403 protein-coding genes, 13 tRNA genes and 13 pseudogenes (2 of these 429 only partly in view) are annotated in these 461,373 nt (G+C 47.9%); 183 read left to right on the forward strand and 246 right to left on the reverse strand.

The features are described from left to right. From prsR to ACZ5EJ_RS06660, 8 genes are all read left to right on the forward strand, one after another. Nucleotides 1-1,230, forward strand: the 3' portion of a protein-coding gene (gene prsR, locus ACZ5EJ_RS06625; RefSeq protein WP_464556786.1) for a PEP-CTERM-box response regulator transcription factor. Its footprint begins 129 nt before the window's first position; 1,230 of the gene's 1,359 nt are visible here — the last part of the coding sequence; the start codon falls outside the window, past its left edge; it ends in the stop codon at nucleotides 1,228-1,230. A gap of 40 nt (nucleotides 1,231-1,270) precedes the next feature. Further along, nucleotides 1,271-2,860 carry an acyl-CoA ligase (AMP-forming), exosortase A system-associated gene (locus ACZ5EJ_RS06630; RefSeq protein WP_074455328.1) on the forward strand — a complete coding sequence of 530 codons (1,590 nt, stop codon included), beginning with the start codon at nucleotides 1,271-1,273 and terminating at the stop codon, nucleotides 2,858-2,860. Further along, nucleotides 2,857-4,092 carry a pyridoxal-dependent decarboxylase, exosortase A system-associated gene (locus ACZ5EJ_RS06635; RefSeq protein ID WP_074455327.1) on the forward strand — a complete coding sequence of 412 codons (1,236 nt, stop codon included), beginning with the start codon at nucleotides 2,857-2,859 and terminating at the stop codon, nucleotides 4,090-4,092. The genes ACZ5EJ_RS06630 and ACZ5EJ_RS06635 overlap by 4 nt, the downstream gene beginning before the upstream one ends. 160 nt (nucleotides 4,093-4,252) lie before the next feature. Continuing rightward, nucleotides 4,253-6,100, forward strand: a complete 1,848-nt coding sequence (locus ACZ5EJ_RS06640; RefSeq protein WP_464556787.1) for an asparagine synthetase B family protein — start codon at nucleotides 4,253-4,255, stop codon at nucleotides 6,098-6,100. Nucleotides 6,101-6,419: 319 nt separating this feature from the next. Further along, complete coding sequence (locus ACZ5EJ_RS06645) at nucleotides 6,420-7,232, forward strand: PEP-CTERM/exosortase system-associated acyltransferase (RefSeq protein ID WP_011634473.1); 813 nt, start codon at nucleotides 6,420-6,422, stop codon at nucleotides 7,230-7,232. A gap of 68 nt (nucleotides 7,233-7,300) precedes the next feature. Beyond that, complete coding sequence (locus tag ACZ5EJ_RS06650; RefSeq protein WP_464556789.1) at nucleotides 7,301-7,603, forward strand: hypothetical protein; 303 nt, start codon at nucleotides 7,301-7,303, stop codon at nucleotides 7,601-7,603. Continuing rightward, the gene (locus ACZ5EJ_RS06655; protein ID WP_074684803.1) at nucleotides 7,596-8,822 is read left to right on the forward strand and encodes a hypothetical protein; all 1,227 of its coding nucleotides are present in this window, start codon (nucleotides 7,596-7,598) and stop codon (nucleotides 8,820-8,822) included. The genes ACZ5EJ_RS06650 and ACZ5EJ_RS06655 overlap by 8 nt, the downstream gene beginning before the upstream one ends. Nucleotides 8,823-8,833: 11 nt before the next feature. Then, nucleotides 8,834-11,776, forward strand: coding sequence for a bifunctional diguanylate cyclase/phosphodiesterase (locus tag ACZ5EJ_RS06660; RefSeq protein ID WP_242500152.1), 2,943 nt, complete (start codon nucleotides 8,834-8,836; stop codon nucleotides 11,774-11,776). Nucleotides 11,777-11,846: 70 nt separating this feature from the next. Here ACZ5EJ_RS06660 and ACZ5EJ_RS06665 read toward each other — a convergent pair whose 3' ends face one another. From ACZ5EJ_RS06665 to leuS, 5 genes are all read right to left on the reverse strand, one after another. Continuing rightward, complete coding sequence (locus tag ACZ5EJ_RS06665) at nucleotides 11,847-12,017, reverse strand: hypothetical protein (RefSeq protein ID WP_160803492.1); 171 nt, start codon at nucleotides 12,015-12,017, stop codon at nucleotides 11,847-11,849. Between the two features lie 237 nt (nucleotides 12,018-12,254). Continuing rightward, complete coding sequence (locus tag ACZ5EJ_RS06670) at nucleotides 12,255-12,671, reverse strand: OsmC family protein (RefSeq protein ID WP_011634478.1); 417 nt, start codon at nucleotides 12,669-12,671, stop codon at nucleotides 12,255-12,257. After that, the gene (gene holA / locus ACZ5EJ_RS06675; RefSeq protein ID WP_011634479.1) at nucleotides 12,672-13,745 is read right to left on the reverse strand and encodes a DNA polymerase III subunit delta; all 1,074 of its coding nucleotides are present in this window, start codon (nucleotides 13,743-13,745) and stop codon (nucleotides 12,672-12,674) included. Nucleotides 13,746-13,759: 14 nt separating this feature from the next. After that, nucleotides 13,760-14,254: an LPS-assembly lipoprotein LptE gene (locus ACZ5EJ_RS06680; RefSeq protein WP_011634480.1), complete on the reverse strand. Its 495-nt coding sequence runs from the start codon at nucleotides 14,252-14,254 to the stop codon at nucleotides 13,760-13,762. Between the two features lie 19 nt (nucleotides 14,255-14,273). Next, on the reverse strand, nucleotides 14,274-16,880 hold the full coding sequence (gene leuS / locus ACZ5EJ_RS06685) for a leucine--tRNA ligase (RefSeq protein ID WP_011634481.1): 2,607 nt from the start codon (nucleotides 16,878-16,880) through the stop codon (nucleotides 14,274-14,276). A gap of 154 nt (nucleotides 16,881-17,034) precedes the next feature. Between leuS and queA the strand changes: the two genes are divergently transcribed. The 7 genes from queA (at nucleotide 17,035) to ubiE (ending at nucleotide 23,778) form a co-directional block, all read left to right on the forward strand. Next, on the forward strand, nucleotides 17,035-18,075 hold the full coding sequence (gene queA / locus ACZ5EJ_RS06690; protein ID WP_011634482.1) for a tRNA preQ1(34) S-adenosylmethionine ribosyltransferase-isomerase QueA: 1,041 nt from the start codon (nucleotides 17,035-17,037) through the stop codon (nucleotides 18,073-18,075). Continuing rightward, the gene (gene tgt, locus ACZ5EJ_RS06695; protein WP_011634483.1) at nucleotides 18,072-19,157 is read left to right on the forward strand and encodes a tRNA guanosine(34) transglycosylase Tgt; all 1,086 of its coding nucleotides are present in this window, start codon (nucleotides 18,072-18,074) and stop codon (nucleotides 19,155-19,157) included. Before queA ends, tgt begins: the two co-directional genes overlap by 4 nt. Nucleotides 19,158-19,221: 64 nt before the next feature. Then, the gene (yajC, locus tag ACZ5EJ_RS06700; protein WP_011634484.1) at nucleotides 19,222-19,686 is read left to right on the forward strand and encodes a preprotein translocase subunit YajC; all 465 of its coding nucleotides are present in this window, start codon (nucleotides 19,222-19,224) and stop codon (nucleotides 19,684-19,686) included. 86 nt (nucleotides 19,687-19,772) lie between these two features. Then, nucleotides 19,773-21,620, forward strand: coding sequence for a protein translocase subunit SecD (gene secD, locus ACZ5EJ_RS06705; RefSeq protein ID WP_011634485.1), 1,848 nt, complete (start codon nucleotides 19,773-19,775; stop codon nucleotides 21,618-21,620). A gap of 24 nt (nucleotides 21,621-21,644) precedes the next feature. Continuing rightward, on the forward strand, nucleotides 21,645-22,577 hold the full coding sequence (gene secF / locus ACZ5EJ_RS06710) for a protein translocase subunit SecF (RefSeq protein WP_074455326.1): 933 nt from the start codon (nucleotides 21,645-21,647) through the stop codon (nucleotides 22,575-22,577). Between the two features lie 39 nt (nucleotides 22,578-22,616). Further along, nucleotides 22,617-22,994, forward strand: coding sequence for a gamma-butyrobetaine hydroxylase family protein (locus ACZ5EJ_RS06715; RefSeq protein WP_074455325.1), 378 nt, complete (start codon nucleotides 22,617-22,619; stop codon nucleotides 22,992-22,994). A 49-nt stretch (nucleotides 22,995-23,043) separates the two neighbouring features. Then, nucleotides 23,044-23,778, forward strand: a complete 735-nt coding sequence (ubiE, locus tag ACZ5EJ_RS06720; protein ID WP_107818318.1) for a bifunctional demethylmenaquinone methyltransferase/2-methoxy-6-polyprenyl-1,4-benzoquinol methylase UbiE — start codon at nucleotides 23,044-23,046, stop codon at nucleotides 23,776-23,778. Nucleotides 23,779-23,830: 52 nt separating this feature from the next. Here the strand turns inward: ubiE and speB are convergent, their stop codons facing one another. The 5 genes from speB to ACZ5EJ_RS06745 form a co-directional block, all read right to left on the reverse strand. Next, nucleotides 23,831-24,640, reverse strand: a complete 810-nt coding sequence (gene speB, locus ACZ5EJ_RS06725) for an agmatinase (protein WP_218117858.1) — start codon at nucleotides 24,638-24,640, stop codon at nucleotides 23,831-23,833. A 324-nt stretch (nucleotides 24,641-24,964) separates the two neighbouring features. Continuing rightward, entirely contained in the window at nucleotides 24,965-25,447 is a 483-nt protein-coding gene (lspA, locus tag ACZ5EJ_RS06730) for a signal peptidase II (protein WP_074455323.1), read from the reverse strand. A gap of 41 nt (nucleotides 25,448-25,488) precedes the next feature. After that, the gene (gene ileS, locus ACZ5EJ_RS06735) at nucleotides 25,489-28,296 is read right to left on the reverse strand and encodes an isoleucine--tRNA ligase (RefSeq protein ID WP_074455351.1); all 2,808 of its coding nucleotides are present in this window, start codon (nucleotides 28,294-28,296) and stop codon (nucleotides 25,489-25,491) included. 1 nt (nucleotide 28,297) lies between these two features. After that, nucleotides 28,298-29,275, reverse strand: coding sequence for a bifunctional riboflavin kinase/FAD synthetase (locus ACZ5EJ_RS06740; protein ID WP_011634492.1), 978 nt, complete (start codon nucleotides 29,273-29,275; stop codon nucleotides 28,298-28,300). Nucleotides 29,276-29,386: 111 nt separating this feature from the next. Then, nucleotides 29,387-29,818 (reverse strand): group III truncated hemoglobin, encoded by a 432-nt coding sequence (locus ACZ5EJ_RS06745; RefSeq protein ID WP_011634493.1) that lies wholly within the window; start codon nucleotides 29,816-29,818, stop codon nucleotides 29,387-29,389. A 266-nt stretch (nucleotides 29,819-30,084) separates the two neighbouring features. Here ACZ5EJ_RS06745 and ACZ5EJ_RS06750 point away from each other — a divergent pair, with 266 nt between their 5' ends. The 8 genes from ACZ5EJ_RS06750 to ACZ5EJ_RS06785 all read left to right on the forward strand — a co-directional run bounded on the left by ACZ5EJ_RS06750 (nucleotide 30,085) and on the right by ACZ5EJ_RS06785 (nucleotide 37,964). Continuing rightward, nucleotides 30,085-32,229 (forward strand): ABC transporter substrate-binding protein, encoded by a 2,145-nt coding sequence (locus ACZ5EJ_RS06750; RefSeq protein WP_011634494.1) that lies wholly within the window; start codon nucleotides 30,085-30,087, stop codon nucleotides 32,227-32,229. 9 nt (nucleotides 32,230-32,238) lie between these two features. Further along, the gene (locus ACZ5EJ_RS06755; protein ID WP_011634495.1) at nucleotides 32,239-33,216 is read left to right on the forward strand and encodes an ABC transporter permease; all 978 of its coding nucleotides are present in this window, start codon (nucleotides 32,239-32,241) and stop codon (nucleotides 33,214-33,216) included. A 131-nt stretch (nucleotides 33,217-33,347) separates the two neighbouring features. Then, a complete protein-coding gene (locus ACZ5EJ_RS06760; RefSeq protein WP_011634496.1) occupies nucleotides 33,348-35,003 on the forward strand; it encodes a sensor domain-containing diguanylate cyclase in 1,656 nt (551 codons plus the stop codon). 48 nt (nucleotides 35,004-35,051) lie between these two features. Further along, a complete protein-coding gene (locus ACZ5EJ_RS06765) occupies nucleotides 35,052-35,996 on the forward strand; it encodes a DnaJ C-terminal domain-containing protein (protein WP_011634497.1) in 945 nt (314 codons plus the stop codon). Nucleotides 35,997-35,998: 2 nt separating this feature from the next. Beyond that, entirely contained in the window at nucleotides 35,999-36,304 is a 306-nt protein-coding gene (locus ACZ5EJ_RS06770; protein ID WP_011634498.1) for a MerR family transcriptional regulator, read from the forward strand. Nucleotides 36,305-36,391: 87 nt separating this feature from the next. Next, entirely contained in the window at nucleotides 36,392-37,255 is an 864-nt protein-coding gene (locus ACZ5EJ_RS06775) for a DUF2914 domain-containing protein (protein WP_011634499.1), read from the forward strand. Between the two features lie 16 nt (nucleotides 37,256-37,271). Then, a complete protein-coding gene (locus ACZ5EJ_RS06780) occupies nucleotides 37,272-37,811 on the forward strand; it encodes an NUDIX hydrolase (RefSeq protein ID WP_011634500.1) in 540 nt (179 codons plus the stop codon). Between the two features lie 76 nt (nucleotides 37,812-37,887). Then, nucleotides 37,888-37,964, forward strand: a tRNA-Met gene (locus ACZ5EJ_RS06785). A gap of 795 nt (nucleotides 37,965-38,759) precedes the next feature. On the opposite strand, the gene ACZ5EJ_RS06790 is transcribed toward ACZ5EJ_RS06785, so the two are convergent. Next, nucleotides 38,760-38,835 (reverse strand) — tRNA-Asn (locus ACZ5EJ_RS06790). Nucleotides 38,836-39,043: 208 nt separating this feature from the next. On the opposite strand from ACZ5EJ_RS06790, the gene ACZ5EJ_RS06795 reads away from it, so the two are divergent. From ACZ5EJ_RS06795 to ACZ5EJ_RS06815, 5 genes are all read left to right on the forward strand, one after another. Continuing rightward, the gene (locus ACZ5EJ_RS06795; protein WP_041353511.1) at nucleotides 39,044-39,310 is read left to right on the forward strand and encodes an exodeoxyribonuclease VII small subunit; all 267 of its coding nucleotides are present in this window, start codon (nucleotides 39,044-39,046) and stop codon (nucleotides 39,308-39,310) included. Then, nucleotides 39,300-40,193 carry a polyprenyl synthetase family protein gene (locus ACZ5EJ_RS06800; RefSeq protein WP_011634551.1) on the forward strand — a complete coding sequence of 298 codons (894 nt, stop codon included), beginning with the start codon at nucleotides 39,300-39,302 and terminating at the stop codon, nucleotides 40,191-40,193. Before ACZ5EJ_RS06795 ends, ACZ5EJ_RS06800 begins: the two co-directional genes overlap by 11 nt. A gap of 62 nt (nucleotides 40,194-40,255) precedes the next feature. Beyond that, entirely contained in the window at nucleotides 40,256-42,100 is a 1,845-nt protein-coding gene (dxs, locus tag ACZ5EJ_RS06805; RefSeq protein WP_011634552.1) for a 1-deoxy-D-xylulose-5-phosphate synthase, read from the forward strand. A 115-nt stretch (nucleotides 42,101-42,215) separates the two neighbouring features. Continuing rightward, a complete protein-coding gene (gene folE2, locus ACZ5EJ_RS06810; RefSeq protein ID WP_011634553.1) occupies nucleotides 42,216-43,019 on the forward strand; it encodes a GTP cyclohydrolase FolE2 in 804 nt (267 codons plus the stop codon). 166 nt (nucleotides 43,020-43,185) lie between these two features. After that, nucleotides 43,186-43,806, forward strand: coding sequence for a YqhA family protein (locus tag ACZ5EJ_RS06815; RefSeq protein ID WP_011634554.1), 621 nt, complete (start codon nucleotides 43,186-43,188; stop codon nucleotides 43,804-43,806). Nucleotides 43,807-43,833: 27 nt separating this feature from the next. Here the strand turns inward: ACZ5EJ_RS06815 and ACZ5EJ_RS06820 are convergent, their stop codons facing one another. Next, nucleotides 43,834-44,574: a pteridine reductase gene (locus ACZ5EJ_RS06820; RefSeq protein WP_074455322.1), complete on the reverse strand. Its 741-nt coding sequence runs from the start codon at nucleotides 44,572-44,574 to the stop codon at nucleotides 43,834-43,836. A 72-nt stretch (nucleotides 44,575-44,646) separates the two neighbouring features. On the opposite strand from ACZ5EJ_RS06820, the gene ACZ5EJ_RS06825 reads away from it, so the two are divergent. Further along, complete coding sequence (locus tag ACZ5EJ_RS06825) at nucleotides 44,647-45,822, forward strand: class I SAM-dependent methyltransferase (protein WP_011634556.1); 1,176 nt, start codon at nucleotides 44,647-44,649, stop codon at nucleotides 45,820-45,822. On the opposite strand, the gene ACZ5EJ_RS06830 is transcribed toward ACZ5EJ_RS06825, so the two are convergent. The 4 genes from ACZ5EJ_RS06830 to ACZ5EJ_RS06845 all read right to left on the reverse strand — a co-directional run bounded on the left by ACZ5EJ_RS06830 (nucleotide 45,819) and on the right by ACZ5EJ_RS06845 (nucleotide 50,317). Beyond that, nucleotides 45,819-46,562 carry a phosphorylase family protein gene (locus ACZ5EJ_RS06830; protein ID WP_074455321.1) on the reverse strand — a complete coding sequence of 248 codons (744 nt, stop codon included), beginning with the start codon at nucleotides 46,560-46,562 and terminating at the stop codon, nucleotides 45,819-45,821. The two genes, ACZ5EJ_RS06825 and ACZ5EJ_RS06830, sit on opposite strands and share 4 nt — an antisense overlap. Next, complete coding sequence (gene shc, locus ACZ5EJ_RS06835; RefSeq protein WP_074455350.1) at nucleotides 46,559-48,571, reverse strand: squalene--hopene cyclase; 2,013 nt, start codon at nucleotides 48,569-48,571, stop codon at nucleotides 46,559-46,561. The genes ACZ5EJ_RS06830 and shc overlap by 4 nt, the downstream gene beginning before the upstream one ends. Nucleotides 48,572-48,703: 132 nt before the next feature. Continuing rightward, on the reverse strand, nucleotides 48,704-49,423 hold the full coding sequence (locus ACZ5EJ_RS06840; protein WP_242500154.1) for an MlaA family lipoprotein: 720 nt from the start codon (nucleotides 49,421-49,423) through the stop codon (nucleotides 48,704-48,706). Between the two features lie 285 nt (nucleotides 49,424-49,708). Continuing rightward, nucleotides 49,709-50,317, reverse strand: coding sequence for a MotA/TolQ/ExbB proton channel family protein (locus ACZ5EJ_RS06845; protein ID WP_074455319.1), 609 nt, complete (start codon nucleotides 50,315-50,317; stop codon nucleotides 49,709-49,711). Nucleotides 50,318-50,616: 299 nt separating this feature from the next. On the opposite strand from ACZ5EJ_RS06845, the gene xseA reads away from it, so the two are divergent. From xseA to ACZ5EJ_RS06870, 5 genes are all read left to right on the forward strand, one after another. Then, the gene (gene xseA, locus ACZ5EJ_RS06850; RefSeq protein WP_074455318.1) at nucleotides 50,617-51,963 is read left to right on the forward strand and encodes an exodeoxyribonuclease VII large subunit; all 1,347 of its coding nucleotides are present in this window, start codon (nucleotides 50,617-50,619) and stop codon (nucleotides 51,961-51,963) included. A 64-nt stretch (nucleotides 51,964-52,027) separates the two neighbouring features. Further along, entirely contained in the window at nucleotides 52,028-52,408 is a 381-nt protein-coding gene (locus ACZ5EJ_RS06855; protein WP_074455317.1) for a DUF423 domain-containing protein, read from the forward strand. A 60-nt stretch (nucleotides 52,409-52,468) separates the two neighbouring features. Next, nucleotides 52,469-53,647 carry a THUMP domain-containing class I SAM-dependent RNA methyltransferase gene (locus ACZ5EJ_RS06860; protein WP_074455316.1) on the forward strand — a complete coding sequence of 393 codons (1,179 nt, stop codon included), beginning with the start codon at nucleotides 52,469-52,471 and terminating at the stop codon, nucleotides 53,645-53,647. 16 nt (nucleotides 53,648-53,663) lie between these two features. Beyond that, nucleotides 53,664-54,152 (forward strand): disulfide bond formation protein B, encoded by a 489-nt coding sequence (locus ACZ5EJ_RS06865; protein WP_074455315.1) that lies wholly within the window; start codon nucleotides 53,664-53,666, stop codon nucleotides 54,150-54,152. A 282-nt stretch (nucleotides 54,153-54,434) separates the two neighbouring features. Beyond that, entirely contained in the window at nucleotides 54,435-54,824 is a 390-nt protein-coding gene (locus ACZ5EJ_RS06870; RefSeq protein ID WP_074455349.1) for a RidA family protein, read from the forward strand. Nucleotides 54,825-54,974: 150 nt separating this feature from the next. Here ACZ5EJ_RS06870 and ACZ5EJ_RS06875 read toward each other — a convergent pair whose 3' ends face one another. Further along, entirely contained in the window at nucleotides 54,975-55,322 is a 348-nt protein-coding gene (locus tag ACZ5EJ_RS06875) for a DUF488 domain-containing protein (RefSeq protein ID WP_011634566.1), read from the reverse strand. A 54-nt stretch (nucleotides 55,323-55,376) separates the two neighbouring features. On the opposite strand from ACZ5EJ_RS06875, the gene ACZ5EJ_RS06880 reads away from it, so the two are divergent. The 5 genes from ACZ5EJ_RS06880 (at nucleotide 55,377) to ACZ5EJ_RS06900 (ending at nucleotide 61,310) form a co-directional block, all read left to right on the forward strand. Next, nucleotides 55,377-56,051 carry an ABC transporter ATP-binding protein gene (locus ACZ5EJ_RS06880; RefSeq protein ID WP_011634567.1) on the forward strand — a complete coding sequence of 225 codons (675 nt, stop codon included), beginning with the start codon at nucleotides 55,377-55,379 and terminating at the stop codon, nucleotides 56,049-56,051. Beyond that, nucleotides 56,048-58,597 (forward strand): FtsX-like permease family protein, encoded by a 2,550-nt coding sequence (locus tag ACZ5EJ_RS06885; RefSeq protein ID WP_074455314.1) that lies wholly within the window; start codon nucleotides 56,048-56,050, stop codon nucleotides 58,595-58,597. Before ACZ5EJ_RS06880 ends, ACZ5EJ_RS06885 begins: the two co-directional genes overlap by 4 nt. Then, on the forward strand, nucleotides 58,597-59,667 hold the full coding sequence (locus tag ACZ5EJ_RS06890) for a lipocalin-like domain-containing protein (RefSeq protein WP_011634569.1): 1,071 nt from the start codon (nucleotides 58,597-58,599) through the stop codon (nucleotides 59,665-59,667). Before ACZ5EJ_RS06885 ends, ACZ5EJ_RS06890 begins: the two co-directional genes overlap by 1 nt. 79 nt (nucleotides 59,668-59,746) lie before the next feature. Then, complete coding sequence (locus ACZ5EJ_RS06895; protein WP_011634570.1) at nucleotides 59,747-59,989, forward strand: sulfurtransferase TusA family protein; 243 nt, start codon at nucleotides 59,747-59,749, stop codon at nucleotides 59,987-59,989. Nucleotides 59,990-60,485: 496 nt separating this feature from the next. Continuing rightward, nucleotides 60,486-61,310, forward strand: coding sequence for a methane monooxygenase/ammonia monooxygenase subunit C (locus ACZ5EJ_RS06900; RefSeq protein WP_011634571.1), 825 nt, complete (start codon nucleotides 60,486-60,488; stop codon nucleotides 61,308-61,310). A 325-nt stretch (nucleotides 61,311-61,635) separates the two neighbouring features. On the opposite strand, the gene ACZ5EJ_RS06905 is transcribed toward ACZ5EJ_RS06900, so the two are convergent. Then, on the reverse strand, nucleotides 61,636-62,565 hold the full coding sequence (locus ACZ5EJ_RS06905) for a cytochrome-c peroxidase (protein WP_011634572.1): 930 nt from the start codon (nucleotides 62,563-62,565) through the stop codon (nucleotides 61,636-61,638). A gap of 175 nt (nucleotides 62,566-62,740) precedes the next feature. Here ACZ5EJ_RS06905 and ACZ5EJ_RS06910 point away from each other — a divergent pair. Beyond that, nucleotides 62,741-63,537 (forward strand): annotated as a pseudogene (locus ACZ5EJ_RS06910) (IS5 family transposase). A 79-nt stretch (nucleotides 63,538-63,616) separates the two neighbouring features. On the opposite strand, the gene ispD reads toward ACZ5EJ_RS06910, so the two are convergent. Further along, the gene (gene ispD / locus ACZ5EJ_RS06915) at nucleotides 63,617-64,318 is read right to left on the reverse strand and encodes a 2-C-methyl-D-erythritol 4-phosphate cytidylyltransferase (RefSeq protein ID WP_011634575.1); all 702 of its coding nucleotides are present in this window, start codon (nucleotides 64,316-64,318) and stop codon (nucleotides 63,617-63,619) included. 67 nt (nucleotides 64,319-64,385) lie between these two features. Between ispD and ACZ5EJ_RS06920 the strand changes: the two genes are divergently transcribed. Beyond that, nucleotides 64,386-64,826, forward strand: coding sequence for a CBS domain-containing protein (locus tag ACZ5EJ_RS06920; RefSeq protein ID WP_011634576.1), 441 nt, complete (start codon nucleotides 64,386-64,388; stop codon nucleotides 64,824-64,826). 54 nt (nucleotides 64,827-64,880) lie between these two features. Here the strand turns inward: ACZ5EJ_RS06920 and ftsX are convergent, their stop codons facing one another. The 3 genes from ftsX to ftsY are packed head-to-tail and all read right to left on the reverse strand — an operon-like array spanning nucleotide 64,881 to nucleotide 67,485. Further along, the gene (gene ftsX, locus ACZ5EJ_RS06925; protein WP_011634577.1) at nucleotides 64,881-65,801 is read right to left on the reverse strand and encodes a permease-like cell division protein FtsX; all 921 of its coding nucleotides are present in this window, start codon (nucleotides 65,799-65,801) and stop codon (nucleotides 64,881-64,883) included. Further along, nucleotides 65,798-66,451 carry a cell division ATP-binding protein FtsE gene (locus ACZ5EJ_RS06930; protein ID WP_041353514.1) on the reverse strand — a complete coding sequence of 218 codons (654 nt, stop codon included), beginning with the start codon at nucleotides 66,449-66,451 and terminating at the stop codon, nucleotides 65,798-65,800. Before ACZ5EJ_RS06930 ends, ftsX begins: the two co-directional genes overlap by 4 nt. 35 nt (nucleotides 66,452-66,486) lie before the next feature. Beyond that, nucleotides 66,487-67,485: a signal recognition particle-docking protein FtsY gene (gene ftsY, locus ACZ5EJ_RS06935; protein ID WP_041353784.1), complete on the reverse strand. Its 999-nt coding sequence runs from the start codon at nucleotides 67,483-67,485 to the stop codon at nucleotides 66,487-66,489. 105 nt (nucleotides 67,486-67,590) lie between these two features. On the opposite strand from ftsY, the gene ACZ5EJ_RS06940 reads away from it, so the two are divergent. Both ACZ5EJ_RS06940 and alr read left to right on the forward strand, forming a co-directional pair. After that, nucleotides 67,591-68,982 (forward strand): M16 family metallopeptidase, encoded by a 1,392-nt coding sequence (locus tag ACZ5EJ_RS06940; RefSeq protein WP_464556803.1) that lies wholly within the window; start codon nucleotides 67,591-67,593, stop codon nucleotides 68,980-68,982. 126 nt (nucleotides 68,983-69,108) lie between these two features. Continuing rightward, nucleotides 69,109-70,194, forward strand: a complete 1,086-nt coding sequence (gene alr / locus ACZ5EJ_RS06945; protein WP_074455312.1) for an alanine racemase — start codon at nucleotides 69,109-69,111, stop codon at nucleotides 70,192-70,194. A 33-nt stretch (nucleotides 70,195-70,227) separates the two neighbouring features. Here alr and ACZ5EJ_RS06950 read toward each other — a convergent pair whose 3' ends face one another. From ACZ5EJ_RS06950 to ACZ5EJ_RS06960, 3 genes are all read right to left on the reverse strand, one after another. Beyond that, nucleotides 70,228-71,022 (reverse strand): peptidyl-prolyl cis-trans isomerase, encoded by a 795-nt coding sequence (locus tag ACZ5EJ_RS06950; RefSeq protein WP_074455311.1) that lies wholly within the window; start codon nucleotides 71,020-71,022, stop codon nucleotides 70,228-70,230. A gap of 173 nt (nucleotides 71,023-71,195) precedes the next feature. Beyond that, nucleotides 71,196-71,498, reverse strand: a complete 303-nt coding sequence (locus ACZ5EJ_RS06955; protein WP_011634583.1) for a YciI family protein — start codon at nucleotides 71,496-71,498, stop codon at nucleotides 71,196-71,198. A gap of 112 nt (nucleotides 71,499-71,610) precedes the next feature. Next, nucleotides 71,611-72,765, reverse strand: a complete 1,155-nt coding sequence (locus tag ACZ5EJ_RS06960; RefSeq protein WP_074455310.1) for an NAD(P)/FAD-dependent oxidoreductase — start codon at nucleotides 72,763-72,765, stop codon at nucleotides 71,611-71,613. A gap of 316 nt (nucleotides 72,766-73,081) precedes the next feature. Here ACZ5EJ_RS06960 and htpX point away from each other — a divergent pair, with 316 nt between their 5' ends. After that, nucleotides 73,082-73,960, forward strand: a complete 879-nt coding sequence (gene htpX / locus ACZ5EJ_RS06965; RefSeq protein WP_011634585.1) for a protease HtpX — start codon at nucleotides 73,082-73,084, stop codon at nucleotides 73,958-73,960. Nucleotides 73,961-74,031: 71 nt separating this feature from the next. On the opposite strand, the gene ACZ5EJ_RS06970 is transcribed toward htpX, so the two are convergent. From ACZ5EJ_RS06970 to thiD, 4 genes are all read right to left on the reverse strand, one after another. Next, nucleotides 74,032-74,775 (reverse strand): MlaA family lipoprotein, encoded by a 744-nt coding sequence (locus tag ACZ5EJ_RS06970; RefSeq protein WP_041353785.1) that lies wholly within the window; start codon nucleotides 74,773-74,775, stop codon nucleotides 74,032-74,034. Nucleotides 74,776-74,959: 184 nt separating this feature from the next. Then, nucleotides 74,960-76,243 carry a glutamate-1-semialdehyde 2,1-aminomutase gene (gene hemL, locus ACZ5EJ_RS06975; protein ID WP_011634587.1) on the reverse strand — a complete coding sequence of 428 codons (1,284 nt, stop codon included), beginning with the start codon at nucleotides 76,241-76,243 and terminating at the stop codon, nucleotides 74,960-74,962. A gap of 36 nt (nucleotides 76,244-76,279) precedes the next feature. Next, complete coding sequence (gene thiE, locus ACZ5EJ_RS06980; RefSeq protein WP_074455309.1) at nucleotides 76,280-76,918, reverse strand: thiamine phosphate synthase; 639 nt, start codon at nucleotides 76,916-76,918, stop codon at nucleotides 76,280-76,282. Beyond that, the gene (gene thiD / locus ACZ5EJ_RS06985; protein WP_011634589.1) at nucleotides 76,911-77,753 is read right to left on the reverse strand and encodes a bifunctional hydroxymethylpyrimidine kinase/phosphomethylpyrimidine kinase; all 843 of its coding nucleotides are present in this window, start codon (nucleotides 77,751-77,753) and stop codon (nucleotides 76,911-76,913) included. The genes thiE and thiD overlap by 8 nt, the downstream gene beginning before the upstream one ends. 52 nt (nucleotides 77,754-77,805) lie before the next feature. On the opposite strand from thiD, the gene ACZ5EJ_RS06990 reads away from it, so the two are divergent. From ACZ5EJ_RS06990 to erpA, 3 genes are all read left to right on the forward strand, one after another. Further along, complete coding sequence (locus ACZ5EJ_RS06990) at nucleotides 77,806-77,994, forward strand: rubredoxin (RefSeq protein ID WP_074455308.1); 189 nt, start codon at nucleotides 77,806-77,808, stop codon at nucleotides 77,992-77,994. Next, nucleotides 77,994-78,383, forward strand: a complete 390-nt coding sequence (gene gloA / locus ACZ5EJ_RS06995) for a lactoylglutathione lyase (RefSeq protein ID WP_074455307.1) — start codon at nucleotides 77,994-77,996, stop codon at nucleotides 78,381-78,383. The genes ACZ5EJ_RS06990 and gloA overlap by 1 nt, the downstream gene beginning before the upstream one ends. 188 nt (nucleotides 78,384-78,571) lie before the next feature. Next, the gene (gene erpA, locus ACZ5EJ_RS07000; RefSeq protein WP_011634592.1) at nucleotides 78,572-78,937 is read left to right on the forward strand and encodes an iron-sulfur cluster insertion protein ErpA; all 366 of its coding nucleotides are present in this window, start codon (nucleotides 78,572-78,574) and stop codon (nucleotides 78,935-78,937) included. 8 nt (nucleotides 78,938-78,945) lie between these two features. Here the strand turns inward: erpA and ACZ5EJ_RS07005 are convergent, their stop codons facing one another. Both ACZ5EJ_RS07005 and ACZ5EJ_RS07010 read right to left on the reverse strand, forming a co-directional pair. Next, nucleotides 78,946-80,037 (reverse strand): anhydro-N-acetylmuramic acid kinase, encoded by a 1,092-nt coding sequence (locus ACZ5EJ_RS07005; RefSeq protein ID WP_074455306.1) that lies wholly within the window; start codon nucleotides 80,035-80,037, stop codon nucleotides 78,946-78,948. A 35-nt stretch (nucleotides 80,038-80,072) separates the two neighbouring features. Then, complete coding sequence (locus ACZ5EJ_RS07010; RefSeq protein ID WP_345889563.1) at nucleotides 80,073-81,311, reverse strand: M23 family metallopeptidase; 1,239 nt, start codon at nucleotides 81,309-81,311, stop codon at nucleotides 80,073-80,075. Between the two features lie 185 nt (nucleotides 81,312-81,496). Here ACZ5EJ_RS07010 and tyrS point away from each other — a divergent pair, with 185 nt between their 5' ends. After that, a complete protein-coding gene (gene tyrS, locus ACZ5EJ_RS07015) occupies nucleotides 81,497-82,717 on the forward strand; it encodes a tyrosine--tRNA ligase (protein WP_074455304.1) in 1,221 nt (406 codons plus the stop codon). A gap of 266 nt (nucleotides 82,718-82,983) precedes the next feature. Here the strand turns inward: tyrS and ACZ5EJ_RS07020 are convergent, their stop codons facing one another. From ACZ5EJ_RS07020 to ACZ5EJ_RS07030, 3 genes are read right to left on the reverse strand one after another with little or no spacing between them, the layout of a single operon-like run. Then, on the reverse strand, nucleotides 82,984-83,820 hold the full coding sequence (locus tag ACZ5EJ_RS07020; RefSeq protein WP_011634596.1) for an SDR family oxidoreductase: 837 nt from the start codon (nucleotides 83,818-83,820) through the stop codon (nucleotides 82,984-82,986). Continuing rightward, the gene (locus tag ACZ5EJ_RS07025; RefSeq protein ID WP_011634597.1) at nucleotides 83,817-84,803 is read right to left on the reverse strand and encodes a Gfo/Idh/MocA family protein; all 987 of its coding nucleotides are present in this window, start codon (nucleotides 84,801-84,803) and stop codon (nucleotides 83,817-83,819) included. Before ACZ5EJ_RS07025 ends, ACZ5EJ_RS07020 begins: the two co-directional genes overlap by 4 nt. After that, the gene (locus tag ACZ5EJ_RS07030) at nucleotides 84,800-85,516 is read right to left on the reverse strand and encodes an acylneuraminate cytidylyltransferase family protein (RefSeq protein WP_074455303.1); all 717 of its coding nucleotides are present in this window, start codon (nucleotides 85,514-85,516) and stop codon (nucleotides 84,800-84,802) included. Before ACZ5EJ_RS07030 ends, ACZ5EJ_RS07025 begins: the two co-directional genes overlap by 4 nt. Nucleotides 85,517-85,833: 317 nt before the next feature. Here ACZ5EJ_RS07030 and ACZ5EJ_RS07035 point away from each other — a divergent pair, with 317 nt between their 5' ends. Both ACZ5EJ_RS07035 and ACZ5EJ_RS07040 read left to right on the forward strand, forming a co-directional pair. Continuing rightward, the gene (locus ACZ5EJ_RS07035; RefSeq protein ID WP_464556811.1) at nucleotides 85,834-88,083 is read left to right on the forward strand and encodes an N-acetylneuraminate synthase family protein; all 2,250 of its coding nucleotides are present in this window, start codon (nucleotides 85,834-85,836) and stop codon (nucleotides 88,081-88,083) included. Between the two features lie 141 nt (nucleotides 88,084-88,224). Further along, nucleotides 88,225-89,628 (forward strand): surface carbohydrate biosynthesis protein, encoded by a 1,404-nt coding sequence (locus tag ACZ5EJ_RS07040; protein ID WP_011634600.1) that lies wholly within the window; start codon nucleotides 88,225-88,227, stop codon nucleotides 89,626-89,628. Between the two features lie 56 nt (nucleotides 89,629-89,684). On the opposite strand, the gene ACZ5EJ_RS07045 is transcribed toward ACZ5EJ_RS07040, so the two are convergent. The 3 genes from ACZ5EJ_RS07045 to glyA form a co-directional block, all read right to left on the reverse strand. Beyond that, nucleotides 89,685-89,834 (reverse strand): CstA-like transporter-associated (seleno)protein, encoded by a 150-nt coding sequence (locus ACZ5EJ_RS07045; protein ID WP_107818316.1) that lies wholly within the window; start codon nucleotides 89,832-89,834, stop codon nucleotides 89,685-89,687. A gap of 22 nt (nucleotides 89,835-89,856) precedes the next feature. After that, a complete protein-coding gene (gene nrdR / locus ACZ5EJ_RS07050) occupies nucleotides 89,857-90,339 on the reverse strand; it encodes a transcriptional regulator NrdR (RefSeq protein ID WP_011634601.1) in 483 nt (160 codons plus the stop codon). 76 nt (nucleotides 90,340-90,415) lie between these two features. After that, a complete protein-coding gene (gene glyA / locus ACZ5EJ_RS07055; protein ID WP_464556814.1) occupies nucleotides 90,416-91,666 on the reverse strand; it encodes a serine hydroxymethyltransferase in 1,251 nt (416 codons plus the stop codon). Nucleotides 91,667-91,859: 193 nt separating this feature from the next. On the opposite strand from glyA, the gene ACZ5EJ_RS07060 reads away from it, so the two are divergent. Further along, nucleotides 91,860-92,600 carry a 4-aminobenzoate synthase gene (locus tag ACZ5EJ_RS07060; protein WP_074684777.1) on the forward strand — a complete coding sequence of 247 codons (741 nt, stop codon included), beginning with the start codon at nucleotides 91,860-91,862 and terminating at the stop codon, nucleotides 92,598-92,600. A gap of 101 nt (nucleotides 92,601-92,701) precedes the next feature. Here ACZ5EJ_RS07060 and ACZ5EJ_RS07065 read toward each other — a convergent pair whose 3' ends face one another. Next, a complete protein-coding gene (locus ACZ5EJ_RS07065; protein WP_464556816.1) occupies nucleotides 92,702-93,637 on the reverse strand; it encodes a LysR family transcriptional regulator in 936 nt (311 codons plus the stop codon). Between the two features lie 99 nt (nucleotides 93,638-93,736). On the opposite strand from ACZ5EJ_RS07065, the gene metE reads away from it, so the two are divergent. Beyond that, the gene (gene metE, locus ACZ5EJ_RS07070) at nucleotides 93,737-96,013 is read left to right on the forward strand and encodes a 5-methyltetrahydropteroyltriglutamate--homocysteine S-methyltransferase (protein ID WP_464556818.1); all 2,277 of its coding nucleotides are present in this window, start codon (nucleotides 93,737-93,739) and stop codon (nucleotides 96,011-96,013) included. A gap of 173 nt (nucleotides 96,014-96,186) precedes the next feature. Here metE and murA read toward each other — a convergent pair whose 3' ends face one another. Next, entirely contained in the window at nucleotides 96,187-97,440 is a 1,254-nt protein-coding gene (gene murA / locus ACZ5EJ_RS07075; RefSeq protein WP_464556820.1) for a UDP-N-acetylglucosamine 1-carboxyvinyltransferase, read from the reverse strand. Between the two features lie 87 nt (nucleotides 97,441-97,527). Between murA and ACZ5EJ_RS07080 the strand changes: the two genes are divergently transcribed. Both ACZ5EJ_RS07080 and recG read left to right on the forward strand, forming a co-directional pair. Beyond that, on the forward strand, nucleotides 97,528-97,917 hold the full coding sequence (locus ACZ5EJ_RS07080; protein ID WP_011634607.1) for a RidA family protein: 390 nt from the start codon (nucleotides 97,528-97,530) through the stop codon (nucleotides 97,915-97,917). A gap of 30 nt (nucleotides 97,918-97,947) precedes the next feature. After that, nucleotides 97,948-100,005 carry an ATP-dependent DNA helicase RecG gene (gene recG, locus ACZ5EJ_RS07085; RefSeq protein WP_464556822.1) on the forward strand — a complete coding sequence of 686 codons (2,058 nt, stop codon included), beginning with the start codon at nucleotides 97,948-97,950 and terminating at the stop codon, nucleotides 100,003-100,005. On the opposite strand, the gene rapZ is transcribed toward recG, so the two are convergent. Next, the gene (gene rapZ / locus ACZ5EJ_RS07090; protein WP_011634609.1) at nucleotides 99,990-100,856 is read right to left on the reverse strand and encodes an RNase adapter RapZ; all 867 of its coding nucleotides are present in this window, start codon (nucleotides 100,854-100,856) and stop codon (nucleotides 99,990-99,992) included. The genes recG and rapZ overlap by 16 nt on opposite strands. A gap of 84 nt (nucleotides 100,857-100,940) precedes the next feature. Here rapZ and greB point away from each other — a divergent pair, with 84 nt between their 5' ends. The 8 genes from greB (at nucleotide 100,941) to xerC (ending at nucleotide 111,517) form a co-directional block, all read left to right on the forward strand. Then, nucleotides 100,941-101,489, forward strand: a complete 549-nt coding sequence (gene greB, locus ACZ5EJ_RS07095; RefSeq protein ID WP_464556824.1) for a transcription elongation factor GreB — start codon at nucleotides 100,941-100,943, stop codon at nucleotides 101,487-101,489. Nucleotides 101,490-101,677: 188 nt separating this feature from the next. Beyond that, nucleotides 101,678-102,982: a TolC family protein gene (locus ACZ5EJ_RS07100; protein WP_464556825.1), complete on the forward strand. Its 1,305-nt coding sequence runs from the start codon at nucleotides 101,678-101,680 to the stop codon at nucleotides 102,980-102,982. Further along, nucleotides 102,979-104,148, forward strand: coding sequence for an efflux RND transporter periplasmic adaptor subunit (locus ACZ5EJ_RS07105; protein WP_464556826.1), 1,170 nt, complete (start codon nucleotides 102,979-102,981; stop codon nucleotides 104,146-104,148). Before ACZ5EJ_RS07100 ends, ACZ5EJ_RS07105 begins: the two co-directional genes overlap by 4 nt. 1 nt (nucleotide 104,149) lies before the next feature. After that, nucleotides 104,150-107,275 carry an efflux RND transporter permease subunit gene (locus ACZ5EJ_RS07110; RefSeq protein WP_464556827.1) on the forward strand — a complete coding sequence of 1,042 codons (3,126 nt, stop codon included), beginning with the start codon at nucleotides 104,150-104,152 and terminating at the stop codon, nucleotides 107,273-107,275. Nucleotides 107,276-107,317: 42 nt separating this feature from the next. Then, a complete protein-coding gene (locus tag ACZ5EJ_RS07115; RefSeq protein ID WP_074684771.1) occupies nucleotides 107,318-107,989 on the forward strand; it encodes a response regulator in 672 nt (223 codons plus the stop codon). Next, nucleotides 107,986-109,371, forward strand: coding sequence for a sensor histidine kinase (locus tag ACZ5EJ_RS07120; RefSeq protein WP_011634615.1), 1,386 nt, complete (start codon nucleotides 107,986-107,988; stop codon nucleotides 109,369-109,371). The genes ACZ5EJ_RS07115 and ACZ5EJ_RS07120 overlap by 4 nt, the downstream gene beginning before the upstream one ends. Before the next feature lie 495 nt (nucleotides 109,372-109,866). Further along, nucleotides 109,867-110,568: a DUF484 family protein gene (locus ACZ5EJ_RS07125; protein ID WP_011634616.1), complete on the forward strand. Its 702-nt coding sequence runs from the start codon at nucleotides 109,867-109,869 to the stop codon at nucleotides 110,566-110,568. Further along, nucleotides 110,552-111,517 carry a tyrosine recombinase XerC gene (gene xerC, locus ACZ5EJ_RS07130; RefSeq protein ID WP_464556829.1) on the forward strand — a complete coding sequence of 322 codons (966 nt, stop codon included), beginning with the start codon at nucleotides 110,552-110,554 and terminating at the stop codon, nucleotides 111,515-111,517. Before ACZ5EJ_RS07125 ends, xerC begins: the two co-directional genes overlap by 17 nt. A 46-nt stretch (nucleotides 111,518-111,563) precedes the next feature. On the opposite strand, the gene ACZ5EJ_RS07135 is transcribed toward xerC, so the two are convergent. The 10 genes from ACZ5EJ_RS07135 to ACZ5EJ_RS07180 form a co-directional block, all read right to left on the reverse strand. Beyond that, nucleotides 111,564-112,466, reverse strand: coding sequence for a prephenate dehydrogenase (locus tag ACZ5EJ_RS07135; protein ID WP_464556830.1), 903 nt, complete (start codon nucleotides 112,464-112,466; stop codon nucleotides 111,564-111,566). A gap of 27 nt (nucleotides 112,467-112,493) precedes the next feature. Beyond that, entirely contained in the window at nucleotides 112,494-113,612 is a 1,119-nt protein-coding gene (gene hisC, locus ACZ5EJ_RS07140) for a histidinol-phosphate transaminase (protein ID WP_464556832.1), read from the reverse strand. A 21-nt stretch (nucleotides 113,613-113,633) separates the two neighbouring features. Beyond that, the gene (gene pheA, locus ACZ5EJ_RS07145) at nucleotides 113,634-114,692 is read right to left on the reverse strand and encodes a prephenate dehydratase (protein WP_464556833.1); all 1,059 of its coding nucleotides are present in this window, start codon (nucleotides 114,690-114,692) and stop codon (nucleotides 113,634-113,636) included. Between the two features lie 39 nt (nucleotides 114,693-114,731). Beyond that, nucleotides 114,732-115,949 (reverse strand): 3-phosphoglycerate dehydrogenase family protein, encoded by a 1,218-nt coding sequence (locus ACZ5EJ_RS07150; RefSeq protein WP_464556835.1) that lies wholly within the window; start codon nucleotides 115,947-115,949, stop codon nucleotides 114,732-114,734. Beyond that, nucleotides 115,942-117,048, reverse strand: a complete 1,107-nt coding sequence (gene serC, locus ACZ5EJ_RS07155; protein WP_464556836.1) for a 3-phosphoserine/phosphohydroxythreonine transaminase — start codon at nucleotides 117,046-117,048, stop codon at nucleotides 115,942-115,944. The genes ACZ5EJ_RS07150 and serC overlap by 8 nt, the downstream gene beginning before the upstream one ends. A 17-nt stretch (nucleotides 117,049-117,065) precedes the next feature. Next, nucleotides 117,066-119,612, reverse strand: a complete 2,547-nt coding sequence (gyrA, locus tag ACZ5EJ_RS07160) for a DNA gyrase subunit A (protein ID WP_464556837.1) — start codon at nucleotides 119,610-119,612, stop codon at nucleotides 117,066-117,068. Nucleotides 119,613-119,681: 69 nt separating this feature from the next. Then, on the reverse strand, nucleotides 119,682-120,314 hold the full coding sequence (locus ACZ5EJ_RS07165; RefSeq protein ID WP_256328201.1) for an ABC transporter substrate-binding protein: 633 nt from the start codon (nucleotides 120,312-120,314) through the stop codon (nucleotides 119,682-119,684). Then, nucleotides 120,292-121,407 carry a glycosyltransferase gene (locus ACZ5EJ_RS07170; RefSeq protein WP_464556839.1) on the reverse strand — a complete coding sequence of 372 codons (1,116 nt, stop codon included), beginning with the start codon at nucleotides 121,405-121,407 and terminating at the stop codon, nucleotides 120,292-120,294. The genes ACZ5EJ_RS07165 and ACZ5EJ_RS07170 overlap by 23 nt, the downstream gene beginning before the upstream one ends. Before the next feature lie 63 nt (nucleotides 121,408-121,470). After that, on the reverse strand, nucleotides 121,471-122,634 hold the full coding sequence (hpnH, locus tag ACZ5EJ_RS07175) for an adenosyl-hopene transferase HpnH (RefSeq protein ID WP_011634626.1): 1,164 nt from the start codon (nucleotides 122,632-122,634) through the stop codon (nucleotides 121,471-121,473). A gap of 215 nt (nucleotides 122,635-122,849) precedes the next feature. Continuing rightward, nucleotides 122,850-122,937 (reverse strand) — tRNA-Ser (locus tag ACZ5EJ_RS07180). A gap of 242 nt (nucleotides 122,938-123,179) precedes the next feature. Between ACZ5EJ_RS07180 and tkt the strand changes: the two genes are divergently transcribed. The 10 genes from tkt (at nucleotide 123,180) to ACZ5EJ_RS07230 (ending at nucleotide 135,332) form a co-directional block, all read left to right on the forward strand. Then, nucleotides 123,180-125,198 carry a transketolase gene (tkt, locus tag ACZ5EJ_RS07185; protein WP_011634627.1) on the forward strand — a complete coding sequence of 673 codons (2,019 nt, stop codon included), beginning with the start codon at nucleotides 123,180-123,182 and terminating at the stop codon, nucleotides 125,196-125,198. Between the two features lie 63 nt (nucleotides 125,199-125,261). Beyond that, nucleotides 125,262-126,269 (forward strand): type I glyceraldehyde-3-phosphate dehydrogenase, encoded by a 1,008-nt coding sequence (gene gap / locus ACZ5EJ_RS07190; protein ID WP_011634628.1) that lies wholly within the window; start codon nucleotides 125,262-125,264, stop codon nucleotides 126,267-126,269. Nucleotides 126,270-126,587: 318 nt separating this feature from the next. Beyond that, nucleotides 126,588-127,766 (forward strand): phosphoglycerate kinase, encoded by a 1,179-nt coding sequence (locus ACZ5EJ_RS07195; RefSeq protein WP_011634629.1) that lies wholly within the window; start codon nucleotides 126,588-126,590, stop codon nucleotides 127,764-127,766. 34 nt (nucleotides 127,767-127,800) lie between these two features. Then, entirely contained in the window at nucleotides 127,801-129,291 is a 1,491-nt protein-coding gene (pyk, locus tag ACZ5EJ_RS07200; RefSeq protein ID WP_074455298.1) for a pyruvate kinase, read from the forward strand. Nucleotides 129,292-129,399: 108 nt separating this feature from the next. Beyond that, nucleotides 129,400-130,464 carry a class II fructose-bisphosphate aldolase gene (gene fba / locus ACZ5EJ_RS07205; RefSeq protein ID WP_011634631.1) on the forward strand — a complete coding sequence of 355 codons (1,065 nt, stop codon included), beginning with the start codon at nucleotides 129,400-129,402 and terminating at the stop codon, nucleotides 130,462-130,464. A 657-nt stretch (nucleotides 130,465-131,121) separates the two neighbouring features. After that, entirely contained in the window at nucleotides 131,122-132,780 is a 1,659-nt protein-coding gene (locus ACZ5EJ_RS07210) for a cbb3-type cytochrome c oxidase subunit I (protein ID WP_011634632.1), read from the forward strand. Further along, on the forward strand, nucleotides 132,770-133,378 hold the full coding sequence (locus tag ACZ5EJ_RS07215) for a cbb3-type cytochrome c oxidase subunit II (RefSeq protein ID WP_011634633.1): 609 nt from the start codon (nucleotides 132,770-132,772) through the stop codon (nucleotides 133,376-133,378). The genes ACZ5EJ_RS07210 and ACZ5EJ_RS07215 overlap by 11 nt, the downstream gene beginning before the upstream one ends. Before the next feature lie 64 nt (nucleotides 133,379-133,442). Next, nucleotides 133,443-134,054 carry a c-type cytochrome gene (locus ACZ5EJ_RS07220; protein ID WP_011634634.1) on the forward strand — a complete coding sequence of 204 codons (612 nt, stop codon included), beginning with the start codon at nucleotides 133,443-133,445 and terminating at the stop codon, nucleotides 134,052-134,054. A 40-nt stretch (nucleotides 134,055-134,094) separates the two neighbouring features. Further along, entirely contained in the window at nucleotides 134,095-134,745 is a 651-nt protein-coding gene (locus tag ACZ5EJ_RS07225) for an SCO family protein (RefSeq protein ID WP_074455297.1), read from the forward strand. Continuing rightward, entirely contained in the window at nucleotides 134,742-135,332 is a 591-nt protein-coding gene (locus ACZ5EJ_RS07230; protein WP_041353517.1) for a hypothetical protein, read from the forward strand. The genes ACZ5EJ_RS07225 and ACZ5EJ_RS07230 overlap by 4 nt, the downstream gene beginning before the upstream one ends. Nucleotides 135,333-135,434: 102 nt before the next feature. Here ACZ5EJ_RS07230 and ACZ5EJ_RS07235 read toward each other — a convergent pair whose 3' ends face one another. From ACZ5EJ_RS07235 to ACZ5EJ_RS07260, 6 genes are all read right to left on the reverse strand, one after another. After that, on the reverse strand, nucleotides 135,435-136,388 hold the full coding sequence (locus tag ACZ5EJ_RS07235) for a septal ring lytic transglycosylase RlpA family protein (protein ID WP_464556841.1): 954 nt from the start codon (nucleotides 136,386-136,388) through the stop codon (nucleotides 135,435-135,437). A gap of 4 nt (nucleotides 136,389-136,392) precedes the next feature. Next, on the reverse strand, nucleotides 136,393-137,502 hold the full coding sequence (gene rodA / locus ACZ5EJ_RS07240; RefSeq protein WP_074455294.1) for a rod shape-determining protein RodA: 1,110 nt from the start codon (nucleotides 137,500-137,502) through the stop codon (nucleotides 136,393-136,395). 22 nt (nucleotides 137,503-137,524) lie between these two features. Next, nucleotides 137,525-139,402, reverse strand: a complete 1,878-nt coding sequence (gene mrdA, locus ACZ5EJ_RS07245) for a penicillin-binding protein 2 (protein ID WP_074455293.1) — start codon at nucleotides 139,400-139,402, stop codon at nucleotides 137,525-137,527. After that, nucleotides 139,399-139,950: a rod shape-determining protein MreD gene (mreD, locus tag ACZ5EJ_RS07250; RefSeq protein WP_083331285.1), complete on the reverse strand. Its 552-nt coding sequence runs from the start codon at nucleotides 139,948-139,950 to the stop codon at nucleotides 139,399-139,401. The genes mrdA and mreD overlap by 4 nt, the downstream gene beginning before the upstream one ends. Then, the gene (gene mreC / locus ACZ5EJ_RS07255; protein WP_074455292.1) at nucleotides 139,922-140,812 is read right to left on the reverse strand and encodes a rod shape-determining protein MreC; all 891 of its coding nucleotides are present in this window, start codon (nucleotides 140,810-140,812) and stop codon (nucleotides 139,922-139,924) included. Before mreC ends, mreD begins: the two co-directional genes overlap by 29 nt. Nucleotides 140,813-141,174: 362 nt before the next feature. After that, a complete protein-coding gene (locus ACZ5EJ_RS07260) occupies nucleotides 141,175-142,236 on the reverse strand; it encodes a rod shape-determining protein (RefSeq protein ID WP_074455291.1) in 1,062 nt (353 codons plus the stop codon). A 162-nt stretch (nucleotides 142,237-142,398) separates the two neighbouring features. On the opposite strand from ACZ5EJ_RS07260, the gene gatC reads away from it, so the two are divergent. From gatC to gatB, 3 genes are all read left to right on the forward strand, one after another. Next, entirely contained in the window at nucleotides 142,399-142,686 is a 288-nt protein-coding gene (gatC, locus tag ACZ5EJ_RS07265; RefSeq protein WP_074455345.1) for an Asp-tRNA(Asn)/Glu-tRNA(Gln) amidotransferase subunit GatC, read from the forward strand. Between the two features lie 64 nt (nucleotides 142,687-142,750). After that, nucleotides 142,751-144,211, forward strand: coding sequence for an Asp-tRNA(Asn)/Glu-tRNA(Gln) amidotransferase subunit GatA (gene gatA / locus ACZ5EJ_RS07270; RefSeq protein WP_074455290.1), 1,461 nt, complete (start codon nucleotides 142,751-142,753; stop codon nucleotides 144,209-144,211). A 64-nt stretch (nucleotides 144,212-144,275) separates the two neighbouring features. Further along, a complete protein-coding gene (gene gatB, locus ACZ5EJ_RS07275; RefSeq protein ID WP_074455289.1) occupies nucleotides 144,276-145,712 on the forward strand; it encodes an Asp-tRNA(Asn)/Glu-tRNA(Gln) amidotransferase subunit GatB in 1,437 nt (478 codons plus the stop codon). Nucleotides 145,713-145,816: 104 nt separating this feature from the next. Here the strand turns inward: gatB and trbK are convergent, their stop codons facing one another. Together trbK and ACZ5EJ_RS07285 are read right to left on the reverse strand one after the other, a co-directional pair. Then, on the reverse strand, nucleotides 145,817-146,008 hold the full coding sequence (gene trbK, locus ACZ5EJ_RS07280) for an entry exclusion lipoprotein TrbK (RefSeq protein WP_041353518.1): 192 nt from the start codon (nucleotides 146,006-146,008) through the stop codon (nucleotides 145,817-145,819). 382 nt (nucleotides 146,009-146,390) lie between these two features. Continuing rightward, nucleotides 146,391-146,828 (reverse strand): Hsp20/alpha crystallin family protein, encoded by a 438-nt coding sequence (locus tag ACZ5EJ_RS07285; protein ID WP_011634646.1) that lies wholly within the window; start codon nucleotides 146,826-146,828, stop codon nucleotides 146,391-146,393. Between the two features lie 535 nt (nucleotides 146,829-147,363). Here ACZ5EJ_RS07285 and ACZ5EJ_RS07290 point away from each other — a divergent pair. After that, nucleotides 147,364-147,752 (forward strand): annotated as a pseudogene (locus tag ACZ5EJ_RS07290) (transposase); the annotation flags it as partial. A 272-nt stretch (nucleotides 147,753-148,024) separates the two neighbouring features. Here ACZ5EJ_RS07290 and ACZ5EJ_RS07295 read toward each other — a convergent pair. Together ACZ5EJ_RS07295 and ACZ5EJ_RS07300 are read right to left on the reverse strand one after the other, a co-directional pair. Next, nucleotides 148,025-148,111, reverse strand: a tRNA-Leu gene (locus tag ACZ5EJ_RS07295). A 249-nt stretch (nucleotides 148,112-148,360) separates the two neighbouring features. Then, nucleotides 148,361-149,061, reverse strand: a pseudogene (locus ACZ5EJ_RS07300) (IS5 family transposase). Between the two features lie 355 nt (nucleotides 149,062-149,416). Between ACZ5EJ_RS07300 and ACZ5EJ_RS07305 the strand changes: the two are divergent. Further along, nucleotides 149,417-151,585 carry a RelA/SpoT family protein gene (locus ACZ5EJ_RS07305; RefSeq protein ID WP_011634650.1) on the forward strand — a complete coding sequence of 723 codons (2,169 nt, stop codon included), beginning with the start codon at nucleotides 149,417-149,419 and terminating at the stop codon, nucleotides 151,583-151,585. A gap of 120 nt (nucleotides 151,586-151,705) precedes the next feature. Continuing rightward, nucleotides 151,706-152,287, forward strand: a complete 582-nt coding sequence (locus tag ACZ5EJ_RS07310) for a hypothetical protein (RefSeq protein ID WP_242500158.1) — start codon at nucleotides 151,706-151,708, stop codon at nucleotides 152,285-152,287. Nucleotides 152,288-152,296: 9 nt separating this feature from the next. Here the strand turns inward: ACZ5EJ_RS07310 and ACZ5EJ_RS07315 are convergent, their stop codons facing one another. The 3 genes from ACZ5EJ_RS07315 to argS all read right to left on the reverse strand — a co-directional run bounded on the left by ACZ5EJ_RS07315 (nucleotide 152,297) and on the right by argS (nucleotide 155,515). Then, nucleotides 152,297-152,950: a thiol:disulfide interchange protein DsbA/DsbL gene (locus tag ACZ5EJ_RS07315; RefSeq protein WP_074455288.1), complete on the reverse strand. Its 654-nt coding sequence runs from the start codon at nucleotides 152,948-152,950 to the stop codon at nucleotides 152,297-152,299. A 115-nt stretch (nucleotides 152,951-153,065) separates the two neighbouring features. Then, nucleotides 153,066-153,731, reverse strand: a complete 666-nt coding sequence (locus ACZ5EJ_RS07320; protein WP_011634653.1) for an SPOR domain-containing protein — start codon at nucleotides 153,729-153,731, stop codon at nucleotides 153,066-153,068. Between the two features lie 23 nt (nucleotides 153,732-153,754). Further along, entirely contained in the window at nucleotides 153,755-155,515 is a 1,761-nt protein-coding gene (argS, locus tag ACZ5EJ_RS07325; protein ID WP_074455287.1) for an arginine--tRNA ligase, read from the reverse strand. A 248-nt stretch (nucleotides 155,516-155,763) separates the two neighbouring features. Between argS and ACZ5EJ_RS07330 the strand changes: the two genes are divergently transcribed. From ACZ5EJ_RS07330 to ACZ5EJ_RS07385, 12 genes are all read left to right on the forward strand, one after another. Next, entirely contained in the window at nucleotides 155,764-156,423 is a 660-nt protein-coding gene (locus ACZ5EJ_RS07330) for a hypothetical protein (protein WP_074455286.1), read from the forward strand. Nucleotides 156,424-156,562: 139 nt separating this feature from the next. Further along, entirely contained in the window at nucleotides 156,563-157,450 is an 888-nt protein-coding gene (folD, locus tag ACZ5EJ_RS07335) for a bifunctional methylenetetrahydrofolate dehydrogenase/methenyltetrahydrofolate cyclohydrolase FolD (RefSeq protein WP_464556844.1), read from the forward strand. Nucleotides 157,451-157,491: 41 nt separating this feature from the next. After that, nucleotides 157,492-160,152: a pyruvate dehydrogenase (acetyl-transferring), homodimeric type gene (aceE, locus tag ACZ5EJ_RS07340; RefSeq protein ID WP_074455284.1), complete on the forward strand. Its 2,661-nt coding sequence runs from the start codon at nucleotides 157,492-157,494 to the stop codon at nucleotides 160,150-160,152. A 42-nt stretch (nucleotides 160,153-160,194) separates the two neighbouring features. Next, nucleotides 160,195-161,571 (forward strand): dihydrolipoyllysine-residue acetyltransferase, encoded by a 1,377-nt coding sequence (gene aceF / locus ACZ5EJ_RS07345; protein WP_074684761.1) that lies wholly within the window; start codon nucleotides 160,195-160,197, stop codon nucleotides 161,569-161,571. 53 nt (nucleotides 161,572-161,624) lie between these two features. Continuing rightward, the gene (gene nadD / locus ACZ5EJ_RS07350) at nucleotides 161,625-162,320 is read left to right on the forward strand and encodes a nicotinate-nucleotide adenylyltransferase (RefSeq protein ID WP_011634659.1); all 696 of its coding nucleotides are present in this window, start codon (nucleotides 161,625-161,627) and stop codon (nucleotides 162,318-162,320) included. Further along, on the forward strand, nucleotides 162,317-162,682 hold the full coding sequence (gene rsfS / locus ACZ5EJ_RS07355; RefSeq protein WP_074455282.1) for a ribosome silencing factor: 366 nt from the start codon (nucleotides 162,317-162,319) through the stop codon (nucleotides 162,680-162,682). The genes nadD and rsfS overlap by 4 nt, the downstream gene beginning before the upstream one ends. Nucleotides 162,683-162,773: 91 nt before the next feature. Next, on the forward strand, nucleotides 162,774-163,241 hold the full coding sequence (rlmH, locus tag ACZ5EJ_RS07360; protein WP_074455281.1) for a 23S rRNA (pseudouridine(1915)-N(3))-methyltransferase RlmH: 468 nt from the start codon (nucleotides 162,774-162,776) through the stop codon (nucleotides 163,239-163,241). 81 nt (nucleotides 163,242-163,322) lie between these two features. Beyond that, nucleotides 163,323-163,946 carry a Maf family protein gene (locus tag ACZ5EJ_RS07365; RefSeq protein WP_074684760.1) on the forward strand — a complete coding sequence of 208 codons (624 nt, stop codon included), beginning with the start codon at nucleotides 163,323-163,325 and terminating at the stop codon, nucleotides 163,944-163,946. A 32-nt stretch (nucleotides 163,947-163,978) separates the two neighbouring features. Beyond that, entirely contained in the window at nucleotides 163,979-165,430 is a 1,452-nt protein-coding gene (gene rng, locus ACZ5EJ_RS07370) for a ribonuclease G (protein WP_074455279.1), read from the forward strand. Between the two features lie 223 nt (nucleotides 165,431-165,653). Continuing rightward, nucleotides 165,654-166,382 carry an energy transducer TonB gene (locus tag ACZ5EJ_RS07375; RefSeq protein WP_074455278.1) on the forward strand — a complete coding sequence of 243 codons (729 nt, stop codon included), beginning with the start codon at nucleotides 165,654-165,656 and terminating at the stop codon, nucleotides 166,380-166,382. A 3-nt stretch (nucleotides 166,383-166,385) separates the two neighbouring features. Then, nucleotides 166,386-167,183: a MotA/TolQ/ExbB proton channel family protein gene (locus ACZ5EJ_RS07380; RefSeq protein WP_074455277.1), complete on the forward strand. Its 798-nt coding sequence runs from the start codon at nucleotides 166,386-166,388 to the stop codon at nucleotides 167,181-167,183. Further along, nucleotides 167,183-167,608 (forward strand): ExbD/TolR family protein, encoded by a 426-nt coding sequence (locus ACZ5EJ_RS07385; protein WP_074455276.1) that lies wholly within the window; start codon nucleotides 167,183-167,185, stop codon nucleotides 167,606-167,608. Before ACZ5EJ_RS07380 ends, ACZ5EJ_RS07385 begins: the two co-directional genes overlap by 1 nt. A gap of 69 nt (nucleotides 167,609-167,677) precedes the next feature. Here the strand turns inward: ACZ5EJ_RS07385 and rlmB are convergent, their stop codons facing one another. After that, nucleotides 167,678-168,460 carry a 23S rRNA (guanosine(2251)-2'-O)-methyltransferase RlmB gene (gene rlmB / locus ACZ5EJ_RS07390; RefSeq protein WP_011634667.1) on the reverse strand — a complete coding sequence of 261 codons (783 nt, stop codon included), beginning with the start codon at nucleotides 168,458-168,460 and terminating at the stop codon, nucleotides 167,678-167,680. A 27-nt stretch (nucleotides 168,461-168,487) separates the two neighbouring features. Next, a complete protein-coding gene (rnr, locus tag ACZ5EJ_RS07395) occupies nucleotides 168,488-170,692 on the reverse strand; it encodes a ribonuclease R (RefSeq protein ID WP_074684759.1) in 2,205 nt (734 codons plus the stop codon). Between the two features lie 98 nt (nucleotides 170,693-170,790). Here rnr and ACZ5EJ_RS07400 point away from each other — a divergent pair. The 3 genes from ACZ5EJ_RS07400 (at nucleotide 170,791) to ACZ5EJ_RS07410 (ending at nucleotide 174,175) form a co-directional block, all read left to right on the forward strand. Then, nucleotides 170,791-170,875 (forward strand) — tRNA-Leu (locus tag ACZ5EJ_RS07400). Nucleotides 170,876-171,305: 430 nt separating this feature from the next. Continuing rightward, nucleotides 171,306-172,463 carry a DNA polymerase IV gene (gene dinB, locus ACZ5EJ_RS07405; protein ID WP_160803494.1) on the forward strand — a complete coding sequence of 386 codons (1,158 nt, stop codon included), beginning with the start codon at nucleotides 171,306-171,308 and terminating at the stop codon, nucleotides 172,461-172,463. A gap of 335 nt (nucleotides 172,464-172,798) precedes the next feature. Then, a complete protein-coding gene (locus tag ACZ5EJ_RS07410; protein WP_083341448.1) occupies nucleotides 172,799-174,175 on the forward strand; it encodes a sigma 54-interacting transcriptional regulator in 1,377 nt (458 codons plus the stop codon). 29 nt (nucleotides 174,176-174,204) lie between these two features. Here the strand turns inward: ACZ5EJ_RS07410 and ACZ5EJ_RS07415 are convergent, their stop codons facing one another. The 7 genes from ACZ5EJ_RS07415 to ACZ5EJ_RS07445 form a co-directional block, all read right to left on the reverse strand. Then, a complete protein-coding gene (locus tag ACZ5EJ_RS07415) occupies nucleotides 174,205-174,969 on the reverse strand; it encodes an amidohydrolase family protein (RefSeq protein WP_074685102.1) in 765 nt (254 codons plus the stop codon). Nucleotides 174,970-175,052: 83 nt separating this feature from the next. Next, nucleotides 175,053-177,224 (reverse strand): peptidoglycan recognition protein family protein, encoded by a 2,172-nt coding sequence (locus ACZ5EJ_RS07420; RefSeq protein WP_083341449.1) that lies wholly within the window; start codon nucleotides 177,222-177,224, stop codon nucleotides 175,053-175,055. Between the two features lie 23 nt (nucleotides 177,225-177,247). Then, entirely contained in the window at nucleotides 177,248-178,369 is a 1,122-nt protein-coding gene (locus ACZ5EJ_RS07425; RefSeq protein ID WP_074685104.1) for an aminotransferase class I/II-fold pyridoxal phosphate-dependent enzyme, read from the reverse strand. Nucleotides 178,370-178,374: 5 nt separating this feature from the next. Beyond that, on the reverse strand, nucleotides 178,375-180,519 hold the full coding sequence (locus tag ACZ5EJ_RS07430) for a hypothetical protein (protein ID WP_074455269.1): 2,145 nt from the start codon (nucleotides 180,517-180,519) through the stop codon (nucleotides 178,375-178,377). Next, nucleotides 180,516-181,877 (reverse strand): hypothetical protein, encoded by a 1,362-nt coding sequence (locus ACZ5EJ_RS07435; protein ID WP_074685106.1) that lies wholly within the window; start codon nucleotides 181,875-181,877, stop codon nucleotides 180,516-180,518. Before ACZ5EJ_RS07435 ends, ACZ5EJ_RS07430 begins: the two co-directional genes overlap by 4 nt. Before the next feature lie 6 nt (nucleotides 181,878-181,883). After that, nucleotides 181,884-182,579, reverse strand: a complete 696-nt coding sequence (locus ACZ5EJ_RS07440; protein ID WP_464556847.1) for a hypothetical protein — start codon at nucleotides 182,577-182,579, stop codon at nucleotides 181,884-181,886. A 34-nt stretch (nucleotides 182,580-182,613) separates the two neighbouring features. Beyond that, on the reverse strand, nucleotides 182,614-183,318 hold the full coding sequence (locus tag ACZ5EJ_RS07445) for a hypothetical protein (protein ID WP_204987571.1): 705 nt from the start codon (nucleotides 183,316-183,318) through the stop codon (nucleotides 182,614-182,616). A 411-nt stretch (nucleotides 183,319-183,729) separates the two neighbouring features. Here ACZ5EJ_RS07445 and ACZ5EJ_RS07450 point away from each other — a divergent pair. Together ACZ5EJ_RS07450 and ACZ5EJ_RS07455 are read left to right on the forward strand one after the other, a co-directional pair. Continuing rightward, nucleotides 183,730-183,835 (forward strand): annotated as a pseudogene (locus ACZ5EJ_RS07450) (IS5/IS1182 family transposase); the annotation flags it as partial. Between the two features lie 328 nt (nucleotides 183,836-184,163). After that, entirely contained in the window at nucleotides 184,164-184,787 is a 624-nt protein-coding gene (locus tag ACZ5EJ_RS07455; RefSeq protein ID WP_074685110.1) for an alpha/beta hydrolase, read from the forward strand. Nucleotides 184,788-185,000: 213 nt separating this feature from the next. Here ACZ5EJ_RS07455 and ACZ5EJ_RS07460 read toward each other — a convergent pair whose 3' ends face one another. Then, nucleotides 185,001-185,798 (reverse strand): carbonic anhydrase, encoded by a 798-nt coding sequence (locus ACZ5EJ_RS07460; RefSeq protein ID WP_074685112.1) that lies wholly within the window; start codon nucleotides 185,796-185,798, stop codon nucleotides 185,001-185,003. Nucleotides 185,799-185,827: 29 nt separating this feature from the next. Beyond that, a complete protein-coding gene (locus tag ACZ5EJ_RS07465) occupies nucleotides 185,828-186,070 on the reverse strand; it encodes a hypothetical protein (protein WP_074685114.1) in 243 nt (80 codons plus the stop codon). Nucleotides 186,071-186,689: 619 nt separating this feature from the next. Between ACZ5EJ_RS07465 and lplT the strand changes: the two genes are divergently transcribed. Next, on the forward strand, nucleotides 186,690-187,931 hold the full coding sequence (lplT, locus tag ACZ5EJ_RS07470; protein ID WP_439895592.1) for a lysophospholipid transporter LplT: 1,242 nt from the start codon (nucleotides 186,690-186,692) through the stop codon (nucleotides 187,929-187,931). A 90-nt stretch (nucleotides 187,932-188,021) separates the two neighbouring features. Here lplT and ACZ5EJ_RS07475 read toward each other — a convergent pair whose 3' ends face one another. After that, nucleotides 188,022-188,840 carry a TrmH family RNA methyltransferase gene (locus ACZ5EJ_RS07475; protein ID WP_074685150.1) on the reverse strand — a complete coding sequence of 273 codons (819 nt, stop codon included), beginning with the start codon at nucleotides 188,838-188,840 and terminating at the stop codon, nucleotides 188,022-188,024. Between the two features lie 340 nt (nucleotides 188,841-189,180). Between ACZ5EJ_RS07475 and ACZ5EJ_RS07480 the strand changes: the two genes are divergently transcribed. Further along, a tRNA-Met gene (locus tag ACZ5EJ_RS07480) sits at nucleotides 189,181-189,256 on the forward strand. Between the two features lie 99 nt (nucleotides 189,257-189,355). Here the strand turns inward: ACZ5EJ_RS07480 and ACZ5EJ_RS07485 are convergent. Further along, nucleotides 189,356-190,774 carry a dihydrolipoyl dehydrogenase gene (locus tag ACZ5EJ_RS07485; RefSeq protein WP_011634681.1) on the reverse strand — a complete coding sequence of 473 codons (1,419 nt, stop codon included), beginning with the start codon at nucleotides 190,772-190,774 and terminating at the stop codon, nucleotides 189,356-189,358. A 231-nt stretch (nucleotides 190,775-191,005) separates the two neighbouring features. On the opposite strand from ACZ5EJ_RS07485, the gene ACZ5EJ_RS07490 reads away from it, so the two are divergent. Continuing rightward, complete coding sequence (locus ACZ5EJ_RS07490; protein ID WP_074685152.1) at nucleotides 191,006-191,989, forward strand: malate dehydrogenase; 984 nt, start codon at nucleotides 191,006-191,008, stop codon at nucleotides 191,987-191,989. 51 nt (nucleotides 191,990-192,040) lie between these two features. Here the strand turns inward: ACZ5EJ_RS07490 and ACZ5EJ_RS07495 are convergent, their stop codons facing one another. The 15 genes from ACZ5EJ_RS07495 to rimP all read right to left on the reverse strand — a co-directional run bounded on the left by ACZ5EJ_RS07495 (nucleotide 192,041) and on the right by rimP (nucleotide 206,082). After that, a complete protein-coding gene (locus tag ACZ5EJ_RS07495) occupies nucleotides 192,041-192,496 on the reverse strand; it encodes a peroxiredoxin (RefSeq protein WP_074456090.1) in 456 nt (151 codons plus the stop codon). A gap of 32 nt (nucleotides 192,497-192,528) precedes the next feature. After that, complete coding sequence (gene ccmI, locus ACZ5EJ_RS07500; protein ID WP_011634684.1) at nucleotides 192,529-193,872, reverse strand: c-type cytochrome biogenesis protein CcmI; 1,344 nt, start codon at nucleotides 193,870-193,872, stop codon at nucleotides 192,529-192,531. Then, complete coding sequence (locus ACZ5EJ_RS07505; RefSeq protein WP_011634685.1) at nucleotides 193,869-194,384, reverse strand: cytochrome c-type biogenesis protein; 516 nt, start codon at nucleotides 194,382-194,384, stop codon at nucleotides 193,869-193,871. The genes ccmI and ACZ5EJ_RS07505 overlap by 4 nt, the downstream gene beginning before the upstream one ends. 7 nt (nucleotides 194,385-194,391) lie before the next feature. Then, complete coding sequence (locus tag ACZ5EJ_RS07510) at nucleotides 194,392-194,916, reverse strand: DsbE family thiol:disulfide interchange protein (RefSeq protein WP_011634686.1); 525 nt, start codon at nucleotides 194,914-194,916, stop codon at nucleotides 194,392-194,394. Then, the gene (locus ACZ5EJ_RS07515) at nucleotides 194,913-196,958 is read right to left on the reverse strand and encodes a heme lyase CcmF/NrfE family subunit (protein WP_011634687.1); all 2,046 of its coding nucleotides are present in this window, start codon (nucleotides 196,956-196,958) and stop codon (nucleotides 194,913-194,915) included. The genes ACZ5EJ_RS07510 and ACZ5EJ_RS07515 overlap by 4 nt, the downstream gene beginning before the upstream one ends. Before the next feature lie 40 nt (nucleotides 196,959-196,998). Then, nucleotides 196,999-197,448, reverse strand: a complete 450-nt coding sequence (gene ccmE, locus ACZ5EJ_RS07520) for a cytochrome c maturation protein CcmE (protein ID WP_011634688.1) — start codon at nucleotides 197,446-197,448, stop codon at nucleotides 196,999-197,001. 2 nt (nucleotides 197,449-197,450) lie between these two features. After that, a complete protein-coding gene (gene ccmD / locus ACZ5EJ_RS07525; RefSeq protein ID WP_340626515.1) occupies nucleotides 197,451-197,660 on the reverse strand; it encodes a heme exporter protein CcmD in 210 nt (69 codons plus the stop codon). Further along, nucleotides 197,624-198,367: a heme ABC transporter permease CcmC gene (ccmC, locus tag ACZ5EJ_RS07530; RefSeq protein ID WP_011634690.1), complete on the reverse strand. Its 744-nt coding sequence runs from the start codon at nucleotides 198,365-198,367 to the stop codon at nucleotides 197,624-197,626. Before ccmC ends, ccmD begins: the two co-directional genes overlap by 37 nt. Nucleotides 198,368-198,469: 102 nt before the next feature. Continuing rightward, the gene (ccmB, locus tag ACZ5EJ_RS07535) at nucleotides 198,470-199,129 is read right to left on the reverse strand and encodes a heme exporter protein CcmB (protein WP_011634691.1); all 660 of its coding nucleotides are present in this window, start codon (nucleotides 199,127-199,129) and stop codon (nucleotides 198,470-198,472) included. Between the two features lie 6 nt (nucleotides 199,130-199,135). After that, complete coding sequence (gene ccmA / locus ACZ5EJ_RS07540; protein ID WP_011634692.1) at nucleotides 199,136-199,750, reverse strand: cytochrome c biogenesis heme-transporting ATPase CcmA; 615 nt, start codon at nucleotides 199,748-199,750, stop codon at nucleotides 199,136-199,138. Nucleotides 199,751-199,860: 110 nt separating this feature from the next. Further along, complete coding sequence (truB, locus tag ACZ5EJ_RS07545; protein ID WP_011634693.1) at nucleotides 199,861-200,850, reverse strand: tRNA pseudouridine(55) synthase TruB; 990 nt, start codon at nucleotides 200,848-200,850, stop codon at nucleotides 199,861-199,863. 84 nt (nucleotides 200,851-200,934) lie between these two features. Next, nucleotides 200,935-201,288, reverse strand: coding sequence for a 30S ribosome-binding factor RbfA (gene rbfA / locus ACZ5EJ_RS07550; RefSeq protein ID WP_011634694.1), 354 nt, complete (start codon nucleotides 201,286-201,288; stop codon nucleotides 200,935-200,937). Between the two features lie 52 nt (nucleotides 201,289-201,340). Beyond that, nucleotides 201,341-204,007: a translation initiation factor IF-2 gene (gene infB, locus ACZ5EJ_RS07555; protein WP_011634695.1), complete on the reverse strand. Its 2,667-nt coding sequence runs from the start codon at nucleotides 204,005-204,007 to the stop codon at nucleotides 201,341-201,343. Nucleotides 204,008-204,125: 118 nt separating this feature from the next. Beyond that, on the reverse strand, nucleotides 204,126-205,598 hold the full coding sequence (nusA, locus tag ACZ5EJ_RS07560; protein ID WP_011634696.1) for a transcription termination factor NusA: 1,473 nt from the start codon (nucleotides 205,596-205,598) through the stop codon (nucleotides 204,126-204,128). 52 nt (nucleotides 205,599-205,650) lie between these two features. After that, nucleotides 205,651-206,082: a ribosome maturation factor RimP gene (gene rimP / locus ACZ5EJ_RS07565; protein WP_041353794.1), complete on the reverse strand. Its 432-nt coding sequence runs from the start codon at nucleotides 206,080-206,082 to the stop codon at nucleotides 205,651-205,653. A gap of 417 nt (nucleotides 206,083-206,499) precedes the next feature. On the opposite strand from rimP, the gene ACZ5EJ_RS07570 reads away from it, so the two are divergent. Then, nucleotides 206,500-206,784, forward strand: a complete 285-nt coding sequence (locus tag ACZ5EJ_RS07570; protein WP_074456092.1) for a transposase — start codon at nucleotides 206,500-206,502, stop codon at nucleotides 206,782-206,784. Nucleotides 206,785-207,065: 281 nt separating this feature from the next. Beyond that, nucleotides 207,066-207,503, forward strand: a complete 438-nt coding sequence (locus tag ACZ5EJ_RS07575; RefSeq protein WP_011634698.1) for a DUF1841 family protein — start codon at nucleotides 207,066-207,068, stop codon at nucleotides 207,501-207,503. 73 nt (nucleotides 207,504-207,576) lie between these two features. Here ACZ5EJ_RS07575 and ACZ5EJ_RS07580 read toward each other — a convergent pair whose 3' ends face one another. The 3 genes from ACZ5EJ_RS07580 to ACZ5EJ_RS07590 all read right to left on the reverse strand — a co-directional run bounded on the left by ACZ5EJ_RS07580 (nucleotide 207,577) and on the right by ACZ5EJ_RS07590 (nucleotide 210,321). Continuing rightward, nucleotides 207,577-207,903 (reverse strand): c-type cytochrome, encoded by a 327-nt coding sequence (locus ACZ5EJ_RS07580; RefSeq protein ID WP_011634699.1) that lies wholly within the window; start codon nucleotides 207,901-207,903, stop codon nucleotides 207,577-207,579. 32 nt (nucleotides 207,904-207,935) lie between these two features. After that, on the reverse strand, nucleotides 207,936-208,262 hold the full coding sequence (locus ACZ5EJ_RS07585) for a c-type cytochrome (protein ID WP_011634700.1): 327 nt from the start codon (nucleotides 208,260-208,262) through the stop codon (nucleotides 207,936-207,938). Between the two features lie 112 nt (nucleotides 208,263-208,374). Next, nucleotides 208,375-210,321, reverse strand: coding sequence for an ATP-binding cassette domain-containing protein (locus ACZ5EJ_RS07590; protein ID WP_011634701.1), 1,947 nt, complete (start codon nucleotides 210,319-210,321; stop codon nucleotides 208,375-208,377). Nucleotides 210,322-210,551: 230 nt separating this feature from the next. Between ACZ5EJ_RS07590 and selD the strand changes: the two genes are divergently transcribed. Together selD and mnmH are read left to right on the forward strand one after the other, a co-directional pair. Beyond that, a complete protein-coding gene (gene selD, locus ACZ5EJ_RS07595; protein WP_011634702.1) occupies nucleotides 210,552-211,601 on the forward strand; it encodes a selenide, water dikinase SelD in 1,050 nt (349 codons plus the stop codon). Further along, a complete protein-coding gene (mnmH, locus tag ACZ5EJ_RS07600; RefSeq protein ID WP_011634703.1) occupies nucleotides 211,594-212,760 on the forward strand; it encodes a tRNA 2-selenouridine(34) synthase MnmH in 1,167 nt (388 codons plus the stop codon). The genes selD and mnmH overlap by 8 nt, the downstream gene beginning before the upstream one ends. A gap of 348 nt (nucleotides 212,761-213,108) precedes the next feature. On the opposite strand, the gene ACZ5EJ_RS07605 is transcribed toward mnmH, so the two are convergent. From ACZ5EJ_RS07605 to rsmI, 5 genes are all read right to left on the reverse strand, one after another. Continuing rightward, nucleotides 213,109-214,677 carry an FAD-binding oxidoreductase gene (locus ACZ5EJ_RS07605; protein WP_011634704.1) on the reverse strand — a complete coding sequence of 523 codons (1,569 nt, stop codon included), beginning with the start codon at nucleotides 214,675-214,677 and terminating at the stop codon, nucleotides 213,109-213,111. Continuing rightward, a complete protein-coding gene (locus ACZ5EJ_RS07610) occupies nucleotides 214,674-215,399 on the reverse strand; it encodes a hypothetical protein (protein ID WP_011634705.1) in 726 nt (241 codons plus the stop codon). Before ACZ5EJ_RS07610 ends, ACZ5EJ_RS07605 begins: the two co-directional genes overlap by 4 nt. Nucleotides 215,400-215,409: 10 nt before the next feature. Continuing rightward, the gene (locus tag ACZ5EJ_RS07615; RefSeq protein ID WP_207204467.1) at nucleotides 215,410-215,862 is read right to left on the reverse strand and encodes a c-type cytochrome; all 453 of its coding nucleotides are present in this window, start codon (nucleotides 215,860-215,862) and stop codon (nucleotides 215,410-215,412) included. 167 nt (nucleotides 215,863-216,029) lie between these two features. Continuing rightward, the gene (gene pyrC / locus ACZ5EJ_RS07620) at nucleotides 216,030-217,067 is read right to left on the reverse strand and encodes a dihydroorotase (protein WP_011634707.1); all 1,038 of its coding nucleotides are present in this window, start codon (nucleotides 217,065-217,067) and stop codon (nucleotides 216,030-216,032) included. A gap of 97 nt (nucleotides 217,068-217,164) precedes the next feature. Further along, nucleotides 217,165-218,061, reverse strand: a complete 897-nt coding sequence (gene rsmI, locus ACZ5EJ_RS07625; RefSeq protein WP_011634708.1) for a 16S rRNA (cytidine(1402)-2'-O)-methyltransferase — start codon at nucleotides 218,059-218,061, stop codon at nucleotides 217,165-217,167. A gap of 141 nt (nucleotides 218,062-218,202) precedes the next feature. Between rsmI and ACZ5EJ_RS07630 the strand changes: the two genes are divergently transcribed. Next, nucleotides 218,203-219,993 carry an ABC transporter ATP-binding protein gene (locus ACZ5EJ_RS07630; protein ID WP_011634709.1) on the forward strand — a complete coding sequence of 597 codons (1,791 nt, stop codon included), beginning with the start codon at nucleotides 218,203-218,205 and terminating at the stop codon, nucleotides 219,991-219,993. Nucleotides 219,994-220,098: 105 nt separating this feature from the next. Beyond that, the gene (locus tag ACZ5EJ_RS07635) at nucleotides 220,099-220,449 is read left to right on the forward strand and encodes a YraN family protein (protein ID WP_011634710.1); all 351 of its coding nucleotides are present in this window, start codon (nucleotides 220,099-220,101) and stop codon (nucleotides 220,447-220,449) included. 37 nt (nucleotides 220,450-220,486) lie between these two features. Here ACZ5EJ_RS07635 and ACZ5EJ_RS07640 read toward each other — a convergent pair. Both ACZ5EJ_RS07640 and ACZ5EJ_RS07645 read right to left on the reverse strand, forming a co-directional pair. Continuing rightward, nucleotides 220,487-220,617: pseudogene (locus ACZ5EJ_RS07640) on the reverse strand (IS481 family transposase); the annotation flags it as partial. 211 nt (nucleotides 220,618-220,828) lie between these two features. Beyond that, a complete protein-coding gene (locus ACZ5EJ_RS07645) occupies nucleotides 220,829-222,043 on the reverse strand; it encodes a DUF1207 domain-containing protein (protein ID WP_011634711.1) in 1,215 nt (404 codons plus the stop codon). Between the two features lie 765 nt (nucleotides 222,044-222,808). Here ACZ5EJ_RS07645 and ACZ5EJ_RS07650 point away from each other — a divergent pair. Then, nucleotides 222,809-223,123, forward strand: a complete 315-nt coding sequence (locus tag ACZ5EJ_RS07650; RefSeq protein ID WP_041353796.1) for a BON domain-containing protein — start codon at nucleotides 222,809-222,811, stop codon at nucleotides 223,121-223,123. A 516-nt stretch (nucleotides 223,124-223,639) separates the two neighbouring features. Then, on the forward strand, nucleotides 223,640-232,597 hold the full coding sequence (locus ACZ5EJ_RS07655; RefSeq protein WP_464556858.1) for a glycoside hydrolase family 94 protein: 8,958 nt from the start codon (nucleotides 223,640-223,642) through the stop codon (nucleotides 232,595-232,597). A gap of 145 nt (nucleotides 232,598-232,742) precedes the next feature. Here the strand turns inward: ACZ5EJ_RS07655 and ACZ5EJ_RS07660 are convergent. Together ACZ5EJ_RS07660 and ACZ5EJ_RS07665 are read right to left on the reverse strand one after the other, a co-directional pair. Beyond that, a pseudogene (locus tag ACZ5EJ_RS07660) lies at nucleotides 232,743-233,050 on the reverse strand (IS5/IS1182 family transposase); the annotation flags it as partial. 998 nt (nucleotides 233,051-234,048) lie between these two features. Then, nucleotides 234,049-234,177, reverse strand: a complete 129-nt coding sequence (locus ACZ5EJ_RS07665; protein ID WP_256201571.1) for a hypothetical protein — start codon at nucleotides 234,175-234,177, stop codon at nucleotides 234,049-234,051. Between the two features lie 302 nt (nucleotides 234,178-234,479). Here ACZ5EJ_RS07665 and ACZ5EJ_RS07670 point away from each other — a divergent pair. Next, nucleotides 234,480-235,360, forward strand: a pseudogene (locus ACZ5EJ_RS07670) (IS630 family transposase). Nucleotides 235,361-235,372: 12 nt separating this feature from the next. On the opposite strand, the gene ACZ5EJ_RS07675 reads toward ACZ5EJ_RS07670, so the two are convergent. The 14 genes and pseudogenes from ACZ5EJ_RS07675 to ACZ5EJ_RS07740 all read right to left on the reverse strand — a co-directional run bounded on the left by ACZ5EJ_RS07675 (nucleotide 235,373) and on the right by ACZ5EJ_RS07740 (nucleotide 246,640). After that, nucleotides 235,373-236,839 carry a DEAD/DEAH box helicase gene (locus tag ACZ5EJ_RS07675; RefSeq protein ID WP_011634715.1) on the reverse strand — a complete coding sequence of 489 codons (1,467 nt, stop codon included), beginning with the start codon at nucleotides 236,837-236,839 and terminating at the stop codon, nucleotides 235,373-235,375. Nucleotides 236,840-236,997: 158 nt separating this feature from the next. Beyond that, on the reverse strand, nucleotides 236,998-237,795 hold the full coding sequence (locus ACZ5EJ_RS07680) for a hypothetical protein (protein WP_011634716.1): 798 nt from the start codon (nucleotides 237,793-237,795) through the stop codon (nucleotides 236,998-237,000). A gap of 238 nt (nucleotides 237,796-238,033) precedes the next feature. Further along, the gene (gene cycA, locus ACZ5EJ_RS07685; RefSeq protein ID WP_011634717.1) at nucleotides 238,034-238,741 is read right to left on the reverse strand and encodes a cytochrome c-550 CycA; all 708 of its coding nucleotides are present in this window, start codon (nucleotides 238,739-238,741) and stop codon (nucleotides 238,034-238,036) included. 61 nt (nucleotides 238,742-238,802) lie between these two features. Continuing rightward, nucleotides 238,803-239,924 (reverse strand): hydroxylamine oxidation protein HaoB, encoded by a 1,122-nt coding sequence (haoB, locus tag ACZ5EJ_RS07690; RefSeq protein WP_464556860.1) that lies wholly within the window; start codon nucleotides 239,922-239,924, stop codon nucleotides 238,803-238,805. After that, a complete protein-coding gene (locus ACZ5EJ_RS07695) occupies nucleotides 239,921-241,633 on the reverse strand; it encodes a multiheme c-type cytochrome (RefSeq protein ID WP_074456509.1) in 1,713 nt (570 codons plus the stop codon). The genes haoB (ACZ5EJ_RS07690) and ACZ5EJ_RS07695 overlap by 4 nt, the downstream gene beginning before the upstream one ends. An 87-nt stretch (nucleotides 241,634-241,720) precedes the next feature. Then, nucleotides 241,721-241,984, reverse strand: a complete 264-nt coding sequence (gene rpsT, locus ACZ5EJ_RS07700; protein ID WP_011634720.1) for a 30S ribosomal protein S20 — start codon at nucleotides 241,982-241,984, stop codon at nucleotides 241,721-241,723. A gap of 304 nt (nucleotides 241,985-242,288) precedes the next feature. Next, nucleotides 242,289-242,570 (reverse strand): annotated as a pseudogene (locus ACZ5EJ_RS07705) (transposase); the annotation flags it as partial. A 20-nt stretch (nucleotides 242,571-242,590) separates the two neighbouring features. Then, nucleotides 242,591-242,983: a helix-turn-helix domain-containing protein gene (locus tag ACZ5EJ_RS07710; protein WP_166485030.1), complete on the reverse strand. Its 393-nt coding sequence runs from the start codon at nucleotides 242,981-242,983 to the stop codon at nucleotides 242,591-242,593. A gap of 137 nt (nucleotides 242,984-243,120) precedes the next feature. Next, nucleotides 243,121-243,196: transfer RNA gene (locus tag ACZ5EJ_RS07715), tRNA-Arg, on the reverse strand. Between the two features lie 159 nt (nucleotides 243,197-243,355). Further along, entirely contained in the window at nucleotides 243,356-243,583 is a 228-nt protein-coding gene (locus tag ACZ5EJ_RS07720) for a DUF3460 family protein (RefSeq protein ID WP_011634723.1), read from the reverse strand. Between the two features lie 176 nt (nucleotides 243,584-243,759). Next, on the reverse strand, nucleotides 243,760-244,146 hold the full coding sequence (locus ACZ5EJ_RS07725; protein WP_011634724.1) for a SirB2 family protein: 387 nt from the start codon (nucleotides 244,144-244,146) through the stop codon (nucleotides 243,760-243,762). A gap of 61 nt (nucleotides 244,147-244,207) precedes the next feature. Next, nucleotides 244,208-244,552 (reverse strand): SpoIIAA family protein, encoded by a 345-nt coding sequence (locus ACZ5EJ_RS07730; RefSeq protein ID WP_011634725.1) that lies wholly within the window; start codon nucleotides 244,550-244,552, stop codon nucleotides 244,208-244,210. 94 nt (nucleotides 244,553-244,646) lie between these two features. Beyond that, the gene (locus ACZ5EJ_RS07735) at nucleotides 244,647-245,513 is read right to left on the reverse strand and encodes a DMT family transporter (protein ID WP_011634726.1); all 867 of its coding nucleotides are present in this window, start codon (nucleotides 245,511-245,513) and stop codon (nucleotides 244,647-244,649) included. 20 nt (nucleotides 245,514-245,533) lie between these two features. After that, a complete protein-coding gene (locus ACZ5EJ_RS07740) occupies nucleotides 245,534-246,640 on the reverse strand; it encodes an aromatic ring-hydroxylating oxygenase subunit alpha (RefSeq protein ID WP_074456148.1) in 1,107 nt (368 codons plus the stop codon). A gap of 369 nt (nucleotides 246,641-247,009) precedes the next feature. On the opposite strand from ACZ5EJ_RS07740, the gene ACZ5EJ_RS07745 reads away from it, so the two are divergent. Together ACZ5EJ_RS07745 and ACZ5EJ_RS07750 are read left to right on the forward strand one after the other, a co-directional pair. Continuing rightward, entirely contained in the window at nucleotides 247,010-248,395 is a 1,386-nt protein-coding gene (locus ACZ5EJ_RS07745) for an adhesin (RefSeq protein ID WP_464556862.1), read from the forward strand. A gap of 76 nt (nucleotides 248,396-248,471) precedes the next feature. Then, complete coding sequence (locus tag ACZ5EJ_RS07750; protein ID WP_464556864.1) at nucleotides 248,472-250,673, forward strand: primosomal protein N'; 2,202 nt, start codon at nucleotides 248,472-248,474, stop codon at nucleotides 250,671-250,673. A 68-nt stretch (nucleotides 250,674-250,741) separates the two neighbouring features. Here the strand turns inward: ACZ5EJ_RS07750 and ACZ5EJ_RS07755 are convergent, their stop codons facing one another. The 3 genes from ACZ5EJ_RS07755 to ACZ5EJ_RS07765 form a co-directional block, all read right to left on the reverse strand. Further along, complete coding sequence (locus tag ACZ5EJ_RS07755; protein WP_464556865.1) at nucleotides 250,742-251,188, reverse strand: universal stress protein; 447 nt, start codon at nucleotides 251,186-251,188, stop codon at nucleotides 250,742-250,744. A gap of 118 nt (nucleotides 251,189-251,306) precedes the next feature. Beyond that, entirely contained in the window at nucleotides 251,307-252,956 is a 1,650-nt protein-coding gene (locus tag ACZ5EJ_RS07760; protein WP_011634731.1) for an MFS transporter, read from the reverse strand. 11 nt (nucleotides 252,957-252,967) lie between these two features. Next, nucleotides 252,968-254,107 carry a Do family serine endopeptidase gene (locus ACZ5EJ_RS07765; RefSeq protein WP_011634732.1) on the reverse strand — a complete coding sequence of 380 codons (1,140 nt, stop codon included), beginning with the start codon at nucleotides 254,105-254,107 and terminating at the stop codon, nucleotides 252,968-252,970. Nucleotides 254,108-254,144: 37 nt separating this feature from the next. Here ACZ5EJ_RS07765 and ACZ5EJ_RS07770 point away from each other — a divergent pair, with 37 nt between their 5' ends. Next, nucleotides 254,145-254,891, forward strand: a complete 747-nt coding sequence (locus ACZ5EJ_RS07770) for a Nif3-like dinuclear metal center hexameric protein (protein WP_011634733.1) — start codon at nucleotides 254,145-254,147, stop codon at nucleotides 254,889-254,891. A 67-nt stretch (nucleotides 254,892-254,958) separates the two neighbouring features. Here the strand turns inward: ACZ5EJ_RS07770 and ACZ5EJ_RS07775 are convergent, their stop codons facing one another. Beyond that, on the reverse strand, nucleotides 254,959-255,255 hold the full coding sequence (locus tag ACZ5EJ_RS07775; RefSeq protein WP_242500161.1) for a hypothetical protein: 297 nt from the start codon (nucleotides 255,253-255,255) through the stop codon (nucleotides 254,959-254,961). On the opposite strand from ACZ5EJ_RS07775, the gene mltA reads away from it, so the two are divergent. After that, entirely contained in the window at nucleotides 255,245-256,354 is a 1,110-nt protein-coding gene (gene mltA / locus ACZ5EJ_RS07780; protein ID WP_242500162.1) for a murein transglycosylase A, read from the forward strand. The two genes, ACZ5EJ_RS07775 and mltA, sit on opposite strands and share 11 nt — an antisense overlap. A 39-nt stretch (nucleotides 256,355-256,393) precedes the next feature. Here the strand turns inward: mltA and ACZ5EJ_RS07785 are convergent, their stop codons facing one another. Beyond that, nucleotides 256,394-257,107 (reverse strand): DsbC family protein, encoded by a 714-nt coding sequence (locus ACZ5EJ_RS07785; protein WP_011634735.1) that lies wholly within the window; start codon nucleotides 257,105-257,107, stop codon nucleotides 256,394-256,396. Nucleotides 257,108-257,152: 45 nt separating this feature from the next. Continuing rightward, nucleotides 257,153-258,319 (reverse strand): UbiH/UbiF family hydroxylase, encoded by a 1,167-nt coding sequence (locus ACZ5EJ_RS07790; RefSeq protein ID WP_011634736.1) that lies wholly within the window; start codon nucleotides 258,317-258,319, stop codon nucleotides 257,153-257,155. A 230-nt stretch (nucleotides 258,320-258,549) separates the two neighbouring features. Between ACZ5EJ_RS07790 and acs the strand changes: the two genes are divergently transcribed. Both acs and ACZ5EJ_RS07800 read left to right on the forward strand, forming a co-directional pair. Continuing rightward, complete coding sequence (acs, locus tag ACZ5EJ_RS07795) at nucleotides 258,550-260,517, forward strand: acetate--CoA ligase (protein ID WP_011634737.1); 1,968 nt, start codon at nucleotides 258,550-258,552, stop codon at nucleotides 260,515-260,517. A 17-nt stretch (nucleotides 260,518-260,534) separates the two neighbouring features. Next, complete coding sequence (locus ACZ5EJ_RS07800) at nucleotides 260,535-261,509, forward strand: MBL fold metallo-hydrolase (protein WP_011634738.1); 975 nt, start codon at nucleotides 260,535-260,537, stop codon at nucleotides 261,507-261,509. Nucleotides 261,510-261,612: 103 nt separating this feature from the next. On the opposite strand, the gene ACZ5EJ_RS07805 is transcribed toward ACZ5EJ_RS07800, so the two are convergent. Further along, nucleotides 261,613-262,893 (reverse strand): amidohydrolase family protein, encoded by a 1,281-nt coding sequence (locus tag ACZ5EJ_RS07805; RefSeq protein ID WP_464556868.1) that lies wholly within the window; start codon nucleotides 262,891-262,893, stop codon nucleotides 261,613-261,615. 329 nt (nucleotides 262,894-263,222) lie between these two features. On the opposite strand from ACZ5EJ_RS07805, the gene ACZ5EJ_RS07810 reads away from it, so the two are divergent. The 3 genes and pseudogenes from ACZ5EJ_RS07810 to ACZ5EJ_RS07820 all read left to right on the forward strand — a co-directional run. Beyond that, the gene (locus tag ACZ5EJ_RS07810; protein ID WP_369596170.1) at nucleotides 263,223-263,342 is read left to right on the forward strand and encodes a hypothetical protein; all 120 of its coding nucleotides are present in this window, start codon (nucleotides 263,223-263,225) and stop codon (nucleotides 263,340-263,342) included. A gap of 390 nt (nucleotides 263,343-263,732) precedes the next feature. After that, nucleotides 263,733-264,743 (forward strand): fatty acid desaturase family protein, encoded by a 1,011-nt coding sequence (locus ACZ5EJ_RS07815; protein WP_011634741.1) that lies wholly within the window; start codon nucleotides 263,733-263,735, stop codon nucleotides 264,741-264,743. Nucleotides 264,744-264,934: 191 nt separating this feature from the next. Continuing rightward, a pseudogene (locus ACZ5EJ_RS07820) lies at nucleotides 264,935-265,036 on the forward strand (IS982 family transposase); the annotation flags it as partial. Between the two features lie 302 nt (nucleotides 265,037-265,338). Here the strand turns inward: ACZ5EJ_RS07820 and ACZ5EJ_RS07825 are convergent. The 3 genes from ACZ5EJ_RS07825 to ACZ5EJ_RS07835 all read right to left on the reverse strand — a co-directional run bounded on the left by ACZ5EJ_RS07825 (nucleotide 265,339) and on the right by ACZ5EJ_RS07835 (nucleotide 266,307). Beyond that, a complete protein-coding gene (locus ACZ5EJ_RS07825; protein ID WP_242500163.1) occupies nucleotides 265,339-265,512 on the reverse strand; it encodes a hypothetical protein in 174 nt (57 codons plus the stop codon). A 157-nt stretch (nucleotides 265,513-265,669) separates the two neighbouring features. Further along, nucleotides 265,670-266,008, reverse strand: a complete 339-nt coding sequence (locus ACZ5EJ_RS07830; protein ID WP_011634742.1) for a hypothetical protein — start codon at nucleotides 266,006-266,008, stop codon at nucleotides 265,670-265,672. Then, entirely contained in the window at nucleotides 266,008-266,307 is a 300-nt protein-coding gene (locus ACZ5EJ_RS07835) for a transposase (protein ID WP_464557727.1), read from the reverse strand. The genes ACZ5EJ_RS07830 and ACZ5EJ_RS07835 overlap by 1 nt, the downstream gene beginning before the upstream one ends. Before the next feature lie 454 nt (nucleotides 266,308-266,761). Here ACZ5EJ_RS07835 and ACZ5EJ_RS07840 point away from each other — a divergent pair, with 454 nt between their 5' ends. Genes ACZ5EJ_RS07840 through mnhG form a run of 6 tightly spaced genes read left to right on the forward strand, consistent with a single transcriptional unit; the run spans nucleotide 266,762 to nucleotide 272,849 of the window. Continuing rightward, nucleotides 266,762-269,680 (forward strand): monovalent cation/H+ antiporter subunit A, encoded by a 2,919-nt coding sequence (locus tag ACZ5EJ_RS07840; protein WP_011634744.1) that lies wholly within the window; start codon nucleotides 266,762-266,764, stop codon nucleotides 269,678-269,680. Further along, a complete protein-coding gene (locus ACZ5EJ_RS07845) occupies nucleotides 269,680-270,024 on the forward strand; it encodes a Na+/H+ antiporter subunit C (RefSeq protein ID WP_074456157.1) in 345 nt (114 codons plus the stop codon). The genes ACZ5EJ_RS07840 and ACZ5EJ_RS07845 overlap by 1 nt, the downstream gene beginning before the upstream one ends. Further along, on the forward strand, nucleotides 270,021-271,667 hold the full coding sequence (locus ACZ5EJ_RS07850; RefSeq protein WP_464556872.1) for a monovalent cation/H+ antiporter subunit D: 1,647 nt from the start codon (nucleotides 270,021-270,023) through the stop codon (nucleotides 271,665-271,667). The genes ACZ5EJ_RS07845 and ACZ5EJ_RS07850 overlap by 4 nt, the downstream gene beginning before the upstream one ends. Beyond that, complete coding sequence (locus ACZ5EJ_RS07855) at nucleotides 271,664-272,149, forward strand: Na+/H+ antiporter subunit E (RefSeq protein WP_160803397.1); 486 nt, start codon at nucleotides 271,664-271,666, stop codon at nucleotides 272,147-272,149. The genes ACZ5EJ_RS07850 and ACZ5EJ_RS07855 overlap by 4 nt, the downstream gene beginning before the upstream one ends. Further along, a complete protein-coding gene (locus ACZ5EJ_RS07860; protein WP_011634748.1) occupies nucleotides 272,146-272,427 on the forward strand; it encodes a K+/H+ antiporter subunit F in 282 nt (93 codons plus the stop codon). Before ACZ5EJ_RS07855 ends, ACZ5EJ_RS07860 begins: the two co-directional genes overlap by 4 nt. After that, complete coding sequence (mnhG, locus tag ACZ5EJ_RS07865) at nucleotides 272,424-272,849, forward strand: monovalent cation/H(+) antiporter subunit G (protein ID WP_074456159.1); 426 nt, start codon at nucleotides 272,424-272,426, stop codon at nucleotides 272,847-272,849. The genes ACZ5EJ_RS07860 and mnhG overlap by 4 nt, the downstream gene beginning before the upstream one ends. A 156-nt stretch (nucleotides 272,850-273,005) precedes the next feature. Here the strand turns inward: mnhG and ACZ5EJ_RS07870 are convergent, their stop codons facing one another. Together ACZ5EJ_RS07870 and ACZ5EJ_RS07875 are read right to left on the reverse strand one after the other, a co-directional pair. Further along, nucleotides 273,006-275,504 carry an ABC transporter permease gene (locus ACZ5EJ_RS07870; RefSeq protein ID WP_464556873.1) on the reverse strand — a complete coding sequence of 833 codons (2,499 nt, stop codon included), beginning with the start codon at nucleotides 275,502-275,504 and terminating at the stop codon, nucleotides 273,006-273,008. 129 nt (nucleotides 275,505-275,633) lie between these two features. Then, nucleotides 275,634-276,350, reverse strand: coding sequence for an ABC transporter ATP-binding protein (locus ACZ5EJ_RS07875; protein WP_074685411.1), 717 nt, complete (start codon nucleotides 276,348-276,350; stop codon nucleotides 275,634-275,636). Between ACZ5EJ_RS07875 and ACZ5EJ_RS07880 the strand changes: the two genes are divergently transcribed. Then, nucleotides 276,349-277,044, forward strand: coding sequence for an arylesterase (locus ACZ5EJ_RS07880; protein WP_143032859.1), 696 nt, complete (start codon nucleotides 276,349-276,351; stop codon nucleotides 277,042-277,044). The two genes, ACZ5EJ_RS07875 and ACZ5EJ_RS07880, sit on opposite strands and share 2 nt — an antisense overlap. 39 nt (nucleotides 277,045-277,083) lie before the next feature. Here ACZ5EJ_RS07880 and ACZ5EJ_RS07885 read toward each other — a convergent pair whose 3' ends face one another. Continuing rightward, nucleotides 277,084-278,070 (reverse strand): RluA family pseudouridine synthase, encoded by a 987-nt coding sequence (locus tag ACZ5EJ_RS07885; protein WP_074685413.1) that lies wholly within the window; start codon nucleotides 278,068-278,070, stop codon nucleotides 277,084-277,086. A 486-nt stretch (nucleotides 278,071-278,556) separates the two neighbouring features. Here ACZ5EJ_RS07885 and ACZ5EJ_RS07890 point away from each other — a divergent pair, with 486 nt between their 5' ends. Beyond that, nucleotides 278,557-281,106, forward strand: coding sequence for an Rne/Rng family ribonuclease (locus tag ACZ5EJ_RS07890; RefSeq protein ID WP_160803398.1), 2,550 nt, complete (start codon nucleotides 278,557-278,559; stop codon nucleotides 281,104-281,106). Nucleotides 281,107-281,237: 131 nt separating this feature from the next. On the opposite strand, the gene xerD is transcribed toward ACZ5EJ_RS07890, so the two are convergent. Together xerD and ACZ5EJ_RS07900 are read right to left on the reverse strand one after the other, a co-directional pair. Next, the gene (xerD, locus tag ACZ5EJ_RS07895; RefSeq protein ID WP_160803399.1) at nucleotides 281,238-282,155 is read right to left on the reverse strand and encodes a site-specific tyrosine recombinase XerD; all 918 of its coding nucleotides are present in this window, start codon (nucleotides 282,153-282,155) and stop codon (nucleotides 281,238-281,240) included. Between the two features lie 121 nt (nucleotides 282,156-282,276). Further along, nucleotides 282,277-283,122: a cytochrome C assembly family protein gene (locus ACZ5EJ_RS07900; protein ID WP_160803400.1), complete on the reverse strand. Its 846-nt coding sequence runs from the start codon at nucleotides 283,120-283,122 to the stop codon at nucleotides 282,277-282,279. Nucleotides 283,123-283,264: 142 nt separating this feature from the next. On the opposite strand from ACZ5EJ_RS07900, the gene ffh reads away from it, so the two are divergent. Further along, nucleotides 283,265-284,614, forward strand: a complete 1,350-nt coding sequence (ffh, locus tag ACZ5EJ_RS07905) for a signal recognition particle protein (protein WP_160803401.1) — start codon at nucleotides 283,265-283,267, stop codon at nucleotides 284,612-284,614. Nucleotides 284,615-285,585: 971 nt separating this feature from the next. Next, nucleotides 285,586-286,083, forward strand: a complete 498-nt coding sequence (locus ACZ5EJ_RS07910; RefSeq protein WP_160803402.1) for a nucleoside deaminase — start codon at nucleotides 285,586-285,588, stop codon at nucleotides 286,081-286,083. Nucleotides 286,084-286,102: 19 nt separating this feature from the next. Here ACZ5EJ_RS07910 and ACZ5EJ_RS07915 read toward each other — a convergent pair whose 3' ends face one another. The 4 genes and pseudogenes from ACZ5EJ_RS07915 to ACZ5EJ_RS07930 form a co-directional block, all read right to left on the reverse strand. Beyond that, entirely contained in the window at nucleotides 286,103-287,113 is a 1,011-nt protein-coding gene (locus ACZ5EJ_RS07915) for a YncE family protein (RefSeq protein ID WP_160803403.1), read from the reverse strand. Between the two features lie 63 nt (nucleotides 287,114-287,176). Beyond that, nucleotides 287,177-287,934: pseudogene (locus ACZ5EJ_RS07920) on the reverse strand (IS5 family transposase). A 79-nt stretch (nucleotides 287,935-288,013) separates the two neighbouring features. Further along, a complete protein-coding gene (locus tag ACZ5EJ_RS07925) occupies nucleotides 288,014-288,193 on the reverse strand; it encodes a hypothetical protein (RefSeq protein WP_041353530.1) in 180 nt (59 codons plus the stop codon). Between the two features lie 88 nt (nucleotides 288,194-288,281). Then, on the reverse strand, nucleotides 288,282-288,953 hold the full coding sequence (locus tag ACZ5EJ_RS07930; protein ID WP_011634760.1) for a Bax inhibitor-1/YccA family protein: 672 nt from the start codon (nucleotides 288,951-288,953) through the stop codon (nucleotides 288,282-288,284). Between the two features lie 400 nt (nucleotides 288,954-289,353). Here ACZ5EJ_RS07930 and ACZ5EJ_RS07935 point away from each other — a divergent pair. The 4 genes from ACZ5EJ_RS07935 (at nucleotide 289,354) to ACZ5EJ_RS07950 (ending at nucleotide 294,219) form a co-directional block, all read left to right on the forward strand. Further along, nucleotides 289,354-290,525, forward strand: a protein-coding gene (locus tag ACZ5EJ_RS07935; protein WP_464556878.1) for an IS3-like element ISNieu3 family transposase whose coding sequence is annotated in 2 segments (ribosomal slippage) — nucleotides 289,354-289,633 and nucleotides 289,633-290,525 — 1,173 coding nt in all. Because the reading frame shifts where the segments join, the coding sequence is not laid out codon by codon here. Next, the gene (locus ACZ5EJ_RS07940; RefSeq protein ID WP_074456286.1) at nucleotides 290,526-292,847 is read left to right on the forward strand and encodes a heavy metal translocating P-type ATPase; all 2,322 of its coding nucleotides are present in this window, start codon (nucleotides 290,526-290,528) and stop codon (nucleotides 292,845-292,847) included. A gap of 442 nt (nucleotides 292,848-293,289) precedes the next feature. After that, nucleotides 293,290-293,562, forward strand: a complete 273-nt coding sequence (locus ACZ5EJ_RS07945) for a hypothetical protein (RefSeq protein ID WP_074456287.1) — start codon at nucleotides 293,290-293,292, stop codon at nucleotides 293,560-293,562. Between the two features lie 453 nt (nucleotides 293,563-294,015). Beyond that, the gene (locus ACZ5EJ_RS07950; protein WP_074456288.1) at nucleotides 294,016-294,219 is read left to right on the forward strand and encodes a GFA family protein; all 204 of its coding nucleotides are present in this window, start codon (nucleotides 294,016-294,018) and stop codon (nucleotides 294,217-294,219) included. Between the two features lie 198 nt (nucleotides 294,220-294,417). Here the strand turns inward: ACZ5EJ_RS07950 and ACZ5EJ_RS07955 are convergent, their stop codons facing one another. After that, nucleotides 294,418-294,570, reverse strand: a complete 153-nt coding sequence (locus ACZ5EJ_RS07955) for a hypothetical protein (RefSeq protein ID WP_204987603.1) — start codon at nucleotides 294,568-294,570, stop codon at nucleotides 294,418-294,420. A 234-nt stretch (nucleotides 294,571-294,804) separates the two neighbouring features. Between ACZ5EJ_RS07955 and ACZ5EJ_RS07960 the strand changes: the two genes are divergently transcribed. The 3 genes from ACZ5EJ_RS07960 to ACZ5EJ_RS07970 all read left to right on the forward strand — a co-directional run bounded on the left by ACZ5EJ_RS07960 (nucleotide 294,805) and on the right by ACZ5EJ_RS07970 (nucleotide 297,047). Continuing rightward, nucleotides 294,805-296,046: a PepSY-associated TM helix domain-containing protein gene (locus ACZ5EJ_RS07960; RefSeq protein ID WP_107818434.1), complete on the forward strand. Its 1,242-nt coding sequence runs from the start codon at nucleotides 294,805-294,807 to the stop codon at nucleotides 296,044-296,046. 58 nt (nucleotides 296,047-296,104) lie between these two features. Further along, a complete protein-coding gene (locus ACZ5EJ_RS07965) occupies nucleotides 296,105-296,467 on the forward strand; it encodes a hypothetical protein (RefSeq protein WP_143000386.1) in 363 nt (120 codons plus the stop codon). Between the two features lie 157 nt (nucleotides 296,468-296,624). Continuing rightward, a complete protein-coding gene (locus ACZ5EJ_RS07970; protein ID WP_011634773.1) occupies nucleotides 296,625-297,047 on the forward strand; it encodes a TolC family protein in 423 nt (140 codons plus the stop codon). 7 nt (nucleotides 297,048-297,054) lie between these two features. Here the strand turns inward: ACZ5EJ_RS07970 and ACZ5EJ_RS07975 are convergent, their stop codons facing one another. Beyond that, nucleotides 297,055-297,246, reverse strand: a complete 192-nt coding sequence (locus ACZ5EJ_RS07975) for a hypothetical protein (protein WP_143000387.1) — start codon at nucleotides 297,244-297,246, stop codon at nucleotides 297,055-297,057. Nucleotides 297,247-297,622: 376 nt separating this feature from the next. Here ACZ5EJ_RS07975 and ACZ5EJ_RS07980 point away from each other — a divergent pair, with 376 nt between their 5' ends. The 5 genes from ACZ5EJ_RS07980 to ACZ5EJ_RS08000 all read left to right on the forward strand — a co-directional run bounded on the left by ACZ5EJ_RS07980 (nucleotide 297,623) and on the right by ACZ5EJ_RS08000 (nucleotide 306,289). Next, complete coding sequence (locus tag ACZ5EJ_RS07980) at nucleotides 297,623-299,923, forward strand: TonB-dependent siderophore receptor (RefSeq protein WP_074456289.1); 2,301 nt, start codon at nucleotides 297,623-297,625, stop codon at nucleotides 299,921-299,923. 171 nt (nucleotides 299,924-300,094) lie between these two features. Continuing rightward, on the forward strand, nucleotides 300,095-300,772 hold the full coding sequence (locus ACZ5EJ_RS07985) for a class I SAM-dependent methyltransferase (protein WP_074456290.1): 678 nt from the start codon (nucleotides 300,095-300,097) through the stop codon (nucleotides 300,770-300,772). Between the two features lie 85 nt (nucleotides 300,773-300,857). Continuing rightward, nucleotides 300,858-302,801, forward strand: a complete 1,944-nt coding sequence (locus ACZ5EJ_RS07990; RefSeq protein ID WP_074456291.1) for a pyridoxal-phosphate dependent enzyme — start codon at nucleotides 300,858-300,860, stop codon at nucleotides 302,799-302,801. A gap of 1 nt (nucleotide 302,802) precedes the next feature. Beyond that, the gene (asnB, locus tag ACZ5EJ_RS07995) at nucleotides 302,803-304,623 is read left to right on the forward strand and encodes an asparagine synthase (glutamine-hydrolyzing) (protein ID WP_011634778.1); all 1,821 of its coding nucleotides are present in this window, start codon (nucleotides 302,803-302,805) and stop codon (nucleotides 304,621-304,623) included. Between the two features lie 169 nt (nucleotides 304,624-304,792). Continuing rightward, the gene (locus tag ACZ5EJ_RS08000; RefSeq protein WP_011634779.1) at nucleotides 304,793-306,289 is read left to right on the forward strand and encodes an MFS transporter; all 1,497 of its coding nucleotides are present in this window, start codon (nucleotides 304,793-304,795) and stop codon (nucleotides 306,287-306,289) included. A gap of 109 nt (nucleotides 306,290-306,398) precedes the next feature. Here the strand turns inward: ACZ5EJ_RS08000 and ACZ5EJ_RS08005 are convergent, their stop codons facing one another. Together ACZ5EJ_RS08005 and ACZ5EJ_RS08010 are read right to left on the reverse strand one after the other, a co-directional pair. Then, nucleotides 306,399-306,602 carry a tyrosine-type recombinase/integrase gene (locus ACZ5EJ_RS08005; RefSeq protein ID WP_204987602.1) on the reverse strand — a complete coding sequence of 68 codons (204 nt, stop codon included), beginning with the start codon at nucleotides 306,600-306,602 and terminating at the stop codon, nucleotides 306,399-306,401. Nucleotides 306,603-306,756: 154 nt separating this feature from the next. After that, nucleotides 306,757-307,377 (reverse strand): hypothetical protein, encoded by a 621-nt coding sequence (locus tag ACZ5EJ_RS08010; RefSeq protein WP_204987601.1) that lies wholly within the window; start codon nucleotides 307,375-307,377, stop codon nucleotides 306,757-306,759. Nucleotides 307,378-307,762: 385 nt separating this feature from the next. On the opposite strand from ACZ5EJ_RS08010, the gene ACZ5EJ_RS08015 reads away from it, so the two are divergent. Further along, on the forward strand, nucleotides 307,763-307,957 hold the full coding sequence (locus ACZ5EJ_RS08015) for a Y-family DNA polymerase (RefSeq protein ID WP_464556883.1): 195 nt from the start codon (nucleotides 307,763-307,765) through the stop codon (nucleotides 307,955-307,957). 3 nt (nucleotides 307,958-307,960) lie between these two features. On the opposite strand, the gene ACZ5EJ_RS08020 is transcribed toward ACZ5EJ_RS08015, so the two are convergent. From ACZ5EJ_RS08020 to ACZ5EJ_RS08045, 6 genes are read right to left on the reverse strand one after another with little or no spacing between them, the layout of a single operon-like run. Further along, nucleotides 307,961-309,169 (reverse strand): PepSY-associated TM helix domain-containing protein, encoded by a 1,209-nt coding sequence (locus ACZ5EJ_RS08020; RefSeq protein ID WP_464556884.1) that lies wholly within the window; start codon nucleotides 309,167-309,169, stop codon nucleotides 307,961-307,963. Nucleotides 309,170-309,174: 5 nt separating this feature from the next. After that, nucleotides 309,175-311,337 carry a TonB-dependent receptor gene (locus tag ACZ5EJ_RS08025; RefSeq protein ID WP_160803616.1) on the reverse strand — a complete coding sequence of 721 codons (2,163 nt, stop codon included), beginning with the start codon at nucleotides 311,335-311,337 and terminating at the stop codon, nucleotides 309,175-309,177. A gap of 55 nt (nucleotides 311,338-311,392) precedes the next feature. Continuing rightward, nucleotides 311,393-312,592 carry a type III PLP-dependent enzyme gene (locus tag ACZ5EJ_RS08030; RefSeq protein WP_464556886.1) on the reverse strand — a complete coding sequence of 400 codons (1,200 nt, stop codon included), beginning with the start codon at nucleotides 312,590-312,592 and terminating at the stop codon, nucleotides 311,393-311,395. Continuing rightward, entirely contained in the window at nucleotides 312,592-314,406 is a 1,815-nt protein-coding gene (locus ACZ5EJ_RS08035; protein ID WP_464556887.1) for an IucA/IucC family protein, read from the reverse strand. The genes ACZ5EJ_RS08030 and ACZ5EJ_RS08035 overlap by 1 nt, the downstream gene beginning before the upstream one ends. 9 nt (nucleotides 314,407-314,415) lie before the next feature. Then, complete coding sequence (locus tag ACZ5EJ_RS08040; RefSeq protein ID WP_464556889.1) at nucleotides 314,416-315,588, reverse strand: MFS transporter; 1,173 nt, start codon at nucleotides 315,586-315,588, stop codon at nucleotides 314,416-314,418. 43 nt (nucleotides 315,589-315,631) lie between these two features. Further along, nucleotides 315,632-317,443 carry an IucA/IucC family protein gene (locus tag ACZ5EJ_RS08045; protein ID WP_464556890.1) on the reverse strand — a complete coding sequence of 604 codons (1,812 nt, stop codon included), beginning with the start codon at nucleotides 317,441-317,443 and terminating at the stop codon, nucleotides 315,632-315,634. Between the two features lie 203 nt (nucleotides 317,444-317,646). Between ACZ5EJ_RS08045 and ACZ5EJ_RS08050 the strand changes: the two genes are divergently transcribed. After that, nucleotides 317,647-318,609, forward strand: coding sequence for an IS481 family transposase (locus tag ACZ5EJ_RS08050; protein WP_049753080.1), 963 nt, complete (start codon nucleotides 317,647-317,649; stop codon nucleotides 318,607-318,609). Between the two features lie 14 nt (nucleotides 318,610-318,623). Here the strand turns inward: ACZ5EJ_RS08050 and ACZ5EJ_RS08055 are convergent. Then, nucleotides 318,624-319,208, reverse strand: a pseudogene (locus ACZ5EJ_RS08055) (transposase). Nucleotides 319,209-319,633: 425 nt separating this feature from the next. On the opposite strand from ACZ5EJ_RS08055, the gene ACZ5EJ_RS08060 reads away from it, so the two are divergent. The 3 genes from ACZ5EJ_RS08060 (at nucleotide 319,634) to ACZ5EJ_RS08070 (ending at nucleotide 321,727) form a co-directional block, all read left to right on the forward strand. Continuing rightward, nucleotides 319,634-320,866: a hypothetical protein gene (locus ACZ5EJ_RS08060; RefSeq protein ID WP_011634790.1), complete on the forward strand. Its 1,233-nt coding sequence runs from the start codon at nucleotides 319,634-319,636 to the stop codon at nucleotides 320,864-320,866. A 255-nt stretch (nucleotides 320,867-321,121) separates the two neighbouring features. Continuing rightward, entirely contained in the window at nucleotides 321,122-321,328 is a 207-nt protein-coding gene (locus tag ACZ5EJ_RS08065) for a mechanosensitive ion channel domain-containing protein (RefSeq protein WP_049753117.1), read from the forward strand. Between the two features lie 105 nt (nucleotides 321,329-321,433). After that, nucleotides 321,434-321,727 (forward strand): hypothetical protein, encoded by a 294-nt coding sequence (locus tag ACZ5EJ_RS08070; protein WP_049753118.1) that lies wholly within the window; start codon nucleotides 321,434-321,436, stop codon nucleotides 321,725-321,727. A gap of 206 nt (nucleotides 321,728-321,933) precedes the next feature. On the opposite strand, the gene ACZ5EJ_RS08075 is transcribed toward ACZ5EJ_RS08070, so the two are convergent. Continuing rightward, on the reverse strand, nucleotides 321,934-322,320 hold the full coding sequence (locus tag ACZ5EJ_RS08075; protein WP_146208372.1) for a hypothetical protein: 387 nt from the start codon (nucleotides 322,318-322,320) through the stop codon (nucleotides 321,934-321,936). A gap of 100 nt (nucleotides 322,321-322,420) precedes the next feature. On the opposite strand from ACZ5EJ_RS08075, the gene murI reads away from it, so the two are divergent. Further along, the gene (gene murI, locus ACZ5EJ_RS08080) at nucleotides 322,421-323,227 is read left to right on the forward strand and encodes a glutamate racemase (protein WP_011634792.1); all 807 of its coding nucleotides are present in this window, start codon (nucleotides 322,421-322,423) and stop codon (nucleotides 323,225-323,227) included. A 103-nt stretch (nucleotides 323,228-323,330) separates the two neighbouring features. Next, nucleotides 323,331-324,287: a universal stress protein gene (locus ACZ5EJ_RS08085; protein ID WP_011634793.1), complete on the forward strand. Its 957-nt coding sequence runs from the start codon at nucleotides 323,331-323,333 to the stop codon at nucleotides 324,285-324,287. A 35-nt stretch (nucleotides 324,288-324,322) separates the two neighbouring features. Here the strand turns inward: ACZ5EJ_RS08085 and radA are convergent, their stop codons facing one another. After that, nucleotides 324,323-325,672, reverse strand: a complete 1,350-nt coding sequence (gene radA / locus ACZ5EJ_RS08090) for a DNA repair protein RadA (RefSeq protein ID WP_074456493.1) — start codon at nucleotides 325,670-325,672, stop codon at nucleotides 324,323-324,325. Nucleotides 325,673-325,846: 174 nt separating this feature from the next. Between radA and ACZ5EJ_RS08095 the strand changes: the two genes are divergently transcribed. Continuing rightward, nucleotides 325,847-325,939 (forward strand) — tRNA-Ser (locus ACZ5EJ_RS08095). A gap of 135 nt (nucleotides 325,940-326,074) precedes the next feature. Beyond that, nucleotides 326,075-327,292: a tyrosine-type recombinase/integrase gene (locus ACZ5EJ_RS08100; RefSeq protein ID WP_464557730.1), complete on the forward strand. Its 1,218-nt coding sequence runs from the start codon at nucleotides 326,075-326,077 to the stop codon at nucleotides 327,290-327,292. Between the two features lie 280 nt (nucleotides 327,293-327,572). On the opposite strand, the pseudogene ACZ5EJ_RS08105 reads toward ACZ5EJ_RS08100, so the two are convergent. After that, nucleotides 327,573-328,511: pseudogene (locus tag ACZ5EJ_RS08105) on the reverse strand (IS630 family transposase). Between the two features lie 68 nt (nucleotides 328,512-328,579). On the opposite strand from ACZ5EJ_RS08105, the gene ACZ5EJ_RS08110 reads away from it, so the two are divergent. From ACZ5EJ_RS08110 to ACZ5EJ_RS08125, 4 genes are all read left to right on the forward strand, one after another. Further along, the gene (locus tag ACZ5EJ_RS08110; protein WP_464557731.1) at nucleotides 328,580-329,587 is read left to right on the forward strand and encodes a DUF3987 domain-containing protein; all 1,008 of its coding nucleotides are present in this window, start codon (nucleotides 328,580-328,582) and stop codon (nucleotides 329,585-329,587) included. Between the two features lie 208 nt (nucleotides 329,588-329,795). Next, a complete protein-coding gene (locus ACZ5EJ_RS08115; RefSeq protein ID WP_464556892.1) occupies nucleotides 329,796-329,945 on the forward strand; it encodes a hypothetical protein in 150 nt (49 codons plus the stop codon). A 33-nt stretch (nucleotides 329,946-329,978) separates the two neighbouring features. After that, nucleotides 329,979-330,194, forward strand: a complete 216-nt coding sequence (locus ACZ5EJ_RS08120) for a hypothetical protein (protein ID WP_041353470.1) — start codon at nucleotides 329,979-329,981, stop codon at nucleotides 330,192-330,194. 58 nt (nucleotides 330,195-330,252) lie between these two features. Next, nucleotides 330,253-330,492: a hypothetical protein gene (locus ACZ5EJ_RS08125; protein WP_011634195.1), complete on the forward strand. Its 240-nt coding sequence runs from the start codon at nucleotides 330,253-330,255 to the stop codon at nucleotides 330,490-330,492. A gap of 209 nt (nucleotides 330,493-330,701) precedes the next feature. Here ACZ5EJ_RS08125 and ACZ5EJ_RS08130 read toward each other — a convergent pair whose 3' ends face one another. Continuing rightward, entirely contained in the window at nucleotides 330,702-332,087 is a 1,386-nt protein-coding gene (locus ACZ5EJ_RS08130) for an L-serine ammonia-lyase (RefSeq protein WP_074456506.1), read from the reverse strand. Between the two features lie 192 nt (nucleotides 332,088-332,279). Between ACZ5EJ_RS08130 and ACZ5EJ_RS08135 the strand changes: the two genes are divergently transcribed. The 5 genes from ACZ5EJ_RS08135 to ACZ5EJ_RS08155 all read left to right on the forward strand — a co-directional run bounded on the left by ACZ5EJ_RS08135 (nucleotide 332,280) and on the right by ACZ5EJ_RS08155 (nucleotide 338,894). After that, nucleotides 332,280-332,354, forward strand: a tRNA-Val gene (locus tag ACZ5EJ_RS08135). Between the two features lie 182 nt (nucleotides 332,355-332,536). Further along, on the forward strand, nucleotides 332,537-333,325 hold the full coding sequence (locus ACZ5EJ_RS08140; protein ID WP_011634801.1) for a S1 family peptidase: 789 nt from the start codon (nucleotides 332,537-332,539) through the stop codon (nucleotides 333,323-333,325). Between the two features lie 94 nt (nucleotides 333,326-333,419). Further along, a complete protein-coding gene (locus ACZ5EJ_RS08145; protein WP_074685469.1) occupies nucleotides 333,420-334,817 on the forward strand; it encodes a TIGR03013 family XrtA/PEP-CTERM system glycosyltransferase in 1,398 nt (465 codons plus the stop codon). A gap of 49 nt (nucleotides 334,818-334,866) precedes the next feature. Then, entirely contained in the window at nucleotides 334,867-336,948 is a 2,082-nt protein-coding gene (gene prsK / locus ACZ5EJ_RS08150) for an XrtA/PEP-CTERM system histidine kinase PrsK (protein ID WP_011634803.1), read from the forward strand. 83 nt (nucleotides 336,949-337,031) lie between these two features. Continuing rightward, complete coding sequence (locus ACZ5EJ_RS08155; protein ID WP_074456254.1) at nucleotides 337,032-338,894, forward strand: ABC transporter ATP-binding protein; 1,863 nt, start codon at nucleotides 337,032-337,034, stop codon at nucleotides 338,892-338,894. Between the two features lie 34 nt (nucleotides 338,895-338,928). Here the strand turns inward: ACZ5EJ_RS08155 and ACZ5EJ_RS08160 are convergent, their stop codons facing one another. The 4 genes from ACZ5EJ_RS08160 to ACZ5EJ_RS08175 form a co-directional block, all read right to left on the reverse strand. Continuing rightward, nucleotides 338,929-342,024 carry an efflux RND transporter permease subunit gene (locus ACZ5EJ_RS08160; protein WP_074456253.1) on the reverse strand — a complete coding sequence of 1,032 codons (3,096 nt, stop codon included), beginning with the start codon at nucleotides 342,022-342,024 and terminating at the stop codon, nucleotides 338,929-338,931. Nucleotides 342,025-342,026: 2 nt separating this feature from the next. Next, nucleotides 342,027-343,190: an efflux RND transporter periplasmic adaptor subunit gene (locus ACZ5EJ_RS08165; protein WP_011634806.1), complete on the reverse strand. Its 1,164-nt coding sequence runs from the start codon at nucleotides 343,188-343,190 to the stop codon at nucleotides 342,027-342,029. Between the two features lie 9 nt (nucleotides 343,191-343,199). Then, nucleotides 343,200-344,405: a TolC family protein gene (locus ACZ5EJ_RS08170; RefSeq protein ID WP_240142177.1), complete on the reverse strand. Its 1,206-nt coding sequence runs from the start codon at nucleotides 344,403-344,405 to the stop codon at nucleotides 343,200-343,202. Between the two features lie 321 nt (nucleotides 344,406-344,726). Then, nucleotides 344,727-345,389, reverse strand: a complete 663-nt coding sequence (locus ACZ5EJ_RS08175) for a hypothetical protein (RefSeq protein WP_256201587.1) — start codon at nucleotides 345,387-345,389, stop codon at nucleotides 344,727-344,729. An 83-nt stretch (nucleotides 345,390-345,472) separates the two neighbouring features. Here ACZ5EJ_RS08175 and ACZ5EJ_RS08180 point away from each other — a divergent pair, with 83 nt between their 5' ends. Together ACZ5EJ_RS08180 and ACZ5EJ_RS08185 are read left to right on the forward strand one after the other, a co-directional pair. After that, complete coding sequence (locus ACZ5EJ_RS08180) at nucleotides 345,473-346,219, forward strand: glycerophosphodiester phosphodiesterase family protein (RefSeq protein WP_256201586.1); 747 nt, start codon at nucleotides 345,473-345,475, stop codon at nucleotides 346,217-346,219. 9 nt (nucleotides 346,220-346,228) lie between these two features. Then, nucleotides 346,229-347,404, forward strand: a complete 1,176-nt coding sequence (locus ACZ5EJ_RS08185) for an FAD-dependent oxidoreductase (protein ID WP_011634810.1) — start codon at nucleotides 346,229-346,231, stop codon at nucleotides 347,402-347,404. A 48-nt stretch (nucleotides 347,405-347,452) separates the two neighbouring features. Here ACZ5EJ_RS08185 and ACZ5EJ_RS08190 read toward each other — a convergent pair whose 3' ends face one another. From ACZ5EJ_RS08190 to ACZ5EJ_RS08390, 41 genes are all read right to left on the reverse strand, one after another. Further along, the gene (locus tag ACZ5EJ_RS08190) at nucleotides 347,453-347,767 is read right to left on the reverse strand and encodes a hypothetical protein (RefSeq protein WP_464556896.1); all 315 of its coding nucleotides are present in this window, start codon (nucleotides 347,765-347,767) and stop codon (nucleotides 347,453-347,455) included. 91 nt (nucleotides 347,768-347,858) lie between these two features. Next, a complete protein-coding gene (locus ACZ5EJ_RS08195) occupies nucleotides 347,859-348,260 on the reverse strand; it encodes a hypothetical protein (RefSeq protein ID WP_074456249.1) in 402 nt (133 codons plus the stop codon). Between the two features lie 40 nt (nucleotides 348,261-348,300). Beyond that, on the reverse strand, nucleotides 348,301-349,761 hold the full coding sequence (lpdA, locus tag ACZ5EJ_RS08200; protein WP_074456248.1) for a dihydrolipoyl dehydrogenase: 1,461 nt from the start codon (nucleotides 349,759-349,761) through the stop codon (nucleotides 348,301-348,303). Between the two features lie 73 nt (nucleotides 349,762-349,834). Beyond that, nucleotides 349,835-350,881, reverse strand: a complete 1,047-nt coding sequence (nagZ, locus tag ACZ5EJ_RS08205; protein WP_074456247.1) for a beta-N-acetylhexosaminidase — start codon at nucleotides 350,879-350,881, stop codon at nucleotides 349,835-349,837. A gap of 2 nt (nucleotides 350,882-350,883) precedes the next feature. Further along, nucleotides 350,884-351,261 (reverse strand): holo-ACP synthase, encoded by a 378-nt coding sequence (gene acpS / locus ACZ5EJ_RS08210; protein WP_074456246.1) that lies wholly within the window; start codon nucleotides 351,259-351,261, stop codon nucleotides 350,884-350,886. Next, nucleotides 351,258-351,983: a pyridoxine 5'-phosphate synthase gene (pdxJ, locus tag ACZ5EJ_RS08215; protein WP_011634816.1), complete on the reverse strand. Its 726-nt coding sequence runs from the start codon at nucleotides 351,981-351,983 to the stop codon at nucleotides 351,258-351,260. The genes acpS and pdxJ overlap by 4 nt, the downstream gene beginning before the upstream one ends. A 116-nt stretch (nucleotides 351,984-352,099) precedes the next feature. Then, nucleotides 352,100-352,990 carry a GTPase Era gene (gene era, locus ACZ5EJ_RS08220; RefSeq protein WP_074456245.1) on the reverse strand — a complete coding sequence of 297 codons (891 nt, stop codon included), beginning with the start codon at nucleotides 352,988-352,990 and terminating at the stop codon, nucleotides 352,100-352,102. A gap of 77 nt (nucleotides 352,991-353,067) precedes the next feature. Beyond that, a complete protein-coding gene (gene rnc, locus ACZ5EJ_RS08225; RefSeq protein WP_074456244.1) occupies nucleotides 353,068-353,805 on the reverse strand; it encodes a ribonuclease III in 738 nt (245 codons plus the stop codon). Further along, on the reverse strand, nucleotides 353,802-354,185 hold the full coding sequence (locus ACZ5EJ_RS08230; RefSeq protein ID WP_011634819.1) for a DUF4845 domain-containing protein: 384 nt from the start codon (nucleotides 354,183-354,185) through the stop codon (nucleotides 353,802-353,804). Before ACZ5EJ_RS08230 ends, rnc begins: the two co-directional genes overlap by 4 nt. 35 nt (nucleotides 354,186-354,220) lie before the next feature. Then, entirely contained in the window at nucleotides 354,221-355,024 is an 804-nt protein-coding gene (lepB, locus tag ACZ5EJ_RS08235; protein ID WP_074456243.1) for a signal peptidase I, read from the reverse strand. Between the two features lie 71 nt (nucleotides 355,025-355,095). Further along, nucleotides 355,096-356,892 (reverse strand): translation elongation factor 4, encoded by a 1,797-nt coding sequence (lepA, locus tag ACZ5EJ_RS08240; RefSeq protein ID WP_176752605.1) that lies wholly within the window; start codon nucleotides 356,890-356,892, stop codon nucleotides 355,096-355,098. Between the two features lie 278 nt (nucleotides 356,893-357,170). Beyond that, the gene (locus ACZ5EJ_RS08245) at nucleotides 357,171-357,449 is read right to left on the reverse strand and encodes a glutaredoxin family protein (RefSeq protein ID WP_074456242.1); all 279 of its coding nucleotides are present in this window, start codon (nucleotides 357,447-357,449) and stop codon (nucleotides 357,171-357,173) included. Then, a complete protein-coding gene (locus ACZ5EJ_RS08250) occupies nucleotides 357,442-358,800 on the reverse strand; it encodes a DegQ family serine endoprotease (protein WP_074456256.1) in 1,359 nt (452 codons plus the stop codon). The genes ACZ5EJ_RS08245 and ACZ5EJ_RS08250 overlap by 8 nt, the downstream gene beginning before the upstream one ends. A 290-nt stretch (nucleotides 358,801-359,090) precedes the next feature. Further along, nucleotides 359,091-359,666 (reverse strand): sigma-E factor negative regulatory protein, encoded by a 576-nt coding sequence (locus ACZ5EJ_RS08255; protein WP_074456241.1) that lies wholly within the window; start codon nucleotides 359,664-359,666, stop codon nucleotides 359,091-359,093. A gap of 13 nt (nucleotides 359,667-359,679) precedes the next feature. Next, nucleotides 359,680-360,282, reverse strand: a complete 603-nt coding sequence (gene rpoE / locus ACZ5EJ_RS08260; protein WP_011634825.1) for an RNA polymerase sigma factor RpoE — start codon at nucleotides 360,280-360,282, stop codon at nucleotides 359,680-359,682. A gap of 197 nt (nucleotides 360,283-360,479) precedes the next feature. Beyond that, nucleotides 360,480-361,331, reverse strand: coding sequence for an HlyC/CorC family transporter (locus ACZ5EJ_RS08265; protein ID WP_011634826.1), 852 nt, complete (start codon nucleotides 361,329-361,331; stop codon nucleotides 360,480-360,482). Between the two features lie 53 nt (nucleotides 361,332-361,384). Then, a complete protein-coding gene (gene ybeY, locus ACZ5EJ_RS08270; RefSeq protein WP_240142178.1) occupies nucleotides 361,385-361,879 on the reverse strand; it encodes an rRNA maturation RNase YbeY in 495 nt (164 codons plus the stop codon). Beyond that, nucleotides 361,839-362,849 (reverse strand): PhoH family protein, encoded by a 1,011-nt coding sequence (locus ACZ5EJ_RS08275; RefSeq protein ID WP_074456255.1) that lies wholly within the window; start codon nucleotides 362,847-362,849, stop codon nucleotides 361,839-361,841. The genes ybeY and ACZ5EJ_RS08275 overlap by 41 nt, the downstream gene beginning before the upstream one ends. 61 nt (nucleotides 362,850-362,910) lie before the next feature. After that, on the reverse strand, nucleotides 362,911-364,242 hold the full coding sequence (gene miaB / locus ACZ5EJ_RS08280) for a tRNA (N6-isopentenyl adenosine(37)-C2)-methylthiotransferase MiaB (RefSeq protein ID WP_011634829.1): 1,332 nt from the start codon (nucleotides 364,240-364,242) through the stop codon (nucleotides 362,911-362,913). A gap of 292 nt (nucleotides 364,243-364,534) precedes the next feature. Beyond that, nucleotides 364,535-365,230: a NapC/NirT family cytochrome c gene (locus ACZ5EJ_RS08285; RefSeq protein ID WP_074456240.1), complete on the reverse strand. Its 696-nt coding sequence runs from the start codon at nucleotides 365,228-365,230 to the stop codon at nucleotides 364,535-364,537. A 2-nt stretch (nucleotides 365,231-365,232) separates the two neighbouring features. Next, entirely contained in the window at nucleotides 365,233-365,940 is a 708-nt protein-coding gene (gene cycA, locus ACZ5EJ_RS08290; protein ID WP_011634831.1) for a cytochrome c-550 CycA, read from the reverse strand. Between the two features lie 61 nt (nucleotides 365,941-366,001). Next, nucleotides 366,002-367,123, reverse strand: coding sequence for a hydroxylamine oxidation protein HaoB (gene haoB / locus ACZ5EJ_RS08295; RefSeq protein ID WP_464556860.1), 1,122 nt, complete (start codon nucleotides 367,121-367,123; stop codon nucleotides 366,002-366,004). Continuing rightward, nucleotides 367,120-368,832 carry a multiheme c-type cytochrome gene (locus tag ACZ5EJ_RS08300; RefSeq protein WP_011634719.1) on the reverse strand — a complete coding sequence of 571 codons (1,713 nt, stop codon included), beginning with the start codon at nucleotides 368,830-368,832 and terminating at the stop codon, nucleotides 367,120-367,122. Before ACZ5EJ_RS08300 ends, haoB (ACZ5EJ_RS08295) begins: the two co-directional genes overlap by 4 nt. Before the next feature lie 219 nt (nucleotides 368,833-369,051). Beyond that, nucleotides 369,052-373,266, reverse strand: coding sequence for a DNA-directed RNA polymerase subunit beta' (rpoC, locus tag ACZ5EJ_RS08305; protein WP_464556900.1), 4,215 nt, complete (start codon nucleotides 373,264-373,266; stop codon nucleotides 369,052-369,054). A gap of 156 nt (nucleotides 373,267-373,422) precedes the next feature. After that, nucleotides 373,423-377,502 carry a DNA-directed RNA polymerase subunit beta gene (rpoB, locus tag ACZ5EJ_RS08310; RefSeq protein ID WP_074456454.1) on the reverse strand — a complete coding sequence of 1,360 codons (4,080 nt, stop codon included), beginning with the start codon at nucleotides 377,500-377,502 and terminating at the stop codon, nucleotides 373,423-373,425. Between the two features lie 365 nt (nucleotides 377,503-377,867). Beyond that, nucleotides 377,868-378,239 carry a 50S ribosomal protein L7/L12 gene (gene rplL, locus ACZ5EJ_RS08315; RefSeq protein WP_074456453.1) on the reverse strand — a complete coding sequence of 124 codons (372 nt, stop codon included), beginning with the start codon at nucleotides 378,237-378,239 and terminating at the stop codon, nucleotides 377,868-377,870. A gap of 81 nt (nucleotides 378,240-378,320) precedes the next feature. Next, entirely contained in the window at nucleotides 378,321-378,836 is a 516-nt protein-coding gene (rplJ, locus tag ACZ5EJ_RS08320; RefSeq protein WP_074456452.1) for a 50S ribosomal protein L10, read from the reverse strand. A gap of 449 nt (nucleotides 378,837-379,285) precedes the next feature. Then, entirely contained in the window at nucleotides 379,286-379,981 is a 696-nt protein-coding gene (gene rplA, locus ACZ5EJ_RS08325; protein WP_074456451.1) for a 50S ribosomal protein L1, read from the reverse strand. A 1-nt stretch (nucleotide 379,982) separates the two neighbouring features. Continuing rightward, on the reverse strand, nucleotides 379,983-380,414 hold the full coding sequence (gene rplK / locus ACZ5EJ_RS08330; protein ID WP_011634839.1) for a 50S ribosomal protein L11: 432 nt from the start codon (nucleotides 380,412-380,414) through the stop codon (nucleotides 379,983-379,985). Nucleotides 380,415-380,531: 117 nt separating this feature from the next. Continuing rightward, nucleotides 380,532-381,065 carry a transcription termination/antitermination protein NusG gene (gene nusG, locus ACZ5EJ_RS08335; protein ID WP_074456450.1) on the reverse strand — a complete coding sequence of 178 codons (534 nt, stop codon included), beginning with the start codon at nucleotides 381,063-381,065 and terminating at the stop codon, nucleotides 380,532-380,534. Between the two features lie 18 nt (nucleotides 381,066-381,083). Then, nucleotides 381,084-381,428 (reverse strand): preprotein translocase subunit SecE, encoded by a 345-nt coding sequence (secE, locus tag ACZ5EJ_RS08340; RefSeq protein WP_011634841.1) that lies wholly within the window; start codon nucleotides 381,426-381,428, stop codon nucleotides 381,084-381,086. A gap of 122 nt (nucleotides 381,429-381,550) precedes the next feature. Continuing rightward, nucleotides 381,551-381,626, reverse strand: a tRNA-Trp gene (locus ACZ5EJ_RS08345). A gap of 44 nt (nucleotides 381,627-381,670) precedes the next feature. Next, complete coding sequence (tuf, locus tag ACZ5EJ_RS08350; protein WP_011633671.1) at nucleotides 381,671-382,861, reverse strand: elongation factor Tu; 1,191 nt, start codon at nucleotides 382,859-382,861, stop codon at nucleotides 381,671-381,673. 63 nt (nucleotides 382,862-382,924) lie between these two features. Continuing rightward, nucleotides 382,925-382,999: transfer RNA gene (locus ACZ5EJ_RS08355), tRNA-Thr, on the reverse strand. A 35-nt stretch (nucleotides 383,000-383,034) separates the two neighbouring features. Then, nucleotides 383,035-383,108: transfer RNA gene (locus ACZ5EJ_RS08360), tRNA-Gly, on the reverse strand. 110 nt (nucleotides 383,109-383,218) lie between these two features. Further along, nucleotides 383,219-383,303, reverse strand: a tRNA-Tyr gene (locus ACZ5EJ_RS08365). Nucleotides 383,304-383,406: 103 nt separating this feature from the next. Further along, nucleotides 383,407-385,569: a type IV pilus secretin PilQ family protein gene (pilQ, locus tag ACZ5EJ_RS08370; protein WP_083331384.1), complete on the reverse strand. Its 2,163-nt coding sequence runs from the start codon at nucleotides 385,567-385,569 to the stop codon at nucleotides 383,407-383,409. After that, the gene (locus ACZ5EJ_RS08375; protein WP_011634844.1) at nucleotides 385,566-386,093 is read right to left on the reverse strand and encodes a pilus assembly protein PilP; all 528 of its coding nucleotides are present in this window, start codon (nucleotides 386,091-386,093) and stop codon (nucleotides 385,566-385,568) included. Before ACZ5EJ_RS08375 ends, pilQ begins: the two co-directional genes overlap by 4 nt. Next, nucleotides 386,090-386,740 carry a type IV pilus inner membrane component PilO gene (locus ACZ5EJ_RS08380; RefSeq protein ID WP_074456447.1) on the reverse strand — a complete coding sequence of 217 codons (651 nt, stop codon included), beginning with the start codon at nucleotides 386,738-386,740 and terminating at the stop codon, nucleotides 386,090-386,092. Before ACZ5EJ_RS08380 ends, ACZ5EJ_RS08375 begins: the two co-directional genes overlap by 4 nt. Beyond that, nucleotides 386,737-387,348, reverse strand: coding sequence for a PilN domain-containing protein (locus ACZ5EJ_RS08385; protein ID WP_011634846.1), 612 nt, complete (start codon nucleotides 387,346-387,348; stop codon nucleotides 386,737-386,739). Before ACZ5EJ_RS08385 ends, ACZ5EJ_RS08380 begins: the two co-directional genes overlap by 4 nt. Continuing rightward, on the reverse strand, nucleotides 387,345-388,469 hold the full coding sequence (locus ACZ5EJ_RS08390; RefSeq protein ID WP_083331383.1) for a pilus assembly protein PilM: 1,125 nt from the start codon (nucleotides 388,467-388,469) through the stop codon (nucleotides 387,345-387,347). Before ACZ5EJ_RS08390 ends, ACZ5EJ_RS08385 begins: the two co-directional genes overlap by 4 nt. 158 nt (nucleotides 388,470-388,627) lie before the next feature. Here ACZ5EJ_RS08390 and ACZ5EJ_RS08395 point away from each other — a divergent pair, with 158 nt between their 5' ends. Then, a complete protein-coding gene (locus ACZ5EJ_RS08395; protein ID WP_074456446.1) occupies nucleotides 388,628-390,940 on the forward strand; it encodes a penicillin-binding protein 1A in 2,313 nt (770 codons plus the stop codon). A gap of 287 nt (nucleotides 390,941-391,227) precedes the next feature. Here the strand turns inward: ACZ5EJ_RS08395 and ACZ5EJ_RS08400 are convergent, their stop codons facing one another. From ACZ5EJ_RS08400 to ACZ5EJ_RS08410, 3 genes are all read right to left on the reverse strand, one after another. Next, nucleotides 391,228-392,148 (reverse strand): histone deacetylase family protein, encoded by a 921-nt coding sequence (locus ACZ5EJ_RS08400; protein WP_074456445.1) that lies wholly within the window; start codon nucleotides 392,146-392,148, stop codon nucleotides 391,228-391,230. A gap of 546 nt (nucleotides 392,149-392,694) precedes the next feature. Next, nucleotides 392,695-392,931, reverse strand: coding sequence for an addiction module antidote protein (locus tag ACZ5EJ_RS08405; protein WP_242500167.1), 237 nt, complete (start codon nucleotides 392,929-392,931; stop codon nucleotides 392,695-392,697). 10 nt (nucleotides 392,932-392,941) lie between these two features. Continuing rightward, on the reverse strand, nucleotides 392,942-393,388 hold the full coding sequence (locus ACZ5EJ_RS08410) for a hypothetical protein (protein ID WP_464556903.1): 447 nt from the start codon (nucleotides 393,386-393,388) through the stop codon (nucleotides 392,942-392,944). Nucleotides 393,389-393,897: 509 nt separating this feature from the next. Between ACZ5EJ_RS08410 and ACZ5EJ_RS08415 the strand changes: the two genes are divergently transcribed. Beyond that, entirely contained in the window at nucleotides 393,898-394,167 is a 270-nt protein-coding gene (locus ACZ5EJ_RS08415) for a type II toxin-antitoxin system Phd/YefM family antitoxin (RefSeq protein WP_074456444.1), read from the forward strand. Beyond that, on the forward strand, nucleotides 394,164-394,460 hold the full coding sequence (locus ACZ5EJ_RS08420; protein ID WP_074456443.1) for a type II toxin-antitoxin system RelE/ParE family toxin: 297 nt from the start codon (nucleotides 394,164-394,166) through the stop codon (nucleotides 394,458-394,460). The genes ACZ5EJ_RS08415 and ACZ5EJ_RS08420 overlap by 4 nt, the downstream gene beginning before the upstream one ends. Nucleotides 394,461-394,604: 144 nt before the next feature. On the opposite strand, the gene ACZ5EJ_RS08425 is transcribed toward ACZ5EJ_RS08420, so the two are convergent. The 13 genes from ACZ5EJ_RS08425 to ACZ5EJ_RS08485 form a co-directional block, all read right to left on the reverse strand. Beyond that, the gene (locus ACZ5EJ_RS08425; protein ID WP_011634854.1) at nucleotides 394,605-394,886 is read right to left on the reverse strand and encodes a type II toxin-antitoxin system RelE/ParE family toxin; all 282 of its coding nucleotides are present in this window, start codon (nucleotides 394,884-394,886) and stop codon (nucleotides 394,605-394,607) included. Then, the gene (locus ACZ5EJ_RS08430) at nucleotides 394,870-395,115 is read right to left on the reverse strand and encodes a ParD-like family protein (protein WP_011634855.1); all 246 of its coding nucleotides are present in this window, start codon (nucleotides 395,113-395,115) and stop codon (nucleotides 394,870-394,872) included. The genes ACZ5EJ_RS08425 and ACZ5EJ_RS08430 overlap by 17 nt, the downstream gene beginning before the upstream one ends. Before the next feature lie 270 nt (nucleotides 395,116-395,385). Then, the gene (locus ACZ5EJ_RS08435) at nucleotides 395,386-395,700 is read right to left on the reverse strand and encodes a HigA family addiction module antitoxin (protein ID WP_074456442.1); all 315 of its coding nucleotides are present in this window, start codon (nucleotides 395,698-395,700) and stop codon (nucleotides 395,386-395,388) included. A gap of 12 nt (nucleotides 395,701-395,712) precedes the next feature. Beyond that, complete coding sequence (locus ACZ5EJ_RS08440; protein ID WP_464556905.1) at nucleotides 395,713-395,916, reverse strand: type II toxin-antitoxin system RelE/ParE family toxin; 204 nt, start codon at nucleotides 395,914-395,916, stop codon at nucleotides 395,713-395,715. 56 nt (nucleotides 395,917-395,972) lie between these two features. Beyond that, nucleotides 395,973-397,144 (reverse strand): IS3-like element ISNieu3 family transposase gene (locus ACZ5EJ_RS08445; protein WP_464556878.1). Its coding sequence is split into 2 segments (ribosomal slippage): nucleotides 395,973-396,865 and nucleotides 396,865-397,144, totalling 1,173 coding nucleotides; the frame shifts between segments, so codons are not numbered across the junction. A gap of 501 nt (nucleotides 397,145-397,645) precedes the next feature. Next, nucleotides 397,646-397,780: an addiction module antidote protein gene (locus ACZ5EJ_RS08450; protein ID WP_464556906.1), complete on the reverse strand. Its 135-nt coding sequence runs from the start codon at nucleotides 397,778-397,780 to the stop codon at nucleotides 397,646-397,648. Between the two features lie 23 nt (nucleotides 397,781-397,803). Next, on the reverse strand, nucleotides 397,804-397,929 hold the full coding sequence (locus tag ACZ5EJ_RS08455; protein WP_275689313.1) for a helix-turn-helix domain-containing protein: 126 nt from the start codon (nucleotides 397,927-397,929) through the stop codon (nucleotides 397,804-397,806). Between the two features lie 3 nt (nucleotides 397,930-397,932). After that, nucleotides 397,933-398,040, reverse strand: a complete 108-nt coding sequence (locus ACZ5EJ_RS08460) for a type II toxin-antitoxin system RelE/ParE family toxin (protein WP_160803640.1) — start codon at nucleotides 398,038-398,040, stop codon at nucleotides 397,933-397,935. Between the two features lie 154 nt (nucleotides 398,041-398,194). Next, nucleotides 398,195-398,485: a DUF2442 domain-containing protein gene (locus ACZ5EJ_RS08465; protein WP_464556907.1), complete on the reverse strand. Its 291-nt coding sequence runs from the start codon at nucleotides 398,483-398,485 to the stop codon at nucleotides 398,195-398,197. Next, the gene (locus tag ACZ5EJ_RS08470) at nucleotides 398,445-398,684 is read right to left on the reverse strand and encodes a DUF4160 domain-containing protein (protein ID WP_464556908.1); all 240 of its coding nucleotides are present in this window, start codon (nucleotides 398,682-398,684) and stop codon (nucleotides 398,445-398,447) included. Before ACZ5EJ_RS08470 ends, ACZ5EJ_RS08465 begins: the two co-directional genes overlap by 41 nt. A 317-nt stretch (nucleotides 398,685-399,001) precedes the next feature. Then, nucleotides 399,002-400,089, reverse strand: a protein-coding gene (locus ACZ5EJ_RS08475; RefSeq protein WP_464556910.1) for an IS3 family transposase whose coding sequence is annotated in 2 segments (ribosomal slippage) — nucleotides 399,002-399,837 and nucleotides 399,837-400,089 — 1,089 coding nt in all. Because the reading frame shifts where the segments join, the coding sequence is not laid out codon by codon here. A gap of 281 nt (nucleotides 400,090-400,370) precedes the next feature. Then, the gene (locus tag ACZ5EJ_RS08480; protein WP_464556911.1) at nucleotides 400,371-401,378 is read right to left on the reverse strand and encodes a TIR domain-containing protein; all 1,008 of its coding nucleotides are present in this window, start codon (nucleotides 401,376-401,378) and stop codon (nucleotides 400,371-400,373) included. 364 nt (nucleotides 401,379-401,742) lie between these two features. Beyond that, on the reverse strand, nucleotides 401,743-402,747 hold the full coding sequence (locus ACZ5EJ_RS08485; RefSeq protein ID WP_464556912.1) for a DUF4917 family protein: 1,005 nt from the start codon (nucleotides 402,745-402,747) through the stop codon (nucleotides 401,743-401,745). A 780-nt stretch (nucleotides 402,748-403,527) separates the two neighbouring features. On the opposite strand from ACZ5EJ_RS08485, the gene ACZ5EJ_RS08490 reads away from it, so the two are divergent. The 5 genes from ACZ5EJ_RS08490 to ACZ5EJ_RS08510 all read left to right on the forward strand — a co-directional run bounded on the left by ACZ5EJ_RS08490 (nucleotide 403,528) and on the right by ACZ5EJ_RS08510 (nucleotide 406,714). Next, complete coding sequence (locus ACZ5EJ_RS08490) at nucleotides 403,528-404,691, forward strand: flagellin (RefSeq protein WP_464556914.1); 1,164 nt, start codon at nucleotides 403,528-403,530, stop codon at nucleotides 404,689-404,691. A 183-nt stretch (nucleotides 404,692-404,874) separates the two neighbouring features. Next, the gene (locus tag ACZ5EJ_RS08495; protein ID WP_464556915.1) at nucleotides 404,875-405,162 is read left to right on the forward strand and encodes a GIY-YIG nuclease family protein; all 288 of its coding nucleotides are present in this window, start codon (nucleotides 404,875-404,877) and stop codon (nucleotides 405,160-405,162) included. A gap of 528 nt (nucleotides 405,163-405,690) precedes the next feature. Then, nucleotides 405,691-406,050: a flagellar protein FlaG gene (locus ACZ5EJ_RS08500; protein ID WP_464556916.1), complete on the forward strand. Its 360-nt coding sequence runs from the start codon at nucleotides 405,691-405,693 to the stop codon at nucleotides 406,048-406,050. Nucleotides 406,051-406,233: 183 nt separating this feature from the next. After that, entirely contained in the window at nucleotides 406,234-406,377 is a 144-nt protein-coding gene (locus tag ACZ5EJ_RS08505) for a hypothetical protein (RefSeq protein WP_176752607.1), read from the forward strand. Between the two features lie 58 nt (nucleotides 406,378-406,435). Next, on the forward strand, nucleotides 406,436-406,714 hold the full coding sequence (locus ACZ5EJ_RS08510) for a helix-turn-helix domain-containing protein (RefSeq protein ID WP_464556918.1): 279 nt from the start codon (nucleotides 406,436-406,438) through the stop codon (nucleotides 406,712-406,714). A 399-nt stretch (nucleotides 406,715-407,113) separates the two neighbouring features. Here the strand turns inward: ACZ5EJ_RS08510 and ACZ5EJ_RS08515 are convergent, their stop codons facing one another. Beyond that, a complete protein-coding gene (locus tag ACZ5EJ_RS08515; protein WP_464556919.1) occupies nucleotides 407,114-407,641 on the reverse strand; it encodes a DUF2726 domain-containing protein in 528 nt (175 codons plus the stop codon). Between the two features lie 476 nt (nucleotides 407,642-408,117). Between ACZ5EJ_RS08515 and ACZ5EJ_RS08520 the strand changes: the two genes are divergently transcribed. After that, nucleotides 408,118-408,363 (forward strand): type II toxin-antitoxin system RelE/ParE family toxin, encoded by a 246-nt coding sequence (locus tag ACZ5EJ_RS08520; protein ID WP_464557746.1) that lies wholly within the window; start codon nucleotides 408,118-408,120, stop codon nucleotides 408,361-408,363. Beyond that, a complete protein-coding gene (locus ACZ5EJ_RS08525; protein WP_464557732.1) occupies nucleotides 408,338-408,406 on the forward strand; it encodes a hypothetical protein in 69 nt (22 codons plus the stop codon). The genes ACZ5EJ_RS08520 and ACZ5EJ_RS08525 overlap by 26 nt, the downstream gene beginning before the upstream one ends. 59 nt (nucleotides 408,407-408,465) lie before the next feature. Here the strand turns inward: ACZ5EJ_RS08525 and mutL are convergent, their stop codons facing one another. Then, nucleotides 408,466-410,292 carry a DNA mismatch repair endonuclease MutL gene (mutL, locus tag ACZ5EJ_RS08530; protein WP_464556920.1) on the reverse strand — a complete coding sequence of 609 codons (1,827 nt, stop codon included), beginning with the start codon at nucleotides 410,290-410,292 and terminating at the stop codon, nucleotides 408,466-408,468. Between the two features lie 169 nt (nucleotides 410,293-410,461). Between mutL and rpiA the strand changes: the two genes are divergently transcribed. From rpiA to ppx, 3 genes are all read left to right on the forward strand, one after another. After that, nucleotides 410,462-411,121, forward strand: coding sequence for a ribose-5-phosphate isomerase RpiA (rpiA, locus tag ACZ5EJ_RS08535; protein WP_464556921.1), 660 nt, complete (start codon nucleotides 410,462-410,464; stop codon nucleotides 411,119-411,121). 193 nt (nucleotides 411,122-411,314) lie between these two features. Further along, a complete protein-coding gene (gene phoU / locus ACZ5EJ_RS08540) occupies nucleotides 411,315-412,034 on the forward strand; it encodes a phosphate signaling complex protein PhoU (protein WP_011634867.1) in 720 nt (239 codons plus the stop codon). 25 nt (nucleotides 412,035-412,059) lie between these two features. Further along, complete coding sequence (ppx, locus tag ACZ5EJ_RS08545) at nucleotides 412,060-413,595, forward strand: exopolyphosphatase (RefSeq protein WP_464556923.1); 1,536 nt, start codon at nucleotides 412,060-412,062, stop codon at nucleotides 413,593-413,595. A gap of 8 nt (nucleotides 413,596-413,603) precedes the next feature. On the opposite strand, the gene ACZ5EJ_RS08550 is transcribed toward ppx, so the two are convergent. From ACZ5EJ_RS08550 to ACZ5EJ_RS08575, 6 genes are read right to left on the reverse strand one after another with little or no spacing between them, the layout of a single operon-like run. Further along, complete coding sequence (locus ACZ5EJ_RS08550; protein ID WP_193565720.1) at nucleotides 413,604-414,038, reverse strand: type IV pilin protein; 435 nt, start codon at nucleotides 414,036-414,038, stop codon at nucleotides 413,604-413,606. 32 nt (nucleotides 414,039-414,070) lie between these two features. Continuing rightward, nucleotides 414,071-417,481 (reverse strand): pilus assembly protein, encoded by a 3,411-nt coding sequence (locus tag ACZ5EJ_RS08555; protein ID WP_464556924.1) that lies wholly within the window; start codon nucleotides 417,479-417,481, stop codon nucleotides 414,071-414,073. A 32-nt stretch (nucleotides 417,482-417,513) separates the two neighbouring features. Continuing rightward, a complete protein-coding gene (locus ACZ5EJ_RS08560; RefSeq protein ID WP_464556925.1) occupies nucleotides 417,514-418,365 on the reverse strand; it encodes a pilus assembly PilX family protein in 852 nt (283 codons plus the stop codon). A 25-nt stretch (nucleotides 418,366-418,390) separates the two neighbouring features. Then, nucleotides 418,391-419,464, reverse strand: coding sequence for a PilW family protein (locus ACZ5EJ_RS08565; RefSeq protein ID WP_464556927.1), 1,074 nt, complete (start codon nucleotides 419,462-419,464; stop codon nucleotides 418,391-418,393). 8 nt (nucleotides 419,465-419,472) lie between these two features. Further along, nucleotides 419,473-419,955, reverse strand: a complete 483-nt coding sequence (gene pilV, locus ACZ5EJ_RS08570) for a type IV pilus modification protein PilV (protein WP_464556928.1) — start codon at nucleotides 419,953-419,955, stop codon at nucleotides 419,473-419,475. Continuing rightward, on the reverse strand, nucleotides 419,933-420,490 hold the full coding sequence (locus tag ACZ5EJ_RS08575; RefSeq protein ID WP_464556929.1) for a GspH/FimT family pseudopilin: 558 nt from the start codon (nucleotides 420,488-420,490) through the stop codon (nucleotides 419,933-419,935). Before ACZ5EJ_RS08575 ends, pilV begins: the two co-directional genes overlap by 23 nt. Before the next feature lie 258 nt (nucleotides 420,491-420,748). On the opposite strand from ACZ5EJ_RS08575, the gene ACZ5EJ_RS08580 reads away from it, so the two are divergent. Together ACZ5EJ_RS08580 and ACZ5EJ_RS08585 are read left to right on the forward strand one after the other, a co-directional pair. Then, nucleotides 420,749-421,039: a nucleotidyltransferase family protein gene (locus ACZ5EJ_RS08580; protein ID WP_074685545.1), complete on the forward strand. Its 291-nt coding sequence runs from the start codon at nucleotides 420,749-420,751 to the stop codon at nucleotides 421,037-421,039. Beyond that, entirely contained in the window at nucleotides 421,036-421,422 is a 387-nt protein-coding gene (locus ACZ5EJ_RS08585; protein ID WP_074685547.1) for a HepT-like ribonuclease domain-containing protein, read from the forward strand. The genes ACZ5EJ_RS08580 and ACZ5EJ_RS08585 overlap by 4 nt, the downstream gene beginning before the upstream one ends. 227 nt (nucleotides 421,423-421,649) lie before the next feature. Here ACZ5EJ_RS08585 and ACZ5EJ_RS08590 read toward each other — a convergent pair whose 3' ends face one another. The 16 genes and pseudogenes from ACZ5EJ_RS08590 to ACZ5EJ_RS08665 form a co-directional block, all read right to left on the reverse strand. After that, a complete protein-coding gene (locus ACZ5EJ_RS08590; RefSeq protein WP_011634876.1) occupies nucleotides 421,650-422,282 on the reverse strand; it encodes a response regulator in 633 nt (210 codons plus the stop codon). A gap of 51 nt (nucleotides 422,283-422,333) precedes the next feature. After that, nucleotides 422,334-423,830, reverse strand: coding sequence for a histidine kinase (locus ACZ5EJ_RS08595; RefSeq protein ID WP_011634877.1), 1,497 nt, complete (start codon nucleotides 423,828-423,830; stop codon nucleotides 422,334-422,336). A 457-nt stretch (nucleotides 423,831-424,287) separates the two neighbouring features. Continuing rightward, nucleotides 424,288-425,136, reverse strand: a complete 849-nt coding sequence (locus ACZ5EJ_RS08600; protein ID WP_074685553.1) for a hypothetical protein — start codon at nucleotides 425,134-425,136, stop codon at nucleotides 424,288-424,290. A gap of 158 nt (nucleotides 425,137-425,294) precedes the next feature. After that, complete coding sequence (locus ACZ5EJ_RS08605; RefSeq protein ID WP_074685555.1) at nucleotides 425,295-425,705, reverse strand: pilin; 411 nt, start codon at nucleotides 425,703-425,705, stop codon at nucleotides 425,295-425,297. Between the two features lie 127 nt (nucleotides 425,706-425,832). Continuing rightward, on the reverse strand, nucleotides 425,833-427,605 hold the full coding sequence (gene ggt / locus ACZ5EJ_RS08610; protein ID WP_160803519.1) for a gamma-glutamyltransferase: 1,773 nt from the start codon (nucleotides 427,603-427,605) through the stop codon (nucleotides 425,833-425,835). A 314-nt stretch (nucleotides 427,606-427,919) separates the two neighbouring features. After that, nucleotides 427,920-428,429, reverse strand: a complete 510-nt coding sequence (locus tag ACZ5EJ_RS08615) for a DUF1269 domain-containing protein (protein ID WP_464556931.1) — start codon at nucleotides 428,427-428,429, stop codon at nucleotides 427,920-427,922. A 175-nt stretch (nucleotides 428,430-428,604) separates the two neighbouring features. Beyond that, nucleotides 428,605-429,174, reverse strand: coding sequence for a glycoside hydrolase family protein (locus ACZ5EJ_RS08620; RefSeq protein WP_160803566.1), 570 nt, complete (start codon nucleotides 429,172-429,174; stop codon nucleotides 428,605-428,607). Between the two features lie 245 nt (nucleotides 429,175-429,419). Continuing rightward, complete coding sequence (locus ACZ5EJ_RS08625; RefSeq protein WP_074685059.1) at nucleotides 429,420-429,821, reverse strand: VOC family protein; 402 nt, start codon at nucleotides 429,819-429,821, stop codon at nucleotides 429,420-429,422. A 203-nt stretch (nucleotides 429,822-430,024) separates the two neighbouring features. Next, nucleotides 430,025-430,594 carry a DUF4231 domain-containing protein gene (locus ACZ5EJ_RS08630; protein WP_074685058.1) on the reverse strand — a complete coding sequence of 190 codons (570 nt, stop codon included), beginning with the start codon at nucleotides 430,592-430,594 and terminating at the stop codon, nucleotides 430,025-430,027. A gap of 158 nt (nucleotides 430,595-430,752) precedes the next feature. Next, a complete protein-coding gene (locus ACZ5EJ_RS08635; protein ID WP_464556933.1) occupies nucleotides 430,753-432,642 on the reverse strand; it encodes a cytochrome P450 in 1,890 nt (629 codons plus the stop codon). A 32-nt stretch (nucleotides 432,643-432,674) separates the two neighbouring features. Continuing rightward, a complete protein-coding gene (locus ACZ5EJ_RS08640) occupies nucleotides 432,675-434,627 on the reverse strand; it encodes a c-type cytochrome (RefSeq protein WP_464556934.1) in 1,953 nt (650 codons plus the stop codon). 166 nt (nucleotides 434,628-434,793) lie between these two features. Continuing rightward, a complete protein-coding gene (locus ACZ5EJ_RS08645; protein WP_464556935.1) occupies nucleotides 434,794-435,615 on the reverse strand; it encodes a hypothetical protein in 822 nt (273 codons plus the stop codon). 101 nt (nucleotides 435,616-435,716) lie between these two features. Then, nucleotides 435,717-436,178: a ferritin-like domain-containing protein gene (locus tag ACZ5EJ_RS08650; RefSeq protein WP_074685054.1), complete on the reverse strand. Its 462-nt coding sequence runs from the start codon at nucleotides 436,176-436,178 to the stop codon at nucleotides 435,717-435,719. A gap of 200 nt (nucleotides 436,179-436,378) precedes the next feature. Then, the gene (gene putA, locus ACZ5EJ_RS08655) at nucleotides 436,379-439,489 is read right to left on the reverse strand and encodes a bifunctional proline dehydrogenase/L-glutamate gamma-semialdehyde dehydrogenase PutA (RefSeq protein ID WP_464556937.1); all 3,111 of its coding nucleotides are present in this window, start codon (nucleotides 439,487-439,489) and stop codon (nucleotides 436,379-436,381) included. A gap of 334 nt (nucleotides 439,490-439,823) precedes the next feature. Then, nucleotides 439,824-439,988 (reverse strand): annotated as a pseudogene (locus ACZ5EJ_RS08660) (integrase core domain-containing protein); the annotation flags it as partial. A 179-nt stretch (nucleotides 439,989-440,167) separates the two neighbouring features. Continuing rightward, entirely contained in the window at nucleotides 440,168-440,695 is a 528-nt protein-coding gene (locus ACZ5EJ_RS08665; RefSeq protein ID WP_240142291.1) for a hypothetical protein, read from the reverse strand. On the opposite strand from ACZ5EJ_RS08665, the gene ACZ5EJ_RS08670 reads away from it, so the two are divergent. Together ACZ5EJ_RS08670 and ACZ5EJ_RS08675 are read left to right on the forward strand one after the other, a co-directional pair. Next, on the forward strand, nucleotides 440,591-440,863 hold the full coding sequence (locus ACZ5EJ_RS08670; RefSeq protein ID WP_464557734.1) for a hypothetical protein: 273 nt from the start codon (nucleotides 440,591-440,593) through the stop codon (nucleotides 440,861-440,863). The two genes, ACZ5EJ_RS08665 and ACZ5EJ_RS08670, sit on opposite strands and share 105 nt — an antisense overlap. Before the next feature lie 391 nt (nucleotides 440,864-441,254). Continuing rightward, complete coding sequence (locus tag ACZ5EJ_RS08675) at nucleotides 441,255-442,034, forward strand: DUF5995 family protein (protein WP_074685052.1); 780 nt, start codon at nucleotides 441,255-441,257, stop codon at nucleotides 442,032-442,034. A gap of 121 nt (nucleotides 442,035-442,155) precedes the next feature. Here ACZ5EJ_RS08675 and ACZ5EJ_RS08680 read toward each other — a convergent pair whose 3' ends face one another. Then, nucleotides 442,156-444,555 carry a S8 family serine peptidase gene (locus ACZ5EJ_RS08680; protein WP_074710473.1) on the reverse strand — a complete coding sequence of 800 codons (2,400 nt, stop codon included), beginning with the start codon at nucleotides 444,553-444,555 and terminating at the stop codon, nucleotides 442,156-442,158. A 279-nt stretch (nucleotides 444,556-444,834) separates the two neighbouring features. Here ACZ5EJ_RS08680 and ACZ5EJ_RS08685 point away from each other — a divergent pair, with 279 nt between their 5' ends. Then, nucleotides 444,835-445,407, forward strand: coding sequence for a DUF6697 family protein (locus ACZ5EJ_RS08685; protein WP_074710475.1), 573 nt, complete (start codon nucleotides 444,835-444,837; stop codon nucleotides 445,405-445,407). Between the two features lie 19 nt (nucleotides 445,408-445,426). After that, nucleotides 445,427-445,663, forward strand: a complete 237-nt coding sequence (locus tag ACZ5EJ_RS08690; protein ID WP_041353546.1) for a hypothetical protein — start codon at nucleotides 445,427-445,429, stop codon at nucleotides 445,661-445,663. A 175-nt stretch (nucleotides 445,664-445,838) separates the two neighbouring features. Here ACZ5EJ_RS08690 and ACZ5EJ_RS08695 read toward each other — a convergent pair whose 3' ends face one another. The 7 genes from ACZ5EJ_RS08695 to ACZ5EJ_RS08725 form a co-directional block, all read right to left on the reverse strand. Next, nucleotides 445,839-445,979 carry a hypothetical protein gene (locus tag ACZ5EJ_RS08695; RefSeq protein ID WP_160803561.1) on the reverse strand — a complete coding sequence of 47 codons (141 nt, stop codon included), beginning with the start codon at nucleotides 445,977-445,979 and terminating at the stop codon, nucleotides 445,839-445,841. Between the two features lie 140 nt (nucleotides 445,980-446,119). Continuing rightward, entirely contained in the window at nucleotides 446,120-446,848 is a 729-nt protein-coding gene (locus ACZ5EJ_RS08700) for a lysophospholipid acyltransferase family protein (RefSeq protein ID WP_074710479.1), read from the reverse strand. Next, nucleotides 446,848-447,390 carry a D-glycero-beta-D-manno-heptose 1,7-bisphosphate 7-phosphatase gene (gene gmhB, locus ACZ5EJ_RS08705; protein ID WP_464556938.1) on the reverse strand — a complete coding sequence of 181 codons (543 nt, stop codon included), beginning with the start codon at nucleotides 447,388-447,390 and terminating at the stop codon, nucleotides 446,848-446,850. The genes ACZ5EJ_RS08700 and gmhB overlap by 1 nt, the downstream gene beginning before the upstream one ends. 26 nt (nucleotides 447,391-447,416) lie before the next feature. Further along, nucleotides 447,417-449,564: a glycine--tRNA ligase subunit beta gene (glyS, locus tag ACZ5EJ_RS08710; RefSeq protein WP_464556940.1), complete on the reverse strand. Its 2,148-nt coding sequence runs from the start codon at nucleotides 449,562-449,564 to the stop codon at nucleotides 447,417-447,419. Beyond that, a complete protein-coding gene (locus ACZ5EJ_RS08715) occupies nucleotides 449,561-450,484 on the reverse strand; it encodes a glycine--tRNA ligase subunit alpha (protein WP_074456474.1) in 924 nt (307 codons plus the stop codon). Before ACZ5EJ_RS08715 ends, glyS begins: the two co-directional genes overlap by 4 nt. Before the next feature lie 32 nt (nucleotides 450,485-450,516). Then, nucleotides 450,517-452,010: an apolipoprotein N-acyltransferase gene (lnt, locus tag ACZ5EJ_RS08720; RefSeq protein ID WP_464556941.1), complete on the reverse strand. Its 1,494-nt coding sequence runs from the start codon at nucleotides 452,008-452,010 to the stop codon at nucleotides 450,517-450,519. Between the two features lie 55 nt (nucleotides 452,011-452,065). Beyond that, the gene (locus ACZ5EJ_RS08725) at nucleotides 452,066-452,434 is read right to left on the reverse strand and encodes a DUF6164 family protein (protein ID WP_464556942.1); all 369 of its coding nucleotides are present in this window, start codon (nucleotides 452,432-452,434) and stop codon (nucleotides 452,066-452,068) included. A 457-nt stretch (nucleotides 452,435-452,891) separates the two neighbouring features. Here ACZ5EJ_RS08725 and ACZ5EJ_RS08730 point away from each other — a divergent pair, with 457 nt between their 5' ends. From ACZ5EJ_RS08730 to ACZ5EJ_RS08755, 6 genes are all read left to right on the forward strand, one after another. Beyond that, complete coding sequence (locus ACZ5EJ_RS08730) at nucleotides 452,892-454,604, forward strand: multicopper oxidase domain-containing protein (protein ID WP_464556944.1); 1,713 nt, start codon at nucleotides 452,892-452,894, stop codon at nucleotides 454,602-454,604. Further along, complete coding sequence (locus tag ACZ5EJ_RS08735; RefSeq protein ID WP_464556945.1) at nucleotides 454,604-455,698, forward strand: cupredoxin domain-containing protein; 1,095 nt, start codon at nucleotides 454,604-454,606, stop codon at nucleotides 455,696-455,698. Before ACZ5EJ_RS08730 ends, ACZ5EJ_RS08735 begins: the two co-directional genes overlap by 1 nt. A 1,023-nt stretch (nucleotides 455,699-456,721) precedes the next feature. Beyond that, nucleotides 456,722-457,246 (forward strand): cupredoxin domain-containing protein, encoded by a 525-nt coding sequence (locus tag ACZ5EJ_RS08740; protein WP_074456472.1) that lies wholly within the window; start codon nucleotides 456,722-456,724, stop codon nucleotides 457,244-457,246. A 37-nt stretch (nucleotides 457,247-457,283) separates the two neighbouring features. Continuing rightward, complete coding sequence (locus tag ACZ5EJ_RS08745; RefSeq protein ID WP_011634910.1) at nucleotides 457,284-458,762, forward strand: cbb3-type cytochrome c oxidase subunit I; 1,479 nt, start codon at nucleotides 457,284-457,286, stop codon at nucleotides 458,760-458,762. Between the two features lie 95 nt (nucleotides 458,763-458,857). Beyond that, complete coding sequence (locus tag ACZ5EJ_RS08750; protein WP_074456426.1) at nucleotides 458,858-459,487, forward strand: SCO family protein; 630 nt, start codon at nucleotides 458,858-458,860, stop codon at nucleotides 459,485-459,487. Further along, on the forward strand, nucleotides 459,471-460,040 hold the full coding sequence (locus tag ACZ5EJ_RS08755; protein ID WP_083331380.1) for a hypothetical protein: 570 nt from the start codon (nucleotides 459,471-459,473) through the stop codon (nucleotides 460,038-460,040). The genes ACZ5EJ_RS08750 and ACZ5EJ_RS08755 overlap by 17 nt, the downstream gene beginning before the upstream one ends. Nucleotides 460,041-460,086: 46 nt before the next feature. Here ACZ5EJ_RS08755 and ACZ5EJ_RS08760 read toward each other — a convergent pair whose 3' ends face one another. Together ACZ5EJ_RS08760 and galE are read right to left on the reverse strand one after the other, a co-directional pair. After that, entirely contained in the window at nucleotides 460,087-461,004 is a 918-nt protein-coding gene (locus ACZ5EJ_RS08760; RefSeq protein ID WP_011634913.1) for a formate/nitrite transporter family protein, read from the reverse strand. 350 nt (nucleotides 461,005-461,354) lie between these two features. Then, nucleotides 461,355-461,373, reverse strand: the final stretch of a protein-coding gene (galE, locus tag ACZ5EJ_RS08765) for a UDP-glucose 4-epimerase GalE (protein WP_074456428.1). It continues 989 nt past the right edge of the window; only the last 19 of its 1,008 coding nucleotides appear in the window; the start codon falls outside the window, past its right edge; it ends in the stop codon at nucleotides 461,355-461,357.

Genomic DNA, 461,373 nt, shown 5'->3' on the forward strand with positions numbered 1-461,373 from the left:
CAAATCCGCCGACATGAACCCGCAGTCGTAACCATGGATCTTGGTTTGCCTCCTGATCCGGATGGGGCAACGGAAGGCCTGGCAACCTTGCAGCAGATTCTTGCATTGGCTCCCGACACCAAGGTTATTGTGCTGACCGGCAATCAGAATCATGAGAATGCGCTGAAAGCAATTGACATGGGTGCTTATGATTTTCATCAAAAACCCCTTGATGCGGGTGTACTTAATCTGATCGTAAATCGGGCCTTTTATCTGCACCGGTTACAAAGGGAAAATTATAAGCTGCAGCAAGCTGGCCTGATTTCATCAGTTCCTGGATTTATTACCGGAGATCCGGAAATAGCCAGAATTTGTCAACAGATTGAACGTATTGCATCTTCCGATGTTGCCGTCGCATTACTGGGCGAGAGCGGTACTGGAAAGGAAGTACTGGCTAAAGCACTTCACCTGCTCAGTGGCAGAAACAGTAAACGCATGGTTGCAGTAAATTGCGCAGCGATCCCGGAATCATTATTGGAAGCTGAATTGTTTGGTTACGAAAAAGGGGCTTTTACCAATGCTGCAAAACAGACTCTCGGTAAAATAGAAACCGCGCAAGGGGGCACATTTTTTCTGGATGAAGTTGGTGATCTGCCTCTCTCACTGCAGGCCAAGCTGCTAAGGTTTTTACAAGAACGCGTCATTGAACGCATTGGTGGCAGAGAAGAGATTCCGGTGGATGTGCGTATTATCTGTGCAACCCATCAGGATCTGAAGAAAATGATCGATGCCGGTACTTTCCGCGAAGATTTATTCTATCGGCTGTGCGAGATCAGCATTCATATACCGCCAGTGCGTGAACGCATTGGCGACGCTGTATTGCTTGCGCATCACTTCAAGAATCAATACCGTATCAAGGAAAAGCGCCAGACACTCAACTTCAGCCAGGATGCACTGAATGCAATCAGCAACCACCGCTGGCCGGGTAATGTCCGCGAAATTGAAAACTGCATCAAGCGTGCTGTCATCATGGCGGAGGGCTCCCAAATTACGGCCCAGGATCTGGGACTACAATCAGCAGACAATCCTGAGCAACCCGCCACCCTGCGCGAAGTCCGGGAACAGGCAGAACGCGAAGTAGTCGCCAAGGCTTTAGCCCGGATGGATGGTAATATCGTTAAAGCTGCAGAACTGCTCGGCGTCACCCGGCCAACACTTTACGACCTGATGAATCGCCACGGACTTAAATAGCCTATAAAACCTACCAACCTCGTTATTACCCAACCCACTCATGACTTCTCTTTTTCACGAACTGGTTTATCAGTCTGCCGATCGGAATATAGATTCTGTAGCTCTGATCGATCGGAAACGTCATTTATCTTATCCGGCGCTGGCCGAAGCAGTGCAATCATTCGCTGGTACCTTGCATACATTAGGGCTAAGCCGGGGAGAGCGTGTCGCCGTTTACCTTGAAAAACGGCTTGAAACGGTTATTGCCCTGTTTGGCACATCTGCCGCGGGAGGGGCATTTGTACCGGTCAACCCGTTGCTCAAAGCTGAACAGGTTGCCTATATTCTTAACGATTGCAACGTTAGAGTACTGGTCACTTCCGTTGATCGATTCAGCCTGCTCAACACGGCATTATCACAATGCCATGATTTGCATACTGTAATCACAGTTGATGAAGCACAAGAATCATCGTCAATACCCGGACTCAATGTCACTTCATGGGGACAAGCACAAATATCCTCTTCTGAAGCTGTACACTTGCCACGTTGCATCGACAGCGATATGGCGGCAATTTTGTATACTTCCGGCAGCACCGGCAAACCCAAAGGAGTGGTACTCTCCCACCGTAACCTGGTAATCGGCGCAAAAAGTGTTTCACAATATCTGCATAATCAATCGAATGATCGAATCCTTGCGGTACTGCCACTTAGCTTTGATTATGGATTGAGCCAGCTGAACACTGCGTTTTATGTAGGCGCTACTGCTATTTTGATGAATTATCTACTACCACGCGACATTCTCTCCATCATCAAACGTGAGCAGATCACTGGGCTGGCGGCTGTTCCACCACTGTGGACACAACTGGCACAACTGGACTGGCAAGGTGTACAGACACTGCGTTACATCACCAATTCCGGGGGAGCCATGCCGCGAACCACCCTGGCACGTTTGCGCGAAGCACTGCCCAGTACAGAGATCTTTTTAATGTATGGTCTGACGGAGGCTTTTCGTTCAACCTATCTGCCGCCGGAAGAAGCGGATAAACGCCCGGATTCCATGGGCAAAGCAATTCCCAATGCTGAAGTTATGGTATTGCGGGAAGATGGCTCCCATTGCGCACCAGGTGAACCAGGCGAACTGGTGCACCGTGGGCCACTGGTCTCGCTGGGTTACTGGAACGATCCGGACAAAACGTCAGCTCGCTTTCGCCCCCTTGCTCCCCGTCAGTCCGGATTGACCATTCCCGAGCTGGCTGTCTGGTCAGGTGATACTGTGCGGATGGATGAAGAAGGCTATCTGTATTTTATTGGCCGGCGTGACGACATGATCAAAACCTCCGGTTACCGTGTCAGTCCGACAGAAATCGAGGAAGTTATCTATGCAACAGAAACAGTTGCAGAAACTGCTGCATTTGGAGCACCACACCCAACGCTTGGCCAGGCAATTGTTGTTATTGCCGTCCCCAAAACAGGAATCGAACTGAAACAGGATACCCTGATGGCTGCCTGCAAAAATCATTTACCTGCTTTTATGCAACCCGGTTTGATCGAGTTACGACAGACCAGTCTACCGCGTAATCCAAATGGAAAGATCGATCGAAAGAGTCTAGCCAGTGAATTTCAGCAAGTTTTCCAAACAGAAGAAATATGACGACGAATCAACCTAAACATGCGCCGATGATACAGTTTCCGGTACAGGATCATTGTCTTGTCATCGGCGGCATTCCACTCACACGATTGGCTCAACGGATTGGAAGCACCCCTTTCTATGCCTACGATCGCCAGTTGATTTCCACACGTGTACAGTCTCTGAGACAACATCTGCCACCAGACATACTTCTGCACTATGCGATGAAGGCCAATCCAATGCCGGCGGTGGTACAGCACCTGGCAGGCCTGGTAGATGGAATTGATGTTGCCTCAGTTGGTGAAATGAAAGTGGCACTGGATGCAGGCGTGACTCCAGAGAATATCAGTTTCGCGGGCCCCGGCAAAAACCGTCAGGAACTGGCCTGTGCCATTGCCGCCGGCATTATTATTAATATGGAATCCGAACAGGAGCTGGAAACAATTGCTCAACTGGCAGACGAAACCGGTTTCCATCCTAAAGTCGCAGTACGGGTCAACCCTGATTTTGAGCTGAAATCTTCCGGAATGAGGATGGGAGGAGGCTCCAAACAATTCGGTATCGATGCCGAGCGCATCCCGGCCGTGTTGCAACGTATTGCGCAATTAAAACTAGATTTTGAGGGATTGCATATCTTCAGCGGCTCACAAAATCTCAGAGTGGAAGCCATTCAGGAAGCACACGAAAAGACACTGCAGCTCGGTTTACAGCTTGCGTCAACCTCACCCGTTCCAATACGCACAATCAACATCGGCGGTGGATTTGGCGTTCCTTATTTCCCCGGTGAAAATCCGCTCGATTTGAGTGCCGTTGGCACTAATCTGAAACAATTGCTGGCAGAAATTCCTGCTTCTTCCCCGAATATCCGGTTCGTGGTTGAGCTGGGGCGTTATATTGTGGCAGAAGCAGGTGTTTATGTATGCCGTGTACTGGAAAAGAAACTATCAAGAGGGCAGATTTTTCTTATTACCAATGGTGGCTTGCATCATCATCTTGCCGCTTCAGGAAATTTTGGCCAGGTTATCCGCAAAAATTACCCTGTTGCGGTCGGAAATAAAATGTACATTAGTGAAACCGAAATTACCTCAGTGGTCGGACCACTTTGCACGCCACTAGACTTACTTGCCAACCAGATGGAACTATCTAAAGCTGAGCCTGAGGATCTGATCGTTATTTTCCAGTCTGGCGCCTATGGATTAACAGCCAGCCCCACCTCTTTTCTTAGTCACCCTGCTCCGCTGGAAATACTGGTCTGAGAATCTGCTGTCGAGCTGGTGCCTTTCTCTGTAATGATATGACATGCAAATCAAATAACCATTGGTAACCAGTACAAGGAAGTAAACAAATTAAAACCATGCCCGAATGCTATTATGACAATCGCATCCAAGGGGTAATCCGGAAAGATGAGGAGATGATATGAGTGGTATATGTGGCTGGCTGAGTGTTAATCATTCGGCAATAGAGAATCAACAGGTTATTGATCGTATGGCCCGTTTGCTGACTCGTTTTGACAGCAATCCTGTTCAAATAGCAACACAGGGCAACGCTGTCCTGTCCGTTGTTGCCAAAGTAAGCCATGCTCATCTCTATGAAAAAGATAGTTTATTGGTTGGTATCTGGGGGAGGATAAAATCCAGGAATGAACAGCTGCAGGCGGATATTAATGCCAAAGGAATGGCTGCAGCGCTTGCAGATCTATGGTTGCAGAAAGGTGAAAAACTATTCTCTGATCTTGGCGGTGAATTCGTGTGCTGCATCGTGGATAGCCATGCCCGCAAAGTCGCACTGGCCATTGATCCACTGGGGACACATACGCTCTACTACCAACAGCTGGATAATGGAATCCTGTTTGGCTCCTCGGCTGATGTCCTGCTCACACATCCGCAGGCTAGCCAGGAAATCAATCCACAAGGGCTGCTCAACTACCTTTATTTTCACATGATCCCGGGACCTGGCACCATTTACCAGGCTCAACAGCGCCTGCTTCCTGGTGAATACCTATATTTTCATGATGGCCGTGCAGAAATCAATCACTACACGCAGGCTCAGTTTAATGAGGATATAAAGCGTCCGTTTCCAGAGCTTCAACAGGAATTTCTCTCGCTGCTTAGAAAAAGTGTCAGTGAAGTAATACAAGATCAGAAAGCCGGAGCATTTCTAAGTGGAGGCACAGATAGCTCCACCCTGGCAGGGATACTGACGGAAGTTACCGGGGAACCAGCTAAAACCTATTCAATTGGTTTTGAGGCAACCGGTTATGACGAGATGTACTATGCACGAATTGCTGCCCGACATTTCTCGACAGATCATCACGAATACTATGTCACACCGGATGATGTAGTCGAAACCATCCCGTTGATTGCGTCGGTCTTTGATCAACCTTTTGGTAATGCATCGGCACTGCCAGCCTATTACTGTGCACGCATGGCCAGGAAAGATGGCCTGGATTTGTTACTTGGGGGCGACGGTGGTGATGAACTGTTCGGCGGCAATGTACGTTATGCAAAACAGTATATTTTTTCACTGTATAACAAAATTCCGGCGCCCTTGAGAAATCACCTGCTCTCACCGCTTATCCTCTCTATTCCGCCCGATACCGGTCCCAAATTACTCCGTAAAGCACGTAGCTATGTCGCACAGGCAACTGTCCCCATGCCTCATCGGATGGAAACTTATAATCTATTAACGCATTATGGCTTTGAGGCTGTATTTTCTCCAGAATTACTGGCACAGGTTAATACCGGGCAACCTGCGCAGTTGATCGAACAAACTTACCACGATGCTTCTCACGCGCGTAGCCTGATCAACCGTATGCTCGCCTTCGACTGGAAATTTACGCTAGCAGATAACGATTTTCCCAAAGTAGTTCAGGCTTGTCGTCTGGGGGGTATGGAAGTATCTTTTCCGTTTGCCAATGATGAAATGCTCGCTTTCTCTCTCGCTTTGGATCCGGATCTGAAGCTGAAGGGGACACAGCTGCGCTATTTCTTTAAACAGGCATTACGGGGATTTTTGCCGAATGAGATCATTGCCAAGCAAAAACAGGGGTTTGGCTTACCGTTTGGTGTCTGGCTGCAATCGCACAAACTGCTACGGGAAATTTCCGCAGATAGCCTGAGCGACCTCAAAGCTCGTAACATCATACGGAACGATTTCATCGATAAGCTACTTGATCAGCACCTTCACGAACACGCCAGCTACCATGGTACCATGGTGTGGCTGTTAATGATGTTGGAGTACTGGTTCAAACAGCATACCCAGTAAAAATTCAAGATTCATCCAATCATCACAAAAAACAACACAAAAAATATCATCAGCTTGTCATATTTTAGCGACGTAAGTATAGTTTAATGTGTCTTGTCCAGACGACACTATTATCCAGTTTATATTTTGTTGATTAACATTCTCGGAAATACGATTGATTGTCATGATGCAAGCAGCAAAATGCAAATAAAATATAAAGTCATATCGTTTATATATTCCCCGAATTGAAAATTGGCCTGAACAGTAAAATTCATCCTGATTAGCCAGCATTTTTGGCTCTGTTTTTTGTTTTAGACAAAACTTATAGTCAAGGGGAAATATGAATGATCTTGAAAAAGCTTTTCACCAATATTTTGAAATTGTGCATGCTAATACGCCGGAGCTGCTTAAAGAGGCTTTCGGCTTACGTTTTCGTATTTTGTGCGTATATAACGATATCTCTGGTTTCAATTCAGTAAATTATCCAGATAAACTGGAAAATGACGAATACGATAGTCGCTCTGCGCATCTCTTGCTGCGCCATCGGCCGACCGATACATTCATCGGAACCACTCGCCTGATTCTGCCTGATTTGCAACATCCAGAAAATAAACTGCCAACTGAACTGCATACCCAATTTTATCCTGAATTTCAGGTAGATCCATCATCTCGTAAACATACCGCTGAAATATCCCGCTTCGCCATACTGAGCGATTTTTTTAAACGTAAGAATGAACACTATACGCTGGCTGGACCTGTTGATATACCAACCCGACCTGCTGGCAAACCTCACGAACGACGTCGCTTTCCTCATCCGATGCTAGGGCTTGTCGTTGGAATTATACAAACATGTGCTCAGTATGAAATTTATTACTTACTTTCATCCATGGAACCAGCCTTGAACAAATTGTTGGGATTTTACGGCTTGCAATTGAATTCCATTGGCCCATCAACTGATTACCACGGACTTCGCAGCCCTTATCATGTCTGCCTGTTAGATGTTCTGGACAGAATTTACCGCGATCAGCGGACAATTTGGGAGCTTGTTACTGACCACGGAAATATCTGGCCGGCCGATCTGACTCTTCTGCGCCAACAAAACAGGCGACAACTCGCTGACTACGGTAGCGCTCGCATATCGGGAAACCAATAACATTCACCATTGTGACGGGAATTTTTACTTACTGCCTTCGGGGCACTCTTCTCCCCGCACTGCTAATTATGCTTTTTTTCACGGATAATGTTTTATCCTCTGATAACGCGGTTGAAGTAGTAGTCCATCCCGGCACCAATGTCAATTATCTTTCCAAGAATTTATTACGCTCTGTCTTTAGTATGGTCTTCCCCTATCAATTACGCCTCGCATGGGATCGCCTGGTCTATTCAGGAACCGGGCAAGCACCACTCGTCGTGTACTCCGAAGAAGAGATGCGTACAAAAATTGCGACGACACCGGGATCAATCGGTTATTTAAGTGAAATCAAGATTGATGGAAGTGTCCAGGTCGTTCATATCAATGAATAGCAAAAAATTTTTCACCAATCCCTTTTTGAGCATCGCAGGGTTACTTCTGACTCTTTTCGCACCATCCGGATTTGCTGATGGGCATCAGGGAGTACAAATTCTGAAGCAGCTGCAGGTACATGGTTTCCTTAGCCAGGGATATATCAAGACAACCGGAAACAATGTTTTCGGTCACAGCAACAACTCGGGCAGCTTTGATTTCAGGGAAATGGGCCTGACAGCCTCTCTGCGCCCGCTACCCAGATTGCAATTCTCCGGACAGTTACTTCACCGCAGGGCGGGAGAAGGCAGTGACGGTGGCATCCGTATTGATTTTGGCTTCCTTGATTACAATTTTATTAATACGCCCGGGGTAGAACTTGGCTTGCGCCTGGGCAGAATGAAGAATCCGTTTGGGTTCTATAACGATACCCGTGATGTGCCCTTTACCCGGCCAAGTATACTGTTACCTCAATCAATCTATTTTGATCGGACCCGCAACCTGGCACTGGCTTCGGATGGCGCTCAGCTGTACGGAGAATCACGCACAGATTGGGGAAATATTACCATTCAGCTTGGTGCTGCTTTTCCGCAGGTAGATGACAAAGATACCGAAACATCTATTTTTGGTCATACAACCCCGATCCGAGGATATCTGAAAAGCAGGCTTTCATATATCGGCCGTATCCTCTACGAACTGCCTGACGGGCGGCTACGCCTGGCTGTCAGCAGCGCTCAGCTCAATGTTGGCTATGATCCCAGCCAAAATGATATTTTTGAATCGGGTTCATTCAGATTCTCTCCCCTGATTCTGTCAGCGCAATACAATGCAGAACGCTGGAGCATAACTTCAGAATATGCGTTACGTTATTCTCGCCGTCATGGTTTTGGCAACCCCAGACTTGATCAGAGTTCTACCGGGGATAGCTTCTATCTGCAAGGTATCTACCGGTTCCTTCCAGGCTGGGAAGCTGTATTGCGCTACGATCTGCTTTTCGCCAACAGAAAAGATCGCAACGGCAAGAAATTTGCAGCCGTAAGCGGCCATCCGGCATACAGTCAGTACGCCAGAGATTTGACGGTAGGATTACGCTGGAATATTACTCCATCCATCATGCTGAGCACTGAATATCATCGGATCAATGGAACTGCCTGGCTTTCTCCACTGGATAATCCGGATATCACCAGTACTAAGAAAAACTGGAATCTGTTTGCCGCACAAATTTCCTATCGGTTCTGATGCAAGATCAAGTGAAACCTGCCATCTCCGAGAGGCCAGTTGATTTAAAAAATACTGGCCATAAATTTTTTCGGATATTTATCGGGCTAAGCTGGAAAATTTCCCTGCTGAGTAGCCTGATTTTACTGCTTGTGGTAACCACGTTCAGCATGATCAACTACAACAGCCTGATCGATAGCATTGATCAACAAAGAGAAACACAATACCAGCGTTACGCTAGAGAAATAGAAAGCCTAATCGGGCGCAATTCTGAAAGTTTACACGGACTCGTCAGAGTTATTCCCTACTTAAAAGGGATGAAGGCCAGCCTGCAAGCAGCTAACTCACAGAAAATACTCACAACCTTTGAACGGTACTGGACATTGTTCCAGATTCAGAGCGATATCGAAGATATTCGTTTCTACAGTTCTTCCGGATCATTGCTTGCACGGTGGGGCAACTTTGATGCCAATGCATACCGGGACAACCTTATTCTTGAGCATGTTCGTGAAGTCAATACGCGTGAACATCCTGCTACGTTGATGATCTGTGTTGAAAGCTGTACTCAATATATCATTGAGCCATTGCTGATTGATGGGGTACGAACGGGTGCCATTGTTATTGGCTCTTCTCTGGTTGATGTTTTTTTGAATTTCAAACGTGCTTCCGATTCTGATATTGGCCTGTTTGTCGGACGTACTGTGAATAACACACACAACAACATACTGTCAGATAACAATGCTTTCATGGGGATACCTGAATGGAATGTCTCCATTACGGCTCTGACAAACAGCGGTAAAAATCTCACCATCCTGAGCAAAGTAGCCAAAAGTCACCCAAATCTTGCAGAAATTGAACAAGGTATCCAACATGAATGGAATAACAGACATTATCAGATCAAGCTGCTCCCGCTGCATGGTATCCGTATACCTGACCAAGGGCAGCTGGTTATCATTACCGAAGTAACTGATACCGTCCAGGCAATCCAGAATTCCATTTGGCGTATTGTCGTCATCGGGCTGATCGGGATGATATTTTCAGAGATCATCTTGTTCAGCATGATTTCAAGACCGCTATCCCGCCTCAAATATATCGTATCGCTCCTGCCATTACTGGCCGGGAGAGGATTCGGCAGTTTCCGCAGCGCTCTTTCCTCGCACTGGCGAAGGCGTCGGTTGAATGATGAAATTGATCTTCTGCACGATGCATCACTCACGCTTTCACATAAGCTTGAAAAATTGGAGGAAAAAGTTGCCTACCGCACCCGCATGCTGGTTCAACAACGTGACGAACTCAGCAAGGAGAAAGATTTTATTGAGAATCTGCTGGATACGGCACAAGTCGTCGTCCTGACACAGGATGCCAGCGGAAAAATAATCATGACTAATACATACGGTGAAATACTGACCCGGTACAGCGAAGAGGAGCTGCAGGGCAAGCACTTTATGGAGCTGTTGGCGCCGGATGGTGAGCAATATAATCTGGATGTATATTTACTGGAAATCCGTAAGGGAAATCGTGATCAGTTACGGCATGAAGCAATCGTACTATGTAAAGATGATTCAAAACGGAATGTTGCCTGGCTCCATTCTCGCCTGACGTGGCAATCCAAGGATGATCCTTCCGTGATTCTTTCCGTTGGACTCGACATTACCGAGTACAAGCGGGTGGAGGGTCATCTGGCGTGGCTTGCTGATCATGATCCACTGACAAATCTGTACAACCGCCGCCGTTTCAGTGAAGAACTGGAACAGATTCTCAGTTGGGCGGAAAGATATCAGCATCCCGGGGCATTGCTGTTTTTCGACCTTGATCGATTCAAGTTTGTAAATGATACCAGTGGTCACCAAGCGGGTGACGCGATGTTGAAAATGGTCGCTGACATGTTATCCCGTACCGTTCGTACGGCTGATATTGCTGCCCGGTTGGGTGGGGATGAATTCGCTGTTATCCTGCCTGAAATCATGCCCGGAGCTGCCATTGAAGTTGCCAAAAAAATTCTGGCCCGGCTGGGTGAAACACAACTTTCACTTAATGGCAGAACACACAATATTTCAGCCAGTATCGGCATTGCGATCTTTCCCGAACATGGAAATAATGTTCACGACTTGCTGGCCGCTGCTGATCTTGCAATGTATCAGGCCAAGGAAACGGGGCGTGGAACCTGGCATCTGTTTTCCAGCGATGATCAATCACGTGAACGCGTGCGTACACTGGTTTACTGGAAAGAAAAAATTGAATACGCCAATGCGCATGATCGTTATCTGCTCTATCTGCAGCCCATTCAAACCTTGCGCGACGGAATGACCCATCATTACGAAGTCTTGCTGCGTATGCAGGATGAAGACGGAACCATTCATCCTCCTGGAGCATTCATCCGTGCAGCAGAACATACCGGCCTTATCCACAAAATCGATCATCTGGTGCTGCACAAGGCAATTGCATTGGCCGCAAGAATCAATCGAGCAGAAAATAGGCGCATTGGCTTCTCCATTAACCTGTCAGCACACGCCTTTAACGATCCGGAACTATTACCGACCATCAGCCAGGCGCTTTCAGTTAACCAGATTGATCCTGGCCTGTTAATGTTTGAAATAACAGAAACAGCTGCCTTGGATAATTTACCCGGGACACGTGGCCTTTTGTATGATCTCAAGCAACTCGGCTGTGGTTTTGTATTGGATGATTTTGGGGTGGGGTTCTCTTCTTTCTATTATCTTCGTGAATTGCCGGTTGATGCGGTCAAGATCGATGGCTCGTTTATCCGTAACCTGGCGAGCAATCCCGATGATCAGATACTTGTCAGTGCACTGTGCAGCGTAGCAAAGGGATTTGGTAAAAAAATCACTGCAGAATTTGTTGAAAACAAGGAAATACTGAGCATCCTTGACAAACTGGAGGTCGATTTTGCACAGGGCTATTACATCGGCATGCCAACCTTGGCAGAAAAACTCTTCCCTGATACTAACGGCTAATGATTAAAGAATTATGCGGATAAAAAAACCGCCCCGAGGGGCGGTTAGAAAATTTGAACCATATCTCTTCTCAATTTTTGTTTTGTTCTGTCTTAGGTTCAGACTTATCTACATTGTCAGGCATGGAATCACGTTCCATTGACATGCTGGGTGGATAGTTGGCGGGTTTATCCGTATCAAGACATCCAGTCAAAGTAACAGCTGTAATCATTGCGGCAATCAGTATATGTAAGAGTTTCATTTTCCCTATCTCCCTATAGCTATTTAAAAATAATATAGTGTCTTTCTCTACACTTTTTCTGCCTGGCCTTCGTTCCCGAAAAACCAGCGCTCGCTATTATTATCAGAATAAAAATTTATTGTCCAGAAATTTATAAGCGGCGTGTAGACTGACTTTGAGATCGTTTTGGAACTCATTGAAAGTTTGGAAAAATCAATATCCCCATCCTGTTTTAATCTGTATTTTTAAAGTGCCTATTTAACCAGCAATAACTTCATAATCGTGCGTGATGTTAACTGTCGCCTTCAGCATCATGGAAGCAGAGCAGTATTTTTCGGCAGATAAACTGATTGACCGTTCCACTTGCCGCAAATCCAGGTTCCTCCCGGCAATGATGAAATGCAAATGAATATGGGTGAACACTTTCGGATCTTCAGTTGCACGTTGCGCATCCACTTCAACCTGGCATCCGGTAATTTCCTGACGACCTTTACGCAAAATATGTACGACATCAAAGGAGGTACACCCTCCCAGGCCAAGCAATATCATTTCCATTGGACGTGGGCCTTGATTTTTCCCGCCTGCTTCCGGTGCGCCATCCATGAGTACAGAATGCCCGCTCCCAACCTGTCCGAGAAAACTGACTCCTTCCTGCCATGCAATTTTTACTTTCATTTATTTTAGAGATAAGTTGATCGTAAATAGAAAACTATTCCTTTCGATTGCCTTACAACGATTGTCATCAACAGCAAAATACATCCCGAGCTTTAAAAGCGCTTCCCAGATATCTCCTTTCGTGACTCCCTTGATCATTCGATCAATGGCAGCCGCCTGCAGCAAAGCCCGCACCAGCAATTGATAGTGAGTACGGTGAAAGATACCTGCAATCAGTTTTTGCCTTGAAGGCCACACGCGCAATGCTGCCATGGCTTGTTCCAGCGTCATACCCCGACTGGAGTTCTTGGTCAGGTGGATTTTTATCAGCAAACGAATCTGCTCTGACAAAATAGCCAGTATCAGTGGCGGAGCTACCCCCTCCCCCTGCAACCCCTCCAGAATACGGTTATAACGTACCATATCGGCTGTCAGCATAGCTTCCGGCAGCTGCAGCACATCAAAGCGTGTAACATCCAGAATGGCATTCCTGATCTGCTCAAAAGTTAATTTACCGACAGGATAGAGTAATCCCAGCTTTTTTATTTCCTGATGAGCTGCCAGCAGATTACCTTCAACCTTATCCGCAAAGAATTGCAATGTATCCCGATCCGTTGTTTGCTTCTGCTGCCCAAGACGCTGTTTGATCCAGTGGGGCAACTGATCACGCCTGACCGGTTTTATTTCGGTGATCCGGCCGGTACGTTCGAATGCCTTGAACCACTTGCTGGCACGTCCCTGTTTATCAATTTCCGGTAACGTCACAATGGTCACGGTATCGCGCGGCAGATGCTGACAAAATTTTTCGATAATCATACTGCCTTCCCTGCCCGGTTTACCGGATGGAATACGTAAATCAAGTATGCGACGTTCGCTGAACAGGGAGGATTGACGTCCCCAATGAAACAGGTTTATCCATTCAAATCGCTGATCAATCGTAAAGATTTCACGCGCAATGTAACCCTGATCTTTGGCATGGGCACGAATCCGGTCGGTTGCTTCCGTGACCAACAGTAACTCATCCCCCAGCACAACATACAGAGAGGCAACACCTTCACCAGGTTGACTGGTCACAGGCTTCGGATCTAGTCGCATGCGTTATACACATCTCACCCGAGGGTAACAGCCGTAATCTGGCGAAGAATCTGTTGTACGGCATCTTTCTGCATATCCTTGTACAGCATTTCTTCCTCTGCTGCCTTGGCCAGCTCCTGTGCATCCAGGTACGGAAGAATGCGTGTCAACCTGATTTCCTGCAAGGGTGCCAGCTCGGTATTATGTGAATCCAGCAGCCGAGCAGCTACCCGGTAAATTAGCTCAAACTCACGTACCCTTCCTCCCTCCGAGAGAGAAAGAATTCTTTTTTCCCGGATCGCATGCACAATCTGAACAACTGCGTCGGATTTTTCGATCTTCTTTACTACTCGTGCTTGCGTATGGGTAGTAATTACTCGCTCAAGATCAGAGCCAATAGTCATCCCTGCAGGCGCTCTAATATAGATCCGCTCAAAAGGAAGTTCGGAAACCTGCCCGCGCAACTTGAAGCCACAGGCAGCCAGATTCAATACCAGCAAGATGGACAGTAAAGCTCGCAACGTTATCATCCGCAAAATACCTGTTTTGTTAAACAACAATATTGACCAGTCTTCCCGGCACGATAACTACCTTCCTGATTGGCTGCCCGGCAATATTCCTCTGAACATGCTCATGCTCCAGAGCTATCCGCTCAATAGTGGCCTGATCTGCTTCCCTGGCAATACGTATTTGCCCGCGCAACTTGCCATTGATTTGAACCACGATTTCGATTTCATCCTGGATCAGCGCCTGCTCATCTGCCTGTGGCCAAGGCTGATCAAGCAGCTCAGTACCAGGCCTGAGTTCACGCCACAAGATATGACAGATATGCGGAACAATGGGTGAAAGCAGCAGTACGCTGTTTTCCAGCGCTTCCTGCATGAGCTGGCGTGCAGCTGGGCTGATATCTTGTACGCCGGCCAGCTTGTTCATCAGCTCCATCACCGCAGCAATTGCGGTATTAAACGTGTGGCGCCGTTCAAGATCATCAGTTACCTTGACTATCGTCTGATGCAATTGACAACGTAAATCCCGCAGATCGGCTGGATATTCCAAATGCGGTATTGCGTCAGTTGCAGACATGTCACTTCCCTGCTGCCTGTGCAGATAAACCTGTCGCCATAGCCGTTTGAGAAAACGGAAAGCACCTTCGACACCGGCATCTGACCATTCCAGTGTCTGCGTGGGCGGGCTGGCAAACATCATAAACAAACGGGCAGTATCGGCACCATATTGTTCGATAATTTCCTGCGGGTCGATGCCATTATTTTTTGATTTCGACATGGTGCCAATACCACCGGATTCAACCGGCTGACCATCTGCCTGCAGCACGGCACCGATTTTTTTCCCTTCTGCATCATACTGCACATCGACTTCTACCGGATTGAAGTACTGAATCCGGCCGTTGCCGGTTTTACGGAAAAATATTTCATTCAGCACCATACCTTGCGTCAGCAGATTGGCAAAAGGCTCATCGAATGACACCAGCCCGAGATCACGCATGACTTTACTCCAGAAACGTGAATACAGCAGATGCAGGATGGCGTGCTCAATGCCACCGATATATTGATCAACCGGCAACCAGTAATTGGCTCGCTGATCAGTCATAGCAGCCTGCTGATCCTGACAAGCGTAACGGATGAAATACCAGGAAGAATCAACAAATGTATCCATGGTGTCGGTTTCACGATGCGCCTGCTGCCCGCAGCGCGGGCAGGTACACTCATAGAACGACGGTGTTTTTGTCAGTGGATTACCGGAGCCATCCGGCACCAGGTCTTCCGGCAAAGTAACGGGTAGCTGATCATCCGGTACCGGTACCACACCACATTGATCACAATGAACCAGCGGAATCGGGCAACCCCAGTAACGCTGCCGTGAAATGCCCCAGTCACGCAGACGATACCGTACACGCTTCTCCCCCTGTTCCTCCAGTTTCAGCTTCGTAGCGATAGCATCAACCGCATCCATTGATTTCAGACTGGAAAATTCGCCGGAATCAAATGTCACACCATAACCAGTAAAAGCCTGCGCAAGTGGTGCAGGTAATTCACCATCTTCCGGCTTGATAACAGGTCTGATTGGCAAAGCATACTGGCGGGCAAAATCAAAATCGCGTTCATCATGCGCCGGCACTGCCATAACAGCCCCTTCGCCATAGCTCATCAGCACATAGTTGGCGACCCACACCGGCAAGCGTTCGCCCGTCAATGGATGCAGGACATACAGCCCGGTAGCCATGCCTTTTTTTTCCTGGAGCGCCAGCTCGGCTTCCATAGTTGCGCCTTGCCGGCAGGATTCAATAAAAGCGGCCAGCTTGGGCTGATTTTGTGCTGCGTATAAAGCAACCGGATGTTCTGCAGCCACTGCCACATAAGTCGCTCCCATCAGCGTATCCGCCCGGGTGGTAAAGACTTTCAGCGCTTGCGGCATTCCGGATGCAATATCTGGTGAAAAAATAATATCCACGCCGTAGCTTTTACCAATCCAGTTAGCCTGCATAGCTTTTACACGCTCCGGCCAACCAGGCAAATTCTCCAGACCAGCCAGTAGTTCATCCGCATAACGGGTAATAGCCAAGTAATAACCGGGGATTTCCCGTTTCTCGACCACCGCTCCGGTACGCCAACCACACCCATCAATGACCTGCTCATTGGCCAGTACGGTCTGGTCAACCGGATCCCAGTTGACTACCTGTGTTTTCTGATACGCAATACCCTTTTCCAGCATGCGCAAAAACAACCATTGATTCCAGCGATAATATTCTGGATCACACGTGGCCAGCTCCCGCTTCCAATCGATAGCCAACCCCAGACTCTGCAACTGGCTACGCATGTAGGCGATATTGTCATACGTCCATTTTGCAGGCGGCACACCCTTCTGGATGGCAGCATTTTCAGCCGGTAATCCAAATGCATCCCAGCCCATCGGCTGCATGACGTTATACCCCTGCATACGACGATAACGCGACAATACATCCCCGATCGTATAGTTGCGCACATGCCCCATATGCAACTTGCCAGAAGGATAAGGAAACATGGACAGGCAATAATATTTCGGCTTATCAGGTATTTCGGTTGTATTGAAAATGCCCGTTTCCTGCCAGCTTTGCCGGGCCTGTTGTTCTATTTCCTGTGGATGATATTTTTCTTGCATGGATAGATGGAGTTTTCTGACGGATGAAAATTAAAAAATTAATTATACAGTCAACCATTCTGACTGGCAGAAAGCTCCTTGCAAAAACCTCTCATTGCGACACTCTTTCCTAAAAAATACAGGCCCTTTACTGGTCACCGGTATAATCCGCAGCATGAAAACTGATGATTTTGATTTTTCCCTTCCTAATGAGCTAATTGCACAGCTTCCACTCGCAAACCGGGCAGATAGCCGAATGCTGTATATAAACAGCCGTCAATCTGATTTACGTGATGCGGCTTTCAAGGATCTGCCTGCTTACCTTAAACAAGGTGATGTGATCGTGTTCAACAATACTCGTGTTGTCAAAGCCCGGTTGGCAGGCTTCAAATCCACCGGCGGCAAGGTCGAAGTCATGATTGAGCGTATTCTGGGCACACATCAGGCACGAGCATTGATCCGCGCCAGTCATGCGCCGGCGATTGGTTCCACGTTATTGCTGGAAAATGCGATTACCGTGCAGGTAGAAGCACGTGAACAGGATATTTACACACTGCGCTTCATACACTCACAGCCACTCATCGAATTGCTTGATCAATATGGACACACTCCGCTACCTCCCTATATTGGACGCATAGCCACAGCTTCTGATGAAAGTCGTTATCAGACTGTTTTCGCCCAAGAAACTGGAGCGGTTGCAGCCCCCACTGCAGGCTTGCATTTTGATGAAACCATGCTGACAACATTACAGACTCTGGGGATAAAAATTGCTTGGGTCACCTTGCACGTCGGCGCTGGAACTTTCCAGCCAGTGCGCGTGGAAAATATCAATCAGCACATTATGCATACCGAGCAATACCATATCCCGACAGAAACGATAGAAATTATACGGAGATGCAAGGCCGGTGGTGGAAGTGTGCTCGCAGTTGGCACCACCAGCTTGCGTGCACTGGAAGCCAGCGCGTTGATTGGCGATGGCGAGCTGGTTGCTGGATCGAACGAAACCAATCTGTTTATTACTCCCGGATTTCAGTTCCGCGTTGTAGACCGACTGCTGACCAATTTTCATCTGCCTCGCTCCACCTTATTGATGCTGGTATCCGCTTTTGCTGGCATAGAGACTATTCGTCATGCCTATCAGCACGCCGTTAATAATCATTATCGTTTTTTCAGTTACGGGGATGCCATGCTGATTGAGGGCGATAGCCGATCATGAAATTTCAGCTGCATTGCCACGACCATCACGCCAGACGAGGAACGTTGACGCTTGCCCATGGCATGATAGAAACACCGGCCTTCATGCCGGTTGGCACTTATGGTGCAGTCAAAGGATTATCTCCAGACGAGCTACAAACCCTGGGGGCCGAAATCATTCTGGGCAATACTTTTCATTTATGGTTGCGCCCCGGGCTAGAAGTGATTGAAGCGCATGGCGGATTGCACCGGTTTATGCACTGGGACGGGCCTATCTTGACCGATTCAGGCGGATTCCAGGTATTCAGCCTGGGCGCGTTACGCAAAATCAGCGAAGAAGGGGTACGTTTCCGCTCGCCAGTCAATGGCGATACCTGCTTTCTGACACCGGAGGAGTCCATGCGCATCCAGCGTGTGCTGAATTCGGATATTGTCATGATTTTCGATGAATGCACCCCCTATCCGGTCGATATGCAAATTGCCGAAGATTCCATGCAATTGAGTCTGCGCTGGGCTGAGCGCTCGAAAGCAGCGCATGCCGGTAATCCAAACGCACTGTTCGGTATCGTGCAAGGTGGCATGTACGAATCGCTGCGCGATCGCTCAATAGCCGGTTTGTATAATATTGGTTTTGATGGATACGCTATTGGCGGATTATCCGTAGGCGAACCCAAGCTGGAAATGCAGCGGATCCTCAGCCATACCGCGCCACAGCTGCCGGTAGACAAGCCACGTTATCTGATGGGGGTAGGCACGCCTGAGGATATTGTTCGTGCTGTTGAACAGGGTATTGATATGTTCGATTGCGTGCTGCCTACCCGCAATGCACGCAATGGCTGGCTCTATACCAGCCAAGGTGTTCTCAAGCTGCGCAACAGCCGTTACCGGCTGGATACCTCCCCGCCGGATGAAAATTGCGATTGCTATACCTGTCGCCATTTTACCCGTGCCTATCTGCATCATCTGCAGCGCACCGGAGAAATGCTCGGCGCCCGGCTCAACTCGCTGCATAACTTACACTACTACCAACGGCTCATGTCTGATATCCGTAAGGCGATTGAAGCTGGTCAGTTTGAACAGTTTGCATGCAGATTTTCCGGCTAGAACTTCATGCTAAAATACATAACGATTCAGTTTCCATTCATACCCAATTGAAGGAGAAGACCTTATGCTCATAAAAGAAGCTTTCGCCCAGGCCGCCAATAGTACGGCTCAGACTTCCGACCCCACTCTGATGAGCTTTCTACCCATGATTGGTATCGTGGTCATTTTTTATTTTTTGCTGATCCGTCCGCAAACCAAGCGGGCCAAAGAGCAAAAACAAATGCAGAACGAATTACAGAAAGGTGACGAGATTATCATCAGTGGAGGAGAACTGGGCCGAGTTGTGAGCACCGGAGACAGCTACCTCACCATGGAAATTGCAGTAGGCGTTGAAATTACCGTACTCAAATCTTCCGTTCAAACATTATTGCCCAAGGGAACGCTCAGAAGCATAGAAACCGGCAAAAGCAGCCGGGCACTCAAAAGCGGCAAGCAGAAATCTAATGAACCCCGCCAGGCCGAACCGGAAAATAAAGAAACTGAAATCAGTGAAGCTGATTCAACAAAACAGGATAACGAAAAGAATTAATTTACCGGTATGCTCCGCTCTTTTTCGATTATCTGAAATTGTGGCGTAACTTCCGGCACCCCCTTTCTTCTGAAATACTGGCCATTATGAACCGCTACCCCCTCTGGAAATATATCGTCATCGCTGTTTCAATCCTGCTTGGACTGCTGTACACCCTGCCTAATTTTTTTGGTGAATCCCCCGCTGTTCAGATTTCACCACTACGAGCTGACGTACGGACCGATACAGCACTTTTGCAACGTTTGGAACAAGTCCTTAACCAGCAAAATCTTCCGTATAACGGAACAATACTGGAAGCAACCGGGATCAAAATCCGGTTTGCCGATACAGATACTCAGATCAAGGCGAAAGATATTCTAAGTTCCGAAGTTGGTAGCGATTATGTTGTTGCACTAAACCTGCTGCCCAACTCCCCGCAATGGATGCGTCACATTGGTGCTTTGCCCATGTATCTGGGTCTGGATCTACGCGGCGGAGTTCATTTTATGTTGCAGGTGGATATGGCAGGTGCGCTCACAAAATCCCTCGATCGTTTCAGCGCTGATCTGCGCAGTACATTGCGTGAGCAAAGGATCCCTTCTGCCGGTATTGAGCGGGATCGGTCAAAAATTATAATCAGATTCCGCGATGAGCAAGCACGGGAAAAAGCAATTACGGAACTTGGAAAAGCATTTGAAGATCTCGCTTTTCAATCAGAAGAAGTTGGCGGAGAAGCACGTCTGACAATCTCCATCAAGCCGGAAGCACTAGTGCGTATGCAAAATACTGCCGTCCAGCGCAATATCACCACGCTGCGCAACCGAGTCAACGAGCTGGGTGTGGCAGAACCGATTATTCAGCAGGCAGGGGCCGATCGGGTAATCGTGCAGTTACCGGGTGTACAGGATACTGCCAAGGCGAAGGATATTCTGGGCAGAACCGCCACGCTGGAAGTACGCATGGTCGATGAAGAGGGTGATATTGATGCCGCCTTGCGCGGATCAGTTCCTCCTGGCACCGAATTGTTCACCGAGCGCGGGGGTGGCCCACTCTTGGTCAAAAAACAGATCCTGCTTACCGGTGACCGTATCACGGACGCCCAACCCGGATTTGATCAGGATCACCAACCTGCTGTCCATTTGACACTAGACAACAATGGTTCACGAATTTTCAAGCAGCTAACACGTAATAACGTAGGTAAGCGCATGGCCATTCTGCTGGTGGAAAAAAATCTGACCGAGGTGGTTACTGCGCCGGTTATTCGCGAAGAAATCGGTGGCGGGCGCGTACAGATCAGCGGAAAAATGAGCAGTATTGAAGCACGTGATGTTGCTCTGCTGTTGCGTGCGGGTGCGCTGGCTGCCCCCATGGAAATCGTCGAGGAGCGTACGATAGGACCAAGCCTGGGAGCTGAAAATATCTCCAAAGGCTTCAATTCGACTCTGTTTGGTTTCCTGGCGGTAGCCACATTCATCATGGCTTATTACTCGGCCATTGGTGTCATCTCTGTTGTGGCACTCGCCATCAACCTGCTGTTTCTCATTGGATTGCTCTCAATCTTGCAAGCGACATTAACACTCCCCGGAATGGCCGGAATGGCGCTGACTGTCGGGATGGCAATTGACGCAAACGTACTGATCAATGAACGTATCCGCGATGAAATCCGCCATGGTGCTTCACCACAGGCAGCCATCCATGCCGGGTATGAGCGTGCATGGGATGCGATTATCGATACCAACCTAACCACGTTACTGGCCGGCCTTGGCTTGATGATATTCGGTAGCGGGCCGATAAAAGGTTTCGCTGTCGTACTATGTCTGGGAATTCTGACCACACTCTTCAGTGCAGTCACCGTTTCGCGCGCAATGGTTAATCTATTGTACGGAAACCGCAAACTTGCGCGTGTCCCGATCGGAACCATCAAAATATCGAAGAAAAGTAGCAACAAACATTAAAATACTCACTGAAACTGGATAACCATGGATTTTTTCAGATTCGAACGCGATATTCCTTTTACTCGCTGGGGAAAATTATCAATGACTTTTTCCCTGATCATCTCCATCCTGGCGATTTATTCTCTCGTCACAAAGGGATTGAATCTTGCAGTAGATTTTACTGGCGGCACCGTGATGGAAATCAGCTACCAACAGCCTGCTGATCTCGATAAAACCCGCAAAGTCCTTGCCAGCATCGGAATGCCTGATGCAATTGTGCAGAATTTCGGGACATCCCGGGATGTCATCATCAGACTTCCTGTCAAGGCAGAACACACCGGGGGCAATTTGTCCGAGACTGTTATGACAGCGCTCAAAAAGGATGATCCCGCAGTTGAAATGAGGCGAGTGGAATTCGTAGGTCCGCAGGTTGGAGATGAGTTATTGGAAAATGGCTTGCTGGCAATGCTGTTTGTTTCCATGGGCATAGTTGCCTATCTGGCTTTCCGATTTGAATGGAAATTTGGTGTTTCTTGTATTATTGCCAACCTGCATGACGTATTAATTATTCTGGGTTGTTTCTCCTTTTTTCAGTGGGAATTCGACCTGACTGTTCTGGCTGCTGTACTGGCTATCCTGGGCTATTCGGTAAATGAGTCTGTAGTCATCTCTGATCGGATTCGAGAAAATTTCCGCAAATTACGTAAAGCAGATGTAACGAGAGTAATTAATAACGCTATTACCGAAACTATGTCGCGTACCGTAATTACTCACGGAAGCACACAACTGGTTGTGATCTCTATGCTTTTATTTGGTGGAGAGGCATTACATAATTTTGCGTTAGCACTCACAATTGGCATTTTGTTCGGTATTTATTCCTCCATCATGATTGCCAGCCCGATACTTCTATTACTGGGAGCCAAGCGAGAAGATCTGGTCAAAATTGAACGTAAACCTCAGGAAGAAGCTGTGCCATGATGTTGTTTTTGGTATCTTGAATAAAAAATTTTTGATTTTATGGCTGGACTCAATCCACAAACACCCATTCCTACAGAGTTAAAGTTGTATCGTAAATCAGGAGTGTTAAGTGTAACCTTCAACGATGGGAAATCCTTCAGATTTCCCTGTGAATTCCTGCGAGTTTATTCACCTTCTGCTGAGGTACGTGGCCACGAGCCCGGCCAGGAAGTTTTACAAACCGGTAAAAAGGATGTAACTATCACGCATATTGAACCAGTTGGCCGGTATGCTGTGAGGCTGGATTTTTCTGATGGCCACAATACTGGATTGTATTCATGGGACTTACTTTATGATTATGGCTTGAACCAAGAAATCATGTGGCAAAATTACCTGCAACGACTGGGAGCTTCCGGCAGTAGCCGCGAAGTAAAATAGCAATACTTTCCGCTAAACATTAATTACTCATTCGGAATATATCCTCAGAATAATGAATGCCACACACTTTGGTTTTACAACTGTTTCAGAAACAGAAAAAGCTCGTAAGGTTGCAGAAGTCTTCCATTCGGTAGCAGCACGTTATAACCTGATGAATGACCTGATGTCCATGGGATTGCATCGTCTGTGGAAAAAATTTGCAATCGATGTCAGCGGTGCGAAAAGAGGCGACAAGGTATTGGATATTGCCGGTGGAACCGCTGATTTAACTGCTTTATTCCGGGAGAAAGTAGGTGACACAGGGGAAGTCTGGCTGACCGACATCAACAATTCCATGCTGTCAATTGGTCGTGATCGTATGCTGAATGATGGTAAAAGCGTACCGGTTGCTCAATGTGATGCTGAAAAACTACCCTTCCCGGATAATTATTTTGATCGGGTTTGTGTCGCTTTTGGTTTGAGGAACATGACACATAAAGATATTGCTCTCCGGGAAATGTGGCGTGTGTTATCCCCGGGTGGTTCGCTCATCGTGCTGGAATTTTCCAAGGTGTGGAAACCACTGCAGCCTTTGTATGACACTTACTCATTTAAGGCTCTCCCGTTTATGGGGAAAATTGTTACCCGTGACGATGCCAGTTACCGCTATCTCGCAGAATCTATTCGGATGCATCCCTCCCAGGAAGATCTGAAACAACTCATGCAGCAGGTTGGATTTGAACGGGTTGAATATTTCAATCTGACAGCGGGCGTTGTAGCACTGCATCGCGGATATAAATTCTGATCTTGCTGTTTGGTACGGAACACATGAATCTGTCCACATGTTCAAACAGGATTTACAACAGCCCGTCAGCTTTGCGTTTTGCCAGCAGACAAATCAGGTCGCAAGCAATATGTGCTGCAGCCAGTGCGGTTATCTGACTGTGATCATAGGGCGGAGATACTCCTACGATATCCATTCCAATCAGGTTGATTGCAGTAAGCCTGCGAATGATTGATAATGCCTGTGCAGTTGATAGCCCCACACAAACCGGCGTGCCTGTACCCGGTGCATAAGCTGGATCAAGGCAATCGATATCAAACGTAAAATAGGCTGGCTGATTACCGACGATACGTTCAATTTCTGCAACCACTGCATCTGTCCCCTCCCGATGTACTCGATCAGCATCCAGAATATTAATCCCCATGAAATCATCATCCCAGGTACGAATACCAATCTGTACCGAATGCTCGATATCAATCAAACCATCCTGCACTGCTTTGTAAAACATGGAACCATGATTCAGTGAAGCTGGAGAATTATCTGGCCAGGTATCACAATGCGCATCAAAATGGATTAAAGACAGTGTGGGGTGCCAGTTTTCTCTACATGTGCTTTCAACAACGGAAAGAAAAATAGAGTGATCACCACCGAACGTCAACATGCGCGCACCAGATGCCAGAATATGTCGGGCATGATCGATAATCGCCTCATGAATCGACATTGGATTATGTACATCAAAAAAGCAGTCTCCAAAATCGATCGCAGCAAGATTTTCGAATGGATCAAATCCCCATGGATAAGGTTTGAGCGAAGCCACTTCAGCGGAAGCCTGGCGAATTCCCGGTGGCCCGAACCGGGCGCCAGAACGGTAAGATACCGCCAAATACAGTGGATACCGCTGATCACCAGCTCGGCACCTGTCAAGTCTTTCCGGAAACTGCAACGCATAAAAGAAAGTATGCCCGAGAAGGTCGGTTCACGCAGCATGCCATAAGGTGTTTTGCGTACTATTGCTCCATCAATTTTGACAGAGTCGTTCGACATGATCCGGTTTTGTTTCCTTTATCGTTGAATATACTTGTATGACGTGGTTAGAATCTTGCTGCCATGATGGTATCCTGGTAGTAGGCAGGATAGACCATTGATCCTAATACGGTAAGGTAAATCAGTTCGCACTGATCACAGACAAATCCCCGAAGATTCTGTCTCACCCTTCCTGAATAGAATCGTTCTGTCTATTCAGAATCCCGTCCAGAATCAACAAGCACGCTCCGCAGACTATGGCTGAATCAGCAAGATTAAATGCTGGCCAATGATAACCACTCACGTGAAAATCCAGAAAATCGACAACATACCCCAGCATAATCCGATCCCAGAGATTGCCCAATGCCCCCCCTAGAATAAAGCTCAACGCAATACAAAACAGCCGGTTTGTTGTGTTCTTGTACAACAGATAAATAATCAGAGCTGATACAAGAAGAGCAATTGCGCTCAAAAACCAGCGCTGCCAGCCAGAAGCATTACTCAAAAAACTGAAGGCTGCTCCTGCATTGTAGGCAAGTACAAGATTGAAGAATTCAGTGATGACAATCTGCTGACCATACGATAAATTAAGCTCAACCCAGCGTTTGCTGAGTAAATCCAGCATCAGGATGATTGTGGCCAAACTCAGACTGAAATACAGTTTCATCACGCACCCCTATATATTTTCCCAGTGATTCTTCACAGGAATCAGGCATAGCGCCGGTGTTCACCAGGCCTCGAAAGATTGCTCACACAACGACTACACAGTGATGGATGTTCAGCAATCGACCCCACATCCTGCCGATAATGCCAGCAACGCTCACATTTCTGATGAGGGCTGGCAGTTACAATAATTGTTTCTTTAGTAGCCTTATCTACATGCTGCAAATGGACTTCAGACGTGATCAGTACGAATCTGAGATCGTCTTCCAGCGAATCGAGCAATATATAGTTTTCCCCGATTGTGCGAATTTCTACTGTAGCAGCAAGTGATGAACCAATTTTTCCCTGAATACGCGCATCTTCCAGTTGTTTCAACACCCGAGCGCGCAACTCACGCAACTGCTGCCAGCGCTGGATCAGAATTTGCGCATCTCCCGGCTGCTCCGGGAAGCGATGCCAGGTATGCAAAAAAATACTGTCATCCGTCGATCCACTCAGTTGCTGCCAGACTTCTTCTGCAGTAAAGCTCAGCGCTGGTGCAAGCAGACGTGCGAGACTGTGCACTATGTGATAGAGCGCACTCTGGGCAGAGCGTCGTGGAATCCCATCCATCATCGTGGTATAGAGACGATCTTTGAGGATATCCAGATAGAACCCTCCCAGATCTTCGGAGCAAAAATGATGTAACCGGGCAACCACCTGATGGAATTCATAACGTTCATAAAGCCGGATAAGCTCATTCTGCAATGCTTCAGTATAGACGAGCATGTAACGGTCAATTTCTATCCATTCCTGCGGTGGCAATGCATCTGTAACCGGGTCGAAATCAGCCAGATTGGCCAGTAGAAAACGCAGGGTATTGCGGATGCGTCGATAGGTTTCAACCGTGCGCTTAAGGATTTCATCGGAGATGGACAATTCTCCGGAGTAATCGGTAGAAGCTACCCACAGCCGCAAAATATCAGCACCGAGCGTATCAGCAATTTTTTGCGGGGCAATGACGTTACCTTTCGATTTACTCATTTTGTAACCTTGCCCATCCACTACAAAACCATGCGTAAGCAGGGCAGAGTAGGGCGCATAGCCGTCAATCGCACACCCTGTCAGCAGCGACGACTGAAACCAGCCACGATGCTGATCAGAGCCCTCCAGGTAAAGATCAGCCGGGTGCTTTAACTGTGGATTCGTTTTTAGTACAGTTTCATGCGTGGTGCCAGAATCAAACCAGACATCCAGTGTGTCTGTCAGCTTTTGGTAATGTTGTGCTTCTTCTCCCAGCAACTCAGCCGCATCAAGGCTAAACCATGCTTCAATCCCCTGTTGCTCAACCAGATCGGCCACTTTCTCCAGCAACTCCTGCGTCTGGGGATGCAATGCATGCGTTTCCTTGTGGATAAAAAAGGTCATCGGCACTCCCCAGTTGCGCTGGCGAGAAATACACCAGTCAGGGCGGTTCCCAATCATTGCTTCCAACCGCGCCCTGCCCCATGCTGGATAGAAACGGGTGAGTTCCACTGAATGAATAGCAAGGTCACGTAATAATTTTTCGGGAGAGTGCGAATCAGCGGATTGCTGCATACCAATAAACCACTGCGGTGTCGCACGGAAAATAATTGGTGTTTTATGGCGCCAGCAGTGTGGGTAACTGTGCTCAATTTCTTCCACATGCAACAGATGGTCATCCGCTTGCAGTGCATCAATTACAACAGCATTGGCTTTCCAGACAAACAACCCGCCAACCAGTGGAATTTCCTCCCGGAATTTACCGTCCCCCTTGACCGGGCTATCACTGGGCAACCCATACTGCTGGCCAACAAAATAGTCGTCCAGGCCGTGCGCAGGTGCGGTATGAACAAGACCTGTACCGGCTTCCAGCGTTACATGTTGTCCGCAGATTATTTTAACGGTGCGATCTGCAAAAGGATGGTGTAAGGGCAACCCCTCCAGTGCCTGCCCCTTGCAAGTTGCCATTACCTGCCCTTCAAGCTGGTAACGGGCAAGACAAGTATCTACCAACTCGGAAGCCAGCAACAGCCACCCCTGGGCGGTACTGATCAGACTGTACTCGAACTCGGGATGTATACATACCGCCTGATTAGCAGGAAGCGTCCACGGCGTCGTCGTCCAGATCACGGCAAGAATACGGGTACCATCTGGAATCTGTATATGCATTGCCGCGGCAAGCTGGTGATAAGCATCCTGCTCGTTTGCCACTTCAAAGCCAACATCAATCGCTGGCGAACGCTTGTTTTCATACTCCACCTCAGCTTCTGCCAAGGCTGAGCCACAGTCGATACACCAGTTGACCGGTTTTTGCCCCTGATAAAGATGACCATTGCGATAAATTTTCCCAAGCGCACGGATAATGCCAGCCTCAGTTGCATAATTCATCGTAAGGTAAGGATACTCCCAGTCACCCAGTACCCCTAGTCGCATGAAATCAGCTTTTTGTCGATCTACCTGTTGCTGCGCGAAAGCTCGGCACAGCTTGCGCACCTGATCCGCCGGCAAATGTTTGCCATGCTTCTTCTCAATCTGGTGTTCGATGGGCAGACCATGACAATCCCATCCTGGAATATAAGGTGCATCAAAGCCAGACAAGGTTTTACTCTTGACAACGATGTCCTTGAGGATTTTATTGACAGCGTGGCCGATATGAATATCACCATTTGCATAGGGTGGACCATCATGCAGAATAAATTTCGGCCGTCCCTGACTGGCAGCCCTGATTTTCTGGTAAAGATTTTTTTCCTGCCAGGCCTTGAGCATGACGGGTTCACGCCGAGCCAGATCTCCACGCATAGGAAAAGGCGTATCAGGCAGGTTTAGTGTTTTTTTATAATCGTTCGTCATATCAGCAATCCAGGCAAGCTGTTGCATGCATGGAAGAATCCATTTGGGAAAAATAGGCTTTGGCGTGGACAACGTCCTGTTCCATTTGTTTCACAAGCGTTTCCATATCAGGGAATTTTTCCTCATCTCTGAGTTTTTGCAAAAACTCGATTCGCAACCGTTGCCCATAAATATCTTCATCAAAATCAAACAGATGTACTTCAAGTACGGGCTGGGCATATTCGAGAACAGTTGGCCGAACTCCCAGACTGGCCACTCCCCTCACCCGTTGTGTAAAACCGGAGCCATTACGCCAACTTGCTTCCACCACAAAAATACCATTTAACAACGGATGATGATCTTTTAGTTGAATATTAGCGGTTGGAAATCCCAGTTTCTTCCCCAGCTTCAAACCATCCACAACTCGTCCGCCCATGGTGAAAGGACGCCCAAGGAGTTCTGCTGCCAAATCAAGATCATCAGACGCTAACGCATGACGAACTGCCGTACTTGAAACTCTCAATTCATCCAATACAACCGGGGACATTACCTCTAGCTCCCTCCCGCCTGATTCCGAAAATAATTTCTGCAACAAGGCAACATCTCCCGATCGCCGGGCACCAAAGCAAAAATCCTCTCCTACCAGCAACCAGCAAACGTTCATTTCCTGCAACAAAATGCGTGTAACAAACAATTCTGCGCTGATTTTCGCAAATGCATGATTGAAACGATAAATCTGAACTCGATCCACACCCAGACTCGCCAGCAGCTCGAGCTTTTCACGCAGATTTGTCAATCGAGCAGGGGCACGATCAGGCATAAGAAGCTCCCTAGGATGCGGCTCAAATGTCATAACGCAGGATGCAGCCCCCAAACGACGCGCTGCTCGCTTCAATCGCGCAATCATCGCCTGGTGGCCAAGATGAACACCATCGAAATTCCCTATAGTCAGCGCAACTGGCTCCTCCTTGCTGGCTGCAGCCCGCCTGGTTATACGCATGCCAATAATTCGATGACTGATCGACCGGAAATATACTCTGGTTGGATAGCTACCTCGTGACAGCCTGATGACTGTTCCATGACGATCTCAGTAGCGTAGATTTATTATTTTTCATACTTCTACAGCATCAAGACCAACCGGCTCACGATGCGGGAAATGACTCATCTGATAGCCCATCCAGAGGCGTCCGGCGATAAATTCAGCGACGGTATCTGCGTGCTGTTTCAGATCCGGATTCCCCAGTTCATGGGTCGTTTCCCGGAAAAGCTGCAGCCAGCGTCTAAATAATGCTGCGCTGAGCTCAGGTAAAGCAACATGCTTGGGCATGGGCGCACCACGAAAACGGCTGGTGCCACGTAACTGTGCTGACCAGAAATTGATCATCTGCACAAAATGTGCATCCCAATCAATCACATGCTCCTCAAAGATGGGGCCCAATGCAGCATCTTTTCTCGCCTTGGCATAAAATTCGTGCACCAGTTTTGAAACTTCTTCTTCGGTATACAGATCGGGACTAGGTTCCGGGATAGGACGAGGTATCATGACGTTGTGTTTAATATATTTGTTGGATTAAAGTTCGCGCATATCAGATAGTTTGAATAATGATCCGACAGCCTGAAACGACCATTTTCTCATATTTGCAATATAGCTTCGAGTCTTTGTATATAGCCCCGATGTTATTTAACCTCTCTCAATTGTTCATGAAAAGAAACTGGATACGGGTAATTGACGCGAATTACCTTTCTGTACTGGCCGGCTTCTACCTGAAAATGAAACTTAATAAAATAATATGCCAGATCAGCTTGTTAATGCCGTGCCTGATACTATCCGGTTGTTCAGATGTCTGGAACAATCCATACCCGGATTCGGACTCTGGTAAAAACATTCTTTACAATGCTTTTGCTGAGCGTCCCAAACACCTGGATCCCGTACAGTCGTACAGTTCGAATGAAATCCTGTTTACCGCCCAGATTTATCAACCCCCCTTGCAATACCATTTCTTGAAACGACCGCTGACTCTGATTCCTCAAACAGCCAGCAAAATGCCCGTTGTAAGCTATCAGGACGACAATGGCGTGCAACTGCCTCCCAATTCGGCTGGTGCTCATGTCGCCTACTCTGTTTATGAAATCACCATCAGATCCGGTATTTTTTATCAACCTCACCCGGCATTCGCGCAGGATAAGCATCAACACCTGCTTTATCATGCATTGACTCGGCAGGATATACAGACAGTCCAAAAAATCAGTGATTTTGAGCATACAGGAACACGAGAACTGATTGCCGATGACTTTATCTACCAGATCAAGCGACTGGCCCATCCTCGACTGCACTCCCCTATCTTTGGCTTGATGGCAGATTACATCATAGGGCTGCGCGAATATGCTGAAACTTTAAGAGATCAAGATAAAACCCAACCCCAAAACAGCTTCCTGGATTTACGCAAATTTCCTTTGGCCGGAGTCGAGCGGATAGATGATTACACTTACCGTATTCGTATCAAGGGTAAATATCCGCAATTTATCTACTGGCTAACCATGGCATTTTTTGCACCAGTTCCATGGGAAGCCGATCACTTCTTCTCACAACCGGGTATGGCCGAGAAGAATTTTACACTCGACTGGTACCCGGTTGGAACCGGTCCGTACATGCTAACTGAAAACAACCCGAACCAGATTATGGTGCTGGAGCGCAACCCGAACTTCAAGGGCGAGTACTATCCGGATGAGGGTATGCCGGAAGATATGGAAAATGGCTTGCTGCGTGATGCCGGCAAAGCATTGCCATTCATAGATAAAATCATATTCAGCCGTGAAAAGGAAAGTATTCCCTACTGGAATAAATTTTTACAGGGATATTACGATGCCTCCAGTATTGGCTCGGACAGCTTTGATCAAGCGGTACAGATAACCGGACAAGGTGAAGCGGCCATCACTGAAGAAATGGAGGCGCAAGGTATTCGTCTTGGAACAGAAGTAGCCCCATCCACCTATTACATGGGATTTAATATGCTTGATCCGGTGGTAGGTGGCCGTACTCCTGAGGAAAAAGCGGCAGCGCGCAAACTGCGTCAGGCCATTTCTATAGCCGTCAATTATGAAGAATTTTTGACCATCTTTGCCAATGGCCGTGGTATTGCTGCGCAAGGTCCCATTCCACCGGGCATTGAAGGCTATCATGAAGGTGAAGCAGGCATAAATCCGATTTCCTATGAATGGCATAACGGGGAAGTTCGGCGCAAATCAATCAAACAAGCACAAGCATTGCTTGCAGAAGCCGGTTATCCCGGGGGGATCAGTCGTAGAACCGGTAAACCGCTTGTACTGTATTATGACGTCACAGCACGTAGCGCAGATGACAGATCAATCATGGACTGGATGCGAATGCAGTTTCAGAAACTCAATATCCAGCTGGTAGTACGCAGCACCGATTACAATCGTTTCCAAGACAAGATTCGCAAGGGGAACGCACAGATTTTTGAATGGGGCTGGAATGCAGATTATCCGGATCCGGAAAACTTTCTGTTTTTATTGTACGGGCCGCAGCGCAAAGTGGATAACAGTGGTGAAAATGCGGCCAATTACGATAATGCTGAATACAATCGGCTGTTCGAGCAGATGAAAAATATGGAACATGGCCCAGAGCGTATACAGATTATTGATCGGATGGTTGCTATTTTACGAGAAGACGCTCCCTGGCTATGGGGTTATCATCCAAAAATCTTCGCTTTGTACCATGCCTGGTATCAGAATGTGAAACCTAACAGAATGGCGTACAACACAATCAAATATTACCGGATCAACCCTGAATTACGTGATCAGAAGCGCCATGAATGGAATACGCCGGTAGTATGGCCAATTGGCATAGGAATAGTATTATTGATAATTATTCTATTCCCGGCGCGAGCAGCTTATCGCCGTAAAGAACAGCACAGAATATTGAAAAACAGATAGCTTGATTCAATGCTAAATTACATTATTCGTCGGCTGTTTTATGCGATTCCGATACTTGTCGGCGTCAATCTCATCACATTTGCACTTTTCTTTGTAGTGAACACTCCTGACGATATGGCTCGCATGCATCTGGGGACGAAACACGTTACAGAAGAAGCTATCTGGAAGTGGAAACAAGAACATGGCTACAACAAACCCCTGCTCTACAACAACGTTGCTTACGGAATCGAGAAATTCACCGACACTATTTTTTTTGAAAAATCCGTTTCGATGTTTGCTTTCGATTTTGGCCGTGCCGATGACGGGCGTGATATCGCTCATGAGATTCAATCACGCATGTGGCCCAGCCTGGCTATTGCGTTGCCTGTATTTCTGCTCGGGTTACTGGCCTACATTACTTTCGCATTGATAATGGTTTTCTTTCGGGCCACCTACATTGATTTTTGGGGCATCGTCCTGTGTGTCATGCTCATGTCCATCTCTAGCCTGTTTTATATCATTGCCGGCCAATTTTTGATCGGCAAGCTATGGCACCTGGTGCCCATATCCGGATACGCCAGCGGGCTGGATGCCACCCGCTTCCTTTTGTTGCCCATTATTGTGGGTATCATCAGCAGTGCCGGCGCCAATACGCGCTGGTATCGCACCCTTTTCCTGGAAGAAATCAATAAGGAATATGTACGTACTGCCCGAGCCAAGGGATTATCGGAAAATATAGTATTGTTCAGGCATGTGCTCAAGAATGCAATGATCCCCATATTAACCGGGGCAGTTGTCGTCATTCCGCTGTTATTTCTTGGAGGACTGATTACTGAATCATTTTTTGGTATTCCTGGACTGGGCAGCTACACCATTGACGCTATTCAATCACAGGATTTTGCAGTAGTACGCGCAATGGTATTTCTGGGATCATTGTTGTATATCACAGGATTGGTACTGACAGATATTTCCTACACCTTTGCAGATCCAAGAGTACGATTAGAATAATTATTTTTTTCTGTTGCTTGACCTCCTTTTCTCCGAGTAAATGACGATACTGCTGTAATTGGCATGAAATGCTGGCTGTAATAAATATCAAGCAATACTATTTTTATCACTTTATGATGGTTTAACTCATTTTGAGACTGGTTCTGTACAGTATAAAAAGCAAGATTGTAATTTTTGCTGTGATTGCCACTTTGTTGCCTACAATCAGCCTCAGTCTATTGTCATTCAAGCAGAATGAAGCGCTGATTAGCGACAGCGTTACCCGTGAACTGCGCATACTTGCTGACAACACCAATCGCCAGCTGGATCAATGGGCAGAAGAAAATATGCTTGCCATCCGCGCATTATCAACATCTAGCCCCGTTATTGAGGGATTGACTACTTTAAAACAGTTTTCAGATAGCAAGAGTGCTAGTGCCGTAAAGCAGACGCAATCTGTCATGGCCAGTTATTTGCGCTCGGTACAGATAAAGCTAGATGAAGTACTTGAATTAACTGTTTTTGATGCCACCCGAAAAATTGTGGCAAGCAGTAGTACTAGTACGCCTGAGGTACGCGAACCCCCTGAACAATGGACGCATACCTCCCTTACTTCGGGAACCATTGCCATCCCTCCCGCCTGGAACGATCGTTTTGCTACAGCAACTATTAGTATTATTTATCCAGTGCTGTCGTATGACAGCCAGTTAATAGGCGCTATCGCTGCCACTCTGGATTTGGGAACCTTCGAAAGCAGATTGGCTGAAATCAAGAAATTTTCGTCAGGTGAAATTGTCCTACTGGATCAGCATGGCAAGGTATTGCTGGGTAGCGCCCCCGGCGTTGATCACCAGGCAGTATTAAGCCCGCATCAATGGGAATTAATTCAGATGTTCGATGAACCAATATCCTATGATGGATTATCTTATCCAAAAGCAATCGGCTTGGCCCATACATCAGAAAATATTCCCGTAACGATCCTGGTAGAGCAGGATCACAGTGCCATACAAGCTGCATGGATAAAGTTACGTAATCGTTTTCTTGAGTTTGTCAGCATACTTATCATTATTGTAACCGCCGTAGCCTTGTATATGGGACATTCTATTGTTACACCGCTGAAACAGCTGATCAACGCAGTAAAAGGGATCGTAGAAGGAAATTTGGATATTTATCTGCCAGCCAAGCGAAGAGATGAAGTTGGGCAGCTTACTGATATATTCAATCAAATGACGAGGGCATTACGCAACAAGCATATAGAAATCATGACTGCCAATCAGGCTATGCAGCAACAAAACCAACTACTGCAAAAACTCTCAATCACGGATGGTCTGACGGGCCTGTATAACCGCACAAAACTCGATACCATCCTGTCAGAACAGCTAGCCAGATTCAAACGCCACGACCGCCCCTTCTGCCTGCTGATGATAGACATTGATTATTTCAAAACCATAAATGATAAACTTGGCCATATTGTGGGCGACAGGATTTTGGTCACGGTAGCTTCCGTCCTGCTGAAATCGATCAGAACAATAGACTATGCCGCACGTTATGGGGGGGATGAATTCGTGGTTATTCTGACTGAAACTAACTCCAGTGCAGCAATCAAAACAGCAGAACGGATCCGGGCCGAAGTCAACTCTGCCTGCCTTGCATTCAAGGAGCATCCAGCCCACATTACTCTGAGTATCGGTATTACCCAAAGTTACTACGATGATATAACGCCGAATGATCTGATTGCTCGCGCAGATGCGGCGCTGTATGAAGCCAAAGAATCCGGGCGTGACCGGGTACACTGTGCTGATGCATAACACTCTAGCCGGCTTCAACATAACTTACTCCATCCGGACACAATAGAAATGGAATATAAGGATTATTATCAAATTATGGGCATTCCGCGCGATGCGACACAGGACGATATCAAGCGGACGTATCGTAAACTGGCGCGCAAATACCACCCTGATGTCAGCAAAGAATCGGAAGCTGAAACACGTTTCAAAGAGATTGGTGAGGCATACGAAGTACTTAAGGATCCTGAAAAACGGGCCGCCTACGATCGTCTGGGGACACGCTGGAAAAGCGGACAGGAATTTCAACCCCCACCTGAATGGGATCAGGGATTTGAATTTCATGGAGGTGAATTTACACAATCGGCAGCTTCACAATTCAGCAGTTTTTTCGAAGCGCTATTCGGGAGAAACCAGGGTGGTCAGCGGCATAGTAATCAGGGATTCAACCTGCAAGGAGAAGATTCCCATGCAAAAATTTCGATAGACCTGGAAGATTCCTTTAATGGGGGTGTTCGCAGCCTGACTCTGCAACACACGGAACCCGGCCTGGACGGAAGGCCACACATTCGGGAGCGCACATTAAATGTTCGTATACCCAAAGGAATACAGCAGGGGCAGCATATTCGGCTGGCCGGCCAAGGAAGCCCCGGGGCAGGCCGAGGCAAGGCGGGTGATCTATATCTCGAAATTGTATTTAAGTCTCATCCACACTTTAGCGTGGAAGGTAAAGATATTTTCATGGAGTTGCCTGTCGCGCCCTGGGAAGCTGCGCTGGGCACCACCATCCCGATTCCAACCCCTACCAGTAAGGTTGATCTAAAAATTCCAGCCAATTCCCGTTCAGGCCAAAAATTGCGCTTGAAAGGACGCGGAATCCCGAGCACATTACCGGGTGATCTATATGTAGTTTTGCAGATTGTTTTGCCTCCTGCTGATAGTGAACAAGCTCGAACACTTTATCGCGAGATGGAGCAGAAACTCGCATTCAACCCGCGAGCCAGATTCAATATTTGATTATGACATATATGGAACACGGCATATTAAATGGCATTATTATTGAAGAAAGTGAAGGGATTTCACTGCTTGAGCTCTGTCAGATTTGTAAAGTCGATACTGAATGGGTAACAGCACTGGTGCATGAAGGCATTCTCGAACCTGTTGGAGCTAAACCGGAACACTGGTTTTTCAGTGGAATTTGTTTGAGACGTGTGTTAATTATTAATCGCCTGCAGCATGATCTGGATATTAACCTAGCAGGTGCTGCGCTAGTGGTGGAGCTGTTAGAAGAAAGGGATGCTCTGCTTGCTAAAACTAATTTGTAATCGCTCGTAATTGTATTAAAAGCAGTCTCATAGAACTACCAAGTCCTTATTGAACAGCTGGTTAATTTCATACAATACCCGATCGTTATGTCCAATACCCAGTTAAAAATTCGTATCCGGCTAGATCAGCCAATTGATCACTCTGCAGCTGAGCAAGACTTGCTGAAACTGGCGAAAGAACCTGTATTACCAGCCCCTCCCCTTGTGTATGTATATAACTGGCCCAGAATTATTGGTGCATCGCTGGTACTGTTGCTTGTATTGGCAGTGCTTTTCTGGCTGGCTTCAGACTGGATATCTGGCGATAAAGAATCCGGGATAAATCCAGCCAAAATATCCTCATCAGCAGTACTTCCAGCCAATCCCGATATTCCCCCTGTTCCGGCAGCACAATCCGTTTCAGCCATAACCGAGCTTTCGTCCAGCCAGTCATCCGGGAGCAATCCAGGAGCCGATGAACTCGCTGGTATACATACCGAACCTGAGCATATCGAAGATATACCCAGTCCGATATTTGATTCAATTTCTGCAGCCACATCGGATCCACCAATCAAACCAGGAACCAAGCCTGGTGCCACTGCTTTTCAATCCTCAGAAAGTGGTGCACAAAAAATCAATTATCCTGTTGGTCTGGTTAAAGCACAACTGACTTCAAATATCCGACAAAGAGCTCCGGTTGATGACATCAACCGGATTTCACTCGCGGGAAAGTCAAGCCGACCAATCTTCCTCTTTTTACATTTTAATAAATTCAAAGGTGGAAAAATATTTATCAATTGGTACTATCGTGATAAACGTGTCGCCAAGGTTATGCTTCCGGTTAGCAATAATGACTGGCGCACTTATTCCAGCAAGGTACTTAATCAGAACAGATTGGGTTCGTGGCGTGTTACAGCCACGGATCAATCAGGCAAATGGCTTGCCGAATTTAAATTCAGAGTAACACGTTAATCACATCTTTCCAGACATGAAATTCTGTAGCGAGTGTGGCAGTAAAGTAGTTTTACGTATTCCGGAAGGTGACACATTGCCACGCTACATCTGTTCAAACTGTCACGCCATCCATTATCAGAACCCAAAAGTAATTGTTGGGTGTATTCCAGAATGGGAAAATAAGATTCTGTTATGTAAACGAGCAATTGCACCTCATCGAGGCAAGTGGACATTGCCCGCAGGATTCATGGAAAATAATGAAACTCTGGCTCAGGGTGCAACGCGGGAGACTTTCGAAGAAGCCAATGCCCGAGTAGAAATTCGCGAACTCTATGCAATTTACAGTCTGCCGCATATCAGTCAGGTTTATCTTTTATTCCAGGCAAAATTACTGGATCTTGATTTTTCCCCGGGAATTGAGAGTCTGGAAGTCAGGCTTTTTGGAGAACAGGAAATTCCTTGGGACGATATCGCTTTTCGTGTAATTCATGATCCACTAAAACGTTATCTGAAGGAACGACAGCACGGACAACCTGAGCCTCACATGGGAATAATCGACAAACGCCAAGATTAACATTGATTAATTGTTTAGTCTCAAGAAATTATTATTTGACTAAAATCAATTTATACTTTAAAGTTGTGGGCTCAGTCGCGGGGTGGAGCAGTCTGGCAGCTCGTCGGGCTCATAACCCGAAGGTCGTAGGTTCAAATCCTGCCCCCGCAACCACTTTATTCCTCTCAAAACCTCAAATACATCGATACGACTTATAGAGTCGATAACGTTTGTGTATCCTTACAGGACGACTCGCCGGTAGTTTACGATCAAGGAGCCTTGGCTCACCAAACATTTAATATCTTTTCTGCTGTTTTTTATCAAACTCAGATTTACATCAGACTTGTAATTTCTTCCGATCTAGCCACTTATTATTTATAAGTTATGCCTGTTTGATGATATTTGCAAGATTATTCTGCTTACTCCCAATAACTCTCATGCTGTTTCTCAAAAATTTCTTCGAGTACACACCCCGAATCTAAATGTTTGCCAATACGCCCGGAAGACGTGATCAACTAGAGACTGACAGATAGCCAGGAAAAATTCAGGCCACAAACAGATAAATACCTGTAATTTCACCACTTCTGATTATTAGTTGCTGTATTTAATACACCCTTGACTTGCCTGAAGAAAAGAAAATGACGAGGTATTTGTCGCAGGCTTGCTTGACTAACTTGCACTTACTGAAGCACACGCCTAGAAGCTCTGGGTAAATATAATGGCAATTAAAATAATCTGAACTAACACCCTAAATGAATGAAAAAATTTTGAATCAGCTAGCTAGCACTGGCACTACGAGGCAGAATCATCAGGTGATAAAGGCAGGACATAAAGCAGCTCGGCCATGCAAGCGTTATCATGACAAAGATATATGATTGGAGACAGGAAGGGTGATGAAACTGCCCCGACAAAATAGCAGTTTGTGAAAATACCACAAAAAGAAGAACACATACAACCATTTGATTAAAATGGCTCCCCGACCTGGGCTCGAACCAGGGACCTGCGGATTAACAGTCCGTCGCTCTACCGACTGAGCTATCGGGGAATATGAAGCAATCACTACAAGCGCGGTATGTTAGACTTTTATGTCGTTCTGGTCAACTTTTCTCGTAGTCAGTTATGGGATTAATAATACCATTTGCCGGATTAAAAAGATTTGTTAAAAAACGGTGCTAAATCCGGTTATTTCATTGAATTGACCTTTTTATATGTCGAGAGTCAATGTTTGTACCCCAGAAAAACCTTCTATCCGAATGAAAAAAAAATCACTAAGCAAAGAGGAATCAGCATTACTTTCCCCCCCGGAAAATTTCGAAACAGCTACTACTGAACTGGAACAGATTGTGGCAAATATGGAAGCCGGGCAAATGTCTTTGGAAGATGCGCTTTCTGCGTACAAACGCGGAGTGGAATTGTTACAATACTGCCAGAATATGCTGAAAGACTCGCAGCAACAGATAAAAATACTTGAAGCAGACATATTGAAAAATTTTTCTACTACCGAGCACGATGCACCCTGATTTCCAGCTGTGGACAACTGAGCGCCTTGCTTTAATTGAATCTTTCTTGGAGCAGAATCTTCCTGCCACGAATTGTGCCCCTGCACGCTTGCATGAAGCAATGCGTTACGCGGTACTAAATGGGGGTAAGCGAGTACGGCCACTACTATCCTTTGCCGCCGGGGAACTTAGTGGAGCTGATAAAACACAAGTCATTGCTGCCAGCGCGGCAGTGGAATTGATCCATGCCTACTCCCTGGTGCATGATGATCTTCCCTGTATGGATAATGACATACTCCGGCGCGGCAAACCAACCTGCCATATCAGATATGGCGAACCTACCGCCTTGCTGGTGGGAGATAGCCTGCAAAGTCTGGCTTTTCAGTTATTAGCTGAATCTGCTTTAACTGAAGATCCACGTACACAGCTGGAAATGATTCGGCATCTTGCATTCGCTGCCGGATCCCGAGGTATGGCTGGAGGACAGGCAATTGACTTGGATAGTGTTGGCAAAACACTCAGCCTTCCGGAACTCGAATTCATGCACATTCACAAAACTGGTGCACTGATCCGGGCTGCAGTAATACTTGGAGCCCGTTGCGGTAGCAGACTGAATGAAGACCAATTTAAACAGTTGGACCATTTTGCCAAGTGTATCGGTCTGGCATTTCAGGTAGTAGATGATATTCTCGATGCAGAAGCCTCCACTGCTGCGCTAGGCAAAACCGCAGGGAAGGATGCAGAAAACAACAAACCTACCTATGTTAGTATACTGGGTATCAAACAAGCCCGAGAACTGGCGCACGAGCTTCAGCGGGAAGCCAGCGGGGTGCTGGACAAATTTGGTCCTGAAGCCCTGCGTTTGCAGCAAATCACTGATTTCATTGTACAGCGTGAGTTTTAGTTTTACGCTACCAATCCAATCTTTACCAATCTTTACGTTACCCACTCTTAGCTACAATTCGCATGTATCCATTACTCGATCGCATTGAGATACCCGCACAATTACGTAACCTGAAACGCAGCCAATTGCCACAATTAGCAGATGAACTGCGAAGCTTTCTGATCGAATCGGTAGCGAAGACCGGTGGACATTTGTCTTCCAATCTCGGGACGATCGAACTGACCATTGCGCTGCACTATATATTTGATACACCCTTTGATCGACTGGTATGGGATGTCGGACATCAAACCTATGCACATAAAATACTTACAGGTCGACGAACGGGAATGGCTCATCTGCGCATGCAGGGAGGTATTGCAGGATTCCCCAGAAGAGATGAGAGTGAATATGACGCTTTCGGCACAGCACATTCCAGTACATCTATTAGTGCCGCACTAGGTATGGCTGTCGCAGCACGAATCAATAAAATAAAACAGCACGCAATTGCAATTATTGGTGATGGCGCAATGAGTGCGGGAATGGCTTTTGAGGCGCTGAACAATGCCGGTGTAATGGATGCGGACTTGCTGGTTATCCTGAATGACAATGACATGTCTATTTCCCCCCCTGTGGGAGCACTCAATCACTATCTGGCCAAACTGATGTCAGGCCGTTTTTATGCCACTGCAAGACGTGCAGGAGAAAGAATGCTGGGCGTAGTTCCTCCGGTATTGGAGCTGGCGAAACGTGCCGAGGAACATGTTAAAGGTATGGTAACTCCGGGCACGTTATTTGAGGAATTCGGTTTCAACTATATTGGCCCAATTGATGGCCACGATCTGGATATCCTGCTTACTACGCTAAATAACATCAAGCAGCTTGATGGGCCGCAATTCCTGCACATTGTGACGCGCAAGGGCAAAGGCTACAAACCGGCAGAAGAAGATCCTGTTTTGTATCACGGGGTTGGAAAATTCGAACCGGGGAAGGGAGTTATACCGAAACCATCTACCAGGCCAGCTTATACCCAAATATTTGGTGACTGGTTATGTGATATGGCGGCCAAAGATTCGCGGCTAATCGGCATAACGCCCGCTATGAGAGAAGGCTCTGGACTTATCCGTTTTTCAAAAGAATACCCGGATCGCTATTTTGATGTAGGAATTGCTGAACAACATGCCGTGACATTCGCTGCCGGTGCAGCCTGTGAAGGATTGAAACCAGTTGTGGCGATTTACTCAACTTTTCTGCAGCGTGCCTATGATCAGCTGATTCATGATGTGGCTATTCAGAATTTACCCGTTGTTTTCGCTATTGACCGAGCCGGGCTTGTCGGTGCAGACGGTCCGACACATGCCGGAAGTTTTGATTTGAGTTATCTGCGTTGTATTCCCAATATCACAGTGATGATGCCTGCTGATGAGAATGAGTGTCGTCAAATGCTCTATACTGCTTTCCAGCTCGATACCCCTACTGCCGTCCGGTATCCGCGTGGTACAGGACCCGGCGTGCAAATAAAGCAGGAAATGCAGATTGTTCCACTGGGTAAGGGTGAGATTCGCCGCCAGGGCACACGCATTGCATTACTTGCGTTTGGTAGTATGCTGTCCCCCTGTCTTGAAGCTGGAGATGAATTGGATGCCACGGTCGTCAATATGCGTTTTGTAAAGCCACTGGATCAGGAACTGGTTATGACACTTGCGGCCGAACACGAATTACTGGTGACTGTTGAAGAAAATACAATTATGGGAGGGGCAGGCAGTGCTGTACTGGAATGCCTAGCCAGTCAGGGCGTGAATATCAGATTACTGCAATTAGGTTTGTCAGACAACTTCCTTGATCAGGGTGATCCTGCTCAAATGTTATCTGACTGCGGATTGGATAAAACCGGGATTATTAAATCAGTAAAAGAAAGACTTTCTCTATAGCGTTCGCATATGTAACAAATCAGCAGCAAAGTTGGCGAGCTCTATTCCTTACCGGTTGCTCCAATATTTTTATACAGCTTCACAGCCAGATAATCTGGACAGGAAGGAATTTTTTATGAAAAAACATACTGATCAACCTATCGCTGATGTGCAGGGCTCACCGGATACCAGACATATCGCAATTGACAGAGTCGGAATCAAAGCGATTCGTCACCCGGTTCTGGTCGCCGATAAGGATGGTGGTTCCCAGCATACCGTGGCGCAATTTAATATGTACGTCAATCTGCCACATAATTTCAAAGGGACGCATATGTCCCGTTTTGTGGAGATACTAAATAGCCACGAACGTGAAATTTCGGTTGAATCATTTGAAGAAATTTTGCGCTCCATGGTCAGCAGGCTGGAATCAGATTCCGGCCATATTGAAATGACTTTTCCCTACTTCGTCAATAAATCAGCCCCTATCTCAGGTGTAAAAAGCTTGCTGGATTATGAGGTAACCTTTATCGGCGAAATTAAACATGGCGATCAATATGGGTTTACCATGAAGGTGATCGTTCCTGTTACCAGCCTGTGCCCCTGCTCCAAGAAAATATCCGATTACGGTGCGCATAACCAGCGTTCACACGTCACCATTTCTGTACACACTAACAGCTTCGTCTGGATTGAGGACGTTATCAGAATTGCGGAAGAACAGGCCTCATGCGAACTGTTCGGTCTGCTGAAACGGCCGGATGAAAAATATGTCACAGAAAAGGCCTATAACAATCCGAAATTTGTCGAAGATATCGTCCGTGATGTCGCCGAAATACTTAATCATGATGACCGGATAGATGCCTATGTTGTTGAATCAGAAAACTTTGAATCCATACATAATCACTCTGCATACGCACTGATAGAGCGCGACAAGCGAAAGTAATAAGCCCGAGCTACTGTGCCCTCTGGTAGGCAACAGCAATTCCAGAACTACGGTGATGAATATACTTAACGTCGCAGTTTTTTTACTTTGATAACTTTAAAATAACAATCTTCGCATTTTCCTGTTGTCATGGTAATCTTTTGCGCTTTTCAGGAAATAGATCACCATGCAACAGGATCATGATACCCCCCCTCCTTCAAAACGAATATCCTCTATCGCTTACTTCCTATTTCTGTCCCGCTGGTTACAGCTACCTTTATATTTGGGGCTGGTACTGGCACAGTGTGTCTATGTATATCACTTTTGGATTGAGCTATCAGATCTGATTGGCGCTGTATTTTCTAACCAGAATGCTTTACAGCATGTCCTTGATATGGTGGCAGTCAAAGGAGTAGAAAGAACCGAGAAGGATCTGACCGAAACAGCCATTATGCTGGTAGTACTCGGCTTGATTGATGTGGTAATGATTTCGAATTTACTCATCATGGTGATTATCGGCGGATATGAAACCTTTGTTTCACGCATGAATCTTGAAGGTCATCCGGATCAGCCGGAATGGTTGTCACACGTCAACGCTTCAGTATTAAAGGTCAAACTGGCAACTGCTATTATCGGCATTTCATCGATTCACCTGCTAAAGACATTTATCAACGCTACTGCTTATGATGAAAAAACATTGATTGCGCAGACTGCTATCCACCTTGCATTTCTGCTCTCCGCGCTCGCAATAGCATATTGCGACCGGATCATTTCACAAACTATCCAGCATCCCGGCGAGCACGAATGAGAGGCTAATATATAAATTAGCACGATATCAAAGGTTAATGCTGCGTCCGCCATCGACGGCAATAATTTGCCCGGTAATAAAAGGAGCATTTTCAATCAGAAAACTGACAGTTCGTGCGATATCATCCGGCTCCCCCATGCGTTTAAGTAGCGTTCTATTAATAATATGTGCGCGTGTTACCTCATCCTGCCATTCACCCGCTTCCGGCCATAGAATTGGCCCGGGTGAAATACCGTTGACACGGATTTGCGGTGCAAGCTCCATGGCCAGTGAACGAGTTAATGCTGCCAGCCCACCTTTGGCAGTATTGTAAATAACATAACGTTTGAGGGGTTGGTCAGCATGAATATCAACAATATTGACGATATTCCCCTGATTTTTTTTTAAATGGGGAGCCGCTGCCTGGGATAAAAAAAGTGGAGCTTTCAGATTACTGCCAATCAAATCATCCCAGTCCTGTTCAGTACATTCCCCAACAGGAGTTGGAAAGAAGCTGGAGGCATTGTTAACCAGAGTATCCAACCCGCCAAATTGTGAAACAGTCCGATCAATCAATGTTGGAATTCCGTCGATATCCAGTAAATCACCCTGCAGTAATGCAACCGAATCCGGGCGCTCCTGTTCAAGCTCCTGTTTCAACCGTTGTGCGTCAGCTGATGAATTGCGATAATGAACTACAAGCTTGGCACCCTCGCGATGTAATCGTCTACAGATAGCAGCCCCCACCCGCCGCGCCCCTCCCGTCACCAGAATTATTTTATCTTTCACGAACACTCCTTCTGTTTACGCTACACTTCAGCACTACAATCTACTATAAACTTTTTTACTGCTGAAAACACCGTGACTCTACCCCTGCCGAATTCTTCCGAACAAAAATACAGCGACATTCTGAAAACCATACTTCGTGATCGGATCTCCCTTTCCGGTGGCTGGATTTCATTTGCGGATTACATGGATATTGTTTTGTATACGCCTGAAGCGGGATATTACAGTGGCGGTGCAGCTAAATTTGGAGCAGCAGGTGATTTTGTCACATCGCCTGAAATTTCTCCGTTATTTGGACAAACACTAGCGCGACAAGTCGCACAAGTACTAAGATCAGTAAATCATGGTTCAATCCTGGAATTTGGTGCAGGCTCAGGGAAATTGGCTGTAGATCTTCTGCTTGCGCTTGAGGCACTGGAAAGTCTACCGGAATACTACAACATCCTTGATCTCAGTGCAGACTTGCAGCAACGACAGCAAGCAATCATCAAGCAGAGAATTCCACATCTGGCTGCGCGGGTACAGTGGCTTACCGCTCTGCCCGATCAGTTCAAGGGGTTGATATTCGCTAACGAAGTGCTTGATGCCATGCCTGTCCACCTAGTTGTCTGGAAAAATGGCAACATTGCAGAACGGGGCGTGATCTGGAAGGATTACGAGTTGGCATGGCAAGATCAACCTCTGACAGAAGGCGAACTACTCAATGTTGCCCGACAACTTCCTCCATCTGATCAGCCTTCCTTCCCCCATCCTTATATCAGTGAAATCAGCCTTGCCAACCGGCATTTTATCCACTCCCTTGCAAGCATATTGCAGCAAGGGGCTATTTTGTTGGTTGATTATGGATTTGGTCAAAGTGAGTACTACCACCCGCAACGTCATCAGGGCACGCTAATGTGCCATTATCGGCATCATGCTCATGATGACCCGCTTTTTCTGCCGGGGTTACAGGATATTACCAGCCATGTCGATTTCAGCGCCATTTCCCGGATCGCACTGGATTCCGGATTACAGTTAGCTGGCTATACCACGCAGGCACATTTCCTGATTAACTGTGGAATTACTGATTTACTGGCGCACACACCAGCAGACCAACCAGGGATTTACCTGCCGCTAGTCAGCCAGGCACAATGCCTGATCAGCCCGGCTGAAATGGGAGAATTGTTCAAAGTCATGATTCTAAATAAGGCTATCAACATTGATACGACCTCTTGCGGCTTCATGCGGGGAGATTTACGGCATCTGCTTTAGTTGAAGCGCTGCTTATTGCTGGTAGCTTGCCCTTGCCGACCCAGTTCATGCCGGGCAGACTGGGCAACCTGTTTCAAGGTCCTGCAGGCTGCCTGCATACCGGGTACAAGATGCAACAATTCATTCAGGTTGAGTGAGCGCTTTAGCAATAAGGTCAGCAAAGGAATTGGCTTGACGCTGCCGTCCGGCTGCAGCGCATCCATCAGTGCAGCAGGCGGAGAAAACTGTACCGGATCTGAAATAGCCCGTATCACCAAAAATGAAATCCCTTTTTCCGCTGCAACTGCAGCGATAGCACCACTTTCCATATCAACTGCACACCCGCCGCTTTGCAATGCAAACATACGTTTGGCAGCTTCCGTGGTCAGCACTTCATCGCTGGTTGCCAATGGATCACAGGTCACATTAATGTGATCCGGCAGGCAATGCTGGACGCTAGTACGCCACATGCCATCTGTTGGATAATTCTTGTCCGCCAGCACCGATTCCGGTAAAACCAGATGGCCAGGTTGCAGGCCATCATCCAGTGCACCTGCCACACCAAAACTGATCAGTCCGGCAACTCCCGCCTGATTACATAAATCGGCTGCTGCGCGGCGAGCAGCTGCGCCACCCATACCACATATTCTGATCGTCAGATTTTCATCCAGTGCTACTGCTCGATCAAAAGTCAAACGGCGCTGTGTGATACATCTGGCTTCTGCTCGCAAGGCAACAATGATGCCAACACGACTATTCATACGGCAGATTTGCTACTTAGTGTACGATATCGATTCAGTGCCCACAATGGAAAATATTTGGAGTAACCGTGATATTTCAGGTAGAAAACCCTTGGGAAACCGGGTGCGGTGAACCATGGTTCTTCCCATAACCCGGTAGCAATCTGGGTACGCAGCAAATAATCAATTCCTTTTCTCACTGCTGTATTTTCCACCTCTCCAGCAGCCATCAGTCCGAGCACAGCCCATGCGGTCTGGAAGGAAGTACTGGCTTCCAGTTGTCCAGCCAATTGTGGATCAAGATATGAATCATTGGTTTCTCCCCATCCGCCGTCGGCGCGCTGCACCGATTCCAGCCATTGAATAGCACGCTGCACTGCCTGATGGCCTTTATCCACACGCGCCAGCCTAAATGCTTCCAGTACGGACCAGGTGCCATAAATGTAGTTACTGCCCCAGCGTCCAAACCATGCCCCGAATGATTCCTGTTCATTGAACAAAAAATCCAGACCGCGCTTCACGGCTTCCTGATGTCTCGCCTCGCCATTCAAGGCAAGCAGGCCTACACAACGTGCTGATACATCGCTTGTGGGCGGGTCCAATAATGCGCCATGATCTGCGAATGGAATTTCATTCAGGTAGTAATACGCATTGTCTATATCAAATGCAGCAAAGCCCCCATTACTCGATTGCATACCCGCTAGCCAGTCTGCTGCCCGGTTAATACTGACACGGTAATCTTCCGCTCCAGTCTGAATTAATGCCCACGCTACAGCAGCTGTATCATCCAGATCCGGATAATGCGGATTAGCGTACTGGAACGCCCAGCCTCCTCCTAACAGATTAGGCCGGCTATCGCGCCAGTCACCGGGTTCATCGAGTATCTGTAGAGGCACAATCCAGTCAAGTGCACGACGAATCGGCTCGCTATCAGCCTGTTTATCCTCCTGCAGCGCCAAGGTGGCCAGCACAGTATCCCACACGGGAGATACACAAGGCTGACACCAGGTAATCTCTTCTCCCTCATCCACCAGCAGCTCACGTAAAGATTGGCGACATTGCTGAAGTAGCGGGTGATCACGGTCGTGACCCAGCAATGTTAATGCCTCATAGGCATTAACCATCGCCGGAAAAATTGCCCCCAGACCATCGTTACCATTAAGACGTTCGATTACCCATTGTTCAGCCTTTTTCACAGCCCGGCGACGGATGAATGAAGGAATAAATGGTTCCAGCTTTGAAGCCAACCGCTCCACATACAGCAACAGGCGATTAAGAGAAGTACGTACCGGGAAGTAGTTTTTTTCCTTCTCCGGATCAACAACAAACAGTTCTTGTACATGCACATTGCGAGGATTGATTGCCTTGGCTTTCAGCGTACATAGAATAGAAAGCGGCACCATCACCGTACGCGACCAGTACGCCACTTTGCTCAGGTGAAAAGGAAACCAGCGCGGCAACAGCATGATCTCAGCTGGAACAAATGGTACTCCACGCCATGGAATCTGCCGATACATAGCAAGCAACAAACGGGTAAATACATTCGAGCGCGCCGCCCCCCCCCGTTCCAGTATGGCGTTACGGGCATGAACCATATGCGCTGCTTCCAGCGAGTCTCCAGCCAGCTTCAAAGCGTAATAGGTCTTGACACTGCAACTCATATCAAAATCACCACCATAGTATAGTGGCCAGCCACCATGCCCATCGGTTACCTGCCGGGTACGCAAGAAATTTGCAATTTTGCGCTCCAGTACAGTGTCCACTTCATCCATGAAATGCATCATCAGGATATATTCAGCCGGAATTGTGCAATCTGCTTCCAGTGGAAAGCACCAGTGGCCATCTTCTCGCTGCTGTGCCAGTAAAGCTGTGTATGCGCGGGTGATAGCTTCATCCAGTGTAACCGCAGAAATCTCGTTTGCCTCATTCCCAGCCACATCATCCGCCGGAAAGTTTTCTGAAACCAGCGAGCTATCCGACAGAGAAGATTTTTGTATCAAGGTTCTGAAAAACGCCTGTGAAATAGACATAAAATGCAAAGCCCTCATTTGGTAAATCTGCATGAAATGATTGTACAGCGATCTTCCAGGAGATAGTCCAATCACTTATTATAGAATTGTATTTCTTGAGAAAATGATATGACAGAATTATGACACCCCTAATCAAGGCGGGGGATTTGTTTTTGTGGATTCAATCATCAGATCAGGGTCGTCAATTAACAGATCATCATAATGACTGGCGGGGGGATTCCCATCGTATATCTGATATTCACGTTGCTGCATATAACCTTCACGAACAAACAAATAAGGATCCAGAGCCGATTCGTCGCGTATTTTCATAGGTCCTGAGAGACTGGCTCTCTTGTCAACGATACGCAAAATGGCCAAAGGTATAGCCACCGGACCGCCCAGCGCATAAGCTAGATAAAACAGCCCGTCCGTAAACACACTAACCGGCAGATCGACCATATCCCGGGAATTACTTGGGCCATAAGCGGGAATGAAGAGATAGGGTCCACTACCCATTCCCCACACTGCCAATGTCTGCCCAAAATCTTCATTATGCTCCTCAAATCCCATGTGTCCGGCCATATCGGAAAGTCCTCCAACACCGATAGTGGAATTGATGACAAAACGCATCGTATCTGAAACCCCCTGACGTATTTTCCCTTGTAAAAAACTGTTCAAAACTACACTTGGGTAGGAAAGATTCCGGTAAAAATTACTGACAGGGTGCTGTATTGCTTCCGGTACATATTCGATATATACATTGGCAGCTGGCTCAATCAATCTGCGATCAAGCTCATCGGTAAAGCGGTAGGATTTACGGTTCAGTGACTCATACGGATCATACACACCCGCCTGATTTTCTTCTCTTGGCACCGAGCTGCAACTTACGCAGAAAAACACAACGTACAGAAAAATATATCGCAAGTAACTCGGCTTAATTTCAGCTATAAAGCTCTTTCTGTCCCTAATTATAGGGCTGTTATTTTTCTCGTAAGAATTCAAGATGCTTTCCTGAAAAGAGGATAACTGGTTTTATCTATATCATTATTCGGAATGAGACAGTAACCAGGAGCTCGTCAGATTTGAGTAACCGAGTGAACCAGGTGAAAAAACCAGGGACAGTTATTTATAATTCCGTGGCGCACAGCCTGCAGACTTCTAGACGCGTCTTTCGCCAAGCACTATTTCAACCAGTTTCAAGGCCTGCAATTCCATTTCCAGGACCAGCTCATCCACTTTGGCTCGAAAATGACGATAAAAAATAATGCTCGGAATCGCAACTAAAATGCCAAACGCGGAATTATACAGAGCGACTGAAATTCCATGGGCCAGTTGTACTGGATTACTACCAGATGGTGTGCCTGATCCAAAAATCTCGATCATACCGATCAATGTACCGAACAGCCCCATTAACGGACTTAGGGAAGCAATTGTTCCTAGTGTCGTAAGGTAGCGCTCCAGCTCATGGGCCGCTACTCGCCCGGCCTCTTCGATCGAATCCTTCATGATTTCTCGCGGACTATCGATGTTTTTCAATCCTGCTACCAGCACCTGTCCGAGTGGAGAATGTGACTGTAAACGAGTGAGCGTATCAGCATGCACACCAGAGTGACGATATTCCTGCAACACTCTCGGCAATAAATCTCTCGGGGAAACTTTTGACAGACGCAGACTCCACAAACGTTCACCGATAATACCCACCGCTATGACAGAAGCCAGTATTATCGGCCATATCGGCCATCCTGCTGCCTGAATAATTGAAAACACGAATTAATCCCCTTATTTATAGTGAAATCACCGCATTATATTTTGCAACACCAGTATGCTTTGCTCAACCAGCAATTTTTACTGAAAGGTTATACACAATTCCTGTGGATAACTGTGTGAATAAATCATGGACAAGTTGGATAAGTACCATTGCAGACATGGAATTTTTTGAACTGCCTAATTTTTAGGCCAAATAAAATTTTTAAAAACAAATGTTTATTTTAAACCATTGTTATCGTACAAACTTTTCTATTCATAATGTAATAACCAAATGTCATTGTGGATGATTATAAACCAGCATGATTGATAACAACCTTTTTCCTGAGCCAAAGAAAATAGTGTGGCGGGTCAGTGAATTAAACCGGCATGTGCGTGTAATACTCGAACAGACTTTTCCATTGTTATGGGTAAGTGGAGAAATTTCCAATCTGAAACGTTATCCGTCGGGACACTGGTACTTTTCGCTCAAGGATGACAATGCTCAGGTACGATGTGTCATGTTCCGCCATAAAAATATGTACCTGGATTGGATGCCGCAGGATGGTGCTCAAGTGGAAGCTCAGGCACTGATTACGCTCTATGAAGCACGTGGAGAGTTTCAACTGACAATTGAGCAGCTTCGCCGCGCTGGATTAGGTGTTTTGTTTGAAACGTTTGAGCGGCTCAAAACCAGACTTCAGCAAGAGGGGCTGTTCAATCCCGAATACAAGCAACTGATTCCTCCTTACCCTCAACAAATCGGAATCATCACTTCAACCAATACTGCTGCGCTGAGAGATGTACTCACGACACTGCAACGGCGTTTACCCTCGCTACCTGTCGTTATTTATCCCGCACCGGTACAAGGTAAAGAAGCTGCCTCAGCAATTGTGACTGCGCTACAAATCGCCACACAGCGAAGTGAATGCGATGTGCTGATCCTGTGTCGTGGAGGAGGTTCAATAGAAGATTTATGGGCGTTCAATGAAGAAATCGTTGCGCGAGCGATTGCTGCCTGCCCAATTCCAATTGTAACCGGTATCGGCCATGAAACCGATTTCACCATTGCTGATTTTGTAGCAGATATGCGCGCACCGACACCTACCGGTGCCGCTCAGTTAGCAGCCCCGGACAGACAAGATATTCTGCATCGCCTGCAGTACTGGCAGCATCGATTGCAGCAGGCAATAGAACGAAATATTGAACGTCGCATGCAAACGACCGATTTGCTTACTCACCGTCTGATTCACCCTGGAGAGAGAATCCGCTACCAGTTAATCCATTTGTCGCAATTACACAACCGTTTACTACATGCATGGAGCAGACAACTGGAAGTTTGCAAATGGCGAATCGAAGCATTCAGGCGACGTATACAATTCACCAAACCCGATATCAATACGGGGAAAAGATATCAGCAAGAACTGGCTGCGCGGCTGCAACGAGCGATGGTGTACCGACTGGAAAGCTTGCAGGTTCAACTTATCCGACAGCAACAGCATCTCGCTCATCTCGACCCGAAAGCAGTGCTGGAACGTGGTTACAGTATCACCTATACTGCCGGGGGGGAAATTCTGCAAGACAGTCAGCAGATTCACACTGGCGATAACGTACAGATAGTCTTTGCCAAGGGATCGGCCAAGGCAAATATCACTGAAACAAACAAATGACTCAGATCAACTTTCTTATCCTCATTCTTATCACGCTTCACTTTAACCAGGAGTTTAACCAATAATGTCCAGAATCTTTCTTGCGTTGGGGGCATTGAATGCATTTCTGTGTGTGGCACTGGGGGCCATGGGAGCACATGGCCTCAAATCTATACTGACACCCGACATGCTTACCAATTTTCAGATCGGCGTACAATATCACTTCTACCATGCAATCGGGCTGATACTGGTTGGACTGGCGCTAGATCGATTCCCGCAAGCGCGCGCATTAAAATTTTCCGGCATTTTAATGATGGTGGGGATTCTGTTGTTCTCCGGCACATTGTATGTTATCAGCCTCACCGGGTGGAAAGGATTGAGCATGGCCGCTCCACTGGGTGGAATGTCTTACATGAGTGCCTGGCTTCTGTTTGCCTATGCTGTCTGGAGAAACAAACGGGGGTGAAATCACATTCCGGATTTCTACTACCAACCACTACAAGATTGCAAAATAGCAGAAAATAAAATGACAGAACATTTCTTCGCGCCCTGTCCACGCGGGCTGGAAGCGGTTCTAGCGGCAGAACTTGAATGTCTTGAAGCGACCTCTATTGAGATTTCACCCGGAGGAGTAGCTTTTCGTGGAAGTTGGCTAACCTGTTACCGTGCCAATCTTGAAAGTCGCATCGCCAGCCGCATTTTGTGGCAAGTGGCCAGAAATCAGTACCGCAGTGAAGCCGACATTTACGACATCACACATCGCTTGTCCTGGCCCGACTGGTTTGAGCCGCGATTGACAATAAAGGTCAATCTGGCCGCAATTAAATGCCCGCTGCGCAGTCTTGATTTCCTTACACTCCGAATCAAGGATGCAATCTGCGACAAATTCCGCACTATCCGTGGCAAGCGTCCAGACATCGACACCACCACACCCGATATACGTATTCATGGATTCCTTGATGCACGGCAATTTACCCTTTACCTGGATACTTCAGGCGAAGCACTATTCAAACGCGGTCTGCGCCAAACCCAGGGGGATGCTCCTTTGCGTGAAAACCTGGCTGCCGGCATCCTGGCATTGGCTGGCTGGCATCCTGGCATTCCACTGCTTGACCCAATGTGCGGTAGCGGGACTCTGTTACTGGAAGCAGCACAAATTGCCTGCCAGATTGCACCCGGCGCCAGGCGACAATTTGCATTCGAGAATCTCAAACTGTTTGATGCCAACTCCTGGAAAAAACTTAAACAAACAGCTGCAAACCGCCAACGTGAACGTATATTCCAATCCATTTATGGCAGTGATCTGTATGGCAATGCACTGGTTAATGCACGTAACAATCTGGCAACAGCAGGATTAGCCGAGTGCGTCGCGCTGAAGCAGGCGAACGTTTTGGAAATTTCTCCTCCAGCTGAAACCGGCATGTTGATCAGTAATCCACCGTACGGCGTACGCGTTGGAGATCACCAGACATTGGCCGAATTTTATCCCCAATTGGGAAATGTACTGAAACAACGATTCAGCGGCTGGCAGGCTTTTCTGCTAACTGCTGATCCCCTGCTGGCAAAATCTATTCGACTTACACCTTCACGCCGAACTCCACTTTTTAATGGCGCACTGGAATGTCGTTTGCTCGAATACAGACTGGTTGCCGGCAGCATGCGCAGAGAGAAACCATCAAATGAATCAAGCAAAAAACAGTCATAAACTTTAAGATAAAGTTATGAGAATAATCTTTCTACTGATTTTCTTGGCCTGTGCCGGATTAATTGGTTATGCGCTTTATCTGCAACTGATGGATGGATTGCTACCCTGCCCGTTATGCATCTTCCAGCGCATTGCTTACTGGCTGATCGGGATCACTGCTTTATTTACATTCATACATAACCCACAATCACTGGGACGACATATCTACTGTGGATTAATCATTTCATTTTCACTGGCAGGTGCTATTGTTGCCGGCCGACAAGCCTGGTTAATACGTTTTCCTGAAGCATTCGAATGCGGTATCAGCCCAGAAGAAGCTTTTTTGAATGGATTGCCTCTCGCACAATGGTGGCCGAATATGTTTGAAGCCAATGGTGACTGCAATGATGGTGCCTGGCAGTTTCTATCATTGACGCTGCCGGATTGGTCATTACTCATATTTGCGGCATTCGGAATTATTGCAGGGTTACTCTGGCACAAGAAATATAATTCTATTAATCAATAATACAGTCACCTAATTCATATCAATCCGGAATCCAGAAGGCTAACAGCCTCAAGATTGACGGAAAAATACATGGAGCAAATTACGTACTGGAACCATCACTTACAAATAATTGGTGATGCGTTAAAAATCGGGTAATACATCCGGTTTATGCTGGCCGAGCAAACGCTAACTCTCTCCGTCAACTTTTTCCAACCAGGAATAACATCTGCTGCGATTAATAATCAGTAATAACAGTATAGTACTGTGTATAAGCTCTTCAACTAATAAAAGGATAGCATGGTCATGATACGTAAACTTATTAGCTCAGGTTCGACATTTGAAAAGGAAATTGGTTATTCGCGTGCGGTTGTCGTAGATAATTGGGTACTGGTATCCGGTACAACAGGTTTCGATTACAGCAAAATGATTATTTCCGATGATTTACTGGAACAGGCAGAGCAGTGTTTCAAAAATATTGAAAGCGCACTCAATCAAGCAGAATCGAGCATGAAAGACGTGGTACGGGTTACTTATGTATTTCCTAAAACAGAAGATTTTGAGAAATGCTGGCCAGTGATGCGTAAATATTTGGGAGATGTCAGGCCATCCGCCATGATGCTAACCGCAGCTTTATCAGATCCACGCATGAAAATAGAGATTCAGGTGACAGCTTATCGCAGTACTGAAACTTAATCTTTCCATTCAGGCATTCAGGATGAAGAGTGTTACTAAAAAGTGACTCAACATCCCGGCAAGTTGCTTATACAGCAAGCCAGCCATGAACAGTGGATAACGAGTTTTATCTATATAATTATCTGGGACTGAACACTAAATAAGCAATTGTCACTGTTGTGTCAGCAGATAATTCCTTAATACCACTGCCTGGTTACACTCTGTGTCGTGTGCCCCGTAAAGTAGTGTCAATTTTCCTTCAACAGCCTTATCCAGCAACGTTTTTACGCCGGGATTAACAGACAATTCGTCACGATAGCGCTGCTCAAATTCCGCCCATTTTGCGTGGTCATGATTGAACCACTTGCGTAAATTTGTGGTAGGTGCAATCTCTTTCAACCACAAGTCACACGCCACCTGCTCTTTGGTTAGTCCACGTGGCCAGAGTCGATCCACCAGAATACGGTAACCGTCCGCAGGGTCAGCCGATTCATAAGCTCTTTTAATTTGGATGTCCATCTCGGTAAAATCCTCGTATGCTTTAATCATGCTATTAACTATACAATATCCACTATGAGCCATACACCCGTTCTGGAATTAAGTGATATCAGCAAATCCTACTTGGATCGGCAGGTATTGTCCGGTTTATCCTACAGCCTTGCCGCTGGAGAATATGTCGCCATCATGGGTGACTCTGGGGTGGGAAAATCGACTTTATTGAACCTGATTGCCGGACTGGATAGCCCCGATGGCGGTGAAATCAAAATTGATGGCAAGAACTTGCCGGTGGATGATGAAGCGGCAACAATCCTGCGGCGTAAGTATCTGGGATTCATCTTCCAGGCATTTCATGTGTTGCCTCATCTGACACTGCAGCAAAATGTCTCGCTGCCGCTGCTACTCAATCATCTGCCGCTTGATCATGCACTGACTATGCTGGCAGCAGTAGGCTTGCAGGGAAGGGAGCAGGATTTTCCTCATCAGCTATCGGGAGGGGAACTGCAACGGGTAGCAATTGCCCGCGCACTGGTACACCGCCCGCGTCTGATTCTGGCGGATGAACCCACCGGTAATCTCGATCAGGATACTTCCCGGGAAATCCTGCAATTGATTCGTTCCGAGATCAAGGCGAACCAGGCTTCTGCCATTATTGTTACGCATTCGCGCCTGGCGGCTGAAACAGCAGACAGAATCCTGATACTGGACAGGCATGGTCTGGCTCCGATTTCTCTGGAAAACCGAGAATGAGCCAGCCACTACTCACTCGCTGGCTGTTACAGAGTGAATGGCGCTCACACCGTCTGCAATCCATCGTGGCTGTGCTGGCGATTATGTTCGGGGTGGCGCTGGGATTCACCATTCATCTGATCAATACAGCAGCTGTCAGTGAATTCTCCGCCGCCACCCGCAGTCTTTCCGGAACCTCCGATCTGACGGTGCGCACCCTCCGATCCACGTTCGATGAAACACTTTACCCCATGCTCAGTCAGCATGAGGGCGTAGCGCGGGCCAGCCCGGTGCTGGAGATCGCTGTCGGCATCCCTGCCAAGGCAAAAACTGTGCATAACCCGGCTCTCAAGATTCTGGGGCTGGATATGTTTCGTGCGATCGGTATCACACCTGATCTGCTGGGCGTACCAGCAGAGGATAAACCTATGGATATGTTGGCCGATGATGCTGTTTTTCTGTCCCCCGCAGCAATGGAATGGCTTGCAGTCACACAGGGAGATTCGATCACAGTAAGCATGGGAACAAGGCAGATTACGTTGCGCGTGGCCGGTGGACTGGCACGAGCACATGCTGGGCAGCGCATTGCCGTCATGGATATCGGTGCAGCACAGTGGCGCTTTGACCAAATCGGCCAGCTTTCACGTATTGAGCTGAAACTGCAGCAGGGTGTTAATCACACTGCATTTCGGGAAACGCTGGGTAAGGAGCTGGGAGCTTCCTATTTATTGACTGAAAGTCAGGACGACGATGCACGCGCGCACAATATGTCACGCGCTTACCGCGTCAACCTGGACATTCTGGCGCTGGTGGCCCTGTTTACTGGTGCGTTTCTAATTTTCTCCGGCCAGGCTCTCTCCACTATCCGGCGGCGATCACAGCTTGCTCTATTGCGTGTGCTGGGCATGACCCGTCGTCAACTTTTGCGCCAGCTTCTGCTGGAGAGCGGATTACTTGGTGTAATGGGATCGCTGCTGGGACTGGCACTGGGATATTTGCTGGCGGCGATGGCGCTCCATCATCTTGATGCAGATCTGGGTGCCGGTTTCTTTCCAGGACTGGAACCACAGTTGCATTCCGATCCCCTAGCGGCATTACTCTATTTTTTACTGGGAACCGGCGTTACTGTACTGGGCAGCCTGTTGCCTGCATGGGAAGCAGCTCACACACATCCGGCGCCCGCACTCAAGTCTGGCAGTGAATACACTGTACTGGCAGCACTACGTGCACCCCGGCTGGCTGCTGTCTGCCTGCTGACGGGTATTATTTTTGCCGGATTGCCACCAGTGTATGATCTGCCTGTATTTGGCTACCTGGCCATCGTCCTGTTGCTGATTGGCAGTATGGCTGCATTGCCATATTTATGCGGATTACTTTTCTCCACCCTGTTACGCGCACTCCATCCGAGTAAATCAAACATTTTGTATATGCTGGCAGTCACCCGGCTTTCAAATGCTTCCGGTCTAGCAGCCATTGCACTGGGTGGTGTACTGGTCAGCTTCAGTTTGATGGTGGCTATGGCAATTATGGTAACCAGTTTCCGCGTATCGGTAGATAACTGGCTTGCACAAGTATTGCCCGCTGATCTTTATCTGCACCCCATCATTCACCAGGATATGCGCGGCCTGACAACTGATGAACAGCAGACTATTACTTCTCTGCCAGATATTGCACGCATTGATTTTATCCGTTCGATACCGGTTACTCTGGATCCGACCAGGCCTAACATCACGCTGCTGGCACGCCCGATTGATCGCAACGACCCCGGATTGATAGTCCCATTGACAGAAAACGCGCTATCACCCGGGGAGATTCCCCCTGATACGGTACCGATCTGGGTATCGGAAGCAATGGTTGATCTGTATGGATTTAAAACCGGCAAGCAGGTCACACTGCCTTTTGCCGACCCTTCGCAATTATTCATCGTTGCCGGGGTGTGGCGGGATTACGGACGTATCTTCGGTGCGATCCAGATGGAATTATCCGATTACCGCAAGCTGACCGGAGATGATCATGTCAGCGATGCAGCGCTATGGATAAAACCTGGAGCAACTATTCACGCAGCGGTGTCAGCACTAAAGGCGCTGCCGTTTGGAGATACGCTGGAAATCATGGAAACCGGCCGGGTGCGTGCAGTTGCCTTGAAGCAGTTTGACCGCAGTTTTGCAGTAACCTACCTGCTGGAGCTGGTTGCAATTGGTGTAGGGTTAATGGGCGTAGCAGCCAGTTTCTCAGCACAAACACTGACCCGGATCAGAGAATTTGGCATGTTGCGCCATATCGGGCTCAGCAGACGACAGATTCAGCGCATGTTGACGCTGGAAGGCGGATTATTGGCTGGATTTGGTATTATCACCGGATTTTTGCTAGGCACAGGTATCAGCCTGATTCTTATCTTTATTGTCAACCCGCAATCTTTTCACTGGACCATGCAACTGTACGTGCCTTGGGCATGGCTGGTACTGATGGCATTGGCAGTACTGGTGGCCGCCACATTGACAGCGCTGGTGGCCAGCCGCCGTGCAGCGTCTGGCAATGTCATCCGGGCAGTTAGGGAGGATTGGTAATGCGTTACTTATGGATATTATTAGGCGGGCTGATTTTTCAGAGCTCTCTGCTTTCGGCTCCACCTGTATTGGCTCCCGTCGTGCCCGGTAAAATATTTAAGTTCCCGGATGATCATGGCGCTCACCCCAATTTTCGGATTGAATGGTGGTATGTGACCGGCTGGCTGGAAACATCGACAGGTGATCCATTAGGCTTCCAGATTACCTTCTTCCGTTTAACGACCCAAACTGACAAAGATAACCCCAGCCATTTTGCTCCCCACCAACTGATCATCGCGCATGCAGCGCTATCCGATCCTGCAATCGGCAAACTACAGCACGACCAAAAAATTGCCCGTTCAGGATTCGATCTGGCATACGCTCGAACCGGCAATACCGATGTAAAGCTAGATGACTGGACCTTTCTGCGCACAATGGATGGCCACTACCAAGCCGATATCAGGGCAGATGATTTCACCATGAAATTATCATTTACACCTTCACAACCCTTAATGTTGCAGGGTGAAAACGGTTTCTCGCGCAAAGGGCCGAAAGCAGCACAAGCCAGCTATTACTACAGCGAGCCGCATTTACAGGCAACCGGAACAATCAATCGCCAGGGAAAGGATATGTCTGTCACCGGAACAGCCTGGCTTGATCGCGAATGGTCGAGTGAGTATCTCGATCCGGATGCAGCAGGCTGGGATTGGGTCAGCACGAACCTCGATAATGGTTCTGCATTGATGGCTTTTCAGATACGCGGGAAAGATGGCAGTAAAATCTGGGCACATGCTGTATTGCGTGATGCCTCTGGTCGCGTGCAATCTTTCACGCCTGAGCAAGTCAGTTTTCACCCGGTTCGTACCTGGCGCTCTGCCCGTACGCAGGCTGTCTACCCGGTTGCTACCCGTATCAGAACAGGCAAGATCGAATGGCAGATTACCCCTTTAATGGATGATCAGGAATTGGATTCGCGCGATTCTACACGCGCTGTCTACTGGGAAGGTGCTATCACGCTTACACGTGATGGCAAACCGGCCGGGCGAGGTTACATGGAGCTGACTGGTTATGTACAGCCATTAACGATGTAACAACAACACATGATTGGGTATTCTCAAGCATTACAAACCGGTAAAATTGACTTATTTACCGATCAAGATAATTAACAATATGAATCTGGATAATGAATCCTTTGACAAGGAGTTGGATGTGCGTGGGCTCGTTTGTCCACTACCCATTCTCCGCACAAAAAAATTTCTGTCTGAAATGGCACATGGGCAAGTGCTCAAAATCATGGCCACCGACCCGGGCGCAATGATTGATTTTCAGGTGTTTGCCGATCAGACAGGAAACGAATTACTGTCTTCATCCGAAATTACTGGTGAATATCTGTTCTACCTGAAAAAAAGATAGCATTGAAAACCAGCATATATATTCGCTCAGAGTAACAACCTCTATCATGCCTGCCTGCTCCATCCGCCACAAAAAACTTTAGAGCCGCGATACTGCTACTGCGGCCAAGCAAAGCAAAGCAAGGCAAGGCTTCAATTTCTCCTCCCTTCCCTCTCATCCCGTAACCGGCTATACTTACAGTGACGTATGTAAACATATTGAAAATAAACAAAAAATTTATATGATCTATGTCATGCGTTTTGTTATTGAACTTTATCCTATAAATATGCTCTTATAAGTACCTGAAAACAGGTAGTTTTTATACTAAAACAGAGGAGGTGCTTGCCATGAAAGCTTTGAAATCCGGGTGTTGTATGAGGTTGATTAAATTGACCGAAGTTTTTTTGACAACCCGGAATTGTCCTAAATCAGATTTCATTCTGAAACCAGACTGGTAACTGACTTTTATCAGGAGCTTCCACGGAAACTCCAATTTTCGCGAAAAGGAGTAGTAATTATGGCTACAAATATATTAAAAGACAAAGCTGCACAGCAGGTTGCTGATAAACCAACTTATGATAAATCCGAGTGGTTTGATGCTAAATACTATAAATTCGGGCTGCTACCTATCTTAGCTGTAGCTGTGATGTGGGTTTATTTCCAGCGCACATACGCCTATTCTCACGGCATGGATTCAATGGAACCGGAATTTGACCGGATCTGGATGGGCTTGTGGCGTGTTCAAATGGCTGTTCTGCCTCTCATAGCACTTTTTACTTGGGGATGGTTATATAAAACCCGCAATACTGCGGAACAGCTCGCCAATCTGACTCCAAAGCAGGAAATAAAGCGGTATTTCTATTTCCTCATGTGGCTTGGGGTCTATATATTTGCAGTTTACTGGGGATCAAGCTTCTTTACCGAGCAGGACGCTTCATGGCACCAGGTGATTATCAGGGATACAAGTTTTACTCCTAGCCATATTCCTCTGTTTTATGGTTCATTCCCGGTATACATCATCATGGGAGTATCAATGATTATTTACGCCAACACCCGGTTGCCGCTGTACAACAAAGGGTGGTCATTCCCTCTGATCATGACCGTAGCAGGACCGTTGATGAGTCTGCCTAACGTTGGCCTGAACGAGTGGGGACACGCCTTCTGGTTCATGGAAGAACTTTTCAGCGCACCGCTGCACTGGGGCTTCGTGATTCTGGCTTGGGCTGCCCTGTTCCAGGGTGGGCTTGCAGTACAGATCATAGCTCGCTTTTCCAACTTGCTTGACGTGGAGTGGAATAAGCAAGACAGAGCCATATTGGACGATGTCATAACTGCTCCTTAATCAGGTAAACTCAAGCCCCCCTGGACTTATCGGGGGGTCAGGTTTGAATGTACTATCCTTCCCTGATTACTGAAAACATGATGCCGCCTTCAATTTCTTGATTCAGGTTGAAAGAAGGCTTTATCACACCAAAGTCGGAAAAATCTGGAAATAACAACTGGCATTAATCTCCGCACGGCACACGCCTGGTAATCAGAAATTTCTACAGAACTGGCGGCAGACAGCATTTAATAATCGTTGTCTGCCGCCGCTGTTACAAGACAGACAACTTTTTTCTGCAAAGTCTGACTCATTCACACCCAATATCCGTCAGGTACAGACCATATTATTGTTTGCTGGTAAGTGAACCCAGAAAAGCTTTTACATCTTTGATAAAACTTGGGTCAACATCACGACCCAGCTGATATCTGGCCATTTTTTTAATAGCTTCATCCAGTGTGGCAACAGAACCATCATGGAAATAAGGAGCGGTTTTAGCAACATTTCTCAGGCCAGGTACCTTGAATACTCCTTTGTCCGCTTCCAGACCAGTAACTTCGTACCTGCCAAGATCACTGGTTTCATATGGTTCAAACAAGCCAATCTTTTTATACGAGTTGCCACCTATGGCAATACCGTGATGACAATTGGAACACCTCATATAAACAAATTTTTTCAACCCTCGTTTCTCGGCAGCATTTAAAGCATTCTCGTCACCCCTGAGAAAATCGTCAAAACGCGAAGGCGTGATAAGCGTGCGTTCAAAAGCGCCAATTGCCTTGCCGATATTTTTATACTGAATCGGATCTTTTTCATCCTTGAAAGCCTCGGCAAACATGGTTTGATATTCATCGATTTTTTTTAGTTTGCTGATTACAGCTTCCTCATTAGCCATCCCCATTTCAATTGGATTCAAAATCTGGCTAAGAGCTTGCTCTTCAACATTCCTGGCACGTCCATCCCAGAACTGAGCAATTTGCAACGCAGCATTGAACGTGGTCGGAGCATTTCTACCACCACGTCTACCATCATGCCCCGGTGAGGTTGGCTGGTTATCAACACCAAAATTATCCAGTTGGTGGCAGGAGTTGCAGGAAATAGTGTCATCAATTGAAAGTCGCGGGTCAAGATACAGCTTCTTGCCCAACGCAATCAAAGCAACATTTTTTGTTTCATCAATAATCGAAACGGGTAACGGCTCAAAACTCTGTGTATAGTTTTGCGCGTAGCCATAAGAACTTGCCATTAATAACAGCAATAAAAATATTATTTGCATAAGACCCCCGGAAATTCACATAAACACCTTGACCAACTTCGCGCAATAACTTTTCTCATGAGACTGATCGCAAGAAATTCCAAGGGTTGTTTACAGAGTAGTTGACTAAAACAGGAAGTCAATATTTTATAAGAATCTGTTTATGATCTCGTAAAGCTGATGTTCATGTTGGGACATGAGGGCAAGTTATCTGAGCGCTCTATCGCAAAAACAACTTGCTGTTATTCAACTGATTCTGGAAAGAGTTCGCAAAGTCACCAAGCCACGCATTATTGACCTATTCGCCGTATTTTGCACAGTGGTGTACATACTTAAAACGGACTGTCAATGGCGGGCGCTTCCCGGTGACCACCCGAAATGGGAGACAATTTACACGTATTTCTCCAAATGAAAAAAACCTGCCGTCGATGGCATCGATGGGGTGTGCATTAAAAAATCAGATATCGGAGGCTCGTATTCAGGCTGGCTGCAAACGCATACCCAAGCGGGTGATTGTTGATGCCCAGAGTGTAAAAAATGTAAAAAATACGGATACCGCCGAGGAAAAGGGCTACGATGCAGACAAGAAAATGTCCGAAATCAAACGACATATCGTTGTTGACACCTTGGGATTGCCTCACGCCATTGCTGCGACAACCGCAGAGGTTACCGGCTGCAAGGGAACTATTGCTGCATTAACGCCAAGCATTCCGACTGTTCTACGTATTGAGCATGCTTACGGATTCTGGCTACACAGCTCAATCATTTACCGAAGCAGTCAGGTTATGTTTGGGTGAGGTGATCACGGTGCAGATCACCAGGAAAAGTGAAATGCACACTTTTGTGGTCATTTCCAGGCGCTGGATTGTGGAATAAACTTTTTCATGGCTGGAAAAATACCGGCGATTATGAAAGAACGGCGAGCGAAAACTCAATACCAGCCTGCAATTTGTCCACCTGGCACTTTTAATACTATTACCCAGAAGAGCATAAACAGGTTCTAAGAAGAGGGGTAATCAGACCCGTTGACACACCGTTTTACCAGTATGTCAAACGCAGATCAGAATCGGTTTTAGGTTATGGCACGTTCTCGCAGGATCAGCTCAGCCAGCTTCAAATCCTGCGGGTAAGTCACTTTGAAGTTATAGGCATTTCCTACTACTAGCTTAGGAGAGAGTCCCAATGCCTCTACTGCACTGGCATCATCCGTGATACCCGCTGGGGCCTTTTCCAGCGCTTCAAGCAGCAGCTTCATGCGAAACATTTGTGGAGTCTGCGCCTGCCACAGCCGCTCTCTCGGTTCCGTACAAATTACCCGACCAGCATCATCCGCACGTTTTAAAGTATCCGCCAGCGGCACCGCCAGCAAACCACCGACTTCGTCATCCGCAAGCTGGTCAAGCAACCGCTCAACCAGGGTTGTACTTAATCCCGGGCGCGCTGCATCGTGTACTAGTATCCAATCCTGATCCTGTACATGATTTGCAGCACGCAATGCCTTTAGTCCATTGGTAACGCTTTCCGCACGAGTTGCCCCACCGCAGTTAAATATCTGGATCTTGCCGGCAAATTCACGCCAGTTATGCCGAATCCATTCAGTATCTTCAGGTGCCAGCACAATGCAGACTGTGGAAATACGGGCAATGCCACACAAGGTACGCAGTGCGTGGTAAATCATAGGTTTACCTGCTAGTGGCCGGTACTGTTTGGGGATGTCTTCTCCCATACGCGAACCGGAACCGGCAGCTGTAATCAGCGCAATAAATTTAACCATGCAAGAATCCTGTAAAATGGGCCTGTTTATTATCAAATACGGTTATTTTATCAACGGGAGGGTTATTATGAAAACTGTCAGATCTTTGTTACAGGAAAAAGGACACGATGTTGTCGTTATTGGACCGAGTGATTCCGTATCCGACGCAATGCAAAAGATGACAACCAACAACATCGGTGCGCTGCTGGTTGTTAAAGACAAAAAACTAATCGGTATTCTAACTGAGCGGGATTTTTCCAGAAAATACTGCTTACTGAATAGATCGGTAAAAGATATGCGAGTAGAGGAAATTATGACCCGTCAGGTAGCTTATGTTGGACTGGATTACACGAATGAAGATTGTATGGCACTGATGACTGAAATATGCGTTCGCCATCTTCCCGTCTTGGATGATGGAAATATTGTCGGAATTCTTTCGATAGGTGACTTGGTAAAAGATATCATCTCACAACATGAATTTGTTATTCAACAGCTTATACAATACATTTATGACGCGCGGGAAATTTAACACTTTTAGGTTTAATCCTCATCTCAGAGAAATAAAAAATTGAATCCTGAGATATCAGGAGATGGAGTTTTCATGATCGATTTGTGACAGATGCCGGGCAACTGACCAGCGCGCCCCAATCCACCCTAGTGCACCGGAGAATAGCAGTAAAATCAGACTATCCCGCCAGGAAAGATAATTGAGCGTAAATGTGGTGGCATATAGCCGGGCCAGTTCGGACAGAGCTTCATTCAGTTTGAGGATTGCAAAATAAAGCAGCAACCAGGCCAGTACAGCGCCCGCCACCCCCTGTAGCGCACCAAAATAGAGAAATGGTCGACGGATATAGCTATCTGTGGCACCAATCAGTTTGGATAGCTCAATCTCGTCACGCCGCGTCAATATCTGCAGACGGATGGTATTGAATATAACGATCACAAGCGCCGCGCCGAACAGTGATGCCAGCATAATGACGACCAGTCTTCCTACATCAAGCATGGCATCCAGTTTTCTGGCCCAGTCAGTATCTACCAATACATGCGCTACCCTGGGCCAGGTCTGTACCATGGCTTGTATTTCTTCTATTTCATTGGCAGACATATGGCCAAGGTTGATTACAAACGCATCAGGCAATGGATTTTGTTCGAGATTATGCATCACCTCCACCATCCCACTTTCCTGTTTCAGTTCCTGTAACGCAATTTCCTTTGAAATAAACTGAAAACCTTCAATTGTGGGCATCTTTTCCAGCCGAGCATTGATCAGCTCAACGTCGGCCTGGCTAGCTGCCGTATCCAACATAATGGTCATTTGTTGCATGTCTGTTGCCTGCCCTGATACCTCGCGCAAGTTTTCCAGCAGTATAAAAATACCCGTGGGCAAGCTCAGAACAATACTGAAAACGATGATACTCAGCAGACTGGCAACGGGAGCAGCCGCAAGTTGTCTGAGTGCACGCAACAGCGCATACCCATGTTGAGACAGCCAGCTGCTCATGTGACCAGCTTTCCGTGGCGCAGCTCAAGTACACGATGTTGTGTCATATCAAGCAACATTCTGTCGTGTGTCGAGATAAGAACGGTAACGCCCACCTGATTGAATGATTCGAAAACAGCCATGATGTCTCGTGCGTAACCGCTATCAAGATTGGCAGTAGGTTCATCCGCGATCAGAATGGTCGGGCGATGAACAACAGCGCGCGCAATACACAGCCGTTGTTTTTCTCCTCCCGACAAAGTAACTGGATCTGCCTTCTCCTTATTCAGCAGACCAACTTTATCTAGCGCCGCACGCACACGCGAAGCACTAGCTCTCGTATCAAAGGCCGTCACCTGCAACGGCAACATGACGTTAGCAAAAACATTACGATCATACAGGATTTTTTGTTCCTGAAAGATCATTCCTATATTCCGGCGCAAGTAAGGAATGGCACTTCGTCTGAGTGAATCAATATTTTGCTGCCCTACCACAATACTCCCGGAAGTTGGACGTTCTATCGCGGCCATCAACTTCAGAAGTGTACTTTTACCAGCACCAGAGTGCCCGGAAAAGAAAATCAGCTCTCCCTGGCTAATCGACAGGGTAATACTTTTGAGTGCCTCATACCCTCCTGGATAAAACTTGCTGACATTGTTGAAGTTGATCATTGCAGCCATACCAGACACTCAAACAAAACAGAGGATTAATCGAACAGTGCTTCTGCAAATTCCCGGGCATTGAAAGGCCTTAAATCATCCAGCCCTTCCCCCATCCCTATAAAACGTAGGGCGAGCGGATTATCGACAAATTGTGCAGCAATGGCAGCAATTACTCCGCCCTTGGCAGTTCCATCCAGCTTAGTCATGACCAATCCAGTAACACCCAGAGCATCATTGAAGGCCTTTAACTGACTGACAGCGTTTTGACCAGTATTCGCATCCAGCACCAGCAGTACCTCGTGCGGTGCATCAGGTATGGCTTTGGCAACGACGCGCTTGATTTTCTTGATTTCTTCCATCAAATGGAGCTGGGTAGTTAGGCGCCCAGCGGTATCGGCCAGAACGATATCTATTTTTCTTGCAATAGCTGCATTGACTGCATCGAAAATCACAGCGGCCGGATCACCTTTTTTGCCCGGATCACTTTCCTGGGAAATAACTGTGATCTGGTTGCGCTCGCCCCATATTTTAAGTTGCTCCTGTGCTGCCGCGCGAAAAGTATCGCCAGCCGCCAGCAACACCGAATGTCCCTGTGACTGGAAATAATGAGCAAGCTTACCGATGGTGGTAGTTTTACCAACACCGTTTACGCCAGCAATCATGATCACGAAGGGTTTATGCCCAGTTGTAACCAGTGGTCGCTCCAACGGCTGCAGTAGTTCAGTCAGTGCATCCTGTAAGGCTGTTTTAAGTTGTTTTGAATCGTCCAGTGCATCACGCTTAACGCGGGTACGCAGTGATTCCAGCAACCGGTTTGTCGCCTGGATTCCAGTATCTGCTGTCAATAAAGCGGTCTCAAGTTCCTCATACAGATCTTCATCGATTTTCCTGCCCCCAAACAACCCGGACAACTGCTTGCCAAACTGCTGTCGTGTGCGTGTCAGGCCCTGCCTGATCTTATCGGCGAAACTGACTGACTCGACTTCAATCCGAGCAGGATTTTTTTCGTCAGAGTTCTTTTTGGATTTAAAAATGCTAAACATTCTGGTAGGCTGTTTCTGTTTCGGGGAAACAAACATCATACCATCAACCAATTGCCGAGGTAATGTCAGTCATCCGCCCCAGGCCAGTTCAACTTTCAGCACAATATGAAAATCAGTTTTTGCCCCAGTCGTCTCATTATTTTTCTTTGCGTTACATTATTGGTATCGCCACTACCAGCTTCAGCCAATCCACACGAATATCTGCTTGATAATGGCCTTAAACTGGTTATCAAGGAAGATCATCGTTCGCCAGTGGTCATTCAGCAGGTCTGGTACAAGGCCGGCAGTATGGATGAAGTCAACGGGACAACCGGCGTGGCACATGCACTGGAACACATGATGTTCAAGGGAACTGACAGTGTGCCTACCGGAGAATTTTCCAGAAGAATTGCAGCCGTTGGCGGTAAGGAAAATGCTTTTACCAGTAGTGACTACACTGCTTATTATCAGCAGCTGCACCAGCGCCACTTGCCAATGGCAATGGAACTTGAATCCGACCGCATGCACAATCTGCGGCTGACACAAGAAGAATTTGCCAAGGAAATACAGGTTGTAATGGAAGAAAGAAGGCTGCGCACGGATGATCAGGCACACGCGTTACTGTACGAAAAACTAATGGCGACAGCCTTTCAGGCACATCCCTATCGTCGCCCGATTATTGGCTGGATGAATGATCTGGAGCATATGCAGGTAAGTGATGCCCAGGATTGGTATAAGCGCTGGTATGCGCCCAATAATGCGGTACTGGTAGTGGTAGGTGACGTTGATCCGGAAAGCGTACTCGCACTGGCAAAAAAATATTACGGAAGATTCAGCGCCGGTAAAATTCCATCTCTGTCCGAACGCAAGCCACAAATTGAACCGCCTCAAATAGGAATCAAGCGACTGGTAGTAAAGGCACCTGCAAAACTCCCGCATCTGATCATGGGATACAAAGTTCCTGTACTCAAAGATCCCAAAAATGACTGGGAGCCCTACGCACTGACCATTCTGGCTGAAGTACTGGATGGCAACGCCGCAGCAAGACTTAACAAAGCCCTGGTACGTGAAACACGCGTTGCCATCTCGGCTGATGCCGGCTATAGCGCTATTGAGCGTGGCCCTGGTACTTTTTATATTGATGGGACTCCCAGTGAAGGCAGAACAGCAGATGAACTGGAACAGTCGATTCGTACTGAAATTGACAAAATTATACAGTCCGGAATCACCCAGGAAGAACTTGCTCGCGTCAAGGCACAAGTAGTGGCAAGTCGTATTTATCAACTTGACTCCACTTTTGCGCAGGCGATGCAGATTGGCAGACTGGAAAGCATCGGACTGTCCCACCGGGATGCAGATATTATTCTGGAACGACTACAGGCAGTTACGGCAGAGCAGGTCAGGAATGTCGCTGAGAAATATCTGATAGATGATTCGCTGACTGTGGCCGTACTGGATCCGCAACCTTTATCAGAAACCTCTTCCTCCCGGAACAACAACATTGAACTAAAACACTAACCTTGCCTATCTTCTCGAAAGACAAAGGAAAGGTAGCTGTGCTAGCAGTTGCTCATTACTATTTCCAGGGCGGCACCATCTGTAAACTGTTGATTCTTTTTTGATTCCCTAACCTCAATTGTACAAATGTATCGCCCGATTCGTGCTCTCATTGACTGTACTGCTTTACAACACAACCTTTCTGTTGTCCGCAGCCACGCTCGCCAGGCCCGCATCATGGCTGTTGTCAAAGCCGATGCCTACGGCCATGGCTTGCTCCGTACCACACAAGCATTAAATACAGCGGATGGATTTGCTGTACTTGAGCTGGAAGCAGCGATCCAGCTAAGAGAAGCCGGATTTAATCAACCTGTTTTACTTCTGGAAGGATTTTTCTCGGCAGAGGAGCTTGAGGCAATCGATCATTATCAGCTCAGTACGGTTATTCACAGCCATGAGCAGCTATCGCTACTGCTGGCGCACAGAAAGACAGGAAAACCGGATATCTACCTCAAGATCAATACTGGCATGAATCGCCTCGGTTTCAGGCCTGAAGAAGAAAGTTCCGTATTCAACAGAATCAGGCAATGGCGTTCAGATGCCAGCATTACACTGATGACACATTTTTCCTGTGCGGATGACGCTCTGGAAGCAGATCAAGTTAATCAGCAACTGGATCAGTTTGCAGCACTTCGCGATGTAAAAGAAAATAATCCACCCCAAACGCTAGCTAATTCTGCAGCAATTTTACGTTACCCCGGAACACACGCGGACTGGGTACGTCCTGGTATAGTCCTCTACGGAGCATCGCCCCTGCCAGACAAAACAGGTATTGAACTGGGGTTACGGCCTGTCATGACACTGACCAGCCAGATCATCGCCGTACAACAGCTTGATCCATCAGACAGAGTAGGCTACGGCGGGCAGTTTATCGCAAACCAGCCAATGCGTATCGGAGTTGTTGCAGCCGGTTACGCAGATGGGTATCCACGTCATGCCCCTACCGGAACCCCGGTACTGGTTAATGGCCAGCGCACGCGGCTAGTCGGACGTATTTCAATGGATATGCTAACTGTTGATCTGAACGGGATTAGCGAAGCCGGGGTGGGAAGCCCGGTAACCCTCTGGGGAGAAGGACTACCGGTAGAAGAAGTTGCAAAATCGGCACAAACTATCAGTTATGAGCTACTGACAGCACTCTCTCCCAGAGTACCGAGCATCAGTATAAGCTAATGATTAGATTACAGATTCTTTGTTAACACCTGATTATTCAACTTTGGCATTTTTACGCAACGACTCAACCACCGCTGCAAACTTGCGCTGTAATACCCGCTGCTGCATATTTTGCTTTACTTCGTCAAAAGAGGGTGGAACAGCAGTACGCACATCATCCAGACGAATTACATGCCAACCAAAGGGAGTTTGTACTGGCTGACTGGTTGTTTCGCCTTTTTTCAGTTTGGTCAATGCATCGGAAAAGGGCTTAACATAAACTGCCGCCGAGCTCCAACCCAGCTCCCCACCATTACTCTTGCTGCCGGTATCAATGGAGCGCTCACCAGCCAGTTTCTCAAACACGCCGCCTTTTTTCAGAGAGGCAACCAAATCCTTGGCTTCTTGTTCTGTTTCCACAAGAATATGGCGTGCTTTGTATTCCTTATCACCCATCTGTGATTTTACTGATTCATATTCCTTGCGTAGTTCATCATCGCTAACCGGGTTATTTCGCATAAAATCAGCCTGATACGCCCTGATCAATATTCCCTGGCGCGCAAGATCAATCTGTGTGACAACATCCGGATTACGGTCAAGCCCCTTTTTTATTGCTTCTTGTGTCAGTACTTCTTCCGTGATGAGATTTTCGCGCAAAGCATTTCTCATTTCAGCTGAATCGGGTTGACCTTGCGCTGTTGCTGCCTTGATCACCAGGTCAAGGCGTGATTGTGGTATCGCTATACCGTTAACTTTGGCGACTGTACCACCGCCCTGGGCACTTAAGGGCGCAGTACATACAAATCCCAGCACAGCAAGTGGCACACAGAGAAACTTGGTTAAGCGCATAAAATTTCCTTTAAATAGTAAAGTAGTTGACAAATTTTATCTGAATAATCTAAAAAGCATACATTTTAACAAAACACGGATAAGTTCTTTTTGAAAACAGAAAAGCTTTTACAGATTCCTTTTGAAAATATTCAGGCCTGAATAAACTGGAAAAATCTCTGGCCACCACCAATTTATTCAGGCAGAACCTTCCTGAACGGCTTTACGGCCACTTTTGCATAAATACCGGCTGCCAGGTATGGATCAGCATCTGCCCATTCCTGAGCCGCATTCAGTGACGCAAACTCTGCCACTATCAAGCTTCCGGTAAAACCCGCCGGCCCGGGGTCCACGCTATCAATCGCCGGACACGGGCCTGCCAATAACAGTCTCCCCTGCTCCTGTAATTCCTGGATTCGCGCCAAATGTGCAGGCCGGTTAACTACCCGTTGCGCCAGGCTATCCGGAACATCTTCACCGTATATTAAATAGAGCATGTTATTTTCTCTTAGTCAGTACAAATCTCATACAGTTCTGGTTCTTTGTGGCAGGCCTGAATATCATTTGGATACACAAGCTTTATTACCACAGATTAGTACCAATAATTTCCTAAGCCAATACGGGCGGCAGAAGGGCAACCAGAGCATTACGTTCATTTGTTGCTGTTCCCAGCAAGGCAAAACCATGTAAATTACCAGCTTCATCCTGATACAAAGCTTTCATGCCATTCTCAACAGTTTGAATTTTCCACTCACCTTCTGCCCCAGGATCGGGAGGCGAGATAACCGCCGGGCAGGCAGGTGTTTTGACCATTACCGGCATCGCCGGGTAGCGCAGTAATGTCTGGTTACCGGCAATTGTTGCAGCCAGAGCTCGACCAGCATGCGAAATTGGCAGAATAAAAGGTAATACTTTCCCGGCCACTTCTGCACAATCACCCAAGGCATAGATATTCTGAATACTGGACTGTAAATAACGATCAACCGTAATTCCACGATTGATCTGAATTCCTGCTGCCTCAGCTAAACCAGTACGTGGCTTCAAACCAATGGCAGACAGCACCATATCGGCCTGAACAACTCCACCTCCTTTGTAATATAAATGATAATATCCATTCTCCTTGCTTATCTTCTCAACAGTTGTACCGAGCAGAAATTTAACACCTGCCGTTGACAATTTCTCACGGAAAAAGTGTCCGGCTTCGGAAGGAAGCAACCGACCTAATGGTTGCGGACTCAAGTCAAAGACGCTTACCTGATAGCCTTTTACTACAAGATCGTTGGCAAACTCGCAACCAATCAAGCCGGCGCCCAGTATAGCGACATGACGCTTATTTTCCAGGTTCTCACGAAATCTCCGGTAATCATCCAGATCATTAATGGATAGCATATCATCCGCACCGCTTCCAGGTATCGGCAGGCGCATCGGATCAGCTCCCAGCGCCAATACGAGCCGACCATAAGTCAGCTGCGTACCATTTTCGAAATAAACATTATTCGCAGCCACATCAAGTGTATCGACGCGCGTATAAGGCTGCACTGTGATACCCAGTTGTCCGGACATCTGTTCTGAGCTCGCACTCAGAATGGAATCAGGTGTTTTACCTGTTGCCAAAGCATTGGATAACATAGGCTTTGAATAAAAACCGCCATGATCGGCAGATAAGAGAGTGATTGGCACGGCAGAATCCAGTCTCCGCAGCTCGCGTACAACCGTATAACCCGCCAACCCGCTTCCTATAACTACGACAGGCAATTGACTCATATTGATATACCCTGTTTGATCACAATCAATTTATCTCCTTTCTTTTCGCCCAAACCAGCGAACAACCGAATTCACACAAGCATTCCCACCCTTCAGGATTTCGCAACCACGCGACAACCCGCACGTACCTTGGCTTTTTATTGTACCTTAACCCCAAAAATTCCAGCGACATATAGGATTACATTACATAGAAATACCTTATCCCGACACTTGATGTTGTGAAATATGTCACCATATATCGGTTTGCTTTGAACGATTGTTTTTTATTACATTCAAAATCAGACACGTGTACTAATAAACCTGAAGGAAGAGGATAATGAAACGGATTTTTCTTTTTATTGTAACGAACTTGGCCATACTGGTAATGCTGAGTATAACCCTGCGTTTGCTCGGTGTTGACCGCATACTGGATGCTGAAGGCAGTGGATTAAATTTTAATGCTCTACTGGTTTTATCGGCTGTAATAGGATTTGGCGGTTCGCTCATTTCGCTTGCCATGTCCAAATGGAGTGCCAAGCACATGACTGGTGCCACGGTCATTGAAATTCCTTCAAATTCCACCGAAGGTTGGCTGGTAGAAACTGTCCGCCGGCAGGCCAAAGCAGCTGGCGTGGGTATGCCTGAAGTGGCCATTTACGATTCACCCGATATTAATGCATTCGCAACAGGAATGAATAGAAACAATGCGTTGGTAGCAGTCAGCTCAGGATTGCTGCAAAAAATGAGTCGTGATGAGGCTGAAGCGGTACTGGCTCATGAAGTCAGTCATATTGCCAATGGCGACATGGTAACGCTGGCATTGATTCAGGGCGTGGTGAATACATTTGTGATTTTCCTCTCCCGTATCATCGGCCATGTAATTGATCGCGCTGTCTTCAGAACGGAAGAAGGACATGGCCCCGCCTATTTCGTTACCAGCCTTGTCGCACAACTGGTACTGGGCATACTCGCCACGATAATTGTGATGTGGTTCAGTCGTCAGCGTGAATTCCGCGCAGATGCCGGGAGTGCACAGCTTTCCGGAAGAAATAAAATGGTTGCCGCACTGCGGCGATTGCAACAGGAATATGAGCCATCTCATTTGCCAGATAAGATCGCTGCTTTTGGAATCTCTGGACAAAAGAGCCAGATTGGGCGTCTGTTTATGTCACACCCCCCTCTGGAAGAGCGCATCCAGGCATTACAATCTGCCTGATGATAGAGCAGCCGGGGCTGGTGAATCCTTACACCAGCCCCGGCAAAAATGTAAATAACCATCTTATTGAATCAATCATCAATGATTATTTCCTCGTCATCAAAATCCACTGACTCTTCCGCAGATGAAGTACCGTTGTTTTGAATCAGGCTATCACGCCTCTGTAAATAAGCATCGCGTACAAACTCGTACTTATCCAGCGAAGCTTCCTCCAGCGTCTTATCCAGATCCAGCAACTGCTCACGCCTATCGATAAATTCCATAGTAGCAACAGGCATACGCACAGTCAGCAGATCAAAGCCGGTATAAATAGCTCGCGCAGGATGAATGAACGTGCTATCCACACCAAGCCCAACTGCATCCCTTACAGTACTGGGCCCTAGTATCGGCAATACAAGATAGGGTCCGCTACCAACACCATAAAAACCCAATGTTTGGCCAAAATCTTCATTGCGCTTATTGATGTCAATATCGCTCACCTGAGTGATATCACTGGCCAGATCAATAGCTCCCAACATCCCAAAGGTTGTGTTAATCACTACACGTGTTGTACTCGCCATTGCGTCCATAAATTTCAGCTGCAGCAGGGAGTTCGCAACAATGACAACATCATCAAGATTGGAAAAGAAGTTTCCAACAATCATTCTGAGTGGAGATGGTAGAAATCGCTGATACCCCCTGGCAACAGGCTCCACCACAATTTCATCAAGCTTTTCATTAAATGAAAATATTGCGCGGTTCATGGATTCCAAAGGATCGTGCCGGTTATCCGTGGTAGCACAACCTGACAGTGCGCTGCCTAATGACAGAATCACGAAAAATTTTCGGAAATAAAGAGAGCAAACAACCATAATTCGTTAATTATTCTTTATTATGAATTTGACATTTTGTCACGAATACAAGAATCGCAACAAGCCGATTGGAAAAATATAAACGGCACCCAACCTCACGAATTGAATCTTTTATTTATATGTCGTGAATTGCACTCTTTGGTATCTCTTACGCTTTTTGACTGAAAACCCGATCAGCTGCTTCCAGTGTTTTGTCAATTTCCACATCCCCGTGCGCAGCAGAAACGAAGCCTGCTTCGAAAGCTGAGGGTGCAAAATAAATACCCTCTTTCAGCATGGTATGAAAAAAACGGTTAAACGCATCACGGTCACTCTCCATTATTTCTGTAAAACTTACTGGCGGTGTTTTCCTGAAATAAATTCCAAACATTCCACCCACTGCCTGTGCACTAAACACCACGCCATTTTTTATGGCGACAGAAGTCAGGCCGTCTGTTAACTTACGTGTCATCATTGACAACTTGTCAAAAAAACCAGGCGTCTGTACTTGACGCAAAGTTTCCAACCCGGCAGCAACTGCAACTGGATTGCCGGAAAGTGTACCTGCTTGATACACGGGTCCCAATGGCGCAAGGCATTCCATCACATCACGTCGTCCACCAAACGCTGCCATGGGTAACCCCCCACCGATTACTTTCCCTAGAATGGTTAGATCTGGCCTGATGCCATATAGCCCTTGGGCACATTCCAGTCCAACGCGGAAACCTGTCATCACCTCATCCAGAATCAGCAAACTGCTATGCTTTGTACATAGTGTGCGTAATGTTTCCAGAAACTGGGGGGTTGCCTTAATCAAATTCATATTGCCCGCCACTGGTTCGACGATCACAGCGGCAATTTCAGAACCCAGTTTGCTGAAGGTTGCTTCCACTCCGGCAACATCGTTATAGTTCAATACCAGAGTATTTCCTGCTGTTTCAGCGGGAACCCCTGCTGAACTGGGATGGCCGAAAGTCAATGCGCCTGAACCTGCTTTAACCAGCAAGGCATCATCGTGCCCGTGATAGCAACCTTCAAACTTGATAATCCGGTTTCTGCCGGTATAACCACGCGCGAGCCGAATGGCACTCATTCCAGCCTCTGTGCCGGAACTTACCAACCGTACCAGTTCCAGGGAAGGCAACAACCGACATAACAATTCGGCTATTTCCAGCTCTGCTGCCGTTGGAGCACCAAAAGAGGTACCACGGCTTGCCGCATCCTGAACGGCCCTGACAACATCGGGGTGCGCATGCCCGAGAATAAGCGGCCCCCATGATCCAACGTAATCAATATAGGATTTTCCTTCCACATCCCAGAAACAAGCACCCTGCCCGCGCTGAAAAAAAATAGGCGTACCTCCTACGGATTTAAAAGCACGTACTGGTGAATTAACGCCTCCCGGAATGTATTGCCTGGAGCGCTCGAACAATTGTTGATTAGTGATCGTCATTGGAATATTTGCTTAAAAGTTATCGAAATTGATGGTTCAACAGAATAGCTTTGAAAAATGCCGGGCAGCAGATTGGATATCTTGTGCGCTGAACAGCGCCTGACTGACAGCAACGGCATCACATCCACGGGCAATCAGCGCCTCGGCATTGTCCAGATTGATGCCGCCGATTGCCACAATGGGAATATTCAACGTTTTTTTTGCAGCATCAAGCAGATGAATCGGCGCCTGATATGTATCAACTTTAGTCATTGACGGATAAAAAGCACCAAATGCAACATAATCTGCTCCCGCCTTTTCAGCTTCAATTGCATGACTGAGCTGATTGTAGCAGGAGACGCCAATGATTTTATTCCGACCGAGATAGTGTCTAGCTGCCGCCACAGAAGTATCTTCTCCACCCACGTGCAAACCTTCGGCATCGATCTCCATGACTAAATCCATATGATCATTAATAATCAGGGGAACTTGAAACTGCTTGCAGAGAAGATGAATTTCCAGGGCCTGCATCAATCGCAGCCGACTGTTGGCCTTTTTATTCCTGTACTGAAGCCAGCTTACGCCGCCAGCCAATACGTGATAAGCCATCTCACACAGCCGATCGATATTTTCAATATCAGGCGTGATTGCATAAAGGCCGCTCACCTTAATCCGATCCATAGGAGGATCAATCATCGGAGCCGCCGGCTTCCTCTTCCAAATTATCACTTTCCATCCAAAAAAATCTGTCTGGTATATATTGTCCCATTCCGGGGCGGAAGCCTGCCTTGAGCGTATGCCAAGTAAATTCCTGTGCCTCGTAGACGCTGTCCGTAATTGACATACCATGAGCAAGTGAAGCCGCTATTGCGGATGACAAGGTGCACCCTGAGCCATGAAACGATCCAGGCAAGCGCTGCCATGCATCGGACCGGACGATACCATTGACATCGTAAAGTACGTTAACCACTTGCGGTGTATTTTCATGAGCCCCCTTGATAAGCACGTAACTGCAACCCCATTGCAACAATTGATCTGCACTTTGCTTCAAACCCAGAATTTCCGGATCATCTTCGTGATCAAGCGCAATACGCCTGGCCTCAAAACTGTTAGGGGTAATAATTGTCGCCTGGGAAAATAACATCTCACGCATGGCAGAAATTACTTCTTCATTGGCAAACATGTCGCCACGACTGGAAGCCAGTACTGGATCAAGCACCAGTGGAATATCCGGATAATCCGATATAACTTCAGCAATAGCTGCGACAATTTCAACACTGCCCAGCATCCCAATCTTGAATGCTTGTACCGGCATATCTTGCAACACGGTTCTTGCCTGATCAATGACCCATTCAGCATCCATCACAAATATGTCCTCGACACCGGTTGTATCCTGGACAGTTACGGCTGTGAGTACAGTGAGTGGATGACAGCCCATTCCGGCAAGAGTCAGTATATCCGCCTGAATACCGGCGCCCCCGCTTGGGTCACTGGCAGCGAAGGATAGTACAATTGGAGGTGGTAGTGACATGCATTAATACCGTAAAATGTTATTTTAACTTAAGCAAATCTACTTATCTATTATGACTACAGAAAGTAACCAGGATTATCACCGTTATATGTGCATGATTTGTGGCTTTATATACGATGAAGCAGAAGGATGGCCACAAGATGGTATTCCTGCCGGAACCCGCTGGGAAGATATTCCCATGAACTGGACTTGTCCGGAATGTGGTGCACGAAAAGAAGATTTTGAAATGGTGAAAATATAATGCGCATTCTTCATACCATGTTGAGAGTAGGTAATCTGGAGCGTTCGATCCAGTTTTACACCGATGTCCTCGGAATGCAAATTCTGCGCCGTAAGGATTACCCAGAAGGACAATTCACATTGGCATTCGTCGGTTATCAAAGTGAAGCGGAAGGTACCGTTCTGGAGCTGACGCATAATTGGGAAATCGACCATTATGATCTCGGAACAGGTTTTGGACACATTGCAATCGAAGTAGACAATGCCTACGAAGCCTGTGAAAAGGTCAGAAACCTGGGAGGCCGCGTCACGCGGGAGGCTGGACCGATGAAACATGGAACTACCGTGATTGCTTTCATAGAAGATCCGGATGGTTACAAGATTGAATTCATTCAAAAGAAAACAGTGTAACTGATGTTGCCATGGGGAGCTTGGCTGTAGCATAGTGCTCAGCCATTCAAAACGATACTTACAGTCTATGCTGAACATAATCCTCAGTTTGCTGTCTGCCAAAGAGGGTACAGATAAATTTCAGAACCACCAAAGCAGCAGTAATCGCCTAATATCAGAATAATCAGTTACATAAATAAGTGAATAAAATGAACACGATAACCCATGAAGAAGCAAATACAGTTCAACCCCCGTTATTTTTTACCGATAGCGCTGCCAGCAAGGTAAAAGAACTGATTGAAGAAGAAGCAAACCAGGCACTCAAACTGAGAGTTTTCGTCAGCGGAGGGGGATGCTCCGGATTTCAATACGGTTTTACATTTGATGAAATTATCAATGAAGATGACTTTGTAATAGAAAAGCAAGGAGTTAGGCTCCTGGTGGATTCAATGAGCGTTCAATATCTGCTGGGAGCGGAAATCGATTATCAGGAAAATGCCCAGGGCGCACAATTTGTCATCAAGAATCCAGCTGCAGCCAGTACTTGTGGATGTGGCTCCTCATTCTCGGTCTGAAAGAATTTTCAGGCAGGATAAATCGCGCCCAGTACCCGCCTACCGGTTGCGCCGGTCACGGCGGGAAGATTTCCAGGAGTGCGTTCAATTGATTGTCGCGCTAGCCATGCAAATGCACACGCCTCCACCCAATCAGCATCGATACCTAACACATCGGTTTTCCTGATCTCGCGATCTGGTAATTCCTGCTGTAGCCGAGCAACAAGGGTCTCATTATGCGCCCCTCCCCCACACAAATAGAGTTCACGGGCTGTTGGATAGCAAGATCGTATCGAGTCGGCAATTGTCTGTACAGTCAGTTGCAGTAACGTGGATTGAACATCCTGTGCAGCTTCCTTGCCTGTCAAATAAGACAGCAACCAATTAAGATCGAATGTCTCCCTGCCTGTACTTTTAGGGGGCGGCATTGAGAAATACGGAAAACTCAACAGATCATTCAGCAGGTGGTCAATCACTTTGCCTGACTTTGCCCATAATCCGTTTTGATCATAGCGCTCGCCCGTATGCTGCAGGCACCAAGCATCCATTAACATATTTCCGGGGCCGCAGTCAAAACCACTTACACTATTTTCAACAGGCAGGCTGGTAATATTGGCAATTCCGCCAATATTAATGATTAGGCGATGAACATCCGAGTGAGAAAACATCTGCTGATGAAATGCAGGAACCAGTGGCGCCCCCTGCCCGTTGGCAGCAATATCACGATTCCTGAAATCCGTTACAACAGTAATATCTGTCAACTCCGCCAGCAGAGCGCCGTTCACCAGCTGGATACTATACATATACTCCAATTGTGGACAATGTCTGATGGTTTGTCCATGACACCCGATCGCCACAATCCCTCCGGAATCAACCTTGGCTTTTTCAAGCAAGCACACCACCGTTTCTGCATATAACCTTGATAATCGATTACCTGATAAAGCCGCACGATGTAATTCATTTTCGCCGCTCTGATTCAGGCCTAATAATTCCGCCTGAAGAAACGGATCGTAAGGAACATAACAGGTATCAATGAGTGAAAATGACGATCCGGAGAAATTTACCAGTACTGCATCGACACCATCCAGACTGGTACCTGACATAATGCCGATGTAATACATTTCACCTGACTTTATAGACGACTATCCAGGCTGAATCAGTTCAATGCAGCAAAGCTGGTATTGCGCAGCAAATCAAGCCGGGAAGCTAGTTCCCTGGTTTGTCTGTGAAAAGCCGAATAATATTTTTTACTGACGGGCTGTGCTGCTGGCATTACGATTTTAGAAGGGTCGCGCTGAACCCCGTTTACCCGCAACTCATAATGAAGGTGGGGGCCGGTCGCCATCCCGGTCGATCCAACAAAACCAATAATGTCGCCTTGTTTGACGCGCATTCCTTTCTGCAATTTTCTATTAAAACCCGATAAATGGCCATATGCAGAGCTGTATTGAGCATCATGCTTGAGTATAATCAGATTACCATAGCCACTCTGCTTGCCTTTAAACTCAACAGTACCATTTGCTGTCGCCATCACGGGTGTTCCGGTCGGAGCAGCATAGTCAATCCCTCTGTGGGCTCGCCAGCGTTTCAAGATGGGATGGTAGCGCGCATGAGTAAACCCGGAACTGATCCGGGAAAACTTTAAAGGTGCCATCAGAAATGGTTTGCTCAGACTTTCTCCCTCTGGCGTATAATAACCGCCCTCCTCACCCGGTGGCCGAAAATAGACAGCGCGCCTGGATTTCTCCTTGTTGAAAAACTCTACCGCAAGCACACGCCCGACTTGTGTTTTCCCGCTTTCATCCTGTGCGGATTCATAAACAACCGTAAAACGATCGCCCTTTCGGACATCACGGTGAAAATCAATACTACTGGAAAATATATCAATCATCTGGGAGGCGATTGTGCTCGGTAAGTCAGCCTTGTCAACGGCTGCAAACAATGATGAACTGATCACTCCCGAACCCACCAGGACACGCGTATCACCTTCAGCTGACTGCTCGTTCAGCTCAAATGTCCCATCGATTTTTTCGACCTGAAACTGCTCACCATTTCCGTAAAAGTAGCGCAGTGCTAACAATTCTCCGTTCGGCCGGGTTTCCGCATGAATGATTTCTCCCGGTTTAAGCTGGCTCATCGCCCGACTCCCCCGGACAGTATCTAGAAAGCGATTCTTGTCTTTTTGACTGATTTCAAGACGAGCAAGAATCGCCGAAATGGTATCTCCCCGACGTATACTTTCCTGATGCCAGAAAGTCATTTCAGGATCAGAAGATGCAAACTCTTCCGGCAATGGCAAGGCACGAACTATTTTTTTATTGGGTATTTCCTGAAAGGAGGAATCGGGGACAATTCCAAAAGCGGTAACCATCCCGAATAACGGAAAACTGGACAAGATGGTGATCCAACGTACCTTTTTTTGTGCGAAAACAGTGAGTTTTTGCGCTAGAATACTTTTTCTTTTACGAGGTGACTGGTAGTAAATCAAATGCCATCACTCCTATTCGTCTGTTGGAAATTTTTCAAGTCTAACACGGAAAAGCATAAATATAATGACGACTGATTTTTTACTGGCTGGCCGTGTCTAAGTCAATTATTCATCAACTTCAAGTAATCAAACGGGGCTGTCAGGAGCTGCTGATTGAGGAAGAACTCACACAAAAACTCATCAAAAATCAACCCCTAAGGATCAAAGCCGGCTTTGATCCTACCGCACCGGATCTACACTTGGGGCATACCGTTCTGCTGAACAAGCTGCGCCAGCTTCAGGAGCTTGGCCACCATATTCTGTTCCTGATTGGCGACTTTACTGGAATGATCGGCGACCCCAGCGGTAAAAACGCCACGCGCCCACCGCTGACATGTGAGCAGATTGCACAAAATGCAGAAACCTACACATCTCAGGTATTCAAGATACTTAAACCTGAGCAAACAGAGGTGGTTTTCAATTCAACCTGGATGGATAAATTCAGTGCAGCTGACCTGGTCAGACTGGCCTCCACTTATACCGTCGCACGCATGCTTGAACGGGATGATTTCAGCAAGCGCTATCACGAGAATCGGCCGATCGCCATCCATGAATTTCTTTATCCGCTTGTGCAGGGTTACGATTCAGTAGCGCTGAAAACCGATCTCGAACTAGGCGGCACTGATCAAAAATTCAATTTGCTGGTAGGGCGTGAATTACAGAAGCACTACGGCCAATCTCCGCAGTGCATACTGACCATGCCACTTTTGGAAGGGCTGGATGGTATCCAGAAAATGTCGAAATCGCTCAACAACTATGTCGGTATTAATGAATCGCCTACCGAAATGTTCGGCAAGCTGATGTCAATCAGCGACACCCTGATGTGGCGTTACATCGAATTACTGTCTTTTGAATCACTGGACACCATACACCAGTGGCAGCTTGAAGTGGAAGCAGGCCGAAATCCGCGTGACATCAAGGTGCAGTTTGCACAGGAAATTGTGGCGCGCTTTCATAGCCGAACAGCTGCCATTCAAGCTACAGAAGATTTTGATGCTCGTTTCAGAAAAGGTGCCATTCCTGATGATATTCCAGAAAAAAAACTGTATGTTCAAGGCACAGAACTGGCTGCACCTCAACTGCTCAAGCTGACTGGATTAACCGCCAGTACCAGTGAAGCTCTGCGTATGATTGAACAGGGTGGCGTAAAGTTCGATGGCAACAAGGTCAGTGACAAAACCCAAACTGTTCCCGTCAATACGACAGTTATTGCCCAGGTCGGGAAGAGGAAATTCGCAAAAATAATACTTTTGCCCGATCAAGATGGCATATAAAATCTGCTTCTCTGTAAAATCAATTCCAGCTATATAGCTTATATGACAACATTGTTTATCCACCCCAAAAAATATTAATATGTAGACTCGGTCGTAACGGTGCTACTAATTTCTCTACTGCCATCTCAAATAATTCATTAATAAGTACAAAATGCCAACTATCGCAGATTTAGCTGTGCATATATGTGGTTCGGATCAATAAAAGAAAACCGGGGTAGTGTGGAGGATAATCTAGAAATAACTGAAATGGATATACAGAGAAATACCTACAATGCTGTCCACCCTCCATCAATGACCAGATTTGCACCCGTCATATAACTGGATGCATCCGAAAGCAAAAAAATAATTGCTCCTCGATACTCATCTTTTTCTGACATACGTCCCAGAATGGTTCGCGACGAATAGCTACCGATAAACTCGGGGTCATGTTTGTTCCAAACACCACTGGGCGTAAGCAGATTGATACGAATCGACGTATACATGTAATAGGCGGCAAGAAATTTTGTGAGTCCCAGCAATCCTGCCTTACACACCGAATAGACTGCCGGTTTATACGTCTGTATCTCCTGCCCTGCCTTTTTGTAGATACGCTGATCCGGCCCAACGAGACCGTAATTGGATCCAAGAAAAACGATGGATCCCTTGCCGGATTTCTCCATGATGCGGCATGTAGCCTGAGCCAGCTGAAACGCACCGGTCAAATTAACATCCAGTGACGTCTGCCAAAGTGCCAAAGGAAATTCAGTAAACTTTGAAAAACGGGAAGTATCAGAATCTTTCTCAAATTTTGGGTCGATTGCAGCGCTGTGGATCACTGCATCGAGCCGGCCAAACCAGTTTTCACATGACTGCGCGATGGACTGGCATGAATCCGTACAAGTGACATCCAGAGTCCGCACCAGGATTCGTGTATCCGGGTATGAAGCAGTTATTTCATTTTCCAATGATTTCAGCTTGTCACCATCCAGATCACCCAGTACCAGGTCCGCACCAGCTGAAGCTGCTGCAAGCGCGAATTCCGTGCCAAGAAGCCCGGTTGCACCGCTGATAAGTACCGCGCGGCCGGTCAAATCGAAAGGGGTACCTTTGTAAGGTTGATTCATAATCTGACCTGCCGTCCGGTCTGAAGAGATTTTCTGGCTGCAAGCGCTATATTCAGCACATCCATACCCTCCTGTAAAGTGACTCGCGGAATCGATCCGCCGGGAATACCTTCGATAAATTTTTGCATCATTGACAGAAAAAGCTCATTCCGGTCCCAGGAAGGCACCAGAGCCACTGCTTCCACAACCTGCCCATTCTGCTTCAGCGTAGTGAGACGCGAAGGATAATCCCAGTCAACGATCCCTTTTTCAGCCACGATATTCATATGCCGGACCGGTGGTTTACGCCAGTAATCCATGCGAAGCTGAACACAGATCCCCTGTTCCGTTTCAAACGAGATGAGTGCGGTATCTTCTGCCGTCACTTCCAAAGAGGTTCGATGTCCGCCAATAGCAAAGACATGTTTTGGCTTACCGAAAAGCCAGTATAAATAATCCAGTTCATGGATCAGTGTAAGTATGACGCCTCCACCCTGATCAGCCCGTGCGGCATAACTCTGCCGATAATCCTCCCAAGGATGCCAGTCAGGCAGATATTCCCCTAGATCGACCTGTACGGAATAGATTTTTCCCAATCTGCCTTCCCGCATCCACGCCTCAATCTTCCGTAATCCGGGATGCATCCTGAGCTGGCAGCCGACCAGTACGCGAGATCCGCGTGGATCAACATAACGTGTCAATCCGGACAGATACCGTTTTTCGTGCGCGACAGGCTTTTCTACATAGACATGACACCCTGCCTTGAGCGCTTCGATAAGCGTTTTCAGGTGTAATGAAGTCGGATTGGCCACCACGACCAGATCAAAGTTTTGTTTGAGTGCCTGATCGAGGCTCTGAAACAATTGTACATCTTCCGGAATGATCTGTGCGGGAGGTGGCAGATTGCGAGTACGCACTGCGCCCAATTCCCGAACCCCGAGTGCATGCAGATTATTGAGATGCCTGACTCCGATGGAGCCCAGTCCGACTACCAGAGCCTTCAACGGATGATCCCCCGTTTTTCCATTAGAAATTCAGCGAGCTGGAACGAGAATTCATCATCGATATCGATCGAATCCCCGCTTTCGATCTTCAATGGCAGTATGTGGGCACCTGTGAGTGATTGCTTCTCCAGAATCGTCCGGGTACGTATCAGATCCAGATAACCGACCTGCCAGTAAACCTCGGGCAAGCGCTGCCTTGGTTCGTTAAAAGGCTCCGGGACACCAGGAATACTCAGCAGAGCCTGCATAAAACCATCATTACCGATGGTCCACATCTTGTAAGGATTCTGCGCCGATTCGGTCACTCCACGGACGGAATCAGCATCTGGATGTTTTTTCAGCAGTCCGACCGCTTCCTCTATTTTTTCAACCCTGCGCGCAGGAGAAGTGGGCCGAAACTGGAAAATGGCATCAGGAAGAGGCACATGGTGCTGCTCCAGCCAGCTCAAAAAATGCAGGAATACCGGCAGATCCCGCGTATCATCCTGTGCCAGATCAACCGGTCTCAAAAAAGGAACCTCCGCTCCGGCATTTCTTGCAATTTCTGCAATCTTCTCCGAATCGGTGCTGACAAAAGTTCTCTGAATAGAAGGTGATCTGAGCGAAACTTCAATTGAATGGGCAATCAGCGGCTTGCCACATAAAAACCGGATATTTTTATGCGGAACAGCTTTTGACCCGCCTCGCGCGGGGATGAGGGAATAAATTAACATTGGCTGAAATTTATCAAATCAGGTATCAAATAAACAAATAAATGGGTGAAGTCAAATTCTGATGATTCACAAGTTGGTATTTTACAAACCGGCTACCAGCCTTCCAACTGACAAATGTAAAAATGACTGGTAATTCTACTGTTGAAGTACGCCTGCTGCACATGAACCATAAAATGGTTACAATTCAAGATCTACATTCAAAAGAAAATCACCACATAAGCCTCAAGTAGTATTGACATACTCCATCGGTATAATTCTTTATATCCCCTGTCATACAGACCCGGCAATCATAATCTTCACCGAACAGGATTTGCAGCATGCGTATTGAAAAAAGGATCAAGGACTATCTGGTTTTTTCCGGGGATAGTATTCTCGATGCCCTGAAACACATCAATGATAACCAGTCCCGGATCGTTTTCGTTGTGCAGGATAACGGCGTATTAATCGGGGCAGTCAGCGACGGTGACGTGCGACGCTGGATGACCCAGGCGACCGAATTTGATCTGAATCTGCCGATCGATCATGTGATGAATCGTAATTTCATCGCCCGGCCCGTTGCCGAATCCCAGAATCAGATTGCAGACTATTTTGATCACAAACGCGACATCATCCCGCTGATCGACGAACAAGGGCGTTTTGTCGCCCTGGCACGAAAATCAGCTACAGGGCTCCAGATCGGGGATTTCCTGATTGCCGACCAAAACCCCACATTTATCATCGCCGAAGTCGGTAACAATCATAATGGGGATATCGGCCTTGCGAAAGAACTGGTAAACCTAGCGGTGGAAGCCGGGGCCGATTGTGTCAAATTCCAGATGCGTGATCTTTCCTCGTTGTATTCGAATCAGGGCAGGAATGCAGAGGTGGGTTATGACCTGGGATCACAATACACGCTGGATCTGCTCAATAAATTCCAGTTGAGCCATGATGCACTTTGTCAGATATTCGATTATTGCAGGCAGCAGGATATTCTGCCCTTGTGCACGCCTTGGGATATGGTGAGTGTCCGTGTATTGGAAGAATACGGACTGGAAGCCTTCAAAGTGGCTTCAGCCGATTTTACCAACTATGAAATGCTGGAAGCGCTGGCTAAAACAGGTAAACCGCTGATCTGCTCCACGGGCATGAGTTCAGAAGCAGAGATCAAGGGCTCGGTGAGTCTGCTGCGCCGGTTGGGTGCCCCCTTTGCCTTGCTGCACTGCAATTCGACCTATCCTGCCCCCTTCAAGGATGTAAACCTCAACTACCTGCCGCATTTAAAGCAGCTGGCAGGTACGGTGGTCGGCTATTCGGGCCATGAACGCGGGTTTGCGGTGCCTCTGGCTGCCGTTGCCCTTGGAGCGCGCATCGTGGAAAAACATTTTACTGTCAACCGTGGTATGGAAGGCAATGACCATAAAGTCAGTTTATTACCAGCAGAATTTACGGAAATGGTGCAACAGATTCGCAATATTGAAGAGGCCATGGGACAAGGTGGTGAACGGGCACTGACCCAGGGGGAAATGATCAATCGTGAAAATCTGGCTAAAAGCCTGGTAATCAATTGCGATCTTTCGCAAGGACAACTCATCAAACGCAGTATGATCGTGGTGAAAAGCCCCGGGCAGGGTCTGCAACCCAATCGCATTGATGAGCTGGCAGGCAAAGTGGCACAGCACGATTTTAAGGCCGGGGATTTCTTCTTTGAAACAGATATCACGCCACAATCAGCTAAAAAACAACACTATACCTTTTCACGTCCCTACGGAATCCCAGCACGTTATCACGATTACCAGGCACTGACCGAAGGAATGAAAATCGATTTCATCGAGTTTCATCTGAGTTACCACGATCTGGATGTGAAGCTCTCTGACTATTTCTCTGATCCATTGCCAATCGGTTATGCCGTGCACAGTCCGGAATTGTTCGCTGGTGATCATATTCTCGATCTGGCAAACGACGATGAAGATTACCGGGCACATTCCATTACCGAACTGAAACGTACAACAGCAGTAGCGAGCGAGTTGCGTCAGTATTTTCCGTCGACACCCAGACCGGTACTGGTACTCAATGCCGGAGGCTGGTCACCGCAGAATTTCCTGCCAGTTGAAGCACGCACGAAACTTTACGACAGGGTGGCCAAAGCGCTGGGCAAAATCGACCTGAATTCCATTCGACTGGCCATTCAGACCATGCCCCCTTTTCCCTGGCACTTTGGGGGGCAGAGTCACCATAATCTCTTTGTCGATCCGGATGAGATCGCGGTATTTTGCGAGAAAACTGGCCATCATATCTGCCTCGACGTTTCACACTCCATGATGGCCTGCAACTATTATCAGTGGGATTTCAGCGCATTCCTCAAGAAAGTTCTGCCTCATACTATCCATCTGCACATAGTCGATGCCAAGGGAGTAGATGGTGAAGGAGTGCAGATCGGCCATGGTGATGTGGATTTCGCCTTGCTGCACGATCAGTTGAACCAACATGCTCCCGGAATACAGTTCATACCTGAAATCTGGCAGGGCCATAAAAATAAAGGAGAAGGGTTCTGGTCAGCATTGGCGTTTCTGGAAAAAACCGGTTTCTAGGTAGATTAAGAACCGATTCAAAGCTGGTAATAATCATTCCCCTCGGCTTCCGAATATTTGATATATGATCAATTCCCCCAGGTAAATCACCTGCTGGTTCCATAAGCCCCTACTGCCAACCTATTCCGATCTGACCGAACCATGGCTTCCCTTTCTGCTTCAACTCTTATCATTCCTGTCGAAAACCAGGTGCGTGAACTGGATGCAAAACTCCTGCTGGCATGTGTAGCAGCTGAGCGCGGGTTTCCGGTGATCATCGGCTCGCGGGCCTTTATTCATTTTGAAATCGCGTCACTACCGCGCGGCATCTATCTGGCAAAAAGCATGCGCAGTCTGAGTAATTCCATGTTCAGGATAATTCGCATGCTCGGACATGAAATCGTTGCCTGGGAAGAAGAAGCACTGGTCCACCCGCCGGCCGACACTTATTACACGCTACGGTTATCTCCCACTACGATCAGAAATGTTTCGCATGTTTTTGCCTGGGGCCAGGAAAATATCGATCTGCTTCAACAATATCCACAATTTCCGGAGAATCTGCCTATTCACCTGACTGGAAATCCGCGCGGAGATATCCTGCGGCCCGAGATACGCGCCTATTTCGCAGCAGAGGTAGAGCGTCTACGTAATTTGTATGGTGATTTCATTCTCATCAACACCAATTTCACTGATGTCAATCCTTTCATTCCCGGTATCGGCCTGTTCGTTCCGACAAAGGGTGGAGATAAAAAATCCCGGCGCGGACAGGCCGGGATCGGCATGAGTGAAGAATTCGCCGAAGGCCTGTGGCATCACAAGAAAGCCATACTGGAAGATTTCAAGCAACTCATCCCGGCACTGGAACGGACATTCCCGGATGTAACGATCGTGGTACGGCCCCACCCGAGTGAAAATTTTCGGGTTTATCACGATATTGCTGCTCAATGCCAGCGTGTCAAGGTCACGAACGAAGGCAATGTCATCCCCTGGCTTCTGGCTTCGAAAACAATGGTGCACAATGGCTGTACCACTGGTCTGGAAGCCTATGCTCTGGGAGTTCCAGCCATTTCCTATCTTGCGACTTTCAATGAATATTACGACTACGATTTCCAGGGCCTGCCTACCCGGCTGAGTTACCAGTCATTCAATTTCAACGAACTCCAGGGTACCCTGTCTCGAATCTTGAACGGTGATCTGGGCACTGCTGGAGGTAAAGAACGCAAGGCGCTCATTGATTACTATTTGGCAGCACAAAGCGACCGTCTCGCATGCGAACGTATCATCGATGTACTAGAAGAAAGCGGTTACGGCCAGTCTCAACCACCGGCCAGCTCTGCTCCAACGTATCTGACAGGATGGGCACTCGCAAACCTCAAAGCCACACTGACTCAATTGAATATGCGTCGTCCCGGACCAAACCGGCTGTCTTACCACGATCACCGTTTTCCTGAAATCCAGGTTGAAAAAATCGAACAGAAAATTGCACAGTTTGGCAGTTTACTGAATCGTTTCGACACCATCAAGGTAAAACAGCATTCACGCCATTTGTTCAAAATAAACAATTGAGATCAGTAGTAACGATAGAATCTGCCCCTGCTGCTATAACGTGCGTCCAGACATTCTCAAAAAGTTTCTCTTACGATGATCGTCTGTTCGGGATGCACGCTGCTTATGTGTTCAACATAGACGCTATACTCCGGCACGCCCATCATCAGATGCAAACTTTTGCGCAAACGGCTTCCAGAGATGTAATTCATTTGATGATTGATCATAATAATCTCTCTTGGTCATTTGTTAGCCTGGTGGCTCATCGTCCAGGCTTGATGGAGAGGCTTGAACCTCCCGGATTACCTCCTGAAAATCTCCTACATCTTCAAAACTTCTATACACAGAAGCAAAGCGGATGTAGGCTACCTTATCCAGCTTGTACAGCTCTTGCATGACCCATTCACCAATTGTGCGCGATGAAATTTCTTGTGCCCCGCCTCCCAATAGTTTCTGCAGAATACGTTCTATTGCGGCATCTACCTGCCCAACCGGAACCGGGCGCTTGTGTAACGCCCGGGCAAAACTGGTGTAGAGCTTTTCCCGGTTGAACTCAACGCGATTACCGCCCTGCTTGATAATTTGCGGAAAACGCACCTCAACTGTTTCATACGTTGTGAAGCGCTTTCCGCAGGCCGTACATTGTCGCCTGCGTCTGATCCTGGAACCTTCTTCGCTGACACGTGAATCGACTACGCTGGTATCTTCAGCACCGCAGAACGGGCATCGCATTGCTCTGTACCTCCAAAATTACAGGTAACTGGGGCCGGATAGCCGACACAGAAACCTGGTGCACAAGACAAAATAATCAATTTCCATACACCGGAAATTTTGCACACAAAGCTTGTGCATCTCTGGCAACCTGGTCCAGCACCGCTTCATTAGTCGGAGCTTCCAACACATCTGCCACCAGATTTGCAAGCTGCTCGGATTCAAGTTCCTTAAATCCGCGTGTGGTAATCGCCGGCGTACCAATTCGGACACCGCTGGTTACAAACGGTTTTTGCGGATCATTCGGAATTGCATTTTTATTGACGGTGATGTGCGCGGTTTCCAATGCAGTCTCCGCCTCCCTTCCGGTCAGATTTTTGGCGCGTAAATCCACCAGAAACATATGACAATCAGTATGGCCGGATACAATCCGCAAGCCACGCTGTTGTAATACTCTTGCCATGACACGCGCGTTCTCGATTACCTGCTTTTGATAATCCTTGAATGCCGGGCTGGCTGCCTCCTTGAAAGCCACAGCCTTGGCCGCGATCACATGCATCAGTGGGCCACCCTGTGTCTGCGGGAAAACTGCTGAGTTGAGTGCTTTTTCATGCTCAGGCTTAGCCATGATCACGCCACCACGCGGGCCACGTAGTGTTTTGTGCGTGGTACTGGTAACAAAATCGGCGATTCCCACTGGATTGGGATAATAACCGGCAGCAATCAGCCCTGCATAATGAGCCATGTCCACAAACAGATAGGCACCTACGTTGTCAGCAATTTTGCGGAAAGCTTGCCAGTCAATTACTCGTGCATAGGAAGATGCGCCAGCAACGATCATGCGAGGTTTATGCTCATGCGCAAGCCGCTCCAGCTCTGTGTAATCAATCTCTTCAGTTTCAGGATCCAGACCGTAAGCAATTGAATTGAATATCTTGCCACTCATATTGACTGGTGCGCCATGCGTCAAATGGCCACCATGCGCCAGTGACATCCCCAGAAGCGTATCGCCCGGCTTCAGCGCGGACAAATAAACCGCAGCATTTGCCTGGGAACCGGAATGCGGCTGCACGTTAACGTATTCGGCATTAAACAGCGCCCGCAGGCGATCAATAGCAAGCTGTTCGACGATATCTACATGCTTGCATCCTCCGTAATACCGCTTGCCCGGATATCCTTCGGCATACTTGTTGGTCAGCACAGTGCCCTGTGCCTGCAAAACAGCCGGGCTGGCATAATTTTCCGAGGCAATCAGCTCGATATGATCTTCCTGCCGCTGTACCTCCCCCTGGATCGCTCGCCATAAATCCGGATCAACCTGCTCAATCGTCATACTCTTTGAAAACATAGTATTTACTCTCTGATTTTTATTGGAAAATGATTATTCTATCATCGCGTCGCGGCGCAAACTTCGTAATTCTATTACTACGCCACGCGTACAAAAACGACAAAATTCTCTGGCATAAAATTGACTTCATTTACTGAATTGGCGATGATTAGCGGCGCATCACATTTCATTCCACTCTGAACAGGAGCTTTTCATGGCTATAAACATATTCAAACAACAAGTTGATTCCATTATTCAAAGCAAGCATCTGTTGCAACATCCGTTCTACATCGCCTGGACCGAAGGCAAGCTGACCCGCGAGCAGCTGCGCCACTACGCTGAGCAATATTTTTATAATGTATTGGCTGAACCCACCTACCTCAGCGCAGTTCACTTCAACACCCCACATTTTCACAACGAAGAAAACTGTGGTGATATCAGCGTGCGTCAAGAGGTCCTCAAAAACCTGATCGATGAAGAACACGGAGAAAAAAATCACCCTGCCCTGTGGAAAGCATTTGCCTTTGCATTAGGCGCGAATGATGTCAGCCTGGCAAAAGCCGATGCATTGCCGGAAACAGAAAATCTGGTTTCAACCTTTCGTGACATCTGCATAAACGAATCTTTTTATGCAGGATTGGCCGCATTACATGCATTTGAATCCCAGGTACCTGATATTGCCGCTGTCAAGATCGACGGCCTGGCCAAATTCTATGGCATGAAAAATCCGGAGGATTATGAGTTCTTCTCGGTACACCAGACAGCTGATATTTTCCATTCACAAGCAGAATGGGCAATCATTGAAAGATTTGCTGATACTCCGGAAAAACAGGCCGAAGTACTGGCCGCCACACGCCGCGCTTGTGATGCTCTGTGGAAATTCCTGGATGGTATTCACGAAAATTACTGTGCCAATCTCATCTGCGAGGAAAAAGCAGTAGTTACGTTGCATTAATCCCATATTGGCCTGATTACAACAGTTTACGCCGGGCAATCATCCCCAGTTTAAGGGGGATTGCCCGATTTCTTGAGTCCCTTATTTTTCCCGCTTTGCTCTCAGTTTTTCCTCGTTCCTTTTTTGCTCAATGGCTTAATTCTATCCAGTCTGGCAAAACAAACCTGGTCAATCGTTTCCAGAAAATCCCGTAAATAACGCAGCGAAGCATCTTGCTCCCGCACTGAAAGATACAAATCACTCCACAGTCCACTCGTACCGATACGCCGGGCAATCACATACTCGTAATCCAGATAATTTTTGATTCCCCATCCCGGCAGTGCAGCAATCCCCCGCCGGCTTGCCACCAGCTGCAAAATGGCCACGGTTAATTCGGTTGTTCGGCGCTGCCAGCTGACACCCGCAGGCATCAGCACTTGCCGGATCAAATCTATCCGCTCTTCCGGAACCGGATAAGTAATCAGTACGTCCTGCGCAAAATCAGCAGCTTCAAGTACTCGTTTGCTCCCGAGTACATGCCCCGGGGCCAGCACAGCCAGGATTTCAAAACGGAATAATGGAAAATGAATGATCCCCTGCTGTGGCTTGTTCTCTGAACCGATCACCACGTCAGCAACCTGCTGCCGAAGCAACGACACCGGATCACTATGAAAACCAGAAACCAGATCAAGCTCCACTTCCGGCCAGTGTTGACGGAAATCATCCATGATCGGCATCAGCCAGTCGAAACAGGTATGACACTCCAGCACAATCCGCAAACTCCCTGCCGCCTGCTGCGATATTTTTGCCAGATCCCGCTCTGCTGACTGAACCTCGCCAAGTATCTTCCCCGCCAGTTGCACCAGACGCTTACCTGCATCGGTCAACTGTACTGCATGGCCACTGCGCTGAATAATCGGCAACTGGTAGTGCTCTTGCAGCGCCTTGATCTGGTGCGATACCGCAGATTGAGTCAAATGCACACGCTGCGCTGCCAGTGAAATACTGCCAGTCTCATCCAAGGCATTCAATGTGCGAAGATGTCGTAATTCAAGCATATATGAAAATTATTCATAGTTATCTGTAAAACAATTCATTTGATTCATTATAGAGTATTCCACACAATGATGGTTTTCCGATCATGCAGAGAAAATATAATGAAAATACTGACACATAATCTCGGCTTCCCGAGAATCGGTGCACAACGTGAATTAAAAAAAGCACTTGAAGCTCACTGGAAAGGACAAAGTGAGGCTGCGCAATTATTGGCTACTGCGCGCGAAATTCGCGCCAGCAACTGGCTATCACAGCAAAAATCTGGCATTGATTTGATCCCGGTGGGAGATTTCTCACTGTATGATCACATACTCGACATGACCGCATTACTGGGAGCAATTCCCCATCGCTTCGAGCACACCGGCGATCAGGTTCCGCTTGATCTGTACTTTGCCATGGCACGTGGCACTGTTAATCAACCAGCTATGGAAATGACCAAGTGGTTCAATACCAATTATCACTACATCGTTCCTGAATTCGATCACAACACCCGATTTCATCTGGCATCCGACTGGCTGTTCCAGGAAATTAAAGAAGCCAAAGCGCTGGGGATAAATACAAAAGTTGTTTTGATCGGCCCGCTGACCTACCTGTATCTTGGTAAAGAAATTACGCCGGATTTTCAGCGATTGGATCTGCTTCCCAGCCTGCTGCCGGTTTATCGCGAAATTCTGCAGCAAATTGTTGCACTGGGTGTGGAATGGGTGCAGATTGACGAACCTATCCTCGCTCTTGATCTCGAGCAGCCCTGGCTAGATGGTTTTACAGAGGCCTATCGTGCACTAAATGATACGGGCAGTCGCTTGCTGCTCACCTCTTACTTTGGGGCGGTTGATCACCACCTCGCATTACTTGAGAACTTGCCGGTAGATGGCCTGCATATTGACCTCAGCAGTGCTCCGGAACAACTCGAATCATTCCTCACCAGAAATTTCTCCAGCAAAATCCTGTCACTGGGTTGTATCGACGGACGCAATATCTGGCGCACTGATCTATCACAAAAACTGGAAAACTTAGCACAAACTGTATCTCGATTTAAGGGCAATCTGTGGATTGCCCCGAGTTGTTCCTTGCTACATTGCCCGGTAGATTTATCATTAGAAACTAAACTGGATCCAGAAATTAGAAACTGGCTAGCCTTTTCTACTCAGAAACTGGAAGAAATCGCCACACTCGGGCTCGGACTGAATCAGGGTAAGGAATCAATCCAAGAGATACTGACTGCTTCTAATCAAGCCAACCAATCAAGAAAGACATCTTGTCGCATCCATAACCCGGTGGTTCATCACAGAATCAACCATCTGACTGAACGAGACAGCCAGCGCACGCATCCTTTTGCAATTCGTAAACAACAGCAACAGCAGCGCTTCAATCTGCCTCTGTTGCCCACCACCACCATTGGTTCTTTCCCGCAAACTTCCGCCATTCGCCAGGTACGCGCCGCATTCAAAAAAAATGAACTAAGTCATCTTGAATACCTGTCTGCCATGCGTCAAGAAATTTGCGAGACTATCCGCAAACAGGAAGAAATCGGACTGGATGTGCTGGTTCATGGCGAACCCGAACGTAATGATATGGTGGAATATTTCGGCGAACAGCTGTGGGGATATGCTTTCACTGAAAACGGCTGGGTGCAAAGCTACGGCTCCCGTTGCGTCAAACCACCCATTTTATATGGTGATGTCTATCGCCCTGAGGCCATGACAGTCGATTGGATCAGCTATGCCCAAAGCCAGACCAGCAGACCAGTTAAAGGCATGTTGACCGGGCCAGTCACTATGCTGTTCTGGTCATTCGTGCGAGATGATCAGCCACGGGCAGATACCGCTTTACAACTGGCACTGGCAATTCGTGATGAAGTCACTGATCTGGAAAAAGCCGGTATCGGCATGATTCAGATTGATGAGCCGGCCTTTCGCGAAGGACTCCCGCTCAGAAGACAGGACTGGCAGCATTACCTTGACTGGGCAGTCAAGGCGTTTCGCGTTGCCAGCTCGGGGGTAAAGGATGAAACTCAGATCCACACCCACATGTGTTATTCCGAATTTCATGACATCCTGCCCGCCATCGCCGAACTAGATGCAGATGTCATCACAATTGAGACTTCACGTTCGCGTATGGAATTGCTGGATGCATTCGTAAAATTTTCCTACCCGAATGAAATCGGCCCTGGAGTATATGACATTCACTCTCCCCGTATCCCTGATACATCGGAAATGCTGGAGCTGCTGAAAAAGGCATCACACCATATTGATCCAAAGCTACTCTGGGTCAACCCGGATTGCGGCCTGAAAACGCGCAACTGGCCGGAAACCCGGACAGCTCTGCAAAAAATGGTGGATTGTGCAAAATCCCTGCGCAGCGCCCTGCAAACCTGATCTATTGTCTATCCCTCCGCGCAGTTGCCGAGCATAATCCAGGCTGTCACCCCCCTCTTCTGACAGCTTTGTCCGTGTAACTGCCACCTCACCCACGGTAGAACTGATTGGATGAAGTTGCGAGCAATGTCCAATACAGGGATCAGTTTGCATGGCAATCTTTCTGTGATGCTCTAATTTATGCGTTTGATGTGTGCACCCACTTGCGCCAGTTTTTGTTCGATTTGTTCATAGCCACGATCCAGATGATAGATCCGGTCAACGATGGTTTCGCCTTGCGCAATCAATCCGGCGATGATGAGGCAGGCGGAGGCGCGCAGATCGGTTGCCATCACACTGGCACCATCAAGTTGGGGAATACCATGCACGATCGCAGTATTACCCTCAACCTGAATATCTGCGTTCAGGCGTGTGAGCTCCTGTACATGCATGAAGCGATTTTCAAAAATTGTTTCTGTCATGATGGAGGTGCCGCCGGCAATGCTGTTTAACGCCATGAATTGTGCTTGCATGTCGGTAGGAAAGGCCGGATAGGGCGCAGTGCGCAGACTGACCGGTTGCGGCCGCTGCTGCATGCACAATCGGATCCAATCCCCGCCTATATCAATGTCTGCTCCAGCTTCTGCCAGCTTGCCCAGTACAACGTCAAGTGTATCTGCGCGTGTTCCGATCAGGGTGACGTCACCACCACAGGCAGCGACTGCGGTCAAGAATGTCCCGGTTTCAATGCGATCAGGCATGACGACGTGTGAACCACCATGCAAACGATCTACCCCTTCGATAATGATAATGTCACTGCCTGCTCCTTCTATTTTTGCTCCCATACCGATGAGACAATTTGCCAGATCAATCACTTCAGGTTCACGGGCGGCATTTTCCAGAATGGTCGTGCCGGAAGCAAGTGTGGCGGCCATCATCAGGTTTTCAGTTCCGGTAACGGTGACAACGTCCATGGCGATACGTGCACCTGAAAGGCGGCCCACCTGAGCAAGGATATAACCTTGCTCAATATTGATTTCCGCCCCCATGGCTTGCAGTCCCTTGATATGCTGATCGACCGGCCGCATGCCGATTGCGCAACCACCCGGCAAGGAAATATGTGCCTGTCCGGTTCGCGCCAGTAATGGACCCAATACGAGGATGGCGGCACGCATGGTTTTCACCATGTCGTAGGAAGCGGTTGGATTGGTAATATTGGCCGCAGACAGTTCTGTAGTGCCTGGTTCATTTGTTAGAATGCGCACACCAATCTGTTCAAGCAATGCCAGCATAGTAGTGACATCCCTGAGATGCGGGATATTCTGTATGACAAATGGTTCAGCAGTCAGTAGCGATGCGCATAATACGGGCAAAGCTGCGTTTTTGGCACCGGAAATACTGATTTCACCATGGAGCTTCGACCCCCCGTGAATGACAAGTTTCTGCATGAATCTACTCTTAACAAGAATTAAAATATTGTTGCACCCACATGGGCGTAATCCTTTGCATTTTATCGTACTAACTGAGGAGTCAGAATGAGCAAATTTGTTGTCCAGACCAATGATGCCCCACAAGCAATCGGCACCTATTCCCAGGCTGTCTGCATAACAGGTGGGGAAACTGTCTATCTTTCCGGTCAGATCGGGCTTGATCCAGCCAGCATGGAAATGGTACACGGCATTGATGCACAGATTGAACAAGTTATTACTAATCTCAAGGCGGTCATTGTTGCCAGTGGCGGCAGCCTGAGTGATGTTGTCAAACTGAATGTTTATCTGACTGATCTGGGCAATTTTTCCAGAGTTAATGAAGTCATGGGCAAGCATTTCAACCAACCTTATCCCGCACGCGCCGCTATCGGCGTGGCAGCATTGCCGCGCGGGGCACTGGTGGAAATGGATGCCGTGGCGGTACTGGATAAGTAACCCTACGTACTACTCACATCATTTTCTCCATTGGCTGCCCAATCTTTCAGCTCACTGGATAAGGCATTACGCAAAAAACTTGAAAAACTTGGCCTATTCAGTGATTTCGATCTGATTCTGCACTTGCCGCTGCGCTATGAGGATGAGACACAGTTGTCATCCATCAGTGAAGCGGCTCCCGGAAATACAATACAAATAGAAGGGGTGATTACCGAACAGGAGGTGCTGATTAGTCCGCGACGGCAGCTCGTTTGCAGGGTAAGTGACGATAGCGGTGTGCTTTATCTGCGTTTCCTAAATTTTTATGCTAGCCAGATAACCGCCTGGTCACCAGGTACCCGGCTGCGTGTACTGGGTGAAGTGCGCACCGGTTTTCATGGAATGGAGATGGTGCACCCGAAATGCCGGGTGGTGCGTGACAACATGGCACTGGCAACTGCCTTGACACCGGTTTATCCGGTAACAGCCGGATTGCCACAACGCACACTTATACGGCTGATCACACAAGCTTTTGAGCGGTTGCGAAGAAAGCAGTTTCTGCGTGAAATTTTGCCGGAAACGATCCTGTCTGCCTGTCCACTCCCTGCGTTTGAGGAAAGCTTATCTTTGCTGCATTGCCCGCCATCTGATATTTCCATGGAATCATTACAGCAACGTTCCCATCCAGCCTGGCAGCGGATCAAGTTTGACGAATTACTGGCGCAGCAAATTTCTCTACGTTGTCATTATCACCAGCGGCGCAATCAGCAGGCGCCTACTCTGTCGCAACAGGTTAGTTTGCAGCAGGCATTGCTGGGAGTACTGCCATTCAGCCTGACTGAGGCGCAACATAAAGTAGTGGCTGAAATCAGCACGGATCTTGCGCAGCCTTACCCTATGCAGCGGTTGTTACAGGGGGATGTAGGCAGCGGCAAAACAGTGGTGGCGGCACTGGCTGCATTGCAGGCGATTGGAAATGGCTATCAGGTTGCTGTCATGGCACCGACAGAGATTCTGGCTGAGCAGCATTTCAGGAAGTTGTCCAGCTGGCTGGTGCCGCTCGGGATAGAAGTAGGCTGGTTATCCGGCAGTCAGAAAAAAAGCCTGCGCAGCCAAGAGCTGGCAAAAACGGCAAGTGGTGCAACCATGCTGATTATTGGAACCCATGCATTATTTCAGGAGGCGGTTCAATTCAAGCAGCTCGGGTTGGTCATTATTGATGAACAGCATCGTTTCGGGGTGGGGCAACGGCTTGCCTTGCGCATGAAAAGGGAAGATGAAGGCTCACTACCGCACCAGTTGATGATGAGCGCCACCCCAATTCCCCGTACACTTTCAATGAGCTACTTCGCTGATCTGGATGTTTCTGTTATCAATCAATTGCCTCCCGGCAGATTGCCCATTGCGACCAGGTTGATTGACAACAATCGGCGCGAGGAAATTATTGCACGCATCCGTGAAGCCTGCCTGGCTGGCCGCCAGGCTTACTGGGTTTGCCCATTGATCGAAGAATCCGAGGTATTACAGTTAAAAACAGCAGTGGAAACCTATGAAACATTGAGCCAGATTTTCCCTGAACTAAGCATAGCCCTCATTCATGGCCGGCTGGGTAGCGACGAAAAATCTGCGATTATGGCGAAATTTAGCCAGGGAGCAGTACAGTTACTGGTTGCCACCACCGTGATTGAAGTGGGTGTGGATGTGCCCAACGCCTCGCTAATGGTGATTGAACATGCTGAACGCATGGGATTGTCTCAATTGCATCAGTTACGCGGGCGGATCGGTCGTGGATCAGCTACTGGTATTTGTATCCTGATGTATCAGCGGCCATTATCCGTAGTGGCGCGTAAACGATTGCAGATTATTTTCGAGCATAACGATGGATTTGAAATTGCGCGGCAGGATCTGCTGTTGCGCGGGCCAGGTGAATTTCTCGGTACCCGTCAGAGTGGCGTACCCCTGCTACGATTTGCTGATCTGGAAGAAGATATCGATTTGCTGGAAATGGCGCGCAATGTTGCGGAAGAGATACTACGTGATTATCCAAATGAGGCACAGCATCACGTGCAGCGTTGGCTGGGAAATAGAGAAGATTATCTACGCGCGTAGTACTGGTTATATTCTGCCAGGCCGCGATGACGTACCAGGACGCGTGCAGCATCACGGAAGTGTAACGCGAGCTTTTCTGCAAAATAAACTGAACGGTGCTGCCCCCCGGTACAGCCAATAGCGACTGTGAGGTAGGCCCGATTATCCTGCATGTAGACAGGCAGCCAGGTATCTAGGAAACTGCCAATATCCCCGAGCATTTTTGCAGCATTGGGCTGGGCTTCCATAAACCGGATGACTTCCAGATCATGGCCAGTCAACTCTTTAAGATGCGGATCGTAAAAGGGGTTGGGCAGGCAGCGTATATCAAACACCAGATCGGCATCTAGCGGAATACCATGTTTATAGCCAAATGACTGGAACATTAGCGTTAGCTGAGATGGATCGCGGCTATCCGAGATGAAATCCCTGATAAAAGCCCGCAGCGCATTAGGTCTTAACGAGCTGGTATCAATATGGTGGCCAAGATCGGATACGGTCGCCAACACCTCACGCTCGTGCTGGATGGCTTCCTCTAATGTGATATTTTTGTCACTCAAAGGATGTCTGCGGCGTGTTTCAGAGAAGCGCTGTATCAGCGTATCTGTACGTGTATCCAGAAAAATAAATTCCGTCCGAATGCTTTTATCGATCATTTTGAACTGCCAGGGTAGAACAGTAATACTATCGCCGCTGCGCATATCAATTGCCACGGCAACATGTGAATGATGCTGCGTTTGCAGGTGATTGATGAGGATAACGAGTAGCGATGCGGGAAGGTTATCAACGCAGTAATAGCCTGAATCTTCCAAGGCCTTAAGTGCAATTGACTTTCCCGAACCGGACAATCCACTGATAATGATGACTTGCATGGCTTTGAGTATAACAGGCAGATTAATTTGAAAGTGTCTGCAAAAGCAGTATTTGTTTATACAAAATGATGGGGGAATTGAATAGTGAATAAGGCTTTTACTAAAGAGAGTGACCACGAGGAAGAGCTGGATGACACCCCGCAACTGCCGCAGGGCGTAAAGAATTATATTACCCCGGGAGGCTATCAGCGATTGAAGGATGAATTTGATCAGTTATGGAAAGTGGAGCGCCCGGAACTGGTCAAGATTGTATCCTGGGCAGCATCAAACGGTGATCGCTCAGAAAATGGTGATTATATTTATGGCAAGCGGCGCTTGCGTGAAATTGATCGCCGTTTGCGGTTTTTATCCAGGCGCATGGACCATGCCGAAATCATCGACCCGGCACAACGCGGCGAGTGCGATCAGGTATTTTTTGGTGCGACAGTAACGGTATACGACGCACAAGGCAAAGAGCAGACATACAGTATTGTCGGTATGGATGAAGCGGAGCCCAGCTGTGGCCGTATCAGCTGGATTTCACCGCTGGCCAGAGCACTACTGAAAGCACGAGAGGGGGATGTGGTATCTTTGCAAACACCAGGTGGCCTGGAAGAACTGGAAATAATTAAAATCCGTTATACGATATTGTGATACAGACTCTCTGATCAGCTATCCCATCATTCATACACCGGCTTCCTTACGATCCTGTACTACGCCCGGCATAATACCTGGAGCTTCAACACCGTACCACTGACACCCCATACCGCTTCATTGTTCGTTTCTATTTCCTGCCGAAATTCGTCAGGCAAACGCAAGTTGAAGCAGTCTATATTTACTTCATGTGGAAATCGACTGTCATGCGCTGTTCAGCGCTATTTATCCTTGCTTTGTGGGCCGTACTCCCAGGTAACAGCCAAGCCTACGATATTACCGTCAGTCTGAAAGAAGCCGAGCAGTTGGCGCTGACTCGTAACCGCGATCTCCGCTTTGCCCGACGAAATATTGAAGCTGCGGCAGCGGAAACACTCAATGCAGCTGCTTTTCCCAACCCCACACTTGCGGTTAATGCCAGTCATTTAAACCTTAAATCTGACCCAACTACTGCATTCAGCTCCAGAACGCCAACCGAAAGCGAAATTCGTATCGATCAGACTTTTGAACGAGGTGGTAAGAGAGCGCTCCGTATGGCACAAGCAGACAGTAAACTCACCGCTACTCGGTTCGATTTTGACGATACGCTACGGCAAACTCGGTTCAATGCACGCAGCGCTTGGTTTGAACTTAAACTGGCTGAGCATCACGTTGAACTGAGCGGCATTATTGCCAGCCAGTCCGAGCATATATTGGAATTGGCTCGACGCCGCTATCAAGCAGGCGATCTATCCGGTGCTGATCTGGGGCGCTTCGAAACCGATGCTGCCCGAGCCCGAGCGGGTGTGCGCACAGCAGAAAGCACGCTTACACGCGCCCGCACTGCATTGGGTATTTTGTTAGCTGACGAAAACCATGCGTTACAGCTTGTCACTCGGGGCGACTGGCCGGCAGAAAGAGCCAGATTGCCTGACGCAGCCACTATCACCACCGCTATTTCCCAGCGTCCGGATACACTTGCCGCTGCCGCACGAATGGAAGCCGCTCGACATAACGTTGGGCTGGCACAGGCAAAGCGCACTCGCGACGTTACTGTCAGCCTCCAATATGAACGTCAACCAGCCGATGTGACACAACCACGCAATTCTCTTGGTCTTGAAGTTTCCGTTCCATTGTTTCTTGGCAACTACTTTGAGGGCGATATCCGCCACGCTCATGCCGAGCTCGCTCTGGCCGAAGATCAGCTGGAAGCAATTCGCGCCCGCATCCAGGCTGAAATTAACCAGCTTGTCGATGAATTACAACATGCCAGCGACCGCTGGCATGCCTTGCAGGAACAAGCACTACCGGCTGCCCGCCGTACTGCCAGCGCAGCAGAGCTTGCTTTCAGCAAGGGAGCGATCAGCGCGCTGGAGTTTCTGGATGCGCAGCGCATTCTGCGGACTGCCGAGCTGGATACACTGCAAGCCCGCAGTGATCTGGCACAAGCAAGCGCCGCTCTGGATGCAGCACTGGAAACTACCATCTCCAAGGAACAGGAACCCGCTTCATGATGAAACTCCGATTATGCAAGATCAAAGTGGTTGCCGCTACCCTGGCAATAGTGATTACAGGTGTTGCTGGTTATTTGTATTTCAGCCAGGCTGTTATCCAGCCTCCGACAGAAAATACTGGATCAAACCGCACCCGGAATCAACTGCTATTCCCGCCGGGAGCCCCTCAGCTTGCCTACATTAAAACCAGCCCTGCCGTCTCGGCAATGCTGCCGGCCAGTGAGCCACTGGCTGCAAAGCTGGCACTGGCAGAAAACCTTACTGCTCGTATCAGCCCGGCTGTGGCAGGCCGTATCTTGCAGCTGCATGTCGAGATTGGCGATCAGGTTAAGGCTGGTACGCCACTGGTAACATTAGATTCGCCTGATTTTGGGGCAGCCATCGCCGATCTTCATAAGGCAGAAGCAGATGCCACCTACAAACAACTCACTTATAAACGAGCGCGCGAGCTTTGGGCCGGTGAAGCCATCGCCCGGCGTGATGTGGAAAGCGCCCGTGCGGACTGGCAAATTGCAGCCGCAGAAGCTAAGCGTGCACAATTGCGGGTAAGAAATCTGGTACCGGATGGCAAGATGCAGGATGAAAAATTGGTGTTATATGCACCAATTGACGGTACGGTGGCTTATCGCCAGGCTAACCCCGGCCTGGAAGTTCGCCCGGATATGGCCGCACCCTTATTTGTCATTTCCAATCTATCGCATTTATGGGTGTTGGTGGATGTTCCTGAACGATTAATCAGCCGGGTACAAAGCGGCAATCCACTGCTGCTCAACTTCGATGCATTTCCGGAAAAATCCTTCCTTGCCACCATTACCCGTATCGCCCCCGTACTTGATCCGAATGTTCGCCGAGTACAGGTGCGCGCTGAAATAGACAATCCGGACGGCACGCTACGGCCAGAAATGTTTGCCCGTGCCCAGTTGATCGATCCACGAGCGGATAGCGTAGTTCAATTACCGGCAGAATCAGTCATTACCGGTGGGGTTCATCCCACCGTATTCGTTGAGACTAATGCAGGTGAATTTATTCAGCGCCGTATCCGCATTGCCTTCCAGGATGCTGAATCTGTCTGGCTCGAACCGGAAAATGGAGGGGTAGCAGTCGGAGAAGAGGTCGTGATCGACGGCACCATGCTGCTGACTTCAGAACTTGCTGCTGGAAACTAAAATGCTCAGTCGTCTTATCTCATTTTCGATCAAACAGCGGCTTTTTATTCTCGTGATGACGGGAGCACTGCTGGTGGCCGGCATACATGCTTTTATCGAACTGCCTATCGAAGCATTTCCCGATGTGCAGGATGTACAGGTACAAGTCATCACGCAAGTCATCGGCCAGGCACCGGAAGAAGTCGAGCGCAGTGTCACTATCCCGATTGAACGGGAAATGAGCGGCGTGCCGCAACTGACCCAGCTGCGCTCGGTTTCCATTACCGGGCTGTCAGTCGTCACCATGACATTCGCCGACGGTGCCGAAGATCGTCTGGCACGTGCGCAAGTACTGGAAAAACTACAAACGGTAAGTTTGCCGGAAGGAATCACCCCTGAGCTAGCTCCACTGACCACTGCTGTTGGTGAAATTTACCGCTACGTGGTCGATGCTCCGCCGAACCTGCCACTGTATGAAGTCCGGGCCATTCAGGATTGGGTGATCCGTCCGGAATTGCGGCGGGTACCCGGTGTGGCAGATGTAATCGGCTTTGGTGGCACCATCAAGGAAATTCAGGTCAACGTTGATCCCAACGCATTGCGCAAGTACCGATTGACACTGGATCAGGTGAGCCGTGCATTGAGTGAAAATAATGCCAATACCGGCGGTGGCATTATCCGGCGAGGCGGTGAAGGATTAATACTAAGGGCTATTGGCCTGTTTCACACGATTGAGGACGTAACCACCACTGTGATCACGGCGCATGACGGCAAGACCATTACTATTGGTGATGTTGCAGCTGTTCATGTCGGTGAACATACACCATCTGGCATCGTCTCCCTTGCCCAACGTGATAAAGACGGCAAAGTTTCGAATCGCGACTCAATTGTCGAAGGCATCGTGGTGATGATCAAGGGCAGCGATCCGAGCAAGATTATTCAGACACTCAGGGCTCGGATCGATGAACTCAACAGCCAAGCCAAGCTTCCGCCAGGTGTGCAGATACACCCAATCTACGAGCGTACCCAACTAGTTGAACACACGGTGGCAACTGTGGAGGAGAATCTGCTCCTCGGTGCGCTGCTGGTAGTTACGGTCTTGGTCGTATTTCTACGTGACTGGCGAACCTCACTGATCGTTGCCTGCATCATTCCACTGACACTGCTGTTTGCCTTCATTATGATGAATGCACGCGGGGTATCCGCCAACCTGATTTCGCTGGGTGCAGTTGATTTCGGTATTATTATCGATAGTGCCGTCGTGCTGGTAGAAGCGCTAATGGTGCGGATGATGCTGCAAAAAGGTCTGGGATCCGGGCCTGATGCTGCCAAATGGCGTATCAGCGTCTTACGGCAAACTGCTATCAGCTTGAGCAAACCCATCCTGTTTTCAAAGGCGATTATTATCTTGGCCTTTGTACCGATATTTACGTTTCAGCGCGTGGAAGGAAAAATTTTTTCCCCGGTTGCCTTCACTCTTTCCTTCGCATTGATCGGTGCCATTATCCTGACACTGACACTGGTCCCTGCCCTGCTCTCCTATCTATTGCAGCGCGGTCCCGTTCAGGAGCCTCACCTGGCCTGGATGGAGCGCTTGCAGAATGGCTACCGGCGATTACTTGACTGGACAGACGCCCGTCCCCGCATTATAACCGGAATCACAACGATCTCACTGGCAGCAGCACTTGCACTGCTACCGGCAATCGGAACGGAATTTCTGCCCAAGCTCGACGAAGGAAACATCTGGCTGACTATCGCTCTTCCCCCTTCCATTCATTTGGAACAATCAAAGGAAGTAGAACGTGCAGTACGGGTGAAGCTGGCAGCCTATCCAGAAGTCAAAACAATTGTCTCCCAGGTTGGCCGGCCGGATGATGGTACCGATCCAAAGGGAGCCAATAATCTGGAAATTCTGGCTGATCTCAACCCTCGCAACAGTTGGCGATTCAGCTCGAAGGAAAAACTGGTGGCCGACATGTCACAAGCTTTGAAGACCATTCCGGGTCTACCTACCAATTTCTCACAGGTAATCCAGGATAACGTCGAGGAATCCTTGTCCGGCGTCAAGGGTGAAATTGCCGTTAAGGTGTTTGGCCCAGATCTGGATATTCTGGAAGATAAGGCAGAGCAGATTGCCACCCTGCTTAACCATATTCGAGGCGCCGTGGATGTGGCTGCCATCAAGGTCGGCGGTCAGACCGAGGTGACCGTTACCCCGGATCGGCAGAAATTGGCGCGGTATGGCATCAACATCGCGGACATCAACAATCTTTTCCAGATGGCGTTCGGTGGTACGGCAGTGACCGGTTTTTATGAAGGTGAGCGACTCTTCAACGTCAACGTCCGGCTGGCTCCAGACTATCGCCGCACCGTCACCGACATTGCCAACCTGCAGATAGCAATTCCGGGCAGTACCGGTGCTTTTCTGACACTGGGCGAATTAGCTCGCATTGAAGTACGCCAGGGTGCTTCACGCATTGCACGCGAGGCAGGAGGTCGTGCCGTTTCGGTCAAGTCAAACTTAATGGGACGTGATCTGGGCAGCTTTATTAATGAGGCCCAGAAAAAAGTAACTGAGCACGTTCACCTGCCCCCTGGCTACCGAATTACTTGGGGAGGACAGTTCGAGAACCAGCAACGAGCAATAAAACGATTGATGATTATTGTGCCTGTCAGTCTGCTTGGTATCTTTGTATTACTGTTCTGGGCGTTTAAATCCGTGCGTGCAGCGCTTATCATTTTGCTAATTGCCCCACTCACCCTGATTGGTGGCCTTACCGGACTGGCACTCTCCGGCTTGCATTTATCCATTTCAGCTGCGGTCGGGTTTATTGCGGTCTCCGGTATTGCAGTGCAAAACGGGGTAATCATGATTGAGGAAATCGTGGGCTTGGTTCACAAAGATCGATCGTTTGCTGAGGCGGTGCGGGAAGGTGCTGTGCTGCGCCTGCGGCCAATATTAATGACAGCTCTGATGGCAGGCCTTGGTTTGCTACCAGCGGCGCTGTCCCATAGTATCGGTTCAGAGATCCAACGCCCATTTGCAGTGGTCATTGTCGGCGGTATTATTTCTGCTACCTTCTTCACACTGGTACTGCTGCCACTAATGTTCAACCGGCTGGCACGGCCAAAACACATGAAATCCTGAATAAATCCGGTTTATGTATCATGAGATGGGTTGGAGGACATAATGCGTATTCTGGTTGTCGAGGATGATTCCCTGGTGGCAAGCGGTATCAAACAGGGTTTGACCAATGCGGGCTACACTGTCGATGTGGCGAACACAGCCGGGAGTGCGGAGATCCATCTGCGGGATGAGAATTTTGATCTGGTGGTAGTGGATATCGGCCTGCCAGATATGGATGGATTAATGCTGGTACAACGACTACGCAACCGGCAGATGCGCCTGCCTGTATTAGTACTAACTGCGCGCGGTAGCATGGAGGATACGATTGCCGGTCTGGATGTGGGGGCAGATGATTATATGGTCAAGCCATTCCGTTTACCAGAGCTGGCGGCGCGTATCCGTGCACTGATTCGCCGCGCTCACTCGGTTGCCAGTACCGAGTTACGGCATGATCAGCTGATTCTCAATACCGGTAGCCACACCGCCACGCTGCACGGCCAGCCACTATTCTTGACCATGCGTGAATGGACTATCCTGGAAATTCTGTTGATGGCTTCACCCAAAGTAGTTAGCAAAGACAAGCTGCTGCAAAGCCTGGCCGGTTGGGACAAGAACATCACGCCCAATGCCATTGAAGTTCATGTATCGCGGCTACGCGCCAAGATTGCGCTTGGCGGCATTGGGATTCGCACAGTTCGCGGCATCGGTTACCGTATTGATCAGAGCCTCTCATGAAATCCGGTCATTCTCATCCACCGGGGTTGCGGCAACGATTGCTGCTCTGGATATTGCTCCCTTTGATTGTAGTATTTACTGGCAGTATCCTGTTTGATTATCGCTTGGCTCAGGAAACAGCCAATACTGCCTACGATCACTCCCTAAACGATGCAGCACTGGATATTACCGCCTATGTCCAGACTACCGGCCTAAATCCCGAATTGCGTCTGACTCCCGAAGCAGAAGCCATGCTGCGTTCCGATGCAATGGATAAAATTTTTTTCGCTATCCATGGCTCCGATCAACAACTGCTGGCCGGTGACGCCGACCTGCCGATCTACCCCGGATCGTTGCACGAACGACCGACATTTGTCGATGATATCTACCAGGATGAAGAAATTCGTGCCACCACGCATCGAATTGTCATCAATGGTGATGAAATCACCATTACGGTAGCTGAAACCATGCGGGAACGGAACCACGCCAGCCACCGTATACTCGCCGCAATTGCTTTCCCCAACCTGATGATTATTGTCGCAACATTACTGGTAATCTACTTTGGTGTCCGGCGTGGTCTGGCACCACTTGTACACATTGAAAACCAGATTGCCAGCCGCTCACCACGCGATTTACGTGCACTCGATATTGAGCATGCTCCGCGCGAAATCCGCCCAATGCTTACCCGGCTCAATGAGCTGTTTGAATCACTGCGCCTGGCTGCCGCAGCCCAGCAACGTTTTTTGGCTGATGCAGCACATCAGTTGCGCACGCCGTTAGCTGGTTTGCAAACCCAGATCGAACTAGTGGCTGCCGAAGGAAAATATCTCCGCAACGAAGAGCGACTGGCGCGTATTGAGGAATCAGTCGAACGTATCGCGCATCTGGTTACCCAGCTGTTGATTTACGCGCAAACCGAGTCGGCAGCTTCTGCCAATCAGGTCTTTCAACCAGTGGCGCTGCATGAACTGGCTGAAAGCTCAGCATCAATCTTTATTGATCGTGCCCTTCTCAAGGATATTGATCTCGGTTTTGAAATTGAGCCGGCAGTTACCGAGGGTATCGCCTGGATGTTGCGAGAGGCCCTGGGAAATTTAATTGATAACGCGCTGCGCTACTGTCCCTCCGGTAGCACGATCACCGTCCGCAGCGGCATTCGTTTCGGTCGGTCCTACCTGGCGGTGGAGGATAACGGCCCCGGTATTTCAGTTACAGAGCGCGACAAAGTATTTGAACGCTTTTATCGTATTCCCGGATCGGCCAGTGGTGGTTGTGGACTGGGCTTATCTATCGTCCAGGAAATTGCACAACTGCATACCGCAACCATCAATTTCTCCGAACCGGCCGGTGGCGGCCTGACAGTTATACTCACCTTTCCTGCAAGCAATATGAAAAATGAGTGATGTAAAAAAGAAAGCCTGCCATTTTACAGAAAACAATGTAAAAGGCAGGCCAAAGTAGAGGAGGAAGCAACTTGTACCAGTAGAACACACAGCTTATTCAGGGAAAAATCTGAAAGAAAAAATTCATATTTTTCCTTCAAATCTATATTCATATCGCATAAATATAAACCTGAGTACTAGGTGTTACGGATAATGAAGTTGATTATGCCCTTAAAAATAAAGATTGAGAATGTGACATATTGCCGCAGGCTGAATTGATAGGAGCTTCGCTATGACAGGAGACACTGCAGAAGGAAATGCACCAGAATACTTGCCAGGGAAAACTGCCATATCCCGGATGGACGTATGGTATTTTGCAATAAACATGAGGGAGCACTTTTTGTGTAATCCTCTCCGGGTGTGCTCTTGCACCCGAGTGACAGCCGTCTCCGCATGACATATTGATGCCTCGCCGTGGTAAGATACTTGACCTGTAACAATGAAATATACGCGCCCATGACCACATCCGAGGAAGTTGTCCAATATTTGCAGGATCATCCACAGTTTTTTGAGGAGAATCCTGATTTGATGGAATCTCTCCATTTCCCGCATCCATACGAAGGTCGCGCCATTTCAATTAATGAGCGGCAGGTGGCAATGTTGCGTGAGAAAAACAGGCTTTTGCAGAGCAGACTGCAAGAACTGGTAGATGTCGGTGAGAAAAACGATGTTATCGGCGAGAAAATGCATCGCCTGACAGTTGCGTTGCTGAGTTTCGATTCATTACCCGAAATGCTGCACGGACTACAGTACCATTTGTGCGAAGATTTCTCTATTCCGCACGTTGCGTTACGCTTATGGCAAATCGATGAACTGGGCACTCAGGCAGACCTTCCTTCTCCTGAATTCAATCAAACCAGCAGCAACATCCATATTCTCGCACAAGGTATGCCACACCCTTATTGCGGGCCAGAGATAGATGATGAAATCCGGCAATGGTTTGAGATGGATGCAGAATATCTACAATCCTTTGCTCTTATCCCATTAAAGAAGCAATCCGGTTTCGGCTTGCTGGTGATGGCCAGCCCGGAAGTAGAACGTTTTTTTCCCGACATGGGCACACTTTATCTGGAACGCCTGGGAGATATGGTCAGCAGTTCCATTACGCGACTGATACAGCAGGCTCCTGGAGCCACCACGTGTGAATCCACTTCATGACGAGCAGGATCTTCCTGCCTTACCATCGCTGCTTGGCGAATATCTGACTTATCTGTCCAGCACGCGTAGCCTTTCTGTTCAAACACAGCATCATTACCGGCGCGACCTGATAGCATTGGTACGCTGTACTGTCGCTCAACACGAAAACGGAAACAACAAGATTTCTGATATTTCGCTGACCCGGTTGCATTCGCATGATATCCGCCATTTCATCGCACGCTTACATAGTAGCGGCCTTTCCGGCAGAAGCCTGGCACGTATGCTGTCCGCTTGGCGCGGATTTTATCGTTATCTGATCCGTCATCATCACCATACCGGGAACCCCTGCCTGGATGTGCGTGTGCCAAAATCTCCACATAAACTGCCGCATGCGCTTTCGCCAGATGAAACCGCACAACTGCTGACATTCAACCCTTCTTCTAATGATGTGCTGGCAACACGCGATCTCGCCATATTCGAGCTGTTCTATTCATCTGGGTTACGTCTGACTGAGCTAACACAGCTCCAACCAACTGATATTGATTTCACTGGGGGCACAGTGCGCGTTACGGGTAAAGGCAATAAAACCCGTATCGTGCCAGTTGGCGAGCTGGCGCTACGCGCACTGCAGGCCTGGCTACCGCTGCGCAGTGCGTGGCTGATACCGGGTGAGACGGCACTATTTTTATCACAGCGCGGGCGTCGCATCCACCCGCGCACAATTGCCTACCGTCTGCATCAGCGTGCCCAATTGCAAAACCTTGATAGCCGGGTACATCCGCACACACTGCGCCATTCATTTGCTTCTCATTTGTTGCAATCCAGCGGCGATCTGCGTGCAGTTCAGGAAATGCTCGGGCACAGCAGTATCCGCAGTACGCAGGTCTACACTCACCTGGATTTTCAGCATTTAGCAAAAATCTACGACCAGGCACATCCGCGCGCCAGAAAAAAATCAAAAACAGATTAGATCTTGCGGGATACTTGAGGATATGGGAGAACCGGATACAGAAGAATCAGGAGTTATTCCCGAGAGCTGACCAGTTTCTTCGGGTGACACGTGCTTCTGAAAACAGTTTTTCTAGCGCTTCACTGTCATGATCGATCAGTATTTGCTGCAGTTTAGATAGCTCCAATTGATAGGCTTCAATTTGTGCAAGTAATGCTATGCGGTTATCGAGACAGATATCCCGCCACATTTCCGGGGAGCTGGCAGCAATGCGAGTCATACCGTTCAGGCTGCTGCCTGCGAGACGTAAAAGTTCTAGTGGATTTCCCTCACTCAAGGTAAGACTCTGAGTCTGGATATGCTGCATCAACGAAAATGCCAGCATGTGCGGAAGATGGCTGATAGCAGCAAGTATCTGGTCATGCTGTTCTGGTTGCATAGATGAAACCCGGGCCCCACAGTACCGCCAGAGGGCGGTAACATAATCAATAGCCTGTTGATCGTTCTCCTGTAATGGCGTCAGAATCACGGGTTTATTCTGAAAAAGATCAGGGGAAGCAGCTTCCGCACCACTGAGTTCGGTTCCGGCAATCGGGTGGGCAGGAATAAAATAGCTGATATGTTTACCCAAGTACGCGCGAGCAGCATCAACCACACTCTGCTTGGTACTGCCAACATCGGAGACGATAGTGCGAGCTTCTAAATAAGGCGCTATCTGCTGCAAAATACGAGCAGCCTGTTTTACAGGAACTGCGAGTAATACAAAATCTGCACCAGACAGTGCGGCAGCAAAATCGCCGATTTGTTCGTCAATGATGCCCAGCTCAAGGGCGCACTGCATGTTTTCAGGGCTGCGCCCGATTCCGGTGATATGTTTAACCAGGCCAGCCCGACGCAACGCTTGCGCAAATGAACCACCAATTAATCCCACACCGATAATAACCAGTTTTGAAATGCTGGATGAAGCCATGATCGGTGTGTATGGGTTGGTGGGTGATTAGTCGGATTCTTTCAACGCTTGTTCCAGTGCATACAGGAATCTCTTGTTTTCTTCCTCAATCCCGATAGTCACTCGCAAATGATTGGGCATGCCGTAATTACCCAATGGACGCACAATGACCCCTTGCTGCAACAGACTTTTGTAAATTTTCAGGGTATCGGCCTGATGGCCGTCAATCTGGATGCTGACAAAATTACCAAAAGAAGGGATAAAGCCGACACCCAGTTGATCCAAACCAGCGATCATCCGCTGCATACCGGTCCGGTTTGTCATGTAGGAAAGTTTGACAAATTCAACATCATCGAGCGCTGCCTGAGCAGCCGCCAAACCAATGCTGTTGACATTGAAAGGCTGGCGGATACGGTTCATCAGATTGGCAATATCAGCATGCGCCAGTGCAAAACCGACACGTACGCTGGCCAGACCATAAGCCTTGGAGAAAGTATGCGTGATAACCAGATTCTGGAAATTTTTCAACCATGCGACACTGTTGGTCTTGTTCGCTTCTGGCAGATATTCATCATAAGCTTGATCCAGAATAACAAGTACATCCGGCGAAACACGTTCTATAAAACGCAATAGATCTCTGGCATCGCACAAGGTGCCAGTCGGATTATTAGGGTTCGCAATAAATATGATGCGTGTTTCTGGTGTAATAGCATCCAGCATGGCTTCCAGGTCGTGCCCATAATTTCTGGCAGGAACAGTAATGCCTCTGGCACCTGCTGCCTGAACCAAGAGCGGATATATGGCAAAAGCATACTGGGAATAAATTGCACTTGTACCGGGCCGCAGAAAGATGCGGGAAGCAAGCTCAAGTACATCATTGGAGCCGTTGCCCAGCACGATTTGCTCGGCAGATACACCCAGACGATCAGATAAAGCCACTTTTAGTTCAAAACCACTCCCATCTGGATACCGTGCAGACTCACTAAGCGCCTGAATCATCGCTTCTCTTGCCAACGGGCTGGTTCCCAATGGATTCTCGTTGGAAGCCAGTTTAATGACTTCATTTTTATCCAGACCGAGGTCTCTGACCAGTTCCGATATCGGTTTACCCGGCTGATAGGGTTGGATTGCCCGGATATATTCCGGTGCCAGTTCAAAAAGGTTCATAACATTCAGGAATTAATTAATTTACGCTGCAGGGTAAGAGCCGAAAACCTTCAGAAAGGTTGCATTGTCGCGCAGCATCTGAAGTGCCCTGGCTACGTTTTCATCTTCCTGATGCCCTTCAATATCCGTAAAGAAAACATATTCCCACAGACTTGCGCGTGAAGGGCGCGATTCCAGGCGCGTCATACTGACACAATGTTGTGCAAAGGGCGCCAGAAGCTCATGGACTGAACCAGGTCGATTATGCGTGGCCATGGCCAGTGAGGTTTTATCTTTTCCGGAGGGCGCCACTTCCTGCATACCTACCACCAGAAATCGTGTCGTGTTATTCGGGTTATCCTCGATATTGGTGGCACAGATCTTCAATCCGAATACTTCAGCAGCTTTCTTCCCGGCGATCGCAGCGGCGCTGCTATCTGCTGCAACCTGACGGGCAGCATCTGCATTGCTGGCAGCATTGATACGATCAGCGGCAGTCAGATTTTCATTGAGCCATGCCTGACATTGTGCAAATGATTGCGGATGTGAATAAACTCTTCGAATAGAAGCCAGATCGGCGTGCTGTGCCATCAGACACTGATGGATGGGCAGCTGAAGTTCGCCACATATCTTCAAGGGCGTCAGTAACAACAAGTCCATTGTTCTGCCGACTGCCCCCTCAGTCGAATTTTCGACTGGTACAACACCATAATTAGCTGCACCAGATTCAACCTTGCGAAAAATATCGTCAATTGAACTGCAGGGTATTGAGGTAACCGCGCTACCAAAACGTTTGGTCACTGCTTCTTCCGAGAATGTACCCTGTGGCCCAAGATAAGCAACAACTAAAGGCTCTTCCAGTGCACGGCAGATTGATATGACTTCGGTAAACAAATGCACGATATGCTCATCTCGTAATGGCCCCGAATTTGCTTGCTGCAAACGAGAAAAGATTTGTGACTCACGCTCAGGGCGATAAGCCGTGCCGGATTTCTGTCGACCAATCTGTTGCGCAAGCCGTGCACGGGTATTAATCAATCGGAGCAATTCATCATCGATTGCATCGATTTCATTGCGCAGTTGTGTAAGCTGTTCCGTCATCAATAGGGATTTAATAAGATTGCGGCTGGATTTTCTGCTTTACACTCGTTCAGGCTCGGAAGGTACTGAAACAGGCAGATAACGAACCATTAACACACCCGTAATCTGGGCAATTGCACTAATGATTTCCGGCGGAACAGCCCTGTCAGTATCGACCAGTGTATAAGCCATTTCCCCACGGGATTTATTGATCATATTATGAATATTTAGGCCGATATCCGCCATGCGGGTTGATATTTGCCCCAGCAGATTAGGGACATTGGCATTAGCCACGGCAACCCGGAACGGAGTTCCACGCTCCATGACAACATCCGGAAAATTGACGGTATAACTGATATTACCGTGAGCTATATAATCCATGATCTGGTCAGCAATCATCATGGCGCAATTTTCCTCCGCTTCATGCGTAGAGGCGCCCAGGTGAGGTAAGGTGATAACTGCCGGTTGCTGCTTCAATTTCTGATCAGGAAAATCACAAACATAATTTTTGATAATTCCACTCTTGATACCAGCCAGTACAGCATCTTCATCAACGATGGCATTACGCGAAAAATTAAGCAGAATTGTATTTTTCTGCATATGAGATATCAGTGGGCCGTTGATCAGATGCCGAGTAGATTCATTAAGCGGCACATGTAATGAAATAAAATTGCTGCGGCGCACCAAATCTTCAATCTGATTAGCTCTTTGTACTTCTGCAGACAAGCTCCATGCTGAATCGATCGTGATTTTCGGGTCATAGCCCAACACCTTCATCCCGAGTTTGATTGCAGCATCCGCCACAGGTCGCCCGATCTTGCCAAGGCCAATAACACCCAATGTCCGCCCTGGCAGCTCCAGTCCGGAAAACTGTTTTTTACCTGCTTCAACCTGCAAATGAAAGGATTGATCATCTCCTTCCAGCGCTTCAACAAAACGCAAAGCCGGTATCAGATTACGCGATGCCATTAACATCCCTGCCAGCACGAGTTCCTTGACTGCATTAGCATTAGCCCCAGGTGTATTAAAAACCGGAATACCGCGTGCACTCATCTGGTTGACGGGAATATTGTTTGTTCCAGCACCGGCACGACCGATTGCAATCACACTTACGGGTATGTCCATATCGTGCATGTTATGGGAACGCACCAGTATCACATCAGGATCGGAAATATCACTACTGATCTGAAAAATATTGGCAGGTAAACGCTTGAGTCCGACCGAAGCAATCGAGTTTAGCGTAAGAACTTTGCAGATTTTCTGAATATCTTCAGACATGGTTTTTCTCAAATTCCCGCATGAATGTCGCCAGTGTCTGCACCCCTTCCAATGGCATGGCATTATAGATTGAAGCACGCATGCCACCGACTGATCGGTGCCCTTTCAACTGAAGCAATCCATGTGCCTGCGCCTGTTTCAGGAATACCTCATCAAGACCGGAATCACTTAGTGTGAATGGAATATTCATCCTCGATCGATCTGATCGGCTGACCGGACAATGGTAGAAACTACTGGCATCAATCAGATCATAGATCAGTTTAGCCTTGGCGATATTACGCTGTTCGACCGCAGCTAATCCACCCTGTTTTTTTAACCATTCCATGACCAGCCCCATGATGTAAATGGCATAAGTGGGAGGTGTATTATACATTGAAGCCTGATCCGCATGCGTTTTGTAGCGGTACATGGTGGGAGTCCGGGGAAGTGGCGGAATAGCCAGCAAATCTTCTCGGATAATCACGATCACCAGCCCGGCCGGGCCCACATTTTTCTGTGCTCCTGCGTAAATCAACCCGAATTTACTGACATCAAATGGCCGCGACAGGAAATTGGACGACATATCAGCGACCAAGGGAATATTACCATTGCCACCAAGGGCCGCAGATAAATCAGGCGTCCAATGGAATTCAACTCCACCGATCGTTTCGTTGGGCGTATAGTGCACATAAGCTGTATCAGATGAAATATGCCATTGTTCCAGCGGGGGAACGGAGTTGAAGCCATCTTGTTCCGATGATGCAGTGATATGAACAGAGCAGTATTGACCCGCCTCAGAGGCGGCTTTTTTTGACCATTGGCCGGTATGAACATAATCTGCTTGAGTATTTCCTTCAAGCAGATTCATCGGTACCACGGCAAACTGACTGGACGCCCCTCCCTGAAGAAAGAGTACTTTGTAGTTAGCGGGAATATTCGCCAACTCACGCAAATCGGATTCGGCTTTATCCACTATGGACATGAATTCTTTCCCGCGATGACTCATCTCCATGACCGACATGCCACTACCATGCCAGTCCAGCATTTCCTCGCGAGCCTGTTCCAATACTTCCTCCGGCAAAACAGCCGGTCCTGCACTGAAATTGTATATTTTCCTCATTGTGTCACCGGGTTGAATTAATTCTCATCCGTTTCAACGATTCTTTCCAGTCCAGCAAGTTTCTCGCCGGCATCCAGATTAATCAGTGTAACCCCCTGAGTTGCCCGGCCCATTTCACGAATTTCACTGACACGAGTACGAATCATGACACCTCCAGTGGTAATTAACATGATTTCATCATTGGGTTCAACGAGTTGCGCAGCGACAACTTTACCATTACGTTTATTGGTATTGATCGCGATCATACCCTGAGTACCTCGGTTATGCCGGGTATATTCAGTAATGGAGGTGCGTTTTCCATAACCATTCTCAGTTGCGGTCAATACTGTCATATTTTCACTATCTGCAACCAGCAGAGAGATAACTTTTTGTTCTGCCCCAAGCTTCATGCCCCTGACCCCGCGCGCATTACGTCCGGTCGGGCGCACATCATTTTCATCGAAACGCATTGCCTTGCCTGCATCAGAAAAAAGCATGACGTCATGCTTGCCTTCGGTAAGCGCAACACCAATCAGATAATCCCCTTCATCCAGAGCGACCGCAATGATCCCATTGGTCCGTGGCCGGGAAAACTCTGATAACGGTGTTTTTTTGACTGTACCACCAGCAGTTGCCATAAATACGTAGCGGGTATCATCAAATGACTTGACCGGCAGAACAGCATTGATCTTTTCATGCTGCTCCAATGGGACAAGGTTATTAATGGGCCTGCCGCGGGAAGTACGGCTGCCTTGCGGCACGTTGTACACCTTTATCCAGTAAACCCGCCCGAGGCTGGAGAAACACAGGATAAAATCATGGGTATTGGCAATAAACAGATTATCAATGAAATCATCCTCGCGAGTAGTAATCGCTTGCTTACCACGTCCTCCACGTTTTTGTGCCTGGTAATCGTCAAGCAACTGAGATTTAATGTAGCCTGCGTGTGACAGAGTCACTACCATATCAGTGGGTGTAATCAGATCTTCCGTACTTAAATCTTGTGCATCGATCACTACCTCGCTGCGCCTGGGATCGCCGAACTGCCCTTTGATAGCCGTCAATTCTTCAATAATAATAGCGGTGATACGTTCTGAATTTGCCAACATATTGAGGAGATCCCGAATTTTATCCAGTATCTCTTTATACTCGGAGACAATTTTTTCCTGCTCCAGTCCGGTAAGACGTTGTAACCTGAGATCAAGAATCGCCTGGGCTTGCGCATCGGATAAGCGATATTCCTGGTTTGACATCCCGAACCCGGTTGCCAGTGTTTCAGGACGAAATGCGGCTGCATCAATCATTGCACGGCGGAGCATTTCTTCAACCAGGGATGACCGCCATGTTCTGGCCATCAATCCTCTTTTAGCTTCAGCCGGAGTCGGGGCTGCCTTGATCAAGGCAATAATCTCATCGACGTTAGATAACGCGACTGCCAATCCTTCCAGTAAATGGCCACGTTCCCGCGCTTTCCTGAGTTCAAATACGGTGCGCCGTGTTATAACTTCGCGACGATGACGTAGGAAATAATCCAGCATCTGCTTCAGATTGAGCAAACGCGGCTGTCCATCGACCAGCGCCACCATATTTATGCCAAATGTATCCTGCATCTGCGTCTCTTTGTACAGATTGTTCAGGACAACCTCAGGCACCTCTCCACGCTTGAGTTCAATGACCACGCGCATACCGGATTTATCCGATTCATCGCGCAAATCTGAAATACCCTCTATCCTTTTATCTCTTACCAGCTCTCCGATACGTACCAATAGATTGGCCTTGTTCACCTGATAAGGTAATTCATCGATAATGATGCTGTGGCGATTTCCTTTATCGAGCTCTTCAAAATGCGTTCGGGCACGCATAATGACGCGCCCTCTTCCAGTCTGGTATCCATCCTTGATACCAGATATACCGTAAATGATGCCGGCAGTTGGAAAATCGGGGGCCGGAATACAAGCCATCAACCCAGCGATATCGATATCTGGATCACTTAGCAACAGCAAGCAAGCATCAATCACTTCGCTGATATTATGAGGCGGGATGTTGGTTGCCATACCCACCGCAATACCGGATGAACCATTAATCAGCAAGTTGGGTATTTTTGCCGGCAGAATCAATGGCTCCTGTTCGGAACCATCATAGTTGGGGCCAAAATCAACAGTACTTTTATCCAGGTCGGCCAGCAACTCATGGGCAATGCGCGACATTCTGATTTCGGTGTAGCGCATAGCTGCTGCATTATCGCCATCAATCGAGCCAAAATTACCCTGCCCGTCTATCAGCATGTAACGCAGAGAAAAAGGTTGTGCCATACGCACGATCGTGTCATAGACAGCTGTATCACCATGCGGGTGATACTTACCAATCACATCACCAACGATACGTGCAGATTTTTTATATGGCCGGTTCCAATCATTGGATAGTTCATGCATGGCGTAAAGCACACGCCGGTGTACTGGTTTCAACCCATCACGCACATCAGGCAAGGCTCGTCCTACGATAACGCTCATCGCATAATCGAGGTAAGAGCGCTTCATCTCATCCTCAAGACTGACGGGCAATGTTTCCTTTGCGAATTGTTCCATGTATAAACTACTTTAGTGGTGAAATATTCGGGTTATACCCATACGGGCAAAGCAACTGCTGCGCAAGAATTACTGATGGCTCTGCTCAATATAAGCAGTTTTTTGTTCCAGCATATCAATCAGGGCGGCGATACCATTTTTTTGCAACACGGCGTTGTATTCAGCCCGTTTCAAGGCCAGATCGCTAACTCCATCAACTACAATATTGATAATGCGCCAGCCTTCACTGGTCTTGTTCATCACATAATCAAAATTAACAGGATTACCATCGGTACGAATGAGTTGGCTGCGAACCAGCATCCGTCCTCGCGGAAGCTGTGTCCGTTCAACAATTTTGAACTGCTCGCCATCATACTGGCTAAACCGGTCTGCGTAGGTCGCAATGCTGTTTTCCTGAAATGCCTGGCTAATAGCCTGCTGCTGATCAGAGTTGAGTTTTGCCCAGTGCGCGCCCAGCACAGAACGGATAATTGCTGCAAGATCATGTGTCTGTTGAATGATGGGAGTAAGAAGTTTCAGGCGACCACTATAGCCAATTTTCTGGCCCTGTTGCATAGCCTGGATCAAACCATTCTGCAGAGTAATCACCACCTCGGCACCATCACTTTTAGATGACTCTGCCTGCAATCCAGCAGCAGTCATCACCAGCATGGCAACCACCAATAGCTTAAATACTCTGTTAGTTGTGTTCAGAAGCTTCATAGCGTCGATTTTTCCAGTGAGCCCGTATTCCTCGCCAGTATCTGAACGCAGATGTCCAGGTCATCAGCAGGTATAGCGTGCCAGTTACAGGCAATGCGGCACCCCAGAGTGGCGAGCTTCGATAAAATCTGAGTACGGGTGTATAAACAATCAGCATGGCCAGCCAGGTAAGCACACTGCTGGCCACAAAAATCTTATCCGCATAAATAATCGCAGACAATGGCGCGCACCAGAACATACTGGTCATGATCAACGTACACAGAAACAGCAGCAACAATGAATAATGCAGTTGCGTAAATGCAGTACGGGCAACGGTGTTCCAGATGGCAGCGAGACTGTCGTAGCCCCGATGACTTTGAACAGCATGACTAAGTCCGATCCAGGTTTTAAAACCGGCCTGTTTAACCAGAGTGGCCAGCGTACAGTCATCAATTAGCGCATTGTGAATACTGGTAAAAGCATTAATAGATTTCAGCACACTGGTTTTGACCAGAATGCACCCACCCGCAGCAGCAGCCATACGGGACTCTGGTTTATTAGATAACCTAAATGGATATAACAGCTTGAAGAAAAATATAAAAGCTGGCACCAGCAGGCGTTCGGAGAAACGCTTGACTGGCAGCTCAGCCATTAACGACACTAGCGATAAATTTTCCTGATGCGCCTTATTTAACAAAGCCTCCAAAATACCAGGTGACAAGCTGATATCTGCATCCAGCAACAAAGTATACTGCGTACGCACCTGCTGCAGCCCCTGATCCAACGCCCATAACTTTCCACTCCAGTTTTTAGGCGGGGTTGTACCAGAGATAATCTCTACCCCTGGTCTCTTCGCCAGGGTTGCAGTACGATCTTCCGATTGATCATCAATTACAATAATCCGCAAATCCTCACCTTGAGCTTGAAGCTTGCTCAGAGTCTGATCGATAAACTGTGCTTCGTTACGTGCAGGAATCAGAACTGTGACATCGCTGAAGAACCGATTTACTTCTACACCAATTGAAGGTTCGAGCTGTTCCCGAACACTCCAGGCCCGCCACGGAGCCAGCAGGATAGCCCACCAGCAAAATACGCCTGCCAAAGTCATATACATTATCAATGTAATCATGACTTCCGATAAGCGGGAATACGACTTTTCTCAGGCCAGGAAAAAATATTAATTATCCGGACCGGACGAATGATCTGGTGCCGGCGCAATGGTCTTATGTTCAACAGTTACTGACACGGGAAAGGGTTTCCGTTTATTTGTATCATGCTGCGATCCATTGTTTGTTTGCAACGGATCCAGCGCCATGGGTCCCTCTACACGCGGGCCGCGCATGCTGACTCGTAATGCCTTAAAAGGATGAGCAAAAGTATCGTTAATGGCAGTAGGCTCAAACCCGCAATGCGCCATGCAATTTGCACATTTAGGGTTATTCCCAACACCATACCGATCCCAATCGGTCTCTTCCATCAATTCCCGGAAGTTTGCTGCATAGCCTTCATCCACCAGCAGGTAACAAGGCCTTTGCCAACCAAATAAGTTGCGTGTGGGATTTCCCCACGGAGTACATTGGTAGTTTTGATTGCCGGCGAGAAAATCCAAGTACAGGCTGGAATGATTGAATCTCCAGGGGGTCTTGCGCTTTTTTCCAATCTGGAAAATCGAACGGAACAGCCGTTTGCTTACCGACCTTTGTAGAAACACATCCTGCCGTGGTGCGTGCTCATAGCTGAACCCAGGGGATACATTAATTCCTTCAACACCAAGTTCTGTTGCGGTATCAAAAAATGCGGCCACTTCCTCAGCTGTTTCGCTCTGAAACAAGGTGCAGTTGACAGTCACCCTAAAACCTCGCTGAAGCGCCTGCTCAATCACCGGAATAACCTTGTCATACACTCCCTCTCTACATACCGACGCATCATGCCGCTCCCGGTTTCCATCAAGATGAATGGAGAATGTCAGATAAGGAGAAGGCTGATAGTCGTCCATACGAGCGTCTAATAGCAGTGCATTGGTGCAAAGATATACGAATTTTTTACGTTGAATGATGCCTTGCACAATTTGCGGCATTTCCTTGTGGATAAGCGGCTCGCCCCCTGCAATGGAAACAACTGGCGCTCCACATTCATCTACGGCATGCAAACATTCATCCACACTTAGACGACGACGTAACGTTTCTTCCGGGTAATCAATCTTGCCACAACCCGCACAAGCCAGATTGCACTGAAATAACGGCTCAAGCATCAGCACCAGCGGATACCGCTTATTACCCCGGAGTTTTTGTTTCAGTATATAACTGCCTACCCGGTATTGCTGCAAAAGAGGAACACTCATTATTAAATTTTCTCCATTTTTTATACCAGCCAATGTCTTGATTTTTTGCCCGTTAAGAATCTTGTGCAACCATCCAGTCTTTCCGGATAGAAGAATATTATCTCCATCAAGCTGACGCCAAGAAAAATCCAAGAGTTGCCGGATCAGGATACGTTGACACCATCTTTATCCATTCAAAAAACGCAACCCCAAGCATATCCTCATAAAACCATGAATGGCGGAAGAGGTGGGATTCGAACCCACGAACAGTTTCCTGTTGCTGGTTTTCAAGACCAGTGCCTTCAACCACTCGGCCACTCTTCCCTGGATGACAGACTGCAGAAATTAAGAAGCGGGATAATACCCTCCAATTAATTATTTTACCACGACCTTCATCTTAAAATCCGGCTGACAACCAGGAAGCCCAAGAGAAATTGCATCCTGTATTGTGAACTGACCAGTCTTAAGAGATAATGGCCTCTTTTGCCGGTTTTTGTTGGTCATCATGTGGTGCATCACATTGCGGGCGGCAGTTTCAGTTTTTGAATAATCGAGGACGAGAGCAAATGAAGGAAGCATTCAACGACTTTGGTGCACCAGTATTCAATAATTTGACCAGTGCAATTCGCGCATTGGCCATGGATGCAGTCCAGAAAGCCAATTCCGGTCACCCGGGCATGCCAATGGGTATGGCAGAAATTGCAGAAGTGTTATGGATTCACCACATGCGCCACAATCCGGCAAACCCCGAGTGGGCAGACCGTGATCGTTTTGTATTATCAAACGGGCATGGCTCCATGCTGATATATGCGCTGCTCCACCTCACCGGTTATGATCTGTCCATTGAAGATATAAAAAATTTCCGGCAGCTTCATTCAAAAACTCCCGGACATCCTGAGTATGGTTATACCCCAGGCGTTGAAACTACAACAGGGCCGCTGGGGCAAGGCCTTACCAATGCTGTCGGTATGGCACTGGCCGAAAAAATTCTGGCGGAAGAATTCAACCGGCCTTATTTCCCGATCATGGATCATCACACCTATGTATTTCTGGGGGACGGTTGCCTGATGGAAGGCATTTCACATGAGGCTTGTTCGCTGGCAGGAACACTGCAATTAGGCAAGCTAATTTGCTTTTATGATGATAACGGCATCTCAATTGACGGGCATGTCGAAGGATGGTTTACAGACAACACTCCGAAACGTTTCGAATCTTATGGCTGGCATGTTGTTCCAAATGTTAATGGGCACGACCCCGTGGCAATACAAGCAGCCATTGAAACAGCCAAGAAAGTACAGGACAAGCCCACACTGATCTGCTGTAAAACAGTAATCGGGATGGGTTCACCCAATAAGGCCAACACCAGCTCCATTCACGGAGCGGCACTCGGAAAAGATGAAATTGCTGCTGCCCGTCCTCATATTGGCTGGAATTATCTGCCGTTTGAAATTCCACAAGAAGTTTATGATGCATGGGATGCCCGTACCAAAGGCCAGGCGTTGGAGTCCGCCTGGAACACCATGTTCGCGGAATACAGCAAAAAATACCCTGCCGAAGCTGTCGAATTTACTCGCAGAATGGCCGGTGAGTTACCTATCAAATGGGTTGATCATGTTGAGGGAATTATCAGTCAGATTAACGCCAGAGAAGAAAGTATCGCTACCAGAAAAGCATCACAAAATTCAATTGAGGCGCTAGCGCCGGTACTGCCCGAGCTGATCGGTGGATCAGCCGATCTCACTGGCTCCAATCTCACCATGTGGTCAGGATCCAAAGTAACCAGCGGCAATACTACTGGAAATTATATTCACTACGGTGTACGGGAATTCGGTATGAGTGCAATCATGAACGGCCTGTCACTGCATGGCGGAATTATCCCCTACGGTGGAACCTTCCTGATGTTTTCAGAATATGCCAGAAATGCCTTACGTATGGCAGCATTAATGAAAATTCGCAATATTTTTGTATTTACCCATGATTCAATCGGGCTGGGTGAGGATGGACCAACTCATCAACCGGTTGAACAAACCGCCACATTACGCATGGCCCCCAATATGGATGTATGGCGCCCATGTGATACAGTTGAATCTATCGTTTCATGGGTGGCTGCTATAGAACGCAGAGAAGGCCCCACGTCTCTCATATTCAGCCGCCAGAATCTGCCTTTCCAGAAACGAGATGCAGCAACGATCAGCCTGATTAAGAAAGGAGGATACATTCTTTCTGAAGCAGCAAATGGAAACCCGCGAGTAATTATCATAGCAACTGGCTCAGAAGTTGGACTTGCAATGGGCGCACAGAAGGTTCTAGCTGAAAACGGTGTTGCAGTACGTGTTGTATCAATGCCCTGTACCAATATTTTTGATAAACAGGATCTGGCGTACCGGGATAGTGTCTTGCCAAAGGGAATTAGACGCGTGGCTGTAGAGGCCGGTGTAACCGATTTCTGGCGTAAATACGTCGGACTTGAAGGAGAAGTGGTTGGAATCGATAAATTCGGTGAATCAGCTCCTGCAGAAGAATTATTCGAATATTTTGGCTTTACTGTTGAAAATGTCGTAAACGCGGTAAAAAGAATTATATAAACGCGGAAAGTTCTTTTCTTGTCTGCAAAACAGGTTTTTAGTAAAAAATACGGAGATAAAGGGATGGCAATTAGAGTTGGCATTAATGGTTTTGGTCGTATCGGACGGATGGTTTTTCGTGCTTCTATAGAAGAGTTTGATGACATAGAAGTTGTCGCAATCAACGATTTACTGGAACCGGATTATCTCGCCTATATGTTATTACATGATTCCGTTCATGGTCGTTTCAAAGGAGATGTATCTGTTGACGGTAATAATTTGATAGTTAATGGCAAGAAAATTCGCTTAACTGCCACCAAGGATCCAGAAGAACTGAACTGGGGTGAAGTCAAGGTTGATGTCGTGGTGGAATCCACCGGATTGTTCCTGACCAAAGAACTCTGTGAAAAACATATCAAGGCAGGCGCTCCTAAAGTCGTCATGACTGCGCCATCCAAGGATGATACGCCAATGTATGTTTATGGTGTCAACGATAAAACATATCAGGGTGAAGCAATCATTTCCAATGCATCATGTACTACCAACTGCCTGGCCCCGATCGCAAAAGTATTGAATGATACTTGGGGTATCAAGCGTGGTTTGATGACGACTGTTCATGCTGCCACGGCAACACAAAAAACAGTTGATGGCCCTTCCAATAAAGATTGGCGTGGTGGACGCGGAATTCTCGAAAATATTATTCCTTCCTCTACGGGCGCAGCCAAAGCAGTTGGTGTGGTTATTCCTGAATTAAATAAGAAGTTAACCGGCATGGCCTTTCGCGTACCCACTTCTGACGTCTCGGTTGTAGATTTAACAGTGGAACTGGAAAAAGATGCATCTTACGACGAAATTCGTAAGGCAATGAAAACAGCTTCTGAAGGCTCCATGAAAGGTGTATTAGGCTACACTGATCAAAAAGTGGTTTCCACTGATTTTCGTGGAGAAACCCATACATCAGTGTTTGATGCAGAAGCCGGCATTCAGCTGGATAAGAATTTTGTGAAAGTTGTTGCCTGGTATGACAACGAATGGGGTTATTCCTGCAAGGTACTGGAAATGGTACGAGTTATCGCTGGCCGTAATAATTAAAGCTAAAGATATATTTTTCATGGAATAAACCACTGGGGTTGGTTGTTTATTTCTTACCCTGGAAATTGTGCTGTAACCAGTTCCCTACTGGTTACAGCTTTGTTGCTTCAATAAACAAAAAAGCTATTTTTCATCCCAATCCGGGCAAGAAATTGCAGATAAATCAGTTGATGATCTATAGAAGAAATTAATCTTGATATTGCCGCTTCTATGAACAGATGCATCTATATTTTTATCGTCCTTCTCAATTCAACAACTAATTAATTTCCATCTGATTATCTTATAAAATCAGCAAGTTATCTAAAATATGGAGCCAATGTGTCAGTTATTAAACTTGTCGATCTAGATCTGAAGAATAAACGTGTTTTTATCCGCTCTGATCTGAATGTTCCTGTGAAAGAAGGTAAGGTGACTTCAGATGCACGCATTACTGCATCCATGGCAACTATAAATCATTGCCTGAAGCAGGGAGCAAGAGTAATGGTAACTTCCCATCTGGGGCGTCCGGAAGAAGGCGTGTGGGCCATGGAAAATTCTCTTCAGCCAGTTGCCAATGATATTAGCCGGAGACTGGGAACAACTGTCCGATTGATCAAGGATTGGGTTGATGGTGGATTCGAAGTTGCGCCCGGAGAGCTGGTAATTTTGGAAAATTGCCGAATTAATAAAGGTGAGAAAAAAAATCTTGAAGAAACAGCAAAAAAATATGCCAATTTGTGTGATGTCTTTGTTATGGATGCTTTTGGTACAGCGCATCGTGCAGAAGCCTCAACACACGGTGTAGCCAAATATGCACCAGTTGCTTGTGCTGGCATTTTACTTACCGAGGAATTGGATGCTTTAACCAAAGCCTTGCACCAGCCAGCACGCCCACTGGTAGCAATTGTAGGAGGATCCAAAGTTTCCACCAAATTGACTGTTCTGGAATCACTTACTGAGAAAGTTGATCAACTTGTGGTTGGTGGAGGAATTGCTAATACTTTCCTCAAGGCTGCTGGGAACAATGTTGGAAAGTCTCTGTGTGAGGATGAACTGGTACCTATAGCGAAATCCCTGATGGATAAAATGAATCAGCGTAATGCAACGATTCCCATCGCGATTGATGTCGTTGTCGGAAAAAAATTTGCTGCAGATGAACCTGCTGTTCTAAAAGAAGCAAATGCTGTTTCCGATGATGACATGATTTTTGATATCGGCCCCAAGAGCACTCAAGAACTGGTTAACATCATCATGAAGGCCGGCACAGTTGTCTGGAATGGCCCCGTTGGCGTGTTTGAATTTGATCAGTTTGGAGAAGGGACACACGCAATCGCCAAGGCAATTGCTGAAACTGATGCTTTCACCCTGGCAGGCGGTGGTGACACGATTGCCGCCATTCAGAAGTATGATATTTACGATAAGGTTTCATACATATCCACTGCCGGAGGTGCATTCCTGGAATTCTTAGAAGGAAAAAAACTACCCGCTGTCGAGATCCTGGAATTACGTGCACAGTGAGGCCTGAGAAGATTTTCTTCCAGGAATTTCGGAAATGATGCGAAGAACAAAAATTGTAGCAACGCTGGGACCAGCTTCCAGCAACCCTGATATCCTGAGACAAATGATTGAGGCCGGTGTCGATGTCGTCCGTATCAATTTTTCACATGGAACAAAGGACGAGCATATTGCTTCCGCGGAGCAAGTACGCTCACTTGCCCATTCACTTGGCCGTACGGTAGGTGTGCTGGCCGATCTGCAAGGACCAAAAATTCGTATCGGCAAGTTTGCTCAGGGAAAGATCACGCTCAAAGCCGGGGATGAATTTATTCTTGATGCAGAGTGCGAGCTGGGTAACCAGGAACGGGTCGGGCTGGATTACCGGGAGCTGCCCAACGATGTTGAAGCAGGTACTGTCCTCTTGCTGGATGACGGCCGAATCGTTCTGACTGTGACCAAAGTCAGGGAAAGTGAAATCTATTGCGAAGTTTTACAAGGCGGGATACTTTCCAATAATAAAGGCATAAACCGGAAAGGTGGAGGTCTGAGTGCCCCCGCTCTGACAGCAAAGGATCTGCAGGATATCAAAACTGCCACAATTTTACGGGCAGATTATCTTGCGGTGTCATTTCCTCGCTCGGGAGAAGATATCAGGCGAGCGCGTGCATTAATGCAGGAGGCTCAGGGGCATAGTTTGCTCATGGCAAAAATTGAGCGCTCGGAAGCTATTCTGGCGTTGGATGATATTCTAAGTGCTTCCGATGCAATTATGGTCGCGCGGGGCGATCTGGCAGTTGAAGTAGGTGATGCAGCAGTTCCTGCCTTGCAAAAACGCATGATACGATCAGCACGTGAAGCCAATAAATTGGTGATTACAGCCACGCAAATGATGGAATCGATGATATCCAATCCCATCCCAACACGTGCAGAGGTATCAGACGTTGCAAATGCAGTGCTGGATGGTACGGATGCTGTCATGCTGTCTGCTGAATCAGCTGCAGGACAATACCCGGTAGAAGCCGTAGCAGCCATGGCAAGAGTTTGTCTGGAGGCTGAAAAGGAGTATACGGTTAATCTGAGTTTTCGCCGTTCTCCGGATACACAACCAGTCAGTATCGAAGACGCTATTGCGCGAGCTACCATGTACACCGCCGGTTCGCTCAAGATTCGAGCAATCGCTGCATTGACACAAAGCGGCGTAACAGCATTGTTCATGTCTCGTAGAAGCTCGAAAGTTCCAATCTTCGCTTTAAGTCCACAAGAAGATACTCTGAGCAAGGTCACTCTTTTTCGTGGTGTTTATCCTATAAAATTTGGACAGGGATTGTGTGATCCTGAGATTATCCTCAGCATGGCGGAAGATGAGTTGCTCAGACGCGGCGCGGTACGAAACGAAGATTTAATCATCATGACAATTGGCGAACCGGTTGGCAAGGCTGGCGGAACAAATACTATGAAACTTGTCAGAGTAGGTGGTTCCAGGGGAACGACACAGATAACGAAAGAAGTGACTCAGCAGACCTTTTCTGATCCACTTAATTTATAAAATTAACCCTACAAACAGTATTAGCGTATCGGCTTATACACCAGTAAGAACATGAAGTTTGGTTTCATCAGAAAATAAACATATTAATTTTATATAAAGGAGACTTGAATGGCACTTGTATCTTTACGCCAGTTACTGGATCATGCAGCTGAAAACGGATATGGGCTTCCGGCTTTTAATGTAAACAACCTTGAACAAATTCATGCAATTATGCAGGCGGCTGATGAATGTGATAGCCCGGTAATCATGCAAGGATCGGCTGGCGCCCGCAAGTATGCTGGTGAAGCATTCCTGCGCCATCTGATTGCCGCAGCAGTTGAAGCCTATCCCCATATTCCGGTTGTAATGCACCAGGATCATGGCGCCTCACCTTCTGTGTGTATTAATGCCATTCGCAGCGGTTTCTCCAGCGTGATGATGGATGGATCGCTTGAAGAGGACGGAAAAACGCCTTCATCATTTGAATATAACGTGGATGTCACTGCCAGAGTAGTCGCTATGGCACATGCTGTAGGCGTTTCCGTGGAGGGCGAGCTAGGTTGCCTGGGATCTCTGGAATCTGGTCAGGGCGAAGCTGAGGATGGCCACGGTGCTGAAGGACAACTTTCACATGATCAGTTGCTGACTGATCCTGAAGAAGCTGCCGAGTTCGTCAGAAGAACCGGTGTGGATGCGCTAGCAATTGCCATCGGTACTTCTCACGGTGCGTATAAATTTACCCGAAAACCCACAGGTGATATCCTCGCCATTGAGCGGATCAAAGAAATTCACCAGAGAATTCCCAATACCCATCTGGTTATGCACGGATCCAGTTCCGTTCCTCAGGAATGGCTAGAAATCATCCGTGAATATGGTGGTGAAATGAAAGAAACCTATGGTGTACCTGTAGAAGAAATTCAGCAGGGTATCAAGTATGGTGTGCGTAAAGTCAATATCGATACGGATATCCGTTTGGCCATGACTGGTGCAATTCGTCGTCATCTGGCCAGAAACAAAAGCGAGTTTGATCCGCGTAAATTCCTGAAAGATGCCACTGTTGCTGCTAAAGATATCTGCAAAGCACGTTTCGAAGCATTTGGCTCCGCGGGTCAAGCTGGCAAGATCAAGCCAATCTCGCTGGAAACTATGGCAAACCGTTACCTGAGCGGCGAACTAAAAGCAATTGTAAAGTAATCTAAAAACGGGCTAATCCCCAAAGTGCCCCACAAATTCCTGGAAAGATATTCAAATCGGGGATGTGGGGCACTTTTTATTCACATCACTAATCAGTGAGTCTGTTTATAACAAAGGCACAGCCTCTGCAGCCTATCACCCCTCTCCCTCTCCAGGCTAAACTGCCTCAACTTTCACAGGAGCTTCAATTTTAAATTCTGGTGAAGATTGTCTTCTGTTCATTCAAATCAATAGTATAACTTAACATCCTTTACAGAATCATTTAACCACTACAGGCCCGAATCAGAATCGATGTGACTTATCTGCTCCATCTAAAAAATGAAATATCACCAAGAAGCCAGAAAATAGCATTCAAACAAACACGAGGCCCCTGCACAGCTACCCTTTTTCCATATGCGAGTCATAAATAAACAACGGCTTGAATGTTTATGCGATCAAAAAATAAGTTGAGCAGGAGTCTCAATGCTTTGGATATCCTGATAAGCGATAAACAACTTGACAGCTTCTAATATTTGTAAAGAAAATAGTTGAGTCAGCTTAGAATCCAAATATTCTTCTAGGCTGCAAATCCCTCAGCAAGCAGCTATCGTGTCGAGGACAAGCAAGTTAATACAGTGTTGCTAGTTAAACTGCAACACAATCAAGAGAGAGTGCAATATGGATAGTGCATTACTGAGCTTGCTGGCAGCCTTTTTATTATCACTCATTGGTTTGCTTGTATTCATCTGGTCGCTGCGTAAAGGATTGCTGTTTGAAAACCCACGAGCGGCCGCCACAATTTTTGCACCTGGAGAAATTGGCAAAGCAGATGATCCAGCTCTGGATGATCAGGCTGCAAAACGCCTTCAAGAGGCGATAACCGCTTCCCACGGCAGTGAGCCGCAAGCCGAAGACCCGGATGAGATCAAGGATCGCATCGCTGCTGACCGTTCATCTGCCTTCCCGGTCTTTATGTTCATTTCCTTTGGCTGTATGTGGCTGATACTGGGCGCGACAGCTGGTCTCATTTCATCACTGAAATTACACTGGCCAGACTTTCTGGTATCCGAGGCTTGGATGACCTTTGGGCGCATGCGAACAGTACACCTGATCGCAGTACTTTATGGCTGGATCACCAACGTTGGGCTGGGCATTATCATCTGGCTGCTGCCACGCTTGTTGCGCACACCACTGAAAGGACCAATGTGGGTCATGCTGGGGGGGACATTTATCAACATCGGAATTGCCAGCTCCATTGGCGCAATCGGTTCCGGCTGGAGCGATGGTATGGAATACCTGGAAATCCCATGGCAGATCGGCTTGTTCATTCAGGCAGGTATGGTTTGTATCATTGGTTCGGTATTTTATACATTGTTCCACCGCAAAGCACATGAACTCTATGTAAGCGTGTGGTATCACATCGCTGCCTTATTATGGATTTCGCTGCTGTTTACCGTCGGAAAACTTCCGGGTGTTCATTTTGGCGTACAACAGGCGATGACCAACTGGTGGTATGGGCACAACGTTCTAGGCCTCTGGTTTACTCCGATCGCCTTGGGCGCCATCTACTATTTTCTACCCAAAACAATCGGGCGGCGAGTGCGTTCCTATAATCTTTCATTGTTGGGTTTCTGGACACTGGCGTTTTTCTACGCACAGGTGGGCGGGCACCATCTAGTTGGCGGGCCGGTACCTGGATGGCTGATTACGCTATCCATCGTGCAGAGTATGATGATGATCATCCCCGTAGTTGCATTCTCAGTCAATATGGCAGGAACCATGTGGGGGAGAATGCGTCTGGCACTTTATTCGCCAACGCTACGATTCATGATGTTTGGCGGCTTTATGTATCTGCTGTCATCGGTGCAAGGGTCATTTGAGGCCTTACGCAGCATTCAACAAGTTGCGCACTTTACACACTTCACAGTAGCTCATGCTCACCTTGGCGCCTACGGTTTCGTCTCAATGGTACTCTTCGGTGCGATCTACTTTATGATGCCGCGTGTACTACATTGGGAATGGCCCTACCCAAAACTAATTTCGCTGCATTTTTGGCTAGCCAGCATCGGTATCCTAATCTATTTCGTTTTCCTGTCTTGGGGCGGCTGGCTACAGGGCCTTGCAATGCTCGATACCACACGTGAATTTATGGATTCAGTACGACTAACTATTCCGTACCTGGAATGGCGCAGTGTAGGAGGTGGGCTGATGTGGCTTAGCCATGTGATTTTTGTCGGACATTTACTGGTCATGATACTGCGATTCGGCCCCAATCGTACCGGGGAAGCACTGTTTGCACCGGAGAAAATGAAACTGGAGATGATGCATGGAAAATGAAGCTAAGCTGACTGCTGGCGCAATAACGACTTTTGGAATTGCCGTCGCAGCACTGGTGGTGCTTCCATATATCCAGGTGCGTGATATTCAGCCGCCTGAAGGACTCAAACCTTACACCAGCGCAGAATTACGTGGGCGAGAAATTTACGTCGCCAACGGTTGTCTGTATTGCCATACCCAACAGCCACGCGATCGCAGCTTCGCTCCGGATTTTGATCGCGGCTGGGGACGGGTCACCACGCCTGGTGACTATTATTACGACAAACCACACTTGCTAGGCAGCATGCGTACCGGCCCAGATCTAATGAATATCGGTGTGCGCCAGCCAAGCATGGACTGGCATCTAGGTCATTTGTATCAGCCGCGTGCGTATGTGCCAGATTCTACCATGCCTTCTTATCCTTATATGTTTGAAGTTAAAGATCAAGCCGAAGATGACGAGATAATCGTCAAGCTGCCACCAAAATTTGTACCATCAGGGAAAGTAGTAGTTGCTCGCCCGGAAGCGGTAGATCTGGTGAAATATTTACGATCCCTCGACCGAAGTTACCCGATATTACCGCCGGATCCACAAAACGCAGGTAAAAAGGATCGCTAAATGACATCAATAAATTGCTCTGCCACATACAGGCATGATCTTTTCAACCAAAGAGGTACACTCCATGGCCGATAATGATGACCATCGCGCCCAAGTCCGTGAAAACATTGACCCCAAAGAAATCATTCGCCCAATTCCGATGACGACAACATTAGTCACGTTGGGAATGGTTATTTTCGGTGTGGTATATTTATTTATGTCAGAACCACTGACGACGTCTCGCTATGGTGATCAGCGCACATTGGCCGATCTTTCCAGACCACTGCAAACAGCCGATAGTGATAATACGGTTATCGATGGCAAGACCTTGTACGCTGCACAATGTGCAGCTTGCCATCAAGTCACAGGACTGGGTGTACCAGGCGTTTTCCCGCCACTGGACAACTCAGAATGGGTACAGGGTGAACCACGTATTCTAGCCAATATCCTGTTACATGGTGTTAGTGGTGAAATAGAAATCGCTGGACAAAAATACCAGGGTTTAATGCCAGCCTTCTCGCAATTAAGTGACGCGGAGCTGGCTAGGGTGGCAACTTACATCCGCAGCGCCTGGAGTAATAAAGCAGATGCAGTTTCAGCCGATCTGTTCGAGACAGAACGGCAATCCAGTGCTGGACGCACTACACCATTTGAAGGTGGGGCGGCACTGAAGGCACTAAGTGAAAAGAATCACTAGTAGTAAGCTGCCAAGGGCGCACCTGCACTAATAACCAGAGATGATACGCACTGTAATTACAAGTATATTAATCATTCTGCTCGGCCGGAGTGCCGCATCCTGGCTAACTTATGATTTCCAGATCTGGACTGATGAAGACGCGCGCCGTCTGGAAGTCGCTTTGCATCCTGTCGAAATCTCCCCTGTACGAATCGAAGGGCCGGATCTTGCTGAAACGGATCTTACGACCCTGTTACGTCAAGAGAATGTTGTAACGATCGCAGACTTTATCTACACCCGTTGCCAGGCCGTATGCCCCTCATTGGGTAGTATTTTTCAGCAGATACAAACCGCCTTGCTCAACGATGCGGGTAACGAGCGTCCGAGAAATGTTCGCTTGCTTTCCATCAGCTTTGATCGCAAACATGACGATCCACCCGCACTTCGAGCTTATGCCGATAACTTGAGTGCCAGGCCAGAACTCTGGCGTTTTGTTCGAGTACTACAGGCAAAACAGGAACAAGCTTTGCTGCAACAGCTTGGAGTAGTGGTGATACCTGATGGCCGTGGCGATTACGAGCACAACGCCGCTCTGTTGGTATTTGATGGTGCTGGACGCATGGTGCGTGTATTCGATATTGAGGAGCACCAGCTGGCACTTGATTATGCGCGCCATCTGGCACGCAAGCAGATACAGGAAACTTCGTTGTGAACAAGTGTTGGCAAGCTGTTTTAGGCATAGGCTTACTGCTGTTTATAGCCACACCTGGCGTACGTCATGCAATGGAAAAAAGCATGTGGTGTCACATGTTGGTGCAGTTTCCACTCTGGATGGGAGCAGCTGCCTTGCTTGCCGGAGGAATGCCGGCACGAATATGTAAGGTTATTGCTCGCTGGAATATGTATGGAATCAGCGGATTACTCATAACAGGTGTTACGCTCGCTGTGCTGATGATACCACGTGTGCTTGATCAAGCATTACTGCACCCAAAAATGGAGTTGGCTAAATTAACCGCATTGGTTCTGGCAGGCATGGCGCTACGTCTGTCATGGCGTCCAGCTGGTTTGATTCTGCAATTTTTCTTTCTGGGCAATATGCTGCCCATGATGGGAGTGGTTGGGTGGTTGTATACTGAATCGCCGCTGCGCCTGTGCAATGCCTATCTGCTTGATGACCAGATACAGCTTGGCAACTGGTTGATTGGGCTGGCTGCCGTAATCGCTATAGTATGGCTGTCATGGATTACATGGCGCATAACCTATCAGGAAACCCGGCAGACATCACATCGTGAGATGTAACTTCTTTACACCCTAACTCTCTCCTTTTACCATTACTACCACTCAGTGATAGACTCAAACACTATTTCTTTCCTGACAGCCTTTCTACAGTATCCGGGATACTTATTCCGAGCCGGCCATATAGGTATGAGGAACCAATATCGGCTTCGGAGAACCCGAAGCGCTTATGGTATTCGCTGTTCGGGTAGCAGCCTCCAAATCAGGGAACGGCCCTACAAATATTTTGTGCAAACCACTTGTTTGATTGATATAGGCCTGTTGAGTGATTGAGGGGAAATTGGATCTTAATTGTATTAGATAAGATTGAGCATTATGGGCAGAGCCAAACGCGGCAAGCTGTAAATAAAATTTACCAGTATCGTTACTGGACACCCTCTTTGGAGCCATATCTGGTTGGGGTTGTGTTGTCACAGAATAAGGACCGCTGAAACGATCCGGAATAATACTTTCCACCTCTACCCGGGCACTGCCATTTGCCAGGACACCCAGCTTATGAGCCGCAACATAAGACAGATCAATCAGGCGACTTTCCAGGAAAGGTCCTCTATCATTAATACGAACAATTACTGAGCTTCCATTCTGCAAGTTTGTAACACGAACATAGCTGGGTATGGGCAAGGTTGGGTGGGCGGCCGTCATGGAATACATATCGTAAACATCACCTGAGGCTGTACGTTGACCGTGATAGCGCTTGCCGTACCAGGAAGCCTGTCCGCGTTCCTTGTAAGGCTTGAGTGTGGTCATCGGTGTGTAGGTTTTACCAAGAGCAACATAAGGGCGCATCGTTGCTGTTTTTAAAGGCTCAACCCGGGGAACTGCATCAGGAACAGCATCAAGATTAGCAGGGGGATTTTCTTCCGGCCCATCATCGAGATAGTAGCCCCCTCCTCCACTTCCCGCAATAGATGAGCTCTTCGTGTGTGCTTGTACGGATGATTGCCCTACTCTGGGAGTATTACTGCAAGCTGAGAGCATAAATAATATGACAACAGCAGAAAAAACAAATAGTGCACTTCTGCTTGGAATATCAGAATGGAAATAAGAATTTGGTTTCATATTTTCAGGTCTTAACAAGTTTTGGATGAGTATGTATGCTCATTAAAATTCCAAATCCCAGCAGTATGGTGACCATAGAAGTGCCTCCATAGCTGATGAGTGGAAGAGGTATGCCGACAACGGGCAAGATACCACTTACCATACCCATATTGACGAACACATAAGTAAAAAAAGTTAAGGTGATTGATCCCGCAACCAGCCGTGCAAACCGTGTCGGCGCACTGGCCGTAATAACCATGCAGCGCCCGATTACGATCAGATACAGCGACAATAACAAACTGTTACCAATCAGCCCAAATTCTTCTGAGAATACTGAAAAAATAAAATCCGTACTCGGTTCAGGCAAGAAATCAAGTTGAGACTGGGTACCTTTCAACCACCCCTTTCCTGCAATTCCGCCAGATCCAATAGCAATACTGGATTGTATCGTATGATACCCGGCGCCTAGTGCGTCTTGTGAAGGATCAAGCATAGTCATAATTCGCTTGCGCTGGTAATCATGCATACCAAAAGACCAGAGTAAAGGTAGACTCACTGTCACTGCCACAGCCAAGCCAGTCATGAGACGCCATGACAGACCTGCCAAAAAAATAACATAAAATCCGCTAATCAGGATCAGCAAGGCAGTCCCAAGATCAGGTTGCCGCACGATAAGCGCAACCGGCAGCAGCAGAATAAGCGCAGCAATAACATAATCCCGCCAACGCAGAGTAATGTGAGCTTTGTCAAAATACCACGCCATCATAAGAGGAACAGCAATTTTCAGCAGTTCTGAAGGCTGGATATGAACAATTCCCAGATTTAACCAGCGGCGGGCACCATTCTGCACTTCACCAAATAATGCCACAGCAATCAGCAAGACAATACCCAGTACATACAGCGGAAAGGCCATGCGCATAATCCTTTGCGGAGGAATGTTCGCAACTACCCACATCACTACATATGCAACAACCATGTTAATTAACTGACTGATTACCCGGGCAGAGCTCCCACCGGTAGCGCTGTATAGCACGATCAACCCGGTCAGCATTAGCAGAAAAATCCCGGCAAGCAGAAAATTATCAATATAGCGCGTAAAATAATGCCATGCTTGCTTGATATCCGGAGTAATCATCTCGCGATCAGGAATTCATCCGCTACCCTGCTTTCTCAGCCGGTTCTGGCATTGTTCCCAGGAAAAAATAATCCAGTACTTTGCGAGCGATAGGGGCAGCGGTTGATCCGCCCGAGCCACCGTTCTCGATCAGTACTGTCAGCACTATCCTGGGATTTTCTACAGGCGCAAAAGCTGTAAACAGCGCATGGTCGCGATGCCGCTCGTCAATTTTACTGGCATTGTAGCGTTCACCCTGCTTGATATTGATTACCTGAGAAGTACCGGTTTTCCCGGCAAAGGTATAAGCAGTATTAGCACCGGCACGGGATGCTGTACCACCAGGGCGGGTAACATCTGCTAATGCCTGCCTGACAGAATCCAGATATTCCTGCCTCAGATTCAGTCTGTAAATTTCCTCTACAAAATTATCTTTCACAAAATTCTTATAATGATCCACCTGCTGTCTAACAAAATGCGGCCTGTAGGCCCTACCATCGTTAGCCAGTAACATCATTGCAAACGTCAGCTGAAGTGGCGTGGATAAATTAAACCCCTGCCCGATACCAACCGAAATGGTATCCCCTGGCAGCCAGTTTTGATTAAATCGCCTCTTTTTCCACTCTGGAGAAGGCAATAATCCAGCAGCTTCTCCTGGAATATCTATTCCAGTTTCTTTACCAAAACCAAACTGCCCGATGAAATCATGAATGTTGGTAATACCCAAATCATGTGCGAGCATGTAATAGTAAGTGTCACACGAAATTACCAGAGATTTGCGCAAATCGACCCAGCCATGCCCTCCCGGCTTCCAGTCACGAAAACGGTGTGAGCTTCCAGGTAAACTGAAAAAACCTGGATCATTAAATGCATAACGAAGAGAGCGTTTACCCAGCTCCAACCCGGCCAGCGCCATAAATGGCTTAAAGGTGGAACCAGGGGGGTATACACCTCGTAAAGCACGATTGTTCAAGGGTCTGTCTATGGATTCATTAAGCAGACGCCAATTAAGGTGGTCAATGCCGTCTACAAACAAATTGGGATCAAAACCCGGTTTACTGACAAAAGCCAAAATTTCTCCATTAGATGGATCCAACGCAACCAAAGCACCTCGATAATCCCCAAAAGCCTGTACAGCTGCCTGCTGCAACCCAATATCGAGAGAAAGCGTAAGATCGTTCCCGGCAGTTGGCGCAACACGGGACAAAGTACGTACAGGACGGCCAACAGCATCAGTCTCAACCTGCTCAAAGCCAGTCTGCCCATGTAGCACACTTTCGTAGCTTTTTTCGATACCAATCCGCCCGATATGCGTGGAGCCGTAGTAATTCTTTAGCCGCTTATCCGCTTCGAGCTGTTCCAGATCCTTGTCGCTGATACGTCCAATGTAGCCTATCACATGAGAAACCAGCTCTCCTTTCGGGTAATGCCTGAGGGGGTGCGCCTTGATATCCATCCCGGAAAAGCGATACTGATTTTCCGCAAAACGAGCTACTTCAAAATCTGTCAGACGGGAACGTATGGGCAGGCTCTTAAATCTTGTATTTTCAAGTTTCAGCTTGTTAAAGCGTCTCCGATCCTCGGGAGTAATCTCAATGATCGTTGCCAGTTCATTGATAGCTGCATCAAGATTTTTAACTTGATCGGGGATTATCTCCAAAGTGTAGGCCGTGTAATTTTGAGCCAGAACATCTCCATTACGATCAAATATGAGCCCCCGGTTAGGGGTCAGTGGCTGGATAGCAATGCGATTCGCCTCCGCGAGAGTCGTGTAGTGCTCTTCTTGCAATACCTGCAGATAAAAAAAACGACCAAAGAGCAAACTGAACAAAACCACAACACCAATCGCACTGATCACCAACCTGATGCGAAAATGCCGAGTTTCACGTATATGATTACGTAACTCTACAATATCACTCATACTTCATCGCGATCAATTCGCTGCTTACGAAATATTCCCAGCAGAAAAGCCAATAAGGGCCAACATAACGCCCCGGTTACACTCGCCAGGAAAATATACCACTCAGGAATATATGATCCTGCCAGAATCCCGGTCAAAAATACCACTCCTTGCCCTGATAACAGTATCCATAAAACTGCGGGAATTTGCTGAAAGGCATTGAACAAACGCAAACGTCGATACAGGATCAAGGCAAAAAACGTGATCAGGCAATATGCAATGGCATGCTGTCCCATGATACTGACATCGATGACATCCATGAACAGACCACTTATGAAAGCGATACTCATGCCCGCTTGCTGTGGTTGATAGATATTCCAGTAGAGTAATGTCAGCGCAACAAAATCCGGGCGCAAAACCAGTATCACTTTATCAAACGGCATCAGATTAATTAAAACTGCCGTTATCAAACTGATATAAATCAGTGATTTTCTTGCAGGAAATAAAAATTCCTGGATTTCGTAATCATAACGCCTGATTCTAGATTTTCCGTTTTGTCTGGGATGCATGGGATTCAGGGTTATCTGGTATTTCCATAACAGGCGGTGGCGAACTGGTCAGGATGAGAACTTGCCTGTGCCGATCTACGCCCGCCACGGGAATACATATAATACGTGCAAATTTATGTGAACGATCGTACTCGATATGAGTCACCCGTCCTACAGGTAATCCTGGTGGATAAACCCCTCCGATCCCCGAAGTGATCAGCAGGTCGCCTTCCTGGATATCCGTGCTAATGGATAAAAACCGCAACTCCAGTTCGCCATTTCTACCTGTACCTGAAATTACTGTTCGCAAGCTATTGCGCTCAATTTGTACAGGCACCAGATGATTCTTATCCGTAATCAACGTGATTTCTGCCGTCCACGGATAAATCTGTGTCACCTGCCCGATCACACCAAGATCATCAATCACAATTTGCCCAGCCTTGACACCACTTGAGCTCCCCTTACCTACTGTTATCTTGCGGCTGAAAGGATCACGTGGTACATAAAGTATCTCCGCCAGAATAGTTTGAATCTCGGTTTGTTTAGCAGCCCCAAGTAAAGCACGCAGGCGCTCATTCTCGCTAGTTAATGCCTGTAACCGGAAAAAATCATAGCGGCTGCTCAGATATTCATGCCTGAGGTGATCAATTTCTTCAATGAGTTTAAAGTCTGAAATATATTGTTCCACTCTTTCTTGCAAGGAAAAAGGCAAATATGCCAATTTTTGTAACGGGAAAATGACAATCGCAATTACACGCCGTACTTCAGAAATTGCATCAGAACGAGCATCTGCAATCATCATAAAGACAGATAGCAACACAAAGAAAAACATCCGCGTCAGAGGATTTGAGCCTGGCTTGAAGAATTGTGGAGAAGTTTGCATAGCGCCTCTCAGTATTTCCGTATCCCAAACCCATAGATTGGAACATGCCACTTGCTAAAAATACTAATAACAGCCCGAAAACTTGAATAAATGATATGCAATAAAGCACTATACCAACGCGCTTGAGGCACAGATTCTGTACCTGAAGACCGCTTGAGAAGGGTAAGAATTCGACGAAAGCCAATCCGATCTATCCAGACTTGCCATTTTAGCAAATTAATCGTCAAGATTTGTGGCGTGGTTATTACGTATTCGATATAAGCAGGTTAATTGGCAGCACATAAACAGACCCCAGAAATCCGACGCGCCCTTACGTTATATGGCAACTTGCACCATGGAAGAAGGCGGGAAAGACAAATAAATTAATAATCTCTAACAAAAATTCCAACCGAATGATCAATGCTATCCAGGGCCATTCCCGCACCTCGCACAACACAGGTAAGCGGATCATCCGCAATAATAACCGACAACCCTGTCTCTTCCATAATCAGACGGTCTATATCTCGCAACAGCGCCCCCCCCCCTGTCATCACCATCCCCATTTCTGCAATATCGGAACCGAGTTCAGGAGGCGTTTGCTCCAATGCGGTTTTAACTGCACTAACAATACTATTAAGCGGCTCTGCCAAAGCTTCCAGAATCTCATTACTGGAGATTGTAAAGCTGCGAGGAATACCTTCAGCCAGATTCCGTCCTTTGACTTCTATTTCCCGGACTTCCGAGCCCGGATAAGCCGATCCAATTTCTGATTTGATAATCTCAGCCGTTACTTCACCAATCATAATTCCGTAATTACGACGGATGTAATTGATAATTGCCTCATCAAACCTGTCACCACCAACTCGTACCGAATTGGAATAAACAACTCCTCCCAGCGAAATCACTGCGACTTCTGTCGTCCCTCCGCCAATATCAACTACCATGCAGCCAATTGGAGTTTCAACCGGCAAATCCGCGCCCAGCGCTGCCGCCATAGGTTCTTCAATCAGCTCGACCTTACGCGCCCCTGCGCCGTAAGCCGCCTCCCGGATTGCACGCCGTTCCACCTGGGTGGAACCACAAGGCACCGAAATAACAATACGGGGATTTGCTGAAAATAAACGGGGAGGATGGGCTTTTCGGATGAATTGTTTAAGCATCTGCTCGGTGACTGTGAAGTCTGCAATAACACCGTCCTTCATTGGCCGGATTGCCGTAATGTTGCCCGGGGTACGGCCCAGCATTTGTTTTGCAGCCTGTCCAACCTGCTGAATCATGCGCTTGCCGCCCGGCCCCCCTTCGTGGCGTATGGCAACCACCGAAGGCTCATTCAGCACAATGCCCTGGCCACGCACATAGATCAATGTATTGGCAGTGCCTAAATCAACAGCCATATCCGTCGAAAAATAGCTGCCCAGAAAGTTATTGCTCAGGAAATTAAACATAATGACGATATTCCAGTATGACAGATCCGGTATGTTACACGCACTGCAGGTATTTCATTATTTCGCTCTTGGAGCAAACGCCGCAAATGTATAAAAACATGTGTTTGACAGGTGTGCATGATACTCTATTACCTGTTTTGGTTTAAACAGAAAGCTACAAAAATGACACTATCACTGAGCGATATCAAGCGCGTTGCAAAGTTGGCCTGTATCGAAATTAGCGAGACAGACGCCCAACAAAGCCTAATCCAGTTATCCGGAATATTCAGCCTCATCGAACAAATGCAAGCTGTTGATACACAAGGGATCAAGCCAATGAGCCATTCCCAGGACATGACACAAAGACTGCGCGAGGATATTGTCACGGAATCTGATCAGCACATACAATTCCAATCCATCGCACCCCAGGTTGAAGATGGATACTATCTGGTTCCCAAGGTAATCGAATAACACCGGCAATAAAACCGTATCTCTGCTTATCAATTTTCCAAATATTCCACCGCACTGACAGATCATGCTAAATGCCAGCCTCAGGCAGCTCTCTTCGCTGCTCTCAGAAAAAAAAATATCCAGCACAGAACTCACCGGGGAATTTCTAGCCCGGATCAAGGCCCTCAATCCTGACTTGAATGCCTTTATTACAATGGATGAAGAAAAAAGTCTGGATCAGGCCAGAATCGCTGACGAGATGATTGCCACGGGACAATCCACACTGCTCACAGGAATACCCATCGCCCAAAAAGATATTTTCTGTGCCAACGGATGGCTGACAACTTGCGGATCGAAAATGCTTTCAAATTTTATTTCACCCTATGATGCCACCGTGGTGAAACAGTTTGATCAGGTGGGGATGGTCAATCTGGGCAAAACCAACATGGATGAATTCGCCATGGGCTCCAGTAACGAAACTTCCTATTACGGGCCAGTGAAAAATCCCTGGGACAGGCTCGCCGTTCCTGGCGGCAGCTCAGGTGGCTCGGCCTGTGCGGTAGCAGCCAGACTGGCTCCAGCAGCAACGGGCACCGATACAGGTGGCTCCATTCGTCAACCAGCTGCATTATGTGGAATTAGTGGAATCAAACCTACTTACGGACTGGTTTCTCGGTACGGTATGATCGCATTTGCTTCCAGCCTCGATCAGGCTGGACCAATGGCCAGATCTGCCGAAGATCTTGCACTGCTGCTGAATGTCATGGTCGGATTTGATGAACGTGATTCAACCAGTCTACAGCGGGAAAAAGAAGACTATACGCAAGACCTGGAGAAACCGGTGAGCGGGCTGCGCATTGGCTTACCCAAGGAATTTTTTGCAGAAGGTATGAGCAGTGACGTTTCCAGTGCGGTAGAAGCGGCTCTGGCAGAGTACCGCAAACTGGGCGCCACATTTGTCGAGGTATCCCTGCCAAACAGCAAGCTTGCCGTTCCAGTCTATTACGTGCTCGCACCCGCCGAAGCATCTAGTAACTTATCGCGTTTTGATGGAGTACGATATGGCCATCGTGCCGCGCAATATGCCAATCTGGAAGATTTATACGCAAAAACACGCGCAGAAGGATTTGGCGATGAAGTAAAGCGCCGTATTCTTATTGGCACGTACGTGTTATCCCATGGCTATTACGATGCCTACTATCTTCAGGCTCAAAAATTACGCCGTCTGATTGCCGAGGATTTCAAAAAAGCTTTTGAACAATGCGACCTGATCATGGGGCCGACTTCACCTACCGTAGCCTTTAATATTGGCGAGAGATGCAACGATCCTATCCAGATGTATCTCTCCGATATCTACACCAGCGCAGCCAGCCTTGCAGGATTGCCGGGTATGTCGATACCTGTTGGATTTGGCAGTAAAAATAGGCCGGTAGGCTTACATATTATTGGGAACTACTTCAGGGAAGCACAAATGCTGAATGCGGCTCACCGCTACCAGCTGGCGACAAACTGGCATGAGCTTACTCCACCGGAAATGAATCGCTAAAAATCTTCAGGCCTCTGCTCTCTGGTTAATATCAAGCAACTAAAAGAAAAAGGATTACCTGATCATGCAATGGGAAACTGTCATCGGCCTTGAGATACATGTGCAGCTATTGACCCGATCCAAAATTTTTTCTGGTGCATCCGTTGCGTATGGCGCCCGGCCGAATTCACAAGCCTGCGCAGTGGATATTGCCCTACCCGGGGTATTGCCAGTATTAAACCAGCAAGTGGTTGAATATGCTATCCGCTTTGGTCTGGCAATTAATGCAACCATTAACTCACCCTCAATCTTTGCCCGAAAAAACTATTTTTATCCTGATTTACCCAAAGGCTACCAAATCAGTCAGCTGGCACATCCAATCGTTGAAGGTGGGCATGTTACCATCCGGACAGGGGATAAAGAAAAAACCATACACCTGACACGCGCCCATCTGGAAGAAGATGCAGGTAAATCAACACACGAAGGTTTTCACGACAAGACAGGAATCGACCTGAATCGTGCCGGAACCGGCTTACTAGAAATTGTCTCGGAACCAGAGATGCGCAGCAGTGCCGAGGCTGTGGCCTACGCAAGAGTACTTCATTCACTAGTGCGCTGGATCGGTATTTGTGACGGCAACATGCAGGAAGGATCCTTCCGTTGCGATGCCAATGTTTCAGTACGACCTGCTGGCTCGGACGTACTGGGGACACGCTGTGAAATCAAAAACCTCAATTCATTCCGTTTTCTTGAAAGAGCAATCGATTATGAAGTGGCAAGACAAATTGATATTCTGGAAAGTGGCGGCAGCATAGTCCAGCAAACACGACTATATGATGCAGACCGGGATGAAACCCGCACCATGCGCAGCAAGGAAGATGCACATGACTACCGTTATTTCCCGGATCCCGACCTGTTGCCAGTTGTTATCCCCCAGGAATGGATAAAACAGATCAGAGAGAAATTGCCGGAATTACCGGAAGATAGACACAATCGCTATATTCGGGACTTCAGTCTATCCGCCTACGATGCCAATATACTAACCGCGGCACGTGAACTGGCTGACTATTTTGAGCAAACCGTCAAATTTCTCCCGGAACAAATTAAACTTTGTGCTAACTGGATTATAGGAGAAGTCAGTGGAAGACTGAACAAGGAAGGACTCGAAATTGACCAGTGTCCCGTCAGTCCTGAACAACTGGCAGGATTGCTGCTACGGATCACGGATGGCACCGTATCAGGAAAAATAGCCAAGGATGTATTTGATAGTATGTGGCAAAGCAACGATAACAGTGCCGATACAATTATCGATGCAAAAAACCTCAGGCAGATTTCAGATAACAGCGAAATTGAGAAATGGGTTAATGAGGTGCTTGCAGCAAATCAACAACAAGTAGCCGATTATCGCGCTGGAAAAGAAAAAGCGTTTAATTCCCTGGTCGGCCAGGTAATGAAAATGTCAAGAGGCAAGGCCAATCCCGTCCAGGTCAATACACTGCTTAAAAAACACTTGATAGAATAAAACCCTGGATGAATTCAGCATACCGCTCAAAACAAAAAATTCAGGTCCGATAGCTGCTCCAGATCGAGCCTGAATTTCATGCATAAACTCTGTTTTACTAATACTTATTTTTTCAGCGCATCGCATCCATCAATAAACTTCTGCCGCTCGGCTTCATTGTTTTTGTAATAATCCAACGCTCTTTCCATCCCTCTTCCTGCACAATTTTCAGGAGATACTTCAGGAGCAGCGTTACCACAGCCAACTAAAGCGACACCAAGGCCAAGAGTACAGATGATGTAGTATGTAAATTTCATTTAAAGGTTTCCTCTATAAAAATCCGTTAAAACCTGGCGCACACGTCACCGTTTTCGCTTGTTAAACTAGCTGCCAACTATCCAATATCCCGAATCAGACATTCAATCGTTAACGCCTGCGACCGCCAAACACTCGCAGCTAATAACCACAAGTCAAATCATTTTACCTGAGTTCTCGTGGCTTAAAACAGTTTCACCCTCTTTTCCCGGAAAATATCCACAATGCAGTCCCCGGAAAAACCATATTAATTGCAGTAACATAGAAGCTAGTTTCAGCAACCAAACAGAAATCCATTCAATATCTTGGCACATAGGGTTGAGGGAAAAACTGGAACCAGCTGATTAGACAAACGGGACCCGTGGGCCCCGTTTGTCATCCGACTTATTCTGCAGACACAGCGATTTTCTTGGGTCGAACAGCTTCCCGTTTGGGAATGGTAACAACCAGCACACCATCTTTAGCTACCGCTGTAATGGCGCCCAGATCAGCCGTATCTGGAAGGCTGAAGCGCCGGAAGAAAGAACCATGCGTCCGCTCCACCCGTTTATATCCTTCCTTCTCTACCTTGGCTTCAGTCTGTTTCTCGCCTTTGATGGTAAGCATGCCGTTATCTGTAGTTATCTCTATTGCTTCAGGCTTTACGCCAGGTAAATCCGCATGCAAAACAAACTTATCTTCCTCCTCCTTGATATCAACAGCAGGCGCCCATTCCGCAACAGCAAAAGCACCCTCCTCGGTCGCCATATCATCACGCACCCGCCCCAGTTCTCGTTGCAATTGAGATAGTAATCCCCACGGTTCATAACGCGTAATTGCCATAATAACCTCCATACCAAGTCAAAAACATTTACCAAAACAGGTTGTCATTTAATCCGCATGACATCCCGACCCAAACATCCATCTGGATACCTCCAATCATTCTAAAACACCAGCCTGGATGATTTCTTCTACTCTATGAAACATACAGACATTAATATAAGTATGTCTTCAGTATTTTCAAGTCATATCCCTCGACTGATTTGCCCCAAGCTTGATCCGAGCCAAATTCTTCTATATCTTCTATAAAATGCATAAGCCTCGTTGCTGATAATGGACAACTGAAATAATAACCCTTTAGTAAATAGTAATGATGTTTGCGTAAAAACTCCACGTACCTCTCTGTTTTCATGCCTTCCGCGATCACACTCAATCCAAGATTATCCCCAGCGCGATAATGGCTCGGGAAATCGCAAAATCAGACCATCTCTCGTATGATCCTGTTCTATGCTTTGAATAAAATATTTATCTATTTTCAGGGTATCCAGCGGTAATTCGCGCAGCAGACTCAGTGAAGATTATCCAGTCCCAATAAAACTGGTGCAAATGGAGCGAGCCAGATGCGCAGGGAGTGAGCCTGCTGGAGCGGGCGTTAAAAACAATCCGTTGGCGAGGTTCGTACCAGACAGGGGCGCAACGCTTGCAGCACGTTCTTGATCATGGACGCGGAGAGTGTTAAAAACACGGACACGGCGGGCCAGAAGGGCTATGACGCAGGCAAGAAGGTCTCTGGATATCAAGCGTCACATCGCGGTCGATACTCAGGGCTTGCCGTATGCCATTGCGGTGACGGCGGCGGAAGTGACTGACCACAAAGGTGTGTTGCAAGCCTTGGAGCACTGCAGGCCGAGCTTGGGGCAGGTCCAAAGTCTGCTGTGCGACAGCGGCTATATCGGAGAACCATTTACCGAAGGCGTGCGGGCGCTTCCATGTAATATCTGCCCCATAAATCATCCCTCCGTAGTTGGTTATATTTTACACCAGCACACCGTGGGACTAAACATCTAAGAGCACAAGCAGGAACAGATAAAACGGAATCAAGTGGGGGTATCAGACAAGCTCAAGAGTCACTTGGACATGCAAGCGTCACTATGACAGAGCACTATATTTGCACCAGGAAAGGTGAGAAAGTGAAGCCAACAAAGTAGGAATTTCGGAAATGATTAAAGATTAACCAGCCCGATAAGTCTTTGATTCTTTGGTGCCGGGAGGGGGAATCGAACCCCCATGAAGTCGCCCTCGCGGGATTTTGAGTCCCGTGCGTCTACCAATTCCGCCATCCCGGCTTTAGTTTGTGGCAAGAGGGTAATTATCACTGAAATTACCTTGCACAGCAACCAATACCAGATTCTCTGTCATAACAAAAAAAATCAAGAGCAAAAAAACTTAAACCAGCTCATCTAGAGCATATCCTGATCACGCCTTCTTCAACAACCTGTATTCTGGCGAGCCATGGGAATCTATTTATTTTAGATCTAATCAAAAAAGCTCTATTTGCAATAAACACGAGAAAAATAGCAAGATCTGCGCCCATTTCACATTAGTAACCACAGAAAGGCACAGGCCGTAGCCACGAGGCTTTCGTAGTTTTGTTTGAGTTTATCAAAGCGCAGGGCCACCGCTCAGGATTGTTTCAACCATACGAAAATATTTTCTACCAGGTGTCGGTATCGGTATAGTCCTCGATCCAGATCTGAATTATCTGTTTTGGAGTTACCCCTTCCCTGGAATGACTGCCTTGGCACCTTTTTGTTCGATTTGATCACGTATGGCCTGATTGTCATAGTCTTTGTCTGCAACAATGGATTGAGCTGCGCCCAGCCCGGATCAAAGCCGATGCGTGTGTGCAATCATTGATCTGACCACCGGTAATATCGAATGCGATGGGGGAAGTCCGTGGGTATCTACCGCCATGTGAATTTTGCACCGCCCCGGCTTTTCCCGACTGCCTTATCCTTGCTGCTCTGGTGAGCCTTGATATAGCTAGCATTGATGAGAGTCTGCTCCATGTCCGGCTCAACCACCTGAGCCTGAAATACCTTGAGCCATTTTCCACTGGCAGGCCAGGCGGTGAATTGTTTATAAACCTTGTTCCAGCTCCCGAATGAACCGGTACCTGCGGTACAGTATGCCTTCGACAGTTATACAGCAAATCTTGCTTGTTGTAGAGGTGGTTGTGAAGCAAAATGGCCAGTAGCTTCGACCAGAGCTCAGCATTGAGCAATAATCGGAGCATTGCAAGCTCGTGTTGCTGGTGAGAGCTATAACGATACGAACTTGCTTCTTTAAATTAATAGCTTGGGATCAAACAGGAACAGGCCCTAAAATTTCCCCAAGTAGTTAAATTAATAGCGTTTTTATAAAGGGCATGTTAAAAATTAAGATTATGGCTGGGCGATGAGATCAACCTATGTAAAGATTCTTCGCACTCAATGTAGTTAGTTAGCTTAATGCATGGCTGATATAGCCGCACATAGACAGAGAGGTGACCTGCGGGCTTGAAATTAATCCTTTGGATTAGAAATAGTCCTCACAGCACAGCGGTTCACGGCCGACAAAAATCATTTCATACATAAAAATTTTAAAATTTCATGTCAGAAGCTATTTTGTATGACTTAAATGACTCCGCTGTTATTACATCAAAAGCGGGGCTGCTTTTTGACGAGGTATCTCAATATCTCAAGTCTGAAGATATGGTTTTACTTAAAAATGCTTATTTCTTCAGTCAGGAAGCACACTCCGGCCAATTCAGAAAATCCGGCGAACCTTATATTTCTCATCCTGTTGCAGTCGCCAGAATACTGGGTGAACTCCATCTGGATACAACAACGCTCGCTGCCGCTCTGCTGCACGATGTGGTGGAGGATACCGGTATCCTGAAGGAAGCAATCAGCAAACGATTTGGTTCTTCCGTAGCTGAGCTTGTAGATGGCGTTTCCAAGCTCGATCGGATCAAGTTCCAAACTCAAGCAGATATGCAAGTGGAAAATTTCCGCAAGATGTTGCTGGCCATGGCACAAGATATACGAGTCATATTGATCAAGCTGGCCGATCGTCTGCACAACATGCGCACACTTGAGGTAATGCCACAAGAGAAACAGCTCCGTATTGCACGAGAAACGCTTGAGATCTACGCGCCGATTGCACATCGCCTTGGCCTGGAGAATATCTATCAGGAACTGCAGGAGCTGGGGTTTTGTTTTTCTTATCCAACCCGCTATAAGGTTCTGCTCAAGGCAATCAAGGCAGCAAGAGGCAATCGCCGGGAGGTAGTTGGAAAAATCCTGGAAGCAACCAAACAGCGCTTACAGGAAGCCGGGCTGGATGCCATGGTAACCGGCCGCGAGAAACATTTGTACAGTATCTACAAGAAAATGGCAGGGAAACATCTTCGTTTCTCGGATGTACTGGATATTTATGGTTTTCGAGTGGTTGTTAAAGATGTTTCATCTTGCTACGTGGCGCTTGGAGCCCTCCACAGCCTATACAAACCCATCCCTGGAAAGTTCAAAGATTACATTGCCATCCCCAAACCAAACGGCTATCAATCATTACACAGCACATTACTTGGGCCTTATGGATTGCCGATAGAAATCCAGATCCGCACCCAAGAAATGCACCATATTGCTGAGGCCGGAGTTGCTTCACACTGGCTTTACAAGAACAAGGGCAGTGACACTGCAATGGATGATTTGTACATGAAAGCCAATCAGTGGATGAAAGGTTTGCTGGAGACCTTGAATGACTCATCCGATTCGCTGGAATTTCTGGAGCATCTCAAAGTTGATCTATTCCCAGGAGAAATATATGTTTTTACTCCGCAAGGCAAGATATTAACGTTACCACGAGGCGCAACCATAGTAGATTTTGCTTATGCTGTGCATACTGATATCGGGAATTGCTGCGTAGCAGCCAGAATCAACGGTGAAATCACACCGCTTCGCACCCGCCTGAGAAGTGGAGATCGCGTGGAAATTATTACTGCACCTGCAGCCAAACCAAATCCTGTTTGGCTATCCTATGTTGCAACTGGCAGAGCACGTTCCAGTATTCGCTATTTTCTGAGAACCATTCAATACGATGAATCGATCAGGCTTGGAGAACGCCTGTTGAATCAGGCATTGCATTCCTTTGGTACGAGCGCGGAAGCTATCGAGCCTTCACAATGGGAAAAACTGGCAAGAGAGAGCGGGGCTAAATCCAAGGAAGCACTTTTGGCAGATATTGCTCTGGGAAAACAGCTTGCTGCAGTTATAGCTAAACGTCTCGCTACCCCGTCAGGTGAATCTATATCAAATATTGAAGGCAACAACTCTATCACCATACTCGGAACCGAGGGAATGGCAGTCAAATTCGCACGATGCTGCTACCCTATACCCGGTGACGGCATCGTTGGATTGATTAAAAAAGATCAGGGGCTGGTGATTCATACACAAGATTGCTCTGCAGTAATCAGAATCAAGGATCATAAAAACATAGACAATCAACTGGACGTTATCTGGGGAACGAATATTGACAGAACCTTTCCGGTCAATATATTCATGACGGTAGTAAATAAAAGCGGGGTATTGGCCAGAGTAACCGCAGAGATTGCTAAAGCTGACTCAAATATTGACGATATAACGTTGGAAAATGACAAAGATTACACCACGATGCGCTTTATCCTGCAGGCCAGGGATCGTCAACATCTTGCACAAATTTTCCGCAGACTGAAGCATATCGGTGAAATAGTCAAAATGGGGCGCATCAGAAACCAATAAATTAATTACTCTATAAAAATGAGTGCTGATAACCTGTTGCTTGATTTCACCTCACCCGGGGCAATCCCCCCCGATCCTGTCGAGGAGATTCAGCGAATAGTTAATGAAACACAAATAAAGATGCAAGCACTTGAATCACTACTGGAGAATGAACAAGTAGAAGATGTAGCAGGGTGGAAATTACTGGCGATGTTTTATCTGGCAACTGACCGGGTAAATGACTTGGCTAAAATAGAAAGATTATATAAAAATATAGCAGGTGTATCTCTATCTGCTGGTTTGAAACAGAAATACACTCGATGGTTTAATGAAGAAGCAGCCAGTAATCCAATTGTATTTGAGATACCGAAAAAAATTACTGCAGAAACATTACCTGCTAATATGATTATCCAGTGTAGCCGCAGCTCTCCTGGCGACATATTGCTTGATTTTTCCAACGTACAGGAAATTGATAACGACGGGCTCAGAAAGCTTGCAAAACTTTTTTCCTCCATGACCCGGGAAAGTATCAAACTTGAGCTGAAACAGATAAATCACTTTATCGCCAGTCTGCAAAATAAAGCAGAGGCAAGCACCAACACACGTGCGATATGGGACGTGTTGTTTGCCTATGAACGCCTCCAAGACAACAGAAAAGCTTTTGAAGAAAAAGCAATCCAATTTGCGATTCTTTACGGAATCTCACCTCCATCCTGGGAATAAAAGCCGGTATTACTGCCGAGTTTTCCTTTCTTCACGAACCTTTTCAATCAACTGATTGAGAACCGAAATTGTATCCTGTGGAAGACCACCTGCTTTCCCGCTGGTCAGATATTTGCCATCAATCACCAGAGCCGGCACACCAGTAAGCTGGTATTGCCGTGTTATTTGAGCAGCTCTGTTTGCCTGATTCTGTACAGTAAATGAATTGTAAGCACCTATGAATTTATCGCGCTCAACCCCCTGCTGTTCAATCCAGTTAAACAGAGTCTCCTCTTTTGACAAATCTGTTTTTTCATGATGGACGGCATGATAGATCTTGTCATGAAGTATCTCACCAAGACCCAGACTTTCTATTGCGTAAAAAAGCCTGGCTGCAGGTGCCCAGTTATTACGGAAAATTGCTGGAACATACCGAAATTCAACATCAGCCGGCTTGCTTTCCAGCCAGCGGCCGAGATAGGGATTCAGATCACTGCAATGAGGACAGCCATACCAGAAGAATTCGATAACTTCAATTTGTTGTGATTCGGTTTCCGTTAGCTGAGGCGTTGAAAGCACCTTGTAATCCTTACCTTCAATGATTTCCGCATGAACAGTTAGAATTCCTGCCAGGTTTATAGCGACAAAACCCAAGAGAAAGCAGATAATTTTTCTTACGTTCATCCAATTTTCCTCGTTTTCAAAGTGACAGAAAGAATATTCACGGAATTTATACTAGAAAGCCAGCTTATTTCAAACAACACAACGACATCAGCTGGAGACCTTTGTTATTCAGTGCCTAGTTGTTGCCCGCTGCGCGAACAAGACTTGTCGTTATCCCGTTTGATTGTAGTGAGGCACGAACCCTGTCCAGCTCTTCCATTTTAGTAAATGGGCCAACCCGTACGCGGTGTACAAGCACATTACTATCAGATCTTCCGAGCTGAACCGAAGCAATAATGCCCAGCATAGCGAGTTCAGCCTTCATTCTCTCAGCATCCCCAGCGTTTTTGAAGGAACCCGCTTGCAAGTAATACTGGTCCTTGGTCACAGCAGCTTTTTCAGGTATTCTTTCGGGCAATTTCTCCGGAGTTTTCTTGGTTACCGCAGCAGTTGGCGGCAGTGGCGCAAGATCGAATGTATCCTCGGCTGGAGGCTCCTCAATCCCCGGCAAGATTTTATAGAAATCAAAGCGTGATCCACTCGTTTCCGCCTGATTTGTCTGGGGCGGGATCTTTTTTTCTGCTGATAACGGCGGCGACGATTGCCGTGCGGACTTCCCGGATGACTGGCTCTGAGTCTCTTTCCCCTGGGTAAGGAATGGGCTGGGAGCCTGGCTAATGTATAGCCACACCCCGATAGCGCTTACCAGGCCCAAGGTATAGCCAACAAATAAACCAAGCCATAAAGAACTACCGTTCTTTCGTGTTTTTACCGAATTTCTGGATTTATAATCCCGACTCATCAATCTTTCCGTATTCCATTCAGCTACATCTTGCGGGGCGAAGTTACCCCCAGCAACGACAACCCTTTTGATAACACTTGGCAAACGGCTGAAATCAGCGCCAATCTTGCTATTTTAAGCGCTTCATCCGGAATGAGGAAACGCGTCGAATTGTAGTAACTATGAAATTCGCTTGCCAATTCTCGCAAAAAAAATGCAATAAGATGAGGAGCGCGTTCCTTTGCTGCTGCTTCGATAGTATCCGGAAAATCAATTATTTTCTGTAGAAGCACCAACTCGGCTGGATTAGTTAGCAATTCCGTTTCTGCCCTGCCAAGTATATCCACTGCCCCTCCCCACTGCTCAAGTACGCTGCAGATACGAGCATGCGCATATTGCACATAGTAGACAGGATTATCGTTACTTTGTGATTTGGCCAGATCAAGATCAAAATCCAGATGCTGGTCACTTTTACGCAGCACATAAAAAAAACGGGCTGCGTCGTTACCCACTTCCTGGCGTAATTGTCTTAATGTAACAAATTCCCCCGACCGGGTGGACATGGAAATTTTATTGCCATCCCGATACAGGACAGCAAACTGAACCAGCGCTATTTCAAGTTTATCTGAATCAAGAGACAGTGCTTCAATAGCGCCTTTTACCCGGGAAATATAGCCATGATGATCTGCACCCCAAATATTCAGCATGTAATCAAAACCACGTTCATATTTGCTGAGGTGGTAGGCAATATCAGATGCAAAGTATGTATACTGACCATTCTCCCGCTGCACAACCCGATCTTTCTCATCACCAAATCCGGTAGATTGGAACCAAAGCGCACCGTCTTGCCGATACAGCAGCTTTTTATCATCCAGCAACTGTACAGCACGCGCTACCATCCCGCTATCGAACAATGATTGTTCTGAAAACCAGTTTTCAAACTCGACACCAAATTCCATCAGGTCATTTCGGCAATCATTCAACTGCTCTGTCAGAACAAAATTGTGGAGATAGGCATAATCCTCACCAAGAATAGACTTTGCCGCGGTGATAAGATTGTCCAGGTATTCGTCTTCTCCGTCAGCAGCCGCTTTAGCATTGATTTCAGCCAGCTGTTGCGTCGGAGAATCAGAGTAATGAGCATAGCGATCGCCGTGTATCCTATGTATTTCCAGCGCCATATCAACAACATATCGCCCTTGATAAGCATTGCTGGGAAACGGAAGAGCGATACCACATAAATCAAGGTAACGCAGCCATGTTGACAAAGCCAGAATATCCATTTGGCGACCGGCATCGTTAACATAAAACTCGCGTGTAACAGCATATCCTGCCGCAGCCATAATATTGGCCAGGCTGGCACCAAACGCTGCCCCACGACCATGGCCAACATGCAACGGCCCGGTCGGATTAGCGGATACAAACTCAATCTGGATGGTTTTTCCTGCCCCCAGTTTACTATGTCCGAATGAATCAGCCGCCTGCAACACTGTAAGTAAAAATTGCTGTTTCGCTGTTTTCTTCAGAAAAAAGTTAACAAACCCGCCACCAGCAACAACTGTTTTTCCCACATAAGGAGAATCTGGCAAGGCTCCAATCAGCACCTTTGCCAGCTCAAGTGGATTCCGGCGTAAACGTTTAGCCAGTTTCATGGCCAGATTAGTGGAATAATCGCCATGATCCATCTGTTTGGGGCGCTGCAACTCGATGTGTATCTCTGTTTCTTCTGGAAGAACTTGTTTCACTGCTTGAGCAAGCAGCTGTACACAATGAGATCTAAAATCGAAGGGAATTGTTGTAGCCATGACAGGAAAGTATTTCGGTAAGTCCGCATTATAACGGCTTGCCTGCAAACTTGTTCGCGTGTTTTGATGAACAGATTGAATCCGGAAACCTGCCCGGAGAGCCTTGGCAAAGGCTCTCCATTTGCTCGAACCTTCCTTGGACTTACTTTTACTTTTCAGGATTTGTGGATTTCATGTGTTATCCAGCCAGTATATAATGAGAAATTAAAACTGTTATCGCAAAGGACGAAAATCCTGATCGGCTCACAATGGAAAATACAGAAGAAAAATTCGAGGAAGAGATACTTGATGCCTGCATCAAGCACACAAAAGAAATTTTAGCAGAGCAACTGCCGCTTGTTAAAGATAAAAAATATGATTTTGCACCGCAATTCAAGGATTTGACTATTCAGCTTTATCTCGTTGGTGTCATGCAGCAGTTTTATGATCAATACGAAGCAACCACAGCAGATGCACAAGAAAAGGCATTTCAAGCGCTGTACCATATGATGGTCAAGGATGGTGTCAAATCCAACCGCGCCAAAAAGCAGGCTGTATTCGTCAGAAAAATGTCTGTACTGGAGGATGGTGATGAAGCGCTGGCACTCGCATTGGGCTATGAATCAAAACCCGGTGATCATAGCCTGGCTGAGGTCTTTGATCATTATGTCGGTGAAGCCAGAGTATCAAAAGGACTCTGGCACTCCTATGATCAAGGAAAAATCATTTTATTGCTGGGTGGTTTGCTCTTTGCCATGGCTGGTGTATGGTTCGTAACAATCTATCTTCCGGAAAGCGATGGCGTCACCATTCTGGCGATCGGGTTACTGACGGCATTTCTGTTCATAACGCCCGTGTTCCTGATTGGCCTCTTGATTTATCGCTACAAAACAAAAAGAGGCAAACGCTCCAAAACTCCGCCTCTTTAACTGAGTAGCCCTTGGAGAAGACCAGAAACGTTAAAAAAAAATTTGCCAGGAGAAAAACATTTTGGCGAAAATTTCCTAAATCAGCCTTACTGATTTAAGCAGGCTATTTACCTGCTCTATTCGATATCTCCTGAATTTTATGAGTGCAACGATTATCAGCGGTAATTTTATCGCAAGCAAACTACGCGAAGAACTGAAACAACGTGTCCGAATCCTCTCGGAAACATGGATGCAACCCGGCCTGGCAGTTATTCTGGCAGGAGACAATCCGGCATCTTCCGTATATGTTCGCAACAAGGCAAGAACCTGTGGAGAATTGGGTATCCACTCCAAGGTTTTTAATTTCTCTGCTGATACTCCCCAGAAAATTATATTACGGCAGATACAGGATTTGAACGCTAACCCCGAAATTCACGGTATTCTGGTGCAATTGCCTTTACCCAGCCATATCCAGATGAATGAAGTCATTGCCGCCATAGCAATTGAAAAGGATGTAGACGGATTTCACCCCTGTAATGTAGGCGCATTGGCAACAGGACACGCCTTGTTTCGTCCGTGCACTCCCTTTGGCGTCATGAAAATGCTGGCGGAATATGGCATCCCGCTTCAGGGGCAACACGCAGTTGTTGTCGGGCGCAGCAATATTGTCGGAAAACCGATGACGCTCATGCTGCTGGAACAGGGCGCAACTGTCACAATTTGCACCTCACAAACTCGGGAACTAGCCAGCCACACCCGCAGCGCCGACATTATCGTAATGGCCACAGGCAAAGCAAATTTACTGACAAGTGATATGATCAGGACAGGTGCAACTGTAATCGATGTCGGTATTAATCGTCTGGCAGATGGACAGCTTTGTGGTGATGTCGAATTCTCAGGCGTAAAAGAAAAAGCAGGATATATCACACCGGTTCCAGGTGGAGTGGGACCGATGACTATCACAATGCTGATGAATAATACTATCGAAGCTGCGGAACACGCGAAAGCAAAAGCTCAGATTGAAGCTCGGTGCGGTTCTATGCAGTAATCTTGAACTTGTAGACTTGTAAACAGGGAGCAGACCCCAATATGGATCCACTGGATATCGACCCCCAGGAAACACAGGAATGGCTGGATGCCCTGGAAACGGTGCTAATTAACGAAGGGGCTGAGCGCGCTCATTTTCTACTGGAAAAATTGGTGGAAAAAACGCGCCGCACCGGCGCCTACCTGCCCTATAGCGCTAACACCGCTTACATCAACACTATTCCAACTGGTAGAGAAGAACGTTCACCCGGTAACCACGCGCTAGAGCATCGTATCCGCTCCTACATTCGCTGGAATGCAGCAGCAATGGTATTACGCGCCAACCGCCATACCAACGTTGGCGGCCATATTGCGAGCTTTGCCTCAGCAGCTACGCTCTATGATGTCGGCTACAACCATTTCTGGCGCGCTGCCAGTGAACAGAAAGAAGGAGATCTGGTTTACGTACAGGGCCACTCTTCCCCTGGTATTTATGCTCGCGCTTTTCTGTTAGATGAACTAACTCTCGAGCAAATGGATAATTTTCGCCAGGAAGTAGACGACAGCAACAGTCTTTCTTCTTATCCTCATCCATGGCTCATGCCGGATTTCTGGCAATTTCCCACTGTCTCGATGGGCCTAGGGCCACTTATGGCGATCTATCAGGCACGCTTCATGAAATACCTTGGGGCGCGCAACCTGGTTAAAACCGATGACCGTAAGGTCTGGGCGCTCATGGGTGACGGCGAAATGGATGAACCGGAATCTCTGGGGGCAGTTTCCTTGGGGGCTCGTGAAAAGCTTGACAATCTAATTTTTATTATCAACTGTAATCTGCAGCGTCTTGATGGGCCGGTGCGAGGAAATGGCAAGATTATCCAGGAGCTGGAAAGTACCTTTCGTGGCGCTGGCTGGCACGTAATCAAGGTTATATGGGGTTCCTACTGGGATCCTCTGCTGGCAAAAGACACCAAGGGATTACTGCAACAACGCATGATGGAATGCGTCGATGGTGAATACCAGACTTTCAAATCACGTGACGGTGCTTACGTGCGCCAGCACTTCTTCGGAAAATATCCGGAACTGCTGGAGATGGTCGCCAGCATGTCTGACGACGATATCTGGCGATTAAATCGGGGGGGCCATGATCCTCACAAGGTGTACGCTGCCTACAGTGAAGCAATGAAACACACCGGCCAACCAACCGTGATACTGACCAAAACGATCAAGGGTTACGGTATGGGCGAGGCCGGCGAGGCGCAAAATATCACTCACCAACAGAAAAAAATGGGTACGACCTCGCTGAAGGCGTTTCGAGATCGTTTTGGACTGCCAGTACCGGATGACAAAATTGACGAGATACCCTATCTCAAGTTTGAAGAAGGTTCGCCTGAATACAACTATATGCGTGAGCGGCAGCAAGCAATGGGGGGGTTCATTCATCGTCGACGCCGCAAGGCCGAAGCTCTACAAGTACCACCGTTATCCGCATTCGAGACATTACTCAAAGCAAGTGGTGAGGGGCGTGAATCCTCCACCACAATGGTATTTGTGCGCATACTCAACATCCTGGTAAAAGATAAAAACATCGGTAAGCACGTGGTGCCGATCGTAGCGGACGAATCGCGTACATTCGGTATGGAAGGCATGTTTCGGCAGCTGGGCATTTGGTCATCAGTAGGTCAGCTTTATACTCCGGAAGATGCCGATCAACTGATGTACTACAAAGAAGACAGAAGCGGGCAAATCCTGCAGGAAGGAATCAATGAAGCAGGGGCAATGGCATCATGGATGGCTGCGGCGACTGCCTATAGTACACATGGTGTGCAAATGATCCCGTGCTATATTTTCTACTCGATGTTCGGTTTCCAGCGTGTGGGTGATCTTGCCTGGGCGGCGGGCGACATGCGCTGTCGCGGCTTCCTGCTGGGGGGGACTGCCGGTCGTACCACGCTGAATGGTGAAGGATTGCAGCATGCGGATGGCCACAGTCACCTGGCCGCCTCCACCATTCCAAACTGTGTATCCTACGACCCTACTTTTTCTTACGAACTTACGGTTATCATTCAGGATGGCCTACGCCGCATGTACCAGGAGCAGGAAGACGTCTATTACTACATCACCGTGATGAACGAAAATTACTCGCACCCGGAAATGCCCAAGGGTGCCGAGCAAGGCATTCTGAAGGGTATGTACCTGTTCCGTAACGGGAATAAACATAACAGCAAATTGCATGTGCAATTACTAGGCTCCGGAACGATTTTACGAGAAGTAATCGCTGCGGCAGATATTCTGGAAAAAGATTACAAAATCTCAGCGGATATCTGGAGTGTCACCAGCTTTAACCAGTTACGGCGGGAAGCACTTAGCGTTTCACGCTGGAATCTGCTTCATCCAGACGAGCCAGCCAGACTATCGTATGTAGAAACCTGTCTGAAAGATCGTGAAGGGCCTGTTATTGCCTCGACCGATTACATGAAAATAGTTGCCGATCAGATCCGGGAATTCATTCCGAATCGTTACCGCGTACTAGGTACGGATGGATTCGGTCGCTCGGATACACGCGAGAAACTAAGACACTTCTTTGAAGTGGATCGTCATTACGTCGTAGTTGCGGCGCTCAAGGCATTGGCGGATGAAGAAAAAATTTCGGTATCAGAGGTAACCAAGGCAATCCGGGCCTTTGCGATCGATCCGGAAAAACCCGAACCGGTCAAGGTTTAAGCCCGTTCACAATTGGTAGAATAATTTTGTCTCACCCTGACGATATTTGTTGCAGCGAATCAAGGAGCACATGTGGCTGAAGTCAAGAAAATTCTGGTCCCGGATATCGGGAGTTTTGAAGATGTCCCGGTTATCGAAATCGTGGTCAAGCCTGGCGATAGCGTACAGGCTGAAGATCCTTTAATCGTATTGGAATCGGACAAGGCCACGGTTGAGGTGCCCTCGCCTTACTCCGGAATAATCCGAGAAATTATGCTTCAACCAGGTACTAAAGTCTCTAAGGATTCAGAAATCCTGACTATGGAAGTGGTATCAAGTGCTGAAGAAAAGGTCTCCAAACCTCAGCCATCCGAGCCACAACCTGCGCAACCCGCACGAACAGAAGCAGCAACCGAATCAAATCAGCCTGAAACTATACCGGTGGTCAAATCTACACCCACCACAGCAGCGAAACCAGCGACCCCTCCTTCTTCATTGCCGAAACTTGATCAGGAAGTCGGGGCGCATGGTAAGACAATGCCTCATGCAAGTCCCTCGATAAGACGATTTGCCCGGGAATTGGGAGTGGATCTGACCAAGGTAGTTGGAACCGGCCCCAAGCTGCGTATTCTCAAGGAAGATGTACTGGCTTTTGTGAAACAGGTATTAGCTAGCGAACACAATACTGGAAGTGTGCTTAACCTGCTGCCCTGGCCATATGTAGATTTTGCGAAATTCGGGCCAATCAAACTGAAATCATTGTCACGTATCCGACAAATTTCAGGTGCTAACCTTCATCGCAACTGGGTCATAATTCCGCATGTCACGCAGTTCGACGAGGCAGATATCACCGATCTGGAAGCACTCAGAAAAACTCATAATGAAACCCGGCAGAATAATGGCACCAAACTAACCATACTGGCTTTTCTTATCAAGGCGGTTACAGCAGCTCTAAAAAAATTCCCGGAATTTAACGCCTCCCTAGACAACAGTACGGAGGAAAGTCAACTCATCATAAAATATTACTACCATTTGGGATTTGCAGTCGATACACCCAACGGGCTGGTGGTTCCAGTTATTCGGGACGCCGATCAGAAAGGAGTAATCGATATCGCTCAGGAACTTGCCAGGCTGTCCTCACTTGCCCGTAAAGGTAAATTAATGCCCAGTGACATGCAAGGTGCAAGCTTCACTATATCGAGCCTGGGAGGTATCGGTGGAACCGGCTTTACACCCATTATCAATGCGCCGGAAGTAGCCATTCTAGGGATATCCCGTGCAGGTCTGAAACCAGTTTATCAGAATGAAAAATTTGTTCCACGCCTGATACTCCCGTTCTCGATATCCTATGATCACCGGGTAATTGATGGTGCAGCGGCCGCACGTTTCACTACACATTTGGCCAGCATTCTGACAGACATGCGACTTGCGCTGTTCTGAGTGATGCACAACCAATCAGGCAATGCGGTGCCTGATTGTCTATTTATCGGCAAATGGCTGAAGTAACAGCATACTCACTCATCGGAATTTACGGTGGAACATTTGACCCCGTTCATTATGGGCATCTGAGAATAGCGGAGGAATTGACAGGAATTTTACGGCTAAGCCATCTGTTTTTTTTACCCGCAGGCCAGCCCCGGTTGCGCGATACGCCCATTGTACCCGGAGCACATCGCGTTGCCATGTTGCACGAAGCCATTCGTGGAAATGCTATGTTTTCAGTGGATGACCGTGAAATCAAACGATCTGGTGAAACCTACAGCGTCGAATCACTGCAAGAAATCCGACAGGAATATCAAGCGAAATACAAAGCAGGCAAGCATATTGCACTTTGTTTCATTATTGGAGCCGATGCCTTTATCAGGCTGCCACACTGGCACCGTTGGCGTGAATTGTTTGAATTGTGTCATCTTATTATTGTCAATCGACCTGGGTCGGCTTTGCTCAACAATCTGTCCGATCTACCCGATGAATTGAAAGCTGCTTGCCAGACTCACCAGGCAGTTACGGTCGAAGAGTTGAAAAATTTGCCCTGTGGCCACATCTTTACTACACCCACAACCTTACTGGATATTTCATCCACCAAGATCAGAAGCCTCATTGCTTCAGGAAAAAGTGCACGCTATCTGCTGCCTGAAGCAGTCCTCGACTATATTGACAAGCATAATTTTTATGCCGGAGAAAAATGAAATTACCTAACGAACAACTTAAAACAGTCATAATGGCTCTGGAAGACCTCAAGGCCAGCGATATCCATGTCATAAATGTCAGCAAGCTGACTGCATTATTCAATACCATGGTCATAGCCAGCGCCGATTCCACACGTCAGACCAAGGCACTGGCAGGCCACGTACAAGAAAAGGTAAAGGCAGCTGGAAGGATCGTTTACGGAATGGAAGGCGAACAAACAGGAGAATGGATGCTAGTTGACCTGGGCGATATCGTTGTCCACATCATGCAACCCGCTATCCGTAGTTACTACGACCTGGAAGGACTCTGGGCGGAATCATCCTGGCAGTTACCACAGGAAAATTCCGCTGTATACAGTTAACTCATGGCTGCGAAAATTGGTTTTAAAATAACATAGCCTCTTCCTAAACCTGTTCATTCCTATAAATTTTGCACGCTTATTATTCTGCATCATGAAGCTCCATATCCTGGCGGTTGGCAATAAAATGCCGGACTGGATTAAAAAAGGATACACAGAATACAGCCAGCGCATGCCTAAAGAAGCCGAGATGCAGCTGGTAGAAATAAAACCGGAAAAGCGGATCGGTAAAAAGACCGAGCAACTATTGCAAGCCGAAAGTGCACGTATCCGTATCGCTTTACCGCCCGGGTGCCATATTGTTGTTCTGGATGAATCAGGCAAACAAGCCACCACTGTCAGGCTGGCTGAACTGATGACCAATTGGAGAGAATCTGGCCGGGATGTAACGTTCATCATTGGCGGAGTAGATGGACTGCACCGGGATATTAAACAAATAGCTCACGAAAAACTGGCGCTTTCTACTATGACATTGCCGCACGGGCTGGCGAGAGTATTGCTGGCAGAACAACTTTATCGGGCATTTTCCATCACCCGGAATCACCCCTACCACCGTGCATAATTTGTAATCCTGCTGTAGAGTTCCAGCTACAAGTGCACAATATTTTGCTTATGGAAACATACCTTAAGGCTTGATCCGGGAATGATTACTACAGCTGGCAGTTATATTTATCTGGTATCACGCAGTGCTCGCAGACGCGATCTGCTCAAGCAGATTGGCATCAGGCACACCATATTGCTCATGCGGGAAACCTTATCCCGCCCGGTTGACGTGGATGAAACGCCTGTTCCAGAAGAATCTCCAGCCGATTATGTCTACAGAATTACCCATACCAAAGCAGAAGCTGGCTGGCTACGCCTGAAACAGCGGCGCCTGCCCGTTTTGCCTGTACTGGCTGCAGATACTATTGTTGTTCTGGACGGTCGTATCCTGGGAAAACCAAAAGATACCGGACATGCGGAGGAAATGTTGCGCGCACTCTCTGGGCAAGAACACCAGGTGCATACAGCAGTAGGGCTGGCATTCCAGGGGCAGATCAGGTTACGTTTATCAACAACGATCGTTCGATTCCGGGATATCAGCCCGCACGAAATCCGGGCTTATATTGCCAGCAACGAGCCGTATGACAAGGCAGGTGCCTACGCTATTCAGGGAAAAGCAGCTGCTTTCATCATCAACATCAGCGGGAGTTATAGTGGGGTAGTTGGATTGCCACTATTTGAAACCTCCCAGCTACTGGAAGAAACAGGAATCCCCATTTTCTGAACAAGAATAAATATAATCGGATCCCAGTTTATATGAGCAGCGAGATTCTCATTAATGTCACCCCGCAAGAAACGCGTGTTGCCATCATAGAACAAGGAATCACACAGGAACTGCACATTGAACGCACCAGCAGCCTTGGCATTGTAGGCAATATTTATAATGGACGCGTCAGCCGTGTATTGCCTGGTATGCAGTCAGCTTTTATTGATATTGGTCTTGAACGGGCAGCTTTCCTGCATGTGGCAGATATCCATGAATCCGGCCAGACTGAGCACAATAAGCCGATAGAGCAACTCCTGTCTGAAGGCAGCAACATCCTCGTACAGGTCGTCAAGGATGCAATTGGTGTGAAAGGTGCCAGACTCTCCACCCAGATCAGTCTTGCGGGACGTTTGCTGGTCTATTTACCGCAAGAATCCTATATTGGTGTATCCCAGCGCATCGAAGATAACAATGAGCGCGAATCGTTACGCCAGAAATTACAGAGCATTCTTCCACCTGATTCTTCCGGCGGCTACATTATCCGGACCATGGCCGAAACCGCTGATGAATCAGAGTTACAGGCTGATATCGATTATCTTCACAAACTCTGGCAGGACATCCAGAAAAAATCATTAACCATTTCTCCGCCTTCCCTGCTTTATCAGGATCTGGATCTGAGCCATCGGGTATTGCGCGATTTTGTCAATGCCGACACCTACCGGGTTCGGATAGATTCACGCGAAACTCACCAAAAGCTGACCACCTTCGCCCAGGAATACATGATGAGTGACATGGAAAAAATCAGTCACTATACTGGGGAGCGACCATTATTCGATTTATACGGTGTTGAGCAGGAAATCGAAAAATCACTGGCCAGACGTGTCGATCTGAAATCTGGCGGATATGTAATCATCGACCAGACCGAGGCGCTGACCACCATGGATGTCAACACTGGCGGCTTTGTTGGGGTACGAAATTTTGATGACACCATATTCAAAACTAACCTTGAAGCTGCTCAGGTGATTGCACGACAACTACGACTACGTAATCTGGGCGGTATCATCATCATCGATTTTATCGATATGGATCGCGAAGAACACCGGGCTGCAGTTCTGGCTGAGTTTAATAAAGCCTTGCAAAAGGATCGGACTAAAATGACTGTCAACGACTTCACCGCGCTGGGGCTGATCGAGATGACCCGTAAACGCACACGTGAAAGCCTGGCGCAAATCCTTTGCGAAACCTGCCCGACTTGCCAGGGACGCGGAGAAATCCGGACAGCACAAACGATCTGCTATGAAATTCTGCGTGAATTGTTACGGGAATCTCGGCAGTTCAACGCCAAAGAATATCGTATTCTGGCTTCACAACAAGTAATTGATCTCTTTCTGGATGAAGAATCCCAGAGCCTCGCCCAACTGGGTGATTTCATTGCCAAACCCATAGGCCTGCAGGTAGGTACAACCTATACGCAAGAACAATATGACGTCATCCTCATTTAACCTTTCTCCTGCGACAATATGTCGCATTGCAACCCGCACTAGGCTGGTCTAAAATTTTCAGACAAAGCGATGAGGAGATTGATAATCGTTATCAATTCTGATAGCATCCGAAATTAATATACAAGCATGTTCAACTTGACTAGCTTAAGCGTTTTAGTTTTCGCAACACCAAACAGCTAACTCTAAAATCGCGTAAACGGAAAACATACATTACATACATGGTATGGCTAAAATCTATCATAAACCGGTCCTTACTGGTATATCTCTCATCAGCTTCCTGGTAGTGGTAGCAGCGCACGCCACCGTACTTTACGGTATGTGGCAATATCGCTTCAGCGCTACAGCTCCAGAAACGATCACACTTTACGCGCAGTTCATTGCGCCACCTGAAAAACAGGAAGAAGTTGCCGAAGCGCCCAAAGCGGAGCTGAAAGCAGAACATGTGCCTCCTCAGGTAAAACCCAAGCCACCTATCAGGAAGGTACAACCTCAACCTAAACGCCAGCTGGTAGCCAAGGCACCTGCTGTTACCCAGCAGGAAAAGGTTGTGCCCGAGCCACCCATTGAAGAACACAAACCGGAACCGGAACCAGAACCGGAAAAGAAAATCGTCAATGAAACGGTCGCTGCAGCCAAACCTGCACAGATGCCAGCAGGTCCGGTTACCCTGTCTTCCGAATTGTCTGTATCCTGTCCGGATCTGGCCAGCCCCGCCTACCCTGCTCTATCCCGTCGCCTGGGCGAGGAAGGGAAGCTGATACTCCAGGTGAAGCTGGATGAAACAGGTCGAATAAGCAGCGCCAAAGTTGTCGAAAGCAGCGGATATTCAAGATTGGACAATGCCGCCCTGTCTGCTGTCAAAACCTGGCGTTGCCGGCCAGCAATGCGCGGTGGACAAGCAGTACCAGCAATTGCCCTGCAGCCTTTTAATTTTGTCATCGAAGGAAGTTAATAGATGGAAAAAACACTGGGGTTCTCTAATTTTCTGACACAGGTTGACTCTGTTGGAATGAGTGTGCTGATACTTCTACTTGCCTTGTCAGTCGCAAGCTGGTACCTGATTGTGACCAAAAGTATCAGCAATATGATTGCCTCTCGTCGCGCAAAAGATTTTCTCAAGCATTTCTGGCATATTGATTCTGTGCCCCAGCTTAAAACAGAGATCAGTGCGATGACTGATAGACATGCGTTTGTTCAGCTGGCTAAAACAGCATTGGCTGCCACTGCAGATTCACAAAAGCACGGACTGGAGAAACTGGCGGCAGCTGGTGGTACAAACGAGCTGCTCACCCGTTCGCTGCGCAATAGTCTGGATCAGGAAGCGGCCCGTATTGAATATGGTCTCACCATCATTGCTTCAGCAGGCTCTTCTGCACCCTATATTGGATTGTTCGGCACAGTCTGGGGGATTTATCATGCCCTGATCCAGATTGGCTTGTCTGGTCAGGGTACGCTGGATAAAGTGGCTGGTCCGGTGGGCGAGGCATTGATCATGACAGCCCTGGGCCTGGCGGTTGCCATACCTGCTGTACTGGCCTACAACGCCTTCATACGACGCAACCGCCTGTGGATGGCCCAACTGGATGACTTCGCTCATGATCTCTACACCATCATGACAACAGGCAGCAAGTCCAGCGAAGAAAATAATCAAAAAATACCTCAAAAAGAAGCATCAACCATCTCACAGCATACCCGGGTAACAGAACCGACCAATCTATCAGCAGACGTTATCAGCGGAGAGGGGCACCACTAATGGCTTTCGGTGATTCAACCCGTTATCAGAGCAAGGCGGCCATGACTGAAATCAACGTGGTACCGCTAGTGGATGTAATGCTGGTATTGCTGATTATTTTTATGATCACAGCCCCTTTGCTCACACACTCGGTAAAAGTTGATTTACCCAAGGCATCTAGCACCCTCAATCAAACCAAACCGGAACATATTGAATTTGCTATACATGCAGATGGTAGTTTTTACTGGGGCGGAGAACCTGTTACGCTGGATCAGCTACCTGCACGCTTTGCCGAGGCAGTTAAACAATCCGATAAAACTGAGTTACATATTCGTGCTGACCGTGACACACATTATGAATTGGTAACCAAGGTCATGAGTATTGCTGCTACGGCAGGGCTGGCACGCATTGGTTTTGTGACTGACCCAACCGAGAATCAACCCTGACAAGGACTGGACTCATCCATAGAACAGGAATCGGATATGCAGTTAACCTCAAACCACCACACCCGTAGTTCAAACAACTTCTTTCGCAGAAAGTGAGTTCAACCCAGTTTTTGCCTTTTGAACATGCTGGCGGCAGGTTTCAAACAGGCATATGCCGGCACTGACTGATACATTCAAACTTTCGATACTGCCGCTCATCGGGATACTTACAAGCTGATCGCAGGTTTCCCGAGTCAGGCGACGCATTCCCTCACCCTCGGCACCCAGTACCCAGGCAATAGGTCTTGTCAGCGTAATTGAATCAAGTGTATCGGATGCATCAGCAGTTGTACCTACAATCCAGATGCCCTCCTCCTTCAGTTCACGCAAGGTTCTGGCCAGATTGGTCACAGCAAAAAAGGGTACAGTATCCACTGCACCACTGGCAACTTTATGAACCGTTGCCGATAAACCGACTGCCCTATCCTTGGGGACTATCACCGCATGCACACCAAACGCATCGGCAACACGCAAACACGCCCCCAGATTGTGCGGATCCTTCACGCCATCCAGCACCAGCAGAAATGCCGGCTCGGTCAATCCATCCAGTAAATCTTCAAGTGCAGTGTACTGCTGCAACTTCATCACATGGGCTGCCACACCCTGGTGACGAGTCGTACCGGTCATTTTACAAAGTCGATCCTGATTACAGAGAATCAGACGTGAGGAAGTGGTCTCAGCCAGATTCATCAAATCACGCGCACGCTGATCCTGTCGATTGGTATCCAGATAAATTTCCTTGATGCTGTCCGGATGTTGCCGTAAACGGCTGGTAATGGCATGGAAGCCAAAAATATACTGGGAATGAGACATGATGGCGATGAGAAATGAAGAAGAATATTATTTGCTTGATTTCTTGCGTGCGTTGTTATTGTCTGCAAGGACAAAATCTATCTTGCGGGTGGCCAGATCGACCCGGACAAGTTTTACTCGCAAGCTGTCACCTAACCGGAAACTAATTCCGCTACGTTCACCACGTAATACATGCTTGACCGAATCATGCCGAAAATAATCACTGGGTAATTCTGAAATATAAACCAGACCTTCAACATAAATAGTGTTCAGGGTAACAAACAACCCGAATGCAGTTACCCCGGTGATAACGCCATCAAAGCAATCATTAATTTTATCCTGCATATAAAAACACTTGAGCCAAGATTCAACTTCCCGCGTAGCTTCATCAGCACGGCGCTCAGTTTGTGAGCAATGTTTTCCAATCTCATGCCAGTCGCCAGGGTCATAGTGCTTGCCGGCAAGCACTGCCTTGATGGCACGATGTACCAGCAGATCCGGGTAACGCCGAATGGGTGAAGTAAAATGGGTATACATTTCATAGGCCAGACCAAAGTGCCCGGCATTATCCGGACTGTACATTGCCTGACTAAGAGACCTTAGCATCACTGTTTGCAGCAATTGTGCGTCAGTCCGTTCCCGGATATGGTCAAGTGTCCTGGCATAATCCTTAGCGCTGGGCTTATCGCCACCACGTAACTGCAAGCCGAATTCTTTCAGGAAATCTCGCAATGCCACCAGTTTTTCATCGGACGGCCCTTCATGAATCCGGTATAAAACGGGCTGTTGGTGTTTCTCCAGAAAATCAGCAGCACACACATTGGCCGCCAGCATACACTCCTCAATCAAGCGATGAGCATCATTACGCTCTACTGGGCATATTCTTTCAATCTTGCCCTGATTATTGAAAACCATTTCTGTTTCAATGGTCTCAAAATCAATCGCTCCCCGTTTTCTGCGGGATTTATGCAACACCTTGAACAACCGGTACAATAATTGAATATGCGGTAGCAGTTGTGTATATTCTGTTGCGGTATTCCCTTTGGGCTGATCCAGCAACTCGGCAACAATGTTATAAGTCAAGCGCGCATGGGAAAGCATCACCGCTGGATAAAAACGATATTCGCTCAGCTCCCCCTTGGCAGTCCACAGCATTTCACACACCATGCACAGCCGATCGACCTGCGGATTGAGCGAGCACAACCCATTTGAAAGCACTTCCGGCAACATTGGAATAACTCGTCTCGGGAAATAAACCGAGTTGCCGCGATCAAATGCTTCTTTATCCAGCGCATCCTGATCGCGCACATAATGGCTGACATCGGCGATGGCAACAAACAATCTGAAATCCTTGCCTTCCTGGCGACAATAAACAGCATCGTCAAAGTCTTTGGCCGTTTCACTGTCTATTGTTACCAGCGGTAAATGGCGAATATCTTCTCGCTTGGCAAACTCTTTCTTCAGAACCTTCTTGGGAAACTTGGTGGAAATGATTTCTGGCGAAAATTCATGGGGCAAATCGAATTTGCGCAATGCAATTTCAATCTCCATTCCTGGAGCTGCATAATCCCCCAGAATCTCAACGATATGGCCAATAGGCTGAGCGTGTTGGCCTGGCTGCTGAATAATGTTCGCCATCACCACCTGCCCAGCATGCGCATTCATGATATTTTCCTTTGGGACAAGAATATCCTGGTTAATACGTTTATCTTCAGCCACAATAAAAAAAATACCGTGATCTTCATATAACCTGCCAACCAAGTGCGTATTAACACTTTCCAGCACTCTGACGATTCTGCATTCCCGCCGCCCCCGCCGATCCACGTCATTGGTAAGCCTGGCAATTACGCGATCACCATGCAGCACTTTATGCATCTCTTTTGGGGTCAGGAACAGATCAGTACTGCCATCATCTGGAATCAAAAAACCGAAACCATCACTATGTCCCTGCACGGTTCCTTTTACGAGTTCCAGCTTGTCTGTTACACAAATATCACCCTTGCGATTACAGATAATCTGCCCGTCACGTATCATCGCAGACAGCCTGCGATGAAAAAATTCAGATTCTTCAGCAGTAATATCCAACAACTCAAGCAACTTGGGCTCGCTGATTGGCACTCCCTGTTTATCCAATATTTCCAGGATAAATTCTCGACTGGGAAGCGCTAACCCGTAACGTGTCTGCTCACGCTTAAGAAAAGGATCAAGCTCGCGAAGCTGATTTTTCTTATTTCTTTTTCTCTTGATTGACAAATCGAAGGTTTCCTATAGAATTTGCGATCTTCATGTGTTGTTTATACCTGCCTGGTTTTCACAAAACCAACCAGCAACACAGCAATAATCAAAATAATGCCCAGATGGCGGAATTGGTAGACGCGCATGGTTCAGGTCCATGTGCCTTCGGGTGTGGAGGTTCGAGTCCTCTTCTGGGCACCATTGTACTTTCCTCGAAAAATAGCACATGGCATTAACTTGTATTGTATAGATTCTCTAGTGAAGCCAGTGTAATTTAATTAGGCAGTACTCCCGATACACGCAATCAATATCTGGCAAACCCTCGACTTCCATATCTTCAGTTCTACCCGGCTGATCGCCCGGATTACTCCGTAATTTTTGCAAGATGACAATCATTTTATCAGCCACGACAACAGCATCGATGTAAAGGCAAAAACACATCGTATCATCAAATGTACGGATACCTGGAAATACATCAGGCCTCAAACGAATACCATTAAACTACTTCCTCTTACAATATCATACCGTCAAATTTCGCCAGTACAGCTTGGGCAGCCGGCTCGATTATTTTCACAGCCAGTGATTACAGCTTTTTTATACACCAGAATCTACTCAAAGATATTCTTGCTTCATGAACATGAAAAATCGCCGCATCGCTCATCTGGATATGGATGCTTTTTATGCTTCGGTAGAACTGCTGCGTTATCCGGAATTACGAGGGTTGCCTGTCGTCATTGGTGGCCGATCCGTTCACCAACCAATCATGCAACAGAATGGAACTTGTTTATATGCAAAGCTGCGCGAATATTCCGGTCGTAGCGTAGTAACAACTTCAACTTACGAAGCGCGTGCATACGGAATTTTTTCAGCGATGGGGATCATGCAGGCGGCAAAGCTGGCACCCGACGCCATATTGTTACCAGCAGATTTCGATACTTATCATCATTATTCGCGGTTATTTAAAAATGCAGTCGCTAACATCGCTCCGCATATAGAAGATCGTGGTATCGATGAAATTTATATCGACCTGAGCAAACATCCCGATGAAACAACTCCACTTGCACTGCGTATCAAACAGGCGGTACATGAAACCACTGGGTTATCCTGCTCGATTGGAGTAGCTCCCAACAAACTGCTGGCAAAAATCTGCTCTGATCTCGAAAAACCGAATGGATTGACTATCCTGACACATGCTGATATCCCACATCGAATCTGGCCTTTACCCGTTCATAAAATCAATGGCATTGGCCCCAAAACGCAAGCGAAACTCGCAGATCTGGGTATCCATAAAATTGGAGAGTTAGCCAATGCTGAGCCCGGTTTGCTCCAGATTCACTTTGGTCAGCGTTACGCACTGCAGTTGCATCACGCAGCACTTGGCAACGACAATCGTCCGGTGGTAACCAGCTCGGAACCTAAATCAATCAGCCGCGAAACTACCTTTGAACGAGATTTGCACGCACGCCAGGATCGGGAAAAACTATCCGCTATTTTTACCGAATTATGCACACATATTGCGGAAGATTTGCATCACAAAGGCTATGTCGGGCGAACTATCGGCATCAAGCTACGATATGAAGATTTTCAAACCGTCACACGCGATCAAACTTTATGTACCCCCACCGCTGATGCAACCACCATTCGCAAGGCTGCTGGAAACTGCCTTCGGCGCGTTCCCCTCGAACAAAAACTGAGATTGCTCGGCGTTCGTGCCAGCAACCTGTCCCGAGCTGATAAACTCATGAAAGAAAGCCATCTTTTCCAGGAAGAACTGTTTTGTAGCCGATAGAAAGTCCTTATTCCGTAAATTTATCTGCAGAATATCCCCTGAAAATCCCTGTGAGTTCACTAAACATCTAGAACACACTATTGATTCTCACCCGCCATATTTATGAAATAAGCACTTGGCATAACCCGGCAATCCAGTAAAATCTTTTATCCGCAGTCGGTCAAAAGGAAAGCCATGAATATCACAGCCATCAGAATGATACAAAGAGGTTTTTCATTCTCTTTCCTTATTATGGCCCATCGGGAGCCTGGCTGACACACGCCCTCTTCAATTTTCACTTCATTAAAACACTACTTTTTCGTTTGAAAATACCAGTGATGGAGGTTGAAATAGCTATGAAAGTCTGGGTTCATTGGATGAGCAAGTATCAGAGACAAGCTACTCACGACATTATTACTTTCCTGATTGAACAAGGAATCGAAATAAAAGACCATGATGATTATCTTTCTGGTCATCCTGGCGTAGTTTTCAGCAAGGAAATTACATCGGAAACTTGTGAACAGTTACGTGAGCTTAGTCATAGCGGGCAGATACCGACTCTTTTCTGTTGCGATTGTGCCATTTCGGGAAATACTATCTGGCAGCTTCTGGAAGCAGGTGCCTGCGATATCTTGACGTGTACAGAGTACAGGGTAATCATCCATGAAATCATTACCCGCCTGCAGCGCTGGGAAATAATAGATTGCATGGTAAATTCACCTGCCGTACAGAATACGCTAGTAGGAGAAAGTTCGGCCCTGAAAGCAATTCTGCGCCAGGTTGTTGAAGTAGCTCATTTTACTGATTCTTCAGTGCTGATCCTGGGTGAAAGCGGTACCGGCAAGGAATTGCTAGCCAATCTCATTCATACCCTGGACGCTCGCCCCGACAAAGGTGATCTGGTAATACTGGATTGCAGCACTATCGTGCCGGAATTATCCGGTAGCGAATTTTTCGGGCATGAACGGGGCGCGTTCACAGGTGCGGTATCCTCACGGGATGGCGTATTCGCACTCGCAAACGGTGGTACATTATTCCTTGATGAAATAGGCGAGTTGACTCTCACTCTACAAACTCAGCTGCTGCGCGTTATTCAGGAACATACTTTCAAACGTGTCGGTGGTAATGCCTGGCAGCGCACCTCATTTCGCCTGGTTTGCGCGACCAATCGTGATCTCCGGGCTCAAGTCCAAAAAGGTGAATTTCGGACAGATCTCTATTATCGTATCGCCAGCTATATCTGCCATTTACCCCCCTTGCGGGAACGCACTGAAGATATCCTCCCGCTGGCCAGGTACTTTCTGAAGACAGATCATCCTGCTCAGGATCCACCTGAGCTAGATACACCGGTTCAGGAATATTTGCTGCGCCGTGAATATCCTGGCAATGTACGGGATCTCAGGCAAGTAGTTGCACGCATGCTATGCCGCTATACAGGAAAAGGCGCTATTACAGTGGGCTGCATTCCGCCAGATGATCGACCGACAAAAGCAGAAGGCTGGAAAGAATGGTGCGACTCAGGCTTTGAACGGGCAATCCGAGTAGCGCTAAACCGGGGTATCGGCCTGAAAACTATCAGCCGAAACACTGAGGAGGCGGTATTTCGCATCGTGCTGAAGCAAGTAAACGGCAACACCCAACAGGCAGCGCAACTTTTGGGAGTAACCGACCGTACTATTCAGAACTGGAAGAAAGATAGATCATCGACCGGTAAGGCTGGAAATCCTTTGTAATCGTTTGGTCAGGCTAATCAGCGGCCGCTTCACCACCCACTTACCAATGACAGCGTTCGGGGACGCTTGACTGTACTGATCAGATTCCGGAAATTCCCTCCCAGAATCAAGGCTTCTTGAGAAGACGACAGACGTAACGCCCTGATCTTGGCAAGCTCAACTCCAGGGTGTAGCCACGGGCCGTCAGAACCAAACAGCAGCTTGGCTGCTCCAGCTCGTTTGACTGCTTGTTGTAGTAAATCAAAGCGCCGCACGCCAGAGGTATCAGCATATATATTCGGATGACGAACCAGATGATCAATCAGGGCCAATTGCGCCCGCCAGTCATCAGCAAAGCTACCCAGGTGCGGAATAATGAAATTGACATCCGGATATTCCTGCGCCAACAGCTCACAGACAGATACTTCACCCGCCACATCGTACAGTACCGGCAAGGTATAAGCCCGGGCAGCCACACAAATATCGCGTGTAATGGCAGCATCATGACGATGTATCTTGATGCCAACAAATCCGTAGCGCTTGACAGCTATCTCGACCAGCTTATGCACGCGTCCTCGATCACGCTCTGCATGTATAAAAGCAAAACCGTAGAAGCGATCAGGCCTGCTCGCTACAATGCGTGCCACCTGCTGATTGGCAGCGGCATAGTCTGAATGAAACGCAGAAAACAGTACCGTGCGCCGAATCCCTGCTACCGTTGCCCGGCGCAAATAATCCTGCAAGGGCGCCCGTGTATCCCACGGTCCGGTCAGTCCATCGCCGCTTCCGGCATGACAATGGCAATCAATGATCATCACAACCTCCTTGCTGCTATATTATTTTGATTGCCCGGTACGCGGGATCAATGTGCCCCACCGACTGATTTCCGCTACTGGTTTCAAACGAAGAGCTCCTCACCAAGCTCAGGCTGTTTGGCTTTTCCCCATGTTCGCCAACTATCGGGGATAGGATTGCCGCTACCAATTTTGAAATTTTGCCCACCATCCCGTAAACCCAGATTATTGATTGCCCATTGACCAACGTGATACCAAATATCCGGACCAGGATCGTTTTCACGACTTGCACTGGATTGTCGATGTGCCAGAATATGGGTAAGGCCCATGTTTTTAACAAGATAACGAATCAAACAACGCCCGGCCTTGATCTGTTCGGCAGTCAGAACCCCTTGAGGTGATGCGCCGTTCGGATAAACATAGCGTTTACCCCTTGTATCAGGAAAATTACCCGCAAATTCAACGGCTACACTGCCAGCATTAAATCCATTTGAAGCATTGAGGCGAGCTGTCAATGGATGCAATTGTAGTGTTTGTCCATTCGGCTTGATTACAAAATGTGCCGTGACACCATCGTACCGGTCGGGTGGCGTATTCCTCTGATTGCCGGCAGTCTGATGCAACACTAGTGCGTATACCTTACTCATATCGCGCGGTTTTCCTTTGCGCTTGTCTTTAGGCGTAAAACTTGTGCGGTCTTCGATAGGCGTACAATCATGCAGCATATTGATCACCCCACCGGAGAGCCTGCGAGCTCCCGTGCTAATTGAGTTCCATGCATCACCGAGAAATGCTTCCTGATCGGATTGCCTCGGTTGAATGCTATTGACGTGCCATTCACGATGAGTTGTATCGCCTACCTCTAAATTTCCTCCTCGAACTACTGCAGAAAGATTTGGCACATGCATCCGGGCTGCGGCCGTCAAAGCAGCATTGGCGATTGTTTCAGGATCAGTACGCGGGTCAGCCAAAGCTGCCTGCCTGGCTGCTGTCGCAGCAATACGCACAAACCGCCGTGCCATTTCCAGTTCGGCTTCTTCCGAAGGCAAACCACTGAATTCAAGCTCAAGCGCTTTACTGACAGCCGTTCCGATGGCACCGCCGATAGCCGTACCGACACCCGGTATCGGAATAAAAGATCCCAGCGCCTTGCCAACAATTGGCAGTGCAACCTTGCCAATCGCTTTTAAACCCCTACCCAATGCAGGCAATACTTTTTTGCCAACGAAACGGCCAAATTTCTTCAATCCCCGGCCGATCCCCTTGAATAACTTGCCAAGAAACAGATCCAGTTCTTCTTCACTAGAAATGGCCAGTAATTCGGCGGCAAGCTCAAGTTCCTCAGCTTCGCTGAAAGGGCTTTCGAATGCGAGTTCAAGCTCCCGCTGATTGGTGATCAAGCCGGTCGGATTCAGAGCAGTCCGGAGATTTGCTTCGATTGCTTTATGTTGAGGAGTCAGTACCCAGCAGAAGGAATAATTATCAGGATTAAGGCCAAAGGATATTACATCCCGGTGATACCCCTGCATCCGGTCATAAAGGTTCCCGGTCTCGCCAACATAACCGATATGTCCGCTGGATGAGCGATTACGGAAAACAAGCAGATATACCCCCTGCTGCCGGGGCACACGGCGATATTGCGAAAGCCGGTAACATCGTCTGGTAGCCCAGAGTTTCTGATCTGCCGGTGACATGTGACGCAGAAGTTTGCTGTAGTTGTCCCGGAATGCAGCAAGCATCTCATAACCCGATTCCATTTCCTTCACTGAAGGCTGAATATTCCGGCTCTCACAAGCAGACCTCAATGCCTCTTCCGTATCCGGCCCGGCAATACCACTCACCCTCAACCCTTGCTGCCGCTGAAAACTCCGCACTGCGCTGCGTGTATCTGCCCCCATAACTCCGGTCACTGGAAGTCGCATTCCGGCCGCCTGATTCAGACAATCCTGCAGCCAGCGCACGCGCTCCGAGCCGGACGAACTGTCCGGTTCAGCGGGATAAGGCTCGCTCACGACCGGATAAGGTTCATAAAGGGGGGCACCCCCGAAAGGCCGCCGCAACCCCTTGAAGGGAGAGCGTGGCCTGGAAATCGGAAACAATGGACGTTTACTTCCCGTTGCTCTCAAACCGGAGTGAAAACCGGGCCGCGCACTATAGCCTCTGGGTCTTGTTGGTGGACGGCGGATTCCTCGCTCTCTTTCCACTTCAAACTCTTCTCCCGCAACTTCCGGAATCACCTCCAGCGGTATGGTTTTAAATCTTAATCCCTGATTCATGATTTACCTCTTGTATATAGTGATCACTTTATAAAGTCAGAGTATTTGGTTTCCTTTACGATGAGCGTTTCTTCAAAACCATGTATCGCTGTAGCCAGCACATCAATGCAGTGATCAATTTCTCCGGCAGTATGGCGTGCTGTCATTAAAAAACTCAGATGAACTACACTGCTGCCACGGGGACGAGACAATACGGTTTGAATACCCTGCCGGGAAAGAAACTGATGTACCCGTACTGCCTCGTTTCCATCGATCCCTCTCAAAATTTGAACGGGAAACCAGCCACCAATCGTATTCAACCCCATCGCTGCCAGACCACTACGGAACCGGGTAACCCGTTGCGCCAGTCTCTGCCGCAGCCAATCACCCTGTGATCGATTCACAATCAGCGCATGCCGGGCAGCCTGAATGACAGCCACAGACGGCGGGCTGCCGTGCACCCGGGTGTCACTTGCCGTTTTAAATCGTTTGATCAGCTTTCTACTCCCGGTAAGAACCGCAACCGGAACGCCCAAACCTTTTGCTAGAGATGAACCCACTATAATGTCCGGCCCGGAGTTTCCACTCCAGCGCAATACACCACCGCCTCCTTTCCCATAGGGGCTGTGTAATGCCGGCATTTCTCCCAGAATTCCCAAAGCCTGGGTATCATCCAGCACCAGTACGCCGCCAAAATGCCTGACGATTTCCAGATACTCCCCAACTGGCGCAGCACGACCGCACGCCGGGCAAAAACCATCGGCAATTGCCACCGGATATTTTCTTCTGCCATACGCAAGCCGCTTGATTTGTGCCAGCAATGCATCAGGATCATGATGACGGAAAGTATGAACTTCTCCCCCTTTTGCACGGAATTGCTCCACTCCCCAACGAACAACTGCATAAGTCCCTTCATCCAGAAACAATGCCGCCCGCTGCTGAAACAGCATGCCAAACAAATCCCAGAACAAGTGCAATGTGGAAGGCAGCAACACCCCCTGTTCACAACCCTGCAACTGCGCCAGTTGTTGTGCAACTTCACCGGCACCGGGCGGTTCAGTAAGTGCTGCCGGAACCCCCAATGAGAGTTGCTGCCACGGCTGCAAAAGCCGGCTGGGATGATGCAACCCCAAGTAGAGTGCCGAGGTGAAGTTGATCATGGCCATGCATCTCAGATAGTTCGTTGCTGACTGGCCAAACGTTTCTGCAATAGCGCTGATGGCAGAGTCGAATCAACCCGGGCACTGACAGTCGGATCGGCTGATAAGTCAACACCCGTTGTTGCGCGGTAGGCGTGGATATAGCCCTGTACCTGTGGACGGAAGAATCGTGCCCAATTGAGTGCCTTAACAGGCTCGAACTCATCACTCCAATGGCCCCAGCGGATGGAAAGTAACAGCTGTTCGCCAAACATTCCCAGATTGCGGAAATGCAACACGCTGGTATCTGTCCAGCCTTGCAGTTTCTTCATAGCGTCAACACGATCCATCCAGGGTTCGGGGTAAGCCACCATGACCCGTGTCGGCAACAATTCACGGAACTCAGGCCTGGCCAGTATCCATTGCTGCATCAGCATTTCGATACGGGCAGTCGATGGCAGGTCACCAAACTGATTGTGTGCTCCCTGGGACAGGATCAGATGCACTTCCTTCAGGGCATTGAGTACCGGGAAAGCATCGGCCTTGACAGTGGTATCGTCATCCTGTTTGTAGAACACGGTACACAGTCTCAGCAAATGATGGAAAGCTTCAAGGAACTTGGAGCGCGTATCAGCGGGCCGGAAATTCTGTACTGCCTTGCCTTCCAGCCGCAACCCGTAATGATGATCGTATTCGTAATTACGGCGGTTAACAGTCAGGCGGTGCTGTTCATCCTGGATGTAACCCCATAGCAGGTTATTGAGCGGGCGGAGCGGGTCCATTTCCATGCTAGCAAGTGGATCCCGACTGGATGAACGCACATTCTGAAACCGCCGGGTAATGGCATTGGATGTTTGCACCAGCATACCTTCCTCATGCCAATACGACCAAATCAACTCCAGCAGACAGGGATTGGCAAGTTTTTCCTGTAACAACCCGTAGCATTCATCTGCGTCAATAACCCCCTCCCTACTTTTACTCGCCGCTTCTTCAAACGGCTTGATCTTGATTGGGATATCAGGTAATTTGCGGCGAATAACGGAGAGATAGGGCAATACATCACCATTCCCATCGATACCTACTAGATAATCTTTGTTGAAAGCACGATTCAAGCCACTGGGTGGTATTGGGAGATCACGACGGTTCAAGTATGCTTCATCCCGAGCCGGATCAAAAGGTTGCAAATCATTGTGATGAACGCCACAATTTACCATCACAAAAGCTTCTGTAGCCGCTTTGACCACACGATAAGCATCAGAATCTGTAAAAGGTAAAAAACGATTCTTCAATAATTTATCCCGCCACATCACATGCTTTTCATCGTAGCGATCACTCTCAAATTGACTTAATTCCCGCGGCTTCTGCTTACCACAGAAAATCCAATCCATGAAACTCAGATAATTATTGAATGAAAGCGCCTCAGCGCTATTACGAATACCTGTCCAGAATGCGGTATCTTCAGTGAAAGATGTTTCCGTTCGAGTGAGGCTGGTCGTTGTTCTGGCATCAACATGCTGTATGTTACGTACCGCCGTGCCAGTCAAGTTTGTGGCGATTGATGAGCCGTCAGGATGCTTCAGAAATGTATTAAAGAAGTAACCACCTTGCATTCCTGTCGTATCGACGGCTATTTCGTATACTCGATCTATGCCATCTACAAAGATGGAAGGTTGAGACAAACCGCCTTGATTAGAAGACAATCTAATATCTGGATTTCCCAAGGCAACACTATGTGAAATACGCAGCTTAGCCGGCTGACCCGCTACAATATCTTGACATAACAGCTCTTCAGATCGCGGGCCGCACATTACCAGTTGTTGCGTAAAATTTACCGGTACTCCAAGACCAATCTGTTTGGTGCAATTACAATCGATCGAAAATAATTTTTGTGGTTCATCACCTGAATATGCTGCCGGTTCTTCATGAAAACCAAAGGCATTCTTATAGACTAAGCCATACCGATGTGAATCACCTCCGAGAAGCTCAAAAACCGCATACCCGTTTTCATCAGTAGTTCGTGTTTCGATATGCTGCCATTCGTTGGATTTCCATTCCAGAACTTCAATACTCGCTCCTTTGATCGGTATTTTATTGCCGCCCGAATCATATAAATGCACTCTCAGCATGCCATTACATTGAGCTTCACCGCTCTCTATTTTTTTAGATTTTGTATTCATGTCATTCTCCTAAATGAATAATTAATAGAACGATTCTGTTGGTAGGAGCTTGCCGGCAAAAATTCAAGCTGCCCCGGCCTTGCTGAATAATCAACCGATGTCCTCAACGTGCTGCGCAGCGCCCAGTGGATGAGCAATTTCCCCAACAGGGCGCTTTCCTGTTCCGGGCTCATGCGTCCGTCGGCACGTGCCTGGCCGATCACAGCAAAGGTTAGAACCGGCGAGGCCTGATACATCCTCGCAGGCTGTTGCCGCCAGATGGAGAACAGTGTCTGAAGCTGCCATGGCGAGCGACTCTGTACCTGTAAAGCCTCGGCCAGACTCGCTCCGCGCAGACTTTGCGGTCGATGATTGATCAGCAGCGTCACAAATCCAGGCAATGTCGCCTGAAGCATTTCATAATTGTGCCGTTGGGCAACATCCAACCCGGTCAGCGGGTAGTAGGTTTCCCATAATTGCGCCAGACGCTGCCATTGCGGATGAGGATAAAGTGCCTGCCCGATCGCACAACCCAGTTTGACGCGAATCCAGGGTGACGGATGAGGGTCATCCCGACTCAGGCGGAATACAAAGGCACGTGGCAGGCTGACCACACCCATCAATCCGAGTGTGGCAGCAATACCAATGCGGGCGATCGACCAGAAATCCGCAACGATCTCTGAAATCCACCGTTCCCATAGTAACCAGGCCATGTTGTACACGCCACTGCCCCGTTCCATTCCCTGCAAAACAGGCCGTAAGGAATTGACCAGGTTAAGCAGCGCAGCAGACTGGTGGCCTACTTCATGAATCAGGGAAGAAGCAACGCCGCTGCCAACCATGCGTTCCCGGGGAATACGAATCACTGCCACCGGATTTTCACCACCACCTGGCAAACGTGTTCTAGCGCGGCGGATCGCCGCACCAATACCACGATCGAGATAGCAGATGACGGGAGGTACTTCGTAATAATGTCCCGGAATAGCGAGCGCATCCGCCGAGACCACTTCCAGGCCGGAAAGCCACACACCGATTTCATTTTCGCTGCGCTGTGTGATCGCATCGTTGAATAAATCAAATTGTGTCAGCACGGCATTGAATCTCAACCGCAACAGGGAAAACAGCCGTTGTGCATGGGCAGGTGTTGCCCTCCGGCCAGATGGACCGCGCAGCCATGCAATGTAACGTTGAATCAACCCTTTGAGTTCGTGCCTCCCTTCTATCAGATAGCGTTCAATACTGGTTTGTGCTGCCGGTAACAACGACGCTGCAGGCAACATGGTTTCGTGCAAGGCAAAAGGTTTGACCCGTTTCAGCCTGGTCAGCAATGCACGAGCCTCCTGCTCAAGCATCCATGCTGCGTATGAAGCGGTAACCATGGCGGGTTATGCTCCGAACAGAATGATTCTGTTTCCACGCCGTATCCAGCGACCGCTCATAGCACCCCGTCCACAGGAAGGGCATGGGCTGCCAGCTGCACCGGCGACGGCTGTTGGTGGAGTACCGCGAATCAGGCCCGGGGCAAGTTGCCGTGCGGCGGCTGCTATCGCGGATTGCGCGGTAGTTACAGGATTTGCTGCCCGTGGTGCTAACGCAGTATTTTTTGCCGCAGCTCCGGCGAGTTGCACAAACCTTTTGGCAACTTCATATTCCTGGTCTTCATGACTCAATCCTTCCAGTTCAAGACCAAAAATCCTCCCGGCGTTAGAAGCCACCTGACCGCCAACCCTGGCACCGCTGGTGCCACCAAAATAACCGCCAATGGCACTGCCTACCATGGGCAGCGCTTTCTTGGCTGCACTTTTCAATAAACCGCCAAGTTGCTGCCCTACTGGCGATCTAATGAATTTTCCGGCCACCTGGCCAGCTTTTTTGATGAGATTCCCTAAAAACTGATCCAGCTCCGCCTCATCACTGATTTCCAGAAGCTCGGCCGCAAGTTCCATGGTTTCAGTCTCGCTAAAAACACCCGTTTCACCACCCCACTCTGCTTCACCAAATTCACCATATTCATACTGGTCATGTTCGTAATTTTCCAGATCAGTGTTGGTTTCCAGGGTAGTACGATCGATATCGTGCATGTTTATTCTCCTTACCACAGGGTTAAAAAATTGCTTAACAATTAACGATGACGATGTTGCGGCCACGCCGGAACCATCTGCCTCCCTGCCCTTTTCCCGGCATGGTGGCAGGCATGGCCATCCTTGCTCTTGCTGCTGTCAGATTGGGTGCATATATTTGTGCAGCTTTATTTGCAGCTATTTGTGCGGTACTGCGTGGATCATTAGAAGGAGGGGCCGACAGAGAATTTTTAACGGTATTGGCAGCAAATCGTACAAATTGTTTACCTCCCTCAAATTCGCGATCTTCCTGGCTGAGTGCTTCAAGTTCGAGTCCAAGCGCGCTTCCTGCTGCAGAAGCCAGGCCGCTGCCGATTTTGGCACCTAAAGGTCCGCCGAAATAAGCACCCAGCGCGCCACCGGCAATCGGCAGTGCCTTTTTGGCAACCCCTTTTAGTATGCCGCCCACTGCTCGGCCAATTGGAGATTTCACTACCTTGCCTAAGGCGCTACCGGCTTTCTTGATCAATGAACCCAGAAAACGGTCAAGCTCTGCTTCATTAGTAACTTCCAGAAGTTCGGCGGCAAGTTCCATCACCTCACCTTCGTTAAATACCTCCCCCCACTCCGCCTCACCATATTCGAATTGCTCAAACTGTTCGCCTTCACCTTCATATTGTTCGCCCTCACCTTCATATTGCTCAGCTTCAAAACCACTCATTTCCGGATTGAATTCGAATATATTTTCACTTTCATACATGGTTAATTCCTCCAATTCTCAGATTCCTCATCACACCTTGATCAATAACCAAGTTTCTCACCAAGTTTGGTGTTAGCACTTTTTGGGGCTCATCACCGTCAGGCCAACCAGCTCAACTCAGGTTGTCCTCACAACAGATAAAAGCAAATAGCACGCCAAAATAAAAATACAACTCTTATTTTTGACTCACTACGCACTTAACATGCTGAAAATAAATTAGATGTCCAATAAATTACCAGTCATAACAAATATGATTGAGAAGTAAAAATATAAGGACTGGCGAAACATATTTCGGTTAATGGCGCAAAAACACTTTGCAATATGAAAATTGTTTCGGAGATGCTAGAAACTACTTTGATTTGCTATTAGTTGTTGGGAGAGATAACTGTAGTGACTCAGCAATTCCAGACAGGACGTGAAGGAGCATGGGGTGGCGTAATTAATGTGTTTTTTCTGGATGATACGAACAGGAACCCCATGGAGGGATTTACCACCGGACTACGGGGGCTGGAGCAATATATTTAGTCCATATTGATTTAGCAGAGGAGTCAAATAAGCAGATGACAATTTTTGCCAGTATTTAAAGTTGAAGTCTCCTCAAAGTCCCGTGCAGTTCTTCTGGTAACATAAAATCAGTTCTTCAAAGCAAATACCTTTTCTATGTTTAGTAACAACCGCACTGCGGCAGGTATCAGTCGGTTTTTTCAGTACCAGTACAGTTTTGTTCAAGGTAGATTGGATGTGCCGATTATTCGCAGCAGGGATAAATTATCAGTAGTTTTTAGATAAAGCATCCTATAATTATTTGTCATGCCAACTAATCTACACCACAGGATTCCGTATTTATGCCAAATGAGCAAAGATTCTTTGTTACCGGCCCTGCCGGGAAGCTGGAGACAGTTGTCACACTGCCGAATGATGCGCCACATGGCATTGCAGTCGTAGCTCACCCGCATCCGCTTTACCATGGCAGCATGGATAACAAGATCGTCTATATTCTTGCCAGGGCATTCATCGAGCAGCAGTACATCACGGTGAAATTCAATTTTCGCGGAGTGGGCGAAAGTGAAGGCAACTATGCGGAAGGGAAAGGAGAAATCGAGGATGTGCTTGCTGTCACGCAATCTATCCGGGAGCGGTATGACACCGGATCAACCCCATTGCCACTAATACTGGCCGGATTTTCATTCGGTGGCGCTGTTCAGGCATATGTTGCACAGCAACTGCGGCCTCACAAGCTGATACTGATCGCGCCTGCTGTTGAGCGTCTGCAAGCACCACCCGTAACTGATTGCGCTGAGCGTATTCTGGTCATCCAAGGGGATCAGGATACCGTCGTGCCGCTGCAAAGTATATTGGATTGGGCCACACCGCAAACATTGCCTGTGACCATCATCCCCGGTGCCGAACATTTTTTCCATGGCAAGCTGAACGTTCTGAAAGACATCATCCTGCAGAATTGCGCGTAGCTATCGGGGCAGGGGCGGTCAATTTTCCTGGCCGAGCTACACACCACCTGCTGCGGCGCACACGAAAAAATTAGCGCTTAATCTGCGATTTGACAACCTGCCAAACAGGTAAGAACCAAAATATGTAATGGGACCGAGAAAAATTCGAACAAATAAGGAGCTTCCCCGGATGCCAGAGCCATACCGGGGAAGAATTATTTACAGCTCACCAGATTAGTGGCTTGAAAGAATTGACCTTTCATTCAGATCCTGTGCTGATCTGGCATTGTTGCTGTAGAAAGTTTTCATTTGCTCTAATTGAGCTGCTGAAATCGTGATTGATTTTGTCAAAATATACCATTGCACGCCTTCACTACAAGGCGGAGTCGTCAATGAACCAGCTAGCGTTAAATATTCCAGATTGGCCGCATTCATACCTGATGGTAATAACTTCGCTAGTTTGAACTTAACCCCGGAAGTCGAATTTTCTTTGCCGCTTTCATACGGCATATTATCCAGAATAGTCTGGAACATCGCATTCTCTTTCCCGATATTTATGGTCACGGCCAGTACCGCAATTCTTCCATCCTTATTGATATGTACAAAATGTAATTCCGCAGGAAATTTTTTGCCCTCAACAACATGTTCGCTAGGCTCATGGAAATGTAGTTGAACCAGCGGCAGCAATTCCTTCCCGACTTTTAATCCACCCGTAAAATTCTGGGAAGTATTAACTTGTATGGCATGCCCTGTATTGAAGAAAGATGGCGTATCTGTACCATACTGTGCCGCAAGTTTATTTAGCGGCCTGGATTTCACAATCTTTTCATCTGCCAGATCTACCGGCGACTGATGTTTACCAATACCACACTCTGCATAGGGATAACGCAATGGTATCGATTGAGTAGCGTCTTCAATCGCTCCCCAGTTAGGCTCCTCTTCATAAGACCAATGAGGTGGAGCAGAAACTGCAACTGCTGTGTAACTTATAAAGATTATAGAAACTAGATTTGCCAGTATTTTAGTTCTCACGAGTAATTCCTATCATAATAGTTATTAAATTAGCAGGTATGTTTCCTGCAATAGTCGATCATTAAAGATTTTTTATCTAAGCCGATCTCTTGTAGAGGCTGTGATTTAGTTTTTTTCTTTTTTACCTTAATCTGGGCTGGTTGCCTATTTTCGGTCGAAATAGGCTCGGCCTGATTAGTAACTGACAACGATTGAGGCTGACTCTCCCCTGATTCAGCAAAGCAAGAAACACCTAAACTCAGCACAGCAGTCAGAAAAAGCTTAATACGCATTATTTTCCTCCTTTTGCAAATATGCAAATTGCAAAATTTTGTTCTGGTCCTTCAATAGAAAAAACAACAAGATATGATGATTCAAAATTTCTCTATTTCAAACAATATGGCTTGCATCGAGAAATGTGTGGAGTTCGAACCATACTCTCCGGTAAATCTTTTAGCCAGGGTCTCGACAATTTCAGCAAGATTCACTTCATCACATTCCCTGATTCCATCGATGATCGAGTTATTATCGGCTACGCACAAAGGCTCTTATATCCACAATATCATGCTCCCGTCTCTGCTGCGCTCCAAGCACACTAAAACCGATCTTCCAATTGCAACGCCTCGTAATATCAGATGCATATCGCTCAAAAATACAGACCCTGATGCTTGCAAAGTTTAGTGGAAAAACTACTCTCGCCATCAATTTATATAGTGGCTTAATGTTGCACTGGTAGCACATCTTTCTGAATAGAATCTGAAAACTTTGAAAGCCAGAATACGCTCAGTACAATTTTCATGATATAAAGCTCCAGTGTTAAAACAGCCCGTAGCAGAAAAGCCAGCATCAGGCTTTCAGGTTATTGAACAAGCAGGTAAGGAGAACAATTTGGGACGCGGATTTTATACCATCATGGCGGCACAATTTTTTTCATCTCTGGCAGACAATGCTCTGCTGGTTGTGGCCATTGCTCTGCTAATTGATCTGCATGCTCCCGAGTACCTCACCCCCATGCTCAAATTCGTATTCGTATTATTTTATGTATTGCTCGCCCCGCTTGTCGGCGCGTTTGCAGATTCCATGGCTAAAGGCTGGGTCATGTTTATCAGCAACTCAATCAAAATTATCGGTTGCGCATTGCTGTTTTTTGCTGCGCATCAGTTTTCTGCGCTGGGTGCATACGCGGTTGTTGGATTAGGAGCAGCAGCTTATTCCCCAGCAAAATATGGCATCCTTACAGAATTGCTGCCCCCAGAGAAGCTGGTGATTGCCAATGGCTGGATGGAAGGACTGACGGTTGCATCGATCATTCTTGGTACAGTTATTGGCGGCCTGCTTATTACCCCTTCTGTTGCTTCCATTCTACTTACTGCAAATCTCTCTCTGATCAATACTGCTGTAGATGCCAGTATCATAGTCATCATGCTGTTTTACATTATTGCTGCCATTACCAATTTGTTTATACCTGATACCGGAATTGATCACCGGATACTCAAAAAAAATCCGGTTTTCCTGTTTCACGACTTTGTGCGCTGTGTAAAGCTATTGTGGTTTGACAAGCTTGGCCAGATCTCGCTGGCGGTTACCACCTTGTTTTGGGGAGCGGGAGCAACGCTGCAGTTTATTGTATTAAAGTGGGCTGAAGTGGCGCTTGGTTATGCGTTAAACAAAGCAGCGCTACTGCAGGGTGTCGTCGCTATTGGTATTGCATTGGGCTCTGTTCTGGCAGCGAAGCTGGTTTCATTACGCCGATCGTTGGATGTCATTCCTCTGGGGATTGCCATGGGAATCGTGGTAATTCTCATCATTACGGCTCAGAATATCTGGCTAGCTGTTGTTTTGCTGGTCATAATTGGTGGATTAGCCGGATTTTTCGTAGTACCTATGAACGCTTTGCTGCAACATCGCGGACATATTCTGATGGGCGCTGGACACTCTATCGCAGTACAGAATTTCAATGAAAATCTTGGCATTCTTACCATGTTGTCATTGTATGCACTGCTAATCTGGTTCGATGTGCATATTTATACTGTAATCGCTCTGTTCGGGTTATTTGTATCTACCACCATGATCATGGTTCGCAAATGGCACCTGAGTAACCAGAGCAAGCAAGATTCATTACACCTGATAGGAACACAGAAACGACAATTCTGAGTTTTTACTTTGTCACCCTGAATTTCCAATTCCGCGAGAAAATAAGAAGTATTACTGACGTATCACAGGCAATAAGCGGAATAGCATTTATCACTCTTGCGAGTAACTCTCACCAGAATTCTCCTGCCGGATTTTCTCGAATAAACAGATTGCAGCAGCCGCAGCAACGTTGAGTGATTCGGCACACCCTGGCATGGGTATTGCCACACGTTCACGCACAACTTCTAGCAGCTCTTCTGATACACCGCACCCCTCATTACCGAAAGCAAACATGACCGGCCCTCGCAGGTCTGTATGATAAATATTGTCAGCGCCAGCCAGTGCCGTCGCTATAACATTTCCATTAAATTGACAAGCAATCTGGATCAGATCGGAATCTTCATGAATTCTCAAAGAAAAATGCGCCCCCATACCGGCTCTTAATGTTTTGGGCGACCAGCTATCAGCACAATCACTAGACAGGAACGCATCTTTAACACCCACAGCAACCGCAGAACGCAGAATCGAACCCAGATTACCTGGATCCTGAATAGCTTCCAGCGCGATGCAAAAAGAATCTTCATAGGAGTCAACAGACCGGGTATGCCGGGGAATACGAACGAGTGTCATAATACCAACCGGTGTTTTGACTAACGATATCTGGTTGAATAGCGCATCACTCAACATTAGACAATCAGCTCTTCCAAAATCTTTACCAATACTACCTAGCAGCTGATTAATTTCAGCATGTTGGCCTCCTGATTCGCTAACGATCAGCAATTCCGGAATTCTTCCTGAAGCAAGATAAGACTGCAACAAATGGATGCCATCAAGCAAAGCAAGTCCATCGTCACGGCGCTGCCGTGACGAACGTTGCAGCTTGAACAGCTTTTTAAATACGGGATGCTCGCGAGAGGTTATACGGCGCATGTTGCTTGTGATCTGCATGTTACTTTGGCTACGGATTGATACGGAATACTGTCAAGAACATAACGAGAGAAACAAACGTTTCAGGATTGCTGTTCTCCCCTCATCCTCAAAACCACCTTCTTATTATCGGAATTTACGAACAAGCTCTGCAAAAACCACATAAAGAATATAAATTCAAAAAAGTATTGAATATACTAATCTGGATAATTTTCAATTGAGAACCAATAATACCGGAGTCGGCGACCTGTGCCTGTTTCAATTCTGAAGCAAAGGAAAAGTAATCGGTCTTGACTACCTCCCCCACAAAAGGCAGAATACGCGCTATGTCGTTTAGATAGCTGGCGAATTAGCTCAGTGGTTAGAGCAGCGGAATCATAATCCGTTGGTCCGGGGTTCAAATCCCTGATTCGCCACCATTAAAAATCATCTGCTTAATGACTTGCTTTCGTAATATACAACACAGCCAGTTGTGATCATCCTGATTTATCTGATGAGATAGAAGTTCCAGGTTACGCTCAGTCAAGCGCCTCGGAATTAAAAGAGTCGCAAGCCGCTAGATCTGACTTACTGCACGCTGGAAGCTTGGATGCCAGATTACGTAATGCTGTACGCAAACCTTCTTCCAGCACCGGATGATAAAACGGTATTCGCAATAAATCCCACACACTTAGAGATTGATCGATTGCCAAAGCAAGCAAATGTGCGAAATGCTCCCCAGCTGGTGCACACATTTCTGCACCTAGCAATCGGCCATCATTTGCCGCAGCATACACACGTAAGGCACCACGATTAGACTGGGCCGAACGTGCCCTTCCCTGGTTAGAGAAAGAGACTTCACCTATTTGAATATTTTCGTGTTCGAGTGAATGAAAGGATTGACCAACTACGGCAATATTAGGATCAGCAAATACGATAGCTAGTGGTACTCGGCGCTTAAAGTAAATTAATTCTTCACTTGTTGTATTTAAACCGGCAATATGCCCATCATCTGCAGCCTCATGCAGCAGAGGAAGACGCTGATTTGCATCTCCTGCCAGAAATACTGGTAAATCTGCAATCTGCAGGGTAATTGGATTTACTGATGGTAGCCCTTTTTCATCAAGCGGCACATCCAATGTATCGAGACCAATATCATCGATATTTGGTTGCCTCCCCAATGCGGCTAGTACACTGTCTACCTCAATTTCGATATTCTCTGCACGGACAGTAAGCACATTATTATCCGGATTTATGGCGACACTCGCTTTGCTACCAAGATAGAGTGGAAATTCTTCTGACAACAGCTTCACTGCTGTCTGATTAATGAATGGATCACTTATCCCCCCTACTGAGCTGCGAAATCCAAAGCCTGTTACATGTACACCAAGCCTGGATAATGCCTGGATCATTTCCAGACCAACTGGACCCATGCCGATGACAGCAATACTTTTTGGCAACGTATCCAGCTCAAACAAAGTATCCGTCGTCAGCAAACGTTTGCCAAGATTCAGCCAGTTCTTGGGCACAACAGGCCGGGAACCCGTTGCAATAATGATTTTATGAGCGCTGAGTTTCTCTCCATTGACCATTACTTGATCTGGCGACAGAATACGGGCACGCCCCGATATTGCACGTTCACCCAAATCATTGGTTATTTTAAGGGTGCTGGTAACAAAATCATCACGTAGCCTGCGTAGACGTTGCAGAACCTTTTTGCCATCCAGTTCCAGTTGATCTGCGCCCATAATCCCGAACTCACCAAAATTGAACCGTCGATGAAAAGCATTGGCTGCTTCAATCAATAACTTAGAAGGCATACACCCGACCCGTGCACAGGTAGTACCCCACGGACCATCGTTGATCAGTACAAAATTATCAGTTCGTTTTCTTACCTCACGCAAGGCAGATAAACCAGCACTTCCCGCACCAATGATTATCACATCAAATTTATGCATCAGTATTCGAGTCCCCAGTCAATTTGTATAATAAATAAGTAAACACATTACGATTTATGGGTCCAATCAGTTTGTTATTCTAATCCTTAATATAAAAATCTGGAAAGCTGCAGTCTGGACGATACTTACCTTTCTTGTCAATTGAGTTTATCGGTATAATTCCTACCAATCGTTTTTACCAATTCTCTTTTCCTGTCAGGAAATATATCAAATACCAAGGAGCAGAATTTGGTGCTTTCACCCGTTCGTATTACCGTCACCGGCGCAGCAGGACAAATCAGCTACAGCCTGTTATTCCGAATTGCTGCGGGAGACATGCTGGGCAGCAATCAACCCGTTATTCTTCAACTCCTCGACATCCCGGAATCCAGGAAAATACTGGATGGCGTGGTTATGGAACTTCAGGATTGCGCATTTCCGCTACTGGCTGGCATTATTGCCACTCACGACCCGATGATGGCATTTGATCAGACAGATATAGCAATACTAGTTGGGGCCCGCCCCCGCCGCAAAGGGATGGAACGTAAGGATTTACTGCAGACCAATGGCGAAATATTCAGAAATCAGGGCAAGATCCTGAATCAAGTGGCCAAACGTGATGCAAAAATACTGGTGGTGGGAAATCCAGCGAACACCAATACCCTTATCACCATGAAAAATGCTCCAGATTTACCAGCAGAAAATTTTTCAGGAATGCTCCGGCTCGATCATAACCGGGCATTATCACAAGTTGCTATGAAGTTAAACCAGCCGGTCAGCAATATCAAAAAGATGATTGTGTGGGGAAACCATTCATCCACTCAATTTCCTGATTTGTATCATGCTGAGATCGGTGATACCAAAGTTATTAATCTCATCAAAGATCCGATTTGGATCGAAAACTACTTTATCCCTACGGTACAAAAACGGGGTGCTGTGGTAATCGAGGCACGTGGCTTATCCAGTGCAGCCAGTGCAGCTAATGCTATTATTGATCATCTGCGTAACTGGTTTTTTGGAACGGAAGACGGTGACTGGACTACGATGGGAATCTTATCCGATGGTAGTTATGAAATACCGGAGGGGGTAATTTATGGCTTCCCGGTCATCTGCAAAAATGGTATGAGGGAAATTGTACAGGGACTTGAAATCAACCCATTCTCACGTACCAGATTAGATGCTGCCTACAACGAGCTAACTCAGGAACTGGATTCAATCAGACACTTGCTACCCTGAGATTACGAAACTAGATTCTATAGTTTCCAAGCCTCTCAAGTGCTTATCACATTATATTTTCTTGATAAATGCTAAAACTTCCTCAGCATGCCCTGGAACCTTAACACCTCGCCACGCTTTATATAGCTTGCCTTCCCGGTCAAGTATAAATGTGCTGCGCTCTATCCCGCGTACCTGCTTACCATACATATTCTTCATCTTGATGACACCAAACAGCTCACACACTACCTCATCGGCATCACTCAGCAAATTATAGGGAAAATTATATTTTTCTCTAAACTTCTCGTGTGACTTCAGGCTGTCACGAGAAATACCAACGATTTCACAACCTTCCTGCACAAACTCTGGATATAGATCCCTGAATTGCTGACCCTCATTAGTACAGCCAGGTGTATCGTCTTTCGGATAAAAGAAAATAACCAGGTATTTGCTCTTTATACCTGACAGACGAAACTGTTTGTTACCCGTGGAAGCCAACTCAAAATCAGGGATCAAATCAACCGACATACAAATATATACCCCTCATCAACAAATTAAATTTACGGGACAATATGATCAATTGTAATAGAAATATTTTCTTCACCAATTTTCACAGGAATGCTGTGACCCTCAAGATCTCCACTGGAGGGAATAGCCTGTCCGGTTTTGCTGATTCTCGCCCCCACCACCACCTCTGGAAAGCTTGAGAGCTTCATCGCGGGGGTCATAGCCATGTTGTCATCAAGTTTAAACGAAACTGGAAGATCCTTAGCATGCAGCCTCAAAATAGCCAATGGCATCTTTGGCCCTTGGCTGGCCCTTGCAAAAACGAAAAGTGTATCATCAGGCGAAACTTTTGATGCCAATGAGGCATCCAGAGTAACCGAGCCAGAAACGCTTGGTATGCCCGTAGCAGCTTCCTGCTTCTCACCAGAAGACAATGTCACAGGCACATCACTCTCCACATTTGAATTCTGCGCCAGCTGTACAGGAATAGATTCATTTCTACCTTTCATGGCCAGAAATTTAGCCTGGGCGATACTGTCACTCACAGATTTATAAAATTTCGAATCTTTTGCCTCGGCGGGTATAACATTCAACAGGCGCTCCCAGTAAGTAACTGCCTGATCAAACTTTTCCCGCTCAAATTCAAGTGTACCGGCTAAAGCCAGTGCCTTAGGATAATCCGGATCGATATCAAGCGCCTTGCTGATCAACTCGGCAGGTTTACCCTGTAAGTTGCCATTATTCGTTATGGCCAGCATATCGGCATAATCACTCAAGAATTGGGGGTTATCCGGAGCCATTTGAACCAGTTTGGCATAGACTGCGCCAGCTTCATCAAAACGTTCCATAATTATGTAAGAACGTCCAAGCATCACCCAGCCTTCTATATCGTCCGGATTATCCTTAAGACGGGCAGCAAGACTGTCAACCATTGCCTTGATCTCAGCATGATCCGGCGGCATTCCTTCCGCATCACCCCCCTGAAACTGCGTAGCATTAGCCAGTTGAGATTGCGGAAGCAGCCCGCGAGTATCTCCAATTACCAGATAAAGGTAGATGGCAGCAAGTGGAACTGCCAGAGCAACAATAACACTCACAATAGTGCCATGACGATTGACAGGAGTTACGCGAACAGTTTCATCATCTTCAGATAAATCCTGCAACATTCGCTTTTGTAATTCCTGCTTGCTGAGTTCATGCTGTTCCTTGGAAAGAACATCGTCAAGTAGATCACGATCCAGCTCCGCAAGCTGATCACGGTAAATAGTAATATTTGCAGCCTGACGTTCAACTTGATCTTGAAGCTCGTTTTTTTTATTTCTCAGCAATACAGGTATAATAAACAGCAATGCTGCCATGATAAATATACCGACTATAACCCAAAATACCGTCGTCATATACTTTGATCCTTGTCCATTTCTTTAATAAGAGATTCAGCCTGTAAACGCTGATTTTCTGTCAGTGGTACCTCGTTTTCCTTTATTCGAATACGACGACGCCTCAAATAAAAAATGAGCGCAGAACCACCCCCCAAAAACAAAGTGAACGGACCGAGCCACAACAACCATGTTATTGATTTAAAGGGAGGGTTGAAAAGAATGAAATCTCCGTAGCGAGCTACTAAAAAATCTACAATTTCCTCATCACTTTTATTCATTCGCATCTGTTCTCTGATTTCACGCCTCATATCCTTAGCAAAATCAGCATGTGATGCAGCTAGTGTTTCATTCTGACACACCAAACAGCGTAGATTCTCTGCCAAATTATTCAACCGACTCTCAAGTTCAGGATCATCGGCGACAGGTGGGGCTTCATTTGCATAGCCCTGGAAAGCTATAAGAGACAGAATAATCACCATTAAGCAACGCTTTAACGAGTCCACTCTCATACAGATCAGTTGTTTCATCATTACCAACTCAACTCTTCAGTTCCTTGATTAAAGGAAGAATTTTATCTTTCAGTGATTCAACCGTTACCGGGCCAATATGCTTATACCTGATAATGCCTTGCTTATCGATTACATAAGTTTCTGGCACGCCATAAACGCCATAATCAATACCGACTTTCCCATCCGCATCAACGATACTGGTTTCATAAGGGTTACCATATTGTCTAAGCCACTGCATGGCAGTATCACGCTGATCTTTGTAATTCAGACCATAAATTGGAACAATACCCAGCTTTGAGAGTTCTACCAGCACAGGGTGCTCATCACGACAAGCCACACACCAGGAAGCCCAAACATTCAACATCCATACTTTTCCAAGATTATCCTCAGACGAAAGCGTCTTACTGGAATCATAGAGTTGTTGCAGATGAAAAATGGGTGCGGGTTTATCTATTAATGGAGATGGCACTTGACGCGGATTCAAGGTCAAACCAATTCCTAGAAAGATTACTAATATTACAAATATCGCGAGAGGCAGCAGGAAACGCATCATGCTTTACCACCTTCCTCCGAAAGAGTAACAGAATTGGTCACCATAATATCTTTGGCAGGTATATCTGCAGCACCAGGTGTTTCAGCTGCTTTGCGGCGATATTTTTTATTAATAGCAAGGCGGTAACGCCGATCACTGACAGATAGAGCTCCTCCCAGAGCCATCAATATGCAACCAAACCAGATCCAGTTAACAAAAGGTTTGTGATAAACCCGTACTATCCAGGCATCATTCTCCAATGGTTCACCCAGTGCCACATACAGATCACGCAGAAACCCCATATCAACATCAGCCTCGGTCATCGGCATACCTGAAGCGGTGTAAGTTCTTTTCTCAGGGAAAAGCTCACTTATTTTCTTGCCCTCTCTGAACACCTCAATCTGTCCTTGAGATGCATTGTAGTTAGGGCCAGGAACCGATTTCGTTCCATTAAATTGAAATGTGTAATCTTTAAGTGTTACGGTACTACCTACTTCCATACGCACATCTTTTTCAGTTTCATAGCCGTTAACCAGCGTAACACCAATGATAAATACTGCGATACCGAAGTGTGCGCAATGCATACCATAATAGCTCCTTGGTTGTTTCACCAACTTAGTGATCAACCCACCTTCCCCACTATTCTGGAGTCGGTGCCTAATACCGACAAATATACTGGTCACAACCCAGAAAGCCAGTAGTAACCCAAAACTGACCATAGGTTTCCATTCACCCATAATGAACGGCATAATTCCTGCAGCCACCACGCTCACCACAAATGCCCATCTCAACAGCACCGTCAGGGCGGGCAGGCTAGCTTTCTTCCAACGAGCAACTGGCCCCAGCCCCATCAGAAAAATGGCTGGTGCCATTAAAGGCACAAAAACTGCCTCAAAATAGGGAGGGCCAACAGAAATTTTCCCTAAATTAAGCGCATCAATAAGAAGAGGATAAAGCGTGCCTAATACCACGCTGCCCGCCGCAACTAGCAGCAATACATTATTAGCAAGTAAGGTAGTTTCACGTGAGACAATCTCAAAGTTACCCCCCAAACCCACTTTGGAAGCGCGCCATGCAAACAGTGTTAATGAACATCCTACTACCAGCGATAGATAGATCAGGATAAATATCCCACGTGCCGGATCAGTCGCAAAAGCATGCACAGAAGTCAGAACCCCGGAACGTACCAGGAAGGTTCCTAACAAACTTAATGAAAAGGCAGTGATTGCCAATAATATCGTCCAGCTCTTAAAACTTCCACGTTTCTCAGTTACCGCCAGTGAATGAATCAATGCTGTACCCACCAACCAAGGCATAAATGATGCATTCTCAACTGGATCCCAGAACCACCAGCCACCCCAGCCAAGTTCATAATATGCCCACCAGCTACCAAACATGATGCCAATAGTCAGGAAAATCCAGGCAACAATCGTCCAGGGACGTGACCATCTTGCCCAAGCCGCATCCAACTGCCCACTAAGCAGTGCTGCAATTGCAAATGCAAATGCAACTGAAAAGCCAACATACCCCATATACAACATGGGTGGATGCATAACCATTCCAGGATCTTGCAACAATGGGTTCAGATCATTCCCTTCGATTGCGGCAGGTAATAATCGATCAAATGGATTAGAAGTAAACAGAAGAAACAACAGAAAACCAGCACTAACCAATCCTAAAACAGCCAAAACACGAGCCACCATGTCATCCGGTAATTGGCGACTGAAAACACTCACAGCAACCGACCAGCCGGCAAGTATGGTTACCCACAGCAATAGAGAACCTTCGTGAGATCCCCACGTGGCAGCAAAACGAAAATGTAAAGGTAAATCTGAATTTGAATGAGACGCCACATTCAATACAGAAAAATCATTGTTCAAGAATGAATAGGCGAGACAGCCAAAAGCAATGGTAGTAAATACAAACTGACCCTGCGTGACTGGACGCGCCAAGGCTACCCACGAAGGTATTCCACGTGTCGCACCAATAAGGGGCAAAGTTCCCTGAATCAAGGCCAGCAACATTGCAAGTATGAGGGCGAAGTTACCAAGTTCCGGAATCATGGTTTAAAATTATTCCTTGTTTTAAATTACGGGATAAAACTCACTGTGTAAAAGAGGTTTTCTGTGCTTTGGCAGCTTGTTCCAATGCAGCGGCAGCTTCAGGTGGCATGTAATTTTCATCGTGTTTGGCGAGCACTTCATCAGCATAAAAAACACCATCATCTGCCATTTTCCCCTGTGCTACGACACCCTTCCCTTCTTTAAACAGATCAGGAAGAATCCCTGTATAAACCACCCGAATCACCTCTGCAGTATCCGTTATGGCAAACTTCATGGTTGTACCGTCTCCATGTCGCTTGAGTGAACCTTCTTCTACTAGTCCACCCACTCTGAAGCTTTTTCCAACAGGCGCTTCTTTTGCAGCTACCTGACTGGGACTAAAGAAAAAAACCAAATTACTCTGAAATGCATTCAGTACCAGTACAACAGAGACTGCCAATGCACTAACACTCAATGCAATAACAGCCATTTTTTTATGACGTGGCTTCATTTCTATCCTCGCAAAATTGATCTTCTACTCTGACCAAGGTGCTTGTATAAAGTTCGTTTGCGACCACGAATCAATACAACTTCACCAATTACGCATATCATTGCAACAAGATAAGACCCCCATACATAAAGGCCATAGCCGCCCATAGCAAAAAAATCAGACAAGCTCTCCCATTTCATTCTAATACTCCTTCCTTCAACTCCGATACCCATGCCGTGTGGCGCTCACGCTCCAGAATAATGAGACGAGTACGGATCAGAATTATTACAATTGAATACATCCATGCTGCCAAGGTCATGATCAGCATGCCGGATAACATGGCAGTTGCCATCTTGGGAGATTGAACCAGGCTAACGGAAGCACCCTGATGGAGGGTATTCCACCACTGCACCGAGAAATAAATAATCGGGACATTGACAACGCCCACCAGAGCAATGACCGCTCCAGCCTTATCCGCACGCTTTGGATCATCAATAGCTGCCTGCAGCGACATAAAGCCGATATACAAAAAGAACAGTATTAACTCTGATGTTAGGCGAGCATCCCAGACCCACCATGTTCCCCACATTGGTTTCCCCCACCATGCTCCTGTCCACAGAGCAAGGAAAGCAAACATAGCACCTGTCGGCGCTATGGCACTGGCCACCATAGATGAAAGTCGAGTGTTAAATGCCAGCCCCACTCCGGCCCAGAATGCCATAACCACATACAGAAACATTGACATCCAGGCAGCCGGGACATGGATAAAAATAATTCGGTAGGCCTCACCCTGTTGAAAATCTGTCGGAGCTACAAAAAAACCAATATACAAACCCACGATCAGTAAAGTAATCGCTAAAGCCGTAAAATAGGGAAGCATCCGGCCCGCCAGAAAGTAAAAACTTGCGGGAGAGGCATATTTAAACCAATTGATTGTCATGTTCTGAATATTCTCTCTGAATTGATCCAGTAGATAAAATTACGCTCTACTACCATACCAACAAACGCAACATCACTATTATTTCTGGGCACATCCTTTCTATCAGCTCATGGATATCCGGAGAGAGGCAGCTGTTGCCCAAGGTGAAAAAACGATAGAAACCAGCAAAAGTGCACCCAGTATCGAAAAATGGGCCCCAAACTCCATCCCGGCGCTACTCGCTTCAACCGCGCCTGTACCAAAAATTAATACCGGAATGTAGAGCGGCAAAACCAGTATCGACACTAATACCCCCCCTCCTCTTAATCCCAGCGTTAACGCAGCACCGATTGCACCGATCAAACTTAGTACAGGAGTTCCCAGCAGCAATGAAAGCGTCAGCACAAGCAAGGCATCTCCGGCTAAGTCATACTGAATCCCCAATACCGGGGCCATCAATACCAGAGGAACCCCTGTTACCAACCAGTGTGATATTGCTTTCCCGGTGACCAGCGCCGCCAGGGAAACAGGGGAAAGCAGCATTTGCTCCAAGGTGCCATCTGCATAATCACTGGAGAACATACGTCCAAGTGATAACATCGAAGCCAGCAAAGCTGCCACCCAGACCACACCCGAGGCCATTGTCCGCAGTATGCTGGGTTCAGGCCCCACACCCAATGGAAACAAGCTGACAACTATTATGAAAAAAAATAGCGTTGTCAACACATCAGAGCGTCGGCGCATTGCCAGCAATAAATCCCGTTTAACTATCCACCAGATCATATCGAATCAGGATAAAGTCAAATGATGAACAGCTGCAGCAGTCATGACAATTTCCTGATGAGTGGTCATAATGACCATGCCTCCTTTCGATAGATTATGTTCCAGTATCTCTTTAATCAGCTTCACCGCTGCAGTATCCAGCGCGGTCAAAGGCTCATCCAATATCCACAACCTAGTCTGCACCACCAGCAGACGCGCCAAAGCCACCCGTCTGCGTTGTCCTTGTGATAATACTTTGGCCGGCAGCATCTCACGCCCCGCCAGCCCAATCTGCCCTAACGCATCTGCTGCTTGATTTTCATCAATCTCACAATCAGCCAATGCACAGGATATCCGTAAATTCTCGAGAGCAGTCAGATCATCCTTGATACCACCCAGATGCCCTAGATAGGTCATCATGCCACGATAATCTCCGTCCAGATCCCGAATATCCATTCCATTCCAGAGAATCTCACCACTATCAGGTGACGATAATCCACACAACAATCTTAGCAAGCTGGTTTTACCGCTACCGTTAGGTCCGCCAACAAACATCAGCTCACCGGGATTTACTGAGAAGAAAATGTTACTGAAGAGTTTATGCTCCCCTCGTATACACTCCAGGTTCCTGGCCGTCAACATCTAAATAATAATTGAGCCGCAATCATAAAAGTTGGAGATTATAGCGTATTGCTGATTTCTTAGTGGTGCTGCCAGTGCTTGGATATATAAAAATCATTCTGCTCTTTTTTCTAGCCTATTGAATCAGCTAACCCGCCTGCTGCTGTAACAGCGGCCAACACAACCATTCTTCTGGGTGCGATGACCTCGGAATCAACCCACTCTCCGAGACCAAGAAAAATATTCTCCCTATCGTATAGCTTCAATTTGGGACTGGCCAGGAACAGGGGGCGCGATCTGTCCTTCCTGATTTTCTGCCCTTGCTGCAAACGCACCACTTCATCGTCATCAAACACCATAGAAGGAATGTCGCTTAAAAGGCTATCAATTGGATACAAAAATTTCAAGCGGTCAGAAGGCTGCTCGGATTCGAGCTGATCCAGATTGCAAGCTTGCGATAAATCGAAATGGCCGACACCAGTACGGGAAAGCGCGGTGAGATAAGCGCCGCCATAGCCAAGCGCCTTTCCAATATCTTCTGCCAGTGTACGAATATAGGTGCCTGAACTACAACGGACCGCAATCATCATCTCAAAACCCGACAAAGCATTGAGAGATATACTGTGAATTACAATTTCACGCACCTTGCGCTCAATTGTAATTCCCTCTCGTGCATATCGATAAAGTGGTTTGCCATACAGCTTCAGCGCGCTGAACATGGGCGGAATCTGATTTGATCGGCCAAGAAAGGTTTGCAGGATTGCAGTTACTTGCCGAGAATCAGGTGGACACGCATCAGATTTAGCTACCCGCCTGATTTCACCCTCAGCATCCCCTGTACTACTGATATAACCAAGCTGAAGAGAGGCTTTGTAGGTTTTATCCGCGCTCAGCAAAGCTGAAGAAAACTTGGTGGCTTCACCAAGACAAATTGGCAGCAAGCCTTGTGCCATCGGATCCAACGTGCCAGTATGACCGGCCTTTGTTGCTGACAACAAACGCTTACTGATTTGAAGAGCCCGGTTAGATGAGATGCCAACAGGCTTGTTGAGTAACAAAACCCCATTACAGTTAACTGATTTAAGCTGAACAGATCTTGCTGATGATAAGAGTTTGACCAAAAAATTTTAGCTAGCTAAATGTAATTCTAGGTTATATCGCCATATCGCATAAAACGCCAATTCTGTAGATATCACCAATCAGGATCAGGTTTTACCTACAGCCTCATCGATCAATCTGGAGAGTTTTATTCCGCGCTCGATAGATTCATCATAAACAAATTGTAACTTCGGAATAATTCTCAACCTGATTTTACCAGCCAGCTGACTGCGCAGAAATCCTGCGGCCCGCTTCAATCCTTCCTCCGCAAGCTGAGCATTTTCATTACCTCCCAGCGTAGTATAGAAAACCTTGGCATAAGTATAATCCCGCGTCACCTCCACCCCGGTTAACGTTATCATCCCGATTCGCGGATCCATTATTTCATTCTGGATCAACGAAGCCAATTCACGCTGAACCTGGTCAGCCACTCGTAAGGTACGGGAAAAATCCTTCGGCATGATTACCTCCTCTTCAATCAGGCGAGTTATTCATCGCGCCTGATGTACAGCATCACAATACACGGGCGGTTTCAACGATCTCATACACTTCAATCTGATCACCCTGTTGAATGTCATTAAAGTTCTTCAATGAAAGTCCGCATTCGAAACCAGATTTAACTTCCTTGACATCATCCTTGAATCGCTTCAGAGAATCCAGACTGCCACTATGTATAACAACACCGTCACGCAGTACTCTTACCGGCGCATCGCGTCGAATTAATCCTTCAAGCACATAACAACCAGCCACGACACCAACTTTGGATATCCGGTAAATCTCGCGAATATCGACCAAACCCAGGATTTTTTCCTTGCGATCTGGCGTCATCATTCCCGACAAGGCCTTTTTAACTTCATCAACTGCTTCATAGATGATGTTGTAATAGCGCACATCCACCCCGGTTGAAGCAATCAGCTTGCGTGCCCCCAGGTCAGCACGACAGTTGAACCCGATGACAACTGCTTTGGACGCAAGAGCCAGATTAATATCAGATTCAATAATTGCTCCGACCCCGCTATGCACGATATTGATCTTCACCTCATCGGTTTCCAGCTTCTTCAATGCGTAAGCCAGTGCCTCGCATGATCCCTGCACATCGGCCTTAATAATCAGATTAAGTGTACTGATGTCCTCCTGATGGCCGAATACATCTTCCATTTTTGCCACATGAAGTTTGTCCAGTCGGACATCGCGGAATTTACCTTGGCGGAAAAGAGCAATTTCCCTGGCTTTGCGTTCATCACTAAGTGCTATAAACACTTCACCCGCCGCAGCAACTTCAGACAATCCCTGAATCTCAACAGGAATCGAGGTGCCCGCTTCACTGACGGATTTGCCTCGCTCATCCAGCATTGCTCTGATCTTACCGAATACAGCTCCAGTAAGGACAACGTCACCTCGTCTCAAAGTTCCGGACTGTACCAGAACTGTTGCAACCGGGCCACGGCCCTTGTCCAAACGTGATTCAATAATCACTCCTTTCGCCGGCGCATCCCGCACAGCCTTCAGCTCCAGCACCTCTGCCTGCAATAAAACAGCTTCCAGCAACTCATCAATTCCCTGACCAGTTTTTGCTGAAACACCAATAAACATGGCATCCCCTCCCCAATCTTCAGGCACAACGCCATGATTGACGAGCTCTTGTTTAATACGTTCAAGATTGGCTTCTGGCTTGTCCATTTTATTAACAGCCACAACAATGGGTATACTTGCTGCCTTGGCGTGATGAACTGCCTCAATCGTCTGCGGCATCACACCATCATCAGCTGCCACTACCAATATGACTATATCGGTAATTTTGGCACCACGGGCACGCATGGCCGTAAACGCCTCATGCCCTGGGGTATCCAGAAAGGTAACTACGCCACGCGAGGTTTTGACGTGATAGGCCCCGATATGTTGCGTAATACCGCCGGCCTCTCCACCCGCAACACGCGTTCTGCGAATATAGTCCAGCAATGAGGTTTTGCCATGATCAACGTGTCCCATCACCGTCACTACCGGGGCACGCGACTCCATCCTGGCTTCGTCAGGAGATAAATCAACTTCTTCCAAGAAGGCTTCCGGGTTATCCGGTGCAGCGATCTTGGCTACATGCCCCATCTCTTCAACAACAATCATAGCTGTATCCTGATCCAGCATTTGATTGATTGTCACCATGTTGCCCATTTTCATCAATACCTTGATAACTTCGGCTGCCTTGACCGCCATTTTTTGTGCCAGTACAGCAACCGAAATCGTTTCAGGGATCAATACCTCATGCACAACCGGCTCAGTTGGCGCTGAAAATGCATGCTGGGATTGCGACTCATCCGACCTGCTCCTGCCGTGTTTATCTTTGCGCATGCGCCATTCCTGCCCACCAGATACATCTCCACGTGCTTTTGATTCACGACGCTTAACTGGCTCATCCTTCCATGCTTCCTGCTGTCTGGCCTGTTTCTTTTTCTTCTCGCCCTTTTCTTCCGGTTTTACAGCTGGCTTCTGCGGAGCACGTTCCTTGGCCGCCGGAGTCGTTTGAGTAGTTACTGTAATCGTAGCAGAGGGAGTTACAGCAGCTGTTTCAGTAGATTCTGGTTGAGTTGCAGCTACAGATCCTGACACAGCCGCCGTTTCCGACCCAGGCTCTTGAACCTGGGTGGATTCTTTTTTCACCTCAGTCTGAGCTGTTACTTGCTGTCTTCGTTTTTCCTGTTTCTCTTTCAGTTCCGCAGCCTGGCGCGCCATTAATTCCGATCTTTTTCTGGCTTCTTCAGCACGCAAAGCGATTTGTTCAGCATCAAGTACAGATTTTACCGGAACAGCTTCCGGCGCTTCCGGTGCTTCAGCTGTTCTCAGAGAGACATCTTCAGCTGCTCTTTTGCCAGCCGCATCAGATTCATCCTGTTTGGTAGTCAACACCCGTTTTTTTCTGACCTTGACCTCGATAGTTCTAGGTCTTCCCGCACTATCTGATTGCTTTATCTCTGTTGTTTGCCTACGCGCCAGAGTGATCTTGGTTCTTGATCCACTACTACCATGTGATTTGCGCAGATAATCAAGAAGCTGCGTCTTATCCTGCTCTGTCACAAAATCTGCTGCGGAACGTTTAGCAACTCCGGCAGCTTGAAGTTGTTCCAGCAACAAATTGGGCAGCATACCCAGATCATGTGCAAATTGCTCTACAGTCATTTGAGTCATCAGCAACCCTTTACCCCAAATCCAACAAAAATCATAAAAAACAAAATCAATATTTCCTTAACCAACTCATATCCCGCTCCGGAAACAGATACGGGATTTGTCCGCTTTATATCGAAATTCAAGTAAACCAGGGTTCGCGTGCCTTAATAATAATTTTGCTTGCCCGATCAAGATCCACACCCGTCAACTCGACCAGATCATCCGCCGCCAGATCAGCAAGCTCTTCCTGAGTGCTGATCCCTTTAGCAGCCAACTCACGCACAAGATCAATATCCATTCCTTCCAACGCAAGTAATGCTTCAGACGCATGTCCGATTTTTTCTTCTGTTACAATCGCAGCCGTCAACAAAACATTGCGGGCACGATTACGTAACTCTTCAATTGTCTCATGATCAAATTCCTGGATTTCCAGCATTTCTTCAATTGGAATATACGCAATTTCTTCCAGTGTAGAAAAACCCTCATCTACCAGGATACGCCCGACCTCTTCATCCACATCAAGCTTTTCCATAAATAATTCACAGATGGAAGCAGCTTCCTCCTCACTCTTTTCGTGAGATTCTTCCACTGTCATGATATTGAGCTGCCAGCCCGTCAACTCTGATGCCAGCCGAACATTCTGCCCGCCTCGCCCGATAGCCTGAGCCAGATTTTCCTCATCCACTACAACATCCATACTATGCTTATCTTCATCCATTACTATACTGCTAATCACAGCAGGCGCCAGCGCATTCACGACAAATGTAGCCTGATCATCTGACCATTGAATAATATCCACCCGCTCACCCGCCAGCTCACCGGTAACCGCCTGTACCCTAGAACCACGCATACCAACACAAGTACCAATTGGGTCAACACGCGCATCATTTGATTTAACCGCGATTTTTGCCCTGGAACCCGGATCTCTAGCTGCCGCCCTGATTTCCAGAATACCCTCCTCTATCTCCGGCACCTCAAGTTCGAACAATTTGACCAGAAAATCTGCTGAAGTTCTGGATAACACCAGTTGTGGTCCTCTGACAGCACGATCAATTTTGAGCAGATAAGCGCGAACGCGATCCCCCATTCTCAGATTCTCATGCGAGATCATTTGATCACGCGGCAAAACTGCTTCGATCTTGCCGAATTCAATGATCGCATTCCCGCGATCCATACGCTTGATCACACCACTTACTAGATACTCCCCGCGCTCAAGAAAATCATTCAAATTCTGTTCGCGTTCGGCATCTCGTATTTTCTGAAAGATAACCTGCTTCGCGGCCTGTGCCCCGATCCGGTCAAATGTAACATCCTCCATTAGCTCTTCCGTATATTCACCCGGAACGGATTGCGGATTCTGCTTTACAGCCTCAACCAGTGCAATTTGCCGTTCAGGATGCTCCACTACATCATCGGCAACAATCAACCATCTGCGAAAGCATTGAAATTCACCCGTATCTCGGTCGATAGAGACACGTACATCAATATCATCCCGGGCATGCTTCTTGGCAGCAGAAGCCAGAGCCATTTCGAGTGCGGTAAAAACAATGTTTTTATCCACATTCTTCTCATGCGCCAAAGCATTGACCAACAGTAAAATCTCGCGGCTCATATTCCTCCAGCCCTATTTTTCAACCTTACATCCATCGACAGATTTACCCGAATTACAATTTTGGAATCAGCCGGGCCTTTTCCAGATTTTTCAATTCAAACTGCAACAACTTTCCGTCAACATTCAACATCAGGGCATCATCCCCCACTTCGGTCAGTGTCCCCACAAAATTTCTTTGCCCTTGTAAAGCAATTCGCAACCTAATCCGGATAGATTCCCCCACAAAACGGACAAAATCAGCTCTTTTCTTCAAAGGCCTATCCAAGCCCGGTGATGAAACCTCAAGCCGGTTGTAATCAATATTTTCTACAGCCAGCAGCTGACCTAAATGATTGCTGACAGCAACGCAATCAGCAAGCGTTATCGCCCCATCCTTTTTATCCACAAACACCCGCAACAATCTGCCTGGAGCAGATTGTTCAATATCAACAAGCTCATACCCCATACCAGCAATCGTTGGTTCGAGCAGCTCAAACAATGACATAGCCTCACCACAAATAAAAAATGGGCCAACCAGCCCACCTTCAAAACACATTTGTATTATAGCAAGGATTACAGTCCATAAAAACAGAAATTTATTTTACACCAATGTTTCCAATAGGTTATCACGAGTTACATCTAAAGCACACATCAAAGCAATCGATCCCGTCGACATAAATATCGGCCTCAAATACCCCAATTCAGGATTAATACCTTCTGCACTTGCAGATGCAAAAACTACTGGATTCCAATCCTCGCCAGATAACCGTCGAGGTCAGAGTCTGTGCCTGATGTATACGGATTGTGTCTCATCCTGAATTTGTCCATCGGGCTAAATTCTGTGTATCTTCTTCTATATATTTCCAATGGATTACTGAGATTCAATTCACGCATGAATAGAGACACAGTAGGTAGGCAAAGGATGGAATCCTATTATTTGGGCAAGGCAGACGATCCAGGACGCAGCGGCACGAGCAATCGTCAATTTGTAGAAGCTTGTTTCTGGATAACGCACTGTGGCAGCCTCTGGCGCGACTTACCAGCCGCATTTGGCAAATGGAACACAATCTCTTCAAGCGCTTGCAAGACTGGAGCAAGGTTTGGTGTATTCAAGCGTATTACTTTGCGCTGCAACAAAACCGACTACAGCTTCTCGTCAGTCATTTACCTGCTATCTATTATCTCAGCTCCAAGTAAATCTCAATAGCGTCTAGCCAAAATACAACCTCACAAGAAATTCGTAAAGAAAAATCTGCCACGAATAACTGCGTTATCAGGAAGCAGGGACGCTGTATTGTAGCTCGATCAATAAAGTCAGAAAATTCACGAGCTATCAATATTTCATGTTATTTTATCCCGAACAATAACAGCCCTTCCCCGGGGCGATTACCTCAGTCATTAAAGCTTCGCCAGCTTTATTATGTTGAATAACCAGGTATCAAGACAAATCCACCATCACTTATCAGAATTTTTGCAGGATTTACGGTAATGTTCAATCCAACAAGAAACCAGGCACGGCAGCTATTCTTTGATACGTGGCACAAATACCAGCAAAGAGAACCACTATCCGGCATGGAAACCATAGCAGTGGAAGTTATCCTACAGCACCCGGAATATCATTCCATACTACAGGATACCGAACGGTATCTTGACAAGGATTATCCACCTGAGCAGGGCAAAATAAATCCCTTTCTACATATGAGTATGCACATCGCCATCCGGGAGCAACTTACCATCAATCAGCCAACCGGTATCCTTCAGCGCTTCGAACAATTGAAAATCAAGCTACAAGGGGACGAGCATGAGGCGATGCATCACACGATGGATTGTCTTGCAGAAATGCTCTGGCAGTCACAGCGCAATCAATCATCCCCTGATGCCAGTATTTATCTGGAATGCATGGATAAGCAGATCGGAAACAAATAAAAAACGAAATGCACCTCGGGGTATCGGATGCATTCCGCTCACAGCCTCCGTATACGGGGTATACGGAGGTGTACTATCTCTTAACTTGCAGGCCTGATTGACTGGAATAATAAAATGCCAGATTTTCGATATCATCTGCACTCAGGGCAGCCGCCATTCCGGCCATCACCGGGTCTTTACGTGCGCCTGATTTATAATCTTTCAATGCTTTTACGATATAGGTTCTAGGTTGGCCACCAATTTTCGGGAACATCGGCACCGGACTGTTACCATCCACACCATGACAGGATGCACAAACTTCCTCAGCCTTCTTTTTGCCAGCATCAATATCTGCTGCGATCAGCTGCCCCGACAGAAGAAATATTACTCCGCTAACAGCGGCCACCAAATAGCTTTTCATGTTATTTATATCCCTTGGATTAAGAAGAATGATCAATTGCCAGCGTAATAAGCAGCCAAGGCATCAATATCCTCATCGGAAAGAGTTCCTGCAATACCAACCATTGTCGGGTGGTTACGCTCTCCAGATCTGTAATCTTTCAGCGCCTTAACCAGGTAAGGCAGGTGTTGTCCGCCCAGTTTCGGTACATGATAAACAAACGGATATGCGGTGCGATATCCTTCAATACCATGGCAGCCCTGGCACATGGCGATCTTGCTCTTAACTGAATCAGTGTTTCCAGCTGCATCTGCCACGCCGGAAAACGACAGAATCATGCCAGAAGCGATAAGTAGTTTAACGGCAGCTGCCTTTTTCACTTTTGCATCCTCCTCTCAAAAAAGCGAACTTTAAACGATGGGTGTTGTTTAGTCAATGAAGGTTGTAGCTATGTCCCTGTTGTGTATAGGGAAATTATTTCTTCAGCACTTTTTACCCTTTCTTTTTACAAATTGTTTCCACAACGATCTGCTTGTTTTCCAGCATCTCCCAGCGGGAATAGTATGCCGCAAGCTCTTTTTCCAGCTCAGCCGCACGCGCCTGCAATACCATTGCATCATAAGGGTTGTTTTTATAAATAACAGGGGTACTCAATTTCTGGCCAACTATTATTTGTTCTTTTTCAAGGATATCGATTTTCTCCGGCAATGCTTCCAGCTCTTTAGTTTCCTGATAACTTAATCCGGCAGGGCCAGGTGATTTATCTTTTTTGACCACCTGGGGCGATTTGATTATCGATCTGAGAGAGTCACTACTTTCCTGCTGTGGCGTTTTTACATTTGATTTGGATTGCAACCATTCCTGATAGCCGCCTGCATATTCACGCAGATACCCATCTCCTTCAAACACAATGGCCTGGGTCACCACATTATCAATAAAGGCACGATCGTGGCTCACCAGAAAAAGCGTACCGCTATATTCCTGCAACAAGGCCTCCAGCAATTCAAGTGTCTCAATATCGAGATCATTGGTCGGCTCATCCAGAACCAGCACATTAGCCGGGCGTGTAAATAAGCGAGCAAGCAACAACCGGTTACGTTCACCGCCAGACAAAGATTTTACGGGCGAGCGGGCACGCTGCGGTGGGAACAGGAAATCCTCCAGGTAACTAATGACATGCCTGCGCGCACCATCAATTTCAACAAACTCTGAACCCTGGCTGATGGAATCAACCAAAGTTTTATCTTCATCCAATTGCTCCCGCAGTTGGTCAAAATAGGCTATGGATAACTTGGTGCCCAGTCGTATCGTCCCAGAATCTGGTTGCAACTCACCTAGTATTAGTTTCAGCAAAGTGGACTTACCGGAACCATTAGGGCCAAGCAACCCGACACGATCACCCCGCATGATACGACAAGAGAAATCTCGAATAATCATTTTATCTCCGTAGCGCTTGGTCACATGTTCCAGTTCCGCGACCAGCTGCCCGGAATGCTGCCCTGCATCCACCCGAAAACTAACATTCCCAACCCGGTCCCGCCGGGCCGCACGCTCCAACCTCAGCGCTTCCAGTCTTCTAACTCGGCCTTCATTACGCGTCCGTCTGGCTTGAACTCCCTTACGTATCCAGATTTCCTCCTGATCCAGCGCCTTATCGAATTTCCGGTTATGAACCGCTTCGATTTCCAGCAGCTCAGCTTTCTTTTGCTGATATGCCGAAAAATTACCGGGAAAACCTTTCAGCTCCCCACGATCCAGCTCAATGATGCGGGTCGCTACGTTATCCAGAAAACGTCGGTCATGAGTAATGAATATCATGCTGCCGGAAAACCCCTGCAGCATTTCCTCAAGCCATTCTATCGACGAAAAATCCAGGTGGTTAGTTGGCTCATCCAGCAGCAGCACATCCGGTGACACAACCAGCGCCCGCGCCAGTGCCACCCGCTTGCGTCCTCCTCCCGATAACGTTCCTACAATCGTATCTTCCTGTAGATCAAGTCGGTTGATCGCCGTTTCCACCTTATGATGAAGACTCCAGCCATTTTGGGATTCAAGCACGCTCTGCAACTGCTGCATACGATCAAGCAGCTTCTCGGTATCTGCTCCCTCCTCCCCCAGCGCATGAGATACCTGATGATAATCTAGCAAGGTCTGTGCCAGTGTACCAAGCCCTCGGGCAACCTCTGCAAATACTGATTCATTCTCATCTAGCACCGGCTCCTGCGGGATATAAGCAACGTTTACACCAGGTGCCATCCACAGTTGCCCGTCATCCAGTTTGATCTCACCTACCAGCGCACGCAACAGACTGGATTTACCGGTGCCGTTGCGCCCGATCAATCCAACCCGTTCGCCCGGATCAAGTTGCAACACGGCTTGATTGAGCAAAGCATGGTGACCAAAGGCTAAACAGGCGTTATCGAGTGTCAGAAGCGGCATGGAAAATTATTAATCAACTGAGGAAAAACAGTGTCTTTGAAGCAGAGATATTACTGTCCTCTAAAATATCAAGACAGGCTAACTTAACAACCATAACATTATTATACTACTGCCTCAAACTGGCGACAGAAGATCGCTGTGCTGACAACCTGAAAACCCGTTTAATTCGGCACTAACCAGTATTTCACTGGATACTCGTTACAGCAGAACACTTTTTATTTTGAATATTTATGCATCCAGAAAAAATCGCACTGACACAAACGGTACAAAAAGGCGGGTGTGCCGCCAAGGTTGCCGCCACAACATTACACCGGATTTTGCAGCAAGTCAGATTTCCAGCTGCACACTCTGCGTTGATGGTGGATGGCCGCTATTTTGACGATGCCGCCATCTACAAAATCAATGAACAAACTGCTCTGGTGCAAACACTGGATTTCTTCACGCCGATTGTTGATACTCCAAGACTGTTTGGTGAAATTGCTGCCGCCAATGCTATCAGCGATGTGTATGCCATGGGTGGCAGGCCCGTTACCGCCATGGGTATTCTGGCATTTCCGCTGGCCACCTTATCCGAACACATCATCGTTGATGTCCTGCAAGGTGCCAGCGATAAGATCGCTGAAGCAGGTGCCAATTTTGTCGGCGGCCATTCAATTGATGATGACACCTTGAAGTTTGGCCTATCGGTCACCGGGTTAGTCAATCCGCAGCAGGTATGGACCAATGCCAACGCACAATCGGGAGATCATTTGGTTTTGACCAAGGCGCTGGGAACAGGCACCCTGACAGCCGGAATAAAACGGCAACAATTGCAGGAGAAGGACATCATGGACGCGCTAGAAAGCATGGCGGCCATCAATAACGTCATCGACTATCTATCACCGGATTTGCTGGCAGCTATCCATGCCGCTACCGACATCACCGGCTTCGGCTTTTCCGGCCACGCCATGCAACTAGCAAACGCCAGCAACGTTACCCTGAGCATTGCAACTGGTAATCTTCCCAGGTTTGACAAAGCTTTCTACTGTCTGAAAAATAGTTTTCTGACCAAAGCACACCGGACCAATGCAGAGTACACCACGCCACATATCGACGATGCAAAACTGGATGCGCTGTACAAACTGCTAATTCACGATCCGCAAACCAGTGGTGGTTTATTATTAAGCGTGGTGCCCGAAGCCAGCCAGCTCGTGCTGCAGGCACTGCGCACATACTTCAAGCCAGCAGCAATAGTGGGAACCGTTCATCCTCGTCAAGATAAAGCGGTGCAATTTGAATAATCCAAACATTGATAGCGATGAGCTAACAGCTTTATTCACAGCGGATACGCCACTGATTGACGTACGTGCACCGCTTGAATTCATACTGGGATCCCTGCCCGGCTCAGTCAATCTGCCCATCCTCAACAACGAAGAACGTGCACTGGTCGGCACTACTTACAAACAGCAAGGTTCCGAGGCAGCAGTCATGCTTGGCCATGAGATGATTTCGGGTCAGGCAAAACAGGATCGTCTGCAGCAATGGCTTGATTTTATCCGGCAACATCCCCGAACCGTGCTGTATTGCTTTCGAGGAGGAAAGCGCTCGCAGATCACGCAACAATGGTTGAAAGATGCTGGTGTCGACAGGCCATTGATCATCGGTGGTTATAAGCAGGCACGCCAATTTTTGATCAACACAATTGACCGGTTCAGTGAAAACCACACGCTACTGGTCATTACCGGACCAACGGGCAGTGGCAAAACCCAGCTAATCCAGGAGATCAGAAACAGTTACCCGGTACTTGACATCGAAGCCCTTGCCCGGCATCGTGGCTCGGCTTTTGGAGGAATGTCTCTCCCCCAGCCCACACAAATCGATTTTGAGAATCAGTTGGCTGTCAATTTGCTCAAACTGAAACAGAACTATCTGTTTGATCCAGTCGTTGTGGAAGACGAAAGCCGACATACCGGCAGGGTATATTTACCAGCCAGCTTCTTTGAACACATGCGCAGCTCTGAAATCATCTGGGTGGATGAACCATTGAATACCAGGGTAGATAACATATTCGGAGATTACATTGTTGCTACCCCTATCGGCCAAGCACAGCAGGCTCGGCGCAACACACAACCATTGTCTTCTGCTACGGAAATTCAGGAAATACTGTGCCAACAAGCGCTGTTATTATTCGACAAATACGCAAGTGCCTTGCAGGCAATCAGCAAAAAACTGGGAGGAGTTAGGTTTCAGGAAGTATCACAGGATCTGGAAAACGCCCGATCCAGCTTTGTAAACAGAAATGAAATTCAATCAAACAAGACCTGGATTGAAAAACTGGTGAGATATTACTATGACCCACTGTATCTCGGCTCACTACAACGCCGCCAGGTCAATCCCTGCTTCAAGGGCTCAAGGCAAGCAGCAATCGATTATCTGCGGGCTCGCAAACAACACGCTTGACGTATCTCCTTCCGCTTGCCACCCCAAATGCCATGGATGATTACCAGCATGGCGGAAGAAAGTGCCACAAAATCGTTCAGAATACTCGCAGATAACAGTAGGAAAATATCGATAGAACCAGACAAATAAACGAAAATGTGGCCTTGGTCATACTCCAATTTTATCTTGACATGATGTGGAATCAAATACCTGTAAGAAACCTTACGTAATCCATATCCTTCTCAATACTTACCGCCTGCATATACAATAGAAACAACCTGCGTATCTCTTTCATACGACTACTGTTCACTCTGATCAAAAAAACAGCTTCACCTGTTTCGTAGATTGCAATCCGCGCGGCAGCAATCATCATTCTTCGAAAGTATCGAGATCGATTCCAGATTTACCCGGCGCCAAGATATTATTTGGATCGAGCGCTCGTTTAATTGCGTGTTCGACCCGACGCTTTACTGGACCATAGCTTTGTGCGACACGCTCCATAAAGGCAGTATTGACGCGGTAGACGGCATATCCCTCTTTTTCGAATTCATTGATCAGTTCATGAAAACACCGATAAGCAGATTCGGTTTCTTCCCTACTGGTGCGATCGTACAGCACATCGATGACATGATGCATATCGCGCCAACCGACAATGAATTCACCCACGTAATCCAAACCGTGTTTGTTGAGGATTTTTTTGGCCAGCGTCTTCTGTTTGTCACATTCATTGCCACGGGCCTGGCTAACCGGTGCAAACCACATGGAGCCGCCACCTCCACGCCAGTTGTACAATCCGAATTCCTGCAGATTAGGCACACCGGACATCAGCTCGGCACGATACTTGAACGGCTGAGTATCGCCTGCTTCCTCCTGAGTAATGATCGTGCCCTTACCTGATTTTTTAATTGTTTCGGTGACGATCTTCCAGTTAACGTCAACCTGTTCCTGAGTGCCGTACAATGCGGCATAAACGTTCCAGGCACCCAGATTTTTATCATGCTGAATCTGCTTGAGTACTGAATCCGGTGTCGCTCCACGCCCGGTCATGTATTCGGAGCGACGTACGTTGGCACTTCCCGCCTCCCACAAAACATTAGCAATTACCACCGAGTTTGGAATGACCTGGGTAATCCGCAATGGACGCAGTAGTTCAACAATATCAGCAATATCGGATTCATGTTCGTACCTGATCTCGAATGGCTTGATTACTGGGGGCCTAGGCATCAGCCAGAAGCCCATCTTGGTACAAATGCCATAATTGGCTTGGGTAAACATGCCATCCAGAGTCGGGCCGTAGCCCCACTTGAATACCTGCCAGCTGTTATCCCCCTTGACACCCCCCATACCAGTTCTCAGTACTTCACCGTTAGCTAATACCAATTCCATACCACACTGCATCATAAAATGCTCACCGTACGGCGTATAGCCGACACCACGATCCATGGTATTGCCAACTGGCCCGGCAATCGCCGATGGTGCGGAAAATGACAACATCAGAGGCAAATTATTTTCCTGAAGGTAGTCATATAACTGCCCATAGGTCACCCCAGGCTCAACCAGCGCAGTGCATAGTTCTGGATCAACATGAATGATTTTATTCATTTTTTTGAGATCAAGTATCACCTGGCCACGATGGTGTGGTGCAGCAGAGCCATAACCGAAATTGCGACCAGTAGAAATGGTCCAGATTGGGATCTTGTATGTGTTGCAGATTTTGACAACCTCTTGAACTTGTTTCACAGTCGTTGCGACCAAAGTAGCTGATGGCGCATGCTCGGCATCATCTACCGGCATCATGATTTTTGTGTAGGCAATGAGCTGTTCTGGTCTGGTCAATACATTTTTATCACCCAACAATTTTTGGAATGCTTCAATAGCTTTCTGAAATTCCTGCTGGGAAACACCACGAGGCAACACATCATGGTTTTGCTCATTCATATTGAAACTCCTTGAATCTTAAAGGCAAAGGAAACGAAGTGTCCATTCAGCGGCGCTACCGACCCGCTGTTAATCTGTGGAGCCTCCGAAAAATCAACCAGATCATCACCAGTCAGCGCAAATCCAAGATCTGTGCTCCACTGAGCATCTTCCCGAACCCCTTCACGTGTGTACAAAATGGGTTCTAATACTTGTTCTTCTCTCTTTCGATGGCTTCCATGGATACAGCTGAAGCCACGTAAAGCAAGCTGATGCCCGAACAATCCACCTTGATCACCAGCAACCCTGCTGCTGTACAACAGATGGCGGGATTGTTCTGGCTCCACCGTATGCTGTCCCAGCCAGCGCATACAAGCGCCTGTGGAACGAGCCAGATCAATAATAAGTGTGCCACTGGCATCATCCACCAAACCAGTGATAACACACCCTTCTGTCGACATTTCCTTAATGCGGCGCTGCAACAGCAGCAGAAAATCCCGTTCTATGTTGATGTCATGTACTTCCATATTGGCACCACCAGCAATCCAGGCACCCTGCAGAAAAGCTGAATGTTCTGTCTCCCCGTTTACCAGCAGTAGAGTCGTTTCCGGGTTGAAAAACTTGGCAGATTGGGCGCGGTTAGTAGCGGCGGCCAGAGCAACGCTTGGATTTGCCCATCCAAGACAACCTGAAACACCGCTCAGAACGATACCCTTGAGTAGTAGGCGACGCTGGATATCCATGGAATTACCCTCACTTTTTTTCAGGAGTGGTTTGTTGAATATATTGCCCGAGGGATTTCAAATCTTCGTTGCTAATATACGGCTCAGGAAAAGCAGGCATAGCTCGAAACCCGTGCCGCACGACATGGGTAATATACTCGGGCGGTAATTGCCGGCCTTTGATAGAAGGGCCAATCCCGGTGTCATGACAATAACCACACACCTTGGCATAAACGTTTTCACCGCCTGACCACTGACCACTATTTCCGAGATCTCTCTCTACAGCCTCTTCAGCAGCGTAAGCTGGCAAGATAAACAAGGCCATAGACAGCGTCATGCTGATCGTAAAAATTCGTTTTACAACCAGATCATCTTTTAGAAAGAACATTTCAACACCTCCGTTTATTGCTGACGGAAAAAGTAATCCGCAGGAAAAATATAGTTCCTGCATATAATCTGGCAAATCGTCTAGTTGCAGAAACAAAATTACCTGCTCTTTTCCAAAAAGGTAGGTTCAATAGGCGATCAAATGCGCATTAAAACAGCAGCAGAGCGGATTGTTCAGGTTGCTTGATTCAGGAACCAATCACAATAATCATCCATACAGTATATTCGCACTTATCTGATGAATCAAAATAAATCCACTCTCCATCATAACCTCCAGCAGACCTGTTCTCCTGCCCTAAGTGGCACTAACCTGTCTCCACCAAACTCGACCTCTCCAGGTATTTGCCAGCTTTCTTTGCTTAATGAAATTTGATCCGTGTTGCGCGGCAAGCCATAAAAATCAGGGCCGTAGAAACTGGCGAATGCCTCTAGCCGATCAAGCCTTCCAGCCTGCTCAAATATTTCAGCATAAAATTCAATCGCTGCGTGGGCGCTGTAAATACCCGCACAACCACAGGCTGATTCCTTATCTTTTAGTGGGTGTGGCGCACTGTCAGTACCGAGAAAGAAACGAGAATGACCGCTGGTTGCTGCTGCTACCAGCGCCTGGCGATGAATTTCCCGCTTTAGCACCGGCAGGCAGTAATGATGTGGTTGTAAACCACCTGTAAATAAAGCGTTGCGGTTCAGCATTAGATGATGCGCGGTAATCGTGGCAGCAATCCGGTTGGAAATCGACTGCACAAACTCAACCGCCTCTCGAGTGGTGATATGTTCAAATACCACCCTCAACCCCGGGAAACGCTGTAAAAGTGGGATCAGCACCCGATCTATAAAAATTTTTTCACGATCAAAAATATCCACTGCAGGATCAACCACTTCTCCATGCACAAGCAAAGGCATATCAAGCTTCTCCATCATCGCCAGTGTGGCCTTACAGCGGTCAATATCAGTAACACCAGCATCGGAATGTGTGGTCGCCCCGGCCGGATACAGCTTAACTGCCTGTACAATCCCGCTCGCCTTTGCTCGGCTAATTTCTTCAGGTGTAGTGGTATCGGTCAGGTATAGTGTCATTAGCGGCTCGAACTGGCCTACCAATTCCTGTGGCAAGGCAGACAAGATACGGGCACGATAGGCAGCCGCCTGTTCAGTCGTTACCACGGGCAGTTTGAGATTCGGCATGATCATGGCGCGCGCAAAACGCCGAGCAGTATCAGGTAAGACTGACTGCATAGCCTTGCCATCACGCAGATGCAAATGCCAGTCATCCGGGCGGGTAAACGTCAGCTTGTTTGTCATATCGTTCAATCCGGTTTTCCTCACAAATCAATAAACAAACACAAATTCTCCTCCAGAACTCCACAGCAGTAAAAATTTCCAAATCTGGCTGGATTTGTCACATCCCTGTCTTTTGTTCCAGCAGCGCCCGGGTATACAGTTTTTTCCTGCTCTCTCCGGTAATTTCTGCAGCCAGTTGCACGGCCTGTTTCAGAGGCAGATCTCTTTGCAGAATGGCCAGTGTATGCACGGCTTGCAGGCTGATATCTTCCTGATCTGGCTCTTCCTCTGGCGCCAGCAGCAAAACGAATTCACCTCGCAGCCGATTTTCATCTGCTCGCAGCCAATCCAGGGCTTCGCCCAGTATGCAGGTGTGAATCGTCTCGAAAATCTTGGTAAGTTCACGGGCAAATGTGATTTCACGGGTTGGGCCGAATACGGCAACCATATCTGCAACACATTCGAGTACGCGGTGTGGTGCTTCATAAAAAACCGGAATGCAAGCATACAATGTCTTGAGAGACGTCAATTTGCGCTGACGCTCACCACTTTTAGCTGGTAAAAATCCATAAAAGAAGAAGTGCGGGGCAATCAACCCGGAAGCAGACAAGGCGCACAGCGCCGCATTGGCACCGGGAATCGGCACTACCGGAAAATTTCGCGCACGCACCTGTTGCACCAGAAAAGCACCTGGATCAGAGATAGCCGGGGTGCCTGCATCAGAAATCAGAGCGACGGATTGACCAGATACCAACAGCTCAATGATTTTTTGCGCTGCGTTACCTTCGTTATGCTGATGCAACGGCGTGATTCGAGTATGTGTAGTGTTGTTATGCACAGCGATGTGTACAGTGTGTGCTGCCAGCAGTTTTTGTGCGCTCTGGACATGCTCGGCTGCAATGCAATCGACAGCAGATAGTACCTCCAGTGCACGCAGGGAAATATCACGCAAGTTCCCGATGGGTGTGCCAACCACATATAATGTTCCTTTAGATACTCCTGCTGCAGTTGGCATATTCTGGTTATAAAACGTCTGTTCCTATGATTTTCCACGGGCATAATCGCACTATACGGCAGTTCCTCTGCTTTTTCCATTTACAGTCAGCCAGCTTCCAGCCTGTTTAACCAGCTTAAATCCAAGCCAATCTGATATTTTATGACACCTGATCACACAACCGCCCCGCTGGTTCGTCTGCTGCGCTATGGCCATCTGTTTCGTGGCCGCATCTGGCTCGCCACGCTTTATTCGATTCTCAATAAGCTGTTTGATCTGGCGCCACCCGTGCTGATCGGTATGGCAGTGGATATTGTCGTCAATCAGCAAACTTCCATTTTCGCCCATCTGGGATTTCCGGATGTCTCCGCCCAGCTGTGGATACTGGCCATCCTCACGTTGATCGTCTGGGGATTTGAATCCATCTGGGAGTACCTGCTCAAGCTGTGTTGGCGCAATCTGGCACAGGATATCCAGCATACCTTGCGTCTGGATGCCTACAGTCATATCCAGAAACTGGAGCTGGCTTATTTTGAGGAACGCAGTACCGGGGGAATGATGGCGATTCTGAACGATGACATCAACCAGCTGGAGCGGTTTCTGGATGTCGGAGCAAATGATCTCATCCAGCTGCTAACTACTGTGATTACGGTAGGCGGCATGTTTATTTATCTGACTCCTGGTGTGGCGTGGATGGCGTTATTACCGATGCCGTTCGTCGTGGCCGGTTCTTATTTGTTCCAGAAGCGGATTGCTCCGCGCTATATGGCTATCCGCGAGCAGGTCAGCATTTTGAACAGCTATCTGTCCAATAATCTTAGCGGCATTGCCACCATCAAAAGCTATACGGCGGAGCAGCACGAATTGCGCCGGATCGAGCGTGAAAGCCATGTCTATCAGGAAAAAAACCAGCATGCAATTGCCCTCAGCGCCGCTTTTGTACCAATCATCCGTATGGTGATTGCACTGGGCTTCAGTGCCATTCTAGTGGCGGCGGGATTAATGGCTGCCGGTGGAGACCTCAATGTTGGCGCATACAGTATTCTGGTATTCATGACCCAGCGCCTGCTGTGGCCGCTCACCCGCCTGGGAGAAACACTTGATTTGTTCCAGCGGGCAATGGCTTCTACCCACCGTGTGCTGGATTTGCTCCAGGCTCAACCCACCATTACTGATGGGCCGCAAACCCTGACTACTGCACAGATTGGCGGGAAAATTGTTTTTGATGACATCAGCTTCCATTATGAGCGGCGTATTTCCACGTTAAATCATCTTTCTCTGACTATCCCCGCTGGCGAGACTATTGCACTGATCGGCGCTACCGGCAGTGGCAAAAGCACGATTGTCAAGCTGCTGCTGCGTTTCTATGAACCACAACAAGGCCGTATCCTGCTGGATGGTCATAACATCCGGGATTTACGCCTGCACGATCTGCGCAAATCAATCGGCCTGGTCAGCCAGGATGTTTACCTGTTCCACGGCACGGTGTATGAAAACATCGCCTATGGTTCTTTTGGCGCCAGCATGGAAGACGTGATCGCTGCCGCCAAGGCAGCCGAGGCACATGATTTCATCATAGAACTACCGGATGATTATCAGACCATCGTGGGAGAACGGGGACAAAAACTCTCCGGTGGCCAGCGGCAACGCATCTCCATTGCACGCGCCGTGCTCAAGGATCCGCCAGTGCTGGTACTCGATGAAGCTACTTCAGCAGTAGATAATGAAACAGAAGCCGCCATTCAGCGCTCACTGGAACGAATTACCATCGGTCGCACTACTATTGTTATTGCTCACCGCCTCTCCACTATCCGTAACGCTCATTGCATTTATGTGCTGGACAAGGGGGAAGTAGTGGAAACAGGTACGCACGAAGCACTCCTGACACATAATGGCCTGTATGCCAACCTGTGGCGGGTACAAACCGGTGAAAAGATAAAAGGGAATTTCTAAAAATCAGTAAAAAATTGCCTTTGCGAATGCCAATAGACCTTTAGCCGCAAGTGTAGCGTACTGAAGCAACCCGGAATAATTTTCCAATAAGTTACAGGTACTCCTATGTCATCCACGAAAAACAAAGGCAGTGATGCCGAACAACAGGCCACTATTTTTCTCCAACAACAGCAATTAACTCTGCTGGAAAAAAATTATCGCTGCCGGTTTGGTGAAATTGATCTCATCATGCAGGATGGCGACACGGTAGTATTTGTTGAGGTCAGAATGCGCGTTAATCAACTCTTTGGTGGTGCAGCTGCCAGCATCACGCCTGCCAAGCAGCTCAAGCTGACACGCGCCGCTCGGCATTATCTGGCAAGGTGTGATGAAGATTTTCCCTGCCGTTTTGATGCGATTCTGATTTCCGGTAACCGGGAAATTGAATGGATACAAAATGCATTTGACGAAGGCTGATGACGGGCTGCCTAATCAATGCAGCGCCATTAAACATAGGTAGTTGCTGGTTATACAGACTGACATAACGTATCAAGGTCTGTTCCAGATCTTCAGTACTATACTATTGAATCGATGTGTCTTGAGTACGTCAGCAATACGCCCGTTGAAACGCTCGACCATCCCATTGTGTTTGCGGAGCTATAGTGCTCCCCTTTTTCAAGATAGCAATTTAAGCTGGACACTGCCATAAGGAACGAGTCGTAATGAGCGAATCGAAAAGCAGAAATATCACAGCTCCGAGTTCAAAGCCAAGGTTGGCCTAGAGGCTCTGCGTGGGCGTAAAGGCAATCAACGAGATTGGCCAGGAATACGAGTATCCTGGATGCGACAGACAGATCTAAAAATGGTAGTGCGCTCCGATTCCCATATAGTCAACTTTTTCTTTAAAAAATTGACCAGTAGGAGAGTTCCCATTGAAATATTCGGCAAAAAATTGAAGTCTCCTACCGAAAACCTGAAAATCTTCAAATTGAAATCCAGCCTTAACAGAGAGATCAGCATTCCAATTGTTTTGTTCGTAATTCTTAATATCAATCGCCAGAACAGGCCGTACTGGGGCAATATCCAAGCGCCACGGGCTCCTGAATTCGATGCCATATTGAATTGACCAAGGTTTGATTGTTGAGGGTTCTTTGTGAAAGATACCGCCACCTCCTCCATAAACACGCACTCCATAGGGAAGTTCATAAGACAGTCTGAGATCGATACCTTCGTAACTAAGATTGACCCGATCGAGGTCGGTTAGCTTCCTTAGTAGAAATTCATCCCCAAGATGCGAGCTCTGATGATAAATCCGCGCGAATGCAGATGCATTACCTGCACGCATGCTTGAATAAATCGATGCAATGAAATCTGTGTTGATGAGATCGGATGAAGGGGCGTCGAGATTGAAATCGCTAAACACGCCAGCTTGCAGCCCCACTTCCCATTGTGCGGAGTATTTCCCGAAATTGGCCCGATAAAACGGTAATGTTTCACCAAAACTAACAGCAGCGTTATTATCACCATCAATATTGCCCCCAAGGTAATTGCGATAGGCAGCAGAAAAATGAGCCCACCGCGGATCTGCCAGTAACGGCTTAAATAAATAGCCTGAGGGTAAAATCCCCGTCGCAAGTATTGTTGGATCATCGGTTGTGGGTATGTTTTTTTCTTCTTCAGTAACGGTATCACTCGGCGCTGGAGACGTAGTCGTGATGGGTTGCTGATCAGTGGGTTCCTTTATGTTTACTCCAGTCACTCCTGGTATCTCCAAGAGCACCTGTGTGATCCTGGCGTGATCTTCTGGTAATACTTCACTTGCTGATAAGGTAATATTTCCGTTACGTACAGTTAACGAAGGGGTATCACTCTTGAGTTCGTACTTGAGGATACCGGTAGCGTAACCAGCAATATAAGAATCATCCGTTATTGCAGCGCTGGCAGTGGATATACAAGCCAACGAGACTATGATGGTTAGCAGAATTCGCATAACATGCCTGAATTTTCTCAAGGTGCGATTTGAACAATTTTGGGCCAAAAGAGAATTCTTTGTTTCGTGTATTTTCTGCATCTGTCTTCCAGACTATTTGGTTTTTGATCACTCGGCTGAATACTGAGAGTACGATTGCTTCACTGCGCATTATCAGGAAAGGGCAAAAGAACCTTTTCAAAGTACTTCTATCTGAACCAGGATATTAATTTAATCCAATTCAATCGGATGAAGATTCAATTCTGTTTGAACTGAGTCTGCTGGAACCCATTCCAATTTTTAGTAGCTAACCCCCTTGCCTACCTCTCTAAGATTATTACAGAAATAGCGCATTTAGTATGTACACCAGCCCACAAAGCCAGAGCAATCGCACAAACATCACCTCACCGTAGACTGAGGAGTTCAGCGCGGGAATTGTTTGATGTGGCGGCAATCAAGCGTCGAGTCTTGAACCTGCCTTTGCGATCGGTCACTTCGGCAGCGGCCACAACTGCCGCGTGCAGCAACCTGAATCATCCGGAATGAGACATCCTTCACTATCTTGCCATTATCTACAACAGGGGCAGTCGTCTTTGTGTGCTAGCGTACACATCAAGTGCATTATTTCTGGTAGTCTAATTTGAGGATTACGATTAAAAATGGAAAGGTACGATGATTCTTGCTCGGCGGGTTCTCAGAAAACCGTTTCCTGCAATAATAAAGACTTATCGCAGAATCGAACAAGATCACGGACTTCAGATTGAATACCGTACCCAAAGTAGTAAAGTAAACAAAGTCCCCCTTGGTCTAAAAAAATTGAGAGGGTGTTTAGCTTTATCAATTATTCGAGAGAACCTTATCATGACGATGACGCAGCTTAATAACAATTTCTTCACTTTCTTCTTAAGTATCCTAATAATTTCTTTGCTGGGCTGTGCGCCTACCGCAAAGCAATCAGGAACCGGAGAATATATCGATGATAGTGTCATTACCACAAAGATCAAAGCAGCGATTTTCAATGAACCCACCCTAAAATCTGCTGAAATTAACGTTGAAACTTTCAAAGGTGTTGTTCAATTGAGTGGCTTCGTTAGTTCGCGGGCTCATGCCAATAGAGCGGTTGAAGTTGCACGTAGTGTTGCGGGTGTAAAATCTGTCAAGAATGATATGCTAATCAAATAGTAATTGTTGCATTGCTTAACTGATCAGCCATTGTATTTTTTATCATTATATGGGTATATAGGTAGAAAAATAGAATGGAATGTAAAAACATTGTGCGACCAAGGAGGCTCGCTATATGTGATAGTGCGGCGTTGCACCGGTCATTCAAGCTACTTAGATTTAATTGTCTGCCTGGTTGGGCGCTTGCCGCTTGCTCATCAATATTTCGTCATAATCATAATAAGTTGGGTTAACGAGGCAGGGGCTTCCTTAATCGTACGAACCATGCGCAAATAGTTTTTGGTCGTCCCCTCTACTGTAAAGAAGTATCCCTTGGATGCAGCTGAACGGTAGGGGTACGCGCATATGACGAAAAGGCCTGCTCCCTGCGCGTCTTGCCAGTAATGACTGTCCAGCTCCACCTCATTCCATCTGGATATGTATTTTTAAGAGGTACTTAGATTCTGATTCATCCAATCATGGCATTGCCAGGAAATGGAAATTTGAAATCTTAATCCAAAACGGAATACATTATAAATGAAAACCAATAGTAACTATATCCTCCGATATCTGCGCCGATGGAGCGTCTATTTGGGTGGTGGTATTCCACTGAAGGATGCCTTTAATGAGTTGCCGCTACGTTTAGAATTGCTCAGTGTTGAGCAGATGGAACAACGCGGCAGGCGTCTTGCGGCCATGCATAAATTGTCACAGGAGCGCTCGCAGAATCAGTTGATACAGCGCCTAGCCGAGAATGAAGCGATCTTAATCAATGTCTGCAGTCGACTTACGGCAGCGGTAAAAGCCAACCAACAGATCACACCGGCCAGTGAATGGTTGCTTGATAACTTCTATCTTGTCGAAGAACATATCCGCATTGCCAGGCGCCATATGCCTAAAGGCTATCACCGTGGATTACCCCGATTATTGAATGGTTCTTCGGCAGGATTGCCGCGTGTCTATGATATTGCACTAGAAATCATTTCGCACGGGGATGGGCGGGTAGACTCGGAAAGTCTCAGCCGTTTTGTCTCGGCTTATCAAACAGTTAGTATGCTTAATTTAGGTGAATTATGGGCCATTCCCACCATGCTGCGACTGGCCTTAATTGAGAACCTGCGGCGCGTTGCCATTCGCATCGCCGCTAATAGGGTTGACAGCGATCTTGCCAACATATGGGCCGATCGAATGGTAACGGTCGCGGAGACAGATCCGAAGAGCCTGGTGCTGATAATTGCAGACATGGCGCGCTCGCAACCTCCAATGTCAATACCATTCGTATCAGAACTTACGCGCCGACTGCAAGGGCATGGTCTTGCTCTAACACTACCATTATCCTGGATCAAACAGGTGCTTTCCGAGTCAGGGCTGACTATCGAGCAGGTTATCCAGTCAGGAAATCAACATCAGGCTGCTGACCAGGTTTCCATTAGTCACAGCATCAGCAGCCTACGTCTTCTGGGGGGAATGGATTGGCGCGAGTTTGTCGAAAGCATGAGTATTGTCGAGCAAACATTGAGGGAAGATCCGGACGGTACCTATGGCAAGATGGATTTCTCCACCCGTGACCACTATCGTCATACAGTCGAAAAGATTGCAAAGCGGAGTTCCCTTACCGAAGCCGAGGTAGCGCGAAGTGCGGTCCAACTTGCACATGAGGCTCAGGCAGCACATCCGGATGGTGAAGAACGCATGGCGCATGTGGGTTTCTATCTGATCGATCAGGGCTTGCACGAGCTTGAAACAAAAGCACAAGTACGCTTCTCTATCGTTGAAACACTCATAAAAATGGGGGCGAAGTATACATTACACGTGTACCTCGGTTTGATCACACTCCTGACACTGCTGTTCAGCACCGGCCTAGTAGCCATCGCGCACACTCAAGACGTGACGGATGAATTCTTGCTGTTGATCGGTATATTCGCATTATTACCCACGAGCCAGTTAGCACTCGCCCTGGTGAATTGGTTAGCAACCTTGTTTGTGACCCCACATTTGCTGCCACGCATGGATTTCTCTACGGGCATCCCCGCACAATCTCGGACACTAGTCATCGTGCCGAGCATGCTTACTAATTCGCAAAGCGTCAACGACTTAGTTGAAGTGCTGGAAGTGCATTTTTTAGCGAACCAAGATAAAAACCTCTATTTTGGTCTTTTGACTGATTTTCACGACGCACATGAAGAAACGCTACCCGAAGACGAGCCTTTGCTGCAGCTGACTCAGGCGCGAATCGAGACACTTAATGCAAAATATGGTACTGCAGAAAAGAGTATTTTCTTTCTTTTTCATCGCCCGCGCCGCTGGAACCCACAAGCGCTTATCTGGATGGGTTATGAGCGCAAACGCGGCAAACTTGCCGATCTAAATGCATTATTGCGCGATAAAACACATAGTAATGTCGATAAACGCTTTTCACGTATCGTTGGTAATACCTCTTGTCTCACAAATATAAAATATGTTATCACCCTGGATACGGATACACGGTTACCGCGCGATGTTGCATGGCAGCTTGTAGCTGCCATGTCCCACCCACTGAACCGCCCCCGCTACAATAAGACGCGAGAACTTGTATGTGAAGGCTACGGCATTCTTCAGCCGCGCGTCAGCGTGAACCTGGAGAGCACTAATCGCTCGCGTTATGCACGATTACATGGTGGTGAGGCCGGTATCGACCCCTACACCGGCGTCATCTCGGATGTCTACCAGGATGTATTCGGCGAGGGCTCTTTTATTGGCAAAGGCATTTATGATGTAGATGCGTTCGAACGAACATTGAATGAGCGCTTTCCAGAGAACCGGATTCTCAGTCACGACTTGCTGGAAGGATGTTACGTGCGCTCTGGTTTGTTGAGTGATGTACATGTATACGAAGATTACCCTGCACACTACCTTGTGGATGTGAGCCGCCGTCATCGCTGGATACGGGGCGATTGGCAATTACTGGGCTGGTTGCTGCCACATGTTCCAGGTCCTGGTAAGCATCGACCAAAAAATCCTCTCTCGCGTTTGTCGCAATGGAAACTGTTCGACAATCTGCGGCGCAGCCTCGTACCGATTGCGTTACTGCTGCTGCTATTATTAGGCTGGGTAGTGTTGGCTTCACCCTGGTTCTGGACCTTGGCCGTAATTGGTACACTCTTGATTTCACCCTTAGTAGAATTGGTTGTGGAAATCTTTCGCAAGCCAGAAGAGGGATCGTTATATCAACATTTTGCTGCGTCACTCGACACGGCCAGCCAACGCCTGGCGCAAGGAGCCGTTACTTTAGCATGTCTTCCCTTTGAAGCCTGGTTCAGCTTAGATGCAATCATGCGTACGGTGTGGCGTATGTCATTTACTCACAAACGGCTGCTCGAATGGAATCCATCAGGCGAAGTCGCGCGCAGCAGCCACACAGGCTTCACCGCCGTATTGCGCGCAATGTGGATTGCTCCACTGATCGCTATTGCTACAACCCTCTACCTGCTGCTATTCAAACCCACTGCACTTGTAGTAGCGGGACCCATTCTACTGCTGTGGTTAGGTTCACCTATGCTTATCTGGTGGACCGGACAGCCACTCACACGAGGTGAGACACAGCTGACAGCTAAACAAACTATCTTTTTGCGCAAGATTTCTCGCAAAACCTGGGCATTTTTTGAGACTTTTGTCGGGCCAGAAGATCATTGGCTGCCGCCGGATAATTATCAGGAACATCATGGTGTTGCTGTTACACACCGTACCTCACCAACTAATATCGGGATGGCACTACTCGCGAATTTATCCGCTTATGACTTCGGTTACCTAGCGGCCGGGCAGCTAATTGAGCGTACGACACATACCTTCAATACCATGCAAACACTGGAACGATATTGCGGTCATTTCTACAACTGGTATGACACGCGATCATTGAAACCACTACATCCGTTTTATGTTTCGACAGTGGATAGTGGAAACCTGGCGGGTCATCTGTTGACCTTGCGGTCAGGTTTGCTTACGCTTGCTGACGAAAAAATCTTTGATGTACGCTGGTTCCATGGACTCCACGACACACTTGGAATCCTGTTGGATGCAGCAGGAAATACTCGTTCGGATCTGCTCATCGCATTACGGAAAGATATCGATTCCGCATGCAGCGCCCCACCTACTACACTCACGCTTGCACGGCAATGCCTCGGCCAGTTGGTGAAACGTGCAGAAGCGCTTGCCGGTAGCATTACGACTGCCACGCAACAGCCCTCTCAAACAGAGAATGCGCTTATATCAACCCGTAAGAAGCAACCACTCGCCGAAGCTGGGGGGTACCTGGTGATAGATAAGCATCTCATGCACAACCCCACCTTGGATCACACCGGCGCCATCATTTCCGATACAACTTCTGAGAGTGACATGGTTTGGTGGTCATATGCACTGGTCCGGCAATGCCGCGCAGCCTTCGACGAACTAACCTTTCTGGCCCCCTGGCTGGCGTTGCCAGTCGCACCGAGTGGGCTCGACAACAACCTTGATATCACTGAGATTCCAACGTTACGAGAATTGGAAAATATCGGAAATAAATTGCTGCCAGCAATCGAACAACGACTTGAAACCTCCCTTACGAATACTTTGACATCTGCGGAACATGCATGGCTACGTGAGTACTGGCACTGCATCACACAAACGTGTCATCGTGCCACTGAGCGAATTGCGACCATCGAGCAGCTTGCCATGCAATCGGGTGAATTTGCATGCATGGCATATGACTTCCTATATGATAAATCATCCCGTTTACTGGCAATTGGGTACAACGTGGATGAGTTGCGACGAGATGCAAGTTACTACGACTTGCTGGCTTCGGAAGCGAGATTAATCAATTTTGTTGCAATTGCACAGGGAAAAGTGCCGCAAGAGAGCTGGTTTGCCTTAGGGCGTTTGCTTACAACTGCTGGCGGCAAACCCGTGCTTTTATCGTGGAGTGGATCGATGTTTGAGTATCTGATGCCACTCCTGGTAATGCCAACCTTTGAAAATACACTGCTTGACCAGACCTATAAAGCAACGGTAGCACGGCAGATTGAGTATGGACGGCAGCGAGGCATACCATGGGGCATGTCGGAATCCGGCTATAACCTAGTCGACGCTCATCTCAATTATCAGTATCGAGCATTTGGTGTGCCTGGCCTGGGACTCAAACGCGGACTCGCTGATGACCTGGTCGTTGCTCCTTATGCTACCCTGCTGGCGCTGATGATAGCACCCAAGGCAGCGTGCCTGAATCTACAGCAACTTGTTGCACAAGGACTGGAAGGTAAATTCGGTTTTTACGAAGCGATCGACTATACGCCATCACGTCAGCGGCGCGGGGAGCTAAGCACAATAGTACGATCTTATATGGCTCATCATCAGGGAATGAGCCTGCTCTCCCTGGCCTATCTACTACTGAATCGCCCGATGCAGAAACGCTTCGAATCAGAGCCATTGTTCCAAGCGACTTTACTGCTTCTTCAAGAGCGAATCCCCAAAGCTACGACATTCTTTCCCCGCACGACCCAGTTTTCCAATATCCAGCTGGCTGCTCGTATTGCAGAAGCACCGATTCGCATTTTCAGCAATGTCAGAACGCCTCTACCGGAAGTTCAATTGTTATCCAACGGACGTTATCATGTAATGGTTACCCACGCTGGTGGTGGCTATAGCCGTTGGAAAGATCTTGCCGTCACACGTTGGCGTGAAGATACAACTTGCGATAATTGGGGATCGTTCTGTTATCTGCGCGACGAAAGCAGTGGTGAAATCTGGTCAACTGCCTATCAACCAACACTGAAACAGCCACAGCATTACGAGGTGATTTTCTCCGAGGGACGCGCTGAATTTCGCCGTCGTGATTTTATAGGCGATGGCGATTTTGAAACCTATACTGAGATCGTAGTGTCACCAGAAGACGATATCGAACTGCGCCGTGTGCGCATTACTAATCGTGCCCATACTTCCCGCACCATCACAGCGACGAGTTACGCGGAAGTTGTGCTCGCTGTACCCATTGCAGATATGCTGCATCCAGCTTTCAGTAAGCTGTTCGTGCAGACCGAAATTGATGAGAAATATCAGGCAATACTTTGCACGCGCCGGCCGCGCTCAGCTACCGAGCAAACATCCTGGATGTTTCACATGATGACAACGCATGGAGTGGATGTCAATGCCATTTCTTATGAGACGGATCGAATGCAATTCATTGGCCGCGGTCACACTGCAGCCGATCCGCAAGCGTTAAGCAGCACATCCTCAGGAATGCTTTCTGGCAGCCAGGGTTCGGTGCTGGATCCGATTGTCGCTATTCGTCATGCCATTACACTCGGCCCGGAGCAAACGATTACCCTGGATATAGTGAGCGGCATAGGAGAGACGCGTGCTGACGCTATAAGTCTGATTGGGAGATATCAAGACAAGCGACTTGCGGATCGTGTCTTTAATGTTGCTTGGACACATGCCCAAGTAGCGTTACGCCAACTCAATGCAAGTGAAGCTGACGCACAACTTTACGGACATCTGGCCAACTCTATTCTTTATACCAATAGTTTACTGCGCGCTGAAGCCAGCATTTTGATGCAGAATCGTCGTGGGCAATCCGATTTATGGGGCTACGCCATTTCTGGAGATTTACCTATCGTCCTGCTACAGATTGGTGATGTAGCCAATATACAATTAGTGCGTCAATTGGTTCAGGCTCACGCCTACTGGCGTTTAAAAGGGTTGGCAGTGGATCTAGTGATCTGGAATGAAGATCGCGCCGGTTACCGGCAATTGCTCCAAGACCAAATCATCGGTTTAATTGCGGCGAGTACCGAGGCGCACGTCATCGATCAACCAGGCGGCATCTTCGTGCGACGCACGGAGCAGATATCGAACGAAGACCATATTCTATTCCAATCCGTTGCACGAGTGATCATAACAGATACCCGAGGAACGCTGGCAGAACAGATCAACCGCCGCAACATCGGGGATGTACGGATACCGCGCTTTCGGCCGAGTCAAAGCTACCGTGCAGATCCCCCTAACAGTAGCCCATTGCCGCCACGTGATCTTATTCTGCACAACGGACTGGGCGGGTTCACGCGGGACGGGCGAGAATACGTCATAACGACCACAGCTACGCAGATGACGCCAGCACCATGGGTAAATGTGTTGGCAAATCCACATTTTGGCACGGTTATCTCCGAGAGTGGCCAAGGCTATACCTGGAGCGAAAATGCACACGAGTTCCGTCTTACACCTTGGCACAATGATCCGGTGTCTGATACAGGTGGAGAAGCCTTTTATCTACGTGATGAAGAGAGTGGCCATTTTTGGTCACCTACACCTCTGCCCTGCCGTGGCGCAAATCCGTATGTCAGCCGGCACGGATTTGGCTACAGTGTGTTCGAATATACTGAAGGAGGCATCGTCTCAGAGCTGTGGGTATATGTGGCTATAGATGCTGCAGTCAAATTCTCGGTATTGAAAATACGTAATGTATCCGGTCGGCCACGCCGACTCTCTGCAACTGGCTATGTAGAATGGGTGCTGGGCGGTTTGCGGTCAAAATCAATCATGCATGTGACCACGGAAGTAGATCCTGGCAGTGGTGCGGTGTTCGCACACAATCCTTACAATATGGAATTCGTTGGTCGAATTGCCTTCTTTGATGTGGATGGAGTCAATCGCTCAATCAGTTGCGACCGCGCCGAGTTCATTGGACGTAACGGGTCACTCAGAAATCCGGCTGCCATGGCGCGCACACGTCTTTCCGGTAAGGTGGGGGCAGCATTAGATCCTTGTGCTGCGATCCAGGTAAGTTTCGACTTGGCAGACGGAGAAGAACGTGAAGTTATTTTCCGCCTGGGGCAGGCCGGTAGGCGTGGGGCCGAAGATGCGCGCAGTCTGGTGCATCGTTTTCGCGGATCAACAGCCGCGCACACTGCACTCGAGGCGGTATGGCAATACTGGAACCACACTCTTGGCGCAGTCCAGGTGGAAACCCCAGATCCGTCTCTCAACGTGCTCGCCAATGGATGGCTTATCTACCAAACACTTGCCTGTCGCTTGTGGGGACGCAGTGGTTATTACCAATCAAGTGGTGCCTTTGGTTTCCGTGACCAGTTGCAAGATGTGATGGCGCTAATCCACGCTGAGCCAAAACGCGTGCGTGAGCAATTGCTGCTGTGTGCAGCGCAGCAGTTTGTGGAAGGTGATGTGCTGCACTGGTGGCATCCACCATCAGGTCGTGGCGTACGCACCCGTTGTTCAGACGATTATCTCTGGCTACCGCTGGCAGTATGTCGTTATGTATTGAGTACCGGTGATATGGGTGTGCTGGATGAATCCGTTCCCTTTCTCGAAGGCCGCCCGGTTGGCCCTGAGGATGACTCATATTACGATCTGCCAGGACGTTCGACCGAATCAGCCAGTTTGTACCAACACTGTGCGCGTGCTATTTGGCATGGCTTGAAATTTGGTGAGCATGGCCTGCCGCTGATCGGTTCCGGAGACTGGAACGACGGCATGAACCTAGTAGGCTTGCACGGCAAGGGTGAAAGTGTCTGGCTCGCCTTCTTCCTGTACGAAGTATTGATGCGCTTCGCTGAGCTAGCACAGCAGAAGGATGACATGCCTTTTGCCGAACAATGTCGGAACGAAGCTGAACAACTGCGCCAACGCATCGAGCAAAATGCCTGGGATGGTGCCTGGTACCGCCGTGCATACTTCGACGACGGCACCCCACTGGGATCGGCGAGCAACACAGAATGTCAGATCGACTCAATCTCACAAAGCTGGTCGGTCCTCTCCGGCGCAGGAGACCCTATACGTTCACGCAAGAGTATGGACGTCGTCTATGAGCGACTGGTACGGCACGATCATGCGCTGATTCAGCTTTTTGATCCGCCGTTCGACACATCCGATCTGGATCCGGGCTATATTAAAGGTTATGTTCCTGGTGTGCGCGAAAACGGAGGGCAGTACACTCATGCTGCTATCTGGGTCGTCATGGCGGTCGCGGCCTTGGGCGACAACCAGCGTGCATGGGAATTGATGGACATGATTAATCCCGTGAATCATGGAAAATCAGCAACAGATGTGGCGATTTACAAAGTCGAGCCCTATGTCATGACTGCCGATATCTACGCGGTCTCACCACACATCGGTCGTGGGGGGTGGAGCTGGTATACGGGTTCTGCTGGCTTGATGTACCGGTTGATTGTGGAGTCTCTGCTTGGCTTACGACTAGACGTGGATAAACTCTATTTTGATCCCTGTCTGCCCGCATCCTGGCAAGCGTTTAAACTATATTATCGGTATCGGGAAACTGTCTATCATATTACCGTGTCGCAAACGACGGATACTGGCAATGCTCCACAAAGCAGTGTAATGCGCGTTACGGTGGATGGCATCGAACAATCCGACAAAACTATTCCGCTAATTGACGATCGTCAGGATCATACGGCCGAAGTAAACATCGTAACCCCGCCCAGCGACACTGATGATCAGGCAGATAATTGAGTAGAATGAGGCCAATATTAACTAGTCGCCCCTGAAAAACTCTCGCTACTGATTGCAGTTTTTGGAATCAAATCTGATTTTCTATTGTTCATTCGGATCAATTCGCATGAACTGAGGTTTTTATCAGAAGATTGGGATGATTTTTTTATTTTCCGTATGAGAAAACGGCAAAAAAAATGGCCAGTAGCCATTGTTTCAGATTCCAGGCGCAAGCGGCCATCAAGAGGTTGATGTGATCACCAATAGCGCCTTCAGGTAATTTTTCGCCATTCGGTAATCTGCTTCTAAATGACCAATGATGGGTTCAATGGCTGCATGTCTTTTGCATTGCTTGCGCTTTTTGTCTCGCTGGTAACGGTTATCCTGTTTGAGGATCTTGTCCGGTAGTACGATACGGGTTCCGTTAACTTCATGCTTGCCACAATGACCGCAATCACACATAGCCTGCCTAGCGTCTCATAATAGCCCGAGTGGCTTACCTCCAGGAGGCGACAACTACGGGCAACAGAGATTGCCTTCTTTTGTAACTAGTTTGACGAGCTGGTAGCTCATTTCAGTTGCCGGGCAAAGAAGGCTGACGCTTTTTAAGATATCGACATCCATCTTCAGTTGCCGGTTTTCCTGCTCAAGCTGGCGGATAAGTTGCTGTTCGGCAGTGAGCGGATGCCGATGCCAGGATTCCCACTTTGTTCTGATTCATATTAAGTTACCCAGCGACGGAGGCACTCTGACCGATACTCATGCTTCACTGATGTGGGCTATGCTCAGCCCCTGTTCCTTAATCATACGTACGATTTCTAGTTTGAAGCTGGTATCAAATTGCCTGCGTTGCTTTTTCATGTAAAACTCATCGGCTGGTGGATTTTCCACCTATCGAGGTGCCCGGATAAATTAGACCACTCACTGTCCTTCACCATTTGATAGCTCGCGCTTGTATAAACCAGTAAGCATCAGACGTAACGCTCCCTAGTCAGTCAGCGCGTCAATCTTCATCAGTACGTTGTTTTGTTTCGCACGTTGCGCCAGTTCCAGGGATCCAAAATTCATCTGTATCTTCTACTCCTCTCACCTTTTACCTTTCGCCAGTTTAGTTGTTTATTTGGCTAACGTGGGGAAGTGGTGCAGGAATCTTCCTACTGTAAATTTACCGGCCCACCCGGGAAACGGCCGTCTCACAAACAAATAATCAGAATTCTTAAAAAGAATTTTTCTTCCCAATAAATATGGAAATAAACGATGAAACTGAAGTAAAATCTGGATAATTAAACCAAGTTGCTGAAAGAAACAGAACTGGTTAATGATTGAACGCGAGATAGATCAAGATAAAGTTATTACGGAATAAACTGTTCTTATTATTGCAATCCATCCCCGCCGCAGGAAAGCTGGAGGGGATAGTGTATAGGTATAACCAACACAGCAGCGAAATATCGTGTTATGCAGTTGTCAAAAAGTTAGTTCACAACAGGCGTAAGATGCACGGCTAGTGCAGCACATCCAGCTAATAGCACCAATAAAAATACACCGGCAAATAACATATTCTTGGTGGTATCAATATCGCTGTCTTTTTCCACTGTACTCATTTTTCATAACTCCTTTATCGTATGCATTAGAAATGAAACGATGATGAATTGAATTTACATCTTATTTATTAATTCACATTAACAAATAAGATGTGGCCAGCCAGAAATATAGCATAAAAGGCCTACTTTTTGTATAACTCGGAAGAGTTGTAATCAAATGTACGATCTGTTTAGTCCTAGGATATGCGGGTCTATCTTAGAACCTGTTCAAAAAGAGGATAAAGGCAAAAACGCAGCAAGAAAGCTTAGAGCATTTTTGATTTAAATATATGCATGCAATAGACTATTCTCTATTACAACTGATGGGGAAGGTTATGCATGCCTATTCACAAGATCTTCGGGATCGCATTCTGGGTGCGTTGGATCGTGGCGAAGGTCCAACGGCAATTGCCCGGCGCTTTGAGGTGAGTCGCATGTGGGTGTATCAGGTACGCAAGCGATGGAAAGAAGAAGGCCAGCGCCATAGTTTGCCGATGGGAGGTTATCGGCGATCCCGCATTGCGCACAAGGAAGCGCAGATTCGGCAATGGATAGAAGCCACGCCGGATCTAACGCTTGTCGATGGGGGTTGAGTTTAAAAAAAACCCTGCACGCCAGCGAGCAATCGCGCACAGACGTACGTCAGGCACGAACTGAGTGGGCCCGCGAGCAGCAGCATTGGGATTGCCGTCACCTGGTCTTCCTGGATGAGACGGCAACGACCACCAACATAACGCGACAGCGGGGTCGCGCGCCGCGCGGCCAGCGCTGTGTGGCTTCGGTGCCCCACGGCCACTGGAAGAGCACCACCTTCATTGCGGGACTGCGTTACGATGCGATCACCGCTCCGTTAGTGCTCGACGGCCCAATGAACGGGGCCGCGTTTCTCGCCTATATTCAAACCTGTCTGTGCCCCACGCTGCAGCCAGGTGACATTGTGGTGGCCGACAACCTGTCTTGTCACAAGGTTCCAGGCGTCCGCGCAGCCATTGAAGCGGCAGATGCCACGCTGCTCTACTTACCGCCGTATTCGCCTGATCTGAATCCAATCGAGAAAATGTTCTCCAAACTCAAAGCCCTATTACGCAAAGCCGCCAAACGAACCATGGATACCTTATGGGCACAGATCGGCAAAGTGTTGGATCTGTTCACTCCGGAGGAGTGTGCCAACTACTTCGCTTCATGTGGATATGTAAACAAGTAAACCAAAAATGCTCTAGTTGTTCTGCTCAGCTTTATTTTTTGTAAGAGCAGTAAATAACGCAGGGATAATCTTTTTTTCTTGCCTGTATGCGAGAAGCAAAGATTGAGCATCTGATTGCTTAGGAGTTGCCAATTGCACTGGATTTGCTTGTGGAATATAGGGTTGCGTAAAAATGGGGTCTTTATGATTTTGTAGCGCGCTTCTGCGTGATCCGGAATATTTTCTGGTTTTCTCACCATTAGCAACTTCGGCTTGCTTATTGCTACGCCGGGCAATATCGGCTGATACCCTATTTTTACGATCTGGCAAGCTCCTGACAAATAACTCCGCATCAAAACCAGCAATCTGCTCTATCTCCAGTTTAGTGTTCAGAAGTTTTTCGATACTGGTCAGAAGCTCTGTTTCATGTTCACTTACCAGAGAAATTGCCTTTCCTTTACTACCAGCACGGCCTGTACGGCCAATTCTATGCACATAGTCCTCGGGATTACCGGGCAATTCATAATTGACCACATGCGATAATTTTTCAATATCAATGCCACGCGCAGCTACATCTGTTGCTACAAGTATCTGCACATCACCATGTTTGAACTCAGAAAGTGCTTGTGTTCTCTGTTGCTGATTTTTATCTCCATGAATTGCAAGCGCCAAGATTTTATGGTGAGAAAGCATTTGTGCCAGTTGGGAGGCTCCGTGCTTTGTTTTCACAAAAACAAGTGCTTGTTTCAGATCTTGCTGTTTAACGAGATGCAGCAGCAATGCAAACTTACTTTCTGGTTTTATGCGGTGAACAACATGTGAAATAGACTCATTTATTGTATTCTGCGCTGCCACTTCAATCCGAACCGGATGTTTCAGCAAACCGTCTGCAAGTTTTCTGATCTCGTCGGAGAAAGTTGCGGAAAACATCAGACTCTGTCGCTGTGAAGGTAACAACGCCATCACTTTTTTGATATCCGGCAGAAAGCCCATATCCAGCATACGATCGGCCTCGTCAAGAACCAGGATTTCTGTTTTTGAGAAATTTACAGCCTTGTGCTCAACCAGATCCAGCAATCGACCAGGTGTGGCTACCAGTATTTCCACCCCATTCCGCAACTCTGTTATCTGAGGTTCTATATTGACCCCGCCAAAAACGACAGTGGTTCGCAAAGCAAGATACTTCCCATACTTCCTGACACTTTCATCAATTTGCATGGCCAGTTCACGCGTTGGAGCCATAATCAAAGCACGTACAGGATGGCGGGCAGGCGACGTACTAGAGCTCGCATGTGCTTGCAGGTGGTGCAATAAAGGCAGAGTAAAGCCGGCTGTTTTACCAGTACCCGTCTGTGCACTGGCCATGACATCTTTGCCGGCAAGAATCGGCGGAATAACCTGGGCTTGGATCGGAGTTGGATTAATGTACCCCTCATCAATAACTGCCCGGAGTATTTCACTGGACAAGTCCAGCTGCTCAAAAGTTACATCACTACTCATAGTTTATTTTTGCAACAAGTAAAACAAAATTTTCAATGGTATTGTTTTAATAGCATACACGACAAGAATCAACATTCATCAAATTTTTCATTAACTAATCATTCACAAAAAAATCTTAAAATTACCCCTGTCCCCAAACTAAAACTCAAGACCCGTATTCATTTTCTGCTAAAAATTATTTTAAGATTAATTTTTTTGGTTTTAAACCACTTGAACAAACCATCTATCCTGTCGAAAAGATTCAGAAATACTGGTGCTCCACTGATAGCAACAGCATCTACCAGACAATACCAGGCTGAAACTCCGCTCGGCGGGTTGCCTTGCGTTAGTTCGAATATTGGTTCAAGAGTAGCCCACCGCCAAGTGCCAGCAGCAGTACCAATCAGTTCTAACCAGGTCGTAATAAAGAACGCGGCCAGATATACCAATGGCGATCTGCCCTTGAACAGATAAATCAGAAATACTACATAAAGCAATGCGCCCACCTGGTCACCATGTTCGGGTAATCCGCTAATACCCCATACTGACCACAGACCACAAGTGATCACCACAAATGCTGTAATTTTCCTGGCATATTTGAGAAAAAAACCAGATCGTGCCAGCGCGACCGCTGTCAGATAAACCATGCCATGACCCGGTGGTACATACAACGGAACATTTTCCAGACGGTAGGTATACCCCCCCATATAAATTGATGCGAAATGTTCACCCGCTGTTGCAAAAGCTACTGCAATTACAACCTGCATTCTTATTTCGCGATTTTCACCACGAAGTAATGTAATCAAAAAAATCCAGGCAATAACACCTAATATATTTTGAAGCAACAGCGTCCCGTGAGCATCAATTACAAGGCTAATTGCAACACAAAAAAACGTAAATGCAGCGATAAAATAATCACGTTTTCTGTGAACAGGACTGCCACTCACCTCCGGAAATCTATCAAATATCTTCAACATCTCAAAAAATAAAAAACCGTCTTTTCCGACGGTTGAAAATAATGACTCCCGGTATATTTTGTCTACCGAACCGAAAATAAAGATCGACAGTAATTGCAATCCCGATCGATTGATAATCAATCTGGATAATGTCTGAATTATAAATAAATTGTAAAAATTTCAACCCTAGATTTATCCCGAAAAGGTATTTTTACCTTTTCGGGATAAAATAGAGCATAACTAACTTAATAGATACTCTCTATTTTCCTTTTTTGGCAGTTTTAGCATTGGCCTGGAATTCGTCATGGAACTTGAATTTAGGCTCTCCGTCAAATACGCCATCCAGTTTGTAATGCTCGTGCATGGCTTTAACGTCTTTTACCATCTCGTCAAACTTGAAGGTATATTTCGCATCCACTTCCGGTGTGTACGGGGTATAGGGAGGTTTTGCTCCTTTCCAGGGTGATCCTTCATAGTTCAGATGACAGGCGCTGCAACGCTCTTCAAAATTAAAGTCTTGTCCCTTGCTTGCCAGGGTCTTGCGCGGCGCTTTTTTGCCCGATTTCTCAAATGCTTGCCCAGCCTTGCGGTGATCTCCCCGGTATTTACGTCCAGGCCCGTGGCAGGATTCACAGCCTACGCCTGTCAGCATGGGTTTGGGGGAGTCTATCGTGTAGCCGCCTTTCTGGCCAAATCCATCCACATGACAACCTACGCAGTCTTTGTCCTGGGTGTAGTCCTTGGCAGGATCCAGTTTGGCTTTTTGTTTGGCTTCCACTTTGACATTGGGCTTGAGCGATTCCATCGCCTTGGCGTGAGCAGTATGTTTCCACGACTGGGCTTGTGGTTTGTGACAGGAACTGCACTTTTTCCGACCTTCAAACGGAGCATCCGCTGCCAGACTCTGCCCACTTGTCAGGGTGAACAGGGCTGCAGCAACCAGTCCGCAGGCTATTATTATTTTCATGATCTCTCCTCTTTTCCTAGATGTTTGAACACAGATTATGATTCTTTTGTCTTGCCGACCATCATTGTACCTGATCAGTCAGATGGGTTGAATCCGTCGTTTTATCATGATCCGGAGCGGGTTGCAGATTGTGCTGGGTTTGTGCCTCCGGGGCCTTTTCTGCCAGTTGATAGACCCAGTATCCTCCTTGCTGGTAGATCAATCGCGGAGAGGTGAGCTCCAGCGGAGAAGGTTGGCTGGTAAATGGCAGCAGCCTGGCCAGCAGGGTGTGGTAACTGGCTTCATCTGTCAGAAAGAAGGCGCGAATCAGTTCGTCCGATAACGATTGCACAGTGTAGGCGTAGTAGCCGTGATTGCTCATCTCGGTCTTGACATGACTGATCATGCCATGCAGGTTACCGGTCAGGCGGTAGGGTTTGTAGGCAATGCCAAATTTGTCAGGGTATAGCAGACCCAGTTTGTACAGGTCGCTGATATGCACGATCAGGTAAGCATCGCGTGTACCGGCCAGTTGTCGCAAATCAGCCAGGCCACTGGCCAGCGGATTGAGCAGGCTTTGCGTAAAACGCAGAAACAGCTCGCGTTCCTGTGGATCGGCCGCAGCGCCGGTTTGTTCGTTTTCATAAGCGCGGATCGCTTGCGCATGCGCTTGCCATTCCGGCGGAACAATCAGAGGTTCGTGCAGTGTGCTGTGGAACAGTACGTCTCGTCCGGTCAACAGGGCCAGTTGGCGTGAGGTATCCCACCAGCTGAGCAGTAGTGCATCTCGCGGGGCGTATTTGTCTATTGCCGTTGCAAGCGCACTGAGTTCAGCAGCTTTCTGATCCAGCGCCAGCAGAGGTTCTCTGGTTTCGTTCTTCCAGTTGAGTAATACCTGCGGTTGATTTGCACGCTGACCAAACCAGGCTTGTGCTATCGGTTGATCCGTTCCTTCCAGATGAATGTCGTACTGGTTGATGGTCAGATCCGGCCAGGCTTCCAGTTCCAGATCAGGATAGTCGTCCACCTTGCCGGTGGCAGCCAGCTGGTAACGATAGGGAGCCTCATCCGGTGTCAGCAGCAGCCAAGCATACCCACCCAGCAAAACCAAACCTCCCGTCACCAGTAAAATCCCCAGTGGCGGGAGGAGTCGGTCAAACCAGCGCGACTGTGCGCGCCGGTTTGGTGTCAACGAAGCAGTCAAGCTTGCGTTTGCTTACGTTTACGCCAGCCAATCAGAGCAATCGCTCCCGCCAGCAACATTCCACCTCCCAGTCCTCCCAGCGAGATCTTTTCTCCCGCTCCCTTGAGGTCAAGCAGGCTGGTTTTTTTACCTTCCAGTTTGTTAACACGCGCTTGCAGAGCTGTCATTTCCTGCATCTTGGTGTATTCATCCTGGATTTCAACATAGGCACGGTTCATCGGACCCCAACCTTCGGTATAAGTCCAGCCACCTGGATTAACGTGTGCCAGTCCTACGTGCATTTTGGCCAGATTGTTTTCTGCCATTTCCAGCACTTTCAGTTCAAGTGAGGCCGGGTTGTTACCCTTGGACCAGAACAGTTGGGTGAAGATACCAAAACCCGGTTTCTCTGGCGCCGGTGGATTCGGACGATTGGTTTTTTGACCAGTCAGGGTGCCGTCTTCATACATTTTGTGAACAATGGCATTGGCTTCCTGGTATTTAGCCAGCCCTTCCAGGGTACCTTTGTCCATGAGATCCAGGTAGGAGCGGGCAAACCGTTCCGAGTGACATTGGGTACAGGTCACAACCCAGGAATCCAGACGAGCTTCTGACCAGTCGCTGGTGATGTTTTCTGCAATCCCCGGAACAAACGGGTAGTTTGCCCAGCGGGTCTTACGGGTGATGTTATGGGTATATTCCCCTTCGTATTCCATGTGGCAGGCTGCACAGGTCGGTGCGGTCTGACCTCCTTTGGAGAAGGCGTCTTTCAGACGAACATTCCAGTTCCAGTTTCCCCGGTTCATTTCAGCCAGTTTGCCATGCTTGGACATAATGTAGGCTTCATAGTTATTATGATCCACGCCGCTGTGACAGGTGGCACAGGCTTCCGGTTTGCGGGATTCTGCCGCCGAAAATTCATGGCGGGTATGACAGTTGTCGCATTTGTTCTGGTTGGTGTGGCACATGGTGCAACCTTCTGCCACTTCACGTTGCGGCATGGCTGCCCAAACGGTGGTTTCAATGTTGGCTGTGTAGTCCAGGGCGTGGGATGGACGTCCGTCAGGCCACTGGCCATTCGGCCAGATCATGGTGTCACGCTCGGATTCACGCTCGGCAAATTCTCTCAGGTGACAGGTTCCGCAAACGTCAGCTGTAGGCATGCGTACGTCTTTGGTGTGATCTGCCTTCTTTTTGGCGTTGATGTCAACGTGACAGTCAATACAGCCTACTTCCTTGAGCACTTCCTTCTCTCCTAGTTTGCCCATGGAGCGCAGGTTGTTCTCAACTTCTTCCAGCTTGCCTTTTTTGTAAAAAAGCGGATCTTCCGGCTTGAGGTTGCGTATTTTGTCCAGGTTGGCATGGGTACTGCGTTTCCATGCTCTTACCCAAACCGGCGTTTCATCAGAGTGGCATTCAACGCAGTCTTTGCGCTCAGCAATTTCTTTCGGGGAAACCGGTGGTTTGTAAAAGGTGCTCGGGTCCATGTAGATACTAAGCGCTATCGGTTCCCAGTAGTCTCCCTTCGTGCCCTTGCCAGCACCATGTGCAGGATCCTTGTAACGCTTCACCAGCGCATCATAGGTCTCTTTCGGCGTGGCTTTGCTGCGATCCAGCTTCAATGCTTCATACGTCTCATCCGGCACCGTCGATATATCCGCCTGTACCGGCCCAATCAACAACAGGCCCGCACACAGCAGCATCCCCTTCAAATACTCCCCTAATCTCATCTCTCTCTCCTTTGTAGCTGTTCTATCAACATTTTATACTTCCATTTCTGGAAATTTTTTTGATACGCAGATTTTAGTTTCAGTAACTCAACCCATTGCCTTAACTGCACCAGAAAGACGACTCTTATGTCTCGATGCTTTATTTTTGTGGATTATTCCTTTGCTTGCGATCGAATCAATAATACTGACTGATTTTCTGAACACAGTCTCGGCCAGATTTTTGTCACCAGCCACTATTGCCTTTCTGACGCTTTTAATCGCAGTACGCAGCCTGGATCGCAATCCAGAGTTTCGCTCTCGCTGCTTGATATTTTGCCTCACCCGCTTTTTAGCTTGCGCTGTATTTGCCATATGATTCTTTTGTTCTCCATTAAATTTTTAATACGCTGCCTATCAATGCCTCGAACCGCGCGATTTTACTTTCATTTCCAGCTTATTGCAAAGATCGGTTACACAATTTTGCCGAGATGCACACTGGATAATTCATTTTGACTGAAAGATTATACGAATTGTATCCGGCATAAATTATTTTTAGGAGCATCTGTGCCAATAACCATCATTGATCCAAAAATTATGATTTCTTTAATTTTCCTGAGATTTTATCAATTCTAGGCAAAACACAACTTTTTCTGGCTATTTTTTGTTTCAAGACGCACTAAAGCATTTTTAATTTATTTACACATCCACATGAAACGAAGTAGTTGGCACACTCCTCCGGAGTGAACAGATCCAACACTTTGCCGATCTGTGCCCATAAGGCATCCATGGTTCGTTTGGCGGCTTTGCGTAATAGGGCTTTGAGTTTGGAGAACATTTTCTCGATTGGATTCAGATCAGGCGAATACGGCGGTAAGTAGAGCAGCGTGGCACCTGCCGCTTCAATGGCTGCGCGGACGCCTGGAACCTTGTGACAAGACAGGTTGTCGGCCACCACAATGCTGCTACTCGCGGGCCCACTCAGTTCGTGCCCGGCGTCCGTCTGTGCGCGATTGCTCGCTGGCGTGCAGGGTTTTTTTTAAAACTCAACCCCCATTTGTTCAGTTGATGCCATAGCGCCGGCACCTTGATCTGAATGCCTTCTGCAGCCAACCGTTCACTGAGCTCGACAAGCGTTAGATCCGGCGTGGCTTCTATCCATTGCCGAATCTGCGCTTCCTTGTGCGCAATGCGGGATCGCCGATAACCTCCCATCGGCAAACTATGGCGCTGGCCTTCTTCTTTCCATCGCTTGCGTACCTGATACACCCACATGCGACTCACCTCAAAGCGCCGGGCAATTGCCGTTGGACCTTCGCCACGATCCAACGCACCCAGAATACGATCCCGAAGATCTTGTGAATAGGCATGCATAACCTTCCCCATCAGTTGTGATAGAGAATAGTCTATTACATGCATATATTTAAATCAAAAATGCTCTAGCTGGATTCCGGCTTAGTCGGATGACGTCGCTGACGTTCATTGCCAATCAGATTTACTATTGAAAGACATGGCGCGCCCAGCACGATTCGAACGTGCGACCCCCGCCTTCGGAGGGCGGTACTCTATCCACTGAGCTATGGGCGCGTGAGAAAAACGATCTGCTGACATGCCGTTTTATACTCCACCCAATGAGTTCGAAAAACGACAAATAACATTGGATGGAAGGTTATATGCCCGGGCATTATACTATTACCTTCTAATTACCGCTCGAACACATCAGAGATGAAGGCGCCGTAAATAGAATTACTCCTCCGTTTTTTGCTCCTGCCCCCTGGCTGGTTTCGGCCAGGAAAAATAGACATAACTCTTTTGTGGCGTTCTGGCTTCCTTAAAACGTTTTAGCGCTTCTCGATCAACTTCTTTGTCCCACCAGATTGCACGAGCTTCTTTCTGTTTCTCGATAAGGTCAGGCCGTTTTGCAAGCAACTCCCGCATGAATTTTGTATGTTCTGATTCGTAAGAATAATCCATATTGTCTATCCGTAAAATTATTAACTTATGAAATCTGCTCTTTTAATCTCCGGGTTACAGAATATTCTATCCATTATATCTGATTGTCGTACTGCATCCGCCCTGAGACAGATTCATTCACGACAATCCTTCAATAAAATTCCGCAAAGATTCACGATAGGATCATCAACCTGGTATTAAAACAGGAGGAGAGGATTTTTTGTCAGAGCAACTAACACGATATAGACAAACACAATTTGTGCCAGGATCCAGGCAGTTACCTTTCCCCGGCGGGTCTTAGCCAGTCTGAAAGCTGTATAACCCAACACAATATAGACTAGCAAACCAATAATCTTGGCCGCCAGCCAATGTTCAACAAGTGGATTCCTGTGCGCAACCACTGCCATCGTTACAGCACTCAGCAATAAAATTGTGTCGTTAACATGCGGTGCAATTTTCACCCAACGTTGCTGCAACAGCGGTGAAATACGCAACATCCATATTCCACGCAGCAGAAATAATGTGTAACTGGCCACAACACTCGTCACATGCACATATTTCAGCGCCAGATAGTCAATCACCATCCCTGCACCAAATCAGCCATACCTTCACTATCCAATTTTAAATGTGGCCACCCGTATCTGATCAGGCCTTGGCCCAGGCATACGCTTCATTGTAATCAGAAAAAACAACCACATCCGCATCAGTAAACAAATTGGAAACCCATGCACTCCATACTTGCCACTGGCTATCCGTCACTACCGCGACACGATTAATTTTGCTGCCGTGTTCACGCATAAACCGGATCTCTTCCCAGGCAACACCTACTGTGTAAGACACCATATCACGCCAATCCAGCAGTAAATTGGCTTCCCCATTGAAATGAAATTTGTAGAGCACCTCATCTTCAAATTGCTTGAAGTCATCCAGAGTAAATTCCCCGATAATTGCGACAACGATAAGATTGCCGGTCTCTTCAATATTGATCATTGGTCATAAGCTCCGAGTAATGAATGCTAAATCATAGATAAATGGTAGTTCTGATGCAATCAGGCTTTTCAACCAAGTTGTCGGCTACGGGATATCAGTCATCAAGGGTAACAATGTTTGTCCGTCGCGTTGATATTCCTCGAATGCTCAGTAACCCACCCACAACTATCAATCCCATTCCTATCCAGGCTGAAACGGGTAACCGGTCACCCCACAAGAACAGATCCATCAGGCCTGCAAACAATACCGTACTATAGGAAAGTGCCCCGACAATAATAATATTGCTCCTCCGGTGCGCACGAGAAATTGCCAATTGTGCCAATGTTGCCGTTACACCAATACCCAGCGCCAATATTAGGCTCTGCAGATTCACCGGGCTAAACGCAGTAAATGCCAGCCATATACCAGTAGTAATCGTACACACTAGCGTAAAATAGAAAACGATACGCCAATCTGATTCACCCTGTTCATTTAACTGCCTGACATTTAAATGTGCGATACCGCCAAACAGCCCAGAACCGACACCAATCAGCGCCATATACCATTGATCTTCAGCTAGAGTAGGGCGAAGCAGCATGACCACGCCAATAAAACCCACCGCTACTGCCACGATCAATACCCAGCTAAATTCCTTTTTCAAGAATATTACTGTTAAAAAAGCAAGAAATAAGGGCCAAGTATTATTCAGAGAAATAGCTGTTGCCAGCGGCAACTTCAAAATACAATAGAAAAACAGCAGCACCCCACCCAACCCGGCCAAACCCCTCCAAAAATGGGTTTTCCAATGTTTTGTTGCGATGGATTTGCCATAAAAACGCATAACAGCAAACGTTGAAATCACCCCCACCAGTGAACGGTAAAATACCAGTTCAGCATTGGAAAAAAATGCAGCAGCAAGTTTTACCAGCTCCCCCATGCAGGCGAACATGAATCCCGCCACTAGCATCCATAATGAGGACATTCTGGCTGTAAGATCCAGATTTAGGGTAGATGCTGTTCTAGTTCTCGCCGGAGGAAATGATGAAAATGTTCCATCCCTGCTTCCATTGGCATCTGGTATGGACCTGTTTCATTTATTCCCTGCTGATACAATGCACGCCGGCCAGCCGTAATCCGTTTACATATTTCATCATCTTCCCTGGCGGTCTCCTGATAGGCAGCCTGCTCCCTCTCCACAAATTCTCGCTCAAACAGGATGATTTCTTCAGGGTAATAAAATTCAACCACATTCATGCATTGCTCTATTCCGGTTGGCAAAATGGTACTGACAACAAGGGTATCGGGGTACCATTCAACCATGACATTAGGATAATAAAGCAGCCAAATCGCACCATGTCGCGGCACTTGTTGATTATTATGCTGCAACACCTGCGTATGCCATTCCTGATATATCTCTGAGCCCGCTCGATTAAAATCACGGTTTACGCCGACAGTCTGGACGCTGTACCAGTCACTAAATTCCCATTCAAGCTGACTGGTGTCCACGAAATGACCCAGACCCGGATGAAAAGGATCGACGTGATAATCTTCCAGATAAACCTCAATAAAAGTTTTCCAGTTGCACTGGTAGTGTTCAATTTGCACACGATCCAGTGCATACTTTGAAAAATCCAATTTATCACGAACCTTCATTCCGGCAAGATCCTGATTCACATCACGCTTGCCAGCGAAAATCAGCCCGTTCCAGTGCTGTAAGGCTGTTTTACCCAGATTTAGGCATGGATTTTTGCTGAAATGTGGTGCGCCCAGCAATTTACCATCCATTGCATAAGTCCAACGATGAATCGGACAGACTATATTGCGGGAACTACCACGCCCCTCCAGAATAATTGCCTGGCGATGCCGACAGATATTCGATAGTAGTTCGATCCCGTTTTCATTACGAACCAGAACCTTGGCATTATTCTGCGCAGCCAGCACGTAATAGTCACCTGTTTCCGGCACCATCAGTTCATGTCCAACATAGCCCGGTCCCTGATCAAATAACAGCTGTTTTTCCAGCTCGAATATCCGTGGATCCAGATACCAGTCAACAGAAAGTTGTGGATGCGCAACAGCAATATCAGAAGTATGTACAAAGCCAGACATATATTTTCAGTATCACCCTGCAATCAGAGAATAAACCCTCAATCCAATCAAAAAAGAACCCGATTGATAGTAACAGGGTACCTTAGCAGCGAATATGATCTTTTTCCACAAAATCAAAAGATATTATTCAAACTCGGTAAAACACTCTGTTACAGGCATCACGGCATTGAATAACACCATAAATCTATCGGTCAGAGATTTTAAACCACGCTGCTTTATTCATAGACTATAATCGAATAACAATATTGGACTTACACTCATCTGAACTGTTAAAGCGATACCGCATTATGCTCCTTTGTCGCGGAACACTATTAACAACAGCTTAATTGTCATGCCACAAATGACTTAACTCGCAAAACCTCAAATACAATGAAAACGGATAACAAGCAAACAACTCTTCAGTTGCTCATCACGAGCATATTCGTATTAAGTCTAGCTGCTTGTGACAGCCAGCAAGAAACAGCAACAGCCAAAAAAGCAACTGTCCTTCCCCAGGGGCCTACCACGGGAATACTGGCTGATTCGGCAGTGGAAGGCGTATCCTACTCTGCCTCATCAGGTGCATCAGGTGTTACCGATACAACCGGCCTTTACAAATATACGCATGGTGACAATATTGAATTCAGTCTCGGCAAATTGAATCTTGGCAAAATTACCGGAACGGGGCTTACTACTCCGATTGAACTGGCTGCCGGTGATCAGAACAAACTACTAAATTTGCTGATCTTATTCCAGTCACTTGATGCTGACAATAATCTCTCAAACGGCATCTCCATCCCCCCGGCTGCTGTAGAGGCACTGGACGCTTCACTCGATCTGACCGTGGACCCGAGTATTTTTACCACATCCCCGGCACTGGTTTCTGCCCGGGAAGCCGCCAGCATATCCGGCAACATAAAAACAGCCGATGAAGCCAATGCTCATTTCTTATCACAAGCAATCAACCTATTGAGCAATTATCTCTGGGTAAACCAGGATGATAACAGCGTAAGATTTTTCCGTTTTTCAAATGATGGTAGTGGAGAATATCTGAGCGGTGTGATCACACCGGATGACTCCTGTGATATGAACCGCGCCTGCGGCAGCAAACTGGTTTTCACCGCTGGAATAGAATATGGCACCACCCAGGCAACAGAATACGACGAACGTGGCTTTAAGCTTGCAAGCACACCTGAAATAGATACCAACATCCAGTCAGGACTATCCCATCCACGACCTAGCTGGCGTATTTATACCAATGGGAATGAGCTGATTATCTCTGACATTGTCATCGTACAGCGTGCAAGAGAACAGCCTGGCCTGTTTGATGAATTGTTCCACATTACAAAACCGCTCGAACTGAGTTCTGATGATGAAGTTGCCGAAACCACCGTTCAGGAGACCCGTTACCGGAAAATGGATAACTCGCAGGGCATCGTTGGCGCCTGGGCAGTAGACAAGGATACTGTCAAGTCACCTGTTTTTCTATTTTTTCCGGATAACCGCTACATGTTGATTGATCCAACTGGCAGCGCAGCTCATTCAACTCCTTCTGAATGCGCGAAACCAGGCGTCGAGCTCGCCACCTATTCCTTTGATGCAGGCAGCGGCACGCTCAAACTATCCAGCTTTACTTACAATACAACTGGTTGTGCCGGTCTGTCAGAATATGTTGGCAAACCGATTACCTTCAAAATAGATAATACAGATGCACAAAGTGCAACTCTCTCCGGGGAAGGATTATCCTCTGTTACATTGCACCGCATCTCTCACTGATTGATTTTCCAAGAAACTCCGAAAGAATATCTGATCACGTTATTCTTTCGGAAAGTTGATTCCGGATATTTCCGGTATGACAATCATTCATGTTGCGCTTGATGTTCCGGTTAACCGGTTGTTTGACTACCTTGCTCCGAATGCCGATTCAGCCGATATTGGCCGGTGCGTACGCGTTCCTTTCGGCAACCGGCAACTCTCTGGTATTATCCTGTCCGTCAGCAATTTACCGTCCGTTCCGGAGAGAAAACTAAAAACTGCCGGCCTGATCGATCAAGCAATCCCTCCCCTGCCCCAGTCGTTACTCGAACTATTCGAGTTTTGCAGTCACTATTATCACCACCCGATCGGACAGGTTGTCATGAATGGCCTGCCTGCTTTGCTGCGAAAACCTGGGTATACAACCAGCAGGATACCGAAACAGATCCAGGAATGGATACTGACTGATGCAGGCAGAATTATCACGCTTTCCGACATTCCCGCCAGATCCAAAACCAAACGTCAGCTGTTTTCCCTGCTACTGGAAAACGGAATTATTACAGCTGACATTTACAAAGCAATGTCACCTCATTCCCGCAAGCTGCTGCATGAATTCAAGGATTTGGGGTGGGTTGAACAACGCACTGCCTTACCGGGAAAATTTGCATTCAGTACAGTACCCACCCTAGCTCCAACCACAGAACAGGCGCATGCCATCGCCGAAATTCTCGCCAGAATAGGTACGTTTACCCCCTGGTTGCTTCATGGCATCACTGGCAGTGGCAAAACAGAAGTCTATCTGCAGGTGGCCGCTTCTCTGTTGGCCCAACAAAAGCAGATTCTGGTTCTGGTGCCGGAAATTAATCTTACTCCGCAACTGGAAGCAACTTTCCGCAAGCGATTTCCCAATACACCACTGGTTAGCTTGCACAGCGGATTGAATAGCAGCGAGCGTCTGCAAGGCTGGTTGCAAGCACAATGTGGGGAAGCCAACATTATTCTGGGTACACGCCTGGCAATTTTCACTCCCATGCCCAGGCCGGGCCTGATTATTGTCGATGAAGAACAGGATCATTCTTTCAAGCAGCAGGATGGATTGCGCTACTCTGCACGTGATCTGGCGGTGTACCGTGCAAGACAGGCCAACATACCCATCGTTCTTGGCTCAGCCACCCCTTCCCTGGAAAGCTATCACCAGGCGCGTATCGGCCGCTACCGGTTACTGCAGCTGCACGCGCGAGCAATCAGTCAGGCAGTACTGCCAGCTATTCATTGTATAGACATGCGTGTAACGCCCGCACAGGAAAGATTGTCGGAGCCCATACTTGATGCATTACGCCAATCTCTTGATCAAAAACAGCAAAGTCTAGTATTTATCAATCGACGCGGCTATTCCCCGGCACTACTCTGCAAATCCTGTCGCTGGATTGCCACCTGCAAACGCTGCTCCAGCCGCCTGGTTGTCCATTTGCGCAATCGACAACTGCGCTGTCACTATTGCGGTGATCAGCAGCCGATTACACCCGCATGCCCGCAATGCGGAGATCCAGATATTATGCCGTTTGGCCACGGTACACAACGGATTGAATCAGCGTTAATCAAACAATTCCCGAACGCGCGCATTCTACGTGTTGATCGTGACAGCATCCGCCACAAAACCGCCTGGCAAACCATGCTTGATACGATTCACCAGGGAAAGGTGGATATTCTGGTTGGCACCCAATTACTTGCAAAAGGACATGATTTCCCAAACCTTGCCCTGGTGTGTGTGCTCAACGCCGATTCATCCCTTTACAGCACTGATTTCCGCGCTGAAGAACATCTTTTTTCACAGCTGATGCAAGTAGCAGGACGTGCCGGTCGCGCCCATATTCCTGGCACCGTTCTGATCCAAACTGAATTTCCGCAGCATCCGCTGTACTTGGCATTAATACGTCAGGATTATGCAGCATACGCGCAAACGCAGCTGAAAGAACGCAAATCAGCCAGTTTTCCACCTTTTGTCTATCTGGCAGTATTACGTGCAGAAGCCCCGGTACTCGCAGAAGCCTTGGAGTTTTTACACCAGACGGCGGTAATCGCCACTATTGCTAAAGAATACGCCCACATCCAGCTTTTCGATCCTGTTCCCGCTACCATGACTCGGCTCAAGGGACTGGAGCGTGCACAGCTACTGATTCAGGCTGTTTCACGCAAGTGCCTGCAAATATTTCTGAGTGATTGGCACCAGCGTATTACTGCATTACCAGCTCGCAGCAAGCTGCGCTGGCATTTGGATGTTGATCCACTGACGCTTTAAAAACAGCCCCCAGCACCGGGATCGGTTCGCTCACAGTGATTTTTCAGAGTACTCTAATCTGTATTTTCTCAATCCCTGGTATCGCGAACCAACAATATGGGGATAGGTGCTATCCGAGCAATCCCTTCAGCCACACTGCCAAGCAATAGTCGACTGAAGCCCGAATGACCATGCGTACCGATCACAATCAGCTCTGCCTGCCAGCGCCTTGCCTCTTCCACCAAAATATTGGCAATTCGTTCGTTATTTGATGGAATCAAGCGCGTTTCAACCGGGATACCGGCTGTCTTTACTATTGTTTCAGCTTCGGTAAGTATTTTTTCTCCACAATCGTGGATTGTTTTCTGCAATTCTTCGTAATTAAAGTAATTCTCATCCACCAGATAGATTGCATCTTCATAAACATGTACAAGCTCCAGACAAGCTCCCATTCGCTTTGCCAATTTGATTGCCTCCTGCAAAGCCAGGTTTGAAGTAAAGCTGCCATCAATTGGAACAAGAATCCTCTGGTACATCAAATATCTCCTGCAAACATTAATCTGATAAATACATCTCTGCCGCATATTCTCGCGCATCATCCATCTTATCCCGTATTACATCAGGGAATATTCTAGGCGAGGCGAGTCGGGCCAGTCAGGCACTGCGCAGACGAGAATATCTGATCGCCACTATAGCCAGCATGGGTAATATAAACCCTAAAATTGTCACTATAATCAGCAGAACACCCAATTCACTATAATCAGCCGGAACCAATATTTCACCAGTATCCACTTCTCTGACCTCACGCGTGACCGTAAAAATCTGGTTGATATACTTGGTTGTCAGTTGCGAAGCAGATAAAGCCAGGTTGGTAAATGAAGCCATGACAGCAAAAAAGGTTGCTTTGAGTTTCTCGGGGGCTGAATTCGCGATCCACGCCAGCATTGGAATCATGGCGATCTGCCCCAGCGGTGATTCCAGAGCTGTATCAATTACCGCAATAAAACGCGCATCGACAATTCCGCCCGTATGTGCCGCAGTCCATACATGCAAGCCGAAGTACATCGAAATGATCGGCAGTGACAAAATGGTACCCGCTACGGTTAATGCGCCAATAACATAAGCCATTGATCGCTCGGCCATAAACCGACGGAAAATAAACATACCGGCAAGCGTCAGCACAGAGCCAATCAAAGAAAGTGTAGCCAGAAACTGCTGATCAAACCCCAGTTCATCAATCATCCACCAGGTCGAGCCCGCACCGGGTGTGGGAACGGCCCGGAATACAAACACCAGTAAGGCTGTTCCTACCAGAACATTGCGCGCCTCACTTTCCAGCTCGGAGGTCAGTTTCCAGATCAAAAACAGCACAATCGCCATCGACAAGCTAAAAACAATTTCTTCGGCACCGGAAATCTGCACAAGCCCGACTCCCAAGGAGACAACTGTAAAAACCAACCCGCCGCCCAGTATCCACCAATTGATTGGGGGTGTTTCGACATGAGCACCGGTTAACACTTCGATTTCTTTGATATTTAGCCCCTGAACGGAAAAATGTTTTATTTCACGCCATTTTAACCATCCGGCCAGCCAGATTCCGCACACTGAAACAAAAGGAATTACCAACGCAAGCTGATATATCAGCAGATAGGCCTCACCCTTGCCAGCTTCGGAAAGAGTTGCAACATCTTTCATCAGCACAACGTTTGCCACTGCCACTAGAATACCACCACCAATAATGGCAACACGCCCCAACGTCTGCATCGTAATGTGCATCTGCTTGCGCGCTTCCAGATCAATCAGTTGTCCATCCGGGTTGACGCGTGGCACAGCCTCTACAGTCATGGCATCGGCCACTACATCCTGCAACACATAACCCACCGGTGCAAGCAACGCCGCCAGCACATACCACTGCGCCAGCGGCGCAACCTCACGCATCGCCTCGGTATGGCCAAGCAATCCGATCATGATGAAAAGACTAGTCGCGATCAATCCTGCTCCCAGATAGACCAGCAAGCTCTTCCAGCGCCACAGCAGATCCACCAGATGACCCATCGGCATTTTCAGTGCCCATGGCAATGTCATCCAGAAGCCGAGTGCAGCCAAAAATTCTGCCGACAACCCCAGCCTTTCCTTCACGTAGAAAGTACCAACAATTCCTGTGAGGCTTGAAATACCGGCCGCCAGATAAACCATCAGGGGCGGCAGGTATGAAAGACGCATTTCCCTGCCCAGAGTCAGTAAATTGAGATCAATCCACCGAAACAGTGCGGCGGGTAATCGTGTGGCAAATTCGATATTCACTCGGTATGTAGTCAGCCTGGACGTTTACCAATTTGCACCTGAATATCCAGCTCTTCTCCATTACGGAGAATAGTTAGCGTTGCTGCTTTACCTGGGGGAAGAGATGCCACAATATTCAGCATTTCGGAAGCATTGAAAACAGGCTTGCCATTCACTGCCGCTAAAATATCCCCCGGTTTGATTCCGGCATCATCCGCTGGCCCATTCTTAAGTACGCCCGCAATCAGAGCTCCATCAGTTTTCTTCAGCTTTAGGGACTCCGCCAACTCCGGCGTTATATCTTGCATACTCACACCAAGCCAGCCGCGCGTAACGCTACCTGTTTCGATAATCTGCTGCATGATTTGTTTAGCCGCATCCACCGGGATAGCGAATCCGATGCCAAGCGAGCCGCCGGAACGTGAATAGATCGCGGTATTGATCCCGATCAAATTACCGGAAATATCGGTCAACGCACCACCGGAGTTACCGGGATTGATTGCCGCATCGGTCTGAATAAAATTTTCGAATGTGCTGAGCCCTACCTGGGAACGCCCCAGTGCACCGATAATTCCCATCGTCATTGTTTGCCCTACACCAAACGGATTACCGATTGCCAGCACGATATCCCCCACTCTAGCTTTTTCAGAATCGCCGAAGGCAATACTGGGGAGCTTGTCCAGATCAATTTTCAGAACCGCCAGGTCACTCTCAGGATCCGAGCCAATCAAGTTTGCTTCGGCTTTTCTTCCATCCATTAACGCCACCTGAATCTCGTTAGCCGCTTCCACCACGTGATGGTTCGTGAGAATATATCCTTCCGGGCTGACGATTACTCCGGATCCCAAGCTGGAAGTACGCTCAGTTCTCGGACTAAAACGATTGCCAAAAAATTGCTGAAAGACAGGATCATCCATAAACGGATGGGAGGGTACTCTTACCTCCTTGCTGGTAAATACATTCACCACGGAAGGCATCGCCACTTCCGCTGCTGTATGAAAACTACCAGTATCAAGTGCTTTTCCGCCATCAGCCTTGACTGCTTCACGGATGGTCGCCAGCTTGCCGCGCGGCGTCCACGGCAATAATTCCGGGCGCAAGGTTGAAACAACAAAAAAGATGGCGAGGAGAACAGTGATGGTTTGTGTGAAAAGCAGCCAGAGTTTTTGCATGGAAAATCCTACATCCCAAATGAACAAAAAAAGTATTATGCACCAAAATATACTGGAAAATTACCTGAATGATCTGCTGGACGTTCAGCAATTCCGTGATTATTGTCCCAACGGGTTACAGGTGGAAGGGCGAGCTTCGATTCAAACGCTCGTCAGCGGTGTAACTGCTTCCCAAGTTTTGATACAGGCAGCGCTGGATTTGCATGCGGATGCCATCATCGTGCACCATGGCTATTTTTGGCGCGGAGAAGATACCTGCCTGCGCGGCATCAAGCGTCACCGTATCGCCACGCTCATCAAGCATGACATCAATCTTTACGCTTACCATCTGCCTCTGGATGCCCATGCTGATCTGGGCAACAATACCTTGCTCGGAAAAAAGCTGGGAATAAAGGAAGAAGGCCGTTTCGGCGAACAGAATATCGCTGCTTACGGTTATTTTCAGAAACCAGCCAGCCTTGACGAGCTGGATGGTTTACTGAGTTCAGTGCTTGGCCGGAAACCACTAATAATCGGCAATCCGCTTAAACCTATCCGACGTATTGCCTGGTGTACCGGAGCAGCTCAAGGATATTTTGAGGAAGCTATCCGGTTGGGCGTAGATGCATTTATCACCGGTGAAATTTCTGAACAGAACGTACATACAGCCAGAGAATCCGGCACGGCCTTCATCTCAGCCGGGCATCACGCCACCGAACGCTATGGAATTCAGGCGCTTGGTGATCATATCGCACAAAAATTCAGTATTGCACACCATTTTATTGATGCAGAAAACCCTGTATGACTAATCCATTAGCAATGCAGCAGAACAAAAGCAGGCAGCCGCTCTCAAATAGCAAACAAGGCATGATCTATTTTTTTTCATCCTTGTTATCCAGTTGTTCCAATGGTTTATTTTTTTTACGGGGGAGCGTCCACCAGACGAGAAAAATGAACAGACTCAACGCCAAGATTGCTTCAAGTGCTAAAATCCACATATTCTTCCCTAAAAAAATGTTTTTACAAAACAGACACTTTAACCGAAATCTGCTAAAAACCCAATTCATCACCCTGCTGATCTTAATCCCACTCGGATTAACCAGCTGCAAAACTGAAACTATTTCCACCCAATCTTCCACATCCCAAACCCCTGCAAAAGTGGCTGCCATTCCCGCAGCGCCACAATCAGCAAGCCCTACTCAAGATACCAGGGACAAGGAAGATAAAAAGCTGCTTAAAGCTGCTAGTTGGTCAATGCTACCAGGCTGGCAACATGAAAGCCTTCTTCCGGCGTGGAATACCTTTATACAAAGCTGCAGATCTCTCGAACGACGCCCCTCCTGGCAGGATGTATGCACACAAGCTACAATCATTCGGCACAGCAGTGAACAAGCTGTCCGAAATTTTCTTGAAAATCACTTTGCACCTTATCAGGTGATCAATCCGGATGGCACCACCACTGGCCTGGCAACCGGTTACTATGAACCTCTGCTTAAAGGCAGTCGCAAATATTCCAGTCGCTTCCGCTACCCGATTTATTCCACTCCCGACAACCTGCTGGCAGTCGAGCTCAAAGACGCGCTGCCCGATGCAAATCAGGTAGCGCTACGTGGCCGTCTACAGGGACGCAAAATTATTCCTTACTACACCCGCGCGGAAATCGAGAACAACCGCAGTCTGCTGAAAGGAAAAGAACTGTTGTGGGTAGAGGATGAGGTCGAGCTGTTCTTTCTCCAGATACAAGGATCCGGCCGCGTCGTGCTGGAAAATGGTGAAACCGTAAAAATCGGCTACGCGGATCACAACGGTTATCCCTACCGCTCTATCGGAAAAATATTGATTGATCGGGGTGAACTGCCCGCCTGGCAGGTATCCATGCAGTCCATCAAACAATGGGGCCGACAAAACCCTGCCAAATTGAAATCCTTGTTGCAGCAGAATGCGCGTTATATTTTCTTTCGCGAACTGCCAGCCGATCTTGCCGGACCGATCGGTGCGCTGGGAGTCCCTTTAACGGCGGGCAGAAGTCTGGCTATTGATCCGGAGAGTGTCCCACTGGGTGCCCCAGTTTATCTTTCCACCACTTGGCCCAATACAGCACAGCCACTTAACCGCCTGATGGTTGCCCAAGATACAGGCAGTGCTATCAAGGGTGGGGTGCGTGCTGATTTCTTCTGGGGACACAGCCCGGAAGCTCAGGCCCAAGCGGGTAAAATGAAGCAGCAAGCCCAGATGTGGGTCCTGCTTCCCAAGCAGTACAGGGAATAAAGGACTCAGAAGGTAGCCACTCAGGCGGATAAGGTTGTATCACTTACTCGTGGCCTGATCCAGCCGCTTTTCGATTTCTGATTGCGGGATAAAACCCGGCACCACTGAGCCATCTGCAAAAATCAGGGTTGGTGTACCAGTTACTCTGTTCTGACGGCCTGATTCCAGCAGTATCTGCAGCGGTGCATCACAATTCTTACCAGTAGGAACGACTGATTTCAGCATAAAATCATCCCATGCTTTGACCCGGTCTTCAGAGCACCAAATGGCTTCGGCTGTTGTCATGGAGCCGTTAAGAACAGGATAAAGCAAGGTATAAATAGTGATATCCGTCACATTAACCAGCTCCTTCTCCAGCCTTTTACAATAAGGGCAATTTGGATCGGAGTATACAATCAGCGTACGTTTTCCGTTCCCTTTGACCATTTTCAGCGCATGTTCCAGCGGTAAAGTGTCAATTGCAATCCGCCGTGAATCCCGGATCTGCTGCATGCGCTCACTGGTCAAGCTTGCCCGCTTCTTAGCATCCACGATATGCCCCATGAAAAAATATTCAGCCTTCTCGTCCGTATAAAAAATTTCCCCGTCGATCACGGCCTCATACAACCCCAGATAAGGCGTCTGCGTCAGGCTTTCTATCTTGCTCCCCGGGAAATGAGCCTGAATCGCCTCTTTCAGATCAGCCTCATTCGCCTGAGCAATTCCAGTAAATAACAATCCCAGCAGGCCGAATGAATATAAAAACAAACGCATACCATTTCTCCAGTATAAAAATCCAGTAACCGTAAAAAGCCGAATTCAGCTCAGCGCATGACGCATCAATCTGTTTTTCAGAAGTGGAAAGCGATTGGTCATCCCGAGCCCCAGATTCCTGATGCGCATAATGGCCGCATCCTCGCTGCCAAACAGTTTCTGCAGCCCATCTGTCACCCATTGCATAGCAAGAATATCTTCCTTGCGATTACGTTCGTAACAGCGCAGCAAAGAAAACTCACCACAATCTCCCAGTTCGTCAAACTGCAAAAGAACATCGGCCAACTCACGGGCATCGCGCAATCCCAGATTAACTCCCTGGCCCGCCAGTGGATGAATCCCATGCGCAGCATCACCAATCAAAGCCAGCCTCGGTTTGACGAGTGATTTGGCTTGTACAAAGTTCAGCGGAAATCCACGTTGCGACGTAACCAGTTGCATCATTCCCAACTCATGCTCTGCCGCCCGTCCAACCTGTTCGCATAACACCTCGGGAGATAAAGTAAGCAATTCATCAGCCAGCACTGTATTCGCTGACCACACCATCGAAACCCGTTTTCCCGGCAACGGCAGCAGTGCAAGAACGCCATCACGGCGGAACCACTGATAGGCAATGTGATGATGAGGCCGCTCCACCTCAAAATTGGCGACCACCCCGGTTTGATAATAGCTATGACGATCCATCGTAATTCCCGCTTGTTCACGCACGCGGGAATTGACACCATCCGCCCCGACCAGCAGCGCCGTCTGCAAAACCGTGCCATCAGACAAGGCCAGCTCAACGTAGGATTCATGCCAAGTAAGTGAGTCATATTGCGCCGGACAAAACAGCTGCACATTTTCTGCCTCCGACAACGTCTCCCAGACAGCATGCTGCAGCTGGCGATTCTCGATGATGTAGGCAAGCTCCGGCACACCACTTTCATACGCACTGAAATCAATCCTGGCTGCACTGTCGTCACCATGCACCCGCATTTCATGGACAGGCGTCACCCGCGCCGCATCCATCTGCTGCCAGACCCCACAAGCATGCAAGAATGCTACACTGCCGGGGCTGATCGCATACACACGCCCATCCCAGCTGTCATCAGCTGGCAAAGGTGCTGGCGGCCGTGATTCAATCAACGCCAACCTCAGCCCGCTATCCTTCAAAGCAGCCAGCAAGCTGGCACCTACCAGCCCACCCCCAATCACTACAATATCGAATTTCATTGTCGGATTATACTAAGGAACCCCCACCCAGATCATTGTTTTCAAGCGCGTAGCAGAAAACAAACCCACAAGATTTTTTTAAAAGACAGAAGAATCTTATATTTTTAATCTCATAACTACACTATCTAACTCTCGAATCCTCTTTCCGTAAGATATACGAATAAAAGGGGCGAATGATACAATTAAACACTTTTCTTACTGGAGCGTTAGTCTGCCAAACAGGGAGTAATATGGCTACAATTGAATCTATTTTGCGTGAAAATCGGATATTTCCCCCTGCCAATGAATTTGTCAGGCATGCCAATATTACTGGGATGAAAACCTATGAGGCCCTGCGCCAGGAAGCTGAGCGCGATTACGCTGGCTTCTGGGCAAAACTTGCAAAACAGTACATTACCTGGCACAAACCTTTCACTCGTATTCTTGATGACACCAATCCGCCCTTTTACAAATGGTTTGACGATGGTGAACTGAATATCTCGTGGAACTGTCTTGATCGGCACCTGACAACACAGGCCAACAAAACTGCAATCATTTTTGAATCTGATGAAGGCGAAGTAATACGTTGCAGCTACCGTGAATTACACCAGCGAGTATGCCGTTTTGCCAACGGATTAAAAGCGCTCGGCATCCGTCAAGGTGATCGCATCGTCATTTACATGCCCATGCGGATTGAAGCCGTGGTTGCCATGCAGGCATGTGCGCGTATTGGCGTAATTCACTCAGTAGTATTTGGCGGCTTCTCGGCGAAAAGTGTATATGAACGTATCATCGATGCCGGTGCATCTGCTGTAATCACTGCAGATGAACAAACTCGCGGAGGAAAGCGCCATGCACTGAAAGCAACTGTAGACGAAGCATTGGCGATGGGCGATACAACTTCAGTACATAGTGTTATCGTTTTTCGGCATACCGGCACTGATATCCCCTGGCAGCCGGAACGAGACCGCTGGTGGCACAACCTCACCGCCAGCCAATCTGATGAATGCGAGCCGATATGGGTCAATGCCGAACACCCTTTGTTTACACTCTACACCTCGGGATCAACCGGAAAACCGAAAGGGGTACAGCATTCCTCGGCCGGCTATCTGCTTGGAGCGATAGTCAGCATGCAGTGGGTATTCGATTATCATTCGGAAGATATATTCTGGTGTACAGCTGACGTGGGCTGGGTTACCGGACATAGCTACGTTACTTACGGACCGCTTGCCATTGGGGCAACCCAGGTAATTTTCGAGGGAACTCCGACCTATCCCCATGCCGGGCGGTTCTGGGAAATCATCCAGAAACACAGGGTCACAACCTTTTATACCGCACCCACCGCTATCCGCTCACTGATCAAGCTAGGTCCTGACTTACCTGAGAAATATGATCTCTCTTCATTGCGTTTGCTTGGATCGGTTGGTGAGCCGATTAACCCGGAAGCATGGATGTGGTATTACACAGTCATTGGCCAGTCACGCTGCCCGGTTGTCGATACCTGGTGGCAGACTGAAACCGGCAGTCACATGATTGCCCCTATTCCTGGCGCAATACCAGCCAAACCAGGTTCTTGTACTCTTCCACTACCCGGTATCGATGCTGCAGTAGTGGATGAAACGGGGCTCCCGGCAGAACAGGGAAAAGGCGGATTTTTGGTTATCAAACGTCCCTTCCCCTCAATGTTGCGTACCTTGTGGAATGATCCTGAACGTTTCAGGAATACCTATTTTCCGGCAGATATTGCCGGCGGCCATTATTATCTTGCGGGGGATTCGGCTCATCGTGATCAAGACGGCTACTTCTGGATCATGGGACGAATTGATGACGTTTTAAATGTCTCCGGGCACCGCCTGGGCACCATGGAAATCGAGTCCGCACTGGTAGCGCATCCTCTGGTTGCAGAAGCAGCTGTTGTCGGGAAACCGCACGAAATCAGGGGAGAAGTGATTGTGGCATTCGTTGTCCTCAGGGGAAAGTTGCCTGATGACCAGCAGGCTGCCGAAATTGCTGAAACTTTGCGCGAATGGGTTTCCAGCGAAATTGGCGCAATTGCTCGCCCCGAAGAAATCCGATTTGGTGAAAATCTGCCCAAAACGCGTTCTGGTAAGCTCATGCGGCGCCTCCTGCGCTCCCTGGCAAGAGGCGAAACCATTACTCAGGATATTTCAACACTGGAAAATCCGGTGATTCTCGAACAATTTAGTCAGACGATATAACCGGAACCTGTCAACTTATGGAACAACTCCCAGCCATCATCGATTATCCGGATGGTATCAGCGTCATTGATGCTCGCTACCACCGGCCGGGCCGTGCTGCCATCCATCTGATCACGGAAGGAAATAAAGCCGCTCTGGTGGATACTGGTACCCGTTTTTCGGTTCCCGGCATTATGGCAGTGCTGGCACACAAGCAAATTGCTCCTGAACAGATCGACTATATCTTTCTCACCCATATCCACCTTGATCATGCCGGTGGTGCTGGTGAATTCATGCAGCAGCTGCCCAATGCCAGACTGGTGGTACACCCGCGTGGCGCATCGCATATGGTCAATCCTATGAAACTGATTGCTGGTGTCATGGCCGTGTACGGTGAATCAGAATTCCGGCGTATCTACGGTGAAATCCAACCGATTTCTGCAGAGCGTATCATCGAAGCACCTGACGATACGCTAATCAAACTGAACGGCCGCCCATTGCGATTGCTGGATACACCCGGACATGCGCGACACCACTATTGCATTCACGATGCCGGCAGCGCCTCCATCTTCACTGGTGACACCTTTGGTGTGTCGTATCGTGAATTCGATGCCAACGGACTGGAATTCGTTTTTCCGACCACTTCACCAGTGCAGTTTGACCCTGAAGCCGCACATGCCTCCATTAACCGACTCATGGCGTTGCGCCCGGAACAGGCATTTCTTACTCATTATGGGCGCATCCGCAACCTTCCGCACCATGCATCACAGATGCACGCACTCATCGATGCCTTTGTCGGCATCGTACAACAAGCCGCAGAAATTCCAGATCGGCAACCTTTCATTGTAAAAGCATTGCAGGACTTGCTCTGGGAACGACTAATCACCCATGGGTGCACCCTCACCCGGGATGCTGTCCTCTCGATATTGCAGACCGACATCAGACTCAATGCACAGGGACTTGAAATCTGGCTGGAACAGACCCTCAGGCAACCAGGTCAGGCTGCAGGCTAAACACAGCATCTCTGGCAGGCTGTCCGCCGCTGCAACCTGCATCCCCCGATAGTCTCCTCGCAACAAAGACAATGCGCATAACAGATGACTCACCCGGAGCACCCTACTGCTGTGGGCCAAAATGGTTAACGATAACTTGTCCACCGGAAATCACCAGATCGGGATATTCCAGCCGCTTCAACTGCTGCTCAAGATTGCCGCGAATTGCGATCAAATCAGCCGGGGCGCCAGGTTGTATTGTCCCCAGCAGGGGAATACCCAGATACTGACCGGCTTTTGCCGTGGCTGCCCGCAATGCATCCGGCAGCTTCATTTTTGCCAGATGCATCAGATACATCAACTCTTGTACATCGATTCCCCAGGGAATATCAGGGTGAGCAATTTCCGCTCCGTACAGCAATTCACCACCAAGTTCTGCCCAAATTGCTGCATTGTGCGCGATCCCGTCACATTTTGAGAGGGTATCGAGCGTACCGATGATCGTAACATTCTGTGCTCTGGCTTGTTTCAGCAACGGCTCAGGAATTAGATCACAAGGCATGTGCGCCCATTCATCGACTCCGGCATTCAACGCTACCTGTACACCCGATGACTCCGCCACATGAGCCGATACCTTACGCTGATGCCGGTGAGCTTCATCGACAATAGCCCTGACAACGGGCTCTGACAACATGGGCCATGCCGACTGGCCATGCGAAGCGGCATATGCGTGATGATGAGAGTCGGCCTGCACGGTATGCGCAGTATCATGGTGTGCGTGACCATGATGTGGAGACCAGGGCGCACCTGTTTCCCCGCCGGGTTCAAGTGCAATCTTAATGACCACTGCACCCTCACCAATCAGATGGCGTACGGCTTCCCGTGCTTCTGCTTCGCTGGTAACAGGAATCGCCAAACCCCTGGCGCCCATCGTAATGATCGGGTATCCGTGCGGCGCGGTGATAATCTGTCCTGAAGTAAGCACACGCAAACTGCCATCTCCCCCATAAGGCTGGTGCACAGGACCACCCACATCTCGCACCGTGGTCACCCCATGCCTCAACACGATATCTACCGGCACTTTCTGAAAGGTCAAGTGCGCGTGTAATTCGATAAACCCTGGTAATAAGGTTGCATCACCCAGATCAATCTCAGTTGATGCATCACCCACCTTGAATGAATGACGCGGCCCGATTCTTGCAATGCGCCCATCTTTTACCAGCACCGATAAACCACTGTGCATTTCATTTCCGTCAAAAACCCGCGCAGCGTACAGTAGCAAAGATGAAGGGCCGGTTTCCTGTGCATAAACCTGCACAGAAAAAAATATCGCCATCGTTACCGCAACCTGGAAACAGCGAACATGCTGCATGCAATTAGAAAAAACATCGGTAAAGTTTTGCATCCTTATTTTCTATCCTTGATTGATAATGGGTATTTTTCAACAGTAAGATAAATTGATAATGCCTGTCCGTGCCGCAAGCGCCGCCATCAGAAAATCTCTCATCTCGACTTAATCATCTCCTCCCGGTTTAGTCAGATGCGATAACACCTCCCCCGGACAGACCGGCTGATCCAGCCTAATACGCTGCATGACAAGCTTAATCTAAGTTAATTTGTAGTGATCTAATTTAAACAGACACCTCGATAGGTGGATAAAATTCACTTTAAGAGGACATACTAATGAAAGCACGCAGGAAATTTGACACTCAATTTAAATTGAAAGTTGTTCACATGATCAAGGATCACAACCTTAGTGTGAGCGAGGTCTCCAAAACGATGGGGGTGGGGGAAACGGCGATTCGTCGTTGGGTCGCGCAGTATCAGGCAGATCTAAACCACCCTGCTGTTTGATAAAAGCAGCCACTTCCGATTCAATCATTGCTGCCAGCAACTTGCGCGCGCCTTCCCGCAAAACTACCCGCAGCGAGTCATTTTGTTCTGGATCGTTCAGTTCTAAAACAGTATCATCTGTCATTATGGTGTTTCCTTTCCAGTAGTTGATCCGCCAGATCTTTACCAACAGGTTACACCACTTCCTTTTTCTTTGTCATACACCAGATTTGATCATAGTTCCCAGCTGAATTAGGAAAAGCGTATTATCATCAACTGGAAAGGTCAGTCAGAATTGACTGACTCAAACTACCGAGTGCCCGGAGCGGCTCAGTTTCCACAGTCGAATCTATCCTCGTAGCTTCGTTGTAGTCAACTTACGGGAGGAATTTCACCTCCAAGAGAGCACCCGTGCCAGCCCACAAAACAAAAAGGTCAGAAATATTTAGACCCTCGCATGAGCAAAATAAGCTCCCACTCACTTTCAATAATTCCGTGGAATTAAAGCAACTCTATCTGCATCGTTGGGTACCAAATCTGAAAATTCCTCTTTTCTACGGGATTTGGATTGCACTAGGAATCATCGCCTGGAATTCAAGCTATTGGGCGTCGACCTGGGTATGCTACTTGGGAATGGGCTACATACAGATGGGGATTGTGACTTTTATGCACGACTGTACACACAGCACTTTGTTTAAAGTTCGCTGGAAAAATCAGGCATTCGGAATTTTCGCAATGATTCCACTCATTATTTCATTTACTTCCTTTAAGGAAGACCATCTTATTCATCATAGACATAATCGCACTTCGAAAGATCCGGATGCATTCACGATGGGAAAACGTGGAGTAGGCGATTTCATACTTTTCTATGCTTACGCAATCATTGGTGTGTTCTTGACTGCAATTCAGTTTACATTAATTTTTCCACTAAAGATTTTGCGTGGGAAGAAAGCGTTGATCCATTGGAGTGAGATAGCGCTTCACATAGTTGTAATGTGGGCCGTATTTGATTGGGCAGCCTCCCAAAGTATTACAAATCAAGTATTTAATGTGTGGTTTTGGCCACTTATTTTTTTTGGTTTTTTTAACAGCATGCGATTCATCGCTGAACATTATGGCTGTCCTTGGGATGCTGGACCATTGGTAGGAACTCGGACGATCATCAGTAATCAATTGAATTCATTTTTTTGGAATAACATCAATTATCACATCGGACATCATGCCCGCCCTGGTGTACCTTGGTACAACTTGCAAAAATTACACGCATTGCTGCTTCCTGAAATTGAGCGAGCCGGGGCACTGATTGATAAAAGCTATTTAGTAATTTTCATTCATGCGCTCTGGCAGGGTCCCGAGACCGCAGCCACAACAGAATCCCGGAATTCATCTTCATCCAAGTCCTTCACTAGAAATATTGATTAACCTGGAATGTTGACCAAAAGAAAGACCTGATTTGGGAGAGTATCCGCAAGAACATCTCCGCCCAACAGTGCGCTACGCGAACATAACTATTCTGCTTGTGTGCACCATGACTCAATAATCTGAGGCCTCGCACAGCGGGGTCTGCAGAATGCACCTGAATTAGCTGTGGGAGATGGTACACTGAAATTTAGCTCACTGAAACACTGGCCCAACAAGACCTTCAACTCATCACTCCCCTCAAGAAAAACATGAAGGCCGTACCCCGTACCGAGTTCGAAAAGGCTATTCTGAAGTGTCCGTAAAATCGGGATAGAACCCCGTTGACCGAATTATTAGGCTGCACTCTGGCTACCCTCACTCAAATGTAGCAGCGGGAAAGGCATTCCTTGAGAATCAGTTAGTGAGCAACCAGATAACAGACCCATTGGATAAATAAAATGCTGCTGCACGCGGGTTCTGCTCATTTACATCTCAAGACCTCTGCATAACTCTGATAATTTTGTTGTAGTAGCGAAGGGGATTTCCAAATGATACTCTTGTGCGCTTTTAACAGAAAAATGAAGTTTTATTCATTCTTCAAAGGAGTTTTTCACCCTTATGCTGCATTGAGGCGGACTACTCCCCTTTTGAATGGCTCATCCACAAAAATTTTGTTGGCAGCTTTTTTCAGATTCATGCAGATGCTTTTCAGCACGACTTGGGCATTGACTTTTATCGTGCCGAAGTAGCTGGCGCGCCCCCATTCCAAATAGGCGTTTGGCTGTGCCAAAACACTGTTTGACGATATAGCGTTTTTTTACTGATCAATTTGTTTACCAGCTTCTGTCGTGCCGAGAGTGGTTTATTCTTGTATGCCCAGTGCATAATCGCGCTTTTGATTTTGTATTCTTTCAGAAACTGCCGATTGGCGTTGGCTTACTGAACCTTTATCCACATACACTCGATTCGCCTCGATGTGCGCGCCAACGATGATTGTTTCGAAATGTACCATTTCGCTCTGGTTGGCAGGAGCGGTATGCACCCCGCGCACGTAGCACCACCATGTAACTGCGGTAGCCAAAATGCGATTTTTTACCTTTTTTGAGCCAGGTCGCATCCGCACTCTGTTCTTCGATATAGGTGATTTCCGGCTGGCTACCATCCTCAAACTGAACAGTCTTACCTTCGGCATCCACCTCCAGTGTGATTGTGATGATCTTTTTAGGACCCGCCGCTGACTCAATGAGTGTGGCATCAATCACCGCACCCGTCGTACCCTTGACCATCAAACGACCATCAAACCGTGTGATTGAATCTGTTCATTGATAGAGGCCAGAAGACCATCCAGCCTGTCGTTGACCACCAGGCGGTTGCGAAACCGACACAGAGCGGTTTCATCCGGTATCGCATCCGACAAACTATGCCACTGACCAAGCAGAATCGCCTTCAACATCATCAGCATGCCAAATGGTTTCTGCCCTCCACCATTTGATAGCTCGCGCTTGTATAAACCAGTAAGCATCGGACGTAACGCTCCCCAGTCAGTCAACGCGCCAATCTTCATCAGCACGTTGTTTTGTTTCAGACGTTACGCCAGTTTCAGGAATCCAAAACTCATCTGCATCTTCTATTCCTCTCACCTTTTACCTTTCGCCATTTTAGTTGTTTATTTGGCTAACGTGGGGAGGTGGTGCAGGAGTCTTTCTACTTGTAGTTCACCTTCCAATTTTATTTTTTGTGCCACAGCATTGATGCTTTCTGCATAAACTGGCCAGATAAAAATAAAACTGAATCGGGAAGTTATTTTTAATCTGGCAGCTGTTATCAGATTATCATTAGTATAATTTCCGGAAATTTGTAGCCATCACGAAGTCTCTATCTGCGATACTGCTAACAATTTCCAGCATGTCTGATGTTTGTTCCGGTTGCTACATACGGTTGTTTTATTGGATACCGCTCTATGCACCATGCGGTAACTGATAGCCATATTTAATTCTGCTAGTATTCCCGGCAGTGCCATTTACATTGTTTACCTAAAGATGAACAGCGAGAACCTCCTTTTTCTCCTGATACTGTTGCCCTTTGCCGGAAGCGCTCTGGCAGCCCTGTTGCCAGCCAATGCCCGTAATACGGAAGCATGGTTATCAGGGTGCGTAACGATCGCCTCATTTGCAATCGTTGCTTACCTCTATCCATCTATTTCAACGGGAGAAATACTCCGTAACGAAATCGAATGGCTGCCCGGATCGGATCTGAATTTCACACTCAGGATGGATGGTTTCGCCTGGATGTTTTCGATTCTAATTACTGGTATTGGTTTTCTCGTGGTGCTCTACGCACGCTATTACATGTCTCCCGAAGATCCGGTTCCGCGTTTTTTCTCCTTTCTACTGGCTTTTGCCGGTGCCATGCAGGGGATCGTCATCGCGGGAAATTTAATCCTGTTGGCGATCTTCTGGGAACTCACCAGTATTTTTTCATTTCTACTGATCGGTTATTGGCATCACAATGCAGCAGCGCGTGATGGCGCACGCATGTCACTGATCATCACCGGAACCGGCGGGCTCTGTCTGCTTGCCGGGCTGATTCTCATCGGTTACATCACTGGCAGTCACGATCTCGACAATGTACTGGCCTCTGGCAACACAATCCGGGAGCATACGCTCTATGTTCCTGTGTTGGTACTCATCCTGCTGGGTGCACTGACCAAAAGTGCACAGTTCCCATTTCATTTCTGGCTACCTAATGCAATGGCAGCACCAACACCAGTATCCGCCTACCTGCATTCAGCAACCATGGTAAAAGCGGGTGTGTTTTTGCTTACTCGGTTATGGCCGGTATTATCCGGCACCGATGAATGGTTTTTTATACTGGGGCTGGCTGGTATGGGTTCGTTTCTGCTCGGCGCCTACTTCGCTATCTTCCAGCAAGATCTCAAAGGGTTGCTTGCCTATTCGACCATCAGTCATCTCGGCCTGATTACGGCCTTGCTCAGTTTTGGCAGCCCGTTGGCTGCGGTGGCTGCAATTTTTCATATGATGAACCATGCTATTTTCAAGGCTTCTCTGTTTATGGCTGCCGGCATCATTGATCATGAAGCGGGCACGCGTGATATGCGCAAACTGAATGGGCTTTTCAGCTACATGCCGATTACAGCTACGCTCGCTATGGTGGCCAGTGCAGCCATGGCAGGAGTACCACTTCTCAATGGTTTTTTATCGAAGGAAATGTTTTTTTCTGCAACACTCGGGCAACATTCCGGCTCTGTACTGGATAGCGTACTCCCCTATGCAGCCACGATTGCCGGTGCCTTTTCGGTCACCTATTCCGTACGCTTTATTCATACTGTCTTCTTTGGTCCCAAACCTTCGGAGCTTCCCCGAGAACCTCATGAACCTCCCCACTGGATGCGGCGACCAATTGAATTTCTGGTACTCGCCTGTCTCATTATTGGCATAATCCCTAGCATAGCCATCGGCCCTTATCTGCATACCGCTGTGACTTCGGTATTGCGCGAATACACGCCACTCTATAGCCTCGCCGTGTGGCACGGTATCAACACGCCTCTGATCATGAGCATAACGGCGCTTGTCAGTGGCACACTGCTCTACCGGGCTCTACAAAATTACCTCGCCCAAAGCGAAGATGGCCCGCCTGGCATACGGCAATTCAAGGGCCAGCGAATTTTTGAGCGATCACTGGTTGCACTCTCCTGGCGTTGGGCACGCTGGATGGAGGAAACATTCGGCACACAACGTTTGCAGCCACAACTGTTTCTGGTTATTTTCATCGCGTTAATTGCGGGATGCTGGCCATTCCTCGAAACAGATCCTGATTTCAGCCTGATAGCGGTTGCCGGGATTGATCCCGCTTTTGCAATACTCTGGGGAATTGGAATCGCTTGTGCACTCGGAGCCGCGTATCAGGCCAAATATCACCGGCTGGCTGCACTGATCCTGATGGGGGGGGCGGGCCTTGCCACCTGTATCACTTTTGTCTGGTTTTCCGCACCTGATCTGGCGGTTACTCAACTGCTGGTTGAAATCGTTACCACTGTGCTGATCCTGCTTGGCTTACGCTGGCTACCAAAAAGGATGGAACAAATTGACAATGCGACAACACTGATTGCGCGGACACGCAGATTGCGTGATTTTGTACTCGCCGCCAGCTGTGGAGGAGGAATGACACTAATTGCCTATAAAATAACGACCAACGTCGAACTGCCGGAAACCATTGCTGGATTCTTTCTGGAACGGGCCTATTCAGAAGGCGGCGGCAACAATGTTGTCAATGTTATTCTGGTTGATTTTCGTGGCTTTGATACGTTTGGAGAAATTACGGTACTAGGTATTGTGGCACTTACTGTTTATGCGCTGCTGCGGCGCTTCCGCCCTGCACCGGACAGTATTGAAATTCCGGAGCAACAACGTATGCAAAATGACTTTGATGATCGTCAGCCTGATCGCAAGGTTGGTGAGACTGTGTACGATTACCTGATGGTACCCACCGTGCTCATGCAATGGATGTTCCCGTTCATTATCCTGCTGGCTATCTATTTATTTCTGCGTGGCCATGATCTGCCGGGAGGTGGGTTCGCCGCTGGCATCACCCTAGCTATCGGTCTCCTGCTGCAATATCTCGCCAGTGGTACCCGCTGGGTGGAAGATCGTTTGCACATCCTGCCAATCCGCTGGATTGGCCTTGGCTTGCTGCTGGCGGCATTGACTGGGATGGGATCCTGGTTGTTTGGATTCCCCTTTCTGACTTCTCATTCCACTTATCTGGAGATACCACTGATCGGCAAAATACCTATTGCTACTGCATTGTTCTTTGATCTGGGTGTTCTTTTGCTGGTGGTCGGCGCAACCGCCCTGATGTTAATCGCTATTGCACACCAGTCGATCCGTAGTTACCGTGCGCGTGCCATTGAATCTGCCAAAACCGGAGAGGACAACTGATGGAGCTAATTCTATCGCTTGGTATCGGAATACTGGTTGGATCAGGTGTCTGGCTACTGCTGCGTCCGCGCACTTATCAGGTCATTATCGGGCTAGGATTGCTCTCTTATGCCGTCAATCTGTTCATTTTCAGCGCCGGTCGGCTGATAGTGGGCAGGCCACCCGTTACACAGACCGGTGTCCGGGTTGATCCGGCCACCTTCGCTGATCCAGTGCCCCAAGCACTGATTTTGACGGCGATTGTCATTGGCTTTGCTACAACAGCGCTGTTTCTGGTTATTCTGCTAGCTTCGCGCGGCCTGACAGGTACCGATCATGTAGATGGCGAGGAATCGGACCGATGAAACTGTCTCCAGAACATCTTGTTATCGCACCTATTCTGATTCCACTCATCGCTGGTGCATTACAACTTTTTCTTGATGATCGCGGACGTAAGCTGAAGGCTTCCCTATCCATTCTGTCAACTGTTGCTCTGCTGGCAATCTCGGTTCTGCTGCTACGTTTTACTCACACGGATGATGAAGCAAGTGGGGGTAAAATTGCTGTCTATCTGCTCGGTAACTGGCCGCCTCCATTCGCTATCAATCTGGTACTGGATCGCTTGTCCGCCATGATGCTGGCCCTGACTGCCACGCTTGCTCTGCCCACTTTAATATTTTCAATGGGGCGTTGGCACAAGGCTGGAGTGCATTTTCATACGTTGTTCCTATTACTGTTGATGGGGTTGAATGGTGCATTCCTGACCGGGGACTTGTTCAATCTCTTTGTGTTTTTTGAAGTCATGCTGGCTGCATCCTACGGATTAGTATTACATGGATCGGGCTTGCTCCGGGTAAAGGCGGGGTTACACTACATCGCCATCAACCTCGTCGCTTCACTCCTGTTCCTGATCGGGGTCGCTCTGATTTATGGTGTTACCGGCACCCTCAATATGGCTGATCTCGCCATACGCATCCCACAGATCAATGAAACAAACCAAACGATGCTGGAATCCGGGGCAGCCATTCTGAGTGTGGCCTTCCTGATTAAAGCGGGCATGTGGCCATTGAGTTTCTGGTTGCCCGAAACCTACGCCGTAGCGCCGGCACCATCAGCTGCCATCTTTGCCATCATGAGTAAAGTTGGTATTTATGTGTTGTTACGCTTGGCACTACTTTTTTTTGGAAGTAATCCCGGTTTTTCAGAAGGGCCAGGAGCACAGATACTTTTGTATGGTGGTCTAGCAACCATTGGCTTTGGCACCGTCGGTGTCCTCGCTTCACAGACTCTGGGACGATTTGCTGGTTTCTCAGTGCTGATCTCATCTGGCACATTGCTAGCAAGCATGGGTCTGGTACAAGCCGAGGTGACTGCCGGCGCTCTGTTTTATCTCGTGAGCTCCACGTTGGCAATCAGCGCATTATTCATGCTCATCGAACTGGTTGAAAGAGGGCAAAACCTGGCAGCTAGCGTGCTGGCCGTTACCATGGAAGCTTTCGGTTATCAGGATGAGGAAATAGAGAATGAGGAAATTGTAGGAGTGGCCATCCCTCGAACGATAGCTGTTCTCGGCACTTGCTTTGCAGCTTGTGCCATTTTGCTAGTTGGCCTCCCCCCTCTTTCGGGTTTCATTGCCAAATTCGTCATCCTCTCCGCTATATTTAGCCCTGATATAGCAAGCCAGATAGATATTATCCCGGCAACGTCCTGGTGGTTCATGGCACTACTGATTCTTTCCGGATTAGCTACACTGATTGCCATGAGTCGCTCTGGCATCCATGCTTTCTGGGCACCCTCGGTCGACACCACGCTGCCACGGGTACTGTTTATCGAAATCATACCGGTTGCTGTGTTGCTATGTACAACGCTTGTATTGACTATACAAGCAGGGCCGGTAATGCGTTTCATGGAAGCAACAGCAATCAGCCTGCATGCACCTCAGCCTTATATTGAAGGTGTAATGAATGCGCCAACCATGCTGCCACCGCCAATGGAGGTAGTAGAATGAGCAGACTATTCCCTTATCCACTGCTTGTTGTTTCGTTGGTTATCACATGGCTGATGCTGGCTGGCTTCTCCCTCAATCAGTTTTTACTGGGTTTGATAACCGCCCTTATTGCTGCGCTGGGGTTGGCGGCACTGAGCCCAGTAAAACCACGACTCAGGCGATGGGATCTACTCCCCAAGCTATTTGCAATTGTGTTTTATGATATTGTGCGTTCCAATATTGCTGTCGCCGGCATTATTCTGCATGGAGGTAAACGGATCGGGAAATCAAGTTTCATGGCTATTCCGCTTGATCTGCGCGACCCTACCGGATTGGCTATCCTGGCTGTCATTATAACAAGCACCCCCGGCACAGCCTGGATCGACTACAACTCCACGCGCAGCATCCTGATACTGCACATCTTTGATCTGGTCGATAAAACCGCCTGGTTAAATCTGATCAAAAATCGCTATGAATACCTGTTACGGGAGATATTTGAATGAGTGCCACTATACTCTTCTGGGCCGCCACTATCGCACAGATCGCGCTGGCAATTGCCATGGTGCTAGCATCAGTTCGCATGATCAGAGGGCCGCGTGCCCAGGATCGCGTACTGGGATTGGATGCACTCTATAGCAACTCGATGTTGCTGCTGCTCGTTTTTAGCATACGTACTGGAAATCCACTATATTTTGAAATTTCACTGATTATTGGAACTCTGGGTTTTGTGGCAACAGTGGCACTTGCTAAATTCATAATGCGCGGAGAGGTAATTGAATGAATCAAGCCAGCGATTTGCCCCTATGGGCCGCGTTACTCATTGCCATCTTTCTGCTTATTGGCGCCGGATTAACTCTGATTGGTTCTTTCGGGCTCTATCGTTTGCGCAGCTTCTACGACCGTATTCATGCGCCCACACTAGGAACAAGCTGGGGGACAGCTGGTATTGTTATCGCTTCGATTGTCTATTTCAGTGTAGTGGAATCACGGCTCATTCTGCACCACCTGCTGATCGGCGCATTTGTAACCGTAACTACGCCGGTAACGCTTATATTACTGAGCCGCGCCGCACTGTATCGCGATCGTGCAGAAAACGGTCCTGATATTCCCCTCCTGGATCCACCCAATAATCCATCCGAAGTATCAAGCACGGAGAAAGAATCAGCTGATTCTCACAATAACACTCACACCATAGAGAAGTAATTACGCAATACTGCTTTCCATCGATTTGTTACGGGAGTTTTGTGCGGGTTATTTGCATAGGCTGCTCCTGGCTCTTTTTATAGAATAGAAGCTTCGTTACGTCCTCTGACTTTGGCAGCCACTACCCAATTCAAAATCAGATGTCGAATAACTACACTATTTTCTCAGGACCTGTAACGGTGGCTGGGATAAGGTTGTACGTGTTCCAATCACGCCAAATGCTGTCACGCTGATTATACTGACCAGTACGCCGATTACCCAAATCCATGGGCTGGGTGAATAAGTAATGTGCAATGCATATTTGCCAATCAGGTAACCAAGTACACTAGCCCCTGCTGCCGCAAAAAAACCTGCCAGCGCCCCGAGTACTGCAAATTCCACTGCCCACGCACGCGCAAGCTGCTGCTTTCTTGCTCCGAGTGTGCGAAAAATTGCGGCTTCATAAATTCTTTCATCCTGAGTTGAAGCAATCGCAGCATACATCACAGCAAACCCCGCTAGCAGAGTAAATAGAAATACAAATTCAATTGCGTGCGTTACTTGCCCAATCATATTTTGTACTCGTTCAATCACACTTGCCACATCAATAATCAGGAAATTTGGAAAAATACGAGTCAGCTCCTGCATGATTTGGATCTTATCAGGGGGCAAATAAAAACTGGTGACGTAACTTGCAGGGTAATTGTCGAGCAATCCCGGACGAACTACAGCAAAAAAATTCACCTGGAATGTATCCCAGTCCACCTTGCGCAAACTCGTAATTGTTGCCGAGAAATCCCCGCCCCCCGTATAAAAACTCAGACGATCTCCCAGTTTGAGGCCAAGTGTCTCGGCAAACCCTTCCTCCATTGATAACTCGTGTTCAGAAGGGATCACTTCCTCGCTCCACCAGCGTCCAGCCACAATTTCATTATCCGGTTGCAACGTATCTGTCCAGGATAAATTGAATTCACGATTGATTAGCTGCTTTGCCCGTGGATCAGGATAATCTTCGAGATTTACTGCTCGATCATTGATCTCTAACAACCGACCACGTACCATCGGAAAAACTTTCGGTCGTGGAATAGCATGTTCATCGAAAAATACCATCAACCTCTCCTGCTGATCCGGCTGAACATTAACCAAGAACCGATTGGGTGCATTCTCTGGCAGACGTGCTTGCCAGTCCTGGAGTAGATCATTGCGCGTTAGCGTCAATGTCAGTAATGCCATTAGCCCCAGCCCCAGTGCAGTAGCTTGTACCAGACTGGGAATAGCCCGCCTTCGAATATTGGCCAGCCCGTAACTCCACGGGCCAGAACCCGGCGGGCGGGTCAGCAGAAACAGTCTGATCAGTAGCCAGCCGAACAGGCCAAAGAAGATGACCGCCAGCAGGAAGCCCAGCATGATCATGATTCCCAGCTTGAATGATCCAGCCTTCCAGATGAACAATATGGACAGTATGACTATCCCGAACCCATAGCCAGCCAGACTGTGCATATTGGCCAGTTCCAGATCACGCCGGATCACGCGTAATGCAGGTACTTGTCGCAAATTCAGGAGTGGCGGTAAAGCAAAACCCAGCAACAACACCATACCAGTCAACATCCCCTGGATAGCAGGCAACGTACTCGGTAATGGCAATGTAACCCCGATCAACTCCTCCAACCAGTATGACAAAAATTCCTGGGTAAGCACGGCAAATATGCATCCCAACAGGCTTGCAGCCAAACCCAGCATAATGAAGTAGTAAGAATACAAGCGTAGCAGATCAGATTCAGTCGCACCCAGACAACGCATGACCGCACAGCCATCCAGATGACGTTGAATGAAACGGCGAATAGCCAGGGCAATAGCAGCTGCTGCTACTACCACGCTGGCCAGGGCTGCCAAATTGAGAAATTTGCCAGCGCGATCAAGCGCCGAACGGATTTCTGGACGCGCTTCCTGAATACTCACTATACGTTCGCCTGGAGACAACCTGTCTTTGACCCAGTGCCTGAATTCTCTTACCTGCGTCTCATCTCCTGCTACTAAAAGCTGATAGTTAATCCGGCTACCAGGCTGGATCAGCTGGGTGATAGCCAGATCTTTCTCATTCATCAGCAATCTGGGATTCATGCTGACAAAACCGACAGAATGATCCGGCTCACTTTCTACCATGGACATCACTGTCATTTCAGCAGCCCCTACCTCAATCTTGTCACCCAAAGTCACTTTTAATGCATTAATCACCTTCTCATCCACCCAAACTGTTCCAGGTTTAGGGATTCCCTGGGCAATCCTGATGGATTGGGCAATATTTTCTTCTGTCGGTGGATTGGCCAGCTTCAGTTCCCCCCGCAGCGGATAACCTGGCGCGACTGCCTTGATACTTGTCAGAAGGCTATTGTCACCAAAACTGACCATACTGGGGAATCTGACCAGATGAGTAGTCCTTAACCCGATCTGCTTTGCGTGCTCAGCATAAGAGGGTGGTACAGGACTATCGGAAGTTACCAACAGATCTCCGCCCAATAACTGATTACTTTCCAGCACCAGTGCTTTTTGCACCCGATCTGAAAAAAAACTGACGGTTGCTACACTGCTCACCGCTATAACGAGTGCAAGCGTAAGGATATACAACTCTCCCGCTCGCCAGTCCCGCAGCAGCATGCGCAAAGAAAGCCTGATCATGTTCATTTCAGGGTGACCTCGGACAGATAATTCAAAACAAGAATGACTGGAAGCCAGGGTAGCTGATTCACATCAGGATACTTCTAAAAAGCAGTCTTTCAGGAAAATCGTGGTGTTGCATGGTACCCATCAATCAACTGCCCGACCGGCGACCAGTTCGATAACCCGGGAGCACCGGGCAGAGAGATTTTTGTCATGCGTCACCAAAACAAGTGTGGTTCCCTGTTCTCGATTAATCTGGAACATCAGATCAATAATCTGGGCTCCAGTTGCCACATCCAGATTACCAGTCGGCTCATCGGCAAACAACATTTTAGGATGAGTGACAAAAGCCCGTGCAATCGCCACACGTTGTTGCTCCCCTCCAGAAAGCTGTCTGGGATAATGGCCAACTCTTTCTTCCAACCCTACCCGCACCAGCCAGTCATGTGCGATATCACGGGCATTGTCAGCACCTGATAGCTCCAGTGGCAACATGACATTTTCAAGCGCAATCAGTGACGGCAACAACTGGAATGATTGAAACATGAATCCCAGTAGCCTGCCACGCAAACTGGCGCGTTCATCCTCGTCCAGCTTGAAAATATCTTCTCCATCCAGAAAAACAGTACCATGGGTTGGCACATCCAGCCCTGCCAGCAAACCCAGCAAGGTCGACTTTCCCGAGCCGGAAGCGCCAACCACAGCAATTGATTCTCCCGCACTGACTTGCAGATTGATATCCTGCAGAATAATCAGCCGCTCTCCCCCTGTTTCAACCTCTTTAGTTAAATTGCTAGCCTGTATGATAGGCTGATCATTACCATTTGCAGGAACCAATTGTTCAACAATCAACTTTCTAGCCATGAAAAAACTATTGTTTGTCATATTATGTTTATTCGGTACCTTTCCATTCAATTCAGCCTGGTCGGGAACAGACACCAAAATCATGGTGCTGGGGGACAGCCTGTCCGCAGGATATGGGCTGCCACCGCAATCCGGATGGGTAAATCTGCTGGAACGGCGATTACAAAGCCAATCCGCTGGTTACAAGGTGATAAACGCCAGTATCAGCGGGGAAATCACCTTAGGCGGGCGCAAACGGATAGAACAGGCACTTAAAAACAATAAACCGGATATCGTCATCGTTGCACTGGGAGCAAATGACGGTTTGCAAGGCCGTTCAATCTCATCCATTTACGAGAATCTGGAAGCGATTATCCTGACCTGCAAACAGTACAACGCCACCCCACTCTTGATCAGCATGCAATTACCGCCCAATTATGGCATAAGTTATACGCAAAAGTTTCGTGATATCTACCCGCGCCTGGCAAAGAATCAGCAATTACAACTGGCTCCATTCCTGATGGAAGGTTTTGGCGATCAAACCGGATTTTTTCAGGCGGACGGTATACACCCCACTGCCCAGGCGCAGGAAAAAATGCTTGATAATATCTGGCCTGCACTGGTTTCCGTGTTGAAGTCACAACAAACACAGACATCCACTGCCAGCAAAAATCTGATTGATGGAACTGATACAACAACCGGATTGCTGCACTAAATTTGTATAGAGATAACCCCCAATTTCTTGATAAAAACATCAAGGTATCTTGAAATACGGATCCAGACTTCTCAAAAATACCCGTAACTCATCCGGAAGGGGTGCTTCCAGGCGCAAAAGTTCGCCGGTTACCGGGTGTGTGCAGACAAATACCGAAGCATGCAGAAACATACGCTTTAATACCAGACCACTTCCATCATCCTTCTGTAATTGCCTGTTCAACCCGAAATCACCATATTTATCATCCCCGGCGATGGGAAAACCGAGATGCGCCAGATGCACCCGAATCTGGTGGGTGCGTCCGGTTTTAAGTTCGGCATCCAGCAGACTGAAAGCTTCCCAGGTTTTTTGTAGAGCAAATAGCGTATAAGCCTGCTGCACTTTGTCATGATCATTCCTGCCGGTAGCTATTGCCACACGCCGCTCTCCTTCTGCAGTCAAATATTTATACAAAGGTAAGCGGACATTTTGTAGCGAATTTTTCCATTTCCCACGAACCAGTGTCAGGTAATGTTTACGGACTGTCCCTTCGCGGATCTGTTTATGCAGCTCCAGCAAAGTTTGCCGTTTCCGGGCAAGCAGCAGCACACCTGACGTTTCACGATCAAGGCGGTGTACCAGTTCCAGAAATTTCCAGTCCGGGCGCTGTTTGCGCAACTGCTCGATCACACCATAGCTGATGCCACTGCCTCCATGAACTGCGGTTCCGGCTGGTTTATTGATCACTAGCAGATAATCATCCTGATACAGAGTATCAAATTGTTCTGCCCGGTAAGGCGCCTGCCGGGATATTGGCTTTGCCAGCTTGAGAACGGGTGGAATGCGCACCTTGTCATTCAGCAGCAAACGATAGCCTGCATCAATGCGCTTGCTGTTAACACGCACCTGCCCGCTGCGCAGCAATTGATAAATATGACGTCTGGGTATATCCTTGAGAGCTTTGATGAGAAAATTGTCAATACGTTGGCCTTCGGCTGTTTCATCAACCTGTTTAACAACCGCATGTTCCGATATAATGCCCGGCATAATTTTCTCTTTACCGGGCGCCCCACTTTTACCTATACTTTTCAAACTCAAATTCCTGTAAATCTGTTTTTTCACCATGAAGCGATTGCGTGGTCTATTAAGAAGTCATATACCCGGAGTTTCGTTTTCATACGCTGGATGAATCCAGTTTCCGGCTGGTTAATGTCGCTCACCATATTTAAAAGTAGCGATGGTAATTAATTTACGCGCTCGACATATACATAGATTCAAGTTCCTGATCCCATACCCAACCATACAAGGTATGTTCTCTGCCGGCCCTGTGTCTCACTCATTTTTGACCCGGCCAGCCGGGGATCAAAATGCCGAGTGACAGTTATCGATTGATCTATTTCAACAGGATATCGAAACCATTATCTGTACCATGTCCAACACTCTGGCCACAGACAAATCTGTGCAAAAATACCAGGATGCCACACTGACAGTGAACGAAAGGTTTACCCGTACACCGAGCGCGGGAGACACTAAATGAAACGCATGTTATTCAACGCGACCCAGCCCGAAGAGCTGCGTGTCGCTATTGTAGATGGGCAGAAGCTCATTGATATTGATATTGAAACCCTGGGCAAGGAACAACGCAAAAGCAATATTTATAAAGCTGCTGTTACCCGCCTTGAACCAAGCCTTGAAGCGGCTTTTGTTGATTATGGCGCCGGGCGCCATGGTTTTTTACCCTATAAGGAGATCGCTCCCACCTGTTTTGACAAAAATACCGAACGATCCAGTCACCGTATCGGTGAACTACTGCGCGAAGGCCAGGAGCTGATTGTACAGGTTGACAAGGATGAACGCGGAAATAAAGGTGCTGCGCTCACCACCTATATCTCACTGGCTGGTCGTTACCTTGTTCTGATGCCCAACAACCCGCAAGGGGGAGGTATTTCACGCCGTGTCAGTGCGGAAGAACGGGCAGAACTGCGTGAAGTAATCAACCATCTTCAGGTGCCCGATGGCATGAGTATCATTGCGCGTACCGCTGGTATTGGGCGCAACGAAGAGGAATTGCAGTGGGATTTGAACTATCTGGTGCAACTCTGGCGTGCAATCGAGGGAGCAGCCAGTAGTGAGCGTGGTGTCTTTCTGATTTATCAGGAAAGCAGTCTCGTAATTCGCGCCATTCGTGATTATTTCCATGCGGAAATCGGCGAAATTCTGATTGATAACCCTGAAATATATGAGCAGGCATACCAGTTCATGGCCAATGTCATGCCGGCAAACGTTGACCGGCTAAAGCTCTACCAGGACGATATTCCTCTGTTTTCTCGTTTTCAGATTGAGCACCAGATTGAAACAGCCTATTCTCGCCAGGTCACACTGCCTTCCGGTGGCTCGATTGTGATTGATCATACCGAGGCACTGGTTTCAATTGACGTTAACTCGGCGCGCGCCATACGTGGCTCTGATATAGAAAACACTGCACTCAACACCAATCTGGAGGCTGCTGACGAAATCGCCCGGCAATTGCGTTTGCGCGACCTGGGAGGCTTGGTGGTCGTTGATTTTATCGATATGGAAGTCACCCGCAATCAGCGGGAAGTGGAAACCAACCTGCTGAAGGCATTGCGCCTGGATCGTGCGCGCGTCCAGATCGGCAAAATTTCCCGTTTCGGATTGCTGGAATTATCCCGTCAGCGTCTGCGGCCTTCTCTCGGGGAAGGCAACTACATCCCCTGCCCTCGCTGTCATGGTACCGGCCATATCCGGGGAACAGATTCATCTGCGCTGCACATACTCAGAATTATCCAAGAAGAAGCCATGAAGGAGCAGACTAGCATGCTGCAGGTGCAGTTGCCGGTTGATGTCGCCACATTCCTGCTGAATGAAAAACGATCAGAAATATACCGGCTTGAAGCACGCCTGAAAGTTGGCATCATCCTGATCCCCAATATCTACATGGAGACACCCAACTACACGATTAACCGGCTGCGTCATGAGGATGTCAAATCAACAGAATTGCCGCCAAGCTATGGAATGGTGGAGAAAATCACTGAAGAAATCACACTGCCATCTACTTCACAAGAACTCAAGGCAATCCGGCCAAAAGCTGCCGTAACTGGTATCAAACCCGAACAACCCGCACCAGTCCCAGAAGAAAAACCCCGGGAACAACTTTCATTCCTGGACAAATTTTTCAGTCTGTTCAGACCGGCAAGCAGCAGTCGGGTAGAACCTGAACAGACAGCAGAGGAGTCCCAAGCTAGACCTCTCCGTAGCGAACGAGGCCGAAACAGGCGCGATCGAGGTCGCAACAAGCGTACAAAAAACAATATTCCGGGAACAACAGCAAGCGAGACATTACAGGAGGCAGGCAATCTGCCGTCACTTGAACAATCAACTGGACATCCCGTTGAAAGCACGAGCAACGATGATCATCATCATAAAGCCAGCCGGCAAGGGCAAGATCAGTTACAAGAATCGGGAGCGGAAAGTAATCTGCCTGATGCAACGACAACCGGAGAAGGCACAACGCCTGCAGGGGATTCTGTCAGTGAAAGAAAAACAGATAGGAGAGGCCGTTCACGCCGTCGTCGTGGAGGTCTGCATCGTGATCGGGAAGAGCGGACAGATGCAAATAAAACCACTGAACAGGGAGAGGTAACCCAGATTACAAGCAGTGAAAATAATGAGCCAGTTGTACCTTCTGCTGATGGCAAGGAAGATAGGGAGCTTTCATTCCTGCCCCCCACAGAACCGACTCAGCATATTACGTCGATAGCATCAGTCGACGATATTACAGCAGAGCAGGAAGTGGCCTCTGCCAAGGTAATCGAGCCAATAAATACCGATGCTGAATCAAATACTGGATCACAGGCTGCTTCGGAATCCCGTCAGCCAATCGAACTACCTGATCTCACCCAAAGTGGACTGGTCATGATAGAAACAGCCCCGGATAAAATAGCCGAAGTACCAGAAGAAGCCTTGGCACCAGTCAAAAGGCCGCGTATCAGACCCAGCTACTTAGCGGAACCGGATACAACAAGTTCTGAACCTCTGGTACAAATAGAAACCAGAGATTGATACGCAACAGCTAAATGGCACTTTTAAAATAAGTGTGTCTATGATGACGAACGCGCCGACTGTAATAGTTAGCGTGTCCGTCATTGTGCGGCCCATAAGACTGATGGGTCCACTGTAGGGCGCCGTTGCCGCTACAATTTTCCCCTTGGATGATGGCGGGCATGCAATTGCCTGAGTCGTTCACGTGCAACATGCGTATAAATTTGTGTAGTAGAAATATCGCTGTGACCTAACAACAGCTGGACCACTCGCAAATCAGCACCATGATTCAGTAAATGGGTAGCAAATGCATGACGCAACGTATGTGGCGACAGTTGTTTTACAATCCCTGCCTGTCGCGCATGGCGCTTGATCAGATACCAGAACGCCTGGCGAGTCATGGCATCTCCCCGGGTTGTAACAAACAACATATTGCTGTGCTTACTAGCCAGCAGTATCGGACGCGCTTCTCGCAGATATAAATCCAGCCAGTACAGTGCCTCATCTCCCAAAGGAATCAGGCGTTCCTTGTTGCCTTTACCCAAAATACGCACCACCCCCATATCCTGGCGGACTTGAGAAATGGCCAAACTAACCAGCTCGGAAACACGCAACCCTGCAGCATAAAGTATCTCCAGCATGGCACGATCTCGCAATCCGAGTGGTTGCTTGATATCCGAGACTGCCAATAGCGCTTCTACTTCAGATTCAGCCAGGCTCACGGGGAGATGACGAGAAACTTTCGGGCTATCTATATTTACAGCAGGATCGATAAGAATCTTTCCCTGGCGCAGCAGATACCGGTAAAACCGTCTGATACAGGCTAATGCCCTGCTGGCAGTGCTTGCTTTCGCCCCTTGCGCAATCCTGTCGGACAGAAATGCCAATAAATCAGCCTGCGTTACGTCATTCAATAACCCATTTGTCTGTTCCCGCCGACTGAGCCATTCAACCAGCTGCATCAGATCAGCCCGATAACTGGCTAGTGTATTACGGGACAAACCATCTTCCAGCCACAAGACATCCGTAAACTCATCCAGCATCCGGATATTGGCTTCAAAGGTATTCATCAATTACAAGGTGCTTTATTGACAGGAAACCCATAGTTATGGGCACAAGCAAGTTCGGTTAATTGATAATTCCTATCAATAACGGCAGAGCAGGAATTTTTAAACTATTCCACAAATCCGATCAGCGATTGAGGATAATTTCCAGTACAAACTTGCTACCAATATAGGATAGAACAAGCGCAACAAATCCAGCCAACATCCAGCGGATGGCAGTACGTCCACGCCATCCGTACAGATGTCTACCAGCGAGCAGGGCTGCGAATATTCCCCAGGAAATGAAACCAAATAATGACTTGTGCGTAAACGGTACCGACTTGCCAAACAGCTCCTCTGAAAACACGATACCGCTAAGCAAAGTGAGACTAAGTAGAATAAACCCGATCCATACCAGGCGGAAAAGCATTTTATCCATCACCAGCAGCGGCGGCAACTGTACAAAGAGCGAGGACACAACAGAATGATGCAGGCGACGCTCAAGAAGCGTCATAAGAGCTGCATGCAGGGCAGCAATCGTAAACAGACTGTAAGCGAGCATTGCTGTCAGCAAATGCGCCTTGAAAGCCGTCATCCCGGCATGTGCTAGCGGATGGACGGAGGGCAGTAACAGTGGAATCAGAACAGCGATCGCCGCTATGGCAGAAATCGGCGCGATGAGATTTTGTAATCCCTGCAGCGAGGATAAAAAACCTGATACCCAATAAATCAAGGCAGTCAGCCATACAATAGCTGAAATGGCATTGCCGACACCAAAGCTCAGCATATCATCCATAAATACCGAACGGTAAAGCACTACGCCATGCATCACCAGAGGAATGAGCATCATAAACTGCTGTAACTTCACATTCGGAACCGTTCCTGCAGCATTCGCCTGCAACGCTGGCGCAACTGTACGCAAGGTTTGCCAGAAATACCATCCGGCAATCCCGTAAAGCAATGAAGTACTGAGATAAGTTAGAATACTGGGCATTGGCAATCTATCTGAACAATTGGTGGAAAACAACCAGTCTACCCTTCGTCCGGATAAAGCTGAAGTGCTGTTTGACAGTTTCCATGAAGTTTAGCATAGGGAACAACTCTCACCAGCGGATACCGTTTCAACAGGAGCCTACATGTTTGACAATTTAACCGAACGACTTTCCGGCGTCATCAAAACTCTGCGTGGTGAAGCACGCCTGACCGAAAGCAATATTCAGGAAGCCCTGCGTGAGGTGCGCATAGCCTTGATTGAAGCCGATGTCGCCCTGCCTGCAATTAAAGTATTTATTGAACAGGTCAAACAACGCGCCATTGGCCACGAAGTACTGGGTAAACTCTCTCCCGGGCAGGCTTTCATCGGCGTTGTCCATGAAGAACTGATGGCCATCATGGGTGGAGACAAAGCGGATATCAATCTGAATGTTGCTCCACCTGCCGTCATTTTAATGGCAGGCCTACAGGGTGCCGGCAAGACCACCAGCAGTGGCAAGCTGGCAAAGTGGCTGATGGAACAGAAAAAAAAGAAAGTGCTGCTGGTATCCTGTGACATTTACCGTCCAGCCGCAATTGAACAACTGGCACTTCTGGCCGAGCAAACCGGAGCCGATTTCTTTCCGGTAAAAACCGGCCAGCAACCAGCTGAAATCAGTACTGCTGCTCTAGACTTCGCACGCAAGCATCATCATGATGTAGTAATCGTTGATACCGCTGGGCGACTGGGTATCGACGAGGCCATGATGCAAGAAATCAGCCAGCTGGAACAATTGCTGAAACCGGTTGAGACACTGTTTGTTGTCGATGCCATGCAGGGACAGGATGCAGTCAATACCGCCCGGGCTTTTGCGGAAGTGTTGCCACTGACCGGGGTGATTCTTACCAAACTTGATGGTGACGCACGCGGAGGGGCGGCACTGTCCGTCCAGCACATCACTGGTAAGCCGATTAAATTTGCCGGTGTTGCTGAAAAACTTACCGGATTGGAGCCCTTTTATCCTGATCGCATGGCCTCGCGTATCCTAGGCATGGGAGATGTGCTCGGATTAATCGAGGAAGCACAACGCACCACTGATCAGCAAGAAGCAGAGCGCCTGATGAAAAAAATGAAATCAGGTAAAGGCTTCGATCTGAATGATTTCCAGCAGCAATTTCAGCAAATGAAAAAAATGGGGGGCATGAGTGCCATGCTGGATAAATTGCCGCACCAACTCAGTCAAGCTGCCCAGAACATGAATGTGGATGAGAAAGTTATCAATCGTACCGAAGGCATTATCAACTCCATGACGCCTCAGGAACGAGCCAAACCGGAAATCATCAAAGCCTCCCGCAAACGCCGTATTGCTGCAGGTTCCGGTGCTTCTGTACAGGAAGTCAATCGTTTACTTACGCAGTTTGAGCAGGCACGCAAGATGATGAAAATGATGAATAAGGGAGGAATGGCAAAAATGATGAGAGCAGTCAAGGGAATGCTCCCCGGTATGCGGTAGAACTACGTGTTTAGTCCCACTTTGTAGTGGGACTAAAATGTCCAGCCCTGGATAATTGTATAGATAAAACTTGCTAGAAAATAATGGGCATGACAGACAGATAGGGGTTGCTTTGAATATAGAAATTGAAACGATAGCGAAGATTGTATCTCCATTGCTGGTGGCTATTTCTAGCTTCTTCCTTAGCCGATACTTGGAGACTAGACCTAAGCTGATCTCCTATGTTGTGCATGCATCAGAGTTTCCACCTTTGAACGAAAACTCCAGTGCAGTCAGAACGCACGGAGTTGTAATACGGAATGCGGGCAAGCGCACTGCTCATAATGTAAGAATCGGCCATGTTGTTTTTCCTGCTAGCTACCAGATTTATCCATCTGTCACTCACAAAGTTGGGCATAGCCCCAGCGGCTCAGCAGAGATAGTCATTCCAACACTCGTTTCAAACGAACAAGTCACACTGTCATATCTATATTTTCCGCCATTGTTCTGGAACCAGATAAACTCCTACACCAAATCAGATGAGGGTATGGCAAAAGTTATCAATGTCATCCCAAGTCCTCAGTGGCCGCAATAGCGGATCAATTTACTTTGAGGGCTTGTTTTCGTCGGAGCATCAACCGTGTTGTACTGGATCGTTTTGGCCCTTTTCTATTGAGTGCCCTAAAAGTTTCTAACCAACGGCTGCACGGCGACCGGTTATCCGCTGTTCATGGCGCGAGCTGTCATGAGAGCGCTGATTTCCTCAAACCATCCGAGAGAGCCATGAAATGATAATAGTTTTGCATAAGAATGCTCGTACTACACCAGCGATACGGGCTGAAATTACCGCAAGCGTTGACTCTGCTGTGGTGTGCTGTATACCAAATCAGCATAGCGGGTTTATGCTTTGTTACGCTGGTGGCGCAGACGCAAGTGAAATTGTTGTTCGGATTGGATAAGCCAGCTGTGACGAAACAAGGAAATAATACTTAATGGCAATAAAAGAAACAGATTTACATTTTTTACGGCGCTGTATTGCACTGGCGGAAGAAGCGCTTGAGACCGGCGATGAGCCGTTTGGTTCTGTGCTGGTTTCCGGTGAAGGTGTCGTACTCCTGGAAGCCCGTAATCAGGTAAGTAGCGGAGATCAGACACGTCATCCGGAATTTGAAATTAGCCGCTGGGCAGCGACACATATGACGCCGGAAGAAAGAAACAAAGCGACAGTCTACACTTCTAGCGAACATTGTCCGATGTGTTCCGCCGCGCATGGCTGGGTTGGATTGGGGCGGATTGTGTATGCCAGCTCAGCCCGACAGTTATCAGATTGGTTGGCAGCGCTTGGCGCACCACTGCCTCCTGTCAGCCTGTTTCCAATTCAGAAAATTGTACCGGATCTGATCGTCGAAGGGCCTGTAACAGAGCTGGCTGAGCAGATGCATGCGCTGCATATTCGCCGCTTTCATCGTACACATCGCCCCTCGGAATAGCAAAAACAGTGTGTGCCGTTTATGGATTGCTGGATACAGCAAGCCAAAATGGGAATTGGCCTTGCGTCGGCAGTTGTTTCACGACTTCCAGTGTTTGTGTATCTATCACTACGACCTGGCTGGGGTTCGTGACGCCGACATAAACCAGACGTCCGTCATGGCTGGCACGCACGCCATGTGACCCCTGTCCGACATCAATCCGTTTGACAACTTTGAACGTTATAGCATCAATGACATCGACCATAGGGTCAGCCGTTGCACCGGTAAAAACATACTGGCTGGCAGTCACGGCATCTATACCGGCATGCCCCCGGCCAACAGGAATTACCGCCAGTATTTTTTGCGTCAAGAGATCAACAGCGGCGACTTGACCAGTGAAATCACGAATCCAAAGTGTCTTCCCGTCGTCCGATAGATCAAGATTATGCGGCTGATCAATGCCAGGTAGCGAAAATTCATCTGTTTTTTCCAAGGTTCGCATATCGAGTACAGCAATGCTGCCGCTGCCTTGCAGGGTGACATACGCCTGTGTGCCATCGGGCGTGAAACGTACGTTGTGAGGTGCTTTGCCAACAGGAATGACCTTACCCACTTTTTGCGTAGCAAGCTCAATGACAGTGACCGTTCCATCTCCGGCTCCGACAGCCAAGCCCTGTTGGTTATCCGGACTAATCGCCACTCCCTGTGCAATTGGACCAACGTCAAAAGTTGACAGGAGTTTGCCACTGGTTGTATCCAGCAGATAAATATTGGATGAACCTGCTTCGCTGACCAGCAGATGGCGGCCATCAGAACTGACAGCGTGGTAATGGGCGCCAGGCACGCTCCAGGTGGTTCCTGTCTGTAGGTTTTCCACCACACCATCTGTCTGCAAGGTGACGTAAACCGGAGTGGAAAATAGTGAATGAGGTTCAACCGCATCGGCCGTATTGATCATCAAGGCGGCAAAAACCAACCCTGTCACACAACGGAAAACAATCCAATACAGTTGCCGCAAGGAAAAAATAAAAGGAGTTATTAAAGTGATCATGTGATTCTCCTGAATGTAAATATACTTTATGTTACTGCATTACAAATATACTAGATAATGTAGTCACAAGATATCTGCCCAGAGGGCGAGACATCTAATTTGTACGGCGGCAAGGAAAGAAGAGGTATCTTTGTGGCGTATCTTGTAGCAACACCACCTTTTGAGATGAAGGAAAGTATTTTCGGCGAAATACCTCAGTTTATACAGCGCTTGATCATGATGTCTTTGCGTCTTCCGGTTCTTCTTTGGAGGAATAACAACCTCCACTCCCCGTTTTTCTGCCTGTTCAATAATGGCATTACTGTCATGCCACGATCTGCCAGCAGATGATCTGCATCCATCCCTTCGATCAGGCGGCCAACTTGCGTGTAATCAGCAGTGGTACCTTGTGTAACAAAGATTCTGACCGGCATACCATGCGCATCCACGGCCAGATGTATCTTGGTGTTGAGCCCCCTTTCGCCCGACTCATCTCCTGATTATCTCCTCTGGCCCCGCTGGCATGTGGGTGAACCTTGCCGTGACTGGCATCAATCATCAGCCATTCATAATCCGGATCATCCATCAGGATTTCCAGCAATTTTTCCCAGATACCCTTGTCACGCCAGCGAATAAAACGGCGGTGGGTATTGCTCCATCCCCCGTAGTCCGGGTAAATCCCGCCATGGGGCTCCTGTTCGCATAATCCATAAAACAGCATTGATAAACCGGTGATTATCTGTAGCTATCCCTCCCCATGCCCCTTCTCTACCTGGTAAATGCTCCTCAAGTAGCGACCATGCCTTATCTGAAATATCATGCCTACGATGGGCTGGCGTCATATGAAATCCTTTTAAAAAATAAAAGGATTTCATATCTTTAGCCTCATGACTACACTATCCAGTACCAGAAAAACTTAACTTAAACTAACTTAATTAACAACATAATAAATAAAATAATTATTATCAGAGGAACGATAACAGCCTTCCAATCCGAAGAAGTCGCTTTAGGGCTGTTCTTCATCATTTCCAGCGCTTTAGGAAATAAAATTATTAAGAACATTATTAACGCTAACGCAGAGCCAATTTGCATCCAATCCATACCCAAACCTCTGTTCCTTCCACTTATTCCACTCTAAAAACAAAGCCCCGGCTTGACCGGGGCTTTGTTTAGCTAAAGTAGCTGACAACTAATCATCATTACCCATAATCCCTAAAATTTGCATCAAGCTGATAAAGATATTGAAAATGGTCATATATAACCCGATTGTTGCTAACACATAATTAGTTTCGCCACCATGAATAATACGACTCGTGTCATATAAAATGAAACCACTCATGATGAGAATAACTACAGTTGATATCGCTAATGACATTGCAGGTATTTGTAAGAAAATATTTGCCAGAGCAGCAAGTAAAACTAACAAAAAACCTACCATCAAAAACCCACCCAGGAAACTAAAATCTTTTCGTGTGAAAAGAGCATAGGCAGATAATCCTATAAATATCGTGCCCGTGCCCGCTAGTGACAATGTAATGATATCGCCACCATTAGGCAGAGAAGCATACATGGTTAACATGGGACCTAATCCAAATCCCAATAAACCTGTAATCAGAAAAACAATTCCGATTCCTGCTACAGATTGGGCAAAACGAGGTAATACAAACATTGCAATCAGCATGGCACCTATCACAGAAATTAAATATGTCATCGGTGGCATATTTAAGAACATTGAAAGCCCTGCAGTTAGACTGCTGAACAATAGCGTTAACGATAACAGCATGTAAGTGTTACGCAATACCTTGTTAGTCGTTAAAGCAGATGATGCGCTATGAGCAACTGTTGAATAGCTTCGATTCATTTTAATGATCTCCAAATATAAGTATACAAATTACTGCTGTTTTTGTTATAGCAGGCTATATTGACCCAGATGCCTTATTTATAGTTCATCTTGTAAGTATAACTCAGTAGCGTTTAGTTTTTTAAATTGGTGATTTCTCTCTTGTAAAATTTATTAACAAAATCCAGATGAAAGAAACGAGTTTGACCTGGTCAAGTAAAACCGGACAATCCGGTTAAGCAGAGCCTGTAAAGCTTTTTGTGTAAACACCTTTACCGGTTATTACAGATGACCAGTCAGTCACCAAATTTGATCATAAAGTGGTTCATGGCAGGCTTCCAATTCCGAATGGGCATGGTGATATGGTCTAATAGACCCGGACACTCCAGTTAAGAGAAAATAGTCTTAATTGGAGGATGAAATGGAGCCTAGGAAACACTATACAAAGGAATTCAAGCTGGATGCAATCAGCTTGGTACTGGATCAGGGATTAACGATAGCAGAAGCTGCCAGAAGCCTGGAAATCAGGGCTAACATGCTTGGGCGATGGATCAGGGAGAGCCAGGCGGATACTAATGGTCAGGCATTCCGCGGTAATGGGAAACTGACACCGGAGCAGGAAGAAATCCGGCGGCTTAAACTAGAAAACAAGCAATTAAAGCTTGAGCGGCAAATACTAAAGGAGGCGGCGGTCTTTTTCGCGAAAGAAACGAAGTGAAGTATTCGTTCATCACCCAAAAGAAAAAGACCTACCCGGTCGGCCTGATGTGCCGGCTATTGGGTGTCAGTCGCAGTGCTTACTATGACTATGAACAACGCCGCTGCAATTGCCCGGATGATCTACACCACAGGCAACTACTTAATGCTGTGCAGAATATTGCAAAATCATGCGATTACACCTATGGCAGTCGCAGGATGAAACGAGCGCTAAATGCCTTGGACTATCGGGTTAGTCGCTGGAAGGCGAGAAGACTAATGCAAGAAGCCGGGATACAAGTGAAACACCGGAAGAAGTACAAGGTGACGACGGACAGCAATCACCCGTTGCCAGTGTTTGAGAACCAATTGAATCGGCAATTTACGGTTGCCAGACCGGATCAAGTCTATGTTTGCGACATTACCTGCATTTGGACTCAGGAAGGCTGGCTGTATCTGGCGGTTGTCATCGATTTGTTCTCCCGAAAGGTGGTGGGCTGGAGTATGAGCTCACGGATGAAAACAACACTGGTTTGTGATGCATTACGAATGGCGATCTGGCTACGCCGGCCACCGCCTGGCCTGATCGTGCATTCGGATCGTGGGTCGCAGTATGCTAGCAAAGCATACCGCAATCTACTGAAAGCATACGGTTTTATTGGCAGTATGAGTCGTCTGGGAAATTGTTGGGATAATGCGGTTGCGGAAAGTTTCTTTGGCAGCCTCAAGCAGGAACGCTGCCAATGGCGGCATTACCAAACCCGCCATGCAGCACAGCAGGATATTTTGCAGTATATCGCCGTGTTTTATAATAACCAAAGACTGCATTCATACCTGGATTACAAAAGTCCGAATCAATATGAAGCAGAAGCAGCAAAATCGATAAAAGCAGCTTAACTGAGGTGTCCGATTTTACTTGACCACGTTAAAGATAACTCAGAAAAACCATTTACGGACCCTGTGTGTGGAATGGAGGTGTCACAAACCAATCCACAAAAAACCGTGGAGTATAAGGGCAAGGATTACTTCTTTTGTAGCACCCAGTGCATGGAAAAATTCAAGGCCACTCCCAAAACCTATTTAGGCCCACTCGAAATTCATACTGCAGTAGAGCTTCCAGCGGCAGGAGCGATATATACCTGCCCCATGCATCCGGAAATACAACAGGATCATCCGGGGAGCTGTCCGAAGTGTGGCATGGCGCTCGAACCCTTGATGCCAAGCCTTGAAGACGACAACCCCGAGCTGAAAGACTTTACGCACAGATTCTGGTGGACGCTGCCCTTTACTATCATCGTCGCGGTGCTTGCGATGTTCGGTCACCAGCTAGGGTGGTTCAACATGGTTACGCAAACATGGGTAGAGCTGGTGTTATCGCTCCCGGTGGTATTGTGGGCAGGGCAGCCGTTCTTTGTACGGGGCTGGCAATCGGTTGTCAACCGCAGCCCCAATATGTGGACGCTGATTGGTCTCGGTACGGCGGCTGCATTTGTCTATAGTACTGTGGCAACGCTAGCGCCAGGAATTTTCCCTGAAACCTTCATGTCCATGGGGCGAATCGCCGTTTATTTTGAAGCAGCGGTAGTGATTATTTCGTTGACGCTTCTGGGTCAGATCCTTGAGCTACAGGCTCGATCACAAACGTCAGCAGCAATCAAATCGCTACTCGGTTTGGCGCCGAAGACGGCGCGGCGCATTAACCCGGACGGCACAGAGGAAGATGTGCCATTAACCCACGTTCATGAGGGCGACCGTTTACGGGTGCGTCCCGGCGAAAAAGTACCGGTCGATGGTATAGTCGAAGAGGGCAGCAGTTCTCTGGATGAGTCCATGCTGACGGGCGAATCACTTCCCGTGAGCAAACGCGCCGGTGACAAGGTGATTGGCGCGACAATGAACACCTCTGGCGCTCTGGTCATTCGCGCAGAGAAGGTGGGTTCTGCCACTGTGCTGTCGCAAATTGTGCAGCTCGTTGCGCAGGCACAACGTTCACGTGCGCCAATGCAACGCATGGCTGATCTCGTTGCCGGCTATTTTGTGGTGGCTGTAGTGGTTATTGCCGTGGCCACGCTGATTATTTGGGGTTTGTTCGGCCCTCAGCCAAGCTGGGTGTATGGCTTGATCAATGCTGTCTCCGTGCTGATTATCGCTTGTCCATGCGCACTGGGACTCGCCACGCCAATGTCCGTTATGGTAGCAACCGGACGGGGCGCGACACAAGGCGTGCTGTTTCGCGACGCAGCTGCCATTGAGAACTTCCGCAAGGTCGATACCTTGATTGTCGACAAAACCGGCACGTTAACAGAAGGTCGGCCGACTTTCGAGCAGGCTGTACCCGCCAGGCATATGACAGCCGATGAAGTGTTGCGACTCGCTGCGAGCTTGGACCAAGGCAGCGAGCATCCGCTTGCACATGCCATTGTGAATGCTGCTCGCGAGAAGGATCTTGCACTCAGTACTGCTAATGATTTTGAATCAAGTAGCGGCATTGGCGTTCGAGGTCAAATCGAAGGAAAGCACCTTGTATTGGGCAATACTGCGCTGATGCAGCAAGAAAACGTTGATGTCACAGCAATGGCCGGTACGGCCCAATCCTTGCGCGAAAAGGGGGCAAGCGTCATGTATTTGGCAACAGACGGTCAACTGGCAGGCTTACTGGCCGTCTCAGATCCGATTAAACAGAGCACACCGGAGGCTGTGCAAGACCTCAAAGATGCCGGAATTCGTATCATCATGGCAACAGGAGACGGCGTGGCTACGGCCAAAACCGTTGCGCAGCAATTAGGGATTGATGAGGTGCACGGCGAGGTCAAACCAGCTGACAAGCTTGACCTGGTGACAAAACTTCAGTCTGAAGGTCGGGTTGTTGCTATGGCTGGCGATGGCATTAACGATGCTCCGGCACTAGCAAAAGCCAACGTGGGCATTGCGATGGGCACCGGGACGGATGTAGCCATGAACAGTGCGCAGGTAACACTGGTCAAAGGAGATTTGCGCGGCATCTCGATTGCACGTCACCTATCCGAGCAAACAGTTGCCAATATGAAGCAGAACCTAGGCTTCGCGTTTATCTACAACGCTCTGGGCGTGCCGTTGGCAGCTGGAGTACTGTACCCGTTTGTCGGCCTTTTACTCTCCCCCATGTTTGCCGCATTGGCGATGAGTTTGAGCTCTGCTTCAGTAGTCTTTAACGCGCTTCGTCTCCGTAATTCAGATTAGAAGCTGCCATAAAAAGCCAAACGGGGCTTGGTGACAGTTTAAAAGTACGCCGTAACCTTTACGCGCCTGCCTTTCTTGTCTCTCTAATTCGAGCATGTTTAAGATCACTCTTCATTTTCTCTGCAATGATTTTATGCTGAAATTCAGATTTTTTCAGCAGAGCTTTTGCTCCATTAAAATCTGACGGTCCATGGATTCATAATCCCTATAATTATGTTCCCGATAGTTTGGCCGATTTTACTCCTGGCGCACCTATGAACGAGGATTACCGCTCCAATAATTGACCTTACCGAGCCAGATACGTTTGAGATTGTTACCGGTCCAGTGCTTGCTGATGTCATGTTGATACTTTGCACAGTCAGGCACCAGATGGTGCATTGGCCACGCTGCTGCGTGTCGAAAATTTACCCGACCATCCGATCTGGTCGGTACTGATCAAATCGTGCTGCTTAATCTCACCAATAATCTGCTGTACGATCTTGCAGTCAGGGCAACGCCGGCCTCTTTTAATTCACCTGCGATCCCTTTACAACTGATGCCAGGAGGCTACGAGCATAATCCTCTGTTCTTCTCTGCTGCAGCACTGACATTTCTTAACGGGCTGGCGTCTGACCAGACCTTTGCATTCCCCGTTCCAGATAACATCAAATTACGCTACGTGCAGTCGATCGGTAATGTAAACGGTATATTGTCTACTGCTGTTAGGCTTGTTTAACATAATTGTGTCCGGTGCCGGACATCATGCCTGGCTCGCATGGCATGATGGGAACCACACAGGAATCACTACTCCATTGATGAGCGTTTCCGGGGCTTTTATAACGGCTATTTTTAAAATTTATCGGTATAATCAATAAGTTACAGTCACTAACAATTCCGAACTTTTTTGAAGAACTTGTGGTCATTTGTCCAACGCATCTGTCGGACAAGTTAAATCCCTTCTCGATGTGCCATAACTAGCTGTAACAGCCTGCATTTGAAACAGGGTCAAACCAGCATTCAGCGCAATTTTCAGCCAGCAATAGCCGCATCTATTCACCCCCGCAACCCAGAGATAACTGCAAACGAGCCTACATTTAATCTTTCTAAACCAGGAATAACTGCGACTGACAGCTAAACGGTTTCAGGACGTCGCGCAATATGCAACTTATTAAGTATCCGAGGAGGCGCGGTGATTCTTCGTGCAAGTTGTCTATGTCAAAGCATCATCCTTGAAATCGATGGTCCTGTTCACGACATGCTGTTTTGTCACTGTTCCATGTGCCGTAAAGCTCATGGAGCAGCCTTCAGAGCACGAGGACGAGTAAAAACAGCGAATCTTCGATGGGTACGAGGCGAGGAACTGATTGCGCTTCTACGAATCATTTCCAGGTGAACACAGGGGCTTCTGCTCAGTCTGTGGTTCGAATATCTTCACCAAATATTCCTCACAGCGATAAGAACCAGGCCTTGCACTTGGAATACTTGATCATGATCCGGGTAACAGGCCTACTTGCCACCTGTTTGTTCACTCAGAAGCACCGTGGTACGAGATTACGGATTCTTTACCGCAATATGATACCTTCCCTCCTGGTTACACACCTAACCAGATCAAAGCTAATTGCTTGAAGTGGAAACGTACTATTACTGCCGCGTGCTCTGCTCGTTCGGATCGGTGCCATGTCCGCCGATACAGCAGCGCGGGTGCTGCAGGTAGCATGCCGGCCTTAGCGTGCTTTATTTCCATTTTCTTAGGCGACCCCTATCACGTCTTCTTCGTTTGCTTCTCGCTATCGAAGAAGCTGTTGTCTGAAGGTACCCTGAATCGAAAGGCCCAGACAGGTCAATATTAGTCACTAATGCGACAATTTGTCGCATTCTAAATTAACGGATTTGAAAGGATAATCGGTATATAACAAACACTGGTGCTGTGTTTGGGCACCATTGTAATTAAAGTTAGTTAAATAATTAATCATACATGATGACATTAAAACGCTCTTTTTGGGTTTGGCTGCACCGCTGGGCGGGGTTGGTCATGGCCTCTTTTCTGATCATCGTGGGTATTACCGGCAGTCTGCTGGCGTTTTACCCTGAGCTGGAACAGCTGATCAATCCCCAGTTTTATCCCAAACAAACGCTGGCGCACAAGTTGGATGTCGCCACACTGGCTGAACTAACCGAGCAGCGCATTGCTTCTCATGGCCAGGTTGATGTTATTGCACTGGAAGGCAATCAGGGCGCCACACTGGCTGGCGTGAGCACACGCCTGGACAAAACTGGTCAGCCAGGTGAACTAGGATTCGATCAGATCATTCTTGATCCTTATACCGGTGAAGAACTGGTGCGGCGCCAATTCGGCGCAATTTCGGAAGGAATGACCAATTTCATGTCATTCATTTACCAGCTACATTACGCCCTTGCGTTGGGTTCATTTGGCATGTGGGTGCTGGGCATTTGTGCCCTGATCTGGACGCTGGACTGTTTTGTCGGGTTTTATCTGACCCTGCCGCAGCGCCGCCGCCAATCCACGTCAATGGCTTCTGTTCACTCTTCCTGGTGGCAACGCTGGCAGCCTGCCTGGAAAATCCGCTGGCGATCAAGCCCTTACAAACTCAATTTCGATCTGCATCGTGCCAGCGGCCTGTGGCTATGGCTGATTTTGCTGACTTTCGCCTGGTCCAGCGTTTACATGAATATGTGGGATACGGTTTATACCTGGACGACGCGTGCAGTGCTTGAATTCAAAGCTCCCTGGACTGAACTGGAAAAGCGGGAGATTCCGCTGGCTGCGCCCAAGATCAACTGGCGGGAAGCACAATCCATCGCAGAGAAACTGATGGCTGAACAGGCAGATCAACATGATTTCGCGGTTGAACGGGTGGTTGCCCTGGCATTGAATCGTATGAATGGGGTGTATGTCTACACCGTGCGCAGCTCCAAAGAGATACAGGATAAGCAGGGAAGGACGAGTATATATTTCGATGCCAATTCAGGTGAGCTCAAACTGGCACTGCTGCCAAGCGGCCAATACAGCGGCAACACCGTGACCACCTGGCTCAAAGCCCTGCACATGGCCAATGTATTTGGGCTGCCTTATCGGATTTTTGTCTGTGTGCTCGGTCTGGTCATTGTCCTGCTATCGGTGACCGGCATTATTATCTGGATGAAAAAGCGGCAGGCTCGTTTCAGTGTGAGCAGTCGTCAACAGGAATCGTCTTATTGAATTCACCAACATAAGTAATTGTGGCCGGTTATCGTGTTGTGTCTGCTGTTGTTCATTCATGGCTGCACCACACCGCCGCCGCGTGAGCTCAGCGACATTGATTTGTCCATTTCGGATCAATGGTTCGCCCAGGTTGCAGCGGACGAATCCGATCAAGCCATGTAATCGGGCTGGGCGTGATCCTTTGATGACCGGTTTACACAAGCTCATCGATCAGGCACTGACGGATAATTTTGACCTGAAAGCGGCTGCGGCACGGGTTGAAGCAGCGATGGCGCAGCATTACTTCATCTTGCTGGAAGCCAGACTGCAGATTCGGGTGGCCGAGCAATCTGTCAGCGATTGCGGCACCATTGCCAGCCTGGTGCGAGACTGGTTTGAACGGGAGCTGCATGCGTACTGGATGTACGGTTGGTGCTGACCGATCTGACGCAGGCATGCTCACAACTGGCACAGGTTCAAAATCAGGTGCAGCTTATTATCCGTCAGCCGGAGATTCTGCTGGGTGTTATCCGGAAGGCGCGATTCCTGCCATCGACACGGCGGTGGTAACCTTATCCGCTTCAACTGTCTAGCAGATGCTTCCCGTACTCCCGCCACAACTACCGGCCGGACTGCCTTCCGAACTACTGACCCCGCGCCCTGATCTACTGGCTTCATTTGCACGACTGCGCGCGACCGATGCCTGTCTGGACAGCGCGTTACCTCCCATCATGTTCACTGCTGCTGGAGGCACACGCGACCAGGCACTGACCAATCTGATTGACCCGAACTCGCTCGTCTGGAATTTGTTTGCCGGCGCGTTCCAGCCGCTATTCACCGGTGGACATGTTCGCGGCGGCATCGCATTGGCTCAGGCACGGGCAACCGAAACCCTGCACCGTTATAAGGAAACTGTGCTCAATGCGTTCGTGAAGTTGAACAGGCGTTGGCAGCAGAAGAATGACTGCGTACGCAGGAAACCCAATTGCGCGCCGCTGTGCAGCAGACGGAAACTATAGCTGACAACTAGCGCTGTATGCCTATCGGCAGGGATTTATTCAGATCCTGACATTGCTGGACAGTTACCGCAGTACATTCAATGCACAAAGCGCCAATCTGGCAGTTCAACGCCAACTGCTCAACAACTGCATCACTCTTTATCTGACGCTGGAAGGCGGCTTTTGAACGATCGACAACCATCCTCAGCAAACGCCTCATTGTGAACACCCGCGTATATGATCATACGAAACCCAGCATGACCGTATCGTCTGGTGATAGTGATTTTGTTCAATCCTGCAAGCTGTTCTGGCTGATACACCGGACAAACTGGCAAAATCAGCTTGTGGGCTCGGATCGAATCGAGTGCGACGTTATGTCACATTCCAAATCCTGTTTTTATTCTGTATAACTTCCCCGCATTAAGTATACAGCTAGCTGTACATCGCCGATATCCATTATGAATGTCAGTCACGACATTGTGCTCAATTTTATCGCCAACATCACGACGAAAGCGGATCTTAAAATCCAGACCGACTCGACCGAGGTGAGTACCCAGCCGGAATCAAAATGATCAAAATGATCAGGAGAAAAAAGAATGGAAGAATCCTCTATCACCCTACTGTGGGTTCTCTTAGGAACGGCTCTAAGCAATCCGCTGTTTGGGGCTGAAGAAAACCGCGTAGTGAAAGAGGAGCAGGATGTGAGGGAAACGTCTGCTTTAGAACAAGGGCGGGCGCATCTGGCGCAGGGCATAAAGATGAGATCCGATTCCATAATGCAAGGACAGGAGACTGCAGATGGTTCCGAGGGAAAGGATGCTGGGCAGGTAGCTCGTGATGTAGAAGTGGCAGTACCCACTGGGTATGTCACGCAGTTGCCGGCGATGACAGTCACTGGCGCCCCTGCTTATCCCGAATCGAGTGGCTACACTACTAACCGCGCTAACAGCCTCACCAGGACGGATCTGCCTCTGAGCGACATCCCCGCCTCAATCCAGGTGGTACCGCATGAAGTGTTGCGCGACCGCGCAGTGACCCAGCCCGGCCAACTGCTAGAAAACGTCAGCGGTGTGCAGACCGAAGCCAGCTACGGTGGGAATCACGGAATGTTCTTCAATATACGTGGCTTCACGACCCACAGCAGCAGTCGCGATGGATTCCAATACAACGGCAACCTGGTTACCCGCGATGTGCAGAACATCGAACGGATCGAAGTGATGAAAGGGCCGTCCGGTACGCTCTACGGCGGCGTTGGTTCGCTAGGTGGCCAAGTTAACACGGTTTCAAAACGACCGCTCTACTACAATTATGGTGCAATCAATCTGCTGTGGGGGAATTACCAGCAATGGCGACCGACCTTTGACATCAACCGTGTCCTGGGTAAGGGTTTTTCCGTGAGATTGAACGGTGCGTACGAGAACAACGGTACCTTTCGTGATGGTGGTGGATTCGAATCATATTCCCTAGCCCCGGCAATATCCTGGCAAGGGGAAAAAACCAGTGTCACGTTATTAGCGGAATACAATCGCTTCGACCAGGATCTATTCGACTTCGGCCTGCCTAATCTGCCGAACTTCCGTCACCTCTCCCGTACCCGTTACTTCGGGCTGCGCAAAGGAGACTACCCTGACCTTCCAGGCGATAGCGGACTCAACGAGACTTACGTGGGTACTGCTATTCTCCATCACCAGCTGAGCCAGACCTGGGGCCTTCGGATCGCCACACAGTACCATAGAGCCACTCAGGATTCGACCCAGTCCTTTCCTGACAACTACCTGTACACTGGCGACAATAAGCTACACTTCACCCATTACATGAATGGCCATGAGTGGTCTCGCGGACACGCTGTGCAAGCTGAGTTGCGCGGACAGGTCTATACCTGGAACTTTGAACACAATTTGCTGTTCGGCACGGAATACAGAAAGGTCGTAAACCGGTTTAACAATACCGACCAAACGGGTTTTGTCCTCGACCTGTTTGATCCTGGTATGCGCCCTGCTCATCACGAACCCATCATTCTGGGTGAAGGTTATAACGAGGGTCGGGGAGACGATATTGGAATTTATGCACAGGACCTATTGACACTGACATCTGCGGTGAAGCTGTTAGCCGGTCTTCGACTGGATCGTTTCCATAACGAAGCCAGGAGCAGCGGTTATACGAATAGCGCGAACCAGATGGCGCTGTCTTGGCAGGTCGGTGCGGTGTGGGAGTTAAATCCGACAGCTGCGTTGTTCACCCGTGTGGGTCGGTCGCACTCGCCAAATATTACACGCAGCATCGATGCCAGCGTGTTTGACGCCGAAGTTGGTACCCAGAAAGAAATTGGTGCCAAATTTAACTTTTTTGACCGGCGACTGAACGCTACGCTAGCAGCCTACAAGCTAACCCGTCGTCACATTCTTACCAGCGATCCGAACGACCCTCTACGAAACATCCTTGCAGGACGTCAATCCAGCCACGGCTTCGAACTTGATGTCAGTGGTGAGTTGACACGGCGCTGGAAGGTAATTGCCAGCTATGCCTATACCCACGCCGAAGTGAAAGCAGATGGCTTCTTCCCGGTCGGCGATAAGCTGCCCGATGTCCCTCGGCACAGCGGCAATCTGTGGACGACCTACGAACCCGGTGGTGTTCTGCAAGGCCTTGGTGTGGGCGGTGGCATCTATGCTGCCTCATCGCGCCAGGCAACTCTGCCGAATTCCCACAGACTGGGAGCCTACGTACGCATGGATACCACCGCCTACTACGACACTGGTAACTGGCGTGCCCAATTTAACGTCAACAATCTGTTCGACACCAAGTACTACTACGGCGGCGCGAGTGGTGTCTACAACTACACCCTAATCCCCAATCCACCGCGCACATTTTTACTAACGCTGTCTTACCGCTTATGAGTCGGATACTGGTGTTTACTCGATTACGATCTGAATGAAACCGGCATCGCTCTGCTTCCACATTCATCTCGGGGTGCGAATAGCATGGTGGATTCAATCAAAATCGATCCCTTGATTCGGATTTCAGTAGAGCAGGTAAGTACACAAAAACTGCCAAAGGAGGCATAACCCATGAAAATGATTGAACAGTGGTGGACCGAACCCGATGCTGGTGACCAGTCGATGGAGAACGAGCATGGCGAGTTCTGGGAGCGAGTTGCCTCGCAGACCTTTGACGTCAGCCTTACGGACAAAATCCTGCTGGATTTTGGTTGCAACCAGGGTGGATTCCTGCGCAAGCTGTACGACGAGCACAAATTCCGCCAGGCCGTTGGCGTCGATCTGGCCCGTAGTTCGATCGAAGTTGCCCGTTCGCGATGTGGTGATCGCCCGATCGAATACATTGCCACCGACACTATGGCCGATTTTGAGAACCGGTTCGATATTGCCATCAGCACGGCGGTGATCTATCTGATAGAAGATCTGAGAGACCATGCTCAACAGATATACCGGGCACTGAAGCCTGGTGGTATCTATTTCGCCACACACCCGGACTACATGAACGACGACGCCGGTACCGAACTGCGAACGGCGATCAATCGCTTCGCCGCCATCAAGGTCAAAGAGCACACGCTGGATGATATCGCCGATGCCTTCATCGGGGTCGGCTTCAAGACCAGCATCAAGCGCATCGTGCCCAAGGGCTATACCTCGCTCTCCAAACCGAGCGCATGGTACCAGAAGGTTATTAACCATGTCGACGCGGAGTATGTCCACAACTATGCATTCCGCTGTGAGAAGGTACGATGAAAGGGACTGCGCAGATCTTTAGTGACCACCTTCTTGTGCAATTTTCACTCCCATCATCTTAAACAGGATTAGCGAGTTACCGACTATGAAAAACCTTCATCTATCTGACAGCACCGTCGATCTAAAACGGCATATCCTGGAAGCTGGAGAACGCATACTCGCATTCGGTGCTTGTGGCCCGGAGAATGAGCAGTTTCATCAAGCCCGCTACAAGTTGTACTCCATCGCTAGCTCCGACGTGTCGGTTAGCGACGCGAGCGTGATCGCCGCTGACGCGGACGTTCTTGCGCTGGCCCGCGACGTCTTTCCTATCTCCTGCGACGCTGGTGTTCTCGAAGAATGCCGGATTGCAGAAAATTTATTAGGGGAATCTAACCTGACCTTCGGCAAGATCTATCGCGCCTACCATGGACAGATCTATCAGGGCCTGATGGAGGACGAGCTGACCTGGCTTGAACGGGAAGGCCAGCTACGCTCCTGTATTGAATCTACTTATCCGCCCGCTGCTACTCAATGCTGTCGCATCGGCTACATAGGCGGTGGCGCGCTGCCGCTCCCGGCCATGCTGTTGGCACAGCGACTCGGCTATCAGGTGGTGGTGTTGGATCCTCACACCAGATCCACCGCCTTCGCCACGGAGTTGATTGCCAAGGTGGGGTTGGACCATTTGGTCCGTGTGATTTGTGTCGATGGCAGTAAGTACGATTTCAGCGATTGCGACTTGGTATTTGTGTCGAACTGGATCGCCGACAAGCAACCTTTGTTACGCCATCTGCGGAAGTTCACCAATATCCAGCACTTCATCTTCCGCAGCGCGCCCCGTAATAGCCTGGGTTTTATTATCAATGACATGATTGATCCCAATCGGGTCTGCGAGCATGGTTTCAGGTTCCGACATCAGACAGAGAAACGACCAGGTCTCTCCCTGATCTCGCTGATATTCAGCCTGCTGAGTCAATCGGAAGCTACCGAATCGACAGAGACCATCCGTCGTGCCGATGACGAGCCAGCCAAGATGGCCACTAGCAGGAAACGACTGGTGGTCGATTCGATCACCGATCTGATCGGTAATACGCCGATCTTGAAATTGAATCCAGCCAAGACTGGCCTGACAAATATCGACTTGTACGCCAAGCTCGAGCACCTCAACCCGTTCGGCTCGATCAAGGATCGGACGGCATGGGCAATGCTACGCCCGCACTTGGGCACTCTGCAGTCCAGTAACAAGCAGCTGTTGGAGCTATCGAGCGGCAATGCAGCGCGTGCACTTCAGGCAGTGGCATCTATCTATGGCAGCGCCCTTGAGACCATTACCAACCGTATCCGTATTCAGGAGATGCGCCGCATGCTGGTAGTACAGGGCGCCAAGGTTTCACCGATGGCGGGAGACGTCGACCCCACCGATGCCATGGCAGCTTTGCTGTACGTCGATGCGCGCGCATACGAACAGCGCGATCGTTATCTCTATACCGATCAATACCGTAATCCCAACAATGACTGCACCCATTACGCCACCACGGCTCGGGAGATCCTGGAGGATCTCGGGCCGGTCGACTACTTTTTTGCACCAGTCGGCACTGCGGGTTCCAGTATCGGTATCGGCCGGCGCCTTCGGGAAGCGAATGAGAAATTGAAAGTGTCCGGTATCGTTTCGACTAAGGACAGCGCCATACCCGGCATCCGTCACATGGATGAGATGTTCTACGTCGGCCCCTTTGAGGAACAAAAGTATGACCAGTTAGTTGGCATCACGGCGAGCGAGGCACTTGATGGCATGCTCGCCCTAATCCGTGACTATGGAGTGATGGCAGGCCCTTCCAGTGGCGCCACCTATCTAGCTGCACTGCGCTACCTGCGAGCCATTGATGCCAAACAGACAGAGCGCAAGAGCGCTGTAATCATCGTCTGTGATCGGGTGGAACTGTATCTGAGTTGGATCGAGCAGATGCGTCCCGCGCTGTTCGAGGATTATGAGACACCCGAGGCAGAGCACGCCACCGTTGCAACCTCTGCGACACTGGGGGCTTGAGATGAGCGGAATCGCTGGGTTCGTTGGGCGCGAGACTCCGGCGGCCTTGCGCATTAGGGTAGTCGAGGACATGGTGCGAACCGATGCCATGCAACGGCGCGGGCCGGACAGCCGAGGTACGGTGGTCGCGGATGAACGGGTCGTACTGGGCAATACTCGTCTGCGCGTGGCCGATATACACAATTCTGAGGCAGACATGCCAATGCAGAGTGCCGACGGCATGCTGACCCTGACCTTCAACGGTGAAATCTACAATCATCTCGATCTGCGGCGCTTGTGTCCGGACTATCACTTCCGTACCAAATCGGATACCGAGAGCCTGCTTGCCATCTACCAACGTCATGGCCTGGACATGCTAAGCATGCTCGAGGGCATGTTTGCCTTCTGTCTGCACGATCGGTCGGCCAGACGAACGCTGCTGGCTGTGGATCCAACGGGACAAAAGCCACTGTACTACACGCTTGGGGACGGGGACGAACTGTATTTTGCCTCGGATATTGAGACCATTTTGCGTATCCCTCATCTCAACTTCAGCTGGGACCGCGAAGGTTTGGCCCAGGCCGCGGGCATCATGTTCGTATTTGGCCCCCATACTCATATCCGCGAGATCAAGAAGCTTGAGGCTGGATGTTGCCTGGTCGTCGAACAGGGTGAACGCCCGCGTCATCGGCGCTATCACAAGATCGTCATCGGTGATGAATTGCAACAGGATGTCACCGCAATCACCGAACGTATTCGGGACGCAGTGGCTGCAGGCTGCACACGCTGTTTCGACCTGGAGGTTCCGTATGCCTATTTATTAAGCGGCGGCATTGATTCGTCCAGCGTGGTAGCCCGAGCTAGGAGCCAGGGCTTGGAACTGCACACCTATGCTATCGGTTTTCCCGAATCTGGGTTGAGGGCAGGTGCCATCATGCATAACGAGTTCAGCTACTCTCGGCTGGTGGCCGAAGCCTTCGGCACGGAGCACCGGGAAATTGAGGTGACGAGCCAGATCTATTGCGAGGCCATGGACCGTTGGTGGTCGCTGTGCTGCGAACCGAATGGTGCACCCGAGGCGGTCTGTCTGTTCCTGCTGCTCGAGCAAATCGCCGCCGACGGTTATCGCGTAGCGTTTTGTGGCAGCGGGCCGGACGAGGTATTCGATGGTTACAGTCATGGACACAGGCTGAAAATCACCCCCTCGAGGCTGGTAGCGGGTGCCTATTTCGATTATTTCAATGCGGTGGGGGATATCGACCTCGGGCAACTGATGCTTGAGGTCGATGCTCGCGCCGCCTTCATTTCCGCCGTGCAGCCCTATCTCGATCTGTACGCGCATGATACGCAGGACAGCCAACAGCTCACTTGCCTGCTCGATTATCACGGCGAGTGCGTAGTCTCTGAATATCGTCAGATAGACATGGCCAGCATGGCGCACAGTATTGAAGTCAGAATCCCACTAGCCGACCAGCAGGTCATTCAAAGCGCGTTTTCCTTTCTACCGAGGCTCAAGCACTATGAGGATTCAGAAAAATGGATCTTCAAGCAGGCGATGGCACCCTGGCTCCCTAGCGCAATCTCGAGCCGAAAGAAGATTGGCTTTCCAGTGCCGCAGATGGTATATGCATCGCCCGAGTTTGAGGCGCGTATGGAGAGTTCGCTGGAGCCGGATAGCGGCCTTGATAAGCTTGGTCTGTTTGACATGGCCTATCTCCGACGGGCTTGGCGCGAGCGAGGGAGCCGCGGCTATGACATCTTCTACCGCTTGCACGGTATGGATGTCATCGCACGCCGCCACTCGTCTTACCTAAGTCCCAAAGATCCGACGGCATACCAGTGATAAATACCGCTCAATTCAGCATAAATGGAGGCACCCAGAAAGACCAGCTCGATCTGATGTCAGTGATGTCTACGTTATCCCTATGCGGATTACGACACCGACGGCAGGTCGAGGCTGAACCTCTGGCGATCCAACTTTACCAGAGACGGCTGCCTAGGCTGGCTATTCCGTGATCAGCATAGCGGCCAAGGCCACGCGGCGCGAATGGATCGGCTTAGCAGTAATCGCCCTGCCATGTCTGCTGTACTCCATGGATCTGACGATCATGACCTTGGCACTACCGACCATCAATGCAGCGCTGAACGCCACTAACGCACAGATGTTATGGATGGTGGATATCTATGGCTTCATGGTTGCCGGCTTCCTGATCACCATGGGTACTATCGGCGACCGCATCGGGCGACGGCGACTGTTATTGATTGGTGCAGCGGCTTTTGGCATTGTCTCGGTCCTCGCTGCACTGGTCAAAAGTGCCGGCACCTTGATTCTTCTTCGCGCCTTGCTCGGAGTGGCCGGCGCAACGTTGGCGCCGTCCACGCTCTCACTGATTCGCAATATGTTTCACAACAAGAACGAACGGACGACAGCTATCGGCATCTGGATGGCTAGCTTCTCGGCCGGAGCAGTAGTCGGCCCCTTGCTGGGCGGGATACTGATTACGCATTTTCATTGGAGCTCGATATTTCTCATCTCCGTACCTGCAATGTTGCTGTTGTTGGCACTGGGTCCCTGGCTGCTGCCTGAATATCGCGATCCGGCCCCGGGCCGTGTCGACCTGTGTAGCGTACTGTTATCGCTAGGCGCCGTATTGGCTGTTGTGTACGGTATAAAAGAGGGGGCAGGACAAGGGCTGAGTTGGTGGCCTGTTTTATCGCTGCTCGTTGGTGTGGCGCTGGCCGGAGTATTTCTGCATCGTCAGACGCGACTGGCCTATCCCATGGTGGATCTGCAGCTGTTCAGCAGGCCAGGCTTTTCCGCGGCCATGCTCAGCTACGCATTCGGCTTCTTTGTGTTGTTCGGACTCTCAATCCTTCTGACCCAGTATCTGCAACTAGTGCTCGATCTTTCGCCATTCAAGGCCGCCTGCTGGCTTGCGCCCTGGGGGGGTGCCTTCATGATTGGCTCCGCCACGGCACCGCGCATCGCACGCTATTGGCATCCCTGCCGCATCACCACCTGTGGCCTGTTGTTGTCGGCATTGGGATTTGCCCTGTTGACGCAAGTAGGTGGTTCGTCTGACAAGGAAGTAATTATTACCGGGACAGTGATGCTGGCGCTGGGGCTGACACCGCTGTTCACCTTCAGCGTCGAGCTAATCATCGCTCAAGCCCCTTCGGAGCGGGCGGGGGCTGCGGCAGCATTGTCCGAGACAGGCTCCGAACTCAGTGGTGCGCTGGGCATCGCCCTGTTGGGCAGCCTCGCTAGCCTGATCTACCGCATGGAGTTTTCTCCTGAATCATTATCGGGCGTGCCCGAAGATGCTCTCACATATGCAAATGGTTCCCTGAGCGCGGCGGTCGCCATCGCTGACAAATTACTGGAACCTGCAAGGATCGAGTTGCTTACTGCCTCACGGCACGCATTTACCGCCAGCATGCAATTCATTTCCGCAACGTCGATGCTGATCGTACTGGCGGCGGCGCTGATTTCCTGCCGCACATCTTGAGTCGCGGCAGACGAGCTTAGCACAATCACATTCTGACCAACATGGTCACGAACCTGTTCAACCATTGGGATAGTTAAATTCGCTTTAACAAAGATTTTCTTTATCCCCATCAATCATCCATCCAGTCGTTGAGTTCATCGTTGTAGGCCAACATCGCTTCTTCCGCGCATTCGTTGATCAAGTGCAGATAAATCATGGTCGTCTGAATCGAAGAGTGCCCAAGCTGACGTTGAACAAACACCAATGGGTCAATACCCGAGTTGGACCGCTGCATGGCGCAAAGTGTATGAGTGGCGTAGGTATGACGCAGCATGTGGGGATGAACCTAGATGTCGACACGCGCGTGGATAGCGTAGTGATTCAGGTCTCTCATAAACCTTCGGCTGACGTAAATGTCACGAGGTTTGGATCCCTTCGTTCGGATTCCATGTCCATCTCGGGGGTCGAGTCGAATGCGAATGTTGGCCTCACCGTTCGCAGAGAGATTGGGCACCATTACATACACCAGTGGGAATGTAGCGATTTCTTCTCGACGCAGACCTGTTTGCAGCACTAATTAATGTCTTAATCTCGTCTTTGGACAGAAATTTCGGAAGAGTATGGTGCTCTTTTAGGCTGACATCCCTCACCATGATTTTTCCGCCAGAGGCATCGGCGTGGGCAAAATAACCAGTTCGATTGATGTTGCGCTCTTCATAATCAAATGGAAGAGCATCTACCCAATCCTCATTGAAGGCGTATTTGTAGAATTCACAAACATATAGCAAGCGTTGGTTCACCGTACTGCGCGCGAACCCAATCGTATCCAGACAGTAGTCCCGATATGCTGCAACGAGGCTGTGTGCTTCTCCACGTTGAACATCACACCAATTCAATTCATGAGCCTGGAGAAAGCTGAAGTAATCATACATGGCCCTTCCAGTACTTAACCATGAGTGCCTTGATCCAATTGCACCGCGCAGGAGGTAATGCCGCATGAAGCTATTCGCATGGACGCAGCTTTCCATCAAGTCATACAGAAGAATGGGGAATCCAGGATAGGGCTGCCCCTTGAGCAAGAAATACTCGGTAGAGTAAATAAGTTCCATGGGTTCTTATCTGATGAAGCAGATCAAATGCCTTGATTCTTGAGTATTACGACTCTATACCTTTTTAATCCAATCCAAGAAGATACATGATAAGATCACCGCCCTCATCACTATATTCTGCGCGAGCGCCTCAAAACTTCGAACCAATGTGAAATAACTTAACACTCAGTCCAACAAAAAAACATATCAACGAGTTGTTCACTATCAGCACGAGGTTGGAAGCCACGGCTTTCTTAAGTGTGATTCATTAACGCTTCTGAGCAGATAGGCGAATCCATCTCCTACCAACGTATCAAAAAAGTTATCCATCGATTTTATTTTCCCCCAACTTCTTTCTGTTATTCGTCTCAAGGAGATAAGAAAGAGAATACAGCTATTCTAACGGATGGCAAGCCCCAGAAGAGTGCTTTATCGGGTTGCAGGGGACCCTGATGTGACTCGCAGGGCGCGTGAAACTCGCGCTAAAATCCTACAATGGACGGGCCTGTCCACCTGTATCGGTATTAGCCCGACTAAAACTCTGGCTAAACTTGCCAACCATATTACCGAGGATGCAGACAGAAAAACCCGGTTTGTATAGCATTTACTTGATCCTCCTGCTCTTGCATTTCTTGCGCCAGATAACGACACCCGTCATGGTTAGCATTGCGGTCAATATTCCCGTGATGCATATCAGTACACGTCCATATATACCTAATATCTGTCCACTATGTATTGGGAATTGCCAAGCAAGAAAACGATCCGCCCTGGTACCACTATCATACCCTCGGCGCCCTGTCAATGTACCGGCGTTACCGTCAATGAACACCTGCTCCGTTTTGATCGCAAACACTTCGCTTCCCCTCCCCTTCTGATCAAAAGCCACGCGATATACATTCAGGGCAGGCATATACCTCACAAACGACAATTCCAGATTATCATTTCCAGCCGGCAACCACTGATGCGCCACCAATACCGCATCTGAAAAACCCAATACTGGATCAACACCTGATTGCAACGTCCCGGGCAGCGTTTTACGTGGATCAGGTGTCAAATCCCCGAACAATCCTACAATTGGCCTGAATACCTCCGCATTCAGGTTGAAATACGTGCCGCTCATTGCCATCATGAAGAGCACAGGCCACAACCACAGGCCACTTGCTCGGTGCAGATCAAAATTGAATCTGACCTGACCAGCCTGTCTCTTGATGCTCCACGATGGTTTCCAGCGCGACAACCAGTTTCTGCAAGAATTGTTCTTTTCCTTTGATCTCAATGGCGGAGGGAGTGTCAGATAAAAACCAACGAGACAATCCACCATCCAGATAAGGGCAATGCCGCCTAGCAACCAAACACCCCAGCGCCCCGGCAGGTAAAGATTAGTATGCAACCTATATACCATGGGAATAATATGTGCCCGATCCATGATAAACGCGCCGCGTACCCTCGCCCCCAGTGCCTCACCACTAAACGGATTCAAAAATAGCTCCCGCATCGTGCCCTGCTCCGTTTTCAGGTCAACCCTAATACTTTCTCCATGGTCACGCTTGATCCGTATCGTGATAATCTCAGCCTCAGGATCAAACTGCTGCGCATGTCTGGCCAGTGTATCCAGCGACAACACTGGCACAGCACGCTCTGGCACATGAAACAACTCTGGGTTTAACCAGGCATCTAGTTCGCGCTCAAAAGCAATCACACTGCCAGTCAATCCCAGCACAATTAGAAAAACGGCAATGACCAGCCCGACATAACGATGTAACCTTACCCAAAATGATCTGGATCGCACACCTGAACGAATAGTAGATGTCATGGCAGTCAGAAATCCACCGTTGCCGACAACATCAACGTGCGCCTATCTCCCAATGTCAAACCACTGGCTGCTGCAGATGACCAGTATTGTTTATCGAATGCATTCAGAATATTGGCACGGATCGTCACAGGAGTTGCAATATGCCTTATCGCATATCTCGCGCCCAGATCAAACCGCACCCATGAGGGAATTTTCTGGGTATTCGCAGCATCCAGATATTGCGCACTCGTGTAGATGGAGCGCGCTGTCAGTGTCAACCCGGGAATAACTCTGATATCCCATTCACCACCCAGATTAGCAGCTACCTTGGGTACGCCTGGCGCAGTGTTTCCATCATTGAGACCCCCTGCTGTCTTGGTCAATTCACCATCAAGATACATTACCCCTCCCTGGATACGGACACCGGAAAATGGCTCACCAAACACATTCATTTCCACCCCTTGATTCTGTTGCTTACCATCCACAGCAAAAATAAGGGTTGCGGGATTGGTGAATCCGCTGGGCTGCCTGATTTTGAACAGGCTGACCGTCGTCATCAGCTTGCCGAAATCCATCTTGATACCTGCTTCCACCTGCTTGGTTCTGGACGGTGGAAAAATATCATTGATATTGACAGCCCCGGCGGCAGGCGTTGGTCCTTGGGTAAGCGCCTCGATGTAGTTGGCATACAGCGAGACTTTCTTCCACGGTTTGACCAGCAGCCCCACCGCAGGTGTTACAGCATCTTTATTATAATGTTTTGTCCTGGCACCGGTGACTGGACTATAGCCATTCACCTCCACCTGCTGTATGCGGGCTCCCAAAGTCAACTGTATCTGTTCATCCAGTATGGATAGGGTATCGGTCAGCGCAATACTCGACAGATGCGTTTTATTCACAATTGGTAAATGATGAGACAAGCCGCCCGTAACTGGCTCAGGATGTTCAACTGGATTAAAAATATTGGATTGGATACTGTCAAAACTCTGCCGCGCATTCCCATATTCCAATCGGAAATCACTCATACCCAAATTGATCGCATGCATGATAGCACCAGTTTCAAACATGGCATGCAGGCCAGCTTCTGCCGACAGCGCATTTTCCTTATACAAATACTGGAAGGGTTGCGTCATGAAATCCCCACCGGCATTCTTTACGCTCACTGTAGCCCGCATAAAATCGTAGTCTCCCCGCCTCGCACCAATGGCTGCATAGGCATTGAAAACCGGAGAGATATCGTATTCCACTCTAAATACGCCATAAATATCTTGAACATTCGCATCAGTCCACGATGGCGTCATACCAGAATCAACACGTCTAGCTGACGGAGGCTTCACTCCACTAACCACCCCAACCCGCTCCAATGGGGCCTCTACACGGCGATCCTGATAGGCAACATCTGCGAACAAACGTAACGCTTCTCCACGGAAATCCAGTGCCAGAGTATGGATGTTACGCCGTATGGATTGATGTCTGAATGGGGTATCACCATTCTGATAAACACTGTTAAGCCGGATACCTAGACGATTGTCCTTGCCAAAACGCCGCCCAATATCCACATGACCGCCAAATTGACTATCGGAGAGATAAGAACCGGTAAGCTGGATTACTGGCCTGTCAACTGCTCGCTTAGGCACGACATTGATTGTTCCGCCAACCCCACCGCTTGGCGCCATACCATTTAGTAAAGCATTCGGTCCTTTAATGATTTCCACACGCTCTGTCGCTTCCACCGGTATGGAATAAGTCGGCACAATGCCATACAATCCACCAAATGCCACCTCACTATTGAGCACCGTAAAGCCACGGATACTGAATTGCTCAAAGCGCCCGGAAGACGGATTGACGGATCTGACAGAAGCATCATTCAACATCACATCCGCCACTGTTCGTGCTTGCTGATCTTTGATCGTTTGTGCCGTATAACTCGTTATGCTGAAGGGGGTTTCCATCAAATCTTTGTTACCCAGTAATCCTACGCGCGCCCCTCGTGCCTGCTGTCCTCCCGTATACATACTAGGCAATTCATCTGGTCCCCTCCTGGTACTTCCCTGCACCTCGATCACGGGCAACTCCGTCACTGCTCCTGCCTTTTCACTCTCATCCTCTATAGCCAATCCCTCCATCGGCATAGTACCTAGCAAGGCACCGACCATGACGCTGACTCCATACATTTTATTGTTCGACATATTATAATTTTTGATAGTGTTGAAAAATAATGAAATAAATGGGGGGTACGCCAGCCTAAGCTGGCAAATAGATATGCTGGGGATGAGCATGACGCAGAAAATCATGGTGGGATATATGCCAGGCATATGCTCCTGCATGCGAAAACAGAACAATATCTCCCACTCGAATTTCACCCACCATTTCATCAAAAGCCAATAAATCCTTAGGGGTACACAATTGCCCCACAATATTGACCTTCCCATGCCTCAAACCAGGTCTGGAATATGGTTTCTTCCAGGTCGAGACAGGAATAACTTTGAATGGATGGCTATGATTTTGGGCATAAGGTGTACGAAAATGATGCGTACCTCCTTTCACTACGACATATGTTCCATTCCCCGATGTTTTGATGTCGATCACTTCTGCTACATATACGCCGCAGAAAGCAGAAACATACCGACCCATCTCAAACCGGATTTTTGGAATGTTTTTAGCGGCTCCAATCAGCAGATTGTTCAAGCCATGCGAAAAATGACACCAGTCAAACTGCTGATCGATGTCTTTGTAATTGACACCAATCCCACCTCCTACATTAATGTGATCTATAACAAGATTGAATTCCTCTTTCCATTTCACTGCCTGTTCGATATAGGCAGATAACAGGCGTAAATGTTGAGCGGCATCTAATTGATGTGAAAGTAAGTGAAAATGGAACCCCTGGAAATACAGACAATCACTGTTATCCCTCACCATTTTCAGGCAATCTGACAAATGCTCCACACTGATGCCAAATTGAGTCGGTTTCCCCCCCATCATGAGAGAAGTTGCTCGTAAATCTTCAAAATGAGGATTCACCCGCAACAAGATTTCCGCTGGCTGTTGATAGTGTCTTGCAATGTGCAACAATCTTTCTAATTCAAACCGACTCTCGATATGCACAGTCACATTGTTCAAGATGGCCAATTCGAGTTCTGTATCTAGCTTCCCAGGCCCGCTGAATATCAAAGGCACATCTGGAAAATTCTGCCGCACCCATTGAATCTCCCCCCCAGAAGAGGCTTCAAAACCATCTACATGTTCTGCCAACGCAGATAATATAGGCAGGTCAGAATTAGCCTTGATCGCATAAAAGAAATTCACTCTGTCCGGTAAGCTACTCTTGATATTTCTCGCATGAGATGCAAGCGCCCCAAGATCATACAAATAGGCGCATAACGATTTATCCGGATGAGCCAAATCATGGATGACCGATATGAGTTTTTCAGCATCAAACATTATGACAACCTCCTCATCGGGTTAATCAGAGGCATATATCCGGCCAATTTGTCAGCCTGCATCCTGAATCGGTTGCTCAGATTCGCCTTGCTCGGGAATGCATGGCCATTGATCAACCCGTCAATTCTCCCTTCTGAAAGCGCTGTTCCGTAACGGGATTGATAATGCTTCAAATGATGCTTTACCTCTTGCCACAGCAAGCGTTCCAGATGCACATCACCCAGACTGATCTGATGGATTGCCTCACAAAAATTATTGACGAATAGGCAATAACAAATCCGATTCCAGCCTTGTTCAGAGGAATACCAAAGACTTTCGTGGGTTCGCGCACTGACTCCGGAAAGCTTATCCTCCGGGTATGATTCCAGAATCAGCTTGACACCTTCAAAATCCCTCAGATAGACATGAGTGGGTCTGTTATCAGAAAGTCCGATCACTACATTCTGCAAATGCGGCTCAAAAACTATGCCATGCGTAAAATAGCATTCGAGGATCGGATACATGACTTTCTGTACATAAGCAGAAAACCACTGGATACGAGTACTTTCCGAATTCTGCCCCTCAGCCTCGCTCAGGGCGGAAATGATGTTGCGTAAATAAGCGCATCCAAGTGTATGATTCCCAAACAGCGCCCCTGCCAATAAGGGCGTAACTCCGTTATCCAGATGTCGCTTATCGAAGTTCTTACGCAATATCACCCCGAACCCCTCTGTAACCTCCCTACTCGTATTCTCATCTGGCTCTTTCAAGTCGACAGACAAGAATGCGGGTTCTGCCAAAATAGATACGCCTGGGAATTTTTCAGAAATGGACTCCATGACCCCTGCCATGATTTTATTGATCTGTAACGCACTCTCCAGCTCATAAACTGCATTCTTGCGAATGCAGTTGGTCAATCTGACGTGTAATGAGAATTTGTAGAAATAGGGGTTTTCCGGTTGATACAGAGTACGTATTGATGATGTAGGATAAAAATGTTTTCCGGCTGAGCCAATATTTTTCAACTTCCCTTGACTGATCGCCGACCGGACAAGAGGATTGTCCAATAACCATTTGGCTTGCCATGGGTGACAAGGAACCAGAATATAAGGAAGATTTGGCCTGATTTCGGAAGGTGCCATTTGAGCAATGATTTCCGCACAATCAGATTCTATGGTCGTTTTCTGATAAACAAAATTTTCATGGACAGCAAAATAATGCAAAGGAAATCCCTGACCGAACTCGGGAGAATATTTCCTGAGATCATTTTGGCTGAAGCCTTGTCTGCTTTTTGGTGCAGGATGGAAAGGATGACCGTAGATCAAGGATTGCTCAGAACAGAGATATGCTTCCAGAGGATTCTCTGGCAATGTATCTCTTCGATCATCTTCAAGAATCTCGGCAGTAACACTGACGCTATCTTCAATCTGATCCAGCAATTCTTCATTAAAACTTTCATTATGCTTGATCGCCAGATCATGAATAATCAGGTGCGCCAGACCTTTCCAATCTTGGTGCATCCATGATTCCCCCGTTTTCTTGGAATATATCGAAGAAAGATATATAAAATTAGCCGTATCAGAATATCTTTCGACCGCCACAATGATTCGAGCCTTTATTCTCGACATGGATATTTCCAGCACCTGCTTACCCGCCAGAGCCAGCCTGATTGAAACCGGCCAACTGCCAATATCTCTAAGATTACATATTCGGGTTGCCTTCTCTGGCATTCCAACTTCCCTGCAATAGCAATTCAATAGTGTTTCTGCACAACGCTGCCCTGCGATGACATAAGAAGCGGATACTTGCGGTAATTTATATGCAGGCACTGCCATAAAGCCTCCTTAAAATGATTGTTGAGTCTCAGATCGTGAACAGATTGAGAAGAAAAATACTAAGGCACAGATCATCAAAGCGCTCGATACCAGAAATGGTGCTTTGATACCTGCAATACCTACCAGAAAATCACCTGTAATCGCCCCTGCTGCCATGGCGCACCGGCCAGTCAACTCGAAACGAAAGAATGTTTTGGTAGCACCCAGGATTTGCGTCACACTGACCAGATATAGATTGATTCCTGTAAAAGAGATAAAAGTGCCCATCCCGATGCCAGCTTGGCAAATAATCACCATCATCCATTGCTGGCATTGCCATTGCCCTATCAGTCCGAGCATCACCAGCATGAATCCAGTGCATAACAGAGTCACATTTCTCAGTTTCCTGATAGGCTGCAATAAAGGAACGCTGCATAAATACGTAATACTAGGTATTGAGAACACAGTCCCCAAAAGTGAATCTGGTATGACCTTCACTTCTGTCTGCAAATACGTAATGAAATGGGGTGCATAAAGTGATGCTGAAAATAAAATCAGCACCTGTGCAATATATGGCTTCCATAGCTGATATCCATTTCCACTTCGCATCAGATCCTTTCCTGCTGCTTTCTTTTGAGAATTTTCTGATTCGCTCGGTAGTAATAATGTCAGCAGAAAAGCAGTAATCAGCAGCAAAAGGGCCAAGAGCAGATAAACCTGTAATGGCCTGCCGAAATAAAGAATGACACCTCCCAGTAGTGAAGGCCCAAGCACTGCGGCAACCCTGGTAATTAGTTGCAATGCTCTGATTCCCGTCACAAGCTCATCTTGATTGAGTCGACACGCCAAATAGCTGCTGGAAGTAGCAAATGTCGGTGCCACGAAACCTTGCAGAATCAGTCCGCACAAAAACATGGCAGGACTATCAGCCACTGACATTCCTGACATGATGACTGCTAATGCGATATGACTCGCAATAAGGGCTTTCCTTTCCCCGATTCTTGTAGTCAGCACCATACGCAACGGGTAACCAAGGAATGCTGCAAGCACTGGCGCTGCATAGCATATTCCCAGATATGACAGGCCATCCGGGAAACTCCCTGTCAGAATCGTGGATAAGAATGGCGGAATGCTGAATGCAGCAAACATGGCCGAGAAATGGCCTGCAGTCACCAGTTTTAGGAAATACCCGTTACGTCGCATAAGTATTCCTTGCTTTCATGACAAATCAATTGTCAGGCCGGAATCAGAAGCTACGTTTCAGGGGATTCATCACATGCTGATAAGTATTTTCGCTAGTATCAGCAAATATTTTCCTTCTGGAAAACTGGCTCAATCTGATTTGAGTCTGAAATAAATCCAGCGCGTTGTATCGCTTATCCAACTCAGGGAATTTGTCCTGGTAATCTTCAATGACACGAGAGGCCATTCTCCAGAACTCGGATTCATCAAGCCCTTGATGCATATGCAGGAAACGGGCAATTTCAGCCAGATGGACAAAAAATATCGCATCATGCAGATACCAAACCAACTCCTGCGGAGTAGCATCCAGTACGGATCTTTCACCGGGAGTCAACCGATATTTCGGGGCATCCAGCAACATGGGGCAGGATGCCGGCTTCTGAAGATAATCACGCGCAAACCTGATTCCCCCCGGCAGATCCCTAACTGCCACCCTGACAGGCAATCCATCCCGGAAGAACAGAATAGTATTTTGCGCATGCGCCTCAAACCCTATACCGTGTGCATACAGTAAATGTATGAATGGCTTGAGCAAAACATCGAGCAACTTTTCTGTCCATGCCTGCAATCCATATGCAGCAATCCAGTCATCCGATACGGACTTGTTCTGAGAATCCAGAAAACACAGTGCCGTAGCAGGTATGGCAAATTCTTCCGGCTGGAGATACGTATGGATGCTTTCCCGCCATATCGTACCGATTAACCCGAATTTTCTTCTTTCTACTATTTCAGGCAGATGAGATTTGTCATCATAAATACCAGCCACCTCTTTGATAAAATTGAACCTCAATTCATCCTTCAGATAGAGATCGCTTTGCAGTATGGAAGCAAGCCATTGGGAAATTATTGCGCTATTGGCAACGTTATGCGGGGAAAGCAGACGATCAGCAGATGTATTAATGATTGATAATGCAATCTTGACTGTATGGGCACTCTTCCTGGTCTGATTGGAGAGAGATCTTAGGGATTGTTGTGGACTGTACTTATCTATATGACTTCCCAGGAATATTACATCTCCATTGGCAATATCATCTACATATTCAAATACAATCTTTTCCTTCCATTGCCACGGATGTACTGGTAGATAAATATAATCTTCTACTCGCTTGCCAGCATTGATGATGATTCGGGCAAATTCATCCAGATATGTTTGCTGCAATTCATCTGCAATCAACTTGTCAATGTTCAATCCATCAAGTGTATAGATTTTTGCCCGATCTCTACGGATCGCCAGCCATGTCAAATTAATCAGACTACCAAAATCATTGGTGTACTCCTGATTCTCCTCCAGATTGAATCCCATTCTGGATTTGTAGCAAGGGTGATATAGATGCCCATTGAATACCGCCGTTTCATAAGCATCAAAAACAGAATCTGATGTATTCAAATCCGCAATCTTCAGATTTGAATTAAATCTTAATGCTTCTGCATTTTTTGCAACTGTATTGTTCAATTCAGAGATAAAAAAGCTGTATTTATTCTCTTCCCCATCAATTTCTGGTGCGATCTCTCCAAGGAATAAGGCAATCGATAGCGCCTCACCCCTCGATTGTTCTGATATTCTGATGACTGGATCTTGTAACCTGATTCTGCCGTAACTGACAGTCCTCACTCCCTTGGTTAAATAACTGACAGATTTTCCATTGGCATCTATCGCTTTAATGGCGTACTCGGAACAACCTATCGAAAGCAACCTCTCCGAATACTCAAGAATGTTTTCGAACAGCATGGATTCAAGAAGCTGTCGCAAAGTCCGGCGACACGCAGCAAGATAATTGGGGTTTGGTGCCTGAAGCAGAATTTCCCGATCATCCATCCTTAGTTAACTCCTTTTTATTTTTATAATTTATATGATAATAATCATATAAATGATAACTATTTCTATTATCATATTCAAGCATTAGCTATTACTGACACAACACGCTGACAGCAAAAACTACTACCACTTACCTTGTTCCCTAGGTGTTTAGTCCCACGGTGTGCTGGTGTAACATATAACCAGCTACGGAGGGATGATTTATGGGACAGATATTACACGGAAGCGCCCGCACGACAGCGGCGGTACGTCGAGCGATACAAAATAGTCAAGAGAGTCTGAATGTTCTGGCCAAGCGGCATGGGATTAATCCAAAAACGGTAGCGAAGTGGCGGAAGCGGGAATTCACCCACGATGCACCGATGGGCCCCAAAGAGTCGCACTCGACTGTTTTAAGTCTGGAAGAAGAAGCCGCTGTTGTGGCGTTTCGCAAACATACGCTTCTACCGCTGGATGATTGTCTATATGCCTTGCAACCAAGCATTCCGCATTTAACCCGCTCAAGCCTGCATCGCTGCTTTCAACGGCATGGCATCAGTCGGTTGCCGGAGGTTGATGGTGACAAGCCAAAGAAAAAGTTTAATGCCTATCCAATTGGCTACTTCCATATTGATATTGCCGAAGTTCGTACGAAGGAAGGTAAACTCTATCTTTTTGTAGCCATTGACCGGACATCAAAGTTCGTTTTTGTTCAACTCCAGAACAAAGCCAACCGCAACACGGCAACCGCCTTCTTGAAGGCCGTGATCGAGACTGTTCCCTACAAGATCCATACAATCCTGACTGATAACGGTATCCAGTTTACGTTCCCGGCGCGTTATCGGAATGGGCCAACGGCTCAGTATGTAACGCATATGTTCGATAGGTGTTGTCAGATCAACGGCATCGAGCACCGTCTCACCAAACCCAACCATCCCTGGACCAATGGTCAGGTTGAACGCATGAATCGAACCATCAAGGATGCGACTGTAAAACGGTATTATTACGACTCACACGATCAGTTGAAGGCCCATCTCCATCGCTTTGTGATGGCTTATAACTTCGCCAAAAGACTAAAAGCTCTCAAAGGCCTAACACCCTATGAATACATCTGCAAAATCTGGAAAAATGAGCCAGATCGTTTTATCTTTGACCCATTCCAGCACACCGTGGGACTAAACACCTAGGGCCTGCTCCCATTTCACATTGGTAACCACAGAAAGGCACAAGCCATAGCCACGAGGCTTTCGTAGTTTTTTGAGTTTACCAAAGCGCGAGGCCACCGCCCGGAACTGTCTCAACCGTGCGAAAACATTTTTTACCAGGTATCGGAATCAGTACAGCCCTCAGTCCAGATCTACATTACTTGTTTTGGAGTTCCGCTTCCCTGGAATGACTGCCTTGGCACCTTGCTGTTTGATTGAATCACGTATGGCCTGACTGTCATAGCCTATGTCTGCAACAATGGATTGAGCCGCGCCCACACTGGTGAGCCTTGATATCGTCACCATTGATGAAAACCCACTCCATGTCCAGCTCAACCACCAGAGCCTGAAATACCTTGAGCCATTTTCCGCTGGCAGATCAGGCGGTGAATCGTTTATAAACCTTGCTCCAGCTAGCTCCCGAAGGCCTTGGATAAATCTCTCCAGGAACATCCGGTACGCATGCGGTACAATATGCCTTCGACAGTCATACGCAAATCTTGCTTGTTGTAGAGGTTATTGTGAAGCAAAATGGGCAGCAGATTCGACCAGAGCTCAGCATTGAGCAGTAATCGGGACATTGCAAGCGCGTATTGCTGGTGAGAGCTACGAAGATACGAGCTTGCTTCTTTAAATCAATATTGAGATTAAACAGGAATAGACCCTAGCAATACTCAACTCAACAAGACCATTGTGAAAATGACAGCATCTAAACCATCTTAATTTACGTTAAAGGCAGCAGGTACGGCGTTGGCGCCACTGCAATTATCGGCCCTACACCATCGGATTTCGCTCAATCGCACGCAAGGCTGCTCTTTATCTCTGAGCGTCTTTCGACTGAAGCGCCAAAACACGGCCAAGTTCTTTGATTTTTTTAGCCGCCTGAACCAGAATGCAGTCATTTCTCGATCGATTATTGCCATGTTTAACAACCTAACCAGCTTTCAGTACATTCAGAGCTCGTGTAAACCGTGTAATAGATGGTTTATTCTTCTACACTCTCGCTTTGCTGTTATCACTGGCTGGGCTGCCTGATTTTTTCAGGGCGCAAGGGATAATCAACCTGCATTTTCCTGAACTCATACCGCTCGACAATTATGCTCGACCAGCTGGACCGGTTGTTAACCGTCTGGATGATTGGTACCAGTCGCTTCTAAAAAAACTAATAGACCGAGATTCAGAAGTAGCCGTTACAGAAGATCAGCTTTCAAAAGATAGTATCGAGAACATTCACGTGTTTACTACTGAGCCTGAATGTGACTTCGTTTTCCAGGTACTGGACAAGGCTTACCTGGAATGGATGAACAGTACTTCCGCTAACGACCGCTTGCGATTGCTGGTGTTCCCACCATGTGATCATTCCAACCGAGTAACAAGCTGGGCTGAAGGTAATCGCCTGGATGTGCTTGCTGCCCCAGATCGTTCTGAATTGCTATCCGGAGATTTGGTAAAAGTTACGATACCTGCGGGCTCTGGTCCGCTGGTCATCCCAAAGCTTGAAGACTGGTTTATTCGTCACCATCGCGGCTTAAGATATATTCGCACCCTGTTGGCTGCTTTGCAGGATACTTCACGGCACTGCCTCGTATCTTGTAACAGTTGGTGCTGGGTATATTTGAAAAAAGCCGTTAACGCCGATTTGGTATTGCCCGTGCCAGATTCGCTGGCACCCATGAATGCTGAGATTCTTGGCAAGTGGCTGCTCGAATTGATGTCCGAAGAGCTCCAGCAACCTGCTACTTTCTGTGATCATAACAATGGCAAAGAAATACTACGCTGTGAAGAAGATGGCACAATTTCCGATAAATTCATGCAACAGCTTGCTAATGATAGTGGGGGCATACCCTGGATAGCCTGGCAACTTTGGTGTCGAAGCTTGCGGACAGAAGCAGAACGTGATGATCAATCAGATAATACCGAGGAACCGGAAAAGCAGCAGGCCTCCGGCGACAAAGGAATAGTTTTCTGGACAATCAGAAATCAGCCACCAAGGTTGCCTCGCGGGCATGAACACGCGGCCTGTTTGTTATCGCAAGCCTTGCTGATTCATGGCTCGTTGCCCGAACAGATGCTCTCAGCGGTATTGCCCCCCGCCACAGGAGAATCCAGCCTGATTGTCGCCCTGATTCGCTCCGGCTTCGTTGAATGTCATGGCGATGAAATACGTTGTCTGGCAACAGCAGACCCGGTTATCTGGACATCGCTGGCCAACTCTGGCATGACGATGGCGCGCTTTTGACCAATTTCAAGAATTCAGCGAGCTAAATATGCCTGATTCAAGCATGAAAAATGTTAAAGCATCCCAGTTAGTCAATGATATTGGTGATATCAGCTTACCCAAATTCTGGTCATCGTTGTTTCTGTGTGGTTGTTGACTTTTCTCTCCCACAAGCTACTTTCTATCCTGGCAAAACACGGGCCCAGTAGGTTAAGGCTGTACTTTCTTGCCGCCATACCCTTTACTCGCTTGTGCTTGCTCGCTGCCGCAGTGTCAATGATAATTCCTATCATCTTCAATATCACATTGCAGAATTTTCTGGTTATTGCAGGTGCCATCAGTATTGCAATAGGTTTTGCGTTTAAAGACCTGACCAGCAGTTTGATTGCGGGTGTGGTTACTATATTAGAGCGTACCTATCGTCCCGGTGACTGGGTGAAAATTGAGGATGATTACGGCGAGGTTCAACAGGTTGGTTTATGAGCCATCACGCTGCGCACACCTGACGATAACATCGTTATTACCATCGCGCACGATAGAATCTGGAATAACAACATCAACAATTCCAACGATGGGCAACAAACCTTGATGTATGTAGCTGATTTTTATCTTGATGCCGACCATAATGCAGCCGCCATACGCACTGTGCTACATGATATTGCATTGACCAGTGCCTTCCTGGACTATACGAAACCTGTATTGGTCATACTTGCAGAGGTACCGTGGGGCTCGCACTACAAGCTCAAAGCCTATCCCTTCGATATGCGTGACCAGTTCGAGTTCATCAGTGATATGACTGTGCGTGGCAAGCTTGGCATTCGAGAAGCAGGTGCCAGGGAAGTCCAGGCACCTGTAATGATTCAGACACCTGAACAACGGTAGTTCGAAAAATCTGGCCATACTACTGCCGCTCGATAATTGGTTTTCAACTATTTACAAGGCGATCTGCTAAATTAAACACGACACTCAAATTTGGCAATGTATCTTTACTTTCTAGTGTATTTTAGATGTCAAAATACTCAAAACCTTTACGGTTATACCAATTATTTGCTTTCTCAATTTCTGCCTGCTCTTCATCGGTAATACCTTCAACTGCGCCTATTTATTCCAAGCTCTATTGATTTTTTCAGAATTTTTTGAAGATCATGACTAAATTTACATTTAACTTTTTTAATTGACACGCTTTTAAATAGCAAATACGACTTTAACGACAACTCTACCGAGCGACAAACCAAGTAGTATTTTACAGGTGAAAACGGCTTGTCTATTTTAAAACTCTTACAAGCATTCAGAAAGTCTTCGGCATATACGATAAACCCTATCTGCTTCATTGTAATACGCGCTGGTTTTGCTGAAATTATGATATTCGCCATCGTTTTCCTTGATCCCTGACGCGGGTTATTACTGGTGTTTAGCTTAAATCCACTTTCTTCAATATTTTTCATCGCAAAGCACGCACTTTCCGGATGAATCATGATTACTATATGCCACATAGATCCATCAGACGAGCTTTGTTGACGTTCATTGCTAATCAGGAGAAATTATGAGGCTTTTTCGGTTCTGATCAGATTTTGTATGGATAATAAATATATAGCTTCTTTCGGCCCTGTCGGCATTTTTGATTCTGGAATAGGAGGGTTGTCAGTTGCCCGAAAAATTAGAGAGTTACTGCCAAGTGAAGACATGGTATACGTTGCAGATTCGCTGCATGCTCCCTACGGAGAGAAATCAGACAATTACATATTCCAACGAATGGGCGCAGTCACAGAATTTCTACTGGCCCGCAAAGCCAAGGCTGTTGTCGTAGCATGTAATACGGCAACGACAGCAGCTATTTCCAGGCTCAGAGCCTGTTACCCAATTCCAATTGTCGGCGTCGAGCCGGGGATCAAGCCTGCCGCACTTTCCACACACACGGGGGTAATTGGCGTATTGGCAACTCCCAGAACACTTCAAACAAATTCATTCACAGCGCTGGCAGAACGTTTTGCAAGAAACGTGAGAATCGAAATTCAGCCTTGTCCTGATCTGGTAACCAAAATAGAGGCACTCAATTTTAACAGCGATCAGACCATTGCCTTACTGAAGCAGTATATCTCTCCACTGCTTGATAAAGGAGCCGACACCATCGTGCTCGGGTGTACACATTACAATCATTTGTCTGAATTGATCTCCAAGGTAGCCGGGGAAAATATTTCAATCATCAAAACTGACGCAGCTGTAGCGAAAGAAGTCGCTCGCAGGCTTTCTTCTGGGGGATTGCTTGCCGGCGGAGATCATGCAGGAAGCGAGGAATTTTGGACCAGCGGGCCTCTTGCCGCTTACCATCAACAGATTGAGCTGCTGTGGGGAAAAAGCGGTAAATGTTATCGCTGGCTTTGATGTTAGCGCATCGTTTCGGATCTCGTAGATAATCCCATACCTATCTAGAAATAAGGTGCAAGTGAATCTATACTGACCCGGTGCCTGTAAACAGGGAGCATATATGATGATCAGACGAACACTTATCCCACTGGATGGTTCTGAACTGGCAGAACAGGTTATCCCTCATCTGCTGCGTTTCATTACGCCGGATCAGACCGAGCTACTGCTGATGACAGCATTGTCATCCACTTCCCGCTCTCTGGATGAAGTTGAAGATACGCCCGGCTTGCCAACATCAAAGCAGACTGTTGTATCGAAAGAGGACAAGGCACGCAAACAGTTATACGACATTACACAAAAACTCAATCAGATTGGCTTCAGCGTAATGGATCGACTTTTGTCGGGAATGCCGGCCGAGAGCATACTACGCTTGGCAGAGGAAACCTTTGTCGATCTGATTGCCATGTCAACACATGGAAGAACCGGACTGGGACGGGCATTGTTGGGTAGCGTGGCGGACGAAGTCGTGTGCAGCGCACGCCCACCCGTGTTTTTGGCACCTGCTGCCATAGCGGTAAAATCCAGTTCTGTACCTCGTACTATTCTCCTACCTCTTGATGGCACGCCTCTGGCAGAAGCAGCCATTCCCATCGCCCGTCAATTTGCACAGAATACGGGAGCAACCATCTCTCTGATCCGTGTTGTCAGGCCAAATCATCCTGGATACGAGCAACCAGATGAGCAAGTATCTGCCGGGGAACAATCTGTCGCTCACCAGGCGATCAGTTATCTGGAGCGAATACAGCTGCAGTTACAACTGGCGAATGTATTTTCTCATTACCAGGTTGCATCGGGTGATCCGATTGAAGCCATTATCCGTACCATGCACATGGAAGACTCTGATCTGGTCGTGATGAGTACACACGGGCGTTCAGGTGTTGAACGCATAATCCATGGCAGTGTTACACGCCAAATTATTGGAAATACAACCTGTCCGCTGCTATTGGTACGTGGCGTAGTGCCCGTTGAGGTTTATGAGTCGAGCGATGACAGAGTATCAGCAGCCTCCTTTTGCTGATCAAGCTGTGCCAACAACACCAGGGCTCTGCCTGATCAGAAAAGCGCACGAATCGCTTCTTCGATTCGCTCTACAGTAACAATTTCAATTCCTTTGATAACTTGTTTAGACTGATTTGCCTTGGGAATAACAGCCTGAGTAAATCCCAGTTTGGCTGCTTCTTTAATTCGCTCCTGCCCGCGTTGTACCGGCCGTACTTCCCCCGCTAGACCAACTTCTCCAAACACAACAGTTTTCTCCGGCAAGATCCGGTTTTTCAGAGATGAAACAATCGCCAGCATCACGGCCAGATCAGCGCCTGGTTCAGTAATTTTGACTCCACCCACCGCATTGATAAAAATATCCTGATCAAAACAAGGAATACCGGCATGGCGATGCAGCACTGCCAGCAACATTGCCAGACGATTCTGTTCCAGCCCGACACTCAATCGACGCGGGGTTGATCCATGCGCCTCATCCACCAGAGCCTGAATCTCCACCAGCAAAGGGCGCGTTCCCTCCTGTGTCACCATCACACAAATACCCGGCACACGCACACCATGATGCGAAAGAAACAAGGCAGAAGGATTATTCACTTCCCGCAATCCCTTCTCGGTCATGGCAAAGACACCCAGTTCGTTCACTGCCCCAAAACGATTCTTGAAAGCTCGAATTAAACGAAAAGCGGAGTGTGTATCTCCTTCAAAATAAAGTACTGTATCAACCATATGCTCCAGAACACGCGGCCCAGCCAGCGCCCCCTCTTTGGTCACATGTCCTACCAGCACAACACAAGTACCACTGGTTTTGGCGAATCGCGTCAAGCGAGCGGCACATTCCCGTACTTGGGCAACCGAACCTGGGGCCGATTGCAACGACTCGGAATAAATCGTCTGAATCGAATCGATGATTGCGACTTGAGGGCGATGCTCAACCAACGTTGACTGAATGGCTTCCAGTCGAATTTCGGTCAACAAATCAACTTTGGTGGCATCCAGAGTCAGACGCTTTGCCCGTAGCGCGACCTGTTGCATGGACTCTTCACCACTGACGTATAGCACTCGGTGATGCGCAGACATCCGGGATAGCGCCTGCAACAGTAGTGTCGACTTACCTATGCCGGGATCACCTCCTAATAAAACAACCCCACCCTGTACCAGGCCTCCACCTAACACCCGGTCAAACTCGGACAGCCCGGTCAGAAAACGAGGCATATCCTCCGCCTCGACCTCACTCAGACTCAGCACATGTCCTTGCGCGGAATCCGGAATGAAATGCTGAAGATTTTTCTCCCGCACAGTTTCAGTCAACGAATTCCATTCACGACAATGCGGACACTGGCCTTGCCATTTCAATACCTGACCACCACAGGCACTGCAAATATAAAGAGTCTTGAGTTTCGTCATGAATAAACTACGTGATTGGGATTTCCTGATGCAGAACAATATTCCAGCTTTACACCCGACTCGGATATTTCATCAGGAACGCAGCATATGTATGTAATATCAGGTACTCGGCAGCATCCCTATTAAAAAGCCGAAAAACTGATAAAATAGCTGCCTCAAAAGATACAGAGTTCCGGAGAGGTACCGAAGTGGCCATAACGGCGCTGACTCGAAATCAGATGGTCAGGATTTCCTGGCACGTGGGTTCGAATCCCACCCTCTCCGCCAAAGATATAGCAATCAATACCCACCGTCAACAAATAAACCCGCACAAACACTTAATCTAGCAGCATATCTAGTCATTCATTGGCAACCTTGGTAAAACCGGGTAACATTTCAAAAAACGGGTAGAAAACCGGATATATTTTTTACCTATTTCATTTCTACCCGGTTTTACCAAGGAAACTAACTGATTCAGCCATTCGAGCTGCAAAACCCAAAGAGAAGCAATACAAGCTGACAGACGGCAACGGATTGACCCTGCTGATATATCCTGACGGTTCAAAGCACTGGCGGTACCGGTATTTATTCAATGAGAAAGAATCCATGCTTTCCCTTGGGAAATACCCGGAAACAACCCTGGCGAAAGCCCGATCAATTCATGATGGGTACAAGGCGATACTAAAACAGGGCATCAATCCATCGACTCATCGCAAGGAAGAAAAACGGAAAGCGATCGTGTCTGTTGAAAACAGTTTCGAGGCGGTGGCGCGGGCATGGTGGATGCATTGGAAGCATGCCAAGACAGAGCGCCATGTAGCCTATACCTTGAGAAGAATGGAAGCCGATATATTCCCGTTCATTGGTGCAAAACCAGTTAATACACTCACAGCCATGCACTTTATTGAGCTTGTGTACAAGGTGCAAAGCCGTGGCGCGCTGGATATTGCAAAACGTGTTTTAACCATGTGCGGGCAGGTTATGTGCTATGCGGTGCAGCACGGGTTATCAGAACGAAACCCGGCAGCAGACATAAAACCAGCTGACATTCTAAAGAAACGGAAAAAAGTTAATCACAAGCGGATACCTGAATCAGAGCTGCCGGATTTACTCCAGAAGATTAATCAGTACGACGGGCAACCACTTACACGACTGGCTTTGCAGTTAATGACGCTAACATTCATTCGGACAAGTGAACTGATCGGCGGACGGTGGGAAGAGATTAGCTTTGATAATGCCGAATGGCGTATCCCGCCAGAGCGCATGAAAATGCGTAGTCAGTATATCGTCCCCTTGAGCGACCAGGCAATAACTGTCTTGCGCGAAATCAAGGCATTGAACAGTGACCCGGTTCTGTTGTTCCCCAGCGAGCGACGTAATGGCAAGACCATGAGCAACAATACCATTATTTATGCGCTATACCGCATAGGTTACAAGGGGCGTATGACGGGGCACGGCTTCCGTGGACTGGCATCAACTGTCTTACATGAGAAAAATTTCGACCACAAATGGATAGAACTACAACTGGCACATGCAGAGCGTGATGAAGTTTCAGCGGCTTACAATCACGCCCTGTACCTTGAACAGCGCAGGAAAATGATGCAATGGTGGGGGGAATATATTGAGATGAAAGGAATATGACAAAAAGATTCCAGCCAATAGAGGATCTGGGTAGTATTTGTACAAAGCACAACATATGGTACTATTGACCACTAGATACAAGGGATTGCCCGGTAGTGACGCCAATCACCAACCGGGCAGGCTGAATGAAGCAATCAGCGAGTTATACACTTGGTTGCTTTGATCTGCCCAACGGCAGAAACAATACACTAACAATACTTTAGCAAACTATGGGTAATCATAGCATATAAAGTATATAAATAAGGCAATATTGTTTTCTGCTCTCTAGAGCATTTTTGGCTTACTTGTTTACATATCTACATGAAGCGAAGTAGTTGGCACACTCCTCCGGAGTGAACAGATCCAACACTTTGCCGATCTGTGCCCATAAGGCATCCATGGCTCGTTTGGCGGCTTTGCGTAATAGGGCTTTGAGTTTGGAGAACATTTTCTCGATTGGATTCAGATCAGGCGAATACGGCGGTAAGTAGAGCAGCGTGGCACCTGCCGCTTCAATGGCTGCGCGGACGCCTGGAACCTTGTGACAAGACAGGTTGTCGGCCACCACAATGTCACCTGGCTGCAGCGTGGGGCACAGGCAGGTTTGATGAATATAGGCGAGAAACGCGGCCCCGTTCATTGGGCCGTCGAGCACTAACGGAGCGGTGATCGCATCGTGATGCAGTCCCGCAATGAAGGTGGTGCTCTTCCAGTGGCCGTGGGGCACCGAAGCCACACAGCGCTGGCCGCGCGGCGCGCGACCCCGCTGTCGCGTCATGTTGGTGGTCGTTGCCGTCTCATCCAGGAAGACCAGGTGACGGCAATCCCAATGCTGCTGCTCGCGGGCCCACTCAGTTCGTGCCTGACGTACGTCTGTGCGCGATTGCTCGCTGGCGCGCAGGGTTTTTTTTAAAACTCAACCCCCATTTGTTCAGTTGATGCCATAGCGCCGGCACCTTGATCTGAATGCCTTCTGCAGCCAACCGTTCACTGAGCTCGACAAGCGTTAGATCCGGCGTGGCTTCTATCCATTGCCGAATCTGCGCTTCCTTGTGCGCAATGCGGGATCGCCGATAACCTCCCATCGGCAAACTATGGCGCTGGCCTTCTTTCCATCACTTGCGTACCTGTACACCCACATGCGACTCACCTCAAAGCGCCGGGCAATTGCCGTTGGACCTTCGCCACGATCCAACGCACCCAGAATGCGATCCCGAAGATCTTGTGAATAGGCATGCATAACCTTCCCCATCAGTTGTAATAGAGAATAGTCTATTGCATGCATATATTTAAATAAAAAATGCTCTAATATACGCGGACGCCACCCCCGAAGCACTGGCGAATGGATTGGCGAAGCGTTGGCCTTCCAGCGGCGTAGTATCGGCTGAAGCGGGCATTGTGTTTGGTTCGCATGGCATGGGCAAGGATAGTGTTATGCGCAATCTAGCGATGCTTAACCAGTTATGGGACGGCGCTAGCCTGGCCATAGACCGGCGCACCAGTGAATCATTCACGGTACAAGGTGCACGGCTGACTGTAGTTTTGCAGGTACAGGAACCCACTCTGCGGGAGTTTTTCAATAAATCGGGAGCGCTGGCGCGTGGTACGGGCTTTCTTGCCCGGTTCCTTGTGGCTTGGCCGGAATCAACCCAAGGCTTGCGAGCATTTACCGAAGCACCTACCAACTGGCCGCACCTTGGCGCATTCCATAGGCGTATTGCTGCAATCCTGAACAAACCCGCCCCCATTGATGAAGATGGCGCACTTACTTCGACCATGCTGGACATGTCACCGGACGCAAAAGCGGCATGGGTGGAATATCACAATGCTATTGAAAGCGAATTAGCAAGAGGCGGAGAGCTTCACGACGTACGCGACGTCGCGAGCAAATCTGCCGACAACGCGGTACGACTGGCAGCGCTGTTTCAGATGCTCGAACATGGTATGAACAGCCCTATCAGTCAGGATAATTTTGGACGGGCAGGCAATATAGCAGTATGGCACCTTAGCGAGGCTAAGAGATTCTTTGGGGAACTTGCGCTACCTGTTGAACTGGCGGACGCGGTACGGTTGGATAACTGGCTGATTGAGCATTGCGAGAATAAGTGCACGCACACAGTAGGAAAATCCGTAGCACTGCAATATGGGCCGCTTCGGAAAAAGGAAAGTATTGATGCTGCGATCCGTGAACTTGAGGAGCTTGACCGTGTTCAAGTGCGAAGGGATGGGAAGCGCATAACACTGCTTATCAATCCTGCGCTTTTGGACTTTGCTAATGCTAAAGCTGCTAATCCTGCTAAAGATGGAGTGATTTAACCTTGAATATTAGCAAAATTAGCAAGATTAGCGTTAGCAAAAGTCTAAAACAGAAAATTACAAGGGGAAGCAAATTGACTAAATTGGAACTGACAGGCGACAGAAATCAGTGCCCTACCTGCAATGAATATTTCAACAGCACAGCAGCATTCGACAAACATCGAACCGGAAAGCACGGGTTAACCGTCGCTGTCTGACTGTTCAAGAAATGAATAACAAGGGAATGAGCAAGAACGATGCGGGATTCTGGATAACATCTCCCATGCCAGCTAAAGCCTATGCTGCACGCAAAATAGCGATTAAAAACGCTACGGACATACAAAACCATTACCCGGAGAAAATAATCGGTGTTTTGTGATTGCACAATGCTTAGGGCGGGCAGATTGACATCATGACCCTATCCGCTTTAATTAAGAAACATGGTGACTGGGCCAAGGAAGAGAAAACCGAAGCCAGTGACTGGGAAAAGCTCATTAATTGGTGGCTGGATCATATAGGGGAAAATGACCCGCTACTGCGCAATACGACCCTTGACCAATGTCGGAGGGACGCTGAAGCCAGAAAGTATTTTATGGAGCACGCCATCCTTGAGAGAAGGAAAGATTAAACACAACCAGTGGTTTAATTATTGAAGGAGACATGAAATGTCAAAGAATGCCGAATGATTGAAAAAATACCGTGCCAAGATGGATGATGCTGGATTTAGGCGGCTGAGCTTTTATGTATGCCCTGAATTGGGGCAACTACTGGATAGGGAGCATCGCCCTTCAGAGTGCAGAGGGCGTACCCTGGAGCGCTTGCTATTGGGTAAGGCTGCAAAGCGTCCTGATTATTGGACGGAAGAAGAACGAGCGCGCAGGACGGCAAAGTGCCAGGCAATCATGAAAAAATTCAAGCTATCTTAACGTAACGATAGGGGAATTTTCAACCACCGACATACACACGCGCGATAATGGAAATCACCACTACCGAGGAAGCCTGAAATTTTAAGGTGTCCGCGTGGTGGTGGTTAGTGACATTTCAAAAAACGGGTAGAAAACTGGGTGTTTTAGAGATCCATAAATCCAATACTCCCTTATATACGTCATTTCCAATGATTATTCGAATCCCATTCTCAGCATTCGGTAATGCTGACACTGACAGCCAGGCCACCCAATGAGGTTTCCTTGTATTTGTGTGACATCTCCAGACCCGTCTGCTTCATCGCGTTAATGCAGTTGTCGAGTGATATAAAATGCTCGCCCGTACCGCGGCAAGCAAGTGCAGCAGCGGTATGGGCCTTGATTGCGCCAAAACCATTACGTTCAATACAGGGCACCTGAACTAGCCCGCCAACCGGATCGCAAGTCATACCCAAATGGTGTTCCAATGCAATTTCAGCAGCATTCTCGATTTGCTCAGTGGTCCCTCCCCGCACCGCAGAAAGACCAGCTGCAGCCATTGCTGCTGCCGAACCCACTTCTCCCTGACAGCCTACTTCCGCCCCGGAAATAGAGCTACGATGCTTGATCAACCCACCAATTGCTGCAGCAGTCAGTAGAAAATCCCGTACTTGCTGCAGAGTCCCACCTTCATGCTTAAGCAGATAGTAAATAACTGCCGGAATAACCCCGGCAGCGCCATTGGTAGGCGCTGTCACAACCATGTGACCCGCAGCATTCTCTTCATTCACCGCCATGGCATAGGTGCATAACCAGTCATTCAGCGTACCTTTTTCCGGATTTGTTTCCAGTTGCTTGAATAGATCTTTTGCACGCCGGCGTATCCCCAGGATACCTGGGAGGCGGCCTTCTGCCGTCAGTCCCTGTTCAACACAATGACACATAGCCTGCCAGATACTGTCCAGTCCCTGATCAAGATCTTGTTCCGACATCCTGGTTAATTCATTGGCGCGTTTCATTTCCGCAATGGATAAGCCACTTTGCCGCGACATCTCAAGCATACTGTCTGCTGAATCAAACGGGTATGGATAAGTGCCAGCAAATTCAATTTTAAGCGGAGCATCCAGCTGGCTAATTTCTGCAAGCGTACAGATAAATCCACCCCCGATGGAAAAGAATGTTTCTGACAGAACTTTCTTTCCCTCCTCATCCAGAAGATAAAAAATCATTCCGTTAGGATGTTGCGGTAACGGATCAGATTTATCAAAGACAATGTCATCCTCCGGATTGAAATCAATGTGTCTGCCGCTGGCAAGCTGCACAGTATTGGTCGCCCAGAGCTTTGCAGTCAGCGCATTGACATCCTGCCCGGCGAGGGATGCAGGGCTATAGCCATGCAATCCCAAAGTTACAGCCCTATCTGTTGCGTGCCCTCTTCCAGTAAATGCGAGTGAGCCCTTGAGTACGCAATAAACACGATGGTTGCGATTATCCGGAGTTTGTAAAATCAGCTGATCAATATCATCACGAAAAACATTTGCTGCCGCCATTGGTCCCATCGTGTGGGAACTGGAGGGGCCAATACCGATTTTAAACAGATCAAGAACGCTTATAAACATAGGATAATTTTTTGATTGGTATTAAGAAGAAAATTGCCCCGACAGTTTGTTGTAATTGCCAAGATTGTATTATAGTGGATTGAGCAAATCCGCTTCACAGACAGATCGAATTATTTTGCAGAAATATCACAGAGATAATAATTGACCTGTATAAACAGGCTATGGTCTAATTCTGTAGTTTTAGGGTGACAAAGGCGGTTAACTCAGCGGTAGAGTGCCACCTTCACACGGTGGAAGTCATTGGTTCAATTCCAATACCGCCTACCATATTTCTTTCTGTATGTTCGCCTGCATTAATCCGGCAAGCCGGAAAGAAGATGCTTGCCAAAGCTTATAATTGACAGCATAGCAAAAGGCCTGTTTGCTTATTTATATAACGGTGACAGCTTGAGCAGACTTTTCAAGTCTCCACAGACACACTCACTCTTAACCAATCCTACTCCTGACTCATGCTCAATCCGGCAAGGTTCTCCATTTTGCGATCGTTTCTTGCATGCCTGATTCTCTTCCAATCCGTTCTTTGTCAAGCCGACCTGGTGGAAACAATAGAGCGAGTCAAGCCGGCAATTGTCGGAGTAGGCTCTTTCCACAAATTACGTTCACCCCCTGTTAATTTTCTTGGAACGGGTTTTGTAATCGAAGATGGGCTGCATGTCATCACTAATGTTCATGTAATTTCTGATCTGTCTACTGATAAGAATAAAAACTCATTAATCATCATAACTGGCAAAGGTGATAAGCCAGAACTGAGAAATGCCACTATAGTTGCTCTGGACAAGGAACATGATCTGGCTCTACTGCGTTTCGAGGGAGCTGCTTTACCCGTAATGAAACTAGGGAATGCCAGCAAAATAAGAGAAGGGAAATTACTGGCATTCACTGGCTTCCCGATCGGAATGGTGCTTGGTTTCTACCCGGTGACCCATCGAGCTACTATCTCTTCAATTACCCCGGTCATACTCCCTGCACAAAATGCCAGACAGCTTGATGCCGCAAAAATTCGCCAGTTGCAAAGATCAGCCTACAAGGTATTTCAGCTAGATGGTACAGCCTACCCCGGTAACAGTGGCAGTCCACTCTACGACCCAGACACGGGTGAAGTTTATGGCGTGGTAAATATGGTCTTTGTGAAAGGTAAAAAGGAATCTATACTGAGCGATCCAAGCGGAATCAGTTATGCCATTCCTGGTAATTACATCATTGATTTGCTTAAAACAAGGCAGCCAAGTAACTTCTAATTAATTTATGCTAGTAGAATAGTTTGTCTTTAACGACACTCGCTGTTTTTTTATCTGGCCAGTCGCTTATACATCAATTTAGCAAGGAGGTATTTTGATTCAAGTAGCTAATCATTATATTTCCAGATTCTCGATACTGCTTGCCAGCATTGAAACTATCGCACTGCTCGGAGTTTTTTTTGCAGGAGCGGCCATCCGATTTCTGCAGTGGGATGGCACAATGTCCGAGCTGCTAATCTCCCAACTACCCGGGGCAATTACCTTTACTTTCGTTATTATCGCCAGCATGGCCGCACTGGGCATGTACCAGATGGAAGGTCGACAGGATTTCGAGGGTATTCTGCTCAGGTTGCTGCCATCCTTTGCATTGGGCTTCGGTTTTATCACCCTGATTTTTTACCTGTTTCCGGATCTTTATTTTGGCCGCGGTTTACTGGCTATCGTAATGCTGTTGGCCTTGCTGCTAATACTGTTCATCCGGCTGTTTTTTTTCAGATGGCAAGGTCTGGATAATTTACGTTATCGGGCGCTGGTACTGGGTGTTGGTGCTAATGCCGGAGAACTGTTTGACCTGGCTGGTAAAAGTCCTAATCTATCCAACTTCAGGATCGTGGGATTCGTTCCGCTGGATAAAGAAAGCCGGCATGTACCGGTTGAGATGATTATCCCGAGGACAGGCTCGCTGATCTCGCTGACCAATCAGCATAATATTAGCGAAATCATTGTTTCGGTCCAGGAAAGACGAGGAGGTACCTACCCTATTCAGGAATTACTGGAGTGCAGAATAAATGGCATAAAGGTAACGGATCTGGTTGGCTTTTATGAAAGGGAGTGCGGCCATCTGCAAATGGACTCACTTTATCCCAGCTGGCTGGTGTTCGGCAGTGGTTTTAAACAAGGGTCATTGAGAACACTGATCAAACGCCTATTCGATATCACTGCCAGCCTGTTGTTGCTGATTGTTACGTTGCCAATCATATTACTGGCTGCTTTGCTGATTCTGATTGAAGATGGTCGGCCTGTATTCTATCGTCAGGAAAGAGTGGGGCATGCCGGAAAACCCTATATGGTTTTCAAATTCCGCAGCATGTTCAACGATGCGGAAAAAGGTGGGAAACCGAGATGGGCCACGACTGATGATCCTCGCGTAACGCGAGTGGGAAAAATTATCCGTAAGTTGAGAATCGACGAATTACCACAAATCATTAATGTACTCAAAGGTGAAATGAGTTTTGTCGGGCCACGGCCTGAACGTCCTCACTTCGTCGATATACTCAGCGCACAAATTCCATACTATAACCTGCGGCATAGCATCAAACCTGGCATTACCGGCTGGGCACAAGTTCGTTATCCTTATGGTGCCTCCGTAGAAGATGCTATTGAAAAACTTCAATATGACCTGTATTACGTCAAGAACCATAGCCTGTTTCTTGATTTCATCATCCTGATCAACACCGTAGGCGTCGTACTGCTGAGCAAAGGCAGTCGGTGAGCATCGGTAATCACGATGGCAGCTACATTTTTTCTCCGTACTGACTGTCATGACAACCCTAAGTTACGCTGCGGCAGCGCTCGCTTTTTTCTTTTTATTCATGCTGCTGATAACCAGTTGGCGAGGCCGTCTTTATGGCTTGCTGCTGGCAATCGCCTGCATCATATCCTCAATATGGGCGGCAGCAATCGCGGGATTATCCTATTGGGATTATTCAGATCCTCTGCTGCCTCAAATACTGGAAATATTACGAAATGCTGCCCTGACTACATTTCTGATTACCTTGCTGGGGCCTTTCCAGTCCGGTAAAACAAATAAAACTTTTCCCAGAATCAGGCCGGTTGTTACTGCCATCGCTCTGTTCTACCTGGTTTGTCTCGTACAAACAATCACTTTCAGTCACACTACCACTACCAGTGCTGATTCAGATCAACTCGGCTCCTCCTTCGAGTTTCTTACATGGGTAACAATGGCCATCATTGGTATGATTCTGGTGGAGCAATATTACCGGAACACACCCCACGAGCAACGCTGGGGGATTAAATTCATTTGCCTGGGTATCGGGGGGTTATTTGTTTATGATTTTTATTTGTACAGCGATGCATTATTATTCAGAAAAATAAGCCCTGATATCTGGGCTGCTCGGGGGTGGGTCAATACACTTATCGTTCCCCTGATTGCACTTTCGGCAGCACGCAACCCTAAATGGACAGTTGGCATTGCCGTTTCCAGACGCATCCTGTTTTACTCCACAGCACTATTTGGTGCCGCGATTTACCTGCTGTTAATGGCTGCGGCCGGTTATTACCTCCGATTCTCGGGCGGGACCTGGGGTGCAGTATTTCAGCTGACTTTCCTGTTTGGTGCAATTGTTCTACTGATCACTGTACTATTTTCCGGGACGACACGTTCCTGGCTCAAAGTGTTCATCAGCAAGCATTTTTTCAGCTATAACTATGATTATCGTGAAGAATGGCTGCGCTTTACGCGCACCCTGTCTGAAGAAGAAACGGAATTGAAGATTCGTGTGATTAAATCACTCGCGCAGCTGGTTGAAAGCCCAGCCGGAGCGGTGTGGTTCAAATCAGAACAAAATCATGCCTATCAACTGATTGCACGCTGGAATATTCCATATATTGATACATCTGTCGAAATTAACAGTCATTTTTGCCGGTTTATGCAGGAAAGTTCCTGGGTAATTGATTTATATCAGCATGATTCCGGGCCTCAGCAATACGCAGCCATGATACTACCTGACTGGCTGCCCACTATTCCCAAGGCACGCTGGGTGGTACCACTGATATTGCATGGAGAGCTGCTGGGATTTGTGGTGCTGACCGAACCCAGAAGTACGGTCAAATTTGATTGGGAAGTCAGGGATTTATTGAAAGTAGCAGGAAGCCAGGCAGCAAGTTATCTAGCGCAGTACGAAGCAACTCAGGCGCTCTCTACGGCACGACAGTTTGAATCATTCAATCGCATGTCTACGTTTATCGTGCACGACATCAAAAATCTGATTGCCCAGCTTTCGTTGTTGCTGACCAATGCGGTAAAGCATAAGGACAACCCGGAATTTCAGCAGGATATGCTGGACACTGTAGCGTTATCTATCAACAAAATGAAACGTTTACTTGAAAAACTCAGCGACGGAGGCATGCATGAAGAAAAAAACTCCTTGTTATCTCTAGATGAATTACTGCAACAAATCATTGAAAGCAAATCCTTCTGTGAACCGAGGCCAGTACTTAATATCATCGATCCAAATCTAAATATACAAGCCGATCCATCACGCCTGGAGCGTGTGCTTGGTCATCTGGTACAAAATGCAATCGAGGCCACTCCCAAAGACGGATATGTTGAGGTACGACTCGGGCGACAATCCGGATGGGCAGTAATCAAGATTAAAGACAGTGGACATGGCATGAACGAACAATTTATCCGCGACAAATTATTTACTCCTTTCGAGTCGACCAAAACAGCCGGCATGGGCATTGGTGTGTTCGAGAGTAGGGAATATGTCGAACAAATTGGTGGAAAATTGCATGTATCCAGTGAAGTATCAAAAGGAACTGTTTTCTCGGTCATGCTACCGATAGCAAAATCCATGCAATCTCCCGTTACACCGTTATAAAAATATCTTGAAAAGAGCGCTGTCACGAACAGCCAGCGCACCTGTTATTCCTTCGTTACATGGTTCTTCTCTGAAACACAATTATGCTCCGTTATTTTGAACGCCTGATCACCCCCTTTCCATCCGACCAGCTTACCGAACCACCCGCCACACTCTATCAGTTCTGCCGTCACTACATGCAAGGCTCAGGAATCTACTTCCTGCTGCTGGCAATCGCCACATTTTTTGTGGCCGTTGGCGAGGCCATGCTGTTTGGTGTACTGGGAACGATTGTGGACTGGTTGGCCGAGAATGACCCACAAGCATTTTTACAACAGGAAAGGCTGGCTCTGCTGGGACTTTCGCTTTTCATCCTGATACTGATGCCGATTATTGTTTTCTTTCACTCGGTGATTTTGTACCAGTCTCTGATGGGAAATTTTCCCATGGTCGTTCGCTGGCTGTCCCATCGCTATCTGCTTGATCAAAGTTACGCTTTCTTCCAAAATGAATTCAGCGGACGTATCGCAACCAAGGTCATGCAAACAGCTTTGGCTGTGCGCGAAACAATCATCAAAACCCTGGATGTTTTGCTGTTTGTTACTGTCTATCTTGCAACGGCATTACTGCTGATTGCACATGCGGATATTCGCCTCTGCATACCGCTGATTATCTGGCTGGCAGTGTATTTATGCATCCTGCGTCACTTCATCCCCAAACTAAAAAGCATCTCAAAAATTCAGGCAGATGCCCGCTCAAACATGACCGGACGCATTGTGGACAGCTATGCCAATATCCTCACGCTCAAGCTCTTTTCTCACACCCTGCGGGAATCTGACTACGCTCGGGATGGCATGCAGGAATTTCTGGATACTGTGCATCCACAAATGCGCCTGGTGACCTGGTTGAATACCTGCGTATGGATCAATAACATGCTGTCCGTCTTTGCAATCGGCGCATTGGGAATCGCGCTGTGGCTCGACGGCAGCATCAGCACTGGCGCGATAGCCATTGCACTGAGTCTTGCCATCCGTCTGACCGGGATGTCTCACTGGATCATGCTGGAAGTTGGAGAATTATTCGAGAACATCGGCATCGTGCAAGATGGAATAAATATGCTGGCCAAACCACATGCAGTGACGGATGCTCCCGGTGCCGTGCCACTATCCGTTACTCACGGTGCGATCGACTATAACCAGGTTGAATTTTCCTACCGCAACAACATCAAGAATGAAGATCACCGAATTTTTGAGGCACTTGATCTTCATATCTGTCCCGGCGAAAAAGTCGGTCTTGTCGGTCCTTCCGGGGCCGGAAAATCGACCCTGATCAGCCTGCTGCTGCGTTTTTATGATATCCAGCAGGGCAGTATTCAGATCGATCGGCAGGATATCAAGATCGTGACACAGGAAAGCCTGCGCGCCAGCATCGCCATTGTTACGCAAGACACTTCGTTGCTACACCGCTCTATTCGTGAAAATATTCTGTTTGGCAGACCCGATGCAACCGAAGAAGAAATACGACTGGCCGCACAGCAAGCGCATGCGCACGGATTTATCCAAGATCTGGTCGATATTCACGGCCGCAGAGGGTATGACGCCATGGTGGGTGAGCGTGGGGTCAATCTGTCAGGTGGACAACGCCAGCGTATCGCTATTGCCCGGGTGTTGCTCAAAGATGCGCCGATTCTGATTCTGGATGAGGCAACTTCTGCGCTGGATTCCGATATAGAAGCCAACATTCAGCAAAGCCTGCAGGAGTTGATGCAAAATAAAACCGTGATTGCCATTGCTCATCGCCTCTCCACCATTGCCGCAATGGACCGGCTGATCGTACTGGATAACGGACGCATCGTCGAACAAGGTCGCCACACCGAGCTGCTGGCACTCAATGGGCTTTATGCCCGGCTCTGGAATCACCAATCTGGCGGTTTTCTAGGCCACTCTAAACAGGATGAAGTACTCTAGCTGGTTATATTGTAACGGCCCTTCAGAGTGAAACTTACTGCTGCGTCACTGGAGGAGGATCAAATCGGCGATACAGCACGGGTAATACCACCAGAGTCAGTAACGTGGAAGTAATCAACCCGCCGATCACCACAATGGCCAGCGGCCGCTGCACCTCTGAACCTGGGCCGGTTGCAAACAGGAACGGAACCAGCCCAAGCATCGCTACGGTAGCTGTCATCAGCACCGGACGAAAACGCTGCTCACATCCCCTGATGACAGCATCCTTGACACTAACGCCCTCATCGCGCAACTTCCGGATATAGGAAATCAACACCACCCCATTCAGCACCGCTATTCCCCACAACGCGATAAAACCAACTGAAGCTGGCACCGACAAATACTCACCGGTAACAAATAGACCGAATACGCCACCTATCGACGCAAATGGCAGTACCAGAATAATCAAGGCTGCTAGTTTGATAGAATTGAACAGCATGAACAACAAAAAGAAAATAGCAGCAATCGTTACAGGAACGATAATCGAAAGTGTATTCATCGCACGCTCCATATTCTCAAACTGTCCGCCCCATTCGAAAAAATAGCCGTCCGGCAGTTTTACTTCCTTGGCAATCCGCTCCTGTACCTCTGCCACAAAACCGCCTAAGTCACGGCCTTCAACGTTTGAACCGACTACTACGCGGCGCTTGGCATTTTCACGTGAAACTTGCGCCGGACCATCAACAACACTGATATTGGCAACGGTATACAAAGGTACGGTTACTCCATCCGGTGCGCGTAGCAACAGATTACGGATACTTTCAATACTGTCCCGGAAATGTTGTGGAAAACGCACCACAATAGCAAAACGTCGCTCACCCTCGTACAGCGTACTTACTTCACGGCCACCTACAGCAGTCTCGATCAGTTCATGTACATCAGCGACATTGATGCCGTTACGCGCAATGGCGTTACGATCAATATCAATAGTCAGCGATTGCTGGCCAGAAAGGCGTTCAATCCGGATATCCTGTGCTCCGGGGACAGTGCGCAAGATGCGGGCGATCTGTTCTGACAGCCCGCGTAATTTATCCAGGTTATCCCCAAAAATTTTCACGGCAATTTCAGAGCGTACACCAGTCACCATTTCATCCACTCTTTCCGCAATCGGTTGCGACAGAACAATATTGACACCAGGCAGCACTTCCAGCAATTTGCGAATATCATCATCTACTTCGTCCTGGGTTCGCCCGGAATTGGGATCCAGCGTCACCATCGGATCAGATTCATTCTGTCCGGCCGGATCAGCAGGTGATTCACCTCGACCCAACTTGGATACTACACTTTTCACCCCTGGCACCTGCGAGATAGCCTTCATTGCTTCCATTTCCATTTCAATTGCTTCAGACAGAGAAATAGAAGCCACCCGGTTGATCTGCGGTGTTAATGCACCTTCCTGCAGGGTAGGAATAAACGATTTCCCCAGGAATGGAAACAACATAAAAGACAGCAACAGCAGCCCCAGTGCGGTGATAACCGTCAACCTCCCTCTCTTAAGAGCAGTGTTAAGCAGGGACCGGTAGGCTCTCTTCAATCCGGCAATGATCCAGGTATCATGTTCAGCCGTCCCACCCTTCAGAACGTAGGCACAAAGTACCGGAGACAAAGTCAGCGAAACGATCAGAGAAATCGCCAGGGCAATCGCAATTGTAAAAGCCAACGGGCTAAACAATTTTCCTTCCATACCCTGCAACGTCATCAGCGGCAGGAAAACCAGAATAATAATACAGATCCCGAAAATTACCGGGGTCCCTACTTCGGCCACAGCCTCACCAATAGCATGCGTGCGTGACTCACGCGCGCCATCGCTATGACCCAGCCGATGAAAGACGTTCTCCACCACGACTACGGTCGAATCAACCATCAATCCGATTGCAATTGCAAGCCCACCCAGTGACATCAGATTGGCAGAAATACCCTGATGGTTCATCACCATGAATGTCAGCAAAGGCGTAACTACCAGCGTTGCCACTACGATCAAACTGGAGCGCACATCTCCCAGAAAGATGAACAGCACGATAATAACCAGAAAAATGCCTTCCATTAGCACTTTGCTGACTGTCCATAAAGCAGCATCAACCAAGTCAGTCCGATCATAATATGGCACAATCTGTAATCCATCCGGCAACAGATTTTGCTCATTGATCTCGGCTACTTTTGCCTTGACTCGTCCTACGATCTCCTTGGCATTTCCCCCCCTTATCATCAACACGATGCCAGAAGCAGATTCCGTATATCCACCCTTGATAATAGCCCCTGCTCTCACCTCCGTGCCCAGTTTTACTTCCGCAACATCACGCACGAACACGGGTACGCCACGCTCCTCGGACAACACAATATTGCCAATATCCTGTAGTGTACGGATCAGCCCAACGCCCTTGACGAGGTACTGTTCACTGCCTGTCGGCAAAATCCCGCCACTGGCATTGGCATTGTTCTCTGCAATGGCTTTTTCTACCTGCTCCAATGTCAAGTCATAATGACGCAGCTTATTGGGATTCGTCAGCACATGGTATTGCTTGACATACCCGCCTTGAGAATTGATTTCCGCCACTCCGGGAATTGAACGCAACATTGGCCGGACAATCCAATCCTGCACAATGCGCCGTTTAGTCAATTCTTCCACGGACAGCGCTCGTTCCCCGTCATCGGGATGATCTATCGTATATTGATACACTTCGCCCAATCCTGTGGAAACCGGACCCAAACGCGGCGTAATTCCAGCCGGCATTTTACTGGCCACTTCCAGCAGCCGCTCCATCACCAGTTGCCGAGCAAAGTAAACATCAGTTGCATCGGTAAATACCAGTGTAATGATAGATAAGCCGCTCTTGTTCAAAGAACGCATTTCCTCCAGTCCGGGCATCCCGGTCATAGCAATTTCCAATGGAATAGTCACCAGGCGCTCTATTTCCTCCGGACTGCGGCCGACTGCCTCGGTTGCAATCTGCACTTGAACATTAGTGACATCCGGGAAAGCATCCACTGACAAACGCTGTGCTGCATGCAGACCAAATCCCATCAGAATCAGTGCAACCACGACGACTATCAAACGCTGCGCCAGCATGGCGCGTACCAGAGAAATAATCATCGTTATTCCAGATCCTTGCGTTTACGCTCGTTATTCAGATGGAAGGCTCCCTTCACAATAATCAGCTGATCTGGTGTTAATCCCTCCAGAACAGGCCTCATCTGATTCACTGGTTCATCCAGCTTCACCTGGGTTAATGTGAAACCACCATCTTCCCGGGCGACAAATACGTGATCTTCATTATGCTCACGCACCACTGCGCCTTCCGGGATAACGAGACGTTCACGCGCATGCTCATCAATATGCACTGTAGCCAGCATATCCGGCTTTAGTTTACGCTCAGGATTATCCACCTCAGTACGGACAGTCACTGTCCTCGTCAACGGATTAACAATATCGGATACGAAAATGATAGTCCCGTCAAAATTTGCGTCACCCAGTGCCGGCACACGAACTTCCACATGCTGTCCCTGCTCAACAAAATGCGCAGCGTATTCCGGAACATCCCCTACCACCCACAGTTCAGATAAATCAGCTACGGTAAACAATTGATCTGATGGCTGCACTACTTGTCCAACTGCTACATTACGCGCGATAACTGTGCCACTGCGCGGGGCAGTAATCACAACAGATGGAAGAATCTGCCCGTGCCGGGTCAGATCTTGTATTGCCTGATTATTTACTCCCAGTAAAAGTAATTGATCCTTGGCTGCACTCAGTTCAGCGTTCGAAACCTGCGATTCCGATTCCCGGCGCTGCAGCTCGGCGGCACTAATAACATCCTCAGCGAACAGCTGTCTGGCACGTATGGCTGCACGCTCTGCCAGAACGGCCAATGAATTAGCACGAAGATAAGCTAATTGCGCCTGCACTAATTCCGGACTTGTAATTCGGGCCAATTTGGCACCAGCTGCGACACTATCTCCTAAATGCGCATAAACTTCGACGATTCTTCCGGTAAAACTGGCTCCCACCTGAACAAGTTTCGTCTCATTTACCTTAATTTGACCGGGAACATGCAGCTTTTCGGAGATATCAGCAAGGAATGGTTTACCGGTTTCAACTCGCTGACGCAAATCCGGCCTGAGAAAAATTGTATGGGAATCAGCCAATCCCGCTTTAACATGTTTTTCTGGGGAATCCTGCTCTTCTTTGCTGCTGCAACCCGAAATAGAAAGCACTACGAATGCAAAAATAACTGCAATAGTTTGTATCTGGAAACTCATTGGGGAAAATTACTCCTGTGGATAATGCGCCCGCAGCCGATCTATCTCTGCTGCTGCTGCCTGCAATTCGAACTGGGCCTGCAATAATTCCGAGCGCGCATTACGTAGCACCCGTTGAGTATCCAGTACCTCGATAAAATCTCTTTCTCCCAACCGGAAAGCAGCTTCCGCCACGCGCAGCGCAGCTTTCGCCTCCTTAACGATGCCGCCTTCGAACATCTCCACCCTGCGCCGGGCAATCTCCATGGCCTGCCAGGCAGACTCCAGCAACCGGCCGATCTCGTAGCGACGATAATCGAGCGTTTCGCGTACCCTAGCTGCATCTGAAACTGCCGCATCAACTTCACCACGTCGCTGATAAAATAATGGGATGCGAACGCTCAGTCCGGCAGTATTCGATGTAAATTGCCTATCCTGATAATTGCTGTACAGAATATCCACGGATGGGAGCACAGAAGCGCGCTCCTGATCAATACGTAAACGTGCGCGATCCTGTTCTGCTTCCAGCCGTTGAATTTCCGGGTTTGTAGCGGGTAATTCCGTACGTAACATCTCCAGTGAAGGCAGTTCCACTGGGTCGCTGAGTGAAGCGATCACATCAAACTCAGCAGGCAGCGTACCGGCTGTCAGCTGCAGCAGCGCGATTCGCGCCCGCTCCGTGTTCAGCAATGCTGCCTCTTTTCTACTCGCCGCTGTCATTACCTCGGTATCGGCCCGAATTAGCTCAAACCGGGCAATTTCACCTGATTCAACACTCAGTTTGATACGGCGTTGAATTTCCCCCATCAAATTAAAAATATCTGATTCCATTTCTGCCAGGCCACGCCGTAACAAAAATTCGTAGATATGCACCCGGAGTTGTGCCGCTAGATCTGCTCGGGCCTGTTCCAGATTTGCGCGACTGGCTTCAACGCCGGATTCTGCCGCCCCAATGCGGGCACGTCGCACCCATGGATTTTCCAGTGGTTGGCTGACGGTTACCTGCCGCTGCATGGAAGATGGTCCGGTATCGATTTCCGGCAATCGCGGACTATCAGGCCCGGCCATGAAGGTTATTTCCGGGTTGGGGAATGCCGATGCACTGGTTACTCCCGCCTGTGCAATATCAACCTGTGAACGCGCTGCTTGCAACAGGCCATTGGCCTGCAACCCCATGCGCTGAATATCTGCAACAGTATAGCCGCCACCTGCTGCCAGAACCGAGCAATTCAGCATAAATAAAGTCAGGCCACACAGAACCCACGAGAAAAGAATATTACACATACGAAAAATGATAATTATTCATACTCCAACAGCAGTACCCGCATAAAGTTATCAATCATATTGATTGCACATAAAAACAGTTAAATCAGTCATTTAAATATTTTAATTAAGTTTTCTGCGAGTGCGCGATTTTGCTACCACTCCAAAGTGCTAATTCAGCGAACGGGTAGCAGTGAAACAGGTATCATGGCGCGTCGCGAAGGAAACAATCATTCACTATCTTATAGAGATGACGTTTTGTTCCGAGAAATACAGTACGTATTCATGCAGTATTTAATCAAAAGTGCCTTGGTCTGATTTCCGTCTTTTTATCTGACGTTTTTTCCACCACCATCCTGCTATCAACAACATAAGGGCTATATACCAGATGCCGTAGGTGCGCATCCATACTTGCGGATTTTTTTTCACGAACAGCCGGATTTCAGCCAGATCAGCAATCTGTGGATGCTCATGAGTCGTTTCAGTTGTCTGCAGATATAGCTTGAGCGACAGTTCGTAACGTCCTTCCTTTTCTGGCGTGATGATCCACGACCAATGCGTCTCATCCCGACCGGAAAAAAGCTGAGCCTGCGGCTCCGGTGGGTTAATAGAAAACTCATCGCCGGTTATCCCAGCATGCATTTCTGGAAAAACTTTACCGTGAATATTTTGCAATTCAGTTCCGGGAAGCGATTTTTCAACAATATCATTGATACGCAGCGCCAATTCTTTGGTATCCAATCGCAGTGTGATTTCAAAAGGTGTAAATTGCTTTACCTCATGCGGCAAGGTAATTATCGAGCTATCTGCAGGTAGTTTCATCATTACAAGCGGAGGAAAATGCTTCTCTCCAAACCAGGCATGTGCAAGAAAGTTCATTACAAACGGAATCAATAAAACGGCTGCAATCAGAGCCGGCAGAACCACACTAAAAGGGGCATCTTTCTTGTACATCATATCCTCCCAAAACTGAACGGTTCCTGAACAACCCATCCTTTACCGGACAGCATCGCAATCCAATGGGATAGAGAGTAGACTCTGTGAGAAATAAAATTGACTCTTCTGCTATGACGCATAATATTCCTTGTTTCGTTGCTCATCGGGGATATCCCGCATTGTATCCGGAAAATTCCCTGCCCGGAATTCAGGCAGCAATCCAGGCGGGTACCCGTTATGTTGAAGTTGATATTCAACTAAACTGCCAACTTACTCCATACCTTTGTCATGACGATCATCTCAGACGGTTAACCGGGCACAACGCTTATTTGACCGAGTTGAGGGATGATGAAATCGACATACTGACGATTCCTTACCCAAGCTCCACAAAATCTGCTCCCATTCCTCGCCTGGCAAAATTCTGTCAATATCTGGCACAGTACCCGCAAGTTACTGCGTTTATTGAAATCAAATCTGAAAGTATTGCCCGGTTTGGTTTAAACAAGACGATAGCTGCAATTCTTCCGATTATTGACCAGGTGCGAGAACAATGCGTTCTGATTTCCTTCGACTGGGAAGCGATAGCGCTGATTAAAACACATCAGATATACAGAATTGGCTGGATTATTGATGGCTGGACAGACAAGCAGTCAACCATGGCCACACGGCTGCAGCCAGATTATCTGTTTAGCAGCATCCGTTATCTGCCTAAAAATCTGGATCAGCTCTGGTCTGGATCATGGCAATGGGTAATTTACACAGTGGATGATTACGACACGGCGCTTGACTATGCAAAGGCTGGCATTACACTGATTGAAACCGATACTATTGGTACTTTACTTGCATCTTGAACTAGGGCCATGTCTGCAACCAATCATTACGACCTCATAATTGTTGGCGGAGGAATTCAAGGTGTTGCTGTTGCACAGGCGGCGGCTGCACGTGGCTACAGCGTACTGGTACTAGAAAAAGCTGCTTTAGCAGCGGGCACTTCGAGCCGTTCAAGTAAATTGATTCATGGCGGTCTGCGTTATCTGGAAAGTGGCCAATTCGGCTTGGTGCGTGAAAGTCTAAAGGAACGCGCAGAGTTGCTGCGCCTTGCTCCTTCGCTGGTCAGATTGCAACCCTTTTATCTTCCTATTTACCACCAGACATCGCGTGACTCGTTAACTATTCGTGCAGGACTCAGCCTTTATGCTCTACTGGCGGGATTTGGCAAGGGGGCCGGCTTTTGCTCCATACCACGAAGAAAATGGGGAGAGTTGGACGGCCTCTCCACACGCGGACTCAAACATGTCTTCCAGTACTGGGATGCCCAGACTGATGATCAGACACTTACTCAGGCAATGATGCATTCTGCTTCATCACTGGGCGCAGAGTTACGCTGCCCAGCGGAATTCACTCACGCCAGGATTTTCGGAGACACCTGTGAAATTGAATTTTTGGAAAACAATCAGCCTTATCAGTGTACGGCAAGTGTGCTCATCAATGCTGCCGGCCCCTGGATCAACCAGGTGGCAGAACGTATCTCACCACCCCCACCAACATACCCGGTAGAGCTGGTACAAGGCACTCACCTGGTGCTGAACGGACGGTTGAATATGGGCTGTTATTACCTTGAATCACCACAGGATCAGAGAGCTATTTTTGCCTTGCCATGGAAAGAACATATTTTGTTGGGTACAACTGAGACGGTATTCAAAGGAGAACCTGAGAAGGCATCTCCTCTGATAACAGAAGAGGTCTATCTGCTTGGCTGTTTTCGTTATTATTTTCCGGATCACTACATCACAATCCGAGAGCGCTTTGCCGGCCTACGCGTACTACCGGAGTCCGGGAGCCTCCCTTTTAATCGCTCACGTGAAATACATCTGCAATGTGATCATCCGAAATACCCTCGGGTTGTGGGAATCTACGGAGGGAAACTGACAGTCTGTCGTGCAACGGCCAGGAAAGTTTTACACACCCTGCGTCTTTCTCTACCTGTCCGGATACCCAGAGCAGATATCTCGCAATTATCGCTTGAGCTCCCTTGAGTTCAATTACAACACGGATTTTCCAAAATCTATTTTTTTGTAGCCTTCTCAGTTTTTTTTTGTACGCCGGGCAATTTCTTTTTTGACTTCTTCCAGGAAATTGCTGTTATTTTTATGCTGTTGTTTTACTTTGTACCACATTAAACAGACAACACCTCCCAGCAGGATAGGCACTAAGCTTACTGGTTCAAAGCCATCAAACATTAAAAACACGATTCCTGTTGAAACACCAAATACACCAAGCAACCCTACTGCATACCCTTTACGTCCGTTCCAGATCGATTGAGCATGCTTGGCACACCATGCATCGACCTCATCCCGGGCTGATATCAGTTCCTCATCAGTCATTTCTTTGAAATTCATTAGTAACCTCCCGATAAATTAGAAACAATTTCATCAATCTTCTGGCTCAGATAAAATGACTTTAGTGCCGGTTTTCCGCATATTATTTCTTTTATTCTGCTAAAGAATCTTTACCCGGTTTCAATCCATTCAGCTGTTCGATTAGCGCTCGTCTTTCATTCTCTGTTTCCTGATAGCGCGTGTAGAGTTCATTCAGCTCATCCGTATAACGGCGTATCCTTTCGGTACGTTTCTTGCGCTGTATGGCCAAATCCTCATACTTTGGCGCTTCGCCACTGATAATCATGTCACTTCCAGTCTGAGCGGCCTGATCGTCCTGCGCGATCTCGTGGCGTCGCAATTCCTGAAGCATTTGAAACTGCTGAAATAAAATCTGCTGTTCCTGTTGCTGCTGCGCAACAGCAGCTTCTATCTCAAGAATCTGTTTCTCATTGTCCGCTGCTGCAAATACAGACATGGAGATCAGCAGCAAACCAAAAAACAGCAGTTTCATACTATTTGCTCCCAGAAAATCCAGACCAATATTTCGCGAATCAGATATGAATGGTCCGCTTAGCCACGCCTAATGCAGCTTCATGCAGCGATTCGGAAAGTGATGGATGAGCATGTACGATACGTGCCAGATCCTCGCTGCTGGCAGAAAACCCCATAGCAACCACAGCTTCGGCAATTATTTCAGATACATAAGGACCCACCATATGTACGCCGAGGATACGATCGCTTTCTGCATCCGCCAGAACTTTAACAAACCCTGTTGTTTCCCCCAGTGCGCGAGCACGTCCGTTAGCCATGAACGGAAACTGCCCTACTTTGTAGATAACACCTTCTGCCTTCAGCGCCTGTTCGGTTTTTCCCACCCAAGCAATCTCCGGTGCGGTATAAATCACCCACGGCATCATTCCGAGATCAATATGCGCGGTTGAATCAGATGCTTCTTGCTGGTTTGACGCTATCCGCTCCGCAACAGCAACCCCTTCTTCAGAAGCCTTATGCGCCAGCATTGGCCCTCTTACAACATCTCCAATTGCATATACATTTTGCAAACTGGTTTGGCAAAATGTATCCACACCAATATATCCGCGCTCATCCAGCTGTAATCCTGTTTCTTTAGCTCCCAAACTAGCGGTATTGGGAACACGCCCCACAGCCACGATGAGTTTGTCCACCTCCAGGCTCTGTACGTTCTTGTCACGATTGGTATACTCTATTTTCACATTATCCTTGCCTGCTTGAGTTGATTTAATCTCAACCCCGGTATGAATGACAAGCCCGGTTTCGCGCGTCAATGCCTTGTATGCTTCCTTTGCGACTTGCTCATCTGCTGCTGACAGAAAATCAGCTTGGGCTTCCAGTATTGTTACTTCTGCTCCCAGCCTGCGCCAGACACTTCCAAGCTCCAAACCAATCACTCCCGCACCGATAATGGCAAGTTTTCCAGGAGTTTGTTGCAAAGCCAGAGCACCTGCATTATCAAGTACATTAACCCCGTCAACCGGCGCTATTGTCAGAGAACGAGGAACAGAACCTGTCGCAATGATGACATGCCTGGTGCGTACTGACTGCTCCTTCTCGTCAGTTTTTACTCTTATTTCCCAGCTATCATCATCGTTATCGCGCTTTTGCAGTACGCCACGACCATGCAAGACAGTCACTTTATTTTTCTTGAACAGCATGCCAATCCCGCCAGTAAAAGCTTTGACGATCTTGTCCTTGCGGGCAATCATGGCTGGAACATCTATCGATAATCCATCCAGCTTAATACCGTGTTCCGCAAATTTATGTCCCGCTCGCGCAAAATTCTCGGAAGACTCAAGCAGCGCTTTGGAAGGAATACAGCCCACGTTAAGACAGGTACCTCCCAAGCTTGGTCTGCCCTGCTCATTCTTCCAGTCATCAATACATACTGTGTTTAGTCCGAGCTGCGCACAGCGGATAGCTGCTACATAGCCGCCAGGCCCTGCGCCGATAACTGCTACATCGAATATATTATTCATATCAATTAAGTGACAAAAATTGCTCGTTGAGAAATCCGGTCTGAATTACCCCGGAACGCTAAAAATGCAATTCTCACACGGATACACTGATATTAGCCAGACTGATTCTGCTGATCTCTTCAGTCGCCCGAATGAATCGCTCCATTTCATGCAACTGCGCCATCGAATGAACTGTTTGCTGCCCACGCATATGTTCCAGCCTAGCTGTATCGACAGCAGAAAATTCCCATTGCAGGGATGTCAACAATTCGTCTGCTGAATCGGGATCGTTACATATCAATACCATGTTACACCCTGCCTGCAAGGCTTGCTCCGCCCGGTGAGTGATGCTGCCATAATTTCTGGCAGCCTGCATACACAGGTCATCACTGAAAATGCAACCCCTAAATCCCAGCTCGTTCCGCAAAATATCCTGCAACCACTTGCTGGAAAAACCTGCCGGGTTTGGATCAATGACTGGATAAATAACATGCGCAGCCATGATGCCGGAAAGCCCTGCATCAATCATCCGGCGGAAAGGGATCAGATCTTTCTTTTCAATATCCGTGTAATTGCGAGAATCAATAGCAGTTTCAACATGGGTATCCGCCTGGATCGCACCATGACCAGGGAAATGTTTACCTACTGCCACCATTCCCACCGACTGCAAACCACTCATCAAGGCATGAGCCAGTTCAGCAACAACTTGTGGCTCACGATAAAAAGCACGATCACCAATCACGCTACTCTGCTCGCAATCAAGATCGAGCACAGGTGTAAAACTCACATCAACCCCACAAGCCTTGAGCTCTGCAGCCAGTACATAACCAATCTGTCGAGCCAGATGAAGCGACAAATCTGGATTCCTGTCCTGGATTTCTCCCAGCGTACGCATTGGCGGCAAACGCGTAAAACCGTCACGGAAACGCTGTACCCTGCCACCTTCCTGATCTACAGCAATCAATAGAGGCGGGGAGCGCAATGCATGAATGGATGCGGTTAATTCGGATAGCTGTGCTGGTGATTCATAATTTCGTGCAAACAGAATAACGCCACCAACAAGCGGATGACTCAATTGAACACGATCCGTTTCAGTTAACGTTGTGCCCGCTATGTCGAGCATCAGCGGGCCAAGAAACATATTTATTTTTCCAGCACCACAAAGGCACTTGCCAGTGTCAATTCATCACTAATGGAAAGATGATGACTAACAATACCGCGCTGCCCTATCCAATCGATCAGCTCCTGATGAAATTCAAAATAAGGTTTCCCCTGCGTATCATGTTGAACGGCAATATTCCCGAACATAACAGGGGCGCGCAAACCTGTACCCACAGCCTTGGAAAAAGCCTCCTTGGCTGCAAAACGCTTTGCCAGAAACACTTCCGGCCGAGTCTGCCTCACATATTCTGACCACTCAGAATCTGCCAGCACGCGTCTGGCAAATCTTTCTCCGTAACGCTCCAGCGACCCCGCAATACGGGCAGGATCAACCAGATCGGTACCAATCCCGTATATCATGCACGCGCCTCTTGCATTAACGTTTTCATTTCCCGTACAGCTTGAGCAAAACCAATAAACAGTGCCCGGGCGACAATAGCATGGCCGATATTCAATTCGGTTATCTCCGGGATAAATGCAATTGGCGTGGTGTTCTGGTAATGCAAGCTGTGTCCAGCATTCACCTGTAATCCCCGGCTAAATGCATAGGCCGCCATACTGCGGATTGTTTCCAGCTCAGCCTGTTGTGCCTCAGATGTTGCAGCATCTGCATAATGGCCGGTATGTAGCTCAATCACTGGCGCGCCCACCCTGATTGCTGCATCAATCTGATCAGCTCGTGCATCAACAAACAGAGAAACACGAATTCCAGCTTCTGTGAGGCGCTTGCACGCGGCACTTACCTGATCGAAGTGCCGGATCACATCCAGTCCCCCTTCAGTGGTCAACTCTTCACGACGCTCCGGCACCAGGCAGATATCATGTGGTTTGATTCTGCAGGCAAAAGAGATCATCTCTTCTGTTACAGCGCTTTCCAGGTTCATTCGGGTTTTAAGTCGTTCTCGCAGAATTATCACATCCTCTTCCTGAATATGACGCCGATCTTCACGCAAATGTAGCGTAATCGCATCTGCTCCAGATTCCTCGGCAACCAGAGCTGCCTTGATCGGACTGGGATAATCCGTACCTCGTGCCTGCCGTAGCGTTGCGACATGATCAATATTGACACCCAGAGCTATCATGATTATTCAGTTCTCCCAGTCGTTTTAAATTGCTTCTTTTAATCTTTTACAAATCAGCTGATCTACAAACCCGGTTGGGGTATGTGCCAGATAGTCTGCAACGACAATTTTTATTCCTATTCATACCCCATACTCTTCAGTGCAACAGCGTCATCTGCCCAGCCGGATTTTACCTTGACCCATATCTCCAGATAGACTTTGCCATCAAACAGCACCTCCATATCCTTACGTGCCTGTGTAGCCATATCCTTCAGTTTTTTCCCCTGCTTACCTATAATGATAGCTTTCTGATTTTCTCTCTCCACCAGAATACAGGCATGGATACGTCGCAAATTGCCTTCCACTGCGAACTGCTCGATGATCACACTAACCGAGTAGGGTACCTCCTCACCAATTTGCCGAAAAACTTTTTCGCGCAGTAATTCTGCTGCCAGAAATCGTTCACTGCGATCTGTAATTTCGTCTTCCGTAAACACCGGAGAATTTTCAGGTAAATAGTGACGAATAACTTCAGTCAGATCTGATAATTGTCTGTTTTGCAATGCACTTACCGGGACAATATCTGCAAAATCGAATAAATCAGCCATTTTTTGCATGAACGGGAGCAATTGCAGTTTATCCGGTAACAAATCAATTTTGTTTATCACCAGAATTACAGGAAGATTCCTGGGCAATTGCTCAAGAACCTGCTCATCTTCCCGGCCAAACCGTCCAGCCTCAAGCACGAACAAGATGACATCCACATCCTGCATACTTTGCAGAACAACCCGGTTCATTACCTGATTGAGCTGGCTGCGATGGCGCATCTGGAAACCGGGCGTATCTACAAAAATAAATTGTGATTGTACATCCGTCAATATCCCGTGAATCCGATGACGGGTGGTTTGCGCTTTTCTGGAAGTAATGCTGATCTTTTGTTTAATCAGATGATTCAACAAGGTTGATTTACCAACATTGGGTCGCCCCACAATAGATATGTAGCCTACTTTGTAACCAGATGCGCTCATAGTAAAGTTCTGCCTAGATAAAGAGAACTCAGGTTGATCAAAGGAATTGTATAGCGTTACGATGGATACGAGGTTGCTTAATGTCTTACTACGGCAAGTTTATAAGCTCGGCGTGCAGCTTCCTGTTCGGCTCGACGACGACTGGTTCCTTCGCCACTTGTGCGAATAGCAAATTCAGGAATGACGCATTCCACATGAAAAACCTGTGCATGTGCATCGCCACGTGTCAAAAGCGTACTGTACTCAGGCAAGTCTACTTTCCGACTTTGCAGATATTCTTGTAACAGAGTCTTGGGATCTTTACCAAAAAGATCAGGATCCAACTGATTTAACAAAGGATCATAGAGTGTCACAATCACCTGATCAACTTTTTCAAACCCACTTTCAAGGTAGATTGCCCCAATAATGGCTTCCATTGCATTTGCCAGAATAGATGGGCGCTGATGCCCGCCACTCTTGCGCTCGCCGTCACCAAGTAAAATCAATTCGCCAATACCCAGAGCAGATGCAAGTTGATGCAAGGCGTCTTGGTTGACGAAATTTGCACGTAATCTTGTCAGATCTCCTTCCGGCAATAGCAGGAAACGTTTGAACAGCAGCGTTGATACCGCACAGTTCAGCACACTATCCCCTAGAAACTCAAGACGTTCATTATTCGGAAAACCAAGGCTGCGATGGGTCAGCGCCTCCTGAAGCAAATCAGGTTGTTTGAAGGTATAACCCAGTTTTTGGGAAAAAACAGTGTAATCCTGCTTTTTCAATTTTTTTGCATGTTTACTCTTTATGCCTTGCGAAGTAAATTTGGATCTGGTCATTGATCACTGGCTGCATCGAAATCGATCAGTAGCGAAAGGTTTGCAAATAAAGGCTTTTTAACTGCGTAACTAATGTTCAAGATTAGTTGCTCGTCCTGCTTTCTGATGACAATATCACTCCCGCTTACGGATTTTATATCATCTACAGCAGCACGTTTATCAAAAGCCATACGTATTTCACGAACACTCGCATCCCGCAGTTTGGAATCACTGGCAATTGTCACTAGTGCTCGCTTGACAGCAGCGAACTCAATGAAAGAGGGGATCAATCTCATCCCCAGAATGGCCGCCAGTACAATTGCCACTGACCATGTCAGTAGCCCGGGCAGACTTATCCCTTGCTGCCCTCTGTTTGTCGAGGAATATAATGATGAATACATAAATTTCTCCTGCGGCATACTAAAGATTCAAATCATTACTTGATTAGCGTACCTATTCTGCTCAGATCATTAAAATTCCACCAGATCAGGAAAGCTTTACCAACAATATGATCTTCCGGCACAAAGCCCCAATAGCGGCTATCACTGCTGCCATCGCGATTATCACCTAAAGTAAAATAATTACCTTCTGGGATTTTGCATGAGAAGCCTGTTTGGTCAAAAGTACAATTTTCCCGGTTGGGAAAATGGTGGACAGCGGATAGCTGTATATCGGGCATCTCCTGATTAATCAAGACATTATACTCGTTACCATCCATGCTCTCCTTAAACCGCTGTGTATAAATATATGCTAACCCGGATTCAATATACTTGTAGTCGCCAGCTGGTTCCAATTGAATGGGAACATCATTGATACTTAGATGTTTGTTTCGGTAAGTGACCGTATCCCCAGGTATACCAATCACCCGCTTGATGTAGTCAATAGATGGATCTTCTGGAAAGCGGAATACCATGACTTCGCCTCGTTTGGGCTCATTCATATTGATAATTTTCAGGTTTGCTACGGGCAATCTGATCCCGTAGGTGTACTTGTTGACCAATATAAAATCCCCCACCAGTAAGGTTGGTATCATGGAACCGGAAGGTATTTTAAAAGGCTCTACCAGAAACGATCTCAAACAAAATACAACCAAAATAATGGGAAAAAAACTTTTAGGATACTCAATCCACCATGGTTCGACATTATCAGGAGTACGCTGGTGTCGCAGTATTAAATAATCAAGCAGCCAAATTCCACCTGTAACCACCAATAATGCAAGCAACACCAAAGGAAAATTCATAGTATCCCGGTACTTATCTGATCTAAAGATATACTGATCAACATATCAAACACGTCATTTATCGGTATTGTTTACTTACCATCCACCTGAAGGATAGCAAGAAACGCTGCTTGTGGAATTTCGACATTACCGACCCGTTTCATACGCTTTTTCCCCGCTTTCTGCTTTTCCAGCAGCTTGCGTTTTCGCGTAATATCCCCACCGTAGCACTTCGCCAGTACATTTTTACGTAATGCCTTAACATTTTCACGCGCCACAATATGGGCACCTATTGCTGCCTGTACCGCAATATCAAACATTTGTCGCGGAATAAGTTCACGCATTTTTTGTGCCAGCTCCCGTCCACGTTGTTGACTGCTGGCACGGTGTACAATCAAGGACAAGGCATCTACCCGCTCATTATTGATCAGTATGTCGAGCTTAACCAAATCAGCCACTCTGAATTCCTTAAATTCGTAATCAAGCGAAGCATAACCACGGCTCACAGATTTCAATTTATCAAAGAAATCCATTACAACCTCATTTAAAGGCAGCTCATAAACAAGCATGACCTGCCTGCCCATATATTGCATATTTTCCTGAACTCCGCGTTTACCGGTACACAATGTTATCACCGCGCCAACATATTCCTCGGGAACCAGGATAGTTGCAGTAATAACAGGCTCCCTGATTTCTTCTATGCTGGACAGTTCTGGTAGTCTGGAAGGATTTTCGATCTCCACAATCTTGCCATCATGCAGGATAACCTGATAAACCACTGTCGGCGCAGTGGTAATAAGATCCATATCATATTCCCGCTCCAGTCGTTCCTGAACAATATCCAGATGTAATAAACCGAGAAATCCGCAACGAAAGCCGAAACCCAGTGCCTGAGAAGTTTCCGGCTCAAAGTGTAAAGAAGCATCGTTCAACCGCAGCTTCTCCAATGCTGCACGCAATGCGTCATATTGATTGGATTCGACCGGATACAGTCCAGCAAAAACCTGTGGTTTTATTTCCTTGAATCCATCCAGAGGTTCACTGGCAGGATGATCAACCAGCGTTACCGTATCTCCCACTTTGGCAGACTTTAAATCTTTAATTCCAGAAATTATGAAACCAACCTCTCCGGCACCCAGAGATTCACGGTTAACCGCCTTCGGCTGAAAAACACCCACTTCCTCACACAAATAACTTGCCTTATTGGACATCAGCAGGAGCTTGCTGCCTGGTTTCAATATGCCATCCATTACTCGAACCAGCATCACAACGCCCACATAACTGTCAAACCAGGAATCTATTATTAGCGCCCTGAGCGGCGCATCGATCTCCCCTTCCGGAGGTGGAATCCGGGCCACAATCATTTCCAGGACTTCATTTATCCCTTCACCAGTTTTAGCACTAATGTGTAGAGCACTCCTGGCTTCAATTCCGATAATGTCTTCTATTTCAGCAATCACTCTATCAGGATCAGCAGCAGGTAAGTCGATCTTGTTTAGCACTGGAATAACTTCGACGCCTTGTTCAATTGCGGTATAGCAGTTTGCAACAGTCTGCGCTTCGACACCTTGAGAAGCATCGACAACCAGCAGAGCACCTTCACAAGCAGATAGTGAACGGGATACTTCGTAGGAAAAATCAACGTGTCCTGGCGTATCAATCAAATTCAACAAATAATTTACACCATCCTTGGCCTGGTAATACAAGGCAGCAGTCTGTGCCTTTATCGTAATGCCGCGTTCGCGTTCCAGATCCATCGAATCGAGTACCTGAGCTTCCATTTCCCGATCAGAAAGACCTCCACAAAACTGAATAATGCGATCAGCAAGCGTGGATTTGCCATGATCAATATGTGCAATAATAGAAAAATTACGAATGTGCTGTATCAAAAAAAATCACCGATTGGCAGGAGAATTGACGGAAGCCATGGATAAAAGAAGCGATTGTATACAAATCAGCAGAAGGAAGATAGATTTCCCGGAGCAGCCAGAACAGATAAAGCGCTTCCGCATACTTGACAATCATGAAGACAACGCGAGAACTCGCTAAATAAATCAGATGAGTAGTAATTTACTCAGCTCCCGCATTATCTCTATGCTGGAACAATAACAAGAAGATATGAGAACGGATCTTTTGTAGAGAAGATAATTTAATCTGCTCGAGCAAATCAAATCAGCAAAAAGTTAGAATTGGCAAGGTAAGCGTTAAACGCCTCTAAATCAAGAAAATAGTGACATAGCTCTTTTTTTTCTTTTACAGCAAACAGAACTGGAACACGCTTATTATATAATCGGGTCAAATTCTCATCTTTATCAATATTGATCACTACAAACTCAAATCGAAATTCCTTTTGCAGATCACCGAGGGAAGCAATCATATCCTCACAGAGATGACAGCCTTCTCTCCCATATACAATTAATTTTCTGAGCTCTGTCCGATTATTCATCTATTTTTATGGTAATGAAAGTCGCAACTTCCCCTCTTCTTATTAGTAGCGCAATATTCCGACCTTTGGGAGCATCATTCAGCAACTTATTGAACTGTCTGATAGATTTTATATCTTGATTATTAAATCCCAAGATAATATCTCCGGGACGGATACCCGAGCTACTGGCTATTCCGTCATAAACTTCATCAACCAGCAAGCCATTCTCTATACCAAGCTGATTTTTCTGGTTAGCAGAAAGCTCCCTTAGAACAAGACCAAGCCGACTGGTTGCATCTCCTGATTTGCTTTGTTTTTGATTAACAATATTGCCATCCGCAGGCATTTCTCCTACTGAAATAGTCATTTTTTTGACCGAACCACTACGCCATATTTCAACAGGCACCTTGGAGCCAGGTTTCGTGTTCCCAACAATGCGTGGCAAATCACTTGAAGCCTCGATATCTTTACCATCAAATTTCAGAATAACGTCTCTTATCTTTATGCCAGCTTTGTCAGCTGGCCCGCCTTTTTCTACTGAAACCACTAGTGCACCGCGTGACTTGTCCAGACTGAAAGACTCGGCCAACTCGTCTGTCATTTCCTGTATCATGACACCAATCTTTCCGCGTGAGATCTTGCCATAGGTCTTGAGTTGATCGGCAATATCCATCGCGACATCAATCGGAATGGCAAAAGAAAGACCCATAAATCCACCCGTTCTACTGTAAATCTGGGAGTTGATACCCACAACCTCACCCTTCATATTAAACAGCGGTCCACCTGAATTACCTGGATTAATCGCCACATCAGTTTGTATAAAAGGAACATAGTTTTCCTGGGCGAGCGAACGTCCTTTTGCACTCACGATTCCCGCTGTAACCGTGTTCTCGAAGCCAAAGGGAGCGCCAATGGCAACTACCCATTCTCCAACCTTGAGCTGCTCAGGGCTACCTTGGGTCACTACCGGCAGATCATTTGCATCTATTTTAAGCAATGCAATATCTGTTTTTTGATCAGCTCCAATTACTTTTGCGCTGAATTCACGCTTATCAGTCAATCGGACGGTAATTTCATTGGCCGCCTCAACCACATGTGCATTGGTCAGGATATACCCATCTTTACTGATAATAAAGCCTGAACCAAGTGAACGAGATTCATATTTTCTCGGGCCTGAGAAAGGTTGGATATGCCTGCGAAAAAATTCATAGAAAGGAGAATCTTCCGGAATATTAGGAATTTCTGGTAAAAACTGACCAACCCCTACTTGCTGAGTCTGAACTGTACTGATATTGACAACCGCCTGTCCGTGCTTTTCTACCAGATCAGTAAAGTCCGGCAAATCTTTTGCCTGCAATGAAACAGGCAGCATAAATACGGACCAACATAGGAAAATTATAAATGCTATCTTCTGCCATGTATTTTTAATCGTAGCCACGATCAATATTAATCCTGAGTTTGGGTAGAGGTTACTTTGAGAGATCATGATGATAAATATATAATCATAATTAAGAATTATTGGCGCTTACAGAAGTAAGTCCACATTACCGTAGCCAAAATATCGTCATATCAATTCCTCACAAGCTCTTTCTGTTTATAACAATGACAGAACACGGCACCTGCATTATTACAACAATATACTTCATGAACTCATGATTCACGTTACTCGGCAGGCGCGAGAGGCTCTGTCCGGATTGGTCCAACAGCTGGAGATACCCCGACAGACGGATAACGGGCAGCACTCTCGTATGTTACTCCCCTGTAGATCAGAGGATAATTACTGTTTGTAGAAACAGAAGGAAATGAATACGAGGGAGCGGGCTGAAAAGTAACCAACGAGCGCTGCTCGTTGACAGGCGTAGCCTTGTCATTTATTTTCTCAGTCACATAAACTTCTTTAAGTGCTGTTTCATGCTGCTCTATAGATTGAAATATCAACCATCCGGCTGACAACACTGTAATCGAAGCAGCAACGGAAAATCCCAGTAGTTTTTGTTTACGATTCTGGTGAGTTTTGTGTGAATAAGGCACCAATAACAGCGGTTCATCAATTAGTTTATTTCTGATCTTTTCTGAAAGATTTATACTAATAACGGATTGGTGTAATGAATCCCTGATTATATGATAAACCTCCCAGTCAGAAAACAGACTACTGTCACTTTTTACAACATTAATGATCGTAACTGCATCCGTATCCTCAAGCTCACCATCCATTAATTCAGATACTTTCTTTCTCACATTTCACCTCTTATTACCATCTTTTACTCTTGTCAGTGCCTAACAAAGGACGCAGTTTGTCAGCCACCGCCTCACGCGCCCTGAATATTCTGGACCGCACTGTACCAATTGGACAATTCATAATATCGGCAATCTCTTCATAGCTTAATCCTTCAATTTCCCTGAGAGTTATCGCAGTTCGTAATTCTTCGGGTAAAGCTTCTAGTGCCTGATTTACAGTTTGGGCAACCTGTTTTCCCATAAGTTCACTTTCAGGCGTATTCACCTCCCGAAGCTGATCAGCTCCTTCGAAATTTTCCGCATCTTCAGCATCAAATCCAGTAATGGTTACGGGCTGTTTACGGCCTTGTGCTACCAGAAAATTCTTGGCTGTATTAACTCCAATTCGATACAACCAGGTATAAAAGGCACTATCACCGCGAAACGAAGCTAATGCCCGATAGGCCTTAATAAAGGTTTCCTGGGCAATATCTTCCACTTCAGCCGGATCTCGAATAAATCGAGATAACAAGCGCGCGAGCCGTCCCTGATATTTAATAACCAGCAGATCAAAAGCACGTTTATCGCCCTGCTGTACCCGTTCTACCAGCTGTTGATCGATTTCACGATCACTCATTTTTCTTGGCTGCCGAGATAAGAAAAATGCAAATCAACTCTATTTATCAATTCGTAACCTTCTGTTCCGGTTTTACTTTTGACTTTCAATAAATTTTTGAAGTTATTATATAATTGAGGGTATTTCTTCTTTAACCCGATCCAAAATAATCATTTGACATAAACTCAGCCATATTTACTATAAAAGCTGAATTAGTCTTATGAATCTGCAATATCAGTCAACTCGGGTTTAATACGTTCCACTTTTAACAGATGCAAACGACGGCTATCCGCTCTCATAACGGTAAAACTGAAATCTCCTATGACAATTGATTCCCCGCTCTCAGGAAGCCTGCCAAATTTGCCAATAACAAGACCGCCAATCGTATCAAAGTCTTTATCACTGAATGATGCGCCCAAAGTTTCATTAAAACTTGATATTTCAGCAATTGCCTTGACACGATAATGGCCGTCTGTATCTGCAACAATGTATGCGTCATCCTCGTCAAAATCATATTCGTCCTCAATATCCCCAACAATCTGCTCCAACACATCCTCAATCGTAACAAGCCCGGCCACACCGCCATATTCATCGACGACAATAGCAATATGGTTACGATTACTGCGAAAATCCTTGAGAAGAATATTAAGCCTCTTAGATTCCGGTATATATATCACCGGGCGCAGTATATCCTGTATGTTGAATGCTTCTCTGCTTGAGTAATAGCGTAATAAATCCTTTGCCAGTAAAACACCAATAACCTGGTCTTTGCTCCCATCCGTAACAGGAAATCGTGAATGGGCAGTCTCAATCACAAATGGAATAACCTCCTCAGGTTTTTCGTTAATATCAATCGTATCCATTTGCGAACGAGGAACCATAACGTCACGAACTTGCATTTCCGAAACTTGCATCACCCCTTCGATCATAGCCAGTGCATCCGCATCAAGCAGGTTACGCTCATAAGCAGAGTGCAGTAAAGCAATCAACTGCTCACGATCTTCCGGTTTGCGCGAAAGTAATGTACTGATATGCTCAAGCCAACCAGCTTTGGGGGAGGTCTCGTTCATGAAATGTATAGCATCGGGAATAAAAAAGATTTGTCTGGTCCGTTTATATCATTTCACTGCTGAATGACATAAGGGTCAGGATAATTGAGCCTGGTGATAATCTTTGTTTCGAGGGATTCCATAACAACGGCATCTTCGTCGCTGATATGATCATATCCTTGCAAATGTAAAACGCCATGGACAATAAGATGCGCATAGTGTGCTACCAGATCTTTATTTTGTTGTTCTGCCTCCCTGGAAATTACAGGAGCGCACAGCACGATATCACCGAGAAGTGGAACATCATCACTATACACAAACGTCAATACGTTAGTTGCAGAGTCCTTGCCACGAAACTTGCGATTAAGCACTTCACCTTCCTGCATACCAACGATACGAATAACAATTTCAGCCGGCTTATTTAACGCAGCCCCGACCCATTTACGAAACAGTTGCCTGCCCGGAATATTAGTTTTATCTGCCGCAAACTGCACCGTCAATTTAAACGTCTTCCCACAACCAGAAAATTTATTGGGGTTCTTTATCAGAGGCATATTTTTCGTAGGCATCCACTATACGTTGAACCAGTGGATGCCGAACTACATCGTCAGTTTTAAAATGTGTAAACGCTATTCCACTTACTCTTTTTAATACTTGCCCAGCTTCAACCAAACCACTCTTCTGATGCTTCGGCAAATCTATTTGCGTTATATCTCCCGTAATTACCGCTTTGGAGCCAAAACCGATACGCGTCAAAAACATTTTCATCTGTTCAGGAGTTGTGTTTTGCGCCTCGTCCAAAATAATGAATGATTGATTGAGAGTGCGGCCACGCATGAAAGCTAGTGGCGCAATTTCAATAGTGCTTTTTTCGAAATATCTATTGACTTTCTCAAACCCCATTAAGTCATACAAAGCGTCATAAAGCGGCCGTAAATAGGGGTCCACCTTCTGCACCATATCTCCTGGCAAAAACCCCAATCTTTCCCCTGCCTCTACGGCTGGGCGCACCAGAATAATTCGACCAACCAGCTCGCGCTCCAATGCATCTACCGCACAGGCAACAGCAAGGTAGGTCTTCCCCGTGCCCGCTGGCCCAATGCCAAAAGTAACATCGTGCTCCCTGATTTGATAAAGATAATCCGTCTGTCGAACAGTACGACCTTGAATATTGCCGCGACGAGTTATGAGTTGCAAAGGTGTCGAGTCGAGCTTTTCCGCATCCCTGTCTGAATTCATAGTAGACGGAGAGGCAATATTTCTGATTTCAACTAATCCTAACTGTATCTGCTCAATACCGAGATGATTATCCGATTCTTCATAGAATTTTTTCAATGCTCGGACTGCAAGATTAGTTTGACTGATAGGACCATGAAGTATGAAGTGAGCACCTCTACGTGAGATGACTACATCAAAGGCAGATTCAATCTGCTTGAGATTTTCATCTAATACCCCGCAAAGGTTGATCAGGCGTTCATTATTTGTGGATGAAAACGTCAATTCAACAGATTCAGGTTTCGATTCTACCGAAAACGTCATCGCAGCGTTCAAACTCTAATTGCAATCAAGTTGAGCAACAAACCGGCCGTAACAAGATTGTTCATTGCATATCAGAAATTTCACCGCGTAACGTATGCGATGAGACTGCTGTTATCTTGATATCAACAAAGCTTCCCACCAAACCAGCGTGTCCAGCAAAATTGACTACTCGGTTATTGTCCGTTCTTCCACAAAATTCATTTGGATCTTTTTTTGATGGGCCCTCTACCAAAACACGCTGGATAGTATCAACCATACTCTGACTGATCATTTGTGCATTACGCTGTATTTTTTCCTGCAACTGATGCAGTCTGGCCAGCTTTATCCGATAAGGCGTGTCATCCGGTAAATCTGAGGCAGGTGTTCCAGGACGCGGGCTATAAATAAAACTAAAAGATTCATCAAATTTCACATCATCAATCAGTTTCATCGTCTCTTCAAAATCAGTATCCGTTTCTCCCGGAAATCCGACAATAAAATCTGATGATATTGATATATTTGGACGAATCGTACGTAATTTACGGATGATGGATTTATACTCAATTATAGTATAACCTCGTTTCATCGCAGCCAGAATCCTGTCTGATCCGGATTGTATGGGCAAGTGCACATGACCAACCAGCTTCGGTAATCGCTGATACGTTTCAATCAATCGGGCTGTAAATTCTCTCGGATGGGAAGTTGTATACCGGATACGCACCAAGCCCGGAATTTCATGGATATAATCCAGTAGCGTAGCAAAATCTATATCTCCTTCTCCGCTTGTCTTATCGTAATAAGCATTCACATTTTGTCCGAGCAGAGTAACTTCCTTGACCCCTTGAATCACAAGCCCAGCCACTTCGGTCAGAACATCATCCAATGGCCTGGAAACCTCCTCTCCCCGGGTATAAGGAACAACACAAAAGCTACAGTATTTACTGCATCCTTCCATAATTGATACAAAAGCAGTTGCTCCTGTTGTACGAGCAGGTGGCAAACGATCAAATTTTTCTATTTCTGGAAAAGTAATGTCAACCTGTGACTGGCCTGTACGCCTGCGAGCATCAATCAACTCGGGTAATCTGTGTAATGTTTGCGGGCCAAATACCAAATCTACAAATGGAGCACGCCTGACTATCTCTGAACCTTCCTGGCTGGCCACACATCCACCAACACCAATCAACAAATCAGGCTTGCTATTTTTAAGATGCCGCACGCGCCCCAGATCATGAAAAACTTTTTCCTGCGCCTTTTCACGAACTGAGCAAGTATTAAATAGAATTAAATCAGCTTCTTCAGGTACTTCAGTCAGCTCCATATTTTTTTCTGATAAAAGAATATCAGCCATTTTGGCTGAATCGTATTCATTCATCTGACAGCCAAATGTTTTGATATAAAGCTTACTACTCATTATATTCCTTACCATCAACCTAAAAAAACACTCGCTGCAAGCAACGAGATATTAATTACTGTGGTACTCAGCCCATCGATGATCTTAATCAGCCTAGCCCCAAGGAGCTGAAAATTGAGCCCGCAGAGATTAACAAGTCAACAAACCTGTATATCTTTATTTAACAGAAAACCAAAGCAACTAAAGCAATGCCGCAAGCCACATCTCGTATCCTGATCCTGATTCAGCTCCAGGGAGAATGTGACTTGCGGCTCTATACACCTTAATCTAACGTAAACCAGCCAATCAAAATTTACTCATCATCACTATCGTCATCATGGTTGCTGGAGGAAGCGGAGTCGCTGTCGTCAGCTGTTTCAGTTTCTTCAACTTCCACCTCGACTTCTTCATCCTCGTCATCAACGTCATCGTCACCCTCTTCCGACTTTAATACCAGCTTGCCTGCAGCAAGACTTGCATTCAAATCTGTCATCGGCGCTTCTTCATGCACCAGATTCTGATGACAGTCTATGCAGGTTGCTCCTTCCGTTTCCATTTTCTTATGTTCCGCCTGAGCGCTTTCTCCCGGAGGAGCTGGTTTTACATGACAGGTACGGCAGGTAATGCTGTCCCATTTCTTGAGGTTCATCCGGGCATCATGTGCCATTTCCAATCTTCTTTCGTTGAACTTCTCCAGGGTGGAGTAGTCATTGACCATCTCCAACCAAAGTTCTCTGGCACCATCAACCACGTGAGTTGCTACTGCCAGGTGGAAATTTTCTATCCCTTGTGGAATATGGCAGTCTTTACAAGTCGGATTAATCCCCAATGCACCATAGTGGGTGGATTCTTTTAATTCACTCTGTGGGTATGACATGGAATGACAGCTGGTACAAAACTCTTCGGTCGATAACGCAGCTTCCCCACCAAAAACCACAGCCACCAATGCTATTCCCAGCAGAGCTCCTGTCAGTAAAGTGCCAATTGATCCTTTTTGCAGTCTAGTCATCTCTATTTTCCTTTTTTGGCAGTTTTAGCGTTGGCCTGGAATTCGTCATGGAACTTGAATTTAGGCTCTCCGTCAAATACGCCATCCAGTTTGTAATGCTCGTGCATGGCTTTGACGTCTTTTACCATCTCGTCAAACTTGAAGGTGTATTTCGGATCCACTTCCGGTGTATACGGGGTATAGGGAGGTTTTGCTCCTTTCCAGGGTGACCCTTCATAGTTCAGATGGCAGGCGCTGCAACGTTCTTCAAAATTAAAGTCTTGCCCCTTGCTTGCCAGGGTCTTGCGCGGCGCTTTTTTGCCCGATTTCTCAAATGCTTGCCCAGCCTTGCGGTGATCTCCCCGGTATTTACGTCCAGGCCCGTGGCAGGATTCACAGCCTACGCCTGTCAGCATGGGTTTGGGGGAGTCTATCGTGTAGCCGCCTTTCTGGCCAAATCCATCCACATGACAACCTACGCAGTCTTTGTCCTGGGTGTAGTCCTTGGCAGGATCCAGTTTGGCTTTTTGTTTGGCTTCCACTTTGACATTGGGCTTGAGCGATTCCATCGCCTTGGCGTGAGCAGTATGTTTCCACGACTGGGCTTGTGGTTTGTGACAGGAACTGCACTTTTTCCGACCTTCAAACGGAGCATCCGCTGCCAGACTCTGCCCACTTGTCAGGGTGAACAGGGCTGCAGCAACCAGTCCGCAGGCTATTATTATTTTCATGATCTCTCCTCTTTTCCTAGATGTTTGAACACAGATTATGATTCTTTTGTCTTGCCGACCATCATTGTACCTGATCAGTCAGATGGGTTGAATCCGTCGTTTTATCATGATCCGGAGCGGGTTGCAGATTGTGCTGGGTTTGTGCCTCCGGGGCCTTTTCTGCCAGTTGATAGACCCAGTATCCTCCTTGCTGGTAGATCAATCGCGGAGAGGTGAGCTCCAGCGGAGAAGGTTGGCTGGTAAATGGCAGCAGCCTGGCCAGCAGGGTGTGGTAACTGGCTTCATCTGTCAGAAAGAAGGCGCGAATCAGTTCGTCCGATAACGATTGCACAGTGTAGGCGTAGTAGCCGTGATTGCTCATCTCGGTCTTGACATGACTGATCATGCCATGCAGGTTACCGGTCAGGCGGTAGGGTTTGTAGGCAATGCCAAATTTGTCAGGGTATAGCAGACCCAGTTTGTACAGGTCGCTGATATGCACGATCAGGTAAGCATCGCGTGTACCGGCCAGTTGTCGCAAATCAGCCAGGCCACTGGCCAGCGGATTGAGCAGGCTTTGCGTAAAACGCAGAAACAGCTCGCGTTCCTGTGGATCGGCCGCAGCGCCGGTTTGTTCGTTTTCATAAGCGCGGATCGCTTGCGCATGCGCTTGCCATTCCGGCGGAACAATCAGAGGTTCGTGCAGTGTGCTGTGGAACAGTACGTCTCGTCCGGTCAACAGGGCCAGTTGGCGTGAGGTATCCCACCAGCTGAGCAGTAGTGCATCTCGCGGGGCGTATTTGTCTATTGCCGTTGCAAGCGCACTGAGTTCAGCAGCTTTCTGATCCAGCGCCAGCAGAGGTTCTCTGGTTTCGTTCTTCCAGTTGAGTAATACCTGCGGTTGATTTGCACGCTGACCAAACCAGGCTTGTGCTATCGGTTGATCCGTTCCTTCCAGATGAATGTCGTACTGGTTGATGGTCAGATCCGGCCAGGCTTCCAGTTCCAGATCAGGATAGTCGTCCACCTTGCCGGTGGCAGCCAGCTGGTAACGATAGGGAGCCTCATCCGGTGTCAGCAGCAGCCAAGCATACCCACCCAGCAAAACCAAACCTCCCGTCACCAGTAAAATCCCCAGTGGCGGGAGGAGTCGGTCAAACCAGCGCGACTGTGCGCGCCGGTTTGGTGTCAACGAAGCAGTCAAGCTTGCGTTTGCTTACGTTTACGCCAGCCAATCAGAGCAATCGCTCCCGCCAGCAACATTCCACCTCCCAGTCCTCCCAGCGAGATCTTTTCTCCCGCTCCCTTGAGGTCAAGCAGGCTGGTTTTTTTACCTTCCAGTTTGTTAACACGCGCTTGCAGAGCTGTCATTTCCTGCATCTTGGTGTATTCATCCTGGATTTCAACATAGGCACGGTTCATCGGACCCCAACCTTCGGTATAAGTCCAGCCACCTGGATTAACGTGTGCCAGTCCTACGTGCATTTTGGCCAGATTGTTTTCTGCCATTTCCAGCACTTTCAGTTCAAGTGAGGCCGGGTTGTTACCCTTGGACCAGAACAGTTGGGTGAAGATACCAAAACCCGGTTTCTCTGGCGCCGGTGGATTCGGACGATTGGTTTTTTGACCAGTCAGGGTGCCGTCTTCATACATTTTGTGAACAATGGCATTGGCTTCCTGGTATTTAGCCAGCCCTTCCAGGGTACCTTTGTCCATGAGATCCAGGTAGGAGCGGGCAAACCGTTCCGAGTGACATTGGGTACAGGTCACAACCCAGGAATCCAGACGAGCTTCTGACCAGTCGCTGGTGATGTTTTCTGCAATCCCCGGAACAAACGGGTAGTTTGCCCAGCGGGTCTTACGGGTGATGTTATGGGTATATTCCCCTTCGTATTCCATGTGGCAGGCTGCACAGGTCGGTGCGGTCTGACCTCCTTTGGAGAAGGCGTCTTTCAGACGAACATTCCAGTTCCAGTTTCCCCGGTTCATTTCAGCCAGTTTGCCATGCTTGGACATAATGTAGGCTTCATAGTTATTATGATCCACGCCGCTGTGACAGGTGGCACAGGCTTCCGGTTTGCGGGATTCTGCCGCCGAAAATTCATGGCGGGTATGACAGTTGTCGCATTTGTTCTGGTTGGTGTGGCACATGGTGCAACCTTCTGCCACTTCACGTTGCGGCATGGCTGCCCAAACGGTGGTTTCAATGTTGGCTGTGTAGTCCAGGGCGTGGGATGGACGTCCGTCAGGCCACTGGCCATTCGGCCAGATCATGGTGTCACGCTCGGATTCACGCTCGGCAAATTCTCTCAGGTGACAGGTTCCGCAAACGTCAGCTGTAGGCATGCGTACGTCTTTGGTGTGATCTGCTTTCTTTTTGGCGTTGATGTCAACGTGACAGTCAATACAGCCTACTTCCTTGAGCACTTCCTTCTCTCCAAGTTTGCCCATGGAGCGCAGGTTGTTCTCAACTTCTTCCAGCTTGCCTTTTTTGTAAAAAAGCGGATCTTCCGGCTTGAGGTTGCGTATTTTGTCCAGGTTGGCGTGGGTGCTGCGTTTCCATGCTCTTACCCAAACCGGCGTTTCATCAGAGTGGCATTCAACGCAGTCTTTGCGCTCAGCAATTTCTTTCGGGGAAACCGGTGGTTTGTAAAAGGTGTTCGGGTCCATGTAGATACTAAGCGCTATCGGTTCCCAGTAGTCTCCCATCGTGCCCTTGCCAGCACCATGTGCAGGATCCTTGTAACGCTTCACCAGCGCATCATAGGTCTCTTTCGGCGTGGCTTTGCTGCGATCCAGCTTCAATGCTTCATACGTCTCATCCGGCACCGTCGATATATCCGCCTGTACCGGCCCAATCAACAACAGGCCCGCACACAGCAGCATCCCCTTCAAATACTCCCCTAATCTCATCTCTCTCCTCCGTAATCTACCTGTCGGTATTTCCAATGTACAAACAATAACCAGATACCCCAATCCCTCTCAGGTAACCAGCCAAAATCACTTCTATACATCACAGCGCCCCAAGACTACTTTCTCATCAGAGACAAGTCAAGATTTTAAAACATGAAGCTAAAAGTTTTGAAAGCCTCTGACCTTATCAACCATAATTAATATTATTAACAGCATCCATCACTCGGCAATTTCGTTCTCCGTCAAGTCAGCATCCAGATAGACAGTATTTTCCGATAATCTTTGTTTTTTCCGAATATTATGAAAGGACAAGCCCGTCCCTGCTGGTATTAATCTGCCTACAATTACATTTTCCTTCAAACCTCGCAAATCATCTTTTTTACCCATGATAGACGCTTCGGTCAAGACACGAGTTGTTTCCTGGAAAGAAGCAGCAGAAATAAACGAGTCAGTAGAAAGAGATGCCTTGGTTATCCCCAGTAACACATACTCATAGGTCGCCGGCATCTTGTTTTCAGCAATGAGTTTTTCGTTCTCGGCAAGAACTTCAGCACGCTCGACCTGCTCTCCAAGAATAAAAGCTGAGTCACCTGCATTTGTTATCTGGACACGGCGCAACATCTGCCTAACAATTACTTCGATATGCTTATCATTGATGCTTACACCTTGTAGGCGATAGACATCTTGAACCTCATCGCTAATATATTTCGCCAATGCCTCAACACCCTGCAGTCGCAATATATCATGAGGGTCGATAGGCCCATCAACGATCACCTCACCCTTATTTACCACTTGACCATCATGCGCAGTCACATGCTTATCCTTAGGAATCAGATATTCATGTGCAATACCATCCAGATCAGTGATAACAAGACGCTGTTTCCCTTTGGTATCTTTCCCAAAAGCTACCGTGCCAGTAGCCTCAGCAAGGAAACCAGCATCTTTGGGCACTCTCGCCTCAAACAACTCAGCCACTCTAGGCAGCCCCCCAGTAATATCACGAGTCTTGGATGTCTCCTGGGGAATACGAGCCAGAACCTCACCAATACCAACCTGTTGTCCATCTCGTACCGTTATAATAGAACCAACGTGGAATGTAATGCTGACAGGTTGATCAGTCCCTGGGATATTGATTTCCTGATCATTTTCATCCAAAAACTTAACAAGCGGCCGTAATCCTTTGGATTGCGCAATGTTTCGCCGCTTGGGGTCTATAACTACCAGAGTGGCCATCCCGGTTATTTCATCAATTTGTCTGACAACTGTTACGCCTTCTTCAACGTTCTCAAACCGTATCTTGCCGGCATATTCCGTTATGATAGGACGTTTATGAGGCTCCCATGAGCCCAGGATTTGCCCTGCCTTGATTGTTTCGCCATCTTGCACATGCAACGTCGCACCATAAGGAATTTTATGCCGCTCACGTTCACGACCGTTCTCATCCTGGATCAGGATTTCGCCACTACGAGAAATTATAATTAGTTCATTCTGTGCATTCTTTACATAGCGAATATGATGAGAATAACGGACAACTCCGTTTGATTTGCTCTCGGCCTGATTGGCAACAACTGCTCTTGAAGCCGCACCACCAATATGAAAAGTCCGCATGGTTAGCTGCGTACCCGGTTCACCAATAGACTGAGCTGCAATCACTCCCACGGCTTCTCCAACATTAACTGGCGTTCCACGCCCCAGGTCACGCCCATAGCATTTCGCACAAAGTCCATATCGAGTTTCACAAGTGAGTGGCGTCCTTACCTTTACTTCATCAACACTACAAGCTTCAATTTCATCGGCTGTATCTTCATCCAGCAATGTACCTTCCGAGCAAATAACCTCACCGGTTTCTGGATTTATAACATCAGTCGCCGCTACTCGCCCTAAGATTCGCCCACGCAAGGATTCAACAACGTTACCACCCTCTACCAAAGCCTTCATTACGACACCACCATCCGTACCACAGTCATTTTCTATGATAACCAGATCCTGGGTCACATCAACCAGCCTACGTGTGAGATATCCTGAGTTAGCAGTTTTAAGTGCTGTATCTGCCAGCCCCTTCCTGGCACCGTGTGTCGAAATAAAATACTGCAGGATATTAAGTCCCTCACGGAAATTGGCTGTAATCGGGGTTTCGATAATAGAGCCATCAGGTTTTGCCATAAGGCCACGCATGCCTGAAAGTTGACGGATCTGCGCGGCAGAACCTCGGGCTCCTGAATCAGCCATCATGTAAATTGAATTGAATGATTCCTGCGTAACTGCCTGCCCATTTTTATCTGTCCTGATTTCACCCGTCTCTTGATCTTTGACCGGTTCGACACTAAGCTGATCCATCATTGCTTTAGCCACCTGATCACCTGCACGAGCCCAGATATCAACCACCTTGTTATAACGCTCTCCTTGAGTAACTAAGCCGGAAATATATTGATTTGCTATTTCATGTATTTCTTGCTCAGCTGCCTGAATAATACCGGTCTTCTGTGATGGCGTAACAAGATCATCCAGGCATATGGAAATTCCACCTCGAGTCGCATAGGAAAAACCTGAATACATAAGTTTATCAGCAAATATAACGGTCTCCCGCAAACCACACAAACGGAAGCTAGCATTTATAAGCTTGGAAATTTCCTTTTTCTTAAGCGTTTTGTTGACTAGGGCGAAAGGAAGTCCTGCTGGCAAGATTTCAGATATGAGCGCCCTGCCAACGGTAGTTTCAAAACGTGTAATCGTTTCAATCGGATCTTCACCATGTCCACAAGATTTTTTCTTTTCCTTGATTCTTACGGTGATTCTGGCATTCAGCTCCAACGCTTTGCTCTCATAAGCACGCGTTATTTCCGAAACATCTGAAAAAACCATTCCCTCCCCTTGCGCCCCAACTTTTTCGCGCGTCATATAATAAAGACCTAGCACGATATCCTGGGAAGGAACTATGATTGGATCGCCATTAGCTGGGGAAAGAACGTTATTAGTTGATAACATCAGCGTACGGCATTCCATCTGAGCTTCAAGCGACAAAGGAACATGCACCGCCATCTGATCACCGTCAAAGTCCGCATTAAAAGCAGCACATACAAGCGGATGCAACTGAATTGCCTTTCCTTCAATCAGAACAGGTTCAAAAGCCTGGATACCGAGTCGATGTAAAGTTGGTGCCCGGTTAAGCATTACCGGATGTTCACGGATAACTTCTTCCAGAATATCCCAAACAATCGGATTTTCGTTCTCTACTTCCCTCTTGGCCGCTTTAATCGTGCTCGCCACTCCCATTACTTCCAGCTTATTAAAAATAAACGGTTTGAATAATTCCAATGCCATTTTTTTCGGTAAGCCACACTGATGAAGCTTGAGTTGCGGCCCTACCACAATTACAGAGCGACCGGAATAGTCAACACGCTTACCCAGCAGGTTTTGACGGAAACGTCCCCCCTTACCCTTGATCATATCCGCAAGTGATTTTAACGGTCGCTTATTTGCTCCCGTCATTGCTTTACCCCGGCGGCCGTTATCAAGCAATGAATCCACCGATTCCTGCAGCATGCGCTTCTCATTACGGATAATAATTTCCGGTGCCCGCAATTCCAGCAACCGCTTCAAACGATTATTGCGATTTATAACGCGCCTGTATAAATCATTAAGATCAGAAGTTGCAAAACGGCCACCATCCAATGGAACCAATGGCCTTAGCTCTGGAGGCAGAACTGGCAATACCGTCAATATCATCCACTCCGGCTTCATGCCGGATTTATTAAACGCCTCAAGCACCTTGAGTCGCTTGGCAGCCTTCTTAATCTTAGTTTCAGAGCCTGTCGTTTGGATCTCAAGACGTAAAGACTCTATTTCCGACAGGATGTCCATACTATTCAACAGCGCACGAATACCTTCTGCCCCCATTGCAGCACTAAAATCATCCCCAAATTCTTCTGTTTTATTCAGATAGTCATCTTCAGTCAGAAGCTGACCACGAGTCAGTGGTGTCATACCTGGATCAGTAACGATATAGGCCTCAAAATACAGAACCCGCTCTATATCTCGTAACGTTATATCGAGCACAAGACCCAAGCGTGAAGGTAATGATTTTAAGAACCATATATGGGCAACAGGCGAAGCCAGTTCAATATGGCCCATGCGCTCCCGTCTGATTCTGGATAAGGTGACCTCCACACCACATTTTTCGCATATCACACCCCGGTGTTTAAGTCGCTTATATTTGCCACACAAGCATTCATAATCCTTAACCGGGCCAAATATTTTGGCACAAAATAAACCGTCTCTTTCAGGCTTGAAGGTCCGGTAATTTATCGTTTCAGGTTTTTTTACCTCTCCATATGACCATGATCTAATTTTCTCAGGAGAAGCCAAGCCTATTTTTATGGAATCGAATTCTTCTTTCTGTGTAACTTGTTTGAATAAATCAAGCAGTGCTTTCACGTGTCACTCCTGTGAATCAACGTATAAACCTGAAATAGGCCAAGGAAATGGAAATTTTGAGTCTCAATCTTGAAAGGCGGCTAGAAGAGCGCTTATCAACACAGAACTGCCATACAAAATTGAGACAAACACATCAATATCAAACTAATAGAGATATTAATGCTGTTCTAGGTCGATATCCAACCCCAGAGATCTGATTTCTTTAACTAGTACATTGAATGATTCTGGCATACCTGCATCAATTTTATGATCCCCCTTGACAATACTCTCATAAACCTTAGTTCGTCCATTGACGTCATCAGATTTCACAGTAAGCATTTCCTGAAGGGTATAAGCTGCGCCATATGCTTCCAAAGCCCAGACTTCCATTTCACCAAACCGCTGCCCCCCGAATTGCGCCTTGCCACCTAATGGCTGTTGCGTGACAAGACTGTAAGGGCCTGTTGAACGAGCATGCATCTTGTCATCTACCAGATGATGAAGTTTTAGTACATGCATATAACCTACGGTAACCAAGCGATCAAAAGCTTCCCCTGTCCGGCCATCGTAGAGCGTAGTTTGCCCGGATTCCGGCAGGTCTGCCAATTTCAACATATGTTTGATCTCGGATTCATGAGCACCATCAAAAACAGGGGTGGCAAAAGGAACTCCATCTGACAGATTTTTTGCCAATTCCAGTATTTCTTTATCATCCAGAGAAACCAAATCTTCCTGTTTTCCGTTATCGCTATAGATTTTACTTAAAAAATCCCGGATTTCAGACGCATCACGTTGAGAGATCAGCATCTCGTTAATTTTCTTGCCGAGCCCTTTAGCAGCCCAACCCAAGTGCACTTCAAGTACTTGACCAATATTCATACGCGAAGGAACACCCAATGGATTCAGTACAACATCAACTGGTGTGCCGTCCGCCATATAGGGCATATCTTCCACGGGAACAATTTTTGAAATGACTCCTTTGTTTCCGTGTCGGCCAGCCATCTTGTCACCGGATTGCAGTCTCCGTTTAACCGCGATATAAACCTTCACCATTTTCTGAACACCGGGCGGCAGCTCATCCCCTTGGGAAAGCTTCCTCTGCTTTTCTTCAAAGGCAAGGTCAAACAGCTTTCTTTTCTGAACCAGGCTATCTTTAATCTGCTCCAGTTGAAGGCTTGTATTTTCATCAATCAGACGAATATCAAACCAGTGATGTTTTTCCACACTTTCGAGATATTCTTGTGTGATAGTTGAATTTTTTGCCAATTTTTTAGGCCCTCCAGCAGCAACTTTACCTGCAAGTAATCGTTTTGCACGCTGAAAAGCATCTGCCTCAACAATACGCATTTGATCTGCAAGATCTTTTTTAAAGCGCCCCAATTCATCCGCTATTATCTGTTTGGAACGTTTATCTCGATCAACTCCTTCCCGCGTAAAGATCTGTACATCTATTACAGTCCCTGAAATACCTGCTGGCACATGCAAGGAGGTATCTTTAACATCTGATGCCTTTTCTCCGAATATCGCACGAAGCAGTTTCTCTTCAGGTGTTAATTGTGTTTCGCTTTTAGGTGTAACCTTACCCACCAACACATCCCCGGCTTCAACTTCAGCGCCTATATAAACTATTCCTGACTCATCAAGACGCGCACGTTGACGCTCGGATAAATTTGGTATATCTGCGGTCACCTCTTCAGTACCAAGCTTTGTATCGCGACTGACGGCTGTTAATTCCTCAATATGTATTGAAGTAAATCTGTCATCTGATACAACTCGCTCAGATATCAAAATAGAATCTTCAAAATTGAGTCCATTCCAGGGCATAAATGCTATTAACATATTCTGGCCAAGAGCCAGTTCACCCAGATCAGTCGATGCACCATCTGCAATTACATCCTCACGAGAAAGAATATCACCAATTTTTACAATAGGCCTTTGATTGATATTAGTATTCTGGTTTGAACGGATGTATTTGGTGAGGTTGTAAATATCCACCCCAACTTCCCCGGCACGAGTCTCTGCATCATGCACACGTATCACTATACGCCCTGCATCCACATAATCTACCACTCCGCCTCTTAATGCCTTAACCGCAGTTCCTGAATGTACAGCAACCACTCGTTCAATCCCTGTGCCTACTAAAGGTTTCTCGGCACGTAAACACGGAACCGCCTGTCGCTGCATGTTTGATCCCATCAACGCGCGATTCGCGTCATCATGCTCCAAAAAAGGAATCAGTGAAGCCGCCACAGAAACAATCTGGGCTGGCGCAATATCAACATACTCAATCTGGTCTCTGGACGCCAGGGTAAATTCATTTTTATGGCGGCAAGAAACAACTTCATCAGTGAAGACCCCGGTCTGATCAAAATTTGCGTTTGCCTGTGCAATGACATACTGACTTTCTTCGATAGCTGAAAGATATACGACCTCCTCCGTTACGCGACTATCCTTAACCATGCGGTATGGGGTTTCTATGAATCCATATTCATTGGTTCTAGCATAAAGAGCCAACGAATTAATCAAACCAATATTTGGTCCTTCCGGAGTTTCAATCGGACACACACGTCCATAATGAGTTGGATGCACATCACGCACTTCAAAACCCGCACGCTCCCGCGTCAACCCGCCAGGCCCTAATGCTGATATACGCCTTTTATGTGTAATTTCGGATAATGGATTAGTCTGATCCATGAACTGTGATAGTTGACTTGATCCGAAAAACTCACGTATAGCAGAAGACACCGGTTTAGCATTGATAAAGTCGTGCGGCATCAGATTTTCTGATTCAGCCTGACTCAAACGCTCCTTAACCGCTTTCTCAACTCGAGCTAAACCTGCTCTAAATTGATTTTCTGCTAATTCACCTACCGAACGAACGCGACGATTACCCAAGTGGTCGATATCATCAATCTCGCCTCTACCATTTCGCAACTCAACCAGTATTTTGATAACATCGGTAATATCTTCATTTGATAAAGTCGTAGAGCCTGTTAGTTCTTCACGCCCCACCCGCCGATTGAATTTCATCCGACCAACGACAGATAAATCATAACGCTCCGGGGAATAGAAAAGGCCATTGAATAAAGCTAATACGGCATCTTCAGTCGGAGGCTCACCAGGTCGCATCATCCTGTAAATAGCGACCTGAGCAGACATTTGATCAGTACTTTCATCAACCCTCAACGTTTGTGAAATATAAGGGCCGTAATTGAGGTCATTCACAAAAAGAGTACTAATCTCACTATTTTTATTTTGAGTCTGCTTAATTCGTTCAAGTAAGGTTTCATTAATTTCGCTATTGGCTGTGGCAATAACCTCCCCCGTTTCCTTATCTACGATGTCTTCAGCCAAAATTTTCCCTAATAAAAATTCTTCAGGGACAGAAATTTTAGTAAGGTTAGCCTGTTGCAGATCACGAACGTGTTTTGCCGTTATCCGCTTATCTTTTTGTACAAAAACCTTGCCATCTTCAGAAACGATATCAAAGCTAGCCAACTCCCCACGCAAACGCTCCGGTATGAGGTGAAATAAAATCTTATTACCCGCAAGTGTAAAGTGATCAAACTCGAAAAAATCAGCAAGAATCTGCGTGGAAGAATAGCCCATTGCCTTTAGCAAAGTTGTAACCGGCATTTTGCGGCGGCGATCTATCCTAAAATAGACATAATCCTTGGGATCAAATTCAAAATCCAGCCAAGAACCACGGTATGGAATAATACGGGCAGAAAATAACAACTTACCGGATGAATGTGTTTTGCCGCGGTCATGCTCAAAAAACACCCCCGGTGAACGATGCAGCTGTGAAACAATAACACGCTCCGTACCATTAACAACAAAAGAACCAGTCTCTGTCATGAGAGGAATTTCTCCCATGTAAACTTCCTGCTCTTTAACTTCTTTGACAGTTGGTTTTGAAGCTTCTTTATCCATAATAGTCAGCCTGACTCTGGCGCGCAGTGGAGAAGCATAAGTCAACCCTCTCTGTTGGCATTCCTTAACATCAAACACAGATGTGCCAAGCATATAACTTATAAAATCAAGACGAGCGTTATTAGAGTGGCTTTCTATTGGAAAAACAGCATTAAATGCTGCCTGCAGCCCCTGATTCTTCCGTTTACCAGGCGCCACATCTGCTTGCAAAAAATCAGCGTAAGATTCTATCTGGGTGGCAAGAAGAAACGGAAATGGTAGAATGCTGGTACGTTTAGCAAAACTTTTCCGGATACGTTTTTTCTCGGCAAACGAATAACTCATTAAATCACTCCGTGCACTGAAGATATAATCGGGATCGAAGGGCAGTTTATTTGATATAAAACGAGCACCTAAACAAAGCTACAACCTTAACCTATATAGCGGTAATACGTGGGCCAAGAAACAAAATACTCTACCCCAACAACTCATAGACTACAGACATGATATTTAAAGATCAAAGAAACTTTTATTAAACTATGTCGCCGGGATAGGCCAGAGAAAAAAATTTTTGAGGTTTAACTAACAATTACAATTAACAATCTATTAGTACATACTTCTATTTATCAGCGTTATTTCTATACCGACATACGAGATAAAGGCTGACGATACAATCCGTATCTGTCAGCCTGAATTACTAATACAATTAACTATTTAATCTCACAACCAGCGCCAGCTTCAGTCAACTGTTTCTTGAGTGCTTCTGCATCATCTTTAGAAACACCTTCTTTGACTGCTTTAGGAGCACTATCAACCAAATCTTTCGCTTCCTTCAGACCCAAACCGGTGACCGCTCTAACAACCTTAATGACATTAACCTTATTGTCACCAGCTGAAGTAAGAATCACAGAGAATTCAGTTTGTTCTTCAACAGCTGCTGCAGCAGCAGGCGCAGCAGCCACAGCAACTGGTGCCGCTGCTGAAACACCAAATTTCTCCTCTAGCTCTTTGATTAATTCTGATAATTCCAGAACTGTCATATTAGCGATAGATTCTAAAATTTCCCCTTTTGCCATAGCCATTTATTTCTCCTGATATAAATTAAATTCAGATCAATCTGATACGAATCGCTTTAAGCCATCTATATATATATCGGCTTCCGATTACTTCTTATCACATACTGCAGCAAGCCCACGCACAAATTTTGAAGGAACTTCATTAAGTGTTCTAACAAATTTCGCAACAGGCGCCTGTAAAGTACCAAGCAATCTGGACAGCAACTCCTCTCTACTTGGTAATGCAGCGAGAGCAGCGACATCCTTACCGGACATTACTGTCCCGGCCATAGCACCAGCCTTAATTACAAAACGATCATTACCTTTAGCGAATTCATGAAGAACTTTTGCAGTGATCACAGGATCACTGCCAATTCCGTAAGCAAGTGGCCCTACCATTGATTCAGCTAACCCAGAAAAAGGGGTGTCAACAACTGCCCGCCTTACAAAGGTATTTTTGATAACTCGGAAATAAATACCAGATTCTCGCGCCTTGACTCGCAACTGAGTAAGCTGCCCAACACCCAATCCACGATACTCCGCTATAACGATAGCCTGGGCTTCTGCAATTTGATCACTGACCTCGGCTACAATTGCTTTCTTTTCCTCGAGATTATGACTCAAAAGACTCTCCCCATTTAGAATTCAGCCAAAAATTATCGTTACTACTCATAACGATATATTTCCCATTTAAAAATGGCGACCTGAACCAGGAGAAATTTCTCTCTACCTGCTTTATGGGCACACCATCTGCGTTGGGCGCAATTTTTTGGAATAACTGCAAAAACATAATAATCACTTTTTATGATTTACAAGTATTGACTTGATTGTCAGACTCTATTTTCACAAAATTGACTATTCATTTATAAATTTCTGCTACTTTTTGATGATTCACTGTGTTTCCTCATCGCTACCCAGTAAACCTGCAACCATTCCTTTATTGCAATTAAGTTTTCACTCAAAAACAGCAATTAGCATTATAGATTGCTATTTTTAGATAATAAAAACCCCAACGGTCTTTGACAATCTGTTGATACAACATCTTAACAACAGCCCAAAGCCTTTTATTACAACTAATTAATTATTCCAGCATGGTCAACTCGCACACCTGCTCCCATGGTGCTTGAAATGGCCATTTTACGTAGATAAACACCTTTTGATGTTGCTGGTTTTGATTTATTCAATGCATCAACCAGTGCTATAATATTTTCTCTCAAGGCATCTACACTAAACGAAGCTCTACCTACAGTACAATGTACGATACCCGCCTTGTCCGCTCTGAATTGAATTTGGCCTGCTTTAGCATTCTTGACCGCACTTGCCACATCAAGTGTCACTGTCCCCACTTTTGGATTGGGCATTAAACCACGAGGACCGAGTATCTGCCCTAATTGACCAACTATTCGCATTGAATCAGGACTTGCTATTGCCAAATCAAAATTAATCTCGTTTGCTTTAACTTGCTCAGCGAGATCCTCAAGGCCTACTATATCTGCTCCTGCATCTAACGCTTCCTTAGCTTTATCACCTTGTGCAAAAACTGCCACCCTCACCGTCTTACCTGTACCGGATGGCAAGACCACTGCACCCCGTACTACCTGATCCGATTTACGAACATCTATACCGAGATTAATTGCAATATCAACTGATTCGTCAAATTTAGCCGTAGCAACTTCTTTCACCAAAGCCAAAGCATCTGTTAGGGGATATAATCGATCACGATCAATTTTTTGAGTAATTTCTTTGTAACGTCTTGAAGATTTGGCCATATCACACTCCCTCTACTTCAACACCCATACTTCTGGCGCTTCCAGCAATTGTTCGGATAGCTGCATCCATATCGGCCGCAGTAAGATCTTCCATTTTAATTTTAGCAATTTCTTCTACCTGGCTCCGAGTCAGCTTACCTACCTTATCCACATGAGGCTGGGCGCTACCTTTACTCAAACCGGCTAATTTCTTAATTAAAACAGATGCAGGAGTCGTCTTTAAAACAAATGTAAAACTTTTATCTGCATACGCCGTAATAACCACTGGCACAGGCAATCCCGGCTCCATTTTTTGGGTAGCCGCATTAAAAGCTTTACAAAACTCCATGATATTCAGTTGGCGTTGACCAAGTGCAGGCCCCACTGGCGGACTTGGGTTCGCTTTCCCTGCTGGGATTTGAAGTTTTATATACCCTATTATTTTCTTTGCCAAAATATTCTCCTTTTTAGGTCCAAACGAATATTAGCTACAATACTCTCCCTCTTTTTTGCTACAAACTACTCCGAAACCACATCTCCCACAGGAGACAATCGCCCATATATTGCGCAATTATATTTTATCAACCTGATGAAAATCCAACTCGACGGGCGTAGGGCGCCCAAAAATTGATACAGACACCCGTAATTTATTTTTATCGTAATTAACTTCTTCGACGTTTCCATGGAAGTCAGTAAAGGGCCCTTCTTTAACACGCACCGCCTCTCCTGCCTCAAAAATTACTTTTGGCTTGGGCTTTTCCACTCCCTCTCTTACTTGATTAAATATACTTTCTATTTCCTTGTGACTGATTGGAATGGGCTGCATAGATGTCCCTCCCACAAAACCCGTTACTTTTGGTGTACCTTTAACCAAATGCCAGGTTTCATCAGTCATTTCCATTTCAATTAATATATAGCTTGGAAAAAACTTTCTTTCACTTATGTTTTTTTGACCACCCTTGACTTCTACCACCTCTTCAACAGGAATAAGGATCTCACCAAATTTATCTTCAAACTTGTGCAGCACGATCCGATCTCTTAATGCCTTCTTTACACTCTTTTCAAAACCCGAATAGGTATGAACAGCGTACCATTTTTTACTCATATTCCTCCCGGAACACTTTCACCCTTCCTGATCCATTACATATTTAACGATCACCATCAAACCCGAATCAACAATCCATAAAAAAAACGCCATCGTTATAACAAACGCACAGACCACGCCAGATGTCTGAAGTGTTTCCTTTTTGGTGGGCCAAACAACCTTTTTTACTTCTTCTATCGAATCTTTAAAAAATGAAAATAGTTGCTTTCCTTGTATCGTAAATAAAATAACGACCGTCGCGAAAACCAACCCTAATAACAAAGCTACTACTCTTACCACTACAGGGCTATCCTGCAAAAAATAAAAGCTGAAAAAGCCTGCTGCTCCTAATAGTGCTGCTATTCCAAGCTTAATCTTATTCACTTTTTTCGTTCCCGAAAATTACTTTTAACTTAAAAAAATCCAAATTACAAACCTTCTTTTTATTTTTCAGCTTGCCTGAAGATTTGAAATAAAATTATTCAGCTTTGCTTATATCTATACTTTGGCAGGCCAGGAGGGCATCGAACCCCCAACCTTCGGTTTTGGAGACCGACGCTCTGCCAATTGAGCTACTGGCCTATCTTCCAAACAAAAAATTGCAGACTACAAATTTATCAGCTTATTTACTCGATTACTTTGGCGACCACACCAGCGCCGACGGTACGTCCACCTTCACGAATAGCAAAACGTAATCCCTCACTCATTGCTATTGGTGCAATCAAATTGACATTAACCGATATATTATCACCTGGCATCACCATTTCGACGCCTGCCGGCAGTTCAATGGAGCCTGTTACATCAGTTGTTCTGAAATAAAACTGTGGGCGATATCCTGCAAAAAATGGTGTATGCCGACCACCCTCTTCTTTGCTCAACACATATATCTCCGCAGAAAATTTGGTGTGTGGCAGTATACTGCCCGGCTTGGCCAGAACCTGGCCACGCTCCACCTCTTCTCGCTTGGTACCTCTTAATAATATACCAACGTTATCTCCGGCCTGCCCTTGATCCAGCAACTTCCGAAACATCTCGACGCCGGTACATGTCGTTTTGATTGTAGGTCGCAATCCCACAATTTCTATCTCATCACCAACCTTGACTATACCGCGCTCCACACGCCCTGTAACAACAGTTCCACGCCCGGAGATTGAGAACACATCTTCAACAGGCATAATAAAAGCCCCATCAATCGCTCTTTGTGGCTCCGGGATGTATGAATCCAGCACTTCCGCCAGCTTCAGAATAGCTGCTTCACCGATGTCACCTTTATCCCCTTCCAGCGCTTTCAGTGCTGAACCAATAATAATAGGTGTATCATCCCCTGGAAAATCATACTTGGATAACAGTTCACGTATTTCCATTTCGACGAGCTCAAGTAACTCAGCATCGTCTACCATGTCAGCCTTATTCATGAAGACAATGATATAAGGCACTCCCACCTGCCGCGCCAGCAGAATATGCTCGCGTGTCTGCGGCATGGGTCCATCAGCTGCTGACACCACCAGAATAGCGCCATCCATCTGCGCCGCTCCTGTGATCATATTCTTCACATAGTCGGCGTGACCCGGGCAATCAACGTGCGCGTAATGGCGTTTATCTGTTTCGTATTCAACATGGGATGTGTTAATAGTAATCCCACGTGCACGCTCCTCGGGCGCCGAATCTATCTGAGCATATGACTTGGCTTCCCCGCCAAATTTCCTGGTCAGGATGGTCGTGATCGCCGCCGTTAACGTCGTTTTCCCATGATCCACATGGCCTATCGTCCCTACATTTATATGCGGCTTCACCCGCTCGAATTTACTTTTCGCCATTACGTCTGTTTCCTTTTATTAATGCTTGTATCAGTAATCTAATAACCTGGCTGCAGCATAACTTGGTGCCCATGGCCAGGATTGAACTGGCGACCTCTCCCTTACCAAGGGAGTGCTCTACCACTGAGCTACATGGGCGTATAGAACAAGAACATTTCCTCGCCGTAATGTTGTGGAGCGGGTGAAGGGAATCGAACCCTCGTCGTAAGCTTGGAAGGCTTCTGCTCTACCATTGAGCTACACCCGCTTGTGCCCGGTTCACCTGCCTTACATTTAAATAAACAGCCGCACTATCTGCAATGACTAGTGCGATCAAATTCCAGCATTACACACATCTCTGATTTTTGTTACCGTGACTGGTGGAGGGGGAAGGATTCGAACCTTCGAAGGCAGAGCCGTCAGATTTACAGTCTGATCCCTTTAACCACTCGGGAACCCCTCCAAAATAGCAGGGCATTATGAACGCTTAGCCTGATCAAGTCAATGCTATAGCATGGGCCAAATACACAAAATTTTTGATACTGTTATCTTGATTGTTTTTCATATCAATTCAATGCGGATCGAATATTATTACTCAAATTTTCGTTCAGGATACGCGGCGTGACGAATATCAGCAATTCTCGTTTATCATCTCGCTTTGCGGTATTTTTAAATAAATTTCCCAGTAACGGCACATCTCCCAGTAACGGGATCTGGTTACGATCCCGCTTTTCGACCTGTTCAAATATACCGCCGATGACAACTGTGCCCCCATTCTCTACCAGCACCTCGGTGACGATTTGCTTGGTATCAATGGCTGGGCCAGCCGGCGTGCTTTCTCCGCGAGTATCCTGATTAACCTGCAATTTCATGATGATATTATCATCAGGAGTGATTTGTGGCGTAACCTTGAGGCCAAGAACAGCTTTTTTAAACTGAATCTGTGGCCGTGTCACACTAATAGTCTGAAAGGGGATTTCCGTACCCTGCTCAATACTCGCCTCCACACGATTAGCCGTAACCAGGCGCGGGCTAGCGATAATACGGCCCTGACTATCCGATTCCAACGCAGAAAGCTCCAGATTAATCAATGTGCCGTTGTTAATCTTAATCAAGCTCAATCCGAGTGCAGCCGGGCCACCCGCGACTCCTGCAAGCGCAGCCGCCGGTAAATTGACGTTAAGATTATCCCCACCAGACGGTGATATCGTACCAGCAGCCAATTCACTGGAATTGCCCAAATTCCCGGAAATACCCAGTCGCCGTCCGTTAGTCCGACTTCCGATCCGAGTTGCGTTCTGCACCCCAAAACGAGCTCCCAGGTTACGGCTGAATGTATCGGTTGCCTCGACAATACGGGTTTCAATCATGACCTGGCGCACCTGGGTATCGAGATTGGCCACATGCCGAGCCACCTCTGCAAGCCTGGTGGGAATATCGGTAACGGTCAGCGTATTGCTGATGTCATCAACCTCCACCGAACCACGTTGACTCAGAATACCCTTAAGCGGAATCGAACTGGCAGTCCGATAATTCAGTCTGAATGCTTCCGTTTGCAACACTTCCAACTCGGTTATCTGCTGATTCTGCTCCAGCTGTAATCTTTCACGAGCAGCCATTTCTTCCCGTGGCGCGATAAAAATCACATTACCCACCCTGCGTTTATCAAGATCGCTCGTTTGCAGCACGATATCCAGCGCCTGATCCCAGGGAACATCCTTCAACCGCAGGGTCAGATTACCTTTAACTGAGTCGCTGGCAATGATATTCAAATCAGTAAAATCAGCGATAACCTGAAGAATTGAGCGAATTTCAACATCCTGAAAATTAAGTGAAAGTTTTTCACCAGTATAACCTCCATCAATCAGCTTTTTGTGAATGGGCATATCATCACCTTCAACTACCGATCTGACTTCTACCGTGAAATTAGTTCCGGTTTGGTAAGATGTATGCTCCCAGCGCCCTTTCGGCTCGATAATCATCTGCACGTTACCATCCCGCGCGATAGTCTCAATTGTCTGTACTGGTGTGGCAAAATCCAGCACATTCAACCGCCGCTCAAGATTGGGAGGGAGGTAAGCCTTCATGAACTCGATAAGCAACCTTCCTCCCTGACTATGCACATTGACTACCGCACCTGGTTGTGACAGCTCCACCTCCACCCTGCCCTCACCTTGTGTACCGCGATGAAAATCGATATCCCGCAAGCTTAATTGTGCTTCACCTCTTACTGGCATGGAAGCTGAAACGGCGGCACGATTGAGTGATTCCCCCAATTTATTGCCCCGGAGCGCTATCAGCAAATCGTTACCTTCCGTGCTGATTTCATACTTAACTGCTTTTGACAAATTCATAACCAGACGGGTACGGCCCTCGGCAGGCACAACATCCATACTCTTTATTACACCACGACCTGATATCTTGCCAGACTCGCCCAGAGCGCTGGCGACCTGCTCCAGATCAAAATAAAGACGATCGGGATCATTCAGCAATACTCCGGCCGGTAGCGTCGCAATCGGTCGATCCAATGTCACTTTAACAATTAAACGACCATCTGTTTGGGCCGTAATATCCAGTGCACGAAGGATATTTACTGACGTTGATGCAGCTACAACCTGAACGGTCCACGCAACCAGCAGAACACACATCGACACACATTGCCAAGCTCGATGAGCAGCCATGATTATGCAACTCTTGCGCCATTTATTTCCCGTTTTCCAATCTATCATTTCTGCTCCTGAGTTTGCAGCATGAGTACACTGGCCCGTTCAACCCATTCATCCGCACTACCTCGCGTAATCTCTCTCAATTTGACTTCCTCCTCGGAAACCCTTGTAATCAAACCGAAATTCTGCCCAAGGTAATTGCCGGTTTTGACACGGTGCACAGAATTATCCGGTGCCTTAACCAGGGCAAAAACGTACTCTCCACGCCGTAGCGAACCGACCATAGCGAGGTTTTCCAACGGGAAATTTTCCAGTGCCTCTTTGGGACGTTTCAGATCAGGCTGCAACTCATCTCGATCAGACTTTTCCTGCTTGTTTCTTCGATTACTGAAGGGATCTGGAATTTCGAAAGCCTGATAAACAAAATGCTTCGGTGGCTTGATTTCAGGCAGGGGATCTACCTTTCCTTTCAATCCCGTTCCTGATTCCCTGACGAAAGACTCCAGATCTTCATAGCCCTCCTGAGTGCATGCCGCTGTAAACAGCACCACCATCACAGTCATCCAGAAGCGGAATTGATCGTTCATGACGCTCCCTTTGCATTCTTCTGTTTGTTTTTCTCTGTCATTTCCCTTTTGCGCTCTGCAATTTCCTCATCATCGAGATAACGGAAAGTTTTTGCCGTTGCGTTCAATATCAACTGGCGATCTTTCCCGGGAATGATTTCAATATCCTGCAACGTAACAATACGCGGCAACTGGGCCACATCGCTTGCAAAAGCACCAATATCGTGATAATTACCCGTCACCCTGACAGAAACTGGCAGCTCGGCATAGAACTCACGAACTATTTCCTTGGCATTGGGTTTGAACAACTCAAATTGCAATCCTCGTCCCAATCCGGCCCGGTTAATATCCACCAGCAACGCATCCAGCTCGGACTTGTTAGGCAACTGTTTCAGCAAGGTACCCAGCGTTTGCTCCACCTCCGCCAATTGCACACGAAAAAGATCAAGATTGACCGCACTATTTTTTTTGGCTATAAAAGTAGCTTTCAACGTATCTTCTTCTTGCTGCACCTGTTCCAGTGCCTCCCACTGCTCCTCCCAATCCAGAAGGTAACCTGCCACCATGAGGGTCCCCAACAATGACGCAAGTGCACCCGCCTTGAGCACAACTGGCCAGCTGCCAGGCTCATTGGGATTGACATGACGTAACTCTTCCAGCAGATTCATGGTTGCCCCGCCGTTGCAGTAATTTTTGCTGCCATCTCGTTTCTTCCGGAATGGCCATCCTCTTCTGGCAACTCGGTCAATTTGACATTCAAATCGAATTCACTAAGCCTGACACCACTTTCGGTAGCTGCCTTAATTTCAATCAACAATGGCGATTCCAGCCAAGGTGATGCATCCAGATGGCGCATCAGCGTCGAGATCCCAGCATTGGACTGAGCGTAACCAGCAAGGTGCAGGTGCTCATTTGTTTGTTTTAAGCTCTTCAGGTAAACCCCCTCTGGTAACTGCCTGGCTACCTCATCCAGCATATGCACTACCTTGATGCGATTTCCCTGCAGCGATTCAACGATCTCCTTGCGTGCCAGCATCTCCTGGATTTTTTCCTTAATCGATTTTATTTCGGTAATTTGCCGATCGAGAACAGCAATCTCATCCCGCAGATACTGATTACGTCCGTTCTGATGATTGATTTTATCCATCACCATTTCATGTACTCCCCAGATAATCAGCACTCCCAGGCCAACAGTAAGACCTGCCAGTACGGCAAACTGTTGCTGAAGCGCCTTACGCTTAAGTTCACGATGTGGAAGTAGATTAATACGTATCATGATGGATCAAATCCTCGCATAGCCAGGCCGCTGGCAGTCAGCAACACCGCAGCATCCATCTTCAGCTGCCGCGGTGCAATCCGGCCGGATAACTCCATACCGGAAAACGGATTAATCACCTGGGTAATCACCCCGGTACGTTCAGATACGATTTCCTCAAGATCCGGGATCACTGCACACCCTCCTGACAAGGAGATATAGTCAACCTGAGTATGTTGAGTGGAAGTATAAAAAAGCTGTATGGCTCTAGCCACCTCCAGCGCAGCCGTTTCACAAAAAGGCCGCAATACATCATTTTGATAACTCTCCGGCAGCTTACCGTTGCGCTTGGCTGTCTCGGCTTCTTCCGGAGAGAAATTGAACTGATTCTGGATTTCTTGCGTTAACTGATTTCCACCAAAGGATAAATCCCGCATATAGATAGAGGTATCATTTAACAGCACATTAATCCGCGTGACGCTCGCGCCAATATCAATGAGCGCAACCACCTTATCTTTTCCCCCATCCGGCAGCTGACTGCCAATCGCTCTGGAAGAAATAGCCTGGGCAGCAAATTGCTCGATATCCATCACCATTACCTTCAGGCCGGCAGACATTGCTGTTGCCACACGATCTTCCACTTTGTCTTTACGAGCAGCCGCCAGCAACACCTCCACTTCTTCCGGACAATCTGGAGCCGGTCCAATCACCTGAAAATCAAGATTGACTTCATCCATTGCAAACGGTACATACTGATTGGCTTCTGTTTCAACCTGAAACACCAGATCATCCTCCCGCAAACCTGCAGGTACGTTGATTCTCTTTGTAATAACCGATGTCAGCGGCAGAGCCATAACAATTTTCCTCTGTCGCGTTCCCATTCGTTTCAGGGCATGCTGGAGACTGTCACTCACCTGTTCAATCTGGTTAATACCTCCATCTTGCAGAGCATCCATCGGCAATGGTTCGATAACATAGCGTTCCAAACGATATGATTCTGGCGCTCCACTTTTTCTGGATAATTCCACTAACTTAATTGAGGAAGCGCCGATATCCACCCCTAACATTCGGGAGGTACCTGTCAGCATGCCAAAATGGATATCAAAAGATTTCTTCAGCGCCATATCAGCTTTTATTTGCATAATGTTTCGACCAGAAGATTTTTATTCGGATGCAATACTTCAACTGAAGCCGATTCTGACAGGTAAGTGAAAAAATCAATTCATGCAATAACAGTTGATATACCCTTTATAATCTTGCGCTGGATCATTTTTTTACCCACACAACACTCTGCCTTTTAATGTTATTCCGCTGGCTTTTCCGTTTCCTCCTAACTATTCTGGCTGCTGGTTTACTTGCGACGTTGCTCGTGATATTTGCCGCCCTGGTTACGCTACCTTCTTTACCCAGTCTCGATATGCTGACTGATTATCGTCCGAAAATACCCTTGCGGATTTACAGCGCTGATGGTTTGCTGATTGGGGAGTTTGGTGAAGAGCGCAGGGATTTTGTAAAAATAAATGAGGTACCAGAATCTCTTAAACAAGCTGTGCTGGCAGCTGAAGACGACCGTTTTTACCAGCATTACGGGGTAGATTACATAGGTGTTTTGCGCGCCATTTATTCAAACTTCACGGCGGGCAGCACCCTCCAGGGCGCAAGCACCATTACCATGCAAGTGGCACGCAACTTCTTTCTGACCAAGGAAAAAACATTTACCAGAAAATTCAGCGAGGCATTACTGGCTTTTAAAATTGAACACAGCCTGGGAAAAGATCGCATTCTTGAGTTGTACATCAACCAGATTTACCTCGGGCAACGCAGCTATGGCTTTGCTACTGCAGCACAATCTTATTTTGGTAAAAAGCTGTCTGATATTAATTTGGCTGAAGCGGCCATGCTGGCCGGGCTCCCTAAAGCACCTTCACGCTACAATCCGATTGCCAACCTGGAGCGCGCAAAAATACGACAACAATATGTGTTGCGGCGGATGTATGAGCTCAACTATATTTCAGCCGACCAACTCGCGCTAGCAAAGAAAACTTCTATTGCAATTCATCGCCAGGTAAAAGTATTTGCCATGCCGGCTGATTACGTCGCAGAGATGGTGCGTCAGGTTGTTTACAATCGCTATCGTGAAGAAGCCTATACCCGTGGAATCAGAGTTTATACCACGCTGAGAAAATCTGATCAGGAAGCAGCCTACCGTGCGCTGCGCAAAGGAGTAATAGAATATGACACCAGACATGGTTACCGCGGTCCGGAAGCATTTCTGAAACTGCCAAAAGATCCCAAGGATCATGAAGCGCTGCAGGATATCATGCAAAATATCAGCAACAGTGATGATATCCTGGCGGCTGTTGTCCTGTCCGTAACACCTGGTGCTGTTGAGGCCTCCCTCAAGAATGGGGAAACAATCCGGATTACGGGAGACAGCCTGAAAATAGCCAGCAGGTACCTTGGCAAAGATCCAAAGGTTACCGAAAAGCGAATACGCCCCGGTGCTCTGATTCGAGTAAAAAAGACAGAAAAAAACAGCTGGCAAATTACTCAATTACCTGAAATAGAGGCCGCTCTGATCGCAATAGATCCAAACAATGGCGCGATTCGCGCATTAGTAGGCGGGTTTGACTATAACCTCAACAAATTCAATCATGCCACCCAGGCCTGGCGTCAACCCGGATCAAGTTTCAAACCGTTCATTTATTCCGCAGCACTTGAAAAAGGCTTTACTCCGGCCACCATTATTAATGACGCCCCACTGTATCTGGGACCTGATCAGACTGGTGGCAAGGCTTGGGAACCCAGGAATTATGACGGCAAGTTCAGCGGCCCGATCAGAATGCGCACAGCATTAACTCATTCGAAAAACCTCGCATCCATCCGTATTCTTCAGGCGATTGGGCTATCCTACGCACAGGACTACATTACACGCTTCGGCTTCGATAAAAAACATCATCCAGCAGTTCTTCCCATGGCGCTTGGCGCCGGATCGGTCACGCCGATGCAATTGGCCGTTGGCTACGCTACTTTCGCCAACGGGGGATACCATATTCCTCCCTACTTCATTGAACGAATTGAGGATGAGCACGGAAAAATTATTGAGCAGACACACCACACCACTGCAAGCCAGAACGCCAAACAAGTTATAGATCCACGCAATGCATTCCTGATGACAAACATGATGCAGGATGTCGTCCAGAGAGGAACTGCCGCCCGGGCAAGAGCACTTGGCCGCAACGATATTGCCGGGAAAACAGGAACTACCAGCAACGCCTTCGATGCCTGGTTCTGCGGTTACCAGAAAGATCTGGTGGCGGTTACCTGGCTGGGCTTTGATGATCCCAAATCCATGGGAAACAGAGAAACCGGAGGGCAGGCAGCCTTACCTATCTGGATCAACTATATGGCCAGCGCACTTAAATCAATACCTGTCACAAAAATATCTCCTCCAAAAGGTATTGTTACGGCCAAGATTAATTCAGAAACAGGCTTGAGGGATCCATTCGGGACGCTCAATGAATACTTCTTCCAGGAACAGCTTCCGCCGGAAACAGATTATTCTTTCCAGGACCCTGGTTTTACGGATCAAATGGAAGACTGGCTGTTTTAAATCAGAGAGCAGTCGAGTGCAGGAGTATTTGCGCGGTTAACCCTCTTCTACCAGAGCTCCGTAAAGCCAATAAATTCAGCAAGATAGATACAACGAACAATTGCCTTAAATGTCCGTCCAGATCAGGCCGATAAAGGCGGTATGGTGAAGGAGGTTCAACATTCAGCAGCTTCCCGATTGAGGCTTCCTTGAACCAGGGAAATTCTTTGAAGGGTACACAGACTTCCCGAAAAACGGCAAGCTTAGCAAAACCCGTGGTCTGCCCCCTACCCCCTATTACTGGCCTATTATTCTGCTAACGTTCTGATATGTGCAGTCACACTTCTTCCCAATGCGCCCAACGCATATCCGCCTTCCAGCACTGAAACAATTCGGTTTTGTGCATGTTTTTCAGCAATAGCCATTATTTGCCTGGTAATCCAAACATAATCTGCTTCAACCAGATTTAATTGCGCCAGCGTATCTTCCCGGTGGGCATCAAACCCAGCCGAAATAAAGATAATTTCCGGTTTGAATGCTTCCAGTGCCGGCAGCCAATAATGCGTTACCGCTACACGGAACGCTTGTCCATTCGTATGTGCAGCAAGCGGTACATTAATAATGTGATCACCCCCGCTATCAGTGCCGCAATACGGATAAAATGGGTGCTGAAAAGTGGAGCAAAACAAGACACGCGGCTCATCCTGAAAAATATCTTCAGTACCATTGCCGTGATGCACATCAAAATCCACAATTGCTACACGTTGCAGACCATGATGCGCCAAAGCATGTGCTGCTCCAATCGCCACATTGTTAAAAAAACAAAATCCCATTGCCTGATTGCGCGTTGCATGATGTCCAGGTGGACGAACGGCACAGAATGCATTTTTCACCTGCTTGTCGATGACCAGATCCGTCGCCAGAACAACCGCACCGGCTGCATAATAAGCCGCTTCCAGCGTAAAAGGATTCATCGCAGTGTCATTATCAAGACAAACCAGGCCTTGCTGTGGTGCAGCTGATTTGATCTCATGCACATAGCTTTCCGTATGAGCTCGCATCAACTGATCATCGGTTGCACGTGGCGCTTCATATTGCTGTAAACGTGGCAGCGTATCGGTGGCAACAAGCTGTTCCTGAATGGCCAGTAATCGTTCCGGACATTCTGGATGGCCATGTTTCATATCATGCTTCAGATAAATCGGATGTGTAACAAAGGCAGTAGCCATGGAAAATTCCTTCACAGGGAATAAAGACTCAGACACTTACACAATAGATTTTACAGTCTCGCAGCTGGGCGATCGGTGGCAGATAGTCAAAGCCATTTGCTACCCACAGCAACAGATGAGTATCCAGCAAAAGCTTCATGCGCCCTCTTCAAATAGCCTTGCGATTTCCGTTTCATCCATCCGATCAAAATCATCCGGTACATGGATTTGCCCAGCCATAAAATCAAACCGCTTAATCTGAGAAGGCTCCGATGGCCCGGAGCGCAACAACCTTGGCCATCGGTTTGCCAGCCTTGGCAGCTTGTTCCCCCAACCGGGATAATTGAGTTTTAGCGTCGTGAATATTGTATATCCGCATCGTGCTCTTCTAATTAAACTTAGTTCAACTAACTTAGCTTATACCAACTTGGTTTCTCGTTCTATCCTGTACTCGTACATTCGTTTGGAACAGATGTATTTTGAGGGGATAGGGCGCTTGCGAAATGGTGTAGCCACTCGCAGCAATCCAGGGCCATTGAAGATACGCAAATCGGCGCACCAGGTAGATTAATTTACGTGAACAGGCTCAATATGAAATTTCAGGTTAAGCGCTTTGATAACCTTAATTACTGTAGAGAATTCCGGATTTCCGTCAGGAGACAAAGCCTTATAAAGCCCTTCACGAGTCAGGCCGGTTTCACGAGCAAGCCAGGTCATTCTGCGGGCACGGGTAATATCACCTAATGCAGCACGAATGAGACTGCCGTCACCCGGATCTTCTTCCGTGCAGGCCTCAAAATACAATTTTAGGTCTTCATCTGTTTTGAGCTGTTCTAGCCACAACAGGCAATCCAAAATTGCGTATCTTTTGCCTCAACTGAAGTACTGCGGCATTCCACGCATAATTCATGGCGCCATCAAATAAGCCAGTGCTGACGGCTACACATATACGAGCCATGAGCTCACCTCTTAATTCAGGTGGTATTTCTCGTAGCTCTCTTGGCAAATCTCTCCATGCGTACTCGATTTCTTCGGCGCTCGCCAGCACTTCTCGTGGAATTCCAAGCGAAGCTGTCAGCTCTGCTATTGCTGGAAGAATAGTCGTCGGAAGCGACGGTAATACTGGCTCTTCCTTTTTTATGAGATCGCTTATATATTCCTTGGTTTGAATTCTGGGTACAGCTAACGCAATATAACGACATTCTGCCCAATAACCCCGCATGCAATGTCGTATAAGGTTAATTCTCATCACGTATTCCAATTAAATATTCATCCGACACGACAATTGATCAGCTTAAAAACCACCTGACCAGATACAAGAGAGAATAAGGTGTAATGCTGCCGTTTAAGCTCTGAAAATAGGATATATTTCATGAGTTACCGTTAATTTTATAGCCTGTGATCTCGCGAGAACGATAGCAATGGCATAAGTGAAGTAAATTCCCCGTCCTTGCGAGGAAGCGCAGCTGACGAAGCAATCCAGTGTCTTCGTTACCATCGCCGCTTCTTGATCCTGATGGATGTCTGGCGCGATTCGTCGCAGCCATGGCTTGAAGAAACGGGCGTGATCGGCTACTGTGAATCAAAGAATCAAAGGGTCAGGTCCCGAATCAATAACGCTCGTCATACTTATTTTCCTGATTCTGGACCTGGCCTCAATCATGTGCATTCTCGACCTGACCCTGACCACTTCACTGAAATCCAACTTTATGCTTCTTGACAGGTGCTATTAACAGGTGCTATAAACTGGTCAAAATTCTGGAGGCAGTCATGACAATCAAGTTCTCTGAAGATGTAATTCCCCTTTCGGATTTAAAAGTCAATCCGGGTCGCGTTGTAAGCCAAGTTAAAGAAACTCACAGACCCATTCTTTTAACTAGTCGTGGCCGAGGGGTGGCCGTAGTGCAAGACCTTGATGAATATGAAAAGAGCCAGGAAGAGCTGGCTTTTGTCAAAGCTATTGCCCAAGGTCTTATGGACATCAAAGAGGGCAATACCATGTCATTGTCTGAGGCGAAAAAGCGCTTAGGTATCGAATGAAAGTCAGCATTTCCAATGCTGCCTTTAATGACCTGGAAAACATTATCAGTTATTACATTGAAGAAGGTGTTCCTGATATTGGTTCCAAATTTGCCCGGGAAATAATCGAGCATATTCAGATTTTAACCAGCCACCCGGACATGGGCAGAATAGTGCCTGAGTTCCAACTCTCCCATATCCGAGAAATTATCTTTGCTCCTTTCAGGGTGGTTTATCTTAGGGAAAAAGGCGCCATAAAAGTGATCCGTATTTGGCGCAGCGAGCGACTGCTTGTTTTACCAACCGAAACATAACGATTAAGGTTATGTCGTGATCGCGAAGCAAACGTATGGTTTGCAATGATCAGGTTCAGATCCAGAATCAATAGCTCTTGCTACACACTCGTTCGATTATGCGGCATTGCCAAGCCGCAACCCGGCCCCGACCATGCGCTTTCCTTACGAATGCTTAAGATCGCGATAGAAATTTTCGTGCGGCCCGACTGCTTCGAGATACACCAGATACACAGCCTCATCAATACTGTAACCGAGCAGATACAACTGATTTTGGCTGTGGAATTTATAGACCAGGAGCTCCGCCAGATCCCCTTTTTTACGCTCGCCTATTGCCGGCCTGGCTGCCACGACCTCAATCGCGGCATCAACGTCCCGTGCGACATTACCGTGTAATTTCTTATAGGCGCGGGCGAATCTTCGGGTTTGCTTAACCCCGTAGCTCATCAGCGGCCGACCGGGGTACAAAATCTGTAGCCTCGCTGCGAGGCTCAGCCATCGAAGCCAGCGATTCAGCGATAAAACTCACCGGCAGATCAGGATTATCCAGTGCAGCACGCCCCACCCTGGCCCAGTACTCGATCTGACCGGCGATGGTACGGTGCTCAACCAGGGCCTCGCTGCGTGCCTGTTCATACAACGTCTGATCGATACGAATAGATGTTGAAGTATTCATGATGACCTCCACGCTTGCCAAAATACTCACCATCATCATCTTACCACAAATGTGGAAAGGCTGAGTTTCGAGGTAGATTGCTTCGCACTTTTGGCATACCGCAATGACAAAATAGCTGTCTTTCAGGCCTTCAAAGTCAGATCCGGGATCAATAATGCTTGTTATATTTATTTTCTTGATTCGCGACCTGGCCCCGATCTCCACTATCGGACCTCTGCGTATGTAATAAACTTGATAGCAGGGGCCATGATCACAACACGACTTTAATCATCAAGCATGTGCCAATGGCTGAATTTTCGCAATTTCGTTCTCTATCGTCCGCGCAGCATCCCACAGATCTACCTCGCCTTGTGCGTTAATCCAAAATTCTGCCGAATTACCAAAAAATCGCGCTAACCGAAGTGCCATCTCAGGACTAACAGCACGCCGTTCACGCAGGAGTTCATTCACAGATTGGCGTGACACCCCAAGCTCTTTTGCCAAAGCCGAAACCGACAAATTGTAGTCCGGAAGAAAATCCTCACGCAGCATTTCACCCGGATGAGTCGGTCTGCGCTTCATCTTGATTGAATTTGGAACACTCATAGTTTCTTCCTTTCAGTGATAGTCGCAAACTTCAACATCGTAAGCATCACCTTCCACGAATCGGAAGCAAATACGCCACTGATCATTTATTGAGATTGAATATTGCCCTTTCCGATCACCACCAAGTACATGGAGGCGATTGCTCGGTGGAACTCGCAAATCTTCGAGGCAAGTCGCCAAGTCCACATACTCTCGCTTCCGGCTTGTGCGTTTCACGATATCGGGGGTAATCGCTTCACTTTAACGTGGTCAAGTAAAATCGGACACCTCAGTTAAGCTGCTTTTATCGATTTTGCTGCTTCTGCTTCATATTGATTCGGACTTTTGTAATCCAGGTATGAATGCAGTCTTTGGTTATTATAAAACACGGCGATATACTGCAAAATATCCTGCTGTGCTGCATGGCGGGTTTGGTAATGCCGCCATTGGCAGCGTTCCTGCTTGAGGCTGCCAAAGAAACTTTCCGCAACCGCATTATCCCAACAATTTCCCAGACGACTCATACTGCCAATAAAACCGTATGCTTTCAGTAGATTGCGGTATGCTTTGCTAGCATACTGCGACCCACGATCCGAATGCACGATCAGGCCAGGCGGTGGCCGGCGTAGCCAGATCGCCATTCGTAATGCATCACAAACCAGTGTTGTTTTCATCCGTGAGCTCATACTCCAGCCCACCACCTTTCGGGAGAACAAATCGATGACAACCGCCAGATACAGCCAGCCTTCCTGAGTCCAAATGCAGGTAATGTCGCAAACATAGACTTGATCCGGTCTGGCAACCGTAAATTGCCGATTCAATTGGTTCTCAAACACTGGCAACGGGTGATTGCTGTCCGTCGTCACCTTGTACTTCTTCCGGTGTTTCACTTGTATCCCGGCTTCTTGCATTAGTCTTCTCGCCTTCCAGCGACTAACCCGATAGTCCAAGGCATTTAGCGCTCGTTTCATCCTGCGACTGCCATAGGTGTAATCGCATGATTTTGCAATATTCTGCACAGCATTAAGTAGTTGCCTGTGGTGTAGATCATCCGGGCAATTGCAGCGGCGTTGTTCATAGTCATAGTAAGCACTGCGACTGACACCCAATAGCCGGCACATCAGGCCGACCGGGTAGGTCTTTTTCTTTTGGGTGATGAACGAATACTTCACTTCGTTTCTTTCGCGAAAAAGACCGCCGCCTCCTTTAGTATTTGCCGCTCAAGCTTTAATTGCTTGTTTTCTAGTTTAAGCCGCCGGATTTCTTCCTGCTCCGGTGTCAGTTTCCCATTACCGCGGAATGCCTGACCATTAGTATCCGCCTGGCTCTCCCTGATCCATCGCCCAAGCATGTTAGCCCTGATTTCCAGGCTTCTGGCAGCTTCTGCTATCGTTAATCCCTGATCCAGTACCAAGCTGATTGCATCCAGCTTGAATTCCTTTGTATAGTGTTTCCTAGGCTCCATTTCATCCTCCAATTAAGACTATTTTCTCTTAACTGGAGTGTCCGGGTCTATTAGACCATATCACTTTGCCCGTTACATAGAGCTACGAGTAATGCGGTCTGCGAAGGCTTTAATTATCCGAATAATTGGATTTCGTCACGTGACAAAAGTCAATAATCCCTGGTGTGTTTTAAGTACTGAAAAGAGGTGATGTTTGGTGGGTTTATTGTTGTTGGTTTCGGGTGGGACGATGTGGCTGTATTTCTTGCCAAGTAGAAAGCCGTCCTTGCGAGGAGGCATAGCCGACGAAGCAATCCAGCTTAACTGTTACAACAAGGGGAATCAGTAATTTTGTGTATTATTATTACCGTGGCTTTGAATCACTGCACTGCTGATGACTTAAAAACCAGGAAAACCGGAATCAATAATATTTGATGGCTTGTTTTCTTCATTCAAGATCTGGCCCTGGTTTTCTATGCAGGTGTTAGAGGATGCGCAAATTGGCGCATCAGGCAGGTTAATTCACTTAATATGAAATTTCAAGTCAAGCGCCTTGATAACCTTAATCACCGTAGAGAATTCCGGATTGCCGTCAGGAGATAAAACCTTATAAAGTCCCTCACGAGTCAGGCCAGTTTCATGAGCAAGCCAGGTCATTCCACGGGCACGTGCAATATCACCTAATGCAGCACAAATGAGACTACCATCCCTGGATCTTCTTCCGCACAGGCTTCAAAATATAATTTTATATCCTCATCTGTTTTGAGCAGCTCCACCACATCCCAGCGGGAAAAATTTTCAGCCATAAATCACTCCTTCCACTCTTTCGCAATCGTGACGGAACGCACAATATCTGCATCCCGGGTAGATTTATCACTACCAGTCAGCAGCACGATAACTCTTGGACCTTTACGCATGTAATAAACTCGACGATTCAGGGAAAATCGCAAAAAGCTGTCCTTGCAACTGCGAGCGTAACGTGGCAGGAAGTAACTGTGGTTTCTGAATCAGATTGATACCACGATCCGCACTGAAAATGTCCTAAACCTGATGACAGGGTAACCAGATGCACTATTCAGTGGAAGCATGCGAAATTAAACCAGTACGATCTATTAATGGAAATTGTTCCGGATGCAAGAGAGATTCAACAGCCAGATCTATATCCAGATCAGGCCAATAAAGATGGTGTGGTGAAGGAAGCTCAACATTTAGTAATTTTCCGATCGAGGCTTCCCTAAACCAGGGAAACTCTTTAAATGGCACGAATATTTCCTGATCAAATATCAGCAACCAGAAACCGTGCTTTGAAACATTGGTCACCTCAACTGCGGAAGTGTCTGCGCCAGGCTGTATGGATGTCATATTCATATTCCTTAATCAAGGATAAAGCTTCGCTTAGCTCTTTTGGAGATAGCCCATAATTTTGAGCAAGTTTAACCTTTGGCTCCAGCCAGAATTTTGCTTCCCCGTTTTGTCCATGAACATGGACATGTATTCTGGGCTCCTCTCTGGAAAAGAAATAAAACCGGAAGCCACCTTCTCGAAATATAGTTGGACTCATAAAAATGATACAACGTTTGCGTGTTTTTGACGATCCAGAATCAGAAAACTGGAATCAATAACATCTGGCTGCTTGTCTTCTTGACTCAAGAACTAGCCCCAGTTCTCTAAATCTTTTTATGTAATGTAACCAAGTGCGCGCCACTTTGTTACGATTTTTTCAATCCCGTCGATATAATAAATATTGCAAGTTTCTATTACATCTTCGGTTCCTGTCCAATTTAGGAAGATGTACGTCATGATATTCCTCGCGAAAGCGACAGCGTCATTGCGATCACCGGGTAATCCCCCCGTTTTTAACCGGGGTTAAAAGTAGAGCTAAGCGGCCAAGACCAATTTCTGTTTCGGGGTGATGCCTCCGATGGCAGTGTTTGGCCGTTTGTGATTATAAGTCCACAGCCACTGTGTGGCGAAATCCTGGACTTCATCGATCGAATCAAACATGTAGTGCGCCAGCCAATCGTAGCGCACTGTGCGGTTATAACGCTCGACATAAGCGTTCTGTTGCGGGCTGCCCGGTTGGATAAATTCAAGCTTGATGCCACGCCTGTTCGCCCATGCCATGGTGGTGGCGCTGATGTACTCGGGGCCGTTATCACACCGAATCACCTTGGGTGCACCGCGCCATTCAATCACTTGGTCTAGCGACCGAATCACGCGTTCTGCCGGCAGCGAGAAGTCGACATCAATACACAATCCTTCGCGATTGAAGTCATCGATCACATTGAACAGCCGGATCGAACGGCCGTCGGATAGCTGATCATGCATGAAATCCATTGACCAGACAGCGTTGACTGCCTCAGGCACCGTGAGGGGCTCCGGTTTTTCTCTTGCTAAACGCTTTTTGGGTTTGATGCGCAAATTGAGCTCCAGCTCGCGATAAATACGGTAGACGCGCTTGTGATTCCAGCCGTAGCCCTTCACATTGCGCAGATAAAGGAAACACAAGCCAAAGCCCCAGTTGCGTTGGTTGTTCGTCAAACGTATCAACCAGTCCGCGATTTCACTGTTCTCGGATGACAGCCTAGCCTGGTAACGGTAGCAAGTCTGGCTGATGCTAAACGCTTCGCAGACCACGCGCACATTGGCCGATTTTTGTTGCACTGCCCATTGCGCCATCTCTTTGCGTTGAGATGGCGCTACCACTTTTTTTGCATGGCCTCGGCGATGATTTCAGCCTTGAGCTTCTCTTCGGCGTACATCTTCTTCAAGCGCCGGTTCTCGTCTTCCAGCTCTTTCATGCGAGCCATGAGCGATGCATCCATGCCGCCAAACTTGGCGCGCCATTTGTAAAAGGTGGCAGAGCTGATGCCGTGTTCTCGGCAGAGTTCTGGGACTGGCGTGCCAACCTCGGCTTGTTTAAGAACGGCGATGATCTGACTGTCGGTAAAGCGGGATCTCTTCATGTAAAACTTCCTCTAATTTGATTGGAGAAAATTCTACTTTTAAATCCGATTATTTTGTGGGGGGATTACCACCGTAGGTGGGAAGCAACCCAGCTTAACTGTTACAACAAGGGGAATCAGTAATTTTGTGTATTATTATTACTGTGGTTTTTGAATCACTGCATTGCTGATGACTTAAAAACCAGGAAAACTGGAATCAATAACATTTGGTGGCTTGTTTTCTTTATTTAAAACCTGGCCCAGTTTTATGTAGCTTGATCCAATAGATTAGACGTTATCTCTTATTCCTGGAGGATTGCTGTTCGAATTCGATTGGCAACTGGGCCAAGTGCAGCGGCCAAATTCTTCTCAGCCGGCTCGTAAGGGGCCGTAGTAACGCCATTAAGATCACTTGGAAATGAAATGGCTCCATTATCTGGGTGGATCACAAATGCTTTTTTTCTTCCAAGTTTTCCTACAAACATCCCAAGCTCAAATAGTACATTATCTCGGGCAACAGGTTTTACTTCACCTCGGGTTTGTAGTTCATCATCTGGCGTGAAGATGAATATTGCAAAGTGATACTCAAATACAGCGGCTTCGAGTGCCTCAAGTGTCGTGCTGCCGAGGCCAAACACAGTACCCTGATTCCAGACTACAACGGAGTACTCCGAAGACAGCAATTCCTGTAACTTATTTGCAATACTTAATCCTTCTGAGGATGATCCAATGAAAATCCTGGGGCGACCATCTTGTTCATGACCCTCTCGAAGGATCCGCTCAGACAAAGCCAACAACTTTACTATCGCATCAAATTGAGCAGCGGAGAACGTGCCTGGTCCATTGACAAGGAGGCGCCTACATCCGTCACAAAATCCACGCCCTTGCATGCTGTGCACTATATCCTTCTTGAAGATTTTCCGGTCAAAGATACAATCTTTGGGTTCATCATGGTTTTTATGCTCTGGAGAAAGAAAGCTGAGTGAGTACCGTGCAAAATAATAGATAAAATAGGCAACCATTCGATTTGCCGGAATAATGTCATTAGGGACCTGCGCAGTGGTCATAATTGCGAGTCCTTTTTCTGCTCGATGAGCACCAAAAAGATTTGAGAATCTCTTACCATCCAGTGCAGCATCTGTCACCGCGATAATGAATGGATGAAAACCACGTGACTTCGATCGGGCATTTTCTACATGATTAAGGAAATCAGTAGTTTCCACTCGATTATAGGTATGTATCTGTAAAGATTCACTAATTGAGGGTGGAGCCAGAGCGAAAGTAAATTCCGATTGCTCAGCATTAGCCAACTGTAACGCGGCCGGAATAGATTCAAATGCTGTTTCCCCTATTGTGACAACTTCTACAGGAACCTTAGCCACTACAAATCTCCCAACAATTTATACAAATTTTGATTCTCATTACGTATCCTATTGAACACTGGCAATGAGGTAATTTAAAAACTGCCTAACCAGATATGCTCAAGAATAAAACACTAGCACTGCTGTTTAAGTGTTGAAAAGAGGTGGTGTTTGGTGAGTTATTGTTACTGTGGGTTTCGGGTGGAACGATGTAGCTGTATTTCTTTGCCAAGCAGAAAATCGTCCTTGCGAGGAGGTATGACCGACGAAGCAATCCAGTGCCCTCACTACTCTTGTTGCCGGTATGTTTAGACTATTTTATTGATTCTAGACCTGACCATGTTTTGACCGAATTGCTATATGTATTGCATCTCGATAGAGGATGAGCTTCTGTCTCAAAGAAAAGCACTTCTTTCTCTGAACCATCAAGCTGCTCAGATATTCTAGCTGCAAACGTCTCCTTTCTTGCGGGGGATAGGAGAGAAAATACTCCTATAGCAATCTTCTTATTTTTACTTTGACGTATTGCTTCAACTATATGTCCATCATACTCAGGATTAAGATCGTGTCCATATACCACCAACCCTCCCTCAGACAGGCATAGTTTCTCATAGCAGAAGCTAAGATAACTATTTCCACGAATCCTATTGATTTTCAAAGCAGAACAACCTTCCGTAATAAAGAGTGGGTAGCTATCAATAAATCCAGGATTAATTATTTCTTCAACATCTAATTCGATCTTTATACTTACCTTCCGAGCGTCTGAGATATTGTTAGATTGCAAGTGTAGGGCGCCATGAAGATAATGAATCGGGATCTTGTCTGAAAATACCTCTGTATTTGTCAAATTGAATATTCTATTATCCCAGAAATAGTCTACGAATCTGTTTGATGCCCAGCTCAGAGCAGCCCAATAAGGCAAAAGATCATAGTTCGTAGTAAATACGCTTTTATAAGTAGATAGACATTCACCAATTTTATTGTTTGGAATGTCACTTGGCTTAGGATGGACAGCTTTGACAGATAAAATTAATGATCTTCGTATGTCTAGATAGAGAGTTTTAATTGCATCCTGATTGTCAATTGACACAATGTATGCGTGATACACTGCCCGTAATACTTCTTCGAAATTCTCTGTACTCAATTTTTTGAAAATGTCTTTTGTACAAAGATACCGTCCAACCGGTTGATCACTATACCGTTCAAGTAGCGAGTGATACTCGAATGATTTCCAGTATGTCCTGCTGAAACCATTTCCAAAAAGGATGTTATCAAACTGAAACCCAGAAATATCATCCCATTTCTTGATCTCGATCATTCACTGTACTTCTTTTAGTAGCATAACCACAAACAAAAAACCTCCCCCCAACAAGGTTTTCTAAACCAATCAAACCTTGTATCTCTCATCAAACGGCTTTTCATTTTTTATATTTAGGTCAATCTACAAAATCTGGGGCATTGGAATGGGCGGTCTTGGTTGAAATCAATTGTCTTATTCAGGCTGTGCAGTAGATAAAGCGAGTACGTGTGAGCGTGGTGCGGCGGGGAATAATCCAGTAGAGGTAGTCTGGATTATTATGATCAAGGCGCTGGGTCATCGCTACCTACCTCTGCCCTGCTCCATTCGCAGTTATGTCTAAAGTGCTGGGGTGATGAGGGCGGGGAAAATGCCGTTACGATGAGGCCGGGCAGTTTTACAGCAGCAAAATAAATAAGTGGTTGGGCATTTGTTGTTTTCACAATGGCCTTTCCGTTAAACGTCTAAGTAACCGGAGACTGTAAAATCTATTGTGTAAGTGCCCCTTTGTTACCATTGCTGCTGGATGGCTTCACGCTGCGCGTTCGCAATGACGGTTTTTAACCAATTGCCCAAACAACTGCTGATTTCTCCTTGAGTTCCAGTCTTCACTGGTTAAAAAAGAAAAGCTGTTTTTCTATTTATTCCTCTAAACCTTTCCTTACGCGGTCCGTTACTGCTCTCAACGGCGGTTGAATACTCTGCACACAGATGCAGATCAGGGCCGGAAAACGATGGTGGGCTCGCTATTAAAGAGCGCCACGATACTTTAAAAAGTACTTCTCGGAAGGAGAAACAAAAATGGCACAAGTTATTAACACCAATATTGCCTCACTCAATTCACAGCGCAACCTCAATTCGTCACAAAACGCACTTGGCACCTCTCTGCAGCGTTTATCCAGTGGTTTGCGCATTAACAGCGCCAAGGATGATGCCGCTGGACTCGCGATTTCCGAACGCATGACTTCACAAATCCGTGGTCTCAACCAGGCTGCTCGCAACGCCAACGATGGTATTTCATTGGCACAGACTGCCGAAGGCGCACTCGGTGAAATTGGCAGTAATCTGCAGCGCATCCGCGAACTGTCGGTGCAATCAGCCAACGCGACCAACTCTGCCGATGATCGTGCTGCGTTGCAGAAGGAAGTAGCACAACTAAAAGCTGAGATTGAGCGCGTTGCCACCCAAACCAGCTTTAACGGCACCAAGCTGCTGGATGGTAGCTTTAATAACCAGGCTTTCCAGGTAGGCGCCAACCAGGGACAAATTATTTCGATCGCGTCGATTGCCAACGCTAATATCGACCAACTGGGTACCTACCAGTCAGTAGCGGTGACTGGTGTCGTAGCAACCGCTTTCACAGCCACAACTGATAATATTGCAGCCGGCGATCTGAAGATTAATGGCGTTGGTATCGGTGCCATCACAGCGGCTGGTGCAGCTATCGGCCAAGGTACTGCAGTAGCAGCTGCTATCAACGCGGAATCATCCAAGACCGGCGTTACCGCATCCGCTAGTGCTACTGGTGTGGTCACTTTGAGCAATAGCGACGGCTCAGATATCATCGTCGCGATGTCGGGCAGCGCTAACGCTACTAGAACCGGCCTGACCGCTAGCACTTACAACATTAGTGCTAACGGCGTCGACAACGTCGGCTTCAAGGATCTCGATATCTCCACCGTGGATGGTGCCAACAAGGCCATGCTGTCGATGGACGCCGCACTGAAATCAGTCAACGATGCCCGTGCTGATCTGGGTGCGATCCAGAATCGTTTCGGCTCAGTGGTCGCCAACCTCAATACCACCAGCGAAAATCTGGCTGCTTCCCGCAGCCGGATTCAGGATACTGATTTCGCTGCTGAAACCGCTGCACTGACTCGTGCACAGATTATGCAGCAAGCTGGGGTGGCCATGCTCGCTCAAGCCAATTCGTTACCCAATAACGTATTGTCCCTGTTGAGATAAGCGCCACGCCCGTCATCGCTAATGCCACAGGCATGAAGCAATCCAGTAACGTAGATTGTTGCTGGATTGCTTCGCATTGAAGTGCTCGCAAAGACGGCACACTCCGTCATCGCGAAGCCTGACAAGGCTGCGGCGATCCAGCAGCAACGCCAGGATGGTATTTTTTGTCAGCAATAGGTGAAGATGAAGGATCCATGTGTTTATATCATGGCTAACAAGCGTAACGGTACGTTGTACACGGGGGTAACTTCTGATCTTGTACAACGCGCCTGGCAGCACAGGGAAAGCGTGGTGGAAGGGTTTACCAAGAAACACCAGTGCAAGTTGCTGGTCTGGTACGAGCAGCATGGGTCGATGGAAAGCGCTATTTTGCGGGAGAAGCAGATTAAGGCTGGTAGCCGCGCCAGAAAACTGGCCTTGATTGAAGCGCAAAACCCGGATTGGCGAGATTTGTATGAGGAAATCGTGTGAGCAGTGGTTATGGGAATGGAAGGGCCGGATTGTTCCGTAACGTTTCTGGATTGCCACGTTGCTTACGCAACTCGCAAAGACGGCACACTCCGTCATCGCGAAGCCTGATAAGGCTGTGATGATCCAGCAGCAACGCTGGCAGAATGCGCAAAATTGCCAATTCTCTTCGTTGTGGTGGTGGTTGTACTGGATTTCCTGGGTTGCCACGTCAGCCTGCGGCCTCCTCGCAATGACAGCATTTCTCTCGTCATCACGAGGAGCAACGTGACGCGGTGATCCAGTATGCAGGTAGTTACCAAATTGCTGTTAATGGTGACGATGGTTGCTGGATTGCTTCGTCAGCTATGCTTCCTCGCAAAGACGGGGTGGATGGCTTCGTACCAGTGCCCGCAATGGCGGTTTTTTTCCGTCAAGTGCTTGGCAAAGAGCTTGGCAAAGACAGCATACTTTGTCATTGCAAGGCCCTTTGGGGCCGTGGCAATCCAGAGGGGTTGGTAGAGTGAATGAATTAAGAAAAGGAGAGGGAACATGGAGATGCATATCACCAGTGTGGTAGCTGATTTGTTACAGACGCAGACACAGACGGCGGCGCCAGTGCCACCGATGGATCGTTCGATTCGTGAAGAACCGCCTGCTGCCGAAAAGGTTGAGCATGATGTGATTCAACCAGAGCAGGTGGAAGCAGCCGTCAACCAGATTCAGCAATTCACCCAGACGTTAACGCAGAACCTGAAATTTTCCATTGATGAAGATACCGGCAAGACCGTGGTCAGAATTGTGGATATGCAAACGCAGGAAGTCATTCGCCAGATTCCTTCGGAAGAAGCCATCCGAATTGCGGGTGCGCTGGGGAAGATTCAGGGCGTATTGTTCAACGGCCAGGCGTAACGGATAACCGGCAGTAAACACTGGCTTGCCACGTCCCGCCACGTGCCCGTGACGGGATCCACTCCATCGGGACCTGCCAGATATAGCCAGCCTTGCCGGGTATCAAGAGAGATTTTGCCCCAACCTGGATTTGATTTAGTTTGACCCCATTGGACGGTCAATTCAGCTGATTCCCAAACCCTGGTGGTTGGTAATGAGGGTGAGTTTTCTCCTGATACTCCTTCCGATACTTTACTGGCAAGCTGGCTTGCTGCACCAGATGGCGAACCCTCCAGCCACCCACCGGATAACCCGGCGCTCAGCACTTTTCCAATGCTGTTGCTGTAGTATGTTGCCAGCGTTGGCAGAGCGTCGTTACAAACAAATCCTAAAGGAGGAATAACCCATGGAAAAAATCACCGCTTCTAGCGGAAACGTGTTCAATGACCTGGGGTTCAAGCCGGAAGAATCGACCCGCTACACCCTGCGGGCAGAATTGATGAGCAGTCTACGCAAAACAATCCGTGAACATGAATGGACTCAGGAAAAAGCTGCCAAAGTACTTAATATTAGCCAGTATCGCGTATCGGATCTGACGCGTGGCAAATGGGAAAAATTCAGCCTGGATAGGCTCATTACTCTGGCGATACGTGCTGGCAAACCAATCGAAATTACTATCGTATAGGGCTAAACCAGTACGCAACACACTTCCAAGTCATAAAACGGCACGAATTTTTTGGGATGGTGTGACGTTGGAAACCTTGTCCCGGGCGGCACAGATTATCGGCCGCAATATCCGCGTGGAACTCGCCTAACCAGCAAGTAAAATGCAAGAGTCTGTAATTTTTGTATCAACAACTGGTTCAGATCGAGTTCGTTCATTGTGCCAGTCGTCATGGAAAATTCCTTCACAGAGTATGAAAGCTCGGGCACTTACCCAAGATATTTTACAGTCTCGCTAAAATAAATCCGCCGAGAAGTTCTGCGATGATTTTCATGATCGTCTCCTGTTTTTGAGCGCTAACGCTTGAGGTAACCGGCGCAAAGACCGTGCAGCGGGATTTGCGTCCGACTGACCGAACAGTTATGTGGCAATCGCTGCAACGGCCGGAGTCACCCCGATGACCGAAGCAAACTGCGCTTGCAACTCCTGCACGGAGTATGCGCGCTTTGCGGTTACTTGAAAAAGCGGCAGACCGATTGCCTCGCAGACGTTGGTGAGTAATTCATCTCGTGCTTGCGCGTACTTGCTGGAGTGTGAACTGTCGTTGAGCTCGACCGCGCAAATAACCGAAAGATCGGAAGCGCGGCACACCACGAAATCGAAGTGCTTTGCGGCAACACGATTGAGCGCGCCTTGCCGCGCGGCTGCGCCCAAACCAGGCTTGACCGCGGCGAGATCGGCAACGCGAACCTTGCCAAAGATGCGATGCTCTGAACCTACGACTTGATCGAGAACGCCGAGGAACGAACGCTCGGCGGGTGAAAACAGGGCTTTTGCCGGAACATACGGAAACCCGACCTTTGAGTCTGTGCCAACCTTCTTACCCGCGACCGCAACGAGCACGGCAACCACAACTACAACAATGACTAAAATCAGAACCCACGACATGCGACTGACTCCCCTGTTGCTACATAACGTTTAGCATTCACCGCAAGCGGTGCATGCTTCTTTGAAAATAGGTGTATAACAAAACGCATTATTCAGTAAGATTTTGAATTAAAAAAACTTCATGAATGAAATATCGCCATCTTTTGTTTTGATTACGCCTTGCTCATTCGGTCAGCTTCGCGGCGGCTCACTATCCTGATCAGGAGTCAATCAACTCTTTTGAAATTTCAAAAATGAGGTTTCAGGTATTCTGCTGCGTTTGAAGTTGATCTTAATCAACGAGTAAAGGAGGAATTATCTGTTTATTACGGTGGGAACGATGGTGGCTGATAGATCAATAACCAGAATCCTGATCCTGGATGACCCATTCATATTGAAGTGGTTGGCGTGTATGCTGGCTGTTCGGGGATTTCTGGCTGTCGATTACTATCCAGACGGTGTGTGATCTGACGGTGGTTGGCTGGATGAGCACTAGAATGAAAGCAAGACTGGCTTGTTGTGATGCATTGCAAATGGCTGTCTGGCAACGTCAACCACAAGTGGGCTTGCTACCCCCCACCTTCAAGCGTGCTTTAAAAAAACCACACTCCCCACAGCAATCCAAGTTGGACGAGGCAGCGCGTGCCATTACTCACCATCCTGAAAGATCTGCAAGGCATTCGAGTCGACAAGTTCCGATTATCAAATCAGTTATGCATGCTGGCTTATCGTATTCTCGATGAGGATTGCCTGAAACTGCTGTCCTTTGGTCCATCCGCACGATAATTTTTATCGCGCTCTCAAGCAGCAAGATAAGTAAGCTTTTAGAAGTAATAGGCCCATAGCTATTTGCCGCGCATAAACATTTTATCCAGTTCAGCCAGGCTGATTTCAAACCAGGTAGGTCGGCCGTGATTGCATTGATCCGAGCGCTCGGTTGCTTCCATTTTGCGCAGCAGTTCATTCATTTCAATCAGTGTTAATTGCCGGTTAGCGCGAACGGCACCGTGGCAGGCCATGGTGGCCAATAATTCATTACGACGGGCGGCAAGCAGTTGAGCGGGATCGCCATTCCTGATTTCATCCAGCAGAGCACGTACCAGTTTTTCCGCATCAGCATGCTGCAGCGTGGCGGGGACTGTGCGTATAACAAGCGTGGTAGCGGACAGCGTGCTCACTTCAAAACACAGTTGCTGCAAAAGCGCCTGATTTTCCTCGACTGTCGCGATGTCGAGGCTATCTGCGTGAAATGTAACCGGTATCAGCAATCGTTGTGCGGATAATACTTGTTGATCCAGTTGTGTCTTCAACTGCTCGTAGACAATGCGTTCGTGCGCGGCGTGCATGTCTACAATCACCAATCCTTTTTGGTTTTGCGCCAGGATATAGATGCCGCGAAGCTGCCCCAACGCAAAGCCCAGCGGGGGCATGGCCGGATTTTCATCGCTTTCCCTTTCTCCGGTTTGTCGGAGTTGATTCTGCATGGCAGTGGCGCCGGATTTTCCGCCGGATAGAACCTGATAAAAATTAAAAGGCTGCGCCACCCTTTCTGATGGCAGCCGTGCTTGCCTGGGGTAGTTCAACGTCGGCACAGCCGGTGTAAAACCGGTGCGTGTTGGATCAACAGATGCATCCTGCGCACCTGGCCACACGGCCCCGACAGGAGAGGAGGATGCTACACCCGAGCGGGGTAGAGCCAGCGCCTTACTGACGCCGTGGTAAATAAATTGGTGGATGGCCCGCGCTTCGCGAAAGCGGACTTCGGTTTTCGTCGGATGTACGTTGACATCCACCTGTTCAGGATCAATCGCCAGATACAGCACGAAAGCGGCATGACGATCAAGGTGCAGCACATCACGATAGGCTTCGCGCAGGGCATGGGTAATCAGCTTGTCGCGGATGAAGCGTCCATTGACAAAAAAATACTGCATGTCGCGGGTGGCGCGTGAATACGCGGGCAATGCCAGCATCCCCTGCAAACCTATGCCGGCGGATTGTTCGTCCATCCAGGTAGCCGCTCCGGCAAATTCTTCGCCAAGTACGGCTCCGATACGCTCTGCAGCCTCTGCCGCCTGCCAGTGGCTGCGCAGGTTTCCATTGTGCCGCAGCGTAAAGGTAATATCAGCGTGGGAAAGTGCCATCCGCCGAAAAACTTCTTCGCAGTGGGCAAACTCTGTAGCTTCTGTTTTAAGAAATTTGCGGCGGGCAGGCAGGTTGAAAAACAGATCCCGGACTTCAACCGTAGTGCCCGCCATGTGGGATGAAGGCTCCGGCGACATTAACCGTGTCCCCTCACTGCGGATTTCCCAGGCATGTTTGCCAGCGGGTTGATGACTGATGAGCGACAAATACGAAACTGACGCGATACTGGCCAGCCCTTCCCCCCGGAATCCCAGGCTGGTGATGCTGTGCAAATCCTCCTGGCTGGCAATTTTGCTGGTTGCGTGACGTGTGAGTGCAAGCGGCAGTTCTTCTGCGGGAATGCCGCTGCCGTTATCGGTCACACGGATCAGTTTCAATCCACCCTGTGCGATATTGACCGTAATTTCAGTCGCACCGGCATCGATGGAATTTTCCAGCAATTCTTTCAGCACTGAAGCCGGGCGTTCGATGACTTCTCCAGCTGCTATCTGACTGATTAATCCATCGGGAAGTAATTTGATCGCGCGCATTGAAAACCGGGGCTGGAATAGAAAAAATATGCGGAAAAACTCACTGAATCGGTAATTATACTGTCACCAAGTTATGATACGCTTGCTGTCAAACAGGGGAAGGATGCGCGAGCGTTCCGAGTCCTTCTCAATAAGAGCACTATTTCAAGAACCAATTATTAAAATCATCATGACACAAGACGAACAAAAACGGGCAGTGGCACAAGCAGCTCTGCAGTATGTGCAGGTAGGTGAAATCATCGGTATCGGAACAGGATCGACCACCAATCTTTTTATTGATGAACTGGCTAAAATCAAACACAAGATTGAAGGGGCCGTGGCAAGCTCCGAAGCAACCGCAGCCCGTCTGAAGCAACATGGCATTGAGGTTTTGAGCCTCAATTCTGTTGCTGACCTCCCGGTATATATTGATGGCGCAGATGAAATTACCCGGAACATGCACATGATCAAAGGTGGTGGCGGCGCACTGACACGTGAAAAAATCATTGCAGCCGTCGCTCGGAAATTTATCTGTATTGTTGATCAAAGCAAGCTGGTCAAGGTATTGGGAAAATTTCCACTCCCGGTGGAAGTGATTCCGATGGCACGCAGTTATGTCGCCCGGGAAATTGCATTACTGGGCGGACAACCAGCCTGGCGTCAGGATTTCATCACTGACAATGGCAATGTAATTCTCGACATACATAATCTAAATATCATGAATCCGGTTGAGCTGGAAAGCACGCTCAACCAGATCACAGGGGTGGTGACCAACGGCCTGTTTGCCAGACGAGGCGCTGATGTACTGTTGATGGGTACTGATCAGGGCGTGGAAACCATTACGATCTAGGAACTTGTTCAATATCTCGCTGAAAGGCGCATTACGGCGTTGAAATTGAACTCAAAATGCTCACATACTTCAAGTATGCTCCGCTTTCTCATTCAATTTTGCCTGGCACTGCATCCCTTGATCGAGACTTTGAACAGATTCCAGGGAACTGTCGAACTTAAGATGGGTTTCTTGAACGCGCAGGAGAAAAAAGATGGTAAATAACGTGATTAATAAAGAACATGTCTCAAAAAAATTTGATGCTGATCTCGAAGAAATCCGCACACGGGTATTACAGATGGGCGGATTTGTCGAGGAACAGATCAAGAACGCAGTGGAGGCATTGACTGACGGTAACGAGCACATGATTGAACAGATCATTGACAATGATCATCGCGTCAATGCCATGGAAATAAAGATCGATGAGCTCTGTTCCCAGGTTATCGTGCGCAGGCAGCCCACCGCTATTGATTTGCGCATGATCATGACTGTGATCAATACTATTACTGATCTGGAAAGAATTGGTGATGAAGCGACCAAGATCGCCCGTATGGCAAAGCTGATCTACGCTGCAGATCGCATGCACATGCCGCGTTTTGTTGAGATACGACATATTGCCGCCATTGCCATCGATATGTTGCGCAAGGCGCTTGATGCTTTTGCCCGGCTGGATCCGAACGCCTCCGCAGAAATCGTGCGCCAGGATGAACAGGTGGATGAGGAATTTCGCTCGATCATCCGCCATTTGATTACGTTCATGATGGAAGATCCTCGCAAAATCTCTACCGCGATCGAAATATTATTTGCCGCTAAGGCAGTCGAACGGATCGGTGATCATGCCAAAAACATGTCGGAATATATTGTCTACCTGGTTAAGGGGAAGGATGTCCGCCATGTATCGGCGGATGAAATTGAACGCGAAGTCAGTAAATAAACCGTTCAGAACCAACCCCCGCATCATGCACGCATACTCAACGCTCGCTGCCGTTGATCTGGGTTCCAACAGTTTTCATCTGCAGATCGCCAGGGTAGAAGAAAAGCAACTCTACCTGCTGGATAATCTGAAAGAAATGGTACAGCTTGCAGCGGGATTATCCGAAGATCAGACGCTGGACGAGGCATCACAAAACCGCGCACTCGCCTGCCTGGAGCGGTTTGGCGAGCGTTTACGGGGACTGCCGTATCATGCCGTCAGAGTGGTGGGCACAAACTCGCTACGTGTTGCCAAAAATGCAGCAGGTTTTTTGCAAAAAGCTGAAAATGCACTGGGCTTTCCTATCGAAATCATTGCAGGCTACGAAGAAGCCCGGTTGATTTTTCTTGGCGTGGCGCACAGCCTGCCTCCTTCGGATGACGCTCTGCTCGTCGTCGATATTGGTGGTGGCTCCACCGAACTGATCATCGGCAGCCAACTGAAATCCAGCAAACTGGAAAGTCTTCCCATTGGTTGTATCAGCTACAGCCAGTATTTTTTTCCTGATGGGAAGCTCACCAAAGCCTCGCTGAAATATGCCGAGCTGGCCGCACGTTCCGAAATACAGGCCGCCACCGCTGAATTCTCCTCATCATACTGGCAAAAAGCCTATGGCTCTTCCGGCACCGCGCGCGCACTGGCACACATCCTCGCAATAAACGGCTATAACGACAGCGATGATGCAGAAATCATCACACTCGCAGGGTTGGAAAAACTGCGTGAATTCCTGCTTAAAACAGGTGATCTCAGAAAGCTGACAATTCCAGGCTTAAACCCCAGCCGCAGAATAATTATTGCAGGTGGATTTGCCATCATGAGCGCTATTTTTACAGAGCTGAAGATCAAGCGTATGGAAATTGCCAGCGGCGCACTGCGCCAGGGCGTACTCTACGACATGCTGGGGCGCTTTCACAAAGAAGATATGCGTGAAGTCTCCGTACAGGAATTCATGCAGCGCTACCGGGTGGATTTGCAGCAGGCAACCCGGATTGAATCACTTGCGATTTTGCTTGGCAAACAACTCCTGGCGGATTACCCCGATCAGGAAAAAGCTGAGAATGCACTGAAATTGCTTTCCTGGGCAGCGCGTTTACATGAAATCGGCATTTCGGTGGCCCATACCGGCTACCACAAACATTCTGCTTATATTCTCGATAACGCCGATATGCCTGGCTTTTCCAGAATGGAGCAATCCCAGTTAGGTCAGCTGGTGCTATCGCACCATGGCTCGCTTGCCAAAACCGGGGATTTTCTTAGCCACCCTATCAACCTTGCGCGTTCGGTCGCCTTGCGTATCGCTACAATTTTTTACCGCAGCCGCACCCAGGTTGATTTGCCAGCCTTGATGCTATCCATGAGTGGAAGACGTTGCACATTACGCATTCCGCAAACCTGGCTGGAACGCTATCCGCTGACCGATACGCTACTGAATAATGAAATCAAGACCTGGGCAAAAGTTGATGTTGACCTGCGTATTGAAAACCTGACTGAACATCATCGCACCCGATCGGGTGCAGCCTGATAGCTTATTTACTGCCAGCATTTGGCAATAGCTTCTGCTCCTGTCACTCCGCCTGCTCCTCGCACACCTGTATGAGTCAACGACAAGGTACCGCAGGTATCACTTGCCATAGAACCTGTCGGCACCGCCTCCAGCGTATAACTATTTTGTGTTGGAGTACCTTCTGCAAACCGGATGATATATTTTGCCGTACCCGTTCGGGGTGATTGCGTCACCGGCAATGCAAAATCGCCTCCCGCGCCAGTCTGATCATAACGATTAGCTTCAGTGTAATTGCGTTCCAGCAATTGTGCCATTTCCAACAGAATACCGCTGGCCTCCACCCGATTACCCCGCCGTACATGCTCCTGGTAGGAAGGATAGGCAATCGCTGCCAGAATGCCGATAATAGCCACCACGATCATCGTCTCGATCAACGTAAAGCCGTGATTTTTCGTATACATCCGAGCCAGGCTCATTTAACTGATCCTCCTGTTTACTGTATCTGTTTCCAGGATCGGCGCGGCGGCGGAGCGCCGTTGCTGATCGTCACTTTCTCCACTGCCCCCGTGGTAGTTGCCGCGATCAGATGCGTCAAGCTACCGGCACTGATAGCAACCGATTCACTACGAATTCCATCTGAGCCTACAGCAGCAATGATTCGATCGCTACCGTCCAGCTTGCCATCCCCATTAGTATCAAACTGCGGCGGAGACATCATTCCCCCATTTTCAGCATTGAGTAATACCAACCAGTTACGCCCGCCCGCTTCGCATGGATCGATGGAAGGAATCAGCGTGGTAAAAATAATCCGCCTGAAATTCAGCATCGGCATAACGACCGAACGCTCGCCCTGTTGCGTTCCTTCCGGAGGTTGCAGCAGATCGATATACCAGCCACGCTTGGCTGACCAGTCTATTCCATTATCGGATATGGTACGTTCAAAAGGAGGAACAACGGTTTCCGTCAGGATGGTTTGCGGCTGTAATACACTGCGATCTGTTTCTGAAATCCAGCTACTGTTATCCCAGATACCGTAGAGACTTTGCACTTTTTTATCGGTGGCGTCACCGGAGGCGATGAACTGGCCGGTGCCAAAGAAAATCATATACCCTCCCTGTTTGTGGTAGCCCACTTCCAAAGGAGAAGTAATTGGTTGTACCTGATTGCTGGTATTCCTGGCCGTAAACAAGGGTACACCAACGCTGCCAGATTTATACGCCACATCCCACTGTGCCGAGCTATTTTTTGACAAATCAAATTTCCAGACATTGCCCTGCAGATCCCCTGCGTAAACAACATCAATGATCTTGTCGTTATTGGTATCCACCAGTGCCGGGCTGGAAAGGCCATTATTTGTACTGTTATTGGTTGGAATTTTTTTGATCAGTGCCCCTGTTTGTAGATCAACAATCAGCAAGTACGCCTTATCACTGGTACTGTTGTAACCGTTACTGATGATTGCCGCCCAGGAACCATCATTCAATCGTGCAATTTTTGCCTGACCGTGAACGAAACCCAGATCCACATCGGTAAATTCCCACATCACATCTGATGCAGAGAAATTGGCTGGATCGGTAATATTCAACGCAAATATACTTTTACCGCCCCCTCCCAGCGTTCCCAGCAATACTGTTTTCCAGGCGGGTGTTGCACCAATGTAGGCATCTCCGACATAGGTGTTGCCATCAACAAAATAGCGATGCACATAACCGGAATCAGTCAATTTACTTAATTGAGGATAAACAGCAGCGGGAATGTAAGCGAACAGCTCTTTGCCGGTTTCAGCACTGAAAGCATGCAGCATGCCATCATTCGCCCCGGTATAAACCATTGGAATACGACTGTTGTTCGACTGCACATAGGCATAATAGGACGCCTTCCCTGGCGTTCCGTCCAGGAATGCGTCGTAACCAAAATCCAGAGTCTTGACGAACAATAGATCGGAATTGACGATATCGCCCAGTACGCCGTTGTTACGTTTGCGAAATGTGCCGCCCTGCCCAACTTCTGTTGTTTGATCCCCACGCAGCCAGGCTAATCGCTGTAATCCCTGGTCATCATTGACCCCATTTGTACTTGTATCCAACGCGGTCTGTTGTGCTGCTGAAAATGAAGAAAAATTAGCAATGCTGAATGCCAGGCCAGCAGTACCGTTATGGGTGAAAATCTTGCGACTGGCATGTTCCGGCAATTGTTCAGAAGCCTCCCATTGCAGCAGTCCCAGTGAGGCATCAGCTTCCAGATTAAACGCCAGCAGTTGCCCGCTCCAGTCAGCACTGTTGAACTTTGCCTGATAAATCTGTGCGCCAGTATTAAGCCGGCTGGTATTGGTCGTTACTGCAGCGGCTGAACTGACCCGAGCGGTAATATTGGTCAGCGCATTCGTCAATCCAGCGGCAAAAGCGGCTGGATCCTGCGCGCTGAAAAATTCCCCACGGCTATTGACCGCTGCATGCCGGAGATCGTCGATCTTATAAGCATCAGCATCCGTTGGATCCGGCCAGGCTGCTGGCCCACCGGAGCTACCTGGTAACAAATCACCTAACGTACCCTCAACTCCCAGTCCGACAGTGAAATTGACCATATGCTGCCAGAATGCTAGATCATTGGCATTAGTCGGTACCTTGTTATCCAGATCAGTACGCAAATCGGTTTTCCAGTAATGCATCGCCACATCGGCCAAGGTATTACTAAAGCCATCCTTGTACGGCAGTGCCGGTTTGTACTGATAAGTGGCTGGTGATGTATTGGGAAAATGATTAGTGAGTTTGCTGCCGTCCGTATTATCCGCATTGCCTATTTCGGAAGGATTGGGTCCGTTCCAGAAACCATCTGTCATCAGGACATGATAATTCTGTCGGCAAACCGGCTGACTACCACCGCTCTGCCCCGGCGTAGTGCTCCATGGCCCTTTATCGTCGGCGCGCTTCAGATATTCACCGACACTCTGCATTGCTCTACGCAATGGTGTATTAGCAGCTGGAATAATATGGTTATACAGACTGTTGAAGAAATCCTCACGCTCCTGTCCAGCAAACTGCCTGACTCCGGTGATCAGTGTGCTCGTCGATATTCCATCAATCTTATTACTACTGCTGCTACCTTTATTGATCGCACCGAAAGCCACACGCATGCTGTTGCCCTGTGCCGCGAAAGCTCGGCCGACACCGGCACGCGCCAGTAAAATCCGGGAACGGTAATAGGTGTACCAGTTAGCAAAATTCTGGATTTCTTCAGCATAGATACACGCCGATGAATCAGCACAATCAGTCCGATTTTCCCCTCCATTAAAAGGGGCATTTTCCGGCTTGATTTCAACCAGAGCGTAGCTACTGGCTGAGTTGTAATTCCCACTTCCTTTGTAGCGAAAATAGACAGCCGGATAAAAAGTTTGAGATTCTGTATCTGTCAAAGAACCATTATCTTTGAGCCAGGCCGCACTCTGTGTATTGTCCACGGTTAGGTTACGGCAACCCGCAGCAGTATTGAACGGGTTATGCGGGGCACAAGTGATGCTTGCGTTATCCATCAACGACCCATCAGCCTTGCTCCAAGGCAGATAGCGCACGGTCGGGTCGTAGTAGATTTTATTGACATGGCTGGAACGCAGGGAAGCTGTATATTTATTATTCAGATCAAAGCCGACTACGTAATTACTGTAACTGTCACCCCCATAAGTACTGCTTACTCTGGGGTAAACAAAGCGCACGCTTGATTTAATCAGGCTATCCGGCATGATTTCAAACTGCATGGAACCGGAATCATCCAGTGTAAAAATAACATTGGGATCCACTGCAGTGGTCAAAAATAACGGTACATCAGATAGTGGCAATGTTGCTCCCGCACTCTCGGCCCGAATCAGCATGCAAAGGAAGCACGCCATGAACATCCAGGCTCTTATCATGCTATGAACAGTTTTCATCATCAATTCCTTTTCTACCGCCGATAAGTGCTTTGTAACAAAACGATAGCTGTCTCTGTACCCCCTGTTCCACGCGCCACGATGCGAAACATATTTGCATTAAGCGATGCACCGGATTGCTGCGCACTCCCTCCGTCCCCCATCTGTGGAACACTGGGAAGCTGCTCGATAAAATAGCGCGACTGGTTGGCCACACCATCCATGGTGACATCAATCTCTCTACTGTCATCAGCATCCCAAGCCATTCCAGTGACAGGATCTGGTGTTGGTGAGCATGAATGGGGTTCATCTACCTCTTCGCCCTCTGTATCAGGATTTGGCGCTGAAGAGCAGGCGTGGTGATACAACCCGTTTGAGCCATTAAATTCCGGAATAGTGATCTGTTCAAGAAACCGTTCTCCCGATCGCAGCGCCGCTTCTGCCGCCTGGAAAGCCAGTGTTTCATCACGCAGATTGCCTGCCATTTTTTCTTCCAGAATCGTACTCTGCAGAGCAGTTGTGCCGAGTAATGTCAGAACCACCAGAAAAATCAATCCGGTTATCAATACAGCGCCCCGCTGCGTGGAAGCAACATTTATTCTGTCATTGCGACCACCAAGCGATGGCGCAGGAAGTAATCCAGATAACCAGGCGCCAAGGTGCTGGAGCATTCCGCTGTTGCGTAACTCGTGATGCCGGCAGATTCTGGCGCGTGGTGTGATCACAGAAGGTTCTGGCACTGCTTGCGATGATCCACCTGAATGATTGTGAAGAAACCGGATTCTAACCGTGAACGAAACGTGACGAACCACCGGTGAAGCAACTTGCCGGGGTTTAAAAAACTGATCTTTATTGTTGCCGGAATCTGCCGGGAAATCCGCATCCATGTTTTCTACTCTCCAGGAAGAATCATCAGGGAGCGCGGTTGCGCAACGAGATTACGGTGGAAAATACCTGTCGCAACCGCCGGTCAGTCGGTGTTACGGTCTCACCATTGAAGGTATAGGTCTGCGACTGGCTGGTAACATTATCTTCCACCGATTGCACCAGCAGATCGATGCGTACACTGACAACATTCTCCCAATCTGCCACCAGATCCGCTGTGCGATAAATGTCCACAGCCCTGTCCCCGTTGGTATCTTCACCGTATTCAATTTGCATATTTTCAATGCCCTCAACCAGTTCATCGGCATCATCCTTCCCTTTTTTCCAATACAGAGCAGGGATTTTTCCTGGATTATTCCGAATGTAATAAGCCCTGGTGCTAATTCGTACTATTTCTCCGTTGAGAAATATTTCACCTAGCTCTTTTTCATTTCCTGGCTCTACACTGCTACCACCTGTAGCATGCTCCAAAAACTTTTTATCAGATATATTATTAATATCTATCACCTGAAAAATGGCGGTGTTTCGACAATTACTTACCAGTACTATAAAAGGCGATTTAGGATTCGATTTATCAAAATAATTTTGTAGTTCTTTTCCAAAATCACTACCTAATTCAACTCCTGGATCGGCCGACTCAGATGCATGGGAAATTACTCTGGCGTAACTATCCTCTACTCCTCTTACCACAATGACATCTCGCCCTACATCTCCTCCCTTCAATGGAGAAGTTACTTCAGACGGTAAAGCAGGTGTCCAGCCGCTTGCGCTGGTTGCTTCGAATCCCTCCAGAGGCTGATCAAATCTCCACAAAAAATCATTTTTATTATTAAGTACATTGGTTATAGCAACAACATCACCCACACAGCCGCGATATCCCGCCATACGAATATCGCGAGACAAAAGCTGGAAGGCATAGCGCGCGTTTTCCTGCATACGCGCCATTGCTTCGTTAACACGGTAAGTCTGCTGGCTGGCAGTCAGCACGGTGATCACACCACCGAGCAGCACCAACCCGATGGTCATGGCCACCATCATTTCTACCAGCGTCAGGCCATGCTGACTTCGACTGAATGCCTGATTTGCCCGCATACTTTTCATGTCACCTGTTACAGCCGGGTAGTCATGACAAATTGCTGCGCGGCCAATGCACCACGGCTGTCATCCCACTGAATGGTGATGGTCACTTTATTGTCAGCATCCACATTAACAGCGCCGGTACCATCCGGCAGACGCAGAGCAAGCTCTTCCAACCAGGGTTTAACATCCCCGGGAATCCCGGCTTCTGTCTGCGTTTCCTCCTCCGTTTCATCCTCTGAAGCAGTATCTTCCGAGATCGCATGGTTGTAGCTACCTTCTCCCGCTGCAACCCGGTTTGCCCGCATACTGTCCAGAATGCCGTATGCCATCATGGTGGCAGTTGAACGGAAACCAGCACTCTGGTTATTCTTCAATCCGGCGGTTTGCAGCCCTGCCAGCCCAAGCAGTCCAATCGAAAGAACAATGATGGCCACCAGCACTTCGATCATGCCGGCACCAGCTTGAGCATGCACAGAAGAAGAATTCTGCTTAGCCATCATTTTTACTCTCATCGAGAAACTCCTTGTTTGACGGACATCCCGCTTTTTCTACTCTTGCTCGACCAGAAACATTAATCACAATTTTGCGTGCATCATTCTGATTACATAAGGTAAATGTTCCATTTGGCAGATTGTTATTACCTTGACTACGCCCATTACGCAAATATGAAATTCTGCTACTAAAATTACCCCCACCTTTCAATGAGCTTCCATTCAATTTTGGGAAGACTCTCAATATTTCATCGTCACTATCGACAGCACCAGCCGTACCCGCATCGCTAAAAACCAGCCAGCCATCCTGCCAGCTACCGTCATTACAAGTTGCACCATCCGAGCTTTTGCAGATCGTGATTCTCCCTCCCCGTTTCACTGCTTCAGAACGGGCATAGTGCAGCGCAGTCATCAGTTCATTGGCTTGCGCGGTCAAGCGCGATTCCCGCATCAGGGATTGGTAGCCTGGAACAGCCACGGCAAGCAGGATGGAGGCAATACTGATAGTGATCATCAGCTCAACCATGGTAAAACCCTTGCTGACAGATACAGTCATTTCATTGTTTCCATAGATAAAACTGTTTTGTGATCCTGACCGGATTAGTGCCCCAGTGAAAAAATGAACCCGATCGCTGTATTTCTTCCGGTTACATTGCGGATCAACGGCTATTACCTATGGAAACTTTAGGGCAACTTCTAAAAAACCCAGCCACACAGAATGAAGCGCAAGGCATTGCGATTCTTGAAAATAGTTCTTAAAATTCCATTCTTGATTGCATATCATCTCAACGAGTTTCAATAAGGAAGGATACCCATGCGCCCGTCTGTTGTGCTTGACATGAAGCGAAGTGCGGTGCGCGAAGTGGTGAGCCGCTTTCGCACGGCGAACCCACGCGTTTTTGGCTCAGTGTTGCATGGTACCGACCGGGATGGCAGCGACATCGATCTGCTGGTGGATACGCTACCTGGTGCGACGCTGTTCGACCTGGGCGGCCTACAGATCGAGCTGGAATCGCTGCTCGGCCTCCATGTCGATCTGCGGACACCCGGAGACCTGCCGCCGAAGTTCCGAGCCAAGGTGCTCGCAGAGGCGCAACCGGTATGAGCGATAACCGCCTGCCCGACTACCTGGACCACATGCAGCAGGCCGCTACCGATGCCTGCAGTTTCGTAGAAGGTTTGACCAAAGAGGATTTCCTTGAGGACAAGCGAACCCAACAAGCCGTCATCATGAGTCTCATCATCATCGGCGAGGCTGTCACGAAAGTGATAGATAACTATGCTGAGTTCGCTCAGGCACACGGACAAGTGCCGTGGCGCAATATGCGTGGCATGCGCAACCGCATCGCCCACGGCTACTTCGACATCAACCTTGATGTGGTGTGGAACACCGTGCAGACAGCACTGCCGGAGTTGCTCAAGCAACTGCCCGCCGTGCGCCAGGATGCCAACAATGAAGACCGCAACGATGAAGAAATGGAGCCATGAGCAACAACAAGCCGTTGATGTTCGGCCCATCTGTCCCCTGCGCGGTGTCCCGCCCAAGAACGTGGTGTGTCCATTCCGACATCACTGCTGCTGGAAGTTTTGTGCTTGAAGTGACAGCCGATTAATAGCGGATTTATTTGGAATACAGCTCAATCATGTAATCTTGTTTTACTGCAAGCTGTATAAGGTGATTGCAATCACCAGGCTCAAAGAGCGCAGGAAAGGGGTCAATCGACCAGGTGATGCATGATGGCGTAGCGGATTAATTCGCTGTTGTTGGTAAGCTTCAGTTTTTCCAATAACCTGGCACGATAAACACTGACAGTTTTCGGGCTCAGACATATTTCTTCTGAAATTTCGGAAAGCCCTTTGCCGGAAGCAATCAGGCACAACGTCTGAAATTCCCGGTCGGATAATGAAGCGTGCAGCGGCCGATCTGTATTCGAGGTAATTGCGTTTGCCAGCTCCATTGCCAGCGCGGGGGTAATGAATTTCTGGCCGGATGCAACCTGACGAATCGCGGTAACCAGTTGCGCCGGCGCACTCTGCTTGTTCAGATAACCAGCCGCCCCCGCCTTGAGGGCACGGATCGCAAACTCGCTTTCATTGTGCATGCTTAGCATCAGCACCGCCAGATTCGACTGTTCCTTCTTAATTTGCTTGAGCACATCCAGCCCGTTCCGATCTGGCAATGAAATATCCAGCAACATCACATCAAAATCCTGTTGACGCACAACCTTCATCGCCTGGAAACCGCTTTCCGCTTCCCCGGTTACGCTGATGTCACCGGTCTCGCTCAGAATCTGCTTGAGCCCCTGGCGCACAATTGCATGATCATCAGTGATCATCACCTTGATCATGATTACATCCTCACCCTATCAGCTGACATTCCTTGTCTCATGTTTCATCCCTCAATCCGGCCACTCATCCTGATAAGACGATGAAGACTGCCCATTCACCGGAATCCAGATCATCACCCCCGTACCCGTCTGGGGTTCACCCTGAATATGAAACCGCCCGCCAAGCTGTTGGCAGCGCTCGCGCATACTGCGTATGCCGAACGAATTTACCTTCTCCATATCCGGGTACGTAATGCCGCAGCCATTGTCTGCCACTTCCAGATACACTTCGCCACTCGCTTCGGACAATTTCACCCGCACTTCCGATGCATCCGCATGCTTGGCGATGTTGGTCAGCGCTTCCTGAAAAACCCGAAAAATCGCCACGGCCAGATCTCCATCCAGTGAAATTTCCTCATCATCACACACCACAGCACAAGCAATCCCGGTACGCTGATTAAATTCACGGGCCTGCCATTGCACCGCGGCTACAATCCCGCAATCAAGCACACCTGGTCGCAAATCGAGCGCGATCCGGCGCGTGCTGTCAATCACCATATCCACCAGCGATTCCACCGCTGCGGCCTTGTTGCGATAAAACTCCGGCGCACGGCTGGAGTTATCCAGGCAAGGCACCAATTCACACTTGATCGCCGTCAGAGTCCCACCAATATCATCATGAATCTCGCGGGCAATCCGTGTGCGCTCCTGCTCTTTTGCTTTTTGCGAATATGCCGAAAGCTCTTCCAATTGCGCACGCGATCGGGCAATTTCCAGTTCGATCTGTTTATTACGCGTAATATTCAGCATAATTCCATCCCACAACACGGCACCACGCGGCGTCCGGCGCGGTGTAGCTCGCAGGCTGATCCATTTCACATCAGCATCTCCCCGCGCCTGAATACGTCCCTCCCAATTCCACGCCGAAAGCTGTTTGCACGAGTTCTGTAACGATTGATCGTAGTCCGACATATCTTCCGTCAGAATCAAGCCAGCAAATGCATCCGGATTTTTCTGCAGGTAATCGGGAGAAAGCCCGAGCAATGTTCTGGAACTCTCGCTGACGTACGGAAAGAAAACGCCGCCATCCGATTCCAGTACAAACTGGAACACCAGCCCCGGCAGATTGGAAGCAATCGCACGAAAACGGGCTTCGCTTCTTTCCAGTGCGGATTGCGCCTCGCACAAATCTTGCAAATGTTCAATATGCCGCTGGCAACCCCGGATGGCTGCCATCAGCCGTATCGAGTCCGATTTCAGCAATACATCCTGTACTCCCGCAGCAAATAAACATGCTGTGGCCTGCTCATCCTGCCGGGAAACCAGCACAATTACCGGAATATCCAGCCCTAGTTCCGTCAATGAATCCAGTACCGGCACCACGCCCAAATCCGGATGATCACCCGCCAGCACCAGATCCCACTCCTGTTGCTGCAATACCTCCGGCAGCGCATCTGTCGTCACACAATGCACCTGGGCTGACAGGCCGCCCTGCTCCAGCAAACCACGTACCTGCTCACCCTCCGCTGCCGTAGGCTCAACCATCAGAATTGCAAGTGTCCGTACCATCAACCTTATTCAACTCCCCACACATCCAACTAACTGGCAACCAACCAGATAATGCCACAATGACATACAGATGTAGCTACTGTTAATCTTTTAACATTAAAAACATAAACTTATATCTGTAATCAGAATAATATATTGGTAAAGTGTAACAGAGTGAGCGAAATGAAGCGGGCCAGGCAAATACCACAAGTGATATTTGATGAAATTCAGAATTTACAGGAGGTACACAACATGCTTTCAGAATGTACCAAAGACTGAAAACAGCAAGGAATAGAAGAAAAGCAGCAGGAAGAAGGTAAGGACGGGGTTTGTTACTGCATCAGTTGGTGCAGCGCTCTGATACGCTGGGACGTTAGGTAAAATGCATCCTGATGACACGGACTATCAAAGGGCCACCTCGAAAATTCCGTTTCTAAAAAAATTGACTGTAAAATCAATTTTTTATATACAGATCTTTTCAAAATTTATAGGTTTTTCGAGGTGCCCAACGGCGTCCAATCGGCCCGATACAAGCAAATACTACCGTTGCACACGCCAAACCAAGCCAGGTGCCGCGCGCCCCCGATACAATTGCTGTTGTCCATATCAGCACGATCAATACGCCCGCCACCAGCGCATAGCGGCGCAGATTTCCCTCAACCAGCAATGGAGCTGCCAGCAACGGCAATGCCAGCGTCAAAAACTGGCCAAAGAAACGGGGATTGGAGAAACCATCCACCAGCAGCCATGCATCCAGTATGCCTTCTCCATTCGTGATAGCGGCCAGATAGGATACGTCAAAGCGTGCCACCAGCCTGGCGCAGATAAAGAACAACGTTGCCAGCAGTACGCGATCTACCGTGTGGCCACCAGCATTTTGTATGCCATATAAGCGCCGCACGGAGGCCACCAACCAGCTCAAACCCAGGCAAGCCACACCCAGCGCCAGCTCGGTAAACGCCCAGAGTGGTTGGTGCGCCAGGTATGCAAAAACACCGGCAGCGACTATCACCAACACAAACAGACGATGATTCATGTGACTCAATAGCAGTGGTGTGCGCAATCTACCAAGGCCAAAAATCAGTAACGCAGCAATCACAGCCATTGCCAATGTTAATATTTGCCCAATACGCTGCTGATCATGCCAGTGCGTATTCTCCAACCAGACTACCAATGGCAGAGTTGATACCAGTACCAACGCAGCGATCATCAGCAGATTCGCGACCCGATGTGACCAGACAATACGATTTTTCTGGCCTGGTGTGGTTGCGCACAGCAATGAATGGAGCAAGAGATCGGATTGACCCTCAGCCATAGCTTTGTCCATGATAATAAATACCTTGTTAGGAAAATAAGGGGAAAGTAGTGCTTTTAGCCCGCCCGTCAAAAAAAGATCATCATCTGCATACCACCAGAAACAGAAAACCCTGCCAAAGCAGGGTTTTCATAGAATCAAATTAGAAGATTTGATTAGGAGCCAGTACTTTACTTGCAAGTCTTAGGTAGGTATTTATCTTCATCTGTTCCAATATCAGACTTGCATGACCACACACCAGCATCTGTACGACTTAAAGTAATTGTTTTGCCATTCACTTTAGCAGGTGCATTTTCTAATTTACATTCAACATCACCAACGCCAGCGGTAATATCAGTTTTTATCACACAGTTACCGGTTGTTTTATTGAAGGCAACAATAGTAGTTCCAATATCTCCCCCACCATTTACTATATCTTCAATACCTGATTTCAAAGATGAAATTTCAGCAAGACCGGCCGTTACCTTGGCTTTAGCTTGATAATCCGAGTAAGCCGGGATCGCCACGGCCGCCAAGATGCCGATGATCGCGACGACGATCATCAATTCGATCAAAGTAAAACCTTGTTGATTGTGTTGCATGGTTGGGTTCTCCATTTGTTAACAAATAAAATAGAATTCGCTGGTTACAGCTTGGTGCGCTGATGAATACCGCTGGGGAGTATAACGGCGATCGTTTTTTTGGCTTTAGAAAAATTTCGACGGCCCCTCAAAACCCCACGGTTGCTCCATCTGGATTGCGCGGGTCGGAATAGCCCCAAAGTTCATCACCGTGCAGCTGGATAGTCTGGGTACGGCCCATGGTGGGCTTGATAACAATGCGATGCCCTTTTTCCTGTAAAAGACGCAAGGTATCAGGCGAAATCCCTTTTTCCAGTCGCAGTTCGTCCGGTGTCCACTGATGGTGGAAGCGTGCAGCTGAGGCTGCTTCAGCAGGATTCATGGCAAAGTCGATACCGTTTACGATTTGCTGCAACACCGTGGTAATAATGCGTGGCCCGCCGGGGCTGCCAGTCACCAACCAGGGTTTGCCCGCCTTGAAAACAAACGCAGGCGTCATGGATGAAAGCGGGCGTTTGCCTGCGGCAACCGCATTGGCCTCGCCGCCGATGACGCCGTACACGTTGGGCATCCCTGGTTTGATTGAAAAATCATCCATTTCATTATTGAGCACGATGCCCGTGCCGGGTGCGACAATACCGCTGCCAAAATTGGTGTTGAGCGTATAAGTGACGGCAACCATATTGCCGGCTGAATCCATCACCGAAAAGTGCGTAGTCTGATTGCTTTCATGGAATTGCGGCTGGCCGGGTTTGATGGCCTCTGCGACACGAGCGTGATCCGGATCAATGTGTGATACCAGCGCCTCAGCATAAGCTTTGCTGATCAGGCCAGTGAGCGGGACGTTGACAAAATCCGGATCTCCCAGATATTCAGATCGATCAGCATAAGCCAGCTTCATGGCTTCCGTCATATGATGAATCGTTCGTGCACTGTTGTGCCCCCACTCCCTGAGCGGCCAATATTCCAGCATATTAAGCATCTGTACCAGATGCACACCGCCTGAAGAAGGCGGCGGCATGGTAACGATCTCATAACCGCGATAGGTGCCACGTACCGGCTCGCGCTCAGTTATCCGGTAATTTTTCAGATCTTCCATTGTCATCGGGCTGCCGTTTCTGGCCATATCCGCAGCAATCCTATGCGCAATCTCTCCTGCATAAAACGCCCTGGCGCCATCGCGTGCAATTAAACGCAGCGAATTGGCCAGATCTTGCTGTACCAGCTTGTCACCCGTTTTCAACGGCATATCATTTTTCCAGAAGATTGCCCGGGTGGCTGGCCACTTCCCCATGTTGCCCGCTGAATACTGCAACCCTTTAGCGAGCGTTTTGCTGACTGGATAACCTTCTTCCGCCAGTGTGATCGCCGGTTGCATCACTTTTGCCAGCGGCATGGAGCCCCAGCGTTGCAATGCGTGGATCATTCCGGCAACCGTACCTGGAACCCCCACCGCTGCGTGACTGAAAAGTGATTTTTTATTTATGACATTCCCGGCTGTATCCAGATACATATCACGGCTGGCAGCTGCCGGAGCAGTTTCACGAAAATCCAGCGCGGTTGATCGCCCGGTTTGGGCGTCATGAACCAGCATGAATCCCCCGCCGCCAATATTGCCCGCATTGGGTAACGTTACCGCCAGACCAAAGCCAATCGCCACGGCGGCATCAATCGCATTGCCACCCGCTTTGAGAATGTCCACCCCGATTCTGGAAGCCAGTTTTTGCTCGGTGGCCACCATGCCATGCCGCGCCACGACAGGATGGAATATATCCATATCCCAGTCGTAGATTATTGCGGCTGCGGTAGTTTGTGATACAGACGGGGGGGGCGTTAGCGGAACGGTTGGAATCGTGCTGCATGCCGTCAGCAGAATCAGGGAAATATTGCTTAACAGCAAGAAGAGGTTGCGAATGAGCAAATGGATACTCCTTTTTTAATCCCATGCTGCTCAATGCAGCCGGCAATCCACGCAATGGGATGGCGGGTAGTGGTTATGATAGACAGCATGCTCTCCCACGAGAAAGCACGCTGCCCGGTAATTCACAATTGTTTGGCTAAGTTGCAGATTTTATAATTTCACAACATGCGTCAAGGAATCTCTAAAAAATGTTAGCGAAGAAACTAGCACAAGGCAAAATTGAATGAGAAAGCGGAGCATACTTGAAGTATGTGAGCATTTTGAGTTCAATTTCAACACCGCAATGCGCCCTTCAGTGAGATATTGAACAGGTTCTAAGGAAATGCAGGGATTCTGGGCTCTGTTTGCATAATTTCGACCTGAGGTAAATGCAGTCTTATTCGATCTTCAATTTCATCGACCCGATCTTTAGGCACATCAGCCAACACCAGCAATTTTCCCGCTTCAATCTTATCCTCAAATTCTTTAATGCGCCGATTACCAAGCGTCATGCCGATCATGCCACCTGCCCACGATCCAATACTTGCGCCAGCCAGTGTGGTTGCCAACAAAATACCACCAGCAATGACCGTCGATGCAGGCGGGAGTGCGACAGCAACCAACCCGGCAAGTAATCCTGTCGCACCCCCTAGCGCAACGCCTTGCTGAACGGCAGGGATAAAATCAGTTTTCTGTAACAGGTTGGCTTCCGGTAAATCTTCAAGTGGTGTATCGCGCTTCGCAATCACATGAATATGCCTCTCTTCAATTCTTGCCAGAAGCAAATCATCAACAATTTTCTTGGTGGTAGCTATTTCCGGAACCAAAAAATATATGCGTCTCATGATGCCCTCCATTTAGAACTGCCAGGTTAAGAATGAAAGAGTGGTGATTTACTCCTTCGGCGAAAACACTTCTGATAGATACCATGACTCACGTGCGCGACCCTGTGGGATTCATGCAGAGGCTCCCTTGGCCATAACCAGATTCAAGGTTTCCAGGGGGCCAGAATCTCACTGTTTATGGACCAAACGTTATTTCTATGCCCACATCCACCAGCCCCAAAATGCCCGTACCCACTTTCCCCTGCAGTTTCCATTCTTTGGGTGTAAGCAGGTTAGAAATAATCTGCCATATTTTTGACAGGAAACGCTTCAGCAAAGGGGTTAAAATTGTTTTTATTTTGTTCAGCGCGGCACGTACAGGGTTTGTCACCTGGTTTATAAACCACTGAGCGGTTGTTTGAGTGTCGTCTTGAATCATGTTTTCAATATGTTCAAGAACACCCTTGAGCCATTCGAGCTGTGCATTCAGCTCATTCGCAAGTGTTGCAAGTGAAAAAGCAGATCCCCCGTTTAATCTTCCAGACGCTGAAGATCCAATTTCTTCGAGCAGCTGGCTGATTCTGTCAAGTAACTGTGCCACTCTGTCTCGAAATTCCTCCAGATCATCAGCCAGCGGTATTCGCAAATCCCGTAATGCTGGATTTATTGACACTAATTCCGAAAATTCCAGGAGCTCCGTACGAAGTCTTTCTACATCTCCGAGTGCCGCTTCCGTATCACGTTGCAAGTCTTCCGGGTTTGTCATTCTGACCTCCCCAATTTGGTATTTAACAGCTGAAAACCGTTTACCCCCCATGTTCAAGCATATTGCCTGCAATCGCTACTCAACACATTGGATCTCTAATATGGAGCCAGCGTAGTGCTACCCGCTTTCACCGCAGCATGCTGCCTCAATTGCCGCAATGTCGATTTTTCTCATCTGCATCAGGGCGTTGAATGCACCGGTTGGAGCGCAATATCTGACATTGCCATGTCTCGATCATCTATCTATCACATGGAATGCAGACCAATCATATTGCCTTCGGTATCGTGCACCAGTGCGATGAAGCCGTGTTTGCCAATGGACATTTTTTCCTTGAAAACGCTGCCGCCACTTTCGGCTGCACGAGCAGCTTCTACAGCACAGTCGTCACAGGCAAAATAGATCAGCGTGCCACCATGCCCGGAAGGAGCCCCTTCCATTTTTACCAACATCCCACATGCGCCGTAAGTGGTATGGGCGGCATCCTTGTCTGCGGGAAAGCTCCACATTTCCATGTTCATTTCTGCTGTCGGGGCAGCCATTTTTTCCAGCTTGACTGCAAATACGGATTCATAGAATGCTTTGGCGCGCTCCATGTCCTGAACATAGATTTCAAACCAGACAACGGGATTGCTTTGATTGCGTTTCATGCGACTCTCCTTCTAAAGGTTGGTTGTGATAACGCCTGGCGGGAGGCGGGCTGGACGGATGAAAGGTGCTGTAATACCCCACCACCATGCGGTTTCCACTTGAATAAGACGGCAGGTTTCCAGCACATTGGATTACTCCTGAAATCTGGTTCAATCAGATCCGCAAGCTGTATCTGATATGGATTAAATCTGTTAGACGGCAATTAACCTGCCCGGTCAGCCTGCTGCTCCGTCTCGTGATGGATGTCCTCGTTCTTCTCCTTTTTTTCTTCCACCACCTGCGTCATGTAGGTCTCCACTTCCTCACGGCTAAGCTCCTCGACACGAGCGGCAAAGGCTGGATAGACCTGGACATGGGTTTGACCGACGTAAGGCCCGCTGAGCTGAAAAAACTGCCAGCCTTCGCTCTTCAGTGCCTCAACTGTACGCCGGTAATGGCGCCATCGTTCGCCATAGTGAAAAAATTCCTCCACGGCGGCACTCAATGCCACCACGAGACTGACGATGAACGTGAGCGTCTTGATTGCGGCCGCAGCACCATCACCGACGTTCAAGCTGACCAGTGCCGGAACGATCACACCTCCGATAATCGTCGTGAGGCGCAGAATGTTATGCCACAAGATGGAATTCCATGCCCTCTCATCCATCCAGATCACTTGCTCCAGCCACCGTGCCCGGAGAAACTGCTTATTCAGCTCCGGCAACTCCAATACCTCGATGAGCTTGCCCATCTCCAGCCGCATCTGTTCATGGTCTTTCGGTTTTCTCAGCATGGTCGCCCCGCAAAAAAATCGAGCGCATCTGGTGTACAGGAAAAACAAATGCGTTTTTCCCAAGTATCTTCTGAAAAACTATCTGCGTTGTTACCATTACGTTAAAAACAGTCCCGAAATACTCATTTACTATCTAATAATCCACATCCCATCCATCATCAGAAGCCAATCTTAAAGCGCATGGCAAACCAGTTTTCCTCATCCATTTCAAGCTCGCCACGCCGTACCAGGGAACCGATTCTGAGCATCGCACGTAGTGATTCCTGCATGGTGATTTCCGAGGCATAGCGGCCAAGGCACTTATGCCGCCCGTAACCGTGTTGTAAATAAATCAGGCTTTGAGGCGCCTCGCTCGCGCGTTCCTGATTGCACAAGTAAGGCGTCAGCCGTTCATCTCGCGTGACATCAAAGGCCGCTGGATTCGGCACCACTTCCGGATCCAGCATGGCTGCGGCATAGGCTACAAAAACAACCGTTCCTTTACCGAGGGAGACACCACCAAGTACATCGTTGTCTTGTACGCACACTCGCAATAAAACCTCACCTTGCGGTTCGAGACGCAAGGCTTCCAGAGCATACTTGCGAAGCCTTTCCAGACTTTCCGCATAATCCGGCTCGTCCGGCTCCACATCGGCCCAATAAAGTGCTTGTTCGAAGCTGGAATCGTTCAATACTTCGTATTTATCCTCCTTCAAACGAAGCATGGAATCCAGAATACGCGCCGTTGCTTCCTGGGGATTGACTACCGCACCGACGGTTGTACCAAATACATTCGACCGGATCATTGAATCCGAAAGACGCCGTGCCAGTTCACCTTGTGGAAGCGGTGCACCAAGCAGCCTGGCGAATTCCACTTCCAGCTTGCCAGCATTTTGCTCCAGTTCAAGCTGCATCCGCAGCAGTCTCGTCAGCATGGTGTCAGGCACTATTTCACCATGCTGTAACCGTGCCTTATGGTGCTGAAGCAGTGCGAAAATGTAGGCGCTGAGATATTCGGTCGCGATAATGCCGCGCTCACGATATTCGGTAAATTTAGGATGAGCTGGACTAATGCTATTGAAAATATTGCGAAAAGCATCCTTCACCCAGCCAAACAGATCATCTCCGGTCGGCACGATGCCTTCTTTTATCCTGGTAAAGGTAAAAAATTTCTGCAGACTTTCATCGAGGGCAAAATGATCTCCTCCCCGTAATCCTGGCAATGCTGAAGGCGCTCCTGCCTCGCAATAGTGAACGCCCAGATAATCGCCAACGATACGCAGCGGTACGAATTTGGCGATCGTTGCGACCACATCGATTTCATCAGTGCCTTCAACTTGTGCCTGATGTGTCCAGCGCTCAGCCTCCTCGCGGGCCAGGCGGATAAGCGTGTCCTTGTCGCTACGTGACACAGCCCGTCGCAATATTACGTCATCAAGTTGATAAAGATCATCGCGATCGGTACCGAGCATGAAATGTGTGTAAGCATCTGGATGCCTGGTTTTGTCATCCGTGGCACGCGCCATCTCGGCGGCATACAGATCCACCGTGAAGAGATCAGTGCGCACCAGACATCGAATGACTTCCGGATGCCGCATAACTATTACGGGACCAATCGCTGGTTTGAAGATCGGCATAGTGCTTCTTGGTTGCGCCAGGAGTTCCTGGAACATCGCATCAGGTGAAGTGGCCAACCATTGAGTGATTATCTGCGCAACCGCAGCGCCGCGTACTTGTGCGGCTGCGGTGAAGGCTGTAATTGCAGCTTCTGCTGCCTGCTTGTCCCGGCGATAAACTTCTGGATCGCTGGCGTACTTAGGATCATCTGGATTGGGAGGATTGGGAGGACTGGGAGGACTGGGAGGACTGGGAGGACTGGGCGGCGGAGGGGGTAACGGTGAACTCGCCTCGGCATTCGCAATATCGCTCAGAAAGCTTGCAGTCGGTGGTGGAGAATTGGGCGCCTCCTCTCTACCCGGCGATGGGTTGCCCTGCTTCTTTCCCGATGTCATTTGGATTAGCTTGATGAAACCGCAAACCATGCCATAAAGCTGATCCTTTATTGTCATCCCATTTTGCCTGGCCATATCGCCTCCCCTTTCTACAACGTTTTCATGTACTCAATGACTGCCCACACCTGTTCGTCTGTCCACTCGCTACCGTAGGCATGACCGATATTTGAATTACCGTACACTGTTGTATCATGCTCGGCAAAGTGTACAGTATCGCCAGGGCCGTATTCATCAAGCGCAGGAGCCTTGTCCCATACAAAGCCAATTTTTTCTTCATCATATTTGATATTGCCGCGAATAAATTTCACCGGCCGTTCAGCAGGCCGCAAGAGATGCCACAAAGTTGGTACAGAGCCGTTGTGAAGATAAGGTGCCTGGGCCCAGATACCATGAAGCACATCCGGCTTGTAACCCGATGCCTCACCGCGCGGCGTGACGAAATACGCCTCGTCATCGGCTGCGCGACTGCCTCGTTTGGGACGACACCAATCACTGCCACCCCGTTCAACGTAAAGTTCACAAGTCTCACGGATCAATTCAAGCAATCCCAGACGAGCCGTCGGCGTGATCTGCATTGCCCGGTTCATATCAGTGCCGATGTTATAAACCTTCTTATTCTGAGAATAATGACATGCAGAAGCGCACTGCTGTTCGAAAAGAGGTTTGCCTTTGGCCGCCAGATCAAGATCCACGGAAAAGGGGTAAGGAGAAGGTGGCAAATCATTGATAAACGGATTCATTGCCTCATGGATGCGGACATTTACTTTAGATGGATCACCTCCCGAGGAAACCCCTGAGGCGAGTACCCGTGCCTCGGCTGCCTGATTCGTATCCCAGTTAGCCAGGCCATGGTCACGTGAATACCACAGACTCTTGATATCGGAAATGCCTGGAAGATGAGATATCCATTCATTTGCCGTATTAAACAGTCGCTCACTGGCCTTTTTAAGACGTTCTTCCCGTGGGAGATTTTCTAGTCCTGCAAAGAAAAGATGATCATCCGGCAAACGCGCCAGGTAGCTATCACGTCTGGCATGCACCGCGACCAGTCCAGTAGCGGTGCCAAACGCATCCATGCACCCGGGAGTTGGACCAAATGCACTTGGTGCTTTTTGTCCCTCTTTATCCGTGTGCATCGGATTCGAGGCCTGGGCCAGATACATAAGCTCCGTTGTCTTGGCCAGGCCAATCAGAAACTTGACTGCCTCTTCGAGGTTACCCAATACACGCGTAACCTGAACCTTGGCGTACTCAGCACTGGCTAACCGCTCCTCAGGCGTTTTACCACCGTAAAACCAGGCCGGGTCAGTCTCAATCCTGTTTTTAAGGAATGCAGCAATTCTGCTAACCTGATCAAAATCAACCTGAATTTTGCCTGGGTCAGGGCTGTCCACTTTAATGAGTTTCGTGGCCGTACCGTAGAGCAGGCCAACGTATCCTGACGACTCGATTTCGGTATTAGGTGCACCGATTAAATGGCGGATACGATCTTTAACGTAGACCCGGCCGGTATGGCATGCGCCACAAGAGAAAAAGACGTTATCTGTGCGTTTATCCTCTGGAACTACCGGATCCTGTGCCGTGAAAAGCCCATAAGGCAAAGGATGGCGTTGTTCTGGCGGAAGCAGCTTACCCGATTCGGGATCATAGTCATCCGGATGGGGACCAAACCCCAGGTTACCCAGCGAGCCCTGTCCTTTCCAGATATCAGGATAAACTTCAATTACGGCGCGCAGCAGCACATAAGGCACACCGTTGAAAGCAAGTGGACGGGTATTAAACCATTCGCGGCCCAACCGATTGCTGTACCAAGGTGTACGCGCTTCGCGGTCGGTCACGATTCGTTTGATGACAGCATCGCTCAAATAGGCAACCTGTTGCTGTTCTCGCTGTGCGCGCTCCTCCTCCCAGCTGAGAGTCTGCTGGTCGGGTGGGTGAACGTCTCCTTTCCGGTAATCTTTGCACGAAATGAGCGCCGCGAGGATAAACAGAGTCATTGCGCAGCGAATCATGGTGGGAGTGAAAAAGCCTGGATTCTTCATTGCAGCCCCCTTCCAGACAGTTGGCGGAAAGTTATTCTACTGCGCTTTTTCTCATGATGACAATGTCAAATAATAACAATGCATCAAATATATTAGACAAGAATTAATCTGTCCGGTTTATCGGTGCAATGTTGTAACAACAGCGCCCTGACATGATCCGAACAGCCTATAAATTTACGCCGGGTGGAAGGGATAACGGCAAGCAATCCGGAGACATACGGGGTACGCGAACGCGAATCGCCACCACCACGAACAAAATGCCAATGCAAGAGATTAAATGTTTCAGTGTGTGACCGCTGATGCCGATAGCATCATAGACAGGCATGTCGCCGAGTTCAAATACCTTCGCCAGTACGTAAGCTGCAAGCGGTGCCCACATGAACGTTGATGGTTTTAAGCGGGAGGGGAACAACAGCATAATCAATGGAACCAGAACAATAGGCAAGTACTGGACCAGCACGTAGAAGCGCAGATCTCCCCGCCCATGTAACTCCGTGAAGTACCAGTAAAAAACTGACAACGATCCAAATAAAAGCAATGGAATCAACAAATTTCGGCCGTAACGCTCGCTGATATGTTCTCCAACGATGATGCAGAGAAATGCCATGAATGCCGCAGCCATGGGTAGCCGATCCCAAACCAGTGTGGCGTTATCGGGTTCCAGATGACAGTAAGCTGAGCCCAGCCCTATGAATATCGTGGCGATAAAAAATACCGCATAACCCGACCGCAAAGCCCGCAGCGCTCCTTGTGACTTGCTGGATCTCAGCATCGCCAGACCCACAGCCCCAACCAGAACAAACGCAACGCTGGAGGCAACGTCATAGAAGTTCGGGATACCCAGAAAGTACCTGGTATCCGCGAAATTGTTGTAGTGCGGATCTTGCGGAATTGCTTCTTGCGTAAAGACGCCCATCGCGCTAGCGATCGCAATGACGATGATGAATATCAGTCGCTTTTTGTGTGCAAGATGCTGAGGTATATCCACGGCAGGCATCGTCTTACACTGAGCGGAGCGGCGCAATGGGACAATTAAGCGCGAGTATTCGGGTGCAGTACGACGTAATGCACGGACGATTCTGAAACAAATCAACTCTTTGGCGTTTCGTATACATCTGTTTTACCCGTTCGCCGCAACATCTTATTAACCTGATCCACATGCATCTCCTCTTCGACGATGAGACCGCGCGCATAATCCTCCAGCAGCACTGATTTACTCTGGGCCAGCTCCAGCAACGCATAGTAGGCAGTAAGTGACTGGGTTTCATGCGCCAGTGATTCTCGCAGAATATCGCCGATATCATGCACGTGCGTTTCCAGCAGAGGGCCGATCGCAAGTGAGGGATACCCCCCCAACAGTGTGACAAGTTCGCCGGCTTTATGTGCATGGAGCAAGCCTTCTTCGGCTTGTTCCTTGAGCCATTCCACCACTGGAATACGGTTATAACCAAATACCATCAACGAATAATGCGTATATCGCACCACTCCAGCAAGCTCAAGCTCCATGATCTTGTTCAGCAGCGCGATTGCCTTGTCTTTATCGAAATCCATGTGTGTCTCCTTTATGGTTATGAACGTTCAAGGAACATGTGCACCAGTTTGCCGCATCAGAGTACCCCGCCATGGCTTTCATAAAATTACAAGGCATCGACCAGGCACAGCATTGCATCCACATCAGCATATAGGAAAAACAAATACTTTTTTAAAATTTATTACGCATAAACCATTGCACCTGTCATGAGTCCCTTGCTCTACAGTGCCGCTTCGTCGAGCGAGAGCAGGGCGGCATTACCACCCGTGGCCGCCGTGTTGGTACAAACCGTACGTTCGACAGCGAAGCGATGGAGGTAATGCGATCCGCCCGCCTTCGGTCCGGTACCCGAGAGTCCCTCGCCGCCGAACGGTTGTACGCCGACGACCGCGCCAATCTGGTTACGGTTGACGTAGAGGTTGCCGACCCTGACGCGCGCGCGAATGAAATCGACGGTCTCCTGGATGCGTGTGTGCACGCCGAGCGTGAGGCCGTAACCGGTCGTGTTGATTGCCTCGCATACTTTATCCAGCCGGGTTGCTTTGAAGCGTATAACATGCAGGATCGGACCGAACACCTCGCGCTCGATCCGGCTGATCGCATCGATCTCATAGGCCCTCGGTGCAAAGAAGAAGCCATCCCTGGTTTCGTCCGAGAGCGGTGCTTCAGCGATGAAGCCGGCCTCGCGGCTCATGCGTTTTGCGTGCGCTTCGAGCTTGGCGAGCGAATTGCTGTCGATCACCGGCCCGATGTCGGTATCGAGCTTCATCGGATCGCCGATCCTGAGTTCGGCCATCGCACCCCTGATCAGGCTGATGACGCGCTCGGCGATGTCCTCCTGCAAGAACAGCACCCGCAGCGCCGAGCAACGTTGGCCCGCACTGTCGAATGCCGAGGTCAGCACGTCCCTGACGAGTTGCTCGGGCAGCGCCGTCGAATCGGCGATCAGTGCATTCAACCCGCCGGTCTCGGCGATGAACGGCACGATCGGTCCCGCGCGCTCGGCAAGCATGCGGTTGATCACATGCCCGGTGTCGGTACCACCGGTGAAAACAACGCCCGTGGTCGCCGGATGTCTCACCATCGCCGTGCCGATAACGCGCCCGCTGCCCGGCAGAAAATGGAGCACCTCACCCGGCACGCCTGCTTCGTGCATCAGTTGTATCGCGGTATAGGCGGCGAGTGAGGTGCGCTCGGCGGGTTTCGCCAACACGCTGTTACCCGCCGCGAGTGCACCCGCGACCTGGCCTGTGAAGATCGCAACCGGAAAGTTCCACGGGCTGATCGCTACGAACACACCGCGTCCATGTAAACTGAGCTCGTTGCGCTCGCCGGTCGGACCCGGCATCACCTTTGGTTCGGCGAAGTCGGCGCGCGCGAGCCCCGCATAGTAACGCAGAAAGTCGATTGCCTCGCGCACGTCGGCGAGCGCGTTTGACACTGTCTTGCCGGCTTCGCGTACGCAAAGTGCAATCAGCACCGCCATGTCGCGCTCGAACAGATCGGCCGCGCGTTCAAGAATCTCTGCGCGCCTGACACCGCCGAGGCGATCCCATGCGCCTTGCGCAGCAGCTGCCGTGGATGCCGCCCGCGTGACCATATCAGGCGTGGCGTTCAACACTGTGCCGACCTGGCGCGAATGGAGCGCAGGATCAAACACGGCCGCACCCTCACCGGGATACGGCTCTCCACCGATCAAGGGTCGCGCTTCGAAGCCGTGTTCAATCGCAACCGCGACCGCATTCAATAGTAGCCTGGCCTGCGCCGGATCGCTGATGAGAAGGCCGCGCGAATTCTTGCGATCGGTGAACAGATTTTTCGGCAACGGAATGTGCGGATGCGGTTTTGCGCTCATGGCTTCGATCTGATCTACAGGATCCGCGATGATCGAGGCGATCGGCATTTTATTATCTGCGAACCGGTTGACGAATGATGTACTGGCGCCGTTCTCGAGCAGGCGGCGCACGAGATAGGCGAGGAGATCCTTGTGTGGACCGACCGGGGCATAGATACGGCATTGCACACCAGAATGATCAGCACCGACGGCCTGATCGTAGAGTTCCTCGCCCATGCCGTGCAGGCGTTGGAATTCGTAGTCGGAACGATTGCCGGCAAGCACTTTGACTGCGGCCAGCGTATGCGCATTGTGCGTCGCGAACATCGGAAAGAACGCGCTCCGGTCGGCGAGCAGCATTCGCGCACAGGCAAGATAGGAAACATCGGTCGAAGCCTTGCGTGTAAACACGGGAAACCCATCGATGCCGAGTTCCTGCGCGCGCTTGATCTCGCTGTCCCAATAGGCACCCTTGACGAGCCGAACCGGAATGCGCCGCTTGTGCTCGCGCGCGATGGCAGCGAGCCAATCGATCACCGCCGGCGCACGCTTCTGATAGGTCTGCACCGCAAGGCCCAGACCTTCCCAGCCGGCAAGTTCTCGCGTGCTGCTCAAAGCCTCGAAGATATCGAGCTGGAGATCAAGACGGTCCGCTTCTTCCGCATCGATCGTAAAGCCGATCCTGGCTTTGCATGCCGCCTGGCAGAGTGGCATCAGCTGCGGCAGGATCTCGGCCAGCACCCGTTCGGCCTTCACATATTCAAGCCGTGGATGCAGCGCTGACAGCTTCACCGAGATCGAATTCCTCGCAAAAATGTCGCCGTGCTGCGCCTCCTTGCGTGCCTCGTGCGATGTAATCGCCGCGATCGCGCCGGCATAAACGCGTGCATAGCGCTCGGCGTCTTCACGTGTGACGGCCGCCTCACCCAACATGTCGAACGAGAAGCGGTAGCCACGCCGTGCCGCCTCCGTTCCGCGCCTCAGCGCCTCCTCAATCGTGCATCCGAGCACGAACTGCCTGCCCATGATGCGCATGGCGGCGCTCGTTGCTTGGCGGATAACAGGCTTGCCCAAGCGCTGCACCATGCGGCTGAAAATATTCGTCCAGTCCGATCTCCCTTCGCCGAGCCTGACCACATGCCCGGTCAGCATCAACGCCCAGGCCGAGGCGTTCACGAACAGCGACGATGATTGCCCGAGATGCTTCTCCCAATGCACGCTGCCGATCTTGTCCCTGATCAGCCTGTCCTGTGTTTCGGCGTCCGGCACCCGTAACAGAGCTTCGGCGAGGCACATCAACGCGACACCTTCTTCAGTCGACAGTGCGTATTGGTGAAGAAACATGTTGAGCCCGCCGCGCCACCGCTGCATCCGCATCCGCTGCACGAGGTCACGCGCCAGCGCCTCCGTCGCCACCCGTTCCATTGCACTCAACCGTGCACGCGGGATGAGCGCATTCACGGCTTCGGTTTCGTCGCAAAGATAGAGGTGCGCCATTGCGGCACGCGCAGGATGTATCCTCATGCGCGGATAACTCTGTGGCCAACGGTAAAAGACAATGATCGGCGAATTTTTGCAGCGTGTCTGCACAAACTCCTGAACTCTTTGCAGTCGTATTTCTTCGCAACCCGGATCGAGGCGCCATTCCCGGAGTTGATGGTGCAGGCGTACACACACGAAGCGAAATTGACCGGGAAAACAGGAACTGAAAGCATTGCTGGAGAGAAGATAATTTTTTCCAGGGAAAGTAAGTTCAATTGGCGGCTCCGAGGAAATTTGCCAGGAGATTATCCAAACAAGTTGAGATATTTACCCGCTGTCGTGTTCCGTCTGTTTCCGGCTCATCTTCAGCGCTATTAAATCGATGTGTCTTGAGTACGTCAGCAATACGCCCGTTGAAACGTTCGACCATCCCATTGGTTTGCGCAGTGCGTGGCCGGGTCAGGCGATGTTCGATACCGAGTTCCTGGCACAGCTGGTCAAAACTGAAAAGACCCTGCCATAACCAGCTTTCATAAGCATGTCCAGTAACAGGCGAGGCTTGAGGTGAGGCGTATGAATCAAAGGGCCGGGTACTCTCGATAGGATCGATAGGACGGTCATACCAGATCAAGAGTCCAAATATAATGAATAAAGCCAACCCCGCGAAGGCAAGGTCCGGCTCTTTTATCTCATTTATCGGAGGCATCGTTTTACTAACACTAACCGCGTACAGGAAAAATAAACGCCCTTTTTTCTAAAATTTATTATACATAAATCGGATGGCGAGGCAGAAATACTGCTGAATAATCGCAAAAATATCTGATTTTGATTAAAGGCAGAATAGAAATCCTGGCAAGGAGAAGCAACTTGCCTTTCGGGTAAAGGGTGTCCGGTCAGTACGTTCAATTCATTCTGGTACAGCGCTGAAGATGAGCCGGAAACAGACGGGATGCGACATATAAGCGCAATAACTATACCGGCAGGCACAAATATCCAGAAATAACCCAGTAGAATACGTTTATTGTATTGTTGTTTTTGGATGGGTAATTTCGCAAAAGTATTCAGCAAATGGCCGATATCGTACTTGTCATTCATTTTCTGTTCGTACTGTTTGTCATCGGCAGTCTCCCGCTGATTTTGGCAGGCAGCGGGATGAGGTTGGGCTTTGTGCGAAATCGAAGGTTCCGGTTCGTGCATCTTGCTGCCATCCGGTTCGTGCATCTTGCCGCCATCCTGTACGTTACCGCCGAGCCCCTTCTCGGCCTGATATGTCCACTGACATATGGCTGGAGGATGCGCTGCGCAGCACGCCGACCGAGACAGGCTTTATCGAGCGCTGGCTGCATCGCATCCTGTTCTATGATCTTCCGGGATGGGTGTTTCTGGTAGCGTATGTGTTGTTTGCGTTTCTGGTGATCATTACTTTCCGACTCATTCCACCGCAGCCGCGCCGCTCATCGCGCTGAGTTCTGGTCGCAATTGACCGGATTTTCTGCACGGCGTAAGACGCATGCATAGAAAGACGTTTATGCACAAAGAAGGTGAAGTAATTTCATTTCTATTTCAGAAGATTAATAATAGGGCACCTCTAAAAATACCTAAGAACCTGTTCAAGATCTCGATCAAGGGAGGCAGTGCAAGACAAAATTGAACGAGAAAGCGGAGCATACTTGAGGTATGTGAGCATTTTGAGTTCAATTTCAACGCCGTAATGCGCCCTTCAGCGAGATATTGAACAGGTTCTAAAACCGGTACCTGGTGAAAATTAACAGGAGAGAATATGTCCACCACACGCTTTCCCGTCTCAATCGCAACACCCGCAAGAACAATCGACGACGTTACTCACCGATTAACCGCCATTATTGAATGGTCAAAGCAGAATAATTCCCGCACAGGTTATTTTGCAGCGCTCTATCGCAAGGTCATCATCCAGGCTAAAAAAGGAATCGAGGAAGGCTTGTTCGATGACGGGCCACGCATAGAACGTCTGGATGTGATTTTTGCCAATCGTTATCTTCAAGCCTGTTATCAGTACCAGACGGGACAGACGCCAACCCGATCCTGGGTACGCGCCTTTGATGAAACCAGGCATTGGTGGCCCATCGTCCTGCAGCATTTATTACTGGGCATGAATGCCCATATCAACCTTGATCTGGGTATTGCCGTTGCAGAAACGGTGCCACCCGCAGCATTACCCGGCCTGAAAAGCGATTTTGACAAGATCAATCAAATCCTGGCCAGCCTGGTGGGCGACGTGCAAAACGAACTGGCCGAGATATGGCCAACGCTGCGATTGTTGAACCGTTATCTGGGCAGTGTGGACACATCCCTGATCAATTTCAGTATGGTAAAAGCGCGTGATGCTGCCTGGTCATTTGCTGAGACCCTGTCGCCCTTAACCCTGGAACAGCGTCAACAGGAAATTGCGGACAAGGATAAAGCCATCGCTCTGTTTTCCAGCGTGATTTCTCACCCTGGTTTTACCGCTTCTTTCCTGAATAAAATAATCCGTCTGGGCGAACGGGGAACGACCCGCCAGCATATAGAGATACTGGAGTAATCTTGCAAAACCGGAACATCCATCCAATGTGGATAATATCGTTTTGCGATGTTGTGTCTAAATGTTTTTTAGACAACCCTAAAACAATCCAAATAAGTTCTGCAATATGATCCATTCACAATCAGGTATTCATGATCATTTTCACCAGATTAGGTATACCTTTCCCCTGAATGTAAGGATCACGGGCCAGATCAGTACAGTGCTGCAGCAGCAGCGCCTTGACACGATCGGGATAGCCGATAAATTCTCGCCGGGCGGAAAGAAAAGCTGCCAGCAACCCCGAGACATGCGGAGTGGCCATGCTGGTACCGCTCATTTCCACGTAAGCATTGCGCACGGTGAGCTTGCCCTTCGGCCACTGATGCCTTGCTGAAAGAATATTTTCGCCCGGTGCGACCAGATCTGGCTTCATGCGTCCGTCCGCTGTCGGGCCACGTGAAGAAAAGTAGGAAATACCGTAGGTATGAGGATTGGTTTTATGCACCGAGCCGACGGCGATTGCCTCCTCAAGGTTAGCCGGATCACCGATAGAAAGATCCATGTTGGCCGATATCACACCATTGGCTGAATCGAGCAGCGCATAGCCTTCGTTGCCAGCCGCGAGGCATACCAGCACTCCCTGACGCCAGAGCCGCCGCAGCTCCTGGCACAGCGGGGTATGACCACATCCAAATACACTGGGGTCAAAATTGCCACCCAAACTGAGATTCACACCGTGAATTATCAATTTACCGGCGCGTTCATTCAGTTCTGCAATGGTATCGAGTGCTTTGATGATAAAAGCATCTTCCCCGCTGCCGCTATCTTTGAGTACCTTGAAACCATACAGCTTTGCCTCGGGTGCCATGCCCTGCTGATCTATGGAGGTCGGGTCTTTTGCGTCACGCGGCAGTGTCAATCCGCCGGCGATGATTGCAGCGACGTGGGTACCATGGCCATGGCCATCCAGCGTGCCAAAACCACTATCTCCTGGTTTCAGTTGCCTGGGACTGCCACTGCCTGTGCAATCCCACTGTGCAATGACGTTGCTGTGTGCCTTGAAATGCGGGTGGTTGGCAGCGATTCCGGTATCGAGCACCGCCCAGGCGATATTCCGGCCACAAGCACTATAACCGAGATTAGCCGGGCGTACCTGAATGGTGTGTACCGACTGATAAAGCAGTGCACGTTTGACAGCATTGCGCCAGACGCGGTCAATTTTCAGTGTGCCGCAGTGTGAACGCAATTGCTCGATTTCGCTGCGAGTCAAATCAGCCGAAATAAAGCGCTGCATGAGCTGGATGCGGCCATCTTCACGTTTGGCACCATTGAACTCCAGCACTTCATTGATCAGGGTTTCAAGGCGGCTACGTACCTCGTCCAGCGGCGTGCCATTGCTATCATCCGAAACCAGCTGAATCAGCGTTGGGTGTCTTTGTTCGCGATGACTATCTTCGATATCGTCAACCAGATCTTTCATCAGAATATTGCGGCCCACCGGGTTACTAAAGGTGGGCCCGGCGGTCTGGCGAACAGTCTGGCGAACGATATCAAGCGACAGATAGCCTGTACCCGAATGCGGATTGGATTCCCAGTCCGGGTTAATCATCAGTCCGGCGTGATTTTCAACTTTCACGTCACGACTGTTGGGCTGATAATCGTTTTCCAGATGTGAATCGAGTGCGACCGGATCAAGACGCTCGGCAACATTCAGCCAGTGATCAACACATTCCGGTACCGCAAGCGGCTTGCCGGGGTCGATTTTGCCCAGCACATCCTGCACTTCCTGAATGCCCAGCGGCGAGCCAATAGTGATGAACAGGCGCACATCACAGTCAGCCTTCTTCAACTGGCGCAATACATGGTAGGCGATCATTGAACCCTGGCTGTGGCCGATCACAATAAAGGGGCCGCCGCCCACGTCCAGACGATCGCGTAACGATTGTTCCATCAGGCCGCGCTTGTGCTCATCAAAAAAGAAATCCTGTACATCCTTGAGAAATAATTTGGTAATACGCCGGGTGATCCACAACCGTACACTTTCCGGTAACGGCAGCACCTTCACATCAACTCCGCCGGGTTGTTTTTCCCCTTTGCGCAACCGCTCTTCCAAGGCTGTCATGATCTTGCGCTCAGCAGAGCTCAGCTTGGTTTCCGGCTCCAGACCAAGTTCCTGCAGAGCTTGTGCGCTCATTCTGTCCACACTCCCCGAGAGCGTGTCTTTGTCGGCACAACTACCTTTTTCAGGTTCAGGATAACGATTACGATCCACCCAATACGCCATGCGAGTGCGATCTCCCATTGGTGCGCCAAACAAGGCCGTATCCCATTGGCACTTCAGGACTGATGCTATCGGTTTGTTGTCAATACCATGGATATAGACCACCGTACCGATTTCCGGTGAGCTACCTTCCTTGTTCAATATTGACGGAAACTCTACGGTTAAGTTGGCCCCAGAGCGAAAAAGTACCATGAAGGGGCTGGATGATTTACTACCGCCTGTTTTACTATTGGAACGGGAACCTCGTTTTTCTGTGGCCATGGTCTTTTCTCTCTATCTGAATTGCCCTGATTGCTACCAGAGCCATCTGGTCGAAATAATGCCAATCAAATAATACGCCCTGTCCGTGACAGACAGGAATCTATTTTGTGACTGTAATTTCTTGAATAAGCTGCAGCACTAAAAAATACGCAGAATTCACCAGCAACATCAAGGCTGAGCACTCACATATTCATCAGAAATAACCAGATATATCTGTTGACATCTTTCACATAATAAAAATACAATGTGAACTTGATTCACACGTAACAAGGTTAATAAATGGAACTTGTCGGTACTAGCGAGATTGCTGCACTCGCTTCAACCAGTCGATCTGCCGTCAGCAACTGGATTGCACGAAATCCATCTTTTCCAAGGCCTGTTGCTGATCTTGCCTGTGGGCAAATTTGGGATAAGCGAGATATTAAAAAATGGTTATTACAAAATGGATATTTGAAGGAGGATGGAATGAAGGCAATTGACGATCTCGTAATTGGTGAATTGTACACACATGATTTTATCTGTAAAACTTTTGGTGGTGATGCCAAGAGTGGCACTTATCTGCCACAGAGCCAGCAAACCATTCTATGCGGCTGTTTCACAAATACGATGAATCCCGAAGCACCCGATGTTGTCCTGGTTGGCGGTGGCCCCAGAATAATGAGGAAAGCGGAAAAGCTCGCGGCTCAAGGCGGAGCTATTCCAATCTTTATGAAGCAAGGTACAAATCAGTGGGAATACATGGGCAAATATGAATTCATTAAACTCTCAAAGAACCCGGCTGATTTTGAATCCAAAGCGATAGCAGCAGATCGTAATGACGTAGCGGCAGCCCTTTTTTTTCGTCCCATTTAATTTTCAGGAGAAAACTGATATGTTTCCACGTGAAATTATTATAAAAAACAAAGGAGTAGAAGAAAAAATAAACTTCTCTGATTACAGAATTCCCTTATCAGACAGGCTTTTCGGAGCTTTGGCGTGTGCTGCTGATGCTGGTTGGTGGATACTTGTTGCCTGTCTTAAGCTGGCCGTTATTGGATTAATATTAAATGTGTCATTCCTAATGGCTATTCTTCAGTCAGCCAGAAAAGCAAACAGGAGAAGTCGATGATTCAGTGCTCCTGTCCAACATGTGGATCAAGAAATACAAAATCATTGAAAATTATCTACGAATCAGGGCAAAGAACGGGACGCTCAAGACGCAGATCTGTATACGGATCATTTTCCGGATCTCTATGGGCCGGACTTTCCACAACTGAAAGCCATTCATCGAGTCTGATTGCTGCTCATGCCGCACCTTCTGCTCCAGTTGTACCATTTTCCTGGTCATCCATCGGCGTTCCACTCTTCATCGGAGTGATATTTTTCGATTGGCCAGGCTGGATAATACCGGTTGTTATGTTCAGCTTGGCTATTCTGTATGGCATCAGCGATATTTATGCGCAACAGCTCAATGCAATGAATGATTGGCACAAAAAATTCCAATGCCTACGTTGTGGTACAGTGTTTAGACCTGTGGAAAGCGGTATAAATTAAATAATCCCCGACAAAGCTGGGGACTACTTAACTATTTGATTGGTCTGTTTACTGAACAACTGATGCGCGTGGTTTCGGCTTCGATCCATGCTTCCGCCCGGGCCATCAGTTCGCCAGCTTCGATTCCGTTTGGATCGATCGGCTTGCCAATGCTCAGAGTAATGGTGCCGGGATATTTGATGAAGGAATTTCTGCCCCAGAATTGTCCAGCGTTATGCGCTACCGGCACAACCAGTGCACCCGTATGCACCGCCAGCCAGGCACCGCCGATACGGTATTTACCTTTTTTACCCGGCGGGATGCGCGTCCCTTCAGGAAAGACGACGATCCAGAAATTCTGTTGTAACCGCTCCCTCCCCTGCTCCACGATCTGCTCCAACGCCGCCTTACCGGCACTGCGGTCGATTGCAATCGGGCTGGTCATGGCCAGCCCCCAGCCAAAGAATGGAATACGCAATAGTTCTTTTTTGAGCACCCATACCTGTGGCGGAAAAATCTGCTGCAAGGCCAGTGTTTCCCAGGCGGATTGATGTTTGGAAAGAATAATTGACGGCTGCTCCGGAATGTTTTCCCGTCCCAGCACTTCATAACGTAGGCCACAAATGGTGCGCAGCATGAACAACATCAGTCTGGTCCAGCCATAGGTGACCTGATAGCGGCGATGCGGAGGTAGCGGAAAACAGGCCAAGGCAAATAGCGCATACGGTGGCGTAATGATCGCCTGCAGCAGCATATAAATCAGGGAACGTAAACCAGCCATTACAGTGCCTGTATTTCGAGACTGTCCACCACTGCCGAAAGATCCGGGTAAATTTGCGTTCCTGCAGGCAGATCGTCGTTCGCCAGCGTGGCCTGGCCCTTACCGGTCAGTACCAGTACCGGTACAGCACCTGCTTTGGCTGCAGCCTGCAGATCGCGCAGAGAATCGCCCACGACGGGCACATGGCTGAGTTCAACGCTGTAGCGTTGCCGGATTTCCTTGAACATGCCGATGCCCGGCTTGCGACAAACACATTTATCATGCTGAGTGTGCGGGCAGAAAAACAGGGCATCCAGCCGCCCACCTTCCTGCTGCACAGCGCGAAACATCTTGTCATTGATTGCATTGAAGGAAGTCATGTTGAGCAAACCACGCCCAATGCCGGATTGATTGGTGGCAGTCACCACTCGATAACCGGCGTGAGTCAGCCGCGCAATCGCTTGCAAGCTGCCAGTTATCGGTTTCCACTCATCAGGCGTCTTGATAAGCGTATCACCCCGCTGATTGATGACACCGTTCTGGTCGAGAATAATCAACTTCATTTATTTGCTATGTATTCTCAAGCCATTCAGGCAGCTAGTCGAGAAATATCTGCCACACGATTCATCGTTGCCTGTAAGGCTGCCAGCAGGGCCAGACGGTTACGCCGCAACACTTCATTTTCATCATTCACCATCACCTGGTCAAAGAAAGCATCAATCGGCGCTTTTAAGGCAGCGAGCATTTGCAGGGCAGTAACATAATCACCCTTCTGGAAGGCGTGACGGGCATCGGATTCTATTTCAGACAACGCACGATACAGAGCAATTTCAGCCGGCGCCTGCAAGCAGGCCTTATCAATGCTGACCGTGGCATCAAATTCCGATTTTTTGAGGATGTTGCTGACCCGCTTGTTGGCAGCTGCCAGACTGGCTGCTTCAGGCAAGGCAGTAAATGCCCGTACAGCAGCTAGTCTCCTGGGGATTTCACACAACAGGGAGGGCCGCAGATTCAGGACAGATTCCACCTCCTGAACTGTGTAGCCTTGATCACGCAGACTGCTGGCGAGACGATCGTAAAAGAAATCCTGCAACTGTTCTGTCAGTTGTGGTGTTACCGGACGGGCATGGCTTGATTCTGGGCCTTGTTCCCCGCTGATTTCATCCCGCAGTACACCAGCTGCGCGTGAAATCAGCACATCCAGTCCGATCGGTAGATCTTTCTCGATAAGGATGCGGATTACACCCAGTGCATGTCGCCGCAGGGCATAAGGATCCTTGTCCCCTGTCGGGAATTGGCCAATACTGAACAGGCTGATCAGCGTTTCCAGTTTGTCAGCCAGTGCCACACAGATACCCGTCATGCTGCGTGGTAATGCATCCCCGGCAAAGCGCGGTTTGTAGTGATCCTCAATAGCGAAGGCAATGGTTTCATCCACACCTTCGCGCTGAGCGTAATAACGCCCCATAATGCCTTGCAGCTCGGGAAATTCTCCAACCATATCAGTCAGTAGATCGGCCTTGGCCAGCATCGCAGCCTGATTCGCCTGTGCAGGCAAGTCGCCGTTGTCCAGCAACTGTCCGATAATTTGCGCCAAGGCACGTACATATCGGGTACGTTCGCCCTGTGAACCGAGTTGATGATGGTAGATCACCTTGTCCAGATCGGGCAGACGTGAAGCCAATGTTCGTTTGCGATCGTGATCAAAGAAAAATTTTGCATCCGCCAGTCTGGAACGGATGACGCGCTCGTTACCCGCAATGATCTGCCCTGGATCAGCCGGCGTGATATTGGAAACAATCAAAAACCGATTGGTCAGTTTTCCATCAGCATCCAGCAGGGGGAAATATTTCTGGTTAATTTTCATGGTGGAGATCAGACATTCCTGCGGCACTTCCAGAAAATCTGCTGAAAATGTTCCCATCAGAACATTGGGGCGCTCTACCAGCGCCGTCACCTCATCCAGCAAAGCTGCATCCTCGATACACTGCAATTGTGCTGCACGCGCGGCAGTCTCCAACCCTTCCCTGATGCGGCTGCGACGACGATCAAATCCCGGAATAACGGTTCCTTCTGTTTCCAGGATGTATTCATAGTGATCTGCATGATCAATCACCAATTCCGCCTGTTTTGCTTCAAAACGATGCCCCCGGGTGGTGTTACCAGCAGCGAACCCTAAAGCGCTGATCGGCACAATCTGCTGTCCATGCAGGGCAATCAGGCCATGTGCCGGACGGATAAAGTGCACATTCTCCCAGCCATCATCCAGCTGATAGGTCATCATCTTGGCAACCGGCAACTGGCGAATGGCCTCATCCACGGCTTTTTGCAACCCTGCCGCCAGCAGGATTCCGGTAACGCTCTGTTCCAGGAACAACATCTCTGCCTTGCCTTCCTGTACCCGCTTGAGCGCGGAGACAGCAACATTTTCCACTCCCAATGCAGCCAGTTTTTTATGCAGCGCCGGAGTGGGCTGTCCTTGCGCATCCAGCCCGACTGCCACCGGCATCAGTTTGAGGGTGACGATCTGATCTGGTGCCTGGACAGAAATAGCAGTCAGATGCACCGCCAGCCGACGGGGTGAGGCAAAAACAGTCGACACCGTGTCCGGCGTGGTCAAATACTGTTGTTTTAGACTATCAGCAATTAATGTGGCAAATGCATTGCCCAGTTTTACGAGTGATTTGGGAGGCAGTTCCTCGGTCAGCAACTCAATTAGCAGACTTTCAGTCGTCATGCTGATCCTACCTGATCCAGGGTTTGAGCAACCCATTCACGTGGTGCCAATGGAAATGGCGGCTGCAGACGCAAGCGACTGTCGTAGTAGGCTTGTGCCACCCGACGCGACAGATTGCGAATACGGCCAATATAGGCCGCGCGCTCGGTCACTGAAATCGCCCCACGCGCATCCAGCAGATTGAAAGTATGCGCAGCCTTCAGTACCTGTTCATAAGCAGGCAACGCCAGTTGTGCATCAATCAATCGGTTGGTCTGTGTTTCCAGTTTGCCGAAGGAAAGCAGCAAAAATTCGATATCGCTATGCTCAAAGTTATAGGTGGATTGCTCTACCTCGTTTTGATGATAGACATCGCCGTAAGTCAATCCCTCCGTCCAGAGCAGATCAAATACGTTCTCCACACCTTGCAGATACATGGCGATGCGCTCCAAGCCGTAGGTAATTTCACCCGTGACCGGACGGCAATTGATGCCACCTACCTGTTGAAAATAGGTGAACTGGGTAACTTCCATGCCGTTCAGCCATACTTCCCAACCCAGCCCCCAGGCACCAAGCGTGGGATTTTCCCAGTCATCTTCTACCAGACGCACATCATTTTGCTGCAAATCCAGCCCCAGCATCTGCAGTGAGCGGAAATACAGCTCCAGAATATCCCGTGGCGCGGGTTTCAGAACAACCTGAAACTGGTAGTAATGCTGCAGACGGTTGGGGTTGTCACCATAGCGACCATCCTTGGGACGGCGGGAAGACTGCACGTAAGCAGCACGCCACGGCTCCGGCCCCAAGGCGCGCAGAAAAGTTGCAGTATGGCTGGTACCGGCACCAACTTCCATATCATAGGGTTGCAGCAAGGCGCATCCCTGCTGCCCCCAGTAGTGTTGAAGGGTAAGAATAATTTCCTGGAAAGTGGGGGTAGGCATGTCATAGTAGCTTGATAATGAATCGGGGCATTTTACAGAGTTTTGCGCTTGCCGGAAAATGCCGCCAAGCAACCGGTAAGTAGCAGCAAACCAATTAACCCGAATAAGAGACTGTTACCCAGGCGCACATAGGGCGTGGCCCCGCCAAAGCCCTGCGCGGCGCTGTGCAAACCGGCAGTGGTGAACATCTCCAGCTGCTCCAGTACCTTGCCCCGCTCATTGATGATGGCAGTGACTCCGGTATTGGTGGCGCGCAGCATGTAACGGCCGGTTTCCAGCGCACGCATCTGCGAAATCTGCAAATGCTGATGCGGGCCGATGGAATGGCCGAACCAGGCGTCATTGCTGACATTAACCAGTAGGCTAGCCTGCGGCAGCTGCATGATGATTTCTTCGCCAAACACATCTTCGTAACAAATATTGACAGCCACCCGCTGCCCGGCCAGATTCAACGGCTGCTGATCCAGCCCGCCGCGTGAGAAATCCGATAATGGGATATGCAGCACGTCGATCACCCAGCCAAATACTGCTTTCAGTGGAATATATTCACCAAACGGAACCAAATGATACTTACGATAACTTTGCTCGGGTGAAGCACCAAAACTGAACATGGTGTTGTAATAACTGTCATCCGCCGGAGAGCGTTCCACCAGGCCGATCAGCACATCGCCTTGACGGGAACGGGCGTATTCGGTCAGCAATTCCAGATAATCCCGTGGTGCCTGTTCGTAATACAGAGGAAACGAGATTTCCGGGGTTACAATCAACCTGCTCGGGCTTTCCTGCACCAGCCGGACATACGTTCGCATGGTGGCGGACAGATGCTCCGGCTCCCATTTCATGTTCTGTGGAATGTTGCCTTGCAACAAGCTGACGGTCACCGGCTCCCCTTCCGGTTGAGTCCAGTGTATTTGTTGCAAACTGAAACCAATAATCCAGACACTGCCCAGCCATAGCCAGAAACGGCGGTTTTGTCTATTTTCCAGCCAGCAGGCCAGCCAGGCGGCGCTCAGCATCAGCAACAGCGATATGCCATACACGCCCACAATCGGCGCAAAGCCTGCCAGAGGACTATCCGGTGCTTGCGAATAACCAACCGTCAGCCATGGAAAGCCGGTGAACAGAGTGCCGCGCAGCCATTCCATCAATGCCCAGAGTGCTGCCACTACTCCCGGCCACGCCCAGGAGGCACGAAAACACCGCAGTGCCGCGATCCAGCCAACCAGTGCAGGAAATAGCGAAAGATAGGCACATAACACGATCAGTGCCAGCACTGCCAGCGCGGGTGCCATATGACCAAAATCATGCAGACTGACGTAAAGCCAGGTCACCCCTGCGCCAAACAAACCCATACCAAATGCAAACCCGGTTGATGCTGCCTGCATGGGTGCTCTGCTTGTACGCCAGAGCAAGGCAAGTAGTGCCAGTGTGACAACAGGTACCGGATAAAAATAAAAAGGAGCAAAACCGGTTACCGTCACCCCACCCAGCAGCAAGGCAGCACTCAGCCTATAAAAACCGTTCAATTTATCGACGCTCCGGTTGAATCACGGGAAGAAAAAGGAAAACAAGACTCAATTTTTACTGTTTTCCCAGTTCGGAGATGAATTTGAAAGGGAGGTATAACAAGGCGTACACCACAAAAAGGTAGGCAATGAAGGTAAAAGGATTTTCCCGGAAACTGTCAATAATCGTTTTATGCTTGCCTTCCCGCTTGAGGCGATCATATTCCGTACGTACTCGCGCACTGCGCTCAACCTGGTAGGTATCCAGCAGCTCCCGTGCCTGCTCGTATTGGGATTCTTCACGTACCCATAACGCTGGCATGGAAATCCCCCAGTTACCTGCCGTGGTTTCGTAAAAATCAATCTGGTGCTCACTCAGCAGCATCCGCACCTCTTCCGCCTCATCATCTGGCACATTTCTCAATTTAAATAGCAGTTTTGACATTTGCCAATAAAATTCCACAAGATAAACTCGAATTCTCTATCAGAATGGAGTCGCTGTCTGCAGCAATAATTCGTATCATGCATATATCATTACTGATAAATTCTCTTCCCGGTTGATAATCCACTTTATATCTGACAAAAAGACAAAGTCCAGTGAACCGATCAGCATGAGCCCGTTATATGCTTGTCATAAAAGATGCAGGAAGATGTAAAAACCCCGCGCGTTGTACAATGAGTTATGTAGAAATATTGCCAGGATAAGGGTATTCTGCATAACTTCCATTACCTAAAAATGCAATGTTGAGGACGCTCGGCGAATCTGGACCTGTTATTCAGGATGCAGCCTTGATTGAAAATCGCCATGGCTTGCGTAAAACTGAAAAAATTACCATACGATCCAAGCAAGAGCGCTCTTTTTGTTAAACTCCATAAAGGATAGATTGAGAGAGACGAGAGACATGTCTAATTTTATTCGCACTATCATAGTGATTGCTTATCTGGTGTGTGCCTCTGGCAGTACTTATGCATCCTTAAAATTACCTGAAACAATCCGAGTTGAACCCGCCGCACTCACATCCGAGCCGCCTTGCGATCCCAAAATCCCCCCCGCCTGGCGTGATGCACAGGTTATCGACGGCGTAGAAATTGAAGCAGATCTGGGTTGCAGTCCGGACAACCCCACCTGGATTGCCGTCGCTGTCAAGGGAACCAACAATGTTTCCATGGATACGCTCATGCAAACGCACTTTTCTCCAGATGCCATCATCAAGACAGATGATCTGGATGGAGATGGTGATCCCGACCGTATCGTTATCAAGCTGGAGATCATGGAGTTAAATGGAAAATCACCCGATTTTCCTGGCCAGGTTCCCACTTTTGATATTGCTCCTGGTGTACAACCCGGCGCTTGGGTTTTTGCCCCGAAAACCAGCGGCATGTCAACTGAAAACTTTGAAAGTGTACGGGCCAATCCATTGATCAGATTGCCATCACCGGTCATCCGGGTTGAGCAGGGAGATATCGTACAAATCGTGCTGGAAAATACACATTACTTTCCACACACCATCCATTTACACGGTGTGGATCACCCATTCCATCACGAGCTCAACGGTAACGATGGCGTATCTCAGACCAGTGAAATGGAGCTAATGCCTGGCGAACGTCGAATTTATCAATTCCAGGCTCGTCAACCGGGAACCATGTTCTACCATTGCCACATACAAACGCATACCCATTTATCGATGGGATTGGGAGGAATAATTATCGTTGAAGAAAACAAACCCAATAATTGGTTACAAACATTGAATATCGGTGGTGGCCATGTGCGACATCGATCAGAAGCAATCAAGGAGCAAGGGTACGACCGGGAGTACGATCTGCATTACCACTCAATGGATAAAGAACTGGGGGACATTATCAAGCAATACAATGATCCGCGTCTGACTGCCCGTGATATGAATCGGCGCTATGAGATCAATAACGCTACCGAAGATTACTTCACAATCAACGGATTATCATTTCCTTATTCGCTCAGAGAATCGCTTGTCATTGTTGAACCGAATGAAAAAATTAAATTACGTTTACTCAACAGTGGTAACGAATCCATTGCAATCCATCCACATGGCCATACCGCCAAGATTACACATTATGACGGTATAGAACAAAATCCCCTGGCACAGATCAGGCGTGATGTGTTCGATATTGCTCCGGCACAGCGCCTGGATCTGGAAATAGAAACCGTTGATGACGGCCTGCGTAACACTGGTGAAGGTGACTGGCTAATTCATGATCATCGCGAAAAAGGCATTACCACAAACGGCATGGCCGAAGGCGGCAGCATGAGTTCCATCGTATATACCTCTTATCTTGGTGAAAACGGCTTGCCGAATACGAGTCACTTTGGTGTTAACCTCGATAATTTTTTTACCAAAGAATATTGGGAAAGAAAAGTCCCTGTCTGGCAAAATCTGGATGAAGCTGCCACCTTTGGGGCAGCCGCAGGAAGAACAATCAATCTTGACACTGCCACCCGTAACACTTTGCTCTATGCTTTAGGTGGTTTACTGGCTGGACTGTTCCTGTATATGATCTTTGCCGGACGCAGCCATATCAAACAATGTGCTGCAGCAGTAATTTCACGAATCAGAGGCGAAAAAGGGGGTAAAGAGTAATGAACGCAAGATTCAAGATCATTTTTCTGCTGGCTGCCGCTTTGCCATTCTGTTTCGATGCAGTGGCACAACAGCAGGCCACATCTGATGAACACGATCAACATGCCCAGCACGAACAGCATAGCGGGCATGAGCAGAGTGAATCAAAGCAGGCAGAAGCCACGCAGTCCAAACATGATCATAACGGACACGGCATAAATACAGGCAGCGAAGCGGTGGCTGAACATGAACACGCTCACAAAGAGCACAGCATTGACGCCGAATCGCATCAGGAAGAATCCGTTCACGATCATGTCCATGAGGATCACAGTATTGATGCTGAATCACACCAGCACTCGTCCGAGTCCGAGCATAGCGAGCATCTGGGCGGAGCAGCTGATCACGGCGACATGCATCACCACCACCATGTGGATGATAGCCACATCATGGATCATGAAGGCACGATGATCATGGGCCAGAATCTTGACAAACTACCCAGTGGCTGTAAAAGCATCTCCGGAGAAGTGGAAATCACAGTTCGTGCGGGCAGAAAATACGCAGAAAGGTTTCCTGGAACCGTTTTTGCTTTTGATCAGCAACAGTGGCACGTCAAACCTTGTTCAAAGGTTACTTTTCATTTCACTAATGAAGACAATGTCCGTCATCAATTTATGATGCATGGCCTGCCTAAATATATATATCAATACGGCATGTTCCATCTGGAAGTGACAGGTCCCAAAACTGTCTCCGGCACAATTATCGTACCGGGATCGGATGATACTTTGCTGGTGCACTGCGATATTGCACAACACATGGAAAAAGGGATGAAAGCCCAGCTCGTAATTGGCAAGGGTGGCCAGGATATTCCCAGCATCCCCGGACTGACGCCTTACAACATCACCGATGTTTATGAAGCTGAAGATCTGCCAAAAATAAGTGCATCTGAAAATAAACAAGACAAAAGCAAAGTGGTAAGGGAAATTACCAAGTCACTTGCCAAAAGTGATACACAAAACTACCTGATACTTCTGATTGGAGCACTGATAGGGTTATTCAGCATTCCACTACTCAGGAAAATCATTCCCAGAAGAAAAACCAGTAAGAATGAGGAATAAGTAAACAAAAATGTAAGTCATGTCCCTTCGCATAGCCGTGGGGACATGACTTCTTCCTCCGTAACTTGCAACACAGGAAATAATCCATCCTGAGCAATCTTTCCCCTCCACGAACTTTTCGGTATGCCCAGCACGTTATAGGATAAAGAGTCCGGGTACAAAAGAAAGTCGGCATTCAGAGGATCATGCGCAAGTTACAGCTCTGCAACGCAGCACGGGTCTTCAAACGTTACAGTAACGGGACTGCTAGATGGTGATCTCTCAGATAAGCCGCCGCAGAAACCCCTTGGCTATTGATTCGGCAATGTATCAATATATAAATGGCGCTGTCCCAGAGAAAATTTCTTTGAAACACTCAAGGAGTTCAAGCGCATCACTTTACACAGCGACAAAACCGACTACAGCTTCTCGCCAGCCATTTACCTGCTATCTGCTGTCACCAACTCCAGTTGAATCTCAACAGAACCTGACCTGGCCTGGCGCCCCATCCCAGACAATAAGCTTTAGCAGCAATTGGTAAAGCCATAAACCCGTGACACCGGTAAAAGCTGGTGTTTTTATCGATCCCGTCTTGCCTGGTACTCGCCCGTACAGCCCAACCCTCAATCAATACCGTACAGTATTCAACCACCATTCTTTAGCTAAAAAAAGAGCGCCCAATAGGCTGTAAATGCAGTGTACACACGCCAGTCCCTTGCGCTGCAGCAACCCCCGGAATGAGACTGCAATGGCGGCGGCGTCTGAAGCGCTGCGGGCCCTCAGCCAAACCATTTCTGCCCCCCTGGTGCGGGCAGCATCTCAGTCTGGCAACTGACTCCATCAAACAGGTCATTTCGCGTTGTTCCATGATCCTCTCTCCTCTCCCGGGGCAAACGTTTAAGCGTCACAGACACCAGGAGATGAATAAACCTGCCACTACTGTTTGCTACAAGAATTTCTTGAAACATCAATAAGGGTTGACATAGATCTTTATCAAAGGTAAATTCGCGACCCGATTTTAATAAACGGAAGGGGAAATATAAAATGATCTCAACAGTTTACGCCATTACACTCGTAGGGATAGGCTTGGTCATGGCAGTCTTTTATTTTGTAATAATTAATTCCAAAAAAACTGAAGCAGATTATCAATCCATTACAAAAAAATGGTACGGCGTGCGCAGTAAATGGTTTATTTTTTTACTGATACTGGGAACCATCGTCACCTTCGCCTCACTGAATCCATTTCCAATTCCTGATCAACACAAGGAATATTCAAGCAATGATTACCAGATCGTCGCGGTAAATGGTCATCAATGGTACTGGACAATGACACCTGCCACCGTGAAATCAGGCCAGCCGGTTGAATTCCAGGTATCTGCCGCAGACGTGAATCACGGGTTCGGTATTTATGACGAAAACCTGGTATTGATTGCTCAGACCCAAGCTATGCCAGGCTACACCAATAAACTTATTCACACATTTGACAAACCCGGAAAATTCAAGATTCTTTGCCTGGAATATTGCGGCCTGGCGCATCATGTGATGATTACCGAATTGACAGTTGAATAAATAATTCTGCATTAACAATAACTTATTGGAGAATACAATGAGTACAACAGAAGTAAGCAGCAAGATTGAGTATTCCGATTCAGAAAATCGGAATGCACTAATCGCCGTTAAATCTCACCTGATAGCGGGGTTACTGGTATTTTTATTGATGATGCTCGCAGGACTGGCCATGCGGGCGGCACAAGGCACTTGGTTAGAAATTGGCGCTGATCTGTTTTATCAGATAATGACAGTGCATGGCGCAGGGGTTGTAGGGGCCGCAATGATAACCTCGACTGGGGTACAGTGGTACTTTCTGCGCCAATATGTACGGCTGAGCAACGGAGTTTTCTGGACCAATTTCTTTATTTTCTTGACAGGTGTTGTGCTGATCCTTGGCTCTATCTTCGTAGGAAAGTATGGCGGTGCATGGACGTTTCTCTTTCCGCTACCCGCTATTTCAATGGGAGCCTGGTCCGCAGGCGCTGCAGCCGCCTTTCAGCTGGGTTTGCTCATCATCGGTGTGGGTTTCCTGATTCTCTACCTAGATTTCGGCCGTGCTATCCTGGCACGCTATGGTAGCCTGGCACGTGCTCTGGGGCTTACCCAGCTTTTTGGTAAAGAACCGGTAAATTACAAGCACCCGGCAGCAGTGGTTGCCAGCACGATGGTGCTTATTGTCAACTTTATGGGTATTGCCGCAGGTGCTGTAGTACTAGTCATGGGTCTGGTTAATCTGTTTTACCCCGAATTCAAACCAGATGCCTTATTGATGAAAAATCTGATCTATTTCTTTGGTCACGTTGTCATCAATGCCACCATATACGCATCAGTCATAGCGGTTTATGAACTCCTTCCACGCTATACCGGCCGTCCATGGAAAACCAACAAACCATTCTATGCCGCTTGGTTCGCCATTGTATTCATGGTGATGGGGGTATATCCACACCATCTTCTAATGGATTTCCCGATGCCAACCTGGGCGCTTATCACCGCACAGGTACTCTCCTTTGGTAGTGGCCTCCCGGTTTTGGTGGTTACCGGTTACGGTGCGTTAATGATCGTATATCGTTCAGGCATCACATGGAGCACTTCTGCCAAGTTACTGTTTCTATCAATGTTCGGCTGGGCTGCTGGAGTAATTCCAGCTATTCTGGATGCAATGGTTACCGTGAATCGTACATTCCACAACACCCTGTGGGTACCGGGTCATTTTCATTTCTACTTACTGCTTGGATTACTTCCCATGCTCATCGGATTTGCCTACTTTCTGGCAGGCGAAGGTGACCGCAAAGAACGGCCTAAAGCAGTTGATAGCCTTGGATTCTATGCCTATCTGATCGGTGCATTCATGACATCCATGGTTTTCCTTGCCAGTGGCGCAAACAGCATCCCTCGCCGCTGGGCCGTCCATTTACCGGAATGGATCGGCTTTGCTCAAGCAGGGACAATCGCCGCTTCACTGGTTGTGCTGGGAATGTTGCTATTCATCACGCGCGCTTTAATTAGCCTGCCAGGTGCAAACAACCCCCGCTAAAACATAGACACCCCGGCAATTTCTCCAAATAAAAATGGAGAGTTGCTGGGGAATCTGATAGTAGCACTCGATACACTGCACACGGGGAATAAGGGATGAAAACTTTTCTGGCAACGTTTCTCGTAGTTATCGTGGGATCTCTCGTTCTTTGGGTAAGTACTGACGAAGGACGTGCTTTTACAGCAGAAGAAGCGCGTCGCCTTGAAATCCGTGAAACCCCTCGATCTGTGCCTGACTGGCGCCTGCAGAATCAGGATGCTGAAACTTTCAGAATCCAGGACTGGCACGGACATTTCATTGTGGTAGATTTTATCTACACAAGCTGTCCTGATGTATGCCTGATACTTAGCGGCAATCTTAAAACCCTGCAGAAAGATTTCTCCACTGAAGAGAAATCAGACAAACTTCGCTTCCTCAGCATTAGTTTTGATCCTGAAAAAGATACCCCTCAGCGACTGAAAGAATATTTGCATCATTTTTCTGCCGACTTCAGATACTGGATGGCTGCCCGGCCGATCAATCCTTCCCAGAAAGAAGCCATCCTGGATTTCTTTAAGGTCATCGTAATCCCTGATGAATACGGTGGTTACACTCACTCCGCCGGCTACCATATCATCAATCCAGATGGAAAACTGGTCGCCATATTTGGGATTGAACAGACAGATGAACTTCATACTTACCTGAATCAGGTTCTGGAGGAAAAAGAAAATGTATCCAAAAGCTAAACAGGCATGGTTACTCCTGGCAGCACTGGTCATACTGGCTCTCCCTCCGATGCAGCGATTTCTGGAACAAAGCATGGTAATGCACATGCTTGTTCAGATTCCGGCACTGGCAATCATAGGATGGATGATCGGCAAGATACTGCCTGAAAATTGGAAAAATAATATAGCTCCATGGAACCGATGGGGAATAACAGGCATAGCACTTGCTATTATTATCATGACCTACTGGATGTTGCCACGCGTACAGGATGCTGCTATATCCGAATGGCCTATCGAACTGACAAAATTTATCACTGTACCGATAATGGGCATGGCATTGGGAATAAGTTGGCCTCAACTTAACCCTATCGCACAAGGGGTTCTGAAACTGGAATTTTGGGCTACTTTTATGCGCTTGGGGTGGTTGTATCTTGATCTGCCTGATCGCCTCTGTGCAAATTATCTTTTGAGCGATCAGCGTGTTTTTGGACAACTATTGTTACTGGCTGGAAGTATTTGGGCAGTTGCCTGGACGCTTAGAATCACGTTTGGAATAAAAATTATCAACAACTGAAACCCGCAGTGATCTGCAGGAAGATGGATCACCGCGGGTTTCAGTTTCAGTTACTATGTGTGCGGTACCATAAGGTTGAGTTAAATATTACTGCCCCCAGAATATTGCCGATCGTTACTGGAATCTGATTCCACAGCCACCACTCAGAAATCGTCACGTCAGCGCCTGACAGTATCCCAATCGGGAAGACAAACATATTCACCACCGCGTGCTCAAAACCGAGCGCAAAAAAGGTGGCAATTGGCAGCCAGATCAGCATGACTTTACCCGGCACACTGCGCGATCCCTTAGCAAAAACCGGGCCGAGACTGACCAGCCAGTTACACAGGATTCCCATACCAACGGCGGCAATCCAGCCATTCATCCCATACCCCGCATACGAAACTTTTTTCTCTGCAAGATGGGCCAACGTAGTAAGAACTCCTGGTGGTTCTACTGCCCCTCCCTTGGTCAGCGAAAACCAGAGTAAACAGGCAAAGAAAATACCGCCGACCAGATTGGCTACGAACGTCCAAAACCAGTTACGCACCACACTTCCCAATCCGATTCGCCCTGCAAACAGTGCCATGGGCATTACGGAAAAACTGCCAGTCGCCATCTCCAGACCCAGTATCGCCAGCATGACATAGCCAACCGGAAAAAGCAGGCCTGCTGCTGCCGTCGGCCATCCCTGCGCAACCAGCAACGCACACAATGCCGCACCATAGGCAAGAAACGGAGTGCATAAAAATCCCCGCGTCAGAATCTGTGCAACATTGAATTTGCTTTTCTTGACTGCATCTTCAACGAGATCATGCCCCATCTGCACAGGCAGGACACTATCAATAATCGCGGTCGGATCACTACTTGCCTTAACCGGAGTCATGCTGCCTGCATAACCGCCAGCTGACATACTTTCTGCGATAGCGCTGGATTGAATGACCTGTTCACTTAAAATAACAGAAGGTTTCTCAGATTCTTTCATATTCTCTTTAAGGTAGACTAATTGAGGAAATTACAATAGTGATGCTGTGATTGTATGCACAGCGGGCGGGAATTCTGTCATAACTCAGGATAGCCAGCAAGAAAAATAGTGATGTATATTTAGCAGGTTACGGGCATCCTTCGATGAAGATGAAGAAGGCAGTACTTTACGCAATCGTTAGCTCGAATCATACTAAAAAGCATCCGGAAAATTTTCGGCTGACTATCAATAATCTTTACAGAATCACGGCCTCCTGCGCTACCTGCTGCAGAGATTAAATTACACACCTCAATGTCACCCAGAACCACTCTGGCGTTTACAGTACAAAAGCAAACTGATCTGGTACGGGTTTATACATATCCTTCCGGA

The organism is Nitrosomonas sp. TNE100, assembly GCF_055387135.1.

Excerpts from the sequence above, each read along its gene's own strand:
- ACZ5EJ_RS07830 (WP_011634742.1), bottom strand. The coding sequence starts at position 266,008 with ATGGTCAAGGGTACGACGGGTGCGGTGATTGATGCCACACTCATTGAG.
- ACZ5EJ_RS08690 (WP_041353546.1), top strand. The coding sequence starts at position 445,427 with ATGTTTCCACGTGAAATTATTATAAAAAACAAAGGAGTAGAAGAAAAA.
- ACZ5EJ_RS07955 (WP_204987603.1), bottom strand. The coding sequence starts at position 294,570 with ATGGAAATAAAGCACGCTAAGGCCGGCATGCTACCTGCAGCACCCGCG.
- ACZ5EJ_RS08665 (WP_240142291.1), bottom strand. The coding sequence starts at position 440,695 with ATGCACGAACCGGATGGCAGCAAGATGCACGAACCGGAACCTTCGATT.
- ACZ5EJ_RS08510 (WP_464556918.1), top strand. The coding sequence starts at position 406,436 with ATGGAAAAAATCACCGCTTCTAGCGGAAACGTGTTCAATGACCTGGGG.
- ACZ5EJ_RS08435 (WP_074456442.1), bottom strand. The coding sequence starts at position 395,700 with ATGAGTGTTCCAAATTCAATCAAGATGAAGCGCAGACCGACTCATCCG.
- ACZ5EJ_RS08005 (WP_204987602.1), bottom strand. The coding sequence starts at position 306,602 with ATGCTGCGTCATACCTACGCCACTCATACACTTTGCGCCATGCAGCGG.
- ACZ5EJ_RS08595 (WP_011634877.1), bottom strand. The coding sequence starts at position 423,830 with ATGGTACGGACACTTGCAATTCTGATGGTTGAGCCTACGGCAGCGGAG.
- nusG (WP_074456450.1), bottom strand. The coding sequence starts at position 381,065 with ATGAGTAAAAAATGGTACGCTGTTCATACCTATTCGGGTTTTGAAAAG.
- ACZ5EJ_RS06635 (WP_074455327.1), top strand. The coding sequence starts at position 2,857 with ATGACGACGAATCAACCTAAACATGCGCCGATGATACAGTTTCCGGTA.
- ACZ5EJ_RS08025 (WP_160803616.1), bottom strand. The coding sequence starts at position 311,337 with ATGTCGAACAATAAAATGTATGGAGTCAGCGTCATGGTCGGTGCCTTG.
- ACZ5EJ_RS07735 (WP_011634726.1), bottom strand. The coding sequence starts at position 245,513 with ATGTCCTCATTATGGATGCTAGTGGCGGGATTCATGTTCGCCTGCATG.
- pilQ (WP_083331384.1), bottom strand. The coding sequence starts at position 385,569 with ATGATAGATTGGAAAACGGGAAATAAATGGCGCAAGAGTTGCATAATC.
- ACZ5EJ_RS07105 (WP_464556826.1), top strand. The coding sequence starts at position 102,979 with ATGATGAAACTCCGATTATGCAAGATCAAAGTGGTTGCCGCTACCCTG.
- ACZ5EJ_RS07575 (WP_011634698.1), top strand. The coding sequence starts at position 207,066 with ATGTTCAATCCAACAAGAAACCAGGCACGGCAGCTATTCTTTGATACG.
- ACZ5EJ_RS07125 (WP_011634616.1), top strand. The coding sequence starts at position 109,867 with ATGACCACATCCGAGGAAGTTGTCCAATATTTGCAGGATCATCCACAG.
- ACZ5EJ_RS08050 (WP_049753080.1), top strand. The coding sequence starts at position 317,647 with ATGGGACAGATATTACACGGAAGCGCCCGCACGACAGCGGCGGTACGT.
- ACZ5EJ_RS07980 (WP_074456289.1), top strand. The coding sequence starts at position 297,623 with ATGGAAGAATCCTCTATCACCCTACTGTGGGTTCTCTTAGGAACGGCT.
- ACZ5EJ_RS06755 (WP_011634495.1), top strand. The coding sequence starts at position 32,239 with ATGCTAAATTACATTATTCGTCGGCTGTTTTATGCGATTCCGATACTT.
- ybeY (WP_240142178.1), bottom strand. The coding sequence starts at position 361,879 with ATGCCTACGAAAAATATGCCTCTGATAAAGAACCCCAATAAATTTTCT.
- hisC (WP_464556832.1), bottom strand. The coding sequence starts at position 113,612 with ATGAACCTTTTTGAACTGGCACCGGAATATATCCGGGCAATCCAACCC.
- ACZ5EJ_RS07110 (WP_464556827.1), top strand. The coding sequence starts at position 104,150 with ATGCTCAGTCGTCTTATCTCATTTTCGATCAAACAGCGGCTTTTTATT.
- ACZ5EJ_RS07415 (WP_074685102.1), bottom strand. The coding sequence starts at position 174,969 with ATGATCATTGATTGCCATTGTCATGCCGGAAGCGGCGATGGACTGACC.
- ACZ5EJ_RS06990 (WP_074455308.1), top strand. The coding sequence starts at position 77,806 with ATGACTACAGAAAGTAACCAGGATTATCACCGTTATATGTGCATGATT.
- ACZ5EJ_RS08490 (WP_464556914.1), top strand. The coding sequence starts at position 403,528 with ATGGCACAAGTTATTAACACCAATATTGCCTCACTCAATTCACAGCGC.
- ACZ5EJ_RS07315 (WP_074455288.1), bottom strand. The coding sequence starts at position 152,950 with ATGAACGTAAGAAAAATTATCTGCTTTCTCTTGGGTTTTGTCGCTATA.
- ACZ5EJ_RS07805 (WP_464556868.1), bottom strand. The coding sequence starts at position 262,893 with ATGCAAAACTTTACCGATGTTTTTTCTAATTGCATGCAGCATGTTCGC.
- ACZ5EJ_RS08725 (WP_464556942.1), bottom strand. The coding sequence starts at position 452,434 with ATGTCAAAACTGCTATTTAAATTGAGAAATGTGCCAGATGATGAGGCG.
- cycA (WP_011634717.1), bottom strand. The coding sequence starts at position 238,741 with ATGAAAATAATAATAGCCTGCGGACTGGTTGCTGCAGCCCTGTTCACC.
- ACZ5EJ_RS06860 (WP_074455316.1), top strand. The coding sequence starts at position 52,469 with ATGACAGAACATTTCTTCGCGCCCTGTCCACGCGGGCTGGAAGCGGTT.
- pilV (WP_464556928.1), bottom strand. The coding sequence starts at position 419,955 with ATGAGAGTAAAAATGATGGCTAAGCAGAATTCTTCTTCTGTGCATGCT.
- ACZ5EJ_RS07860 (WP_011634748.1), top strand. The coding sequence starts at position 272,146 with ATGAGTGCCACTATACTCTTCTGGGCCGCCACTATCGCACAGATCGCG.
- ACZ5EJ_RS07790 (WP_011634736.1), bottom strand. The coding sequence starts at position 258,319 with ATGAAATTCGATATTGTAGTGATTGGGGGTGGGCTGGTAGGTGCCAGC.
- ACZ5EJ_RS08265 (WP_011634826.1), bottom strand. The coding sequence starts at position 361,331 with ATGAACGAGACCTCCCCCAAAGCTGGTTGGCTTGAGCATATCAGTACA.
- ACZ5EJ_RS06855 (WP_074455317.1), top strand. The coding sequence starts at position 52,028 with ATGTCCAGAATCTTTCTTGCGTTGGGGGCATTGAATGCATTTCTGTGT.
- lplT (WP_439895592.1), top strand. The coding sequence starts at position 186,690 with ATGGCGGCACAATTTTTTTCATCTCTGGCAGACAATGCTCTGCTGGTT.
- ACZ5EJ_RS06930 (WP_041353514.1), bottom strand. The coding sequence starts at position 66,451 with ATGATCAACTTCAACAATGTCAGCAAGTTTTATCCAGGAGGGTATGAG.
- rodA (WP_074455294.1), bottom strand. The coding sequence starts at position 137,502 with ATGATTACTCCGGATATCAAGCAAGCATGGCATTATTTTACGCGCTAT.
- leuS (WP_011634481.1), bottom strand. The coding sequence starts at position 16,880 with ATGCAAGAAAAATATCATCCACAGGAAATAGAACAACAGGCCCGGCAA.
- rplL (WP_074456453.1), bottom strand. The coding sequence starts at position 378,239 with ATGGCTATGGCAAAAGGGGAAATTTTAGAATCTATCGCTAATATGACA.
- ACZ5EJ_RS07510 (WP_011634686.1), bottom strand. The coding sequence starts at position 194,916 with ATGATGCGTTTCCTGCTGCCTCTCGCGATATTTGTAATATTAGTAATC.
- ACZ5EJ_RS08155 (WP_074456254.1), top strand. The coding sequence starts at position 337,032 with ATGCTCCGTTATTTTGAACGCCTGATCACCCCCTTTCCATCCGACCAG.
- ACZ5EJ_RS06750 (WP_011634494.1), top strand. The coding sequence starts at position 30,085 with ATGCCGTGCCTGATACTATCCGGTTGTTCAGATGTCTGGAACAATCCA.
- ACZ5EJ_RS06950 (WP_074455311.1), bottom strand. The coding sequence starts at position 71,022 with ATGCGCTTAACCAAGTTTCTCTGTGTGCCACTTGCTGTGCTGGGATTT.
- ACZ5EJ_RS07485 (WP_011634681.1), bottom strand. The coding sequence starts at position 190,774 with ATGCATAAATTTGATGTGATAATCATTGGTGCGGGAAGTGCTGGTTTA.
- ACZ5EJ_RS08390 (WP_083331383.1), bottom strand. The coding sequence starts at position 388,469 with ATGCAAATAAAAGCTGATATGGCGCTGAAGAAATCTTTTGATATCCAT.
- mrdA (WP_074455293.1), bottom strand. The coding sequence starts at position 139,402 with ATGAGTGATATTGTAGAGTTACGTAATCATATACGTGAAACTCGGCAT.
- ACZ5EJ_RS08730 (WP_464556944.1), top strand. The coding sequence starts at position 452,892 with ATGTCTAATTTTATTCGCACTATCATAGTGATTGCTTATCTGGTGTGT.
- ACZ5EJ_RS07425 (WP_074685104.1), bottom strand. The coding sequence starts at position 178,369 with ATGGCCATGATCAACTTCACCTCGGCACTCTACTTGGGGTTGCATCAT.
- ACZ5EJ_RS07060 (WP_074684777.1), top strand. The coding sequence starts at position 91,860 with ATGGCTATAAACATATTCAAACAACAAGTTGATTCCATTATTCAAAGC.
- ACZ5EJ_RS06775 (WP_011634499.1), top strand. The coding sequence starts at position 36,392 with ATGTCCAATACCCAGTTAAAAATTCGTATCCGGCTAGATCAGCCAATT.
- ACZ5EJ_RS08420 (WP_074456443.1), top strand. The coding sequence starts at position 394,164 with ATGAAAGTCAGCATTTCCAATGCTGCCTTTAATGACCTGGAAAACATT.
- ACZ5EJ_RS08635 (WP_464556933.1), bottom strand. The coding sequence starts at position 432,642 with ATGACAATAAAGGATCAGCTTTATGGCATGGTTTGCGGTTTCATCAAG.
- glyS (WP_464556940.1), bottom strand. The coding sequence starts at position 449,564 with ATGACGACTGAAAGTCTGCTAATTGAGTTGCTGACCGAGGAACTGCCT.
- ACZ5EJ_RS07305 (WP_011634650.1), top strand. The coding sequence starts at position 149,417 with ATGTCAGAAGCTATTTTGTATGACTTAAATGACTCCGCTGTTATTACA.
- ccmA (WP_011634692.1), bottom strand. The coding sequence starts at position 199,750 with ATGTTGACGGCCAGGAACCTGGAGTGTATACGAGGGGAGCATAAACTC.
- ACZ5EJ_RS06905 (WP_011634572.1), bottom strand. The coding sequence starts at position 62,565 with ATGCAAATAATATTTTTATTGCTGTTATTAATGGCAAGTTCTTATGGC.
- lpdA (WP_074456248.1), bottom strand. The coding sequence starts at position 349,761 with ATGAATAATATATTCGATGTAGCAGTTATCGGCGCAGGGCCTGGCGGC.
- gatC (WP_074455345.1), top strand. The coding sequence starts at position 142,399 with ATGACACTATCACTGAGCGATATCAAGCGCGTTGCAAAGTTGGCCTGT.
- ACZ5EJ_RS07870 (WP_464556873.1), bottom strand. The coding sequence starts at position 275,504 with ATGATCAGGCTTTCTTTGCGCATGCTGCTGCGGGACTGGCGAGCGGGA.
- ACZ5EJ_RS07420 (WP_083341449.1), bottom strand. The coding sequence starts at position 177,224 with ATGAATCAGGGATTAAGATTTAAAACCATACCGCTGGAGGTGATTCCG.
- ACZ5EJ_RS08675 (WP_074685052.1), top strand. The coding sequence starts at position 441,255 with ATGTCCACCACACGCTTTCCCGTCTCAATCGCAACACCCGCAAGAACA.
- ACZ5EJ_RS07210 (WP_011634632.1), top strand. The coding sequence starts at position 131,122 with ATGGATAGTGCATTACTGAGCTTGCTGGCAGCCTTTTTATTATCACTC.
- ACZ5EJ_RS06885 (WP_074455314.1), top strand. The coding sequence starts at position 56,048 with ATGAGCCAGCCACTACTCACTCGCTGGCTGTTACAGAGTGAATGGCGC.
- gmhB (WP_464556938.1), bottom strand. The coding sequence starts at position 447,390 with ATGAAGTTGATTATTCTCGACCAGAACGGTGTCATCAATCAGCGGGGT.
- ACZ5EJ_RS08515 (WP_464556919.1), bottom strand. The coding sequence starts at position 407,641 with ATGTCGTGGGTTCTGATTTTAGTCATTGTTGTAGTTGTGGTTGCCGTG.
- ACZ5EJ_RS06830 (WP_074455321.1), bottom strand. The coding sequence starts at position 46,562 with ATGAATAGTCGTGTTGGCATCATTGTTGCCTTGCGAGCAGAAGCCAGA.
- secF (WP_074455326.1), top strand. The coding sequence starts at position 21,645 with ATGGATTTTTTCAGATTCGAACGCGATATTCCTTTTACTCGCTGGGGA.
- ACZ5EJ_RS08020 (WP_464556884.1), bottom strand. The coding sequence starts at position 309,169 with ATGACATCTACTATTCGTTCAGGTGTGCGATCCAGATCATTTTGGGTA.
- ACZ5EJ_RS07375 (WP_074455278.1), top strand. The coding sequence starts at position 165,654 with ATGGCTAAAATCTATCATAAACCGGTCCTTACTGGTATATCTCTCATC.
- dxs (WP_011634552.1), top strand. The coding sequence starts at position 40,256 with ATGTATCCATTACTCGATCGCATTGAGATACCCGCACAATTACGTAAC.
- ACZ5EJ_RS07020 (WP_011634596.1), bottom strand. The coding sequence starts at position 83,820 with ATGAATCAACCTTACAAAGGTACCCCTTTCGATTTGACCGGCCGCGCG.
- ccmI (WP_011634684.1), bottom strand. The coding sequence starts at position 193,872 with ATGACGACGGTATTTTGGGTTATAGTCGGTATATTTATCATGGCAGCA.
- ACZ5EJ_RS06800 (WP_011634551.1), top strand. The coding sequence starts at position 39,300 with ATGCACCCTGATTTCCAGCTGTGGACAACTGAGCGCCTTGCTTTAATT.
- ACZ5EJ_RS08620 (WP_160803566.1), bottom strand. The coding sequence starts at position 429,174 with ATGACAAACCCGGAAGACTTGCAACGTGATACGGAAGCGGCACTCGGA.
- ACZ5EJ_RS06900 (WP_011634571.1), top strand. The coding sequence starts at position 60,486 with ATGGCTACAAATATATTAAAAGACAAAGCTGCACAGCAGGTTGCTGAT.
- ACZ5EJ_RS07720 (WP_011634723.1), bottom strand. The coding sequence starts at position 243,583 with ATGGATTATTCTTACGAATCAGAACATACAAAATTCATGCGGGAGTTG.
- ACZ5EJ_RS07065 (WP_464556816.1), bottom strand. The coding sequence starts at position 93,637 with ATGCTTGAATTACGACATCTTCGCACATTGAATGCCTTGGATGAGACT.
- ACZ5EJ_RS08740 (WP_074456472.1), top strand. The coding sequence starts at position 456,722 with ATGATCTCAACAGTTTACGCCATTACACTCGTAGGGATAGGCTTGGTC.
- ACZ5EJ_RS06770 (WP_011634498.1), top strand. The coding sequence starts at position 35,999 with ATGACATATATGGAACACGGCATATTAAATGGCATTATTATTGAAGAA.
- ACZ5EJ_RS08175 (WP_256201587.1), bottom strand. The coding sequence starts at position 345,389 with ATGATGTACAAGAAAGATGCCCCTTTTAGTGTGGTTCTGCCGGCTCTG.
- ACZ5EJ_RS08680 (WP_074710473.1), bottom strand. The coding sequence starts at position 444,555 with ATGGCCACAGAAAAACGAGGTTCCCGTTCCAATAGTAAAACAGGCGGT.
- pyk (WP_074455298.1), top strand. The coding sequence starts at position 127,801 with ATGATGCGAAGAACAAAAATTGTAGCAACGCTGGGACCAGCTTCCAGC.
- ACZ5EJ_RS07605 (WP_011634704.1), bottom strand. The coding sequence starts at position 214,677 with ATGAATGAGCAAAACCATGATGTGTTGCCTCGTGGTGTTTCCCAGCAG.
- ACZ5EJ_RS07650 (WP_041353796.1), top strand. The coding sequence starts at position 222,809 with ATGACGCAGCTTAATAACAATTTCTTCACTTTCTTCTTAAGTATCCTA.
- ACZ5EJ_RS08715 (WP_074456474.1), bottom strand. The coding sequence starts at position 450,484 with ATGCCTACCCCCACTTTCCAGGAAATTATTCTTACCCTTCAACACTAC.
- queA (WP_011634482.1), top strand. The coding sequence starts at position 17,035 with ATGAAAACTGATGATTTTGATTTTTCCCTTCCTAATGAGCTAATTGCA.
- ACZ5EJ_RS08625 (WP_074685059.1), bottom strand. The coding sequence starts at position 429,821 with ATGAAACGCAATCAAAGCAATCCCGTTGTCTGGTTTGAAATCTATGTT.
- ACZ5EJ_RS07710 (WP_166485030.1), bottom strand. The coding sequence starts at position 242,983 with ATGCATGCCTATTCACAAGATCTTCGGGATCGTATTCTGGGTGCGTTG.
- ACZ5EJ_RS07380 (WP_074455277.1), top strand. The coding sequence starts at position 166,386 with ATGGAAAAAACACTGGGGTTCTCTAATTTTCTGACACAGGTTGACTCT.
- gloA (WP_074455307.1), top strand. The coding sequence starts at position 77,994 with ATGCGCATTCTTCATACCATGTTGAGAGTAGGTAATCTGGAGCGTTCG.
- ACZ5EJ_RS08275 (WP_074456255.1), bottom strand. The coding sequence starts at position 362,849 with ATGACGTTTTCGGTAGAATCGAAACCTGAATCTGTTGAATTGACGTTT.
- ACZ5EJ_RS07040 (WP_011634600.1), top strand. The coding sequence starts at position 88,225 with ATGGCTTCCCTTTCTGCTTCAACTCTTATCATTCCTGTCGAAAACCAG.
- rng (WP_074455279.1), top strand. The coding sequence starts at position 163,979 with ATGAGCAGCGAGATTCTCATTAATGTCACCCCGCAAGAAACGCGTGTT.
- ACZ5EJ_RS06870 (WP_074455349.1), top strand. The coding sequence starts at position 54,435 with ATGATACGTAAACTTATTAGCTCAGGTTCGACATTTGAAAAGGAAATT.
- hemL (WP_011634587.1), bottom strand. The coding sequence starts at position 76,243 with ATGACGATCACTAATCAACAATTGTTCGAGCGCTCCAGGCAATACATT.
- ACZ5EJ_RS08165 (WP_011634806.1), bottom strand. The coding sequence starts at position 343,190 with ATGAGTTTCCAGATACAAACTATTGCAGTTATTTTTGCATTCGTAGTG.
- ACZ5EJ_RS07665 (WP_256201571.1), bottom strand. The coding sequence starts at position 234,177 with ATGAGTACAGTGGAAAAAGACAGCGATATTGATACCACCAAGAATATG.
- ACZ5EJ_RS07645 (WP_011634711.1), bottom strand. The coding sequence starts at position 222,043 with ATGCAGAAAATACACGAAACAAAGAATTCTCTTTTGGCCCAAAATTGT.
- ACZ5EJ_RS08425 (WP_011634854.1), bottom strand. The coding sequence starts at position 394,886 with ATGAGCTACGGGGTTAAGCAAACCCGAAGATTCGCCCGCGCCTATAAG.
- xseA (WP_074455318.1), top strand. The coding sequence starts at position 50,617 with ATGATTGATAACAACCTTTTTCCTGAGCCAAAGAAAATAGTGTGGCGG.
- thiD (WP_011634589.1), bottom strand. The coding sequence starts at position 77,753 with ATGTCACTACCACCTCCAATTGTACTATCCTTCGCTGCCAGTGACCCA.
- ACZ5EJ_RS07765 (WP_011634732.1), bottom strand. The coding sequence starts at position 254,107 with ATGCAAAAACTCTGGCTGCTTTTCACACAAACCATCACTGTTCTCCTC.
- tkt (WP_011634627.1), top strand. The coding sequence starts at position 123,180 with ATGAAGGAAGCATTCAACGACTTTGGTGCACCAGTATTCAATAATTTG.
- ACZ5EJ_RS08400 (WP_074456445.1), bottom strand. The coding sequence starts at position 392,148 with ATGGCTACTGCCTTTGTTACACATCCGATTTATCTGAAGCATGATATG.
- ACZ5EJ_RS08650 (WP_074685054.1), bottom strand. The coding sequence starts at position 436,178 with ATGGATTTCGATAAAGACAAGGCAATCGCGCTGCTGAACAAGATCATG.
- mreD (WP_083331285.1), bottom strand. The coding sequence starts at position 139,950 with ATGCATCCCAGACAAAACGGAAAATCTAGAATCAGGCGTTATGATTAC.
- ileS (WP_074455351.1), bottom strand. The coding sequence starts at position 28,296 with ATGACGAACGATTATAAAAAAACACTAAACCTGCCTGATACGCCTTTT.
- ACZ5EJ_RS08605 (WP_074685555.1), bottom strand. The coding sequence starts at position 425,705 with ATGCAACACAATCAACAAGGTTTTACTTTGATCGAATTGATGATCGTC.
- ACZ5EJ_RS08380 (WP_074456447.1), bottom strand. The coding sequence starts at position 386,740 with ATGAATCTGCTGGAAGAGTTACGTCATGTCAATCCCAATGAGCCTGGC.
- ACZ5EJ_RS07135 (WP_464556830.1), bottom strand. The coding sequence starts at position 112,466 with ATGGCTTCATCCAGCATTTCAAAACTGGTTATTATCGGTGTGGGATTA.
- ACZ5EJ_RS07410 (WP_083341448.1), top strand. The coding sequence starts at position 172,799 with ATGAAAGTCTGGGTTCATTGGATGAGCAAGTATCAGAGACAAGCTACT.
- ACZ5EJ_RS06745 (WP_011634493.1), bottom strand. The coding sequence starts at position 29,818 with ATGATACCTCGTCCTATCCCGGAACCTAGTCCCGATCTGTATACCGAA.
- ACZ5EJ_RS08030 (WP_464556886.1), bottom strand. The coding sequence starts at position 312,592 with ATGTTTGATGCTGAAAAACTCATATCGGTCATCCATGATTTGGCTCAT.
- murI (WP_011634792.1), top strand. The coding sequence starts at position 322,421 with ATGGATAATAAATATATAGCTTCTTTCGGCCCTGTCGGCATTTTTGAT.
- ACZ5EJ_RS08555 (WP_464556924.1), bottom strand. The coding sequence starts at position 417,481 with ATGATAAGAGCCTGGATGTTCATGGCGTGCTTCCTTTGCATGCTGATT.
- ACZ5EJ_RS07475 (WP_074685150.1), bottom strand. The coding sequence starts at position 188,840 with ATGCGCCGTATAACCTCTCGCGAGCATCCCGTATTTAAAAAGCTGTTC.
- dinB (WP_160803494.1), top strand. The coding sequence starts at position 171,306 with ATGAACATGAAAAATCGCCGCATCGCTCATCTGGATATGGATGCTTTT.
- ACZ5EJ_RS08615 (WP_464556931.1), bottom strand. The coding sequence starts at position 428,429 with ATGAGACGCATATATTTTTTGGTTCCGGAAATAGCTACCACCAAGAAA.
- pyrC (WP_011634707.1), bottom strand. The coding sequence starts at position 217,067 with ATGACAAACAAGCTGACGTTTACCCGCCCGGATGACTGGCATTTGCAT.
- ACZ5EJ_RS07330 (WP_074455286.1), top strand. The coding sequence starts at position 155,764 with ATGGAAAATACAGAAGAAAAATTCGAGGAAGAGATACTTGATGCCTGC.
- mreC (WP_074455292.1), bottom strand. The coding sequence starts at position 140,812 with ATGCAAACTTCTCCACAATTCTTCAAGCCAGGCTCAAATCCTCTGACG.
- ACZ5EJ_RS08745 (WP_011634910.1), top strand. The coding sequence starts at position 457,284 with ATGAGTACAACAGAAGTAAGCAGCAAGATTGAGTATTCCGATTCAGAA.
- ACZ5EJ_RS06640 (WP_464556787.1), top strand. The coding sequence starts at position 4,253 with ATGAGTGGTATATGTGGCTGGCTGAGTGTTAATCATTCGGCAATAGAG.
- ACZ5EJ_RS06670 (WP_011634478.1), bottom strand. The coding sequence starts at position 12,671 with ATGAAAGTAAAAATTGCATGGCAGGAAGGAGTCAGTTTTCTCGGACAG.
- ACZ5EJ_RS07035 (WP_464556811.1), top strand. The coding sequence starts at position 85,834 with ATGCGTATTGAAAAAAGGATCAAGGACTATCTGGTTTTTTCCGGGGAT.
- ftsX (WP_011634577.1), bottom strand. The coding sequence starts at position 65,801 with ATGAGCAGCTGGCTGTCTCAACATGGGTATGCGCTGTTGCGTGCACTC.
- ACZ5EJ_RS07220 (WP_011634634.1), top strand. The coding sequence starts at position 133,443 with ATGGCCGATAATGATGACCATCGCGCCCAAGTCCGTGAAAACATTGAC.
- ACZ5EJ_RS08045 (WP_464556890.1), bottom strand. The coding sequence starts at position 317,443 with ATGGATGATCGGGAAATTCTGCTTCAGGCACCAAACCCCAATTATCTT.
- erpA (WP_011634592.1), top strand. The coding sequence starts at position 78,572 with ATGAACACGATAACCCATGAAGAAGCAAATACAGTTCAACCCCCGTTA.
- ACZ5EJ_RS06715 (WP_074455325.1), top strand. The coding sequence starts at position 22,617 with ATGGCTGGACTCAATCCACAAACACCCATTCCTACAGAGTTAAAGTTG.
- ACZ5EJ_RS08170 (WP_240142177.1), bottom strand. The coding sequence starts at position 344,405 with ATGCTGAATTGCTCGGTTCTGGCAGCAGGTGGCGGCTATACTGTTGCA.
- pdxJ (WP_011634816.1), bottom strand. The coding sequence starts at position 351,983 with ATGATAGCTCTGGGTGTCAATATTGATCATGTCGCAACGCTACGGCAG.
- ACZ5EJ_RS08735 (WP_464556945.1), top strand. The coding sequence starts at position 454,604 with ATGAACGCAAGATTCAAGATCATTTTTCTGCTGGCTGCCGCTTTGCCA.
- ACZ5EJ_RS08470 (WP_464556908.1), bottom strand. The coding sequence starts at position 398,684 with ATGAGTCCAACTATATTTCGAGAAGGTGGCTTCCGGTTTTATTTCTTT.
- ACZ5EJ_RS07890 (WP_160803398.1), top strand. The coding sequence starts at position 278,557 with ATGAAACGCATGTTATTCAACGCGACCCAGCCCGAAGAGCTGCGTGTC.
- rsmI (WP_011634708.1), bottom strand. The coding sequence starts at position 218,061 with ATGCCAACTGCAGCAGGAGTATCTAAAGGAACATTATATGTGGTTGGC.
- ACZ5EJ_RS07850 (WP_464556872.1), top strand. The coding sequence starts at position 270,021 with ATGAAACTGTCTCCAGAACATCTTGTTATCGCACCTATTCTGATTCCA.
- ACZ5EJ_RS08600 (WP_074685553.1), bottom strand. The coding sequence starts at position 425,136 with ATGGACAAAGCTATGGCTGAGGGTCAATCCGATCTCTTGCTCCATTCA.
- tuf (WP_011633671.1), bottom strand. The coding sequence starts at position 382,861 with ATGGCGAAAAGTAAATTCGAGCGGGTGAAGCCGCATATAAATGTAGGG.
- ACZ5EJ_RS08685 (WP_074710475.1), top strand. The coding sequence starts at position 444,835 with ATGGAACTTGTCGGTACTAGCGAGATTGCTGCACTCGCTTCAACCAGT.
- ACZ5EJ_RS08590 (WP_011634876.1), bottom strand. The coding sequence starts at position 422,282 with ATGATCAAGGTGATGATCACTGATGATCATGCAATTGTGCGCCAGGGG.
- ACZ5EJ_RS08750 (WP_074456426.1), top strand. The coding sequence starts at position 458,858 with ATGAAAACTTTTCTGGCAACGTTTCTCGTAGTTATCGTGGGATCTCTC.
- ACZ5EJ_RS08250 (WP_074456256.1), bottom strand. The coding sequence starts at position 358,800 with ATGCTGCCTGTTTCATTGCAGGCAAAAGATTTGCCGGACTTTACTGAT.
- ACZ5EJ_RS08450 (WP_464556906.1), bottom strand. The coding sequence starts at position 397,780 with ATGACCTGGCTTGCTCATGAAACTGGCCTGACTCGTGAGGGACTTTAT.
- ACZ5EJ_RS07505 (WP_011634685.1), bottom strand. The coding sequence starts at position 194,384 with ATGATGAAACAACTGATCTGTATGAGAGTGGACTCGTTAAAGCGTTGC.
- ACZ5EJ_RS08695 (WP_160803561.1), bottom strand. The coding sequence starts at position 445,979 with ATGCCATACAGAATAGCCAAGCTGAACATAACAACCGGTATTATCCAG.
- ACZ5EJ_RS07840 (WP_011634744.1), top strand. The coding sequence starts at position 266,762 with ATGAACAGCGAGAACCTCCTTTTTCTCCTGATACTGTTGCCCTTTGCC.
- ACZ5EJ_RS06680 (WP_011634480.1), bottom strand. The coding sequence starts at position 14,254 with ATGATAACGTTGCGAGCTTTACTGTCCATCTTGCTGGTATTGAATCTG.
- ACZ5EJ_RS08185 (WP_011634810.1), top strand. The coding sequence starts at position 346,229 with ATGTCTGCAACCAATCATTACGACCTCATAATTGTTGGCGGAGGAATT.
- serC (WP_464556836.1), bottom strand. The coding sequence starts at position 117,048 with ATGAGGAAAATATACAATTTCAGTGCAGGACCGGCTGTTTTGCCGGAG.
- ccmD (WP_340626515.1), bottom strand. The coding sequence starts at position 197,660 with ATGGGTATCGGAGTTGAAGGAAGGAGTATTAGAATGAAATGGGAGAGC.
- aceE (WP_074455284.1), top strand. The coding sequence starts at position 157,492 with ATGGATCCACTGGATATCGACCCCCAGGAAACACAGGAATGGCTGGAT.
- phoU (WP_011634867.1), top strand. The coding sequence starts at position 411,315 with ATGGTAAATAACGTGATTAATAAAGAACATGTCTCAAAAAAATTTGAT.
- ACZ5EJ_RS06650 (WP_464556789.1), top strand. The coding sequence starts at position 7,301 with ATGCTTTTTTTCACGGATAATGTTTTATCCTCTGATAACGCGGTTGAA.
- ACZ5EJ_RS07750 (WP_464556864.1), top strand. The coding sequence starts at position 248,472 with ATGACAATCATTCATGTTGCGCTTGATGTTCCGGTTAACCGGTTGTTT.
- ACZ5EJ_RS07970 (WP_011634773.1), top strand. The coding sequence starts at position 296,625 with ATGCTTCCCGTACTCCCGCCACAACTACCGGCCGGACTGCCTTCCGAA.
- ACZ5EJ_RS07260 (WP_074455291.1), bottom strand. The coding sequence starts at position 142,236 with ATGTTTAATTTCCTGAGCAATAACTTTCTGGGCAGCTATTTTTCGACG.
- ACZ5EJ_RS06895 (WP_011634570.1), top strand. The coding sequence starts at position 59,747 with ATGAATCTGGATAATGAATCCTTTGACAAGGAGTTGGATGTGCGTGGG.
- ACZ5EJ_RS07855 (WP_160803397.1), top strand. The coding sequence starts at position 271,664 with ATGAGCAGACTATTCCCTTATCCACTGCTTGTTGTTTCGTTGGTTATC.
- htpX (WP_011634585.1), top strand. The coding sequence starts at position 73,082 with ATGAAACGGATTTTTCTTTTTATTGTAACGAACTTGGCCATACTGGTA.
- rplA (WP_074456451.1), bottom strand. The coding sequence starts at position 379,981 with ATGGCCAAATCTTCAAGACGTTACAAAGAAATTACTCAAAAAATTGAT.
- yajC (WP_011634484.1), top strand. The coding sequence starts at position 19,222 with ATGCTCATAAAAGAAGCTTTCGCCCAGGCCGCCAATAGTACGGCTCAG.
- ACZ5EJ_RS08285 (WP_074456240.1), bottom strand. The coding sequence starts at position 365,230 with ATGACTAGACTGCAAAAAGGATCAATTGGCACTTTACTGACAGGAGCT.
- alr (WP_074455312.1), top strand. The coding sequence starts at position 69,109 with ATGTATCGCCCGATTCGTGCTCTCATTGACTGTACTGCTTTACAACAC.
- murA (WP_464556820.1), bottom strand. The coding sequence starts at position 97,440 with ATGCAGAAACTTGTCATTCACGGGGGGTCGAAGCTCCATGGTGAAATC.
- shc (WP_074455350.1), bottom strand. The coding sequence starts at position 48,571 with ATGTCTATTTCACAGGCGTTTTTCAGAACCTTGATACAAAAATCTTCT.
- ACZ5EJ_RS07320 (WP_011634653.1), bottom strand. The coding sequence starts at position 153,731 with ATGAGTCGGGATTATAAATCCAGAAATTCGGTAAAAACACGAAAGAAC.
- ACZ5EJ_RS06875 (WP_011634566.1), bottom strand. The coding sequence starts at position 55,322 with ATGGACATCCAAATTAAAAGAGCTTATGAATCGGCTGACCCTGCGGAC.
- ACZ5EJ_RS06655 (WP_074684803.1), top strand. The coding sequence starts at position 7,596 with ATGAATAGCAAAAAATTTTTCACCAATCCCTTTTTGAGCATCGCAGGG.
- ACZ5EJ_RS06630 (WP_074455328.1), top strand. The coding sequence starts at position 1,271 with ATGACTTCTCTTTTTCACGAACTGGTTTATCAGTCTGCCGATCGGAAT.
- ACZ5EJ_RS06880 (WP_011634567.1), top strand. The coding sequence starts at position 55,377 with ATGAGCCATACACCCGTTCTGGAATTAAGTGATATCAGCAAATCCTAC.
- ACZ5EJ_RS07430 (WP_074455269.1), bottom strand. The coding sequence starts at position 180,519 with ATGAATACAAAATCTAAAAAAATAGAGAGCGGTGAAGCTCAATGTAAT.
- ACZ5EJ_RS07455 (WP_074685110.1), top strand. The coding sequence starts at position 184,164 with ATGCCAAATGAGCAAAGATTCTTTGTTACCGGCCCTGCCGGGAAGCTG.
- ACZ5EJ_RS07285 (WP_011634646.1), bottom strand. The coding sequence starts at position 146,828 with ATGGCAATTACGCGTTATGAACCGTGGGGATTACTATCTCAATTGCAA.
- lspA (WP_074455323.1), bottom strand. The coding sequence starts at position 25,447 with ATGAAACTGTATTTCAGTCTGAGTTTGGCCACAATCATCCTGATGCTG.
- prsK (WP_011634803.1), top strand. The coding sequence starts at position 334,867 with ATGACAACCCTAAGTTACGCTGCGGCAGCGCTCGCTTTTTTCTTTTTA.
- glyA (WP_464556814.1), bottom strand. The coding sequence starts at position 91,666 with ATGTTTTCAAAGAGTATGACGATTGAGCAGGTTGATCCGGATTTATGG.
- ACZ5EJ_RS08580 (WP_074685545.1), top strand. The coding sequence starts at position 420,749 with ATGCGCCCGTCTGTTGTGCTTGACATGAAGCGAAGTGCGGTGCGCGAA.
- radA (WP_074456493.1), bottom strand. The coding sequence starts at position 325,672 with ATGACGAAACTCAAGACTCTTTATATTTGCAGTGCCTGTGGTGGTCAG.
- ACZ5EJ_RS08630 (WP_074685058.1), bottom strand. The coding sequence starts at position 430,594 with ATGCTGAGAAAACCGAAAGACCATGAACAGATGCGGCTGGAGATGGGC.
- ACZ5EJ_RS08195 (WP_074456249.1), bottom strand. The coding sequence starts at position 348,260 with ATGAAACTGCTGTTTTTTGGTTTGCTGCTGATCTCCATGTCTGTATTT.
- ACZ5EJ_RS07925 (WP_041353530.1), bottom strand. The coding sequence starts at position 288,193 with ATGGATTGGATGCAAATTGGCTCTGCGTTAGCGTTAATAATGTTCTTA.
- nadD (WP_011634659.1), top strand. The coding sequence starts at position 161,625 with ATGGCTGAAGTAACAGCATACTCACTCATCGGAATTTACGGTGGAACA.
- ftsY (WP_041353784.1), bottom strand. The coding sequence starts at position 67,485 with ATGTTTAGCATTTTTAAATCCAAAAAGAACTCTGACGAAAAAAATCCT.
- ACZ5EJ_RS07910 (WP_160803402.1), top strand. The coding sequence starts at position 285,586 with ATGGCAATAAAAGAAACAGATTTACATTTTTTACGGCGCTGTATTGCA.
- ACZ5EJ_RS08565 (WP_464556927.1), bottom strand. The coding sequence starts at position 419,464 with ATGAAAAGTATGCGGGCAAATCAGGCATTCAGTCGAAGTCAGCATGGC.
- rbfA (WP_011634694.1), bottom strand. The coding sequence starts at position 201,288 with ATGCCGAAGGATTTTTCCCGTACCTTACGAGTGGCTGACCAGGTTCAG.
- nusA (WP_011634696.1), bottom strand. The coding sequence starts at position 205,598 with ATGAGCCGCGAGATTTTACTGTTGGTCAATGCTTTGGCGCATGAGAAG.
- ACZ5EJ_RS08455 (WP_275689313.1), bottom strand. The coding sequence starts at position 397,929 with ATGGCTGAAAATTTTTCCCGCTGGGATGTGGTGGAGCTGCTCAAAACA.
- ACZ5EJ_RS08085 (WP_011634793.1), top strand. The coding sequence starts at position 323,331 with ATGATGATCAGACGAACACTTATCCCACTGGATGGTTCTGAACTGGCA.
- ACZ5EJ_RS07975 (WP_143000387.1), bottom strand. The coding sequence starts at position 297,246 with ATGAGGCGTTTGCTGAGGATGGTTGTCGATCGTTCAAAAGCCGCCTTC.
- holA (WP_011634479.1), bottom strand. The coding sequence starts at position 13,745 with ATGCGACTAGATCCGAAGCCTGTGACCAGTCAACCTGGTGAAGGTGTT.
- ACZ5EJ_RS07580 (WP_011634699.1), bottom strand. The coding sequence starts at position 207,903 with ATGAAAAGCTATTTGGTGGCCGCTGTTAGCGGAGTAATATTTCTTCTG.
- mutL (WP_464556920.1), bottom strand. The coding sequence starts at position 410,292 with ATGCGCGCGATCAAATTACTTCCCGATGGATTAATCAGTCAGATAGCA.
- fba (WP_011634631.1), top strand. The coding sequence starts at position 129,400 with ATGGCACTTGTATCTTTACGCCAGTTACTGGATCATGCAGCTGAAAAC.
- rapZ (WP_011634609.1), bottom strand. The coding sequence starts at position 100,856 with ATGCAAGTCATCATTATCAGTGGATTGTCCGGTTCGGGAAAGTCAATT.
- ACZ5EJ_RS06940 (WP_464556803.1), top strand. The coding sequence starts at position 67,591 with ATGAAAATCAGTTTTTGCCCCAGTCGTCTCATTATTTTTCTTTGCGTT.
- ACZ5EJ_RS06890 (WP_011634569.1), top strand. The coding sequence starts at position 58,597 with ATGCGTTACTTATGGATATTATTAGGCGGGCTGATTTTTCAGAGCTCT.
- ACZ5EJ_RS07885 (WP_074685413.1), bottom strand. The coding sequence starts at position 278,070 with ATGCCGGGCATTATATCGGAACATGCGGTTGTTAAACAGGTTGATGAA.
- rsfS (WP_074455282.1), top strand. The coding sequence starts at position 162,317 with ATGAAATTACCTAACGAACAACTTAAAACAGTCATAATGGCTCTGGAA.
- asnB (WP_011634778.1), top strand. The coding sequence starts at position 302,803 with ATGAGCGGAATCGCTGGGTTCGTTGGGCGCGAGACTCCGGCGGCCTTG.
- metE (WP_464556818.1), top strand. The coding sequence starts at position 93,737 with ATGAAAATACTGACACATAATCTCGGCTTCCCGAGAATCGGTGCACAA.
- ACZ5EJ_RS06765 (WP_011634497.1), top strand. The coding sequence starts at position 35,052 with ATGGAATATAAGGATTATTATCAAATTATGGGCATTCCGCGCGATGCG.
- acs (WP_011634737.1), top strand. The coding sequence starts at position 258,550 with ATGGCTACAATTGAATCTATTTTGCGTGAAAATCGGATATTTCCCCCT.
- gap (WP_011634628.1), top strand. The coding sequence starts at position 125,262 with ATGGCAATTAGAGTTGGCATTAATGGTTTTGGTCGTATCGGACGGATG.
- putA (WP_464556937.1), bottom strand. The coding sequence starts at position 439,489 with ATGGCGCACCTCTATCTTTGCGACGAAACCGAAGCCGTGAATGCGCTC.
- ACZ5EJ_RS07570 (WP_074456092.1), top strand. The coding sequence starts at position 206,500 with ATGGAATCCTATTATTTGGGCAAGGCAGACGATCCAGGACGCAGCGGC.
- ACZ5EJ_RS08485 (WP_464556912.1), bottom strand. The coding sequence starts at position 402,747 with ATGATCGAGATCAAGAAATGGGATGATATTTCTGGGTTTCAGTTTGAT.
- ACZ5EJ_RS07655 (WP_464556858.1), top strand. The coding sequence starts at position 223,640 with ATGAAAACCAATAGTAACTATATCCTCCGATATCTGCGCCGATGGAGC.
- ACZ5EJ_RS07990 (WP_074456291.1), top strand. The coding sequence starts at position 300,858 with ATGAAAAACCTTCATCTATCTGACAGCACCGTCGATCTAAAACGGCAT.
- ACZ5EJ_RS07435 (WP_074685106.1), bottom strand. The coding sequence starts at position 181,877 with ATGGTTACCGCTTCATACGCAGCATGGATGCTTGAGCAGGAGGCTCGT.
- ACZ5EJ_RS08495 (WP_464556915.1), top strand. The coding sequence starts at position 404,875 with ATGAAGGATCCATGTGTTTATATCATGGCTAACAAGCGTAACGGTACG.
- ACZ5EJ_RS08640 (WP_464556934.1), bottom strand. The coding sequence starts at position 434,627 with ATGAAGAATCCAGGCTTTTTCACTCCCACCATGATTCGCTGCGCAATG.
- ACZ5EJ_RS07770 (WP_011634733.1), top strand. The coding sequence starts at position 254,145 with ATGCACCAAAATATACTGGAAAATTACCTGAATGATCTGCTGGACGTT.
- ACZ5EJ_RS07100 (WP_464556825.1), top strand. The coding sequence starts at position 101,678 with ATGTGGAAATCGACTGTCATGCGCTGTTCAGCGCTATTTATCCTTGCT.
- ACZ5EJ_RS08075 (WP_146208372.1), bottom strand. The coding sequence starts at position 322,320 with ATGATTCATCCGGAAAGTGCGTGCTTTGCGATGAAAAATATTGAAGAA.
- ACZ5EJ_RS07235 (WP_464556841.1), bottom strand. The coding sequence starts at position 136,388 with ATGAAACCAAATTCTTATTTCCATTCTGATATTCCAAGCAGAAGTGCA.
- gatA (WP_074455290.1), top strand. The coding sequence starts at position 142,751 with ATGCTAAATGCCAGCCTCAGGCAGCTCTCTTCGCTGCTCTCAGAAAAA.
- ACZ5EJ_RS07775 (WP_242500161.1), bottom strand. The coding sequence starts at position 255,255 with ATGGCAGCCACTTTTGCAGGGGTTTGGGATGTGGAAGATTGGGTGGAA.
- secD (WP_011634485.1), top strand. The coding sequence starts at position 19,773 with ATGAACCGCTACCCCCTCTGGAAATATATCGTCATCGCTGTTTCAATC.
- rlmH (WP_074455281.1), top strand. The coding sequence starts at position 162,774 with ATGAAGCTCCATATCCTGGCGGTTGGCAATAAAATGCCGGACTGGATT.
- ACZ5EJ_RS06920 (WP_011634576.1), top strand. The coding sequence starts at position 64,386 with ATGAAAACTGTCAGATCTTTGTTACAGGAAAAAGGACACGATGTTGTC.
- ACZ5EJ_RS08300 (WP_011634719.1), bottom strand. The coding sequence starts at position 368,832 with ATGAGATTAGGGGAGTATTTGAAGGGGATGCTGCTGTGTGCGGGCCTG.
- ACZ5EJ_RS07030 (WP_074455303.1), bottom strand. The coding sequence starts at position 85,516 with ATGTTAATTTATTCCCTCATCCCCGCGCGAGGCGGGTCAAAAGCTGTT.
- ACZ5EJ_RS07635 (WP_011634710.1), top strand. The coding sequence starts at position 220,099 with ATGTCATCCACGAAAAACAAAGGCAGTGATGCCGAACAACAGGCCACT.
- ACZ5EJ_RS07960 (WP_107818434.1), top strand. The coding sequence starts at position 294,805 with ATGACATTAAAACGCTCTTTTTGGGTTTGGCTGCACCGCTGGGCGGGG.
- ACZ5EJ_RS07915 (WP_160803403.1), bottom strand. The coding sequence starts at position 287,113 with ATGATCACTTTAATAACTCCTTTTATTTTTTCCTTGCGGCAACTGTAT.
- ACZ5EJ_RS06665 (WP_160803492.1), bottom strand. The coding sequence starts at position 12,017 with ATGAAACTCTTACATATACTGATTGCCGCAATGATTACAGCTGTTACT.
- ACZ5EJ_RS08245 (WP_074456242.1), bottom strand. The coding sequence starts at position 357,449 with ATGAATAATCGGACAGAGCTCAGAAAATTAATTGTATATGGGAGAGAA.
- acpS (WP_074456246.1), bottom strand. The coding sequence starts at position 351,261 with ATGATATACGGGATTGGTACCGATCTGGTTGATCCTGCCCGTATTGCG.
- ACZ5EJ_RS08755 (WP_083331380.1), top strand. The coding sequence starts at position 459,471 with ATGTATCCAAAAGCTAAACAGGCATGGTTACTCCTGGCAGCACTGGTC.
- ACZ5EJ_RS07045 (WP_107818316.1), bottom strand. The coding sequence starts at position 89,834 with ATGATCAATCATCAAATGAATTACATCTCTGGAAGCCGTTTGCGCAAA.
- thiE (WP_074455309.1), bottom strand. The coding sequence starts at position 76,918 with ATGATTGATCCTCCTATGGATCGGATTAAGGTGAGCGGCCTTTATGCA.
- ACZ5EJ_RS08190 (WP_464556896.1), bottom strand. The coding sequence starts at position 347,767 with ATGAATTTCAAAGAAATGACTGATGAGGAACTGATATCAGCCCGGGAT.
- ACZ5EJ_RS07385 (WP_074455276.1), top strand. The coding sequence starts at position 167,183 with ATGGCTTTCGGTGATTCAACCCGTTATCAGAGCAAGGCGGCCATGACT.
- cycA (WP_011634831.1), bottom strand. The coding sequence starts at position 365,940 with ATGAAAATAATAATAGCCTGCGGACTGGTTGCTGCAGCCCTGTTCACC.
- ACZ5EJ_RS08070 (WP_049753118.1), top strand. The coding sequence starts at position 321,434 with ATGTATGTAGCTGATTTTTATCTTGATGCCGACCATAATGCAGCCGCC.
- ACZ5EJ_RS07800 (WP_011634738.1), top strand. The coding sequence starts at position 260,535 with ATGGAACAACTCCCAGCCATCATCGATTATCCGGATGGTATCAGCGTC.
- ppx (WP_464556923.1), top strand. The coding sequence starts at position 412,060 with ATGCACGCATACTCAACGCTCGCTGCCGTTGATCTGGGTTCCAACAGT.
- ACZ5EJ_RS07120 (WP_011634615.1), top strand. The coding sequence starts at position 107,986 with ATGAAATCCGGTCATTCTCATCCACCGGGGTTGCGGCAACGATTGCTG.
- lepB (WP_074456243.1), bottom strand. The coding sequence starts at position 355,024 with ATGAATTTTCCTTTGGTGTTGCTTGCATTATTGGTGGTTACAGGTGGA.
- ACZ5EJ_RS07965 (WP_143000386.1), top strand. The coding sequence starts at position 296,105 with ATGGCTGCACCACACCGCCGCCGCGTGAGCTCAGCGACATTGATTTGT.
- trbK (WP_041353518.1), bottom strand. The coding sequence starts at position 146,008 with ATGAAATTTACATACTACATCATCTGTACTCTTGGCCTTGGTGTCGCT.
- ACZ5EJ_RS08395 (WP_074456446.1), top strand. The coding sequence starts at position 388,628 with ATGTTATTCCGCTGGCTTTTCCGTTTCCTCCTAACTATTCTGGCTGCT.
- nagZ (WP_074456247.1), bottom strand. The coding sequence starts at position 350,881 with ATGTTTCTTGGCCCGCTGATGCTCGACATAGCGGGCACAACGTTAACT.
- ACZ5EJ_RS07985 (WP_074456290.1), top strand. The coding sequence starts at position 300,095 with ATGAAAATGATTGAACAGTGGTGGACCGAACCCGATGCTGGTGACCAG.
- ACZ5EJ_RS08520 (WP_464557746.1), top strand. The coding sequence starts at position 408,118 with ATGAAAGCAAGACTGGCTTGTTGTGATGCATTGCAAATGGCTGTCTGG.
- ACZ5EJ_RS08385 (WP_011634846.1), bottom strand. The coding sequence starts at position 387,348 with ATGATACGTATTAATCTACTTCCACATCGTGAACTTAAGCGTAAGGCG.
- ACZ5EJ_RS07310 (WP_242500158.1), top strand. The coding sequence starts at position 151,706 with ATGCAAGCACTTGAATCACTACTGGAGAATGAACAAGTAGAAGATGTA.
- ACZ5EJ_RS07630 (WP_011634709.1), top strand. The coding sequence starts at position 218,203 with ATGACACCTGATCACACAACCGCCCCGCTGGTTCGTCTGCTGCGCTAT.
- ACZ5EJ_RS06740 (WP_011634492.1), bottom strand. The coding sequence starts at position 29,275 with ATGCGTATAACCAGGCGGGCTGCAGCCAGCAAGGAGGAGCCAGTTGCG.
- hpnH (WP_011634626.1), bottom strand. The coding sequence starts at position 122,634 with ATGAGTGTTCCTCTTTTGCAGCAATACCGGGTAGGCAGTTATATACTG.
- ACZ5EJ_RS08035 (WP_464556887.1), bottom strand. The coding sequence starts at position 314,406 with ATGGCAGTGCCTGCATATAAATTACCGCAAGTATCCGCTTCTTATGTC.
- ACZ5EJ_RS07755 (WP_464556865.1), bottom strand. The coding sequence starts at position 251,188 with ATGTACCAGAGGATTCTTGTTCCAATTGATGGCAGCTTTACTTCAAAC.
- ACZ5EJ_RS07680 (WP_011634716.1), bottom strand. The coding sequence starts at position 237,795 with ATGTTGAAGATATTTGATAGATTTCCGGAGGTGAGTGGCAGTCCTGTT.
- ACZ5EJ_RS07115 (WP_074684771.1), top strand. The coding sequence starts at position 107,318 with ATGCGTATTCTGGTTGTCGAGGATGATTCCCTGGTGGCAAGCGGTATC.
- ACZ5EJ_RS06780 (WP_011634500.1), top strand. The coding sequence starts at position 37,272 with ATGAAATTCTGTAGCGAGTGTGGCAGTAAAGTAGTTTTACGTATTCCG.
- folD (WP_464556844.1), top strand. The coding sequence starts at position 156,563 with ATGAGTGCAACGATTATCAGCGGTAATTTTATCGCAAGCAAACTACGC.
- ACZ5EJ_RS06795 (WP_041353511.1), top strand. The coding sequence starts at position 39,044 with ATGAAAAAAAAATCACTAAGCAAAGAGGAATCAGCATTACTTTCCCCC.
- ACZ5EJ_RS07880 (WP_143032859.1), top strand. The coding sequence starts at position 276,349 with ATGAAAAAACTATTGTTTGTCATATTATGTTTATTCGGTACCTTTCCA.
- ccmE (WP_011634688.1), bottom strand. The coding sequence starts at position 197,448 with ATGAAGCCACGTCATAAAAAAATGGCTGTTATTGCATTGAGTGTTAGT.
- ACZ5EJ_RS07080 (WP_011634607.1), top strand. The coding sequence starts at position 97,528 with ATGAGCAAATTTGTTGTCCAGACCAATGATGCCCCACAAGCAATCGGC.
- ffh (WP_160803401.1), top strand. The coding sequence starts at position 283,265 with ATGTTTGACAATTTAACCGAACGACTTTCCGGCGTCATCAAAACTCTG.
- ACZ5EJ_RS07445 (WP_204987571.1), bottom strand. The coding sequence starts at position 183,318 with ATGTATGAAAGTGAAAATATATTCGAATTCAATCCGGAAATGAGTGGT.
- ACZ5EJ_RS08760 (WP_011634913.1), bottom strand. The coding sequence starts at position 461,004 with ATGAAAGAATCTGAGAAACCTTCTGTTATTTTAAGTGAACAGGTCATT.
- tgt (WP_011634483.1), top strand. The coding sequence starts at position 18,072 with ATGAAATTTCAGCTGCATTGCCACGACCATCACGCCAGACGAGGAACG.
- mnhG (WP_074456159.1), top strand. The coding sequence starts at position 272,424 with ATGAATCAAGCCAGCGATTTGCCCCTATGGGCCGCGTTACTCATTGCC.
- ACZ5EJ_RS08130 (WP_074456506.1), bottom strand. The coding sequence starts at position 332,087 with ATGTTTATAAGCGTTCTTGATCTGTTTAAAATCGGTATTGGCCCCTCC.
- selD (WP_011634702.1), top strand. The coding sequence starts at position 210,552 with ATGCATCCAGAAAAAATCGCACTGACACAAACGGTACAAAAAGGCGGG.
- ACZ5EJ_RS08700 (WP_074710479.1), bottom strand. The coding sequence starts at position 446,848 with ATGGCTGGTTTACGTTCCCTGATTTATATGCTGCTGCAGGCGATCATT.
- ispD (WP_011634575.1), bottom strand. The coding sequence starts at position 64,318 with ATGGTTAAATTTATTGCGCTGATTACAGCTGCCGGTTCCGGTTCGCGT.
- ACZ5EJ_RS07725 (WP_011634724.1), bottom strand. The coding sequence starts at position 244,146 with ATGGTGATTGACTATCTGGCGCTGAAATATGTGCATGTGACGAGTGTT.
- ACZ5EJ_RS07150 (WP_464556835.1), bottom strand. The coding sequence starts at position 115,949 with ATGTCTGAAGATATTCAGAAAATCTGCAAAGTTCTTACGCTAAACTCG.
- folE2 (WP_011634553.1), top strand. The coding sequence starts at position 42,216 with ATGAAAAAACATACTGATCAACCTATCGCTGATGTGCAGGGCTCACCG.
- ACZ5EJ_RS08160 (WP_074456253.1), bottom strand. The coding sequence starts at position 342,024 with ATGATTATTTCTCTGGTACGCGCCATGCTGGCGCAGCGTTTGATAGTC.
- gyrA (WP_464556837.1), bottom strand. The coding sequence starts at position 119,612 with ATGGAACAATTCGCAAAGGAAACATTGCCCGTCAGTCTTGAGGATGAG.
- ACZ5EJ_RS06955 (WP_011634583.1), bottom strand. The coding sequence starts at position 71,498 with ATGCTCTATTTAATATACGGTGAAGATGTTCCGGATAGCCTGGCGCAA.
- xerD (WP_160803399.1), bottom strand. The coding sequence starts at position 282,155 with ATGAATACCTTTGAAGCCAATATCCGGATGCTGGATGAGTTTACGGAT.
- ACZ5EJ_RS07515 (WP_011634687.1), bottom strand. The coding sequence starts at position 196,958 with ATGATTCCGGAACTTGGTAACTTCGCCCTCATACTTGCAATGTTGCTG.
- ACZ5EJ_RS08010 (WP_204987601.1), bottom strand. The coding sequence starts at position 307,377 with ATGGAACTTATTTACTCTACCGAGTATTTCTTGCTCAAGGGGCAGCCC.
- ACZ5EJ_RS08550 (WP_193565720.1), bottom strand. The coding sequence starts at position 414,038 with ATGTATACGAAAAATCACGGCTTTACGTTGATCGAGACGATGATCGTG.
- ACZ5EJ_RS07730 (WP_011634725.1), bottom strand. The coding sequence starts at position 244,552 with ATGATCAATATTGAAGAGACCGGCAATCTTATCGTTGTCGCAATTATC.
- ccmC (WP_011634690.1), bottom strand. The coding sequence starts at position 198,367 with ATGACAATCAATTGGTTTAAATATGCCTCTCCCGCAAGTTTTTACTTT.
- ACZ5EJ_RS07785 (WP_011634735.1), bottom strand. The coding sequence starts at position 257,107 with ATGCGTTTGTTTTTATATTCATTCGGCCTGCTGGGATTGTTATTTACT.
- infB (WP_011634695.1), bottom strand. The coding sequence starts at position 204,007 with ATGACTCAAATGACTGTAGAGCAATTTGCACATGATCTGGGTATGCTG.
- rimP (WP_041353794.1), bottom strand. The coding sequence starts at position 206,082 with ATGTCATTGTTTGAGCTGCTCGAACCAACGATTGCTGGTATGGGGTAT.
- gatB (WP_074455289.1), top strand. The coding sequence starts at position 144,276 with ATGCAATGGGAAACTGTCATCGGCCTTGAGATACATGTGCAGCTATTG.
- pheA (WP_464556833.1), bottom strand. The coding sequence starts at position 114,692 with ATGACGGAACAGCTTACACAACTGCGCAATGAAATCGATGCAATCGAT.
- ACZ5EJ_RS08230 (WP_011634819.1), bottom strand. The coding sequence starts at position 354,185 with ATGTATTCATCATTATATTCCTCGACAAACAGAGGGCAGCAAGGGATA.
- ACZ5EJ_RS08065 (WP_049753117.1), top strand. The coding sequence starts at position 321,122 with ATGATAATTCCTATCATCTTCAATATCACATTGCAGAATTTTCTGGTT.
- ACZ5EJ_RS06815 (WP_011634554.1), top strand. The coding sequence starts at position 43,186 with ATGCAACAGGATCATGATACCCCCCCTCCTTCAAAACGAATATCCTCT.
- ACZ5EJ_RS08115 (WP_464556892.1), top strand. The coding sequence starts at position 329,796 with ATGAATAACAAGGGAATGAGCAAGAACGATGCGGGATTCTGGATAACA.
- ACZ5EJ_RS06960 (WP_074455310.1), bottom strand. The coding sequence starts at position 72,765 with ATGAGTCAATTGCCTGTCGTAGTTATAGGAAGCGGGTTGGCGGGTTAT.
- rpoE (WP_011634825.1), bottom strand. The coding sequence starts at position 360,282 with ATGAGTGATCGTGAAATCGATCAACAGCTGGTAGAACGGGTACAGCAG.
- nrdR (WP_011634601.1), bottom strand. The coding sequence starts at position 90,339 with ATGCGATGCCCGTTCTGCGGTGCTGAAGATACCAGCGTAGTCGATTCA.
- ACZ5EJ_RS07675 (WP_011634715.1), bottom strand. The coding sequence starts at position 236,839 with ATGAGTAGTGATGTAACTTTTGAGCAGCTGGACTTGTCCAGTGAAATA.
- ACZ5EJ_RS06645 (WP_011634473.1), top strand. The coding sequence starts at position 6,420 with ATGAATGATCTTGAAAAAGCTTTTCACCAATATTTTGAAATTGTGCAT.
- ACZ5EJ_RS08375 (WP_011634844.1), bottom strand. The coding sequence starts at position 386,093 with ATGAACGATCAATTCCGCTTCTGGATGACTGTGATGGTGGTGCTGTTT.
- ACZ5EJ_RS07875 (WP_074685411.1), bottom strand. The coding sequence starts at position 276,350 with ATGGCTAGAAAGTTGATTGTTGAACAATTGGTTCCTGCAAATGGTAAT.
- ACZ5EJ_RS07590 (WP_011634701.1), bottom strand. The coding sequence starts at position 210,321 with ATGCCGCTTCTGACACTCGATAACGCCTGTTTAGCCTTTGGTCACCAT.
- ACZ5EJ_RS08415 (WP_074456444.1), top strand. The coding sequence starts at position 393,898 with ATGACAATCAAGTTCTCTGAAGATGTAATTCCCCTTTCGGATTTAAAA.
- rpoB (WP_074456454.1), bottom strand. The coding sequence starts at position 377,502 with ATGAGTTATTCGTTTGCCGAGAAAAAACGTATCCGGAAAAGTTTTGCT.
- ACZ5EJ_RS08430 (WP_011634855.1), bottom strand. The coding sequence starts at position 395,115 with ATGAATACTTCAACATCTATTCGTATCGATCAGACGTTGTATGAACAG.
- ACZ5EJ_RS07495 (WP_074456090.1), bottom strand. The coding sequence starts at position 192,496 with ATGTCGGTTGATTTGATCCCTGATTTTGAGTTGGCTTCCACGGGTAAC.
- miaB (WP_011634829.1), bottom strand. The coding sequence starts at position 364,242 with ATGAGTAGTAAGCTTTATATCAAAACATTTGGCTGTCAGATGAATGAA.
- ACZ5EJ_RS07745 (WP_464556862.1), top strand. The coding sequence starts at position 247,010 with ATGAAAACGGATAACAAGCAAACAACTCTTCAGTTGCTCATCACGAGC.
- ACZ5EJ_RS07740 (WP_074456148.1), bottom strand. The coding sequence starts at position 246,640 with ATGTCTGGCTTTGTACATACTTCTGATATTGCTGTTGCGCATCCACAA.
- ACZ5EJ_RS07225 (WP_074455297.1), top strand. The coding sequence starts at position 134,095 with ATGATACGCACTGTAATTACAAGTATATTAATCATTCTGCTCGGCCGG.
- ACZ5EJ_RS08560 (WP_464556925.1), bottom strand. The coding sequence starts at position 418,365 with ATGGATGCGGATTTCCCGGCAGATTCCGGCAACAATAAAGATCAGTTT.
- ACZ5EJ_RS07810 (WP_369596170.1), top strand. The coding sequence starts at position 263,223 with ATGATCAAGGATCACAACCTTAGTGTGAGCGAGGTCTCCAAAACGATG.
- ACZ5EJ_RS07845 (WP_074456157.1), top strand. The coding sequence starts at position 269,680 with ATGGAGCTAATTCTATCGCTTGGTATCGGAATACTGGTTGGATCAGGT.
- ACZ5EJ_RS07695 (WP_074456509.1), bottom strand. The coding sequence starts at position 241,633 with ATGAGATTAGGGGAGTATTTGAAGGGGATGCTGCTGTGTGCGGGCCTG.
- ACZ5EJ_RS08500 (WP_464556916.1), top strand. The coding sequence starts at position 405,691 with ATGGAGATGCATATCACCAGTGTGGTAGCTGATTTGTTACAGACGCAG.
- rpiA (WP_464556921.1), top strand. The coding sequence starts at position 410,462 with ATGACACAAGACGAACAAAAACGGGCAGTGGCACAAGCAGCTCTGCAG.
- ACZ5EJ_RS07215 (WP_011634633.1), top strand. The coding sequence starts at position 132,770 with ATGGAAAATGAAGCTAAGCTGACTGCTGGCGCAATAACGACTTTTGGA.
- ACZ5EJ_RS07930 (WP_011634760.1), bottom strand. The coding sequence starts at position 288,953 with ATGAATCGAAGCTATTCAACAGTTGCTCATAGCGCATCATCTGCTTTA.
- rlmB (WP_011634667.1), bottom strand. The coding sequence starts at position 168,460 with ATGTCTCATTCCCAGTATATTTTTGGCTTCCATGCCATTACCAGCCGT.
- ACZ5EJ_RS08585 (WP_074685547.1), top strand. The coding sequence starts at position 421,036 with ATGAGCGATAACCGCCTGCCCGACTACCTGGACCACATGCAGCAGGCC.
- ACZ5EJ_RS07465 (WP_074685114.1), bottom strand. The coding sequence starts at position 186,070 with ATGCGTATTAAGCTTTTTCTGACTGCTGTGCTGAGTTTAGGTGTTTCT.
- ACZ5EJ_RS08140 (WP_011634801.1), top strand. The coding sequence starts at position 332,537 with ATGCTCAATCCGGCAAGGTTCTCCATTTTGCGATCGTTTCTTGCATGC.
- ACZ5EJ_RS07365 (WP_074684760.1), top strand. The coding sequence starts at position 163,323 with ATGATTACTACAGCTGGCAGTTATATTTATCTGGTATCACGCAGTGCT.
- ACZ5EJ_RS08460 (WP_160803640.1), bottom strand. The coding sequence starts at position 398,040 with ATGCGTAAAGGTCCAAGAGTTATCGTGCTGCTGACTGGTAGTGATAAA.
- ACZ5EJ_RS07005 (WP_074455306.1), bottom strand. The coding sequence starts at position 80,037 with ATGTATTACATCGGCATTATGTCAGGTACCAGTCTGGATGGTGTCGAT.
- ACZ5EJ_RS08015 (WP_464556883.1), top strand. The coding sequence starts at position 307,763 with ATGGCAAGCCCCAGAAGAGTGCTTTATCGGGTTGCAGGGGACCCTGAT.
- ACZ5EJ_RS07440 (WP_464556847.1), bottom strand. The coding sequence starts at position 182,579 with ATGCACGATATCGATCGTACTACCCTGGAAACCAACACTGATCTGGAA.
- ACZ5EJ_RS08575 (WP_464556929.1), bottom strand. The coding sequence starts at position 420,490 with ATGACTGTATCTGTCAGCAAGGGTTTTACCATGGTTGAGCTGATGATC.
- ACZ5EJ_RS07170 (WP_464556839.1), bottom strand. The coding sequence starts at position 121,407 with ATGTATATGACTTTGGCAGGCGTATTTTGCTGGTGGGCTATCCTGCTG.
- ccmB (WP_011634691.1), bottom strand. The coding sequence starts at position 199,129 with ATGATCTGGTGGATAGTTAAACGGGATTTATTGCTGGCAATGCGCCGA.
- ACZ5EJ_RS07610 (WP_011634705.1), bottom strand. The coding sequence starts at position 215,399 with ATGGATATCCAGCGTCGCCTACTACTCAAGGGTATCGTTCTGAGCGGT.
- ACZ5EJ_RS07900 (WP_160803400.1), bottom strand. The coding sequence starts at position 283,122 with ATGCCCAGTATTCTAACTTATCTCAGTACTTCATTGCTTTACGGGATT.
- argS (WP_074455287.1), bottom strand. The coding sequence starts at position 155,515 with ATGGCTACAACAATTCCCTTCGATTTTAGATCTCATTGTGTACAGCTG.
- era (WP_074456245.1), bottom strand. The coding sequence starts at position 352,990 with ATGAGCGCATCTGGTTACAAAGTAGGCTACATATCTATTGTGGGGCGA.
- ACZ5EJ_RS08040 (WP_464556889.1), bottom strand. The coding sequence starts at position 315,588 with ATGCGACGTAACGGGTATTTCCTAAAACTGGTGACTGCAGGCCATTTC.
- ACZ5EJ_RS06865 (WP_074455315.1), top strand. The coding sequence starts at position 53,664 with ATGAGAATAATCTTTCTACTGATTTTCTTGGCCTGTGCCGGATTAATT.
- ACZ5EJ_RS08465 (WP_464556907.1), bottom strand. The coding sequence starts at position 398,485 with ATGACATCCATACAGCCTGGCGCAGACACTTCCGCAGTTGAGGTGACC.
- rpsT (WP_011634720.1), bottom strand. The coding sequence starts at position 241,984 with ATGGCAAATACAGCGCAAGCTAAAAAGCGGGTGAGGCAAAATATCAAG.
- ACZ5EJ_RS08120 (WP_041353470.1), top strand. The coding sequence starts at position 329,979 with ATGACCCTATCCGCTTTAATTAAGAAACATGGTGACTGGGCCAAGGAA.
- ACZ5EJ_RS07165 (WP_256328201.1), bottom strand. The coding sequence starts at position 120,314 with ATGAAGCTTCTGAACACAACTAACAGAGTATTTAAGCTATTGGTGGTT.
- rnc (WP_074456244.1), bottom strand. The coding sequence starts at position 353,805 with ATGACCAGATCCAAATTTACTTCGCAAGGCATAAAGAGTAAACATGCA.